General features: G+C 69.7%; 410 protein-coding genes, 7 tRNA genes and 3 pseudogenes (2 of these 420 only partly in view). 186 read left to right on the top strand and 234 right to left on the bottom strand.

Translation table 11 applies throughout. The annotated features are described in order from the left end of the window. Positions 1-242, top strand: partial view of a GntR family transcriptional regulator gene (locus LY40_RS09155; protein ID WP_228725973.1) — the final stretch only. The gene continues 382 nt to the left of window position 1, outside the view; 242 of the gene's 624 nt are visible here — the last part of the coding sequence; the start codon falls outside the window, past its left edge; it ends in the stop codon at positions 240-242. 51 nt (positions 243-293) lie between these two features. On the opposite strand, the gene LY40_RS09150 is transcribed toward LY40_RS09155, so the two are convergent. Both LY40_RS09150 and LY40_RS09145 read right to left on the bottom strand, forming a co-directional pair. Beyond that, positions 294-1,457 (bottom strand): NAD(P)/FAD-dependent oxidoreductase, encoded by a 1,164-nt coding sequence (locus LY40_RS09150; RefSeq protein WP_258936540.1) that lies wholly within the window; start codon positions 1,455-1,457, stop codon positions 294-296. After that, complete coding sequence (locus tag LY40_RS09145) at positions 1,457-1,798, bottom strand: bifunctional 3-phenylpropionate/cinnamic acid dioxygenase ferredoxin subunit (protein WP_183780287.1); 342 nt, start codon at positions 1,796-1,798, stop codon at positions 1,457-1,459. The genes LY40_RS09150 and LY40_RS09145 overlap by 1 nt, the downstream gene beginning before the upstream one ends. A gap of 349 nt (positions 1,799-2,147) precedes the next feature. On the opposite strand from LY40_RS09145, the gene LY40_RS09140 reads away from it, so the two are divergent. Next, a complete protein-coding gene (locus LY40_RS09140; protein WP_258936539.1) occupies positions 2,148-3,578 on the top strand; it encodes an MFS transporter in 1,431 nt (476 codons plus the stop codon). An 82-nt stretch (positions 3,579-3,660) separates the two neighbouring features. On the opposite strand, the gene LY40_RS09135 is transcribed toward LY40_RS09140, so the two are convergent. The 7 genes from LY40_RS09135 to LY40_RS09105 all read right to left on the bottom strand — a co-directional run bounded on the left by LY40_RS09135 (position 3,661) and on the right by LY40_RS09105 (position 12,281). After that, a complete protein-coding gene (locus tag LY40_RS09135; protein WP_258936538.1) occupies positions 3,661-4,056 on the bottom strand; it encodes a RidA family protein in 396 nt (131 codons plus the stop codon). A 506-nt stretch (positions 4,057-4,562) separates the two neighbouring features. Then, positions 4,563-5,711: an aromatic ring-hydroxylating oxygenase subunit alpha gene (locus LY40_RS09130; RefSeq protein ID WP_258936537.1), complete on the bottom strand. Its 1,149-nt coding sequence runs from the start codon at positions 5,709-5,711 to the stop codon at positions 4,563-4,565. Between the two features lie 266 nt (positions 5,712-5,977). Continuing rightward, positions 5,978-6,847, bottom strand: a complete 870-nt coding sequence (gene purU, locus LY40_RS09125; protein WP_258936536.1) for a formyltetrahydrofolate deformylase — start codon at positions 6,845-6,847, stop codon at positions 5,978-5,980. A gap of 10 nt (positions 6,848-6,857) precedes the next feature. Next, entirely contained in the window at positions 6,858-8,231 is a 1,374-nt protein-coding gene (locus LY40_RS09120) for an L-serine ammonia-lyase (protein WP_258936535.1), read from the bottom strand. Then, positions 8,231-9,157, bottom strand: a complete 927-nt coding sequence (locus tag LY40_RS09115; RefSeq protein ID WP_183780301.1) for a bifunctional 5,10-methylenetetrahydrofolate dehydrogenase/5,10-methenyltetrahydrofolate cyclohydrolase — start codon at positions 9,155-9,157, stop codon at positions 8,231-8,233. The genes LY40_RS09120 and LY40_RS09115 overlap by 1 nt, the downstream gene beginning before the upstream one ends. Then, positions 9,154-9,774, bottom strand: coding sequence for a cyclodeaminase/cyclohydrolase family protein (locus tag LY40_RS09110; protein WP_183780304.1), 621 nt, complete (start codon positions 9,772-9,774; stop codon positions 9,154-9,156). Before LY40_RS09110 ends, LY40_RS09115 begins: the two co-directional genes overlap by 4 nt. Positions 9,775-9,815: 41 nt before the next feature. Continuing rightward, positions 9,816-12,281: a GcvT family protein gene (locus LY40_RS09105; RefSeq protein WP_258936534.1), complete on the bottom strand. Its 2,466-nt coding sequence runs from the start codon at positions 12,279-12,281 to the stop codon at positions 9,816-9,818. A gap of 442 nt (positions 12,282-12,723) precedes the next feature. On the opposite strand from LY40_RS09105, the gene glyA reads away from it, so the two are divergent. The 8 genes from glyA to LY40_RS09065 all read left to right on the top strand — a co-directional run bounded on the left by glyA (position 12,724) and on the right by LY40_RS09065 (position 22,550). Continuing rightward, positions 12,724-14,022, top strand: a complete 1,299-nt coding sequence (gene glyA, locus LY40_RS09100) for a serine hydroxymethyltransferase (RefSeq protein WP_258936533.1) — start codon at positions 12,724-12,726, stop codon at positions 14,020-14,022. Beyond that, positions 14,022-15,251: a sarcosine oxidase subunit beta family protein gene (locus tag LY40_RS09095; RefSeq protein ID WP_221212657.1), complete on the top strand. Its 1,230-nt coding sequence runs from the start codon at positions 14,022-14,024 to the stop codon at positions 15,249-15,251. Before glyA ends, LY40_RS09095 begins: the two co-directional genes overlap by 1 nt. A 10-nt stretch (positions 15,252-15,261) precedes the next feature. Beyond that, positions 15,262-15,531, top strand: coding sequence for a sarcosine oxidase subunit delta (locus LY40_RS09090; protein ID WP_183780313.1), 270 nt, complete (start codon positions 15,262-15,264; stop codon positions 15,529-15,531). Continuing rightward, positions 15,528-18,368, top strand: a complete 2,841-nt coding sequence (locus LY40_RS09085; RefSeq protein ID WP_258936532.1) for a 2Fe-2S iron-sulfur cluster-binding protein — start codon at positions 15,528-15,530, stop codon at positions 18,366-18,368. The genes LY40_RS09090 and LY40_RS09085 overlap by 4 nt, the downstream gene beginning before the upstream one ends. Then, a complete protein-coding gene (locus LY40_RS09080) occupies positions 18,361-18,948 on the top strand; it encodes a sarcosine oxidase subunit gamma (protein ID WP_258936531.1) in 588 nt (195 codons plus the stop codon). Before LY40_RS09085 ends, LY40_RS09080 begins: the two co-directional genes overlap by 8 nt. Before the next feature lie 46 nt (positions 18,949-18,994). Next, on the top strand, positions 18,995-20,077 hold the full coding sequence (locus LY40_RS09075) for an S-(hydroxymethyl)mycothiol dehydrogenase (RefSeq protein WP_258936530.1): 1,083 nt from the start codon (positions 18,995-18,997) through the stop codon (positions 20,075-20,077). A gap of 65 nt (positions 20,078-20,142) precedes the next feature. Further along, the gene (locus LY40_RS09070) at positions 20,143-21,033 is read left to right on the top strand and encodes a methylenetetrahydrofolate reductase (RefSeq protein WP_183780325.1); all 891 of its coding nucleotides are present in this window, start codon (positions 20,143-20,145) and stop codon (positions 21,031-21,033) included. Positions 21,034-21,725: 692 nt separating this feature from the next. Further along, positions 21,726-22,550 (top strand): SAM-dependent methyltransferase, encoded by an 825-nt coding sequence (locus LY40_RS09065; RefSeq protein ID WP_258936529.1) that lies wholly within the window; start codon positions 21,726-21,728, stop codon positions 22,548-22,550. Between the two features lie 707 nt (positions 22,551-23,257). Here the strand turns inward: LY40_RS09065 and LY40_RS26495 are convergent. From LY40_RS26495 to LY40_RS09050, 4 genes are all read right to left on the bottom strand, one after another. Beyond that, positions 23,258-23,527, bottom strand: coding sequence for a transposase (locus tag LY40_RS26495; protein WP_372497717.1), 270 nt, complete (start codon positions 23,525-23,527; stop codon positions 23,258-23,260). A gap of 4 nt (positions 23,528-23,531) precedes the next feature. Continuing rightward, entirely contained in the window at positions 23,532-24,782 is a 1,251-nt protein-coding gene (locus LY40_RS09060) for an MFS transporter (protein WP_258936528.1), read from the bottom strand. Then, positions 24,779-25,366 carry an ArsR/SmtB family transcription factor gene (locus tag LY40_RS09055; RefSeq protein WP_258936527.1) on the bottom strand — a complete coding sequence of 196 codons (588 nt, stop codon included), beginning with the start codon at positions 25,364-25,366 and terminating at the stop codon, positions 24,779-24,781. Before LY40_RS09055 ends, LY40_RS09060 begins: the two co-directional genes overlap by 4 nt. 248 nt (positions 25,367-25,614) lie before the next feature. Beyond that, positions 25,615-26,214: a hypothetical protein gene (locus tag LY40_RS09050; RefSeq protein WP_258936526.1), complete on the bottom strand. Its 600-nt coding sequence runs from the start codon at positions 26,212-26,214 to the stop codon at positions 25,615-25,617. Between the two features lie 94 nt (positions 26,215-26,308). On the opposite strand from LY40_RS09050, the gene LY40_RS09045 reads away from it, so the two are divergent. Further along, the gene (locus LY40_RS09045) at positions 26,309-27,706 is read left to right on the top strand and encodes a three-Cys-motif partner protein TcmP (protein WP_258936525.1); all 1,398 of its coding nucleotides are present in this window, start codon (positions 26,309-26,311) and stop codon (positions 27,704-27,706) included. 3 nt (positions 27,707-27,709) lie between these two features. Here the strand turns inward: LY40_RS09045 and LY40_RS09040 are convergent, their stop codons facing one another. Both LY40_RS09040 and LY40_RS09035 read right to left on the bottom strand, forming a co-directional pair. Next, entirely contained in the window at positions 27,710-28,465 is a 756-nt protein-coding gene (locus LY40_RS09040) for a DUF5131 family protein (RefSeq protein WP_258936524.1), read from the bottom strand. 288 nt (positions 28,466-28,753) lie between these two features. Further along, positions 28,754-29,047 (bottom strand): hypothetical protein, encoded by a 294-nt coding sequence (locus tag LY40_RS09035; RefSeq protein WP_258936523.1) that lies wholly within the window; start codon positions 29,045-29,047, stop codon positions 28,754-28,756. Positions 29,048-29,565: 518 nt separating this feature from the next. Here LY40_RS09035 and LY40_RS09030 point away from each other — a divergent pair. Beyond that, positions 29,566-29,970, top strand: coding sequence for a hypothetical protein (locus LY40_RS09030; protein WP_258936522.1), 405 nt, complete (start codon positions 29,566-29,568; stop codon positions 29,968-29,970). A 10-nt stretch (positions 29,971-29,980) separates the two neighbouring features. Here LY40_RS09030 and mobF read toward each other — a convergent pair whose 3' ends face one another. From mobF to LY40_RS09000, 6 genes are all read right to left on the bottom strand, one after another. Continuing rightward, positions 29,981-34,402, bottom strand: a complete 4,422-nt coding sequence (mobF, locus tag LY40_RS09025; protein WP_258936521.1) for a MobF family relaxase — start codon at positions 34,400-34,402, stop codon at positions 29,981-29,983. 226 nt (positions 34,403-34,628) lie between these two features. Beyond that, complete coding sequence (locus tag LY40_RS09020; RefSeq protein WP_258936520.1) at positions 34,629-35,567, bottom strand: hypothetical protein; 939 nt, start codon at positions 35,565-35,567, stop codon at positions 34,629-34,631. Continuing rightward, on the bottom strand, positions 35,564-36,232 hold the full coding sequence (locus LY40_RS09015) for a hypothetical protein (RefSeq protein WP_258936519.1): 669 nt from the start codon (positions 36,230-36,232) through the stop codon (positions 35,564-35,566). The genes LY40_RS09020 and LY40_RS09015 overlap by 4 nt, the downstream gene beginning before the upstream one ends. After that, positions 36,229-36,498: a hypothetical protein gene (locus LY40_RS09010; RefSeq protein WP_258936518.1), complete on the bottom strand. Its 270-nt coding sequence runs from the start codon at positions 36,496-36,498 to the stop codon at positions 36,229-36,231. Before LY40_RS09010 ends, LY40_RS09015 begins: the two co-directional genes overlap by 4 nt. After that, positions 36,495-38,303 (bottom strand): type IV secretory system conjugative DNA transfer family protein, encoded by a 1,809-nt coding sequence (locus tag LY40_RS09005; protein ID WP_258936517.1) that lies wholly within the window; start codon positions 38,301-38,303, stop codon positions 36,495-36,497. The genes LY40_RS09010 and LY40_RS09005 overlap by 4 nt, the downstream gene beginning before the upstream one ends. Further along, positions 38,300-38,578: a helix-turn-helix domain-containing protein gene (locus tag LY40_RS09000; protein ID WP_258936516.1), complete on the bottom strand. Its 279-nt coding sequence runs from the start codon at positions 38,576-38,578 to the stop codon at positions 38,300-38,302. Before LY40_RS09000 ends, LY40_RS09005 begins: the two co-directional genes overlap by 4 nt. 129 nt (positions 38,579-38,707) lie before the next feature. On the opposite strand from LY40_RS09000, the gene LY40_RS08995 reads away from it, so the two are divergent. Both LY40_RS08995 and LY40_RS08990 read left to right on the top strand, forming a co-directional pair. Beyond that, a complete protein-coding gene (locus tag LY40_RS08995) occupies positions 38,708-39,541 on the top strand; it encodes a hypothetical protein (RefSeq protein WP_258936515.1) in 834 nt (277 codons plus the stop codon). A gap of 4 nt (positions 39,542-39,545) precedes the next feature. After that, a complete protein-coding gene (locus LY40_RS08990) occupies positions 39,546-40,355 on the top strand; it encodes a protein phosphatase 2C domain-containing protein (RefSeq protein WP_258936514.1) in 810 nt (269 codons plus the stop codon). Here LY40_RS08990 and LY40_RS08985 read toward each other — a convergent pair. The 7 genes from LY40_RS08985 to LY40_RS08955 form a co-directional block, all read right to left on the bottom strand. Beyond that, a complete protein-coding gene (locus LY40_RS08985; RefSeq protein WP_258936513.1) occupies positions 40,350-41,651 on the bottom strand; it encodes a site-specific integrase in 1,302 nt (433 codons plus the stop codon). The two genes, LY40_RS08990 and LY40_RS08985, sit on opposite strands and share 6 nt — an antisense overlap. A 194-nt stretch (positions 41,652-41,845) precedes the next feature. Continuing rightward, a tRNA-Arg gene (locus tag LY40_RS08980) sits at positions 41,846-41,918 on the bottom strand. A gap of 62 nt (positions 41,919-41,980) precedes the next feature. Further along, positions 41,981-42,070, bottom strand: a tRNA-Ser gene (locus LY40_RS08975). A 382-nt stretch (positions 42,071-42,452) separates the two neighbouring features. Next, positions 42,453-44,504, bottom strand: coding sequence for an acetoacetate--CoA ligase (locus tag LY40_RS08970; RefSeq protein ID WP_258936512.1), 2,052 nt, complete (start codon positions 44,502-44,504; stop codon positions 42,453-42,455). 10 nt (positions 44,505-44,514) lie between these two features. Then, positions 44,515-45,273, bottom strand: a complete 759-nt coding sequence (locus LY40_RS08965) for an ESX secretion-associated protein EspG (RefSeq protein WP_183780374.1) — start codon at positions 45,271-45,273, stop codon at positions 44,515-44,517. A gap of 6 nt (positions 45,274-45,279) precedes the next feature. Beyond that, positions 45,280-46,635, bottom strand: a complete 1,356-nt coding sequence (locus LY40_RS08960) for a PPE domain-containing protein (RefSeq protein WP_183780377.1) — start codon at positions 46,633-46,635, stop codon at positions 45,280-45,282. Beyond that, the gene (locus LY40_RS08955; RefSeq protein WP_258936511.1) at positions 46,632-47,141 is read right to left on the bottom strand and encodes a hypothetical protein; all 510 of its coding nucleotides are present in this window, start codon (positions 47,139-47,141) and stop codon (positions 46,632-46,634) included. The genes LY40_RS08960 and LY40_RS08955 overlap by 4 nt, the downstream gene beginning before the upstream one ends. A gap of 216 nt (positions 47,142-47,357) precedes the next feature. Between LY40_RS08955 and hisC the strand changes: the two genes are divergently transcribed. After that, positions 47,358-48,452 carry a histidinol-phosphate transaminase gene (gene hisC / locus LY40_RS08950; protein ID WP_183780383.1) on the top strand — a complete coding sequence of 365 codons (1,095 nt, stop codon included), beginning with the start codon at positions 47,358-47,360 and terminating at the stop codon, positions 48,450-48,452. Here hisC and LY40_RS08945 read toward each other — a convergent pair. Next, positions 48,449-49,414: a ketopantoate reductase family protein gene (locus LY40_RS08945; RefSeq protein WP_258936510.1), complete on the bottom strand. Its 966-nt coding sequence runs from the start codon at positions 49,412-49,414 to the stop codon at positions 48,449-48,451. The two genes, hisC and LY40_RS08945, sit on opposite strands and share 4 nt — an antisense overlap. Beyond that, a complete protein-coding gene (locus tag LY40_RS08940) occupies positions 49,411-50,202 on the bottom strand; it encodes a sulfite exporter TauE/SafE family protein (protein WP_258936509.1) in 792 nt (263 codons plus the stop codon). The genes LY40_RS08945 and LY40_RS08940 overlap by 4 nt, the downstream gene beginning before the upstream one ends. Positions 50,203-50,452: 250 nt before the next feature. Here LY40_RS08940 and LY40_RS08935 point away from each other — a divergent pair, with 250 nt between their 5' ends. The 3 genes from LY40_RS08935 (at position 50,453) to LY40_RS08925 (ending at position 53,467) form a co-directional block, all read left to right on the top strand. Then, positions 50,453-50,950, top strand: a complete 498-nt coding sequence (locus LY40_RS08935) for an ATP-binding protein (RefSeq protein WP_258936508.1) — start codon at positions 50,453-50,455, stop codon at positions 50,948-50,950. After that, positions 50,947-51,741, top strand: a complete 795-nt coding sequence (locus LY40_RS08930; RefSeq protein ID WP_183780393.1) for a SigB/SigF/SigG family RNA polymerase sigma factor — start codon at positions 50,947-50,949, stop codon at positions 51,739-51,741. The genes LY40_RS08935 and LY40_RS08930 overlap by 4 nt, the downstream gene beginning before the upstream one ends. Positions 51,742-51,886: 145 nt before the next feature. Further along, on the top strand, positions 51,887-53,467 hold the full coding sequence (locus tag LY40_RS08925) for an adenylate/guanylate cyclase domain-containing protein (protein WP_258936507.1): 1,581 nt from the start codon (positions 51,887-51,889) through the stop codon (positions 53,465-53,467). Between the two features lie 170 nt (positions 53,468-53,637). On the opposite strand, the gene LY40_RS08920 is transcribed toward LY40_RS08925, so the two are convergent. Then, positions 53,638-54,309 (bottom strand): DNA-binding response regulator, encoded by a 672-nt coding sequence (locus tag LY40_RS08920; protein ID WP_258936506.1) that lies wholly within the window; start codon positions 54,307-54,309, stop codon positions 53,638-53,640. A gap of 96 nt (positions 54,310-54,405) precedes the next feature. On the opposite strand from LY40_RS08920, the gene LY40_RS08915 reads away from it, so the two are divergent. Both LY40_RS08915 and LY40_RS08910 read left to right on the top strand, forming a co-directional pair. Further along, positions 54,406-55,332, top strand: a complete 927-nt coding sequence (locus LY40_RS08915; protein WP_258936505.1) for an oxidoreductase — start codon at positions 54,406-54,408, stop codon at positions 55,330-55,332. A gap of 35 nt (positions 55,333-55,367) precedes the next feature. Then, positions 55,368-55,838: an NUDIX hydrolase gene (locus tag LY40_RS08910; protein ID WP_183780396.1), complete on the top strand. Its 471-nt coding sequence runs from the start codon at positions 55,368-55,370 to the stop codon at positions 55,836-55,838. A gap of 101 nt (positions 55,839-55,939) precedes the next feature. Here the strand turns inward: LY40_RS08910 and LY40_RS08905 are convergent, their stop codons facing one another. From LY40_RS08905 to LY40_RS08890, 4 genes are all read right to left on the bottom strand, one after another. Beyond that, positions 55,940-56,896 carry an erythromycin esterase family protein gene (locus LY40_RS08905; RefSeq protein ID WP_258936504.1) on the bottom strand — a complete coding sequence of 319 codons (957 nt, stop codon included), beginning with the start codon at positions 56,894-56,896 and terminating at the stop codon, positions 55,940-55,942. An 80-nt stretch (positions 56,897-56,976) separates the two neighbouring features. Further along, positions 56,977-57,984, bottom strand: a complete 1,008-nt coding sequence (locus tag LY40_RS08900; RefSeq protein WP_372497718.1) for a beta-ketoacyl-ACP synthase III — start codon at positions 57,982-57,984, stop codon at positions 56,977-56,979. Between the two features lie 215 nt (positions 57,985-58,199). Continuing rightward, on the bottom strand, positions 58,200-60,485 hold the full coding sequence (locus tag LY40_RS08895; protein WP_258936754.1) for a beta-glucosidase family protein: 2,286 nt from the start codon (positions 60,483-60,485) through the stop codon (positions 58,200-58,202). Positions 60,486-61,100: 615 nt separating this feature from the next. Beyond that, a complete protein-coding gene (locus LY40_RS08890) occupies positions 61,101-62,432 on the bottom strand; it encodes a putative sodium/potassium/calcium exchanger (protein ID WP_258936503.1) in 1,332 nt (443 codons plus the stop codon). Positions 62,433-62,729: 297 nt separating this feature from the next. Here LY40_RS08890 and LY40_RS08885 point away from each other — a divergent pair, with 297 nt between their 5' ends. Further along, a complete protein-coding gene (locus tag LY40_RS08885; protein ID WP_183780411.1) occupies positions 62,730-63,140 on the top strand; it encodes an SsgA family sporulation/cell division regulator in 411 nt (136 codons plus the stop codon). A gap of 15 nt (positions 63,141-63,155) precedes the next feature. Here the strand turns inward: LY40_RS08885 and LY40_RS08880 are convergent, their stop codons facing one another. Beyond that, on the bottom strand, positions 63,156-64,316 hold the full coding sequence (locus LY40_RS08880; RefSeq protein ID WP_183780414.1) for a glycoside hydrolase family 3 N-terminal domain-containing protein: 1,161 nt from the start codon (positions 64,314-64,316) through the stop codon (positions 63,156-63,158). A gap of 799 nt (positions 64,317-65,115) precedes the next feature. Here LY40_RS08880 and LY40_RS08870 point away from each other — a divergent pair. The 3 genes from LY40_RS08870 to LY40_RS08860 are packed head-to-tail and all read left to right on the top strand — an operon-like array spanning position 65,116 to position 66,747. Continuing rightward, positions 65,116-65,562, top strand: coding sequence for a helix-turn-helix domain-containing protein (locus LY40_RS08870; protein WP_258936502.1), 447 nt, complete (start codon positions 65,116-65,118; stop codon positions 65,560-65,562). Between the two features lie 5 nt (positions 65,563-65,567). Beyond that, on the top strand, positions 65,568-66,200 hold the full coding sequence (locus tag LY40_RS08865; RefSeq protein ID WP_258936501.1) for an ImmA/IrrE family metallo-endopeptidase: 633 nt from the start codon (positions 65,568-65,570) through the stop codon (positions 66,198-66,200). 13 nt (positions 66,201-66,213) lie between these two features. After that, positions 66,214-66,747, top strand: coding sequence for a DinB family protein (locus LY40_RS08860; protein ID WP_258936500.1), 534 nt, complete (start codon positions 66,214-66,216; stop codon positions 66,745-66,747). Between the two features lie 181 nt (positions 66,748-66,928). On the opposite strand, the gene LY40_RS08855 is transcribed toward LY40_RS08860, so the two are convergent. From LY40_RS08855 to LY40_RS08845, 3 genes are all read right to left on the bottom strand, one after another. Beyond that, positions 66,929-67,013, bottom strand: a tRNA-Ser gene (locus tag LY40_RS08855). A gap of 198 nt (positions 67,014-67,211) precedes the next feature. Then, positions 67,212-67,694, bottom strand: coding sequence for a MarR family winged helix-turn-helix transcriptional regulator (locus LY40_RS08850; RefSeq protein ID WP_183780423.1), 483 nt, complete (start codon positions 67,692-67,694; stop codon positions 67,212-67,214). Positions 67,695-68,210: 516 nt separating this feature from the next. Then, on the bottom strand, positions 68,211-69,731 hold the full coding sequence (locus tag LY40_RS08845; protein WP_183780427.1) for a M28 family metallopeptidase: 1,521 nt from the start codon (positions 69,729-69,731) through the stop codon (positions 68,211-68,213). A gap of 173 nt (positions 69,732-69,904) precedes the next feature. Here LY40_RS08845 and LY40_RS08840 point away from each other — a divergent pair, with 173 nt between their 5' ends. Further along, positions 69,905-70,879, top strand: a complete 975-nt coding sequence (locus LY40_RS08840) for an NAD(P)H-quinone oxidoreductase (RefSeq protein WP_183780430.1) — start codon at positions 69,905-69,907, stop codon at positions 70,877-70,879. A 151-nt stretch (positions 70,880-71,030) separates the two neighbouring features. On the opposite strand, the gene LY40_RS08835 is transcribed toward LY40_RS08840, so the two are convergent. After that, positions 71,031-72,230 carry a cysteine desulfurase-like protein gene (locus tag LY40_RS08835; RefSeq protein WP_183780433.1) on the bottom strand — a complete coding sequence of 400 codons (1,200 nt, stop codon included), beginning with the start codon at positions 72,228-72,230 and terminating at the stop codon, positions 71,031-71,033. Between the two features lie 302 nt (positions 72,231-72,532). Between LY40_RS08835 and LY40_RS08830 the strand changes: the two genes are divergently transcribed. Then, the gene (locus LY40_RS08830) at positions 72,533-73,090 is read left to right on the top strand and encodes a bacterial proteasome activator family protein (RefSeq protein ID WP_183780436.1); all 558 of its coding nucleotides are present in this window, start codon (positions 72,533-72,535) and stop codon (positions 73,088-73,090) included. Between the two features lie 70 nt (positions 73,091-73,160). On the opposite strand, the gene LY40_RS08825 is transcribed toward LY40_RS08830, so the two are convergent. Continuing rightward, positions 73,161-74,660, bottom strand: a complete 1,500-nt coding sequence (locus tag LY40_RS08825; protein ID WP_258936499.1) for a DUF8728 domain-containing protein — start codon at positions 74,658-74,660, stop codon at positions 73,161-73,163. A gap of 258 nt (positions 74,661-74,918) precedes the next feature. Here LY40_RS08825 and wzm point away from each other — a divergent pair, with 258 nt between their 5' ends. Genes wzm through glfT1 form a run of 3 tightly spaced genes read left to right on the top strand, consistent with a single transcriptional unit; the run spans position 74,919 to position 77,634 of the window. Further along, positions 74,919-75,839, top strand: coding sequence for a galactan export ABC transporter permease subunit Wzm/RfbD (gene wzm, locus LY40_RS08820; protein ID WP_183780442.1), 921 nt, complete (start codon positions 74,919-74,921; stop codon positions 75,837-75,839). A gap of 6 nt (positions 75,840-75,845) precedes the next feature. Continuing rightward, the gene (gene wzt, locus LY40_RS08815) at positions 75,846-76,733 is read left to right on the top strand and encodes a galactan export ABC transporter ATP-binding subunit Wzt/RfbE (protein WP_183780445.1); all 888 of its coding nucleotides are present in this window, start codon (positions 75,846-75,848) and stop codon (positions 76,731-76,733) included. Position 76,734: 1 nt separating this feature from the next. Further along, positions 76,735-77,634, top strand: a complete 900-nt coding sequence (gene glfT1 / locus LY40_RS08810) for a galactofuranosyltransferase GlfT1 (protein ID WP_183780449.1) — start codon at positions 76,735-76,737, stop codon at positions 77,632-77,634. A gap of 140 nt (positions 77,635-77,774) precedes the next feature. On the opposite strand, the gene dgoD is transcribed toward glfT1, so the two are convergent. Beyond that, on the bottom strand, positions 77,775-78,920 hold the full coding sequence (dgoD, locus tag LY40_RS08805) for a galactonate dehydratase (protein WP_183780452.1): 1,146 nt from the start codon (positions 78,918-78,920) through the stop codon (positions 77,775-77,777). A gap of 41 nt (positions 78,921-78,961) precedes the next feature. Then, positions 78,962-79,702 (bottom strand): IclR family transcriptional regulator, encoded by a 741-nt coding sequence (locus LY40_RS08800; RefSeq protein WP_183780455.1) that lies wholly within the window; start codon positions 79,700-79,702, stop codon positions 78,962-78,964. 112 nt (positions 79,703-79,814) lie between these two features. Between LY40_RS08800 and LY40_RS08795 the strand changes: the two genes are divergently transcribed. The 3 genes from LY40_RS08795 to LY40_RS08785 all read left to right on the top strand — a co-directional run bounded on the left by LY40_RS08795 (position 79,815) and on the right by LY40_RS08785 (position 83,017). Further along, positions 79,815-80,516, top strand: a complete 702-nt coding sequence (locus LY40_RS08795; RefSeq protein ID WP_183780458.1) for a bifunctional 4-hydroxy-2-oxoglutarate aldolase/2-dehydro-3-deoxy-phosphogluconate aldolase — start codon at positions 79,815-79,817, stop codon at positions 80,514-80,516. Further along, positions 80,513-81,451, top strand: a complete 939-nt coding sequence (locus LY40_RS08790) for a PfkB family carbohydrate kinase (protein ID WP_258936498.1) — start codon at positions 80,513-80,515, stop codon at positions 81,449-81,451. Before LY40_RS08795 ends, LY40_RS08790 begins: the two co-directional genes overlap by 4 nt. 132 nt (positions 81,452-81,583) lie before the next feature. Further along, on the top strand, positions 81,584-83,017 hold the full coding sequence (locus LY40_RS08785; RefSeq protein ID WP_258936497.1) for a GntP family permease: 1,434 nt from the start codon (positions 81,584-81,586) through the stop codon (positions 83,015-83,017). A gap of 66 nt (positions 83,018-83,083) precedes the next feature. On the opposite strand, the gene LY40_RS08780 is transcribed toward LY40_RS08785, so the two are convergent. Beyond that, positions 83,084-83,857, bottom strand: a complete 774-nt coding sequence (locus LY40_RS08780; protein WP_258936496.1) for an ESX secretion-associated protein EspG — start codon at positions 83,855-83,857, stop codon at positions 83,084-83,086. A 150-nt stretch (positions 83,858-84,007) separates the two neighbouring features. Here LY40_RS08780 and LY40_RS08775 point away from each other — a divergent pair, with 150 nt between their 5' ends. Then, on the top strand, positions 84,008-84,250 hold the full coding sequence (locus LY40_RS08775; protein WP_183780470.1) for a hypothetical protein: 243 nt from the start codon (positions 84,008-84,010) through the stop codon (positions 84,248-84,250). 157 nt (positions 84,251-84,407) lie between these two features. Here the strand turns inward: LY40_RS08775 and LY40_RS08770 are convergent, their stop codons facing one another. Continuing rightward, positions 84,408-86,312: a glycosyltransferase gene (locus LY40_RS08770; protein WP_258936495.1), complete on the bottom strand. Its 1,905-nt coding sequence runs from the start codon at positions 86,310-86,312 to the stop codon at positions 84,408-84,410. Positions 86,313-86,457: 145 nt separating this feature from the next. Continuing rightward, positions 86,458-86,895, bottom strand: a complete 438-nt coding sequence (locus LY40_RS08765) for a GtrA family protein (RefSeq protein WP_183785095.1) — start codon at positions 86,893-86,895, stop codon at positions 86,458-86,460. A 187-nt stretch (positions 86,896-87,082) separates the two neighbouring features. Between LY40_RS08765 and dprE1 the strand changes: the two genes are divergently transcribed. Continuing rightward, positions 87,083-88,480, top strand: coding sequence for a decaprenylphosphoryl-beta-D-ribose oxidase (gene dprE1, locus LY40_RS08760; RefSeq protein WP_183780476.1), 1,398 nt, complete (start codon positions 87,083-87,085; stop codon positions 88,478-88,480). Continuing rightward, positions 88,477-89,232, top strand: coding sequence for a decaprenylphospho-beta-D-erythro-pentofuranosid-2-ulose 2-reductase (gene dprE2 / locus LY40_RS08755; protein ID WP_183780479.1), 756 nt, complete (start codon positions 88,477-88,479; stop codon positions 89,230-89,232). Before dprE1 ends, dprE2 begins: the two co-directional genes overlap by 4 nt. Positions 89,233-89,329: 97 nt before the next feature. Here the strand turns inward: dprE2 and LY40_RS08750 are convergent, their stop codons facing one another. After that, positions 89,330-91,549 carry an ArnT family glycosyltransferase gene (locus tag LY40_RS08750; RefSeq protein ID WP_258936494.1) on the bottom strand — a complete coding sequence of 740 codons (2,220 nt, stop codon included), beginning with the start codon at positions 91,547-91,549 and terminating at the stop codon, positions 89,330-89,332. 88 nt (positions 91,550-91,637) lie between these two features. Next, positions 91,638-93,125 (bottom strand): hypothetical protein, encoded by a 1,488-nt coding sequence (locus tag LY40_RS08745; RefSeq protein WP_258936493.1) that lies wholly within the window; start codon positions 93,123-93,125, stop codon positions 91,638-91,640. 130 nt (positions 93,126-93,255) lie between these two features. Here LY40_RS08745 and LY40_RS08740 point away from each other — a divergent pair, with 130 nt between their 5' ends. Continuing rightward, positions 93,256-96,084: an arabinosyltransferase domain-containing protein gene (locus LY40_RS08740; RefSeq protein ID WP_258936492.1), complete on the top strand. Its 2,829-nt coding sequence runs from the start codon at positions 93,256-93,258 to the stop codon at positions 96,082-96,084. Here the strand turns inward: LY40_RS08740 and LY40_RS08735 are convergent. The 6 genes from LY40_RS08735 to LY40_RS08710 all read right to left on the bottom strand — a co-directional run bounded on the left by LY40_RS08735 (position 96,017) and on the right by LY40_RS08710 (position 103,901). Beyond that, positions 96,017-97,330 carry an HNH endonuclease signature motif containing protein gene (locus LY40_RS08735; protein ID WP_258936491.1) on the bottom strand — a complete coding sequence of 438 codons (1,314 nt, stop codon included), beginning with the start codon at positions 97,328-97,330 and terminating at the stop codon, positions 96,017-96,019. The two genes, LY40_RS08740 and LY40_RS08735, sit on opposite strands and share 68 nt — an antisense overlap. A gap of 589 nt (positions 97,331-97,919) precedes the next feature. Beyond that, positions 97,920-99,812 (bottom strand): arabinofuranosyltransferase, encoded by a 1,893-nt coding sequence (locus LY40_RS26370; RefSeq protein WP_258936490.1) that lies wholly within the window; start codon positions 99,810-99,812, stop codon positions 97,920-97,922. Positions 99,813-99,938: 126 nt separating this feature from the next. Continuing rightward, complete coding sequence (locus LY40_RS08725; RefSeq protein WP_183780494.1) at positions 99,939-100,898, bottom strand: decaprenyl-phosphate phosphoribosyltransferase; 960 nt, start codon at positions 100,896-100,898, stop codon at positions 99,939-99,941. Next, positions 100,895-101,515, bottom strand: a complete 621-nt coding sequence (locus tag LY40_RS08720; protein ID WP_183780513.1) for a phosphatase PAP2 family protein — start codon at positions 101,513-101,515, stop codon at positions 100,895-100,897. The genes LY40_RS08725 and LY40_RS08720 overlap by 4 nt, the downstream gene beginning before the upstream one ends. Continuing rightward, positions 101,508-102,737, bottom strand: a complete 1,230-nt coding sequence (glf, locus tag LY40_RS08715) for a UDP-galactopyranose mutase (RefSeq protein ID WP_183780516.1) — start codon at positions 102,735-102,737, stop codon at positions 101,508-101,510. The genes LY40_RS08720 and glf overlap by 8 nt, the downstream gene beginning before the upstream one ends. 270 nt (positions 102,738-103,007) lie before the next feature. After that, entirely contained in the window at positions 103,008-103,901 is an 894-nt protein-coding gene (locus tag LY40_RS08710; protein WP_258936489.1) for an LLM class flavin-dependent oxidoreductase, read from the bottom strand. A 402-nt stretch (positions 103,902-104,303) separates the two neighbouring features. Between LY40_RS08710 and LY40_RS08705 the strand changes: the two genes are divergently transcribed. After that, the gene (locus tag LY40_RS08705) at positions 104,304-105,119 is read left to right on the top strand and encodes an HAD family hydrolase (RefSeq protein WP_183780519.1); all 816 of its coding nucleotides are present in this window, start codon (positions 104,304-104,306) and stop codon (positions 105,117-105,119) included. A 25-nt stretch (positions 105,120-105,144) separates the two neighbouring features. Here LY40_RS08705 and LY40_RS08700 read toward each other — a convergent pair whose 3' ends face one another. Then, positions 105,145-106,821 (bottom strand): DUF8728 domain-containing protein, encoded by a 1,677-nt coding sequence (locus LY40_RS08700; protein ID WP_183780522.1) that lies wholly within the window; start codon positions 106,819-106,821, stop codon positions 105,145-105,147. A gap of 409 nt (positions 106,822-107,230) precedes the next feature. Here LY40_RS08700 and lhgD point away from each other — a divergent pair, with 409 nt between their 5' ends. Continuing rightward, positions 107,231-108,439, top strand: coding sequence for an L-2-hydroxyglutarate dehydrogenase (gene lhgD / locus LY40_RS08695; protein WP_258936488.1), 1,209 nt, complete (start codon positions 107,231-107,233; stop codon positions 108,437-108,439). 133 nt (positions 108,440-108,572) lie between these two features. Further along, positions 108,573-109,319 carry a maleate cis-trans isomerase family protein gene (locus tag LY40_RS08690; RefSeq protein ID WP_258936753.1) on the top strand — a complete coding sequence of 249 codons (747 nt, stop codon included), beginning with the start codon at positions 108,573-108,575 and terminating at the stop codon, positions 109,317-109,319. Here LY40_RS08690 and serS read toward each other — a convergent pair. After that, positions 109,281-110,549 carry a serine--tRNA ligase gene (gene serS, locus LY40_RS08685; RefSeq protein ID WP_258936487.1) on the bottom strand — a complete coding sequence of 423 codons (1,269 nt, stop codon included), beginning with the start codon at positions 110,547-110,549 and terminating at the stop codon, positions 109,281-109,283. The genes LY40_RS08690 and serS overlap by 39 nt on opposite strands. Positions 110,550-110,647: 98 nt before the next feature. On the opposite strand from serS, the gene LY40_RS08680 reads away from it, so the two are divergent. Both LY40_RS08680 and LY40_RS08675 read left to right on the top strand, forming a co-directional pair. Then, positions 110,648-111,073 (top strand): SRPBCC domain-containing protein, encoded by a 426-nt coding sequence (locus tag LY40_RS08680; protein WP_258936486.1) that lies wholly within the window; start codon positions 110,648-110,650, stop codon positions 111,071-111,073. Next, complete coding sequence (locus LY40_RS08675) at positions 111,070-111,390, top strand: ArsR/SmtB family transcription factor (protein ID WP_258936485.1); 321 nt, start codon at positions 111,070-111,072, stop codon at positions 111,388-111,390. The genes LY40_RS08680 and LY40_RS08675 overlap by 4 nt, the downstream gene beginning before the upstream one ends. Positions 111,391-111,670: 280 nt before the next feature. Here the strand turns inward: LY40_RS08675 and LY40_RS08670 are convergent, their stop codons facing one another. From LY40_RS08670 to LY40_RS08655, 4 genes are all read right to left on the bottom strand, one after another. Beyond that, complete coding sequence (locus LY40_RS08670; protein ID WP_183780534.1) at positions 111,671-112,576, bottom strand: haloalkane dehalogenase; 906 nt, start codon at positions 112,574-112,576, stop codon at positions 111,671-111,673. Between the two features lie 115 nt (positions 112,577-112,691). Beyond that, positions 112,692-113,138, bottom strand: a complete 447-nt coding sequence (locus LY40_RS08665) for a DUF350 domain-containing protein (protein WP_183780535.1) — start codon at positions 113,136-113,138, stop codon at positions 112,692-112,694. A 234-nt stretch (positions 113,139-113,372) separates the two neighbouring features. After that, a complete protein-coding gene (locus tag LY40_RS08660; protein WP_258936484.1) occupies positions 113,373-114,536 on the bottom strand; it encodes a glutathionylspermidine synthase family protein in 1,164 nt (387 codons plus the stop codon). A 3-nt stretch (positions 114,537-114,539) separates the two neighbouring features. Continuing rightward, the gene (locus tag LY40_RS08655) at positions 114,540-115,073 is read right to left on the bottom strand and encodes a hypothetical protein (protein WP_258936752.1); all 534 of its coding nucleotides are present in this window, start codon (positions 115,071-115,073) and stop codon (positions 114,540-114,542) included. A gap of 477 nt (positions 115,074-115,550) precedes the next feature. Here LY40_RS08655 and LY40_RS08650 point away from each other — a divergent pair, with 477 nt between their 5' ends. From LY40_RS08650 to LY40_RS08640, 3 genes are all read left to right on the top strand, one after another. Next, entirely contained in the window at positions 115,551-116,750 is a 1,200-nt protein-coding gene (locus tag LY40_RS08650; RefSeq protein WP_258936483.1) for a septum formation family protein, read from the top strand. 17 nt (positions 116,751-116,767) lie between these two features. Then, complete coding sequence (locus LY40_RS08645) at positions 116,768-117,106, top strand: metallopeptidase family protein (protein WP_221213050.1); 339 nt, start codon at positions 116,768-116,770, stop codon at positions 117,104-117,106. A gap of 135 nt (positions 117,107-117,241) precedes the next feature. Then, a complete protein-coding gene (locus LY40_RS08640) occupies positions 117,242-118,504 on the top strand; it encodes an MFS transporter (RefSeq protein ID WP_258936482.1) in 1,263 nt (420 codons plus the stop codon). A gap of 64 nt (positions 118,505-118,568) precedes the next feature. Here the strand turns inward: LY40_RS08640 and LY40_RS08635 are convergent, their stop codons facing one another. The 3 genes from LY40_RS08635 to pheA all read right to left on the bottom strand — a co-directional run bounded on the left by LY40_RS08635 (position 118,569) and on the right by pheA (position 121,211). Then, complete coding sequence (locus tag LY40_RS08635; protein WP_258936481.1) at positions 118,569-119,282, bottom strand: DUF4232 domain-containing protein; 714 nt, start codon at positions 119,280-119,282, stop codon at positions 118,569-118,571. 403 nt (positions 119,283-119,685) lie between these two features. Next, complete coding sequence (locus LY40_RS08630; protein ID WP_258936480.1) at positions 119,686-120,303, bottom strand: histidine phosphatase family protein; 618 nt, start codon at positions 120,301-120,303, stop codon at positions 119,686-119,688. Then, the gene (pheA, locus tag LY40_RS08625; RefSeq protein ID WP_183780553.1) at positions 120,300-121,211 is read right to left on the bottom strand and encodes a prephenate dehydratase; all 912 of its coding nucleotides are present in this window, start codon (positions 121,209-121,211) and stop codon (positions 120,300-120,302) included. The genes LY40_RS08630 and pheA overlap by 4 nt, the downstream gene beginning before the upstream one ends. Before the next feature lie 81 nt (positions 121,212-121,292). On the opposite strand from pheA, the gene LY40_RS08620 reads away from it, so the two are divergent. From LY40_RS08620 to LY40_RS08590, 7 genes are all read left to right on the top strand, one after another. After that, entirely contained in the window at positions 121,293-121,967 is a 675-nt protein-coding gene (locus LY40_RS08620; RefSeq protein ID WP_183780556.1) for a macro domain-containing protein, read from the top strand. Between the two features lie 86 nt (positions 121,968-122,053). Then, entirely contained in the window at positions 122,054-122,899 is an 846-nt protein-coding gene (locus LY40_RS08615) for a hypothetical protein (RefSeq protein ID WP_258936479.1), read from the top strand. 88 nt (positions 122,900-122,987) lie between these two features. After that, positions 122,988-123,557: a hypothetical protein gene (locus tag LY40_RS08610; RefSeq protein ID WP_258936478.1), complete on the top strand. Its 570-nt coding sequence runs from the start codon at positions 122,988-122,990 to the stop codon at positions 123,555-123,557. Between the two features lie 62 nt (positions 123,558-123,619). Further along, complete coding sequence (locus LY40_RS08605) at positions 123,620-123,970, top strand: ArsR/SmtB family transcription factor (RefSeq protein WP_258936477.1); 351 nt, start codon at positions 123,620-123,622, stop codon at positions 123,968-123,970. 37 nt (positions 123,971-124,007) lie between these two features. Then, positions 124,008-124,409: a VOC family protein gene (locus tag LY40_RS08600; RefSeq protein WP_258936476.1), complete on the top strand. Its 402-nt coding sequence runs from the start codon at positions 124,008-124,010 to the stop codon at positions 124,407-124,409. Between the two features lie 152 nt (positions 124,410-124,561). Further along, complete coding sequence (gene coaA, locus LY40_RS08595; protein WP_183780570.1) at positions 124,562-125,494, top strand: type I pantothenate kinase; 933 nt, start codon at positions 124,562-124,564, stop codon at positions 125,492-125,494. A 437-nt stretch (positions 125,495-125,931) separates the two neighbouring features. Next, the gene (locus tag LY40_RS08590) at positions 125,932-126,057 is read left to right on the top strand and encodes a hypothetical protein (protein WP_258936475.1); all 126 of its coding nucleotides are present in this window, start codon (positions 125,932-125,934) and stop codon (positions 126,055-126,057) included. A gap of 9 nt (positions 126,058-126,066) precedes the next feature. Here the strand turns inward: LY40_RS08590 and LY40_RS08585 are convergent, their stop codons facing one another. Both LY40_RS08585 and LY40_RS08580 read right to left on the bottom strand, forming a co-directional pair. Then, positions 126,067-127,146, bottom strand: coding sequence for a hypothetical protein (locus LY40_RS08585; RefSeq protein WP_258936474.1), 1,080 nt, complete (start codon positions 127,144-127,146; stop codon positions 126,067-126,069). A gap of 31 nt (positions 127,147-127,177) precedes the next feature. After that, a complete protein-coding gene (locus LY40_RS08580; protein WP_258936473.1) occupies positions 127,178-129,319 on the bottom strand; it encodes an SMC family protein in 2,142 nt (713 codons plus the stop codon). Between the two features lie 232 nt (positions 129,320-129,551). Between LY40_RS08580 and LY40_RS08575 the strand changes: the two genes are divergently transcribed. Then, positions 129,552-129,689 carry a hypothetical protein gene (locus LY40_RS08575; RefSeq protein ID WP_258936472.1) on the top strand — a complete coding sequence of 46 codons (138 nt, stop codon included), beginning with the start codon at positions 129,552-129,554 and terminating at the stop codon, positions 129,687-129,689. Positions 129,690-129,701: 12 nt separating this feature from the next. On the opposite strand, the gene LY40_RS08570 is transcribed toward LY40_RS08575, so the two are convergent. After that, the gene (locus LY40_RS08570; protein ID WP_258936471.1) at positions 129,702-130,424 is read right to left on the bottom strand and encodes a DUF427 domain-containing protein; all 723 of its coding nucleotides are present in this window, start codon (positions 130,422-130,424) and stop codon (positions 129,702-129,704) included. A gap of 159 nt (positions 130,425-130,583) precedes the next feature. Here LY40_RS08570 and LY40_RS08565 point away from each other — a divergent pair, with 159 nt between their 5' ends. Then, positions 130,584-131,237 carry a response regulator gene (locus LY40_RS08565; RefSeq protein WP_183780583.1) on the top strand — a complete coding sequence of 218 codons (654 nt, stop codon included), beginning with the start codon at positions 130,584-130,586 and terminating at the stop codon, positions 131,235-131,237. Between the two features lie 186 nt (positions 131,238-131,423). On the opposite strand, the gene LY40_RS08560 is transcribed toward LY40_RS08565, so the two are convergent. The 4 genes from LY40_RS08560 to LY40_RS08545 all read right to left on the bottom strand — a co-directional run bounded on the left by LY40_RS08560 (position 131,424) and on the right by LY40_RS08545 (position 138,965). Next, the gene (locus LY40_RS08560; RefSeq protein WP_258936470.1) at positions 131,424-132,557 is read right to left on the bottom strand and encodes a GAF domain-containing sensor histidine kinase; all 1,134 of its coding nucleotides are present in this window, start codon (positions 132,555-132,557) and stop codon (positions 131,424-131,426) included. 24 nt (positions 132,558-132,581) lie between these two features. After that, a complete protein-coding gene (gene cydD, locus LY40_RS08555) occupies positions 132,582-136,070 on the bottom strand; it encodes a thiol reductant ABC exporter subunit CydD (RefSeq protein ID WP_258936469.1) in 3,489 nt (1,162 codons plus the stop codon). Further along, complete coding sequence (cydB, locus tag LY40_RS08550; RefSeq protein ID WP_258936468.1) at positions 136,067-137,089, bottom strand: cytochrome d ubiquinol oxidase subunit II; 1,023 nt, start codon at positions 137,087-137,089, stop codon at positions 136,067-136,069. Before cydB ends, cydD begins: the two co-directional genes overlap by 4 nt. A 286-nt stretch (positions 137,090-137,375) precedes the next feature. Beyond that, the gene (locus LY40_RS08545; protein WP_258936467.1) at positions 137,376-138,965 is read right to left on the bottom strand and encodes a cytochrome ubiquinol oxidase subunit I; all 1,590 of its coding nucleotides are present in this window, start codon (positions 138,963-138,965) and stop codon (positions 137,376-137,378) included. 270 nt (positions 138,966-139,235) lie between these two features. Between LY40_RS08545 and LY40_RS08540 the strand changes: the two genes are divergently transcribed. Beyond that, on the top strand, positions 139,236-139,838 hold the full coding sequence (locus LY40_RS08540) for a TMEM165/GDT1 family protein (RefSeq protein WP_183780594.1): 603 nt from the start codon (positions 139,236-139,238) through the stop codon (positions 139,836-139,838). Between the two features lie 123 nt (positions 139,839-139,961). Here the strand turns inward: LY40_RS08540 and LY40_RS08535 are convergent, their stop codons facing one another. Continuing rightward, complete coding sequence (locus LY40_RS08535) at positions 139,962-140,822, bottom strand: hypothetical protein (RefSeq protein WP_308216688.1); 861 nt, start codon at positions 140,820-140,822, stop codon at positions 139,962-139,964. A gap of 164 nt (positions 140,823-140,986) precedes the next feature. Here LY40_RS08535 and LY40_RS08530 point away from each other — a divergent pair, with 164 nt between their 5' ends. Then, complete coding sequence (locus LY40_RS08530) at positions 140,987-141,850, top strand: DUF2470 domain-containing protein (protein WP_258936466.1); 864 nt, start codon at positions 140,987-140,989, stop codon at positions 141,848-141,850. A 197-nt stretch (positions 141,851-142,047) separates the two neighbouring features. Here LY40_RS08530 and LY40_RS08525 read toward each other — a convergent pair whose 3' ends face one another. Next, a complete protein-coding gene (locus LY40_RS08525; protein ID WP_258936465.1) occupies positions 142,048-143,754 on the bottom strand; it encodes a BCCT family transporter in 1,707 nt (568 codons plus the stop codon). 269 nt (positions 143,755-144,023) lie between these two features. Here LY40_RS08525 and LY40_RS08520 point away from each other — a divergent pair, with 269 nt between their 5' ends. From LY40_RS08520 to LY40_RS08500, 5 genes are all read left to right on the top strand, one after another. Beyond that, complete coding sequence (locus tag LY40_RS08520; RefSeq protein WP_183780597.1) at positions 144,024-144,755, top strand: CPBP family intramembrane glutamic endopeptidase; 732 nt, start codon at positions 144,024-144,026, stop codon at positions 144,753-144,755. Between the two features lie 459 nt (positions 144,756-145,214). Further along, on the top strand, positions 145,215-145,421 hold the full coding sequence (locus LY40_RS08515) for a hypothetical protein (RefSeq protein ID WP_183785113.1): 207 nt from the start codon (positions 145,215-145,217) through the stop codon (positions 145,419-145,421). A 35-nt stretch (positions 145,422-145,456) separates the two neighbouring features. After that, entirely contained in the window at positions 145,457-146,716 is a 1,260-nt protein-coding gene (locus LY40_RS08510; RefSeq protein ID WP_258936751.1) for an arginine deiminase, read from the top strand. 706 nt (positions 146,717-147,422) lie between these two features. Further along, positions 147,423-147,986 (top strand): ferritin, encoded by a 564-nt coding sequence (locus LY40_RS08505; RefSeq protein ID WP_258936464.1) that lies wholly within the window; start codon positions 147,423-147,425, stop codon positions 147,984-147,986. A 426-nt stretch (positions 147,987-148,412) separates the two neighbouring features. After that, a complete protein-coding gene (locus tag LY40_RS08500; RefSeq protein ID WP_258936463.1) occupies positions 148,413-150,389 on the top strand; it encodes a BCCT family transporter in 1,977 nt (658 codons plus the stop codon). Positions 150,390-150,548: 159 nt separating this feature from the next. Here the strand turns inward: LY40_RS08500 and LY40_RS08495 are convergent, their stop codons facing one another. From LY40_RS08495 to LY40_RS08480, 4 genes are all read right to left on the bottom strand, one after another. Continuing rightward, positions 150,549-151,424 carry a hypothetical protein gene (locus LY40_RS08495; RefSeq protein WP_258936462.1) on the bottom strand — a complete coding sequence of 292 codons (876 nt, stop codon included), beginning with the start codon at positions 151,422-151,424 and terminating at the stop codon, positions 150,549-150,551. Beyond that, positions 151,408-151,935: a SigE family RNA polymerase sigma factor gene (locus LY40_RS08490; protein ID WP_183780610.1), complete on the bottom strand. Its 528-nt coding sequence runs from the start codon at positions 151,933-151,935 to the stop codon at positions 151,408-151,410. Before LY40_RS08490 ends, LY40_RS08495 begins: the two co-directional genes overlap by 17 nt. 123 nt (positions 151,936-152,058) lie before the next feature. After that, positions 152,059-152,418 carry a DUF952 domain-containing protein gene (locus LY40_RS08485; RefSeq protein ID WP_183780613.1) on the bottom strand — a complete coding sequence of 120 codons (360 nt, stop codon included), beginning with the start codon at positions 152,416-152,418 and terminating at the stop codon, positions 152,059-152,061. 13 nt (positions 152,419-152,431) lie between these two features. Continuing rightward, positions 152,432-153,298 carry a DUF5926 family protein gene (locus LY40_RS08480; RefSeq protein WP_183780617.1) on the bottom strand — a complete coding sequence of 289 codons (867 nt, stop codon included), beginning with the start codon at positions 153,296-153,298 and terminating at the stop codon, positions 152,432-152,434. Positions 153,299-153,371: 73 nt separating this feature from the next. Here LY40_RS08480 and LY40_RS08475 point away from each other — a divergent pair, with 73 nt between their 5' ends. After that, positions 153,372-154,547, top strand: a complete 1,176-nt coding sequence (locus LY40_RS08475; protein WP_183780620.1) for a cytochrome P450 — start codon at positions 153,372-153,374, stop codon at positions 154,545-154,547. Positions 154,548-154,571: 24 nt separating this feature from the next. Here LY40_RS08475 and LY40_RS08470 read toward each other — a convergent pair whose 3' ends face one another. The 10 genes and pseudogenes from LY40_RS08470 to LY40_RS08425 form a co-directional block, all read right to left on the bottom strand. Continuing rightward, the gene (locus tag LY40_RS08470) at positions 154,572-155,504 is read right to left on the bottom strand and encodes a DUF4328 domain-containing protein (protein WP_258936461.1); all 933 of its coding nucleotides are present in this window, start codon (positions 155,502-155,504) and stop codon (positions 154,572-154,574) included. 5 nt (positions 155,505-155,509) lie between these two features. Further along, the gene (locus LY40_RS08465) at positions 155,510-155,860 is read right to left on the bottom strand and encodes a rhodanese-like domain-containing protein (protein ID WP_183785117.1); all 351 of its coding nucleotides are present in this window, start codon (positions 155,858-155,860) and stop codon (positions 155,510-155,512) included. A gap of 89 nt (positions 155,861-155,949) precedes the next feature. Beyond that, complete coding sequence (locus LY40_RS08460; protein ID WP_258936460.1) at positions 155,950-157,725, bottom strand: sodium/solute symporter; 1,776 nt, start codon at positions 157,723-157,725, stop codon at positions 155,950-155,952. Between the two features lie 43 nt (positions 157,726-157,768). Then, positions 157,769-158,386: a hypothetical protein gene (locus tag LY40_RS26365; protein ID WP_258936459.1), complete on the bottom strand. Its 618-nt coding sequence runs from the start codon at positions 158,384-158,386 to the stop codon at positions 157,769-157,771. 6 nt (positions 158,387-158,392) lie between these two features. Continuing rightward, a complete protein-coding gene (locus LY40_RS08450; RefSeq protein WP_183785120.1) occupies positions 158,393-159,244 on the bottom strand; it encodes a LytR/AlgR family response regulator transcription factor in 852 nt (283 codons plus the stop codon). 52 nt (positions 159,245-159,296) lie between these two features. Then, positions 159,297-160,139, bottom strand: a complete 843-nt coding sequence (locus LY40_RS08445; protein WP_258936458.1) for a S49 family peptidase — start codon at positions 160,137-160,139, stop codon at positions 159,297-159,299. 799 nt (positions 160,140-160,938) lie between these two features. Beyond that, positions 160,939-162,201, bottom strand: a pseudogene (locus LY40_RS08440) (sensor histidine kinase); the annotation flags it as partial. Positions 162,202-162,294: 93 nt separating this feature from the next. Then, positions 162,295-163,188, bottom strand: coding sequence for an Fpg/Nei family DNA glycosylase (locus LY40_RS08435; protein ID WP_258936457.1), 894 nt, complete (start codon positions 163,186-163,188; stop codon positions 162,295-162,297). A 5-nt stretch (positions 163,189-163,193) separates the two neighbouring features. Beyond that, positions 163,194-163,634: a DUF983 domain-containing protein gene (locus tag LY40_RS08430; protein WP_183780636.1), complete on the bottom strand. Its 441-nt coding sequence runs from the start codon at positions 163,632-163,634 to the stop codon at positions 163,194-163,196. Positions 163,635-163,760: 126 nt separating this feature from the next. Next, positions 163,761-165,719, bottom strand: coding sequence for a sigma-70 family RNA polymerase sigma factor (locus tag LY40_RS08425; RefSeq protein ID WP_258936456.1), 1,959 nt, complete (start codon positions 165,717-165,719; stop codon positions 163,761-163,763). Positions 165,720-165,925: 206 nt separating this feature from the next. On the opposite strand from LY40_RS08425, the gene LY40_RS08420 reads away from it, so the two are divergent. The 3 genes from LY40_RS08420 (at position 165,926) to LY40_RS08410 (ending at position 168,593) form a co-directional block, all read left to right on the top strand. Then, positions 165,926-166,001 (top strand) — tRNA-Gly (locus LY40_RS08420). A gap of 277 nt (positions 166,002-166,278) precedes the next feature. Then, positions 166,279-167,952, top strand: a complete 1,674-nt coding sequence (locus LY40_RS08415) for an ABC-F family ATP-binding cassette domain-containing protein (protein WP_258936455.1) — start codon at positions 166,279-166,281, stop codon at positions 167,950-167,952. A 2-nt stretch (positions 167,953-167,954) separates the two neighbouring features. Next, complete coding sequence (locus LY40_RS08410; RefSeq protein ID WP_258936454.1) at positions 167,955-168,593, top strand: TetR/AcrR family transcriptional regulator; 639 nt, start codon at positions 167,955-167,957, stop codon at positions 168,591-168,593. 312 nt (positions 168,594-168,905) lie between these two features. Here the strand turns inward: LY40_RS08410 and LY40_RS08405 are convergent, their stop codons facing one another. Beyond that, complete coding sequence (locus LY40_RS08405; RefSeq protein ID WP_258936453.1) at positions 168,906-169,457, bottom strand: HD domain-containing protein; 552 nt, start codon at positions 169,455-169,457, stop codon at positions 168,906-168,908. Positions 169,458-169,530: 73 nt separating this feature from the next. After that, entirely contained in the window at positions 169,531-169,920 is a 390-nt protein-coding gene (locus tag LY40_RS08400) for a hypothetical protein (protein ID WP_221212664.1), read from the bottom strand. Positions 169,921-169,955: 35 nt separating this feature from the next. Between LY40_RS08400 and LY40_RS08395 the strand changes: the two genes are divergently transcribed. Next, positions 169,956-170,516, top strand: a complete 561-nt coding sequence (locus LY40_RS08395) for a MarR family winged helix-turn-helix transcriptional regulator (RefSeq protein WP_183780659.1) — start codon at positions 169,956-169,958, stop codon at positions 170,514-170,516. A gap of 139 nt (positions 170,517-170,655) precedes the next feature. Here the strand turns inward: LY40_RS08395 and LY40_RS08390 are convergent, their stop codons facing one another. Further along, complete coding sequence (locus tag LY40_RS08390) at positions 170,656-171,231, bottom strand: dihydrofolate reductase family protein (RefSeq protein WP_258936452.1); 576 nt, start codon at positions 171,229-171,231, stop codon at positions 170,656-170,658. Between the two features lie 183 nt (positions 171,232-171,414). Here LY40_RS08390 and LY40_RS08385 point away from each other — a divergent pair, with 183 nt between their 5' ends. Together LY40_RS08385 and LY40_RS08380 are read left to right on the top strand one after the other, a co-directional pair. After that, the gene (locus tag LY40_RS08385) at positions 171,415-172,035 is read left to right on the top strand and encodes a hypothetical protein (protein WP_258936451.1); all 621 of its coding nucleotides are present in this window, start codon (positions 171,415-171,417) and stop codon (positions 172,033-172,035) included. A gap of 236 nt (positions 172,036-172,271) precedes the next feature. After that, positions 172,272-172,820, top strand: a complete 549-nt coding sequence (locus LY40_RS08380; RefSeq protein WP_258936450.1) for an AAA family ATPase — start codon at positions 172,272-172,274, stop codon at positions 172,818-172,820. Positions 172,821-172,892: 72 nt separating this feature from the next. On the opposite strand, the gene LY40_RS08375 is transcribed toward LY40_RS08380, so the two are convergent. Genes LY40_RS08375 through LY40_RS08365 form a run of 3 tightly spaced genes read right to left on the bottom strand, consistent with a single transcriptional unit; the run spans position 172,893 to position 176,032 of the window. Further along, positions 172,893-174,398 carry a tripartite tricarboxylate transporter permease gene (locus tag LY40_RS08375; RefSeq protein ID WP_258936449.1) on the bottom strand — a complete coding sequence of 502 codons (1,506 nt, stop codon included), beginning with the start codon at positions 174,396-174,398 and terminating at the stop codon, positions 172,893-172,895. Then, positions 174,399-175,004 carry a tripartite tricarboxylate transporter TctB family protein gene (locus LY40_RS08370; RefSeq protein ID WP_258936448.1) on the bottom strand — a complete coding sequence of 202 codons (606 nt, stop codon included), beginning with the start codon at positions 175,002-175,004 and terminating at the stop codon, positions 174,399-174,401. It lies immediately after the preceding gene. Beyond that, on the bottom strand, positions 175,001-176,032 hold the full coding sequence (locus tag LY40_RS08365; protein WP_183780679.1) for a Bug family tripartite tricarboxylate transporter substrate binding protein: 1,032 nt from the start codon (positions 176,030-176,032) through the stop codon (positions 175,001-175,003). Before LY40_RS08365 ends, LY40_RS08370 begins: the two co-directional genes overlap by 4 nt. A gap of 173 nt (positions 176,033-176,205) precedes the next feature. Here LY40_RS08365 and LY40_RS26360 point away from each other — a divergent pair, with 173 nt between their 5' ends. The 3 genes from LY40_RS26360 to LY40_RS08350 are packed head-to-tail and all read left to right on the top strand — an operon-like array spanning position 176,206 to position 179,011. Beyond that, entirely contained in the window at positions 176,206-176,997 is a 792-nt protein-coding gene (locus LY40_RS26360) for an IclR family transcriptional regulator (RefSeq protein ID WP_258936447.1), read from the top strand. Then, positions 176,994-178,199: a CaiB/BaiF CoA transferase family protein gene (locus LY40_RS08355; RefSeq protein ID WP_258936446.1), complete on the top strand. Its 1,206-nt coding sequence runs from the start codon at positions 176,994-176,996 to the stop codon at positions 178,197-178,199. The genes LY40_RS26360 and LY40_RS08355 overlap by 4 nt, the downstream gene beginning before the upstream one ends. Before the next feature lie 2 nt (positions 178,200-178,201). Further along, complete coding sequence (locus LY40_RS08350; RefSeq protein WP_258936445.1) at positions 178,202-179,011, top strand: citryl-CoA lyase; 810 nt, start codon at positions 178,202-178,204, stop codon at positions 179,009-179,011. Positions 179,012-179,106: 95 nt separating this feature from the next. On the opposite strand, the gene LY40_RS08345 is transcribed toward LY40_RS08350, so the two are convergent. Then, the gene (locus LY40_RS08345; protein ID WP_258936444.1) at positions 179,107-179,607 is read right to left on the bottom strand and encodes a TspO/MBR family protein; all 501 of its coding nucleotides are present in this window, start codon (positions 179,605-179,607) and stop codon (positions 179,107-179,109) included. Positions 179,608-179,746: 139 nt separating this feature from the next. Continuing rightward, positions 179,747-180,220, bottom strand: a complete 474-nt coding sequence (locus LY40_RS08340; protein WP_258936443.1) for a MarR family winged helix-turn-helix transcriptional regulator — start codon at positions 180,218-180,220, stop codon at positions 179,747-179,749. A gap of 141 nt (positions 180,221-180,361) precedes the next feature. On the opposite strand from LY40_RS08340, the gene LY40_RS08335 reads away from it, so the two are divergent. Genes LY40_RS08335 through LY40_RS08325 form a run of 3 tightly spaced genes read left to right on the top strand, consistent with a single transcriptional unit; the run spans position 180,362 to position 183,693 of the window. Beyond that, positions 180,362-181,345, top strand: coding sequence for an SDR family NAD(P)-dependent oxidoreductase (locus LY40_RS08335; RefSeq protein ID WP_258936442.1), 984 nt, complete (start codon positions 180,362-180,364; stop codon positions 181,343-181,345). Between the two features lie 2 nt (positions 181,346-181,347). Then, positions 181,348-182,238: an NAD-dependent epimerase/dehydratase family protein gene (locus LY40_RS08330; RefSeq protein WP_258936441.1), complete on the top strand. Its 891-nt coding sequence runs from the start codon at positions 181,348-181,350 to the stop codon at positions 182,236-182,238. Continuing rightward, positions 182,239-183,693, top strand: coding sequence for an SDR family oxidoreductase (locus LY40_RS08325; RefSeq protein ID WP_258936440.1), 1,455 nt, complete (start codon positions 182,239-182,241; stop codon positions 183,691-183,693). 122 nt (positions 183,694-183,815) lie between these two features. On the opposite strand, the gene LY40_RS08320 is transcribed toward LY40_RS08325, so the two are convergent. Further along, the gene (locus LY40_RS08320) at positions 183,816-184,289 is read right to left on the bottom strand and encodes a dihydrofolate reductase (protein ID WP_183780707.1); all 474 of its coding nucleotides are present in this window, start codon (positions 184,287-184,289) and stop codon (positions 183,816-183,818) included. Beyond that, positions 184,286-185,083, bottom strand: a complete 798-nt coding sequence (locus LY40_RS08315) for a thymidylate synthase (protein WP_183780710.1) — start codon at positions 185,081-185,083, stop codon at positions 184,286-184,288. Before LY40_RS08315 ends, LY40_RS08320 begins: the two co-directional genes overlap by 4 nt. A 135-nt stretch (positions 185,084-185,218) precedes the next feature. Here LY40_RS08315 and LY40_RS08310 point away from each other — a divergent pair, with 135 nt between their 5' ends. Beyond that, positions 185,219-186,376: an FAD-dependent oxidoreductase gene (locus LY40_RS08310; RefSeq protein ID WP_258936439.1), complete on the top strand. Its 1,158-nt coding sequence runs from the start codon at positions 185,219-185,221 to the stop codon at positions 186,374-186,376. A 56-nt stretch (positions 186,377-186,432) separates the two neighbouring features. On the opposite strand, the gene LY40_RS08305 is transcribed toward LY40_RS08310, so the two are convergent. Then, positions 186,433-186,645 (bottom strand): hypothetical protein, encoded by a 213-nt coding sequence (locus tag LY40_RS08305; RefSeq protein WP_183780716.1) that lies wholly within the window; start codon positions 186,643-186,645, stop codon positions 186,433-186,435. A 21-nt stretch (positions 186,646-186,666) separates the two neighbouring features. Further along, positions 186,667-187,929: an NAD(P)/FAD-dependent oxidoreductase gene (locus LY40_RS08300; protein ID WP_183780719.1), complete on the bottom strand. Its 1,263-nt coding sequence runs from the start codon at positions 187,927-187,929 to the stop codon at positions 186,667-186,669. A 167-nt stretch (positions 187,930-188,096) separates the two neighbouring features. On the opposite strand from LY40_RS08300, the gene LY40_RS08295 reads away from it, so the two are divergent. Continuing rightward, a complete protein-coding gene (locus LY40_RS08295) occupies positions 188,097-189,635 on the top strand; it encodes a PucR family transcriptional regulator (RefSeq protein WP_258936438.1) in 1,539 nt (512 codons plus the stop codon). A 448-nt stretch (positions 189,636-190,083) separates the two neighbouring features. Further along, entirely contained in the window at positions 190,084-190,626 is a 543-nt protein-coding gene (locus LY40_RS08290; protein ID WP_258936437.1) for a DUF4231 domain-containing protein, read from the top strand. On the opposite strand, the gene LY40_RS08285 is transcribed toward LY40_RS08290, so the two are convergent. Both LY40_RS08285 and msrA read right to left on the bottom strand, forming a co-directional pair. Then, positions 190,604-191,341: a glycerophosphodiester phosphodiesterase family protein gene (locus LY40_RS08285; RefSeq protein WP_258936436.1), complete on the bottom strand. Its 738-nt coding sequence runs from the start codon at positions 191,339-191,341 to the stop codon at positions 190,604-190,606. The two genes, LY40_RS08290 and LY40_RS08285, sit on opposite strands and share 23 nt — an antisense overlap. A gap of 45 nt (positions 191,342-191,386) precedes the next feature. Next, complete coding sequence (gene msrA / locus LY40_RS08280; protein ID WP_258936435.1) at positions 191,387-192,046, bottom strand: peptide-methionine (S)-S-oxide reductase MsrA; 660 nt, start codon at positions 192,044-192,046, stop codon at positions 191,387-191,389. 149 nt (positions 192,047-192,195) lie between these two features. On the opposite strand from msrA, the gene LY40_RS08275 reads away from it, so the two are divergent. The 3 genes from LY40_RS08275 to LY40_RS08265 all read left to right on the top strand — a co-directional run bounded on the left by LY40_RS08275 (position 192,196) and on the right by LY40_RS08265 (position 199,002). After that, the gene (locus tag LY40_RS08275; protein WP_258936434.1) at positions 192,196-193,497 is read left to right on the top strand and encodes a hypothetical protein; all 1,302 of its coding nucleotides are present in this window, start codon (positions 192,196-192,198) and stop codon (positions 193,495-193,497) included. Between the two features lie 239 nt (positions 193,498-193,736). Continuing rightward, complete coding sequence (locus LY40_RS08270; protein WP_258936433.1) at positions 193,737-195,230, top strand: flagellar basal body protein FliL; 1,494 nt, start codon at positions 193,737-193,739, stop codon at positions 195,228-195,230. Beyond that, entirely contained in the window at positions 195,223-199,002 is a 3,780-nt protein-coding gene (locus LY40_RS08265) for an FkbM family methyltransferase (RefSeq protein ID WP_258936432.1), read from the top strand. Before LY40_RS08270 ends, LY40_RS08265 begins: the two co-directional genes overlap by 8 nt. A gap of 77 nt (positions 199,003-199,079) precedes the next feature. Here the strand turns inward: LY40_RS08265 and LY40_RS08260 are convergent, their stop codons facing one another. Further along, entirely contained in the window at positions 199,080-200,249 is a 1,170-nt protein-coding gene (locus LY40_RS08260) for a putative hexosyltransferase (RefSeq protein ID WP_258936431.1), read from the bottom strand. Positions 200,250-200,426: 177 nt separating this feature from the next. On the opposite strand from LY40_RS08260, the gene LY40_RS08255 reads away from it, so the two are divergent. From LY40_RS08255 to LY40_RS08245, 3 genes are all read left to right on the top strand, one after another. Beyond that, positions 200,427-202,667 carry an acyltransferase family protein gene (locus tag LY40_RS08255; protein WP_258936430.1) on the top strand — a complete coding sequence of 747 codons (2,241 nt, stop codon included), beginning with the start codon at positions 200,427-200,429 and terminating at the stop codon, positions 202,665-202,667. A 139-nt stretch (positions 202,668-202,806) separates the two neighbouring features. Continuing rightward, positions 202,807-203,247 carry a VOC family protein gene (locus LY40_RS08250; RefSeq protein WP_307876683.1) on the top strand — a complete coding sequence of 147 codons (441 nt, stop codon included), beginning with the start codon at positions 202,807-202,809 and terminating at the stop codon, positions 203,245-203,247. A 71-nt stretch (positions 203,248-203,318) separates the two neighbouring features. Then, entirely contained in the window at positions 203,319-203,672 is a 354-nt protein-coding gene (locus LY40_RS08245) for an ester cyclase (protein ID WP_183780757.1), read from the top strand. A 67-nt stretch (positions 203,673-203,739) separates the two neighbouring features. On the opposite strand, the gene LY40_RS08240 is transcribed toward LY40_RS08245, so the two are convergent. The 3 genes from LY40_RS08240 to LY40_RS08230 all read right to left on the bottom strand — a co-directional run bounded on the left by LY40_RS08240 (position 203,740) and on the right by LY40_RS08230 (position 208,586). Continuing rightward, positions 203,740-205,380: a sugar ABC transporter substrate-binding protein gene (locus LY40_RS08240; protein WP_258936429.1), complete on the bottom strand. Its 1,641-nt coding sequence runs from the start codon at positions 205,378-205,380 to the stop codon at positions 203,740-203,742. A gap of 59 nt (positions 205,381-205,439) precedes the next feature. Further along, a complete protein-coding gene (locus tag LY40_RS08235) occupies positions 205,440-207,167 on the bottom strand; it encodes a gamma-glutamyltransferase family protein (RefSeq protein ID WP_258936750.1) in 1,728 nt (575 codons plus the stop codon). A 108-nt stretch (positions 207,168-207,275) separates the two neighbouring features. Beyond that, a complete protein-coding gene (locus LY40_RS08230) occupies positions 207,276-208,586 on the bottom strand; it encodes a UDP-glucose dehydrogenase family protein (protein ID WP_258936428.1) in 1,311 nt (436 codons plus the stop codon). A 132-nt stretch (positions 208,587-208,718) separates the two neighbouring features. On the opposite strand from LY40_RS08230, the gene LY40_RS08225 reads away from it, so the two are divergent. Together LY40_RS08225 and LY40_RS08220 are read left to right on the top strand one after the other, a co-directional pair. Further along, positions 208,719-209,477, top strand: a complete 759-nt coding sequence (locus tag LY40_RS08225) for an SDR family NAD(P)-dependent oxidoreductase (protein WP_183780766.1) — start codon at positions 208,719-208,721, stop codon at positions 209,475-209,477. Positions 209,478-210,072: 595 nt separating this feature from the next. After that, positions 210,073-211,392, top strand: a complete 1,320-nt coding sequence (locus LY40_RS08220) for an HNH endonuclease signature motif containing protein (RefSeq protein ID WP_258936427.1) — start codon at positions 210,073-210,075, stop codon at positions 211,390-211,392. Here the strand turns inward: LY40_RS08220 and LY40_RS08215 are convergent. Next, positions 211,376-213,073, bottom strand: coding sequence for a TM0106 family RecB-like putative nuclease (locus tag LY40_RS08215; protein WP_183780772.1), 1,698 nt, complete (start codon positions 213,071-213,073; stop codon positions 211,376-211,378). The genes LY40_RS08220 and LY40_RS08215 overlap by 17 nt on opposite strands. 227 nt (positions 213,074-213,300) lie before the next feature. Here LY40_RS08215 and LY40_RS08210 point away from each other — a divergent pair, with 227 nt between their 5' ends. Then, positions 213,301-213,834: a DUF6474 family protein gene (locus LY40_RS08210; protein WP_228726253.1), complete on the top strand. Its 534-nt coding sequence runs from the start codon at positions 213,301-213,303 to the stop codon at positions 213,832-213,834. A gap of 77 nt (positions 213,835-213,911) precedes the next feature. Here LY40_RS08210 and LY40_RS08205 read toward each other — a convergent pair whose 3' ends face one another. The 5 genes from LY40_RS08205 to LY40_RS08185 are packed head-to-tail and all read right to left on the bottom strand — an operon-like array spanning position 213,912 to position 219,603. After that, complete coding sequence (locus tag LY40_RS08205) at positions 213,912-214,892, bottom strand: glycine betaine ABC transporter substrate-binding protein (protein WP_258936426.1); 981 nt, start codon at positions 214,890-214,892, stop codon at positions 213,912-213,914. Continuing rightward, complete coding sequence (locus LY40_RS08200) at positions 214,889-215,665, bottom strand: ABC transporter permease (protein ID WP_258936425.1); 777 nt, start codon at positions 215,663-215,665, stop codon at positions 214,889-214,891. The genes LY40_RS08205 and LY40_RS08200 overlap by 4 nt, the downstream gene beginning before the upstream one ends. Next, positions 215,662-217,014: an ABC transporter ATP-binding protein gene (locus LY40_RS08195; RefSeq protein ID WP_258936424.1), complete on the bottom strand. Its 1,353-nt coding sequence runs from the start codon at positions 217,012-217,014 to the stop codon at positions 215,662-215,664. Before LY40_RS08195 ends, LY40_RS08200 begins: the two co-directional genes overlap by 4 nt. A gap of 16 nt (positions 217,015-217,030) precedes the next feature. Continuing rightward, entirely contained in the window at positions 217,031-217,678 is a 648-nt protein-coding gene (locus LY40_RS08190) for an ABC transporter permease (RefSeq protein ID WP_258936423.1), read from the bottom strand. Continuing rightward, the gene (locus LY40_RS08185) at positions 217,675-219,603 is read right to left on the bottom strand and encodes a BCCT family transporter (protein WP_258936422.1); all 1,929 of its coding nucleotides are present in this window, start codon (positions 219,601-219,603) and stop codon (positions 217,675-217,677) included. The genes LY40_RS08190 and LY40_RS08185 overlap by 4 nt, the downstream gene beginning before the upstream one ends. A gap of 264 nt (positions 219,604-219,867) precedes the next feature. On the opposite strand from LY40_RS08185, the gene LY40_RS08180 reads away from it, so the two are divergent. The 4 genes from LY40_RS08180 (at position 219,868) to LY40_RS08165 (ending at position 222,891) form a co-directional block, all read left to right on the top strand. Continuing rightward, on the top strand, positions 219,868-220,404 hold the full coding sequence (locus tag LY40_RS08180) for a hypothetical protein (RefSeq protein ID WP_258936421.1): 537 nt from the start codon (positions 219,868-219,870) through the stop codon (positions 220,402-220,404). Between the two features lie 122 nt (positions 220,405-220,526). After that, positions 220,527-221,300 carry a YcnI family copper-binding membrane protein gene (locus LY40_RS08175; protein WP_258936420.1) on the top strand — a complete coding sequence of 258 codons (774 nt, stop codon included), beginning with the start codon at positions 220,527-220,529 and terminating at the stop codon, positions 221,298-221,300. Beyond that, positions 221,297-221,887, top strand: a complete 591-nt coding sequence (locus tag LY40_RS08170) for a copper resistance CopC family protein (protein ID WP_372497719.1) — start codon at positions 221,297-221,299, stop codon at positions 221,885-221,887. The genes LY40_RS08175 and LY40_RS08170 overlap by 4 nt, the downstream gene beginning before the upstream one ends. Continuing rightward, positions 221,884-222,891, top strand: coding sequence for a CopD family protein (locus tag LY40_RS08165; protein ID WP_258936419.1), 1,008 nt, complete (start codon positions 221,884-221,886; stop codon positions 222,889-222,891). Before LY40_RS08170 ends, LY40_RS08165 begins: the two co-directional genes overlap by 4 nt. Before the next feature lie 120 nt (positions 222,892-223,011). On the opposite strand, the gene LY40_RS08160 is transcribed toward LY40_RS08165, so the two are convergent. Both LY40_RS08160 and LY40_RS08155 read right to left on the bottom strand, forming a co-directional pair. After that, positions 223,012-223,866 (bottom strand): phosphotransferase, encoded by an 855-nt coding sequence (locus tag LY40_RS08160; RefSeq protein WP_258936418.1) that lies wholly within the window; start codon positions 223,864-223,866, stop codon positions 223,012-223,014. Between the two features lie 32 nt (positions 223,867-223,898). Further along, positions 223,899-225,206, bottom strand: a complete 1,308-nt coding sequence (locus LY40_RS08155) for a helix-turn-helix transcriptional regulator (RefSeq protein WP_258936748.1) — start codon at positions 225,204-225,206, stop codon at positions 223,899-223,901. Between the two features lie 1,057 nt (positions 225,207-226,263). Between LY40_RS08155 and LY40_RS08150 the strand changes: the two genes are divergently transcribed. The 3 genes from LY40_RS08150 (at position 226,264) to LY40_RS08140 (ending at position 228,358) form a co-directional block, all read left to right on the top strand. Next, entirely contained in the window at positions 226,264-226,665 is a 402-nt protein-coding gene (locus LY40_RS08150; RefSeq protein ID WP_258936417.1) for a hypothetical protein, read from the top strand. A gap of 12 nt (positions 226,666-226,677) precedes the next feature. Continuing rightward, a complete protein-coding gene (locus tag LY40_RS08145) occupies positions 226,678-227,142 on the top strand; it encodes a hypothetical protein (protein WP_183780795.1) in 465 nt (154 codons plus the stop codon). Positions 227,143-227,731: 589 nt separating this feature from the next. After that, on the top strand, positions 227,732-228,358 hold the full coding sequence (locus LY40_RS08140; RefSeq protein WP_183780798.1) for a TetR/AcrR family transcriptional regulator: 627 nt from the start codon (positions 227,732-227,734) through the stop codon (positions 228,356-228,358). 104 nt (positions 228,359-228,462) lie between these two features. Here the strand turns inward: LY40_RS08140 and LY40_RS08135 are convergent, their stop codons facing one another. Beyond that, the gene (locus LY40_RS08135) at positions 228,463-229,641 is read right to left on the bottom strand and encodes an amino acid deaminase/aldolase (protein ID WP_372497727.1); all 1,179 of its coding nucleotides are present in this window, start codon (positions 229,639-229,641) and stop codon (positions 228,463-228,465) included. Positions 229,642-229,731: 90 nt separating this feature from the next. Between LY40_RS08135 and LY40_RS08130 the strand changes: the two genes are divergently transcribed. Continuing rightward, the gene (locus LY40_RS08130; RefSeq protein WP_258936415.1) at positions 229,732-231,039 is read left to right on the top strand and encodes a D-arabinono-1,4-lactone oxidase; all 1,308 of its coding nucleotides are present in this window, start codon (positions 229,732-229,734) and stop codon (positions 231,037-231,039) included. Here the strand turns inward: LY40_RS08130 and LY40_RS08125 are convergent. Together LY40_RS08125 and LY40_RS08120 are read right to left on the bottom strand one after the other, a co-directional pair. Beyond that, on the bottom strand, positions 231,026-231,679 hold the full coding sequence (locus LY40_RS08125; protein ID WP_258936414.1) for an NAD(P)H-binding protein: 654 nt from the start codon (positions 231,677-231,679) through the stop codon (positions 231,026-231,028). The two genes, LY40_RS08130 and LY40_RS08125, sit on opposite strands and share 14 nt — an antisense overlap. 135 nt (positions 231,680-231,814) lie before the next feature. Then, positions 231,815-232,480 carry a hypothetical protein gene (locus tag LY40_RS08120; protein ID WP_183780810.1) on the bottom strand — a complete coding sequence of 222 codons (666 nt, stop codon included), beginning with the start codon at positions 232,478-232,480 and terminating at the stop codon, positions 231,815-231,817. A 657-nt stretch (positions 232,481-233,137) separates the two neighbouring features. On the opposite strand from LY40_RS08120, the gene LY40_RS08115 reads away from it, so the two are divergent. The 3 genes from LY40_RS08115 to LY40_RS08105 all read left to right on the top strand — a co-directional run bounded on the left by LY40_RS08115 (position 233,138) and on the right by LY40_RS08105 (position 236,646). Further along, positions 233,138-233,995, top strand: a complete 858-nt coding sequence (locus tag LY40_RS08115) for an HpcH/HpaI aldolase/citrate lyase family protein (protein ID WP_258936413.1) — start codon at positions 233,138-233,140, stop codon at positions 233,993-233,995. Between the two features lie 252 nt (positions 233,996-234,247). Further along, complete coding sequence (locus LY40_RS08110) at positions 234,248-235,510, top strand: MFS transporter (RefSeq protein ID WP_221212668.1); 1,263 nt, start codon at positions 234,248-234,250, stop codon at positions 235,508-235,510. A gap of 164 nt (positions 235,511-235,674) precedes the next feature. Next, the gene (locus LY40_RS08105; protein WP_258936412.1) at positions 235,675-236,646 is read left to right on the top strand and encodes an MsnO8 family LLM class oxidoreductase; all 972 of its coding nucleotides are present in this window, start codon (positions 235,675-235,677) and stop codon (positions 236,644-236,646) included. 8 nt (positions 236,647-236,654) lie between these two features. Here LY40_RS08105 and LY40_RS08100 read toward each other — a convergent pair whose 3' ends face one another. From LY40_RS08100 to LY40_RS08060, 9 genes are all read right to left on the bottom strand, one after another. After that, complete coding sequence (locus tag LY40_RS08100) at positions 236,655-237,497, bottom strand: mycofactocin-coupled SDR family oxidoreductase (protein ID WP_183780816.1); 843 nt, start codon at positions 237,495-237,497, stop codon at positions 236,655-236,657. A gap of 312 nt (positions 237,498-237,809) precedes the next feature. Then, positions 237,810-239,156 (bottom strand): amidase, encoded by a 1,347-nt coding sequence (locus LY40_RS08095; RefSeq protein WP_183780819.1) that lies wholly within the window; start codon positions 239,154-239,156, stop codon positions 237,810-237,812. A gap of 22 nt (positions 239,157-239,178) precedes the next feature. Continuing rightward, positions 239,179-240,003, bottom strand: coding sequence for an ABC transporter ATP-binding protein (locus LY40_RS08090; RefSeq protein ID WP_258936747.1), 825 nt, complete (start codon positions 240,001-240,003; stop codon positions 239,179-239,181). 50 nt (positions 240,004-240,053) lie between these two features. Next, positions 240,054-240,953: an ATP-binding cassette domain-containing protein gene (locus tag LY40_RS08085; RefSeq protein ID WP_307876681.1), complete on the bottom strand. Its 900-nt coding sequence runs from the start codon at positions 240,951-240,953 to the stop codon at positions 240,054-240,056. Then, the gene (locus LY40_RS08080; RefSeq protein ID WP_183780825.1) at positions 240,950-241,759 is read right to left on the bottom strand and encodes an ABC transporter permease; all 810 of its coding nucleotides are present in this window, start codon (positions 241,757-241,759) and stop codon (positions 240,950-240,952) included. The genes LY40_RS08085 and LY40_RS08080 overlap by 4 nt, the downstream gene beginning before the upstream one ends. Next, entirely contained in the window at positions 241,759-242,739 is a 981-nt protein-coding gene (locus tag LY40_RS08075) for an ABC transporter permease (protein WP_183780829.1), read from the bottom strand. Before LY40_RS08075 ends, LY40_RS08080 begins: the two co-directional genes overlap by 1 nt. After that, complete coding sequence (locus tag LY40_RS08070) at positions 242,736-244,268, bottom strand: ABC transporter substrate-binding protein (protein WP_258936411.1); 1,533 nt, start codon at positions 244,266-244,268, stop codon at positions 242,736-242,738. The genes LY40_RS08075 and LY40_RS08070 overlap by 4 nt, the downstream gene beginning before the upstream one ends. 79 nt (positions 244,269-244,347) lie before the next feature. Then, positions 244,348-245,397, bottom strand: a complete 1,050-nt coding sequence (locus LY40_RS08065) for a trans-sulfuration enzyme family protein (RefSeq protein WP_258936410.1) — start codon at positions 245,395-245,397, stop codon at positions 244,348-244,350. A 315-nt stretch (positions 245,398-245,712) separates the two neighbouring features. Next, positions 245,713-245,795 (bottom strand) — tRNA-Leu (locus LY40_RS08060). 134 nt (positions 245,796-245,929) lie between these two features. Here LY40_RS08060 and LY40_RS08055 point away from each other — a divergent pair. From LY40_RS08055 to pknB, 7 genes are all read left to right on the top strand, one after another. Beyond that, entirely contained in the window at positions 245,930-247,234 is a 1,305-nt protein-coding gene (locus LY40_RS08055) for an FhaA domain-containing protein (protein ID WP_307876680.1), read from the top strand. 160 nt (positions 247,235-247,394) lie between these two features. Then, the gene (locus LY40_RS08050; protein WP_183780841.1) at positions 247,395-247,874 is read left to right on the top strand and encodes an FHA domain-containing protein FhaB/FipA; all 480 of its coding nucleotides are present in this window, start codon (positions 247,395-247,397) and stop codon (positions 247,872-247,874) included. Then, positions 247,871-249,358 carry a PP2C family protein-serine/threonine phosphatase gene (locus LY40_RS08045; protein WP_258936408.1) on the top strand — a complete coding sequence of 496 codons (1,488 nt, stop codon included), beginning with the start codon at positions 247,871-247,873 and terminating at the stop codon, positions 249,356-249,358. The genes LY40_RS08050 and LY40_RS08045 overlap by 4 nt, the downstream gene beginning before the upstream one ends. Continuing rightward, positions 249,358-251,295: an FtsW/RodA/SpoVE family cell cycle protein gene (locus LY40_RS08040; RefSeq protein WP_258936407.1), complete on the top strand. Its 1,938-nt coding sequence runs from the start codon at positions 249,358-249,360 to the stop codon at positions 251,293-251,295. Before LY40_RS08045 ends, LY40_RS08040 begins: the two co-directional genes overlap by 1 nt. Then, complete coding sequence (locus tag LY40_RS08035; protein ID WP_183780847.1) at positions 251,292-252,761, top strand: peptidoglycan D,D-transpeptidase FtsI family protein; 1,470 nt, start codon at positions 251,292-251,294, stop codon at positions 252,759-252,761. Before LY40_RS08040 ends, LY40_RS08035 begins: the two co-directional genes overlap by 4 nt. Then, on the top strand, positions 252,762-254,168 hold the full coding sequence (locus LY40_RS08030) for a serine/threonine-protein kinase (protein ID WP_258936406.1): 1,407 nt from the start codon (positions 252,762-252,764) through the stop codon (positions 254,166-254,168). Then, a complete protein-coding gene (pknB, locus tag LY40_RS08025) occupies positions 254,165-256,171 on the top strand; it encodes a Stk1 family PASTA domain-containing Ser/Thr kinase (protein ID WP_183780851.1) in 2,007 nt (668 codons plus the stop codon). Before LY40_RS08030 ends, pknB begins: the two co-directional genes overlap by 4 nt. A gap of 306 nt (positions 256,172-256,477) precedes the next feature. On the opposite strand, the gene LY40_RS08020 is transcribed toward pknB, so the two are convergent. The 3 genes from LY40_RS08020 to LY40_RS08010 form a co-directional block, all read right to left on the bottom strand. After that, positions 256,478-257,116, bottom strand: a complete 639-nt coding sequence (locus LY40_RS08020) for an aminodeoxychorismate/anthranilate synthase component II (protein ID WP_183780853.1) — start codon at positions 257,114-257,116, stop codon at positions 256,478-256,480. A 358-nt stretch (positions 257,117-257,474) separates the two neighbouring features. Next, complete coding sequence (locus LY40_RS08015; protein ID WP_258936405.1) at positions 257,475-257,630, bottom strand: hypothetical protein; 156 nt, start codon at positions 257,628-257,630, stop codon at positions 257,475-257,477. A 1-nt stretch (position 257,631) separates the two neighbouring features. Next, entirely contained in the window at positions 257,632-258,546 is a 915-nt protein-coding gene (locus LY40_RS08010) for a class E sortase (RefSeq protein ID WP_183780857.1), read from the bottom strand. A gap of 201 nt (positions 258,547-258,747) precedes the next feature. Between LY40_RS08010 and crgA the strand changes: the two genes are divergently transcribed. Continuing rightward, on the top strand, positions 258,748-259,014 hold the full coding sequence (gene crgA / locus LY40_RS08005) for a cell division protein CrgA (protein WP_183780859.1): 267 nt from the start codon (positions 258,748-258,750) through the stop codon (positions 259,012-259,014). Between the two features lie 122 nt (positions 259,015-259,136). Next, positions 259,137-259,616 carry a PH domain-containing protein gene (locus tag LY40_RS08000; protein WP_258936404.1) on the top strand — a complete coding sequence of 160 codons (480 nt, stop codon included), beginning with the start codon at positions 259,137-259,139 and terminating at the stop codon, positions 259,614-259,616. 84 nt (positions 259,617-259,700) lie between these two features. Here the strand turns inward: LY40_RS08000 and LY40_RS07995 are convergent, their stop codons facing one another. After that, positions 259,701-260,654: a rhomboid family intramembrane serine protease gene (locus LY40_RS07995; RefSeq protein WP_183780865.1), complete on the bottom strand. Its 954-nt coding sequence runs from the start codon at positions 260,652-260,654 to the stop codon at positions 259,701-259,703. A gap of 19 nt (positions 260,655-260,673) precedes the next feature. Continuing rightward, complete coding sequence (locus LY40_RS07990; RefSeq protein WP_183647358.1) at positions 260,674-261,231, bottom strand: peptidylprolyl isomerase; 558 nt, start codon at positions 261,229-261,231, stop codon at positions 260,674-260,676. 89 nt (positions 261,232-261,320) lie between these two features. Here LY40_RS07990 and LY40_RS07985 point away from each other — a divergent pair, with 89 nt between their 5' ends. Then, a complete protein-coding gene (locus LY40_RS07985) occupies positions 261,321-261,860 on the top strand; it encodes a hypothetical protein (RefSeq protein WP_258936403.1) in 540 nt (179 codons plus the stop codon). 179 nt (positions 261,861-262,039) lie between these two features. On the opposite strand, the gene LY40_RS07980 is transcribed toward LY40_RS07985, so the two are convergent. Both LY40_RS07980 and LY40_RS07975 read right to left on the bottom strand, forming a co-directional pair. Continuing rightward, on the bottom strand, positions 262,040-262,486 hold the full coding sequence (locus tag LY40_RS07980) for a DUF6918 family protein (RefSeq protein WP_183780871.1): 447 nt from the start codon (positions 262,484-262,486) through the stop codon (positions 262,040-262,042). Positions 262,487-262,716: 230 nt separating this feature from the next. Further along, positions 262,717-263,295, bottom strand: coding sequence for a DUF2020 domain-containing protein (locus LY40_RS07975; RefSeq protein WP_183780874.1), 579 nt, complete (start codon positions 263,293-263,295; stop codon positions 262,717-262,719). A 216-nt stretch (positions 263,296-263,511) separates the two neighbouring features. Here LY40_RS07975 and LY40_RS07970 point away from each other — a divergent pair, with 216 nt between their 5' ends. From LY40_RS07970 to LY40_RS07955, 4 genes are all read left to right on the top strand, one after another. Continuing rightward, entirely contained in the window at positions 263,512-264,477 is a 966-nt protein-coding gene (locus tag LY40_RS07970; protein WP_258936402.1) for an aminoglycoside adenylyltransferase domain-containing protein, read from the top strand. A gap of 255 nt (positions 264,478-264,732) precedes the next feature. Continuing rightward, entirely contained in the window at positions 264,733-264,969 is a 237-nt protein-coding gene (locus LY40_RS07965) for a tRNA-binding protein (protein WP_258936401.1), read from the top strand. Between the two features lie 82 nt (positions 264,970-265,051). Next, positions 265,052-266,278 carry an MFS transporter gene (locus tag LY40_RS07960; protein ID WP_258936400.1) on the top strand — a complete coding sequence of 409 codons (1,227 nt, stop codon included), beginning with the start codon at positions 265,052-265,054 and terminating at the stop codon, positions 266,276-266,278. A gap of 202 nt (positions 266,279-266,480) precedes the next feature. Further along, on the top strand, positions 266,481-267,059 hold the full coding sequence (locus LY40_RS07955) for a TIGR03086 family metal-binding protein (protein WP_258936399.1): 579 nt from the start codon (positions 266,481-266,483) through the stop codon (positions 267,057-267,059). Between the two features lie 274 nt (positions 267,060-267,333). On the opposite strand, the gene LY40_RS07950 is transcribed toward LY40_RS07955, so the two are convergent. Further along, the gene (locus LY40_RS07950; protein ID WP_258936398.1) at positions 267,334-268,524 is read right to left on the bottom strand and encodes a sigma-54-dependent transcriptional regulator family protein; all 1,191 of its coding nucleotides are present in this window, start codon (positions 268,522-268,524) and stop codon (positions 267,334-267,336) included. Between the two features lie 140 nt (positions 268,525-268,664). Here LY40_RS07950 and LY40_RS07945 point away from each other — a divergent pair, with 140 nt between their 5' ends. The 6 genes from LY40_RS07945 (at position 268,665) to LY40_RS07920 (ending at position 274,807) form a co-directional block, all read left to right on the top strand. Beyond that, a complete protein-coding gene (locus LY40_RS07945; protein ID WP_183780880.1) occupies positions 268,665-270,500 on the top strand; it encodes a flavin-containing monooxygenase in 1,836 nt (611 codons plus the stop codon). Between the two features lie 154 nt (positions 270,501-270,654). Then, the gene (locus LY40_RS07940; RefSeq protein WP_183780883.1) at positions 270,655-271,158 is read left to right on the top strand and encodes a hypothetical protein; all 504 of its coding nucleotides are present in this window, start codon (positions 270,655-270,657) and stop codon (positions 271,156-271,158) included. A 504-nt stretch (positions 271,159-271,662) separates the two neighbouring features. Then, complete coding sequence (locus tag LY40_RS07935; RefSeq protein ID WP_258936397.1) at positions 271,663-272,637, top strand: DUF368 domain-containing protein; 975 nt, start codon at positions 271,663-271,665, stop codon at positions 272,635-272,637. Beyond that, positions 272,634-273,176, top strand: a complete 543-nt coding sequence (locus LY40_RS07930; protein ID WP_183780889.1) for a 2'-5' RNA ligase family protein — start codon at positions 272,634-272,636, stop codon at positions 273,174-273,176. Before LY40_RS07935 ends, LY40_RS07930 begins: the two co-directional genes overlap by 4 nt. A 5-nt stretch (positions 273,177-273,181) precedes the next feature. Further along, entirely contained in the window at positions 273,182-273,871 is a 690-nt protein-coding gene (locus LY40_RS07925; RefSeq protein WP_258936396.1) for a helix-turn-helix domain-containing protein, read from the top strand. 54 nt (positions 273,872-273,925) lie between these two features. Further along, positions 273,926-274,807 (top strand): hypothetical protein, encoded by an 882-nt coding sequence (locus tag LY40_RS07920; RefSeq protein ID WP_258936395.1) that lies wholly within the window; start codon positions 273,926-273,928, stop codon positions 274,805-274,807. A 21-nt stretch (positions 274,808-274,828) separates the two neighbouring features. On the opposite strand, the gene LY40_RS07915 is transcribed toward LY40_RS07920, so the two are convergent. From LY40_RS07915 to LY40_RS07905, 3 genes are read right to left on the bottom strand one after another with little or no spacing between them, the layout of a single operon-like run. After that, a complete protein-coding gene (locus tag LY40_RS07915; RefSeq protein ID WP_258936394.1) occupies positions 274,829-275,197 on the bottom strand; it encodes a VOC family protein in 369 nt (122 codons plus the stop codon). After that, positions 275,194-275,655 carry an SRPBCC domain-containing protein gene (locus LY40_RS07910; RefSeq protein ID WP_258936393.1) on the bottom strand — a complete coding sequence of 154 codons (462 nt, stop codon included), beginning with the start codon at positions 275,653-275,655 and terminating at the stop codon, positions 275,194-275,196. The genes LY40_RS07915 and LY40_RS07910 overlap by 4 nt, the downstream gene beginning before the upstream one ends. A gap of 5 nt (positions 275,656-275,660) precedes the next feature. After that, the gene (locus tag LY40_RS07905) at positions 275,661-275,960 is read right to left on the bottom strand and encodes an ArsR/SmtB family transcription factor (protein WP_228725983.1); all 300 of its coding nucleotides are present in this window, start codon (positions 275,958-275,960) and stop codon (positions 275,661-275,663) included. Between the two features lie 530 nt (positions 275,961-276,490). Here LY40_RS07905 and rph point away from each other — a divergent pair. Next, positions 276,491-279,091: a rifamycin-inactivating phosphotransferase gene (rph, locus tag LY40_RS07900; protein WP_258936392.1), complete on the top strand. Its 2,601-nt coding sequence runs from the start codon at positions 276,491-276,493 to the stop codon at positions 279,089-279,091. 244 nt (positions 279,092-279,335) lie between these two features. Here the strand turns inward: rph and LY40_RS07895 are convergent, their stop codons facing one another. Both LY40_RS07895 and LY40_RS07890 read right to left on the bottom strand, forming a co-directional pair. After that, positions 279,336-280,640 (bottom strand): M1 family metallopeptidase, encoded by a 1,305-nt coding sequence (locus LY40_RS07895; protein ID WP_372497720.1) that lies wholly within the window; start codon positions 280,638-280,640, stop codon positions 279,336-279,338. Next, positions 280,637-284,569 carry a Pls/PosA family non-ribosomal peptide synthetase gene (locus tag LY40_RS07890; RefSeq protein WP_258936390.1) on the bottom strand — a complete coding sequence of 1,311 codons (3,933 nt, stop codon included), beginning with the start codon at positions 284,567-284,569 and terminating at the stop codon, positions 280,637-280,639. Before LY40_RS07890 ends, LY40_RS07895 begins: the two co-directional genes overlap by 4 nt. A gap of 263 nt (positions 284,570-284,832) precedes the next feature. On the opposite strand from LY40_RS07890, the gene LY40_RS07885 reads away from it, so the two are divergent. Further along, on the top strand, positions 284,833-285,270 hold the full coding sequence (locus LY40_RS07885; RefSeq protein WP_258936389.1) for an SAM-dependent methyltransferase: 438 nt from the start codon (positions 284,833-284,835) through the stop codon (positions 285,268-285,270). A 100-nt stretch (positions 285,271-285,370) separates the two neighbouring features. Here LY40_RS07885 and LY40_RS07880 read toward each other — a convergent pair whose 3' ends face one another. The 4 genes from LY40_RS07880 to LY40_RS07865 form a co-directional block, all read right to left on the bottom strand. After that, positions 285,371-285,964 carry a hypothetical protein gene (locus tag LY40_RS07880; RefSeq protein WP_228725984.1) on the bottom strand — a complete coding sequence of 198 codons (594 nt, stop codon included), beginning with the start codon at positions 285,962-285,964 and terminating at the stop codon, positions 285,371-285,373. Positions 285,965-285,971: 7 nt separating this feature from the next. After that, positions 285,972-287,567: an alpha/beta hydrolase gene (locus LY40_RS07875; protein ID WP_258936388.1), complete on the bottom strand. Its 1,596-nt coding sequence runs from the start codon at positions 287,565-287,567 to the stop codon at positions 285,972-285,974. Between the two features lies 1 nt (position 287,568). After that, the gene (locus tag LY40_RS07870; protein ID WP_183780920.1) at positions 287,569-287,877 is read right to left on the bottom strand and encodes a hypothetical protein; all 309 of its coding nucleotides are present in this window, start codon (positions 287,875-287,877) and stop codon (positions 287,569-287,571) included. A gap of 158 nt (positions 287,878-288,035) precedes the next feature. Beyond that, complete coding sequence (locus tag LY40_RS07865) at positions 288,036-288,365, bottom strand: hypothetical protein (protein ID WP_258936387.1); 330 nt, start codon at positions 288,363-288,365, stop codon at positions 288,036-288,038. 189 nt (positions 288,366-288,554) lie between these two features. Here LY40_RS07865 and LY40_RS07860 point away from each other — a divergent pair, with 189 nt between their 5' ends. After that, positions 288,555-289,022 carry a DUF6653 family protein gene (locus LY40_RS07860; protein ID WP_258936386.1) on the top strand — a complete coding sequence of 156 codons (468 nt, stop codon included), beginning with the start codon at positions 288,555-288,557 and terminating at the stop codon, positions 289,020-289,022. Positions 289,023-289,029: 7 nt separating this feature from the next. Here the strand turns inward: LY40_RS07860 and LY40_RS07855 are convergent, their stop codons facing one another. Both LY40_RS07855 and LY40_RS07850 read right to left on the bottom strand, forming a co-directional pair. Then, on the bottom strand, positions 289,030-289,512 hold the full coding sequence (locus tag LY40_RS07855) for a carboxymuconolactone decarboxylase family protein (protein ID WP_258936385.1): 483 nt from the start codon (positions 289,510-289,512) through the stop codon (positions 289,030-289,032). A gap of 3 nt (positions 289,513-289,515) precedes the next feature. Then, positions 289,516-289,854 (bottom strand): GNAT family N-acetyltransferase, encoded by a 339-nt coding sequence (locus LY40_RS07850; RefSeq protein WP_258936384.1) that lies wholly within the window; start codon positions 289,852-289,854, stop codon positions 289,516-289,518. Between the two features lie 150 nt (positions 289,855-290,004). Here LY40_RS07850 and LY40_RS07845 point away from each other — a divergent pair, with 150 nt between their 5' ends. Beyond that, a complete protein-coding gene (locus tag LY40_RS07845; RefSeq protein ID WP_258936383.1) occupies positions 290,005-290,544 on the top strand; it encodes a pyridoxamine 5'-phosphate oxidase family protein in 540 nt (179 codons plus the stop codon). 404 nt (positions 290,545-290,948) lie between these two features. Here the strand turns inward: LY40_RS07845 and LY40_RS07840 are convergent, their stop codons facing one another. From LY40_RS07840 to LY40_RS07815, 6 genes are all read right to left on the bottom strand, one after another. Beyond that, entirely contained in the window at positions 290,949-291,425 is a 477-nt protein-coding gene (locus LY40_RS07840) for an LppA family lipoprotein (protein WP_258936382.1), read from the bottom strand. A gap of 136 nt (positions 291,426-291,561) precedes the next feature. Next, positions 291,562-293,298, bottom strand: coding sequence for an alpha/beta hydrolase (locus LY40_RS07835; RefSeq protein ID WP_258936381.1), 1,737 nt, complete (start codon positions 293,296-293,298; stop codon positions 291,562-291,564). Further along, positions 293,298-293,606, bottom strand: coding sequence for a type VII secretion target (locus tag LY40_RS07830; RefSeq protein WP_258936380.1), 309 nt, complete (start codon positions 293,604-293,606; stop codon positions 293,298-293,300). Before LY40_RS07830 ends, LY40_RS07835 begins: the two co-directional genes overlap by 1 nt. Before the next feature lie 91 nt (positions 293,607-293,697). Then, positions 293,698-293,943 carry a hypothetical protein gene (locus tag LY40_RS07825; RefSeq protein ID WP_258936379.1) on the bottom strand — a complete coding sequence of 82 codons (246 nt, stop codon included), beginning with the start codon at positions 293,941-293,943 and terminating at the stop codon, positions 293,698-293,700. A gap of 72 nt (positions 293,944-294,015) precedes the next feature. After that, positions 294,016-294,088 (bottom strand) — tRNA-Ala (locus LY40_RS07820). 36 nt (positions 294,089-294,124) lie between these two features. Continuing rightward, a complete protein-coding gene (locus LY40_RS07815; protein WP_183780938.1) occupies positions 294,125-294,307 on the bottom strand; it encodes a DLW-39 family protein in 183 nt (60 codons plus the stop codon). A gap of 163 nt (positions 294,308-294,470) precedes the next feature. Between LY40_RS07815 and mbp1 the strand changes: the two genes are divergently transcribed. From mbp1 to LY40_RS07800, 3 genes are all read left to right on the top strand, one after another. Then, positions 294,471-294,707, top strand: a complete 237-nt coding sequence (gene mbp1 / locus LY40_RS07810; RefSeq protein WP_183780941.1) for a microaggregate-binding protein 1 — start codon at positions 294,471-294,473, stop codon at positions 294,705-294,707. Positions 294,708-294,896: 189 nt separating this feature from the next. Continuing rightward, a complete protein-coding gene (locus tag LY40_RS07805; RefSeq protein WP_258936378.1) occupies positions 294,897-295,379 on the top strand; it encodes an RrF2 family transcriptional regulator in 483 nt (160 codons plus the stop codon). 75 nt (positions 295,380-295,454) lie between these two features. Beyond that, entirely contained in the window at positions 295,455-295,913 is a 459-nt protein-coding gene (locus LY40_RS07800) for a carboxymuconolactone decarboxylase family protein (protein ID WP_372497721.1), read from the top strand. Positions 295,914-295,997: 84 nt separating this feature from the next. Here the strand turns inward: LY40_RS07800 and LY40_RS07795 are convergent, their stop codons facing one another. The 4 genes from LY40_RS07795 to LY40_RS07780 all read right to left on the bottom strand — a co-directional run bounded on the left by LY40_RS07795 (position 295,998) and on the right by LY40_RS07780 (position 298,883). Then, on the bottom strand, positions 295,998-296,408 hold the full coding sequence (locus tag LY40_RS07795; protein ID WP_258936377.1) for a hypothetical protein: 411 nt from the start codon (positions 296,406-296,408) through the stop codon (positions 295,998-296,000). A gap of 40 nt (positions 296,409-296,448) precedes the next feature. Beyond that, positions 296,449-297,504 (bottom strand): alpha/beta hydrolase, encoded by a 1,056-nt coding sequence (locus LY40_RS07790; protein ID WP_258936376.1) that lies wholly within the window; start codon positions 297,502-297,504, stop codon positions 296,449-296,451. A 100-nt stretch (positions 297,505-297,604) separates the two neighbouring features. Beyond that, positions 297,605-298,438, bottom strand: coding sequence for an alpha/beta fold hydrolase (locus tag LY40_RS07785; protein ID WP_258936375.1), 834 nt, complete (start codon positions 298,436-298,438; stop codon positions 297,605-297,607). After that, on the bottom strand, positions 298,428-298,883 hold the full coding sequence (locus tag LY40_RS07780) for a hypothetical protein (RefSeq protein ID WP_183780963.1): 456 nt from the start codon (positions 298,881-298,883) through the stop codon (positions 298,428-298,430). The genes LY40_RS07785 and LY40_RS07780 overlap by 11 nt, the downstream gene beginning before the upstream one ends. An 87-nt stretch (positions 298,884-298,970) precedes the next feature. Between LY40_RS07780 and LY40_RS07775 the strand changes: the two genes are divergently transcribed. Continuing rightward, on the top strand, positions 298,971-299,885 hold the full coding sequence (locus tag LY40_RS07775) for a helix-turn-helix domain-containing protein (RefSeq protein WP_258936374.1): 915 nt from the start codon (positions 298,971-298,973) through the stop codon (positions 299,883-299,885). 40 nt (positions 299,886-299,925) lie between these two features. On the opposite strand, the gene LY40_RS07770 is transcribed toward LY40_RS07775, so the two are convergent. Continuing rightward, positions 299,926-300,735 (bottom strand): SDR family oxidoreductase, encoded by an 810-nt coding sequence (locus tag LY40_RS07770; RefSeq protein ID WP_183780969.1) that lies wholly within the window; start codon positions 300,733-300,735, stop codon positions 299,926-299,928. Positions 300,736-300,957: 222 nt separating this feature from the next. On the opposite strand from LY40_RS07770, the gene LY40_RS07765 reads away from it, so the two are divergent. After that, entirely contained in the window at positions 300,958-301,779 is an 822-nt protein-coding gene (locus LY40_RS07765; protein ID WP_258936373.1) for a class I SAM-dependent methyltransferase, read from the top strand. Positions 301,780-301,807: 28 nt separating this feature from the next. Then, positions 301,808-302,341 carry a putative immunity protein gene (locus LY40_RS07760; RefSeq protein ID WP_258936372.1) on the top strand — a complete coding sequence of 178 codons (534 nt, stop codon included), beginning with the start codon at positions 301,808-301,810 and terminating at the stop codon, positions 302,339-302,341. 246 nt (positions 302,342-302,587) lie between these two features. On the opposite strand, the gene LY40_RS07755 is transcribed toward LY40_RS07760, so the two are convergent. The 10 genes from LY40_RS07755 to LY40_RS07710 form a co-directional block, all read right to left on the bottom strand. After that, a tRNA-Ile gene (locus LY40_RS07755) sits at positions 302,588-302,661 on the bottom strand. A gap of 117 nt (positions 302,662-302,778) precedes the next feature. Next, positions 302,779-303,594 (bottom strand): DUF3566 domain-containing protein, encoded by an 816-nt coding sequence (locus LY40_RS07750; RefSeq protein WP_183780976.1) that lies wholly within the window; start codon positions 303,592-303,594, stop codon positions 302,779-302,781. A 44-nt stretch (positions 303,595-303,638) separates the two neighbouring features. Then, positions 303,639-306,284: a DNA gyrase subunit A gene (gene gyrA / locus LY40_RS07745; protein ID WP_258936371.1), complete on the bottom strand. Its 2,646-nt coding sequence runs from the start codon at positions 306,282-306,284 to the stop codon at positions 303,639-303,641. A gap of 73 nt (positions 306,285-306,357) precedes the next feature. Next, positions 306,358-308,322, bottom strand: coding sequence for a DNA topoisomerase (ATP-hydrolyzing) subunit B (gene gyrB / locus LY40_RS07740; protein ID WP_183780980.1), 1,965 nt, complete (start codon positions 308,320-308,322; stop codon positions 306,358-306,360). A gap of 282 nt (positions 308,323-308,604) precedes the next feature. Further along, entirely contained in the window at positions 308,605-309,162 is a 558-nt protein-coding gene (locus tag LY40_RS07735) for a DciA family protein (RefSeq protein WP_258936370.1), read from the bottom strand. Positions 309,163-309,493: 331 nt separating this feature from the next. Then, positions 309,494-310,645 (bottom strand): DNA replication/repair protein RecF, encoded by a 1,152-nt coding sequence (gene recF, locus LY40_RS07730; protein ID WP_183780982.1) that lies wholly within the window; start codon positions 310,643-310,645, stop codon positions 309,494-309,496. Positions 310,646-310,666: 21 nt separating this feature from the next. Then, positions 310,667-311,617, bottom strand: a complete 951-nt coding sequence (gnd, locus tag LY40_RS07725) for a phosphogluconate dehydrogenase (NAD(+)-dependent, decarboxylating) (protein WP_228726266.1) — start codon at positions 311,615-311,617, stop codon at positions 310,667-310,669. Continuing rightward, positions 311,614-312,747, bottom strand: coding sequence for a DNA polymerase III subunit beta (gene dnaN / locus LY40_RS07720; RefSeq protein WP_258936369.1), 1,134 nt, complete (start codon positions 312,745-312,747; stop codon positions 311,614-311,616). Before dnaN ends, gnd begins: the two co-directional genes overlap by 4 nt. Positions 312,748-314,438: 1,691 nt before the next feature. Next, positions 314,439-316,736, bottom strand: a complete 2,298-nt coding sequence (gene dnaA / locus LY40_RS07715; protein ID WP_258936368.1) for a chromosomal replication initiator protein DnaA — start codon at positions 316,734-316,736, stop codon at positions 314,439-314,441. Then, positions 316,729-316,902, bottom strand: a complete 174-nt coding sequence (locus LY40_RS07710) for a hypothetical protein (protein WP_183785755.1) — start codon at positions 316,900-316,902, stop codon at positions 316,729-316,731. Before LY40_RS07710 ends, dnaA begins: the two co-directional genes overlap by 8 nt. Before the next feature lie 423 nt (positions 316,903-317,325). Between LY40_RS07710 and rpmH the strand changes: the two genes are divergently transcribed. From rpmH to LY40_RS07670, 8 genes are all read left to right on the top strand, one after another. Beyond that, positions 317,326-317,463, top strand: coding sequence for a 50S ribosomal protein L34 (gene rpmH, locus LY40_RS07705; protein WP_183647447.1), 138 nt, complete (start codon positions 317,326-317,328; stop codon positions 317,461-317,463). A 28-nt stretch (positions 317,464-317,491) separates the two neighbouring features. Next, a complete protein-coding gene (gene rnpA, locus LY40_RS07700; protein WP_183780992.1) occupies positions 317,492-317,881 on the top strand; it encodes a ribonuclease P protein component in 390 nt (129 codons plus the stop codon). Next, entirely contained in the window at positions 317,878-318,219 is a 342-nt protein-coding gene (gene yidD / locus LY40_RS07695; RefSeq protein WP_183780995.1) for a membrane protein insertion efficiency factor YidD, read from the top strand. Before rnpA ends, yidD begins: the two co-directional genes overlap by 4 nt. Before the next feature lie 4 nt (positions 318,220-318,223). Further along, positions 318,224-319,360: a membrane protein insertase YidC gene (gene yidC / locus LY40_RS07690; RefSeq protein WP_258936367.1), complete on the top strand. Its 1,137-nt coding sequence runs from the start codon at positions 318,224-318,226 to the stop codon at positions 319,358-319,360. A gap of 62 nt (positions 319,361-319,422) precedes the next feature. Then, complete coding sequence (locus LY40_RS07685) at positions 319,423-320,016, top strand: Jag family protein (RefSeq protein ID WP_258936366.1); 594 nt, start codon at positions 319,423-319,425, stop codon at positions 320,014-320,016. Positions 320,017-321,432: 1,416 nt separating this feature from the next. Beyond that, positions 321,433-322,140, top strand: a complete 708-nt coding sequence (gene rsmG, locus LY40_RS07680; protein WP_183781004.1) for a 16S rRNA (guanine(527)-N(7))-methyltransferase RsmG — start codon at positions 321,433-321,435, stop codon at positions 322,138-322,140. 115 nt (positions 322,141-322,255) lie between these two features. Further along, positions 322,256-323,122 carry a ParA family protein gene (locus LY40_RS07675; RefSeq protein WP_183785158.1) on the top strand — a complete coding sequence of 289 codons (867 nt, stop codon included), beginning with the start codon at positions 322,256-322,258 and terminating at the stop codon, positions 323,120-323,122. After that, on the top strand, positions 323,119-324,132 hold the full coding sequence (locus LY40_RS07670; protein WP_183781007.1) for a ParB/RepB/Spo0J family partition protein: 1,014 nt from the start codon (positions 323,119-323,121) through the stop codon (positions 324,130-324,132). The genes LY40_RS07675 and LY40_RS07670 overlap by 4 nt, the downstream gene beginning before the upstream one ends. A gap of 146 nt (positions 324,133-324,278) precedes the next feature. Here LY40_RS07670 and LY40_RS07665 read toward each other — a convergent pair whose 3' ends face one another. Together LY40_RS07665 and LY40_RS07660 are read right to left on the bottom strand one after the other, a co-directional pair. Further along, positions 324,279-325,229: a D-alanine--D-alanine ligase family protein gene (locus LY40_RS07665; protein WP_183781010.1), complete on the bottom strand. Its 951-nt coding sequence runs from the start codon at positions 325,227-325,229 to the stop codon at positions 324,279-324,281. 36 nt (positions 325,230-325,265) lie between these two features. Next, positions 325,266-326,630: an aminotransferase-like domain-containing protein gene (locus LY40_RS07660; RefSeq protein ID WP_258936365.1), complete on the bottom strand. Its 1,365-nt coding sequence runs from the start codon at positions 326,628-326,630 to the stop codon at positions 325,266-325,268. A gap of 253 nt (positions 326,631-326,883) precedes the next feature. On the opposite strand from LY40_RS07660, the gene LY40_RS07655 reads away from it, so the two are divergent. Together LY40_RS07655 and LY40_RS07650 are read left to right on the top strand one after the other, a co-directional pair. Next, the gene (locus LY40_RS07655; RefSeq protein WP_258936364.1) at positions 326,884-327,678 is read left to right on the top strand and encodes a GNAT family N-acetyltransferase; all 795 of its coding nucleotides are present in this window, start codon (positions 326,884-326,886) and stop codon (positions 327,676-327,678) included. A 573-nt stretch (positions 327,679-328,251) separates the two neighbouring features. After that, entirely contained in the window at positions 328,252-328,641 is a 390-nt protein-coding gene (locus LY40_RS07650; RefSeq protein ID WP_258936363.1) for a hypothetical protein, read from the top strand. A 78-nt stretch (positions 328,642-328,719) separates the two neighbouring features. Here the strand turns inward: LY40_RS07650 and LY40_RS07645 are convergent, their stop codons facing one another. The 11 genes and pseudogenes from LY40_RS07645 to LY40_RS07595 form a co-directional block, all read right to left on the bottom strand. Beyond that, positions 328,720-329,913 (bottom strand): N-acetylmuramoyl-L-alanine amidase, encoded by a 1,194-nt coding sequence (locus LY40_RS07645; RefSeq protein ID WP_183781020.1) that lies wholly within the window; start codon positions 329,911-329,913, stop codon positions 328,720-328,722. Between the two features lie 269 nt (positions 329,914-330,182). After that, a complete protein-coding gene (trxA, locus tag LY40_RS07640; RefSeq protein ID WP_323985288.1) occupies positions 330,183-330,548 on the bottom strand; it encodes a thioredoxin in 366 nt (121 codons plus the stop codon). Positions 330,549-330,556: 8 nt separating this feature from the next. After that, positions 330,557-331,558 carry a thioredoxin-disulfide reductase gene (gene trxB / locus LY40_RS07635; protein WP_258936744.1) on the bottom strand — a complete coding sequence of 334 codons (1,002 nt, stop codon included), beginning with the start codon at positions 331,556-331,558 and terminating at the stop codon, positions 330,557-330,559. A gap of 161 nt (positions 331,559-331,719) precedes the next feature. Beyond that, positions 331,720-332,535 (bottom strand): MFS transporter, encoded by an 816-nt coding sequence (locus LY40_RS07630; protein ID WP_258936362.1) that lies wholly within the window; start codon positions 332,533-332,535, stop codon positions 331,720-331,722. Positions 332,536-332,620: 85 nt separating this feature from the next. Next, positions 332,621-332,836 (bottom strand): annotated as a pseudogene (locus LY40_RS07625) (MFS transporter); the annotation flags it as partial. Positions 332,837-333,181: 345 nt separating this feature from the next. After that, positions 333,182-333,982 carry an RsmA family anti-sigma factor gene (locus LY40_RS07620; protein WP_258936361.1) on the bottom strand — a complete coding sequence of 267 codons (801 nt, stop codon included), beginning with the start codon at positions 333,980-333,982 and terminating at the stop codon, positions 333,182-333,184. Beyond that, positions 333,979-334,590 (bottom strand): RNA polymerase sigma factor SigM, encoded by a 612-nt coding sequence (sigM, locus tag LY40_RS07615; protein ID WP_183647489.1) that lies wholly within the window; start codon positions 334,588-334,590, stop codon positions 333,979-333,981. The genes LY40_RS07620 and sigM overlap by 4 nt, the downstream gene beginning before the upstream one ends. 127 nt (positions 334,591-334,717) lie before the next feature. Next, a complete protein-coding gene (locus tag LY40_RS07610; RefSeq protein ID WP_183781031.1) occupies positions 334,718-336,265 on the bottom strand; it encodes a protein kinase family protein in 1,548 nt (515 codons plus the stop codon). A gap of 91 nt (positions 336,266-336,356) precedes the next feature. Next, a complete protein-coding gene (murJ, locus tag LY40_RS07605) occupies positions 336,357-338,222 on the bottom strand; it encodes a murein biosynthesis integral membrane protein MurJ (RefSeq protein ID WP_183781034.1) in 1,866 nt (621 codons plus the stop codon). A 1,175-nt stretch (positions 338,223-339,397) separates the two neighbouring features. Further along, the gene (locus LY40_RS07600; protein ID WP_183781037.1) at positions 339,398-341,596 is read right to left on the bottom strand and encodes a DUF6049 family protein; all 2,199 of its coding nucleotides are present in this window, start codon (positions 341,594-341,596) and stop codon (positions 339,398-339,400) included. A 59-nt stretch (positions 341,597-341,655) separates the two neighbouring features. Beyond that, a complete protein-coding gene (locus tag LY40_RS07595) occupies positions 341,656-342,147 on the bottom strand; it encodes an NUDIX hydrolase (RefSeq protein ID WP_183781040.1) in 492 nt (163 codons plus the stop codon). A 158-nt stretch (positions 342,148-342,305) separates the two neighbouring features. On the opposite strand from LY40_RS07595, the gene LY40_RS07590 reads away from it, so the two are divergent. After that, positions 342,306-343,745, top strand: coding sequence for a CCA tRNA nucleotidyltransferase (locus tag LY40_RS07590; protein ID WP_258936743.1), 1,440 nt, complete (start codon positions 342,306-342,308; stop codon positions 343,743-343,745). A gap of 96 nt (positions 343,746-343,841) precedes the next feature. Here LY40_RS07590 and LY40_RS07585 read toward each other — a convergent pair whose 3' ends face one another. Next, positions 343,842-345,749 (bottom strand): TNT domain-containing protein, encoded by a 1,908-nt coding sequence (locus LY40_RS07585; protein WP_258936360.1) that lies wholly within the window; start codon positions 345,747-345,749, stop codon positions 343,842-343,844. 326 nt (positions 345,750-346,075) lie between these two features. Here LY40_RS07585 and LY40_RS07580 point away from each other — a divergent pair, with 326 nt between their 5' ends. Next, positions 346,076-346,657 (top strand): YqgE/AlgH family protein, encoded by a 582-nt coding sequence (locus LY40_RS07580; RefSeq protein ID WP_183781045.1) that lies wholly within the window; start codon positions 346,076-346,078, stop codon positions 346,655-346,657. Positions 346,658-346,842: 185 nt separating this feature from the next. Here the strand turns inward: LY40_RS07580 and LY40_RS07575 are convergent, their stop codons facing one another. Further along, a complete protein-coding gene (locus LY40_RS07575; RefSeq protein ID WP_258936359.1) occupies positions 346,843-347,577 on the bottom strand; it encodes a MerR family transcriptional regulator in 735 nt (244 codons plus the stop codon). A 26-nt stretch (positions 347,578-347,603) separates the two neighbouring features. On the opposite strand from LY40_RS07575, the gene LY40_RS07570 reads away from it, so the two are divergent. From LY40_RS07570 to LY40_RS07555, 4 genes are all read left to right on the top strand, one after another. Next, positions 347,604-348,071 (top strand): DUF6194 family protein, encoded by a 468-nt coding sequence (locus tag LY40_RS07570; RefSeq protein ID WP_258936358.1) that lies wholly within the window; start codon positions 347,604-347,606, stop codon positions 348,069-348,071. A gap of 91 nt (positions 348,072-348,162) precedes the next feature. Then, a complete protein-coding gene (locus LY40_RS07565; protein WP_183781051.1) occupies positions 348,163-348,630 on the top strand; it encodes a PNPOx family protein in 468 nt (155 codons plus the stop codon). A gap of 64 nt (positions 348,631-348,694) precedes the next feature. Further along, positions 348,695-349,195: a MarR family winged helix-turn-helix transcriptional regulator gene (locus tag LY40_RS07560; protein WP_443687885.1), complete on the top strand. Its 501-nt coding sequence runs from the start codon at positions 348,695-348,697 to the stop codon at positions 349,193-349,195. Positions 349,196-349,343: 148 nt separating this feature from the next. Then, the gene (locus LY40_RS07555) at positions 349,344-350,582 is read left to right on the top strand and encodes an MFS transporter (protein WP_258936357.1); all 1,239 of its coding nucleotides are present in this window, start codon (positions 349,344-349,346) and stop codon (positions 350,580-350,582) included. A gap of 150 nt (positions 350,583-350,732) precedes the next feature. Here the strand turns inward: LY40_RS07555 and LY40_RS07550 are convergent, their stop codons facing one another. Further along, a complete protein-coding gene (locus LY40_RS07550; protein ID WP_183785168.1) occupies positions 350,733-351,161 on the bottom strand; it encodes an SdpI family protein in 429 nt (142 codons plus the stop codon). Positions 351,162-351,540: 379 nt separating this feature from the next. Between LY40_RS07550 and leuS the strand changes: the two genes are divergently transcribed. After that, positions 351,541-354,393, top strand: a complete 2,853-nt coding sequence (leuS, locus tag LY40_RS07545; RefSeq protein WP_258936356.1) for a leucine--tRNA ligase — start codon at positions 351,541-351,543, stop codon at positions 354,391-354,393. Positions 354,394-354,624: 231 nt separating this feature from the next. Here leuS and LY40_RS07540 read toward each other — a convergent pair whose 3' ends face one another. After that, on the bottom strand, positions 354,625-355,110 hold the full coding sequence (locus LY40_RS07540) for a hypothetical protein (protein WP_258936355.1): 486 nt from the start codon (positions 355,108-355,110) through the stop codon (positions 354,625-354,627). Positions 355,111-355,131: 21 nt separating this feature from the next. Between LY40_RS07540 and LY40_RS07535 the strand changes: the two genes are divergently transcribed. Continuing rightward, the gene (locus tag LY40_RS07535; RefSeq protein WP_258936354.1) at positions 355,132-355,617 is read left to right on the top strand and encodes a hypothetical protein; all 486 of its coding nucleotides are present in this window, start codon (positions 355,132-355,134) and stop codon (positions 355,615-355,617) included. 95 nt (positions 355,618-355,712) lie between these two features. On the opposite strand, the gene LY40_RS07530 is transcribed toward LY40_RS07535, so the two are convergent. Next, positions 355,713-356,618 carry a TetR/AcrR family transcriptional regulator gene (locus LY40_RS07530; protein WP_307876675.1) on the bottom strand — a complete coding sequence of 302 codons (906 nt, stop codon included), beginning with the start codon at positions 356,616-356,618 and terminating at the stop codon, positions 355,713-355,715. A 355-nt stretch (positions 356,619-356,973) separates the two neighbouring features. Between LY40_RS07530 and LY40_RS07525 the strand changes: the two genes are divergently transcribed. Continuing rightward, a complete protein-coding gene (locus LY40_RS07525) occupies positions 356,974-357,921 on the top strand; it encodes a ribokinase (protein ID WP_258936353.1) in 948 nt (315 codons plus the stop codon). Between the two features lie 31 nt (positions 357,922-357,952). Beyond that, positions 357,953-359,581: a phosphoenolpyruvate--protein phosphotransferase gene (ptsP, locus tag LY40_RS07520; protein WP_258936352.1), complete on the top strand. Its 1,629-nt coding sequence runs from the start codon at positions 357,953-357,955 to the stop codon at positions 359,579-359,581. Between the two features lie 66 nt (positions 359,582-359,647). Here the strand turns inward: ptsP and LY40_RS07515 are convergent, their stop codons facing one another. The 4 genes from LY40_RS07515 to LY40_RS07500 form a co-directional block, all read right to left on the bottom strand. Next, on the bottom strand, positions 359,648-360,271 hold the full coding sequence (locus LY40_RS07515) for a DUF1707 SHOCT-like domain-containing protein (RefSeq protein ID WP_258936740.1): 624 nt from the start codon (positions 360,269-360,271) through the stop codon (positions 359,648-359,650). Between the two features lie 472 nt (positions 360,272-360,743). After that, positions 360,744-361,397 (bottom strand): response regulator, encoded by a 654-nt coding sequence (locus LY40_RS07510; RefSeq protein ID WP_183781072.1) that lies wholly within the window; start codon positions 361,395-361,397, stop codon positions 360,744-360,746. Continuing rightward, positions 361,394-362,548 carry a MacS family sensor histidine kinase gene (gene macS, locus LY40_RS07505; protein WP_183781075.1) on the bottom strand — a complete coding sequence of 385 codons (1,155 nt, stop codon included), beginning with the start codon at positions 362,546-362,548 and terminating at the stop codon, positions 361,394-361,396. Before macS ends, LY40_RS07510 begins: the two co-directional genes overlap by 4 nt. Positions 362,549-362,561: 13 nt before the next feature. Beyond that, positions 362,562-363,746 carry an AI-2E family transporter gene (locus LY40_RS07500; protein WP_258936739.1) on the bottom strand — a complete coding sequence of 395 codons (1,185 nt, stop codon included), beginning with the start codon at positions 363,744-363,746 and terminating at the stop codon, positions 362,562-362,564. A gap of 416 nt (positions 363,747-364,162) precedes the next feature. Here LY40_RS07500 and LY40_RS26075 point away from each other — a divergent pair, with 416 nt between their 5' ends. Beyond that, on the top strand, positions 364,163-365,509 hold the full coding sequence (locus tag LY40_RS26075; protein ID WP_307876673.1) for a hypothetical protein: 1,347 nt from the start codon (positions 364,163-364,165) through the stop codon (positions 365,507-365,509). A gap of 199 nt (positions 365,510-365,708) precedes the next feature. Further along, positions 365,709-368,978, top strand: a complete 3,270-nt coding sequence (locus LY40_RS07485) for a beta strand repeat-containing protein (RefSeq protein WP_183781086.1) — start codon at positions 365,709-365,711, stop codon at positions 368,976-368,978. A gap of 116 nt (positions 368,979-369,094) precedes the next feature. Here LY40_RS07485 and LY40_RS07480 read toward each other — a convergent pair whose 3' ends face one another. Beyond that, complete coding sequence (locus tag LY40_RS07480) at positions 369,095-369,862, bottom strand: dioxygenase family protein (RefSeq protein ID WP_183781088.1); 768 nt, start codon at positions 369,860-369,862, stop codon at positions 369,095-369,097. Between the two features lie 150 nt (positions 369,863-370,012). Between LY40_RS07480 and LY40_RS07475 the strand changes: the two genes are divergently transcribed. The 3 genes and pseudogenes from LY40_RS07475 (at position 370,013) to LY40_RS07465 (ending at position 371,901) form a co-directional block, all read left to right on the top strand. Further along, entirely contained in the window at positions 370,013-370,609 is a 597-nt protein-coding gene (locus LY40_RS07475; RefSeq protein WP_258936350.1) for a sigma factor, read from the top strand. Positions 370,610-370,683: 74 nt separating this feature from the next. Beyond that, positions 370,684-371,449: pseudogene (locus LY40_RS07470) on the top strand (SDR family oxidoreductase). Further along, complete coding sequence (locus LY40_RS07465; protein ID WP_258936349.1) at positions 371,446-371,901, top strand: hypothetical protein; 456 nt, start codon at positions 371,446-371,448, stop codon at positions 371,899-371,901. The pseudogene LY40_RS07470 and the gene LY40_RS07465 overlap by 4 nt, the downstream one beginning before the upstream one ends. Here LY40_RS07465 and LY40_RS07460 read toward each other — a convergent pair. Both LY40_RS07460 and LY40_RS07455 read right to left on the bottom strand, forming a co-directional pair. Next, entirely contained in the window at positions 371,861-372,505 is a 645-nt protein-coding gene (locus tag LY40_RS07460; RefSeq protein ID WP_183781099.1) for a M15 family metallopeptidase, read from the bottom strand. The genes LY40_RS07465 and LY40_RS07460 overlap by 41 nt on opposite strands. A 49-nt stretch (positions 372,506-372,554) precedes the next feature. After that, entirely contained in the window at positions 372,555-372,719 is a 165-nt protein-coding gene (locus LY40_RS07455) for a hypothetical protein (protein ID WP_258936348.1), read from the bottom strand. Between the two features lie 44 nt (positions 372,720-372,763). On the opposite strand from LY40_RS07455, the gene LY40_RS07450 reads away from it, so the two are divergent. After that, positions 372,764-374,122 (top strand): DUF222 domain-containing protein, encoded by a 1,359-nt coding sequence (locus LY40_RS07450; RefSeq protein ID WP_258936347.1) that lies wholly within the window; start codon positions 372,764-372,766, stop codon positions 374,120-374,122. Positions 374,123-374,465: 343 nt separating this feature from the next. Here LY40_RS07450 and LY40_RS07445 read toward each other — a convergent pair whose 3' ends face one another. Beyond that, positions 374,466-375,098, bottom strand: a complete 633-nt coding sequence (locus LY40_RS07445) for a class I SAM-dependent methyltransferase (RefSeq protein WP_258936346.1) — start codon at positions 375,096-375,098, stop codon at positions 374,466-374,468. A 110-nt stretch (positions 375,099-375,208) separates the two neighbouring features. On the opposite strand from LY40_RS07445, the gene LY40_RS07440 reads away from it, so the two are divergent. Next, positions 375,209-375,790, top strand: coding sequence for a helix-turn-helix domain-containing protein (locus LY40_RS07440; protein ID WP_258936345.1), 582 nt, complete (start codon positions 375,209-375,211; stop codon positions 375,788-375,790). A gap of 57 nt (positions 375,791-375,847) precedes the next feature. Here LY40_RS07440 and LY40_RS07435 read toward each other — a convergent pair whose 3' ends face one another. Then, positions 375,848-376,339 carry an SRPBCC domain-containing protein gene (locus tag LY40_RS07435; RefSeq protein WP_258936344.1) on the bottom strand — a complete coding sequence of 164 codons (492 nt, stop codon included), beginning with the start codon at positions 376,337-376,339 and terminating at the stop codon, positions 375,848-375,850. A gap of 189 nt (positions 376,340-376,528) precedes the next feature. On the opposite strand from LY40_RS07435, the gene LY40_RS07430 reads away from it, so the two are divergent. Then, on the top strand, positions 376,529-377,254 hold the full coding sequence (locus LY40_RS07430; protein ID WP_258936343.1) for a dienelactone hydrolase family protein: 726 nt from the start codon (positions 376,529-376,531) through the stop codon (positions 377,252-377,254). Positions 377,255-377,288: 34 nt separating this feature from the next. Here LY40_RS07430 and dnaB read toward each other — a convergent pair whose 3' ends face one another. The 12 genes from dnaB to LY40_RS07370 form a co-directional block, all read right to left on the bottom strand. Beyond that, on the bottom strand, positions 377,289-379,880 hold the full coding sequence (gene dnaB / locus LY40_RS07425) for a replicative DNA helicase (RefSeq protein WP_258936342.1): 2,592 nt from the start codon (positions 379,878-379,880) through the stop codon (positions 377,289-377,291). Positions 379,881-380,584: 704 nt separating this feature from the next. After that, positions 380,585-381,370 carry an ESX secretion-associated protein EspG gene (locus LY40_RS07420; protein ID WP_258936341.1) on the bottom strand — a complete coding sequence of 262 codons (786 nt, stop codon included), beginning with the start codon at positions 381,368-381,370 and terminating at the stop codon, positions 380,585-380,587. Between the two features lie 179 nt (positions 381,371-381,549). After that, positions 381,550-383,034, bottom strand: a complete 1,485-nt coding sequence (locus tag LY40_RS07415; protein ID WP_258936340.1) for a PPE domain-containing protein — start codon at positions 383,032-383,034, stop codon at positions 381,550-381,552. Positions 383,035-383,097: 63 nt separating this feature from the next. Further along, entirely contained in the window at positions 383,098-383,739 is a 642-nt protein-coding gene (locus LY40_RS07410; RefSeq protein WP_258936339.1) for a DUF3558 domain-containing protein, read from the bottom strand. Further along, a complete protein-coding gene (locus LY40_RS07405) occupies positions 383,736-384,179 on the bottom strand; it encodes a hypothetical protein (protein WP_258936338.1) in 444 nt (147 codons plus the stop codon). Before LY40_RS07405 ends, LY40_RS07410 begins: the two co-directional genes overlap by 4 nt. A gap of 309 nt (positions 384,180-384,488) precedes the next feature. Further along, positions 384,489-384,944: a 50S ribosomal protein L9 gene (rplI, locus tag LY40_RS07400; protein WP_183781132.1), complete on the bottom strand. Its 456-nt coding sequence runs from the start codon at positions 384,942-384,944 to the stop codon at positions 384,489-384,491. Between the two features lie 14 nt (positions 384,945-384,958). Then, on the bottom strand, positions 384,959-385,207 hold the full coding sequence (gene rpsR, locus LY40_RS07395) for a 30S ribosomal protein S18 (protein ID WP_030530255.1): 249 nt from the start codon (positions 385,205-385,207) through the stop codon (positions 384,959-384,961). A 59-nt stretch (positions 385,208-385,266) separates the two neighbouring features. Next, a complete protein-coding gene (locus LY40_RS07390) occupies positions 385,267-385,773 on the bottom strand; it encodes a single-stranded DNA-binding protein (RefSeq protein WP_183781135.1) in 507 nt (168 codons plus the stop codon). Between the two features lie 10 nt (positions 385,774-385,783). Beyond that, positions 385,784-386,116: a 30S ribosomal protein S6 gene (gene rpsF / locus LY40_RS07385; protein ID WP_183781138.1), complete on the bottom strand. Its 333-nt coding sequence runs from the start codon at positions 386,114-386,116 to the stop codon at positions 385,784-385,786. Between the two features lie 214 nt (positions 386,117-386,330). Then, a complete protein-coding gene (locus LY40_RS07380; RefSeq protein ID WP_183781141.1) occupies positions 386,331-387,275 on the bottom strand; it encodes a hypothetical protein in 945 nt (314 codons plus the stop codon). Between the two features lie 319 nt (positions 387,276-387,594). After that, complete coding sequence (locus tag LY40_RS07375; RefSeq protein WP_258936337.1) at positions 387,595-388,689, bottom strand: hypothetical protein; 1,095 nt, start codon at positions 388,687-388,689, stop codon at positions 387,595-387,597. Between the two features lie 70 nt (positions 388,690-388,759). Further along, complete coding sequence (locus LY40_RS07370; RefSeq protein ID WP_258936336.1) at positions 388,760-389,785, bottom strand: hypothetical protein; 1,026 nt, start codon at positions 389,783-389,785, stop codon at positions 388,760-388,762. A gap of 270 nt (positions 389,786-390,055) precedes the next feature. Between LY40_RS07370 and LY40_RS07365 the strand changes: the two genes are divergently transcribed. Beyond that, positions 390,056-390,820, top strand: coding sequence for a deoxyribonuclease IV (locus LY40_RS07365; RefSeq protein WP_258936335.1), 765 nt, complete (start codon positions 390,056-390,058; stop codon positions 390,818-390,820). 1,362 nt (positions 390,821-392,182) lie between these two features. Here the strand turns inward: LY40_RS07365 and LY40_RS07360 are convergent. The 3 genes from LY40_RS07360 to LY40_RS07350 form a co-directional block, all read right to left on the bottom strand. After that, positions 392,183-393,802 carry a glycosyltransferase family 87 protein gene (locus LY40_RS07360; protein ID WP_258936738.1) on the bottom strand — a complete coding sequence of 540 codons (1,620 nt, stop codon included), beginning with the start codon at positions 393,800-393,802 and terminating at the stop codon, positions 392,183-392,185. A gap of 371 nt (positions 393,803-394,173) precedes the next feature. Further along, positions 394,174-397,542, bottom strand: a complete 3,369-nt coding sequence (locus LY40_RS26355) for a transglycosylase domain-containing protein (RefSeq protein ID WP_258936334.1) — start codon at positions 397,540-397,542, stop codon at positions 394,174-394,176. A gap of 114 nt (positions 397,543-397,656) precedes the next feature. After that, a complete protein-coding gene (locus tag LY40_RS07350; RefSeq protein WP_258936333.1) occupies positions 397,657-398,076 on the bottom strand; it encodes a DUF5318 family protein in 420 nt (139 codons plus the stop codon). A 281-nt stretch (positions 398,077-398,357) separates the two neighbouring features. Here LY40_RS07350 and LY40_RS07345 point away from each other — a divergent pair, with 281 nt between their 5' ends. After that, on the top strand, positions 398,358-399,002 hold the full coding sequence (locus LY40_RS07345; RefSeq protein ID WP_183781153.1) for a PadR family transcriptional regulator: 645 nt from the start codon (positions 398,358-398,360) through the stop codon (positions 399,000-399,002). Positions 399,003-399,015: 13 nt separating this feature from the next. Beyond that, positions 399,016-400,104 (top strand): inositol-3-phosphate synthase, encoded by a 1,089-nt coding sequence (locus LY40_RS07340; RefSeq protein WP_183781156.1) that lies wholly within the window; start codon positions 399,016-399,018, stop codon positions 400,102-400,104. Between the two features lie 381 nt (positions 400,105-400,485). On the opposite strand, the gene LY40_RS07335 is transcribed toward LY40_RS07340, so the two are convergent. Beyond that, positions 400,486-401,127: an HAD family hydrolase gene (locus tag LY40_RS07335; RefSeq protein ID WP_183781159.1), complete on the bottom strand. Its 642-nt coding sequence runs from the start codon at positions 401,125-401,127 to the stop codon at positions 400,486-400,488. Between the two features lie 331 nt (positions 401,128-401,458). Between LY40_RS07335 and LY40_RS07330 the strand changes: the two genes are divergently transcribed. The 3 genes from LY40_RS07330 (at position 401,459) to LY40_RS07320 (ending at position 406,006) form a co-directional block, all read left to right on the top strand. Next, positions 401,459-402,070 (top strand): dihydrofolate reductase family protein, encoded by a 612-nt coding sequence (locus tag LY40_RS07330; protein ID WP_183781162.1) that lies wholly within the window; start codon positions 401,459-401,461, stop codon positions 402,068-402,070. Positions 402,071-402,629: 559 nt separating this feature from the next. Further along, a complete protein-coding gene (locus LY40_RS07325) occupies positions 402,630-403,841 on the top strand; it encodes an MFS transporter (RefSeq protein ID WP_258936332.1) in 1,212 nt (403 codons plus the stop codon). A 107-nt stretch (positions 403,842-403,948) separates the two neighbouring features. Continuing rightward, positions 403,949-406,006, top strand: coding sequence for a PhoX family protein (locus tag LY40_RS07320; RefSeq protein ID WP_258936331.1), 2,058 nt, complete (start codon positions 403,949-403,951; stop codon positions 406,004-406,006). Between the two features lie 99 nt (positions 406,007-406,105). Here the strand turns inward: LY40_RS07320 and LY40_RS07315 are convergent, their stop codons facing one another. Next, complete coding sequence (locus LY40_RS07315) at positions 406,106-406,849, bottom strand: alpha/beta fold hydrolase (protein WP_258936330.1); 744 nt, start codon at positions 406,847-406,849, stop codon at positions 406,106-406,108. 70 nt (positions 406,850-406,919) lie between these two features. Here LY40_RS07315 and LY40_RS07310 point away from each other — a divergent pair, with 70 nt between their 5' ends. Beyond that, entirely contained in the window at positions 406,920-407,612 is a 693-nt protein-coding gene (locus tag LY40_RS07310; RefSeq protein WP_183781173.1) for an SDR family oxidoreductase, read from the top strand. 57 nt (positions 407,613-407,669) lie between these two features. On the opposite strand, the gene LY40_RS07305 is transcribed toward LY40_RS07310, so the two are convergent. Next, entirely contained in the window at positions 407,670-408,380 is a 711-nt protein-coding gene (locus tag LY40_RS07305) for a YwaF family protein (protein WP_258936329.1), read from the bottom strand. 152 nt (positions 408,381-408,532) lie between these two features. Here LY40_RS07305 and LY40_RS07300 point away from each other — a divergent pair, with 152 nt between their 5' ends. Genes LY40_RS07300 through LY40_RS07290 form a run of 3 tightly spaced genes read left to right on the top strand, consistent with a single transcriptional unit; the run spans position 408,533 to position 410,507 of the window. Continuing rightward, positions 408,533-408,892: a GntR family transcriptional regulator gene (locus LY40_RS07300; protein ID WP_183785180.1), complete on the top strand. Its 360-nt coding sequence runs from the start codon at positions 408,533-408,535 to the stop codon at positions 408,890-408,892. After that, positions 408,889-409,803: an ABC transporter ATP-binding protein gene (locus LY40_RS07295; RefSeq protein WP_183781180.1), complete on the top strand. Its 915-nt coding sequence runs from the start codon at positions 408,889-408,891 to the stop codon at positions 409,801-409,803. The genes LY40_RS07300 and LY40_RS07295 overlap by 4 nt, the downstream gene beginning before the upstream one ends. After that, positions 409,800-410,507, top strand: coding sequence for a hypothetical protein (locus LY40_RS07290; RefSeq protein ID WP_307876669.1), 708 nt, complete (start codon positions 409,800-409,802; stop codon positions 410,505-410,507). Before LY40_RS07295 ends, LY40_RS07290 begins: the two co-directional genes overlap by 4 nt. Before the next feature lie 227 nt (positions 410,508-410,734). On the opposite strand, the gene LY40_RS07285 is transcribed toward LY40_RS07290, so the two are convergent. From LY40_RS07285 to LY40_RS07275, 3 genes are all read right to left on the bottom strand, one after another. Further along, on the bottom strand, positions 410,735-412,045 hold the full coding sequence (locus tag LY40_RS07285) for an amidohydrolase family protein (RefSeq protein ID WP_183781184.1): 1,311 nt from the start codon (positions 412,043-412,045) through the stop codon (positions 410,735-410,737). A gap of 66 nt (positions 412,046-412,111) precedes the next feature. Next, positions 412,112-412,771, bottom strand: a complete 660-nt coding sequence (locus tag LY40_RS07280; protein WP_183781187.1) for a response regulator — start codon at positions 412,769-412,771, stop codon at positions 412,112-412,114. Beyond that, positions 412,768-414,558 carry a sensor histidine kinase gene (locus LY40_RS07275; RefSeq protein ID WP_258936328.1) on the bottom strand — a complete coding sequence of 597 codons (1,791 nt, stop codon included), beginning with the start codon at positions 414,556-414,558 and terminating at the stop codon, positions 412,768-412,770. Before LY40_RS07275 ends, LY40_RS07280 begins: the two co-directional genes overlap by 4 nt. A 145-nt stretch (positions 414,559-414,703) precedes the next feature. Between LY40_RS07275 and LY40_RS07270 the strand changes: the two genes are divergently transcribed. Both LY40_RS07270 and LY40_RS07265 read left to right on the top strand, forming a co-directional pair. Then, positions 414,704-415,441, top strand: coding sequence for an ABC transporter ATP-binding protein (locus LY40_RS07270; protein WP_183781190.1), 738 nt, complete (start codon positions 414,704-414,706; stop codon positions 415,439-415,441). After that, positions 415,438-417,654 (top strand): FtsX-like permease family protein, encoded by a 2,217-nt coding sequence (locus tag LY40_RS07265; RefSeq protein ID WP_183781193.1) that lies wholly within the window; start codon positions 415,438-415,440, stop codon positions 417,652-417,654. The genes LY40_RS07270 and LY40_RS07265 overlap by 4 nt, the downstream gene beginning before the upstream one ends. A 344-nt stretch (positions 417,655-417,998) precedes the next feature. On the opposite strand, the gene trmB is transcribed toward LY40_RS07265, so the two are convergent. From trmB to LY40_RS07245, 4 genes are all read right to left on the bottom strand, one after another. Beyond that, positions 417,999-418,694 carry a tRNA (guanosine(46)-N7)-methyltransferase TrmB gene (gene trmB, locus LY40_RS07260; protein ID WP_258936327.1) on the bottom strand — a complete coding sequence of 232 codons (696 nt, stop codon included), beginning with the start codon at positions 418,692-418,694 and terminating at the stop codon, positions 417,999-418,001. Positions 418,695-418,716: 22 nt separating this feature from the next. After that, positions 418,717-419,211 carry a hypothetical protein gene (locus LY40_RS07255; RefSeq protein ID WP_258936737.1) on the bottom strand — a complete coding sequence of 165 codons (495 nt, stop codon included), beginning with the start codon at positions 419,209-419,211 and terminating at the stop codon, positions 418,717-418,719. Between the two features lie 666 nt (positions 419,212-419,877). Next, entirely contained in the window at positions 419,878-420,639 is a 762-nt protein-coding gene (locus tag LY40_RS07250) for a DUF2705 family protein (protein ID WP_183781198.1), read from the bottom strand. A gap of 50 nt (positions 420,640-420,689) precedes the next feature. Further along, positions 420,690-421,640 carry an ABC transporter ATP-binding protein gene (locus tag LY40_RS07245; protein WP_183781202.1) on the bottom strand — a complete coding sequence of 317 codons (951 nt, stop codon included), beginning with the start codon at positions 421,638-421,640 and terminating at the stop codon, positions 420,690-420,692. A gap of 431 nt (positions 421,641-422,071) precedes the next feature. On the opposite strand from LY40_RS07245, the gene LY40_RS07240 reads away from it, so the two are divergent. Continuing rightward, complete coding sequence (locus LY40_RS07240) at positions 422,072-422,749, top strand: TetR/AcrR family transcriptional regulator (protein WP_183781204.1); 678 nt, start codon at positions 422,072-422,074, stop codon at positions 422,747-422,749. Beyond that, positions 422,746-423,672 carry an SDR family oxidoreductase gene (locus tag LY40_RS07235; RefSeq protein WP_183781207.1) on the top strand — a complete coding sequence of 309 codons (927 nt, stop codon included), beginning with the start codon at positions 422,746-422,748 and terminating at the stop codon, positions 423,670-423,672. Before LY40_RS07240 ends, LY40_RS07235 begins: the two co-directional genes overlap by 4 nt. A gap of 137 nt (positions 423,673-423,809) precedes the next feature. On the opposite strand, the gene LY40_RS07230 is transcribed toward LY40_RS07235, so the two are convergent. Then, positions 423,810-424,463: a response regulator gene (locus tag LY40_RS07230; protein ID WP_183781210.1), complete on the bottom strand. Its 654-nt coding sequence runs from the start codon at positions 424,461-424,463 to the stop codon at positions 423,810-423,812. Next, entirely contained in the window at positions 424,460-425,734 is a 1,275-nt protein-coding gene (locus tag LY40_RS07225; protein WP_307876708.1) for a sensor histidine kinase, read from the bottom strand. Before LY40_RS07225 ends, LY40_RS07230 begins: the two co-directional genes overlap by 4 nt. Positions 425,735-426,026: 292 nt before the next feature. Here LY40_RS07225 and LY40_RS07220 point away from each other — a divergent pair, with 292 nt between their 5' ends. The 5 genes from LY40_RS07220 to LY40_RS07200 all read left to right on the top strand — a co-directional run bounded on the left by LY40_RS07220 (position 426,027) and on the right by LY40_RS07200 (position 433,458). After that, positions 426,027-427,985, top strand: a complete 1,959-nt coding sequence (locus LY40_RS07220; protein WP_372497722.1) for a dynamin family protein — start codon at positions 426,027-426,029, stop codon at positions 427,983-427,985. Between the two features lie 75 nt (positions 427,986-428,060). Continuing rightward, positions 428,061-428,390 (top strand): nucleotide exchange factor GrpE, encoded by a 330-nt coding sequence (gene grpE, locus LY40_RS07215; protein ID WP_258936735.1) that lies wholly within the window; start codon positions 428,061-428,063, stop codon positions 428,388-428,390. A gap of 33 nt (positions 428,391-428,423) precedes the next feature. Beyond that, the gene (locus tag LY40_RS07210; RefSeq protein ID WP_258936326.1) at positions 428,424-430,289 is read left to right on the top strand and encodes a dynamin family protein; all 1,866 of its coding nucleotides are present in this window, start codon (positions 428,424-428,426) and stop codon (positions 430,287-430,289) included. A 179-nt stretch (positions 430,290-430,468) separates the two neighbouring features. Beyond that, positions 430,469-431,164 carry a hypothetical protein gene (locus LY40_RS07205; RefSeq protein ID WP_183781219.1) on the top strand — a complete coding sequence of 232 codons (696 nt, stop codon included), beginning with the start codon at positions 430,469-430,471 and terminating at the stop codon, positions 431,162-431,164. Positions 431,165-431,628: 464 nt separating this feature from the next. After that, positions 431,629-433,458 carry a phosphoenolpyruvate carboxykinase (GTP) gene (locus LY40_RS07200; protein ID WP_183781221.1) on the top strand — a complete coding sequence of 610 codons (1,830 nt, stop codon included), beginning with the start codon at positions 431,629-431,631 and terminating at the stop codon, positions 433,456-433,458. A 51-nt stretch (positions 433,459-433,509) separates the two neighbouring features. Here LY40_RS07200 and LY40_RS07195 read toward each other — a convergent pair whose 3' ends face one another. Further along, on the bottom strand, positions 433,510-434,268 hold the full coding sequence (locus LY40_RS07195) for a class I SAM-dependent DNA methyltransferase (RefSeq protein WP_258936325.1): 759 nt from the start codon (positions 434,266-434,268) through the stop codon (positions 433,510-433,512). Positions 434,269-434,375: 107 nt separating this feature from the next. Between LY40_RS07195 and LY40_RS07190 the strand changes: the two genes are divergently transcribed. Next, complete coding sequence (locus tag LY40_RS07190) at positions 434,376-435,215, top strand: TIGR03621 family F420-dependent LLM class oxidoreductase (protein ID WP_258936324.1); 840 nt, start codon at positions 434,376-434,378, stop codon at positions 435,213-435,215. 146 nt (positions 435,216-435,361) lie between these two features. On the opposite strand, the gene LY40_RS07185 is transcribed toward LY40_RS07190, so the two are convergent. From LY40_RS07185 to LY40_RS07155, 7 genes are all read right to left on the bottom strand, one after another. Beyond that, a complete protein-coding gene (locus tag LY40_RS07185; RefSeq protein ID WP_183781230.1) occupies positions 435,362-436,660 on the bottom strand; it encodes an Nramp family divalent metal transporter in 1,299 nt (432 codons plus the stop codon). Between the two features lie 10 nt (positions 436,661-436,670). Then, positions 436,671-436,964, bottom strand: a complete 294-nt coding sequence (locus tag LY40_RS07180; RefSeq protein ID WP_183781233.1) for a helix-turn-helix domain-containing protein — start codon at positions 436,962-436,964, stop codon at positions 436,671-436,673. A gap of 361 nt (positions 436,965-437,325) precedes the next feature. Next, complete coding sequence (locus tag LY40_RS07175; RefSeq protein ID WP_258936734.1) at positions 437,326-438,996, bottom strand: alpha/beta hydrolase; 1,671 nt, start codon at positions 438,994-438,996, stop codon at positions 437,326-437,328. 114 nt (positions 438,997-439,110) lie between these two features. Further along, complete coding sequence (locus LY40_RS07170; protein ID WP_258936323.1) at positions 439,111-440,025, bottom strand: septum formation family protein; 915 nt, start codon at positions 440,023-440,025, stop codon at positions 439,111-439,113. 353 nt (positions 440,026-440,378) lie between these two features. Then, positions 440,379-440,540 carry a hypothetical protein gene (locus LY40_RS07165; protein WP_183781239.1) on the bottom strand — a complete coding sequence of 54 codons (162 nt, stop codon included), beginning with the start codon at positions 440,538-440,540 and terminating at the stop codon, positions 440,379-440,381. A gap of 488 nt (positions 440,541-441,028) precedes the next feature. After that, positions 441,029-442,222 (bottom strand): ATP-binding protein, encoded by a 1,194-nt coding sequence (locus tag LY40_RS07160; RefSeq protein ID WP_183781242.1) that lies wholly within the window; start codon positions 442,220-442,222, stop codon positions 441,029-441,031. A gap of 131 nt (positions 442,223-442,353) precedes the next feature. Next, positions 442,354-442,806: an anthrone oxygenase family protein gene (locus LY40_RS07155; protein WP_221212675.1), complete on the bottom strand. Its 453-nt coding sequence runs from the start codon at positions 442,804-442,806 to the stop codon at positions 442,354-442,356. 284 nt (positions 442,807-443,090) lie between these two features. Between LY40_RS07155 and LY40_RS07150 the strand changes: the two genes are divergently transcribed. Both LY40_RS07150 and LY40_RS07145 read left to right on the top strand, forming a co-directional pair. Beyond that, positions 443,091-444,239, top strand: coding sequence for a glycerophosphodiester phosphodiesterase family protein (locus LY40_RS07150; protein ID WP_258936322.1), 1,149 nt, complete (start codon positions 443,091-443,093; stop codon positions 444,237-444,239). A gap of 270 nt (positions 444,240-444,509) precedes the next feature. Beyond that, positions 444,510-445,022, top strand: a complete 513-nt coding sequence (locus tag LY40_RS07145; protein WP_258936321.1) for a DoxX family protein — start codon at positions 444,510-444,512, stop codon at positions 445,020-445,022. A gap of 322 nt (positions 445,023-445,344) precedes the next feature. Here LY40_RS07145 and LY40_RS07140 read toward each other — a convergent pair whose 3' ends face one another. Continuing rightward, entirely contained in the window at positions 445,345-446,673 is a 1,329-nt protein-coding gene (locus LY40_RS07140) for an acetyl-CoA C-acetyltransferase (protein WP_183781248.1), read from the bottom strand. A 176-nt stretch (positions 446,674-446,849) separates the two neighbouring features. Between LY40_RS07140 and LY40_RS07135 the strand changes: the two genes are divergently transcribed. Both LY40_RS07135 and LY40_RS07130 read left to right on the top strand, forming a co-directional pair. After that, positions 446,850-448,196: a 3-oxoacyl-ACP reductase gene (locus LY40_RS07135; RefSeq protein WP_258936320.1), complete on the top strand. Its 1,347-nt coding sequence runs from the start codon at positions 446,850-446,852 to the stop codon at positions 448,194-448,196. Position 448,197: 1 nt separating this feature from the next. Beyond that, entirely contained in the window at positions 448,198-449,043 is an 846-nt protein-coding gene (locus tag LY40_RS07130; RefSeq protein ID WP_183781256.1) for a MaoC family dehydratase, read from the top strand. 229 nt (positions 449,044-449,272) lie between these two features. On the opposite strand, the gene LY40_RS07125 is transcribed toward LY40_RS07130, so the two are convergent. Beyond that, on the bottom strand, positions 449,273-450,223 hold the full coding sequence (locus LY40_RS07125; protein ID WP_258936319.1) for a GlxA family transcriptional regulator: 951 nt from the start codon (positions 450,221-450,223) through the stop codon (positions 449,273-449,275). Positions 450,224-450,372: 149 nt separating this feature from the next. Between LY40_RS07125 and LY40_RS07120 the strand changes: the two genes are divergently transcribed. Continuing rightward, positions 450,373-451,011, top strand: a complete 639-nt coding sequence (locus LY40_RS07120) for an isochorismatase family protein (protein WP_258936318.1) — start codon at positions 450,373-450,375, stop codon at positions 451,009-451,011. 125 nt (positions 451,012-451,136) lie between these two features. On the opposite strand, the gene LY40_RS07115 is transcribed toward LY40_RS07120, so the two are convergent. Beyond that, positions 451,137-452,000, bottom strand: a complete 864-nt coding sequence (locus LY40_RS07115; protein ID WP_258936317.1) for an NmrA family NAD(P)-binding protein — start codon at positions 451,998-452,000, stop codon at positions 451,137-451,139. A 151-nt stretch (positions 452,001-452,151) separates the two neighbouring features. Here LY40_RS07115 and LY40_RS07110 point away from each other — a divergent pair, with 151 nt between their 5' ends. After that, complete coding sequence (locus LY40_RS07110) at positions 452,152-452,826, top strand: TetR/AcrR family transcriptional regulator (protein WP_258936316.1); 675 nt, start codon at positions 452,152-452,154, stop codon at positions 452,824-452,826. Positions 452,827-452,839: 13 nt separating this feature from the next. Here LY40_RS07110 and LY40_RS07105 read toward each other — a convergent pair whose 3' ends face one another. Next, complete coding sequence (locus LY40_RS07105) at positions 452,840-453,490, bottom strand: TetR/AcrR family transcriptional regulator (protein ID WP_183781272.1); 651 nt, start codon at positions 453,488-453,490, stop codon at positions 452,840-452,842. Between the two features lie 382 nt (positions 453,491-453,872). Here LY40_RS07105 and LY40_RS07100 point away from each other — a divergent pair, with 382 nt between their 5' ends. From LY40_RS07100 to LY40_RS07085, 4 genes are all read left to right on the top strand, one after another. Next, positions 453,873-455,390, top strand: a complete 1,518-nt coding sequence (locus LY40_RS07100; RefSeq protein ID WP_228725989.1) for a hypothetical protein — start codon at positions 453,873-453,875, stop codon at positions 455,388-455,390. Positions 455,391-455,434: 44 nt separating this feature from the next. Continuing rightward, on the top strand, positions 455,435-455,875 hold the full coding sequence (locus LY40_RS07095) for a hypothetical protein (RefSeq protein ID WP_258936315.1): 441 nt from the start codon (positions 455,435-455,437) through the stop codon (positions 455,873-455,875). 12 nt (positions 455,876-455,887) lie between these two features. Then, the gene (locus LY40_RS07090) at positions 455,888-456,460 is read left to right on the top strand and encodes a DUF3558 family protein (RefSeq protein ID WP_258936314.1); all 573 of its coding nucleotides are present in this window, start codon (positions 455,888-455,890) and stop codon (positions 456,458-456,460) included. 257 nt (positions 456,461-456,717) lie between these two features. Continuing rightward, the gene (locus tag LY40_RS07085; protein ID WP_307876668.1) at positions 456,718-457,233 is read left to right on the top strand and encodes a DUF3558 family protein; all 516 of its coding nucleotides are present in this window, start codon (positions 456,718-456,720) and stop codon (positions 457,231-457,233) included. Between the two features lie 51 nt (positions 457,234-457,284). Here the strand turns inward: LY40_RS07085 and LY40_RS07080 are convergent, their stop codons facing one another. Next, positions 457,285-457,767 carry a hypothetical protein gene (locus tag LY40_RS07080; RefSeq protein ID WP_258936313.1) on the bottom strand — a complete coding sequence of 161 codons (483 nt, stop codon included), beginning with the start codon at positions 457,765-457,767 and terminating at the stop codon, positions 457,285-457,287. A gap of 117 nt (positions 457,768-457,884) precedes the next feature. Between LY40_RS07080 and LY40_RS07075 the strand changes: the two genes are divergently transcribed. Further along, positions 457,885-458,439 (top strand): SCP2 sterol-binding domain-containing protein, encoded by a 555-nt coding sequence (locus LY40_RS07075; RefSeq protein ID WP_258936312.1) that lies wholly within the window; start codon positions 457,885-457,887, stop codon positions 458,437-458,439. Positions 458,440-458,457: 18 nt separating this feature from the next. Here the strand turns inward: LY40_RS07075 and LY40_RS07070 are convergent, their stop codons facing one another. Then, positions 458,458-458,910, bottom strand: coding sequence for a VOC family protein (locus tag LY40_RS07070; protein WP_221212676.1), 453 nt, complete (start codon positions 458,908-458,910; stop codon positions 458,458-458,460). A gap of 138 nt (positions 458,911-459,048) precedes the next feature. Here LY40_RS07070 and LY40_RS07065 point away from each other — a divergent pair, with 138 nt between their 5' ends. Further along, entirely contained in the window at positions 459,049-459,573 is a 525-nt protein-coding gene (locus LY40_RS07065; RefSeq protein WP_183781284.1) for an FxsA family protein, read from the top strand. Positions 459,574-459,851: 278 nt separating this feature from the next. Here LY40_RS07065 and LY40_RS07060 read toward each other — a convergent pair whose 3' ends face one another. Further along, the gene (locus LY40_RS07060) at positions 459,852-461,282 is read right to left on the bottom strand and encodes a M20/M25/M40 family metallo-hydrolase (RefSeq protein WP_258936311.1); all 1,431 of its coding nucleotides are present in this window, start codon (positions 461,280-461,282) and stop codon (positions 459,852-459,854) included. Between the two features lie 75 nt (positions 461,283-461,357). After that, positions 461,358-461,373: the end of a M20/M25/M40 family metallo-hydrolase gene (locus LY40_RS07055; RefSeq protein WP_258936310.1), read on the bottom strand. The gene runs 1,400 nt beyond the window's last position; 16 of the gene's 1,416 nt are visible here — the last part of the coding sequence; the start codon falls outside the window, past its right edge; it ends in the stop codon at positions 461,358-461,360.

Below are 461,373 nucleotides of genomic sequence, written 5' to 3'. Positions count from 1 at the left end.
TCCACCGCGCGATCTACCACGCAGCGGGAAATCCGCATCTGGAAGACACACTGATCCGCTACGACAACCTCGCGACACGGATCTTCTGCGTCTTCCTCGACCGCATGCCGGATTTCGACAGTCACGTCATGGAGCACTCGGGGCTACTGCGGGCGATCAGCTCGTGCGAGCCGGACAAGGCTGAACGACTCGCACGCGAACACGTGCTGAACTTCGACAAGGCTATGCGTTCGTTGGTCTGAATCCTTTCCGATCCGACCGGCCGGGGAGGCCGGAATTCGGGGATGCGCCGATCACGGACGCTTGGCCAGTTTTCGCCGCCATTGCCCGAACGGGCGGGCTCGGTCGATCGCCAGGACGCCCACGGGACGCTCCTCGGAATTGAGGTAGAGGGCGAGGAAATCACCCGAGTCCGGGTCGCCCTCCTCGATCTGCACCGTGCAGTCGGCCCTACGGTGGCCTGCGAACTGGATCTTGTGTCCGTACTGGTCGGACCAGAAGTAGGGAACCGAGTGATGCGCGGGGGCGGAGTGCTCCCGGCCGAGCAGCGCGGCGACCGCGGCCGCCGGTTGCTGCAACGCGTTGGTCCAGTGCTCGAGACGCAGCCAGCCGGCCGTGTAGTCACGGTAGGAGTGGGCGCAGTCGCCGACCGCGAGAACCTCGGGGATGGTCGTACGTCCCTGCTCGTCGGTGCGAACGCCGTCGTCGATCTCCAGACCGGATCCGGCGAGCCACTCGGTGTTCGGCTGCGCTCCGATACCGACCACGACGACGTCGGCAGGCAGTTCGCGCCCGTCGGTGAGGCGCACCGCCTTCACACGAGTCTCCCCGACCAGTTCGGCGAGACCGGTACCCGCGTGCAGTCGTGCCCCGTTGCGCGCGTGCAGCCTGCCGCACACCGCGCCCATCTCGGCGCCCAGCGGTCGTTGCAGCGGGACGTCCGCGGCCTCGACGATGTCGACCTCGCAGCCGAGGCCCGCCGCAGTGGAGGCGATCTCGGCTCCGATGAAGCCGGCCCCGATGACGACCAGCCTCGCGCCGGGGACCAGCTCGCTGCGCAGCGCCCTGGCGTCGTCGAGGGTGCGCAGGGTGTGCACGCCCTGCGGGAAGCCGCCGGGGAGCTGGCGCGCCCGGGCGCCGGTGGCGAGCACGACGGCGTCGGTGCCGACCCGGGGTCCGTCGGCGAGCACGACGGCCTTGCCCGCGGTGTCCAGCGAAGCGGCCGTCTGGCCGATGACCCACTCCACGCCGAGGTCGGCATCGTCGGAATCGGTCAGCCCGATGTCCTCCTCGGTGACGGTTCCCGCGAGGTACTCCTTCGACAGCGGCGGACGATCGTAGGGCTCGTGCCGCTCATCGCCGATCACAGTGATCCGGCCTTCAAACTCCTGCGCGCGCAGCGCGCGGACGGTCGCCAGCCCTGCCAGAGAGGCACCGACGACGGTGATGTGCTCCATCAACCGACCTCCTCCACAACCGCGCCACCGACGGTGACCCGGGTCGACTCGTGCACGTAGATCAGGCCGTCCTCGATCGAGACCGCGTGCGTGCGCACCGGTTTCTTCGCGGGCGGACCACTGGGCTGACCGGTCCGGAGGTCGAAGCAGGCGGCGTGCAACGGGCACTCCACCGCGCAGCCTTCGAGCCATCCGTCGGACAGTGAAGCGTCCTGATGCGAGCAGGTGTCGTCGATCGCGTAGAGCTCACCGTCCACGTTGAACACCGCGATGGCCACCTCGCCCTGCACCCGGACCGACTCTCCGGGCGGCAGGCCTGCCAACTCACCAACCAAGATCATTACGGCCCCTGTTGCTCATAGAGGAACGAGTAGTGCATTACGCAACTCACAGGATGGGGTTCGACACCCCCCGAGTCAACGGTCAAATTCGATCGGAAACACTCGCATTTCACACGGCACGACCAGCGAAAATGACCATGGACGCGCAGTAACCACGGAGCCGCACCGAGCGGTGTGACGGCTCCGCGGGTGGCCGCGGCGAGGGGTGGATTCTTGCTTCGAAGAGCGCTGACCGGCTACCTTACCGCAAACAGATATATCAGTAGTCGATCGTGGTCACAACCGCGATGCTGCCGCGGCATCACGCCACTGCCGCTCGCCGCCGCACATCGCACCTCCGGGGAGCCCCATGACCGATAAGTCCAGGCGACCGCGCTGGGGCCTGACGCCCCCCGTGGTGCAAGAGGAGCGCACGGTCCGCCGCGCCACTGCGGCGGCCGCGGTCGGCAACGTCGCGGAGTGGTACGACTTCGGCATCTACTCCTACCTGGCCGCGGTCGTACTGGAGCGGGTCTTCTTCCCGGAGTTCGGTGAGTGGTCGGCGGTGTACACCCTCGGCGCGTTCGCCGCCGCGTTCGTCATGCGGCCGCTGGGCGGGCTGATCTTCGGCAGGCTCGGCGATCGATACGGCCGCACCAAGGTCCTGTCGGCCACCATCCTCCTGATGGCCGTGGCCACGGTGATGCTCGGCCTGGTGCCCAGCTACGGCGCCGTCGGGATGCTGGCCCCGGTGCTCGTGCTGATCATCCGGATGATGCAGGGCTTCTCAGCGGGCGGTGAGTACGTCGGGGCACTGACCCTGATGGCCGAGTACGCCCCGGACCGCAGACGCGGATTCTTCGGCAGTTGGCTGGAGTTCAGCACGATCACCGGCTACACCCTCGGCGCCAGCACCTGCGGTGCGGTGATCGCGTTGCTGCCCGACGAGGAGCTGTTCACCTGGGGCTGGCGCGTGCCGTTCATGCTCGCCCTGCCGCTGGGCATGGCCGGGCTGTACCTGCGCATGCGGCTGGAGGACACCCCGGCGTTCCGGCAGCAGATGGAACGCTCCCCCGCGCTGGCCACGATGTCGACCAAGCGCGCGGTGCAGATCGTGCGACGTCACTACCCCACCGCGGCGCTGGTGGCCGCGGGCGTGGTCGTGACCTGGAACGTGACCAACTACGTTCTGACCAACTACGTCCCGACCTACCTGACCGGCACGCTCCCCCGCTACGGCGAGAGCGGGACGAGCAGCGGGGTGGCCACCGGGATGCAGGTGGCCGTCATGCTCGTGATGCTGTGCGCGATCGTCAGTGTCGGACGGCTCAGCGACCGCATCGGCCGAAAACCGGTGTTGATGACCGGAAGCGTGGCACTGGTGGTGTTCGGCTTGCCGGCCGTGTGGCTGCTGCGCACGGGGATGGTCGGCCAGATCACCGGGCTGCTGATCATCGGGCTGTGCCTGATGTGCTTCGCGGCGGTTTCGCCGTCCACGTTGCCCGCACTGTTCCCGACCATGATCCGGTACAGCAGCCTCGCAGTGATCTTCAACCTGTCGGTCTCGCTGTTCGCCGGAACCGCGCCGACGATCATCGAGGCCGCGGTCACCGCCACCGGCAACCTCGACTGGCCGGGCTACTACCTCATCGGCGCGGGCGTCATAGGCATCATCGCCACACGACATCTGCGCGAGCACGCCGGTAAACCGCTCGACGGCGCCGCTCCACTGACCTCCAGCGCCGAGCTCCCGCCTCCCCCGCTGTCCGAGGACGGAGTTCCCCTGGAACCGCCCCGCTAGTTCCGGTACGCCCGGAAACCGGGCCTGGATCCGGTTTCCGGCTCCAGGCCCGGATCTCCCGAGGTGCGGCGAATCGGGAGCGTCAGTCGATCACGGCAGCCGTGGCTTCGACTTCTACGAGCTGATGGTCGTAGCCGAGGGCGGCGACGCCGATCAGCGTGCTCGGCACGTCGTGATCACCGAACGCGTCACGGACGACCTCCCAAGCCGTCACGAGGTCGGCCTGGTCGGACGAAGCGACGAGCACACGAGTCGCGATGACATCCGTAAGAGTCGCGCCGGCTTCGCTGAGGGCCACCTTCATGTTCTCGATGCACTTGGCGGCCTGCGCGGCGAAGTCGCCTTCGCCGCAGGTCGATCCGTCGCTGTTCAACGGGCACGAGCCCGCCAGAAAGACCAGACGGGCTTCTGCGGGAGCGGTCGCTGCATAGGCATACTCCGCCACATCCGACAGCGAGTTGGAGCGAATGAGGGTCACGGCCTTTGGCATGGTCTCTTCCAGGTCGAGGACAGGTCCAGCCAGCCTCGCACATTCACCTGGGCCGAGACCCGAGACGTTCGTTGGACGAGGCCGTCGAGCCGTTCGACACGGTTCGCACGACCACTTCGGCGCGAAAGGTCGGACCGAGCTTGTCGTAGCCGGCGGCGACACCGCGTCATTGCCGCACGTCGCGGTAGCCGCGTTCGATGAGGTTCCGGCCGGGCTGGGCATCGGCGTCCGATCCGACAGGCCTGCCGCCGCGGACGACCGCAGTCACGTCAATGCAGCTCATCCGCCAACACAGCAGAGCCCGTCCTGCCGCTGAGAAGACGTCTGAGGAGGCACCGGTCCGCTCGGGGCCGACGGACCCGCGGCACACCCCGCACCGGCTCAGCGGGCGCCACAGGCAGGCGAACTCAGGCAGACGAACAGCGGGCAGACGAACCGCGGGCATGCGAAGGGGCCTCGCGCCGTGTCGACGCGAGGCCCCTTCCGAGACCGGATCAGCCGATGCGCTCGCGGACCCAGTCGTGGAACTCGGAGATGTGGTGCTCACTGGGCACCAGAACGCCGCCGTCGGCGTACGCGCGGGAGTCCATGGCCAGCTGGCAACGCTCGCAGGCGTCGAAGTCCTGCTGGTTGACCCGGTGGAACAGCTCCACCGAGCGGTCGATGTCCGTACCCGAGTCCACCACGTCCGGCAGGTACAGCCAGTCGCAGCGCACCAGCGTGCGCTCGGCGGTCAGCGGGAACATCCGGTGGAAGACCACGTGGTCGGGCACCAGGTTGATGAACACCTGCGGCCGCACGGTGATGGCGTAGTAGCGACGGTCCTGCTCCTCGCTCACCCCGGGGAGCTTCTCCAGGCCCTCCGAACCGTCCACCGTGAAGCCCTGCACGTCCTCGCCGAACTCGGCGCCGTGGCCCACGAAGTACTGCGCGGCCAGGCCGTCGGCGAACTCCGGGAGCACCTCGGTGAGCTCGGGGTGGATCGTGGCGCAGTGGTAGCACTCCATGAAGTTCTCGACGATCTGCTTCCAGTTCGCCTTCACGTCGTACTCGATGCGCCTGCCGAGCTTGAGGTCGGCGACCTGGTAGCCGACGATCGCGTCCGGGGTGCCCAGTCGCGCGCTGACGTCGCCGATGACCGTGTCCTCGAACGACGGTGGCTCCTCGGCCAGGCACAGCCACACGTACCCGAGCCATTCGCGTACGTGCACCTGGTGCAGCCCGTACTGGGTGCGGTCGATGTCCTCCATCGCACCGAGGTTCGGCGCGGCGATCAGCGCGCCGTCGAAGGAGTAGGTCCAGGCGTGGTACGGGCACTGGAAGGACCGGCGGACCTCGCCCTTCTCCTCGGTGCACAGCCGCGCGCCCCGGTGCCGGCAGACGTTGAGGAACGCCTTGATCGCACCGTTGCGGCCCCGGGTTACCAGTACGCTCTCGCGTCCGATCTGGACGGTTTCGAACTGGCCGGGCTTGGCCAGGTCCGCACTGAGCACGGCGCAGAACCAGCCTGCTTCGAAGATGTGCTCCTGTTCCAGGCGGAAGATCTCGGGGTCGGTGTAGTAGTGCCCGGACAAGGTCTCGCGCAGGCTTTCGGGGAGGTCGCCTGCCTGCTCCAGTGCGGTGGGAAGCTCACCGGTCGTCATGGGTAACGCTCCTCGTCAGTGAGGTGGCGTCTCGCTGCGGCGCGAACACAGCGGGCGCCGGCTCTGATTCGATGGTGGTGTGTCAAATGGGGTCAGCGGGCCGTGATTGATCGCTGGAGGCATTCGGGGTTTTCGGCCGCGGGCCGGTGGTCCGCGGCCGCAGAACCACCGTGCGATTCGCGCGTGGCGACGATGCGGTGCGCTGCCGGGAGCACCGGGAGAATCGCGGTTCGCCGACCAAAGTACTCGCACTTGTCGCCTCGCGGCTAGCGGAACACCACGGTGCTGTTGCCGTTGAGCAGCACGCGGTTCTCGCAGTACCACCGCACCGCCCGGGACAGCGCCAGCGCCTCGGCGTCCCTGCCCACGGTCTGCAACGCCCGCGGGTCGTAGGTATGGTCGATGCGGATCACCTCCTGCTCGATGATCGGGCCCTCGTCGAGGTCGGGGGTGACGAAGTGCGCGGTGGCGCCGACGAGCTTCACACCCCGGTCGTAGGCCTGGTGGTAGGGCTTGGCGCCCTTGAATCCGGGCAGGAACGAGTGATGAATGTTGATCGCCCTGCCGTGCAGCGCCTTGCAGGTCTGGTCGGAGAGCACCTGCATGTACCGGGCGAGCACCACCAGATCGGCCTCGTAGTCGTCGACCAGCTGCAGCAGCTGCGACTCGGCCTCCGGCTTGTTCTCCGGACTCACCGGGATGTGGTGGAACGGCAGGCCCGCGGCCTCGGCCATCGGGCGCAGGTCCTCGTGGTTGGACACCACTGCCACGATCTCGGCGCCCAGGGCTCCGGCCCGCCACCGGTAGATCAGGTCGTTGAGGCAGTGGCCCAGCTTGGAGACCATCACCACGACCCTGGCGTCGCGGTCCGGGTGGAGTTCGAAGTCCATCTCGAAGTCGGTGGCCACCGGAGCGAAGTCGTGGGACATCGCGTCCAGGTCGACCTCGACGTTCGCGGTCGCCTGCACCCGCAGGAACAGGCGCCCGCGCACCGGATCGTCGAACTGCCGGTACTCGGCGATGTCGCAGCCGTGCTCCACGAGATAGGAACTGACGGCCTGGACGATCCCGGTGCGGTTCGGGCAGCTCAAGGTGAGCGTGAACGACCGGGTTTGCACGCTGGAACTCCTGGTCACGGGATTCTCCTCAGCATTCCACGATGTTGAGCGCGAGGCCGCCGCGCGCGGTCTCCTTGTACTTGTCCTTCATGTCGGCCCCGGTCTCGCGCATCGTCTTGATCGCCTTGTCCAGGGACACGTGGTGCCGGCCGTCGCCGCGCAGCGCCATGCGCGCGGCGGTGATCGCCGTGATCGAAGCCACCGCGTTGCGCTCGATGCACGGGATCTGCACCAGTCCGCCCACCGGGTCGCAGGTCAGTCCGAGGTTGTGCTCGATACCGATCTCCGCTGCGTTCTCCACCTGCTCGGGGGTGCCGCCGAGCAGCTCGGCGAGCCCGGCCGCGGCCATCGAACAGGCCGATCCGACCTCGCCCTGGCAGCCGACCTCGGCCCCGGAGATGGAGGCGTTCTCCTTGAACAGCGCACCGATCGCCCCGGCGGTGAGCAGGAAGCGCACCGCGGCGTCGTCGTCGAAGCCCGGCAGGTAGCGCTGTGCGTAGTGCAGTACGGCAGGCACGATCCCGGCCGCGCCGTTGGTCGGCGCGGTCACCACCCGGCCGCCCGCCGCGTTCTGCTCGTTGACAGCCAGGGCGAACAGCGTCACCCACTCCATGGCCTGCGCCGCGTCCCCCTCCCCCGCACTGTCCTCGAGGCTGGCACGCAGTTCGCGAGCGCGGCGGCGGACCTTGAGCCCGCCGGGCAGCGTCCCGCCGGTGCGGGTGCCCTGCTCGACGCACTCCTGCATCACCGACCAGATGTGCAGCAGTCCGGCACGGGTCTCGACCTCGCTGCGCCAGCTGCGCTCGTTGGCCAGGACGACGTCGCTGATCCGCGACCCGGTGGCGGTGGTGTGCGCCAGCAGCTGCTCGCCGGTGCCGAACGGGTGGCGCACCGGGGTGTCGTCCTCGACCAGTACCGGCCGCTCCGCTTCGTCCTCGTCGACGACGAAGCCGCCACCGACCGAGTAGTACTCGCGGCGGTCGAGCCGAGCTCCGGTCTCGTCGAAGGCCTCGAAGACCATGCCGTTGCTGTGAAAGTCGAGTCGGGTGTTGCGGTGCAGCACCACGTCCCCGTCCACGTCGAAGGCGATCTTGTGCTCACCGCCGAGGGTCAGCCGGGATTCCTCGCGTGCGGCCTGCACCTGCGGTTCGGCGGCAACCGGGTCGACCAGGTGCGGCTGCTCCCCCGCCAGCCCCAGCACCACGGCCTTGACGCTGCCGTGCCCGTGCCCGGTCGCGCCGAGCGAACCGAACAGCTCGCAGCGCACCTGCTCGACCCGCTGCAGCAGTCCGGTCTCGCGCAGGTGCTCGACGAACAGGTAGGCGGCTCGCATCGGGCCGACGGTGTGGGAACTCGACGGCCCGATGCCGACCTTGAACAAGTCGAATACGGAAAGGCTCATCAGTGCTCCGAACCGGTTCGCAGCTGGGGCCCGGCGGCGTGCCGGGCCGGGCGGGTGCTGTGGATCGCCGACCGCACGGTGTGCTGCAGCAGCAGCGCGGTGGTCACCGGGCCCACACCCCCTGGCACCGGGGTGAGACCGGCGACCTGCACGGACGGATCCACGTCGCCGACGAGTCCGCCGTCGGCCGTCGGGTTGGTGCCGACGTCGACGACGATCGCGCCGTCCCGGACATGCTTGTCGGTGATCAGGTCGGGCTTGCCGACCGCGACCACCAGCACGTCCGCGTCCGGGGTGAACGCGGTCAGTTCCGGGGTGTGCCGGTGGCAGATCGTGACGGTCGCGTCGCGCTGCAGGAGCAGCTGCGCGACCGGCTTGCCGACCACGTTCGAGCGCCCCACCACGACGCAGTTGCGTCCGGCCAGCTCGATCTCGTGGTGATCGAGCAGCTCCAGGACGGCGGCGGCGGTCGCCGGCGGGTACGCGGACATGCCCGCGGCCAGGTTGCCGAGCGAGACCGGGTTGGCCCCGTCGACGTCCTTGCGGGGATCGATCGCCGAAGCCAGGTCCTCGAAGTGCGCCCCGGCAGGCAACGGGGTCTGCAGGATGATGCCGTGCACCGACTCGTCGGCGCTGAGGTTCTCCAGCGTGGCGCGGATCCGCTCGGGGTCGGCGCCCGCACCGAGATCGACCGTCCGGCAGTCGATTCCGGCCTTGCCCGCGGCGCGGGCGATCGAGCGCACGTACCAGGCGCTGGACTCGTCGTCGGTGGCCACCACCACTGCCAGTCCCGGGGTGGTGCCGGACTCGGTGAGCTCCGCGGCGTCGGCCGCGGCCCGCGCGCGGATCTCGCGGGCCAGTCCGGTGCCACCGAGTTCTCGGCCGGCGTCGGCGGATCGGGTTTCGGTGGGCTGAATCGTGGTCATCGCAGGATCTGCTCCCGAACGGCGGAGGTGACGGAGTCGGCTCGCAGCAGGGTGTCGTCGGTCTTGACGATCGCCTCGTCGAGTTCGGCGTGGACGTCGGGATCGGTGATGCCGGCGAGGTTGATCTCGACGTTGACCCGGGCGGTCGAGATGGCCGCCCGCGCCGCGACCGCGGCGGCCGCCACGTCGCTGATCACGTTGGGATTTCCGATCGGCCGCAGCAGTTCGGCGAGCTCGACGAGCTGGGCGGCCATGGCGACCACCCTGGCCGGGACCCGGCCCGCCTCGGCGAGCGCGGCCGCGATGGCCGTGGAGCGCTCCTGCTTCTCCTCGGCGGTCTGCTTGGGCAGTTTGTAGGCCGCGACGACCGCGCCGAAGGCCTCCGCGTCCTGCTCCGCCAGGTCGAGGCAGAGCCCGCGCAGGTCATCGGCGGCCTCGCACACCTCCTGCAGGGTCGCGGCGTGCTCGGCGTACTTCTCGCCGTCGCTGTAGCGGGCGACCATGGACAGCAGCGCCGCAGCCTGCGCGGCGTGCAGCGCAGCGGCCGCCCCGCCGCCGGGCGCGGGCACCCTGGCGCCCAGCTCGTGCAGGTAATGTTCGATGGTCTCGGTGCGCATGGACGTCCTTCGCGGTCGTGCGCCCGCAGGCGCGGTGCTGGTCACCGGCGGATCCGGTGCATGTCCGGGTCGACAAGGGGCTCGGCCGCGACGGTCGCGGCCACCATGCGGTCGAAGTACTGGATGCGCACCTGCGTCCCCTCGACGGCCTCGGCGGGCAGCCAGGCGTAGGCGATCGGGGTGCCGAGGGTGTGCGAGAAGGCCGCCGAGGTGATGTAGCCGGCAGCCGCGCCGTCGACGAACACCGGCTCGGAGCCCAGCACCACGCTGCGCTCGTCGTCGATGGTCAAGCAGCGCAGTTTCCGGGTGACCGACTCGGGGTCGATCGCTTCGAGGGCCTCGCGGCCGACGAAGTCACCCTTCTGCATCCGCACCGCGAAGCCGAGTCCGGCCTCGAACGGGTTGTGCTCGGTGGTCATGTCGCCGCCCCAGGCGCGGTAGCCCTTCTCCAGCCGCAGGCTGTTGAACGCTGCCCGGCCGGCCGCCACGACGCCGTGCTCGCGGCCTGCCGCGTAGAGCACGTCCCAGAGCCGCTGGCCGTACTGGGCGCTGGTGTAGAGCTCCCAGCCCAGCTCGCCGACGTAGGACACCCGCATCGCGGTGACCGGGATGCCGGCGATGTGAATCTCCTTGCAGCGGAAGAACTTCAGGGCCTCGTGCGAGAGGTCCTCCCGGCTCAGCGGCTGCACCAGATCGCGGGCTCGCGGGCCCCACACCCCGATGCAGCAGGTGCCGCCGGTGATGTCGCGCAGTTGCACGCTGCCGTCCTCGGGCAGCTCGCGGCGCATCCGGTCGAAGTCGAGGTTGCCGTTGGCGCCGACCTGGAACAGCTGCTCCTCCAGCCGCGCCACGGTGAGGTCGCTGCGCACGCCACCCGCCTCGTCGAGCATCAGCGTGTAGGTCACCGAACCGACGGACTTGTCGAGCTTGTTCGTGGTGAGCCGGTCCAGGAACGCCAGCGCACCGGGACCGCTGACCTCGAGGCGCTTGAGCGAGGTCATGTCGAACATGGCGACGTCGGTACGGGTCTTCCACGCCTCGACCGCGGCGATCGGGCTGTGGTACATGGCCGCCCACGCGTCCCGAGCCGGTGGCTGCCACTCCATCGGCAGTTCCTTGACCAGCGACCCGTTCGCCTCGTACCAGTGCGGCCGTTCCCAGCCGTGGGCCTCGAGGAACACCGCGCCCAGTTCCTTCTGCCTGGCGTGGAACGGGCTCACCCGCAGGTCGCGCGGCGAGAGCTTGGGCTGCAGCGGGTGCTTGACGTCGTAGACCTCCACGAAGTTGCGCGAGGCCGTCTCCTCGACGTACTCCGGCGTCGTCTCGATCTCGTCGAAGCGGTGCACGTCGCAGCCGTGCAGCTCGATCTCGCTGCGCCCGTCCACCAGCAGCTGTGCCACCGACCGCGCCACACCCGCGGAGTGGGTCACCCACACCGCCTCGGCGATCCAGAAACCCGCCAGGTCCGGGGACTCACCGACCAGCGGACCGCCGTCGGGCGTGAACGACATGACCCCGTTGAAGCCGGTCTCGACCGTCGCCGACTCCAGCGCGGGCAGCAGTCGCTTGGTGTACTCCCAGGACGGCGCGAAGTCCTCGTCGGTGAACGGCAGCACCGAGGGCATGGCCAGTTCGGAGGGATCGTCCACTTCGGGCAGGTCGCTCAGGCGCACCGGCATCGGGCGGTGCGCGTAGGTGCCGATGCCCAGCTGATCCACGTGCTCGCGGTAGTAGAGGTCGCGATCCTGGTGGCGCAGGATCGGCAGCTTGGCCTCGGTGAGCTCGTCGTTGCGACCGGCGAGTTCGGGCAGCTGGTCGGTCTTGGCGTACTGGTGCGCCATGGGCAGCAGCGGCACGTTCATGCCGGCCATCTCGCCGAGCTGCGGACCCCAGAACCCGGCGCAGGACACCACGATGTCGGCGGGCACCTCGCCCTGGTCGGTTTCCACCCCGGTCACGCGGCCGCCCTGCTGGTTGATCCCCAGTACCCGGACCTCGCCGCGGAACCGGGCCCCGCGAGCGGCCGCCCGCCGCGTCAGCGCCAGCACCGCGCGGGGCGCCTTGGCCAGACCGTCGGTGGGCGTGTGGAACCCGCCGAGGATGCGATCGGCCTCGAGCAGCGGGTGCAGCTTGACGCATTCCTCAGGGGAGATGACCTCGCCGGGCACGCCCCAGGAGGTGGCAAGGCCCTGCTTGCGGTGCAGGTCGGCCAGCCGCTCCGGGGTGGTCGCTACTTCCAGCCCGCCGACCTGGTTGAAGCACCAGCCCTCGTCGGCGTGCAGGCTCTTGAACTTCTCGACGGTGTAGGTGGCGAACTCGGTCATCGTCTTCGACGCGCCGGTCTGGTACACGAGGCCGGGCGCGTGCGAGGTCGAGCCGCCGGTCAGCGGCAACGGCCCCTGGTCGAGGACGGTGACCTCGTTCCACCCGCGGCTGGTGAGCTCGTCGGCCAGGTTCGCACCGACGATCCCGGCTCCGACGATGACGACGCGAGGGGTCGTGCTCATGCAGGTCTCCTTACGGGACGGCGAGGTTTCGAACTGAGGAGCGATACCGCCTTCGGCAGGCGGTTCTCGTTACGGAGGAGGGCTTCGGGATGTGCGGCGCCGCCGGACCGCGCCGGAAGGGCGGATACTCACCCCTCTGACCGAGGACTGATATATCAACTGCACAGCACGGTAGGACGACGGGTGTGATCCGGTCAACACGTAGCTGAAAATTCCTGGTAGACCAGGCGCTTCGGCGCCCCGGAGGGGCATTCGCCCGTTTCACTTCGAAGCGAGGAGTCGAGCCGCGCGGGTTTCAGGCCGAACGTCGGAATCCCTTGACCGCGCGGCACGCGGTGCTACCGTGACCTGTATCTGATATGTCAGTTGGCTTTCAGATCAGCGCGGTGTTCGGCCAGCCAACCCTCGATCCCCTGCTGCGTGACAGCGCGGAAGGAGTCCCATGAATTCGTCCACCGATGACCTGTTCGACCACCCACTCTCGGCGGTGGACCCGGAGGTGGCGACGGCGGTCGGCGCCGAACTGGGCCGCCAGCAGAACACGCTGGAGATGATCGCGTCGGAGAACTTCGCTCCGCAGGCGGTATTGCAGGCCCAGGGCTCGGTACTGACCAACAAGTACGCCGAGGGCTACCCCGGCAAGCGCTACTACGGCGGCTGCGAACACGTCGACGTCGTCGAACAGGTGGCCATCGACCGCGTCAAGGACCTCTTCGGCGCCGACTACGCCAACGTCCAGCCCCACTCCGGCGCCCAGGCCAACGCCGCGGCCATGTTCGCGCTGCTGAAGCCCGGCGACACCATCATTGGCCTCGACCTGGCCCACGGCGGGCACCTCACCCACGGCATGCGGATCAACTTCTCCGGCAAGCTCTACAACGTCGCGGCTTACACCGTCAGCGACGACACCCACCGCGTCGACATGGACGAGGTGGCGCGACTGGCCCGCGAGCACAAGCCGCAGCTGATCATCGCCGGCTGGTCGGCCTATCCCCGCCAGCTCGACTTCGCCCGCTTCCGCGCCATCGCCGACGAGGTCGGCGCGTACCTCATGGTCGACATGGCCCACTTCGCCGGGCTCGTGGCCGCCGGACTCCACCCCAACCCGCTTCCGCACGCCCACGTGGTCACCACCACGACCCACAAGACCCTCGGCGGCCCGCGCGGCGGCGTCATCCTGTCAGGCGACACCGAGTTCGCCAAGAAGCTCAACTCCGCGGTCTTCCCCGGCCAGCAGGGCGGCCCCCTCGAACACGTCATCGCGGGCAAGGCCGTGGCCTTCAAGATCGCTGCGGGCGAGGCGTTCGCGGAGCGCCAGCGCCGCACCGTCGAAGGCGCCCGGATCCTGGCCGAACGTCTCCAGGCAGACGACGCCCGCGAAGTCGGCGTGCGGCTGGTCTCCGGCGGCACCGACGTGCACCTCGTGCTGGTCGACCTGCGCGACGCCGAACTCAACGGCCAGCAGGCCGAGGACCGCCTTCACGAGATCGGCATCACCGTCAACCGCAACGCGGTGCCGAACGACCCTCGACCGCCCATGGTCACCAGCGGACTGCGCATCGGTACCCCGGCGCTGGCGACCCGCGGCTTCGGCTCGGGAGAGTTCACCGAGATCGCCGACGTCATCGCCGAAGCGCTCCAACCCGGCTTCGACGAGGCCACCAGCGCCGAACTCCGCGCCCGCGTCGAAGCGCTCGCCACCAAGCACCCCCTCTACCCGAACCTGATCGGAGGGTTCTGATGCCGCGTACGCCCGGTGCCGATCTGCCGGACCACCCGGACTGGCTCTGGAACTCGCCTGAGCCGAAACGCTCCTACGACGTGGTGATCGTGGGCGGTGGTGGTCACGGCCTGGCCACCGCCTACTACCTGGCGGTCAACCACGGCATCACCAACATGGCGGTGCTGGAGAGCGGGTGGCTGGCCGGCGGGAACATGGCCCGCAACACCACGATCATCCGCTCGAACTACCTCTGGGACGAGAGCGCGGGTCTCTACGAGCACGCCATGAAGCTCTGGGAGGGCCTGGAGGACGAGCTGGACTACCCGCTGCTGTTCTCCCAGCGCGGCGTGCTCAACCTCGCCCACTCCCTGCAGGACGTGCGCGACAGCAAGCGGCGGGTCGGGGCCAACCGGCTCAACGGCATCGACGCCGAGTGGCTCGACGCCGACCAGGTCGCCGAGATCTGCCCGATCCTGAACACCTCGGAGGACCTGCGCTACCCGGTGCTCGGCGCGACCTGGCAGCCGCGGGCCGGCATCGCCAAGCACGACCACGTCGCCTGGGGCTTCGCCCGTGCGCTGGACCGCATGGGTGTGGACCTCGTCCAGAACTGCCAGGTCACCGGTTTCGACCGGATCGGCGACCGCATCACCGGCGTGCGCACCACCCGCGGTGACATCGCCGCGGGCAAGGTCGCCCTCGCCGCCGCCGGGTCCACCTCGGTGCTGACCGACGAGCTCGGCTTGGCGCTGCCCATCCAGAGTCACCCGCTGCAGGCGCTGGTCTCCGAACTCCTCGAACCGGTGCACCCCACCGTGGTCATGTCCAACGCGGTGCACGTGTACGTATCCCAGGCACACAAGGGCGAACTCGTGCTCGGTGCGGGCATCGACTCCTACAACTCCTACGGCCAGCGCGGCGCGTTCCACACCATCGAGCGGGAGCTGACCGCCGCGGTGGAGCTGTTCCCGATGTTCTCCCGCGCGCACGTGCTGCGCACCTGGGCCGGCGTCGTGGACGTCACCCCGGACGCCTCGGCGATCATGGGCCTGACCCCGTTCGAGAACCTCTACGTCAACTGCGGCTGGGGAACCGGCGGTTTCAAGGCCACCCCAGGGGTCGGCTGGTGCTACGCCCACACCATCGCCCACGACGAACCCCACCCGCTGAACGCACCCTTCAACCTCGACCGCTTCACGACCGGCGCCCTGGTCGACGAACACGGCGCCGCCGGCGTCGCCCACTAGGAGAGCCGCCATGATGCTGATTCCGTGCCCGTGGTGCGGGCCGCGCAACGAGACCGAGTTCCACTACGGCGGGCAGGCCGACGTGTCCTACCCGGCCGAACCACAACAACTGTCCGATGCGGACTGGGCGCGGTTTCTGTTCTACCGCGCCAACCCCAAGGGAATCTTCACCGAGCGGTGGAACCACCAGGCGGGCTGCCGCCGCTGGTTCACCATCCGCCGCGACACGACCACCAACGAGATCTTCCAGGACGACTCCCACGAGGCGGTGACGAGGTGACTGGCGAGTACAGGCTTGCCGAGGGCGGCCGGATCAATCGCGACCGCCCGGTCCGGTTCCGGTTCGACGGCCACGACTACGAAGGATTCGACGGCGACACGCTCGCCTCGGCACTGCTGTCCAACGGCGTGCACCAGGTCGGTACCAGCATCCGCTACGGACGTCCGCGCGGCATCGCCTCCGCCGGCCCGGAGGAGCCCAACGCGCTGGTGCAGATCGAGGAGCCCTTCCCCGAGCCGATGCTGACCGCGACCACGGTCGAGCTGCGCGACGGGCTGGTCGCCTCCTCACTGCCCGGGCAGGGACGGCTGGCCACCGAGCCCGACCCGGCCCGCTACGACGCGATCAACGCGCACTGCGACGTACTGATCGTCGGCGCGGGCCCGACAGGGTTGGCCGCCGCGCTGAGCGCGGCCCGCAGCGGCGCCCGGGTGATCATCGCCGACGCCGACACCGAGTTCGGCGGCAGCCTGCTCGGTAGCGGTGAGGCGCTCGACCACGCTCCCGCGGGCCGCTGGATCGACCGTGTCACCGCCGAGCTGCGGGACACCCCGGACGTGACGGTGCTGCCCCACACCACCGTCTTCGGCCGCTACGACGACAACTACCTGGTGGCCGTCGAGCACCGCGGCGAGGACGCGTTCACTCGGCAGCGCACCTGGCACATCCGCGCCCGCGAGGTCGTGCTGGCCACCGGCTCCCACGAACGGCCCCTGGTCTTCCCCGGCAACGACCGGCCCGGCACCATGCTCGCCACGTCCGCGCGCACTTACGTGCACCGCTACGGCGTGTTGCCCGGCCGCCGCGCCGTCGTGTTCACCACCAACGACAGCGCCTACGCCGCGGCCATCGACCTGCACGACGCCGGCGTGGAGATCGCGGCGGTGGTCGACGTACGTCCGGTGGCCACGACCTTGTGGACCGCACGGTGCGTCGAGCGGGGTATCCAGATCCTGACCAGCTGCGCGGTCACCGGCACCTCGGGCACCGACCGGGTCAGCGGCGCTCAGATCTCCCCCGTTCCCTCCGCCGATTCGGCTCCGACCGTTCCGTCCGAACTGGACTGCGACCTGCTGCTGGTATCGGGCGGCTGGAACCCCGCGGTGCACCTGCACAGCCAGGCACGCGGAACCGTGCGCTACTCCGAGGAGATCGGAGCGCTCGTCCCCGACAGCACTCCCCGCGGCGTGCGCTCGGTCGGTGCTGCCGCAGGGAGCTTCACCACCGGCGAATGCCTGCGGACCGGTTCCGAAGCGGGCAGGGACGCGGCCCGCGAGGCCGGGTTCGGCGCCGACACCGCCGAGGTGCCCGGCGCGCCCTCCGGCCCCGTCACGCCACCGCAGCCGACCTGGCTGCTGCCCGGTGTCCCCGCGGAATCCGGCGACGAGCAGTTCGTCGACCTGGCACGGGATGCGACGGTCGCCGACGTGCGCAAGGCCGTCGGGGCCGGGATGTCCTCGGTGGAGCACATCAAGCGATTCACCACCATCGGCACTGCCCACGACCAGGGCAAGACCTCCGGTCTGCTGTCCTCCGGTGTGATCGCCGAGCTCCTCGGCGTCGAGGTCGCGCAGGTCGGCGCCACCACGTTCCGCCCGCCCTACGCCCCGGTGGCCTTCGCCGCACTGGCCGGGCGCGACCGCGGCGACCTCTACGACCCCGTCCGGGTCACCGCCATGCACGACTGGCACCTGACACAGGACTGCCCGTTCGAGAACGTCGGCCAGTGGAAACGGCCCTGGTACTACCCGCAGCCCGGGGAGGACATGGACTCCGCCGTCCTGCGCGAATGCCACGCGGTGCGCACCGGCGTGGGCATGCAGGACGTCTCCACGCTCGGCAAGATCGACGTGCAGGGTCCGGACGCGGCCGAGTTCCTCGATCTCGTCTACACCAACAAGATGAGCACGCTCAAGGTCGGTCGGATCCGCTACGGCCTCATGTGCCACGCCGACGGCATGGTCTTCGACGACGGCACCGTGATGCGCACCGGCGAGCACCGCTACCTCATCTCCACCACTTCGGGCGGTGCGGCCGGCGTGCTCGAATGGCTCGAGGACTGGCTGCAGACCGAATGGCCGCACCTGCAGGTGCACCTCACCTCAGTCACCGAGCACTGGGCCACCATCGCCCTTGCCGGCCCCCGTTCGCGCGAGGTGCTCGCCCGGGTGACCTCGGACATCGATCTCGACAATGACGCCTTCCCGTTCATGTCCTGGACCGACGGCACCGTCGCGGGCAAGGCCGCGCGGGTGTGCCGGATCAGCTTCTCCGGCGAACTCGCCTTCGAGATCAACGTCCCCTGGTGGCACGGCCGCGAGGTCTGGGAAGCGCTGTACCAGGCAGGTTCCGATCAGGACATCACGCCTTACGGCACCGAGACCATGCACGTGCTGCGGGCCGAGAAGGGCTTCCCCATCGTCGGGCAGGACACCGACGGCACGGTCACCCCGCACGACCTCGGGATGAGCTGGGCGGTGTCGAAGAAGAAGGACGACTTCCTCGGCATGCGCTCGTTCAGCCGGGCCGACACCGTCCGCTCGGACCGCAAGCACCTCGTCGGGCTGCTGCCACCGGCCGACTCGGCGGTCGTGCCGGAAGGCACCCAGCTGGTGGAGCTGGCCGAGCTGCCCGAACCGCCGGTTCCCATGCTCGGGCACATCACCTCCAGTTACCGCAGCGCCGCCCTCGACCGCCCCTTCGCCCTCGCCCTGGTGAAGAGCGGCCGCGACCGCATCGGGCAGACGATCTACGGCCACGTCGGTGACCGGCTCGTGCCCGTCGAGATCACCGAACCGGTCTTCTACGACAAGGAAGGAAACCGTCGCGATGGCTGAGCTCCACGGCGAGTCCCCGCTGGCCGCCCGCACCGAGACACTGGCCGACTCCTCGGTGCCCGGTGCGTTGCAACTGTCCGAAGTGGCCTTCACCGCTCAGGTCGCCCTGCGCGTCGACCCGAAGAGCCCGGCCGCCGAGCGCATCGGCACGGCCGTGGGCACGATGCTGCCCAACCAGCCGGGCCAGGTCGCCCGCACCGAACAGCTGCAGATCCTCTGGATGGGCCCGGACGAGTGGCTGCTGGTCGGTCCCGAGGGCAGTGCGGAACGGATCCAGGCAACGCTCACCGAGGCCCTCGGCGAGGAGCACGGCTCGGTGGTCGACGTCTCCGGCAACCGCACGATCGTCGAGGTAACCGGGCCGAAGTCTCGTGAGCTGCTGGCCAAGGGCTGCGCACTCGACCTGCACCGGCGCAGCTTCGCCTCCGACCAGTGCGCGCAGACCCTGCTGGCGCGCGCCGGAGTGGTGCTGCTGTGCCGGGACACCGAGCGGCCGAGCTTCTGGATCTTCGTCCGCGCGTCCTTCGCGCGCTATCTCGCCGACTGGCTGGCCGACGCGGCCGCGGAGTACCGGGTCTGACACCGGTAGCAGGACGAGTCCGTACGAAGGCGAATGGGAGCAACCAGTGACCGAAGTGCGCGCAGTGGTGGCCATGGGTGAGGGAAAGCCCGTCGAGGTCACCACGATCCACGTTCCGGATCCCGGTCCCGGTGAGGCCGTGGTGGACGTGCGGGCCTGCGGTGTCTGCCACACCGATCTGCACTACCGCGAAGGCGGCATCAACGACGAGTTCCCGTTCCTGCTCGGCCACGAGGTTGCCGGCACGGTGGCAGCGGTCGGCGAAGGCGTGCACAACGTCGAACCGGGCGACTTCGTCGTGCTCAACTGGCGTGCGGTGTGCGGCAACTGCCGGGCCTGCAGACGCGGTCGCCCGCAATACTGCTTCGACACCCACAACGCCGACCAGCCGATGACCCTGGCCGACGGCACCCCGCTGTCGCCAGCGCTGGGAATCGGCGGATTCGCCGAGAAGACCTTGGTGCACTCCGCACAGTGCACCAAGGTTGGGCGGTCGGGGCGCCCGGCGGTGGCCGGACTGCTGGGTTGCGGCGTGATGGCCGGTATCGGCGCCGCGGTCAACACCGGTCAGGCCGGGCCCGGCGATTCCGTGGCGGTCATCGGCTGCGGCGGCGTCGGTGACGGAGCCGTGGTCGGGGCGGCGATGGCAGGGGCGCGGCGGATCATCGCGGTGGACACCGACCCCAAGAAGCTCGACTGGGCGTGCCAGTTCGGCGCCACCCACACCGTCAACGCTTCCGAGGCCGACACCGTCGAGGCGATCCGTGAGCTCACCGGCGGCAACGGCGCGGACGTGGTGATCGACGCGGTCGGGGTGCCCAAGACCTACGAGCAGGCGTTCTACGCCAAGGACCTGGCCGGGACCGTCGTGCTGGTCGGTGTTCCGGATCCGAAGATGCGGCTGGACCTGCCGTTGCTGGACATGTTCGCCCGCGGCGGCACGCTGAAGTCCAGCTGGTACGGCGACTGCCTGCCGGAGCGGGACTTTCCGATGCTCACCGAGCTCTATCTGCAGGGCCGGTTGCCGCTGGAGAAGTTCGTGACCGAGGAGATCTCGCTGGACGGGGTCGAGGCGGCATTCGAGAAGATGCACCGCGGTGAGGTGCTGCGTTCGGTGGTGACGTGCTGATGGCGCTCCGGCCCGATCACGCCGCCGTGCCGGGGAAAACCTCCCCGGACGGCAAGGTGGACGCGATGTCCGCACGCATCCCCACATCCGGCGGAGCGTCGTCCTCGACGCAGCCTTCCGCACGTCACCGGGCAGCGCTGGCGGGGACGCTGCGTAACGCCTCCTACGAGGTGCTGCCGTTCCGCAGCACCGAGGACAAGGTGCTCGCCCACGTGCCGCTGGACGTGCCGCTGACGGTCACCGCCACCGAGGCGAAGGGCATTGAAACGACCGTCGAGCTCGCCGTCCGGTTGAGCAAGAACGGCTACCGGATCGCCCCGCACCTGCCCGCCCGGCTGATCCGCGACCGCGCTGAACTCGACGACATCGCCGCGCAGCTGCTGGAGTCCGGGATCGAGCGGATCTTCGCCATCGGCGGGGACGCCGCCGAACCCGCCGGGGAGTTCGCGGACGCGGAGAGTCTGCTGATCGCCCTCGCCGAAGGCGGGCACGCCTTCCGCAACGTGGGTATCGCGGGCTACCCCGAGGGGCACGGCAAGCTGTCCGACGCGGTGATCGACGAGGCGCTGCGCGCCAAGACCGGCCACGCGCACGAGATCATCACGCAGCTGTGCTTCAACCCGGACACCACGATCGGCTGGGCCCGCGGGCTGCACGCCGAGGGCATCCGCACCCCGATCCGGGTGGGCGTGCCGGGCTCGATCAACCGCCAGAAGCTGATCCGCGTGTCGGCAAGTCTCGGGCTCGGCCAGTCCGCCCGCTTCCTGGCCAAGCAGTCCGCCATGCTCTGGCGGTTCTTCCTGCCCAACGGCTACCGCCCGGACAAGCTGATCACCAAGCTGGCCGACCAGATCGGCCGCCCCGACAACGAGCTCGCCGGCATCCACGTGTTCACCTTCAACGACCTCGCGAGCACCGAACGCTGGCGGCAACGGTGGCTCGACCGGCTGTCCTGAGTGCCCACCCAGGTGGCCGGGTAGCTCGCCGAGATCCTCGATCGATTCCTATCAGGACATGTGGCCACCTGGGGAGGCGAGGCACGTGTCACGAAGCAACCGGTCGTTCGCGTCGCATCGACACCGCAGTGGTGAACGATTTCCCATGCATCCACTATGACCGTGAATCAGGCCCACGGACACGGTTCACAATGGACAACTGTGCGCACTTCGTGCCCATCGTGTCCCCATCCCGTCCAGGTGAACATCATTGTCATCTGCACAGGACGGCTGGCGGTCGGGCCGTGAGAGATCGGCATCCTACGGGGGCCGGTCACGGCATAGCAGGCCACCAATGCCGAGCTGTCGCCCCAGGACCGGAACCGGGAACGGCCCTGACGATCGGCATCGCCCACCTCACCCGCGACCCCTTCCGACGCCTCCGGTCCGTTCGCATTGTTCCGCTCTCCGGGCGACACTCGGGCCGAACATGAACTGGTCGTTCTCTCCTCCGACGTGCCGTCGGAGGAGGATCGCAGGTCCGGCCGCCGACACTGACCGGGAGACGACATCGATCGGGCCCGCCGACCACGTCACCAGATCCGAGCGAGACTGTCGCCGCCTACCCCACGGACGGTGCAAACCACGGCGGCCGAGGGATCGCTTCGCCCACACGTGTGTGTGGGCACGATCAAATCGACTACCCTCAGCCCATGCCCGAGGAACGTGCAGCCATCGATACCGACCGCCCAAGCGCCGGCCGCATCTATGACTACGTGCTGGGAGGTCGCCACAACTACGCCGTCGATCGAGAGTTCGCTGAGCAGCAACTGCGGGAGCTCCCACAGATGCGCATGGGGATGGTGAACAACCGCGAGTTCCTGCGCAGGGCCGTGCGGTATGCGGTCGAGTCGGGCATCCGGCAGTTCGTCGATGTCGGGAGCGGACTACCGACACAGGGCAACGTCCACGAAGTGGCCGACGAGGTCGCCCCTGGCGAATGCCGCGTGGTCTATATCGACAACGAACCGATCGCCCACGCGCACGCGCAGATCCTGCTCGAAGACACCGCCGATCCCGAACGGCATTACGCGCTCTTCGGCGACTACTTCGACGGGCCCGAACTCTGGCAACGGGTACTCGATGAGGGCGCCATCGACCCGGACGAGCCGATCTGCCTGCTGATCGTCGCGCTGCTGCATTTCATGCCCGACGAGCACCAGCCGGGAGCGCCGCTGGCCTACTACCGCGACCAGCTACCGCCCGGCAGCCTGCTGGCACTGACCCACATCAGCCTGAACGTCGAAGACAACGAGGTGCAGGATGCCTTCCAGACGGTCGCCGGACAATACACCAACCGCGCCACTCTGCCACTGACCCAGCGCAGCCGGGACGAGATCGCCGGATTCGTCGGCGATTTCGAGTTCGTCGAACCCGGCCTCGTATGGCTACCCGACTGGCGCCCGGACACCACCAACACAACCGACGCTGCCGAGTCGAACATCGTCGGCGGCGTCGCACGCAAAACCAAGAAGTGAACGACACGCCAGGTCAGCAACACGCTCACCGGGCCTCGGCGGCCCGGTGAGTTTCGCAGCGCCACGACCCGAACACGGCGTTGCCGTACTCGCCGGCAGCTCGCGGCGTGCTCGCTCGCTACAGCGGACTCCGGGCTTGCGGAGGAGGACCTCGAGGCAGTAGTCCAGGTCGAGCTGGACATCGCCCTTGGTCATCAACCGTTCGTGGCGTGCCACCACTGCCTGGCCGTCGTAGAAGGCTACTTCAGTGATCAACAATATGATCTCGAAAAGCAAGAAACCCCTGCGCACAGGGGGTTTCTTGTGGTGCGCGCCTGTAGGGATTCGAACCCCAAACCTTCTGATCCGTAGTGGCGACGTTGACCTGCTCATGCCTCTCGACCTGGTGTATCGATGGCATGCCAGGACCCAAAATGGGCGTCTTCGGCACCGTTGGGCACCATTTCGGGTCCAAGGTCGGGTCCACGCCCACACCCCGCCGACCGTGAAGTCACCCCACGCGACGTGCCCTTCGGCCGGGTGCCGATCAGCATGGCCGGACCGAGCCTCATACCCAAGCCCTCAGACTCTGCCTTGCAAATGCGAGGTGTGGTCCGGTCCTACCTGGATATCGCTGGCCACAGACTTACACCCGCTCCCTCGGCTGCCTCCACTGGCTCAGAACGGCTGCGTTTCGCTCCCATCGTGGCTCCCATCAAGACTGCCGCTTAGCTGAGCACACCGACGCCTGGTGACCTCCGCAGCAAACGCCACAAGTCTTCACCTGCCAGACACGGGCGAGGGCGAGGACGACCGCCCAGGGTGTGCCTCACCTCTGGCGGGAACGCCAAGAACGGAGTCAACTCTTCCCAGTGGCTGCGCCAGAACCTCACGATCGCCGGGTAGCGCTGTTCCCGGGCCTCGGCGAACTCATCTGACGCGGCCTCGGCAGAGACCGGTTGCCGGTCATCGTTGTTCGGGCCATATGGGCGAGGCAACCGTTTATGGGGTTACTTGGTCTTCAGCTGCGTTGGAAACGGTAGTGGGTTTTCGGTGTTGGCTGCGGGCGAGCACGGTGAGTCCGATCAGTCCGGCAAGTATGTAGGTTGCGGCCTGAGCGTTCAGCACACTGTTGATGCCGAACCAGCCTGTACCGATGCTTGCCAACAGCATGCCAATAGCGGTAAACAGTGCCGTTGCGGCGAAGGCCGCACCCATCACGCGGCCAGTCAGGGCGGGCGCCGCGGTGGTCTGCAGTACCGACATTAGGCCAGATACTGCTACCACCGCCGGGAACCCGATGAACGTAAACAGTGCGAGGTAATAGCCGAACGGCATGCTGAACTGTGGGCCGTTCCACAATGCCGCCGACAGCAGGCCGAACCCGATCGCCCCGCAGCCGAGCAAGCTGCTCGGTCGCATATTTCGGGCAAGCACTGCGATGGTGACGCCGCCGCTAAGACCGCCAATAGCCTGGACTCCACGTAACAGTCCGACATGGTTCGCTCCGCCATGGAGCGTATCGAGCACGAAGGGGATGAAGAGCACAAGGAACACCCCCTGTGCTGTCGTCATGAGCGCGAGGACGATCCCTGCTACCCGAATTCTGCGGTCGCGCAGGATGACAGTCATGCCTTCGATCCAGTCACGCAGCATCGGCTGGTCCGGCTTGTCTGCTGCTCGGTGCCGCGCGAAGGGCACCAGCAGCGTGAACACGGCGAGTATCAACGCACAGACGTAGGCCGTGTAGGTGATCATCAGGCCACCGGTGGCGAACAGCGTACCGCCCGCCGATGCACCGACCAGCCGTGCGACGTTGCTGCCTGCGCCGAGCAGCCCGTTCGCGGCGTTGACACCGGACTCGCCCACCAGCTCAGGCACCAACGCGTTTCGCGTCGGCTCGAACACCGACGCGACGGTGGCTTGCCCCGCCATCACCCCATATCCGAGCCAGAGCACGGTGGCCTCGTTCGCGGTCAACAGCGGCGCGGCCACCAACGCCTGTCCTATGCATACCGTCCAGAGCAAGACACGCTTGTTCCAGCGATCGGCAAACACCCCAGCCATCGGACTGACAGCCACAGCGGGTAACAGACCAACGATCATCATGGTCGCTGTCGACGTCATTGAACCAGTTTGCTGGTATACGAGCACAGGCAGAGCTATCTGCAGCATCCATTCGGCCGACTCGGACAGAAACGCTGCAACCCAGAGGCGAGCGAACGCCAGGGTGCGGCATGCTTTGTCGATCACTGGTATGTACCGTCGGCCTCGATGCGCGGGAAAGCGCGCAGACCGACGTGTACGGTCCGTGCTTCCGCCGGGGCATCTTCGCGGATAGTGCCGACATACGGTCGAATCAGCGCGTCCACGTCCACTATCAGTTGCGCCAGTTCATCGGATGTAATCCGCAAGGAGTACGTATTCAGCCCGCCGCTCTCGAGCCACTCCGGGTCCAGTTCCCCTGCTTTGTCGAAAAACCGCTGGGTCAGCGCTTGTTCTTCGTTGAGCGCGTTACCCACCATCGCCAGCTGAGTACTACGAACCACCGGATCCTGGTCGAGCTGGCCTAAATCCAGGCCGACGTCGCAGGCCTGCCATGGCCGTTGCCTGCCATCAGTCGCTGCCGCAGGCTCAACCAGTCCCAACCGCGCGAGCTGCCGCAAGTGCCAGCTGCAGTTCGATGCCGACGAGCCCACGTTTTGGGCGCACTCACTCGGCGTCTTCGGTCCGACAGCCATCAGATAGCGAACCAACGCGGCCCGCAACGGATGGGCCAGCGCCTCCAACAGCTCCGCATCACGCACGCGCCGTCGCTCTGGAAGATCATCACCCATAGTTAACCCTGAAACTGTAGTTTCGAAATTGCAGTTTCAGATTTCTACGCATCCGGCACCTTGTCAAGGAGCACCTCGAACCGGGGGACTGTGTCGGGCCGAACCCGCCGATCCTGAAACAGTCCCCTTTTGCGCCGTGGTGGTCGAGTCAAGGGTGACCGGAGCTCATCGCGGAGCGACGCCGCAGGCGCCTTGAGTCGGCCGTCACGGCGTAAGACCGTCTCAGGGTCAGAAGGGGCTGGGGTTCCTCAAGGTGTGCGTTCCCAGGCTGTGCGCATGTGTTCGCACCAGAGCGGTTGGCCGGCGGCGGTACGTGGGAAGTTGGCCCAGAACGCTCGTGCGATCGGGTCGTCGTTCACGGTGGTCGTCGCCCAGCTGTAGCTCGGTCCACGTACGAGGGCGGCCGTTACGGTCGTTCTGGCGAAGCCTCGGCGGCGCTGGCTTGGTTCGGTTCTCACGTGCTCGATCAGGCCGCGGCGGCAGACGCCGCACAGCGTCACGTCGACTTCGCTCACGATGCCCTGGTCGAGGTAGAGCCGGATCTGGCCGACGCCGGCGGTCGTCGGTGGTGGTTGTGCGATCAGTTTCAGGCCGATGGCTGTCGTGTCGGCTGTGCTGATGGGTGCCTGTTGGCGTGGGTCGATCAGGCACCACTGGTAGCCGCACGATTCGCAGTCGACGCCGGGCTGGCGCATCACTGTCCGCCACTGGGGGCGCAGGTCAGAGCTGGAACACTTCGGGCACGTGGGGGGGTAGTCGTATCGGAGGCTGCCCTTATCGGTGATCACGTGCCGCAGCTCCGGCCGCACCGGCAGCCCCTCGGGCCCGAACTCGCCCCGCATCGACATTGCCCCACCTCCTGAGCGGTGCCGGCCGACCGCTTCCCCCGATCGGCCGACACCACCTCAGAAGCTAGAACGTACGTTCGATGACCGCAACGCGATGTCGGTCACCACGTCGCTGACCAGCGGAGATGTGGCCGGTCGGTCCACTCGTCACCGTCGGCCGGTCGCTACTAAAGCCTTGAAGCGTTTATGGCAGACAGGATTCCGCCAGGCGGGCGGGCGCTGCTATCGGCCGGGCGGACGTGTGATCCGCGAGCAGGAATGGACCCTGTTCGACGGACATGCGACCCGATCGACGCTAGATTCGCCGGGTACTCATCCAGTAACGTTCCGCAGCTGCAACACGACTTGGAAGGCTTGTACTTCGACGGAATCTGTGGGGGTAGCAATGTCCCGAAGCGGCGAGAAGGACACTGTGTGGGAGCTTAAGCCACACACGGCGGCTAAGCATCAGCTTCTTACCGGCTACCTCAAGGCCTGGTTCCCTATCCTGAGCAGATGGAACAGTCGCCTTGTCTTCATCGATGGCTTTGCCGGGCCGGGCATCTACAAGGGGGACAAGCCGGGCTCACCCGTGCAAGCCCTCGACGTACTACTGGAACATACGCATAAGGACGCAATGTCCAGCAGCGAATTCATCTTTATGTTTAACGAAGCAGAAAAGGACAGATACGATAAGCTCGACACGGTCGTAAACGAGTACATCGCCAACCACCAGCCGTGGCCTGCAAATATTAAGGTCAAAACCGGGTGCGATAGCTTCGAATATGTAGCCGAAGGAATCCTCAAGCACCTAGAGGAGCAGAAGAAGAATCTGGCTCCAACCTTTGCCTTTGTGGATCCTTTTGGTGTCAAAGGTTTATCTATGGACCTACTGAGCCGATTGCTTTCATTCGACCGATGCGAGCTCTTTGTCTACTTCGACTTCAATACGGTGAATCGTTTCGCAGCTGCTGGGAACATCGACGACCGACTGGCGGAACTCTTCGGCACCGACCAGTTCAAGCGAGCAGCAGACCTGACGGGCAGTGAGCGCAAGACATTCCTCCACGACCTCTACCAGTCGCAGCTGATGGATGCATGTGGATTCAAGTATGTAAAGAGTTTCGAGATGATCAACGAGACGGGGCACACGGGGTATTTCCTATTCTATGGAACTCGCAATTTCATGGGACTTAAGACGATGAAGGAGGTGATGTGGAACGTTGATCCCGGTGGTGGTGCAGTCTTCTCCGACATCCTTGCCGGCCAGGATGTCTTGTTTGACATCAAGCCAGACACGCTTCCCTTGCAGGAGGATTTGGCCCAACAATTTCGCGGTAAGCGTGTTAGCGTCGAGACGCTTGAGCAGTACGTAGTAATAGAGACGCCTTACGCTGCAAAACATCTCAAGAAGGCAACACTCAAGCCCATGCAAGAACGCGGAATCATTACTAGCCCTAACCAAAAAAGGAAGGGAACTTTTCCCGCAAAAACACTGGTTCAGTTCGCCTAGCGATTAAATTACGACAGGCTGGCATGGTTGGGGATACTCGTTCCATTCTCGCCCGTCGAGCAGGCGCCCGCCAGCTTTCGGAGTGCGCCCGCCCCACTGCTTGAAGAAGAACGGGACATTGGCGAGTTGGCACTGATCGCGCAGGTCGCGAAGCCAGTCGGCCTCGACGGAGCGGGCAGCGGCCCCTGACTCACCGCCCGCGATTACCCAGCCAATGCCACCGAGTTCGAGTTGACGCAATGGGCCGAGTAGCGGTTCGCAGGAGAGGAAGCGCACCGCAGCTGGGACAGCGCGCAAGTCGTCGATGCGGTCAAGCACCCGGTCATTCTCGACCGACACGCCAACCCACAAGTTGCTCGGCCATTCCAGTGACGACGCAAGCCGACGCAGTCGGCGGCTCCGTTTGGTTAGCAATTGGTAGGTGTGCTGGGGGGTCTGTTCCATGACTGCGAACACGCGGCGAATGAACTCGACTGGCACACGTGCGTGGAAAAGGTCGCTCATCGAGTTGACGAACACAAGCCGCGGCGCACGCCACCGGAAGGGCTCAGCCAGTGCGGTTACGTGCGTGGCAACCCCGAAACCTGGGCCACTGGTCCGTGGATCGCCATCCGTTTGATACTTGTCGGAGCCCATTGCTTTGAGGCGTTTCGCGAGTGTCAGGGCGTAGCAGTGATCGCAACCGGCCGACACTCGATCGCATCCAGTGGTTGGGTTCCACGTCGTCTCAGTCCACTCGATGCTCGACTGGCTGCTCATCTCGGGTTCCCTCCACCGTGTTGGCTTCCTTGCTAAGGCTCCTCCGCATGGCGGGATCGCGTCGCCGGCCAGCCTAGTGCGCCACGGCGAACATCTGAACGCCACCACGCAGGGTGCGACACCTTTCCACAGACGACCGACGGTTCACGGCAGCCGGCCTGCCAGTGAACTGTGAGCTCGTGTCAGTGGCCGCACTTGCAGCAGATCCATTTGCCGTTGATGTAGTGCTTGTAGCAGCCTTCGCGGCACATGCTGGTCACCTCCTTTCCGAGTTCGCCGGCTCTTGGTTCAGTCGCCCGTGAGGCAGTCGAGCAAGTGCTCGAGCTGCTCGACGGCGTCGAGTAGGCCGCGGCTGTGCGTGGTGAGTACGCGCTGGCCGTGCTCGTCGGTCTTCTCGGCCAGGTCGCGGCGGATGCTCTCTGTGAAGCAGGAGGCGGTCGGCGCGGAGGCTGTGTTGGCGTGCTTCGGCGTTGATGAGTGGGCGCAGGTGGGCGCGGTCCCATTCGTCGAGGGCGAGTTCTTCGCCTCGTGGGCCGGCTGGGTAGCGGTTGCCTCGCCAACCGCACTGACAGGCGGCTTCATGGCACTCGTAGGCCGTCTCGTCGATCAACCAGCGGCGGGAGTAGGTGCCGTCGGCGAGGAGTTGTGCGGCGCGTCCCTCGTAGTCGCCGATCTTGTGGGCGTACGGCCCTTGGTAAACGATTCCCATGGCGTTTCCTTCCTCCGGTTTGTTGGTCAGTCGGCCGGGTTTTGGGGCTGCGGGGCAGGCCCGGTGTTTTTCGGGGCCTGCCCGCAGGCGAGCGCAACCGCGGCGCCGGAGGCTCGCCAGCAAGGAGGAAGGGCAGAAGATCTTGGGCGCGCGCTTTTTGCGGCCAAGATGTTGTGCCCGCCTTGCTGGTGAGGTGGCGTCGTGGTATCGGAACTTGTGCGCCGCAGTCGGGGTGAGTGGCTACGTTTGTCGCGTCTCGACAGGGCAGCGCCGCAGGCGCAACAGGGGTTCTGGGCCGTGCGGCCTTGAGCTCATGCCGCAGCGCCGACCTGCCGCGGGGCGCCTGTGTGGCCGCTGCGGACTGTCGGTGGGGCGTGCGAGCCTCGATGGCATGGAGGTCACCGAGGCTGACGTGCAGCGGATTCCGCCGCGGAATGTGCGGGTTCCGCTGGATGAGTTCGCCCGGGTGTGGGTCGAGGCCGGCCACCGCGCGGCGGCGGACCGGGATTGGTACGCCTCCGGTGTGTCGATGACGTGTCGCTGGATGGCCCACGGCTCGATCGAGCTCAACGGCCGGCGCCTGCCGGCCTCGGCTCCGGTGACCCGTCGCAAGGACCGGGCTTATGAAGAGCTGATCGAGGCCGAGGTGCTGGCGGCGGAGAAGCTGGCGTTGCAGCGGCCGGTGCCGGCCTGGCTGGCCGAACGGCCGGGCTGGTGCGAGGCGGTGTGCGCGACGCTGCGCTGGGCGTGGCGTCACAGCGGCCCGCCGCCGCTCCAACTCCCGGCCGTTCACTGACCCGCATCCCCTACTGGGCGCCGATCTCGGCGACGTCGTCGGCGGCCGCTTCGGCGGCCTCGGCCTGTTCTTCGACCTGCCAGCGCGCGAGCTGCGCCGCGTGGGCTTCCTCGGCCTCGCGGGCCTGGTCAGCGGCCTGCCGCTCGGCGATCTCGGCCAGGGCGCGCTGGGCGCGGTCGACGGTATCGGCGGTTTCGTCGGCCGAGGGCACCCGCACGGCGTCCTCGTCGACCTGCGCCGCCTCATCGGCGACCTGCTCGCGCACGTCCTCGAGGCCGGTCTCGACCACCGCCTCGACCTGCTCGGCCTCCGCTTCCCGCTGCGCGTCGGCGGCAAGCTGGGCCTCCGCCGCCTGCTCTGCGTCGGCGGCTTGGTCGGCGTCGCGTTCGGCGGCGACGTCGGCGAGTTCGTGCTCGGCGGTGATCTCGCGGTGCGGGTCCTCGGCGGCCTCGGCCTCGGCGTGTGCCTGTAGCCATTCGGCAGCCGTGACCGTCTCCTCGACGGCCGGCTCGTCGGCGTGCCGGGCGGACAGTTCCGCGGCGGCACGGTCGGCGGCCGCGCGGGTGGCCGCGGTGTGGGCGAGCCACTTTCCGCGGGCCTTCTCGGCCGTTTCGAGCTCGGCCGTGCGTGCCTCGAGCGTCTCGGCCAGCGCGGCGGCTTCGTCGGCCTCACGGCGGAGCCGCTCGCGCTCGGCCTCGTCCGTGGCGGCGTCTGCTTCGGCGGCCTGCAGGGCGGCGGTGTGGCGGTGCTGCTCGGCGGTCTCGCGGATACCGGCGAGCTCGTTGGCCACGTAGCGCGGCGCCCACGTGTTCTCCCGTTCGGCGGCCCGCACGCGCATGCGCAGCTGGCCGTCGCTCATCTCGAGCTCGTCACGGTCGGCCTCGGGCCGGCCCAGCACACGCCAGGCCGAACGCCACGAGGCGTAGGCCTCGACCTGGCCGGCCTTCGGCGGCGTGCCCAGCGCTTCGGCCGGGTCGTCGTGGCCGGTGAGCTCGCGGTGGGCGGCGACGGTGCCGACGTTGTGAACCCATTCGGCCGCCTGGTCCGGGTCATCGGGGCACAGCCCGAACGCCTCGAGGGCCCACGGTTCGGGCTCGGCGGCCTGCTGCCGGCCGAGGTCGAGCTGCCGCTGGTCGGCCGTGGCCGCCAGCGAGGTGAGGTAGGTCTGCCACTCCGGGTCGGCGACCTGGGGCACGCGCTCGGCGTAGCTGTCGGTGGTCGGGTCGAGCCGGCGCAGGGTGGTGATGCGGTGGCGCAGCACCGACGTCAGCTGCCGCGCGTCCTCGAGGCTGTCCTCGACCACGGCCGCCCGCAACACGTGCTGCGGATCGTGGCCGGCCAACTCGGCCCGGCGCAGCACCTTCGACAGGTCCGCGGCGCCGTCCTCGGCGGCGAGCTGGGCCCGCTGCTCTGCCGACAGCACACCGTCGGCGGCGAGCTGATCGAGCCACCCGGCGGTGCGGCCGGCCGTGGCGAGCTCGACGGCGTCGGCGAACAACTCGGCCGGCGTGCGCACGGACTCGACGTCCTGGGCGGATTCGGTGGCCGTGGCCAGCGCCGACCGTGTGGGGTCGGCTCCTTCGAGGGTCGCGGCGAGCACGGCGGCCGGGTTGCGGTGCAACGCCTCGGCCGTCTCCCCCGTCGCTGCGTCCTCGGCCACGGCGCGGGTGACGACGTGTGCGGTGTTGCCCTCACGGCCGCGTGAGAGGCCCACGTAGAGCGCTTCCGGGCCGGTGCGGCCGGTGACGACGATGTGGCTGGTGTCGACGGTCATGCCCTGGGCGGCGTGCACGGTCGAGGCGTAGCCGAGCGCCACGTGCTCGGCCACGTAGTCGGCGGGCAGGGTCATGCGGTCGCCGAGCTGTTCGCCCTCGGGGCCGCGGCCGACGATCGGGGCGACGACGAGGTGTCCGTCGTCGCCGGCCTCGAGGACGCGGTATTGCTCGCGGTTGATCGGGCCGCGCCGGTTGCCCTGGTAGCCGGCGAGGTCCCAGCCGTTGAGGCGGGCCTGCACCAGATCGCCGACACCGGCGTAGGTGCCTTGCAGCCCGAGCGGCACCCCGGTTTCGGAGACCTGGCCGAGCCGGACGAGTTCGGCGCGCAGTTGCGAGGACAGTTCGGCGGCCTGCTCGTTGGTGTCGACCACCAGCACGGAGTGTTTGCCGGCCAGGGTGTCGCCGAGCCAGGCGCGGGTGGCGGCCTGTTCGGTCTGCTCGATCGCGCCGCCGTCGCGCAGCCGGCCGTGGCGGTGGTACTCGTCGAGCACCGTTTCGTCGCCGGCGCGCAGGCGCAGCGAGGCCTCGCGTTCCCACTCGCCGGTGAACCGGCGGGCGTCGACGAGCTCGTAGGACGCGCCGCGGGCGGCGACCAGGTCCATACCGCCGCCGGCGCCGACCGCGGCGAGCTGCTTGTGGTCGCCGACCAACAGCAGTTTCGCCCCGGCCGCGGCGACGTGGCCGTGGATGGCCGACAGGTCGGCGGTGTCGGTCATCGCCGACTCGTCGACGACCACGACGTCGCCGGCCTGCAGGTGCCACTGCTGGTCCTCGGCGGCCGCGCTGCCACAGGCGAGGCGGTCCTGCGTGGCCAGCCAGCGCGCGACGTTGCGTGCGGCGACTCCCTCACCGGCCAGCACGTCGGTGGCGCGCTGGCTCGTGGCCAGGCCGACGACCTTCCGCGGCGTCGCATCACCCCACATCTGCGGGTCCTGCCAGGCCTTCGCCACGGTGCCGACCACGAAGGACTTGCCCGTACCGGCCGGTCCGATGAGCGATTCGACCTGCGAACCCGAGGTGAGCACGCCGCGCACGGCCGCGGCCTGGTCGGCGCCGAGCTCGATACCGCTCTCGCGGAGCTGCTGCAGGAACCGCTGCGCGCCGGCGTCGGTCATCGCCTCGCCGGCGGCCTCGGCCGTGGCGGCGGCCAGGGCGCGTTCGGTGTGGACGTGGTCCGGTGTCGCGTACAGCCGTCCGGCCGGGGCGTCGTAGGCCGAGCGTCCATCGGCCAGCCGCAGCTCGCCGGGTAGAGCCGCGTCGCCCGGACGCTGGGTATCCAGCGCGACCGCGGCGTCCAGGGCGGTGTCGGTGAGGCTGTCCAACAGCCGCGCCACGTCGGCGCCGTCGGCGAGGCCGACGTGGTCGGGCAGCGCGTCGCTGATCGCGCGGGTCAAATCGGCGCGGGTCCAGGCGGCCTTGCGTGCCTGCACGTCCGCGAGCGCGGTCTCGACCACCGCCCGCGGCGACCACTCGGCCGCCTCGGGCTGCTGCTGCCCGGTGGCCAGCACCCCGTCGGCAACGCCGGCCAGGCCGCCGGCGACCTCGGCACGCAGCTGCCGGTCCCACCGCTCCAGGCGCTCCTCAATCGTCTCGCCGTCGTGGCTCTTGGCGCTGCGAGTGGCGAACGCGGCTTGGCGCTGCAGCCGGTCAAGCTCGAGCGAGGTCGGCTTGCGGTCGAACTTGGTCTCGAACGCCTCGACCAGCTCGCGCGTGCGCTCGGTGATCGCCCGCCGCCGGTTGGAAAACAGGTCCATCACCTCGGGGGCGATGCCGACGACCTCGCGGGACTTGCCGTCCGGGCGGGTCGCGAACTCCACGCCGAGTGCGCGGCTCAGGTGCTCCTCGGTGGTGCGCTCGCCCACCGCCGAGGCCGCGCCGCGGAACTTGTGGATGGCCTTCGAATCGAGGGTGCGCCACTTGCCGTCGGCGCCCTGGACGCGGTTCAGGATCGCGTTGTGGATGTGCAGTTGCGGGTCGTGGTCGCGGTTGTCGTGCTGAAAGAAGCTCGCAACGGTCCAGTCGTGCGCGTCGATGTAGCGGCCGGCCGCTCCGCCGTGGTGGCCGATACGCGAGTAGCCGGCGTGCTCGGACAGGTAGTCCAGCGCCGCCCGGTTACCTGCCCAGATCGCGTCCTCGACGGCACGGCGGTGCGTCGCCCACGCCTCGGCTCCGGTCTCGTCCCCGGCGGTGCGGGCGGCGACCTCCTGGGCCTCGAACGCCGTGTGCAGCACGGTGATCGACTTCTGGACGCTGAACGTCGCGTCCAGGAACGCCACGTTCCGCTGCGCCCGCTTACCGGCGTCCAGTCGGAGTTCGGCGCGGCGTTCAGGACCGGCGTCCGGCTCGCGTTCCAGTGCCTCGGCGTAAAGCTGGTCCTCCGTACGGTATTTCCGTCCGGTTTGGCCCAGAGTGGACGCCTCGTCCCACTGTTCAGGCGTCCTGAACGCCTCGTCGCGCGGGTCGATGAACCGCTCGTACAGCGCGGTCATGTCCTGGCTGTCCACCAACCCCTGCAAGCCCAGCGCCTCGGCTCCTCGGCCGTACCAGCGGCCCGGCGGCTCCCCCGCGGCCACGGCGCCGGTGTAGTAGTTCTCCCGGCCCGTAGCCACGGCGCCCAACAGGTACTCCGCGCTGTGTCCCGTCGAGATCGTCAGCACCGCGACCACCCCGCAACCGGGCCGGAATCGGCCCCGCGGCGGCGCGCAGCGCCCGCCGCGGCCTCCGCGCAGGACCGCAGGTCCGCGCCCCCACGGATCGTGATGCCTAGGTGTGTTCCCTTCTTCTTCTCTTCTTCTCCTTCAAAAACCTCAACTCCTCCTCGCTCCAACTCAATCGCTACTACCTGACTCAACACTGGAAAGGCTCGAAAACTCGTCGCAGTCATCACTGGGCTTCCTGCACGTCGCTGGCGGTGACCAAATGAAGCTCGGTCGACGTCTCCCGAAGGGCTTTGAGGACTTCGCCTGCGGTGCCTCGGGACACTCCCGCCATCTCGGCCAGACGGCTCACGGTCGGCAGCGCGCCGTGCTCGTCGGAGTACTGGACGGCCGCTGCGTGGGCGCGCTCGCGCTGCGAACCGCCGGACGGCCGCGCCCCCACCGGCCCGGCAACCGGCCGCGCCTGGACAGGTTCGGACGGCGCCGCGTCCACCGGTTCCGTACGGCCGACCGGCTGGACGGGCTCCGGCTGAACGGCCGCGGGACCGGACGGCGCCTCGGACGGTTCCGGCCGGACGGCCGGAAGCTGCACGGTCGGACGCTCGTTCGCCGACGGCGCCGGCCTCGTTTCCTCGGGCGGCCGGACAACCGGCACCGCCGGGTCGACAGCCGGCACCGGACGCTCCGCCGGGGCCGGCGCATCGCTGGCCGGTGTCTCCGCCTCGGCTGGTGCGTCGTGTCCGGCGTCCTCGGCGCGGTCGGCGTGAGCGATCAGGAACAGCAGGTGCGCCGCGATCGCCGCCGCCACGGCCGGCCACGCACCGATCCCGAACCGCAACTCCGGCGACGTGGTGTGCACCCCGCCGGCGAGGTAGGCCGCCTGGGCCAGACCAGACACGCCCGCGGCCAGCACGACCACGAACCAGGCGTAGCGGCGCGCGTGGGCGGCCAGCGCGATCGTCGCGAGGTAGGCCACCAGCGCGAGCCCGTCGGTGATCACCGGGTACACCCAGGCGATCCCAGCCGGCACATGCGCGGCCACCGTGACCTCGAACAGGCCGTGTGCTGTGGCCGCCGCCGCGCCCAGCGCGACCAGCAAGCCAGGAATCCACAGTGCCCAACGGCGGATACCGCCGCGGCTCGCAGTGGTGGGCTGAGTACTCATCGGCGCATCCCTCCGCGGGTTCGGCGCGGCGCGGCGGCCGCGAACTGCTCGTCGCTCGGTTCCGGCGCGGGCCGGCGGCGACTCGTCGCCCACCACTCGGCGAGCTGGCCGGCCGAATCAGCCAGCGGGGCGACCGGCGCCCCGGCCGGGCTCGTGTGGTTCTCCAGCGAGCACTTGCCCGCCCGGGCCGACAAGCGCCGCACCACACCTGGCCGGTAGCGGTCGTGCCAGTCGGCCACCCGCAGCACGCCGCCCGACTGGTCGAAGTAGGCGCTCGACCAGGCCTGCATCAGCCACAGCAGCTCCTCGACCACCTCCGGGTGCCAGGCCCAGCAATCCGGCAGCACCTCGGCGGCGTCCGGGTAACGGAGGAACACCGTCTGCAGCCAGGCCACGAGTTCGGCCATGAGGTGCTGGGCCTGCTCGTCGTCCTCGGGCAGCGCCAGCCAGGACGCGACCGCGGTCTTCCCCGAGGCCGTGACCAACTGGCGCAACTGCTCGGCCGTCTCGGCCAACTGCTGCTCGATCGCGTCCAGCCGAGCGCCCCACGCCTCGACCGGGCCGAGCCTGTTGCCGAGCTGGTCGAAACGGCGGCGCAGCCCGTCGACTTCCAGCGCGACACCGCTCACGGCCTCGGCCGTCGCGTACTCGGGCATCTCGCTCATCGCCGCTCACCTCCGATGCGAAGGTCGGGGCGCTGGGCGATCAGCTCGTCAACCGCTGCGCCGATCTCCGGGTCGGCAGCGATCGCGGCCACGAGGCGCGCCATGCGTTCGATGCCGTCGGCCTGGCCGCGGTGGAACGGGCACAGGTCGTCGAGGTGCGGGTAGCGCGCGACCACTTCGTCGCAGGCTTCGCACTGCTCGTCGTGGGCGAACCACCACAACGGGTTGTCGGCCAGGAAGCGCCGGCCGGTCTGTGCGGAGTTCATCGGGACACACCTCCGTCCACATCGGAGTGCACGTGCTGCGGGCCGCGGGCCCGATCGACGTCGAGGTGGACGCCGAGCTTGCGGCGCGCCTTGGCGAACTTGTCCTGGGAGGCCCATTCCTCGACGCGGTCGGCGAACCGCAGCCACGCCTCGCTCCACCGCGTCAGCCGCTCGTACCGACGCGCGGCGCGAGTCTCGGCCCGCACGTCGTGGCGCTTCCACGCCATGCGCACCCGGCCGACAGCCGCCGGCATGTTCCGCCGGATCATCAGCACCCGCCCCGGAGGAAGCTGCGCGATCTGCGACTGCGTCAGCACCGGCACCCGCTGCGAGGACACCGACTTCAGCTCGCCGTCCTCATCCCAGGTCGGCGTCTCCTCGTAGCGCTCACCCGCCAGGGCCGAATACGCGGCGAGGTCCTCGGAATCCCGCGTGGCGCCGTAGATCATCAGCGCGGCGGAGTTGTTCAGGATCGTCGCGGCGCCGTCGTCACCCCAGCGCTGGCGCAACTGGCTGCGCGACTGCGCGGCGATGTGGATCGTGACGTTGCGACCGCCCATGTCGGCCGTCCAGTTGTCCAGCGGAACCGGGCAGATCAGCGCGGCCTCGTCCAGCGCCATCGTCAACGGTGGGTCCAGCCGGCCGCCGGGCTCGAACGCCGCCAGCCGCCGCGCCTCACGGGCAATGTGCCCGGTCAACGCCGTCACCAGCGGTGCGACCTGTGAATCCTCGGCGCCGAGCATGAACACCGTGCCGCGGCCGGCCAGCAACTCCGCCACGTCGAACGAACCCTCGGCCGCAGCGGCCGACGCCGTCGCATCCGTCAGCCAACCCAGCGCGGGCATGATCGTCGAACAGATCGACGACCGGGTGCGCTCGTTGGTCCCGAGGAACTGCAACGCGTCCTGCTCGAACGCTGGCTCGGGCGAGCGACGCAGGAACCGCTGTACCTCCGTGCCTGCGTTGTCCGGGTCGGCCACCCACGCGAGCACATCGCGCATCGAGCCCCCGCCCAGGGCGGCGGCGTGCATCAGCGAGGCCAACACCCGGCGGGCCTGGGACTGCCAGAACTCCATGTCCCCACCGCCGACCGAGGTCGCAGCACCCGACAGCAAGTCCGCCGCTCGCACGGTGGCCGTCTTCGGCTCCTCGCAACCCGACAGCGGGTCGAACGTCACCGACGACTCCATGCCGCCCAGACCGGACGGGTTGAACACACTCACCGGCCCCGTCCGGGCACGGCACGCCCCGGTCAGCTCCACCAGGTCGGTCCGCGTGCTGGTGGCGATCACCGCACCGGGCGCATCGAGAATGCGGCCGGCCAACTCGCCGGTCTTACCCGTGCGCGGCCCGCCCAGACGCAGCGTCACGTCCTCGATCGGCGACCACACCCGCAGCGGGCCCACCCGCGCCAGCGGCGTCGCCAGCTCGGTGATCGGCACCGTCCAGCGGCGCCACCACGACATCTGCCGCAGGTGCGGCCGCAGCACCGCGGCCTTCCGGCGCACCGCGAACCACGACGCCGTGCGCAGGATCGTCCACGGCGAGGCCACACCGTCGTTACGCTTCGACCGACGCGACCACCGCGACACCGTCCCGACCGTGCCCGTCCGACGACGCGCCACCAGCACGACCACCGTCACCAGCGGCAACGCCCCGGCGATCATCAACCACGGCCAGAACTCCTGCCCCGGCGTCTCGGCCGGCATCCGCGACATCAGCCAACCCAGGCCGAACAACGCCACACCGCCGGCAACCACTCGACGCGTGAACTTCGCGCGACTCTTCCTCGTACCCAGGCTCATGCCGCACCCCCGGACAGCGCGGCTCGTGCGGCCCATTCGGCGACGTCGACGCAGCGGCCTGCTGCGATCACCTCGTCGACCAGGCGCTCGACCACCTGGCGCGGCACGACGTAACGTCCACCGATCTTGACGGCCGGAAACCGGCCGCTGCGCAGATGCCGGTAGAGCGTCGACTGATCCATGCGCAGGAGGTCAGCGGTCTCCGCGACGTTGTAGAAGGCGAGGCGCGGCCTGTCGGCCCCTGCTCCCCCTGCCGGATTGCTTGCCTGTTCCACGGTCTCCTCCAGTTTGTTTAGACCCCTAAACTCCCTCCCCGCACTTTTGGCATGAGTGGCGTTTAGGGGGGATAAACAGCACTGTAGGGGCCCATCGCGAAGCCCGTCAAGCCCCTCTAAACTCGGGGCATGGCGGACTTGGATGACTTCGACTCGGTCCGGACAGACGACGACCCGGTACGCAGGGCACGGCGGGCAACCGCGCTGATGACGCACTACCAGCAGCGGGCCACCGAACTAGCTCGCCTGCGCAAGGCAGCCATCGAAGAAGCGCACCGCGACAAGGAACTGAGCTACACCGAGATCGCCGCAGCGCTGGGTATCTCCAAGGGCCGGATCACGCAGATCAGAGGCTCGGCCCCTGGCCCCGAGCGCGCTTTCTTCGGCGTCGGCCCAGTCGCGGTCGGCGTCCCTCTCCGCCGCGGCGAAGACCACCGCATGCGCACTTACATCGACGCGTCCGACGCGCAGGCGCAAGAACAAGCGGAAACGCTCCTCGGGAGCTTCTCGCTCGCCAGCGAACGCTTCTCGATCGAACCGGAACGGCAAGACCTTCCGGACGGCGACGCCGTCATCATCTGCGGCCCGCGCTCCGCGCCCGTGGCTCTCCTCCTGCTGGAAGAAGACGCCGAGCTCGGCTTCGCGAAGCCCGACGGCAAATGGCGCATCGAGGACCACGTCAAGAACGAGCACTACTACTCGCCACGTCTCGACGACCCGCCGACACGGGCGGAATTCGGCTACTTCGCCAGGCACAAGCACGACGGGCGCGTGATCACCCACATCGCCGGCATCACCGCCGTTGGCTCCAGTGGCGTCCTGCACTACCTCACCGAGAACATCGCCCACCTGTTCAAGGAAGCTGGCGATACCTCGTTCAGCGGGATCGTTCGCTGCACGTTCGACGAGGACGAAACGACGATCACCGGCAGTGAACTCGTGGCCGGCCCCTACGGTTGGTGATCGAATGCGTATCCACACCGCTCAGCTTCCGGACACCGCTCGCAGCCAAGACCGGGTCTTCACAACCGACCGAGCTGTCGCCGTTCTCGACGGGGCCAGCCCGTTCGCTCCGGTCGACGTGTCCACCGGGGCATACGTCGACGCGCTCGGAAATGGCATCAGCGATCAGCTACGCGCGTCCCCTGACATCGCTGTAGCCGACGCCGTGGCTCACGCTATAGCGGCTGCCGCCGATGAACTCGGCATCGAGGGAGACGCGTCTCCCTCGAGCACCGTCACCGTGTTGCGCCACGCCGACGACAGGATCGATCTCTATGTCCTGGGCGACAGCACGATCTACTACGGTGACGACCACGCCTGCCACGAGCTCGCCGACCACCGACTCGACGAGCTCCACCTTCCGGAAAGGGCCGAATACCGTCGCCGTCTCGCTCATGGCCACGGCTACGACGACACACACCGCGAACTGCTCGCGGACCTACAACGTGAACAACGGAAGCACCGGAACATCGAAGGTGGCTACTGGATCGCGGAAGCCGATCCCAGCGCCGCTCACCATGCGTTCGAGCGCAGTGTTCCAACCGGCGACATCACGTGGGCGGTACTCGCGACCGATGGTGCCTACGAACCCTTGGCCCACCTGGGCCTCGACGACTGGCGCAAGGTGTCCCGAATGGACGATGCGAGCATCGCAAGCCTGCTGCAGCGCTGCGAAACCTGGCTCAAGCAGTCCGACCCCGAGGGCGCGACACTTCCACGCTCGAAAGTCGCCGACGACATGACGATCGCTGCCGTCGACCTCCGCTCGCTATGAACCGGGCCGGTTGAGCTTCGGCATACGTCCCGCCAGCTTTGTCGCCGCTTCCTTGTCCGCAGCTCCGACCCACGCGGCGTAATGCCGCAATGTGGTGGTGCCATCGCCGTGACCGAGACGTCCGGCCACCGTGCGCAGGTCCACACCGGCGGTCAGTAGTTCCGTCGCGGAGTAGTGCCGCAGTTCCTTGAGCTTCGTCGCGATTCCCAACGACTCGACGAGCTTCGCGTATCGACGCGTGAGCGCGCTCGGGTCACGCGGGCGGCTCAGGTCCGGCTTCGCCGAGAACAGCCACGTCGTCCCCTCAAGTTTCAGGCCGAGGCTCTGCAGCTGCTCTTCGCAACTCCCCCGGTACTGCCGAAGCAGGGTCACGGTGTCGTCGTCGATCGAAACCCGCCGCGCCTGGTGCGTCTTCGTATCCTTCACCAGCATGCCGTCCGGCCCGCGCACATAGTTCTCATCGAGCAGGACGATGCCGGCGTCGCAATCAACATCGCACCACTGCAGCGCCACAATCTCGCCGCGACGCGCCCCGGTCACGGCTGACAACCAGACGTACGTCCCCCACCATTCGTCGGCGTTGAACGCGGCCTCCACGATGCGCGCCATGTCCGCCGAGGAAGGCGGCTGCGGCTGCGGGCGCCGCTTGGCCGGCAACTTCACGGCCGGCGCAGGGTTGTACGCGATCCATCCCCACCGCATCGCCGCCGACAGGGCACTACTGATGATGGCGTGGACCTGTCGCACGCTCGAGGCCGAATAGGGCGCGCAGACGTGGGGCTGACACTCGACGACCGTGCAGCCCATCGCCTCGCAGTCATGCGGCGGGTAGCCAGCCGCTGGGCGGCGACCCGGAGGGCGGCGGTGCTGCACCTCCCGACACTCGTGCGGCCCCTCGACACGATGCTCGATGAACGGCTTACCGCTGCACCGCGCACTGCACCGACGTAGGTCCGCATAGAAGCGCTCCAGCCGCTCCGACGCATCCCGCACGAGCAACACCAGCGGCACTTCCCCCAGCTCCGGCCGGATGTAGCGCTCAATGGCCGACTCGTAGTTCATCCGCGTTGTCGCATCGACCTCGTGCTGTGCCAGCCACCTGTCGAGCAGAGCACCGAAGGTCGATTTCGTCCGCGCGACCTTCAGCTCGTCCGCCTCGTTTTGCAGACGGGTCAGAACCTTCTCGGCTTCCTTGCGTGCGGCTCGCTCGGAGCGTTCGTTGCCGGGCTTCTCGATCGGAACGGTTTCAATGAGGCGGATTCGTTCCCCCGTCGCCGGGTCCTGGCCCGCTGACACTCGAACCCGGAAGCTGCTGGGCCGACGATCGATGGCGCCCCGACTCCGAGGCTTACGTGCTGCAGAAGACCCCTCCATAGGGATCAAGCTAACAAGCTCTGGGTCCAACGCTGGGTCCAAAGATCAACACAGCTGGGACAGAGTCGGCCCCAGACAGCAAGAAACCCCCTGCGTACAGGGGGTTTCTTGTGGTGCGCGCCTGTAGGGATTCGAACCCCAAACCTTCTGATCCGTAGTCAGATGCTCTATCCGTTGAGCTACAGGCGCATCGTTTTCAATTGTACCCGACGGCTTGCCGGGTCCGACGCTCGGGGTGTTCCGAGTGTCAGCGGAGGCTGCGGGATTTGAACCCGCGAGGGAGGGTTACTCCCAACCGCATTAGCAGTGCGGCGCCATAGACCGGACTAGGCGAAGCCTCCCGGGTCGGTCGCGACCACTGCCGTCATAGTTTACGCATGCCCCATGCCAGACTTCCAGCCACCCCCCTTTCGCGTGCACGACCGCACCGCGATGCGCGTGACCTGCGTGATCTCGATTTGTGTAGATCGGCTCGCGCAGACCCACAGGTGGGTGCGGGGTCGGCCCCTCGGTCTCACCGCGCCCGTCGCGGCCCGCCTCACCGCGGCCACCGAGCAGCAGCGACCACGGCGAGACCTAACCTCCACGGACGGCAACGGCGCTGCAGGACACGCCCGAGGACGCAGTCGTGCGGCAGCGCGGACGATGACCGAACGCAGGACTAAGCGCAGAACACGCGGGTCTGAGTGCAGGACACGCGCTCCCGAACGCAGGACATGCGGGTCAGGAGCGTTCGGCGTACTCCACAAAGGCCGTCAGCGCGTCCGGGTTGGCCAGCGCGTCACGGGACACGGCACGATCCGGATCGGCACCGGAGAGGATCTTCTTCACCGGCACCTCGCACTTCTTCCCGTTCAGCGTCCGGGGAACCGCGTCGACCACCACGAACCGGTCCGGCACGTGCCTCGGCGACAACGCCGCGCGCAGTTGTTTCCGCAGGTCCGGCTCCAGGTCCTCCAGGGTCACACCCTCCGCGAGCACGAGGAAGCACACCAGCTCGCCCTCCTCGCCCGCCGCTGACGTGTCGATCACCAGCGAGTCCACCACCGCCTCGTAACTCTCGACGACGCGGTAGAACTCGGCGGTGCCCATCCGCACGCCGCCGCGGTTGAGCGTCGAATCGCTGCGGCCGTAGATGATCGCCGAACCGCGCCGGGTGATCTTGATCCAGTCCCCGTGCCGCCACACACCGGGGAAGTCCTCGAAGTACGCCTCGCGCAGCCTGCTGCCGTCCGGGTCGTTCCAGAACATCACCGGCATCGACGGCATCGGCTTGGTGACCACCAGCTCGCCCACCTCGTCGACGACCGCGCGCCCGCTGTCGTCGTAGGCGTGCACCGCCGCGCCCAGGCTCCGGCACGACAGTTCACCCAGCCACACCGGCACGTCCGGAGCCGAACCGACGAACGCCGTGCACAGGTCCGTACCGCCGGAAACCGAACAGATCTGCACCTGTGGCCCAATGGCGTCGGCGATCCACCGGAAACCCTCCTCCGACAACGGAGCCCCCGTCGATCCGATCGCCCGGAGCGACGACAGGTCCAGGTCCTCGGCCGGCTTCAGGTGCGCCTTCAAGCAACTCTGCACGAACGGCGCCGACGTGCCGAACACCGTCACGCGGTGCCTGGCGGCCAGCCGCCACAGCGCACCCAGATCGGGGTGTCCGGGGCTGCCGTCGTACAGCACCACCGTCGAACCGACGAGCAGCCCGGAGATCAGGAAATTCCACATCATCCAGCCGGTCGTGGTGAACCAGAAGAACCGCTCATCCGGCCCGAGATCCTGCTGCAGCGCGAGGGCCTTCAGGTGTTCGACCGTGATGCCGCCGTGCCCCTGCACGATGCCCTTGGGCAGACCGGTCGTGCCCGACGAGTACAGGATCCACAGCGGGTGGTCGAACTCGACGGCGTCGAACGCGAGCTCGGCACCGGCATGCGCCGCGAGCAGGTCGTCCCAGCCGCGGGCGCCGGACATGGTGCCGCCGCCCTCGTAGTCGATCAGCACCGTCGAGCCGAGGTCCGGCAACTGCCCGACAAGTTCGTCGACAGTGGGGCGGATGTCGAAGGCGCGCCCGTTGTAGCGGTAACCGTTGACCGCGATCAGCACCTTCGGCTCGATCTGCGTGAACCGGTCAGCCACCGCGCGCACTCCGAAGTCCGGCGAACACGACGACCAGATCGCGCCGAGACTCGCCGTGGCCAGGAACGCCACGAGGGTCTCCGGGCAGTTCGGCGCCAGTGCCACCACGCGGTCACCCTTGCCGACGCCCAGTTCCCGCAAGCCGGCGCGCGCCGCCGCCACCTGGCCGCGCAGCTCGCCGTACGTCAGCTCCCGCTCGAGGTCGTCCTCCCGCGTGAAGATCACCGCGATCTCGTCGTCGGCCTTCGCCGCGCCCGCGACCCCACCGGTCAGGGCGTGCTCGGCGTAGTTCAGCGTGCCGTCCGCGAACCACGTCGTGCCCGGCATTTCCGGTTCCGCCAGCACCCGGCCCGGTTCGTCGTGCCAGATCACACCCAGATACTCGGCGACGGCCGACCAGAAATCGCCGAGGGACGTCGTCGAGAACTCGTGCAGCTGCGCATAGTTCTTCGTGGTCACGCCGCGCTCGTCGGCCAGCCACCGGCGGAAATCCGCCACTCGCGTCCGCTCGACCTGCTCCGGCGTCGGCGTCCACAGAACCTCGGGGATGCCGCTGCCGGCAGACGTGCTGCCTCCTGATGTGCGGGTGCCTTCCGGTGCGCCCGTGCTCGTGGCGTCGCTGCCCTGCGTGCTCATGCCCGCGACCTTAGGTCAGATCGTCGACCATTTCCTCGGCCATGCCCCGCAATCTCGCCGCATCGGCAGGCGTCACGGTCACCCAGTCACCGAGTTTGCGCAGCGCGTAGCGGCCGTGCTCGGTATCGACCCAGTTCACGGTGCCCGGCGTGCGTCCCCGTGTGCGCGAGGTCGCACCGACGTACCCGCCCGCGCGCCTGCCCTCGATCGCGCGCAGGAACATCGACGCCTGCGACGACCGCACCCCGGCCTCGGCCAGCGCGTCCAGGAATCCGCTCGCGCCCTCGTGGTCACCCGCGCGGCACGCCCGCCGGTAATCCGCGTAGCCGACGTTCGCCGGCGCTCCCGAACCTGCTTCGACCTCCGGCAACGCCCCGAACATCGTCGGAATCAACTCGGCCGGCCGCACCGGCCCGACGAGTACCTCCTGCCCCGACGTGCGCGCCGCCACGGCGCCGCGCTCACGGATGACGCCGTAGGAGCGGAAAGAGGTGTCGGCTCCCGATGCGTTCAGGTCCACCGACACGTCCGGAGCGGCCAGCGTGCGCAGCAGGTCCGCGAGGTCACGGTCCGGCGAGCGCACCGTGCCCAGTCCGCGGTCGGCGAGCGACTCGTCGGCCAGTGCGATCAGTTCCGCGCGGTACGACTCCGTGGCCCCGGCCCGCGGCACACCGAGCACGGTCGGCATGTCACCGAGCTCGAGCGTCCGCCACAGCAGGTAGAACTCGCCCGGGTGGAGCGTGATCCATCCGGAAGCCTCGTCACGCACCCGTTGTCACTCGTCCCCGCGCCAGTTGCGTTCACCGATGACCGGCGGCACGACCTGACCCACCGGCATGCCCCAGACGTCGTCCTCCTCCTGCAGGTAGGACGGCGAGTTGTGCTCGGCCTCCTCGTCCTGGTTGGGCCGTGTGCCCGCACCGCCCATCATGCCCATCGGCGCGCCGCCGGCACTGCGCGCGGCACCGGCGGCCGACGCGGCCTGCCCGCCGCCGGCACCCGTCGGCGCACCCGCCGCACCGGCACCGGTCTGCATCCCGGATGCGGGCGCGCCACCGGTGGCTCCCGCCATCATTCCCGACGCCGCGCCCGCGGCCAGCGGCGCCGCGACGACACCGGGCGTGAATCCACTGCCACCACCGGACGGCTGCGGCCCGACCTGATGCGACGGATCGGTGCCAGGGTCCTCCGGCGACGGCGCGGGCTCGCCCGGCTCGCGCGGATCGTCCTTGATGATGTCCTCGCCCGGCATGACGAACTGCGGCACACCGCGGAACACGTTGCCCGATTCGAGCTGGTAGGTCCGCATCACCTGGGCTGCCTGGCGGTGCAGTTCCTCGCGCTGCTCGGTGGTGGAGATCGGGTCGAGCGGCAGCTCGGCCGCGTCGGCGAACCCACCACCCCCGCCACCGGAGCCCGCACCGGCGGACCCCGCGGAACCGCCGAGCCCACCGGAACCGCCGAACCCGCCCGAACCGGAGGGCCCGCCACCCAGCGCCCATCCGCCGTCGCCGGGACGCCGCCCCGCGGTACCTCCCGTACCGCCGGAATCGCCGTCACCCAGCACGTCGATCTCCCCGGGCAGCCCGGCACGCCGGCCGGTGTCCGCATCCGGGCCGCCGAGGGCCACGACGTCGTCCCCGTCGTCGTAGGGCGCGAACTCGTGCGGCGCGATCGGCTCGGCCGGCAGCATCGGCGGCCGCCACGGCCACGGATACGACAACAGCGGAGGCTCCGGCATGTTGTTCTTCGCCCACTGCGCCAGGTGCGCCTGCGCCTGGATCGCCGTGCCGACGCCGTGACTGTCCCGCGCGGTCTGATCGGTCCACGTCGACAGCTGTTCGACGCGCTGGCGGGCCTGGTCGACGCCGCCGCCCTGCCAGCCTTCCGCGGCATCGCGCAACGCGGTGCGGAGGCTGTCGCCGATGTCCTGCAGTTCGGCGCCGAGCTTGGCCCACTTGTTCGCCACCTGCTCGGCCGTTTCCGCGTCGACCCCCATCGTGGCCATGCGGTGCAGTTCCCGGTGCGGCAGGGCCTGCCAGTCGAACTCCGATTCCAACGCGTCCTTGCCGGGCGGCGGACCCTCCGGCTCCCGCGGCGGCCACGGCAGCGGCAGGCATTTCGCGATCACTCGAACCTCCCGATGCGCTGCAGGTCTTCGCCGGCCTCCTCGTCGGCCGTGGTGATCATGCCGGCCGCGGCGCGCACGATGCCCTCGAGCTTCTCCAACTGCGCGGCGTAGGCCGTGAGTACGGGCAGCGCGGCGTTGGCGTCGCCCTCCGCGGCTCCCCGGAGCCGTTCGGCAAGCGTTTCGCCGACGAAGTTGTCACCGAACCGCAGCGGCGCGGCGATGTTCTCGCCCGCGTCGGCGATGAGCCGGTGGACGTGCCCCTGCAGCTGCATGAGCGTCGCGAGCAGGTTGTGGGCGGCGCCCTCGTCGAGGCGCAACTCGCCGCTGTCGATCTGCTCGCGGACCTGGTTCAGCTCCTCGGCCACCGGGACGAGCCTGTCCGCCGCACCACCGGCGAAGTCCAACGCAGGCGCGGTCGGCGGCGCGCCGACAGGGCCGGCGCCGTCCCCAAGGCCGACCGGCTGGCCCGCCGCGCCGTCGTCGCGCGCCGTGCTGGGTTCGGTCACGATCACACCCCCGGTCGACTAGATGTCCGTCACTGTAACTGTGACGCACTCGGCTGCCGACCGGTTCGCACGATTTCGCATCCCTCGACCAGCAGGACTCGGGCCGCGTTAAGTTGAGGTGACACCACGCGGCCGACCGCGTGGAACCGGCCTGCGGAGCGATCCCGCAGACCGGACCCGCCCGCACAACCGGATCGAGAGCAGGGAGCCCTCACCGTGTCCAGCGCATCCCAGTCCCCGGCGGACCCGTCCGCGCCGCAGCTCCGCACCAGGCCCGACCTGGAGAGCCTGCCCGCCTACGTCGCGGGACGGACCGTGCCGGGAGCGGTGAAGCTGGCCAGCAACGAGACGCCGCTGGGACCGCTGCCGAGCGTCGCCCGCGCCATCGCCGACGCCGCCGCCGAGGTGAACCGCTACCCGGACATGGTGTCGACGGCCCTGACCGAGCGGCTCTCCCGCGAACTCGACGTGCCCACCGAGCGGATCACCGTCGGATGCGGATCCGTGGCGCTGTGCCAACAGCTCGTGCAGGCGATGTGCGCGCCCGGTGAGGAAGTGGTCTACGCGTGGCGCTCGTTCGAGGCCTATCCGATCGCCACGCAGATCGCCAACGCCGCGGCCGCCCCGGTGCCGCTGGACGAGGGGCACGTCCACGACCTCGACGCCATGCTCGCCGCGATCACCCCCGCCACGCGCCTGGTGTTCGTGTGCAACCCGAACAACCCGACGGGCACGGTCGTCGGAAGGGAGGCGCTCACCCGTTTCCTCGACGCCGTGCCGTCGCACGTGCTGGTGGTCCTCGACGAGGCGTACCGCGAGTTCGTGACCGACGACGACGTGCCCGACGGCGTCGAACTGGCCCGCCACTACCCGAACGTGCTCGTGCTGCGGACGTTCTCCAAGGCATACGGGCTCGCGGGCCTGCGCGTCGGATACGGCGTCGGCCCCGCCGAGGTGATCACGGCACTGCGCAAGGTCTACGTGCCGTTCAGCACCAACGCACTGGCCCAGCGCGCGGCGATCGCCTCGCTCGACGCGGCCGGCGAACTGATGGAGCGCTGCCGGGCGATCATCGCGGAGCGGACGCGGGTCGTGGCCGCCTTGCGGGACACCGGGTTCGAGGTGCCGGAGACGCAGGCCAACTTCCTGTGGCTGCCGCTGCGCGAACGCACCGGGGAGTTCACCGAGCACGCCCTGGAACACAAGGTCGTCGTGCGCGGCTACGCCCCGGACGGCGTGCGCGTGACCATCGGCCAGCCCGAGGAGAACGACATGCTGCTGGCCGCCGCCCGCGCGTTCCCGCTCGGCTAGCGGGACGCGGAACCTGCGGCTGGCGACACGGCGGACAGCAGGGACAGCAGCGTGCGGTTGGCGCCGACGTCGATGCCGTGCCGATCGCCGAGACGGACGACGGTGCCCGTCAGCCCGTCGTGTTCGAGTGGCCTGCCGGCGTCGCGGTCCTGCAGCATCGACGTGGTGCTGCCGGGCGCAAGCGTTTGCAACCAGGTGAGGACGTCCCGGGCGTCGGCGTCGGTCAGGCGGGCACCCTCGGCGTTCGCGACGGCCACCGCCTCGGTCAGCACCCGCATCGCCAGCTCCGCGACCTGCTGCTCCGCGAGCACCTCGACCCGCCGCCCCGTCAAGGCGGTGATCGGGTTCGCCGAGACGTTGGTGAGCATCTTCCGCCACGCCGCCGTGGCGAAGTCCGCCGACCGTTCGACAACCAGGCCCGCGCCGGCCAGCAGATCGGCCACCGGCGCCGCCTCGTCGGTTCCCGGGACGACGAGATCGCAGTCGCTGCGGCGCGTGCGCACGACACCCGGCGCGACCCGTTCGGCGTTGACGTAGACCAGCGCGGGCACGACAACCCCCACCGAACCAACCCCCACCGAACCGGCCCCGCGGTGACTCCCGCCGGCTCCGCCGATGAGCGGGCCGACCCGTTCGGCCTGGTCGACGCCGTTCTGCGCCACGAGGACGTCGCCGCCGGTCGAGGTGAGCGCCGCGAGCCAGCCCGCGGCACCGCCGGTGTCGTGGATCTTCGTGGCGAGGATCGTCAGTGCCACCGGACCGACGCCGGCGGGCTCGGCCGCCCAGCGCACGGGATACGTCGCCGTGCCGCCGGCGCCGACGACCTCGATGCTCGACAGCGGCCTCCTGCCGCACGCCACGACGTCGTGCCCGGCCGCGGCCAACGCCCCGGCGAGGGCCGTCCCGACGGCTCCCATCCCGACGACCGCGACCGTCACGCCGCCGGTCACTCCCGGGTTCACAGCTGCTGCACCACCAGTTGGACGGCCGCTGCCGCGCCGACGACGACGATCACGCCGCGCAGCACGCGGGGCGGCAACTTCCTGCCGATCTTCGCGCCCAGCTGCCCGCCGATGACCGACCCAACGGCCAGCAGCGCCACAACCGGCCAGCTGATCGGCGCGACGAAGGCGTACACCGTGCCCGCGACGATGTTGACGGCCGCGGACAGCACGTTCTTGATGCCGTTGAGCGTCTGCAACGGCAGGGTCATGAGGATGCCCATGACCGCCATCAGCATCACGCCCTGCGCAGCGGTGAAGTACCCGCCGTAGATGCCGATCAGGAAGATCAGCGTCACGAGCCCCACGGCGCCCTTCGCGGACGTCGATCCGCCGTCGGTGTCGTCGACACCCGCACGCTGCCGTCTGCGCGTCACCCACGCCGACACCTTCGGCTGCACCAGCACCAGCACCAGCGCCAGCACGATGAGCACCGGAACGATCGTCTCGAAGGCATCGGGGGGCAGCGACAGCAACAGGATGGTCCCGACCACGGCGCCAAGCACCGACGCGGGCAGGAACGACAGCAGGACACGCCCGTGGCCGCGCAGTTCGTGGCGGTACCCGATCGCGCCGCTGACACTCCCGGGCGCGAGCCCGATCGCGTTCGAGGTCGTCGCGGTGACGGGCGGATAGCCGAGCGCCACGAGCACCGGGAACGTCACCAGCGTCCCGGAGCCGACGACGGTGTTGATCATCCCGGCCCAGACGCCGGCTATCGCGATGAGAACGGCATGCCACCAGATCACCCGGCGACGATAGGCCGCCCCGGTGGGCCGCCGTCCCCCGCGGGCACGCAGGCGTGGCGGGACTCACCGCCTACGACGTTTCCCACTCACGGCCACGGGTAATCCTGCCGCGGGCCGCAGGCGGAGTGAACGCGTCGTGCGGACTGAGTGACGAGGAGGTACAAGTGGGTGACAGACGGTCACGGTCACCGGTCATCATCGAGGCAAGACACCCATGGCCCGAACGAGGCCCGTCCCCACTGAGGTGAAAGTGACAGAGACAGAGTCGACAGGGCGCGCGCAACCGGCCGGCGGCGAGCAGCAGGACGTCCTCGCCGCCGAGAACGACATCGAGGTGCGCCTCGGTGCGAGCCTGACGCACCTGCCCATCGTCCGGTCGATCGCGGCCAACCTCGCCGTCCGCGCCGACTTCGACATCGATGCCATCTCCGACCTGCGGCTAGCCGTCGACGAGGCCTGCTCCACGTTGATCACCAGCGCCGAGAACGGCTCCGCCATGCAATGCCGCTTCACGATCGAATCCGACGAGCTCCGCTTCCACGGCACGGTCCCCTCCTCGGACCGGGAACCGCCCAGCACGGCCTCGTTCGGCTGGAAGGTCCTGACCACGCTCGCCGACTCGGCGACCACGTGGCTCGAACCGGCAGCCGACATCTCGCCCGACGGCGCGGCACCCGGCGACGCGCCCGACGGAACCCACGGCCGGGTGCACGTCGAAGTGACCAAACGAAAGCCGACGCTTACGTGACCGAATCCACCAAACGCGGATCGCGTGGTTCCTCCGAAGACTACGAGCACCTGATCCCGCTGTTCGACGAGCTGGTGACGCTGGAGGAGAACGACCCCCGGCGCGCCGAGCTGCGGGAGGCACTCGTACGCGGGCACCTACCGCTGGCCGAGCACATCGCCCAGCGATTCTCAGGACGCGGCGTGGCCAAGGAAGACCTCGTGCAGGTGGCGCGCGTCGGCCTGATCAACGCGGTCGACCGGTTCGACCCCCGTCGCGGCTCGGACTTCCTGTCGTTCGCCGTGCCGACCGTGATGGGCGAGGTGCGCCGCCACTTCCGCGACACCGGCTGGGTGATCCGGGTGCCGCGCCGGCTCAAAGAGCTGCACCTGTCGATCAACAGCGCGAGCACGCAGCTGTCGCAGCGGCTCGGCAGGGCACCGACGCCGAGCGAGATCGCCGAACATCTGGGCATCTCGCAGGACGCCGTGTTCGAAGGACTCGACGCCGGTAACGCCTACCACTCGATGTCGCTCGACGAGGTGCTCTCCGGCGAGGTCGAGAACCTCGCACTCGGCGACACCCTGGGCGAGGAGGACGCCGCGCTGACCGGCGTCGAGAACCACGAGACCCTGCAGCCCCTCGTGAGGCAGCTTCCCGAACGGGAACGCAAGATCCTCGCCCTGCGCTTCGTCCACAACCTCACGCAGACCCAGATCGCCGAGCAGGTCGGCATTTCGCAGATGCACGTCTCCCGCCTGCTGGCCCGCACCCTCGCCAAACTCCGGCAGGGCCTCGCCGACGAGACCTGACCGCGCATCCGCAGGCCCGGCTGCCGTGATCGGCCCCGACCACCCGCCTGCCACCGGTCCACCGCCCGTTCTAGCGCCGCTCTCGTCGCTCGCTTTCGCGCCGCTCACTTTCCCGCCGCCCGCCTCTGCGCCTTACCATCGGCCCGTGCCCCGACCCCGGCTCCCGCAGCGGCTGCGCCCCGTACTGCGCACCAGCCTCGGCCTCGCCGCGCTCGGCTTCTGCTCGAGCTTCTTCGGCGCGGGCGTGGTGTTCCTCGTCCTGCTGCTCCAGGGAGTTCCCGAGGGCGCGCAGGGCACCGAGTGGATCATCGCGGTCGTCGCGGCCGGGTACGTACTGCTCTCGGTGCTGGTCGGCACGACGTGGGCGGTGTTCCTGCAGCGGCGCACCGTGGTGTGGTTCGTCCTCGGCAACACACCCACCCGTGACGAGGCGCGCCGTGCGCTGCGACTGCCGCTTCACCTGGCCAAGGTCAGCGGAACGCTGTGGCTGGGCGGGATCGTGGTGCTGGGCACGCTGACCGCGGTGTTCGGCACGTGGTTCGACGCGATGGGTGTCGCGTTGGCGATCGGGCTGGGCGGGATCGCGACCGTCGGGCTCAACTACCTGGCGACCGAGTGGGTGGCCAGGCCGCTGCTGGCGACGGCGCTGCGCTCGGTGCCGCCCGGCGAGTCGCTCGCGACGACGGTGCTCGCACGGCTCGTCGTGACGTGGCTGCTCGCGAGCGGCGCGCCCATGATCGGGGTGCTGATCCTGGTGCTGCCACCGGACCTCGGCGGTGATCCCCAGTACAGCCTCATCACGCTGTCCATTCTCGGGCTGCTGCTCGGGGCGGCCGCGACGTTCCTGCTGGCGCGTTCGGTCGCGTCGCCGCTGCACCGGCTGCGCGACGCGCTCGGCGAGATCGCCCGCGGCCGCCGCGACGTGGCCGTCGGCGTGGACGACGCGAGCGAGATCGGCATGCTGCAGGCGTCGGTCAACGACCTGACCACGGGCCTGCGCGAACAGGAACGCATGCGCGACCTGTTCGGCAGGCACGTCGGCGACGAGGTGGCGCGGCACGCCCTCGAACACGGCGTGTCCATGTCCGGCGACGTGCGCGTGGTGACGGCCCTGTTCGTCGACGTGGTCGACTCGACCAGCCTCGCCGCGGAACTCGCGCCCGACGAGGTGGCACGCAAGCTGAACGGCCTGTTCGCCGCGGTCGTCGAAGCGGTCAGCACCCACGGCGGCCTGGTCAACAAGTTCCAGGGTGACGCGGCGATGTGCGTCTTCGGCGCGCCCACCCGCCACGCCGACCCGGCGACGTCGGCACTGCGCACGGCACGGGCGATCCGCGACGCCGTCACCGCGTCCGGCGAACTCGACCTGGGCATCGGCGTCGCGACCGGCCCCGCGTTCGCGGGCCAACTCGGCACCGCGACCCGGTTCGAATACACCGTGATCGGCGACGCCGTGAACGAGGCGGCCCGGCTCACCGAGCACGCCAAGCACGCAGACGGGCGCATCCTCGCCAGCCGGGCGGCGCTCGACGCCGCGTGCGACGCCGAACGCGGCCTGTGGCACACGTACGAGACGTACCAACTGCGCGGCCGCAGCGAACCGACGGAGACCTGGTCGACCCCGCCCGGTGAGGCAGCGTCACCAATCGGTTCGCCGGCCCGTTCGGATGCAGATCCGGGTCCGGGGCTGGCCGCGGAGGCGGATGCGACGCCGGATCTGCGTTGATGAACCCTCATGCTCGTTACGTCATGACCGGCACCATGAGCAGCCCGTTTCCGGAAGGCGCCGGCTGACCTTCTGTTCGGGGATGATTGCGGTCGTACGCGCTGAAGCGCCGACCCTGGTCGTCCCGCGATCTTCGGTGGCCGACCCGGTCGCCCCCCCCCGGCACGCGCCTACACGAGGCCGAGTTCGCGGGCGCGGACACCGGCCTGGAAGCGCGATTCGGCGCCGAGCGCGGCCATGAGCTCGCCGACGCGGCGCCGGTAGGTCCGCACACTCAACCCGAGCTGGCGCGCCGCAGCCTCGTCCTTCGCGCCTTGCCCGAGCAGGTCCAGCACCGCGGGCGCGAGGCGACGGATCTCGGCGACCTGCGCGTCGTAGACGTCCAGGTCGGTGGCCGAACGCCACACGGTGTCGAACAGTGACACCACACCCTGCACCGTCTCGGGCTGGGTGATGACGCTGTAGCTGCGCGGCCCTCCGGACGACTCGCCTGCCAGGATCGCAACCCTACGGTCGACGATCACCGTCTCGCTGAGCTCGTCGGAGGTGATGCGGATCTGCGCGCCGTGCCGGTCGCGGCGGCGTGTGAGTTCCTGCGCCGACACCGCGTCGAGCAGCAGCCCCGACCGGTAGATCTTGCGGATCCGCGCCGAGCCAGCTCGTCGCAGAGCAGCAGCTTCGAGGTCGACCTCCCTGCCGGCGGCGACCCAGAGCGCGAGGTCGTTGGCGACGCAGGCGATGTCAGTGGCGGTCAGGAAGAGGTGGCCGACGCGGCGGTACAGCTCTTCCTCGCCGCGCACGATCGTGACCGGGTCGCCGGTTCGCACATCACCCGTCGCCATGGGTCCGATTGTGCTCCTCGCCGGGCCTGTCCGCCCACGTTGGCAGGTTGTTGCCATGTCCGGACGGGAGTGCCATCTCCGCCGCACGGTGAAGACATGACTACCACCGACATCCGCAGCAGCAATCCGACGACCGCCGACGCCGCGGGCACCTGGCGACTCGGCGACCGCACGATCAACCGGCTCGGCTTCGGCGCGATGCGCCTGACCGGCATGCCGTGGGACGAGAAACCTCGAGACCGCGACGACGCCGTCGCCGTGCTTCGCCGCGCCGTGGAACTCGGCGTGAACCACATCGACACAGCTGCCTTCTACTTCACGGCGACCCGCTCGGCGAACGAACTGATCAGCACCGCGCTCCAGCCGTACCCGGACGATCTCGTGCTCACCACGAAGGTAGGGCCCGCCCGCACCCGCGACGGCGAGTTCGAGTACGCACGGCCGGAGCAATTGCGCGGCCAGGTCGAGGAGAACATCCGTCAACTCGGTGTCGATCACCTCGACGTCGTCAACCTGCGCTGGGGCACCGGGATCGGGAAGGATTCGGGTCCGGTCGCCGACCACTTCGGTGCGCTCGCCGAACTGCGGGACGCCGGGCTCGTCCAGCATCTCGGTGTCTCCAACGTCACCGAAGCGCAGCTGAGGGAGGCCATGTCGATCGCCCCGGTGGTGTGTGTGCAGAACCGTCACGGGCTCACCGACCGGGCCGACGACGACCTGGTCGAGCTGTGCGGCCGGCACGGCATCGCGTTCGTACCGTTCTTCGCTGTCGCGGGAACCGCACCGGGCGAGGCCGAGGAGCACGGGCAGGGGCAAGCGGAACTCGCTGCCGTCGCGCAGGCCCATGGGGCCAGCCCGGCGCAGGTCCGGCTCGCGTGGAGCCTCCACCGGGGCGAGCACGTCCTCGCCATCCCCGGCACCGGCAACCCGGCGCATCTCGAACAGAACATCGCCGCGGGAGCCCTTCGGTTGACCGACGACGAGCAGAACCTGCTCGACAGCGTCGGCCAAGCGGCGTCCTAGTCGACAGGCATGCCGCCGGCCGGAAGGCTGGCGGTATGCCGAAGACGGACCACTACGACGACCCCGACGCGCCCGCACCGAACAGGATCGTCCCCGCCGTCACGGCCGTCGTGCGCAACGCGGCGGGCGAGCTGCTGCTGATCGAGCGCACCGACAACGGGCTGTGGGCCCTTCCCGGTGGCGCGCAGGACCTCGGCGAGTCCGTGCCCGACGCCGTCCGCCGCGAGGTCGCGGAGGAAACGGGCATCACCGTCGACGTGACCGCGATCAGCGGCATCTACTCGGACCCGAAGCACGTTATCGCCTACGACGACGGCGAGGTGCGCCAGGAGTTCTCGCTGTGCTTCCACGCTCGGCCGACCGGAGGAAGCCTGCGAGCGAGTGCGGAATCGCGCCGCGTTCACTGGGTGTCCCCTGACGAGATCGACAGGCTCCCCATGGACCGCGCGATGCGCCTGCGCGTCGACCACGGCATCAACGAGCCGACGAACGTCCACCTCGGGTAAGTCAGCGGCGTTCAGCCGATGTCAGCGGCGTGCAGCCCGTGCCACTGGCGTTCAGCCCGATGTCACTGCGCCGGAGCCGGAGTCGGAGTCGGAGCGCGCGGTCACCGCGCGGGAGTTGTCGGCGTGACCTCACGGGTGTGCAGCACGACGTCGAAGAACTCGGACAGTGGTCCACCGGACATGCTGGCCGGCCGTGTGGGGTCGTATCGCGGTCCGATCAACCGCAGCTTCGCCGGAGCGTCGGCGAGGTGCTCGGTGGCGGCCCCGCCGGCTCGGAGGTCGAGCAGATAGCGCTCGAGACCCGCGTCCCCGAGGACGGCGTCGGTGAAATCGCTCGGAGGCGCGGGCACGCGCACCGGCTCCCCGTCCAGGTCGACCGTCCCGTGGTGGAACGTCAGGCCCGCCGACAGGTACTCGGCGCCGAGTTGCTCCCGCAGGTAACTGCCGGCGTTCCGGTCGGCGTCCCCGCCCTCGCCCGGCGTCCAGGCCACGCTGCGGGCGTGCCCGACCGCGCTGTGACTCCCGCTCCAGTAGAGGATCCGGTGGCCGGTCTCATCGCGCCAACGGAGGATGGTCGCAGCGAAGTCCTGTTCGTGGACGCTCATGTCGACCGCATCGACGCCGACCAGGCCGACGAGGCGCACGGGATCGTCGGGACGGTGCCCGTTGTGGGCGCGCATCCAGTGCAGCACCTCGAGGAACTCCGACGTTCGCCACCACGAGTGGTCGTTGCTCAGCAGGGACGCGACGTCACCGCGGCCGGTCCGTAACCACGAGTCGACCGCCGCAGCGGTCCGCGCATCGGCTTCGATCGCGAGCGAGCGGAACCCGAGCCGCTCGACGAGCAGCCGCAGTACGCGGTGGGTCATTCGACCGAACTCGCGGGCACCGTGGGCGCCCCGCGCGAGGCCGACCACCGAGGCGTCACCGACCACCTCGCGCAGCGGCTCGAGGTCGGTGAGGGGCGCGGCGGGGTCCGTGGTGTCCAGCGGGTGCGCCGCGCCGGTGATCCGTTCGGTCGGCCGGCTCATGTCGCGATCGTTCGCGTCGGTGGTCATGACCCGACAGTGCTACCTCGACCACGATCGAGGTCAAGATCGATCGCCCCGCGCCGCTCGGCTCTACGTCGACGCCGGGTTCATTCCACCGGTTCGACCGCCAGGTCCGGCCAGCACAGCGCCGTGGCACCCCAGGTGAGGCCCGCGCCGAAGGCTGCGAGCAGCACTCGGTCACCTGTTTGGAGGCTGCCGTCGCGGACACCGTCGGCGAGCGCGAGCGGGATCGAGGCGGCGCTGGTGTTGCCGGTGTGGCCGATGTTCACGACGAGACTGTCGGCGGGCAGGCCCAGCTGCTTGGCCACGGTGTTCAGGATGCGGATGTTGGCTTGGTGGCCGACGAACCGGTCGACGTCGCCGACCGTCCAGCCGAGCTCGGCGAGTACGGCGCGCGACGACTCGGCCATCCGCGCCGTGGCGTGCCGGAACACGGCGGGCCCCTCCATCCGCAGGTACGCGTCACCGGGCTGCTGTGGCGTCCGCTGCCGCGAACCGCCGGCGGGGACGACGAGCAGATCCGTGCCCGAACCGTCACTGTGCAGGTCGAACGGGCCGAGCGCGCCGACGTCGTCCGGTTCGCCCGCGCGCAGCACGACCGCACCCGCGCCGTCTCCGAAGATGGGCACGGTGCCGCGGTCGGAGGGGTCGACGAGCGTCGTGAAGGCGTCCGACCCGACGACGAGAACATCCCTGGCGACCCGCCCGGCGATGAGACCTGCCGCCGTCGCGAGTGCGTAGAGGAAACCGCTGCACACCGCACCGACGTCGAACGCCGCCACGTCACGCTGGCCCAGCCGGGTCGCGACCTGCGGCGCACTGGCCGGGCAGGGCTGATCGGGGGTGGCGGTGGCGAGCACGACAGCGTCCACGTGCTCCGTTCCCGCCGACCGCAGTGCGCGCGCACCCGCCTCGACCGCCATGTCCACTGTGGACATGCCGTCGTCGACGACGCGGCGCTCCGCGATACCCGTGCGCGAACGGATCCACTCGTCGGTGGTGTCGAGCCGGTTCGTCAGCTCGACGTTGTCGACCACGCGCGGTGGCAACCAGCCGCCGAGGCCGGCCAGTACCGCCGTTGATCGTGTGGCCACTTGCGGTCCCCCAATGAAGGCGCCCATAGATCCCTTACCGGGACGTCGCGAAACGCCCCCGAGGAACCTATGTATGGCCTACTTTTCGGTAGAGGCACCGGTTGTGACCCATGTCTCCGTTCTGTTCGGAAGGCCCGCCGAAAGGATGCCCCGAACGGACCCGTCACCCCGACCTTCCGGAACCGGGCACGCCGCGGCCGACCAGCGGAAAGGCGTCAGCCGTCGTCGGCAGGGCTGCGCGGCGGCCGCGTAGCCTGCTCCCCCGGAGGCAGGCCGAACAGCGAGATCGCGCCGATCATGCCCGCGTACAGGCTCTCGACCGGGCACCGCGCCACGTTGCCGATCTTCGTCCACGCCGGGTCGTCCCCCTCGGGCGCGCCGGGCGGCGGTGCCGGCGTCGGCTCCGACACCGGCGCCGTCTCGGCCACGACGACGTCACCCGTCAACGGCAGGTCCCGGGACGAACCGCCCACCGACAGGGTGTAGTCCCCCTCGCCGCGCACCCACCGGTCGGCGTCGGCATCCCAGTGGGCCAGCGACCGCTCATCCAGCGCGAACCGCACCCGCGCGCTCTCGCCCGGCTCCAACTCCACGCGCTGGAACCCTTCGAGCCGCTTCGGCGGCTCCCCGGCCGACTCGGGATGCGTGACGTACAGCTGGGCGACCTCCGACCCCGCACGCGAACCGGTGTTGGTCACCCGCGCGGTCACGGTCGTGTCCGGCCCGCCGTCGCCGCGTATCTGCAGGCCCGAGTACTCGAACGTCGTGTACGAGAGACCGTGACCGAATGGGAACAGCGGTTCGATGTCCTCGCGGTCGTACCACCGGTAGCCGACGGCGAGCCCCTCGTCGTAGGCGCCACCGGGGAAACGATCCGGGGACGCGGCGGGCAGATCGGCCTGCGAAACCGGGAACGTCGCGGGCAGCCTGCCACCGGGATCCGCATCGCCGTACAACACCGAGGCGAGCGCGTCGCCGTACTCCTGCCCCGGGTACCACGCGGCCACGACACCGGCCACCTCGTCGAGCCACGGCATCTCGACCGGACCCGCGGTGTTGAGCACGACGACGGTGTTCTCGTTCGCGGCCGCCGCCTTGGCGATCATCTCGTTGTCCTTTTCGGACAATCGGATGTCCTTGTTGTCCTTCGATTCGGTAGACCATTGCCGCGCGACGACCACGGCGACATCCGCCGCTCCCGCGGCCTCGCCCGCCTGCGAACCGTCGTCGAAGCTCACCTCGGCGCCGGCTTCCCGCGCCCGCTCGGCGATCCCCTCGAACGGCGTGACGATCTCCGGCGCGATCACGTGCGGACTGCCGCCGCCGGAACCGATGACACGTTCGCCCGCCGCTTCGCCGATCACGGCGATCGACCCGGTTTCGCCACCCAACGGCAACATCCCGTCGCCGTTCTTCAGCAACGTCATACCCTTCTCGGCGACCTCACGCGCCACGGCTGCATGCTCCGGGCCGGTCACGGCGTCGTCCGGCGACCCGTTGCCGTCCCGCTCGAACAGCCCGAACCGGAACATCGGCCGCAGGATTCGCGACACCATGTCGTCCAGCCTCGCGGTGGTGACGGCGCCGCTGTTGATGCCGTGACGCAGCCGAGGTCCGTAGTGGCAACCGCCGGGCATCTGCAGGTCCATACCCGCGTTGGCCGCGGCATGGCTGGCCTGCGTGGCGAACCAGTCAGATGTCACGAAGCCGTCGAATCCGAACTGTCCTTTGAGGACCTGGCTCAGCAGGTACGTGTTGTTGCAGGCGTGCACCCCGTTCAGCCGGTTGTAGCCGCACATCACCGACGCCGTACCCGCATCGACGACGTCCCGCACCGGCGAGAGGTACACCTCCTGCAACGTCCGCTCGTCCACAATGGAATCGTTCGCGGGAAGATTGCGCAGCGTCTCCTGGTTGTAAGCGGCGATGTGCTTCGACTGCGCGAGCGCACCCTCCCCTTGGATGCCGCCGACCTGCGCGGCGGCGAGTTCACCGGTCAGATGCGGATCCTCACCGAGCGTTTCGAACGACCGGCCGGCCCTCGGGTCACGCAGCAGATCGATCGTCGGCCCGAGCACCACGTCGGCGCCCTTGCCCTGCGCCTCGCGAGCGATGGTCGCCCCGTAGCGGCTCGCCAGTTCGGCGTCCCACGACGCGGCGAGCGCCATCGGCGACGGCAGCTGCGTGACTCCCGTGTGTCCGTTGCCCACCCCCGCGGGACCGTCGGACAGCCCGAGCTGCGGAATGCACAGGCGCGGATTCTCCGAGATCATGCCGGCGTACGTGGGACCGACGAACTGGAACGGCATGGCCGAGCCGTGCACGAGGTCGAGCTTCTCGTCGAGCCGCATCCGCGACAGCAACTGGTCGATGCGCTGTTCGACCGGCGCGTCCGAACCGACCCAGGGGCACTGGGAATCGGCCTCCGCGGCGGCGTCGGCCGTCTCGGCTGCGTGTGCCGCCGGAGCGGTGACGAGCACAGACGCCGCGATCAACGACACGAGAGCGGAGGCCGACCACGCACGCTGACCACGACGCTGGGGACGCAAGATGCCGCCTTCCGTTCGACGCACGAACGCGAAGCAGTTTCACATATGGCGGCGCGTGAAACCAGAGGCGATCATGGCCGTCCGACAGACTTCCCCCGCTCGGACCACCACCGTCACCCAGGGTCAACGCAGACGAGAACGACGGCCGCACGCGGGACGACCACGTGGTCACGCAACCGTCCCGCCACCGCACCACGACACCGCCACACCACGACACCGCCACACCGCCACACCGCCGCCCGACGGCGCCGCCTCAACGCTGTAGCGGCGTCGCCGCTGTCCCAACACTGCAGCACCGACGGCGCTGCCCCAGTGCTGTAGCGCCGACGGCGCGAGGGGCCGCCGCCTCGCCGAAACTCGCGGGGTGGAGCGCACTGGACGCGCGGGCGTGGTTCCCCGTGTGCGGTGGGCCTGCGGTGGAGGCCATGCGCAGTGGAGCTGCGTGGGACCCGGGGTCCTCGCGACGCGGGGTTCTTGTGAGGCGGGGGTCTTGTACGGCGGAGCCTCGGGAGGCGGGGTTCTTGTGAGGCAGGGGTCCTCGTGGGGCAGGAGTCCTGGTGGGGCGACCTACCAGCCGGCCCCGTACGTGCCGAACTCGTCGACACCGGCCCGGTCGCGCAGCCCGCCGTCGTCCGTACCGCCGTTGCCCGTGCCGCCGTCTGTCCGGTGCCCCTCGGCTTGGCCGGCAGCTGCCCGGCCGAACCCGTACTCGTACGCGTGGTCGCCGGACCAGCTGCCGTCGTGCGTCAAGGATTCAGCTGCGCCGGAAGGCGACACACCGGCCACACGATCCGCGTCACCGCGCTCAGTCGTGTCGGGGGCCGGGGCCTCATGGTCGGGAGCGGCGGGGGAAGCTTCTCCGCCGTCGGGGTCGCCGGCACCGGGCCGGACCTCGACCTGCTCACGCTCGTCCCGTTCGCCGTCCGCCTGCTCGCGCTGCGCCTCCCGCTCCGGGATTCGCGCGTCCGCCGGGGCACGCAGCGCCGATTCGTGCACCGGCACGCCACCCAGGACCCGGTCGTACAACCCCTCGACACCGCCCGGCTCGGTCAGACCCGGTTTGACTCGGCTGTCGTCGCCCCGACGCTCCCCGGCCCCGTGTCCTTCGGCACTGTGTCCCTCGAACCCGTGCCCTTCGAACCCGTGCCCTTCGACGGCGCCGTCCTCGACACGGCTGTCGGCGCCGTGGTCGACGGTGTGGTTGTCGACGGCGTGGTTCCGGATGCTGTGGTTCCGGATGCTGTGGTTCCGGACGCTGTGGTTCCGGACGCTGTGGCGAAGTTCCTCTCCGAACAGCTGGATCCGCCGGTGCAGCGACGCCTGTTCCCTATCGCTCGTCCTCGTTCGCGCGATCCGCGGTGACTGCCTCGCCGTGTCCGCCTGCGCCACCTCCGGGACCCGTTCTCCCAGACCGTCGGCCTGCGCCCCGTTCGCAGGAACGTCGACGTCCGGGGTCTCGGCCGGTACGACGTCGGTACCGGGCGTCGCAGGTTCGACATCCGTGGCAGGCCGGGCGCCGGCCCGTTCTTCGGCAGTGGGCCCAGCATCGGCAGTGGACTCGGCATCGGCAGCGGGCTCGTCGGATGTGTCCCCGGCGACCCCCATGATGAGGTTGTCCCGGCGCTGCTCGGCAAGGCCGGCGCCTTCGGACAGCCGAGGCACCGCTTCTTCTGCCACCTTGTCTCCGGCGATCAGCCGGGACCCGTCACCTCCGCGCTCCAGCTCCGACACGCCGGTGACGGCTGCGAAGACCATGACGACGAACGCCATGAAACCGGCGGCACCGGAGCGATTCATCCCCGGCGTCGGCGGCGGACGGTGGCCCGAGGCACCGATGATTCCGGTGCGGTCGAGCAGCGCGTCCTTGTGCGGCGTCGGACGTGGGGCCGTCGGCGCCATCAGCCCTCCAGGAACGTGTCGGTCGGTCGATCACCGGGTACACACTTCACCGCGGTGAGACAGCTTGCGGGAGTGTCCCATTAACTCGCCGACAGACCGCCATGTCACGGCAACGTCCCGAATTCACAACCAGAAGGGCTCGATGGGGTGAAAGGCCGCATACGGGCGGTCATCAACTGCCCCAATTGGGCGAAGTGGGGAAGTTTTCATCGTAGTGGCGCATCAGAGTGTGCCGCGTCGAGAGTCTCACCCACGACAGCCGCCGAGGGGGCGGCACCGGAGAGACGGGAGTGTGCAGTGCGAAGCGACGCCGTACACCAGAGTCAGTTCGTGTATCTCAACGGCTGCAGCACGCCGGTACTCGCTCGCCTGATGTACCGCGCGGACGACCCGTTCACCGTGTCGCTCGCGTTCCGCATCGATGCGCGCGATTGGGTGGCGTGGGACTTCTCCCGCGAACTGCTGCTCGCCGGCCTGACCGAGCCTGCGGGCATCGGCGACATCCGCCTGCGCCCCGACCTGGCCACTGACGAGAAGTTCCTCGTGCTCGAACTCGAGTCGCCCGACGGCTACGCCGTGGTCGAACTCGAGATCGCCGATGTGCGACGGTTCGCCGACGCCACTACGGCGATCGTGCCGCCCGGCACCGAGGCCGAGCGCCTGGACCTGGACCGGCTGATCGACGAGCTCACCACTGCCCGCCCCTGAGACGGCGGCGAACTGTCAGCCGCACGCGCCCTTGGCTCGCAGCACGCGGCTCAACGACGCGTTGATCCGCTCGGCCGACAGTTCGCCGCTGTCCGCGGCCTGCTCCAGCCGGTCGAGCACCGGCCCGACGTTGCCGCCGGACGACCACAGTGCCTTGTCCGCACCGGCCTTCAGCGCGAGCAGCACGGCCTCGGGCAGCGGATGCCGGTCGGTGATCGCCTTCATCGCACCGAGGTCGTCGGTGACGACGGGGCCGTCGAAGTTGTAGTCCTCGCGCAGCAATCGATACGCCGCGGGGGCGATCGACGCGGGCTGCCCGTCGGTCAGCTGCGGCACCGTCAGATGACCGACCATGACACCGACGTCGCCGTACTCGCCGACGCGTTCGTACGTCTTGAGGTCGTGTTTGCGCAGTTCGGGCAACGGCGGCGTGGTCACGTCGCCCACATGGGAGTCGCCGCTCGCGTTGCCGTGTCCCGGAAAGTGCTTGATGACCGGCTGCACGCCCGCTTCTCGGAGACCGTTGCCGAACGCCTTCGCGTACCGGCGGGCCGTCGCGGGGTCGGTACTGAACGAACGGTCGCCGATGGCCTCGCTTGCCGGTTCGTCGGTGAGATCGAGATCGGGCGCGTAGTCGACCGTCACGCCCCGCTTCGCCATCTCCTTGCCGCGTTCGACGGCCAGCTGCCGCACTTCCTGCGGCGTCATCGTCTGCGCCATCTCGCGGGCACTCGGCATGTCGCCGACGAGTTCGTCGATCCGCTGGACCCGGCCACCCTCGTCGTCGATCGCGACGGACACCGGCACGTCCGCCGCCTCCTGCACCGAGTTCAGCGCACCGCCGGTGAACAGATCCGTGGCGTTGCCCCCGATGAACAGACCGCCCACCTGGTGCTCACGCACGATCTGCGTGGTCTGCTGCGCGCCCGATTCGACACCGACGACCACGAGCTGCGCGACCTTCTCGCGGGTCGACATGTCGGCCGCCGCAGGGCAGGCGGACGCGGAGTCGGGTTTCGCCGACGGCGACGAAGCCGGGGCCGACGACGCTTCCGACGGTGTCTCCGAGGCGGCCGAACCCGGACTCGGCGCACTCTGGGTCGTCGGAGCCTCGGACGAACCGCAACCGGCGACGAGCAGCCCTGTCATGGCCGCGAACAACAAACGCTTCCTCATCGTGTCTCCACAGTACGGCTTCGGCAGGGCAGGTGCGTCGCGGTGGCGACCCGCGTGCTCGCGACCCGGATGCCCCGGGTGCACGGTCGTGAAGCGCGGCCGTACCGACCACCCCACACCCAGGTTCGGGCCTCGGCACGAGCGGAAACCGGTCGCCGGGCAGGCTCGGCGAGCCGGTACAGCGCGCGTGTCGCACCGCCCGTTGCGGCGCCGGTCGCCGTCTCCGAAGCGCCTTCCGGCGCTGTCACGAGTGTCGAATTCTCACCGCCCCGGGGGACCGTGGCAGCCACCTCCACCGTGGCGGCACCGTCGCCGCGGGACCGGGAGTGTCGGTAGTACCGCCTAGCCTGCTCGGTGCCGTCCATCCGCTCGATCACCAGTGTGCTCGGGCGGCGTCCGCGCGCGTGGGCGGCAGCCAGCCGTTCGGCGTCCCGCTTCCGGACGTGACGGGACAGCACTGCCCCGTCACGGACGACGAGCCAGGTCAGCGAATCAGGTGACAACCGGAATCGGATCGCGAACTCCGTGTGCTGCACGGGCCCGCTTTCGCAACTGTGACCGGATGCGTGGTCGGCGGAGTGATCGATGGTCATGTCCGGCCCCCTGTCGGTGTGTGCGGCGGTCGCGAGGCGACCCGGCGCGGCCAACCGGCCGTCTTCCGTACCGGATCGCGGTGCCGCGTCGAGCATCCCTCGATTGTATCGTTTGTGCAACCCTGTTGCTATACTGCAATTCCGTCCTGGTCTTCCGACCGGCCACCTGCCAAGCTGTGCCGCGCCGACCCGCCGAAGGAGGTCACATGTCAGGTCGCATGGACCTGCCCCGCCTGCACGACGCCCTCGATGCGCAGCGCCGCGCGCGTGATCTGTCCTGGCGCCAGCTCGCGGAGGAAGCCGGGGTCAGCCCGTCCCTGCTCAGCCGCATGGGCAACGGTCAGCGCCCCGACCTCGACGGATTCATCGCACTCGTCCAGTGGCTCGGCACGCCCGCGGAGGAGTTCATGAGCCACCCCGGCGACGACCGCGCCACGCCTCCGGCCCACGGACCGAAGCCGGAACTGGAGACCCAACTCGCCATGTTGCTGCGCGCCCGCGACGACCTCCCCGAGGCGGACAAGGAATACCTGCTCGAGATCGTCGGCGCGACCATGCGCCGCATCAAGCACCACGCCGGCGCAGGCGGATCCGCCGGTTCGAACGACGCCGCCGACCCGGCGGGTTCCGGCGACGCGGGTTCGGGAAGGTGACCGCCGTGACGCCGCTCCGACGGGGCTTCAAGGCACAGGCCGGACGCCTCGCGCTCGCCGTCAGGGCAGAGCTGGGTCTGCAAACCTCCGACCCGCTCGACCCGTACACCCTCGCCGAGCTGTACGGCATTCCGGTACTCGACCTGCGCGATCCGGCGATGCCACGCGAAGCCGTCCGGCACTTCACCGGGCCGGCGGCGGACTCGTTCTCGGGTGCGCTCGTCGCCGTCGGCAGCGCGCGCGTGATCGTCGAGAACCACGTCCACGACACGCGGCGCAGGCGCGCGACGATCGCCCATGAGATGGCGCACGTCCTGCTCGAGCACGAATTCGGCCTGCTGGTGACCGGTGCGCAGCTGTGCGGCGCGTCGGCCACGTCCGTCGAACGGGAGGCCGACGAGCTCGCGGGCGAGTTGCTCCTGCCCCGGGACGCGGCACGCGCGGCGGCACTGCGCGGGTGGACCGACACGGCCGTGGCGCGCCGGTTCGGCGTCAGCAGGCGGATGGCGCGCTGGCGGTTGAACGCCACGGGTGCGCGGACGATCGCCTGGCGCCATCGTGCGAAACGTCCCCGGTTCACTGCCGACCACGCACCCGGGGGCGCCGGCGCCGCACCGGGAAATGTCGGTACGCGCTGAGAGACTCGCCGTCATGGCCACCGAAGACATGCGCGGCGGATCCACTCCCGTCGAACGACAGCGACCGCCGATGACCGCGGACGAAGCGACGACCCTCGAGGCGTGGCTCGACTTCTACCGCGACACGCTCGCGCTCAAGTGCGAAGGACTCGACGAGCAGCAACTGCGCACCGCGTCGGCGCCGCCGTCGGAGTTGACACTGCTCGGGCTCGTGCAGCACATGACCGAAGTGGAACGCTCCTGGTTCCGCCGCACCCTCACCGGCGAGAACGTGTCGTCGGTGTACCCGACGACGGGTGGCCAGCACTCCGCGGGCTTCACCCTGCTCGACGAGGTGTCCGCCGAGCAGGCGATGACGACGTGGCGCGATGAGATCGCCGTGGCGAAGCGCAACTGCGCGAACCACGTACCCGACTCGACGACGACGCTCCACGACCAGGAAGTCAGCCTGCGCTGGATCTACACCCACATGATCGCCGAGTACGCCCGCCACGACGGCCACGCCGACCTGCTCCGCGAACGCATCGACGGCGAAACCGGCGTGTGATCGCGCCCGCGAGTACCGCCCGGTGCGCGCAGCTCAGCAGTCCGACACCGTCCACCACACGGCGAACCCGTCCGGGTACGTGCCCCTCGGACACGGACGACTGCAACCCGAACTGCTCACCTCACACGAAACGCCGAGCCGGACGTGATGTCCAACCCGGCGTTTGCGCTGTTCACAGCTGCGGAAGCGGGGGGATTTGAACCCCCGGTGGGTTGCCCCACGCTCGATTTCAAGTCGAGTGCATTCGGCCGCTCTGCCACGCTTCCCCGGCGCTCAGGGTAGCGCGCCACGATCAGCGACGGGCCCGGCGGGCGAGGTTCCGCCCACCCGCATCGCACACACCCGGGCACCCACCGAGCACCCGCGCCGCGGCACCCGCACCTACGCCGCAGCCCCAGCACCAGCACCGCCGTCGTCAGCACGAGCGCGCCGGCACCGCGCGGCGACCGCCCATGACCCCGGGCCTACTCGTCGAGCTGCTCCAGGTGGCCGAGCACTCGGGTGAACGCTGATCCCAGCGCGGCCTGTTCGTCCTCGGTGAGCAGGTCGATCATGTGGGCACGGACCCCCGCGACGTGCTTCGGCGCGGCCGTGCGCAGCAGCGCTACGCCGGCGTCGGTGAGTTCGGCCGTCACGCCACGTTTGTCGTCGGGATCCTTGCCCCGCCGGATGTGCCCGGCACGTTCCATCCGGCCGATCTGGTGGGACAGCCGACTCTTCGTGGAGCCGAGGAGGGCCGCGAGCTCGGTCATGCGCATGCTGCCGGTCGATGTCGCCGACAGCGCTGCCAGCACCTCGTAGTCGATCAACGAGACGTCGTGCGCCTCGACCAGTTCACGGTGCAACCGCTGTCGCAGGCGCAACGTCGAGACGATGTACGGCCGCCACGCGGTCATCTCCTTCTCGGTGAGCCACCGCGTCTCGCCCGGGTCAGCGTCAACAGCCATGCCCGGAGACTAGAACCTCTCCGCCTGTCAGGCTTGTGCACCTCCGCCGACGGGAGCACGCTGGAGTCACGGAGGGAGCCGGCCGAGCCGAATGCCTCCGCTCACCGGGCAGCTCGCCGACTCCGCCCCGGGAAGGGTCAGGTGGTGCCGTGGCAAGAAGATCAAGGCATAGCCGGCGGCCCATGGCGCCGGACCCGGCGCGCGATACCGGGGCGCAAGGCCCGCCCGCGCCGGAGACCACGTTCCCCGCGACCGGGGCAGCGACGGCGGCCCGGTCGCGCGGCAGTGGGGCGCATGCACCTCAGCCGCCGGCGATTCGCCCATCGCAACCTCGGTAACAGCCTGGGCGTGGCCACGCGCCGCGCCCAGGCCAACCCGGGTCGGGCCATGCCCGGTCAGGCCCGGTAACCGAAGCTGCGAACAGCAAGCAGAGAATCCTCCGTGAGATGCAGCAGTGCCCGTCCCCCATGGGCAGGGAACGGGCACTGCGTTCGTCAGCGTGTCGGCCGCAACGGGTCAGGAAGTGACCTCGTGTGCGCGGTCCGCGGCCACGGCGGCGACCTTCTTGTTCGCCGCCCGCTGCTTGGCGACCTCGGCCTTGTTCTTCTTCTCGGCCGGGGCGATGTGGTTGACGTCCTCGGTGCTGAGCGCGTATTGCGCGGTCACCTGGGCCATCGCGTCGGCGTTGACGTCCAGGGCGTCGTAGTCGACGTTGCCCAGGTTGTCGCAGGGCGTGTGATAGCAGGGGTCGAACGCCTCACCGGCGGTTCCGCCCCACTTGGCCGCCTGCTCCTCCGTCTTGACGTCCTCGGCACCGGTGAACAGGCCACCGGCCGGGATGCCGTAGGCGATGAACTCGCCGTAGTCGGAGCGGCCGGTGAAGTCACTGCCCTCGGCCTCGATGCCGCGCTCGGCGAGCGACTCCTCGAACGCCTTCTCGATCTGCGCCGAGCCGTACGGGCCCGCGCCCGCACCCTCGCCTTCGGAGTCGTCGCCGTCGAGGGTGAAGTAGGCGGCGTTCGGCGACCCGATCATGTCGAAGTTGAGGTACATCGCGATGTCGAGCTGCTGCTCCTGGCTCAGCGAATTGACGTAGTGCGTCGAGCCGACCAGGCCGAACTCCTCGGCGCTCCACCAGGCGAACCGGACCTTGTTGTTGACGTCCGGGGAACCGCCCAGCTGCAGCGCGGTCTCGAGCAGGGCCGCCGAACCGGTGCCGTTGTCGTTGATACCGGGACCGCCGGTGACACCGTCGAGGTGGGCGCCCGCCATCACGACGTTGTCGTCGCGGCCGGTGGTGGTCTCGGCGATCACGTTGTAGGTGGTGCGCTCCTCCTGCAGCTGCCGCAGCTCGAGCGTGATGTCCTGCCCGTCGGCGTCGATCAGCGTCTGCGCGTCCTCCTGGCTGATGCCACCGGTCGGGATCACGGCGCTGTCGGCGTCACCGAGCGTGCCGTTGAGCGGGCCGGGCTCGTTGTTGTAGATGATCGCGGCGGCCGCACCCGCCTCGGCGGCGGCGGCCTGTTTGTCGGCGAACGAGCAGGCACCGCGCTGCACGAGCGCGATCTGGTCGGTGACGTCACCGTAGTCGGCGGCCTCGCAGCCCGGGGTGTCGTCCGGCTCGATGGCGGCGACCGGGGCGGTCATCCCACCCTCGTCGGTGTTCTTGCTGTACTCCATGACGACGACCGGCACGTCCTCGCCGCCGACCGTGAGTTTCTCGGCGAGTGTCTCCGTGTAGGTGAACGGGAACTGCTGCCGCGTGATGTCGAAGCCGGCGCCGGCGAGGCGCTGCGCCATGTATTCGGCGGACGTCTCGTGTCCTGCCGAACCGGCGGCCCGGTGGCCGTCGTGAGCGTCGGCGATCCGCTGCATCGCGATCAGGTGCCGCTGCATGGCGCCGAGTTCGACCTTCTCGGGCAGCTCGTCCGGCAGCGATTTCGGTGCGGCCTGCGCCGTTGCGGTGCCGGTGAGCACCAGGCCCGCACACGCCGCTACGGCCGTGACAGACCGCAACTTCCCTCTACTGAATGACATCTGATCCCCTTCTGACTTTGCGGCGTCACTTTTGTGCGAGTTCTCCGAAACGTCAAGGTCCGTTCGTAGGAAAACCACGTGGTCACAAGGGAATGGCAATCACGGCCCGCCACCGCGAAGGTATGAACCGTCGCCGCTGGGACACGCTCCGCGGAGTGACATACAGTCGCGGTATGCGCGCGATCATGCTCCGAGAACCCGGCCCTCCCGAGAACCTCGAGCTGACCGAGGTGCCCGACCCCGAGCCCGCACCCGGCGAGGTGCTCCTCGACGTCGCGGCCACGGCCGTGAACCGCGCCGATCTGCTGCAGCGCCAGGGAAACTATCCGCCACCGCCCGGCGCCAGTGAGATCCTCGGCCTCGAATGCTCGGGCACCGTCGCGGCGCTCGGCGAGGGCGTCACCGGCTGGGAGGTCGGCGACGAGGTGTGCGCACTGCTGGCCGGCGGCGGGTACGCCGAGAAGGTCGCCGTACCCGCGGGCCAGCTGCTGCCGCTGCCGACCGAGGTGGAGCTGCACTCGGCCGCGGGGCTGCCCGAGGTGGCCTGCACCGTGTGGTCCAACCTCGTGATGCACGCGGGTCTGTCCGAAGGGGACGTTCTGCTGGTGCACGGCGGCGCGGGCGGCATCGGCACCCACGCCATCCAAGTGGCGAAGGCACTCGGCGCGACGGTCGCCGTCACGGCCGGTTCGGCCGACCGCCTCGAGCGGTGCAGACAACTCGGTGCCGACATCACCCTCAACTACCACGAGCAGGACTTCGTCGAGGAACTGAAGACCGCGACGGGCGGCGCCGACGTCGTGTTCGACAACATCGGCGCGAAGTACCTCGACCGCAACATCGACGTGCTGCGCGACAGCGGCCACCTGGTGATCATCGGCATGCAGGGCGGCATGAAGGGCGAGCTGAACATCGGCAAGCTGCTGCGCAAGCGCGGGACCGTGTCGGCGACGGCATTGCGCTCGCGGCCACTCGAGAGCAAGGCCGCGATCGTGGCCGACGTGCGCACGCACCTGTGGCCGCTGCTGGACCAGGGCACGGTACTGCCCGTCATCGACCAGGTGCTGCCACTGGGCAACGCCGCGGAGGCGCACCGCGCACTCGACGAGGGCGGAGTGTTCGGCAAGGTCGTCTTGACGGTGAAGTGACCGCCGCCCGTCTCCCGGGGCGTCCCGTACGCACCCGGGTGACGGGCACCCCGCGGTGCGGTTCGCCTGCTATCACGCGGTGCTGGGTGGCCGCCGCGACCGGGCGGTTCCCGGCCACACGGCCGCGGACTCCGGCGCGTGGTTCGTCAACTCAGGGAAGTTCGGCGAGGACGCGCGTCAGCTGGCCGATCTCGAAGCCGTTCGAGTAGTGGGCCAGACCGATACGGACGGCTCCGCCGACCTCGCCGATGCCGAGCGCCTCGAACAGACCGCAGCTGCCGGGGTCGGCGAACGCGCAGAGCCCCTGCCGCGCAAGGTAGTCGGCGACGTCGGAGGCCTTGCGGCCGTCGGCGTAGAACGCCAGCGCCGGGATCCGCCGCACCGGTGCGCCCAGCACGGTCACGTGCGGCAGCGACCGGAGGTCGGCAGAGAGCTGGTCGAGCAGCCCTTCCTGATAGGACTTCGCCGAACCGAGCGAGGTGAGCAGCCGCTCGCGGCGCGTGCCGGTCGCCGAGTCGTCGAGTCCTGCGAGGTAGTCGACCGAGGCGATCAGCCCCGCGAGCAGCGGATACGGATGCGGGCCCAGCTCGAGCCGCTCGGGACCGGTCGCCTCCGGTGACAGCGCCGCGGGCGGCAGCTGCGACAGGAGGTCGGGGTCACGAAACACGAGCGCACCGATAGCCGGACCGCCCCATGCCTGCGCCGACAGCACGACGACGTCGGCGCCGAGGGTCGACATGTCGAGCGGGACGAACGGCGCGGCGTACGTCGCGTCGACGACCATCAGCGCGCCCGCCTGCTGCGCCGCCGAGGTGATCGGCTCCAGGTCGGGACGGGTGCCGACGGCGCCGGAAGCCGCGGTCACGGCGACGGCCTTGGTGCGCCCGCCCACGAGATCGCGGTACTGCCATTCCGGCAGTTCGCAGTTCTCGATGTCGATCTCGCCCCAGCGGGCCTTGCCGCCGACGCGGTTCATCGCGCGCAGCCACGGCGCGATGTTGGCCTCCTCGTCGAGCCGCGACACCACGACTTCGTCCCCGATCGTCCACCGCGTGGACAACGTGTCCGCGAGGCGGGCGATGAGCACCGAAGCGCTCGGCCCGAGGACCACGCCGTCGGGCTCGCCTCCCACGAGGTCCGCCACGGCGCGCCGGGCCGCGGCCACGATGCTTTCCGCCCGCTGTGAGGCCGGAAACGCTCCGCCCGGACCGGAGACCGGAGCCCGCATCGCCGTCGAGACGGCCGACGCGACCTGTTCGGGGACGAGCATTCCGGTTCCACCGTCGAAGTGAATCCAGCCGTCACCCAGAGCGGGGAACAACCCACGAATCCGAGCGACGTCAAACGCCATGGGAACAAGGTACGGAGGCGGGTTTTCGCCGCGCACCCGGGGCCCGACCTCCGGATCGACCGTCCGGATCGACGGCTGAATCCGGCGGTGGCCGATTTGCCCGGCCTGGCCGCCCGTACTGCCCGTACTGCCCGGCCGGGCACGCGGTGCGGCCGCCCCACCGACGCGGCCACCCGCCGCCGGCGCGTCGACCTCCCCTCCCCCTGCACCCGGGTCGACAGGCCGGTGCGCACCGGAAGTACCGCCGGGGTGAGTACCCTCGAAAGCTGCGACACCCTCCCGCAGCGAGCCAGGATGGAGCTATGACGGAGCCGAACACCCCGTACGCCACACCCTCCGAGGACCAGCACGTCATGGTGGTCGGGCCGGACGGTTCCCCGGTCGGCGCAGCGCGCGTCAATCCGGAGGCCGCCGACGGCGAGGCCGAGAACCCGGGCGAGTCCGTCGGCGACATGGTCGAAGAGCCCGCGAAGGTCATGCGCATCGGCACGATGATCAAGCAGCTCCTCGAAGAGGTGAAGGCTGCGCCGCTCGACGACGCGAGCAGGCAGCGCCTGCGCGAGATCCACCAGACGTCGATGAAGGAGCTCGAGGAAGCGCTCGCCCCGGACCTGCGCAAGGAGCTGGAGCGCCTCGTCGAACCGTTCACCGAGGACAGCACGCCGTCCGACGCCGAACTGCGGATCGCGCAGGCACAGCTCGTCGGCTGGCTCGAAGGCCTGTTCCACGGCATCCAGACGGCCCTGTTCGCCCAGCAGATGGCCGCCCGCGCTCAGCTCGAGCAGATGCGCCGCGGCCTGCCGCAGGGCTCCGCCGAGGGCGCTCCCACCGGCATCGGCAACCCGGGCCAGTACCTGTAACCGAGGCCGAACCCCGAGTTCCGTCGACCGGAAGGCCGTCGGTCCTTGAGGCTGTCAGTCTTTAAGGCCGTCAGTCCTTGAGGCTGTTCAGCCAGCGGTTTACGGTGACCGAGTAGTCGTTGCCGTACTGCTGCTCCCCACGGGCGACGGCGGCTCGGACCTTCACCTCGACCTGCTGCGCCCACTCCGGCTTGGCGAACACGAACTGCCAGCTGCCGCTGCGCGCCTGGAACGGCCCGATCTGTGAATATCCCGCCACCGCGATCGGAATGTCGAGGTCGTGCACCGTGTCGGGGATGTTCTCGCCGGGCGACGGCACGACGATCACCGCCGGATCGTGGGTCCGCACCACCGAGTCGGGCCTGGCGCCGTCGGCGATGAGGCCGTCGTTGCGGCCGCTGTAGTCGACGGCGTTCCAGCCGCTGTAATACGGGATGACGCCCGGATCGGCGACCGCGACGGTGCGCGCGCCCGCGGGCACGTCCGCGTCGGCGAGCGCCCTGCCGATGGCGGCGTGCGTGCGTTCGAGATCGACGCCGGTGTTCGCCACGGCGGGCAGCCCGGGCGACATGACGCCCGCGACCGCCACCCAGCCGACCGCGAGGATGCCGACACCCGCCTGCACGAACCGCACGCCTGCCATCGCGGCCACGGCCACGCCCGACGCCAGGCACAGCACGGGGAACACGGTGAAGGCGTAGCGGTGGAGTGCGTCGGCCTCGGGCGGGCCGAACAGTACGAGCGGCACCCCGGCGGCGAGCACCGTCACGCAGAAGAACACGCCGACGCGGCGCAGCTCCGGCCACGTCAGCAGCGCCACCGTCAGCAGCAGCAACGGGGCGAACACCACGACCGTCGACCACAGCCACGCCCCGTCGAACCCGATAGAGCCGACCGCGTCGCTCCACGGCTTCGGCACGAGGTGGCTGTACTGCACGATCGTCCACACCACGCAGCCCGCAGCGAGCACCGCGGCGATCGTCAAGCCCACGCGCGCCTGGCCGGACAGCCGGCGCGACCGGAACCAGACGATGAACCCGGGCAGCACCGCGATCAGCGCCTCGGGCCGCAGGGTCGCGGCGAGCACCAGCAGCAGCGGGGGTTCGAGGTCGACGACGTGACGCTCCTCGACGACACGCATCCCCAGCACGGCCATGCGCAGTACGACCAGCGCCACCAGGCCGGTCTCGAGCCCGCCCGCGAGGTGGAAGTACGTCGGAAGGAACAGCACGTAGGCGCACCCGGCCACGACCGCAGCGGCACCGTCGACCGCGCGCATCAGCAGCACCAGGGTCGCCACCCCGGCCGCCACACCCGTCACCTGCGCGACGAGCACCGGGTCGGCACCGAACAACGCGAAGAGCGACTGCCACAACGTCCACAGGAGACTGGTGAACCCTTCGACCGGGTTGTGGTCGCCGACGTTGTAGACGAGACCGTGCCCTTCGGCGAGGTTCTGGGCATAGCGGGCGTCGACGAAGGTCGCGTCGGTGACATACGACCACGCCATCCAGGTGCCGAATGCGAACAACACCAGCAGGCCCGCCGCGGTCACGGCCAATCGATTCACGGCCGCAAACTATCAGCGGCGCCACCGGCCTCCGAGACCTCCCGCCTCCTCCGAAATGGGGACCGACAAACGGCGTTGACCTGGCATTTCGGGCCCTTTTACACCCACATGGGCGATATGGTGACCGCAGAACCCGACGCGCGCGTTCGCGCTTTCGCGGCAGCAGTACCCTCGTATCTCGTGCATGCCACAAGCACTTCGACGGCCACTGATTCGCCGGGCAGCGAATCAGGCGACAGCCCAGGGACGAAGTCACCGATGAACGCCGACACGACCGACACCGCGCCCGTTCCCGGCAGCCGGTCCTTCAAACGCGCCTTCGACGACATCCGTTCGGGCCTGCGGCAGACGGAACTGTGGGGCCACCTCGGGTGGCAGGACATCAAGCAGCGCTACCGCCGTTCGGTGATCGGCCCGTTCTGGCTGACGATCACCCAGGGTGTCATCGCGCTCGGCCTCGGCCTGCTGTACTCCCAGCTGTTCGGCCTTCCCATCGAGACTTTCCTGCCCTACATCGTCACGGGTTTCATCGTCTGGGGCTTCGTCAGCGGCTGCATCACGGAGGGCATGCAGACCTTCATCTCGAATGAGGGCCTGATCAAACAGATGCCGGCGCCGCTGACGATCTACGCGCTACGGACGGTGTGGCGGCAGACGTTGATGGCAGCGCACAACGTGATCGTCTACGTGATCATCGTGGCGATCTTCTTCCCCGCGCTGTCGCAGCAGTACGGCGTCCAGGACGACGCGTGCACCACCGGCAACGGCCTGTGCCACCCCGGTATCGACTGGTCGATCCTGTCGGCCGTGCCCGGTTTCATGATCCTGGCGCTGAACGCGGGCTGGGTCACGCTGATGCTCGGCGTCATCTCGACGCGCTACCGCGACATCCCGCAGCTCATCAACTCGCTGATCCAGCTGCTGTTCTACCTGACGCCGATCGTGTGGCCGATCGACCAGCTGTACGCGGGCAACGGCCGCGAGGGCGTGTCCTGGGCACTGCCCATCATCGAGCTCAACCCGCTCTACCATTTCGTCCAGATCGTGCGTGCGCCGCTGATCGGCCAGCACATCGACGGCAAGAGCTGGATCGTCGCCATCGCCATCACGATCGTCGGATGGGCGCTCGCGTTCGTGGTGATGCGCAACTACCGTGCCCGTGTCTCGTATTGGGTGTGACACCAGATGGTCAGCATTGACGTGCGCAACGCCTACGTGGACTTCCCGATCTTCGACGCCAAGACGCGGTCGATGAAGAAGCGGGTCCTCGGCAAGGTCGGCGGCAAGATCGGTTCGGACTCGAAGGTCCCCATCATCGAAGCGTTGCAGGACGTGAACCTGCAGCTCTCCGACGGCGACCGGCTCGCCCTCGTCGGCCACAACGGCGCGGGCAAGTCCACGCTGCTGCGGCTGCTGTCGGGCATCTACGAGCCCACCCGCGGGTCGGCGAAGGTCACGGGCAAGGTCGCGCCGGTGTTCGACCTCGGCGTCGGCATGGACCCGGAGACGTCCGGTTTCGAGAACATCATCGTCCGCGGTCTCTTCCTCGGGAAGAGCCGTAAGGAGATGGAGAAGCGCCTCGACGACATCGCCGAGTTCACCGAGCTCGGCGACTACCTCGCGATGCCGCTGCGCACCTACTCCACCGGTATGCGCGTGCGCCTCGCCCTGGGCGTCGTCACCTCCATCGACCCCGAGATCCTCATCCTGGACGAAGGCCTCGGCGCGGTCGACGCGTCCTTCATGAACAAGGCCCGCGACCGACTCAAGGACCTCGTCAAACGCTCGGGAATCCTCGTGTTCGCCAGCCACTCCGACGAGCTGCTGCTCGAGCTGTGCGACCAGGCCATGTGGATGGACGAGGGCCGGGTGCGCCAGCACGGCAGGCTGCGCGAGGTCCTCACCTCGTACAAGGGCAAGGACCCGTTCCAGAACGTCAGCCGCGAGGTCCTCGAACGCCTCGGCCAGGCCAACCCCGACGACGTCGCCAAGCCCTCCGACGGCAAGGTGGACGGCAGCGACGGGCAGGCCGCGGACAAGTCCGCCGCCACGGCTCCGGCGAACGGTGGCTGACATGGGCGCCCTCCCCGAAGGCGCGATCGCCGCCGTCGTCGTCACCCGCAACCGCCGTGAGCTGCTCGCGGAGTCGTTGAAGGTCGTCGAATCGCAGACCCGGCCCGTCGACCACCTGATCGTCGTCGACAACGGCCCAGAGGAGGAGTCGGCGCGCGACGTCGTGGAGGCGTACTCGCGGCCGGTCACGTACCTGCCGTCGTATCGCAACCTCGGCGGCGCAGGCGGGTTCGCACTGGGCATGCTGCACGCCCTGGCGCTCGGCGCCGAATGGGTGTGGCTCGCCGACGACGACGGCAGGCCGGCCGACGAACACGTCCTCGAAACGCTGCTCACCGAGGCCGAACGGCGCGGGCTCGCCGAGGTGTCGCCGATGGTCGTCAACATCGACGAGCCCGAGAAGTTGGCGTTCCCGCTGCGGCGTGGTCTGACGTGGAAACGCACCTCCTCCGAGCTCGGGGAGGACTTCCTGCCCGGCATCGCCTCGCTGATGAACGGTGCACTGTTCCGCGCGTCGACCCTCGAAGTGACGGGCGTGCCCGACCTGCGGCTGTTCTTCCGCGGTGACGAGGTGGAGCTGCACCGGCGGCTCGCCCGCTCCGGCTTGCCGTTCGGCACCTCGCTGCGCACCGCATACCTGCACCCGAACGGCTCGGACGAGTTCAAGCCCATGCTCGGCGGCCGATTCCACGCGCAGGATCCGGAGAACGAGGTCAAGCGCTACTACACCTACCGCAACCGTGGATTCCTGCTGTCACAACCGGGAATGCGCAAGATCGGCGCACTCGAGATCGCCCGGTTCGGCCTGTACTTCGTGGGCGTCAAACGTGACCCGAAGGCGTTCGTCGAGTGGCTGCGGCTCGTCCGCCAAGGCCGCAAGGAACACTTCTACCGCTACTGAGCTCCCCGACGGACACCTTGGTGGCATCAAACGCACCTTGGTGGCATCGAACACAGCCACGCGCCAGCGTGCCGTTGAGGGGTGGTGGTCGGGCCGGCGGGCGGGCGCCCCAATCTTCCCCTCGCGCGTGGCACCCTCCGTCACCACTCGGCGAAGCCGCCGTCCTCGTGGCGCCAGATCGGGGAGCGCCACCGATGCCCAGTCTCCGCGGCCTTCGCGACGGCGGCCTCGTCGATCTCGACGCCCAGGCCCGGCGCGGTCGGTCGCTGGACGTAGCCGTCGGCGAACGCGAACACCGCTGGGTCGGCCAGGTAGTCCAACAGGTCCGAGCCTTGGTTGTAGTGGATACCCAGGCTCGTCTCCTGGATGAGCGCGTTCGGGCTGGCGAAGTCGACTTGCAGGCTGGCCGCAAGTGCCACCGGGCCGAGCGGGCAATGCGGTGCCAGCGCGACGCCGTAGGCCTCGGCGAACGCCGCGATCCGCCGGCATTCGGAGATACCGCCCGCGTGCGACAGGTCCGGCTGAACCACGGCAACGCCCTGCGGCAGAACGTCACGGAAGTCCCACCGCGAGAACAGCCGCTCACCCGTGGCGATGGGGATGGTCGTCGACGCGCAGATCTTTCCGATGTCCGCCGACAGCTCCGGCACCACCGGTTCCTCGACGAACATCGGCTGCAACGGTTCCAGTTCCCGGCACAGTACCCGCGCCACGGCCGGCGAGATCCGGCCGTGGAAGTCGACGGCGACGTCGCGGTCCGGGCCCATGACCTCGCGCACCGCCGCGACGCGGTCGACGGCTGCCCGGATCTGGGCGGTCGTCTCCAGCGGCCGCATCCGCCCGGTGGCGTTCATCTTCACCGCGGTCAGACCGGCCTCGACCTGCCTGGCGGCCTCCTCGCCGACCTCGGTGGGTTCGTCGCCGCCGATCCAGCAGTAGATCCGCATCGTGTCCCGCACCGCCCCGCCCAGCAGCTCGTGCACCGGCACACCGAGCGACTTGCCGCGGATGTCCCACAACGCCTGGTCGATGCCGGCCACCGCGCTGGACAGGATCGGCCCGCCCCGGTAGAAGCCGCCCTTCGTCAGCACCTGCCAGTGATCCTCGATGCGCGTGGGGTCGGCGCCGATCAGGTAGTCCGACATCTCGTCGACCGCTGCCGCGACAGTATGCGCGCGGCCCTCGACGACCGGTTCTCCCCAGCCGACGATGCCGTCATCGGTCTCCACTCGCAGGAACAGCCAGCGAGGCTCGATCAGGTACGTCTTGATGCTGGTGATCTTCACGGGCGATGTCTCCTGTTCGGTGCCGGGTAGGGGCGGCCGGGTCAACCGCGGTGGCCGAGGTCAGCGGCGATGGCCTTCGCCGCGGTGGCGAGCCGCGGAACCAGCCCGCGGAGCGCGTCGACGTCGGGGGACGCCTGGATCGTGGTGATCGAGACGGCCGCATCGACGCCGGACGACTGGGGCACGGGGATACCGATGCAGTGCACGAGCGGTTCGAACTCGCCCAGGTCGGTGGCGTAGCCGCGGTCGGCGGTCACACGCAGCTCGGCGAGGAACGCCTCGGGGGTCGTGATGGTCTCGTCGGTGTGCTGTTCGAACCCGCACCGGGCCATCAGCCGGTCCCGCGACTCGGGCTCGAGGCCGGCGAGGATCGCCTTGCTCACCGACGACGTGTGCAGCGGCACGGCACGGCCGACGCGCGACCACATCCGCATCGTCGCCGGGTGTTCGATCTTGTCGACGTAGACGATCGCATCGTCGATGAGCTGCGCCAGGTGCACCGTCGCGCCGACTTCCTCGGCCAGTTCCAGCAGGTGGCCGTGCGCCGCGCCGTGCAGATCCACGTTGTCGAGCGCCTGCTGGCCGAGCTCGGCGAGCCGCAGGCCAAGGCGGTACTTCCCGTCACCGCCGCGTGCGATCAGCCCGTCGGCGAGCAGCGGCTGAATCATGCGCAACGCCGTGGAGGAGTGCACGCCCACGGCCTCCGCGAGCACTGACAGCGACCGCGGACCGTCGGCCAGCTGGCGCAGCACGAGCACCGCCTTGGCAACCGTTGTCGACATCTCACTCCTTGACCTTCGACCGCGCAGCGTACAGACTGATGCAGAATTTACAAGTCATTTGCAGATATTGCAACCTATGCGAACACGCCACGGACTCACCGGAGGTATGGCGATGAGCTCGACGAAGCCCCCGCAGAGCGGGGCCTCCGAAAGCAGTGCCGCCGGCACCACTCCCGAAAGCGGGGCGCTGCTCGGCGACGCCCTGCGGAGTACGCGGATCGTCGCGATCCTGCGCGGACGCTCCGGTGAGCACGTCGACGCGGTCGTGGACACGCTCGTCGACGCCGGCGTGCGCTGTCTGGAGATCACGATGAACACCCCCGGCGCACTCGACGCCGTCCGCGGCGCCGCGGAGCGGCACGGCACGTCCGCAAAGGTGGGCGTGGGCACGGTGCGCACGCCGGAACACGTGAATCGTGCCGCCGAGGCAGGCGCGGAGTTCGTCGTCGCACCCGACACCGACTCCGACGTGGCGGCCCGCGTGCACACACACGGCCTCGGCTACTTTCCCGGCGCGCTCACCGCCACCGAGGTCACCACCGCCGCGAAACTCGGCGCGACGGCCGTCAAGATCTTCCCCGCGAGCCTGACCGGTCCCGGCTACATCCGCGAACTCCGTGCCCCACTCGACGACATCGAGCTGCTGCCCACCGGCGGGGTGACGCTGGATCTCGTGCGCCCCTACCTCGACGCCGGGGCGTGCGGACTCGGCATCGGCAGTCCACTGCTGGGCGACGCCCTCGACGGCGGCGACCTGGGCGAGCTACGCAGGCGCGCCCACGCATTCCTGGCCGAAACCGGGGCCGCCGCATGAGCGGGCTCGTCACCCTCGGCGAGGCGATGGCCGTGCTCACCTCGCCCATCGTCGGACCGCTGCGGCATGCGCCGAACCTGACCCTCGGCGTCGCCGGTGCCGAAGCGACCGTCGCGATCGGCGTGGCCCGCCTCGGGGGCCAGGCCACCTGGATCGGGCGCGTCGGCGACGACGAGTTCGGCAGGCTCATCCGGATGACCCTCGCCGGTCAGCAGCTGCCCGCCGAGCACGTGCTGACCGACGAACACGCGCCGACCGCGCTCATGGTCAAGGAGCGGCGGACCGGAACGCGGACTCGCGTCTCCTACTACCGCACCGGCTCCGCAGGATCCCGGCTGCGACCGGCCGACGTCGACGAGACCGCGGTCCGGCGGGCCGGCGCACTCCACCTGACCGGCATCACACCCGCACTGAGCGAGTCCGCCCGCGACGCCGCGTTCGCCGCGGCCGAGACGGCCCGCGCCGCCGGCGTGACGATCTCCCTCGACCTCAACTACCGCCGCGCGCTGTGGACTCCCGACGAGGCCACCGCGGCACTGCACCCCCTGGCATCGGCAGCCACCGTAGTGTTCGCCACCGAGGACGAGGCGCGACTGCTCGTGGACGGCTCCGACCCGGCACAGCTAGCCCATGCCCTGGCCGCACTCGGACCGCGCGAGGTCGTGATCAAACTCGGCGGGGACGGCGCGGTGGCCCTGACCGATGGGGAGATCATCACGGTTCCGCCGCGGCCCACCACCGTCGTCGACCCGGTGGGCGCGGGCGATTCCTTCGCCGCCGCATACCTGGCCGCCCGACTCCGCGGCGATCCCGTACGGCAGCAACTGGACGACGCGGCCGCGGCCGGAGCACTGACCGTCGCGGTCAGAGGCGACTGGGAAGGCCTCCCCGACCGCAGTGAGCTCGCCGCCGGCGCCAGCGACGTCACCCGCTGACACACCGCGCCGACCTGAGCGCTCGAGTCCGAGCAGCGCAGCCGATCGCAACGACCGAACCCGTTGCCACCAACAGCGCAATCGCCGAACCCCGGGCACACGAATTCACTCAGTGTTGAGAAAAGGAAACCGATGGAAGAGATAACGCCGGCCTACGGAGTGGGCCCACTGCTGGCGATCGCAGCCGGTGCCGTCGCGCTGCTGCTGTTGCTGATCATCAAGTTCCGGGTGCACGCGCTCATCGCACTCGTACTGATCAGCGTGCTGACCGCGGTGGCCACGCGGATCCCACTCGACGAGCTCGTCGACACGTTGATGGGCGGTTTCGGTACCACCCTTGCCGAAGTCGGCCTGCTCGTCGGCCTCGGCGCGATGATCGGCCGCCTACTGGAAGTCACCGGAGGCGCGGACGTCCTGGCCAATTCGCTGGTCAACCGGTTCGGCGCGAAACGGGCCCCGCTGGCCCTCGGCGTCGCCGCCCTGTTCTTCGGGTTCCCGATCTTCCTCGATGCCGCGTTCGTGGTGTTCGTCCCGATCATCTTCAGCGTCGCCACCCGTTTCGGCGGTTCGGTGCTGTTCTACGCGCTGCCGCCGCTCGGCGCGTTCGCCGTGATGCACGCCTTCGTCCCGCCACATCCCGGCCCGGTCTCGGCAGCCGAGTTCCTCGACGCCGACATGGGCCTCGTACTGCTCGTCGGCCTGGTGATCGCGGTGCCTACCTGGTATCTCGCAGGCTACGTCGGCGGCAAGATGATCGGACGCCGCGTGGACCTGGCCGTGCCGGCCCTCTCCCTCGCCGGTACGTCAGGAACCAACCACGGCACCGGTGACTCGGCTGACGGAGACACGGCTGGTGGGGACACGGCAACCGGGGATTTGCCCTACCCGAGGTTCCGCACCGTCATCGGAATCCTCCTGCTGCCGATGGTGTTGATCTTCCTCGACACCGGTCTGAACACCCTCGGCACCGCAGGCGTCGTCGACGCCGACGCAACCTGGGTGCAGGCACTGCGGGTACTCGGCGCAACCCCGATCGCACTGCTCGTCACGGCGCTCGTCAGCCTCGTGGTGCTCGGCCGCGGCCGTTCCCGCGCCTCGGTGGAGAACATCGTCAACGGAGCGCTGGCGCCTGTCTGCGCGATCATCCTGATCACCGGCGCGGGCGGCATGTTCGGTGAGGTGCTCTACGTCAGCGGCATCGGCCAGGCCCTGGCCGAAACGCTCAAGGACCTCGGCATCCCCCTCATCCTCGCGGCGTTCCTGATCTCCACCGGTCTGCGCGTGGCCCAGGGTTCGGCCACAGTCGCACTCACCACCACAGCCGGCCTCATCGCGCCGACCCTCGCCGCGACCGAAGGCGTGACACCGTTGTACCGCGCCCTGCTGGTGATCACGCTCGCCTGTGGCGCCACCGTGCTCTCGCACGTCAACGACTCCGGGTTCTGGCTTGTCGGCCGCTACCTGGGCATGGACGTCAAGACCACACTCAAGACGTGGACGGTGCTGGAGACATTGATCGGCGTCATCGGATTCGGCCTCGTGCTGGTGCTGAGCATTTTCGCTTAGCACCGCCACGTAGTCAGATCGCGACGCGTGGCCCGGCGGTGCGACCCGCACCGCCTGGCCACGCCGCTACAAGTACGGTTCGAGTTGGGTGTAGAGCTGGGAGACGATGCGGGCGTTGTCGGCCGGCGCGTAGGTGGCCCACTTCTGGCCGTCTTCGGCGGCTCGCTGGGTGCCCAGGTGCCGGCCGTCCTCGTTGTCGAACCACATCACGGGATCCAGCTTGGCTGGTCTACCGCCGTCGCCGGGCACGAACGCGGTGATGAATCCGATGCGCTCCATCTTCTTCTCGAACAGCCGGGCGACGGCCCGTTCCTGCGACGTCGTCTGTGACGACCGCGGCGCTTTGACGCCGCCGAACGGGTCATAGCCGCCTTCCGCCTGCCGCGACTTGCGCGCGGCGGGCACCGGCACGGTGATCGATTGGCCGGGGGCGGGTTTCGTCAGCGGCAGTAGGTCCACCAGCTCTGCGACGAAGTTCGTGGGCCGCACCTCGGTGAACGTCAGCATGTTGGCGTCCTGGCGCACGAGGAGGGCGAACTGGCCGTCGGAGACCGACCGCGCGTAGATCTCCTCCTCGTCGGCGAGCTGACCGGCCAGGGCCACGATCAGTGGCGCACGAACGAAGGTCTCCAAGGCGGTTTCGGCATCCGGCTCGAGCCGGCCGCCGCGAGCCAGGCCGCGTGTCTCGAGGTCGCGGAACACGGCCTCGCGCACCTGGTTGCGTTGGGTGTGGGTCGTGCCCATGTGCGGGATCTCGAACGGAAACGGCGACCTCCCGAGCTTGTACTGCTCGAGCAGGATGTCCACTGCCACCAGCGACAGTGAGAACGTTTGCGCCATCTCTCCCCCGGTTCTGCTCCGCCTGCGGGCAGCACGTTAGCAGCCCCGCCTCATCCGACGGTTCCGCTCCCGGAAATGCGGCGGCCTCCCGACAATCCGCTGTCGGCGAACCGCCTTGCCCACACCCGTCGGCGGTGACCAGGCTGAGGTATGACCGAAACCAAGCCCGCGCTCGTGCTGCACCTCGTCAGCGGCGGCGAACCACTGGTGTTCCCACTGCACGCCGACGCCGTCGACGAGGTGACCAGCCAGCTGAACCTGCATCTCGACCACGGGTCGGTGCAGAGCATTCGCGACGCCGACGACCGCACCGTGCACGTCAACTTCGCGCACGTCGCCGCGGCGTACGTCGACGATCTGCAGCGATCCGGCAAGGTGTTCGGCATGCCGTGACCGCGAGCCCGCCGAGACACCGCGGTGCCGCAACACCGGAGCCGCAATGCCGTGGCGCTACGACTCCGGTGCTACGCGGTTCTCCGGTGCTACGACTCCAGTGCTCCGCCGTGCTGCGGTGCCGTGGTGCGTGACGCAGGCCGAACACCCGCACGGATCAGAGTTCGTAGAGGCGCTTCCAGTTCTCGCGGCTGGTCAGCTCCGGCATGGCGCGCTTGTACTGCGCCTGCACCGCATGCCCCTCCTTGCGGAGACGGCTGACCACCTGGACCGCACGCTTGCCGAGGTCGACCATGCGCTCCTTGTCGTAGGACCGCACGCGCACTCCCTCCTGCGAGGCGTCGGTGACGACGGCCGTCTTGAACAGCGCGATGTGCCACCAGTGCGCCTCGTCGGCGGGGACGGCGCCCAGGTTGAACCGGTGCTTGCCGAGCGCGCGGTTCACGATGCGCTTGAGCAGCACGGCGCGCTGCATGCTCGGCCGCGGCGCCGTGTTGTTGATGATGATGTTGTTCGACGGGATGCCCGGCACGTTGGTCGGGTCGTGCCGCTTCGTCTCCGGGTACTGCCCGCGGATCTCGCGGATCTCCTTCATCGCCGCGACACCGCCGTCGTGCAGGATCTCCGGACCCTCGAGGAAGTCCTCGACGGCCTTGATCAGCGTCGCCGTGAGGCCGTACTGCATGCCGAGCAGGTAGCGCACCACCTGCGCCATCAGCACCCGCGAGAGCAGGTTCAGGTCGAACGGGCTGTGCAGCGCCGCGGTGATGATCGAGTTACGCAGGTTGAAGTAGCGGTGCCACTCGTCCCAGTCCTTCCAGTGGAAGTCGGCGTGCCACACGCCGGCGCCGGGCAGCGTCACCGTCGGGAACCCTGCGGCGCGGGCGCGGTAGCTGTACTCCGCGTCGTCCCACTGGAAGAAGAACGGCATCGGGTAGCCGACCTTCTGCACGACCTCGGACGGGATCAGGCACGACCACCAGCCGTTGTACCCCGCGTCGAGCCGGCGCTCCTGGCGGACCTTCTTGCCGCGCCGGTCCACCCCGAGCAGGTCGGCGGTCTCCGGGCTGTGCGGCACCGGCACGCCGGGCTGCAACGCGTTCAGCTGCGCGTACTCGGCGCCGACGTGCAGCTGGTTCGGGTGCAGCAGGTTCAGCATCTGGCCGCCGACGATCATCGGGTTGGCCGCCTTGTTGGAGAACGCGGTCAGCCGGATCACGATGTCCGGCTCCAGCAGCACGTCGTCGTCCATGAACAGCACGTTGGCGTGCTCGGCGGCAGCCTGGCCCGCCACCTCGTACAGGCCGCGGGTGAAGCCGCCCGCGCCGCCGAGGTTCGGCTGCTTGATGTACTTGAGCTTGTCGCCCAGCGCCGCGGCCACATCGGCGAATCCGTCGCGCGAGTCGACCGTGTCGTTCCCCTGGTCCGCGACGTAGATCGCGTCCAGCGTCTCCAGGGCTGGCAGCGAATCGGCGAGCGTGCGCAGGTTCGACAGGCAGTCGTCGGCGCGGTTCATCGTGCAGATCGTCACCGCGGTCGGACGGATCTCCTCGGGCGCGTCGACGGTCCAGCGCACCTGGGAGACCGTGAGCCGCTCCATGGCGTCGGTCTCCAGGTCGAGCCACAGCCCACCGCCGTCGACGAACTTGTCCAGCTTCGCCTCGAGCGTCACGGTGCGCTGTACGACGTCGGTCATGGCCTCGGCGGCGACCGTGCGTGCCTCACCCGCGACGTCGGATGCCCGCACCATCAGCTTGCCGGAACCGCTCACGATCGCCTCGACCGTCACCGACCGGACAGCCGTCCAGCGCTGCCAGTACGACGCGGGGAACCTGCCGAAGTAGGTGTTTCCCGTGGCCTTCGCCGACGGCTCGAGCGTCACCGTCTCACGGTCACGCGACGCGACACCCGCGACGACCTCGAGGTACAGGTCCTTGCTGACGACCGCGGACGGCCCCTCGAACAGGCCTCGCTGCGCGAGCAGACGCCCCGACGCCGGGGTGTGGGCCTGCAGCAGCGAGCCGGCCGTCGCCTCGGTCGTCACTGTTGCTTCACCGGACATGAGAGGCGTCCTCCAAGTAGTACAGGGCACCGGATTTGAGGTTCGACGTGTTCACATCGCGGAATCGGCACCTCGTCGGCGTCACTCCAACGCGCGAACGCCAGTAAGGTACAGGCCGCCCCTCAGCGGTTCGCACCAGGCTTCATCACCCACGTGATTCCCGGAACACAACCCATTTCAACATCACGAAATTGATCACGGTGGCCGTTCCCTGCGCGATGACCCACGCAGCCGCGACCCGCCACCGGAAGTCGTCGGACAACATCGCGAGCATCAGAGCGTTCGTTCCGACGTTGACGAAGAACGTCGTCGTGTAAAGCGCCGCGAACCCGCCGATCTGCCCGGCACCACCCTTTTGGGCTGCCGTAAATGTGAAGCGACGGTTAAGGAAATAGGCGGTGGTGGTGCCGGCGATGAAACTGAGCGCCTTCGCCAAATGCACCCACGTACCGGCCTGCAGCAACAACCAGTACAGGCCGGAGTCGACCAGTGCGCAGAACCCACCGATGAGAACGAACCGGGCGATCTGTGCCACCAGACCGGGCGATGCGGGCCTCGCCGCCTCGCCGGCAGGAGATTCCATCGTTGTCACCGCTGCACCTTATGTTCTGCCGACCGTGCGTGTTCTGCGTGTCGTGTTCCCGCGAACCCGGTTCCGACCTGCGTTTTTCCGGCCGACTGCTCCCGAAGGCGCCGCGTCGATTCCGGGTCCGTGCTTATCGAGTGTAGGGATCGGACATTGTGGCACCGGAGACAGGCCATATCTCGAGATGGTTACCCTGACTCGAGTGAGCACACCCACTCCCGAACGGCACATCGAGCGGCGCACCCTGGCCGGGTGGGGCAGGACGGCCCCGACCACGGCGAACGTGCTCGCCACCCCGGACGTCGAAATGATCGCGCGCGCGGTCGCGCAGGCGGGCGAACGCGGCGTCATCGCGCGTGGCCTCGGCCGGTCCTACGGCGACCCGGCGCAGAACGCCGGCGGCCTCGTCGTCGACATGACCGCGCTCGACCGCATTCACTCGATCGACCCGGACGAGGCGATCGTCGACGTCGACGCGGGCGTCAGCCTCGACTCGCTGATGAAGGCCGCCCTGCCGTACGGCCTGTGGGTGCCGGTCCTGCCCGGCACGCGCCAGGTGACGATCGGCGGCGCGATCGCCAACGACATCCACGGCAAGAACCACCACAGCGCGGGCAGCTTCGGCAACCACGTCGTATCGCTCGACCTGGTGACGGCCGACGGCCGCGTGCGCACCCTGAGCCCGGACGGCCCGGAGTCCGACCTGTTCTGGGCCACCGTCGCCGGCATCGGCCTGACCGGCATCATCGTGCGGGCCCGGATCAGGATGACGCGGACGGAGACGGCGTACTTCATCGTCGACAACGACCGCACCGACGACCTCGACGGCACGCTCGAGCTGATCAGCGACGGTTCCGACGAGAACTACACCTACTCGTCGGTCTGGTTCGACACCATCTCGAAGGGCCGCAAACTCGGCCGGGGCGCGTTCGCCCGCGGATCGCTGGCCAAGCTGGACGACCTTCCGCCGAAGCTGCGCAGCGAACCGTTGAAGTTCTCGGCGCCGCAGCTGTTGACCGTGCCGGACGTCTTCCCGAACGGGCTGATGAACAAGCTGTCGCTGAGCGCGATCGGCGAGTTCTACTACCGCTCCACCCCGAAGCAGGGCCGCGGCGCGATCCAGAACATCACGGCCTTCTACCACATGCTCGACCTGGTCGGAGAGTGGAACCGCGGCTACGGCAGCAACGGCTTCCTCCAGTACCAGTTCAGCACGCCGCTCGGCGCGAACGACGGCCTGCGGCGGATCGTAGAGAGGGTCGCCCATTCCGGGCACTACTCGGCGCTGAACGTGTTCAAGCGCATGGGCGAGAGCAATCCGGCGCCGCTGTCGTTCCCGCACCCGGGCTGGATGGTCTGCCTCGACTTCCCCATCAAGCCCGGCCTCGCGCAGCTCTGCAACGAGCTCGACGCGATGGTCCTCGAGCTCGGCGGACGCCTGTACACGGCGAAGGACTCGCGCACGACCGCGGAGACGTTCCACCGCATGTACCCGCGCATCGACGAGTGGAAGAAGATCCGCCACTCCGTCGACCCCTACGGCATCTTCATCTCCGACATGGCCAGGAGGCTGGAACTGTGATCGACGCGGTGGGCAACCCCCAGTCGCTGCTGCTGCTCGGCGGCACCTCGGACATCGCGCTGGCGATCGCCGAGAAGTACCTCGCCCAGCGCCCGCTGCGGGTCGTGCTGGCGGCCCGGCAGTCACCGCGCCTCGACGAGGCCGCCCAGCGCCTGCGCACCGCCGGCGCCGAGGTGGAAACGGTCGACTTCGACGCCACCGACACCGATTCGCACCCGCTGGTGATCGACAAGGCGTTCTCGGGCGGCGACATCGACGTGACCGTCGTGGCGTTCGGCCTGCTCGGCGACGCCGAAGAGGCGTGGCAGGACCACGCGCAGGCTGTCGAAATGGCGACCGTGAACTACACGGCACCCGTGTCGGTGGGCGTGGCGCTGGCCGAACGGCTCAAGCAGCAGGGCCACGGCTCGGTGATCGCCCTGTCGTCGGTCGCGGGCGAGCGCGTACGCAGGTCGAACTTCGTCTACGGTTCCACGAAGGCCGGCTTCGACGGCTTCTACCTCGGCCTCGGCGAGGCACTCGCGCCGTACGGCGTCCGGGTCACGGTCGTGCGCCCCGGCCAGGTGCGGACGAAGATGACCGAAGGCATGGACAAGGCCCCGCTGGAGCAGACCGCCGAGTCGGTGGCCGACATCGCCGTCGACGCCGCACGCCGCGGCAAGGACCTCGTGTGGGCACCCGGCACGTTCCGCTGGGTGATGTCGGCACTGCGGCACGTGCCGCGCCCCATCTTCCGCAAGCTGCCCATCTGACGACCCGATCGCGACGCTGACGACAGCGGCTCCGCCACCCGACCGCGGTGGCGGAGCCGCTGTTTCGTGCGCGGCGATTCCGTTTCGAGTGCGGCGGCTACTGCGTGACCCAGTAGCCGTAGCTGGTGTACTCCGGGTACGGGCTGAGCAGCGGCCGGACCGGTTCGAGGGTGACCTCGGCGTCCTTCGACGTCACGAATTCGCCGGGGATGTCGAACGAGCGCGTGCGCCAGGCGTCGCGGTTCGGACCGAGGTCCCAGACGCCGACCTCGCGCCCGTCGACGCGCACGCGCACGAACTGTTCGACACCGTTGACCATCACCCTGCTGGTCAGTTTCGCGTCCTGACCGGGCTTCAGGTTGCCGACGCGGAACGTCTCACCACCCAGGATGTACCGGCTGCTGTCGATGACACCGTCCTGCCGGCGCAGGTCCGTGTAGGGCTGCACCCCGGGCTGTTCCATCTGCGGTGTGTAACCGTGGCCGGTTTCGGAGTCGAGCGAACCGACATCCACGTGGTCGCGTACATCCCCGGGAACCGGCGCGGCGTCACCCGTGCCGGCGAGGCTCCAGTTGGCCTTGCGTACCGTCAGCTCGTCGAACGGGACGATGCTCCACCCTGTGCTGTCGCGCGGCACGTTCAGTTCGAACGTCATTTCCGGCTGCGGTTCGAACACGCCGGTGTCGACGAACGAGTGCATCGCCGCGCCGGGCCACTGCTCGTACACGGCGAAGTAGTCGGGCCGCTCGCCCTCGGGCATGGCGCGCAGCTTCTCGTACAGCGCGCCCGGGCCGTGGTTGCTGGCCTCGGCGAACCCGTTCGTGGTCAGACCGATCGTGTCGACGACCTTGCGCTCGCTGTAGTACGCCACCGCGCCGACGTCCTTGACACCGACGACGGCGTCCGGCGGCAGGTTGCCACGCAGCCACGCGGCGACCGAGACGTTCGTGTCCCGGATCGTCGCCGCCTCCCAGCCGAACCGCCACGCCCACTGCGGCAACGCCATCAGCGAGAACAGCAACGCGACGGCCGGCAGTAGGTGCAGCGCCGCTTGGCGGAACCGGCCGCGCGCAACGAGCCGCGACACGGCGTACAGGCCGATGACCGTGACGACGATGTACAGCGGCAGGAACGGCTGGAAGTACCGCAGTTCGTGAATCAGCGCCGTCGACAACGTCGACACCGACAGCACGATGCCGGCGAACGCCACGGCCAGGGCGATCGCCAACGACCGCCACCGGCGGTGCTTGACCAGCAGATACGCCAAACCGAGCACGAAGACGATCAGCATGCCGGGGAAGGCGTAGTTCTGCCCGGACAGGCCGTTGAAGAAGCCGACGGCACCCCGCAGGTTCTCCGTGGCGCGCTGGACGAAGTCCCCGATGTAGAACGTGGGCCGGTCCGACATCAGCGACTTGGACTGCACGCCGTTGGCGGAGAACGTGCCGGTGGCGATCCAGTAGAACAGGTACTGGCCGACCGGGGCGAGCAACGGCAGCAAGGCCCACGATGCCGCGCGCGGACGCCGCGTGTGCCCTGCGCGCCTGCCTCCCAGCGTCGTCCACAGCATCGCGCCGATCAACGCGATCGCCAGCACCATGCCTTCCGGCCGCACCAGCGCGAGCAGCACGCCCAAGACAGGCGTCCAGCGGAACCGGCCGTTGGGGCATTCCCGCACGAACAGGTACACCGTCCCGACGGCGAGCAGGGCGGTGAGGCCGACCTCCATGCCGCTCGCCGCGCCCCACATCAGCGGGCCCGACACCGCCGTCAGCACTCCTGACCAGATTCCGACCACACGACCCACGAGCAACCGGCCCAAGTGGTACGTCAGGCCCGTCGCGAACGCGGTGCAGACGATTCCCGTCGCTACGGCGTAGCCCAGCAGGCCGTTGCCGCTGAACCCGAGCAACCAGCCGACGGCCAGCACGAACGAGTACAGGATGCTGCTGGCCCCCGTGCTGATCGGGTCGCCGGGGTTGAATCGGAACAGCTCACCACTGCCGAGCTGCTTGCCGTACTGCAGGTGGATGTAGACGTCGTCGAGCGGTGCGATGAACGTGCCCTGGTTCCACACCATGTCGACGACGACGAACACGACCGCGACGAGCGCCGCAGCGGCACCGAGCAGCCAGGCGATCGGATCCCGCCCCGACAGCACATGCCGGAGTCGTCCCGCTGCGCCCGACGCCGTCGTGTCCGACGAGGTCGCCCTGTCGGACGAGGCCGCCGTATCCGGGGAGACCCCGTCCGTCGAACCAGCGGCCCCGGAGTCCGGGCCGTCACTGGTCGGGCCGCCGTCACTCTGCGCGGTCATGGATGCGTCCGCCTCGTGTGTCGTCATCGCTCCTACCCGTTCGGCCAGGAACAAGCTACCGGGTATGCGCGAAAACGAAACGTCTGCGTCAACGGATGCGGACCAGCGTGAAGTGGCCGATGCCGGTCGCGTCCGAATGGACGGTCCAGGTGTCCGGACCGTCGCCCGGTCCGGAGTCGTACAGCAGTCGATACACCGGCGAGAGCGGTTCGCGGTCACGGTCGAACCACAGGTAGTTGACTTCGAGCAGGGCCGACCCCACCGGGCCGGATGCGGACAACCGCTCCTCGAGCAGTTCTGCGACACGGCCGCGGTCGGAGAACGCGTCGACGATTCGGCATTCGCAGAAGTACGCGAGTGTGCCGATCTCACCCGGTGACCGAACCGCGGCGGTTCCCACCCGACGGCCCAGTTCGGTACCGACGCGGGCGTAGTCCTGGGCGCTCGCCCAGTTGCCGAATATCACCGGCGAGCGCCACGGCACACCCCGCTGCACCTCGACCATCGCGGTGGCGACGACGAGCCCGGCGACCGCGCTCAGCAGTCCGAGCGCGATGACCGGTCGCGGCCGACCATCGACGCCACGGTCACCGTCCGGTTCTCCACGCCGATGACCCCACCAGGCGCCGAGCGCGAGGACGCCGCACATCGCCAACGCCGTCAACGGCGCCACGTAGTACCAGTGGTACGGCCCGACGCCGAGCAGCACGTAGGCGCCGTAGTACGCCACTCCCCCAGCACCGAGTCCGGCGACCACTCCCAGTGCGGGGCGGTCGGCCGCCACGAGCCGGACGATCACCGCAGCGAGCAGCGCGACCACGCCCAGGCCCGCCGGCACAACGGCCAGCAGGACAGGGACGCCCACACCTTCGAGGTACATGCCGATGCCGGTGGTGTACGTCCACGGGTCGAACAGGCCGTCCTGCGACTGTTTGATCACCAACGTGTCGGGCACGGCCGAGCCGAACGCCACCCAACTCAGCACATGCCAGGGCAGCGCAACCGCGACCATCGCCACGAACGCCTGCCACCAGCGGCGCCCGACCGCGCGAGCTGTCGCGACCGCGAACATGACGACCACGAACACGGCCAGGTCGAGCCGCACGAGCACCGCCAGCCCCGCGAAGACACCGAACCACACCGCACGCCGCTCGACCGTGGCTGCCGCGAGGCCCGCCAACGCCGCCGGGATCAGCAGTACCTCGAGGCCGATCGCCGACAGCACGAATGGATTGACCACGACAACGGCCACCCCCAGGAGAGCCACCGGCGCCGGGAACCGCAACTGGGCCGCCAACCGTGCCCACGCCCACCCGAGCGCCGCCGTCGCGCCCACCGTGACAAGTCCGAGCGCCACGATCGGCTGCGCATCTCCGAACAGCCCGGTGATCGCGGTACCGAGCGCCAACAGGATGACGTTCAACGGCGACGTGGCCGAGTTGCTCACGACGCCCGGGATGATGCCCCATGTGCCGTGTTCAGCGAGGTTCCTGGCATAGGTGAGCGTGATGTACGCGTCGTCGGTCAGACTCGCCCTCGTGAACAGGAAGACCAGCAGCCCGCCAACCGCGGACATCCCGACGATCATCGCTGTGCGCCTGCGACCTGCCATGACTTACTTCCACTGTTCGCCGTAACCAAGTCCCATGTTTGCAGGTCATGGGCGTTACTCCGCGGAGTGACATGACTCTTTACAGTGCCGGGTTGTGACCGCATCCGCGACGGCACCCCGCCGAACCGTCCCGAGGGGTTTCGCACGTCGTCTCTCCGCGACGGTGCTCGGACTGCTGTCCGCGCTCGCATCGGTCGTCTTCGTTCTGGCGCCCGTGGACCAGGTCACGACCACGTACGAGTGGCCGTCCGACACCCCCGAAGACACGACACTCCCCCTGCTGCCGTACAGCCCGCAGCAGATGGACGTCACCCTCTCCTGCGCCGACGCGCTCGCCCTCGGTAGCGGCACTCTCCTGTCGACGACAGGGCCCGGTGGCGACCAGGCCTCACCGAACGGCCTTTCAGTGCGGGTATCGGACGGGCGGATCACGGCCACCCTCGGGCAGACACAGCTGGCGACCGCGCCCATTACCGACACCTGTCGGTGGCGAATCGTCTCGGATGCATCGGGAACCACGGCGTTCGCCGACGGACGCGAACAGGGACGCACGACGGAACGACCCGCAGTCAACGGCCTGTTCACCGATGTCTCGGAGGCAGCCGAGCTGCAAGTGAGTGTCACCCCGGATACGCGATACGTCTCGGACCCGAGCGCCGTGAAGATCGCGGCCGGCGTCGTCTCGGTGACGTCGCTCGTCGCGATGCTGCTCGCGCTCCGGAAACGGGAGCCGTGCCGCCCGAGGCTGCTGCCACCGGGGTGGGCGCGTCCTCGACCGGCGGACGGCATCGTTGCGGCAACGCTCGTCGTGTGGGCTGTCATCGGCGCCGCCACTGTCGACGACGGCTACATCGTGACGATGATCTTGTCGTCGGCCGATACCGGCTTCGTAGGCAACTACATGCGCTGGTTCAACGCCCCGGAAGCGCCGTTCAGCTGGTTCTACGAGCTGTACCGGCCATGGGTGGAGATCAGCACGACCACGTTGTGGCTGCGCCTGCCATCGCTGTTGGTGTGCCTCGTGTCGTGGCTCCTGATCGATCGTGTCCTGCTCCCACGGTTCGCCAAGGGACGACCGGTGTTGGCGCACTGGGCCGCGGCAGCGGTTTTCCTGCTCTGGACCATCCAGTTCGGCATCGGCCTGCGGCCGGAGCCCTGGGTCATGCTCGGTTCGCTGGCCACGTTGGCTCTCGTGGAACGGGGCGTGACGACCCGCCGGCTGTCGCTCCTCGCATGTGCCGTCATCGCCGCAGGCGCGACAACCGCCCTCACACCGACCGGCATCGCCGTTTTCCTGCAGCTGCTCGTAGCACTGCCAGCGGCTTGGCCGACGTTGCGCGCGCACGGTCCGCAGGCAATCGCTGTCCTGCTCGGCGCAGGTACGTCGGTATTGCTGCTGATGTTCTACGGCCAGCCGCTCGACACGGTCCTGCATGCCATTGAGGTGCGCACCGAGATCGGCCCGAGTTACGGCATCACCGGCGAAGGACGACGCTACGAGTGGCTGTTCGATCCGCTGCAGGGAGGATTGAACCGACGGCTCCCGGTACTGCTGTTGTGGTTCGCCATGGCCGTCCTGGCGGTGCTGCTCGTGCTGAGACGTACGCCGAAACTGGCGAAGGCACCGACCCGACGGCTCCTGATCGCATCGCTGCTGTATTTCGCGGCGCTCGCACTGACTCCGACGAAGTACACCCATCATTTCGGTGCTCTCGCAGGCGTGGCGACGCTGCTGGTCGCCGTGGTGGTGCACGCGATCGCGCGAGGCGCGTTGCGGCGCAGCTGGCAGTTGTCGCTGATGTGCGTCGCGTTGGCGGTGGCCGTGTGGGTGGGCATCGACGCTCCGTTGCGGTGGTGGTTTCTCGGTGGGCTGAACGTGAAATGGTCGGAGGTGCCACCAGGAGTAGCAGGAATCGATGCCGCAGACCTGGCGTTGACAGCCGGGATCGTGGTGGCGGTGGCCGGGCTCGCGGGAGCATGGCGATGGCTCCGAACGCCGGCTTTGTTCGTCCCTGTCGTTGCTTTCGGTGTGGTGATCGTCGAGGTCGGCACGATGGCGTATGCCCTGGTTCCGCGTTCGGAGACTTACACCACGGGTGCCGCGAACGTGGCCGCACTGGCGGGCGCACCATGCGGCATCGAAAGATGGCTCGAGGTCGAACCGGATGTGGCCGCAGGCATGCTGCCCACTTCCGGTTCCGCCGATGTGGACGGATTCACCACGAACGGCTTCTTTCCACGAAACGGCCTACTCGAACCGTACGGGAGCGCGGAAGCGCCCGTATGGCACAGCGGTGGCCGACGGGGTAAGGTCACGACGCCCTGGTATCATCTACCCACAGGAAGCGAGGGCCCCGCTGCACCTCCGGTGGTGGTACCCGCTCGCGGCGCTGGTGCCGTCTCGGCAACCGTGGAGTTCGCCGACGAGGCCGGACGAATCCTGTCCTCCCAGGAAGTTCCTCTCACTCCGATTTGGACTGAGGAACGTTTCGACCCGCCAACCGCCGCGATGGTGCGACTGAAACTGGTCGACGAACGTTCGGCCAACGGCTGGATCGCAGCAGGCGTGCCACGTCTACCAAAAACCGTTCCTTCGACTGAACTCGTGCCCGCATCGGAACCCGTCATCCTGGACTGGGTGGGCGCATTCACGATGCCGTGCCGACGCCCGCCCTCCGTGGCCGACGGGACCGTCGATCCGGTTCGCTATCGTTTCGCATCCGGCCCATCAATCCGCGACATCGGCAGCGTGTCCTATATGGCAAGCCAAGGTGGGCCGTACGCACCACTGATGCAATTGGCGACGGAGACGGCCGTACCGACATACCTCCGCGGTGACAAGCTTTCCGAACCGATCAGTGTGTTCCGGCTCGACTACCCTGCTTCGAACCGGAGCCTCCGGATGCTCCGAACGCCGCGCTAGAACCCTGTTCAGAACGGCATCGGCTCGCGCGCCGCCTGCGCTTCCGTGCACGTCGGCCACCGACGCCGCCGTTCGGGCCGTTCCCGTCGAGCACGGCATGACGACGTTCTCCACTCGAAACGCCGTCGCACAGCTCTACGGGAGGGCGACTGGTATGCCGCGCCCCGCGCGGTGTCGTGATGTGAAGGGTGCCGTCAGGCTCGAGCTCGAACTGCCAACCAGCCGTGTGTTTGACGACGTGGTGGTGTCGGCACAACCCGATGAGATTCGCCGCGCACGTCGGCCCGTCACAGCCGTGCGGAGTGACGTGGTCCAGATCGACATACTCAGCCGGCCGATGACAACCGGGAAAACGGCATTCCCGGTCACGCACCTTCACGTAGTCCGCCACCGCCTTGCTCGGCCGATATCGCTTCCGCCCGACGTCGAGCGGCGTTCCGGTGAGAGGATCGGTCACAACCCTCCGCCACGTGGACGTGGGGTCCTCGGCGATCTGGCGAGCAACGGGCGCCGGTATCGGGCCGTGCCCTGCAAGCTCTGCGGGATTGTCGGCTAGCCCCATCAGTGTCGGCAGGTCGATGTGCACGTAGATCTCCGCCCTACCGGATCCGGCATGATCGCCCGAACGCCCGATCACACACTCGGCGAGCGTGTCGGCGCGCAGCTGATCCATGGTCCGCGGGTCGCCACGGTTCCGCGCCGACCTGGCCATCCGATCGAGACTTGCATACGTCGCCGATGCCACCTCTGCGGGCAGACTTGCAGTAACGGTAGCCATCGCGTCCTCGCGGTGGAGGATCTGGACCTTCCGGTCCTCACGTCGTCGAGCCGCCCGTACGGCTGCGCCATCCGGGTCAACTTTGTGTACTGCCCGGTACGCGATGCGTCTGATTGAACCGGCGTCACGACCTTCGAGTTTGCCGGCAATCATCTCGTCGACCCTGCCGGCCGAATCTCCGTCCAGCACGGTGGTCTGATCGACGACCTTCGTGGCCTTCGGCAAATCAATGTCACCACCGGACAGTGCTCGCAACGTATATGGCAACCGTGTGGCGAGTTGCCGCGCCCATGCGAGTTCCCGACGCACAACGTGCTCGGACTCTGCTACGGCAACGGCCAACTCAGCCGTGACCTGTTCACCGTCACCAACCCCCGAATCGGCGGCGACGGCCGCGAGCTCGCGTACGTACTCGGCTTGAACTTGCGCGATCCGTCTTCGTGCGCGAACAACACTGTCGAGATTCATGCGTCCCCCTTCGTTCAAAGCTGTTTGCGACAGTACTCAGATATCCGGAAATATGTCAAACATAAGTTCGATACACACGATCGTGCTATGGCCAAGCAAGACTGACACCGGTTGAATCGCGAGCGGGGCCGAGTTCGGCAACTCGAGCCTCGTAGGCCGGCTCGCCGGGCTGATCGACCACGTATACAACGCGCCACCGACAGAACCGAACCACAGCGGGCACCGGACATGTCGGCGACCTGCTGACAAAGACCCGAACGCCGCTCGTCCACGGCGTGACCCGGCAACGGCTGACCCACCAACAGCAGTGCAGATCAATCGCCACGAACAGGAGTGACCATGGAAGCACTGAGAACCGACTCGGGCCGACAACCCTCGCAGCGGATGGAGCGGTGCTCCAACGCAGGCAAGGCCGCCGGCACTGGCGGCCCCAGCGTAACCCACCTCAGTGCCGCTCGGCAGCCGTCCGACTTTCGGTCGTCGAAGCAGCTCGCCTCCGGTCTCATGAAGATCCGCAGACCGATGTTGGTTCGCCTACCCGGTCACCCCAAGAAGGAAAGACCACCGGGCGCGGACCCGCACCAGGCGATCAACGTACGGCGATCACCACGTACGGGCCGACATCGCGCTTCTCGAACCGCGATGACTCGAACAGCGACGGTTCGAACGTGACCTTGCGGCCGAGAGCAGCCGTCTTCCTCGGGAAGGTGTCGTATTTGACGGTATAGAAGTAGTTGTCGTCCTCGCCCTTCTTGAGCACGACCATGGTCGGCGCACCGAACGGGCCGTCATGCATCCGCCGGTACAGCTCCTGCGGGCTGCCGGACGCAGCCCACGTGTCGATCTCTGCCGCACGTTCGTCGTGCCGCGACAAGGGATTCGTGTAGTGCGGCCGATGGTCGTGGAACAACCAGAACGGCCGGAACACAAGCATGTGATGTTGTTCCGAGAGAACCGTCTCGCGTTCCGCAGTGCCCGTACCGAGTTCGTCGACTGCGGCCAGCAACTTGCCGCTCCAGATTCCCTCGTCTTCTTCCTCGCCGGGAATGTGGTGTCGACTCTCGGGGGTCCTGCCGTTCGGGTAGTAATCCGAGAGCGCGGATTCGAAGCCATCGCTCATCGGGCCTCGAAGACTGTCCTGCAGAACCCCCACGCTCAAAGCGATCGCCACGACGGCGACGGCGGCCGTGATCTGGGTTCGCCATTCATGCCACCGGCGCAGACCCCAGCCCAGCATGTCCGTCGTCGCGAACACACCCGCAACTGCCAGCGTGACGTTCAGCGTCACGTTGAACCTGAACGCCAGCAACGTCGTGTCGAACGCCAATACCAATGTGGAGAGCACGTACCACAGATAGACCGCACCGGCCGTCACCAACGCAACGAGAGCGACCCGATGAGCACGCACCCGCACGACCGACCATGCCAGCCCTGCCAAGCACAACAGGCCAATCGGGCCATTGGGTTTGAACGGCATGGGGAAGTACGCACTCGTCTCCGGGAGATAGCGCGCAGCGACGTTCTCAGCCCCCAAGCCTCCGCCGAACAGGTAGGGCGCCCACACGACGAGCATCAGAGCGACCGACACGACGGCCACGAGCGCTACTCGGACGACCAGACCCCGGACGACCTCGCCGCGAGACGCGCCCGCCCGCACTCGCAACACACCCGCGATGATCGCGAGCAGAACTACCAACATCGCGCCGAACGCCAGGTGCAGGGTGTACGTCATCGCGCACACACCCAGATAGATCCCGGTCAGTACGAGTGGCCAACGCGGTTTCTCCCGGTTTCGCAGCGCGTTCCACGTCAGGACCAATACCGGGAGCAGCCATGCCGTGGTCGGCCACGCGTACGGTTCGCCGACGCCCGGCACGTACAGGCCCATCAGCAATGTGCCCAGGCTCGCCAGCACCGCCATCCGCCGACGCACCACGAACCGCCACAGCACGAACGTCACGGTCGCGACGACAGCGATCGTCGTGATGGAGAACGGCTTGTACGCCTCCCAACCCTGCAGATCGAAAAGGTTGGCGAAGCGCCCACCGAGCCAGAACCAGCCCGCCGGGTAGAACGGCGGAAGCCCCTCGTAGTTGAAGTCGGCGAGCCCCCACCCGGAGGCCATCCGCTCCATGTACCGGAGACGGAACTCGTTGTCCCCGGTCGTACCTCCCAGGTAGTAGCGGGTCGACAGCAACGGCAGCGCGAGCGTCAACGTCGCCAACGTAGCCAGGCCGCCGGTAACACCCGCGAACTTGACCCACCACGGCGCTGTGACCACCCGCCGCACGGCGAGTCCGTCGACGAGACACACGATGAGCCCGGCGCCGATCAACGACAACAGGGCGTTGGGAACGTACGTGTCGGGAACCAGGTTGGGCGCGCTGTTCACGGCGAACTGCAGGAACAGGCTGATCGCCGTGGCCCCGACGATGGCGGTCACGAGTTCGGCGGCCGCACGGCCGAGACCGGGGAGTGGCACCGGCGGTACGTGGCTCCAACGACGACCGGAATCGTCACCGGCAACCTGGGGGTCCGCGTTCGAAGCGGCGGGCTCTGGGTACGTCACGGTGGCGTCATCCGTCGCGGAAATCGGGGTGGCCCGGAATTACAGGTAGTACCAGAGGATGAGCATGACCACCCACGTACCGCCGAGGATCTGAAGCACGCGGTCGTGAAGTGCGATCTCCTCGGGTTCGCCGGCGTTGCCGCTGTCGACATCCACGGCGTAGCGCAGCACGGCGACGACGAACGGCACCAGCGAGATGACGCTCCAGATCGAGCCCGGATCGACCTGCTGCTGTTCGAACGCCCACAGCGAGTACGACATGATCAGGATCGCTGCCGACGTCGCCCACACGAACCGCAGATAGCTCGCCGAGTACTTCTTCAGCGAGGAACGGATCTTGGCCCCGGTACGCTCGTAGAGTTTGATCTCGGCGTAGCGCTTGCCCGCGACCATGAACAGCGAACCGAACGCCGTCACCAGCAGGAACCACTGCGACAGCGCGATGCCCGTGCCAACGCCGCCCGCGATCACGCGCATGAGGAAGCCCGAGCCGACGATCGCGAGGTCCACGACCGGCTGGTGCTTGAGTCCAAAGCAGTAACCCAGCTGCACGGCCATGTAGACGGCCAACACCACGAGCAGCTGCCACGAGGCGAGCAGGCTCAGCGCGCACCCGGCAGCGAAGAACACCACCGAGGCGATGTACGCCGCAGGGACCGGAACGATGCCGGCAGCAATGGGCCGTTTGCATTTCGTCGGGTGTGCCCGGTCCGCCTCGACGTCGATCGCGTCGTTGACCAGGTACACCGCCGATGCGACGAAGGAGAACGCGACGAAGGCAATCAGCGCGTCCAGCAGGACGCCACCGGTGGCGATCTCACCGGCCGTGAACGGCGCGGCCAGAACGAGCACGTTCTTGACCCACTGCCGTGGCCGCGCGGTCTTCAGCAGCCCGGTGACGATGTTCCCGGAAGCGCCGGCTTCCTGGCCGGTGGTCTGTTCGCTCGACACGGTCGCCTCCGCCTGGCCTGCCTCGGCCTGTCGGGTCGTCTCACTCATCGTGAGCTCCGGTTGCGATTCAGCTTGCGACGCACGAACCCGCCGACGACGCCACCGAGCGCAGCGCCGGCGAGAACGTCGGTCGGGTAATGGACGCCGAGCACGAGCCGCGACGCGAGCATCGGCGGCACGAGCGCGGGCACGACGTTGCGCCCGGTGAGTCCCGAGTAGAGGACAGCCGCGGCCGTGGTCGACGTGGCATGCGACGACGGGAAACTGAGCTTGCTGGGCGTGCCCACGCCCACCCGCACGCTCGGATGATCGGGCCGCGGACGACGCACCACCCGCTTGACGGCGATGGAGGCCGCGTGAGCACCGACGATCCCCGCTGCCGCGGTGACCCAGTCCTTCCGGCGCCGCTTGTCGACCCCCGCGCCCACCAGCGCCAACGCGAACCACCCGGCACTGTGCTCGCCGAAGTGGGACATGCCGCGTGCGATCTTCACCGTCGTCGGGTTGACGATCCTGTCCTGTACGGCGGCGAGGACGGCGACCTCACCGGCAGCCGGCGACCCGGGCGTCGCACCGACGGCGTCGGCATCGCCGACGGTGGCGCCGGTGTCAAGATCGGTGTCGGCGGTGGTGGTGCCTGCTAGAGCGGGGTCCTTCTCAAGCATCGATGGAACCGTCCAGAGGGGCGCCGTCGGTCAGATGCGGAGCGATCTTGTTGTCGAACATCGACAGCGCCGACCCGATCGCCATGTGCATGTCGAGGTACTTGTAAGTACCGAGACGGCCGCCGAAGAGCACGTTGCGCTGGTTGGCCTCGGCCTTGGCGAGCTCGCGGTAGCGCTCGAGCTTCTCCCGGTCGTCGGGGGTGTTGATCGGGTAGTACGGCTCGTCGTCCTCGTTGGCGAAGCGCGAGTACTCCCGCACGATGACCGTCTTGTCCTTCGGGTATCGGTCCTCGCGCTCGGGGTGGAAGTGCCGGAACTCGTGGATCCGGGTGTAGGGCACTTCCTGGTCGTTGTAGTTCATCACCGGCGTGCCCTGGTAATCGCCCGTCGGCACGACCTCCTGCTCGAAGTCGAGCGTGCGCCAGCCGAGGCGCCCCTCCGAGTAGCCGAAGTACAGGTCGAGCGGCCCGGTGTAGACGGTCGGCGTGTCCGCGGGGATCTGGTCGCGCACGTCGAAGTAGTCGACGTTCAGCCGCACCTCGATGTTCGGGTGCTCGGCCATCTTCTCGAGCCAAGCGGTGTAGCCGTCGACAGGCAGGCCCTCGAAGGTGTCGTTGAAGTACCGGTTGTTGAACGTGTAGCGCACCGGAAGCCGCGCGATGTTGCCAGCGGGCAGTTCCTTGGGGTCGGTCTGCCACTGCTTAGCGGTGTACCCGCGCACGAATGCCTCGTAGAGCGGCCGGCCGATCAGGGAAATGGCCTTCTCTTCGAGGTTCTGCGCGTCGGAGGTTTCGATTTCGCTCGCCTGCTCGGCGATGAGTTCGCGCGCCTCGTCCGGGGAATGGGACTTTCCGAAGAACTGGTTGATCAAGCCCAGATTCATCGGGAAGCTGTAGACCTGTCCCTGATACTTCGCGAAGACCCGGTGTTGGTAATCCGTGAAGTCGGTGAACTGGTTGACGTAGTCCCAGACCCGCTTGTTGGACGTGTGGAACAGGTGGGCGCCGTAGGTGTGCACCTCGATACCGGTCTCCGGCTCGGGTTCGGAGTAGGCGTTGCCGCCGATGTGGTGCCTGCGCTCGAGCACGAGGACTCGCTTGCCGAGCTGGCTGGCCACTCGTTCGGCCACTGTGAGGCCGAAGAATCCGGAGCCGACAACGACCAGGTCATACCCGTCGAAACCGGCATTTCCGTTGCTGGGAGTTTCCGTAAACGCGCTCACGGTGCAAAAGGCTACCGACGCGCCACGACCCTCGTGCGGCGAGGCTCCCCCGTCCCCGTTCGGGACTTCCCATTTACGGCTCTCACCTGGCCGCCTACCCGCCGCACGAGGGTCCGCGCTCCAACACCCCCGGGATGACCACGTGTGATGCGTGTGTGGTCAGCGCCGTACGTCAGTTCCGACGGAACGTCGTCGTTTCCGGTTCCACCGGCTCGACATTCCCCACGTGCTTTCACCCGGCCGAGCTACGAGTCGTGGGAACCCGGCGGCTCACTCGGACGCGGGACGTTCCTGCAGGCCGGGCAGCACGTCGTCGGCGACCTCCTCGAGCACGACCTCGCGTCCCTGATACGGGCTGGAGCTACGCGGCCAGTGCGCCACGACGTCGGTGAACCCCAGCTCGGCGGCTCGTCCTGCGGCGTCGACGAACGCTTCCTTGCTGGTCAGCGAGTACACCGGTGCGGCGTCGAGGCTGAGGTGCCGTTCCAGCGTCGCCGGGTCGCGTTCCGCCGCCGCGAGCTCGTCGTCCAGGCGCGCGGACAGCTCGGCCACGCCCTTCCACCACGATTCGAGTTCGTCGGAGTTTCGCCCCGTGGTCAACCAGGCGTCACCGGTCGCGGCGGCGAAGCGGATCGTGCGCGGCCCGTTGGCGGCGATCACGAGCGGCGGACGCGGATGCTGCACCGCGCCGGGCAGGTTCCGCGCGCCCTGCACCGTGTAGTACTCGCCGGAGTGGTCGAACCCGTCGACCCGCAGCAGACCGTCGAGCACGGTCGTGAACTCGATGAACCGGTCTGCACGCTGCCCGGCCGTGAGCTCCTGCTCACCGAACACGGTCGCGTCGTAGCCGAGGCCTCCCGCGCCGACACCGAGGACGAACCGGCCGTCCGACAGGTCGTCGAGCGTGATCACTTCGCGCATCAGTGGCAGCGGGTGCCGGAAGTTCGGCGAGGTCACGAACGTGCCCAGCCGGATGTGCGACGTCACCGTCGCGGCGGCGGTCAACGTCGGAACGGCGCCGAACCACGGCCCGTCGACCAGGTTTCGCCACCCGAGGTGGTCGTAGGTCCAGGCGTGGTCGAAGCCGTACTCCTCTGCGGCCCGCCACTTCGGCTCAGCCGCCCACCAGCGGTCCTCGGGAAGGATCACAATGCCAACGCGCACGGCGCCACACGCTATCGGCCAACGGCCTCGCTGTCGTGGGTGCCCACTCCGGGCGACGTTCCGGGCGTGTCGTCCCCGCGCACAGCACCGCGCACAGCCCAGTGCCGCCCGCCGGCGCTCCGTCGCCCCCACGCCGTTCCGTCGTCCCCACGGCGCTCCGTCGTCCCCACGCCGTTCCCGGGCAGCGCACTACCGTGCCGCGCTCTACCCTGTCCACTCCACGGCGCTCTGTCGTCCCCGATCGCCGCGCTGTGCCTCGCGCACCGCGCGGTACGGACACCGCGCTACGGGGCGGTGCGCTACGAGGCAGTGCGCTACGTGCGCACGATCGACCGGCGTCGTCCGAGGGGATGTCGTATGGAACACGGCGGACCTGTCACGGGGCTCTGGAACACTGGAATCGTGGAGAGACCGAGCCTCATCGCATCCGATGTCGACGGCACGCTGCTGTCGACGGCCACGCACCTGAGCCCTCGCACGGTCGACGTGGTCGACAGCGCAGTCGCTGCGGGCGTGCCGGTGGTGCTCGTGTCTGGACGTCCGCCGCGGTGGATCCCGGAGGTCGCCGAACAGGCGGGCCTCGACGGATACGCCGTGTGCGCCAACGGCGCCGTGCTGTACGACATCGGCGCCGACCGCGTGGTCGACGTCCACGGGCTGATGGACCCCGCACAGCTGGCGACCGTCGCCGACGCCCTCGAGCACGCGCTGCCCGGATGCACGCTCGGCGCGGAGCGGATCGGCACCCACGCCGTGGACGATGACATGCGCAACTTCGTGATCGAGTCCGGCTACCACAATCCGTGGGGCGACGGCGAGGGCTCGCAGGCCTCCCGCGCCGAAGTGCTCGGCCACGCGGCGGTGAAGCTGCTGGTCAGCCACCCCAAGATGACGTCGGACGCCATGGCGAAGGCCGCGCGCGAGGTCCTCGATTCGCACGTCGACGTCACGTTCTCGTCCGGTGCCGGGCTCATCGAGCTGGCCGCACACGGCGTCACGAAGGCCACCGGGATCGCCGCGGTCGCCCGACGCAACGGACTCGACGCGGACGCCACGATCGCGTTCGGCGACATGCCCAACGACGTCGAGATGTTGCGGTGGGCGGGACACGGTGTCGCGGTGGCGAACGCACACCCGGCCGTGCTCGACGTCGCCGACGAGGTCACGGCGCCGCACTACGAGGACGGTGTCGCTCAGGTCCTCGAACGCTGGTTCTGACCCCGCGCTCGGCCGCACGCCCGCATCAGCAGGGTTTGGCGGTGAACCGCGGGTCGGCGGTGAGCCGTTCGGTCAGCAGATCGGCCTGCGGCCGGTGCAGGTACAGCTCCACCCACCGGCCCCCTGTCGCCTCGCCTCCGGCGCGGCGGAACGGCACGACCTCGTAAGGACCGGCGTACTCGGTGCGGATCCGGCACGTCCGGCTCGGCAGGTACCCACCTGCTGCGTCGACGACCACGGCGGGCATGCGGTCGCGCACGACGTAGGCGTGGTCCCCGGGGTTACGTGCCAGGTGTGCGTCGGTGGTTCCACTGGGGTCGACGACGTACAGCTGCGGGCCCGCCGCGGCTGCGAGCGCTCCCGCGGGCACGGCGCTGACGACCGTGCCGCCGGTGAGGCGTTCGCCGAGCCAGTCGCCGATCTCGTCCAGCTGGTCTTCGACGGTTCGCAGTTCCTGCATCGCGGGCAGGGTCCTGGTCATCCCGAGAGTCAGTGACAACCCGGCGAGCACCACGGCGACGACGGCGACGCCGCGTCCGGTCGGCACCTGTCCGGCGCCGGCACCGCCCGGTGCAGCCCCTTCTGACGTCGTGTTCGGACCGCCAGCCGGTGCCGACCCGTCGGCCGGCGTCCCGGCCAACGCGAATCCGCTCGCCGCGGCGACGGTGAGCAGCACCGGGACGGCCGCCAGCAGTTCCCACGCGGGCAGGGTCCCGCCGCCGATCGCGATCGCGTACGCGGTTTCGGCCAGGGCGAGCGCCAACAGCAGCCACGCGTACGTCGCTCCGGGCAGTCGACGGCGATAGCTCAGCAGGCCGATCGTCACGGCCGCGACCAGCAGAAAGGCCTGGTAGGTGAGCGCGAAGTCGGTGACGTAGGTCCACCCCGCCTCGAACCGGCCGACCAGGGAATCGCTGGCGCGGACGAGGCGGGCGACGACCGCTGTGGGGACGCTGTCGCCGTAGTAGGTCATGCGCCAGGCCGCCCACGGCACGAGCAGCACCGCAGCGCCGGCGACGTACACGGCGGGTGACGGCCGCGGCATACGACCGCGCACCGCGGCGATCACCAGCCACACGCACGCGACCACGGCGACGACCACGCCGTCGAGGCGCGTCATCACCGCGAGCGAGGCGACGAGGCCCGCCAGCACGATATGGCCGGTGACCAGCGTGTAGACGAGCGTCAGCACGAGCAACACGAACAGCGGCGTGGCGAGTCCGGACGGCCCGTAGGCGGCGAGCGCGCCGGTCGCTGCGGTGACCACGGCAGCGGCGACGGCGAACGCGGGTGCCCGGCCGGACCAGCGCAGGATCCGTCCGGTGAGCACGTACGCGACGAGTACGCAGCCGAGTGCGCAGACGATGCCGAGGGTCACGGCGACCGGTTCGACCTCGGCACCCGTGATCGCGCGGACCAGCGCCAGGAGCACGATCCACGCGAAGTCGGTGTAGCCCTCGACGGGTTCGCCCGGGTTGAACACCGGCCCGTAGCCGTCGGCGATGTTGCGTGCGTAGCGGAAGCCGACGTGGGCCTCGTCGGGCACCGTGCCGTAGGCGAGCTGGTGCGCCAGCGACGCGACCACCGTGACCGCGAGCGTGACGAGGCGCCAGCCGCGATGGTCGCTCAGCCGATGCCACACCGCGACGAGCAGCACCGCGAGACCCACCCACAGTGCCACCACCACGCCTGTGGCGATCATGGCGCGACCACCCCATCCCCGCCGAAGCCGAACGACCGGCCGAGCAGACAACGTACCGAGACCGGACGGCCGACTCGGCGGGCACCCGCCGGGTGCCGAGCGGCGCCGCCGGCCGACGCTACGGCTCGAGACTCTCGAGCATCGAGAACGTTTCTTCGACCAGGTCCTCGAACGGTTCCGGTAGTCGGTGCCGTGCCCGTATTCGATCAATGCGATGGGCTCGTGCACCAGTGGGCGCAGGCACCCGTGTGCCGCCGCTCACGGCGCCGGTGGTGATGTTGCTGCTCACGCTGGCTCTGGCCGTTGCGGGCACGGCGGCGTTCGCCAGGCGTGATCTCGCCACCGCGTGAGGAACCCGACTCCGAGCGGACACGTGATCGCCGCACGAGAGGCGTTACCGTCGTCGGCCATGCGACGGGTTGTGGTGATCGGCGGCGGCATTCTCGGACTCGCCGTTGCGCGCGAGCTGACCGGACGCGGCGACGAGGTGACCCTGATCGAGAAGGAACACCGCTGGGCCGCACATCAGACGGGCAACAACTCGAACGTCGTCCACGCGGGTCTGTACTACAAGCCGGGCTCGCACAAGGCGCGAATGTCGGTGGCCGGCAACCGGTCGATCCTCGCGTTCGCCCGCGAACACGGGGTCCCCGCCGAGGTTTGCGGAAAGCTCGTCGTCGCCACCCAGCCGTCCGAACGCGCGCCGCTGCACGTACTCGCCGAACGGGCGGAGGCCAACGGCGTCCCCGCCCGGCTGATCGGCCCTGCGGAGGCACGCGAGTACGAACCCGAGGTGGCGTGCGTCGAGGCGCTGCGGGTCGAGACAACCGGCATCATCGACTTCCCCGCCGTGTGCGAAACGCTCGCACGGCTGTCGACGGCCGCAGGTGCCGACCTGCGACTCGGCACGCGCGCGGTGGCGATCCGGCCGCGCACGGGCGGAGGTGTCGACATCGCGACCGAGACGGCGACCGACGGCGCCGAAGTGACCGACACGCTCCGCGCGGACGTGCTCGTCAACTGCGCGGGCCTGCACGCCGACCGGGTCGCCGAGCTCTCCGGAGTGCACCCGCGGGCTCGGATCGTCCCGTTCCGCGGCGAGTACTACGAGCTGAGCCCGGGCGCGCGGCACCTCGTGCGCGGGTTGATCTACCCGGTGCCGGATCCGTCGCTGCCGTTCCTCGGCGTGCACCTCACGCGGATGCTCGACGGAAGTGTCCACGCCGGACCCAACGCGGTGCTGGCGCTGCGCCGCGAGGGCTACCGGTGGCGGGACGTCTCACCGCGCGACGTCGCCGACGTGGCGCGGTTCGCGGGTGCGTGGCGACTGGCCCGGCGGTACGCGTTCCCGGTGGGATTCGACGAGGTGCGGCGATCACTGTCCCGGAAACGGTTCGCACGGAGCCTGGCGGGGCTCGTGCCCGCGGTCCGGCCTGACGACATCACCCGCCACGGCGCGGGTGTGCGCGCACAGGCGGTGCTGCCGGACGGCTCGCTCGCCGACGACTTCCTCATCGACCGCGCACCCGGTCAGGTGCACGTGCTCAACGCCCCGTCCCCTGCGGCCACGAGCGCCCTCGAAATCGCCCGTCACGTCGCCGACGCCACCCCGGACTGAACCTGCGCCGGACTCCGGCGCCGCGGTTCCCGGCCGGTTCGCCGAGAGCCGAAAACTCGCGGGAAAGTTTTCTGCGTTTTAACGCACCCGCAGCCTGTGCGGCCCTACCGTGAAATCTGTGTCCGAAGACTGCATGATCCGGCCGGTCGAGCCCGCAACCACGGGCATCGGCCTCGTGGCGCCGTTCGACTTCGCCCTCGACCGCGAGCTGTGGCGTTGGCTGCCCGCCCACGTCGACCTGTACGCCACGCGCCTGCCCCACCTGCCGGATCCGGTGTCGGTGGAGCTGGCGACCGCGCTCAGCGATCCTCGCGGCGTCCGCAACGCCACCCGCGACATCCTCGCGCCGGAACCGAGTTCCGTGGCCTACTCGTGCAGTTCGGGAAGCTTCATCGACGGTGCCGCAGGCGAGGCCGCGATCGTCGCCGCGATGTTCGACGCCGGTGCGCCCGCCGCCGTCACCACGTCGGGCGCCATGGTCGCGGCGCTCACGGAGCTCGGCGCCCGCCGCGTCGCACTGGTCACGCCGTACGTCGACGCCATCACCGACAAGCTCGTCGACTTCCTCGCCGCGTTCGGCATCGCCACGACCGCCCGGTACGACCTCGGCCTCAGCGGCGGGATCTGGAAGACGTCGTACGCCGAGGTCCGAACTGCAGTGTCCGCTGTCGACACCAGCGGAGCGGACGCGGTGTTCATCGCGTGCACCAACGTGCCGACCTACGACCTCATCGCTCCGCTCGAGGCGCAGCTCGAAGTGCCCGTACTCACGGCCAACCAGGTGACGATGTGGGCGGCCATGCGCGACGCCGGGATCACCGGCGTCGACGCCCCCGGCTCCCTATTCGCCGACCGGGGAGAGGACCTCACGGCCGCCTAGGAACGGGCGCATCGCCTCCGGCACGCGCACGGAACCGTCGGCGAGCTGGTGGTTCTCCAGGATCGCCACGAGCCACCGAGTCGTTGCGAGCGTGCCGTTGAGCGTGGCCACGGTCTGCGGCTTGCCGCCTGCGTCGCGGTAGCGCACGCCGAGCCTGCGGGCCTGGAACGTCGTGCAGTTCGACGTCGACGTCAGTTCCCGGTACGTCTCCTGCGTCGGAACCCACGCCTCGCAGTCGTACTTGCGCGCCGCGCTCGTGCCGAGGTCGCCGGCCGCGGTGTCGATCACGCGGTACGGCACCTCGATCTTGGCGAGCATGTCCTCCTCGAACGCCAACAGCTTCTCGTGCTCGGCCTCGGCGTCGTCGGGTTTGCAGTAGACGAACATCTCGATCTTGTCGAACTGGTGCACGCGGAGGATGCCGCGCGTGTCCTTGCCGTACGACCCTGCCTCGCGGCGGAAACACGTGGACCAGCCCGCGTACCGCTTCGCGCCCGCGCCGAGGTCGATGATCTCGTCGGCGTGGTACCCGGCCAGCGGCACCTCCGACGTGCCGACGAGATACAGGTCGTCGGCACCGAGGTTGTAGACCTCGTCCGCGTGGGCGCCGAGGAACCCGGTGCCGCCCATGATCTCCGGGCGCACGAGAACCGGCGGCACCATGAGCTCGAAGCCGGTCGCGCCGGCCTGCGCGGCGGCCATGTTCAGCAGCGCGAGCTGCAGCTGGGCGCCGACCCCGGTCAGGAAGTAGAAGCGGGCGCCCGAGACCTTGGCACCCCGCTCCATGTCGATCGCGCCGAGACGCTCGCCGAGGTCGAGGTGATCGCGCGGGGTGAAGTCGAACTCGCGCGGGGTGCCGACGTGCTTGAGCACCTCGAAGTCGTCCTCGCCACCCGCGGGGACGCCGTCGATGATCAGGTTCGGCACCGTGCGGTGGAGCTGCTCGAACTCGTCACTCGCGCGGGACTGCTCGACTTCGGCCTCCTTGACCTGCGCGGCGAGCTCCTTACCCTTCGCCAGCAGCGCCTCCCGTTCGTCACCGGAGGCCTTGCCGATCTGCTTGCCGAGCGCCTTGTGTTCGGCGCGCAGCTGGTCGGCGGTCGCGATCGCGGACCTGCGTTCGGCGTCCAGGGACAGCAGCCGGTCGACGACGCCCTGGTCCTCGCCGCGGGCTCGCTGCGAGGCGCGTACCTGGTCCGGGTCTTCGCGCAGAATCCTGAGGTCGATCACACAGGGATCCTAACCGCCACCGACCTGCAACTGACTGGTTGCGCCAACGCGCAGTTCGTGCAACTCTGAAGTTGCACGAACCGACGGAAGGAAAGCCCATGGACACGGACCCGATCGAACGAGAGATCCTGATCGACGCCCCGCCCGAGCGCGTGTGGGCCGAGCTCATCGAATTCTTCTGGGTCAACGCCCGCGGCGGCGCACTGACCGTCGTGCCGGGCGCGAGGCTGGTCACCCGCGACGAACACGACCACGAGTACCCGATCGTCATCGAGCGCGCCGATCCCCACAGCCTGCTCTCGTACCGCTGGGCCAGCGCCTATCCCGGTCGTGAACCCGGGGCGGGAAACTCCACGCTCGTCGAGTTCACGCTCACCGAGGAAGCGGGCCGCACCCGGCTGCAGGTCACCGAAAGCGGCTTCGCCACCCTGCCGGAGCAGGACGGACGGCAGGCGTTCCAGGACAACACCGGAGGCTGGGATTGGGTTCTCGACCGACTGACGACGGCGACGACGGCGGCGTGACGGACCCCGGGACAGACGCGGTACTGGGTGCGCTCGCCGACCCCACGCGGCGCGCACTGCTCGACGCGCTCGCCGCTCGCGGGCAGGCGAGCGCGTCGGTGCTGGCCGCGGACCTGCCCGTCTCGCGGCAGGCGATCGTCAAACACCTCGGGGTACTGAGCGAGGCCGGCCTCGTCGAACCCGAACGCAGCGGCCGCGAGGTGCGCTACACCGTCCGTTCGGAGTCACTCGCCGCCACGGCGAGTTGGATGTCCGCACTGGCCGACCGGTGGGATCGCCGACTGCGGACGATCAAGCGCGCGGCCGAACAGCAGTGACGCGACAGCCCACGCGCGGGCCGGACCACGCGGTCGGCGGCAGGTTCGCCGAGGCGGCGCCCCACACGAGACAGCCGTCTCGCGCCGGTGCCGTCGAGGCGTGGTCACCGGGTGACGCGTGGGGGCAACCCGGCCCTGCAACGCAGGGCACGGGCGCCGTCGGCGAGGGTCCGGGGCAGGGAGACGGGCGGGAGCAACACGGGCGCCGGAACGCAGAACACGCGGTGCCGAGTGCAGAACACGCGGTGCCGAGTGCAGGACACGCGGTGTCGAGCGCGGACTATAGGGAGCGGACGAACGTCGCGATCTCGCTCGCGAGCGCCGGTCCGCCGTCCTCCTGGAGGAAGTGACCCGCGTCGGTGATCGTCGGGTGGTTGCGGTTCTCCGCACCCGGGAGGCGCTCGAGCACGGGGCGCATGCCCGCGGTGATCGGGTCACTGTCGGAGAACGCCACGAGCATCGGGATCGACAGCTTGCCGAGCGCGGCGCGCGCCGCCCGGTTCGCCTCCGTGGCCGGGTCGTCCGGCGTGGTCGGCACGAGCGACGGCATCGCCCGCGGACCGGCCTTGTACATCTCGTTCGGGAACGGCGCGTCGTAGGCGGCCCGCTCCGGTTCGGTCAGCTTCGTGACACAGCCGGACTGCACGAAGCGGCCGATGTCGAGCACCTGCGCCTTCTCGACGGCGTCGTGGAACGACCACCAGACGTCGGGCATGCCCTCGTCACCGGTCGGCAGTCCCGTGTTGGCCGCCACCACGCCCGCGAACCGCTCCGGGTGCTCGGCGACGAGGCGCAGGCCGATCAACCCGCCCCAGTCCTGGCCGACGATCGTGACGTCGCGCAGGTCGAGCGCGTCGAACGCGAACGCGCGCATCCACTCGACGTGCGCGGCGTAGGTGTGGTCGGCGACGTCGGCGGGCTTGTCCGAACGACCGAAGCCGACGAGGTCGGGTGCGATCGCACGCAGCCCTGCGTCGGCGAGCACCGGCAACATCTTCCGGTACAGGTACGACCAGCTCGGCTCGCCGTGCAGCAGCAGCACGACCGGGCCGTCGGCGGGACCCGCCTCGACGTACCCGATGCGGACGATGCCGGTCTCCGGGCTGTCGATCTCGGCGTAACGCTCGGGGAAGTCGAAGCCGGGGAGGTTCTCGAAACGATCATCTGGGGTCCGCAATAGCCGCACGCCGCCACCGTAGCGCGTCAGGTGCACCTGACAAGCCCGCGAAACGATCACGCGACGGTCCGGTCACGAGACTGCATCCGCGGCGCCGGTGGCGGCGTCCGGCGCGGCGGGACCGCTACGAGATGGCGACGGCCACCACGAGGCCGAGCGCCAGGTGAGCGGCCGCGACGACGAGGCTCGCGGGGGCGAACCGCTCGCTCTCGATGGTCGACCGGACGTCGATGCGGGTCGCGAACTCGAGCACGCGCACCGCGGCGACCTGCACGACGATTCCGACGAACCCGAACACCAGCGACATGATCAGTCCCTCGGCGAGGTCGCCGGTGGAGGCCCAGATGGCGACGACGACGATGAATGCCATCGACAGCAGCCCCGAGGCGGTGACGATCACGGCGTTCGGCAGGCCGCGGCGCACCAGCTCCGACAGTTTGCCGGGCGTGGTGAAGTCGATCGCGTAGAAGCCGATGAACATCAGCAGCAGGCCGACGATCGCGTACAGGGCGATCGCCCCGATGCCCCAGGCGATGTTCCCGAAGAAGCCTTCGGACAGTGCGACGTTCACGTGGAACTCTCCCTTGCTCAGTTTTCGAAAGCGGTGGCGTCCGGCCGGTGCCGGGGGGCCGGCGGTCGCCGGCCGGGCGCGGTCACCCACCGGACACGGAGTCGGTCGAACACGGTGCCAGCCGGCTCCGCGTGCAATCGGACGCGGTATCGGCTGCGGGTACATTTCGGACGCGGTGCCAGCCGGTGCCCGGCGCCGGTCCGCGGTCATCGGTCTGCGGTCATCGGTCTGCGGTCATTCCGGGATGCGGTGCGGGACGAACGCGGCACCGTCGTCGGTGACGAGCCCCGCGGTCTCACGGATGCCGAGTCCCGCCGCGTTGTCGCCGACGATCCAGGCGCCCATCGCAGGGCGGAAACCGTCGAACTCGGGCAGCGGGTCGAACGCCTGGAACGTGTAGCCCTCGGCGCCGTAGACGCCCGCGGTCTCGGTCTCGTAGCCGGGCGCGACGATCTGCACGTTCGCACCCTCCCTGCCGAGCTTGGGCTTGCGCACGTACTCGGTGAGCAGACCGGGCTGGTCGTTGAACGCGGGCAGCAGGTTCGGATGCCCCGGATAGTTCTCCCAGAGGATGCCGAGCAGCGCCTTGTTGGACAGCAGGGTCTTCCACAGCGGTTCGACCCACAGTGTCTGCGGCAATGATTCGGCGGCGTACCTGCCGAACTCCTCCTCGACGATCCATTCCCACGGGTAGTTCTTCACGACCGTGCCTATGGGCGCCTCCTCGAGGTCGACGAATCGCTTCAGCAGCGGATCCCAGCCGATCTCCTCGATGGCGAGCGCGACCGTGTCGAGACCGGCCTCGGCGGCGGTCTCCTGCAGGTACGTCGTGGTGATGTGGTCCTCACCGCTGGTGTCGGCGCTCGACCACGTGAAGTGCACTTCCTTCGACGGCAGCAGCCCGCCGACGTGCTGCCAGCGTTCGATGAGCTGTTCGTGCAGCGAGTTCCACTGGTCGGCGTCGGGGAAGACCTCGGTCTTCCAGTGCCACTGCAGGATCGCCGCCTCGAGCAGCGAACTCGGCGTGTCGGCGTTGTACTCCAGCAGTTTGGCGGGGCCGCGGCCGTCGTAGCGCAGGTCGAACCGGCCGTACAGGTGCGGATCCTGCCGCTTCCACGACTCGGCGATGTACGGCCACAGCCATTCGGGCAACCCGAACTCGCGGTACCGCTCCGTGGTCACCACGTGGTCGACGGCGTCGAGGCACATCGAGTGGAGCAGCTCGATGTCGGCCTCGAGCGCGAGCACCTCCTCCATGGGGATGACGTAGTGCACCGACTCGTCCCAGTAGGGCCGGGCCTTGCCGTCGCCGTAGCGGGCCGGGGTGCCGAACACGAGCCCCTGCTGCTCGACGGTCTGCTGCCAGTTCGGGCGGGGTGCTGAGGTGGATCGCCGCACGGATCAGGCTCCGCTCTTGCCGAAGCTGCCGCCGCTGACGCCGAAGCCGCCCCGCTGGATGGACTTGCCCGACTTGGTGGAGATGTTCGCCCCGGACGGCTTGTTGTACGAACCGCCCTGCACCTGAGTGCCCGGCGTGCCGCTGCCGCCGTAGTTGTAGCGGTACTGCTGCATGCCGCCGCCGGGCATCGGCAGGAACATGAACCCGCCGCTGACGTATCCGCCGTGGCTGTTGACGTAGTCCTCGTCGCAGTAGTCGTCGTTCGCGACGACCGTGCCGTCGGCGTCGGTGCACACCGCGGTGACGTCGTCCGGTTTGACGAGGTACCACCCCGCGACCAGACCGACCAGGCCCAGCCCGACGCCGCTGCCGATGAGCAGCTTGCGCCGGCTGTCCGACTTCTGCTCGGCCGCGAGCCGCGCCTGCTCGGCCTGTGCGGCCCGCTCCCGCTCGGCGACGGCCGCCTGCTGGCGAGCACGCTGCTCGGCGAGCGTGGGCTCCCGCGGCGCCGCGGTCGACGGATCCTGGAACCGCATCCGACCCGGCTGTGACTGTCCCGGCTGTGACGCCCCGTGCTGTTCGGGCCCGCCCTGCTGTCCCGGCTGCTGCTGTCCGCCCTGCTGCTCCGGACCGCCGGGCATTCCCCCCGGCGGCTGCTGCCCGTAGGACTGCCCGCCCTGTGGTGGCCCCGGCGGCCGACCCTGCCACGGGTCCTGCGGCCCCCCAGCCGTGTTGTTGTCGTCGCTCATGCTCGAAGGCTCCACATGTCGGCACCTGTTCTCGTCTGCCGGTTCCCGTCCGCCGGCCCCGTACCGGGGTCTCTCCCCAGGGCCGGCCACCGGAGTCCGGTCATCGGCCTCGCTCGCGCACCCTGCGTTCGCTCCCCCGGCTCGCCGGTCCAGGTCGTTCGACCACTCGGCTCGTCCGCCGACCGGGCCATCACCCGTCCGAGGTCGGCCCCAACCCTAGCGACCCGCGGGCAACAGCTGTCACGAGCAGGCATCATGGAATGGATGTCCGAAGAGCCCCGCCGGTTCCATCCGGAAAAGCCCGCGCGCACGAAAACGGCGCGCCGTACCCGTGTCCTGGTCGCGGGCGTGTTCGTGGGCGCCATTGCGGCGATGTCCCTGTCGTGGCTGCTGGGGTGGGGCTTCGAGACGCCGGAGGAGCGCACGCAGGAGCGCTCCGAAGTGGCCGCGAAGGCCCGCTACCAGGCGTTCAGTTCGCCCGCGGGCACCTGTCTGACCTGGCAGGCCGCCGACGCGGGCGACATCCGCAAGGTCGGCTGCGACGAGCCGCACCTGTTCGAGGTCATCGGTTCGATCGACATCTCCGACCAGTACCCGCGCGATGCGAAACAGCCCGACGCCGACACCTGGCGCACGCTCACCGAACAGCGCTGCGGCCAGAAGGCGCGCGAGTACCTGGACGGGCAACTGGACCCGGAGGGCAAACTCAGCCTCGGCGTGCTGCAACCCGACGAGCGCCGGTGGGACTCCGGCGACCGCCGGATGCACTGCGGCCTCCAGCGCACCGCACCGGGCGGATCGCTGCAGACCCTCGACGCGCCCGCCGCCGAGCTCGACCAGTCGGACGTGTGGGACAAGGGCACCTGCCTCGGCATCGAGGACAAGTCGCCGAGCGACCCCGTCGACTGCGCCGAGCAGCACTCCTACGAGATGGTCGCGGTCGTCGACCTGGGCGAGGAGTTCGACTCGTTCCCGTCGCAGGAAGACCAGAACAAGTTCCTCGACAAGCGGTGCAACAAGCTCGTCGGCGACTACTCCGGCGACGCCGACCTGCGCAAACAGGGCCTGATCACCGCGTGGGACACCCGCACGAAGGAGAGCTGGCAGGCCGGCTCGACCCGGGTGAACTGCAAGGTCGGGGCGCTGCTGGACGACGAGAGCGGGCTCGCTCCGATCCGCGGCAGCGTCGCGAAAGACGCCGCGTCGAAGCCGAGCGCCTCGGCGGGTGCCGATGACAAGACGTCGCAGGGCTCGGACCAGAACTCCGGCGGCAACGGCAACGGCAACGGCAACGGCCGGGGCTCCGGCAACGACGGCAACGGTGGCAACGGCTCCGACGGCTCCGACGACGGCGGGGGCAACACGGGCTCCGGCCTAGAATCCGGCGGTGACCTCGACGGCGAGCTCGATGGTGACGTGGGCGACGTCGGCGGGGACGTCAGCGGCGAGCGGAACGGGGGCTGACCGGCGTGGCCGTAGACATGCCGCTGCAGCGCTTCGAGGAGCTCGTCGCGTCGGCGCTCGACCAGGTTCCCGAACAGTTCGCGAGTGCGATGGACAACGTCGTCGTCCTCGTCGAGGAACACAACGAGTCCGAGCCCGACATCCTCGGGCTGTATCACGGGGTCGCGCTCCCCGACCGCGGCCACGACTACGGCGGGGTGCTGCCCGACCGCATCTCGATCTACCGCGGGCCGATCCTGAGTATCTGCGACACCGAGGAGGACGTCGTCGAAGAAGTGCTGGTCACCGTCGTGCACGAGATAGCCCACCACTTCGGCATCGATGACGCCAAACTGCACGAACTCGGCTGGGGCTGACCCGAGGCCGCCCGTCCGGACACCGACGGCGCATGCGGCACGCACCCTGCGAAAGTCGCGTTTCCGACTGAGACATTCGCCCGAAAGGGTAGGATTACTAGCGGCTACCGGCCGAGCACGTTCTGCTCTAACACGATGGCGCAAGATCCGACCACAACAGTGACTTCCCCCGCCCCCGCCCGCCGCGGACTATCCCTGCTGCTGGGCGCCAATCTCGCCGCAAACCTCGGCGACGGTATCGCCAAGGTCGCCTTCCCGCTCCTCGCCGCGACCGTCACGCGCGACCCGGTGTTGATCGCCGGGTTGTCGGCCGCCCAGTTCCTGCCGTGGCTGCTGCTCGCGGTCCTGGCCGGCGCGATGCTGGACCGGGTCGACCGGCGCAAGGCCATCGTGCTGGCCAACACCGGGAGGGCTGTGGCGATCGCCGGCATGACCGTGCTGGTGCTGACCGACTCGGCGTCGATCTGGCTCGTCTATCTCGGCGCGCTCGTCGTGGGCGTGGCCGAGGTCGTGGCCGACAGCGCGGCCAACGTGCTGATCCCATCGGTGGTTGATCAGAGGGGACTGTCCGGCGCCAACAGCAAGCTGCAGGCCACCGAGATCGTCGGGCAGACCTTCGCGGGCGGCCCACTGGGCAGTCTCACGTTCGCGGTGTTCGCGGCGTTCCCGTTCCTGCTGACGTCGGCGTCGTTCGCCATCGGTGCCGCCTTGCTGCTCGCACTGGCCGGCAGTTTCCGGCCACAGCGGTCGTCGGCGGCCGGCGGCGAGGACCGGCCCGCGGCCACCCTGCGCTCCGACCTCGCCGATGGCATGCGCTGGCTGATCGCCAACCCGATCATGTGGCGGCTCGTCGTCGCGGCGGGCGGGCTGGCGCTGACGTCGGAGCTCGCGCAGGCCCAGCTCGTGCTGTACGCGCTCGAGGACCTCTCGCTCACCGAAGCCGCGTTCGGCGTGTTCGGCCTCGTCGGCGGCCTCGGCGGCCTGGCGGGCGCGGCGGTCGCCTCACGACTGATCGACCGGTTCCGCGGGCGTTACGTGCTCGCCGGTTCGATGGCCACGGCCGGGGCCGCGTTCGTGGCGATGGGCTTCTCGGCCCAACCTGTGGTGAGCGCGGTGCTGTTCGGCGTGTTCGCCGGTGCCGTGGTCGTCGCCAACGTGCTGCTGGCCACCACGCGCCACCGCCTCGTGCCGGCCGACCTGCTGGGCCGGGTGCTCGGTGTGTGGCGGACCGTGGTGTGGGGCATGTTGCCCGTCGGTGCCCTGCTGGGTGGTCTGCTGACGACCGTCCTGGGGTCGACGAGCGCCACGTTCGCGTTCTCCGGCGCCTGCCAGATCGCGCTCGGCGTCGTCACGGTCGTCGCGGTGCTGATGCTGGGCCGACGCCCCGGCACGGTCTGAGCCGCGGCCGGTACCGGTGGGGACCCCAGCGTGACGAGATCCCCACACGGTCGGTCCTGCGCGATCAGCGGCCGGGTTTGACGGTCGCGACGGTGAGCTGCTGGCCGCCGGGGAACTCGGCGCACCCGGTGCCGGGAGCCTTGACGAACATCGAGTTCGTCTCGTGCGGCGGGTACACGCGCAGACCGCGAACCGGGGTCGGCTTGCACTCGGCCGGGTCGTAGTTGCGGACCTGCACGAATCCGACGTCCGCGTGCGCGGTGGCGCCCGGCTGCAGCGTCACCGGCGCACCTTTGCCGCCCGTGCGGTACGCGGCCGTGCCGACCTGGTGCCCGTCGTCGCCCGCGACGTACGAGACCCCGGGATAGCCGTGGATCACGCACGCGGAGTCGGAGACGTTGGTGAAGCGCAGCGGGCGGTAGTGGGTGCCCGCGGTGCCCTCGCCGCGGCCGAGGGACAGCTCGAGGTCCGCCGCGAGGCACGTGTCTCCGGATCCGGCCCGCTCACGCGTGGGCACGGCCTGCTTGGGTGCGTCCTGTTGCGGCGCGGAGCCGTCACCGGCGTCGGCGTCAGCCGTTGCGGTGGGCTTGTCGGCGGTGGCTGCCGGGGAATCGCCGGATCCGTTCCCCTCGGATGCGGTCGATGAGGCCTCCTGCTGGCCCGCTCCCTGCGAATCGGAACCGTCCGCCGGGCCACCACAGCCGGCGAGAACGAGAGCCAGAATCGCCGCACCCGCGACGATCGACCTATGCGAAGCGGTTTCACGAATCTTGTTCATCACGCGCCTCCCTTGCCGGAATGTCGGCTACCCGGAAGACGTTTCACGCACTCTTCGGTTGCGCAGAACTTTCCCGCCCGCGGTCAAGGCGGGATAACAATTCACGGCATGCTCGAAACGCCTGCGCACGGAGCCCGCCGGGACCACAACCGTGATCGGCCGACATCATCGGCGCAACATCACGCTGACAACATCATGGGACCGTTCTGGTGAACCGCCCGAATGTGTTCGGCAACACTTTCCTCACGCCGGCATCGACGGTTTCCCGTTCGACACCACCCATTCGCGTCACGGAAACACGGCAGCAGTACACGCTCGGCACCGCCGCGCCGACACCGTGACAACAGCGACGACGCGGTGACAACGATGACGACACGGTGAAGACTCGACGGGAAGCGGTCGATCAGTTCCCGACGCTGATACCCGCCCATTCGGAGCAGTGCCAGCCGCCATTCGCGTCGGCGTCGAGTCGCACCACCGCGGTGTTGGGCAACAGGCCGTTGTCGGCGATCTCCGAGGTCACGTTCCCGGCCAGCCATTCCGCGCCGAACCGGATCGCACCGCCGTGGCTCACCACGACGACGGCCTCGCCGGAGCCGTAGTGCCGGTCGCGCAGCCCGTCGATCGCCTCGACGTACCGCTTCCGCACATCGTGGCCGGTTTCGCCACCGGGCAGCGGCACGTCCAGCCGCCCGTCCAGCCACTGGCCGACGATCTTCCCGTACAGCTCGAGGGCCTCCTGGTCGCCGCGTCCCTCGAGATCGCCGACGCTGACCTCCTGCACGCCGGGCAACAACGTCACCTCCATCGAGAGCGCATCGGCCAACGGGCCGGCCGTCTGCCGGGCACGCGTGGCGTAGGAGGCGTACACCGCCGCGATCGGCTCGCCACCCAGCCGCTCCGCCAGGTCCCGGGCCTGTTGCCTGCCCAGTTCGGTCAACGGCGGCCCCGGCAACGCCGTGTCGAGGATCTTGCGGACGTTCGCCTCACTCTGTGCGTGCCGCACCAGATACAGCCTCACGCGAGCTCTCCCTTCCGGACGGCCTCCACCCAGGCGTCGGCCGCGGCGAAGTCATCGTTACCCGCACCGGGTTCGAGAGTGGCCGCCACGCCGTCGGCGCGCGGGTGCGAGCCGAGGAACCGCACCTCGGTCGAGCGCCTGCGCAGCGCGGCGAGCGCGTCGGCGATACGCGGCTCGGCGATGTGGCCTTCGAAGTCGAAGAAGAACCGGTACGTGCCGTAGTCGCCCTTGACCGGCCTCGCGTCGAGGCGGGTGAGGTTGATGCCGCGCATCGCCAGCTCAGTGAGCAGCCCGGCGAGCGACCCCGTGCGGTTGGCCGCGGCCACGACGATCGACGTCCGGTCGGCGCCGGTCGGCTCGGGCAGCTGTCCCGGCCTGCGCAGCAGCAGGAACCGGGTGCGCGCATCGGCGAGGTCGGCGACGTCAGTGGCCAGCACGCGCAACGGGTAGTGCTCCGCGGCGACCGGCGCGACTACGGCGGCGTCGTACTCGCCTTCCAGCACTCCCACCGCGGCGCCGGCCGTCGACGAGGCGACGAGCTGTTCGGCCTTCGGCAGATGCTCGGCCAGCCAGCCGCGGACCTGCGCGAGCGCGTGCGGATGGCTGGCGACGGTGCGGGGCGGGTCGGGTGCGTCGGAGCGGGTGAGGACGCTGAACCGGATCGGCAACAGCGCCTCGGCGACCGCGACGAGCGGGTCACCGTCGACGGCGCTGTCGAGCGTCGCGGTGACCGGGCCTTCGACGGAATTCTCGACCGGCACGCACGCGCCCTCGGCCACTCCGCTGCGAACGGCGTCGAAAGCTGCTGGGATTGTCTCCACCGGAAACAGCTGATCACCGCCGGCGAGATTCCGCGCCGCCTGCTCGGTGAAAGTACCTTCCGGACCGAAGAACGCTATGCGTACCACAACCGACAAGGTTACCGATCGCGAAAATGTTCACTCCCACAGCCCGTTACACAACTCGCGAGTATTTGCGATCCTGGACGGGTGACCGCCGAATCAGGCACCCATATAACGCGGAATGGTGTGGCTGACGTGACCGGTGCAGACCGCCGTCCGGCCGCACCGGAGGTCGTGCTGTGCGCAGTCGACGAGCCGCTCGCCCTGGCGTGGGAATCGGCGGCCGGCAAGGTGTCCGGGCCGGTGAGCGTCCACCACGGCTCGGTGCTGGACGTCGGCGCGCATGCCGTAGTGAGCCCGGCCAATTCGTACGGCTGGATGCGCGGCGGCATCGACGCGATGTACGCCAAGGCGTTTCCCGGCATCGAGCAGCGCGTACGCAGCGCGGTGCTCGCCTACCACGGCGGGGAACTGCCCGTCGGTGAAGCGCTCGCCGTACCGACCGGGGAACCGACTCCGGCGTGGCTGATCAGCGCGCCGACGATGCGCGAACCCGGTGAGCAGTTGCCGCCGGACACCGTGCATCCGTACCTCGCGGCGAAGGCGGTGTTCATGCTGTGGGCCGAGGGAACGGCCGACCCCGCAGAGGGTTCCGACGGAACGGACGGCGCGAACGGCGCGGTCGCCGGTGGAGCGGTGCCGCTGCGCGAGGCGGTCACGACGATCGCGCTGCCCGGACTCGGCACCGGCGTCGGCGGCGTCGCACCGGAAACCTGTGCCCACCAGGTCGCCGCCGCGTGGGACGAGGTGTTCGGGAGCTGACCCGGCGGCCCCGACCGCGATGACGGGACCCGGGGTCGGACGTCCGACAACCCGGTCCCGATACCGGGCGACGGTAGGGTCAGGCCGTGCCCGTCCCCTTCTCCGTCCGGCCCGAATGGCAGGCCGAGCACGAACGTCGATGGACGAGAGCGAGCACGACCCTCACCGCCGCCGTGATGGTGTCGCAGGCGGTCGTGGTCGCGACAACGATCGTCGTACTGGTGCTGTCGCAGTGGTGGACGGTCGGAATCTCGGCGTTCGTGGTGGCGCCGATCACGGCGTACCTGCTGTGGTTCGTGCTGTCCGAACACTCTCGAACGCATACGACGCACTGGGTTTCCCAGGTTGCAGGGCTCGGCGCGGTGCAGCTGTGCGGAGTCGCCTTCGCCGCCGTGATCGCGACCTTCCAGCGTAACGCCTGGGCATGGCCGTTCGTCGGGCTCGCCGCCCTCGCGATCGGCGCCGCTGTCGTCGCCACCGGTCACGCGCACCGCACCCTGTACGGCGAGCCGGCCGGCCGAGCGACGCCACGGCCGACCACACCTGCGGGTCCCGACCCGGTCACGCTCGCGGCCACCGCACCGGGCCTGCTGATCGAGCATCGAATGAAGTCGCACGGCACGCTCGGGGACTGCCGGGTGTCGATGGACGGCCACGCGCTGCGCTGGCAATTGCGGTTGTCCCGCAGCATGATCAAGGTGACCATGGGCTCAGGGCAGATCCCGCTCACCCACATCACGGGAGTTCGCATCGCCCAGGTCGAGAAGGGTGCCGGAACGCGGCTGAACAACTTCCCCGTGCTGCCAGGGCCGGTTGTGGCCGTGGCGACCCCGCAGGGCGAGGTGTGTTTCGCGGCGGTGGATCCGCAGCTGCTGGCCGCGCAGCTCCAGAGCCGCTTGCACGCCCTGGGGCTGCCAGTGTGGCCACGCTGACCCTGCGTGCGGCACGACGCGAGGACCGGTCCGGGGGCGGCTCCGCTGATCGGGTCCCGGTACCCGGGGCGGCGGTAGGGTTCCGATCGTGTCCATGACCATCTGGATCTGGGTGCTCGTCGGGCTGGGATCGGTCGCGGTCGTCCTTGCCGTGCTCATGACTCGGCCTTCCCGCACGCCCCGTGCCGGCTCCTACCCGGCACCCCAGACCGGATCCGGCCAGCCCCCACCCGAGGGCCAGCCCCTCGGAACCGGTCAGCCCGCCGCGGCCGGCCCCGATCCGATCGGTGTCGCAGCGGCCGCCCCCGCCATGCCGCTCGAACATCGGATGAAGCCGTACGACGCGCTTCGGGACTGCCGCGTCTGGTTCGACGACCGTGCGCTGCGGTGGTCACTGCGCGCGTCCTCCCGGATGATTCACATCACGATGGGCACCGGAGAGATCCCCCTCTCGCAGATCACGGGGATCCGCCTCGTCGACATCCAGCAGGGCGCCCAGCCGCAGCTGAACCCGAACATCCAGGTGCCGCCCGGACCCGCCGTCGCCGTCGCGACGCCGCAGGGCGAGGCGTGCTTCGCGGCGGAGAACCCGCAGTTGCTGGCCGCGCAGCTCGGCGCGCGACTCCGGGCGCTCGGCGTCGCGGGGTGGACTGGCTGACCCATTCACCCGGACAGGCAAGCGATTGACACGCAAGTAGCTACTTGCCTAACGTGGTCGTCGTGGCCGACGTCTTCAAGGCACTCGCCGATCCGACCAGGAGGACGATCCTCGACGAGCTGACCGAACGCACCGGCCAGACGTTGTTCGAACTCTGCGGCCGGCTGACGACCAGGCACGGGCTCGCCTCGTCGCGGCAGGCGATCTCACAGCACCTCGACGTCCTCGAAGCCGCCGGACTGGTCGAGACCCGGCGCGAGGGCCGGTACAAGTTCCACTACCTCGACACCGGCCCGCTCGAAGAGATCACCGTGCGGTGGCTCGACCGTCCCGGCACACCACAGACCGGCACACCTCAGACCGGCGACAGCCACACCGGCACGACCCACGACATCGGTGCAGCCGGGGAATGACCGGCAGCACCCACCCGACATCGAAATGGAGCCGACCATGCGAATCAACATGACGAGCGTCTTCGTCGACGACCAGGAGAAGGCCCACCGCTTCTACACCGACGTGCTGGGCTTTCGCACCAAACACGACGTGGACATGGGAGGCGGCGCCCGCTGGCTGACGGTCGTCTCGCCGGAGAACCCGGGAGGCACGGAGCTGCTGCTCGAACCCGCCGGCCACCCCGCGGTCAAGCCCTACCGCGACGCACTGATCGCCGACGGGATCCCGCTCGCGCAGTTCGCCGTCGACGACGTGCACGCCGAGTACGAACGGCTGACCGCGCTCGGCGTGGAGTTCACCCAGGCGCCCATCGAGATGGGCCCGGTCACGACCGCGGTCCTCGACGACACGTGCGGCAACCTCATCCAGATCGCCACCGAAGCCCCCGCACCCGCGTAGCGCGCGGTCAGCGGCGCCCCCGAGGTCGCAACGGACACCACCGGTGAGGTGCACAACGTCACAGTCCGTTTTCGGACGCCACGTCTTACCGTAAGAACTGCGTTACGAAAGTCGCGGGAACGCCGGCCCACCGACGGGCGAGGAGTGAGCGAATGCCACGGGTCCGTGAGCTGAGCCCCTATGTTGAATTGCAGCGTGACCAGTGGCGGGAGCTCAGACGCTCCACGCCGCTCCCGCTCACCGCGGACGAACTGGTCAGCCTGAGAGGCCTCGGCGAGCAGATCGACCTCACCGAGGTGGCCGAGGTGTATCTGCCGCTGTCCCGGCTGATCAACCTGCAGGTGGCCGCTCGGCAACGGCTGTACGAAGCCACGACGACGTTCCTCGGCGAGGACACCCGTCCCTCCAAGGCCCCGTTCGTGATCGGCGTCGCGGGCAGCGTCGCGGTCGGCAAGTCGACCACCGCGCGCATCCTGCGCACCCTGCTGGCCCGCTGGCCCGACCACCCGCGCGTCGACCTCGTCACGACCGACGGGTTCCTGTACCCGCGCGACGAACTGATGCGCCGCGGGATCATGCACCGCAAGGGCTTTCCCGAGAGTTACGACCGGCGTGCGCTGCTGCGGTTCGTCACCGACGTCAAGTCCGGTGCCGCCGAAGTGCACGCGCCCGTCTACTCGCACCTCGCCTACGACATCCTTCCCGGCGAGCAGCAGACGGTGCAGAGCCCGGACATCCTCATCATCGAGGGGCTGAACGTGCTGCAGCCCGGTCCGAGCCTGACCGTGTCGGACCTGTTCGACTTCTCGCTCTACGTCGACGCCCACACCGGTGACATCGAACGCTGGTACATCGAGCGGTTCCTCAAGCTGCGGCACACCGCGTTCGCCGACCCGAGTTCGCACTTCCACCACTTCGCGGGCCTGTCCGACGAGGACGCCCGCTTCGAGGCGCAGCACCTGTGGAAGACGATCAACGAGCCGAACCTGGTGGACAACATCCGTCCCACGCGCCCGCGCGCGACGCTCGTGCTCCGTAAGGACAGCGACCACTCCATCAACCGCGTGCGCCTGCGCAAGCTCTGACGGTCCCCTTCCGGGGACGACGAACGGTGACCCTCGGTGAGGGCACGCGGGTGCCGTGTCCGCCCGTGGCCGACGACCGGCGGTGATCCTGCCTGCGACAGCGGCGGGACGGCCGGGTGCGGGTGGTTCACCGGCATGGCTCCACCGTGCGACGGCCTCGGTGCCGAGGGTCGTCGGCGCTCCTCCGAAGGTCGCATCCTGGCTGCGGGTTTCGTCGTTCCCGCGGCGGAACGGCGCATGCCCGGCTACCGTCACGAGTCTGTTCACCCACACGCCGCCCAGGGGTTTCGACGACCGCGGAGCGCGACGCTCTCTCGTGCTTTCGGTCGATCGAAGGGCGCGTGGTTTAGCCGGTTGGCCGATGGCTGAAGGTCCAGTCCAGGCCCGACCCTGGTGAACGGAACACGAACTCCTACGAGGGGGAAGGGACGGTAGCCATGCTGGCGACCATCGTGACGTGGATCGGTGCGATTCTCGGGATCATCGTGCTGCTTGCGATGGCGTGCGGCGCCTTCGTACTCGACGCCGACGAGTCCCGCCGCGCGCAGAAGACCGCGCCCTGAGCGAACCGGTCAGGACCGCCGGGACCGCCGCTGTGACGGCGCTGTCGGCAACGCGATGCGGGCGGCGCGGATCTCGTCCAGCAACCGGGACTTGCGGCGATGACGTTCGACGAGACCGGCGAGGTAATCGGCGAACTCGGCGGACGTGCCCGCGTCGCGGTGCAGAGTCCGCAGCCGGCGCAGCGCCACCGCGGCACGTGCGTAGTTCTCGGCCGGGCTACGGGCATCCCTGCCGTCGATGAGCGAGTCGACGTGCCTGCGGTACACGTCGATGACGACGCCGGCCGGAGCGGCGGGCGTCACGGGCTCGGCGTGCGAACAGGACCCGGCCTGTGGGGCGAGCAGGTTCCGCGTCAATGTCCACGCGTCGTCGTCGCGGCCCGCGGCGAGGAGGTCACCGATCCGGGAAGGATCGCTGCTGCGGGCGCGCGCGGCGTGCGCGAGAGCTTCGGAGTGTCTGCCCGCGGCCCGCAACACCCGTACGATCTTCAGGCTGACCTCGATGTTCGGGAGACGTTTCTCCCAGGTGGCGACCAGTCCGCCGACCTCGCCGGTCAGCGCTGCGAGCTCCTGCGCGAGCCGCTCCGCGACCGGATCCGGGTCTTCCACTGTGGACTCCGCGAGTCGGGAATCGACAGTGGCACGAATGTGCGCCATGCCGTACTCGCCGAGCGGATCCGCGAAATCGTGCAGTGAGACGACACGGGGCGGATCACCGAACGACACGCCCAGAATCCAGTCCGCGAGATCGATCGTCTCGGGCGGATGCGCTGCACACGCGCGGGCGTACAACGCGAGCGCCCGTTCCAACGACGCCTCGTGCGCAGCTGTCCCGCGCGCCCCGACCCCCGGTGCTCCGGCCTCGAGTGCTCCGTCCTCGAGTGCTCCGGCCTCGAGTGCGCCGGCCTCGGCTGAGGGCGCATCGAGCGCGCCCGGTTCGTCCGCAGCGGGCTCCGAAGGGGTCCGAGCGGAGGCGGCGGGCAGGGCCGACGCGGTGAGCCGATCGACGGCCAGCCGCGCGAGCCGGGCGACATCCGCCCTGGTGCCCGCGTCCAGCATCCGCTCGAGGGTGTCGAGTACCGCGGTCACCTGCGCAGGTTCACCGGGTCGACGCACCGGATCATGGTGTCACGACCGCAGGGTCGGTGGTAGCTCTCGGTGCCGGCACCCCGGTGTCACCGACGGCACGCAGCTCCGCACCGGCGGCATGGACCCGGCCGAGCGGAGTTCCCGGAGCGGCCGACGCGAGCGCGGCGGCGTCGGCCAACAGGTACAGGGTGCCGCGGGCACGACTGGTCGCGGAGGCGAAGGCGCGGGTGCGCGCGTGCCAGTCGTCGGAGACGAGGTCGACGAGCACGACCTCGAACTCCTCGCCGTGCATCGTTCGGGCCGTGCCGATGGCCAGGTCGTATCGCTGGCCCGCGGCTTCGAGCCAGCGGGCCGCAGCCGTCCGATGTGGAGCGATGACGGCCGAGCCACGAGGCAGCGAGGAGATGATCCCCGCGTGCCGCACCGATTCGCCCGCGGTGTCGAGGACCACGACACGGCCCTTCCGCCGCTCCGTACCGTCCGCAACGGCAGCACCGGCGAGGTCGGCGTCACGGTCTAGCGACACCCGGCGCGACGTGGTCAACACGTAGCAGCCGCCGTGCATGCGGGCGTCCTCGGCCGTGCGGATACCGCAGTGGCTGAACACCGTCCCCCCGCACCAGCGCCGCACCGCGGCCTCGTCACGCAGCTCCGGACCCAGCCACGGCTGCGGCGAGTCGGGATCCCCCGCTACGACGGCGGTGTGACGGGCGAGCCCCACGGCGGCGAGCACCTCGGACAGCGGCCTGCTTCCCGCATCGTCGACCAGTACGACGTCGAACCGCGTGCCGGCGTCGCCGTGCGGCAGCGTGTCGCACCGGTGCACCGGGCCGTCGGTTCCGACACAGGCACCCTCGCCGAGCCACCACAGCCGCTCCTCGAGCTGGCCGCGCCGGGCCGCCTGCTCCGCCGAGGCACGTGCCAGGTCGTCGTACTCGGTCTGCAGATCCGGCAGGCCGCGGCGCACGCATTCGGCATGGAAGCGGATGTCCTGCTCCGACGGCTTCGTGGACCGGAGCTGCGCGATCTTCGCGTGCAGCTTCTGGACGCGGGTGTAGGCCTCCGACTCGTCACGCGCGGCCTCGTCCAGCCAGTGGTGCGCATCCGACAGTGCGGTGTCCAACGCCGACGCGCGCTCGGCCGTGATCGCTTCCTCGCTGCACGCCGTGATGCGCTGCCGCAGCGAATCACGTTCCCGTTCCGTGCGGTACAGCGCCTTGCGGTCGCGGTTCTTGCCGCGGTACGGGCGCCGTTCGACCCGTAGGTGCAGCCGGGCCAGCTCCGCATCGACGTCGGCCAGTCGCGCCGTGAGTGCCCGCAGTTCGGTCAGCTTGCGCCTGCCCTCGGCGGCGTCGGTCCAGTCGGCGCGGGCGCGGCGCAGTTCCTGCCTGGCCTGCGCGAGATCCGCGGCCGCGACGTCGTAGTCCCGTTGCGCCGCGGTGAGCTGCTCCTCGAACTCGTCGGCACGGAGCTGGTCATCGATCCGGCGCCGCACCGCGTCGTAGGCGGCCCGGTCGAATCCGCGCAGCAACTCGCGCAGCTCCGGCAACCGCGATTCGGCCGCGGAAAGGTCGGCGAGTTGTTGCTGCACGGTCAGCCGTGCCTGGTCGGGGACGCACGTGAGGACCTGTTCGGTGCGGGTCAGCAGGAGGACCCGAAACCCGTCCCGGGCGAGTTCGTCGGCCGCCTCGTTCAGCAGTGTCGTCTTGCCGCTGCCCGGTCCGCCCCGGATGAGCCGGACACCGGGCAGGAAACACGCCCGCTTGGGGTCGCCGTGGGCACGGTCGGGTCTGCCGGTGGCGAGCCGGTCCGCGAGGGGCGCGAACCCGAGGCCCTGCAGGACGCTCGCGCGGTAATCGGTGGCGGCGATCCGCGCCCACGCACGATCGCATTCGGCGGGCAGGGGGCCGGGGTCGTCGAGCCGGAGGACGCCGCGCCGCAGGCGCACCCCGACCGGTACGGCCGCGCCCTCCCGCGGCCCGGCGGCCCCGGCGAGGCGCACGTCGAGCAGCCTGCCGAGGCGCGTTGCGCGCAGGTCCACGACAAGACCGTCGCCGGAGTCACGCACCGGGCCCAGGTCGTGCCACTCGTCCTCAGTGGCCTGTTCCGTTCCCCCGGTGTGGGCGGTCTCCGTGCCGACCGCCTCGGCAGCCTCGTGCCGCCAGTTCACCATCTCGTCCCCCTTCACACCTGCCGGTATCCAACCGTCTTCGAGGCTTGACCGGAGGGAATGTCCTTCGAGGGTGTGAGAGCGCCGTGTCGAACGTCCCCGATCGTGGAGCTCCGGTAACGGAACGGGCCGGCCACGCGACACGACCTGGTTGAGCGTCGATCGGCGCTGCCCGGCGGGTCGATCGGCACTGCCCGGCGGCGGGTCGCGCCGGGAGACATCGTGCGGCGCGAGTGTGAAGCTCGCGGAAGATGACGAAAGTCAGCAGTTCTCGGTCATCGGCAACAGCGACCACACCGACGAGGCGGCCAAGGACGCATGCGCCGTGAGCGACGACGTCGCCAAGGCCGTGCTGAACGGACTTCCGGGATGAACGGCGGTCTGCCTACGACCACGGGGTCCGCGGGCGCTGCTGGAGCAGGCCGTCCACGCGAACGTCGACGCGCTCGTCGGCGAAACAGATCAGCCCCGCGATGCGCTGGCTCTCGGGCAGCGGGGCGCGGTACGACCAGGCGATGTCGGTGTGCTCGCCGACGGACCAGTACTCGGCCGCACCCTTGTAGGGGCAGTGCGTGACGGTGTCGGTGCGGGTCAGGCGGTCGAGGCGCACGTGCGGTTTCGGCAGGTAGTACCGCACCGGCAGGCCGGTCTCGAACAGCAACCACGGCGAGTTCGATACGGCGACCGGTTCGCCGTCGATGTCGATGCGCACCTCGCGCGAGCTCGGGATGATGTCGACTCGCGTGTGCGGATCGCGGGCATGGGTGTAGACCTCCTCGTCCTCTTCGAACCAGTGGTCCATCGCGTGCCAGTCCAGGCGAACGTAACCTCCGAGCACGTCACCGGGGTATTCGACGGCGGCGTCGACGGCTTCCCGACCGCCGGCGTGCACGGTCGACAGCTTCCCGTCACCGAGGTGCGACGCGCGGGTCCGTCCACTCGGGACGAGCGCATCGCCGTGGACGTCCTCCCGCGGCACGTAGTACGTCGGGTAGTACGGGTTCTCCCACACCAGCAACGGGCGGGTCGTGTCCGCCAACACGACTCCCGCGAACACGACGCGCACCCGCTTCGCGGACTGCTCCGTGCGGGGCTCCTCGGCGACCATGGTCGTGACGGTACGCGCGTTGACGAGGGGTTTCAGCGCCGAGCACCCGTATGGGCGCTGAAACCTCGGGTGGACGCTCATCGGGTGGCGGCTCAGCGGGTGACGGAGGAGGCGGCTCGCGTTGCCGCGACGCCATCGGGGAGGACGTAACCTCGAATCATGGCCATCCAGGTGCTCCTCGTCGACGATCACGAGGTCGTCCGCCGCGGACTGCGCGACCTGCTCGGCGACGAACCGGACATCACCGTCGTAGCCGAGGCCAGCACCGCGGACGAGGCACTGGCGGTCGCGCTGCACGTCGAACCGGATGTGGCGGTCGTCGACATGCGGCTCGGCGGTTCGGAGAGCGACGGGGTGGAGCTGTGCCGTCGGCTACGAGCGCTGAGCAGCCCGCCGTACTGTCTGGTGCTCACCGCCTTCGAGCACGAGGAAGCCATGGTCGGCGCCATCCGCGCGGGAGCGTCGGGGTATCTGCTGAAGCAGGTCCGCGGGCAGGACGTCGTCCACGCGGTGCGCGAGGTCGGCGCGGGGCGGTCGCTGCTCGACCCGGTCACCACCGCCCGGCTGCTCGACACGATGCGCGGCGACGCCGAGGCCGATCGCCTGGCAGGGCTGTCGGAGCGCGAGCGCAGCGTCCTCGACCTCATCGGCCAGGGCCTGTCGAACCGCGAGATCGCCCAGCACCTGTTCCTCGCCGAGAAGACCGTGAAGAACTACGTGACGTCGCTGCTCGGCAAGCTCGGCATGCAACGTCGCACCCAGGCCGCCGCATGGGTCGCCCGCCACACCGCGAACCCGAACCGCACCCCCTGAGCCGCGTGTCCTGCACTCAGCACCCCGTGTCCTGCACTCAGCACCCCGTGTCCTGCACTCAGCACCCCGTGTTCTGCACTCAGCACCGCACGAGCAGGTCATGTCCACGGCGTTCGGTGCCCGAGACACCCCGAGCCGACGACGTCCCCACGGGCCGGCCGGTTTTGCGACGCGGCGGATCGGTCGCTACAGCGGAATCTCGAGCGCGACCATCGTGCCCATGCTGGGCGAGGAGTTGACGTCGAACCGGCCACCCGCGGCGTCGGCGCGTTCGGCGAGATGACGCAGCCCGCGCCGGGCGACGTCGGCAGGGACGCCGCAGCCGTTGTCCCGCACACGCAGCCGGACCTGGCGGTCGTCGCGTTCGAGCGTCACGCGCACCTCACTCGCGCCGGAATGCCGCACCACATTGGACAGTGCCTCCCGCAGAGCCGCGCGGATGTGGTCGCCGCGTTCGCCGGGAATGCCAGCCAGCTCCCCCGACAGTTCCAGGGTGGGCGGATAGCCCAGCAGCTCACCGGCGATGCGAACCTCGGAGCGTGCCGACTCGGCGAGGTCGCTGGCGTCGGGGGTCTCGGGCACGGGTTCGGGTGATCGCAGCTCGCGCACGGTGCCGCGGATCTCCTCGATCGTCTGGTCGAGCTGTTCGATGGCCTCGCCGAGCCGGTCGCGTTCGGTGCGCGCGAACCGCCGGTGCAGCCTGCGATGCACGCGGTCGAGCTGCATGCCCGCCGCGTACAGCCGCTGGACGACGACGTCGTGCAGTTCGCGGGCGATGCGTTCGCGCTCCTGGTACAGGGTCAGCCGGTGACGGGCGTCGGCACCGTCGGCCAGTGCGAGTACGACCCCTGCCTGTCCCGCGAACGCGGTGAGCAGGTCGCCGGTGCCGGTGTCGAACGGCGCGCGGTGCGGCGACCGGTATGCGGTGAGCACCCCGAGTCGTTTGCCGCCGGTGCCGAACGGTGCCGCGGCGAACGGGCCGTATCCGGCGAGTTCGACGGGCACGAACTGCGAGGTGCGCGGGTCGCTGGTGACGTCGTCGGCGAACACCGGCTCGGCACCACCCGCGACCCGGCCGGCGGCCGACTCGGCAGGCAGCACGAGGCCGACGAGACCCGTGGTGTCGGCACCGTAGGCGGCTTCGACGGTGACGCTGCCGTCCTCGTCGCGGACCATGAGCAGGCCGAGGTCGGCGTCGGCGATCTGCACGGCGTGCCGCACGACCATGGGCAGCACGGCGTCGGGATCGTCCCCGGACAGCACGGTCGTCGTGATCTCGGTGGCGGCGGAAAGGGCCCGCGCGGCGACGTTCGGTTCCATCAGACTTCCGACGGTACGAGGTGTTCACCTCGCGTGGGCCCGCGGACGTGTCGCGGCTCGCGTGCGCACCCTCCCGTCGGCGACCTCGAGCACCAGGTCGGCACCTGCGACATCGTCCGGCCGGTGGGTGACGTGCACGACCGTCTTTCCTGCCAGTGCGGTGCGCAGGTCGGCGAGGACCCGATCGGCGGTCGGCTCGTCGAGGTGGGCGGTGGGCTCGTCGAGCAGCACCAGGTCGGCGCCGGGCGCGGCGAGCAGCGCCCTGGCGAGCGCCACCCGTTGCGCCTGCCCGCCCGAGAGACCGGCGCCCGCCGAGTCGAGCACGGTGTCCAGGTCGAGGTCGACGTGTGCGGTTCGGAGGGCGTCGGCGAGCTCGGCGTCGGTGGCGTGCGGGTCGGCGAGGCGCAGATTCTCGGCGACGGTCGTGGAGACCAGCTGTGGATCCTGCGGCGCCCACGCGGCACGCGCGGGTACGTCGGCCTCACCGCGCACCGGCCGCAGGAACCCCAGCAGCGCGGCGAGGAGCGTGGACTTGCCCGCACCGGACGCACCGACGACCGCGACGTGCGTTCCCTGCGGGATGTCGAGGTCGACGTCCCGCAACACCGGACGCGCGCTCGACGGCCAGCCGACGTCGGCGCCACGCAACCGCACGCTCCCCGGGCGCTGTGTCGGTTCGCGATCCGCGTGCGGCGCGCGGGCGGTGTCGTCTTGGTGTGCGTCGTCTTGGTGTGCGTCGTCTTGGTCGGTGTCGCTGTGGCCGGCGTGGTTCTGGCCGATCTCGTTGCCGACGTCGTTGCCGACGCCGCTGTGGCCGGTGTTGTCGTCGGGGGTGTCGTGCTCGGCGGCGGCCAGGCGGGTGCGGGCGTCGCGAAGGGTGTCCCAGTGCTGGGCGACGGGTGGCAGCAGGGCGAGGACCTCGGCGAGGGCCAGGGGCACGAGCGCGACCACCGGGGCGGCGACGGGGGTGAGCGTCCCGGCTGCGACGGCACCTGCGGCCAGCCAGGCACCTGCGACGGCGGCGGCGCCGGTGGCGGCGGCGATCACGGCGTCGGCGGCGCCCTCGCCCCAGGCCTGCCTGCGTGCCGCGGCGGCGAGCCGGCCGTCGAGCCGTGCCAGTGCGCGGCGCCTGCGGTGGTGGGCGCCGACGGCGACCAGTTCGGCCGCGGTGCCGAACAGGGCGAGTATCCGCTCGTCGAGCCGGCGCCGACCGGCCGCGAGCGTGGTCGTGGCGCGGCGCTCCACGACGAGAGCGGCCCACGGGGCGGCGATCGCGGCGACACCGGCCGCGGCCGTGAGCACCAGTCCGGCGGCCGGCAACACGATGGTCACCGCGGTGCAGGCGGCGATCAGTACGGCGCCGACGACGAGCGGCGGGGTGAGCACGCGCGGCAGCAGGTCGCGGACTGTGTCGGTGTCGCCGACGAGGCGGCGGTGGTCCGCACCGTGCCGTAGCGCGGCGGCCGGTCCCCGTGCGACGAGCCCGCGCCACAGCCGGACGCGCAGTGCGGCTGCGATGCGGAACGCGGCGTCGTGGGTGACGAGCCGTTCCGCGTAGTTCAACCCTGCCCTGGCCAGGCCGAAGGTGCGCACGCCGACCACGGCGACGCTGAGCATGAGGATCGGCGGCTGTTGCGATGCGCGGGCGATGAGCCAACCCGACGTGGCGGTCAGCGCTACCCCGGCGATGAGCGAACCCGCGCCGAGCGCGGCCCCGCCGAGGAATCGCCGGTCGACGAGTCTGCGCAGCGCGATGCGTCGTGCCGAGCCGGCACGACGGTCGGCGAGCGGGGTGGCCTCGTGGGTGTCGGGCGGCTCGGTCGCGGGGTCGGTGCTGTGGGTGGTGCTGAGCGCGGCGCGGTCGTGGGCGGCGACGATGACGGTGCAGCCTGCGCGTGCCGCCTCGTCGATGAGTTCCTGGACGCGGCGGGCGTTGTCGGCGTCCAGGTGCGCGGTGGGTTCGTCGAGCAGCAGCAGCCATGCGCCCGCGCGCACGCGTGCGAGGGCCCTGGCGACCGCGAGGCGCTGGCGCTGGCCGACCGAGAGCGTGGCGACGGGCCGGTCGGCGAATCCGTCGAGCCCGAGGCGGTGCAGCAGGTCGTGGGTGTGGGCGGCATCGAGTCCGGGCGCGGCGAGGGCGATCTCGGCGGCCGCGGTGCCCCCGGTGAACGACGGCGACTGGGGAACCCAGCCGATGCACTCGCGCCAGGCGTCGGGGTCGAGCTCGGCGAGGGGGACGCCGGCGACCTCGACGTCGCCTGCGTCGTTGCGGACGAATCCGAGGAGGACGGCGAGGGTGGTGCTCTTGCCGGCGCCGCTCGGCGAGCGCAGCCACACGGTCTGCCCCGGACGCGCGGTGAACGTCTCGCCGTCCGGTGCGTGGCCGCCGCGGCGGTGGACGCGCAGGTTCCACACCCGGATGTCGCCGCGGCGCGGGGGCAGTGTGCCGTCGGAGGGTGCGGGTTCGGCGAGCACGTCGGTGACGCGGCGGACGGCTTCGACGCCGTCGGTGCTGGCATGGAACGCGGTGCCGACATTGCGCAGCGGCGCGAAACACTCCGGTGCGAGCAGGAGCACGCCGAGTCCGACGGCGAGCGGCATGTCGCCGTGGACGAGGCGCACGCCGATGACGACGGCGACGAGGGCGACCGACAGGGTCGCGGCGAGTTCGAGGGCGAACGCCGAGCTGAACGCGACGCGCAGGGTGCCGAGGGTGGCGCGGCGGTGCCGGTCGGAGACGCGGCGGACGGTGTCTGCCTGCGCGTCGGCGCGGCGGAATGCGGCGAGCACGGGCAGGGCGCGCACGAGTTCGAGCACGTGGGCCGACAGCCGGGCGACGGAGTCGCTGGCCGCGGCGACGCGGTCGCGCGTGTAGGAGCCGATGAGCGCGCCGAACAGCGGCAGCAGCGGCAGGGTGACGGCGATGAGCAGGGCCGATGGCCAGTCGGCGACGAGCACGGCCGCGCCCGCGGCGAGGGGCACGACGGCGGCGGTGACGAGCGCGGGGAGGTACCGGGTGAAGTAGGCGTCGAGCGCGTCGAGGCCGGTGGTGGTGAGTGCGGTGAGCTGGCCGGGGCCGCGGCGGGCGATCCATTCGGGGCCGAGGCGGAGCGCGTGGTCGAGGACGTGGGCGCGGAGTTCCTCCTTGGCGCCCGCGGCAGCGCGGGCTGCGACGACGCGGATCGCCCACGCCAGCACGGCCCGCCCGGCGACGGTGGCCAGGAGCAGGCCGAGCCGGGGCGCGAGGCCGCCGGTGTGTCCCGCTCCGGCTCCTCCCCCGACGACGACGTCGGCGAGCACGGAGGCGAGCAGGAAGGCCTGCGCTACGAGGCATGCGGCGTTGAGGAGCGCGAGCACGCCGGATGCGGCCAACGCTCGGCGCGCCGCCGGGGACAGTGCCGGGAGCGCGCCGAGCGGGCCGTGTCCCACCCGCGACCGGCCCGGCGTGTCCGGTGTGGACGGTTCGGCGCCGGCGCCGGTAGCGGAAAGGGTGTCGCGGGTGGGACGGCTCATGAGGACACCTGCTGCGCGGTGTGGGGGGCGGGGATGTGGGAGGTCTTGATGCGTTTGCGGAAGACCCAGTAGGTCCAGCCCTGGTAGACGAGTACCGCCGGGGTTCCGAACGCCGCGACCCAGGTCATGACCGTGAGGGTGTAGTCGCCGGAGGCGGCGTTGTCGACGGTCAGCGAGTGAGCGGCGTCCAGTGTGGAGGGAAGGACGTCGGGGAACAGGGCGCCGAACAGGGTGACGACGGTGCCGGTGATCGCGACGCCGAGCGCGGCGAACGCCTGCCCTTCGCGCCCGGCGGCGATGCGCCACCAGGCGACGAGCACGGCGCCGACGGTGACGGCGAGGGGCACGTACGTCCACTCCGACCCGTGGCGGACCTGGACGAGGACCGCGAAGGCGGCGACGGGCAGGATCGCCACGGGCAGGATCGCGGTGGCGAGGCGGCGTGCGCGGCGCCGGATGTCACCGTCGGTCTTGAGCGCGATGAACACGGCGCCGTGCAGCAGGGAGAAGCCGGTGACGGCGAGCGCGCCGAGCAGGGTGTCCCAGCGGAAGGCCGCGAAGGCCGAGCCGACCCGGTTGCCGTCGGCGTCGAGCGGCAGGCCGAGGACGGTGGAGGCGATGACGAAGCCGATGCCGATGGGCGGAACGGTGGAGCCGATGACGATGACCTTGTCCCAGGCTCGGCGCCAGCGCTGCGAGTCGACCTTGCCGCGGTACTCGAAGGCGACGCCGCGGCCGATGAGCGCGAGCAGCACGAACAGCAGCGGCAGGTAGGCGGCGGAGAACAGGCCTGCGTACCAGGCGGGGAACGCGGCGAACGTCGCGCCGCCCGCGACGATGATCCAGACCTCGTTGCCGTCCCAGACGGGCCCGATGGTGTTGATCATGACGCGACGCTCGGTGTCGTTACGGCCGAGGACCGGCAGGAGCATCCCGACGCCGAAGTCGAAGCCTTCGAGGAACAGGTAGCCGAGCCACAGGAACGCGATGACGACGAACCAGACGACCTCGAGTTCCATCAGCCCACCCGCCTCGGGTCGTGCCGCAGGTGCGCTACCACGGCGTTCCGACATGTTTCAGGTGAAACCTGTTTTCCCCAGCCGGCTGTGCACAACAGCCGGAGTTGTCCACAACTTGCTGGACACGCCTTGGGAAAACCGCTCGCGACGGTAGGCTGGAGTTGGGGTCGTCCCCCGGAGAGGGTGGGGGCATGCCCACCGGAAATCACGATCACGACGCCTCCTCGAACGACACGGTCTCCTCGAACGGCACGGTGTTTGATCGACACGTGCGGGGTGCGAACGGCTAGTAGGCGAACGACAACGGCTCGTCGTCGGGGTCGTCGGGCGCGCCCGCCTGGCCGCGACTGGAACCGCCGTTCGATCCGCCACCGCCCGAATCGTCGCCCGAACCGTCCTGGTCCCCGTCGCCACCCGCCCCTAGACGAGCGGCGGCCTTCGCGGGCATCACGCTCTCGATCCCACCGCGCACGTACTTGGCCATCAGGAACACCTCGACCACCCCGAGCACCGCGTACAGCAGGGTCAGCGACAGCAGCGACAGCCACACCTCGCCCTGGCTCACGCGCGACACGGCCATCGCGGTGTACATCCACACCCCGTCGACGCCACTCGGATCCGGGTTCGGCACCACCACGAACGGCTGCCTGCCCATCTCGGTGAAGATCCAGCCTGCACTGTTGGCGATGTACGGCAGCGCGATGCTGCCCAGCGCCATCCACGGGAACCAGCGGCCGCCCGGGATCCGCCCGCCGCGCGTCAACCACAGCGTGGCCACGCCGACCAGCGCCGACAGCGCGCCGAAACCGATCATGATCCGGAAGCCCCAGTAGGTCACCGGCAGGTTCGGTACGTAGTCCACCGGCTTGCCCGCCAGCTCCCCGAGCGCCGGGTCGTCCGGATAGTGCGAGCCATACTTGTCCTGGTACTCCCCGACCAGCTCCTGCACGCCCTTGACCTCGGATGAGAAGTCGCCCTCGGCTAGGAACGACAGCAACGCGGGCACGTTGAACGTCTTCACGCTCTCGCAGTCGGCGTCCGACACGTCGCCCACCGCGATGATCGAGAAGCTCGCGGGCTGCTCCGTCTCGCACAGCGCCTCCGCGGCCGCCATCTTCATCGGCTGCTGCTGGAACATCAGCTTGCCCTGGAAGTCACCGCTCACCACGAGCACGGCAAACGCCACGACGCCCGTCCACGCGCCGAGCTTCACCGACGAGCGCCACACCGCGCGGTGCTCGTCGTCCTCGCCGCGCCGGCGCCACAACCGCCACGCCGCGATACCGACCACGAACGCCGCGGCCACGGCGAAGCACCCCGCCACGGTGTGCGGGATCGCGGCCAACGCCGTGTTGTTGGTCAACACCGCCCAGATCGAGTTCATCGTCGGCTTCCCGTCGACGAACTCGGCACCCACCGGGTGCTGCATCCACGAGTTCGCCGCCAGGATGAAGTACGCCGACGCCACCGTGGCCAGCGAGAACGCCCACGCGCACGCCAGGTGCACTCGCTTCGGCAGCCGATCCCAGCCGAAGATCCACAGGCCGAGGAACACCGACTCCACGAAGAACGCGACGAGCCCCTCCATCGCGAGCGGCGCACCGAACACGTCCCCCACGAACCGGGAGTACTCGCTCCAGTTCATGCCGAACTGGAACTCCTGCACGATCCCGGTCACCACGCCCATGGCGAAGTTGACCAGCAGCAGTTTGCCCCAGAACTTGGTCATCTTCAGGTAGCGCTCGTTGCCCGTGCGCACCCACGCCGTCTGCATGCCCGCGACCAGCACCGACAGGCCGATCGTCAACGGCACCATCAGGAAGTGGTAGACGGTCGTGATCCCGAACTGCCACCGCGCGAGCTCCAGAACTTCCACGATCACGACTCTGCTCCGCGGATGCACCCGGCCGACAGGTACGCCGGTCCCGACTACTACAGGACGTAAGTCCCGCCCGCCCCGCGCCGTCGCCCGGCGAACCGGGCATTCCCGCTCCGCAGCCAGCAATTTCGGCACGCCGAAAAAAACTGTGAGCCGCGGGTTCGTGCAATTTCATCGGGCGCCAAAAATGCCGATTCGCGTGATCGATCCGCTTGATTTTCGGCAATTCCCCTTTATCGTTGAAGTGACCAAGGGGTGAAACTACTGATGTCCACTGCGCTGCCGGCCTTCTTCACGGCGTTCGCGCTGGTCTTCCTGGCCGAACTGCCGGACAAGACCACGGTCGCCACACTGGTGCTGACCACGCGTTACCGCGCGGGAGCGGTGTGGACCGGCGTCACCGCCGCTTTCGCCATTCAAACGCTCGTCGCCGTCGCATTCGGCGGCGCATTGACATTACTTCCCGAACGCCTCGTTTCGGTTGCCGCCGGCGTCATGTTCGGCGTCGGCGCGGCGATCCTGCTGCGCTCGGGATTCCGCTCGGCCGACGACACCGGCGAGGACGCGATGCGCAGCGGGCCGGCACGCGTCCCGTTCCTCCGGGCGGCCACCGCGTCCTTCGGGGTGTTGTTCGCCGCGGAATGGGGCGACGCCTCGCAGCTCGCCACGGCCGGTCTCGCCGCCCGCTACGTCCAGCCGGTCGCGGTCGGCCTCGGCGCGTTCGCCGCCGTCGCGTGTGTCACCGCGATCGCCATCGTGGTCGGCAGCAAGCTCCGCCACCGCATCCGTCCACACCTGCTGCAGCGCGCCGCAGGCGTGGTGTTCGCCGGACTCGCCGCCTACGCGTTCGGCTCCGCCCTGCTGGGCTGACCCCGACAGGGCGGAACCCCACCGGGACGGCCCATACCGCAGCCGACGACGAGACGCACCGGACACGAGCACCCGCGCACGACTCGCAGCCGCTCACCAGGGAACACCTGCGAGCACCCGGGCTCACTCCGTGCCGAGCAGCCCCAGTTCCACGAGGTCACCCACCGGGCGGTCGAACTCGGCGCACGCGTACGAGGCGAACATCGCGCGCACCGCCGTCGCCGCCTCGTCGGAGAGCCCGCGAGCCTCGTCCGCCAGCGCAGCGCCGTCCGTGCTGGCCAGCGCCCCGCGCACGTCACCGCCCGACAGGCACCGCGCCGAGGCCACGAGCAGATTCAAGAAACCGTGGTGCTCGATGCCGTCGTCGGCGGTGTGCCGCACCGCGCGGTGCAGACTGTTCGTCGCCTTGAACGTCGCACCCGTGGAGGCCGCGACCACCGAGAGGAAGTCGGCCACCTCGTCGACCTCGGGGAAGTTCTCCGGCGACTGGCCACCGCACCGGATCTTGGGCCTGCTGCCGTGTTCGATGACCTTCTGCACGCCGTCGAGCCAGCCGACCCCGCGCCGCGGCTCCACCACGCGCACGACGTCCTCGGGCACGAACTCCGAGACCCGCTCGAGCCACACCTCGTCGACATCCGACGGCGCGGGCATCTCGACCATCTTCAGCGCCAGCAGCTCACTCCTGGACTCCACGATGGAGATCGCCTTCGGCACCCCGCCGAGGCCCGTGTCGATGATCAGCGACAACGGCAGCGGCTCGGCCGGCTTGATCTTGATGAGTTCCGTGATCAACTCGGGCAGCCGCGACGCCTGGCACAGGAAGACGCCCAGCACGCCCGACCTGTCGCCGCTGCGCGAAGCGAAGTGCCCCTTCAGCGCTTCCGGCATGGCCGCGTCGCTGGGCGGAAAGAGCGCCGAGTCGTCGACGAGCCGAGCGAACAGCGGAGGGACTCCGCGAGGGCCGGGGGGCGTGAGTTCCACAGCGCTTGACACGCCTCACACGCTAATAGCGCCCGTTTTCGGGATGAATATCGGGATGACCGCAGACCCGCAGCCGGTACCGCCGCGCCCCGCCTCACCAGGGCCGCTCGGGTATTCCCCTCACCGTGGACATAGGTTAGCCTCGCCTTAGTTGGAGGTGACCGGTGACCCGTACCCGTCCGCACACACCCCGGACCCCGCTTCCCGCGGAACGCGCCAAGAGCATCGCCACCCGCGGTGGACCCGCCGTGCTGATGCCCGCCGTCAACCGCGACCCCGCGTCCGGACCGCACACCGAACCCGTACTGCACCACGTGCACGCAGGCGGCCGCGCCAGCATCCTGCTGCCCGACGACGACCCGCTGGTGCTCGCCGTGGGCGGCCGGTCAGGCACCGGCGGCGACACCGGCGCCGCCACGCCGGCAGGAGAGCTCGCCATCACGCTCGAGATCACCGACGAGGCCCCGGTCGCGCTGCGCAGCCCCGTACGAGGCCTGCTGTGGCTCACCGGCTGGCTCCGCCGACTCGACACCCACTCCGCCCGCACCCGTGCCGTCACGATCGCCGAGCAGCGCGCCGAACCGAGCCTGCTCGACCTCGGCCACGGGCTGACGATGCTCGACCTCATACCCACCTCGTTCGTACTCGCCGACTCCGAGGGCACCGACTCGCTGACCACACAGACGTTCGCCTCGGCCAGCCCCGACCCGTTCTGTCGGCACGAGTCCGCGTGGCTCCGACACCTCGAACACGCCCACCCCGAGGTCGTCACCGCACTCGCCCGGCATGTACCCGACGAACTGCGCGGCGGCCGAATCCGCCCGCTCGGCATCGACCGTTACGGCCTGCGACTGCGCGTCGAACACCCCGGAGGCCGCAACACACCGGACCCGTCCGGCACCACCGTCGACCACGACGTGCGCCTCGCCTTCGACGAACCCGTCGACTGCCGGCAGCGACTCGGCCTCGCGCTGCGCAAACTCGTCGGCTGCCCCTTCCAGCCACCGGGCCCGGACGCGCGGGGCTGAGCCCGCGACATCGAGTCGGCAGCGTTGCCCCAGCAGCGTTGCCCCAGCAGCGTCGAGCCCGTGAAGCCGGGCCGCGGAGGCGATCGCGACGATCCCAGCGCGGCGAGGCCGGCAGTCAACAGCCGGAAACACGAGAACGGCGCCCCCGGGAGCAGTACTCCCAAGGGCGCCGTTCGTCTCGCGCTCACCGGCAGGCGTTACGCCTTCACCTTGCCGTCGTCCCCGGTGTCCGGGTCCTCGACGACGCCGGCGTCCACGAGGCTGCTCGTCACGTGATCCGCGAGCTCCTCGCGTTGCATGCGCCGCTGGGCACGTAGCGCGGCTTTGCGTTCCGCGCTCAACTCGCGCCAGATCGACACGCACATACCGATCATCACGACACTGAACGGCAATGCGATCAGGATCGCGACCAGCTGCAATGTGGACAGACTGTCCTCGCCCGGCAACAGCAGCGCGATGGCCACCGCACCTTCGGCGACACCCCAGAACACGCGACTCCACGTCGGCGGGTTCGGGTTGCCGCCCGAGGCGAGCATGTCGACCACCAGCGAACCGGAGTCGGACGAGGTCACGAAGAACAGCACGATCAGGATGATCGCGCCGACGATGACCACGCTTCCGCCGGGCATCCCCTCGAGCAGGGCGAACAGCGACGTGTTCGTGTCGACCGTCGCTGCGCCGTCCTCGACGCCGATCAGGCCGCCCTGGCCGAACAGCTCACGGTAGAGCGCCGTGCCACCCATGACGCAGAACCAGATGATCGCGACCACGGTCGGCACCAGCAGCACACCGGCGACGAACTGACGCACCGTGCGGCCACGCGAGATCCGCGCGATGAACACACCCACGAAGGGCGCCCACGAGATCCACCAGGCCCAGTAGTACGTGGTCCACCAGCCCTGCCACTCGGTGCCGTTCTCGCCCGAGTAGGCGGTGGTGTTGACGCTCATCTGCAGGATGTTCTGCAGGTAGTCACCGAACGTCTGCACCACGTCACGGAAGATGAACAGGGTCGGACCGGCGATCAGCACGAAGATCAACAGCGCGGCCGCGAGGCCGAGGTTGATGTTCGAGATGTACTTGATGCCCTTCTTCAGACCCGTGACCACGGACACCACCGCGGCCGTCGTGATCGCACCGATGAGGATCACGTAGGTCAGGTTGTTCGGCTCCTCGATGACGTCGATGAAGCTCAACCCGGCAGCGACCTGCATGACGCCGAGACCCAGCGACGTCGCGACACCGAACAGGGTGCCGCAGATCGCCGCGATGTCGATGACGTCACCGATCCAGCCGTTGACCTTCCTACCCAGCACGCCCTCGAGGGCGTACCGGATCGACACCGGCCGCTTCTTGCGGTGGATGGCGTACGCGATGGCCACACCGACCACGACGTAGATCGCCCACGGGTGCAGCCCCCAGTGCAGCACCGCCTGCAGGATCGAGTCGTGGGCGCCCGCTTCGGTGCCCTCCTCGATCCCGGTGGCGCGGTTCGGGATACCGGCGAAGTGGTTAAGTGGCTCCGCCACCCCCCAGAACACCAGACCGATACCCATGCCGGCCGCGAACAGCATCGCGAACCACGAACCGAGGCCGAACTCCGGACCCTCGTCGTCGGGTCCGAGCTTGATGTCACCGAAGTGGCTGACACCGATCCAGATCGCGAAGGCCACGAACACGGACACGAGCAGCAGGTAGTACCAGCTGAACGTGCCGATCACGGCGTCCTGGATGTTCCCGACGATCTCCGCGACGGTGTCGGGGAAGATCACCGAGATCAGGACGAAGGCCAGCACGATGATCACGGAGGGCCAGAAGACCCTCGGCGCGACCCCCTTGTGACCAGAGGATTGACCCTTCGGCGATGTGGATGGCGCGGCCTCAGCTTCTGACGTTTCCGCCACGAGGCTCTCCTCCTTCATCGTTTCTTTCAACCGCTGCACCCTAGTAGGCCGTTCGGGCGATTTATTGATAACCGGCCGCATTGTTAGTGGGATCGTGATGATTCACGATTCCCCCGGTCGGTGTCGGGCCCGTGACGGGGCGTTAGTGTTCCCGGGTGTCCTCCGGCCAACGCGATCGCCTGAATCGCTGGTTGCGCAGGTGGTTTACACCTCACAGCGCACCGTTTCCACCGCCGGTTCCCACCGGTGACGACGCTCGACGACGGCGGATGCTGACCGTCGAAGTCGTCCTTGTGTTTACGATCACACTTGGTTTATCAGGCGCACGCTCTCTGCTCTCACTGGTCGACGCACTGCTACAACCCGAGACGCTGAGTGATCAAGAGGTCGCGATCAACACGTCTCGGGCCACCAACGAGATAATCGATCTCCTCTTCCAACTACTCAGCGCCACTCAGCTCGTCGCGTGGGGCGCACTGGGCGTGTACCTGCTGTGGCGCGGCGGCATGAAGCTCGCCGAGGTCGGCCTTCCGCGCCGGCCGCAGGCCGCCGATCTGCGATGGAGCATCGGTCTCACCGCGCTGATCGGGATCCCGGGGCTGCTGTTCTACCTCGCCATGTGGCAGTTCGGTCTGAACCTCGCCGTGCAGCCGTCGACACTGGGTGAGACGTGGTGGCGGCCGATCACGCTGACCCTGTCGGCCTTCGGCAACGGCTTCGCCGAGGAGGTACTCGTCGTCGGGTACCTGATCACCCGATTGAGACAGCTCGGCATAGGCGAGAATACGAGCTTGATCATTTCCGCGGTCCTGCGCGGTTCGTACCACCTCTACCAGGGCTTCGGCGGATTCCTCGGCAACGTCGCCATGGGATTGATCTTCGGCCGCGTGTGGCAGCGCACGAACCGCCTGTGGCCACTGGTCGCCGCGCACACCCTGCTCGACGTCGTCGCGTTCGTGGGTTATTCGGCGGTGCGCGACCACGTCGCTTGGCTGCCGTAGTCGCCTCGTCCTGATCGACTCCCCGAACCGCTCGCGGTCATGATCGCCGACCTGACCACGACCAGGAGGTTTGCACGCATCATCGAACGTGTGTTCTACTTGTGACCGGCGCCGCGCAGGGGCTGCCGACCTTCACCACCGTCCGGACTGCAGGGGATCCGGACGTCGGAAGGAAGCCCCGGCATCGAACGGACTCGGCGTCGAACGGACTCGAGTTCGAACAGACTCGGCCTCGAACAGAAGAGCACCGAATGGACTCGGCGCCGATCAGAAGAGCGTCGAACAGAAGGAAGGTACGTCGCGGGTACGACAGTTCGTCGACCCAGCGGCAGTGCATCGACTCACCGGCAGTTCGTCGGCCAACCGGCGCCGCCGGGAGGTGGCGATCGAGTGGGGAACGCAGGCGGACGGGCAGCGCCGCCGCCGAAGACGGAAAGGACTGTGTCGGAGGGGATGGAGATGGCCTGCAAGATCACTCACCGGGCCTTGCGCGACCAGCAGATCCGGTTCGCGAACCGGGAGGCGGCGGAGCGGTACGCCGAGATCATGGGCGGCGGTGTCGAGAACTGGGTGTTCACGACCGTGCCCTCGGTCGTCGCCGAGTACGGCTGGGGTCCCTACCCGGAGCGCGCACCACGAAACCGGGAGCTGACGCCCGCCGGGTGACTACGCTCACGCGCGTGACGAACACAGCCAACACGATGACCGGCCCGGGCACGGACGACACCACGACGATCGCCCCGGGCGTCGACAGCGAGGTCGGCCCGCTGCGGTCGGTCCTGCTGCACCGGCCCGGCGGCGAGCTCACGAGGCTCACACCGCGCAACAACGACCAGCTGCTCTTCGACTCGATCCCGTGGGTCGAACGTGCCCAACAGGAACACGACGCGTTCGCCGAGGTGCTCGCCTCACGTGGCGTGGAGGTGCTGCTGCTCGCCGACGTCCTCGGCGAATCGTTGGCCGATCCACGGGCGCACGCCGCAGGGGTGCACGCCGCGGTGGACGAACGCCGACTCGGCAGCGAGCTGGCGGACGCGCTGCGCTCCCACCTGTCCGGCCTCGGCGCGGGCGCGCTGCGCGAAACGCTGATGCGTGGGATGACGTTCGAGGAGCTGCCTGCCTCCGAAGGCGCATCACTCGTACGGAAGATGCACCACGCGCACGACTTCGTGGTCGATCCGCTGCCGAACCTGCTGTTCACGCGCGATTCGTCCGCATGGATCGCCGACCGGGTGGCGATCTCGTCGCTGGCGATGCCCGCCCGGAGCAGGGAAACGGCGCTGCTGGACCTGGCGTACGCGTACCACCCGCGGTTCCGCGGTGCCTCGCGTGCGTACGGCGCGCATTCGGCTCCGGTCGAAGGCGGCGACGTGCTGTTGCTGGCGCCGGGAGTGCTGGCCGTGGGCGTCGGCGAACGGACGACGGCCGCGGGCGCCGAGTCGCTCGCGAGGTCGGTGTTCGCCGACGGCATCGCGCACACGGTGCTGGCCGTCCCGATCGCGCAGAACCGCGCGACCATGCACCTGGACACCGTGTGCACGATGATCGGCCCCGACGCGGTCGTCATGTACCCGCTCGCGCGCGACTCGCTCGTCGCCTACACGATGCGGCCGGGTGACGACGTCGCCGCCGACGGCACCCGGGAGCTGCGCGTGGACGGACCGGAACCGTTCCTCGACGCCGCGGCCACCGCCATGGGCATCGATCGGCTGCGCGTGATCGACACCGGCCTCGATCCCGTCACCGCCGAGCGGGAGCAGTGGGACGACGGCAACAACACGCTCGCGCTCGCGCCCGGCGTGGTCGTGGGCTACGAGCGCAACACCCAGACGAACGCACGCCTGGAGGAAGCGGGCATCGAGGTGCTGGCCATCGCCGGTTCCGAACTGGGCTCGGGACGCGGCGGCCCGCGCTGCATGTCCTGCCCCATCGCCAGGGGCCCGCTGCCGAGCGCGTCCTGAACACCCGCACCGGCGCTCCCGCACCGGCGCTCCCACATCGACGCGCTCCCGCATCGGTGGCCGCCGCACCGCGGCCACCGGAGCGGTGACGTCGGGGCGGCGACGGCCGGAACGGTGATCGGAGCCGGAATCAGCCGGGACGGAGACGGCCGGACGGTGCCACAGGAGCGGTGACGCCGGGGCCGGCGCGCAACGGTGACGGCCGAACGGCGACGGCCGAACGGTGGCGCGAACGGTGGTGCCGGAACGGGCCTGTCGGGACGGGCCTGTCGGGACGGTGCCTGCCGGGAGCGCGCTCGGAGTCGGCGGCCGCCGGAGTGAAGCCCCTCAGGGCGGCCGCCGGGGTGCAGCGACCGCCGAGGCGGCGCCGCTCGCGTGGCGACCACCCGAATGATGCCTGCCGGAGTGAACCACCGCGACCGGGAGCCTGCCCCGCAACGGCCGGGAGGCGCTCGCGGCGACCACCGACCCGACCCCGAACCGGTGATCTCTCGGCGGGATACCCATCGCGGACCGTGATTTATTCCCCAAATGAGGGACAATCGACAGGCTGAGATATAATTAAGCCTCACCTAAGTCATTCCCAGAACTTAGGTGAGGCTTAATTTATTTAGCTCATCCTTGGCTAAGGAATTGTAGGCAAATGCGCTCCGGATCACCAGCCCCCGGGTGGAAAAAAGTAGAACCAGGGGCGTACATTGAATGCATGCCCACCACGACGAAGAAGCAGAATTCCCAGCAGCCGCGTTCCAAGTTCTACGAATTGCTGCAGGGTCAGGTCCACAACGAGTTCCACGCCTCGCAGCAGTACACCGCGCTGGCCGTGTGGTTCGACAACGAGGACCTGCCCGAGCTCGCGAAGTTCTTCTACGCGCAGGCCATCGAGGAGCGCAACCACGCCATGGCGCTCGTGCAGTACATGATGGACACCGACCACCACGTGACGATCCCCAGCACGGGCGAGGTGCGCAACGAGTTCTCCAATGCCAAGGAGCTGGCGGAGCTGGCCCTGGAGCAGGAGAAGGAGGTCACCAGCGACATCAAGACGCTGACGAAGGCCGCCCGCTCCGAGGACGACTTCCTCGGCGAACAGTTCATGCAGTGGTTCCTGAAGGAGCAGGTCGAAGAGGTCGCGACGATGAGCACGCTCGTGAACGTGTTCGATCGCGCCGACGGCAACCTGTTCGAGGTCGAACGGTTCGTGCACAAGCACCTGCAGAGCGACGACGCCGACGACGACATGCCGGAGGTCGCGGGCGGCAAGCTCTGACGCTTCCCGTCGTGGCACACGCAGCGTTCTAGAACCGGAAGGGGCGGCGCCCCTCGCGGTCGATCCTGATCACGGATCAACCGCGAGCGGAAGCGCCGCCCTTTTCGCATTCTTCGCAAATTCCATGAGGGAAGGCTCACCTCACGGCACGCTAACTGCGAACCACGGGAAAGACGACCCGGCTTCGTCCGCATTCGGCGGTTGCCACGGTTCACCACAACATTCGCTCCTAGCCGATCTCCGTCCCCGGCCAAGGCGATCACCGGGACGACCGGCGGCCCACTCATCCGTCGCCCGAACCGAACGAGGTAACAACATCGCCCCCTTTCGACTTGACCAGTCGTGTTTCCACCGCCACCGTAGGTTTCGGACACAAGGAGCATCTGCGCTCGGCTGACGACGTGGTCGACGGAAAGCAGGGGCACCATGAGCGAGTCAAACAGCGGTCACGGCGGACCTTCCGGCGAGGAACCGGCCCCACCCGGCCAGGCCGTCGAGGGAAGTATCGCCCAGGCCGACGCCACCCATGACGAGATCGAGGACGAGCTCCGCAGACAGGGCGTTCGACTGGGGCGGGGTGGGATCGCCCCCTCCGTCTTCTGGCCGAGCCTGATCGTCGTCGCGGCTATCGCACTGTTCTCCATCATCGCGCCCGAAACGGCCGGAAACCTGTGGAACTCGGTGCAAGGCGAGATCGTCACCGGGTTCGGCTGGTTCTACACGCTGGCCATCGCCGGATTCGTACTCTTCGCGATCTTCCTCGGGGTCAGCCGCTTCGGCGACATCACCCTCGGCAAGGACGGGGAGGAGCCCGAGTTCGGGCTGTTCTCCTGGTTCACCATGCTGTTCGCCGCAGGCATGGGGATCGGCCTGGTGTTCTACGGGGTCGGCGAGCCACTGACCTTCTACTCCGACCCGAAGCCCGGTGTCGACGGCGGTTCCGCCGAACTCGCCTCGCAAGCCATGGCGCAGACGTTCCTGCACTGGGGTTTCCACCCCTGGGCCGTGTACGTCATCGTCGGCCTTTCGCTCGCCTACGCAATTCACCGCAAGGGCCGCCCGGTGTCCATCCGCTGGGCGCTGGAACCGTTGCTCGGGGACAAGGTCAAGGGCTGGCCCGGCGACGTGATCGACGTGCTGGCCATCGTCGGGACCTTGTTCGGTGTGGCGACGTCGCTCGGACTCGGCGTGACCCAGGTCGCCAGCGGTCTCAGTGAGATCGGGGTGGTCGACGAGGCGAACAATCTGCTGCTCGTCGTGCTGATCGTGGCCATCACCCTGGTCGCGATCGTGTCGGTGGTCAGCGGGATCGGCCGTGGCATCCGCTGGTTGTCGAACTTCAACCTGTCGCTGGCCGGGGTGTTCCTGATCGCCGTCCTGCTGCTCGGACCCACGCTGTTCCTGGCCAGGGACTTCGTGCAGTCGCTCGGGGCCTATCTCGCCAACGTGCTGCCGCTGACGTTCGACGCGTTCGCCTACACCGGCGACGCGGGTATCGAGTGGGCAGGCAGCTGGACGATCTTCTACTGGGGCTGGTGGATCGCCTGGGCCCCGTTCGTAGGCGTGTTCATCGCGCGTATTTCACGAGGTCGCACGGTCCGTGAGTTCGTCGCCGGCGCGCTGCTCGTGCCCACCCTCGTCGGTTTCCTGTGGTTCACGGTGATGGGTGGCACGGCCATCGACCAACAGCAGCGGCAGGGTGACCTCGTGCCCGAAGGCGGAGTGGTCGCCGAGGAGGCACTGTTCAACACGCTGCAGAACCTGCCGCTGGGACTGATCCTGTCGGTCATCGCGATCATTCTGGTGGTCATCTTCTTCGTCACCTCCTCGGACTCGGGTTCGCTCGTGGTCGACATGCTCGCTTCCGGAGGGCACCCCGACCCGCCCATCTGGAGTCGCGTGCTGTTCGCATCCCTCGAGGGACTCGTGGCCATCGGACTGCTGCTCGCGGGCGGCGACGAAGGGTTGTCCGCGTTGCAGGCTGGCGCCGTTTCCACCGGGCTGCCGTTCGCCGTCGTGCTGGTGGCGATGGCGGTCGCGTTGTACAAGGCGCTCAACTCCGAGCACCGCGCGATCATCAGAGCCGAACGGCGCATCTACCGCCGCGAACTCGCCGGGGAACTGTCTCAGGACTTCGACCGGCACTTCGGGGAGCAGGTCGACGACCGCATCGACTATGCACTGTCGACCACGACCGGAATCTGGAACCGGGCGGACAAGCGCACCCCGATCAGTACGTTGTCCCGCGCTCGGCGGCGTGGCAAACGCCAGCGTTCCTCCGGGGGCCCCTCCGACGAGGGCGGTCCGTCCGGTGGAGGCGGTCCGTCCGGCGAGGGCGGGCCCTCCGGCCAGGGTGGGCCCTCCGGCGGAGGTGGTCCGCCCGGAGGTGTGGCGCCGGACTAGCCCACGCCCGTACGGCCGGGCCCGCTCCCCGCGAGCGGCCCACTCTCGACAGCGGCCCACTCCCCGCAGCGGCCCACTCCCGGCAGCAGCTGACTCCCTGCGAGTGGCTCGCTCCCGGCGAGTGGGCCGTTCGCAGCCGGACGGCCGGCAGCCCGCTTCTCAGCAGCTGACGTCGGGGTTCGGCACGGTCAGCCGTAGCGTGACAACCTCGTCGGCCTCGACCCCGAAGACGTACCGGGAATCCGCTTCGGGGTTCTCGCGCGCCCACCGGCCGTCGTCAGAGCGTTGCAGCTCCGGGTAGGCGCGGTTCAACTGCTCCCACGACGACCCGACGACGATGCGTTCCGGTGTCTGCGCGGCGTCGGCCTGGAACCGCACGATGCCGTGCCCGCCGCGGACGGCGACCCGCGAGATCGCGGGGTCGGCCACCTCGTACGAGCGGCATTCACCCTGAGCGGGCGGCCCTTCTCCGGGATCCATCGCGCCGGTGGACACCGCCTCGTCGTAGGTCATCAGCAGGTGCAGGGGTTCTTTCCCCGATTGTCCGAGTGTGGGTGGTGGCTGCGGTTCGCCCGCCTCGGTGCTCGTCCCCGGCGGCGGATCCGCGGGCGAAGGGCCCGGCCGTGTCGACGTCGGTATCGCCGGGGGTGCACTCACGGGGGAACTCGGCCGGGACTCCCGCGTCACCGTCGGCGCCTCCGACGTCATCTGTTCGCTGCGCGGGCCCTCGTCGTCCGATGCCGGAGCGCCGCTCGAGTGCACGATGCCGCTAGAACGGTCAGCAACCGCGACGTCGTCGGGGCGAGGCTCGCCGCCGGCCCCCGCCAGTGCCAGTCCCCCTGCCACGGCACCGACCATCACGAACACACCCGCGCCAGCACTGAACGTCGCGCGCCTCCGCCTGCGACGGCCGGCACCGGCGACGATCGCACCGGGGTCGGGTGCCCGACCGGCACCGAGTTCCGCGCTGCCGAACAGCCGCCGCAGCCCCTCACGGACCTCCGGGTCGTCGCGGTCGTCACCCGTGCCCGTCATACACCGCCGCCCTCCCCGCTGCCTCCGGATCGTCCTCACCGAGCCGCCCGCGCAGCGTCGCGAGCGCCTTGCTGGCCTGGCTCTTGACCGTCCCGGCCGACACGCCCAGCGAACGGGCGATCTCGGCTTCGGACAGTCCCTCGTAATAACGCAGCACGACGACCGCACGTTGCCTCGGCGGCAGATCTTTGAGCGCCTGCCACAGCGGTTCGTGTTCGAACGGGTCGGAGGGCGTCGCCGCGCCGGTCTCCGGCAGCTCAGCGACGAGGTTCTCCCGCCTGAGTTTGCGCCAGCGGCTGATGTGGGCGTTGGCCATCGACCGGCGGACGTAGGCGACCGGGTCGGCGGTTTTGCGCTGCACGTTCGCCCAGCGAGAGCCGACCTTCTCGAGCACCGTCTGCACCAGATCGGCGGCGTCGTGCGGGTTGCCGGTCAGCGCGTGCCCGTAGCGCATCAGCCCGGTCAGGTTGGCCTCGACGAAGTCACCGAAACCCGTGAGGTCGTTCGCCACGAACGTCCTCCCTCACTTCAACCCGCCCGCCGTGTCCAAACCGCTGCCGTGTCCGAACCGCTGCGTCCGCGCCCGCAGCGGCGCCCGGCCGGGCCGAATGCCGCGGCGAGCACGGCCGCCCTGTCAGGCCGGATACTCGTGCAGCGCCTTCGGCAGTCGGAACGTTCCGTCCAGTTCGGGCGGGAACGCGCAGGTTCGCGTGACAGCAGCGGCCGGTATCGGACCGTAGACGTGCGGGAACCACGGTGCACCCGGTTCGGGCGGATCGGCGGGCTCCCAGCGCAACGGGACGTCGAGGCGGGCCGGGTCGATCACGAGCAGGATCAGGTCGGTGCGGCCGGCGAACACACGCTCGGCCGGAAACTGCACGGTGCCGAAATCGCTGCAGTGCACGAACCCGACGTCGTCGAGCGAGGCGGGCCGGTACTCGCCGTCGCCCGGGACCGCGGCCCAGTCGGCCTCGGGACAGATGTGGAGGATCATCGCCGCACCCGACTCAACGCAGCGTGAACTGGCGGCCGATCAGGCCGTCGCGGGCGCGGCGCTCGGCGGCGTCCAGCGGTGTGTCGTCGAGCGAGGCGAACGCCTCCTGCAGTCGCGTGCCCAGCGCCTTGGCTGGTTCGACCCACTCGCGGGCGTGTGCCTCCGGGTCGAGGTCCCACACCGGAACCAGCAGCCCGTGCGCCCGGAACGAGCCGGCGAACTTCGTGTCCTCGCCAAGCGTCAGCGTGCCCGCGGCCGACAGGCGCGCAAGCGCTTGCATCAGGCGGTTCTCCTCGGCGGGCCACACCCACCGCAGGTGCGCCTTCTCCCCGGCCAGCACCCAGTAGGCGCCCGAGTCGAGACGTTCGGTCGGCATGATCGCCTCGTTGGCGCGCTGCAGCGACATCGCGACCTCGCCGGTCGGTTCCTCGCCCTCGGGCAGCCACCAGGAGAAGTCCTCGTGCACCTGGACGTCGAGTTCGGCCGAGGGGTCGAGCAGATCCTGCAACCGCTCGCCCGGCTGCGAGGGGCTGCGGGTGTCGGCGACCGACAGCACCTGCCCCGGCTGCGCGGTCAGCGCCCACGACAACGCCCTGCCCAGGTCACGGCTGATGTCGCCGGAACGGGTCTGCACCTGCAGTCCGACGTACACCTCGCCGTCGCCGCGCACGAACGCGGCCGCCGCCATGGGCAGCACCGACGCGATCGTCACCGTGCGGTCGCTGTGCTCGCCGGCCAGCGGCAGCGTCGCGGTCGCGGACGGCACGAACTCGCGCATCGCGATGAGCTCCGGCTCCGCCGCCAGGCCCTCGAACGGCCGCCCGACGAATACGTCGCGGACCTTCTCCTTGCGCTCCTTCTTCCGCGCGGCTTTGCCCACTGCGCTCGCCTCCCGGTCATGATTCGCCTGGCGGAAAACGCTACTCGACCGGCGATTCGGCTACGGTCGGCGGGTGTTCGATCCTGCCGACCCGGCCTTCCTCGCCGATCCGTACCCCGAATTCGCCCGCCTGCGCCGCACCGGCGGCGTCCACCACCACGACGGCCTCGGGCTCGCCGTGGCCGTCTCCCACGAGGCCGCCTCAGCCGTGCTGCGCAACCGATCGCTGGGCCGCATCTGGACGGACGCCACCCCGCTGGAACAGTTCGCCTCGTTCAACATGCTCCACCGGAACTCGCTGCTGGAGAACGAACCGCCTGCGCACACCCGGTTGCGCAGGCTCGTGCAGTCGGCGTTCGCGCGCGGGCACGTGGAACGGCTGCGGCCGACGGTGCAGGCGTTGGCCGCACGAATGGTCGACACGCTGGCGACCGCGATCCGGGAGGACGGCGAGGCCGATCTACTGGAGCACCTGGCGCAGCCGTTGCCGGTCGCGGTGATCGCCGAGCTGCTGGGCATTCCCGAGGAGGCGGGACCGCAGCTGGTCGAGTGGAGCAACGCGATCGTCAAGATGTACGAGTACGGCCTGCCCGACGACAAGCGGGCCGAGGCCGAACGCGCAGCCGAGGCGTTCGCCGGCCACCTGCGCGGCCTGGTCGACGAGCGGGCAGCCTCGCCCGGCGACGACCTGTTGAGTCACCTGGCGGTCGGTGAGCTGACGGGCGACGAGGCCGTCGCGACCGCCGTGCTGCTGCTGATGGCCGGGCACGAGGCCACCGTCAACGTCATCGGCAACGGCGTGCGGGCGCTGCTCGCCCACCGCGACCAGTGGGATCTGCTGGTCGCCGACCCCGGACTGGCCGACACGGCGACCGAGGAGCTGATCCGGTTCGACTCGCCGTTGCAGCTGTTCGAGCGCACGGCCACCGCCGACGTCGAGATCGCGGGCTTCGCCGTCCCCGAAGGTGGGAAGATCGCGGCGCTGCTCGGGGCTGCGGCGCGGGACCCCGAGGTGTTCGAGGAGCCGGACCGGCTCGACATCACGCGGGAGAAGAACCCGCACCTGGGTTTCGGCGGTGGCATCCATTACTGCCTGGGCGCCCCGCTGGCGCGGATCGAGATCGCCGCGGCACTGGAGGCCCTCGTGACCCGGTTGCCCGAGCTGCGCTTCGCCCGCGAACCGCAGCGCAGGGCGGAGTTCGTCATCCGCGGTCTGCGGGACTTCCCGGTGACGGTGCCGGCCGCGTGAGAAACGCCCACAGCGGAAGAGCCGTCAGCGGGTCGAGGTCTCCGGGCGGGGACGTCGATCCGGTTCGGGGGCGCCTGCCACCTTGACGACCTGTCGCAGCGCGAGCACGTCGGCGTCGACCGGGGACAACAGTCGGGTGATCCGGTTGACGAGCACCACCGTGACGATCGCCAGCCCAGCGGCGCAGGCATCGGTCAGCGCGCTGAGCACCACGCCGTCGGCGTCGGCCTGCACCCCGTCACGGAGCCGCCACACGACGGTGACGACGGCGAGGACGAAGTTGGCGCACCAGGTCGCCCACCAGGCCAGCACCAGCCGCGACGGCCGCGGCCGCTCGTGGGCGGGCCTGCGCAACGCCGCGTGTTCCAACTCGGCGATGATCGGTCCGGCCAGCAGCACGTTCATGCCCGGTACGAGTGTGCCGACGAGCACCTGCCACGGAGGCCGGGGCACGTCCTGCCCCGCGTCGGCCGCGGCCACCGACCGTGCGACGAACAGCCACCACAGCGCCGCACCCACGGCGAGCAGCGCCATGATCGGCGTCATCAGTGCGAATGCCAGCACGAACGCGTCCGACGTGCCCACGACCGCCGGGCTCAGCGCCGACGTACGGCTCTGCAGCAGGAGCACGTACCGCCAGACCTCGGCGATCGCTGCGAGCCCCGCCAACACGGCGAGCGCGATCAGCAGCGTGACAGCGTTCCTGCTGGTCGAACGCAGCCGCTGGCGGGGCTGCATACCTCCGGACGCGGTTCCTGGCACCGCCGTCGACGGGCGCCACACGAGGTTGGGGAAACCCCAGCGCGGCGGGGACGGGTACCGCGGCGGGCCGGTGTACGGCCTGCGCCGCCCGCGCGGGCGCGGGCGGGCCTCGCCCGGCGGGACGGTCGCGACCCACCGCACGCTCGGCCTCGGCTGCCTGCCCTGCTGCCGGTTCGGGTACCTGCCCGGATGCATCGCGGCTACAGCACCTCGGGTTCCGCCGCGTCGTGATCGGTTTCCAGCGCGCGGCCCTCGGTCTGCCAGGACTTCATGCCGCCCGCCACGTTGACGGCGTCGACCAGGCCTGCCGCGTTGAGCCACGCCGTCGCCTGCGCGGACCGACCACCGGTGCGGCAGATGACGTACACGGGACGGTCGTCGGGCAGTTCGGCCAGCTTGTCGGTACTGGCCGGCAGGTCGCCGAGCGGGATGTGCACCGCGCCGGGTGCGTGGCCCGCGGCCCATTCGTCGGCCTCACGGACGTCGAGCAGCACCGCGCCGTCGGCGGGCAGTTCGGACACGCGTGTCGTCGGGATCTCGGCTGGGTTCACCACGGCCCCATCGTCGCACGAACCGCGTCACTCCCGCGTAGGAGCGAGACCCCACCCACGCGGCGGGCACCGGCCGGGGGCATCAGCCGCTACTTGCGGTGGCGGCCCTGCGTGGTGCGGGTGTGTTCCTCGGCGCGCCCGAATCGCTGCACGGCGCGGTCCCGCATGAAGCCCAGCGGGTCGGGTGCGTGGAGTCGCAGCATGACGGCGCCGACGTCCTCGGGGACACGACTCGAGGTGGCGGTGCTGACGAGCACGGTAAGGCCGAACGCCACCGGCACGGTGACCAGCGCGGGCTGTTGAACCAGCCACGGCGCCCAGCCGCCGGTGTGGGCGGACACCGCGTTGAGCACCACCGCCAGCAGCACGAGACCGCCGCCGGTGCACATGCCGACCATCGCGCCCAGCCACGTGAGCCGCCGCCACCAGATCCCGAGCACGAGCAGCGGCGCGAACGTGGACGCGCCCAGTGCGAACGACATGCCCACGCTCAACGCCAGGTCGTCGATCGGCAGCGTCACGGCCAGCGCCACGGACACGGCCGCGACGCCCACGCTCGCCACCCGGTAGTCGCGCACTTTGCCCGCGAGCAGGTCGGTGGCGATCACCCCGGACATGCTGGACACGAGGCCGGACGCCGTCGAAAGGAACGCGGCGAACGCACCCGCGGCCAGGAGCGCGGCGAGGATCTGCCCCGTCACGCCCGACAGCATCGCCGTCGGCAGTGCGATCACGGCCGCGTCGGTGTCGCCGGTTATCAACAGCTCCGGGACGAACATCCGCGACAGCATCCCCAGCATCACGGGGAACAGGTAGAACAGCCCGAGCAGCAGCAGCACCTGCACGGTGGTGCGCCGGGCGGCCTTCCCGTCGGGGTTGGTGTAGAAGCGGGACAGCACGTGCGGCAGGCCCATCGTGCCGAGCAGCAGCGCCAGCAGCAGCGAGTACGTCGACAGCAGCCCGGTCAGGTCGGTGCTCGGCAGGAGCCAGTCGATGTTGGCCGACTTCGCCTGGTCGACGGTCGGGACGGCCGAGCCCCCGGGGAACGTCAGCTCGGCGCCCGCGTCGACGGTGTGCTCGGAGCCGGCGCGCCACGTGGTCCAGCCCGCGTCGCCGGAGCCGTCGTCGACGTGCACGCGGGTCGGGCTGTCGACGCGCAGGGTCACGTCCGTGTCGACCGTGACCGCGGTGCGCGCGGCGAAGTTCGGCGCTGCGGGTTCGTCGAGGCTGCCCGCCGACCCGGGGGCGCCCGCACCGCCGGTGACGAACACCGCGCACAGCACGAACGTCGGCGCGGCGATCGCGAAGAGCTTGAACCAGTACTGGAACGCCTGCAGCAGCGTGATGGCGCGCATGCCGCCGCCCATGACGTTATAGGCGATCACCACCGTGACCAGTACCGATCCTGCCCACGCCGGTGCGGGCATGATCATCGTCATCGCGAGGCCCGCGCCCTGCAGCTGCGGCAGCAGATACAGCACGCCGATGAACACCACGAACCACGTCGACGCGGTGCGCAGCGTCGGTGAGGACAGCCGCGCCTCCATGAAGTCCGGCAGCGTGTACGCGCCCGACCGGCGCAGCGGCCCCGCGACGAACAGCATCAGCGCGAGGAACCCGGCCGTGAATCCGATGGGGAACCACAGCGCGTCGGCACCTTCCTTGAGCACCAGTCCCGCGACGCCGAGGAACGAGGCCGCGGAGATGTACTCGCCCGCGATGGCCGCGGCGTTGCGCCGCGAGCGCACGGTACGGCGGGCGACGAGGAAGTCATGGGTGCTGCGCGCGAACCGCGAGGTGCGGTGACCGAGATAGAACGTCACCACCACGACCAGCGCGACGCTGACCAGGGCCCACGGGTTCACCTGTACGCACGCCTTCCTCGCGGAGTCTCCCGGCGGCTCGGCGTCAGTTCTCGATCATGTTCACGAAGTCCCGCTCGCGCCGCTCGGCCAGCCGGTTGTACCACAGTCCGACGCCGAACATGAGCGGGAACGGCGCCACGGCGAGGAGCAGCCACGGCAGTGGGAGGCCGGCGAGACGCAGCTCGGTGACGGCGGGCGCGACGTAGAACACGGCCGGGATCGCACACAGCACCGCGAGCACCAGCAGCCCGAGCAGCACCGCCGTGCGCAGCTGCACCTTCACGAGGTCCTTGATGAGCAGTTCGCCCCAGCTGGTCTGCTGCTCGAGTTCGACCCGCGCGCGCAGGCTCGTCGACGACCGGCTCGGCTCGGCCAGCACGACACGCTGCCTGCGGATCCGCGGCTGCCGGGGTTCGGAGGCGCGGGGTTCGGAGGCACGAGACTCCGTGGTTCGGGACGCCGCGGCTCGGGACGCCGAGTGCGATGTCGCCGCATGGGAGGGCCCCGACCGGAACGACCGTGGTTCCGGCGACCGCTGCGACGGCCGCTGCACGACCGGCTCGGGCGCGAACGGTTGCGCAGGTTTGCCGAGCGTCGGATCCGGTTCGCGGATGCCACCCGGCCTGTCCGCCGGCTCCGGTGGGTCCGTCGCGTCCCCCACGGCGCGTCACCCCGCTCGCGAGGAGCCGACCAGTTTGTCCTTGAGCGCCCGCGTGTGCCGCCGGGACACGGGCAGCACCTTCTCCTCGTCGCCCAGCACGACCTGGTAACCGCCCTGGGCCATGCGCAGTTCCGTGATCAGCGGCAGCGCGACGAGGTACGACCGGTGGATGCGCACGAACCCGGCCCCGCCCCAGCGTTCCTCCAGCTGGGCCAGCGGAATGCGCACCAGGTGGCTGCCCTCGGTGGTGTAGAGCCGTGCGTAGTCGCCCTGCGCCTCGACCCACCGCACCGACGAGCGGGGGATCAGCTTGGTCGTGCCCCCCAGCTCGACGGGGATGACCTCCTCGTCGCCCCCGGTCGCATCGTCGACGACCGGTTCCCCGGCCGCGCCGCCACCGGGCGTGCGGGCGGGCTGCGAGTCGAGCTTCTCGAGCACGCGGCCGATCGCCTTGTCGATCCGTTCCTGCCTGGCCGGTTTCAGCACGTAGTCGACCGCGCCGAGATCGAACGCATCGACGGCCTCGCTCGCGTAGCCGGTGACGAACACCAGCACCGGTGCGGGGTTCAGCGACGCGAACACCCGCGACATCTCCATCCCGGACAACCCGGGCATGTTGATGTCGGCGAACACCGCGTCGACCGGCGGCAGGCCGGCATCCTTACGCCGGTTGATGTCCTCGTCCTCGGATCCCAGCAGCCGCAGCGCCTCGGACGCGTCGACAGCGGGTATCACCCGGCCGACCACCTCGTTCGACTCGAGACAGTGCCGGAGCTGGTCAAGGCCGGGTAGCTCATCGTCAACCGCCAGGACGAGGAGCTTTCGGTTGTCATCACGAGCACTCACAGTGAGCGTCATCCTGCCGTGAGTACAGCGCGACTGTCTACACCGCTCCGGGCGAAACTCGGTGTCATAGGCCGAAACGTGACCATGCGGCGCGGTGTTCGAGCGCCGACAGCACCGCCGCCGCGGGTGCGCCCAGCCCCAGCCGCGCGGCCAGCGACTTCTTCGGCTCGGCCACCACGACCTCGGCATCCGGGTAGCGCTCCGACACCACGTCGCGCAGGTTGCCCACGCGGTCGACGAGGCCGAGGTCGGCGGCGCGCTGGCCGAGCCACACGTCGCCGGTGAACAGGTCCTGCTCCGCCGCAAGACGGCTGCCGCGACGCTCACGAACCCACTCGGTGAACAGGCCGTGCAGGTCGTCGTGCACGCCCTTGAGCCACTCGACGTCCTCGTCCTTCTCCGGGCTGAACGGGTCGAGCCTCGCCTTGTTCTGTCCCGCGGTGTGCAGGCGGCGCTCGATGCCGAGTCGGTCGATGAGCCCGGTGAACCCGAACCCGCCGCTGATCACACCGATCGAACCGACCTGCGACGTGCGGTGCGCGACGATCTCGTCCGCGGCGCAGGCGAGCCAGTAGCCGCCGGACGCGGCGACGTCCTCGCAGAACGCGATCACGGGCACGCCCTTCTCGTCGGCCAGTTGCCGGATGCGCTCGGCGATCAGGCCCGACTGGGTGGGCGCACCGCCCGGCGAGTTGATCTGCAGCGCGACGGCCTTGAGGTTGTCGTGACCAAAAGCCCTGGTCAGCGCCGATTCAACGGTCGAGAGGTTCAACACTCCCCTGCCGACCGGTGATGCGTGCTGCGTGATGATGCCGTGCAGCTTCACGACTGCGACGACATCGGAGTCCCTGCGCTCGATCCGGTCCCCTACGACGGGAATCCGACCCGCCAGCCCTCTCTTTGCCATGCTCCCCACCGTAGCCACGAGCGGCCCGCCGGGTGGCCGGCGAAACCCGGACGGGTCGATCTCGGCGGCGTGCTCAGCCGGACCGCTGCCCTGACGGTGGTTCGGGTTCGTCGTCGGCCCGCCGCTGCCGGCCGCCGCTCTTGCCACCGCGGGCTGCCGCCTGCGCGGCGCGCGCGGCCTGCTTGGCCTCCGACGCCTCCCGTGCGACCGGTCTGCGCGAAGGCTGCGAGGACGTCTGCCGCGATCCCTGCGCGGCGGGAGACGCCTCCGCGGGAGGCGCGGCAGGGGGCTGCTGCGTCGACGGAGGCTGCTGTGTCGACGGGCGCTGCGGTGCCTGCGCCGTCTGCGGTGCTTGTGGTGCTTGCGGTGCGGCCGCCGGGGTCATCCCGGGATGGGTCGCACCGCGTCGCCCCGGAGCCCCACCGGGCTGGCCGGGCGCGCCGGGGGGTCCTGCCGCCGGCGATCCCGCCGGTGGCGGGCCGGTTCGTCCCGGTCCGCGCTGCGCGGGTGCCGACGGCGGCGGTGCAGCGGCGCCGGACGCGCCCGCGCCCGCAGGATCCGCACTCGGCGACTCGGCACGCGGTGCCTCGGCATGTGCCTGCTGCGGATGCGAATATCCGGCGGTCGCAGAGCCGGAGCCCGCGGAACCGGAACCCGCGGCACCGGCCATCGACGTACCGGCACCCGCGCCTGCAGTCGGGACGCCGGCACCACTCGGGGCCTGGGCACCGGCACCGCCGGTGCCCGAGGCCACCGCGGTCTGTCCGTTCCCGCCCTGCCCGGCCGCACCGCCCTGCCCGGCTGCACCGTCCGGCGCGGCCAGCAGTGCCTCGTCGTCCGCGCTGCCCTCGGTGGCGAACTTCAACATGTCCGGCCGCACGCCGCGGACGAACTTCGGCACCCGCATCGTCACCTTCATGCCCGCGCCGGGCGCGGTCTCGACGATCAGCGAGTAGCGGTTGCCGAACACCTGGCTCATCCGGCGGTTGATGCCGGTCAGCCCGATGTGCGCGCTGGAACGCGAGTCGCGCATGCCGTCGAGCTGCTTCGGGTCCATGCCGACGCCGTCGTCCTCGACGCTGATCTCGGCCTCGGTGCCGTAGTCCTGCGCGGTCACGGTCACGGTGCCGCCGCCGGGCTTGTTGGCGATGCCGTGCTTGACGGCGTTCTCGACCAGCGGCTGGATCAGCAGGAACGGCACGACGACCGACTGCACCTCGGGTGCGATCTTCAGCCGCACGCCGAGCCTGCCGCCGTACCGCGCGCTCTCGATGGTCAGGTAACGGTCGATGTTGCGCAGCTCGTCCGACAGCGTCGTGAACGTGCCCTCGGTGCGGAAGCAGTAGCGCGTGAAGTCGGCGAAGTCCTGCAGCAGTTCCCGCGCCTCTTCGGGGTCGGTGCGGATGAGCGAGGAGATCGTGTTCAGCGCGTTGTAGACGAAGTGCGGCGAGATCTGCGCCCGCAGCGCCTTGATCTCGGCCTGGTGCAGCTGATGTTTGGTGTCCTCGAGCCGCGCCGCTTCGAGCTGCGTGCCGACGAACCGCGCGACCGCGTCGGCCATCTGCACGATGCGCTTGCCGCGGGTCTTGCCGACGACGATCAGCACCGCGTCGGTCTCACCCTCCACGATGAGCGGCACGAGAACGGCGGTGCGCATCTTGCAGGTGCCGCGGTGGTTGCACGGCATCTTGTCGTGCGAGACGACCTCGCGACGGTGTTTGCGGATGCAGGTGCCGATGGTGTCGACCAGGTCGACGTAGTGGTCGTTGGCCTCGCCGTCCCAGGCCAGCAGCGTGCCCTCACCGTCGGTGATGCCCACGGCGACGCCTTTGAGCAGCTGCAGCAACCGGCTGGTCAGTTTCTCGGCCGCGGCCTGGTCGAGTCCCTCCCGGAGTTCGAGCGGGGCCTTCGCCATGACGTACACGGCCTCGAGCACGGCGTCATCGATCGCGCTGGTCGGTTTGCGCCGCTTGAGCAGCACGACCGCGAGCGCGATCACCAGCAGCGCAATGATCGCCCCCAGGACGATCGGCACGGTCAGCTGCTCGGACACGGCGTCAATGCTGGAGGGTCACCGGCCCGGTGGCAAGGCCCGCAAGAGTACTTCGCGTATCCGATTCGACACGGCGCGTCATGGGCCACGTGGGCGACATACTCACTTGACGAGCCGTGACAACCGCCGATCGGCGAGTGGTTTGCCGCCGGTCTGGCACGTCGCGCAGTACTGGAACGCCTTGTCGGCGAAGGACACCTCACGCACCGTGTCGCCGCACACCGGGCACGGCAGGCCCGTGCGCCCGTGCACGCGCAGCCCGGACCGTTTCTCGCCCTTCAACCGCGCAGCGTCCTGGCCGACGGAACGCGTCACGGCGGCGGTGAGCACGCCGTGCAGGGCGTCGAACAGCGCATCGAGGTCCTCGGAGGTGAGCCTGGCCGGTGTCGCGTACGGCGACAGCCGCGCGGTGTGCAGGATCTCGTCGGAGTAGGCGTTGCCGATGCCGGCGATCGTCTTCTGGTCGGTCAGCACGGTCTTGATACGGCGCGTCTCGCCGGTGAGCAGGGATTCCAGGCGGTCGCGGTCCAGCCCCAGCGCGTCGGGCCCGAGCGCGGCGATGCTCGGCACGTCAGCAGGGTCGGCGACGATCCACGCGGCGAGGCCCTTCTTGGTGCCCGCCTCGGTGAGGTCGAATCCCACGTGCCTCGGCGCGGCGTTCGACTCCCCGCCGGACTCGTCGGCGGACAGGTGCGTGCGCAGGGCCAGCGGGTTCTTGCCACTCGGCCGGGGCGGCTTCGCCGGAAGGTCGTCGGACCACCGCAGCCAGCCCGCACGGGCGAGGTGGACGATCAGGTGCAGGTCGCCGCACTCGAGGTCGAGGTGCTTACCGTGGCGCCCCGCACCGGTGACCTCACGTCCCCGCAGATCCGTGTAGGCGGGCGTGACGGTTTTGAGCACGCTCAGCGACACCACGTCGATCCGAGTCACCGCGCGGCCGACCGCGTGCTCGCGCAGATGGTGTGCGAGCGCTTCGACCTCGGGTAACTCGGGCACGGCGGCTACTCCACGGGATGCAGCGGACCCTCGAAGTCCGGTAGGTCGTATTGGGATATCGACTTGGCGATGCGCTTCACCTCGCCGCCGATGTTGAACACGCCGCTGACCGTGCCGACCCAGCGTTCGGACGGGTGGTCACCGGCCGGGTCGCCGTCGGTTTCGGCAACGACCGTCCACGGCCTGCGCAGCACCCATCGGAGCGGGAAGAACAGTGCGACCAGCAACAGCCCGTACGGCACGAACTGCGGGATGACCAGGCGGTCCGGCATCGTCAGCAGCAGTGCTCCCGCCAGCGCGAATGCCACGCCCGCCATCATGACGCCCGGCGTGTAGTTGGCGGCGGCGTCGTGTTCGAAGTCGTCGGCGGTCGCCGGTTGACGCCACTCCATGTGCGCCCGGATGACCCATTCCCGGCCGTCGTTTCCTCGGACCAGCCGGTTCATCACGTTCCTCCGCAGCCCGCCGGTGTTCCTGTCCGTGACAGTTCCTGTGTCTCCACGTGCCGGAGTCCGGGAGTTCCGGACTCCGGAAGTGCCGGTGTCTGTCGGTAACAGACGTTACCGGGAGTGTCACTCTCCGCGGAAGTGGGCGGCGGCCGGTTTCCGGCCTTGGTGGTCCGGCTCCGACTTCGAAAGCCGGTGGTCGAAGCCGCCTGACCGGTCGTCCCCACCGCGGTCGGCGCGGTTGCCGGCACTGTTGCCCGCACTGTTGTCGGCGTGGTTGCCGGCACTGCCACGGCCAGCATCACCACGGCCAGCGTTGCCATGGTCTGTGTTGGCGTGGTCGGTGTTGCCGCGGTCGGCCCGCGGCGCGGGCTCCTGGGCGCTGCGGACTCCTGGACGTTCGGTCGGCCGGCCGAACCCGACGCCACGGTCCCGCTGAGACTCCTTGACCTTCTCGGCCCACGCCTGCGCCAGCCGCTTCGCCACCGGAGCGTTACCGCCGGACCTGGCCTGCTTCCGAGGTGGGCCGGCGTTGCGGCCCCGGTCGGCGCGGTCCCGGTCGGCTTTTGCGCGCACGCCCAGGTCGGAGCGCGCGGTGTCGCCTCCGGCCCGGTCGGCGGTGTTCGCCTCGCCGTCGGAACGGGCGGCCCCCTCGGATGCGCCGTTGCCCCCGGGTCGGCCGTTGTCCTTGGATGCGCCGTTGTCCTTGGATGCACCGCTGCCCTTGGATGCACCGCTGCGCCCCTGCGGTTCGTTCCCACGGTCGCCGCGGGGCCCGGACTGCGCCGGACGCCGGGGCTGCGCAGCGTCGCGACTCCGCGGTGAGTCCCCGGAATCGGCTGCGGGCACGGTGTAGTCGGTGTCGGCCATCGGCGCACGTTCGCGGTCGGCCCCGGATCCGAACTCGCCACGGTGCGCAGCGCCGTCACGTTCGGCAGCGCCAGGTTCGGCAGCTTCAGGTTCGGCAGCGCCACGGTTCGCAGGACCACGGTTCGCAGCGCCGTCGTGCTCGGCCATGCGGTCGACGTCGGGGGCGGCCGGTGCGGGTTCGACGAGCTGCAGGCCGCCGCGTGACCCACCGTGCAGTCCGATCACCTGGCGTTCGTCCCCTTCGGGAAGCCCGGCGACGCCGGCAACTCCCGCCGCGCCGACCGCGACCGTCGAGGCAACCGCGAGCCCGACCTTCACGTGGCCGCTCAGCGCAGCGAGACCACCCGCGGTGCCGGATACCGCGCCCGCCGTCGACCCGGCTCCGGCCGCGGACCCCGCCACCGAGGACACGGCCCCCGAGGCCGCTCCGGTGCCGCCCCAGTTAGCGACGACCCCGGCCGCTGGCACGAGCAGCACCAGCACGCCGGCGTGCGAACGCAGCGAGGAGCACACGTCGCGCAGCTCGTCGTGCGTCGCGCGGCACGACGAGCACGCCGCCAGGTGTGTCTTGACCTTGCGCGCCTCGGCGCCGGTGACGCTGCCCGCGGTGTATCCGCCGAGCTTCTCGACGATCGTGCGGCAGCCGTTGTCGCTGCGCCCGGTCGCGAGGTGGGCCTGCAGGTACGCGGCGCGCAGCCCGATCCGCGCGCGGCGGGCGAGCGCGGCCGTCGCGTTGGGGCTGAGACCGAACTCGGGCGCGACGTTCGCCGGCTGCACCCCTTCGACCTCGGTCTGCCACAGCACCGTGCGCCACCGCTCGGGCAGGCTCGAGAACGCACGCGTGATCAGTGACGCCTCGGCGGTGGAGCTCTGCGTGTCCGCACCCGCGCCGACGCGGGTCGTCAGCTCGTCGTCGCTGACCGGGACGTCGCGGCGCGCGGCCTGCCACTCCCACGTCACGCGGCGCGCGACGGTCAGCAGGTATGCACGGACGTTGTCCTTCGGGCCGTTGCCACGGCGGACCGCCTGCAGCACCCGGAAGAACGTCTCCGCGGTGATGTCCTCGGCCTCGGACCCGTCCCGTGCCAGCCCGCGGGCGAGCCGCCGGACCGAAGCCACATGGAGTTCGAACAACTCCCCGAACGCGTCTTCCTCACCTTGTCGTAGCCGCTCGAGCAGCATCGCCTCGTCGGTCGCGGACACCGTGCGTTCCATTCAGCCAGCCACCCCCTAAGGCCTGCCCGGACCCCCTCGCCACGCGCAGGCACCAGTTGAATGTTGAACACGATACGGAGAGTGGAGCCGTTACGTCACCCCTCTGCCAACCCCCTGACGCCAACGTGTAAAGTTCTGGGGCGTAACGGGGAAGGCACGCCGGAACCGAATACACCGAGAACTTCATCAAGTGGACAAGTCCACATGCGGACGTAGCGCAGCTGGTAGCGCATCACCTTGCCAAGGTGAGGGTCGCGGGTTCGAGTCCCGTCGTCCGCTCCACCGAAGAGGCCCTCGTGCAGTGCACGGGGGCCTCTTCTCGTGCTCGAACCTCCCTGTACTCGAGCCTCCCTGCGCTCGGACCTCCCCGTACTCGAGCCTCATTCTGGCGGGACCTTCCCGTAGCCGGACCCTCTCGTGCCGAACTCTTCCGATGTGAGCCTCGTTTCACCCGGGCTGATTCACGTCTCCGGACCTTCGTTCACCCCGGTTTCCGGCACCGCCCGTCACATCACCCGCGTGCGACCTGCATTTATCACAGCTGTGATAATTTCGAGTCATGGCTCATCTCGACGTCGCAGCCGTGGGCTACTCGCTCCCCGACGGCAGGCCGCTACTGAGCGATGCCACGCTGCATCTCGGCTCCGGCGAGCGGATCGCGCTGATCGGGGCGAACGGAGCGGGCAAGAGCACGCTGCTAAAGATCATCACCGGCGAGCTCGCCCCTGATACCGGAGCGGTCGCCCGCGAAGGCCGGCTCGGCGTGATGCGCCAGTTCGTGACCGGAACGACCGTGCGGGAGCTGTTGCTGTCCGTCTCCCCACCCTCGATCAGACACGCGTCCGAGCGGCTGGCGCGCGCCGAAGCCAGGATGACCGAACGGGACACCACGGACACCCAGCTGACATTCGCGTCGGCGCTCACCACCTGGGGCGATGCGGGCGGCTACGACTCCGAGGTGTTGTGGGACGTCTGCACGACGACAGCGCTCGGACTGTCGTTCGACGAGGCCCGGGATCGACCGGTGGACACGCTCTCCGGTGGGGAGCAGAAACGGCTCATCCTGGAAGCGCTGCTCAGAGGGCCCGACGAACTGCTGCTGCTCGACGAGCCCGACAACTCGCTCGACGTGCCGGGTAAGCGGTGGCTCGAACAACGACTGTCCGAGACCGACAAGGGCGTGCTCTTCGTCAGCCACGACCGCGAGCTGCTGGCACGGACCGCCACCGGCATCGTGACGCTCGAGCTCGGTACAGCAGGCAACACGACCTGGCTGCACGGGGGCGGCTTCACCGACTATCACCAGGCCCGCGCGAACCGTTTCGAACGCCTGGAGGAACTCCGGCGGCGCTGGGACGAGGAGCGGGAGAAGCTGCGCTCCCTGGTGCGGTTGTACAAGCAGAAGGCCGCCTACAACTCGGACATGGCCTCCCGGTACCGGGCGGCGCAGACGCGGTTGGAACGGTTCGAGCAGGCCGGACCACCTCAGCAGAATCCTCGGGAGCAGCAGCTGGCAATGCGGTTGCGCGGCGGCCGGACCGGAAAACGGGCGCTCGTATGCGAAAGCCTGGAGCTGACCGGTCTGACGCGTCCGTTCGACGTGGAGGTCCGGTACGGCGACCGTGTCGCGGTGCTCGGTTCGAACGGCTCCGGCAAGTCGCACTTCCTCCGGCTACTCGCCGCGGGCGGCACCAACCCGGAGCCGGGGCATGCGCCGGTGAGCGGCATGGCGATCGATCCGGTGCAACACAGCGGTTCGGCACGGCTGGGCGCGCGCGTCCGGCCCGGCTGGTTCGCGCAGAACCGGGGGCGGCCGGATCTCGTGGGGCGGAGCCTGCTCGACATTCTGCATCGCGGTGACGAACACCGTGCGGGAATGCCACGGGAGGACGCGGCCAGAGCGCTCGCCCGCTACGAACTCGCCAGGGTTGCCGAGCAGCGCTTCGACGCGCTTTCGGGAGGCCAGCAGGCCAGGGTCCAGATCCTGCTGCTCGAACTGGGCGGGGCGACGATGCTGCTGCTGGACGAGCCGACGGACAATCTCGATCTCGTTTCGGCCGAAGCGCTGCAGCAGGCGCTGGACGCGTTCGCAGGCACGGTGATCGCCGTGACCCATGACCGCTGGTTCGCCCGCGACTTCGATCGTTTCCTCGTCTTCGGTTCCGACGGGACGGTCGGCGAAAGCGTGGCTGCCGTCTGGGACGAGCCGACAGCCGAACGGAAAGGGACCTGACCATGCCGCCACGGATCGAGCCCGAACACAGGCGCCGACAGGTGATCGAGGCCGCGTTCCGCATCGTCGTCGCGGCCGGGCTGGAAGGGTTGTCGCTGCGCAAGGTCGCCGAGGAGGCCGGGCTCAACATCGGTTCGGTCCGCCACTACTTCGACGGGCACCTCGACCTGCTCGCCGCGGCCGCACAGGAGGCAGGCGACCGGATGGCCCGACGGCTCGCGAAACATCCGGTCGAACAGCTCGGGGAGTTGCGAGGCACCGATGCCCTCGATGCGGTTCAGGCGCTCATCGAAGAGGTACTGCCACTCGACGAGCAGCGGCGCGACGAAACGATCGTCGTGGTCGAACTCGTGATGGCGTCCCGGACCAGACCTGTGTTCCACGAGATGGCGGAACGCATGGGAACGGACCTCGCCGATGTACTGCAGATGGCATTGCAGGCGCTCGGTGTGCGTGCTCCCGGAACGGAGAGCGCCCGATTGGCGGCACTGATCAGCGGCATGACCGTCGAGGCGGTCACCCCGCACAGCGAGTTCGGGCCGGATGTCATCCGGGCGACACTTCGGGCGCAGTTGGAAGCCCTGGTCCCGGGTCCGACGGCGAGCGCGGGGAGTACCGGTTCGCTCGAAGACACCCCGTGATCGACGTGGAGGACATCGATGTGGAGGAAAATGAGAAGAGGCCCCGTGCGGCGCACGAGGCCTCTTCCACTGCTCCCCCTCTGTTCCCCTCCGGACCCCGTGGCCCGGTTCCTCCCCCTCGTGATTCCCCCTCGAACCGGGCCACGGATTCAGCGAAGCGACCGCCCACCGTGTCGGCGTCGGGATCGTGCCGGGCGCTGCGCTGTGACCATGCGTCCACGATGTCGCGACCACGGGCGCCCGGGCTTCAGGGAAACCCCGCGATCGGGGCGAGTGAAACTACTCAGGTTTCGCGGGCGGCCCGCGGGCTCGTCACTCGCGCCACGCCAGCGGCGACAGGGTGAGCGCGGCTTCGGCGACCCGGCGGGCTGTGGTCGTGGTCAGGGTCCGCTGGGCACTGTCGATCCACTCGCCGGCGCCTGCGACACCGATGTGACGGTATTCGACGGCCTGGAGCAACATTTCGAGCTTGTCGGCGTCGCGGGCGCAACGGGCTTCGGCGCTGGCCGCGTTCTCGTACTCGTCGACGGCGCCGCGCACGCTGTCACGGGCGGGCTGCGGCAGTGCGGACGTCTGGTCGGCGGTGATCCGCCGCGGGTCCGGCTTGTCGACGTACGGTTTCGCCGAGTGGGGCAGGTCGCCGGTGCGGGTCTCCTGCGTGTCGTGCCACAGTGCGAGGTAGGCGGCACGTTCCGGGTTCGCACCCTCCTCCGTGGCGAGCAGGCCCGCGAGCTGGGCGACGCGCATCGTGTGCTCGGCGACGGACTCCGGGTCCCGCACGCCCGCCTGCCACCAACCGGCACGGCGGATGCGCTTGAGCACGCCGAGCTCGTACCCGAACGCCGCGAGCCGATCATCACTCATGAGCCGCCGAACCTCCACCTGCCGTCTCCCCGGCGAGGCTAGCGAAAAGCGGCCGGCGTCGCGCCCGAAACCCTCAGCGGGTGATCGGCTCGCGCAGCAGTGCGACGGTCGACGCGGCGGCAGCTGCCAGCCACACGAGCGGACCGGACAGACCTCCCAGCGGATCGACGTGCCCCGGGACAACCATGACCGGAATGAAGATCGCGTCGACGGCCCCGAGTACGAGCAGGTTCAGCCAGTACCCCCGTCGGCTGTTCGTCCGGTTCATCGTGATCGCGACCGCGATGGCCTGACAGCCGAGCACGACGGCGCACGCGAAGAACATCGCACTCTCGGCAGCAGCCTCCGCGGCCGGCGCGAGGAGACCGGCTCCGGCCAGCATCGACACTCCGAGACCGACGTGAAGCACACCCCAGAGCACGTACAGCCCCGTGGCGACAACCGACCACCTCAGTTGTTTCACGGCGTGAATATTACACATCGTGTAGTATTTCGGGAATGGCGGACGCAGCGGAACGGAACTCGAGGGCACCGGCCTCGGAGCCGGCCGAGACAGGCGGGGTGAGCGCAGCGGCCGGGACCGTTCCGACAGGGCAGTCGTCGGAACCGGACGTCGCGGGCCCGGCGGTCCTGGATGCGCTGCGCGCCCTGCACGCCTCGCACGACGTGCTGCTCGAGCGGGTCGCCGAGCGGTACGGAATCGGGCGCAACGATCTGCGCTGCCTGGAGATACTCGAGCGCGAGGGGCCGATGCGGCCGCAACACCTTGCCGAGCGGAGCAGGCTCAGCCCGGCGGCCATCACCAAGGTCGCCGACCGGCTGGTCCGCTGCGGCTTCGTCGTCCGGCAGACCGACGAGGCGGATCGTCGCGGCTACGTACTACGCGTCTCGACCGGCCACGGCCGGCTGCGCGCCTCCACCTGGGACGCTGTCCGCGCGGACGCGACGGCGGCACTCGGCGAGCTCTCGCCCGCCGAGGCCGCACTGCTGGTACGCATCGCAGCCGCGTTGACCGACATCAACACCCGCCACGCCGAGCGACTCGAAGGCCCGACATGAGGGGCGGCCACATGAAGGTCCGCGCATTCGAACCGGCAGATGAACGACCTGCACCGCAACACGCTGCCGGAAGCCCGCGGCACACACCCGGACCTGCTGCCGTTCCTCGGGCCCGAGAGGGCCGCCACGTGAGCCCGCGTCACGACCCGGCCGACGGGCGTTTCGGGCGGTAGACGCGGCCGAAGCTACGCGGGCTGTCGTCGTGGACGTCGACGAGTTCCCAGTCGACCCTGCGGCCGCCGGGTACGTCGAAGATCCGCACGCCGTCACCGAGGAACACCGGCGCCACGAAGACCTGCAGCTCGTCGACGAGGTCGTGCTCCAGTGCCTGCCTGGCGATGTCGGCACTGATGATCTGGATGTCGGCTTCGCCCGCGATCTCCTGCGCCCTGCGGATCGCCTCGACGACGTCGCAGTTCATGGCGGTGACGTTCGGGTCGTCGACGAGCTCCTCCGGCCGGTGGGTGAGGACGAACTCGGTGCCGGACCACGCGCCGCCGTAGGGCTCGGACGTGAGCTCGTCCCGTTCGCCTCGCTGCGCCTGTGCGGCGTCGTAACCGTCGCGGCCGGAGATGATCACGGCGACCTCGCCCGCCATCCGTTCGACCGCACCCTCGGCCAGCGGTTCCGCGGCCGACATCCAGCTCATGTCGTGTCCGGGCCCTGCGATGAACCCGTCGATCGAACACGTGAATCCCCAGGCGACCTTGCCCACATTAGCTCCCGCAGCCCATGTCAGCTCCCATAGTTCGAAGGACAGCGAACCTAACAGCCCGCACCGACACTCCGGGCGTCGTCGAGTACCCCGACGGCACCACCGGAGAACCACCGCGGGACCACGGGCCGATCGCACGATCCTGCCGCTGCCTCATGCGACCCGGCGAGGAAGGATTCGGCGTTGAATGCTCATGCGCGCTACACGCGGTACGTCAACGCACGGGTGATCAAGGAACGCGTGCAGGCCGTGGGCGTCGCGGTCGTCGGCGTGGGAATGATCGCCGGCGGGTTCGTCGCGCTGAACGACGACGACGTCACGTGCGGCGGACAGGTCATGGAACAGGGCGAGGTCTGCGAGGAGACCCGCCACGGCGAGACCACCGATGAACGCGGCTACGAGGCCCAGTCCGAGGAGAACACCCTCACCGGCTGGCTGCTCACCGGCGGTGGCGCGGCGATGGTCGTCGGCGGCGGATTCTGGTCGGCGACCGCGTTCACCAGGAAGAAGCGCATCACACTCGACGAGGCCGCCGCCGGTCTCAACCCGACGACCGTGGTGACGGCTCGCCGAGCCGGCCGGACGCAGGGCGGGCACTGGCAGCCCGCGCCCACCCAGGCTCCGTCACCGATGCAAGCGCCGCGTGCCGCGTCACCGCAGCACCCGCCGCAGCCCCAACATCCACCGCAGCCCCAACATCCACCGCAGCCCCCGCATCCGTCGCAGCCCCAGCATCCGCCGTACGACCAACAGCCGCCGAACGGCACGCAGCACCACCACGGACCGCAGTACCCGCTCCGCTGACCGTCGCGGCTCCACGCCTGCACGGTCGCGGCTCCACGCCACTGCCGACACCTGCTCCCCGCACCACCGCCGACGACTTCATCGGAACGCCACCCACCGGCACGCACCGCGGCCCCGATCGCGGCGCCCCGCTCCGGAATCGACGTCACCCCGGCGCCCTGTACCGTGCGGGACTCGTGAATGCCGATGCCGCGGAACGTTCGATCACCCGGGGGCGTTGACGGCACGTGCTGCGGATGGCGATCGAACCGAGAGCCCTGATAGTCGTTGCCGGACTGCCGGGTTCGGGCAAGAGCACATTGTTGCGCAGCATCGAATCGGACACTCCGCTCGTCATGCTCGATTCGGACAGAACCCGCGACCGGTTCGCGGCACTGCTGCCTGCCGGCACGCCGTACTCCTACTACCGACCGGCGGTGCACCTGGTGCACCGGTTGGCGGTCAGCGCCGTCATCCTGCGGCGGCGGGGCGCGGTCGTGGTTCACGATCCGGCGACCGGGGTGCCGACGCGCGCGTGGTTGGTCTCGCTCGGCGTGCTGAGCCGGCGGCCGCGGCACTTCCTGTGGGTCGACTGCCTGCCAGCCGACGCGGCGGCCGGGCAGCGCGCCAGGGGCCGCGTGGTGCGCAAGGGCTCGTTCGCCCGGCATCTGCGGCGATTGCCGCGAATGCGGGCCACCCTGCGCACCGGTCCCCGCGGCTGGCACACCACGACGGTCGTCGACCGTGACACCGCGGCCGCGGGGCTGGAGCTGACATTCCGGACGGCTGCGTCGAATCCGGACTGACCGGGGCCGGCCCGGATCGAGCACGGACGAGGACCGAGCACCCGCCCAGCCGACCAGCCGGGTCACCGGGGACTAACTCGCCACGCGCTGCCGCCTGCGCACGCGCTTGACCGCCGGCCCCGCGAGCAGTGCCACCACGAGCAACCCGTACAGCACCAACGCGATGGGACTCGCGAACAGCAGTCCGACATCCCCTTGTCCGATCGCCATGGCACGACGCAGTTCGGTTTCCGCCAACGGGCCCAGGATCACGCCGATCAACACGGGGGCGATCGGGAATCCGTAACGCCGCAACAGGAAACCGAGCGCTCCGACCACGTACAGCAGCACGACGTCGACGATCGAACTCTTCGCCGTGTACACGCCGAGCGTGGCGAACACGACGATGCCGGCGTAGAGGTAGTTGCGCGGGATGCGCAACAGCTTGGCCCAGACCGGCGCGAACGGCAGGTTGATCAGCAGCAGGATCACGCTGCCGATGAACAGACTCGCCAGCAGCGCCCAGATCAGGTCCGACTCCTCGGTGAACAGCAGCGGACCCGGCTGCATGCCGTACTGCTGGAAGGCACCGAGCATGATCGCGGCGGTAGCCGACGTCGGCAGCCCCAGGCCGAGCAAGGGCACCAGGGACGTGGCCGTGGTGGCGTTGTTGGCCGCTTCGGGACCGGCGACGCCTTCGATCGCGCCCTTGCCGAACTCGCTGTCGCCGCGGCGTTTCGCGAGGTTGCGCTCCGCTCCGTAGGACAGGAACGTCGGGATCTCGGAGCCGCCTGCCGGGATGATGCCGAACGGGACGCCGAGGGCCGTTCCGCGCAGCCACGGCCGCCACGAGCGCCCCCAGTCACGGCGCGACATCCACGGCCGTCCCGGCGTGATCGTCTGCGTGGCGGGGGTCCTGCCCGCGGTCGACGCCACGTGCAACACCTCACCGATGGCCAGCAGCCCGACGGTCACGACCACGATGCTGATGCCGTCGAGCAGCTGCGGGGAACCGAAGGTGAAGCGCACCGCACCGGACTGTTCGTCGATGCCGACGAGCGCGATCGTCAGCCCGAGTCCCAGCGAGGTGAGACCGCGCAGTTTGTTGCCGGAAACGATCGCCGCCGTAGCGACGAAGGCGAAGATCGCCAGTGCGAAGAAGTCGGCAGGACCGAAGCTGACCGCGAGGTCCACCATCACCGGGGAGAAGAACACGACCAGCGTCACCGCGATGATGCTGGCGACGAACGATCCGATCACCGCGGCGGCGAGCCCCTGCGGTGCCCGGCCGTTCTTGGCCATCGGGAAGCCTTCGAAAGCGGTGACCATCGAGGAGCTCTGGCCGGGGGTGTTCAGCAGGATCGCCGTCGTAGCACCGCCGAACTGCCCTCCGAAGTAGACACCCGCGAACATGATGAACGCGCCCGTGGGGTCGAGCGTGAAGGTCAGCGGCACGAGCAGCGCGACCGCCATGGCGGTGCCGAGGCCGGGCAGCACTCCGACCGCGGTTCCGAGAATCACGCCGATCAGGCACCACAGCAGGTTCTCCGGCGTGAGCGCTTCGGCGAAGCCGTTACCGAGCAGTGACAGGGTTTCCACTCAGACCACCGCCCCGAGAATCCCTGCGGGCAGCGCCATGCCCAGTCCCGCGGAGAACGCCAGTTGGGCCACAGCCGACATCACGAACGCCACCCCGATGTCGCGCAGCACGTTGCGGCCACCGAGCGCGTAGGAGACGCCGAAGAACAGTCCCGCACCGGCGATCAGCCAGCCCAGCGGTTCGAGCAACACCACGTGCAGCACCAGTGTCGCGGCCACCATCCCGAACGGTTTCCAGTCGATCGGGGGCGGCGCGTCCGATTCGGACGGACCGCCGAGCCTCCGCTCTGCCGCGCCGTCGCCGGCCTCCGTGTCACCGTCGTCCGTGTCGCCCGCGTCCATGTCGCCGGGCTCCGTGTCGCCCGCGTCGACGGGCTCCCTGCGGACGTGCTGCAGGACGAGCAGTGCGCTCAGCACCAGCAGCAGGGCGGCAACGACGTACGGGAAGAACTGCGGGCCGAGGAACGCACCGTTGTCCGGGACGTCCATCGTCACCGTGCGCGTGAGCACGACGACGCCGATGACCGCGACCGTACCGGCGACGATCAACTCACCGCGTGGTTTGCGGCCGCGGGCAGCGGGCCGCTGGGTTGTCGAGGTCGTCATGCCAGCCCCAGCTCCTTGCTGATCTCGGTGATGCGGGCGGTCTCGCGTTCGACGAACCGCTCGAACGGCTCGCCGGTGAGGAACGTGTCCTGCCATTCCTGCGTGTCGAGCGTGTCCTGCCACTGCTCGGTCCCGTGGACCTGTTCGAGCAGGGTTTCCAGCTCGCGACGTTGCCCGTCGGACAGCCCGGGCGGGGCGACGACACCGCGCCAGTTCGCCAGTTCGACGTCGACGTTCTGTTGCCGGAACGTCGGGATGTCGATGCCGTCCACCGGTTCGGCGGCCGACAGTCCGAGCGCACGCACCTCGCCGCTCTCGATCTGGGCCGCGAACTCGTCGTACCCGGACACGCCGACGTCGAGGCTGCCGTTGAGCAGACCCGCCACGGCCTCGCCGCCACCCGCGTACGGGATGTAGTTCAGCCCGCCGGGGTCGGCCCCCGCCTCGTCCATGAGCATGCCCGCGAGCAGGTGATCGGTTCCGCCGACGGAGCCGCCGCCGACCGCCACCGATCGGGGATCGTCGCGCCAGCGTTGAAGGAGATCGTCGAGATCCTTGATCGGCGAGTTCGCGGGCACGACGACGACGCCGTAGTCGTTGGCCAGCCGCGCGATCGGGGTCACGTCGGTGAGGTCGTGGGGAGTACCTGTCGCCGCGATCGAGCCCATCATGACCGTGCCGGTCATCATGAGCGTGTCACCCCTGCCGGACTGGTTGACGACCCGAGCGAGCCCGATGGCACCGCCCGCGCCCGGCACGTTCAGCACCTCGGTCGTGTTCACGTAGCCGTTGCTGTCCACAACGGACTGGATCTCCCTGCCGACGCTGTCCCAGCCACCACCGGGTGCGGCGGGCACCGTGATGTTCAGCCGATCCCTGGGTCCGGAACCGGCCTCCGCGCTGCTCATGACGTCGACCACGGCAACGCCGACGAGTGCGACGGTGGCGACGGCCGCCACGACGCGAGTCAGTGGTCTCATCGCTCGCCGCTCGGGTTTCGCGCTCTCCGGGGAGGCACTCGCGGTCATGGTGCTCCTTCGCGTACGTCGTCGGGCGCGTCAGCGGTCCAGTCCGCGGACCGTTTTTCGCGGTCCATCTTCCGTGGTCCACTAGACGGTCTTTTATGACCACAGTGCGGACCGTGCGCTACTATAGAGCCCGACCACGTCCGCGACAATGTCCGTGCAGGAGTTGATTTCGCGTGCCCACCACCGACGACCCCCCGGCCGGCGGCGCCGCAGGAGACAATGCACAGGCCTCGCCGGTCCGCAGTGTGGTGCGCGCGCTGGATCTGCTTGCGCTGTTCACCGAGGACCACGCCACCTGGACCGTGCGGGAACTGACCGAGACGAGCGGCCTGGCCAAGACCACGGTGCTCCGGCTCGTCGACACCCTGCAGCAACGGGGCCTGCTCTGGTCCGGCGAACAGGGGCGGATCTCGGCGGGTCCTGGCCTGCTGCGCTGGGCCAGCCTCGCGCAGACCGCATGGCGGGTACCGGAACAGGCGCGCCACGTGATGCGCGGACTGTCCGACGCCTGCGGTGAGACCGTGAACCTCTACGTGCGTTCCGGTACGACCAGGATCTGCGTGGAGCAACAGGAGGGCAGACGCAGCGTCCGGCACATCGTGCGTGTCGGTGACGAGCTGCCGCTGTGGGGCGGGGCGGCGAGCAAGGTGTTGCTGAGCGGGGCGGACGAACGGTCGCTCGCGGCGGTCCTCGCGCTCGACCCCCACGGGCGGACGATCGACCAACTCCGGGCCGAGCTCGCCGAGGTCGCGGCCCGCGGCAGCGCCGTCAGCCACGGCGAGCGGGAGGTCGGGGCCTCCGGGCTGGCCGCCCCGGTCGTCGGCGACGACGGTGCCGTCCTCGCCGCACTGGCGCTCGGAGGGCCCACTCCGCGCTTCACTGCCGAGGCGGTCGCGGACTTCGAGGGGAAGGTTCGGGACGCGGCGAGCCGCATCTCGCGGATCGGCATCGGAGGACGGGCATGACCGGCGGACTGTTGCACGGCGTGCGGGTACTGGACCTGACGAACGTGCTCGCGGGGCCGTACGCCAGCTACCAGCTCGCCCTCTTCGGGGCGGACGTCGTCAAGGTCGAGACGCCGGGCAGCGGCGATCTGGCGCGGCAGCTCGGAGCGGACGCCGAACTGAACCAGGCGCGCCTGGGCACGTCGTTCCTCGCCCAGAACGGCGGAAAGCGGTCACTGACGCTGAATCTCAAGAGCGCCGAGGGCAAGGAGATCTTCGCCGACCTCGTCCGGGGCAGCGCGGTGGTACTGGAGAACTTCCGGCCCGGCGTCCTCGCGCGGCTCGGATTCGACTGGGACCGGCTGCGTGAACTCAACCCGCGGCTCGTCTACTGCGCCATCTCCGGCTTCGGCCAGCACGGCCCGATGGCCGACCGCCCCGCCTACGACCAGATCATCCAGGGGCTGTCCGGAATGATGAGCACCACGGGCACCACCGACACCGCGCCGCTGCGTGCCGGCTACCCCATCTCGGACACCCTCGGCGGGATGACGGCGGCGTTCGCGGTGTGTGCCGCGCTCTCGAACGCGGAACGCACCGGCGAAGGGACGTGCCTCGATCTGTCCATGATGGACACCGCGATGACCGCGATGGGCTGGGCGATGTCGAACTATCTGATCGCCGGTGTCGAGCCACGGCCGATGGGAAACGAGAACGCCACCGCAGCGCCGTCCGGCACGTTCGGGACCGCCGACGGATTCCTGAACATCGCCGCGAACAAACAGGAGCAGTTCGAGGCGTTGTGCGTCGAGATCGGCCGTCCGGAACTGAGCACCGACCCGAGATTCGCCGCACGCGAGGACCGCAAGGCCAACCGCGAGGTGCTCCGCGAGGAGGTCGAGCGTGGCCTGCGGACGAAACCCGCGGAGTACTGGGAGCAGGCGTTGTCCGCCGCCGGGATTCCGGCGGCACGGGTGCTCGGCGTACCGGAGGTCCTCGAACTGGACCAGGTCCACGAGCGCGAACTGGTGCACGAACTGCCCTTCCCCGGCGGCGACTCCGGCACCGTGCGCGTGCTGGGCAGCGGGGTGCAGGTGAACGGGCAGGCAGCCGCCCCGGACAGTGCGCCGCCACTGCTCGGTGAGCACACGGACGAACTGCTGGCCGACCTCGGCTACGACACCGACGAGATCACCGAACTACGCAGCTCTGGAGTGGTGTGACCATGACGGTCGACGGCGAACGCCACGAGGCGGCGGCCTACTGGGCGACGAACCTGGTGCGCATCCAGCCAGGCGAGATCGCGCTGCGCGGCTACCCGATCGAGGACCTGATCGGCAGGTTCTCCTTCGTCGACATCGCGTGGTTGATGGTGCGGGGCCAGCTGCCGACGCAGCCGGAGTCGCGACTGTTGGAGGCGGCGCTGACCGCGGCGGTGGACCACGGCCCGCAGGCGCCGTCGATCGCCGCGGCGCGGATGGCAGCCACCTGTGGTGTCGGCCTGAACAACGCGATGGCCACGGGCGTGAACCTACTCGGCGACGTGCACGGCGGCGCGGGCCAGCAGTGCATGGAGGTGCTGCAGACCGTCCGCGACCGTGTCCCCGCGGCGGGATCGCTCGAGACGGCCGTCGAGCGCGTACTGGCCGAGCACCGCTACGTGCCCGGTTTCGGACACCGCTTCCACCCGCGCGATCCGCGCCGCGACCCGCTGCTCGGACTCGTCGCACAGGCGCGCGACGACGGCGTCGTGGCCGGTGAGCACCTCGCCGCCGCGGTGGAACTGGAACGGCAGCTGGCACGGAAGTCGAACAAGCCCATTCCCATGAACATCGACGGGGCGACGGCGGTCATCTACGGCGAACTCGGCTTCACGCCGGAGCTGGCGAGAGGACTGTTCGTGCTGTCGCGATCGGTCGGGATCCTGGCCCATGCCTGGGAGGAGCGGCAGAGCGGAACGAGGATCAAGGGGCCGGTCCCACGCTCCGTGCTTGCCGACTACACGGGCCCCGACCTGCGCGAACCGCCCCGCTGAGCCCTCACCGCCCAGCGGAGACCTCATCGCAGCCGGAACCACCGCTCCAGGTCGACGTTCGCGAGAGTCCGGACCGCGCGGGTGTCGACTCCGGGCTACGTGTTGAGCAGCCAGATGGTGCCGTTGAGGGCCGCGGCGAACAGCGTCCAGACCGCGTACGGCACGAGCAGCCACGCAGCCGCCCGGTGTATCCGGGCGAAGACCCCGATGGTGCAACCGACGGCCACCACGAGCAGGATGATCTCGGCGAAGGCGATTCCGTAGCGGCCCGCACCGAAGAACAACGGCGTCCAGGCCATGTTCAGCACCAGTTGCACGGCGTAGACCCCGAGCGGGACACGCGCGGCGCGGATGGAACCCGCTCGCCGCCACACCAACCAGCCGGACAGTGCGATGATCAGGTACAGCACGGTCCACACCGGACCGAACAGCCACGGCGGCGGCGCCCACGGCGGCGTGGTCAGCGCCGCGTACTGCTGACTCGACGAGCTCGCCGCCACGGATCCGACCACGGCGACGATCGCCACGCAAACCAGGAAGGCCACCGCACCGCCGACGTCACGCAGCACGGGCCTGGCCGGGCAGGGTGTGGTCATCGCGCTCTCCTTCGTCCGAACGTTTCCGGCCCGTACCTCAGGCCGTACCGTTGCCGGCCTGCGACGTTCGAGGCCGGTGTCGCCTGCCGGCCTGTGGCGCTGTCGAGCAACGGACGGTGAGACGGCGGGCGACTGCGGCTCAGTCCCCGCGATCCGCCTCGTCGGTGTCCAGTGCGGCGTAGGACCGCATCACGGCACCGGCCTGCTGAAGGAACCACAGCACCGTGGCCGCCTCGGAATCGTCGAGCCTGCTGATGACGGCGGTCAGCTCGTCCAACATCGGTGCGAGCTGATCGCGCACCTCCGCCCGGCCGTGAACGGTCGGTGTCAGGACGACCCGCCGGCGGTCCGCAGGGTGGGGCTCTCGGACGACGTGCCCGGCCTCGATGAGCCGTCCCACCAGCGCAGCCGCCGAGGCAGACCGCATGCCGAGGCGGTCACCGAGTTCGACGGTGCCGACGGGTTCGTCCGTGGCGGCCACGTGATCCATGGCCTGCACGTCGGTCACCCGCACGCCGAGTCGCCGCGCCAGGGCGGCCTGCATCTCGCGCCCGGCCTGCAGGACCCGCCGCAGCTCGAGACCCACCGCTCGCCCGGTCCGTTCGTCCACCACGATCAGCATGATAGCTAGAAAAACTAGCTATGTGCAGCTAGCGTGGCGGTATAGCTAGAATTTCTAGCAGTGGGCCTGGTTCAGGGACGCGGTTCACTGCGGCACCGAACCGCAGGCCCCACACTTCGGGAGTGGTGTCACATGTCCGGCACTGATCGGTTGAGCCGTCTCGCGGACGTACTCGCCGACCGCACCGTGCTGCCCGGCTACAGCCGGCTCGGCTACCGGCTCCGGCAACGACACTGGCCCGCCGATCCGGCGCCCGACGCACTGGCAGGCCGGACCGCGGTCGTGACCGGGGCGAGCGCCGGACTCGGCCGGGCCACCGCGATCGGACTCGCACGGCTCGGCGCGACGGTGCTGCTGCTCGTGCGCGACGAGTCGCGGGGCGAGCGTGCCCGCGACGCCGTCCTGCAGACCGTTCCGCAGGCCGACGTTCACGTCGCCCGGTGCGACGTGGCCGACCTCGACGACGTGGACCGGTGTGCCGGACAGGTGCGCCGCGATCACCCGGTGATCGACGTACTGGTGCACAACGCCGGGGTGTTGCCGCAGGAACGCACCGAGACGCCGCAATCCCACGAGCGCACGCTGGCCACGCATGTGCTGGGGCCACTGCGGCTGACCGAGCGGCTGCGACCCGCCCTCGCCCGGTCCACGGATGCGCGCGTACTGCTCGTCTCCTCCGGCGGCATGTACACCCAGTCGATACCCGCCGACGATCTGGAATACCGGCACGGCCGCTACCGCGGTGCCGTGGCCTACTCCCGCACCAAACGACTCCAGGTCGCGTTCACACCACTGCTGTCCCAGCGCTACGCCGCCGAGAGGATCGGCGTGCACTCCTTGCATCCCGGTTGGGTGGACACCCCCGGTGTCACCGGTTCGCTCCCGGGTTTCCAGCGCGTCATGGCGCCGCTGCTGCGCAGCCCGGCCGAAGGCGCCGACACCGCGGTGTGGCTGGCAGCCACACATCCCGCACCGCCGTCCGGCCGGTTCTGGCACGACCGCAGACCGCGACCGGACCACTATCTGCCGGGCCGTGGTGACGACCCCCGAACCGTCCGGCGCGCCTGGCGTCACTGCCTCGACGCCGCCGGCATCGACCAGGACCGGGAGGACTGACCGTGCCGACGGACCGACCGAACGAGACACCGAACCCGTCCGGGTCGGCACGCCCTGCGCCGACCGCCGTGCTCGCGGGCTGCGGAGACCTCGGCACCCGCGTCGCGGTGCGGCTCGCCGGCGACGGCTACCGGGTACTCGGCTTGCGTCGCCACCCGGACCTGCTACCGGCCACCGTCGAAGGCCAGGCCGTCGACCTGCGGACGGAGCAACCCCGCCTGCCCAGCGACACCGGCGTGGTCGTCGTGGCCCTGACCGCCGACGACCGCACGGCCGACGCCTATCGCGACACCTACGTCAACGGTGTGGAGAACGTGCTCGCGGCGATCGACCGGGACGTGCCCGGCAGCCCACGGGTGCTGCTGGTGTCGTCGACCGCGGTCTACAGGGAGGGAGACGGGACGCTGGTCGACGAGCACACCCCCGCCGACCCCGACACCGCTACCGGCGAACAACTACGCGTCGCCGAACAACGCCTACACGAGTGGCGGCCGGATGCGATCGTGCTGCGACTGGCCGGACTCTACGGGCCGGGCCCCGGGCGTCTCGTCGCCTCGGTGCGCGACGGCACCGCGACCGTCCACTCCCGGCCCGTGTACACCAACCGCATCCACCGCGACGACGCCGCCGCCGCGATCGTGCACCTGACCAGCCGCGTGGCCCGGCCCGATCCGCTCTACCTCGGGGTAGACCACGAACCGGCCGAACGGGGCGCCGTGCTGCGTTTCATCGCCGCGGAGCTGGGCGTCGCGGAGCCCCCGGTCATCGACGAGCAGTCCGCGCGGGGGCCCGGCAAACGCTGCGACGGTCGGCGGCTTCGCGCGAGCGGCTTCACGTTCGCCTACCCGACCTATCGCGAGGGCTATCGCATCGCCTGTGAAGGGAGTCGATGAATGCGCTGTGTGGTGCTCGGTGCGACGGGGTACATCGGCGGCAGGCTCGTGCCCGAACTGCTCGAGGCGGGACACGAGGTGCGCGTCGTGGCCCGCAGTCCCGAGAAACTCGACGAAGTGCCGTGGCGAGACGAGGTCGAGCTCGTGCGCGGCGACGTCACCGATCCGTCCGACATGGCCGCCGCCTTGGCGGACAGTCAGGTGGCCTATTACCTCGTGCACGCACTGCATCGGTCCGATTTCGTGCGGGTCGACCGGGCCGCCGCCGAGAACGTGGCTGCGGCCGCGCGCGAGGCGGGTCTGTCCAGGTTGGTCTACCTCGGCGGCATCACGCCCGCTGGGGACGAGCCGTTGTCCGAGCACCTGGCTTCGCGGGACGAGGTCGGGCAGATCCTGCTCGACTCGGGTGTGCCCACCGTGGCGCTGCAGGCGGCGGTGATCATCGGATCCGGCTCGGCCAGTTTCGAAATGCTGCGGTATCTCACCGAGCGGCTCCCGGTGATGGTGGCGCCGCGATGGGTCCACAACCGCATCCAGCCGATCGCCGTGCGGGACGTACTGCACTACCTCACCCGTGCGGCCGAACTTCCCGCCGACGTCCACCGCCGGTTCGACATCGGCGGACCCGACGTGCTGACGTACCTCGAGATGATGCGCCGCTACGCGGTCGTGTCCGGCCTGCCCCGGCGGGTCGTGCTCCCTGTCCCCGTGCTGACTCCATGGTTGTCCGCCCAGTGGGTGAACCTCGTGACCCCGGTACCGCGCAGCATCGGCATCCCGCTGATCGAATCGCTCGTCCACGAAGTCGTTCGCCGTGAACACGACATCGACGCCTACATCGCTCCGCCCGCCGAGGGCCTGTTGCATTACGAACGGGCGCTCGAACTCGCGCTCACCCGTATCCGCGACCGCGAGGTCCCGACTCGGTGGTCCGACGCGACGTGGCCGGCCGCGCCGTCCGACCCGTTGCCCACCGACCCCGACTGGTCCGGCGGGACCATGTACCGGGACGTCCGCGAGCGCCGCACCGACGCCACGCCCGAACAACTGTGGGAGGTCGTCGAAGCCATCGGCGGCGAACACGGTTGGTACTCGTTCCCGCTGGCATGGTCGGTCCGCGGCTGGGCCGACCGGATCGCCGGTGGCGTCGGCCTGCGACGCGGTCGCCGCGACCCCCACGAGCTGCACCTCGGCGAAGCACTCGACTGGTGGCGCGTCGAAGCCATCGAACGGCCACACCTGCTCCGGCTCCGCGCCGAGATGAAGCTGCCGGGCCGCGCGTGGCTCGAACTCGCCGTCGAGCCGGACGGCGACGGCGCACGCTACCGGCAACGAGCCCTGTTCGAACCCCACGGGCTTGCCGGCCAGCTGTACTGGCGCGCCATCTCGCCCTTCCACGACATCGTGTTCGGCGGCATGGCCCGCAACATCACGGGTGCCGCGAACGCGACCTGATCCGCCGCGAGTCCGGTCATGGCGATGGCGGGCCCGGCGACGCAGTCGTCCGGCCGCGCGGGGTGAGCCGGACTCCTCACCTGCTCCGGCTGCATCGCTCTCCTCCCGTCGGCCACTGCGGATCAGCCCCGGCCAGGCCCTTCCCATTCGAGGATCCGATAGTGCAGTCCGGTGGACGACTCGAGCCACGGTCCTGCGGAGTCCGGCGGTCTGCCGACGTCCGGCGCCGTCGTGTCGCCGTCGAAGTGTTCGCTGATCTCGGTGACCACGACGCGGTCGGCGATCGGCAACGCCGCCCGGTAGACGGCCGCGCCGCCCATGACCCACACGTCTCCCGACGCCGCGTCGAGTGCCTCCGACAGGTCCGCGAACGTCTCCGCGCCCTCCTGCCGGGTACGCGACAACACGAGGTTGCGCCGACCGGGTAGCGGCCGGAACCGGGGCGGCAACGACTCCCACGTACGCCTGCCCATGAGCACGGTCGCGCCGTCGGTCACCGAACGGAAGTGCTTGAGGTCCTCCGGTAGATGCCACGGCATGGTGCCGTCGCGGCCGATGACGCCGTTCGCGGACTGCGCCCAGATCAGCCCGATCACACCGCCACCGGTGCCTTGATGCCGGGGTGCGGGTCGTAGCCGTCGACGTCGAAGTGCTCGTAGGTGTAGTCGAACAGGCTGTCGGCGGGCTTCAGGCTGAGTGTCGGGAACGGCCGCGCCTCGCGGGAGAGCTGGGTGCGGACCTGGTCGACGTGGTTGTCGTAGATGTGGCAGTCACCGCCGGTCCAGACGAAGTCGCCGACCCGCAGGCCCACCTGGTCGGCGATCATGTGTGTCAGCAGCGCGTAGCTGGCGATGTTGAACGGCACGCCGAGGAACAGGTCCGCGCTGCGCTGGTACAGCTGGCAGGACAGCTCGCCGTCGGCGACGTAGAACTGGAAGAACGCGTGGCACGGCGGCAACGCCATCTGCGGGATGTCGGCCACGTTCCACGCCGACACGATGATCCGCCGGGAGTCGGGATTCTCGCGCAGCGTGCGCAGCACCTCGCTGATCTGGTCGATGTGCTCGCCGTCGGGTGTCGGCCACGACCGCCACTGCACGCCGTAGATCGGGCCGAGGTCACCGTCCGGCGCGGCCCACTCGTCCCAGATCGTGACGCCGTTCTCCCGCAGCCACGTCACGTTGGCGTCGCCGCGCAGGAACCACAGCAGTTCGTAGGCGATCGAGCGGAAGTGGACCTTCTTCGTCGTGATCAGCGGAAACCCGTCGGACAGCCGATAGCGCAGCTGGTGACCGAAGATCGACCGTGTGCCCGTGCCGGTGCGGTCCGCCTTGCGGGCACCGCCCTCCAGCACGTGCTGAAGCAAGTTCTCATACTGCGTATCCGGCATGCCTGAATCCTAGGCAGTCACGCGCAGCGTGTCCGGTTGGGCGGTGGCGGGAGACGGGCGGGCGTAGGCAGCGGCGCGAAGCGGGTTCGGGCGGTACCGCGCGGAGGGTAAGCGAGCGCGGGGCATGATGAACCCATGTCGGAACACGCGGTCGTGGTGGGTGGCGGAATCGCCGGCCTGGCCACGGCTGTCGCGCTGCAGCGCCGCTCGTGGCAGGTGACCGTGCTGGAGCGGAAACCGTCGATCTCCGAGGTCGGTGCCGGGATCACGCTGTGGCCCAACGCGCTGCGGGCGCTCGACGCACTCGGCCTCGGCGAGCGGATCCGCGGTCTCGGGCTGGTGCAGGGTTCGGGCGGGATCCGCGACAGTCGCGGCCGGTGGCTCGCCCGCACCGATTCCGACGCGCTGGCCGCCCGGTTCGGCGACGGCATGGTGGTCGTCGAACGCGGGGAACTCCTGGCGACGCTGCGGGACGCCTGCCGCGACGTCCGGGTTCGCACCTCGGCGGAGGTACGCGGCGTCGACGCGGACACCGCCGACCCGGATACGGCCGTGACCCTCGGCAACGGCGAATCCGTGCGAGGCGACGTGGTGATCGGTGCCGACGGTGTGGGGAGCGCGGTGCGCGGGTCGCTGTGGTCACGCGCCAGGGTTCGCTCGACCGGCATGCTCGCCGCCCGGTTCATCGGCCGACTCGCCGACCCCGGCGACGTGGAGGGCGGGGAAAGCTGGGGACGCGGCGACTACGCCGGAATCGCGCCGTTGCCCGACGGGCGGCTCTACGTCTTCCTGGTCGTGCCCGTGGCCTCGGGGGTCCCGTCCGGGCCCGGCGAGGCGCTGCCGTGGCTGCGTCACCGGTTCGCCTCCTGGCACGACCCGCTGCCGCAGCTGCTCGCGAGTGTCGAACCGTCGCAGCTGCTGGTCAACGAACTCGCCGACCTCGCCCCGCTGCGCACCCTGGTCCACGGGCGAGCCGTCCTGGTCGGCGACGCCGCGCACGCCTGGGCCCCGAATCTCGGCCAGGGCGCGTGCCAGGCCCTCGAGGATTCCGTCGAGCTCGCCAGTGCCCTCGCCGCCGGAGCCGATCGCGACATCGCCCAGCGGCTGCGGGTCTACGACCGTCGACGGCTACCCCGCGTGCATCGGCTGGCGCGCCGCTCCCGCAGCGCAGGAAGGGCGGCGGGGATGCGCGGCCGCACGACGACCACGGTCCGGAACGCGCTCGTCGGTGCCGTCCCGGACGCCCTGGCACTCCGCGCGTTCGACGCCACGCTGGACTGGACACCGCCCTGAGAGGTTCGCGAGCGGGCCGTGGAGCCGGTTGCGCGTCGAGCCGGTCCCTCCCGCGGTCATCGCGTGTCCCCGCGGGGTGAGCCGTCGGGCCGGGCGGCGGCGCCGGGCCAAGCGATGCCCAGGTCCTCGGCGAATCCGGTGGCGATGCGTTCGAGGACGTCGCGCTGGGTGCGCAACAGCTGGTTCTCGACGCGCAGCCATTCCAGTTCGGCGCGTTCGTCGTCGTTCGGATGTGGCCCGCCGGAGTGCTGGCCCCCGTGCTCGGTCATGGCTGCAGCTCTCGGCGGTGTTCAGCGCAGCGGATCGAACTCGTGGAGTACATCCGGCCGTTTACCGGTGACGATCTGCTCGGCGAGCAGGCGCCCGGTCGCGGGGCCCTGCGTCAGGCCCCACATGCCGTGGCCTCCCGCGGCGTACACGCCCGGTGCGTTCGTCGCGCCGATGATCGGTTTGCCGTCGTGGGTGACCGGGCGGGCGCCCACCCATTCGTCGCGGCGCTCCTCCCAGCGGACCCCGGCCAGCAGCGGGCGCGCGGATTCGACGACGGCGTCGATCCGCGCGGGGTCGAGCGCATCGTCGGCACTGCGGAACTCCATGGTCCCCGCGACGCGCAGCGCACCCTGATAAGGCGTGCAGGCCACGCGGATCCCCGGCAGGTACACGGGACCGGTCACCGGCTCGTCGGTGGGCACGGTGAACGAATAGCCACGACCGGCGCGGACCGGCACCCGGATCCCGAACCGGCGGCCGAGCCGGTTGAACCATGCGCCGCCCGCCAGGACCGCGACGTGCGCCGACACCGTGGCCGACGACGTCGACGCCAGCGTCACGGCGTGATCGTGGGGCCGCACGTCGATCACGTCGAAGCCGTCGCGGATGACACCGCCCCGCTCGCGCACCGCGTCGGCGAGCCTGCCGGCGAACTCCCCGGGGTCGAGGTAGCGCTGGCCGTCGAGGCGGATGCCTTCGCCGAGCCGGTCGGACGCCTGCGGCAGCCGGTCCCGCAGCTCGCCGACGCTCAGCCGCTCGTACGAGACGTCCTGGCCGGCGTCGCCGAGCCGGTCGAACTCGTCGATCAGCGCGGCGGCCTGATCGTGGTTCTCGAACGCGGCGGTGATCGGAGCCTGCACCGCTCCGGTCTCCACACCGCCGGCCGCGAGCGTGTCGTAGGCCTTCAAACTCTCGACGTTGAGCGGCAGGTTCGCACGGGCCACACGGTCCCAACCGCTCGTGGTGCAGCGTGCGGCGAAGCGGAGCAGGAACCGCCAGAGCGCCGGATCGACCCTGGCAGGCACGTGCAGCGGCGCGGTGCGGTCGAACAACGAGCGCAGCCCGTAGCGGAGCACGCCGGGGTCGTTGAGCGGCAGCGCCAGCCCCGGCGAGAGCCAGCCCGCGTTGCCCCAGGACGACCCCGCGGCCACGCCCCGGCGGTCGACGACGGTCACCTCGACCCCGTGTTCCTGCAGGAACCAGGCGGTCGACAAGCCGACCACGCCTGCTCCGACGACGACCGCCGTCCGCGGGTGATCGAAGCTGCCTGCGGCGTTGAGCATGAGTACCTTCCCGTGTCCGGTCCGACTCCAGTGAGCATGACCGAACCGGGCCGCCACCGTGTTGTGCGAAGTCAACAACCTCGGCTTGCGGGATTGTCCGGATCGGCCAGCGTACGATCGGCTCATCCGGGCGGTGCCCCGGCGGATTCGCGCAGGGCTGGTCGTGGATGGTCAGGCTGGATCGCCTCATCAACGTGCTGGGCGGCTACGACGTGCGTGCCTCGGGCCACAACCGGGACAGGGACGCCGAGCTGCACAGCGTGGCGATGCACGACCCGGCAGGCGACGGTCCGGTCCTGGGCGACGCGCTGCTGGCGGTCGGTGTCCCCGACACCGCCCGTGCGCTCGAGCTGGGACGCGCCGCGCAGGCCAGGGCCGTACTGATCAGGGCCGACTGTGACCTCGACGAGGGCGTCGTCGCAGCGGCACGGGCCGCCGAGATCTGCTTGTTGCTGGTGCCCGCGGAAGTGTCCTGGAGCCAGGTGGCCGGCGTCGTGTACGGCCTGGTGCTGGAGGGCCGGGAGACGGAAGCCGGCCGGGGACCGAGCGACCTGTTCACCCTCGCCGACAGCATCGCCGCCGGTGTCGGCGGCCCGGTGACCATCGAGGACCAGCTCTCCCGGGTTATGGCCTACTCGAGCGTGCAGCACGACACCGACGCGGCCCGGCTCGACACGATCCTCGGCAGGCGGGTGCCGGAGGGGGTGCGGGCACTGTTCGACGAGCGCGGCGTGTTCACGCATCTGGCCATGTCCGACGAGCCGCTTCACATCACCGGCGCCCCGGAGCACGGCTTGCAGGACCGGACCGTCGTCGCGGTGCGCGCGGGCCGTGAGCTGCTGGGATCGCTGTGGGTCACGTGCGACGGCCCGCTCGATCCGGTCCGCACGCGGGTGCTCGCCGACGGCGCCCACACCGTGGCGCTGCACCTGCTGCGTTCCCGGGTGAGCGCCGATCTGGAGCGACAGGTCGAATCGGAACTGGTGATCCAGCTACTGGAGGGCACTCCCGATGCGGCCGCCGTCATCGGGAAACTCGGCCTTCCACCCCGGCGGCACCGCGTCATCGCACTGCAGGCGCACACGGCGGCCGAACGCAACGCCGCGATCCTGCTGGCGTTCGAACGAGCCACCACCGGTTTCGGCTGGTCGCGCCCCGGCAGGACGACACTGTTCGGCAACACCGTCTACACGCTGCTTCCGTGCGACGACGATCCGGCGCCCGCGCTCGAATGGCTCCACGAGCTCGCCCAGGGACTGCCCCGCCATGCCAGGCTCGCCGCGGGCATCGGCGCACCCGCCGAGCCCGGTGAGATCCCCGCGAGCAGCCAGGAGGCGGACGAAAGCCTCGCACTGCACACGGCACGCGCCGGGACCGAGCCGGTCTGTTACGACGAGGCCTGGGACGAGATCCTGCTGCAACGCCTCCGCACCGCGGCCGCGGCGGGACGTGTGCCGTCGCGGGGACCGATCGCGCACCTGGCCCGGCACGACGATGCGCACGGCACCCGGTTACTGCCCACACTCCGCGCGTGGCTCGAGGCGCAGGGCGACCTCAACGCCGCGGCCGACCACCTCGACGTCCACCCCAACACCATCCGCAACCGCCTGCGCAAGATGTCCGAACTCGCCGACCTGCGCCTCGACGAACCACGCAAACGCCTCGCGATGCTGATCACCCTCGCCATCGGCGACCACGAGCGATAAACCCCGCGTGCCGGGGCCCGCATGTCGCGTCCGCGTGTCCTGCACTCAGCCCCGCGTGTTCTGCACTCAGCGTCCGCGTGTCCTGCGTTCGGGACCGCGTGTTCTGCGCTCCGGCGCCTGTGTTGCGACTGGCGGTCGTTACAACCCCGCTACGAGCCGCACCCCGTCGTGCGCGCGTGTGCGGCTGCTGTCGAACGCGTCGTGTACGCGAACCGCGAAAGCGCCCGTTGTCGCGGCGACGGATCACGAGGACACGGTCGTCGGAATCGACGACGATCCCGGCGACGCTGACCGAGCGCTTCGGCATCTCACCCATCGCATGTCCTGCCTTGTCGTCGGCGCAGCTGTTCATGGTTCGTCCGACCCTGTGGCGGTCGCACCCGGCACACTTCCTTCAGTAGCATCCACGCCGTTCGCGAATCCGCGGACCGGCCACTGGGGAGGGTTCATGGGGATGAAGTTCCGCCCACCCTTCCCGGACACGCTGCCGGATCCGCGCTCGTCGGGATATGCGACGGCGGTCGAAACGTACGCCCTGCGCCTCCGCAGCTTCTACGGTTCCCGCGCCACGTGGCATCGGCGGTTCTTCCGACTCAGCGGGATCACGGTGATTCTCATCGGCGCCGGACTGCCACTGCTGGTCACACTGGACTACCCCGGCCGTGACCTGGTCGTCTCGGTGGCGGGCGTGATCGTCGCCGGCATCACCGCACTCCGCGCGTTCTACCGGTGGGACCAGTCCTGGATCCTGCTGCGCAACACCGAACGTGCGGTCACCGCGGCCTGGTGGGAGTGGCACAGTCGACTGGATGCGCTCGGCTCCGGCGACGACGCACCCAGCGCCGAGGAACGGGAGATCACGCGGACATTCGCTCGGAAGCTCATCGACATCCGCAAGCAGGAGGCGGACGACTTCTTCTCCGACATGGCGTTTCCGACCTACGACGTGCACGGCGCCGTACCCGCGGTCAGAAACGAGCCTCCGGCGTGAACCCGGCGAAGAAGTAGCCGTCGGCGAACCGGACGGCTCGGGCGGCGTCTGCAGGGGAATGCGCGGTGTAGGCGAGCACCGGCCGTCGGGGGCCGCGCCAGAAGGTGACGAACGGATCCGGCAGCGCGGCCAGTTCGTAGGTGAGGAAATCCGGGCGCACGACCGCGTTCGTCAGCATCATTCTTCCCAGCACGGTCTTCAGCCGACCGGCCGAAGGTAACGATCCGGACGCCTGACCGACGGCCCGATCCGGCAACAGTCGCCGCAACCGCGCGACCGCGACCGGGTCGAAGGATTGCACGACCGCCGCACCCGCGTAGCTGCGCAGCCGGTCGGCGACAGCCCGTTCGAGCGTCGCCGAACGGGAAAAACCCCAGCGGCGGACGTCGACCACCATCGGAACCTCGCCGTCCACCGTGTCGAGGACCTCGTCGAGCCGCGGGACGGGCTCACCGGACTCGCCGACCCGTAACGTCCGCAGCTGCGCCCAGTCGAGGTCACGCACCAGGCCCGCACCACCGGTCATCCGGGCGATGTCGGCGTCGTGCAGCACGACCGGCACACCGTCCCTGCTCAGCTGGACGTCGAACTCGAACGGCACGCTCTCCGAGACGGCGCGGGTGAACGCGGCCAGCGAGTTCTCCGGACGCGATCCCGCCTCGTGCAGGCCGCGATGGGCGATCGGCGCCGAAGTGAGCCAGTCGGGGGCGGTCACAGTCGTCGTTCGAGGTGGACCCGAATGCGACACCGGCGGGGCGGCCTACGACTCCACGCCGAGGCCGACCGGGCAGGACACGCCGGTGCCCCCGAGGCCGCAATAGCCGTTCGGCATCTTGTACAGGTACTGCTGGTGGTAGTCCTCGGCGTAGTAGAACTCGCCGAGCGGCGCGAGCTCCGTGGTGATCTCGCCCTGACCCGCCGCGCGCAGCGCCTGCTGGAACGCCTCCCACGACGACTCGGCGACGGCCCGCTGCGCGTCACCGTCGTAGTAGATCGCGGAGCGGTACTGGGTACCGACGTCGTTGCCCTGGCGCATGCCCTGCGTCGGGTCGTGGCCTTCCCAGAACACCTTGAGCAGCTGTTCGTAGCTCACCCGCTGCGGGTCGTAGACGACGAGGACCGCCTCGGTGTGGCCGGTCAGGGCGGTGCACACCTCTTCGTACGTCGGGTTCGGAGTGTGCCCACCCGCGTAGCCGACGGCCGTCGAGTACACGCCGTCGGTCATCCAGAACAACCGCTCCGCACCCCAGAAACAGCCGAGGCCGAACACCGCGGTGCGCATGCCTTCCGGGAACGGCGGCTTGATGCGCCGGTCCGGATGCACGGCGTGCAGCTCCGGAGTCACCAGCGGTTCGGAGCGGCCCGGCAGGGCCTCGTCCGCCGACACCCGGCGCGTCTTGTCTCGACCGAAAAGCGACATACGGCCATGGTAGGCGACACATTCTCCTTCCGACCCGTGATAACGACCCCGCATCTGCCAGTACTGTGCTCGTCGTACGTGCAAGGCGTGGCGACGGCGCGCAGGCACCACCGCCCACCCGAGCAGGCAGAACCACAGGGGAGCCCGTCATGAGCTGGCAAGAAGAGCTGAGACGTCTCGACGCCCAGCTCACCGCCGGTGCGCTCACCGAGGCCGAGCACCGGCGCAAGCGTGACGAGGTACTCGCCGAGGCTTCCGGCGACGGCGGCTACGTCGGCGACACCGACACCTCCGGTGACACCGGCACCGCCGGTACCGACACCTCCGGCTCCGGCGACGACTCCGGCTCCGGCTCCGGCTCCGGCAGGCAAGACGACTCCCGCGAGCAGAGCGCCGCCGGGTCGACGACGAGCCCGGCAGCGACGACCCCTGGGACTCGGCCGACGCAGCAGGACGGGCCGACGTGGGCGGCCGCCAACCCCGCCGCCGAGGCACAGCTGTCGGCGGGCAGCGACGCCGCCGACGTCCAGCCCGGCACGTTCACACCCTCCACCACACCCTCCGCAGCGCAGCCCGCGTCGACGAAGCCGGCTCCGACGCCGCTCAGCCACGCCCCGTCAACGGCCCGGCGCGCGCCCGCACCACTGTTCGTGCCGCAGACTCCCGCGAACGGTTCCACCGGCGGGTTCGGCTCGGGCGGCACCGCACCGGCGGTCGACGCCTCGTCGACGGACGACATCTCCGCGGCGGCCCAGGCGAGCGCCTATCCCGACTTCTCCTCACCGCCGAAGAAGCGCAAGGTGGCCTGGATCGTCGTGCCGCTGGTGGTCCTCGTCGTGCTGGGCGGCGTGATCGGCGGCGCATGGTGGCTCGGCGGCGGCTCCGGCGACGACGAGGCCGCACCCACCCCGACGTCAGGCACGCTGGCCGACCCCGACGGCGGGTCCGGCAACCCCGGCGACGAAGAAGCCCCGCTCGGGGACCGCCTGCCCGAACTGCCCGGCGAGCCGAGCCCGGACAACTCGACGATGTCGATCGACCGCGCCCTCGACCTCGGGTTCATCACCGACGTCGACGCGGAGTCGATGCGCAAGTTCGGCGTCGCCGACCTCGTCTACCGCGCCTCCGCGGCAGGCGAGAACGGCAACGAGGGCCACAGCCTCGTCGTGGCGCGCACGCCGAGCGGGCAGAAGGCCGTCGGCCTGCAGCGCGCGATGAACACGACCCTGGTCAAGGAAGGGTTCGCCAACGAACGCCTGCGTGACGACCCCCGCTTCATCGCGTTCACCGGGCAGCAGTCCGGCGGCCGGGTGAGCATCGTCTGGTACGCCTCGGGCAATCACGCCGTCGGCATCGGCGTGTCCCAGCCGAACGGCGGTGACGAGCAGGAACTGATCCGCCGCCTCGAGGAAACGCTCACCTCGATGCAGGACGCACTCCCCGCGTCCTGAAGCCCCTCCCCACGTGCTGAAACACAGCACCTCGCGTGGCGGCCGACCACGGTTTCGCGACCCGCACCCGCCGGTCGGTGGTTCGCGAGAGCTTCTCGGTGACCGGCAGGAATCGGGGAGGTCACAAAACGACCCACGCCTTCTCACGGCCTGCACACCGTGCAGAATGAGCGCAGTTCGAACACATCGCAGGAAGCGGTCGCCGGAGCAGGCGGCGCTGATCGAGCAGGGGGTACGTGGTGTCCTGGCAGGAAGAGTTGCGCAAGCTGGACGAGGAGCTTGCAGCGGGCAGACTCTCCGCGGACGACTACCGCGTCCGACGCGACCAGGTGCTGTCGTCAGCTGTCACGCACGGTGACGAGGCCGCGGGCGCGCAGGCGCAGGCGCCCGGACAGGCACCTGCCCAGCCCCAGCAGCCCGGCCAGCCGGACCCCGCCCAGCAGGCCGGCGCCCAGCCCCAGCAGGGTCAGCAGCCTCAGCAGGGTCAGCCCCAGCAGCAGGGTCAGCCTCAGCCGCAGCAGGCTCCTCAGCCCCAGCCGCAGGCGCAGCAGCAGCCACAGCCGCCGCAGCCCCAGCAGTCGCAGAACCCACAACAGCCGCCACCGCCGCAGGGCCAGCAGCCGCCCCAGAACCAGGGCGGCGACGGCAACTCGACGCAGGTCATCGCCGCGGTGGGCCCGCCTCCCGGCCAGACCGGCCAAACTGGTCAGCCCCCTGCTGGAAGCGCGCAGACGCCTCCGCAACCGGCGCAGCCGGGCGGCGACCCCGAGGCCACGCAAGCGGTGCGGCCTTCCGACCCGGAGGCGACGCAGGCCGTCCGCCCTGGCGACGCCGAGGCCACCCAGGCCGTGCAGCCGGTGGCGCCGCCGCAGCCGCCGTACCAGCCGCAGGCCTCCCCCGCCGCCGGCTTCCCCCAGCCCGCGCAGGCGCAGCAGCAGCCGTGGAACGCTCCCGACGTCGACCAGAGCCCGCCGTGGGGCGGCGAGTTCCCGCCCGTCTCCCCCGGCGACTCCGCCGAATGGGGCCAGGGCCCCGAGGACTCGTTCGACAACGAGTCGAAGGGCGGCAAGGGCAAGATCTTCGCGATCATCGCCGCGGTCGTGCTGCTGGCAGGCATCGCCACGGGCGCGTTCTTCCTGTTCGGCTCCGGTGACGGTGAGCCGACAGCGGAAGGCGGCAACCAGGGCCAGCAAGGCGGTGGCGGCAACAGCAGCAGCCAGGCACCGGAGCCGAAGGACGACATGCCGCTCGACGGCCAGCAGGGCCAGGTCGAAAGCAGCGCGTCGCTCAAGTCGTGGGACGACATCGCCAACATCAACCTGCTCAACGACGACGAACTCTCCGCCTACCAGGGCACCGCACCCGGCGAGGCCGAGTACGCCGTGTACCGGCACGACGGCGGGAAGGTGAAGACGGTCGTGCTCATGGTCAAGGTGGCCGACCAGGACGCCGCGTCGGCGGCGGTGGGCGAACTGCGCGACATCCAGCTCAAGAACGGCCAGAAGAACACGTCGATCAACGGTGTGCCCGGTTCGGTGCAGGTCACCGAGATCCAGCAGAAGAAGGACAAGGGCAAGGTCACCCAGAACGCGACGATGCGTGGCCACTACCTGTCCGGCGACGTGCTGGTGCGCATCGAGGGTGTGTCCGGGGAGATGAAGCTGGACGGCATCCGCGACAAGTTCGAGACGACGTTGACGACCCAGCTCGAGAACCTGCCCGCCGATGAGTGAGCCGAGCCAGGCCAGCGGTGATCTGACGGTGGTCACCGCCTGCACCATCGTCGCCCGCAACTACCTGCCCGCGGCGCGGGTGCTCGCGGCGTCGTACCTCAAGCACCATCCGGAGCACCAGTTCGTCGTCGGCGTCATCGACAGCGATCGCGGCATCGGCGCCGAGGATCCCGGTGACGACGAGACGGTCATCGACGGCATGCGCATCGTCGGGCCGTCGGCGTTCGGGATCGACGCCGAGACGTACCTGCGCATGGCGACGGCGTACTCGATCACCGAGCTGGCGACGGCGGTCAAGCCGTACCTGCTGCGCGAGCTGCGCGCGAGTTCGTCGGTGGTGATCTACCTCGACCCGGACATCCAGGTGTTCTCGCCGATGCCCGAGGTCGCCGAGCTGGCACTCGACCACAGCATCGTGCTGACCCCGCACTTCACCGCACCGCTGCCGCGTGACGGCAAGGAACCCGACGACGCGGTCATCATGGGCACCGGCATCTTCAACCTCGGATTCGTAGGCGTCGGACCCGGATCGGAGGAGTTCCTCGAGTTCTGGGCAGGCAGGCTGCGCCAGGACGCGATCGTGGCGCCCGAGGCGCAACTGTTCACCGACCAGCGCTGGGTCGATCAGGTGCCGGCGCTGTTCCGGCACGTGGTGCTCACCGACCCCGGCTTCAACGTCGCGTACTGGAACCTGCACGAACGCCCCGTCGAACGCGCCCACGACGACACTCTCACCGCGGGCGGTCACACGTTGCGGTTCTTCCACTTCTCCGGCTATCGCCCCGAGAAGCCGTGGCTGCTGACGTTCCACTGCGCCCGCAACCCGCGCGTGCTGCTGTCGGACAACCCCGACCTGCGCGCCCTGTGCGAGGCCTACGGCGCGGCACTCAAGTCGTCCGGGTACGCCGAGACGCTGGACGCCATCCCCTACGGCTTCGCCACGTTCGGTGACGGCACCCCGCTGCCCGCGGGCTGCCGACGGCTGTTCCGCGACGGCTGGATCGCGGCCGAGACGCCCGACGAGACCGCCCGGGGCGCCGGCCGCCGTGAACCGATGCCGCCCCACGCCTACGGTGAGGACGGCGGCGAGGCGCTGCGCGCGTGGCTGTCGGCGCCCGCCGACCACGCGCAGACCGCCGCCGGACTGAACCGCATGGCCATGGCCGTCTGGCGGGAACGGACGGACCTGCAGCTCGCGTTCCCGCATCCGACCGGCGCCGACGCCGAGGGTTTCCGCACGTGGTGCACCAGCTCGGGCCTCGGCGAGGGCGTGCTGCCGGAGTGGGCGCTGCCGCACCGGCAGCCGGAGCCGCGCGAACCGGACGAGGATTTCGGTGTCAACCTCCTCGGCTATCTGACCGCCGAACTGGGACTCGGCGAGATGGGCAGGGTCATCCACGACGCGATCGTCGACGCGGGCGTCGAGGTGGCGTCGGTGGTCGAGGAGAAGGCGGTGTCGAACCGCACCGGCGTCGAACGGCCCGCCACCACGGGCGATCCGCGGTTCCCGCTCAGCATCGTCGCCGTCAACGCCGACCAGACGCGCCTGGCCGCGTCGACGCACCCCGACGTCGTCCGGGACCGGTACCGCATCGGGCTGTGGGCGTGGGAGCTCGAGGACTTCCCGGAGTGGCAGCACGAGGCGTTCGGCATGGTCGACGAGGTGTGGACCGTCAGCGACTTCTGCCGCGCCGCGTTCGCCGCCCACTCGCCGGTACCGGTGAAGACGATCCCTGTGCCCGTGCGCGACCCCGGGCCGACCGCGCGCGTGCGGAAGGCCGGCGATCCGACGCGGTTCCTGTTCGCGTTCGACTTCAACAGCGTCGGCGAACGCAAGAACCCGTGGGGTGCGGTCGAGGCGTTCCGGATCGCGTTCGAGGGCCGCACCGATGCGCGACTCGTCCTGAAGACGATCAACGGCGATCTGCACCCGCAGGCCGCCGAACGCCTGCGCACGATGGTCGCCGACGACGCCCGCATCGAACTCGTCGAGGGGTATGTCAGCACCGCCGAGCTGGCCGACCTGTACGCCTCCGCCGACTGCTACGTCTCGCTGCACCGCAGCGAGGGCTTCGGGTTGACGATCGCCGAGGCGATGGCGCGCGGCATGCCGGTGATCAGCACCGCGTACTCCAGCACCACGGAGTTCCTCGACGCCGACACCGGCTGGCCTGTCCCGTACCGCATGGTGCCCGTCGGTGACGGCTGCGAGCCGTACCACCCGGGTGCGCTGTGGGCCGAACCCGACGTCGAGGCCGCGGCCGACGCGATGCGCCAGATCGCCGACGTGCCCGCGGAAGCCGCACGCCGGGGGCGGGCCGCGCGGGAGCACATCCTGCGCACGCGGTCGATGGAAGCCGCGTCGACGTGGCTGCGCACCGAGTTGGAACGCGCGCACCGTACGTGGCTCGACCGCCGCAGGGCCGCCGAACAGGCACCCGCTCCCGAGGACCCGTTGACGCCGATGCGCGAGTCCCGCGAAGCACTGCGGTGGCGGCCCGAGACCGGCGCCGCGGCACGCTCGCCGATCGCACCCGCACTGCGCAAGGCCGTACTACGGTTGCTCGACCACTACGACGTCCACCAGCGCAAGGTGCTCGGCGCCCTGCAGGACGGGTCCGAGGCGACCATGCAGCGGCTGCTCGGGCGGATCGAAGCGCTCGAACGGTCCGTCGAAGCGACGTCGAGCGAGGCCGCTGCGGCGCGCGAAGCCGCCCGCAGACAGGAGAAGCGGGCCGACCAGCTGCGCCGCACGGTGGACGAACTGCGCCAGACCGACAGCGTCAGCGTCGAGGAGTTCCGCAGCAGCAGGGCCGACATCCGCAAGGTCGCCGACCGGCTCGCACACGTGGCATCCGATGTCGAACGGCGTCAGGAGGCGGTGCACGAGCTCATCCAGGCCCGTGACCAGCGGTTCGACAATGACGAGCACGCCATCCAGCGACTCGGCCGCGACTTGGAGGCCGTACTGGAGGCCGCGCGGCTCGTGCACGCGCCGATCCCCGAGGGCGGGGACGTCGTGGTGTGCGACGCGGGCGTACTGCTGCTGCCCGTCGACGACGTGATGCTGCCGTGGATCCGTCACCACCGGTCGTGGGAACAGGACGAGGCACAGCTGCTGACGCAGTTGGCGCAGCGGCGGCCGGGTGCGTTCCTCGACCTCGGCGCGCACGTCGGCTACCACACGCTGAACCTGCTGCGGTCGTCGTCGGCCGTCACGAACGTCGTGGCCGTAGAAGCCGACCCGACGAACGCGGAGTTCCTGCGCCGCAACCTGACCGTGAACCTGCCGACGGAACGCTCCGGGCTCGTCAGCGTGCTGGAAGCGGCGGCGTGGGACACCGACGGCAACCTCGTGCTCGCGCACACCGACGAGCGCAACAGCGGTGACCACCGGGTGCGCGAACCGGACGGCACGGCGGCCCTGATGGTGCAGTCCGTGCGGCTCGACGGCAGCACCGACGTGCTGCGGCAGCCGGTGGGCCTGGTCAAGACCGATCTGCAGGGCCGGGACCACCGCGCGCTCGCCGGGCTGCAGGAGACGCTCGAACGGGACCGGCCGGACGTGCTGTGCGAGTTCTCGCCGGAGGCGATCGAGGAGTTCGGCGACGATCCCGCCGCAGTGCTGGCCGCCTACCGCAAGTGGGGATACCAGCCGGTCGAACTGCTCGCCGACGGCACGCTCGCCGACGACGAACCGGACGACACGCTGATCCACCACGCCCGCATGGACCAGCGCGGCTTCACCACACTCTGGCTCCGCCCGCAGTAACCCTCCCACGATCGGCTTCGTGCGACCACACGTTCGTGACGGTCAGCTGCGCGGTCGATTACGCCGCGTCGACGTCGCTACGGGTTCAGCTCGGCGTACGCCATGAGGTACGCGCCCCACCAGGCGCCGCCGACACACGCGAGTGACAGCACGACGGCCGACACCCATCGCGGCGCCCTGGCCAGCAGGAACGCCACCGGGACGGCCAGCGTGATCGCGGGCAGCAGGAACCGCGCCCGGCAGTTCCAGAACGCACCAGTGCCCAGGGCCGAGGCCATCATCACCGCGGTGTAGACGTGTGCGGGCAGCGGGATCGACCGGACGAACCACGACGCCACCAGCAGCCCGACGCTCACCACCACGACCGCGGCGAGGATCACCGACCACATCGGCTCGTCGCCGGCGACCACCCTGCCGAGGGTGATCCAGGTGAGCTCGCCACCGTCGAAGCCCATGTGCCAGGCGTGGTCCTGGATCCAGAACCACGCGTCGAGACGCCCGCCGCGCCACCCGACGTACAGCAGGTATGCGACCAGTCCGAGCGGTGCGAGCAGCGCAGCCGCCCAGGGACGCCAGCCGTCGCGGCGTCGCACGATCGCGATCAGCGCCGCCACGCCGACGGCCGCGATGAGGGCGGCGGCCGTGCTCCGCGACAGGCCCGCGACCAGCGTCAGCCCGCCAGCGGCCAGCCACTGCCGCCGTTCGAGCGCCAACAGGGTCCACACCGCGATGGCCACGAACAGCGACTCCGAGTAGCCCATGCGCAGCACGACCGCGCCGGGCGCGACCGCCCACAGCACGGCCATGAGGTTGCCGACACGCGGGCCGCCGAGGCGGGTGCCGAACTCGTGCAGCCCCCACGCGGCGACCCCACCCGCGAGCAGCGACACCAACAGCAGTGCGGCCGCCGCGGGCATGCCGAACAGTCCGAACACCGAGGCCAACCCCGGTAACAGCGGGAAGAACGCGAGGCTGACCGGTTCGGGGTTGCCGTCGGCGTCGAGGGGGACGTCCTGGCGATAACCGTGCTCGGTGATCTCGGCGTACCAGTGGACGTCGTAGCTGCCGAGCAGCTCCGTGAAGGAGGCACCCGCCCGCTCGGCGACGATGCCTATGACGAGGTACGAAACGACCTGGACCGCGTAGAACGCCGTCAGTGCGGGCAGCACCGGCCGGAGTGCGTGCCACACCCGCCGGCGAAGCGTCGCGGGCGCCGTCGGCAACGGCTCGGCGGTCGTTTCGGTCATGCGCAGGTGTCACAGATCATCGGGCGGACGGGATTCCACGGCCATGCTAACTGCGGATACGCTGCCGTTTGCCCGATTCATCGCTGGAGTGAACCAAAGCACTACCAGGCCGTAGGGGTGGCCTGTCACGGACGAATCGGCAGGTATGCAGGCGGCCGGTCTGAGGGGGTGAGTGCGTTGGACAAGACGTCACGCTCTCGACCGAAGCCGCTCGAAGGCGACGACAAGACCCGCATCTCGTTCGTCGACATGGGCCGTGCCATCGCGGCACTGCTGGTGGTCTACTCCCACATCGCCCACCCCTGGGTGCAGGTGAAAGGCGAGAACGCCCCGGTCATCGGGTTCGTCGAGACGTTCAGCAGCGAACCCATGCGCATGGCGACGCAGGGCATCGGCCAGATCGCGGTGCCGTTCTTCTTCCTGGTCAGCGGGTTCATCGTGACGCCGATCGCGATCCGCCAGGGGTACCGGAAGTTCGCGCTCAACCGGTTCATCCGCGTGTACGCGCCACTGCTGTTCGTACTGCTGCTGACGTCGGCCGCGCTGTGGGCCGGCCTCGAACCGCAGTCGACGGGCCAGTCGCAGGAGCTGACGCCGTGGACGATGTTCACCAACTGGACCTTGGTGAACTACATCCTGTATCCGCAGGTCGTCCTCATGCCGGTGGCCTGGACCATGATCATCGAGGTCCTGTTCTACCTCATTCTGCTGGCGCTGTTGCCGGTGTTGCGGCGGGCGGTGTGGCTGGCGATCGGCATCGAGCTGACGTTCGTGTTCGTGGTGCTGTCGAGTCGCAGCGAGCTGAACGAGTCGTGGTCGCTGTTCGCGGTCAACGTGTCGTACCTGCCGATCCTGATAATCGGCCAGATCGTCTGGGCCACGACGTCGAAGAAGATCCCGCTGTGGGCGGGCGGCGTGTTCGGCGCGCTGGCGTGGATGCTGTACGTGTACGCCGACATCATCGACGTCGGGCGCATCGACGACTCGTACAACCTCGCGATGTCGATCGCCGTGATGTTCTTCCTGATGGGCTATTTCGCCGAGCCGAAGCTGCGGCAGTTCCGCTTCTGGACGGCGATGTCGGAACGCTCGTACTCCATCTATCTGCTGCACGGCCTCGGCATTTTCGTCACGCTCGGCCTGCTGCGCCCGACGGTTCCGTTCGCCATCGCGCTGCCGATATCACTGCTGGTCACGGCGGCACTGGTCGAGATCAGCTATCGAGGCGTGGAACGGCCGAGTCACGAACTGGCCCGCAGTCTGTCCCGGCGCGTGGGCAATACGGTCAAGCGCGGTGCCGGTACGGGTAGTGCCGATGCGCCCGGAGGCGGGTCCGGTGCCGACGGTTCCCGTGGCGCCGGCACCGGCGAGCCCGGTGGCGACGCGGACCACGTAGCGGCGGACCACGAGGCGAGTGCAGGGGAGTCGACGGTGCGCATTCCCGCCGATCCGGAAGCGGCACCACCACCCGGCACTGTTCGACCAGGCGCCGTTCCGCCAGGCGCCGTTCCGCCCGAGGCCGGTCCGTCGACGGCCGGCGCCTCCGAGCCCGGTCCGTCGACGACGAGGCCTCCCGAAGCGAACGGGTTCGATGCGACGCGGTCCGAGCCGCTCCGACCGACGCGTTCGGCACCGTTGCCGGCCGATCCGGCAGGTTCCCAGCCGGTCCGTTCGACACCCAGACGTGGGGAATCGCCCCGGTCGAAGCCGCCCCGTTCGGAATCGCCGCGTGCGGAGCCGCTGCCACCGCCACGTCCGGAAGCGGCGCCGCGACGTCCGGATCACCCGCGTCCGGAGCCGCCCCGTTCGGAGTCGTCCCGTTCGGAACCCCTGCGTTCGGAGCCCCGGCGTTCGGAACCCCTGCCACCGCGGAATCGGCCGAGGCGGCCCGCACCAGAACCGCGCCCGGAACGTGGCGGCGGTGTCGCCGAACCGCTGTTGAACGGACACGGTGACCAACCGAACCGCCCCGGTGACCGTCCTCGACCACACCCCGATCGGGCCGAACCTGCCCGGAATCACAGCGCGGAATCCGTCCCCGACCGCCAGGGAGAGCCTCCCCGAGGTCGCCCCGCGCAGCCGCCGCCGCGCCCGTATCGACAGCCGCGCGAAGGCCGACCGCCCCAAGCAGGTGTCGACCCGCGCAGGGAGCCGTCGCAAACGTCGAATCCGGCCGAGCCCGGCCCTGGCGAACGCCCGGACCGGCAGCGACGCTCGGCGCGCCCGGGTACCGAACACCCCGACCCGGAGCAGCCGCGGAGGCAACGCCGGCGACCGGTGGAACAGACGCCACAGCGCTCCTCCGAGCAGCGCTCCCCTGGACAGCACTCCCCTGGACAGCCGCCTCCCGAGCAGTGGCCGCAGGAACGGCAACCTCGTCGCTCCGGCGGGGAGGACGGCCCGAGACACGCACGTTGACACCTCCTTCCCGCCCGCCGAACGAGCCACTTCCTCACCCAAGCGGGCGAGACGGGCCGGATCGTAGCCGTCGCGAACCGGTGTCCCCTGGCGATGATGGGCACCCGACTCGTCCGGCATACCGACCGAAGGAGGAGTCATGAACGACCACGCGGACCCGACCGGACCCACGGGCGAGGCCGAGACACACGCACTGACGCCGTACCTGGTCGTCGCCGATGCTCGGCGTGCGATCGAGTTCTACGTCGAAACGTTCGGCGCGGTCCGGCACGGCGAGCCGATCGTGATGGATGACGGCAGGGTCGGGCACGCCGAGGTCGCGATCGGTGACTCCGTGCTGATGATGGCCGAGGAGTTCCCCGAGATCGACCACGTCGCGGTGACGTCGGGAGGGCCGGCAGTCCGTGTCGAAGTAGCCGACGTGGATGATGCGGTCGCGAAGGCGACAGCGCTCGGCGCTGAGGTGTTCGGCGACATCGGCGACGACGGTTACGGCCGGAGCGGCCGCATTCGCGACCCGTTCGGCCAGCGGTGGCTCGTGCAGCAGGCGTCTCGTCGGTCGTCGGCGGGCCGGTCGTAGCCACGGGTCGGCGAACCGGTGTAGCCACGCGCTGACGCACGACCGGGAACGGAACGAACAACGAGGTGATCATGAACCTGTACGAGCGGTGGCTCGACGACCTGTGGAACGGCGAGCTGGCAGCTCTGGAGTCGATCGCCCGGGACGTTGTGACCGACGATTTCGTCGGTCATTGGCCGGGACGTCCGGCGCTGGTCACCGGCCCGGATCAGTTGGCTGCCGTGATCCGGGAGGGTCGCGGACTGTTCGACGACCTGTCGTTCGCCGTCGACGTCGGGCCCGTCGCGGAGGGCGACCTGATCAGTGCGAGGTGGGTCGCCCGCGGTCACCGAAACGGGACGCCGGCCGAATTCCACGGCCACGACATCCTCCGCCACGACGGCCGACTGTTCGTCGAGTACTGGGTGATCGCCGAAACGCCGTGACCAGGGGCGTCGTGCCGCTCGAGGGACGTGCGGTGTTGCGGACGTGCGGTCGTTGCGGGCGTGTCCGTCACGCTCCTGACAGCAGGGCATGCCCTTCGTCGGCGGTGGCCTCGGCCACGGCGCGCGGATCGCCGTGCCCTGCGAGGACCTGATACTCGGCGCGGCCGAGGAGTCGCCACGCGGTGCGCATTCCGGGACCGGACGGCATCAGCATGCCGGTTCGGCATTGGTCGATGTATGTCCGCAGGAGCGGATCGTCGCGGCGGAGTGAGTCCATCGCGTCGTCGTGTGCGGGCACGATCCGGCGGATCCGGTTGAGGTCCTCACCCGCGGTCGGGGACGCCTGATAGGTGGTGAGCAGGTCGCGCGCAGCAGGCGGGTTGCGGGAGCGGTGGTTGAGGTAGAGACCGTGGACGGACACGAGCGTGATCGGGCGGAGCGTACCGAGCCGGGGCACTTGTGCGGCGGTGACGTTCAGTCTTCGCCGGCGGATTTCGTGCAACGCCACGGCGGAGCAGATCAGGTACGGCGCCCTGCCTCCGAGGAACAATCGCAACGATCCGCGGTGGTCCAGCTCGGGGTCGAGGACGCCGCTGTGCGCTCTGCCGAGGGTGGCCAACCTTTCGAACGCGTTGACGAAATCGTCGCGCCAGCAGGTTCCGTGCTGACCGCCCGGCTCGTGGCCGAGCCCGAAGAACGAGGCGCCGACGCTGCTGAGGAGCGGCCACACGTGGTACGGATCTCCGTCTGGGGCGCCGACCTGCAACGCGACCGCGGCTCCGTCGTGAATTCCGTGGGCGCGCAACGCATTCTGGCCGTCGGCGACGGCCTCGGCGAAGGTGGAGGGCATCGGCCCCGTGCCGGTGAGCGCGTTGTTGCGGATCAACGCGACGCTGTCCATGGCGTACGGCACCGCATACATCGGGTCGCCGTGACTGAGCGCGTCCACCGCGACGGATGACATACCCGCACGGTCCTCGACGGTCGGCGGTGGCTGTTCGACCCAGTCCTCGGCGACGGCGCGGCCGAGCCAGTCGTGCGGGCCGGCGACGACGTCCGGTATGCGGTAGCCGGCCGGTGGGTGTCCGGTCGACGCGACCTGGCCGAACGCTGTCTCCAAGGTCTCGGTTCGGTCGAAGGATTCAACCTCGATTCGGACGGAGTAGTTCTTGCGGAAGTGGCCGTCACGGCGAAAGTACCGCTTCAGTGGTTCCGCCATCGTCCGTTCCGTCCACAGCACGAGGGAACGGATCCGTTCGGCGCTGCGTTCGTCGCGGAGCCAGCACTCGCGGCCGCTGCGGAACACCACCTGGACTTTGTGCTGGTCGGTTTCGTGTTCATCGGAGACGAGCGCGTCGTGTACATCACCGCTGGGCCACAGATGGGTGTCCTGCGGCCTCAGTACCGCGATCTCGCGGCGAGCCGTTCGGCGGCGAGCTCCGCAGACCACCGTGACGACCAGTTGCTGCAACGGCACGTTCGATCCATTGTAGACAACCGCGCCGGTCTCGCCTGCGTCGTGCGCGATCTGCCAGCCGACGTGAATCGCCATGACCCGCGCCTTGTTCCGCCGCGCCAGCATGTACAGCACAGCGGACGCGGCACCGCTGAGCACACCGACGATCGCACCGAGCAGATCGGCGATACCGGCAAAGTGCGATACCACCGCTACACCGGAATCGACGAGCTCCGACCCCCACGAGAGCATCATCTCATGTTATCAATGCAAACCCTTGTGACAGAACAAGAATCTGCAACTTGCACCGGTCAGCGGCCGACGGCGTAACCCTGCATACCGCGCGCATTCGCCGCCGCACGAAGGATTCCGCCGTTCGGATCACGCGACACCGCCGAAAGACGTCCCAATGCCCACGGTCCGGCATCAACCACGTCGTGCCCACGATCGGACAGCTCGGCGAGCACTCCTTCTCCCACGCGCGATTCGACGACGAGCTCCTTCGGCGTCCACGCCCTCGGGTAGAACGAACTCGGGAACGCCGTCGTGTGCCATGCCGGTGCATCGATCGACTCCTGCAGGTTCAGCCCGGCACCGACGTGTGCAAGCCAGAAGCAGAGCTGCCACTGGTCCTGCTGATCCCCGCCGGGTGTGCCGAACGCGAGCGTCGGTTCGCCGTCGCGCAACGCCATGGACGGTGAAAGCGTGATCCGCGGCCGTTTCCCCGGCGCCAGCGAGTTGGGCAAACCGTCTTCGAGCCAGAACATCTGGGCCCGCGAGTCCAGACAGAAGCCCAACTCGGGAATCGTGGGCGAGGACTGCAGCCAGCCGCCGGACGGCGTGGCGGACACGATGTTGCCCGCGGCGTCGACAACGTCGATGTGCACCGTGTCGCCACGGGTTCGTCCCTGTGGTTCGACGGTGGGTTCGCCGATCGCTCCCGAACCCGCAGCCGTATTACGCGTACGCTCGATCATTTTCGGCATACGGGCGTCGTCACCCCCGGGGCGCAGCCGATCGCTCGCCTCATCACCGATCAGCGCCCGGCGCTGCGCGGCATACTCGCGCGAAAGCAGGCGCTCGATCGGAACGTCACCGGTGTCGCCGTACCAGGCTTCGCGGTCGGCGAAGGCCAGCTTCGCCGCCTCGGTGGCGAGGTGGATCGTGCGCGCCGTCGGCTTACCATCCACATACGACAGATCGAGTTCCTCGAGGATGCGCAGCTGCTGCACGAGGGTCGGTCCCTGCGTCCACGCACCGCATTTGACCAGGCTCCATTCGCCGAAATCTGCGACGATCGCGTCCTCATAGGACGCTTCCCAGGACGCCAGATCGTCTCCGGTGAGCAGGCCGGCGTGATCACGTCCGGAATCGTCCCGGAACGCCGTACGACTGAAGGCGTCGACGGCCTCGGCGACGAAGCCCTGTGCCCAGGCCCGCCGGGCGGCATCGATCTGTTCCTCCCGACCCGACACTGTTTCGGCCTCGCCGAGCAACCGCTGCCAGGTTCGGGCCAGGACGCGATTCGAGTGGAGCGAACCCACCGTCGGCGTATCACCATCCGGCAACCACAGCTGTGCGGATGTCGGCCAATGGGTGGCGAACAGGTCGGACACCGTATCGATCGTGGAAGCGATCCGGCCCAGGACAGGGATCCCGTTCCAGGCGTATGAGATGGCGTACCCGAGCACGTCCCGAAGCGGCTTCGTGCCGTAGTCACGAAGGAGCAGCAGCCAGGCATCCCACGCGCCCGACACGGTGGCCGGCAGCAGACCACTGCCAGGGATCAACTTCAGACCGAGGTCGTCGAAATGACCGATCGTGGCCGCTGCGGGCGCCCCTCCCTGGCCGCACAGCACGCGCGGACCCCCGCCGGCAGGCGCAAAGATTGCGGGCACCTGCCCACCGGGTCCGTTCAGGTGCGGCTCGGCCACCTGGAGGACGAACCCGGCGGCAACTGCGGCGTCGAACGCATTTCCGCCGTCCTCGAGCACGGCCATGCCCGACGCTGACGCCAGCCAGTGCGTCGACGCGACCATGCCGTGAGTTCCGGCGAGTTCGGGCCTGGTGGTGAACGCGGAAGGATTCGCAGCAGACACGCCACGACCCTACGGCCAGTCAGGTAGTTACCTCAACTAACGGTGTGGTCATCCGACAGCCGACGTGGCGTACTCGACAACACGCGGTCTGCCGATGCCCTGCCAACTCAGTCCCGCATCGAGAACCGTGCCCGGGTCGAGCAGGTTCCGCGTGTCCAACACGGTGTCACCGTGCATCGCCTCGGCCATGACGTGCCAGTCCAGTCGTCGGAACTCGGGCCATTCGGTGAGCACGACAACGGCGTCAGCGCCCTTTGCGGCTCGGTACGCGCTGTCGACCACGAGCATTCCGGGCTGCTCTTCGCCGACTGCCGGGTCGTAGGCCGTGACCTCCGCCCCGTGAGCGCACAGCACGGACGCCACGCCGAGTGCCGGCGAATCCCGCAGATCGTTCGTACCGGCCTTGAACGTGAGACCCAGCAGACCGATACGAGCGCCGGACAGGTCCCCGCCGACCGCACGCGCGATCTTCGAGATGACCCGCTCGCGCTGGGCGAGGTTTTCGGCGATCGCCGCTCCGAGCAGATCGAAGCCGAAACCGACCGACTCGGACATCCGCAACAACGCACTCGTGTCCTTCGGCAGGCACGAACCTCCCCATCCCGGACCTGGTGCCAAGAACGAGCGTCCGATGCGCCGGTCGTATCCCATACCTTCGGTGACCGACGCAATGTCGGCGCCAAATCGGTCGCACAGCTCTGCGACCGAATTGACATACGACAGCTTCATGGCGAGAAAGCAGTTCGCCGCGTACTTCACCAGTTCGGCACTGGCTGCGTCCGTGACCACCGACGGCGCCCCCAGAGCGGCGTACAGGTCGACGACCGCCCGCGCTGCCTCCGGCGTATCGGACCCGACGACGATGCGGTCAGGGCCCAGGAAGTCGTCGACCGCGGTTCCTTCGCGCAGGAACTCCGGGTTCGACACCACCGGTACGTCCGGCCTGCCGAGCAGGGCACTGATCCGACGAGTCGTCCCGACCGGGACGGTCGATTTGGTGACCACGGCACATCCGGACGGCAATCGGTCGGCGATCTCGGTGACGACCTCCTCCACGGCTCGTAGGTCGGCGGCACCGCCCGCACCCATAGGGGTCGGTACACACAAGAACACGGCATCCGCGTTCGCCACCGCGTCCGCGGCACTCACGACGAAGGCGAGCGTCTCGTCGGCCAGCCCGCGTCGCACCAGTTCCGGCAACCCGGGCTCGACGATGTCCACACGGCCGGCCGACAGCCGGGCGACCTTCACTCTGTCCACATCCGCACACGTCACCTGATGGCCAAGGCTGGCGAGGCAGGCGCCCGTGGTGAGTCCGACGTATCCCGTTCCGACCACGACGATCCGCGCAGGGTTCATGAAGGCACGGTCACAGTCGCCGGTGACTTGCGGGCGAACGCCGAGGGAACCAGCAGGCGGACATTCATCAACGAATCGACCGTGTGACCACGTACGCTCTGCTTGCTCGAAGACGTGTGAGAAGGGAAGAGCATGCAGATCAAGGACACCGCAGCCATCGTGACGGGTGGTGCTTCCGGACTCGGCGGCGCTGCCGCGAAGGCACTGGCCGCCAAGGGTGCCCGTGTGTTCGCGTTCGACCTGCCTGCCTCGATCGAGAAGGCGGAGCAGGTCGAAGGTGTCACCTATGTCGAGGCCGACGTCACCGACGGCGCAGCCCTGCGGACGGCCGTCGACCAGGCCTCCTCCAGCGGTGTGCCGCTGCGCATCGTCGTGAACTGCGCGGGCATCGGCCCGTCGGCCCGGATCCTGTCGAAGAAGGGCACGCATGACCTCGATTTGTTCCAGAAGGTCGTGAACATCAACCTGGTCGGCACCTTCAACGTCATGACGCTCGCGGCCGAGGCCATCGCCGGCAACGAGCCGCTCGAGGACGGCCAGCGCGGCGTAGTGATCAACACTGCGTCGGTCGCCGCGATCGAGGGGCAGATCGGCCAGATCGCCTATTCGGCGTCGAAGGGCGGCGTCGTGGGCATGACGGTGCCGGCTGCGCGAGACCTGGCCTCGCAGGGCATTCGCGTCATGACCATCGCACCGGGGATCATCGACACGCCGATGCTGGCGACCGTGAGCGACGAGTTCCGTGCCGGACTCGCCGCGGGCGTGCCGTTCCCGAAGCGACTCGGTCGGCCCGACGAGTACGGCCAGCTGGCGGTCGACATCGTCGAACACGACTACCTCAACGGTGACGTCATCCGACTCGACGGCTCCCTTCGGATGGCTCCTCGCTAACCTCGCACGCCCCGACGATCGCGATCCACTGCACCGGCTTCGCGTCGGCCACAGGGTGACCGAGCCGGTATTCCTCGCATCGATCCCCGCATTTCGCGGGCACCCAGTCGCATTTCGCCCCCGAGACGACGTTTCGGGGGCGAAATGCGTTCCCGACGACTCGGGTAACCGGCACCGTCGACCCCCGTCGGTCCGGCTGGCCGGACCGCGACACCGTGCTTCTGTCGATGAAGCGCATCGCGTGCTGCATGAACGCAAAAACACCCCGAACCTCCCGCCTGTATCGCGCCGATAAGAGCCCGCCCGGTTCGCATGATTCGCATCGCTGCAGGACTGATCCGTCGAACTTGCGGCTGACCGGGGCACTCGTCGGATTCGGGACGGCGCTCCACCTGTGACTCTGAACTGAGAAGACACGGAGCGGGACTGTGCACGACGCGGACGCGATGACCGACCGCGGCCGCGTCGTGCACAGGACCAAGGGTCCCACGATGGTCCCGTGCCGTCCTGTCGCCCGATCGAGTGATTCGAACAAAGGTTTGACCCTTGTCTTGATTCGTGTGTAAAGTTGCCGACCACGAGCCGAGGGGGATCGATGGAAATCACCGATGTCGTACACGCCTGGCGTCGAATCGGTCAGGCACAGGCGGCGTACCTGAGAGCACTCGCCGAGTATTCGGTACAACACGAACACACCGTCGATGTGACCGCCGAGCTGGCGCTCGGCCTAGGAGAGTCGGAACACGTCGTCCGACGGGAGCTCGAGTGGGCCCGCCAGCTGACCTCACGTCTGCCCGAAACGTTGAGCGTCCTCGCACGCGGCGACATCGACCTACGTAAAGCGTCCAAAGTGGTCCATCAAACGCGTCCGCTGTCCGACACGAACGCCGCAGAGGTGGACCAGCTCGTCGCCGACAAGCTCAAGGTTCGCAGTGCCGATTCCATCCGCCGGTGTGCCTACAGAGCCGTACACCGAGTGGACCCCGATGGCACGGCAGCACGCGCACGTCAACGACGTGCTGATCGAAAAGTGACTCTGCGGCATCGCGAAGACGCGATGGCGACCGTGTCCGCCTATCTGCCGGCGGAACAAGCATCGGCCGTGTACGCACGGATCGATCACCGAGCTCGCGCAATGCGCACCCACGGCGAAAGCCGGACGACGGACCAGCTGCGAGCCGACGCGCTGGCAGACCACCTCCTGGCGGACTGCTCCTGCGGAAAGCGTGCGGACAACGACCATGGCAGGTCGTCCGCCACGTTCCCGGCAAGCGCCGAAAGCGGCAAGGCGGAGGTCTACGTGCACATCGATTTCGAGACGCTCGCCCGCATCCGCAACAACCCGGCACATCTTTCCGGACACGGACCCGTACCCGCTGAAGTGGCGCGGCAAATAGCTACCGATCGGAAATCCACCTGGCGGAGAATCATCACCGACCCACAGACGGGTGCCCCATTGGACGTCGGAAGGGAACGCTACCGGCCGCCGGCTGTGACCGCGGACTACGTGAAAGTACGCGACAGGGAATGCCGATTTCCTGGGTGCCATCGACCGGCCGAGTTCACCGACCTCGACCATGTACGCACCCACGGGTGCGATGGACCGACCTGCGCGTCGAACTTGATCGGACTATGTCGACGACACCACCTCGTCAAGCACACGCCCAACTGGTTGTTCGAACTCGAGGCCGACGGCTCACTCCGCGTCACGACACCGGAGGGAACCGTCCGAACCGGCGAACCAGCCCACGCCGAGAACGCAGCGGATGGACGGAAGCTTGCGGAACGGAAACGGCGTCGGCGCCGCGGAAACCGCCGCAATCGGAGCCGAAGCAGCCGGCACACAACCGAAAACCGCGGCAATGGAAGACAAGACGGCGCTCAGCGCAAGTCGAACGTCACAAGTCCTCCATGAACGGCACCTCGGTCATGGCGCGTTCACTGATCCAGACGCGGAGGGCATGCGTGGCGAGCACATCGTCCTCGTTGTACTGGAGCAACCGAGCGCGCTGTGCCACGTCGGGTTCCGCATCGTCCATACCGACGGCGTCGCGGTACCACCGCATCGAGGCTTCGCCTCCCGCTTCCGCGTCTCGCCAGGCGAAGCCCGCCACCGGCGCAACCACCTTGAGGCCCTTGCCATGCGAGCACAGGAACTGATCGGAAACACTTCGAAACAGATCCACCCACTCGTCGGAGTCGACGAAGGCCCGCACGTCAGCCGTCGTCGGCACGCCGCGGAACCCGGAGAACCGCTCCGCCGACGCGTACAACCAACGGTTCTCGGCCAACGCGTTGTAGCAGTACGCACGGAACTGCAGTCCGGCTGCTGCAGTGCGCTCACGTACGTCCGTCAACCACGCCCAGAACGCGGCGAACGACCGCGCCTCATCATCGGTCGGCAACGGCTCCCACGTGGCGAACGCGTGATAGCCGCGGGCCACGCCGACATCGGCACCGGTCAGCAGACAACCCCACAGATACGCCCCGGAGTCGCCGAAGCTCTCCATGTCGATATCAACCTCGACGTCACCACGCGGCACGGTCACGTCGGGCACCCGCCGCACCATCGTCAGATCCGCGAGCCACGCCTTGGCCAACGACACGGCGTCCGAGAACGACACGCCCGTCCACTGGATCGGCGGCTCGTCATGGATGTCGAGCGCAGCGAGCTTGTCCACCGTCGCGATGCCGGCGCGGCGCAGCTCCATCGCGTCCTCGCCCCGTACGACCAGGCTGACGTCCCGAACCCTGGTGAGCTCCGCCTCGCACGTCGGCCACCATGGGCAGCCCTTGCATTCGAGGACCCGAGACGGTTCGGCCAACGGCTCCTCGCCCGCGGCCGCGGCACGTGCGACGGCGAGCCGGTCGGCGAACCGACTGTCGTATTCCTGGAGCGCGGTCCGCCCACCCGGCCATGTTCCGGCCTCCAGGTCATGCCAGAGCACCACGTCGGCATCGAGCCCGATCACTCCGCCGACCGCGCGATCCGGCTCGGCGAACCCGGCTGCCTGCAGAAGCCGATAGGTGTGAGCCAGCCTCAACTGATCGCGAGGGTGCGATCGCACCTTCCGATCCGGGTCCGTCGAAGCGTTGGCCGGGTCGAGATCCGTCAGCTCGGTCGTCCGAGCACCCTCCCCCGGATCCGTGATGCGGTGACGCACCACAAGGACCGGCACGTAGCCGTCGACCGACCGAACGAGCAACTGGATACCACCGCGGCGTCCCGCCTCGCGGTCGCGCGGCAACAGTCCGCCCCAGATGTAGCCGACTCCCTCTTCGAGGGCGGTGAGGGTGAGCCCTGCACGTTCCGCAGGAGAAAGCTCGGCGGGAATGACGGTCCAGGTGGCCGCCGAACTGTCCTCGGCGGGCCCCAGCCCGGTGACCGGATCCTCGTCATCACCCACCGGGGCGATGGCGGCCTGTAGTCGCTCCGCGATGTCGGCGCGGTGCGCTTCCGCATCGGCGATCCGCTGTTCGGCCGAGGGATCCGGCGGCGCCAGCGGCGTCCCGGCCATCGTGGGGTCGTTGTCGAGATGCACCCGCCGACGACACCGTGTGACCACCCCCGCGTCGAGCAACACCTCGTCAACCATGGTGTTCACTTTATGAGAAGGCCCCGACACTCCCGGAGGCGACGTGCTCCCGGCCCGGTATGACCAGTAAGTTCTGCCTCAACCGTCAACACGAGCACGGCGGGCGCCGGGGAGGCCCAGACGCCCACGTAACCGACCGGAACCGGAGGCGAGGAACGGCGATGGCCAGCACATCCCGCAACACAGGCCACGACGACACGTTGTCCGAGTCCCCGGAGTCCTCGGCGTTGTCGGAAGGCTCGGAGGCTTCATCGACGAAGTCGAAGAAGGCGGCGAAGAAGGAGCGGAAGGCCGCGAAGAAGGCCGCCAAGTCCGGCGAGCACGAGTCGGGCCTGACCCCGCAGAGGGCCAAGAACGCGGTCAAGGTGGCGAAGATCGTCATCCCAGCGGTAGGACCTGCCCTCGTGCCGTTGGCTGTCCGAGCCGCCGGCACTGTCCGCGAAGCGTACGACCGCTACCAGGCGCGCAGGATCGGCGTCCCGGTCGAGCAGCTGTCCGAGTACAGCGGCCACGGCGGCGGCCTGCTCGCTCGCATCGCCGGCGCGGCGGACGGTTTGACGGAGCTGCGGCGATCCCCCCAAGTCACCGACGACGACGTCTCGTTCGCCCAGCACGCCCAGGGCACGCTCGAACAGCTGACCGCCTCGGTGCGCGCCGCCGAGCACATGCCTTCGAGCCGGCGGAAGGCCGCGCACAAGGCCATCGCCTCCGAACTCGACAACCTCGAGGCCGAGCTGCTGCGCCGTCTCGGCGTGGCGTGACCGCGGACGCGCAACCGGTCAGCAGCGGTCGGTCGACGGCGCCGCGGCAACGTCGGCGGTTCCGTGGCCGCGATGGCTCAGCTGATGAAGCCCTTCTTCCGCATCCAGTCGTAGGCGACCTGTGACGGATCGGCACCGTCGACGTCGACCTGCTTGTTCAGCTCCATGATTTCCTCGTTGTCGAGCGCGTCGGCCACCGGCGCCATGACTTCGGCGACCTGCGGGTGCTCGTCGTAGAACTCCTTCCGCACGGTCACGGCCGCGTTGTACTGCGGAAAGAACCGTTTGTCGTCCGCAAGCACCCGCAGATCCAGCCCGGCGATCCGGCCGTCGGTGGTGAACACCTCGCCGAAGTTGCACGTGCCGTTCGCCACTGCCGTGTAGATCGCCCCCGTACCGAACGTCTTCGTCGTCGTCACGGGGAAGCCGTACGTCTTCGTCACTCCGGGCATGCCGTCCGGACGGCTGGCGAACTCTGTCTCGACGCAGAACACGGCCTCTCGCGGGTTCTGCTTCACGAAGCTCGTCATGTCCGTCATCGTCCGCAGGCCGTGCTCGCGCGCGAACTTCTCGGTCGTGGCGAATGCGTAGGTGTTGTTGACGTCGGAGTACGGCAGCCACATCAGGTCGTTGCGCTTCAGATCAGCCTTGCGCACCGCCTCGTACTGCTCCTGCTCCCCCGGTATCGGTGTGTCCTCGCCCAGGTACGACAACCACGCCGTACCCGTGTACTCCCACTGCACGTCGATCTGCCCGTCCTCGAGCGCGTAGCGGGCACTGTTCGAACCGGCGATGTTCGTCAGATCGACCGTGTCCGCGCCCGCCGCCTCGAGAGCGAGCTGCGCGATGTACCCCAGGACGATCTGCTCGGTGAAATCTTTCGACCCCACCGTCACCTCGACGCCGTCGAGTGCAGGCACCCGCGGGATCGATCCCGGCTGCACGTCGTACGGCAACGCGGCGTTCACGCTCAGCCCGCACGCCGCCGTTGTCGTCACCAGCAGCCCGGCCGCCAACAGCGACCGCACTCTCCGGCCGGCCCGCTTCCCGATCCTCATCCCAGCCCCTTCGGTCCCAGCAGCTGTTCGGCCAGCGCGCCGAGCCAGTCGACGACCAGCGCCAACCCCACGGCCAGCACGGCGCCGACAACGAGCACCGCGGGACGGTTCAGCTTGTACCCGGTGTCCACGAGCTCACCGAGCCCGCCGCCGTTGACGAAGAACGCCAACGTGGCCGTCCCCACGGCCAGCACCAGCGACGTCCGTATGCCCGCCAGCACCATCGGCAACGCGAGCGGCATCTCCACTCGCAGTAGCACCGATCGTGGCGACATGCCGATGCCCCGCGCGGCGTCCACCAGGGACGGGTCGACGGACTGGATTCCCACGATCGTGTTCCGCAGCACGGGCAGCAGCGAGTAGAACGCGATGGGCAGCGCCGCCGCCCACAGGCCCTCCCAGCCCGTCCACAGGAAGAACAGCACCAGCACACCCAGGGCGGGCGCTGCCTGCCCGATGTTGGCGATACCCAGGAACACCGGCGCCACGGGTTTCGCCCACCGCCTCGTCAGCATCGCCCCCAGCGGCACGGCCACACCGACGACGATCGCCGTCACCACCACGGTGATCAGCAGGTGCTCCCAGGTTTTCGTCAGCAGCACGCCCGCCTGGATCGACTCCGCCTCGATCTCGTCGGTCTCCCTGGCGAACGCCCACACCAGCACCGCGCCCACGACGACCAGCACCGCGAGGGGCTGCGCCAACAACCGCACCCGGTCGGCCCGCTTCAGCCCCGGTTCCGAGGACAGTCCGGTGACGTCGACGTCGCTCATGACGTACCCGCCCCGGAGTCGGCCGCCGCACCGGCATCGCCGTCGACACCACCGTCGGCACGGCCAGCACCATCACGAGCGGCATCACCGCGAGCCACACCGGCACGACCCGCATCGCCGCCGTGCCCGTCTCCGTCAGCGGCGTCGGTTCCGTCACCGTCGACTCCGTCACCGGCGTCACCAGCGTCACCGGCCGACTCGTGCTCCTCACGCAGCTGCGCCAGCACGCCGGTCACCGTCTCGATGTCGATCATCCCGACGTACTCGCCGCGTGTTCCGGTCACCACGGCGCGGCCGCCCTCGGCCAGGATCGCCTCCAGTGCGTCCTGCAGCGTCGACTGCGTGCTCACCGTGTCGCCGACCGGTCTGCCGATGTTCGCCAGCGACGTCGCCGCCGACAGGTTCCGCACGTGCACCCACCGCTGCGGCCTGCGCCTGCGGTCCACCAGCAGCGCGTACGTATCCCCTGCTCGGGCCAGGCGCGCCCGCAGTTCCGACGGCGATTCGCCTACGTCCGCGGTCAGCGCCAGATCGGGGTAGTCGACGTCGCGCACGCGCAGCAGAGTCAGCTGTTTGAGTGACGCACCCGCACCGACGAATCCGGCGACCATGTCGTTGGCCGGATTGGCGAGAATCGCCTCCGGGGTGTCGTACTGCTGGATCGTCGACGCTTCACCCAGCACGGCGATCCGGTCGCCGAGTTTGACGGCCTCGTCGAAGTCGTGCGTGACGAACACGATCGTCTTGCCGAGGTCGGCCTGCAGGCGCAGCAGCTCGTCCTGCAGGTTGCCGCGCGTGATCGGGTCGACCGCGCCGAACGGCTCGTCCATCAGCAGCACCGGCGGATCGGCCGCAAGGGCACGTGCCACGCCGACGCGCTGCTGCTGCCCGCCGGACAGCTGCCGCGGGTACCGGTCGCGGAACTGCGAAGCGTCGAGGCCGACGAGGTCCATCAGCTCGTCGACGCGTTCGGCGATGCGCTTCTTGTCCCAGCCGAGCAGTCCGGGCACGACGGCGATGTTCTGCGCCACCGTGAAGTGCGGGAACAGTCCCGCCTGCTGGATCGCATAGCCGATCTTGCGCCGCAACCGGACGTCGTCGAGTTCCAGCGCGTCCTCACCGCCGATCGTGATGCGGCCCGACGTCGGCTCGATCAGCCGGTTGATCATCCGCATCGTGGTCGTCTTGCCGCAGCCCGAAGGGCCGACCAGCACGACGATCTGCCCAGCTGGGATCGTCATCGTGACGTCCTTCACCGCCGGTTCGGCCGACCCCGGGTAGCGCTTCGTGACCCCCTCCAGCTGGATCTCGACCCCGGAAACGGCGGAGTCGGTCGAATCGGAAGTCACGGCGGTTCCACCTTTGTCAGCCACGGATACCTCTCGAAACGGTGAAGCGGGCGATGAAGAAGTAGACGCCCTCGAGCAGCAGCGCGAGGACCACGACGCCGAGCGTGCCCGCGAGCGCCTGGTTCGTCGCGTTGGCGCTGCCCGCTCTGGTCAGCCCTGAGAACACCTCACCGCCGAGACCGGGTCCCTTGGCGTAGGCGGCGATCACGGCGATGCCCATCAGCATCTGGGTGGCCACCCGCATACCGGCGAGGATCGCGGGCCATGCGAGCCGCAGCTCGACCCGCGTGAGCACGGCGAGTCTGCCCATGCCGATGCCCTTGGCTGCGTCGGTGACGGCAGGATCGACACCGGCCAGGCCGACGATCGTGTTGCGCGTGATCGGCAGCAGCGCGTACAGCACGAGCGCCACGACGGCGGGTGTCGGGCCGAGGCCGAACACGGGGATCAGCAGGCCCAGCAGGGCGAACGACGGGATCGTGAGGATCGTGCTGGCCAGCCCGGTGGCCACGGCCGAGCCGACCGGGCTGCGGTACACCGCGACGCCGATCAGCACGCCGAGCACCGCGGCCAGCAGCGTGGACTGCACCACTTCGCTGACGTGCAGCCACGACTGCAGGGCCAGCCGATCCCAGCGATCGGCGATGTAATCGAACAGGGTCACCGGCGCCGCGCTCTCAGTCCACGGCGCCGCGCTCGGCGCTCTTCGGTGCGTTCTTCATGAATCTCCTCGAGTGACCTGCGCATCTCGTCCTCCTTGAGGATCAGTGGGTCGCTGCGCAGGTCCTTCCACAGCGACACGCACAGCCCGACCATCACGAACACGAACGGCACGGCGATCAGGATGGTCAGATATTGCAACCCATCGAGCCCGGTTTCGCCACCCGCGATGAGCATCACCGCGGCGACCGCACCCATGATCACGCCCCAGAAGATGACGACGTTGCGTTTGGGTTCGACCGAGCCCCGCTGCGACAACGTGCCCATCACGACGGACGCGGCGTCGGCCCCGGACACGAAGAAGATCGACACCAGGATCATCACGATGATCGCCGCGGGCAGGAACCACGGCAGGTGCTCGAGCATGGTGAACGTGATGACCTCGGACGAGACTTCTCCGCCCTGGTACAGGTCGGCTCCGCCGTTGCCGGGGTTGCCGTCGGTGCCACGCTGCTGGATGTCCATCGCCGCGCCGCCGAAGATCGCGAACCAGACGAGGCTGACGGCGCTCGGCACCGCGATCACGCCGATGATGAACTGCCGGATCGTCCGGCCGCGCGAGATGCGTGCGATGAACATGCCCACGAAGGGTGTCCAGGAGATCCACCAGGCCCAGTAGAAGATCGTCCAGGTGGACAGCCAGTTCTCCATGGCCTGACCGCCCGTCGCACCGGTGCGGCCCGCCATCTCGGGCAGCTCGCGCACGAAGTCGCCGATGGCGTTCGGAACCAGGTTGAGGATCATCACGGTGGGGCCGACGACCAGGATGAACACGGCCAGCACGGCGGCCAGCACCATGTTGATGTTCGAGAGCCACTGGATGCCTTTCGCGACGCCGGACACCGCCGACGCGATGAAGCACACCGTCAGCACGGCGATGATCCCGACGAGCAGCCCGCTGCCGGGACTGTCGATCCAGCCGACCGCGCCGAGACCGCCCCCGACCTGCAGCGCGCCCAGTCCGAGCGAGGCGGCCGAGCCGAACAGCGTCGCGAAGATCGCCATCACGTCGATGGCCTTGCCCAGCGGCCCGCCGGTGTGGCGGCCGCCGAGCAGGGGCCAGAACACCGAGCTGAGCAGCTGGCTGCGGCCGCGGCGGAACGCGCTGTAGGCGATCGCGAGCCCGACGACCGCGTAGATCGCCCACGGGTGCAGGGTCCAGTGGAACAGGGTCGTCGCCATCGCCGTGTGCAGGGCTTCGTCCGAGTTGGGTTCGAGGCCGGTTCCGGGTGGCGGCGAGGCGAGGAACGTCACGGGTTCGGTGGCGCCGAAGAACATCAGGCCGATGCCCATGCCCGCGCTGAACATCATCGCGACCCACGACGAGGTACGGAACTCCGGCCGTTCCTTGTCCTGGCCGAGCTTGATGCGTCCGTAGCGGCTGATCGCGAGGGCGATGGCGAACACGACGAATCCGCTGGCCGTGAGCACGAACACCCACCCGCCGTAGGGGATCACGGCGTCGAACAGCAGCGTTTCCGACACCGAGAGCAGGTTGCCGGGTTGCAGCACACCCCAGGCGATGATCGCGAGGGCGAGGATCGCCGCGACGGCGAACACGGGCCGGTCGGTCACGGCCTCGCGGTCGGCGGCCGACACGGCCGGGGCAGCCGGGGCAGCCGGGGCGGATGCCACCGGGTCGACACTTCCCGGGCCCGCCGCTTCGGGCGGGTTCGCGTGCGCGGGGACGGTCGCCGCGCCGTCGGGCCCGCCTGCGTGGCCGTTGCCGTCACCGGCTGCGTGGCCGTCACCGCCCGCGTGGCCGTTGCCCGCGCCTGCCGCCGGACCCGCAGCCGAATCTGCGGTCGGGTCGCCGGTCATCGCGGGGTCGCGCCCGTCGCGGGCGTCGTTACCGGAATGTGTGGACATATGCACACGCCCGTCCGATCACCACGGACGGGTTCTCCTTTCCTGTTGTCGGGCCGGCGACACCTCACCCGATGTCGTTAACCCGTTCAGCGCAGAATCCTAGGGTGTCGCCTGCCGTGACGGGCTGTGCCCGCACGGTGCACACCGTTGCCCATCGATCCCCGAACGGCAACGGTTTCTCGCGTTCCCGTCCCAGGTTTGACCGGCGGTTCCGGCATAGGCGACCAAACAGGGCACGATTCGGGCGGCCGATAGGCTGACGTCGTGCGCACACGAACGCCGTCCGGACGCGTCATGCCGGCCGTCCGCGGCGTTCTACTGGCGGCAACCTCGGCGGCACTGTCCGTGACCGCTCACGGTGCCGCCGGCGGCGGGCTCCCCCATCCGGCGACGACGATCGTCGTGTCGTCACTCATCGGATGGGTCGCCACGGCGACCGCACACCGCGCCCGCGGCGTCCGCGGCATCCTGCTGTTCCTCGGAACGGGGCAGCTCGCCGTGCACATCCTGCTCACGACGCTGTCCGGACACGGCGGCGAAGCACCAGCCATGATCGCCGGGCACGCGCTGGCCACCGTGGCGACCGCGTGCGTGCTCGCCCGCGCCGAGGCCGTGCTCACCGGTGTGACACGCGCCCTCCGCGCGGTCCTCCCGGTGACCGTGTGGCGGTGGCGTCCGTACCGCAGGCCGCAGCACGGCACCGCCGGTAGGCCCCTTCCGCTTCCCGAAGCGGCGACGACCCTCGTGGACGTGCTGCTGCGCCGCGTGCACGGCCGCCGCGGTCCGCCCGTCCTCTCCTGATCGAAGAGTTCGTCACCCCGTGCGCCGCGAGGCGCGCGGGCACTTCACCACGCCGCGTCGTGCCCCTGCGCATCCCGTTCGCGGGCACCGCGGCACCCGAAACCCCATCAGGAGAGATCAGCATGTCGACATCGCGTCCCACCGGCCACGGCAGCCCGTCCGGTTCCCGGCTGCGTGCCCGCGGCGCCACGCTCACCACCGCGCTCGGCGCCGCGCTCGCCGCCGGTGCCGTCCTCGGCGCTCCCGCCGCGTCCGCGCACGTCACCGCCAACGTCTATGGCGACGCCCCCGAGAAGGGCGGTTACGGCGCGATCACGCTGCGTGTGCCGAACGAGGAGGAGCAGGCGGGCACCACGAAGCTCGAGATGACCGTCCCCGCCGAGTACAAGATCACCAGTGCACGGACCCAGCCCGTCCCCGGGTGGACCTCCGAGGTCACCACGAACGGTTCGGACGTCGTCACCAAGGTGACGTGGACGGCGGACGGCGAAGGGATCCCGGCCGGGCTGGATTCGTACCAGGAGTTCGGCGTGCAGCTCGGCGCACTGCCCGACAACATCGGCGAGCTCATGCTGCCGACCAAGCAGACCTACTCCGACGGCACCGTCTCCGACTGGAACGAGCCGCAGGAAGGCGATGCCGAACCGGAGAGTCCGGCACCGGTGGTCCCGCTCGCCGAGTCGTCGGGCGGCCACGGCGCGCACTCCGCCGCCGGCGAGGGCGAGAATGCCTCGGGTGAGACCGGATCGGGCGACCACGCACACGCCCCCGAGGGCGGCACCGACGACACGGCGCGGTGGCTCGGCGGCGCGGGCCTGCTGGTCGGCGCGCTCGGTGTCGGCGTCGGCGCGGGTGCCACGCTGCGCGCCCGCAAGAACGGAAAGGTGGACTCGTGACCCTGCGCATCACCGCGGTCGGGCGGCTCCGCGCGGCCGCACTGTCACTCGTCACGCTCGTGGCACTGCTGGTCACGGCGGCACCCGCGGCTGCGCACAACCAGCTGATCGAATCGGACCCCGCCGACGGCGCTTCGCTCGACGAGGCGCCGCAGCAGGTCACGTTGACGTTCGACCAGCCGGTACAGCGCGGCGCGGGTGAGGGCGTCAACCAGGTCGCCGTCACCGGACCCGACGGCGGCAGCTGGGCGAAGGGCGATGTGCAGATCGACGGCACGACCGTGACCGCTCCGCTGCACCCGCTCGGGCCTGCCGGTGAGTACGTCGTCGGGTTCCGCGTCCTGTCGGCCGACGGCCACCCGGTCAGCGAGGAGCTCCGGTTCACGCTCACCAGCCACGGGCCGGGCGATGACACGCCACCGGGTGGGCAGACCACCGCACCGTCGCAGGCGGGCGCCGACGACGCGCGCTCCGGCGGCGAGGGCGAATCCGGCGGCATCCCCGTGTGGGTGTGGATCGTCGCGGCGGTCGTGTTGCTCGGCGCGGGCGTGACGGTCGCGTTGCGCACCGGGTCGGACCGGTCGTGAGCCGCGCCGAGACCACCTCGCGGCCGCGCCTGAGAACGCTGACCGGACTGCTCGCCGCCGCGGTGGCGGGCGCCCTGGTCGGTTTCGCAAGCGCGGCCGCCGGCCCCGTACGCGGCATCGCGGCGGCCGGCGAGGTGGTCTCGGCCGGCATTCCGGTGGCACGGGCGGTGATGAACGTGGCCGCGGTCGTCACCGTCGGCCTGGCGCTGTTACCCGTGCTGCTCGGCGGTGCACGGGAGAAACTGACGCGTCCCGTGCTGACGTCGGCTCAGCCCGCTGCGGTGGCATCGGCGCTGCTGTGGGCGGTCGCGGCCGGTGCGGCGCTCGTGCTGCAAACGGTGGAGTACCGGCCCGCGGCACCGGACGTCGGCGGATACGTCGGCGACGTCGCGGCAGGCAAGGCGTTGGTGCTGGTCGCGGTGCTGGCGCTCGGCCTCGCCGCGCTGAACGTCGTGGCGCTGCGCCGGCCGGACACGGTGCCCGCCGAGGTGCGTGTCGGCCTCGGCCTGTTCGCGTTGCTGCCGCTTCCCGTCACCGGGCACGCGACGGGGTGGTCGCTGCACGACTACGCGTCGATCTCCATCGAACTGCACGTCCTCGCCGCCGTCACCTGGACGGGCGGGCTCGCCGCGATCGCCGCCGTCGTCGGCGCCAACCGGACGCTGCTGGCCACGGCGCTGCCCCGGTTCTCGACGCTCGCGACCGTATGCCTCGCCTGCGTCGCAGTGACGGGGGTGTTCAACGCGGTCGTCGAGCTCGGCGGCAACCCGGAGCTGTCGCTGCCCACGGCGCTGTTCGGCACGGCCTACGGCGTGCTCGTGCTGGTCAAGGTCGCGTGCCTGACGGGAGCGGCCGCGCTCGGGGTGTATCTGCGGACTCGGCTGCTGCCCCGCGTGCTGCGCCACCGGCGGACCGCGCTCGCCACGTGGGCGGCGGTCGAACTGACGATTCTCGGCCTGGCGTTCGGCTTCGCCGTCGCGCTCAGCCGCGCTCCCGTCAGCTGAGCGGTTTCTCCACCCGCGGCGTTCGGTCGGCGATCGGCCCCACCGAAATGTCGACGACAAACACCGCCATTCGGCCCAAACGCCGAACGGTTGGTTTCTGTCGTTGAACGACGGGGGTCATCACCCTTCGCGGTAACGCGCCCACCGGTGTTGCAGGTCCCCGGCCTTCAGATCCGCGAGTCGACGGTGCGCCTCGCGCCGCACAGCGGGGTCGCGGTCGGCCGTGGGCAGCACGCTCGTCGCCAGTTTGAGTTCTCGCATGCCGCGCAGCACCTCGAACCCTTCCCATGCGGTGACGTCGAAGCCGTAGCGCTCAGCGAGCGCGGCCTGCCGCGACGGCGGGTCACCGAATCGCTCGCATCCCACGGCCACCGGCACCAGGTCCCACTCCGGAGGCCCCACGCACGCCGAGTCGAAGTCGCACAGCACGGGCCCGTCGGGACCGACGATGACGTTGCCGACGTGTGCATCCCCGTGGATCAACGTCCTGGCCAGGGGAAACTCGAGCGACGCCGCCTTCGTTTCGAGTTCGTCGCACCGGTCGAGCAGGAACCCGCGATCGACGGCGGCCAGGTCGGCCGACCCCGCCTCCACGCGCGCCCGCACGTCGGCCAGCGGCTCCCACGCATCCGCACCGCCGCCGTCCGGCGCTCCGGCCGCGTGCAGGGTGCGCAGCAGATCGGCCAGCTCATCCGTGGTCGCACGCCTGCCGGTGTCCGGAACCCGCTCCCACACGGTTGCCAGGTGTTCGCCCACCCGCACCGGCTGATCGACGCCGGCCGCGAGGCGAACCGCGGGCACGCCGCGTTGCCGCAGGTGACGGGCGATGCGGACGACCTTGGAAGCCCGATACCGCAGGGCAGACGTGCCGACGATGCGGACGACGAACGGGCGGTCGGCCAGCGCGTACACCGCGTTGTTGGTGAACCGCAGCAGCGTGGCGCCGCGGGGATCGGCTCCCAGCCGTGCGCACACGGCCTGCAGGACGTTGTCGAGCGGGCCGCCGACTAGGTGAAGAATGTGTTCATCCGTTCGACGAAGTCCCTGGCATCCGGGTTGTTGGACCGGCGAGCGGCCTCCTTCTTCAGCGGCTGCATCCGCTGCTCGACGCGGGCGGACTTGAGCCCCTCCGCCGAGTCGAGCGCCTTGCCGCCGGTGCGCACGCCCACGTCGATGTCGCCGTCGATCATGTGGTTCGTGGCGAGCATGCCCAGGTTGAACACCTTGCTGCGGGCCATCTCGTCGTTGTAGGCGTCGATGGCCCTGCTCAGGGCGGGAATCGCGTACTTGGTGTGCATCGGGTCGGCCGACTGCGCCAGCTCCGTGTGCACGGTGCCGACCATCGCGTGCACATCGGTCTCGGTGAAGAACTTGACCCACGACTCGGCGTTGACCAGGTCGGCACGCGCGAACTCGTCCCGCGTCCTGCCCAGCAGTTTCACGGCCTGGTCCGAGTTGCCCATCATCGCGTACGCCCACGCCTCGTTGGCGCACAACACCGCGACCGCCAGCTCCGAGCCCGACTCCTGCGCCGCGATCTGCCCCAGCTGGAACAGCTTCAGCGCGTCGTTCGGCGCTTCCTGGTGCAGGTACACGCGGCCCATGCGGTACAGGATGTTCGCGACCAGCGGGTGGTTGTCGCCCTGTTTCGCCAGGTTGAGGGCATTCGCGAAATGACCACGGGCCGAGTCGATCAGCCCGGTGTCGAACGACGTCCAGCCGGCGAGACTGTGCAGGTCGGCCAGTGCGACGAACAGCCGCGATCTGACCCCGTCGGTGGTGCTGGCCTGCATCATCTGCTGTCCCCACGACAGCTGTGCCACAACGGCGTCGCGGCAGAAACCGCCGCCGTACTGGTAGTCGAGCGCACGCAAAGCCCTGGTGGCGGCTTCGACCTGCCGGACATCGGTGACGCCGATGCGTCCCGGCGCGGGTGTCCTTGCGGGGCTCGCCGCCCAGGCCTCCGCCGACGATCCGAAGACCGCGGCGCCCATCGTGACCTGGGCCGCGTGCGCGAGGAACTTCCGCCGTTTCACGGACTCGTCCTCCTCAGCCTGCTGCTCGCCGGAGGCTCCGGCGACCTGAATCTCGGTGGCCTCGTCGTATGCGAGACCCATGTATCCACGGGGAATACCCAGGCCGGCGGCAATCCTGGCAAGCACGTCGTAGGCCATGACCTGACGGCCTTTCAGGATCTCCGAGACCTCGGACTGTGACTGGCCGGTCATCGCAGCGATCTGGCGTTGCGACACACCGTGTTTGCGCAGTTGGCGGTAGACCTCACTGACGTTTCGCACGGAGAGCGCATCGCGCATCTCGTCGCCTTCCCAGACCTCCGGGTCCAGGCGGCTGGGCGCGAGCTCGGACGAGTCCTCGTTCGCGCCTCGCGAGATGCGGGCGATCGCCGTGTTGTCGGTGGTGTCCATGCGCCCCTCCACAGTCCTTCCGGGCGTCGTCAGCAGCGTAGGCACTTCACATTGAACCGCGCGAAACCCGATTTGTGACCCCTGATCGGCTCTGCCGAACTTCGTCGACCGCTTAACGGCCAGCCGTAGCCGGTCGCCGCTATCCGGCCCACCGAGGCTTCTATCGGCGTTTCATTCATCGCAATCTAGTTCTCGGGATCGACGTGACCACCCGAACACGGTCCGCGATCACCCGGGAGATCCATCGGAATCCAGCTCCATCCGGACTCCAGCTCCATCCGGACTCCCGCGCCCTGCACCCAGTAGGGATTGCACAAAAAGGCACCACGAGTAAGGCACTGCAAGTCAAGGCACTGCGGAACGACCCACCGCGGCCCAGCCGCAGAGGGAACACGGCAGTGCAATGCATGGCCGTGCAATGCATGGCAGTGCAGTGCATGGCAGTGCAGTGCATGGCAGTGCAGTGCATGGCAGTGCAGTGCATGGCAGTGCAGTGCATGGCAGTGCAGTGCATGGCAGTGCAGTGCATGGCAGTGCAGTGCATGGCAGTGCAGTGCATGGAAGAACACAGCACGGCAGAGCCCACAACCGAACACCGGCCGGATTCGGCGACGCACAGCAGGCGTCCGGACCGGCCGTACCGGCCCTCCGCACCCGGGGCCCGTACGGATGGTCCGGGCAGGCGGGTGCGGAGCGGTCGGCGAAGCCCGTGAGCGGGCGCACCGACCGGCTGCGACAGCAGCGCGGAAACGGCAAGCGCGAGCACGGCAACGGCAATGCCAGGACGGCAGCAACAGGAACGCCCGACCGGAACCGCAGCCCAGGACAGCAGGAAGGCGCATCCGCCGACCGGCGGATCGACCACCGACGAGCACGGAACGGAGACGACGTGGAGATCGCATCCTCTGCCACCTCGTGTGGCACGTCGTCACTGCCCGATGCGTCGGTGAGCGGTGCGCCGGACGCCGCGCTGTCCGACAGCGGCTCGTCCGGTGCCGCGTCGTCCAGTGCCGCGCTGTCGACCTCCGCGCTCCCGCCTGCCGCCGATCCGGCCACTACCGCCGGCTCCCCGACCGGGGCCTCGGTCCCGGCCGCCCGGCAACACTTCTCCCCGGTCCCCACAGCCGACTACCGCGCCCCGGCGGCCCACCGTGAAGAGAACGGTCAGGTCGTCTGGCGCGTGCAGTGCGGCGATCTCATTGGCCGCGAACGCTGCATGACGGTGTACGTGGACGACGACGAAATAGTGCTGGTCGGCCCGCCCGGTGAAGCGGCGCGGCTGACCCGCACCCAGCTCGGCCGGCTCACGGCCGCGCTCGGCGAAGCCGCCGGACTGGCGGAAAGGTGACGGTGACTTTCTGTGGACAAGATCCTCGGTCAGGTGCTCCGCAACGCGGTATGGGAACGCCTCGACATGTTGTCCGACCTAGCGGACCGGGGCGACGAACCGTCGCTGGTGTCGGTCGCGCGTTCGGAGCTGCCCCGGCTGACCGACGGCTGGCGCGTGATGCTCCGTTCCCATGAGCCGGACGACGGCGGCCACTGCCCGACCTGTTCCACACGCTGGCGCCGGGTGAAGGCCCCGTGCACCGTGTGGCAGGTGGCGCACGAACACCTCGTGGCGGGCGGCCTGGCGCCCGAACAGCCGACCAAGCGGAAGCTGCGCCGCAAGGGCGCGCCAGCCCACGTGTCGGCGCACTCGCCCTCCGCGACATCCCCGCGGCGCTCCGACGAGCCCGCCGCGGTCCCCGAGCAAACGGGTCGGCACGCGTTGGTCACACCGACGCCGGCCCGGCATGCCGTCGCCGGACCCCCGACCCGGTAGCGGCATGCGAACAGGCGACGGGCTGCGGCCCGTCCCGGCCGGCGGCCGGTTCGTTCGTACCCCCGAGCGAGACGGGTCGGCCGCCGGCTTCCAACACGACAGTCAACCTGATTAATCGGAAAATCAGCCTTTCGTTTGCTGGCGGAGGCGGTAATCCATGGTTAGGTTGGAGGCCGTGACAGCGCGTTAATAACTCCACATGGAAACCCCGCGGTCTCAGTGTCCGGTTAATTCGGATGGCTGAATCCCCCGGCCGCGGTAGTAGCCCGCAGTAGATCCCCGCCTACGCAAGGGCCCCGATCCCCGCGGGCCGGTGCCGAAGATTCCCCTCCCCCGACCGGCACCGGCCCGCGGTCCCAACAGACCGCTCACGCCGTTCCGGCGACGACACCTCGCCGCCGGAACCGGCTTCCCACCACGGTCGACGCGTCACAGCTGCAGACGTGGGCCCCGCGGTCGGCCTGTCACCGCGGTCCACTCATCACGGCACTGACACGGCCCATCTCGGCGCCGTCACACAGCGATCACTCGACCGTGGACGGCATTACCTGCGCGTTAGAGTTCCCCACGCAGAGTGAGGGAGCGTCACGTGACTGAGAGCCGTACCGACTTGCCGCCGCTACGTCGCAAGCCCGTCCAGGAACGGAGCGCCAAACGGGTCGAGCGCATGCTCGACGCCGCGGCCGAACTGCTGGCCGAGGAGGGCTACGACGCGCTCACGACGACGCTCGTCGCCAAGCGCTCGGGCGTGGCGGTCGGATCGCTGTACCAGTTCTTCCCCGACAAACGCGCGATCGTGCAGGCACTAACGCACCGGAACCTCGAACGGTTCCTCGACGCCGTCGGTGAACGGTTCCGCGGCGTCGACCACCAGAGCTGGTGGGAGATCGTCGACTCGCTGCTCGACATCTATCTCCAGATGCACCGCGAAGTGCCGGGTTTTTCCCGGGTGCACTTTGGTGACGCCGTCGACGTCCAGCTCCTGGACTCGGAACGCACCAACAACGGCGTCATCACCGACGCGCTCGCCGACCTCGTCGCCAACCACGTCGACCTCCCACGCGACGAGGTCGGCCTGCCGATATCCATCGCGGTCGAGGCTGCCGACTCGCTGTTGAAGTTCGCATTCCGCACCGATCCGGAGGGCGACCCGCAGGTCGTCGCCGAAACCAAAGCCCTCATCAAGACGTACCTGGCGAGCCGGTTCGGCGACTGACCCGTTGCGCAGGTGCAAGCCTGCTGTGCCCCCAAGGGCACCTTGGTCGCATTGAACGCCACCAAGGTGCCCTTGGGGGCGATGTTGCTGACGCGCGACGTTCGTCAGCCGAAGAACGTTCCCTCGCCGCGGTAGGTGGGCACGGTGCGCTCGATTCTCGCCCCCCGGACCAGGTGGTACTCCGGGAAACGTTCGGCGAGCTCGCCCGCTTTGGCATGCCGGAACCACACCCGGTCGCCCAGTCCCAGCCGCCGCGCGGCCGCGCCTTTCACGGGTGTCTGCACCTCGCCGGCCCCTTCGACACCGAGCAGGGTCAGCCCGGCGGGCGCCACGGGCGTCGGCAGCCGCGACGGTTTCGCCGGCCCGGACGCGATGTAGCCGCCCGCGAACACGGTCGCGAGGTCCCGTGACGGCCTGCGCACCACGGGCAGGGCGAACACCGCGGCAGGCTCGGGGGTGAACCGCGTGTAGGAGTCGAACAGTCCCGGTCCGAGCAGACCGGACCCTGCGGCGACCTCCGTGACGGACGGGTCGTCGACTGTGGATTCGATACTTCCGGTGCCGCCGCCGTTGACGAACTCCAGGTCCGCGACGCGGCGCACCGCGTCGACCACCTCCCCGCGGCGTTGCGCGAGTTCGGCGGCCGAGCGCCGCTGCATCCACCGCACGAGGCGCGCCGAGGGGCCGCGACCACCATCGGGCACGCCCGCGATCTGTCCCTCGTAGGCCATCACGCCGACGAGGCGAAACCCGGGGCGGTCGGCGATCCGCGACGCCAGTGTGTGCGCCGACCGCGGCCGGAACACCGGCGACCGGCGGGTGCCGATGTGCAGCCGTGGCGCGGGCCGCCACGAGGCGTCGAGCTCGAGCGCGACGCGGATCTCGGGGTGGGCACCGCCGAGCGCGGCGTCGACCGCGTCGAGGTGCTCGGTCGAGTCGACCATGATCGTGACGGCCGTTCGCGCGGCGTCGTCAGAAGCCAGGGCGCGCAACGCTGCGTGATCAACGGTCGGGTAGGCGACGACGAGGTCGTCGCTGACGCCGCACCGATGCAGCCACAGCGCCTCGGGCAGCGAGTAACACAGCAGGCCGGCGTAACCGGGCATGGCGAGTGCGTGGTCGAGCAGGAATCTGCAGCGCACGGACTTGCTGGCGATGCGGATCGGCACGCCGCGGGCGCGGCGCGTGAGGTCCCGCGCGTTGGCATCGAACGCATCAAGATCAACGACCGCCAATGGTGGGTCGAGATCCTGGGTCGCGGCGTCGTACGCTGCGGCGTTCACGGTGGTCACGGCGACTACCGTACGTCAGAGAACCTTGAAACGCGAAACCTATTCACATATTCTTTCGATCTCATGCAGGCAGGTGATCACGTGACGACGTGGACGAACTGGGCCGGCACCGCCACGTCGAGTCCGCAACGGCTACACCGTCCGCGGAATCTCGACGAGATCACCGCAGCCGTCCGGCAGACCGCCGACGCGGGCATGCGGATGCGCCCGCTCGGCAGTGGTCATTCGTTCACGGGCGTCGCGGCCACCGATTCCGTCGCGCTCGACCTCACCGAATGGGCGGGCGTGCTCGACGCCGACCGCGACACCGGACTGGTCACCGTGCGGTCCGGCACCACGCTGCGCCGCCTCAACACCGAGCTCGCACGCGTGGGCCTGGCGATGAGCAACCTCGGCGACATCGACGCGCAAACGATTGCGGGTGCCGTTTCGACCGGCACCCACGGAACCGGCGCCCGCTTCGGCGGCCTGGCGACGCAGATCCGCGCCCTGGAACTCGTGCTGGCCGACGGCTCGGTCGTCACCTGCTCCGAGACCGAACGCCCCGAGCTGTTCGCCGCGGCCCGCGTCGGCCTCGGCGCCCTCGGCGTGATCACCACCGTCACGTTGCAGTGCGAACCGGCCTTCGTGCTCGACGCCCACGAAGGACCGGAACCGCTCGACGCCGTTCTCGAGGCGTTCGACGATCACGCCGACACCAACGACCACTTCGAGTTCTACTGGTTCCCCTACGGCCGCAACGCGCTGGTCAAACGCAACAACCGCGTGCCGGGACCAGCCGAACCGCTGTCGAAACTGCGGGAGTTCGTCGACTACACGCTCACCGAGAACGCGGCGTTCGGAACGCTGTGCCGCCTCGGCAGGGCGGTGCCCGCGCTGGTGCCGACGTTGGGCAGGCTGTCGTCGTCGGTGCTGTCGACGCGCTCCTACCGCGACGTCTCGCACCGGGTGTTCGCGACGCAGCGATCGGTGCGGTTCGTCGAGTCCGAGTGGGCGGTGCCGCGCGAGGCGGTGGGCGACGTACTGCGGGAACTGCGGGCGCTCGTGCCGAGGCTGGAGACCCCGGTGGCGTTTCCGGCCGAGGTGCGGGTCGCCGCGGCCGACGACGTGTGGCTGTCGACCGCCTACGGCCGCGACACCGCCTACGTGGCGATCCACCAGTACGTCGGCATGCCGTACCGCGAGTACTTCCTGGCGTTCGCCGCGATCGCGGGCGCCGTCGGCGGACGACCGCACTGGGGCAAGCTGCACGACCTCGACGCGACGACGCTGCGCGAGCGCTACCCGCGGTACGACGACTTCCTGGACGTGGCCGCTGACCTCGACCCGCAAGGCGTGTTCCGCAACGGCTACCTCGACCGGGTCCTCGGGCCGGTCACAACCGGCTGACGGCCTCCGCGATCGGCGTGTTTCCCGCCGCCAGTTCGAGCGTGCGGCCGAACGCGAGGTCGTCGCTGAGCAGGGCGGCGAGCACCGCCGCGACGTCGTCCCGTGGAACGTCACCGCGGGGCGTGCTGTCTGCGAGCTGGACCAGGCCGGTCGCGGCGTCGTCGGTGAGCCTGCCAGGGCGCAGGATGGTCCAGTTCAGCTCACGGCGACGCAGGTCCGCTTCGGCGGCGGCCTTGGCCCGCAGGTACACGGCGAAGACCTCGCCGAGGACGTCCTCGTCGAACGGGCCATCGGTACCCATGGCGCTGACCTGCACGAACCGCCGGACACCGGCGCGCTCTGCCGCGTCCGCGAACAGCACGGCCGCGCCCCGGTCGACGGTTTCCTTGCGCGGCGCGCCGCTGCCGGGACCTGCACCCGCGGCGAACACCGCCGCGTCGGCGCCGTCGAGCACGGCTGCCACCTCGTCGACCGCGGCGGTTTCCAGGTCCATCACGGCGGGTTCGGCGCTCACGTCCCGCAGGTCGTCGGCATGCTCCGCGTTGCGGATGACGCCGACGGCCTCGTCACCACTGGCGGCGAGGCGACGCTCGAGATGAAGGGCGATCTTTCCGTGTCCACCGGCGATGACTACGCGCATGCCCCGATCGTAGGCAGCGGCGCGGATCGCCACAGTATGGGCGGCCGTGGGAGACGGGCGGGCCCTGGGCAGCAGCGCGGAGCGCCACAGTGCGGGCGCTCCGGCGGTGGACGGTTTGCCAGCCGACGGGTGGGCCTACGCGCGCTGGGTCGTCTCCTCCGACGATGCGGCGCCGGCGTCCTCCAGCGCGATTAGCTGCTCGTAGACGACCTCGTTCACCCAACGCCACACGGCGTCGCGGCCGAGCAGGACACGGTCGCTGTGGCTTTCGACGTCGAGCGTCACGTGAGCCTCGTCGTCGGCCGACACGACGGCCACGCCGTACGTGCGCGCCCGCGGCAGGCAGTTGTCGACGTAGTCGTGGGTGAGGGTCATCGACTGGGGCAGCACCATCGCCGCTTCGCCGTAGCGGGAGAACGGCACGGTCGCGGCGAGTCCGGTGCGCCAGTGCCGCGCCACCGCGAGCACGCCCACGATGTCGGCCGCGGGCGGCGGAGCGGTGTCGGCCAGCTCCGGCCACGTCCACGTCGACACCTGCGCGCGGTCGGTGACGGGCTCGTGGCCGAGGGCGATCCGCTCGGCGTGCGCCTCCGGGCGCAGCTTCGCCACGACGTAGACGCGCCTGCCGAACATCGTCAGCGGCGGCAGCACCGCGCCGTGCCAGCCGAGGCTCGCCGCGGCGTCGGCGGCCAGCGCGTCGACGTTCTCCGGCAGTTCGACGGGCGGGACCACCCGACTCGGCACCGAACGCGTTCCGTTCGCGCCGTTCGTGATCGCGGTCTGTCCGGGTGTCGCCGCCACGGATCTGCCTCCCGTACTCGTTCGAAGCCCGCTCGGGTGAGCGGCTCCTCGTTGGATGGCTCTCTACTCCGAACACCGCCCGCCGGGTTGCCCCGCGAGCCCGTGGTGTTCACCAGCCCCTGCGCCGGTGCAGCTCCTCGGTCGCCGTTCCGTCCCGTCGGCCGTGCCTGGCGGGTCGGGTCCGCGCCGCGAAGCGCTGCCAAATCAGATTGCAACCGAAACACCACCGACGTCTGCGCCCTGGCGGGGTAGCTGCGATCGACGGCGCTCAGCGGTCGGTGATCGGTCGGTGGGCGGTGAAAGAAGTTCGGCCCGGCGGTGCTGCCGTATGGGTGACGTACGGCTGAACGGGGGACCTACCGGGCATTCCACGCTGTGCGGTGACGTTCACCGCAGCCATCGACTGCGACGGGCGGTTATCGTCTCCGTTGGCCGGGAGCCGAGCGGTCCACACCACCGAAACGGGGTGGTCCGCACCCGTGCTGAACTGGACGGACTCCAGATCAGCACATTCGGCCTCCGGATTCAATAGGAAGGACAAAGGCGGCAACGAACGTGCGAGGGCCCGACGAGCGCACAGACCCGCCACCAGCCACCATCCCGACAGCCCTTCCGGCGACACTCCCACCATCCCGACAGCGACAAGGAGGTCCGCGCGTGGCACCGCGCCGTTCCGTTCTCTACATGCCCGGCGCGAACGAGCGGGCGCTCGAGAAGGCGAAGACCCTGCCCGCGGACGCACTGATCCTCGACCTGGAGGATGCCGTCTCGCCCGACGCGAAGGACTCCGCACGGGAACGCGTGTGCGCGGCGGCCGCATCCGGCGAGTACGGGGGCCGTGAGGTGGCGATCCGCATCAACGGCATCGACACCGAGTGGCACGACGCGGACCTGCGCGCCGCCGCCCAGGCGGGTCCGGCCGCCGTCGTCGTGCCGAAGGTGAACTCGGCGCGCGACGTGATGACGATCGAACGGGCGCTGGAGCTCAACGGGGCAGCCGAGCACACGACGATCTGGGCGATGCTCGAAACCCCCGTCGCAATGCTGCACGCCGAGGAGATCGCCGGCGCGAGCGACCGGCTGTCGGTCCTGGTCATGGGCACCAACGATCTGGCGAAGGAACTGCACGCCGAACCCGCGGCCGGCCGCGCACCGCTCGTCGCCGGCCTGTCGCTGTCGCTGCTGGCGGCACGCGCCGCGGGCAAGCAGATCCTCGACGGCGTCTACAACGACGTACAGGACCTCGCCGGCTTCGAGGCCGAAGCCACCCAGGCGCGGCAGTTCGGCTTCGACGGCAAGACCCTGGTCCACCCGGGGCAGATCGAACCGTGCAACCGCGTGTTCGCCCCGTCCGACGAGGCGATCGCCCACGCCCGCAAGGTGATCGACGCCTTCGAGTCCGCCCGCGCGAACGGCGAGGCCGTCGTGACGGTCGACGGTCGGATGGTGGAGAACCTGCATGTCGCCGAGGCGCAGCGCGTCCTCGACCTGGCGGAGGCCATCGCGGCGAAGTAGCCGTGTTGCGGATTCCGGGGCCGTGTTGCGGATTCCAGGGGCCGTGTTGCACCCCGCCCGCCGTACACCACCGCTAGGAGCGGCGGGGCAACCGTCCCCTGCCGACTCCATACCGGCGTCGCACTGCGGGTAAGCATCGCGCTGCGCGGCAGGCATCGCACTGCGTACAGGCATTGCGCTGCGCGTAAGCATCGCGCTGCGCGGCCGAAATTCCGTTGCCCCGCCCTCCCACCCGGCCTAGGTTGACGCGTCGTGATCACACGGGGAGCGGGCGGCGGGGGCCGGCAGCGAATTCGGCTCGGGGGCGAATTCGCGCGCCTGTGGACGGCGTCGGCGCTGACGAACGTCGCCGACGGCGTCACCCTCGCCGCCGGCCCGCTGCTCGTGTCGTCCCTCACCGACGACCCGGTGCTGATCGGCAGCGCGGTGTTCGTAACGCAGCTGCCGTGGTTGCTGTTCTCGCTGATCAGTGGTGCCTACGTGGACCGGCTGGACCGGCGCAGACTGCTCGTCGTCGTCAATCTGGTGCGCGGCGCGGTGGTGACCGGACTGGCAGCGACGATCGCCACGGGAACCGTATCGGTGCCGATCATCTACGCGGCGTTCTTCCTGATCGGCACCTCGGAGACGCTCGCGGACAACGCGTCGAACGCCATGCTGCCGACCCTCGTGAGCGTGGCGGCGCTGCCGAAGGCCAACGCCCGGCTCGTCGCCGTCCAGATGGGGGTCAACCAGTTCGTCGGACCGCCGCTGGGCGCATCACTGTTCGCGCTGGCCGCAACGATCCCGTTCGGACTCAACGCCGCTGCGTTCACGCTGGCCGCCGTCGTGCTGGGCACGTTGCCGCGGCGCGCGGGCACACCCGCACCGGTTCAGCGGCGTCCGCTGTGGACGGAGATTCGCGAGGGTGCGCAGTGGATGTGGCGGAACCGGGTGCTGCGGATGATCAGCGTGACACTGTGCGGCATGAACCTCACGCTGTTCTCGACGCTGGCGATCTTCGTGGTGTACGCCCAGCAGCGACTGGGGCTCGGCGAGATCGGTTACGGCGTGCTGCTGGCGACGATGGCGGTCGGCGGCATCATCGGCGCCGGCCTGGTGAGCAGGCTGCGTGCGCGGCTGGCCGATTCGGTGCTGCTGCGCGCCGGGCTGGTGCTGGAGACGCTCACGCACGTCGTGCTGGCGCTGGTGACCGAACCGTGGGTGGCCGCCATGACGCTGGTGATCTTCGGCATGCACAACGGCGTGTGGGACGTCGTTTCGGTGTCCTGGCGGCAGCGGATCGTGCCCGATGCGCTGCGCGGACGTGCCAACAGCGTGCACATGCTCTTCGGCGTCGGCGGCGCCGCGCTCGGTAGTCTCGCCGGTGGTCCGATCGTGAAGGCGTTCGGTGTCACGGCGCCCTTCTGGACGGCCGCAGCGCTGATGGCGGTGTTGACGGTCGTCGCCTGGCGCGCGTTCGGCCGGCACCTCGTCGACGACGTCGCACCCGCACCCGCGGAGCAGCGCGCTTAGCCGGATGCCGCACGCGGGCACAGCAACCCCGAACGCAGAACACGGGCGTCCGAGCGCGGAACGCGCGTCTGGGTGCACGACACGCGCGTCTGGGTGCACGACACGCGCGTCTGGGTGCAGGACACGCGGGGAATCCGCGCAGAGGTACAGACGTTGCACCGGACGTGCCGCTACCACCGTTGTCCGTGCTCGACCGCGCCTCCGTCCGCCACGGCCAGGATCCGGCCGCGGCGCTCCGTGACACGGTGCGATTCGCCGTTGACGTGGAACAGCTCGGGTACCGGCGGTTCTGGGTCGCCGAGCATCACGGCGTGCCCGGCATCGCGGGTGCGGCTCCGACGGTGCTGGCTGCCGCCGTCGGCGCCGCGACGTCGACGATCCGCGTCGGGACGGGTGGGGTGATGCTGCCGAACCATCGGCCACTGGTCGTGGCGGAACAGTTCGGCACGCTCGAGTCGCTGCATCCCGGGAGGGTCGACATGGGACTCGGCCGTTCCGTCGGGTTCACCGGTGCTGTACGGACCGCGCTGGGTGCCGACAAGACCGATGCCGGCCGTTTCGGCGACGACGTCCGCGACCTGCTCGGCTACTTCGACGGCGACCATCGGGTGCGCGGCCTTCCCGCGGAGGGGCTGCGGCCGCCGCCGTTGTTCGTACTGGCCACGGGGTCCGGAGCCGGACTCGCGGCGGAACTGGGTGCGGCGCTGGTCATCGCACCGCTCGGCGACGTCGACCGGCTCGCCGACCACATCAGGCACTATGGCGAGACGTTCCGGCCGTCGGCGCAGTGGCCGGCGCCGCACGTCATCGTGTCCACCGCGGCCGCCGTCGCCGACAGCCGCGAACAGGCGCGCGAACTGCTCCTTCCGGAGGCGTGGGCGATGGTCCGCTCGCGCATCGACGGCGTCTTCCCACCGCTGCTGCCGCCCGGCCGGGTGCCCACGCCCGGCGAACGTGAACGGCGCTACCTCGACGACGCCCTGCGTGGGCAGATCCACGGCACCGAATCCGACGTCGCCAGGGGACTCACCGAGCTGGTCGACCACACCGGCGCGGACGAACTGCTCATCACGATGAGCACGCACGACCGCGCCGACATGCTCGACTCGTACTCACGCCTGGCGAACCTGACCTGAAGCGGTCGTCACACGATGTTGGCGCCCGCATCGACCGGCAGTGTCGCGCCGGTGATGTAACGAGCCTCGTCGCTGGACAGGAACAGCACCGCGTTGCTGATGTCCTTCGATTCGACCCACGGCACGTCGAGCGCGTTCAACGACGTGAATCCGGGAATCGCCTTCTCCTGCGACGGCTCCGGATCCCCGGGAGCGAACATCGAGTAGACGCCGGGGTTCTGAATCATCGTCGTGTCCACATTGGTCGGGTGGACGGTGTTGACGCGGATGGCGTGCGGCGCGAGCTCGTTCGCCATCGTGCGCATCAGGCCCACGATGCCGTGCTTGGCCGACACGTAGTGGCCGACGTGCTGGATGCCCTTGAACCCGCCGATCGAACTCGTGAACACGAGCGACCCGCCGCGGCCCGCTTCGATCATCGACGGCACCGCGACCTTCGCGGTGTGCCACACACCGGTCAGGTTGACGTCGATCATTTCCTGCCATTGCTGCGCGCTGAGCTCCCACGACTTCGTGAACGCCGTCGCGATTCCCGCGTTCGCCACGACCGTGTCGACCCGGCCCAGCTCCGCGAGCCCGTGGTCGAACGCCTTCTGCAGCGCGCCCAAGTCACGTACGTCGGCCTTCTCCGTCACGATCTTCCTGCCGAGATCGCCGACGAGTTTCGCCGTGCCCGCCAGGTCCTCCTCGGTCGCCAGCGAGTAGCACGGGGTCACCGTTTCGATGTCCTCGCAGATGTCGACCGCGATGATGTCCGCGCCCTCCTCCGCGAGCCGCACCGCGTGGCTCCTGCCCTGCCCGCGGGCCGCGCCGGTGATGAACGCGACCTTGCCTGCCATCCGACCCGTCATCGTCTCCTCCTCGAGACCTGCGTCACACGGTCGACCGAGTTTCGTCCCGATCGGCAATTCATGTCAAGGATTAGCAGGAATCAGCTCTGGGAGGTGCGGCAACTCAGCCGATCACCTGAGCGGCGGACCAGGCCTCCCGGATGCAGGGACACACCGGAGACGAGAAGGCCGCAACACAGCCCCCAGCAGGCCGTCGTCGCGCGCCAGCGCGCCGACGGGAAGCGGTGGCCGGATGGCGGGTGGGAGCAACACGGTCCCCGAAGAACGCAACACGGGCCCCGGAAAGCGCAACACGGCGAGGGGCGGGCGCCGTCAGAGGGTTTCGAAGGCGGCGGCCGCGCGCAGGGTGCCGACGTCGGCGAACCGCCGGCCCGCGAGCTGCAGCCCGATGGGCAGGCCGTCGGGACCGCGTCCGCAGTCGACGGACACCGCGGGCTGGCCGGACATGTTGTACGGGAGCGTGAAGGCGATGTGCTCGAACGGGCGCGCCGGGTCCCCGGTGGGTGACGGTGTGTCGAACGGATTCGGCGACACCTGACAGGTCGGCGAGAGCACGATGTCGTACGGCTCGGTGGCCCGCAGAGTCGCGACGGCGATCGCGTCCATCTGGGCGAACCCGTGGTAGACGTCCACAGCGGACAGGTCTTCGGCCGCGCGTGCCCACTCCACGAGGTACGGCAACACGGCACCGGTGTCGAGCTTCGCCAGATCGGCGAGCAGGCGGGTGCGCCAGAACCGGTCGAGCCCGTCGAGCATCTCCCGCGTGAGCCACGGTTCGACGAGCTCGACCGTCGCGCCGGCGGCCTCGAACCGGCGGGCCGCTGCGGCCACCGCGTCACGCACCGCCGGTTCGACCGGTAGCCCCACACCCGGGTCGAGCTGCACCCCGATCCGCAGAGCCGACGGGTCGGCAGGCGGACACGACCAGTCCGGTTCGGACGGTGGCAGCGAGAGGTGGTCGCGCGCATCCGGCTGCGACAGCACACGCATGAACAACGCGGCATCCGCGACCGTCCGCGTCATCGGCCCTGCGGTCCTGCCGGGGAACGGCGGATCGACGGGCACCCGCCCGAAACTCGGCTTGAACCCGACGATGCCGCACCACGCCGCGGGCAGCCGGATCGACCCGCCGATGTCGGTACCGACGTGCAGGGGCCCGTACCCGGCTGCCGCCGCCGCACCCGCACCGGCGCTCGACCCGCCGGACGTGCGCGTGAGATCCCACGGATTCCGCGTCGGCTCGTGGAAGCTCGACACCCCCGACGTGAGCATCCCGAAGTCGGGCATGGTGGTCTTCGAAAGGAGCACGCCGCCGGACTCTCGGATCCGCGCAGCCGCGGGCGCGTCGACCGGTGCGGGTTCGAGCCTCGTCGCAGCCGTGCCCAGGGGCTTCGGGGTTCCGCGCGTCGCGATGTTCTCCTTGATCGTCAGCGGCACGCCGTCGATCGGACCCAGCGGGGTTCCCGCGCGCCACCGCTGCTCCGATGCGGCGGCCGACTCCCGCGCCGTGTCCGGGTCGAAGGCGTACAGCGCGTGCAGCTGCGGTTCGCGCTCGTCGATCCGTGCCAGCACCGCCTCGGTGACCTCGACCGGGCTCACCTCGCCCGTGCGGTACGCGCTGATCAGTTCCGTCGCGGTCTTCTCCGGAAGTCCGGTCATCGGCTCACTCCTTTTCGGACGGTCAACCCTCGGGTGGTGGCTCGGGTTCGGACGACTCGGGCCCGGCTGCGGAGGCCTCGGACGTCGCCGATCCGGCCGGTGCCCGCAGCGCACCGTGCAGCGTCGGGGCCGCGGCGATCAGCTCGCGCGTGTAGTCGTGGCGCGGCGCGTCGTACACCTCGTCGACCGGTCCGTGCTCGACGACCTCACCCCGGCGCATCACGGCGACCTCGTCGCACATCTTCCGCACCACGCCGAGATCGTGCGAGACGAACACGAGCGTGAGCGCGTACTCGTCGACCAGCCGGGTGAGCAGGTCCAGAATCTGTTTGCGGACCAGCACGTCGAGCGCGCTCACGGCCTCGTCGGCGATCAGCACATCCGGCCGCGGTGCGAGCGCACGGGCGATCGAGATGCGCTGGCGCTGCCCGCCCGAGAACCGGTGCGGATACTGCGCGCCCGCATCGGAGGGCAGGCCGACGGCGTCGAGCAGTTCGGCCACGCGCTCGTCGCGGTCACGCGTGCGGCCGAGCGGTTCGCTGATGATGTCGCGCACGCGCATGCGCGGATCGAGCGATCCCATCGGGTCCTGGAACACGATCTGCAGTCGCCGTCGCAGGAACCCGAGGTCGGACTCGCGGCGGTCGTCGATGCGCTGCCCTTCGAACGTGACCGTGCCGGCGGTCGGCCGGTCGAGCGCGGCGAGAAGTCTGACGAGAGTGGACTTTCCGGAGCCGGACTCGCCGACGATGCCGAACCGGCCACCGCGCGGCACGTCGAGCGACACCCCGCGCAGCGCGTGCACCCCGCCGCGATACGTGCGTTCGAGGTCGCGTACCGAGACGATCGGGCCGCTTCCGGGAGCGGCATCCGGGGCGGCACTGTCGGGTGTGGACGTCACAGCGCGGCCTCCACGAGTCGTCGCGTGTAGTCGTGTTCGGGCGCCGACAGCACCGTCTCGACGGGGCCCTCCTCGACGATGCGGCCGTCACGGCACACCAGCACGCGCTCGCACACCGACGCGATGACGGCCAGGTCGTGGGTGATGAACAACAGGGCGCTGCCCCGGTCGCGCACGCCTTCGGCGACGAGGTCGAGCACCTGGGCCTGCACCGTCACGTCGAGGGCCGTCGTGGGTTCGTCGCAGATCAGCAGGGCCGGATCGTTGGCGAGCGCGATGGTGAGCAGCACGCGCTGTCGCTGCCCACCGGAGAGTTCGTGAGGGTAAGCGCGCGCGGTCCGCTCCGGCAGGCCGACGCGGTCGAGCAGTTCGCGGGCGCGGGCGGTCGCCCTGCGACGGGCCGTGCCGTGGACGGTGAGCGCCTCGGCGACCTGCCGGCCGACGCGCATCGCCGGGTTGAGCGCGGTCATCGGCTCCTGGAACACCATGCCGAGGTCCTTACCGCGCAGCCGGGACAGCTCGCGTTCCGAGGCGCCGACGAGTTCGCGTCCCCGCAGCGTCACCGACCCGGCCGCCGACAGTCCGTCCGGCAGCAGGCCCATGATCGCCGACGCGGTGAGCGACTTTCCCGAGCCGGACGCACCGATGAGCCCGACCCGCTCCCCCGGCGCGATACGGAACGACACGTCGTCGACCAGCGCGACGTCGCCGTGGGTGATCCGCAGCCCGTCGACGGCGAGCAGATCGTCATGGTCGCGATCGGGTGGCGGCGCTTGATCAAGGGAAGATTCGGGGCTCCCGCCCGTCTCGCGCCGCCACCCAGACGGACGCGCTCCGCGCGGCAGTGCCCGATCAACGCCCCCAAGGTGCCCCTGGGGGCGGTCGCGTTCGGTCATCGGCGGGCCTCCAGGCGGGGGTCGAAGTGGTCGCGGAGGCCGTCGCCCAGCAGGTTGAAGCCCAGCACCACGGCCGCGATCGCCAACCCCGGAACGAGCGCCAACCGCGCGTCGACGGCCAGCAGCTCCTGCGACTCCTGCAGCATCCGCCCCCACGACGGCGTCGGCGGCGCCGTGCCGAACCCGAGGAACGACAACGCGGCCTCGGCGAGCACCGCCATCGCGAACGACACCGACGACTGCACCACGACCATGCCCGAGATGTTCGGCAGCACGTGCCGCCACGCGATCCACCACCGCGAGCGACCACCCGCACGCGCGGCGAGCGTGTACTCCCGCGAGAGCACCTGCAGCGCGCCCGCCCTCGCGACACGTGCGAACGCGGGCACGGTCGCCACCCCGATGGCGATCATCGCCGTGAGCGTGCTCGCCCCGTAGACCGCCGCGAGCATGATCGCCAGCAACAGCGCGGGAAACGCCAGCACGAGGTCACTGGTTCGCATGACCAGTTCCCCGAGCCACCGCGGGCCCATCGCCGCCAGCACGCCCAACGGCACGCCGGCCACGGCAGCCAGCCCCACGGCGACGATCCCGACGTACAGCGTCGTCTGCGCACCGACCATGAGCTGGCTGAAGACGTCGCGGCCGAACTTGTCCGTTCCCAGCAGGTGCTGCGACGTCGGCCCGAGCAGCCGCACGCTCGCGTCGACGGCTTGCGGGTCGAGCGGCGTCCACAGCAGCGACACGAGCGCCGTCACGACGACCAGCCCGACGAGCGCTCCGCCGACGACGAGGTTTCCGCGCATCACGACCTCCGCAACCGGGGATCGAGGACCGCGTAGAGCACGTCGACCAGGAAGTTCACCAGCAGCACGCCCACGACGAGGACCAGCACGATGCCCTGCACCGCCAGCAGGTCCCGCGCCGCGACGGAGTCGAGCAGCATGCTGCCCAGCCCCGGCAGCACGAACACCCGCTCGACCACCACCGCCCCGACGAGCAGGGTCGCCAGCTGCACTCCCAGCACCGTCACGACCGGCACCGCCGCATTCCGCAATCCGTGCCGCACCAGTGCCGGATACGGCCGCAATCCCTTGGCTCGCGCCGTGCGCAGGAAGTCCTCCCGCTGCACGTCGAGCACCGCGGAGCGCACGTACCGCGTCAGCACCGCGCCCTGCACCAGGCCCAGCGACACCGCGGGCAGGATCAGCCCGCGCAGCCACGCGCCGACGTCGTAGGCGGGCGGTGTCCACCCACCCGACGGCAGCCAGCCGAGCTGCACCGCGAACACCTGCACCAGGATGATCGCCGCGAGGAACGCGGGCACCGCCACGCCCACCTGCGAGGCCGCCGACACGACCACGCCGCTCGGCTTACGGTGCCGCACCGCGGCGACGATCCCCGTCGGCACGGCGATCAGCAGCGCGACCAGCATTCCCGCGCCGACCAGCCACAGCGTGACGCCAAGCCGGTCGAGCAGCTGCGGCCCGATCGCCTCCTTCGTGACGTACGACGTGCCGAAATCCCCGGTCAGCAGGCCGCCCACCCAGTCGAGATACTGCGTCGCCAGTGGCCGGTCGAGGCCGAACTCCTGCCTCGTCTGCTCGACCAGTTCCGGCGTCGCGTTCACTCCGAGTGCGACTTGCGCCGGATCACCCGGCAGCACGGCCATGAACGCGAACACCACGATCGACGCGACGATCACGCTCCCCACGAAGATCACGAACCTGCGCGCGATCGCCGCCGCCGGACTCGCACCGCCCGCCACACGTTCGGCCGTGGTCATGACGTCCCCTGCCGCCGCAACCCCGTGAGGTCGAACGACTCGCTCACCTGGTTGGCCTGCAGCCCACGGACCTCGTTCTTCGCCACGACGATGTTCGGGAACAGGAACAGCCAGTTGGCGGCGGCGTCGTCGGACAGTGTCCTGGCGACCTCGCGCATGTCGGCGATGTACTCCCGGGGCGGCGCGGTGTCGGCCTCGGTGAGCAGGCGCTGCACCCGGTCGCTGTCGTAGCCCCAGTAGAAGTCGGGGTCACCGAACGTGGTGATGTCCTGCGGTTCGACGTGCTGCACGATCGACATGTCGTAATCGGCGTCGGTGAACACCTGCTGCAACCACACCGCGGGGAAGTCGAGCGGTTCGATGTCGACGGTCACGCCGACCTTCTTCAGGTGCGAAGCGATGACCTGGGCCGACGACACGGCATACGGCAGGTTGGCGATGCGCAGGTCCAGCCGCAGCGATTCGTGCCCGGCCTCGCGCAACAGGCTGCGGGCGCGGTCCGGATCGTACGGATACTCACCGGAGAGGTCTTCGAACCACGGATCGGTGGGCGGCACCATGCTGCCGATCAGTTCGCCGCGCCCGCCCCATGCCGCCTCGAGCAGCGCCTTCCGGTCGATGGCGTACGTCAACGCCTTGCGCACCCGCACGTCGTCCAGCGGCGCGCGGCGGTTGTTGAAGGCGAGCACGACCTCGCCGTTCGTCGTGCCCTGCAGCACGCGGAACCGGTTGTCCGCCTCGAACTGGGGCAGCGAGTCGGGAGCGGTCACCCCGGAGATGACGTCGATGCCGCCGGAGAGCAGCGCGTTGTTCAGCGCCGTCGCGTCGGCGTAGTACTTGAGCACGACCGTGCGGTAGCCGGGCGCGGGCCGCGGGCTCTCGGGGTTGCTGTACTCGGGATTGCGGGTGAGCACGATCGAATCCCCGCGGCGTCTGCTCTCCACGTCGTACGGACCGGTGCCGACGGGGTCGTTCGCCAGGTCGGCCACGCCTGCCGGGTCGAACATCGCACCGATACGGGTGGTCATGGCACGCAGCCACGAGTTGCTGGGCCTGCTCAACACGACACGCGCGTGACGGTCGTCGACGACCTCGACACGGTCGACGACGTCCATGCCCGATTTCAGCGAGATCGTCCAGTCCTGCTGCACCCGTTCGATGGAGAACTTCACATCCGATGCGGTGAACGGTTCGCCGTTGCTGAACGTCGCCTCACGCAGCTGGAAGTCGTACACCGTGCGGTCGTTGCTGACGTCCCACGACTCGGCGAGGCCGCCGACGATCTCACCGTCCGAGTCGACCTTCACCAGCGTCTCGTACACGTTGTAGAGCAGCGCCTGCGGAATCGCGGCGCCGTCGGTGGTGGTGAAGTCGAAGTTCTGCGGCTCGGCGGTGAGCCCCACGGCGAGCGTCGACGGGCCGGTCCCCACCATCGCCGTCGAACCGGCGGTGCAACCGGCCAATGCGAGCGGCGCGGCCAACACCGCGGCGGACGCCAACGCCGAGAGCGCCGACCGCCGTGTCGCCATCCGTCACCGCCTCCCGGCCACCTCGGAGCACCCGATCAGCAGGCGACCTTGACACCACGCCGATCGGCGGTCAAGAGGATCAGCCGTCGAGGACGGCCGACACGTCGCGCCACAGGTCCTCGGGGTCTTCGAGGCCCACGCTCAGCCGCAGCAGACCGGCGGGTACGTGCGAATCCCCCGGCAGGTGAGCGCGGCGTTCGATGGTGCTCTCGACTCCGCCGAGACTCGTCGCGTTGTGGATGAGCTTCAGGTTCGCGCAGAGGCGTTCGGCTGCGTCGGCGTCGGCGAGGTCGAACGACACCATGGCGCCCGATCCCGGGTAACGCACCCGCACGACGGCCGGATGCGCGGCGAGCCGTTCGGCCAGCAGCGACGCGGTCTTCGACGCCTCGGCCAGCCGCACCCCGAGCGTGCGGAGCCCGCGCAGCGCCAACCACGCCTCGAGCGCACCGGGTGTGGTGCCCGTGCGGGTGCGCGCCTCACGCAGCGATGTCGACAAGTCGTCGCGGGCGGTCACGGCGACGCCGAGGAGCAGGTCGCTGTGCCCGCCGATGAACTTCGTGACGCTGTGCACCACTACGTCTGCACCCATGCCCAGGGGCTGTTGCCCGATCGGGGTGGCGAACGTGTTGTCGACGACGGTCAGCGGCTTGCGGTCACCCGAACCGGCGGCCCTGAGGATCGCGTCGAGGTCCATGACGTCGAGCGTCGGGTTGGTCGGCGATTCGAGCCACAGCACGTCCACCTCGCCTGCCGCGGCGATCCAGGCGTCGGTGTCGGTGGGCTCGATCCGCCGGACGGTCAGTTTTCCCCGCTCCTGGGCGTGGTCGAACGCGCCGCGAGTGCCGGCGTAGCTGTAGACGGGCACGGCGATCGTCGCCCCGGCGGGCAGCAGGTCGAGCACGGCGGTGGCGGTGGCCATGCCGGAGGCGTACGCCGTCGCGGTGCCGCCTTCGAGGGCGCCGACGGCCTCTTCGAAGGCCGCCCACGTGGGGGTGCCGACCTCGCGGGAGTACTCGAGGCCGAGCGCGCTGGCCGGGACGAGCGGGGCATTGGCGGGATTGCCGTCACCGGCGTCGGGGCGGCCGGCGAGGATGGCGCGGGTGCGCGCGGACCACGATTCGTTCACGCGCCCAACCGTAGCCGCGCCCCTCACCCACGTCCCGTCAACGAGATCAACGCGATGTCACGTCTCCACAGTCACGTCTCCCCTGGGGAGACGCCCCTGGGGCACCTCGATTGCAATGCCGGATCTGGTGATGGCCGCAACACGACCTCCGGAACCCGCAACACGGCCCCGGAACTCGCAACACGCGCCCCGGAACGCAGAACACGCGGTACCGAACGCAGGACACGGCGTCCTGAACGCAGAACACGCGGTGCCGAGTGCAGGAGCTGACAAAGCGAAACGCCCCTTGCGTGAGCAAGGGGCGTTTCGCTTATGTGCGCGAGGTGGGAGTTGAACCCACACGTCCTTTCGGACACACGGACCTGAACCGTGCGCGTCTGCCATTCCGCCACTCGCGCGAGTGCCTCTCTGCGGCAGCACCGATAGCCTAGCAGGCCGTTTCAGGGGCTTTCACCGGCCCCGGTGTCATGGGCGCCAAACCCAGATACGATCGATGCGAGAGGGGCGTTCACCAGGGAGGAGGTTGTCCGGATTGGGTCGTGTTCAGCGTTTTGACCGGCGCCTCGAGAGCCTGGTGGGCAACACGTTCGCCCGGATGTTCGGGGGCAATGTCGTCACGGAGGAAGTGGCGCACAGTCTGGAGCGCGAGAGTGAGGACAACGTTCGTGAGCTCGCGGGCGGGCGGAAGCTCGCCCCGAACCACTACATCGTGTCCTTGGGTGCTGCAGATCACGATCGGATGGCGGGCGATGAGCAGCGGGTCACCAGATTGCTGGCGGACGCCGTCTCACAGCATCTGTCCGAACACGGTTGGGACACCTATGGTGACGTCGTAGTTTCGCTAGAGCGCAACGAAGCGCTGCATACTGGACAGTTCAAGACCCGCTCGACCGTTGATCCCGACGTCACAGCAGCATTTGATGGCGACGGTCAAGCACGGCCGGCACGAACCAGCGACGCAGGAGACCGAGCAATGAGCCAGCCCGGCGGCTACGGCCAGTACGACCAGGGTGACCCGTACGGCCAGGGCCAGTACGGATACGGACAGGGACAGCCCGGCTACGACCAGGGATATGGCCAGCCGGGCTACGACCAGGGTTACGGTCAGCCCGGATACGACCAGTACGGGCAGCCGGGCTACGACCAGGGCTACGGCCAGCCCGGATACGACCAGTACGGGCAGGACCCCTATGCCCAGGGCTATGGCCAGGACCCGTACGCCCAGGGTTACGGCCAGCCGGGCTACGACCAGGGCTACGGCCAGCCTCCGCAGCAGGACCCGTACGGCCAGGGTTACGGCCAGCCCGGCGGCTACGACCCGGGCTACGGCCAGCCCGGCGGTTACGGTCAGCCCCCGCAGGACCCGTACGGCCAGCCCGGCTACGACCAGGGCTACGCGGCCCCGCCGAGCCCTCCCGGCGGCTACCCGGCACAGGCTCCGCCCCCGCAGTCGGACCCCTACGGCCAGCCGGCGCAGGACCCGTACGGCCAGCCCGGCTTCGGCGCGCCCGGTGCCCCGGGTGCCCCCGCCGGCGCCCCGCCGCGGCCGCTGACGGCGTCACTGCAGCTCGACGACGGTTCCAACCGGAACTACTCCCTCAAGCAGGGCAGCAACGTCGTGGGCCGTGGCCAGGACGCCGACTTCCGCCTTCCCGACACTGGTGTCTCGCGTCGCCACCTGGAGATCACGTGGGACGGCCAGAGCGCCACGCTCGCCGACATAGGTTCGACGAACGGCTCGACGGTGAACGGAACCCCGGTCCAGACCTGGCAGCTGGCCGACGGTGACGTCATCCGCGTCGGTCACTCGTCGCTGGTGTTCCGGACCCAGGGCTGAGCGAATCCGGGTTTCGGCCGGGCCTGAGGCAGCGGAACCCGGGTTTTTCGGCAATCCCGCATGGGCGCCGCGTGCTGGTCACGCATAATGGCGGCCATGTGGGGGCCTGCGGCGTGTTCGCCGTGGGGCGAGCGCGAAAAGGCGGGAGCTGACACAACAGGTGCCGGAGCTGGTCGTACAACTCACCAGAGCAGGGTTTCTGCTCCTGCTGTGGCTGTTCGTGTTCGCCGCGCTGCGCGTGGTGCGTTCGGACCTCTACGCGGCGTCCGGTCTGCGGGTGAACCTCCCCAACCTGCGCCGCGGCAAGGACAAGAAGCGCCCACGCGCGGGCGGACGCGGCGGCGGGAAGATGCCGCGCCAGCTCGTGGTCACGCAGGGCGCCCTGTCCGGCACGCGCATCGCACTCGACGGCAAGCCGATCATGATCGGCCGTGCCGACGACTCCACGCTGGTGCTCGACGACGACTACGCGTCGACGCGCCACGCTCGTATCTCCCTGCGCGGAGACGAGTGGTACGTGGAAGACCTGGGCTCGACGAACGGCACCTACCTCGACCGGGCTAAGGTCACTGCACCCCTCCGAGTCCCGCTCGGCGTCCCCATCCGGATCGGCAAGACGGTGATCGAGCTTCGCCCATGACTCTCGTCCTTCGCTACGCGGCACGCAGTGACCGCGGCCTGGTGCGATCCAACAACCAGGACTCGGTATATGCCGGCCCCCGCCTGTTGGCGCTGGCCGACGGTATGGGCGGCCACGCCGCCGGTGAGGTGGCCAGCAAGGTCGTCATCGCGTCGTTGGCGCCGCTCGACGACGACGAACCCGGCGACGATCTGGTCAGTCAGCTCCGGGATGCCACCGTCCAGGGCAATCAGGCCATCGCGGAACTGGTGTCGAACGACCCCGAGCTGGACGGCATGGGCACGACGCTCACCGCCGCACTGTTCTCGGGGTCGAAGCTCGGCATGGTCCACGTCGGCGATTCGCGGGCGTACCTGCTGCGTGGTGGGCAGTTCTCCCAGATCACGCGCGACGACAGTTTCGTCAACGAGCTGATCGAGCAGGGGCGGATCACCGAGGAGGAGGCGGCGACACATCCGCAGCGTTCGCTCCTGCTCAAGGCGCTGACGGGCAGCGAGGTCGAGCCGAGCCTGACGGTGCGGGAGGCTCGGGCGGGCGACCGCTACCTGTTCTGTTCGGACGGGCTGTCCGGCATGGTCAGCAACGAGACGCTGGCCGAGGCGATGCAGATCCCGGACCCGCAGGAGTGCGCGGACCGGATGATCGAGCTGGCGCTCAAGGGCGGCGGTACGGACAACGTCACGGTGATCATCGCGGACGTGGTGGACGTCGACTACGGCGAGAACGCCCCGATCGTGGGCGGCGCCGCCGGTGACGGCACCGACGAGGGTCCGCAGGGTGACTCCCCCGCGGCGCGCGCACGGGCGCTCACGGCGTCACAGCAGCAGCAGTCCTCGCAGGCGCAGCAGGCCGAAGCGAGCCCGCAGCCGGAGGATCCGAAGGCGAAGCGGCGCAAGCGCATTCGCCTGCTCGTCGGCATCGGGCTCGCGATCGTGCTGCTCGCGGCGGCGGCGATCACGACCCGGTATTTCGTGATGAGCCAGTACTACGTGGGTGTCGGCTCGAACGACGAGGTCGTCATCTACCAGGGCGTTCCGGGCAGTGTGCTCGGTCTGGACCTGCAGGAGGAGGCCGAAGGGTCCTGTCCTCCGTCCTCGACGCTGTGCGAGCCGCTGCGGCTGCAGGATCTGCAGCAGGACGCCCGCTCGGCGGTGTCGAACTCGGTCAAGCGCGATGACCTGGCCTCGGCACGCGAGTACATCGACACGCTGCGCCGCAACAACATGTTGGAGATCTGCGACGACGAGCAGGACCAGCCGCAGGGCGGCGGCATCATCGGCGGCATCGGCGAGGGCGAGCGTCAGCAGAACGACGGCGGCGACAGCGGCGGCTCCGGCGGCGACTCGGGCAGCGGCTCGGACGGCGCCGGGCAGAACCAGCGGAACTCCGACGATTCGACGTCGGGCGAAGCCAACACTCAGGCGGGACAGGACCAGCAGCCGGGGGTGGACTGCCGTCCGGCGCCCGGCTCGGGCGGTAACTGATGACCGCAGCCGCAGGCAACCAGAGTGCGGTCGGGCGGCAGTACACCACGAACCCACCACGTGAGCTGCCGAAACGCCGCGGCACGGAGCTGATGCTGCTGGCGTTAGCCGCGGTCGTCGTCACGACGGCGTTCGTCCTGGTGCAGATCAACCAGGAACAGTCGCTGTCGTGGTCGATCCTCTGGTACGGCGGCGCCTACCTGGCGATCTTCAGTGCAGCCCACGTGGCGGTGCGGTTCTGGGCACCGTACGCGGATCCGCTGATCCTGCCGTGCGTGGCGCTGCTCAACGGCCTCGGCCTGGTGACGATCTACCGCCTGGACCTGGCGGAGGCCGAGCGTGCGCGCTCACTGGGACAGGATTTCGCGGGCAGCGCGCCCCGGCAGGTGTTGTTCACGGTCGTGGCGTTGGCGCTGTTCCTCGCGGTGCTGCGCATCGTCAAGGACCACCGCACACTCACCAGTTACGCCTACACGGCCGGTCTCAGCGGTCTGATCCTGCTGGCGCTGCCTGCGGTGCTTCCCGCGTCGCTGTCGGAGGTCAACGGCGCGAAGGTGTGGCTGCGGCTGCCGGGCTTCTCGATCCAGCCCGGCGAGTTCGCCAAGATCCTGTTGATGATCTTCTTCGCGTCGTTCCTCGTCGCGAAGCGGGATCTGTTCATGACGGCGGGCAAACGGATACTCGGCGTCGAACTGCCGCGTGCGCGGGATCTCGGGCCGATCATCATCGCCGCGGTCGTGTGCCTCGGCATTCTCGTGTTCGAACGTGATCTCGGCACGGCGCTGCTGTTCTTCGGTATCACGCTGATGATGCTGTACGTCGCCACCGAGCGTGCGATCTGGGTCGTCGTCGGCCTGAGCATGTTCCTCCTGGGCGCGTTCATCGCCTACCAGTTGTTCACCCACGTGCAGCAACGTGTCACCAACTGGATCGACCCGCTGGCGACCTACGACGACCCCGGCGGCGGCTATCAGATCGCGCAGGGCCTGTTCGGGCTCGGCACCGGCGGAGTGTTCGGCACCGGGCTGGGTGCGGGCAGGCCGGAGATGGTTCCGGAGGCACACACCGACTTCATCAGCGCCGCCCTCGGCGAGGAGATCGGCTTCGTCGGTCTCGCCGCGGTGCTGCTGGTGTACCTGCTGCTGGCGATGCGCGGAATGCGCAGTGCGCTGGCGGTGCGCGACACGTTCGGCAAGTTGCTCGGCGGCGGCCTTTCGTTCGCGATCATCATGCAGGTGTTCGTCATCGTCGGCGGTGTCACGAAGCTCATCCCGATGACGGGTGTGACGACGCCGTTCCTGTCCGCGGGCGGGTCGTCGCTGCTGGCGAACTACATCCTCGTGGCACTGTTGCTGCGCATCTCCGACACCGCGCGCAGGCCGCAGCAGCAGAAGCCGAGCGGGGAGGCGCCGCCGAAACAGCTGGCGCCGATCGCCGAGGCGCACACCGTGATGGTGCAGCGCCCGCCGCAGCCGCAGGCAGGAGCCGGCCCCGCGGCGCCGGCTTCGGCTGCGGCGGGCCAGCAGGCTCCAGGACCCCAAGCTCCGGAGCGCCACTCGCAGGGGCCCCAATCGCCGGGGTCACAGCCACCGGGATCGCAGTCGCCCGCACAGCCTTCCCCGGGGCAACAGCCTTCCCCGGGGCAACAGTCGCCGGCGCAGGCCTCACCCGGGAAGGCACAACACCCGGTGACCCCGCCCCAGGGCCAAGCCCCGGTGCCGCAGCAGGCGCCGAACCGGGCCACCCACTCCGAGCCCGGCCAGGGAAAGCCGCAAGAGCAGGCCGCCGGGTCCGCGCCGGAACAACCGAAGGAAGCCGGGCCCGCACAACCCGGCCCACAGCAGGCGGAGCGATCGACACCGACCGACGAACCCGCCTGGCCGACCGAAGAGAGCACCGACGAACCGAACCGGCCGAAAGGGGATGACGCGACGTGAACACTCCCCTGCGCAAGGTCGGCATGGTCATGCTGGCGATGCTGACTCTGCTACTGGCCAACACGACGTACGTCCAGGTGGTCCGGGGCGACGACTACGCGTCCGATTCCCGGAACTCACGGGTGCTGTACGAGGAGTACTCCCGTGAACGCGGCAAGATCGTCTCCAACGAGGCGGGCCAGGTGCTCGCGGGCGTCGAACCGTCGAACGACAACTTCAACTTTCTGCGCACCTACCGCAACGGCCCGATGTATGCGCCCGTGACCGGCTACTACTCGATCATGTACGGCGCGGGCGGCCTCGAGAACGCCGAGGACGCGTTCCTCAACGGTTCCGATCCGCGGCTGTTCGTGCGCAGGCTGTCGGACATGGTCACCGGACGTGACCCGCGCGGCGGCAACGTGCGGTTGACGATCCAGCCCGCGGTGCAAGAAGCGGCGTACCGGGCGATGACCGAGAACGGCTACACGGGCTCGGTCGTGGCGATGAACCCGAAGAACGGCGACATCCTCGGCATGGTGTCGACGCCGTCGTACGACCCGAACCGGCTGGCCTCTCACAACGGCGACGAGCAGCAGCAGGCGTGGAAGGAGTACTCCGAGGCCGAGGGCAATCCGATGATGAACCGGGCCGTGCGGGAAACGTACCCGCCCGGGTCGACGTTCAAGATCGTCACGACGGCCGCCGCGCTCGAGGACGGCATGGAGCCCGACGCGAGCGTCACCCCCGACTCCGAGGTCACGCTGCCGCACACGAACACCCAGCTCGAGAACTACGGCGGCGCCACCTGCCCCGGCAGCACGCTCAAGGACGCGCTGAAGTACTCGTGCAACACGGCGTTCGCGGAGATCGCGGGCGACCTCGGGGCCGCCAAGCTCCGCGCGACGGCGGAGAACTTCGGCATCGGCCAGGACGACCTGCAGGTCCCGCTGAGTGTCGTGCCGTCGAGCCTGGGCGAGCTGGAGAGCGAGGCGGCGCTGTATCAGAGCGGCATCGGCCAGCGCGACGTGCGGCTGACGCCGTTGCAGGACGCGCTGTTGGCGGCGACGGTCGCCAACGACGGCATGGCGATGAAGCCGAAGCTCGTCAAGTCGCGGTTGGCCCCGGACCTGTCGACCATCGAGGACATCGGCGAGGAGGAGCTGACCGGCGAACCGGCGATGTCGGACGAGTCCGCCGAGGCGCTGACGCAGATGATGATCCAGTCCGAGGAGAACACCGGCGGCGGTGGCAAGGACTCGGACCTGAAGATCGCCTCGAAGACGGGCACGGCCGAGCACGGCTCCGACCCGAAGAACATCCCGCCGCATGCCTGGTACACGGCGTTCGCGCCGCACGACGACCCGAAGATCGCCGTCGCGGTGATCGTCGAATCGGGCGGCAACCGCGGGCTGGCGGCGACGGGTGGCACGGTCGCCGCCGAAATCGCAAGGGCCACCATCTCCGCCGGTCTCGGGGGTGGCTAGATGCTGTCGACCGGGCAACTGATCGCGGAGCGCTACCGGCTGACCAGCCAAATCGCCGTCGGCGGCATGGGCGAGGTGTGGGAAGCCAGTGACACCCGGCTGGACCGGCCGGTGGCGGTGAAGATCCTCAAGGCCGAGTTGTCCGGCAACGCCGAGTTCCTCCACCGGTTCCGCGCGGAGGCGAAGACGACCGCGTCGCTGAACCACCAGAACATCGCCGCGGTACACGACTACGGCGAGACCGAAGCCGGCGAGTCGGCGATCGCGTTCCTGGTCATGGAGATGGTCGAGGGCGAACCGCTGGCGGGGATCCTGCAGCGGGAGGGCCGGATCTCGGCCGAACGCACCCTCGACGTGCTGGAGCAGGCGGGCCACGCGCTGCAGGCCGCGCACGAACGCGGCCTGGTGCACCGCGACGTCAAGCCCGGCAACATCATGGTCACGCCCACGGGGGCGGTGAAGCTGACGGACTTCGGCATCGCCAAGGCCGCGGACTCGGCGCCCGTGACGCGCAACGGCATGGTGATGGGCACCGCCCACTACATCGCCCCTGAGCAGGCACTCGGGCAGGACGCCGAGCCGGGAAGCGACGTCTATTCGCTCGCGGTGTGCGGGTACGAGTGCCTCGCCGGGCGCAGGCCGTTCCTGTCGGAGAACGCGGTGACCGTGGCGATGATGCACATCCGCGACGTGCCGCCGCCGTTGCCGCCGGACGTGCCGCCCGCGGCCCGCGCCGTGATCGAAGCCACATTGGTGAAGGATCCGCGTCAGCGCTACGCCAGCGGAGGCGAGTTCGCCGCGGCCGTCGCCGCCGTGAAGGCGGGCCATCCACTGCCGGTGCCGTCCGGGATCGCGGGCTACGGCACGGCAGGTGGCCAGGTCACGGGCGCGCCCGCGGGCCAGGTCACACAGGCGGGACAGGCCGGAAATCAGCCACAGCCGAATACGGTGGGGCAGGGATCTCACCCGTCGATGCAGCCGGTGTCACCGGTCTCACCGGCTCAGAACGGCGTCATGGGGGGGCACGGGGGCACGTCCCACGGCATGACGCCGCCGGGCGTGGGCGCGCCGGGGGCTCACCAGCGACAGCGGCCCGCGGGGATGTGGATACTTCTCACGTTGGCCGCCGTCCTGGTCGTGGCCGTCGTCGCCGCCCTGCTGATCGTGCTGCTCGGACAGGACTCCGACCCGCCTCCCGGCAGGGTCGGGGACCAGCCGCCGCCGACCGGCAGTAACTGGTCGCAGGCGTCGGGCGACATCGGTGGCGAAGCGGTCATCGACGCAACCGGCGTGGGTACCGCCGGCCAACCGACAACCGGCCCCGACGGCACCGTCGGGGCCCTGGACGAGAACGCAGAAGGCATGACGGGCACACCGTGGACGAAGTGGGACGGCACCGAGCAATGAGCGCACCGAGAATGCTCTCCAACCGCTACGAGCTTGGCGACACGCTCGGATACGGCGGCATGTCCGAGGTCCACCACGCCCACGACGTGCGGCTCGGCCGCGAGGTGGCCGTCAAGATCCTGCGTGCCGACCTCGCCCGCGACCCCCAGTTCCAGGAGCGGTTCCGCCGCGAGGCGCAGAACGCCGCCGCGCTGAACCACCCCGCCATCGTCGCCGTGTACGACACGGGTGAGGCCGACACCGAGTACGGCCCGCTGCCCTACATCGTCATGGAGTACGTCGAGGGCAGGACGCTGCGTGACATCGTCAAGACCGAGGGTCCGATGCCGGAGCAGCGGGCCATGGAGGTCATGGCGGACGTGTCGGCGGCGCTGGACTTCTCGCACCGTCACGGCATCGTGCATCGCGACGTCAAGCCGGCGAACGTGATGATCACGCGCAACGGTGCGGTCAAGGTGATGGACTTCGGCATCGCCCGCGCCGTTCACGACGGCCAGGCCGCGATGACGCAGACGGCCGCGGTCATCGGCACGGCTCAGTACCTGTCGCCGGAGCAGGCGCGGGGTGAGCGGGTCGACGCCCGCAGCGACGTCTACGCCGCTGGCTGCGTGCTGTACGAACTGGTGACGGGCGATCCGCCGTTCACGGGCGATTCGCCGGTTGCGGTGGCCTACCAGCACGTGCGGGAGGACCCGAAACCGCCGTCGGCGATGAACCCCGAGGTCTCGCCCGAACTCGACGCGGTGGTGCTGAAGGCGCTCGCCAAGGGTGCCGACAACCGTTACCAGTCGGCCGCGGAGATGCGCTCCGACCTGGTGCGCACGCTCACCGGGCAGCGCCCGTCCGCGCCGATGGTGATGTCCGACGAGGAACGCACCCAGGTGATGGGGGCGCCGGCGGGCGACCCAGCCGGCGACTACGACGACGCCGAGTACGCCCCCGCCTACGACGACGAGGACGAGCGCAGGCGCCGCCGCAAGAAGGGCTGGCTCATCGCGCTGCTCGTGCTGCTCGGCATCGGTCTCGTCGCGTTCGTCGCCTGGCTGGCCGGTGTGTTCGACAGCAACTCGACGACCGAACGGGCCGTGCCGGACGTCGTCGGGCAGCAGACCGCGGTGGCGGTCGAACAGCTGAAGTCCGAGGGCTTCACGAACGTTCAGCAGGAAGAGGTCATCTGCCGGGCCCAGGCCGATCCGAACGACCCGAACGCATGCAGCCCGGATCAGCGGGGCACGGTGCTGGCGGTGTCGCCGTCCTCGGGCACGCGCGTGGACGTGAGCGAGCAGCTGACTCTGCAGGTGGGCGTCAAGCCGTCGCAGGTGCGGGTGCCGGACCTGCAGGGCCTCGACCAGGGCGAGGCCGAGCAGGCGTTGAAGGACGCCGGGCTGTCGCTCGACCAGGACGTGAACTACGAGGAGGTCGACGACTCGTCGGCCGTTGACACGGTCATCAAGCAGAACCCGGCAGCCCACCACGAGATCGAATCGGGCACGAGCGTGAAGATCACGCTGGGCAAGGCCCCTGAGAAGATCACCGTGGAGAACATGCAGGGCAAGAAGTTCCCCGAGGCGAAGTCGCGGCTCGAGGAACTCGGCTTCACGGTGTCGCGCACCACCACCGACAGCGAACAGCCGAAGGGCACGGTGATCAGCCAGACGCCGAACGCCGGCGAGTTCGAACGCGGCCACACCATCCAGTTGACGGTGTCCAACGGCGCCAACCAGCAGATGGACATGCCGGACCTGACCGGCATGACGTACGAGGAGGCCGTGCAGAAGCTCAAGGAGGCGGGCTGGCAGGGCGACCAGCCGAGCCGGGTCGCCGATCCCGGCGCCGACGAGGAGAACGTAGGCAAGGTCACCAACAGCAGCCCCGCGCCCGGTGAGGCGATCACGAAGGGCCAGCCGGTGACGCTGTACATCGGCGCCGAGGAGGACGGATCGTCGTCGCCATCCAGTGAGGAGGAAGACGACGGCGGCGGGATCTTCGACCCGCCTCGGTAACGGCAACTCTGATCCGCCCGCGATGAGCCGTGACGGCCGCGCCGCCCCTGACGGGTGGCGCGGCCGTTCTCGTGTGTGCGGGCTCCTCGGCGGGGTTTCTCGGGTGGCCGGCCTCGTGAGGCCGGCTCACGTCCACTGGACTGCTTGTGGCTGGGACGGCTCGCGCTCAGCGGCGAACACGGCGGAGCTCACTGCAGCAGCCGACCCGGCGAGCGACCGGCCGCGAACACGGTAGGCGGAGCGCGGCCCCGTGCACACCGCGGCGAGCTACGTGGCCACCCCGGCTCGGGCCGGACGCGACGAGTGTCAGGCGGCCGCCTGCTGCAGGGCGCGGGTGGCCTGTTCGAGGCTGTCGACGGTCGCGGGGGCGACCCGGTGGCCCGCGGCGGCCATCCAGTTGGCGAGCATGCGGTGGCCGCCCTGGGTGAGCACGGACTCGGGATGGAACTGCACGCCTTCGAGCGGCAGCTCCCGGTGGCGCATGCCCATGACGACGCCGGACTCGGTGCGGCCGGTGACCTCGAAGACGTCGGGAATCGTCTCGGGCAGCACGGTCAGCGAGTGGTAACGCGTGGCGGTGAACGGTTCGGGCAGGCCGGCGAGCACGCCCACGCCGCCGTGCTGCACCTGGCTGGTCTTGCCGTGCAGCAGCTCGGGCGCGCGGTCGACGGTGGCTCCCCAGGCGACGCCCAGGGCCTGGTGCCCGAGGCACACGCCGAGCATCGGCACGCCGTCGGCGGCGCACCGGTTGATCACGTCGATGCTGCGACCCGCACGCTCGGGCGTTCCGGGGCCTGGCGAGACGAGCACGCCGTCGAACTGCGGCACCGTGTCGGGGTCGACGACGTCGTTGCGCCACACCTCGGGCTCGGCGCCGAGCTGCGCCAGGTACTGCACGAGGTTGTAGACGAAGCTGTCGTAGTTGTCGACGACCAGTACACGCATAACCGCAGGATACCGGCTCCGTGTGGGATTTCGGGCGGGCGCCGGGCGAACTGGTTCGCCCGGCGCCCGCCGGTCACCCCGACTCGGCGTCGGTCAGATGGTCAGCCACTGGCTGGGGCCGATCGCGTCGATCACAGACCCGCGCCAGTGTCCGAATCGTGCGCATCTCCTACCCCTTTCGTTGTCAGCACATCCCGGCCGGGATGTGCTGAACCTGAACGATGAGGGGTAACCGCGCGCTGCTGGAACGAGTTATCCCGGCAGGCAAATCCGGGCCGAAGCCAGCCGCTCGCGAATCACTGCACGGCGACTTACTGCACGGCGACTTACTGCACCGAGATCTACTGCGCCGAGACGACTACTGCACCGAGACGTCGTTGAACGGGAGCAGCGGTTCGACCCACGGGAACACGACGAGCATCAGCAGTGCCACGACGGCCGCCACGAGCACGATCGCCTCGACGACGCGCAGAGCCACGGGCCCTGGCAGGTGGCGCCAGATCCAGCCGTACATGTCACGCCTCCCCGATCTCGGCCAGCAGGTCGTCGTAGCCGGTGCCTTCGGACTTCTTGTACTGGTTCGTCAGCACCCCGTGGATGATCATGCGTTCGGCGTCGGAGAACTGCGGATGGCAGGTGGTGAGCGTGAGCAGGGAGGCCTGCGACGCCTTCGGCAGCGGGTTGCGGGCCTTGTACGGCACGGGTGCGACGGCGTCGCCGCGGTCCGGCAGCACGATCCGCCTGCCGAACGTCTCGTCGTAGGCATGCTGCTTGTCCTGCAGCGGGGCGACGTTCGCGCAGCGCTGCTGCCTACCCTTGCCGTCGGCCCAGCCGTCGACCTCGTCGCGCATGGGCAGCACCCGGTAGACGTAGAAGCTGTCGCCGGTTTCGATGACGACGGGGTCGCACGAGTTCAGCAGGTCGAGGTCGTTGAACGGGGCGCCCTTGCCGACGCGGTGACCCGCGATGCCGACGTTGCCGGGCTGGCCCGGCATCTCGGTGTTCTTGTAGTGCCCTGGGCCGATCTCCAGCGCATCGGGACCGACCCCTTCCTGCACGGTGAAGCTCCAGTCGACACCGAAGGTGGGGATGTACATGCGGGCGAACGCCTGGCCGTCGGCCGGGTCGACGTGGAGTTCCCGATCCCCCTGCGGCGCACTGCGCCATTCCTGCTCCAGCTGGGCGCTGGCCTCGTTCTGGAGCCTGCCGGACTTCCAGTTCGTGACGTACAGCTCGTACACCACGAACAGCAGCAGGACGAGACCGAGCGTGATGAGCACCTCGCCGAATCCTCGGACGGCGGTGCGCACCTTCCCGCCACGGGGCCGCGGCGGCGGCGCGGGCGGCCGGTCCGCAGCGCTGACCGCGGACGATTCCGCACCGGTTGCCGGAACCCTCGCGGCCGGGGGTTCCTCGTCGGACGTCGACAAGGGGGCTCCTCTCGCCCATGACTTTCGCCCGTGGTCGCGCGCGCCGGGACTTGACGCGCCGCGTCGCACGCCGCGGTGTGGCGCGCTGCTCACGGGCTTCTCAGTACTGCTTCGGACGCGTGGGCGCTTACGTTAACGTGTCTTAGTGGCGGTGGCCCAAGTCCGCCACGCGTTTCGATTCGCAGAGCACGAGGGACATCAATGCCCAAGTCCAAGGTCCGCAAGAAGACGGCGTACACCCCGCCGGCCGACCGGAAAACTCCGGTCAAGGTTGCAGCGGCCGGTCCGTCGCCGCTTCCCTACAAGATCGTCATGTTCGGGTTGATGCTGCTGGGGTTGGCCTGGCTGGTCGTCAACTATCTCGCGGGCGACAAGATCCCCTTCATGCTGGAGCTGGGCAACTGGAACTTCGCGATCGGGTTCGCCCTGATGATCAGTGGCCTGCTCATGACGATGAAATGGCGTTGAGCCGATCGGCGGATCGGCTCGGTGCCGCCGCAGGACATCGGATTACACCGGTGTGATTGATCCCCACTGTGGATTCCCCTGTGGATAACTCCACTCTCAGTTGGTCGACTCATCCTGGGCTGGTGGCGATCGGCTGGGTGCTCGCCGCGGGCGCGGCCGTCGGCGCGTTCGCCGCGTCGGGATCCGCCGACCGGCCGGGCATGCTGCTGTTCGGACTCGGTGCGGTGGCGATGGCATTGGCGGCCGCGTACGGCACGGTCGTCCGCCCCCGGTTGGCCGCCGACGCCGCCGGCCTGCGGATCCGCAGCCTCGGCGGAACCAGACGACTGGCCTGGCGTGAGGTCCGGATCCGGCTGACGACGGTACGCAGGCTGGGGCGCGATGCGATGGCGCTCGAGATCGAACCCGTCTCCCCTGCACTTCCCGCCGCCGACCCGCTTTCCTCCGAGGCCGACGGCGACGCCGAGCCGACAGGTGACACGGGACTGATGGTGCTGGGCTGGCTGGAACTGGGCGTCGATCCGCGCGACGTGCACGACGACCTCACCGCCCTGCAGGCCCGTCACGCAGGTCCTGGCTCCGACCAGCCTGCCGGCGACTGACCGCACGCCGCGAGCGGGCCGATCCCGCACGGAGGAGGCCGATGTAGCCGCCGGCCCGGTCGACCGCTGCGGGTGGCGGCCGCGTCAGACGGTCGTGCCCGCGCAGAGCGCCGGATAGGTGCGGCAGATGTCGGACGCGATCGTGGAATCGCGGTAGATGATCAGGCCGACGAACGCGGCGACGAGGAGCGCGACGACCGTGGCCTGGTAGGCGGTGCGGTCCTTCTTCGGGCCGTACAGCATCGCCACCATCACGAGCGCGCCCGCCACCAGGCCGCCGAGGTGGCCGAGCAGGGAGATACCGGGGATGGTCACGGTCAGCACGAGGTTGATCGCGATGATGCCGATCGCGCCGCCGGGGTTGAGTTTCAGCCGCAGGACCGCGACGAGCAGGGCACCCATGAGGCCGTACACGGCACCGGACGCGCCGGCGGTTCCGACGTTCACATCGCCGAGTAGGAACACGGCCGTCGACCCGCCGAGCAGCGACACCAGGTACAGCGCGAGGAACCGGACCTTGCCGAGCAGCAGCTCGAGGTCCTTGCCGAGGATCCACAGCGCGAGCATGTTCATCGCGAGGTGGAGCAGGCCGTAGTGCAGGAATCCCGAGGCGACCAGCCGCAACCACTCGCCGTGGACGTGAATGCCCAGCGGCCACAGCGAACCACCGTTGAGCAGCGCCGAATCCTGGTTGTTCATCGGGTCGCCCGCCTGGGCGGCGGTGACGACGTAGACCAGCACGTTGACCGCGATCAGCAGCGGCGTGACGACGTTCTTCGACGACACGCGCGCCCCGGCGACCGTTCGGTCGCCGGGGCGGAGCGGCTGTGGTCGGCGCTGCTGGGCACGTGCGGCTTCGACGCAGTCGATGCACTGGTAGCCGACGGACGCTTCACGCAGGCAGTCCGGGCAGGCCGGACGGCCGCAGCGCACGCAGCTCAGACCCGTCGGCTTGCCAGGGTGCCACCAGCACCCGGGCTGGGCACCGCCGTCGGCCCTGGCCGGTTCCTGGTCGGGCGGGTACGGAGGCTGAGTCACTGCACGTGCCGGGGCGAGATCAGGAGCGTTCGATCTCGACCGACTCGATGACGATGTCCTCGAGCGGCTTGTCGGCCGGGCCGGTGGCGACGCGGCCGATCTCGTCGACGACGGCACGCGACGAGTCGTCGGCGACCTCACCGAAGATCGTGTGCTTGAAGTTCAGGTGCGGCGTGGGCGCGACCGTGATGAAGAACTGGCTGCCGTTGGTGCCCGGTCCGGCGTTCGCCATGGCCAGCAGGTACGGGCGGTTGAACTGGAGCTCCGGGTGGAACTCGTCGTCGAACTTGTACCCGGGGCCGCCGCGACCGGTGCCCGTCGGGTCACCGCCCTGCAGCATGAAGCCCTCGATCACACGGTGGAAGATGGCGCCGTCATAGAACGGCCCGCTCTTCTCGCCCTTCGCGTTCGGCTGCGTGTACTCCTTCGTGCCCTCGGCGAGTCCGACGAAGTTCGCGACCGTCTTCGGGGCGTGATCAGGGAAGAGGTTGATGGCGATGTCGCCACGGTTGGTGTGCAGAGTGGCCTTGAACTTGGTACCGACCACGCTCTCGTTGCTCTCAGTCACACGAATCATCGTGCCATCCCGGGCATAATCCGGCGGTAAGGGGCAGGATGGCGGGTAGTGTGACACGCAGACAACCAACGAATAACGAGGTGGAGGCGATGACTCGAACCGCGGAGGCGGGTGAGTCCGTGAAGGACCGGCTGACCGAGGGCACCGACGAGGTCGTGAAGTCCTCGCGCCGCGCCCAGAAGAAGCTGGCCGCGCAGGCCAAGAAGGCCCGCAAAGAGGTCTCCAAGAGCGCAAAGAAGGCCAAGCAGGTCGCCGATGAGCGCCGTGACGGGCTGACCGAGCCGACCCGCAAGGCCAAGAAGGCCGCCGTGAAGGCCGCGAAGGCTGCGGGCGAGTCGAAGCGTCGCGCCAAGAAGGACTTCAAGGCCGCCAAGAAGGACTTCAAGGTGGCGATGAAGGAGGCCAAGGGGGCCGCCGCCGGCGCCGAGACCGGTGAGAAGAAGAAGCGCAAGAAGCTTCCGATTCTGCTGGGCATCGCCGTGATCGCCGGCGTGGCGTACGCGCTGCGGCCGAAGCCGGAGACCCCGGTGGCGCCGGCCCCGCCGCAGAGCACGGACAACCCGGAGACGGGCGGCGTGACAGGCAACAACGGCCAGACGAGCGCGACGCCGCAGCCGAAGCAGGCCTGAGGCACCCGCCGCGGGCGCCGAGCTGCCGGCTCCGCGAGCACGACTCGACCCAGCGGTCGGATGCGGCTCGGGCCACGCCGGCACGGTGTCGACGACAGGCACAGCTCGCCGACAAGCACAGCGAAAGGGCTACCTTCCCGCTCGGGAAGGTAGCCCTTTCGTGTGAAATCCCGCGGTGGTCAGCCCGCGTGCTTCTGGATGAGCGCGCCGAGCCGCGGCAGCGCCTCCACCACGTTGTCCTTGCCCTTCGGGCGCAGCTTCTCGTAGACCTTCTTGATGGAGTCGCGCGAGGACTTCTCGGCGCGGGCGTCGGTGACCGACAGCAGCGCGTCGGCGGCCTCGTCGCTGCGCGTGGGCAGGTAGGCGCCGAAGTCGCCGCCGCCGTTCGCCTTGAAGTCCGCGAAGATCGGCTCGAGGGCCGCGACGAAGTCGTCGAGCAGGCTGTCCACAGCGGAACCGATGATGCCCGGCTTGATCTTCTTGACTGCGCCGTAGCCGGTCTTGATGACCGTGCCGGACACGCCGCTCTTGTCGTCGACCTCCTGGTCGATGAGCGTGGTCAGGTCGGTGACGACGTCCGGACGACGGGTCGAGTCGAGCAGAGCTTCCTTGAGGGTGTCAGCCACGAGATCTTCCTTTGTCACTTCGAAATTCGGAGGGGGACCCGTGCAGAACCGAACGGTCGATCGTCACCTGAAAAGGCGAAGCGGCGATTCTTGATCAACGCTGAGTGGTCTGCACGTGTGGCGCAACCCTAGTACACCACTGTTTCCGTACTCACGTCGTGGCCCGTTCTGCGTCGTCAACCGGTCACTCTGCGCGAGGAGGCGGCGTCTTCGCCGGTCACGGGAGGTCGTCACAGGCCGAGAGTGGCGATGACGTCGGTGGCGACGGTCCTGGCCTTGACGCTCTGCGACTGGTTGGTCGTGACGACAACGGCCGTGCCCTGCTTCGACACGGCGTAGACGGCGCCGTCGTCGCCGGACAGGTAGCCACCGCTCCAACCGGCGGGCTGCTCGGTCGGGTTCGACGTGTCGATGGGGGCGGCGCGGTTCACGATGCCCGTGGCGACGTCGGGCTCGCCGGTGAACACCTGCGTGGTCAGCTGGACCTCGCCGTCCGGCCGGTAGAAGAAGCACGTCGGATGCGGCTTCTCCGCGGAGGTTCGGACTTCGCTCACGCCCTGCCCGTTGGCGCGTTCCGCGTCGGCGGTCGGCAGATAGGGGCATGCGTCGACGACCCCGGCGGGCTGCGGTTCGGGCGGCAGTTGCGGTGCGGGCTCGGTGCGGGTGACGGTGCGGGTCGGCTGTCCCGTGGCGGTACCGTCGCCGCCGTCGCCGCCGGGTTCCGGGATGTCGCAGCCGGCGAGTGCGGCCGTCGCGGCTGCGAGGCCCGCCAAGCCAGCGCGGGTACCGAACGCGAAAGGTCGTCGCATGGCCACCGAGTCAACCAGAAGGCCGGACGCGCAGGTCGCGGAGGCCAGTGCACCCGAACGTGTCGGCCGGCCCGGATGACCGGGGCCGGGTGGGCCGGGCACGCTGGCGCCGGGCGGCACCACGGCACCGGAAGGGACCATGGGCGGGGTCGGCACGCGCCCGCCCTGCGCGCTCGATTTCCGCGCGAGGCGGGCGCACACCAGGAGGTAGGCGACATGACTGGCAAGGGCAGGGCAACGGCGGACGAGGGACTCGCACTGCGCGTGGCCGAGCTGCTCGACGGCGTGGTCGGCGACGACGTGATCGGCTGTTACCTGCACGGGTCGGCGGTACTGGGTGGTATGCGGCCCGCGAGCGATCTCGACGTGCTCGCGGTGACGCGGCGCAGTCTCGACGACGAGCGGCGGCGGGAGCTGACGCGCGGGCTGCTGGGGATGTCCGGCATCGGCGGTGGGTTGCGCCCCGTGGAGCTGATGGTGGCCGTCCGCCGCGACGTCGCACGCGATTCCCCTGCGCAGCACGACGCTGCAGAGCACGGCACTGCAGAGCACGGCACGACAGAGCACGAGGCCGCGGAGGACGAGGCCGAAGAGAAGGAGGCCGCGCAGTCCGGCGCGGATGACGGCGGCGTGACGCGGGGTGGTTCGGATCGTCGGGATACCGCGTCGCGGCAGTTTCCGCCGGTGGTCGACTACCTCTACGGCGAGTGGCTCCGGGAGCGGTACGAGGCGGGTTACGTGCCGGGGCCGGAGCCGATGCCGGATCTGGTGTTGGCGGTGGCGTCGGCGCTGGCCGGCGACCGGACGTTGGTCGGGCCGCCGCCGGCCGAGGTGCTGGCGCCCGTGCCGCATGCCGACGTGATCCGCGCGAGCCTGGCGGGCCTCGACGAGGCGTTGTCCGGCGTCGACACCGATACGCGGAACGTGGTGCTGACCGTGGCGCGCGTGTGGGCGACGGTCGAAACGGGCGAGATCGTGCCGAAGGACGAAGCCGCGGCGTGGGCGGCGCAGCGGTTGCCCGAGGAGTACCGGGCCGTCACCGAGCATGCGCGGGAGCTGTACCTCGGCAGCGAGTACGCCGACGAGGTGTGGCCCGCCCAGGTGCTGGCCCGGGTTCACGGCTGCGTGGAACGCATGGCCGCCGCGGCGCGTGCCGGCTCCGGTACTACACAGGACACCTGACAGCCACGGTCAGCGCGGGTCGACGACCGTGCGCGGGCGGTGCGGCCGTCGACGGGCCGGTGCTGGCCGAACGGAGGTGCCTGCCGGCGGGTCGAGCGGTGTCGGCGACGGTCGGCGCGGTCGGCGCGGTCGGCGACGGTCGGCAGAATTGACGAATGGACGTCATCGAGTGGGCGGATTTCGAGAAGGTCGAACTGCGCGTCGCCAGCGATCGTCGAGGCCGCGCCGAACGATAAGGCGCGCAACCCGGCGTACGTGCTGAAGGTCGATCTGGGCGAACTCGGGGTGAGAACGTCGAGCGCGCAGGTCACCGACCACTACGCCGCTGCGGATCTCGAGGGCAAGCGCGTGCTGTGCGTCTGCAACTTCGAGCCGAAACGCATCGCCCGCGTCAAGTCCGAAGTGCTGGTGACGGGAGCGCACGACGAGGAACGCCGCGTCGTCCTCGCCGGCTTCGACCATCCGGTCCCAAACGGCACCCGCCTGATGTAGCCCGTCATCCCGCAGGCATGGGGACGTCGTCGTCGGCAAATCCGGGTGACCGATCGCTGCCGGCCGCGCATACTCCGCGTCCGTGGCCCTGACGTTCACGCCGTTCCGCCGGTACTGGCTCTCGTCGTTTCTGGCCGATCTCGGTGACGGGGTGCGGTTCGCGGCGTTTCCGCTGCTCGCGCTGACCGTCACGGACTCACCAGCCGCCATTGCCGCAGTACCGGCCGTGCAAGGACTGCCGTGGATCGTGCTCGGTCTCGGCGTGGGTGCCCTGGTCGATCGGTGGGACCTGCGGCGCACCATGGTCACGGTCGACGTCCTGCGCGCTCTCGTTGTCGCGGGGTTGGCGGGCTCGGTGCTGACGGGCACGCTGACCCTGCCATTGATCTTCGCCGCCGCCTTCGTCACCGGGCTCGGCGCGATGATTCACGACACGGCAGCAGCGACCGCCGTACCTCGGCTCGTCGAACCCGCGGAGTTGCAAAAGGCGAACGGGCGGATCGTGGCGACCCGGATCCTCGGCGACGAGCTCGCAGGACCGGCGCTGGGCGGCTGGCTGTTCGGGGTCGCGACGGTGCTGCCGCTGGCCTTCAATGCGAGCGGGTTCGGCATTTCGATCCTGTTGCTGCTGACGCTGCCGAGCGTCTTCGCGCCGCATTCCCGTCCGGACCGGCCGACGACGGTCGGCGGGGTGATCGCTGCGACGGGCCGCGAGATGCGCGAAGGTCTCCGCTGGTTGCGGGGTGACCGGGACGTCCGCAACCTGACCGTCGCGGTAGCGCTGGTGGCGGTCGCGGACGGTGCCTACCTGGCGATCCTCGTCCTGTACGTGACGCGGGTACTCGAACTACCCGAAGCGACGTACGGGTTTCTGCTCGGCGCAGGCGCGATCGGCGGTGTGATCGCCGGTGCGTTGTGCGCACGCCTGACAGTGTGGGCGGGAACCCAGAGAATGCTCACCGGGTCGATCGTCGTAATGGCCGGCTGCCAGCTACTGCTCGGGCTGACGAGCAACATCGCGTGCACGATCGTCGCGCTCACGTGCAGCAGCGCGGCGTTCGCCTCGTTCAACATCACGGCGATGACGATGCGGCAACGCCGGTCGCCCGCCGGCATGCTCGGCCGCGTCAACAGCGCGTACCTGACGGTCGCACGCAGCGCGGATGCGACGGGTGCCCTGGCAGGCGGCGCGCTCGCGGCAGCGATCAGCATCCAGGCGCCGATCCTGATCGGCGTGCTGCCGATGCTCGTCGCCGCCACGCTGCTCGGACGACCGAAGGACCCTGCCTGGTCGCCGGCAACGGCCTAGTGATTCCGCCACGGTGACCAGGCTCGAGCCGTCATCACGCAGGCATGGGGACGTCGTCGTCGGGGTCCTGAAGGGCGAAAACTGTCGTGCCCGGACGGTAGCGTGAAGAATGGGGGTCCCCGGAGTGACACGAACGGTCCACTCGTGTCATCGGGGTCCGTGATCGAAGACTTCGCCCGTCGTGAACCAACTGGGGGTTTCAATGACGAACGCACCCGTGGACGACCTGGACACGACCCTGCGGGCGGTCGGTGACATCGTTGCCGGCATCCGCGACGACCAGTGGCAGGCCGCGACACCGTGCAGCTTGTGGTCGGTACGCGACGTGACGAACCACCTCGCCCTCGGCAACAAGCTGTTCGCCGGGCTGCTGGCCGGCAAACCCGGCTACCCGCTCGACCCCGACTACGCCGACGCACTCGGCGACGACCCCGCGGGCTCGTACCGCCGGCACGCCACCGACATCGTCACCGCCTTCCGCAGGCCGGGCGCGCTGGAACAGGTCATCGAGGCCCCCGTCGGCGCCATTCCCGGCATCGCCGCGGTACAGCTCCGGACCGTCGAGGACCTCGTGCACGGCTGGGATCTCGCCACCGCGACGAGTCAGCGCGTCGACTACCCCGACGACATCGTCGAACGTGCCCTCGCCTTCACCCGCGACCAGCTTGCGAGCATGGAAGCCAGTGAGGACGGGCCGTTCGCCCCGCCGCAGCCACATCCCGACGACGCGCCACCGATCGACCGCCTCGTCGCACTCCTGGGCCGCCGCCCACTCGGCTGAGCCCGCGCGAACCGCTCGCTAGTCAGCAGGCACGCCGGGTCCGCAACGGTCGGTCCGGACGACGACCGATACCGCACCGCGGCGGATTCTGGCGAAGAACCGGCACATCACGGCTGCCCCATGATCAAGGGAGGATTCGGTGCTCCCCGCCCGCCGGCCCGGTCACCATCCCTCAAGGACACGCTGACACGTGGCTGCGTTGAACGCCCCGAAGGTGCTCTTGGGGGCACTCCGGCGCCACTCCGGGGCGCTCCGGGGGGCACTCGGGCGCCACTCAGTACTCGCCCGTGACCGTCAGCTTCACCCCGTCGGCCAGGCGGTACGGCGCGGGCGCCACGAGGTCGCCGATCACCCGTCGCAGCCGTGACACCTCGGCGCGCGCCGTCACCGTGTGCCCGTCGTCGCCGAACAGGCCACGCCCGAGCGCGGCCGCATCCACGCCCTCCGGACCGGCGCGCGCGATCAACGCCAGCACCTGCGCCTGCCGCCTCGTCAGGCCCGCCGACCACGACCCGTCGTCACCGTGCACGCGCACCACCGGATCACCCGCCAGGTCCAGCTCGGCGACCATCGGCGCCCGGTCCCGGCGCGGCCGCAGCAGCCAGCCCTCACCGAGCCGTTCCGGGGTACACAGCCCGAGACCCGCGACCGCCATCGGCAGTCCCTCCCGCGGCACGGCCACCCGCGCACCGGCCGCGATCCCGGAACGCACCGCCACCCAGCCCTCGTCGTCGACGACCAGCAGCGGCTCTCCCACCCCACCGAGCACGGGTTCTGCCGTGCGGCGCAGCCGTTCGAGGCGCTGTTCGTGCAACCGCCACAGTCCCGACTCGGCCAACCTCACCGACGTCTCCACGAGTGCACCGATCGCCGGATGCAACGTGAGCGCCGGGCCGCTGATGTCCACTACTCCGGCCAGCTCCCCCGTCACCGGCGAATGCACCGGCGCCGCGCAGCAGTACCACGGGTGTTGCGCGGACTCGAAGTGTTCCGCGGCCAGCAGCTGCACCGGCGCCGCCTCAACGAGTGCCGTGCCGACCGCGTTCGTGCCCACCGTCGCCTCGGTCCACCGCGCCCCCTCGGCGAACCCCAGGGCGTCGGCGTAGGCCCGCACCCGAGCGGAGCCGTCGCGCCACAGGATCACCCCGTCGGCATCGGTCACCACCACCAGGAACGGCGACGTCTCCGCGGCCCGGCCCAGCAGCTGCCGCAGCTCGCCGATCACCGGTTCCAGACCCGACCGGCGCCGCCGCAGCTCCAGTTCGGCCAACGGCACCACGGCACGCGGCGACCCTGACACGTTCAGGCCGAGATCCAGCATCCGCGACCACGACCGCTCCACCACCCCGCGCGGGCGGACCGGAGGGCGCGACCCGGCGAGCACGGCCTCGTGCACCCGCTGCATCACACGTGCGTGCTCGGACAGATCGGTCGGCAACCCCGGCAACGCCATCTCACCGGCCACGACAGCACCTCCCGACGACACCTCCCCGCCGGCCGCCGGCGCGTGCAACGCAGCGCAACGCTGGCCGATCGGCGACTCGGCGCGGACTGTGTATCCCACATCACACGATGAACCCCGTGGCCGCAAGGGAGGGCCCTTCAATGACGCAGACCCTCGGTTCTCCGCAGACCGACTCGCTGCCGAGCCCGCAGCGCAAGGCCGAGAACTGGCTGACCGGTTTCGCCGACGCGCTGGCCGCGCGCGACATCCCCCGCGCGGCCAGCATGTTCGCGGCGACCAGCTATTGGCGCGACCTCGTCGCGTTCACCTGGAACATCGCCACCACGGAGAACCCCGACGGGGTGGCGCAACGGCTCGACGCCGCCCTCGGCGAGGTTGACCCCGCGAACTTCGCTCTCGAAGAAACGCCGGAAGAGGCCGACGGTGTGATCACGGCGTGGTTCACCTTCGAGACCGCCGTCGGACGGGGACGTGGCCTCGCCCGTCTCGTGGAGGAGGACCACGAGACCAAGGCGTGGACGCTGCTGACCACGCTGTACGAACTCAAGGGCCACGAGGAGCCGCGCGGCACGCACCGGCCGATGGGCGCCGAACACGGCATCAACCCCGAGCGCAAGACGTGGGCCGAGAAGCGGGCCCAGGAGGAAGCCGAGCTCGGCACCACCGTCCAGCCCTACGTGCTCGTGATCGGCGGCGGTCAGGGCGGCATCGCGCTCGGCGCGCGACTGCGGCAACTCGACGTGCCCGCCCTGGTGATCGACAACCATCCACGGCCCGGCGACCAGTGGCGCGGCCGATACAAGTCGCTGTGCCTGCACGACCCGGTCTGGTACGACCACCTGCCCTACCTGAAGTTCCCGGACAACTGGCCGGTGTTCGCCCCTAAGGACAAGATCGCCGACTGGCTCGAGTCGTACGTCAAGATCATGGAGGTGCCGTACTGGGGGTCCACCACGGCCACCTCGGCGAACTACGACGCAGCCACGCAGGAGTGGACCGTCGAGGTCGAGCGCGACGGTGAGCGAATGACGCTGCACCCGAAACAGGTCGTGCTGGCCACCGGCATGTCCGGCAAACCGAACGTGCCGCAGCTGCCGGGCCAGGACGTCTTCCGCGGCGAGCAGCACCACTCCTCCCAGCACCCCGGACCGGACGCCTACACGGGCAAACGCGTCGTCGTGATCGGCAGCAACAACTCCGCGTTCGACATCTGCGGCGCGCTGTGGGAACACGGCGCCGACGTGACGATGGTGCAGCGCTCGTCGACACACATCGTCAAGAGCGAAAGCCTCATGGACATCGGCATGGGCGATCTGTACTCGGAACGGGCACTCGCCGCGGGCATGACCACCGAGAAGGCCGACATGATCTTCGCGTCGCTGCCGTACCGGATCATGCACCAGTTCCAGATCCCGCTGTACGAAAAGATGAAGGAACGGGACGCCGAGTTCTACGAGCGGCTCGAACGCGCCGGGTTCTGGCTCGACTTCGGCGAGGACGAGTCCGGCCTGTTCCTGAAGTACCTGCGGCGCGGCTCGGGCTACTACATCGACGTCGGCGCGGCGGACCTCGTCGCGGGCGGCGACGTAAAACTCGCCCACGGGCAGATCGAACGGCTCACCGAGGACTCCGTCGTACTAGCCGACGGCACGGAGCTGCCGGCCGACCTCGTCGTGTACGCCACGGGCTACGGGTCGATGAACGGCTGGGCCGCCGACCTGATGGGCCAGGAGATCGCCGACAAGGTCGGCAAGGTGTGGGGCCTCGGCTCGGACACCGCCAAGGACCCCGGCCCGTGGGAGGGCGAGGAGCGCAACATGTGGAAGCCCACGCGGCAGGAGGGGCTGTGGTTCCACGGCGGCAACCTGCACCAGTCCCGCCACTACTCGCTGTACCTGGCGTTGCAGCTCAAGGCGCGGCACGTCGGCATCCCGACGTCCGTTCACGAACTCGCCGAGGTGCACCACCTGAGCTGAGTACCTACCCGAGCTGAGGACCTCCGGTGGCCCCGGGACGAGGGGGCTCGGGGCCACCGGACGTGCCACCACGCACACCTTGCCTCCCGGGCAAGTCACCGGCCGGCCGGATGGTCGATGATGGAGGTGACAGCGGCGAGCTGAGGGAGTGAACGTGGTGGCGACCGAGCCGAACGAGCAGACCGACGACACCGGCGGCGTCGACGCCGAGCCCGCCGAGGTCGCCGCGGCCGGAACGGGGATCGACGCCGTCGAATCCGAATCACCCGACGAGCGCATCCGTCGCAAGGTGGGCCGCATCCGGTGGCTCACGTTCCTGAGCAGCACGCTGTCGGTACTGCTGGCCATGGCGGCCACGGTGCCGACGACCGACCGGGTGCTGTGGACGTTGCTGGTGGTCACATCGCTGCAGTTCGCGTTCGTGGTGCCCGCTTCGCTGGTGCTGGCTGAGCCGAAGCGGTGGGCGCGCACCGTGCTACTCATCGCCACGCCGGTGAGCGCCGTGATGTGGGTCGTCGCGCTGACGCAGACCGCGTGGCTGCTGCTGCCGGGGAACATGCTGCTCGTACTCGCCTTCATCCCGCTGCGTGACGCCGAGGTCGCCGACTTCTTCCGCCGCGGCGACCGCACCCTCGCCGACATCCGCGCAGGCCGCTGACCCACCTGGACCCTGACGCACCTGGACTCTGACCCATTGCCAGCGCACCGCGCAGAACACGCACGCGAGGGCGGCCGCGCGACAGCGCGCCATCGGGGTGGCTGAGCGACAGCGACGGGCGGACGCAGGACACGCAAGAGGGCGCAGGCGCACGTCAACGCGGCGAACACGGCGTTGGGACGGGCGTGATGCCGAGTGCAGAACACGCGGTGCCGGGCGCAGGACACGCGGTGCCGAGTGCAGAACACGCGGTGCCGAGTGCAGGACACGCGAGAGGGCGCAGGCGCGCGCCAGTGCGGCGTTGCGGGGTGGCGGCCGGGCGACGGGCGGGCGCAGGACGCGCGGCGGCCCCGGCCCGTGTCCAGCCGTGTCCGCATGCCGGGTGAGGACCTCCGGCGGCCCGCAACTCGGCGCCTGCCAACATGGAAGCAACCGCAGGCACGGAGCCGGCCCCAGCACAGCGTCGGCCCCCGCGGAGGAGCCGGCCCTGACGAAGGAGAGAGCGTGACGACATCGCCGCAGCGCGCGGGTAAGGCCCCGGCGTGGACCAGCTACGGCATCGATGTGGTGCGCGGCGCGCTGATCGGCACCGCCGAGACCGTCCCCGGCGTCAGCGGCGGGACGGTCGCGCTCGTCACGAAGGTGTACGACACCGCGATCACCTCGGCGGGACACCTCATCTCCGGCGTGGCGCGCACGGTGACCGACCTGCCCCGCGGCAAGGGCATGGGCCGGGCGTCCGAGGAGTTCCGTTCGGTCGTCTGGCGGACGATCATCCCGCTGCTGGCAGGCATGTTCGCCGCGCTGCTGATCATGGCGAGCCTGATGGAGGTGTGGGTCGAGGAGCACCCGGTCCAGACGCGCGCCCTGTTCTTCGGCATGGTGCTCGCCTCGCTGTGGGTGCCGTACTCGATGTCGAAGACCGCACCGGCGAAGGACTCCTCCGGCGGCCATGCGCCGTGGACCTGGAAGGACGGGCTGGCGGCGCTGGTCACGGCCGTCGTCGTGTACGTCCTCGTCAGCCTGCCGCCCGGCGACCTCGAAGCCACGGCGCCGGTGATCATCCTGTCGGCGGCGGTGGCGATCTGCGCACTCGTGCTGCCCGGCCTGTCCGGGTCGTTCCTGCTGCTCACGATCGGCCTCTACCAGCCGACGCTCAGCGCGGTGAACGACCGCGACCTCGCCTACCTCGGCCTGTTCGCCCTCGGTGCCGTCATCGGCCTCGGGTCGATCGTCAAGGGGCTGCAGTGGCTGCTCGAACACCGCAAGCGCATCACGCTGGTCGTGCTGACCGGCCTCATGGCGGGCAGCCTCCGCGCACTGTGGCCGTGGCAGACCGAGGACCGCGGCCTGCTCGCCCCCGGCGACCACCTGGGCATGGCGATCACGCTGGGGCTCGTCGGTTTCGGCGTGGTCGTGGCCGTGATGGTGGTCGAGGCACGCATGACGCGTAAGCAGGAGACCTCCCCGGCGACGTGACCCGCTCGCCCGGGCATTCGGTACTGGCCGTCCGTGTCGACCGGCTCGACGGCTACGTCCGCGCCCGCACCGCCCATTACGACGCGTCGTTCGTCTCGGCGGACCCGGCGTTCGGGCACGCCCACATCACGCTGCTCGCGCCGTGGCTGGCCGATCCCACACCGTCCGACCTCGACGTCGTCGCTCGCATCGCCGCGCAGACCCCCGGGTTCGACACGGTGCTCGGGCGGATCGAAACCTTCCCCGACGGGCTCATCCACCTGCGCTGCGACCCTGACCTGCCGCTGCGCACACTGACCCGCAGCCTGGCGGCCGCGTTCCCGCGGTGCCCGCCGTACGGCGGCCGGTTCGGCGAGGTGGTGCCACACGTGACGCTCGACCGCGTCGCCGACGGCATCACGCAGGAGACCGTCGCCGCCGAGTTGGCCGCCACGCTGCCGGTGGTTCTCCGTGTCGACCGGATCGACCTGCAGTGGTGGGAGAACGACAATTGTCACGTGCGCGAATCGTGGAAGCTGGGCGCCGACGACCGGAGGTGACCGGCGTGGCCTACACCGAACAACGTGCCGACGTCCCCGGTGCGGGCGCGTTCGGACGCGGCTGGGTCCTGTGGCGGAACGTCGCCGACGTCGACGGCCCGCAGCGGATCATGCCCGACGGAGCGCTGGACCTGATGGTCCACGAGGGCAGGTTCGTCGTCGCGGGTGCGGACCGGACGGCGGTCGACGTGGCCGGGACGGCTGGCGCCGTGACGTGGGGCCTGCGCCTGCCGCCCGGCGTCGCACCCGCACTGCTGGGCGTTCCGGCGGGTGAGCTCACCGGACTACGCGTCGATCTCGCCGACGTCACACGCGTGCCCGTCCACCGCCCCGACCGGCCGTGGCGGCTTCCCGGCGTCGCGGAGGCGTTGTGGCGGCAGGCGGCACCGGACCCGGCGGAGCTGCGCCTGGCCGCCTCGCTCGACCGGGCCGCGCGCACCGGCGCTGCGGCGCGGGAGGTGGCCGATGACCACGGCCTGTCGGAACGGTCGCTGCGGCGCAACGCGAACCGGTTCTTCGGCTACGGCATCAAGACCCTCACCTCGGTCCACCGCTTCCAGTGCGCGCTGCGGCTCGCCCGATCCGGAACTCCGCTCGGCGAGGCGGCGGCGCTGGCGGGCTATACCGATCAGGCGCATCTGACCCGCGAGGTCCGCAGGTTGAGCGGCGTCACGCCCGGCGCGCTGACGGCGTGAAACGTGGCCGTTTCGTACAAGCGACGGCCGCGTCGGCGTGCGACCGTCGACGACATGGGCATCGAGCAGGCGCGCGCGTTCCTCGCCGCGCACGGACGGCAGCTGGACCGGCGGCGATTCGACGCGATCACGGGCACCGCCGACGGACACACGGTGCTGGCCGCGTTGGAGGCGTACCGCAACGACGACGGCGGATACGGCTGGGGAATCGAGCCCGACCTGCGCGCACGCGAAAGCCAGCCCGCGGGTGCACTGCACGCGCTGGAGGCGATGGTCGACGCCGAACCGGTGACGACACCGCGGGCCGCCCCGCTGCTGGACTGGCTCACGTCGGTGACGCTCGCCGACGGCGGGCTGCCGTTCGCGTTGCCGATCGCCGACACGACGGGCTGTGCACCGTTCTGGGCGCAGGCCGAGCCGCGGGAATCGTCGTTGCAGATCACGGCGGCGGTCGCGGCGCAGGCGCACCGGCTCGCGGCGTTCGACCCCGACGTGGCCGGCCACCCGTGGCTCGCGCGCGCCACCGAGTACTGCTTCGCCGAGATTCGTAACCTCGACGAGCGGCCGTTCGCGTACGTGCTGTCGTTCGCGTTGATGCTGGCGGACGCGGCCAGCGACACACACCCCGAGGCGCTGAGGCTCCTCGACCACCTGGCGACGTTCGTCCCCACCGACGGCGCCGTGCCGGTCGAGGGCGGCGCCGAGGGCGAGACGCTGCACCTGCTGGACTTCGCACCCGAACCGGGACGGCCGGTGCGGAAGCTCGTCAGCGAGGCCGCCGTCGAGTCCGATCTCGACCGGGTCGAGAGCGAACGGCGAGCCGACGGCGGATGGGCCGTCGATTTCGACAGCTATTCGCCCGCGGCGGCGCTGGAATGGCGCGGCTACACGACCGTCGGCAACGTCGCGATCCTCCACCGCAACGGCCGACTGTGAGTGGAGGACATGGCAGGGCGGTCAGTAGCGCACTCGGAAGTGCCCGATCAGCGTGACCACGTTGCCGTCGGGGTCACCCAGGGAACTCAACCGGACACCCTTGTTGACGTCACTGATCGCACCGAAGTGCAGGCCCCGCATCGCCAACTCGTCGATCGCGGCCGGCAGGTCGGACACCGCAAGGTTGAGCAGTCCGTTCCCGGCACGGTCGGCATCGACCGTGACCTGGACCCATCCGCCTTGTGCAACGTGCCATTCGGCCAGTGAGGTCATCGGGGCGTTGTCGGGGCGGCGTCCGAACAGTTCGCCGTACCAAGCGATGGCGGCGTCGATGTCGCCGACCGGAACGACGGCCAGCACGTGCTCGACTCGGAAGGTGGCGGCATTCATGGCTCGGTCACCTCCACACCCAGCTCAGCAGCCAGGGCAGTCAGCTGATCAGCGGTACCTCGCTCGCGCCACGTCGGCTGCTCCTGTCCTGGCAGGTACATGCCGTGTTCGGTGAGCAGAATGCGGGTTGCTTCGGCACCGTCGGCAGCTGCGGACCGGAACTCCACGGTCGTCGCCGACACCGTGGACAACGCGTCGCCCGCCGTCAACGTCGAGGTGTAGATGATGCGTTCGTTCTGCACGATGTCGTGATAGCGGGCTTCGAAAGCCAACTCTTCCCCGTTTTCGGCGCTGCCGCGAACACATTCCGTGCCACCGACGGCGAAATGCTGCTCGTGCTCGGCTCCCTGCGCGAACCAGCGCCGCCGCGCCTCGGGCCGTGCCCAGGCCGAGAACACCGCCGACACGGGCGCCGCATACGTCCGTTCCATCGTGAAGGTCGCGTGCGTGACTTCCATGCTGATCACTCCTGTAGGTATTCGTCGAGTTGATCGAGTTGCCGCTCCCAATGCGTTCGCTGTCGGCCGAGCCACTGTTCAGCCGTGCGCAACATGTCCGGTTCGATCTGGCAGGTTCGCACTCGGCCAACCTTCTCGGTCCGGATCAACCCCGCCTTCTCCAGCACCCGAAGGTGCTGCATCACCGCGGGTAGCGACATGGCCAGCGGCTCTGCCAGCGACGACACCGCCGCCGGCCCCCGGACGAGGCGTTCGACGATCGCCCGGCGGGTCACGTCCGCGAGCGCGTGGAACACCTCGTCCAACACCGAAGCTTGGTTAAGCATGTTCTTAACCATCACACGCCGACACGGCAAAGGTCAAGCAGGTGCTTAAGTGAATTCGCCCGACACGAGCTCAGGCCGACCCGTGGACTTCGCCGGCTACTCACCCGCCGCAGCACTCGAATGGCGCCGTCACACGACGGTGGGCAACACCGCACGATCCTGCTGCGCCCCAGTCGTCGCCGAGCACAGCCGTTGGTGAGCACAGCCGCGCCGAGCACAGCCGCTGTGAGGGCCGTTGAGGTCAGTACGGTCAGCGGTGAGAAGAATCCCTGGTGAGCAGTCGCGTCAGGAAGAAGAGTCGTCGAGCAACCGATCCTCGATGATCCGCACAATCCGCCTGGTGACCAAGAGCCTCCCACTGACGACCAGGGGCTTCCCAAAAAAGAACGACAAGGAGTCATATCTCCCTGCCGTGCCTAATATATAACACACCCTCCCTCTTGCGGCAAGACCCGGTATCGGGCGCACAATTCTCCGGTCGAAACAGATCCGATTTCTCAGGGGGAATTGTGGAAATACGCGACGTCGTACTGGGCTTCGAGGAGGTCGGCCTGGACGACGCCGGACTCGTCGGGGGAAAGGGAGCCCAGCTGGGGCAGCTGTCACGGATCGAGGGGGTCGACGTTCCCGCCGGATTCTGCGTGACCACCGATGCTTTCCGTACGGTTCTGGGGGCCGTACCGTCACTCGACGAGCGACTCGACCGGCTCGCTCGGCTCACACCGGACGATCGGGATTCGATTCGCGCCTTGAGCGCCGAGATCCGTGACGCCGTCGAAACCGCGGCCGTTCCGAGCGATATCGCCGACGCCATCACGTCCCGGCTCGACGACGGCGTCGCCTACGCCGTCCGCTCGAGCGCCACGGCCGAGGACCTGCCGACCGCCTCGTTCGCCGGCCAGCAGGACACGTATCTGAACGTCGCGGGCGGTGCCGCGGTGCTCGACCACGTCCGCAACTGCTGGGCCTCGTTGTTCACCGAGCGAGCCGTGACCTACCGGTTGCGGGGCGGTGTCGACGACCGCCGGGTCGCGATGGCCGTGGTCGTACAGCAGATGGTCGCGCCCGAGGTGTCGGGGATCGCGTTCACCGCCGATCCCGTCACGTCGGACCGGACGGTCACGGTGGTGGAGGCGTGTTTCGGTCTGGGCGAGACGATCGCCGGTGGCACGGCCGACGCCGACTCGTGCACGATACGCGCCGGTGAGGTCGTCGACCGGTCGATCGCCGCGAAAACGGTGGCCGTACGCGCCGCGCCGGGCGGCGGGACCGTCCAGGAGGAGATCCCGCCGCAGCAGCGCGACCGGCAGGCACTCACCGACGCACAGGCCCTGCGGCTCGAACGGCTGAGCAGGCGGATCGAGGAGCACTTCGGCAGGCCGCAGGACATCGAGTGGTGCCTCGCGGACGACCGGTTCCTGATCGTCCAAAGTCGACCGATCACTACGCTGTTCCCGATTCCCGAGACCGCTGACGACGGGAACCACGTGTACGTTTCCGTCGGGCACCAGCAGATGATGACCGACGCGATGAAACCGCTCGGGTTGTCGGTGTGGCTGTTGACGACGCCCGCTCCGATGGTCCACGCGGGCGGCCGGCTGTTCGTCGACGTCACCGAGCGGCTGGCCTCGCCCGCCACGCGAGACGGCCTGGTCGACGCACTGGGCAGTTCCGACCCGCTGATCGGCAACGCGCTGCGAACCGTGCTCGACCGCGACGGCTTCCTTCCCCCACCGCCCGATACGGCGCAGCGGCCCACCGGTGCCGGGCCGTCGATGACGGGTTCGGTGCACATCGATCCCGACCCGGCGATCGTGGCGAAGCTGATCGCGCGCAACGAGGAGTCGTTCGCCGAGGCACGACCCCGGATCCTCACCGCGTCCGGACCGGAGCTGTTCGACGTGATCCTGGAGGACCTGGACGAACTCAGGCGGACCATGTTCGATCCGCAGAACCATCAGGCGATCACGGCCGTCATGGAGGCGACGGCCTGGCTGGGCGACCGCCTGGACGCCTGGCTGGGCGAAAAGGGGATCACGGACACGCTGACGCAGTCCGCACCGAACAACGTGACCTCGGAGATGGGGTTGGCACTGCTGGAGGTCGCGGACGTGATCCGGCCGCATCCCGAGGCGGTCGCGGTACTGCGCGAGGCCACCGGCGACGAGTTCCTGCACGAGCTGCCGAAGGTGCCGGGCGGCCGGGAGGCGCGGGACGCCATCGAGTCCTACCTGGACACCTACGGGATGCGCTGCGTCGGCGAGATCGACATCACCACGCCACGGTGGAGCGAACGGCCCTCGGCGCTGGTTCCGGTGATCCTCGGCAACATCGCCGGTTTCGACCCCGGTGAGGCACAGCGGCGGTTCGAACACGGCCGCCGGGACGCGGAACGGACGAAGCAGGACGTGCTCGACCGACTCCGGACCCTCCCGGACGGCGAGCACAAGGCCGCGGAGACCGAGCGGATGATCGACGTGCTCCGCAGCTTCATCGGCTATCGCGAGTATCCGAAGTACGGCATGGTCCGCCGCTACTTCGCGTACAAGCAGGCGTTGCTGGCCGAGGCCGACCGCCTCGTGTCCGGCGGGGTGCTGCCCGACCGGGAGGACGTCTTCTTCCTGACGTTCGAGGAGTTCCGCGACGTGGTCCGCACGCGGCACGCGGACCACGCGTTGATCGCCCGGCGCAAGGCGGAGTTCGACGAGTACCGGACGCTGACGCCGCCGCGGGTGCTCACCTCGAACGGCGAGGCCGTCGCCGGGTCGTATCGGCGCGAGGACGTGCCGGACGGCGCGCTGGCCGGGCTGCCGGTGTCGACGGGGACGATCGAGGGGCGAGCCCGCGTCGTGCTGGACATGGCGGAGGCCGATCTGCGGCAGGGAGACATCCTCGTCACCACGTACACCGATCCCAGCTGGTCACCGCTGTTCGTCTCGGCCGCGGGTCTGGTGACGGAGGTCGGCGGCCAGATGACACACGGCGCCGTCATCGCCCGCGAGTACGGGCTGCCCGCAGTCGTGGGCGTCGAGCACGCGACACAGGTCATCCCCGACGGCAGGCGCATCCGCGTCGACGGCACGCGCGGCTCGGTCGAGCTCCTCGACTAGAACAGCCGCGGGCCGCAGAAGCCACCGTGCCCACCGGTAGTCCGTTGTGGACTTTCTGAGGTCCCACGGGTGGGCACGGTGGCGACGCCGTCCTCGTTCGGGATGTGGACCGGGGCGTATCCGGCGGTGGCGGCCTGCAGCTGCAGTGACGTGTGGTGGGCGGTTCGGCTTCCGCCATCGCGTCGGGGCCCAGGTGTGGCCGCAGCACGTCGAGGAAGGCCATCCCCTGATCGCGGCAGCCGGGCTACCGCGGCAGTGTGTCGGCGTCGAGCCAGGCGGTGAAGAATCCGTCCAGTGAACGGCCCGCATGCCGGGCGGCCAGGGCGGTGAACTCGGCGGTCGTCACGGTCGAGTGACGGTGGGCGTCGGTCCAGTCGCGCAGCAGCGCGAAGAACGTCTCATCGCCGAGTTCGCCGCGCAGCGCGTGCAGGGTGAGCCCTCCGCCCTTGTAGACACGCTCGGAGAACATGCCGGCCACGCCGGGGTCGGCGATGCGCGGACCGCTCCCCTGCTGCGCCGGCGCGTCGCGCCAGCGGCGGGCGAGCGCGTCGGCGGATTCGCCGCCGGATGCTTCCGACCACAGCCATTCGGCGTACGTCGCGAAGCCCTCGTTGAGCCAGATGTGCCGCCAGTCGGCGACCGTGAGACTGTTGCCGAACCACTGGTGCGCGAACTCGTGCACGACGAGTCGTTCGTGGGTGCGCTCGCCGTCGACGTGGCCGGCGCCGAACACGGCCATGCCCTGCGCCTCGATGGGGTCGTCGAGCTCGTCGTCGGTGACCACGACCGCGTAGTCGTCGAACGGGTACGGGCCGAACCACCCTTCGAGAGCGGTGCGCATGTCCGGCTGCCTGCCGAAGTCGACGAGCGCCTTCTGCCGCAGCCGCGTGGGCACGAACAGCCGGGCCTCGCCCAGGTCGACGTCGTCGTAGTATCCGATTTGGACACTGACGAGGTACGGCGCCGTCGGTTCGGGGCGTTCGAACACCCACCTGACCGTGCTCGCCGACCTGCTGCGGTCGACGAGGCTCCCCGTCGCGACGACCGTGTACGGGGCCGGGACCTTCAGCGCGAGTCGGTAGGTGGCCTTGTCCGCGGGGTGGTCGTTGCACGGGAACCACGTGGGCGCGCCGATCGGCTGGCTCGCCACGAGCGCACCCTCGGTGAGCTCGTCCCAGCCGACGTCGCCCCACTCCGGCGACGAGATCGGTGCCGGATTCCCCGAGTAGCGGATCTCGACCGTGAACTCCGCACCCTCGGCGATCGACCTGGCCGGTTTGACGCGGAGTTTGTGCCCGCGGTGGGCGTAACGAGCATTCGTGCCGGACACCTGCACGCGGCCGATCTTGAACTCCGCGAGGTCGAGCGTGAACGCCGAGAGCGGCTGCGTGGCGACGGCGGTGATGCGGGCGGTGCCGGAGAGCCGGTTGGCAACCGGCCGGTATTCGAGGTCCAGGTCGTAGTGGCGCACGCGGTAGCCGCCGTTGCCGTGCGCGGGCAGGTACGAGTCATCGGAACGATCGGCGCCGGGTTCGGGCTGTGCTGTCACTTGTGACCCCACCCGCCTTCGTCACCCGACCCGCACTCGTCACCCCACGCGGCGATCGGGTTGCCCTGCCAGCGGGAATCGGCGGGCACGGAGTCTCCGCGGGTCACGAGCGATCCGGGACCGACGGTGGTGCGGTCGCCGATACCGCCGCCGGGCAGCACGATGCCGTGCGGGCCGAGCGTCGCGCCCTCGCCGAACTCGACGGTGTCCATACTCATGATCCGATCATGGAACAGATGGGTCTGGACGACGCACCCGCGGTTCACCGTGGCACCGTCGCCGATGCGGATGAGATCCGACTCGGGCAGCCAGTACGTCTCCACCCACGTTCCCCTGCCGATCCGCGCACCCATCGTACGCAGCCACGCGGGCAGCAGCGGGGTTCCGCCGACGCCGCCGACGAACCACGGCACGGCGAGCGTTTCGACGAACGAGTCCGCCAGCTCCGCTCGCCAGACGAACGAGCTCCACAGTGGACATTCTTTCGCGCGGAAGCGGCCCACCAGCGACCACTTCGCCACGGTCGCGGCGGCCGCCGCACCGACACCCGCGACGAACAGCACGGCACCCGACGACAGCGCGGCCGCCCACAGTCCGTACGCCGACCACACGGCCGACAGCGCCGCCACGACCAGTACCGACAGCGCTACCGAGCACATCACCGGCACGACCCGGCACAGCTCCACGGCGCCGCGCGCGATCTTCAGTCGGCGCGGCGGGTCGAACGTGCGGTCGCGAGCGCCGCTCTCGACCGCGCGCCGCAGCGGCATCGGCGGCATCCCGAGCCAGGACGAACCCTTCTTGGCCTTCTTCGGCGTCGACGAGAGCACGCCGACCAGCCCGCGTTTGGGCACCGACCGGCCGGGTGCGGTGATGCCGGAGTTGCCGAGGAACGCCTGCTTGCCGATCCGCGCGGGCGCGACGTGCAGCCAGCCGTTGCCGAGTTCGTAGGCGGCGACCATCGTGTCGTCGGCGAGGAACGCCCCACTGGCGATCTTGGTCATCTTGGGCACGGCCAGCACGGTCGACGCCTCGACACCGCGGCCCACCTTGGCGCCCAGCAGTCGCAGCCAACCGGGCGTGAGCAGGCTGGCGTACAGCGGGAACAGTGCCGATCGCGCGGCGTCCATGAGCCGTTCGGTGGCCCACACCTGCCAGGCGAGCCGGCTGTGCACGGGGTGGAAGCCCTCGCGTAGTCCGATGCCGAGCGCGCGCACGCCCACCAGTACGAGCGCCGCGTACGTGCCCAGGTACGCGAGCGCCGCGACGGGCACGAGCGCGAGCATCGGGCCGAGCGCGGCCACGAGTCCGGGGGCCTGCGCGGCGGCGGCACCGAGGATCGCGACGGCCGGCAGCGCCGCCACCGCGGACAGCACGCCGAGCACGAACGAGGCGGCGCCGTAGGCCAGTGCCCAGCGCCGGCTGCGCGCCGGTTTCTTCGACGGCCAGCGCAACGCACCCTTCGGATCGCTGGTCGCAGGTGAACCCGCCCAGCGCCTGCCCGCGGGAACGGCACCGCGCACCGTCGCGCCGGCGGCCACCTCGGCGCCCTTGCCGATGCGCGCGCCTGGCAGCAGCGTGCTCCGCGCGGCCACGCGTGCACCCGCGCCGATGCGGATCTTTCCGATGTGGACGACGTCGCCGTCGACCCAGTGGCCGGACAGGTCGGTCTCCGGTTCGACGGCGGCGCCGCGGCCGAGTTTGAGCATTCCGGTGACCGGCGGCGGGGCGTGCAGGTCCACGTCCTCGCCCACCTTCGCACCGAGCAGCCGGGCGTAGTGGGTCATCCAGGACGCACCTGTCACGTCGGTGGCCCCGGTGACGTCGGCGAGCCGTTCCGCCGCCCACAACCGCAGGTGCACCCTGCCGCCACGGGGATACCGGCCGGGTCGCAGGCCGCGCAGCAGCAGCCGGGCGCCCGCCGCCGAGATCACGATGCGGCCCGCGGGGCTGAACAGCACGAGCCACGCCGCGGCGAGCGTCCACCAGGGCACCGTGGGCGCCCAGGCGACACCGGCGACGACGCCGAGTGCCGTCGACAGTGCGGCCGCTATCGTCGTCCACCGCAGCCCGGCCACCGTCAGCAGCGGAACCAGCAACAGGCTCTGCACCAGGCCGGTCGATGCGGGCACCGGCGGGACGCGGCGACGGCGTGCGGTCGTGCCTTCGAGCCCGTCGAGCTTCTCGGCCAAATCGCCGAGTCGCGGATGGGTGTACACGTCGGTGACCGCCACGTCGGGATACCGGGTGCGGATGCGCGACACGAGCTGCGCCGCGGTGAGGCTGCCGCCGCCGCAGGAGAAGAAGTCGGCCTTCGGATCGCCGACGGTGACGCCGAGGATCGCGGCCCACCCCTCGGCCAGCCACTGTTCGGTCTCGGACAGCCCGTCGTCGCTGCCCGTCACCGATCCGGCGGGCAGCGGCCAGGGCAGCGCGGCGCGGTCGACCTTGCCGGAGGTGCGCACCGGCAGATCGTCGACCACCGCGAGGAGCGGCACGAGCGCGGCGGGCAGCTGCTCCCTCAGGTGTGCGACGGCGGCGTCGATGTCGAACCCGTCGCCGTCGCCGTCGCCGGGCAACACGTAGCCGACGAGCACCTGATTGCCCGCATCGGTCCTGCGCACGGCGGCCGCGGCACCCGCGACGCCGGGCAACGACTGCAGCGCGGCGTCCACCTCGCCGAGCTCGATCCGCCTGCCGCCGAGCTTGACCTGCTCATCGGCCCTGCCGAGGAACACGAGGCCTTCGGGGTCGGCACGCACGAGGTCGCCGCTGCGATACGCACGCTCCCAGCCGAGCGACGGCAGCGGTGCGAACTTCTCGGCGTCCTTGTCCTCGTCGAGGTACCGGGCGAGCCCGACGCCGCCGATCACGAGTTCGCCAGTGGCGCCCATGGGCACGGGCTTGCCGTCGTCGTCGACCACCGCGAGCTGCCAGCCGTGCAGCGGCAGACCGATACGGACCTGCCCCTCACCGGACAGTTGTGCCCCGCAGGCGACGACGGTGGCCTCGGTCGGCCCGTAGGTGTTCCACGCCTCGCGCCCTTCGACGGCGACGCGCGCGGCCAACTCCGGTGGGCAGGCTTCGCCGCCGAAGATGAGCAGCCGGATGTCCTCCAGCGCCTCCGCAGGCCACAGCGCGGCGAGCGTCGGCACGGTGGACACGGCGGTGATGCGGCGGTCGAGCAGCCACGGCCCGAGGTCGACGCCGGTGCGCACGAGCGCGCGTGGGGCGGGCACGAGGCAGGCGCCGTTGCGCCACGCCAGCCACATCTCCTCGCAGGAGGCGTCGAACGCCACCGACAGGCCGGCCAGTACACGGTCACCCGGCCCGAGCGGTTCGTCGGTGAGGAACAGCTGCGCCTCGGCGTCGACGAACGCGGCCGCGCTGCCGTGGCTGACCGCGACGCCCTTGGGCTTGCCGGTCGAGCCTGACGTGAAGATGATCCACGCGTCGTCACCCGGCGTGGGCGTGCCGGGCATGCCGCGCGGCTCGCCGACCCGTTCGAGCGCGCCGCCGTCACCCAGCACGACACCGACGCCCGCCTCGTCGAACACGAGCGCGGCACGCTCGTCCGGGTCGTCGATGTCGACCGGGACGTAGGCGGCGCCGACCGCGAGCGTGCCGAGGATCGCCACGTACAGCTCGGCGGTGCCCGAGGAGATGCGGATGCCCACGCGGTCGCCGACGCCGACGCCTTCGGCCACCAGCTTCGCCCGCACGGTGTCGATCTCGGCGGCCAGCGCGCGATAGGTCAGCACGGTCGAACCGTCGTCGATCGCGGGCGCGTCCTTGTGCCGCGCGATCGTGTCGTCGAGTACGTCGAGCAGCGTCCGGACGGTCGGCGCGAGCCCGGTCCGGAACACGGCGCGGGCGGCGGGGTCAGGGGCGGGCGTCGGTCCGGCAGGTCTGTCGATCGCGATCGTCACAAGCCCTCACAGGCGCTATCCGGGCCAGCTCCGGGTGAGACGGCCGAGAACGACCGGTCAGCCTACCCAGCATGAACTGCGGATATCGGACAGGTGTAGAGAGGATCACACGACAGGGGACGCCCGCGGAACGTCGCTCCGCCTGCCCGTGGACCCCGGTCGCTCCCGTACGCGGGCCGGCCGAGGCGTTGCTGATCGGTCGCGGGGTACTCGTCGATGACAGCCTCCGGTGCTACCGGATCACCGAGTGGGAGGGGTCCCGCATGCGCTCCCTGTCGCCACGCCTGACGGCGATCGTCGACGCGCTCCCGCTCACTCCTGGGATGCGTGTACTGGAAATCGGGGGCGGTACCAGCGCGGCGGCAAAGGCGGTCGCCGGACGCGTCGGTGACGGGCACATCCTGATGATCGACCGCTCGGCCACGAGCATCGACCAGGCCTGGAAGGGTGCCGCGGCGGAGATCGACGCCGGGCTGATGAGCGTGCGGCGGATCGCCGTCGAAGACTTCACGCTCCTGCCCGACGAAGCGCGCTTCGACCTGGCCTTCGCAGTCCGCGTTGGTGCCCTCGACGGGCGACACCCGGCAACGGGGCGACTCGCCCTCCGCCGAATCGCCGACGCACTCACCCCACGGGGACGGCTGTTCGTCGACGGCGGCGACCCGCTACGACGGCTGTCACTTCCGCATCGCGACACCTGATCACTGCCGGGGATCCCGTCAAGATCACATGCGGCTGGTGGGCCGCGGTGTTGCCCTGTCCGGTGGCGCCCTGTCCGGAGGTGCCCTGTCCGGTGGCGCCTCACCGCGAGGCGGATTCCCCGCCGCCGGGTGGTTCGCCCTCGGGCCACAGGCACGGCGACGACGCACCGAGCGAGAGGCTGCCGTCCTTGCTCTGCTGCACGGACATGCGGAACGCGTCCTCATCGTGTTCGACCGACACGAACCGGTCGTCGGCCGACCGCTCGTCGGCGAGCACGCGGAAACCGCCGGACGTCCAGTGGTCGTGGAGCGTGTCGACGATCTCGGCGCTCCGTTCGGCCGGAACCTCGTCGAGCCAGTACGTCCTGCCGACCTGATAGCGCCCGGCCGGCCCCTTGTCGTCGGGGTCGGTGCACTCGAGCTCGTCGTCTCGGTGCAGGGTCAGCTCCGGTGTCACGGGCAGTGCGGCGACGGCACGGTCGATGTGCTGTTGTGCCCGCTCCCGCGCCTGTTCGATCGTCAGGGTGTTCATCTGCCGCCCGCCTTCCGTACCGCCGCCGTCCGTGCTTTCACCCGAGCCGCCCGTCCCCGCGCCACCGCCGCACCCTGCCGCCAGCAGCACACCCGCGACCAGCGCGGGCAGCGCCCATCGGGTCCGCTTACGCGCGGCCGGCCGGGGATTCGGTTTCCTCATGGCCCCATCATGACGGTGACTCGCCGACCACGATGCGGCCTAGGTTGCGCAACGGTGTGGAGTTCTCGTCCCAGTACTCCGAATGCGCATCCGTCGACGTGCCGTACCACGAGTCGGTGCCCTCGCCCGCGTCGAACACCTCGGCGCCGAAGTCCTCGTTGATCGGCTGGTTGTCGTGGATGAACGGCGGGGTGTTGCGGATGACGTCGTTCTCCGCGGTCCCGGCGTAGACGTCGGCACCGTCGGCCAGGTTGAGTTCGGACACGTGGTCCGCGCCGACGCCGGGACTGCCGATGAACACGGCGTTGTCGATGTCGAGTTCCTTGTCACCCTGTGCCGCGTGTCCGACGACGGTCGACCCGTAGCTGTGGCCGATGAGCGTGTTGTTGGACGGCTGCCCCTCGTGCGTGGCACGCAGACCATCCTGAAAGGACTGTAGGTCGCCCGCGGCGTCCTCGGCGAAATCGGCCTTCGTCGCCGCGCCGAGATCCTGCGGCGCGTCGTAGCCGACCCACGTGATGGCCGCGTTGCTGCTGCCCCTTTCGGTCTGCGCTGCCTGGTCGAGCAGCGCGTCGGCCTTGTCGAGTTCGCCGCCGATCTTCGACAGGTTCGACCCGGTCCCTGGGACGGAGGTGACGACGTTGTCGGCAGTGTCGGGATTTCCGGTCGCGACGATGCCGCGGCCGTTGCCCTCGGTGGAGAAGTCGAGCAGGTACGCCTCCGGCCTGGTCTCTGTCGGTTCCCGCTCGAGGCGTTCGTGAATGGCGTCGAGCCCGCGGAGTGTCTGGTCGATCTCCTCGAGTTCGCGCGCCTCCGGTGAGTATCCGGACGGGTCGAGGTTCTCGAGTTCGTCGCGGCGTTCGTTGAGCTGCGTGTACTCCTCGGTGAACCGGATCCGGTTGGCACGGTCGCGATCCTCGGCGGGAATCCCGTCCAGGCCGCCGATGACGTCGCCGTGGGTGTAGATGGCCGATTCCTGTTCGGTGGGGCTCAACTCGTCCCACCACTGCTTGACCTCTGCGGCGGAGGCGTCGCGGGGAATGTCGGCCGGAGTCACGATGTTGCCGTCGCCGGTGGCTTCGAGTTCCAGACCCGCCGACTCCGGTGTCGCTTTGTCCAAAGCAGACACAGCCGTGCGGTCGGCCTCTTTGGCGGCTTTCAGCGCTCGGGAAATCTTCCCGGTCAGTTCCTCCGCGAGATCGGAAGCGGCCTGTTTCTCCTCGTCGCTCCGCATGTCGCCCGGCCCACCGGGAATCGCCCGCACGGTGCCGTCCGTCTGCAACCGCAGGTGCCCGTTGGAATCGACGGTCTCGGCGACGCTGTTCACGGTCTTCTGCGCCTCGGACACGGCGTCGGACAGCGTGCGCAGGGCGGGCGGGATCTTCTCGATGTACTCGGCGGCCGTGGAGTAGCCGTCGCGCACGTCGCTGATGTGAGCCCGTGCGGTGTCACCGGCGTCGCCGCTCCAGCCTTCCAGGGGGCGTGCCGCGGACGCGAGGTCGGAGTCGGTGGAGGAGAGTTCTCCCGCCAAGCGCGACCACTTGTTGGCGAGGTTGTCGAAGGACGCCGGATCGGCCGACCGCAGCTGTTCGAACGAAACCACGTCACGTCTCCGAGTGCAGGTCGGGGAGGGTGTCGAGCACGGTGTCCTCCATCTGCTCGTAATCGCTCGCGCCGTCGCGCAGCAGTCCCCCTGCGACCGCGGTGCGCTTGCCCAGGTCGTCGACGTGGTACTCCCACAGTTCGGCGAGCCCCTTCACCTTGCCCGCGGCGTTGAATCCGTCGTTGTCGTCGGCGTACACCGCGACTGCGCCGCTGAACTCGGCGACCGCTTCGCCGGCACCGTCCGCGAGCGAAACGAGCTCGTCGCCGGTGCTGACGAGTGTCTCGGGATCGACGTCGTAACCGCTCACGCCGGATGTGCCTTTCTCCAGTGGGCAGGTGGGGAGTAGAAAGTATCGAACCGGACACGGCCGCGTTGCCACTTTCGGTGAACAGCTGCCCACGACGGGGTGAGCGGTGAGGTCCGTGGCCCGCTCCGCTCTGCTGCCGGTCACCGGGTTGCGGCCGGCTACTCGACGTCTTCGGGGCGGACGCGCTCCACCAGGCCGACGCCGTTCTCGGTGAGGACCGCTATGGGCCGGTAGTCGGCGTGCGCGTCGATCGCCTGCAGCTGCAGCATCCGCCAGAGCCCGATCTCCAGCTCGACCAGGACGTCCGCAGGGTAGTGCGGACGCATCAGGTCGAGGTCGGCGTGCATCTCGGCCACGCGATCGGGATGCGGGCGCACACCCCACGCCCGGCTGGCCTTACGCCAGATCGCGATCATCTCGTCGGCGTCGACGTCGGGTTCGTCCACGACGACGTACCGCGGGCGCTCGTCGCGCTGCTCGTCCGACATCGGCGGCGTCCCCCGTCATCGCGACTCCGGTCGCGGCGAGCGTGCCTGTCCACGGCCCCGCGGTCAATATCGAACACGCTCGGCAGGAGAGGGCACGGGGCGATGCGCCGAATCTCCGCCGGCACGTCGACGGGTGCGGCATACTTCGGCGCACGCCGACGACAGCCGTCCTGGCAGCAGGAGGATTCGATGCCGAAGCCCGACGCACCGACCACGGCTTCCGACGTGCCGGCGGCAGACCGGTTCCGCAGGTGGGTGTTCGCCCGGCACGCGCATCCGGTCAGCGCGTGGTCCCGCTGGGCCACCACGCCACTGCTGGTGCTGCCGCTGTGGACGCGCGACTGGCGGCACGCGGTCCCCGTCGCGGTGTGGATGGCGGTCAACCCGGTCGTGACCCCTCCGGTGCGCGGCGACCGGACATTCGCGACGCGCGCCATCCTCGGTGAGGAACAGTGGATCGCGGACCCGAAGCAGGACCCGGGATCGAGCGGTCTCAACGCGGTCGGATCGGTCGGCCTCGCCGCCGCCGCGCTGGGTGCGTGGACGAAACGGCCGGTGCCGACGGCCCTCGGCCTCGCCTGGTCCATGACCGTGACCATGCTCAGCTGGCGCCGCTACGCCGAGCTTTACGACCGCCGGGCCGCCAAGCGCGGTTGACGCCCGTTCAGGCTTGCGACCGATCGGACGTGCCTGAGCGGCGGCGCACCGGGTGCCTCGACATGAGGGACACGCGGTTGAAAGCGTTGATGGTGACGGCCGCCCACGTGATCAACGAGACCTCGTCGTCGGTGAGGTTCGCGCGAGCCCGTGCGTACGCCTCGTCGTCGGGATGCTGCTGGGCGACCAGGGTCACGGCTTCGGTCAGTTCCAGCGCGGCCCGCTCGCGTGGGGTGAACAGGTCGGTATCGCGCCAACCCGGCAGCACGGCCAACCGCTGAGCGGTGTCACCCGCTTCGAGGGCGAGGTGAGTGTGCCGGTCGAGGCAGAAGGTGCACGCGTTGAGCTGGGACGCCCGGACGTTGACCAGTTCCAGCAGGATCGTGTCCAGGCCGATCTCACGCGCCCGGCTGCGGATCTCGGTCGCGGTCGCGGTGAGGGCCTTGAACACGGACGGTGTCTGCTTGTCGATGAAGATCCTGTCGGACATGGCTCACTCCGTCCGCTCGCGCACCGCGGCCAGCGCGTCGGTGGTGACCTTGTCGACGACGTCGTCGACCTCGTGGTGGCGTTCGAGGTACTTCTTCACGAACGGGCACACCGGCACGATGCGCAGGCCCGCGTCGCGCGTGTCGGCCAGTGCCTGACCGATCAGCTTGCTGCCCAGTCCCATTCCGCCGAAGTTCTCGCCGATCTCGGTGTGGAAGAAGATGCGCTGCCCGCCGCGATCGACGTATGCGGTGAACCCAGCCGGCTGCTCGCCGACGCTGATCTCGTACCGGTCACGGTCTCCGGCCTGGGCGACTTCCGCCGCCGGGGCATTGTCGGACATCGGTTCCCTTCGGTCGCATCGTCTGGTCCTCCTCGCACGATACGGGCTCGGTGAAGAGTGGTCCGGATGATCGGGCGGTGGCAGGAGCAGATGCGGTCGGCGACCGCGCACTGAGCCGACACTGTCGGTGGGAGGTGGTCAACTAGCCGAATGTTCGAGACTCCCGACGAGCTCCACAGCCTCCAAGTCCTGCTCGACACGTCCTGGGCCGGTTCCAGCAGCCACCTCAAATCGATCATCCGACCAGGTGAGCGGACCCTCGACGCCGAACAGGTCGTCCGCGTCTGCCAAGGCATGTGCACCCTGGCCATCGCAACGGTCACCCGGCGCGGCGAACCACGCATCAGCGGCGCCGACGGGCATTTCCTGCACGGCCGCTGGATCATCGGCACCGACCGCCAGGCCGCGAAAGCCCGTCATCTCGCGGCGCGGCCCGGCATCAGCGCGACCTTCATGCACGGCGAACAGCTCGGCATTTTCACGCACGGACACGTCGTTCCACTGAACCCCGAGGGGACGAGCAACGACCCGACTTGGCCGACCGTCCGCGATTATCTGGTCGACCACTACGACGGCGACGGCGACGATCCGTTCTGGAACGAGTCCATCTGGTATCGCATCGACCCCAGCTGGATGGTCGCTTACAGCGTCGACCCCGTCGGACTGCTCGACCAACAACCGTCAGCCTGACGAGAGCTCGCGCGGGTCCACCTCAGCCGGCCACTCCGGGGCCGGTCGAGGTCGACGCCTTCAGGAGAACACTACGTGGGATTGGCGGCCGAGCTGACTCGTACTGGCCACGTTTCGAGGGCAGTCAGTCCCGCTGTCAGTCCCATCGGACTGGCGGGAGATCAGCCGAATGGCTTGAAATCCCAGGTCAAACTATGTGGAGCTGAGGGGAATCGAGCCCCTGACCTCTGCCTTGCAAATGCGGCGTGTGGTGCGGTCCTACCTGGTTATCGCTGGCCACAGACTTACACCCGCTGCCTCGGCTGCCTCCACTGGCTCAGAAATGCTGTGTTTCGCACCCATCGTGGCTCCCATCGCGACGGCCGCTTAGCTGAGCACACCGGCGCCTGGGGCCTGCTGGACGGTCACGAACCGTTCGCGGTCTTGGGGTGGGCACGTTCGGTCAGGTGGCAGCCCGTAACCGACGACAGCGAAGTGGCCTTCTTCGTCCCGAACGAGAACTCCGCACCGTTGTCGTGGTGAGCGCTCACGAGGTGATCGTTCGGCCGGTCGACCACAGCCTTGGGCATGTCGAAGCCGTACTTGCCCATGACCTCGGTGAAGATCTCCAACGCTCGGGGCCAGTCCGCCTCCGGGATGGGGTGATCGAAGTTGGCCCAGTTGGGCATATGGATCGTCACGGCATCGAGGTCCTCATACTCCCCGGTACACCAATTCTCGGATTCCTCGTCTGTTGTCTCCCAGGAGTCCGGCAAACCGACTTCGGTGACCAGGCGACGTTGAATCTCGCGCTCGATCTCCGCGTGCTCGCTGATCACCGCCTCGATGTTCGGGCGCGCCGCAAGCTCCTGGAACGCACTCTTTGATGGCTCAGCATCCATGTCTTCCCCTTGACCTCCCGTCGAGGGCCCACTCGCACATGCCGCCAGAGCCATGACCAAGGCCAAGAAGAACGGCATGGCGAGCTTCGCAGAACGGCCGGCGACTGACGGTTGCTGGTGCACTACTCCTACCTATCTACGGCTCGGGAACAGGCGTAAAGTCAGGGGAACCGATCATTATCCGGGCCATCGCATACTCGCTCGTCTGATAGACCTCCGAGCTCTGCCCCTGGCTCCGCTCTGATTTCATGTACTCACTGTGACCCGTCGAAGCCTCGGTGCGTTGACCTGGAGCAGGTTCGTATTCCTCGGTGGACATGTGATGGATGCCGTCCTGCTCGACGACATCCTTGCCGTATCGCTCTACCACACCCGGGATGTTCGCGACGGCGTCCTCGCGAGCCTCCCACGCATAGACGTGGTTCTCAGGGACATTCAGCTCCTTGCCACTGTCAGTACCGATTCCCGGGGAGCCGAAGAATCCTGCTTCGTCGACGCCCGTCTCATGGTCACGCAGGGCATAGCCTTGGGTGAGCGACCCCCAGGAATGGCCGAGCGCCGTCATGTGCGGGTTGTCCGCGCGAGATGCGTCGATACCGTTGTAGAACTCTGCGAGCTTCGGGGCTCCCTCCTCAGCCGAGTCACCGGTGACGACGGCCTCGAAAATCCCGTCAGGATTCGTTTGAGGCGGTTCGTACCCCAACCACGTGACTGTGGCCACCGACTCGCCTCTGCGGTTCTCGCGAGTAAGCTCATCCTCTGCGTGGCGCTTCAGCGCGTCAGTGTCTTGCACGTAGTCGTCAAGATTGGTGTCGACTCTCGAATTCATCCCAGGTGTGAACACCGCTACGTGGTCCGCCTTGTCTACGTCGCCATTCGCAACCGCTGCTTTGACACGCTCACCGGAAGTGTCAAGGAGCATGAGCTGTTTCCCAGCCTTCGGTTCACCGTGGCGGTCCGTCACTGTGCGCTCGACGGCAGCGAGACTGTCTAGCTTCTCCTCGGCCCGCGCGATCTTCCGGTTGATAGTCATCTCCTCCCCAACGCCTCCCGGACCGCCGTGCTCGCGCCGCTCGGCCTGAAGCTGCTTGATGCGGTTCTGCAGCCTGGTGCGCTCGTCATCGATCCGGAGCACGTTGGCAGCACTCCGATCAGATGCGGGTATGCCATCGCGATTGCCGACCTGACCAGGAAAGTCCTGGATAAAGCGCTTGCGCTGCGCCTCGCTGAGCGTGGCCCACCACGCAGCGTTCTGGGCAACAGTCGCGTCGCTCAGGGGCGGAGGGGTGGGGATCGTGAGCGAGCCGACCTTCGTGCCGGCTTTCCCGGCCGCGGCAAGCGAGGTGGCGTCGCTGTCGGCGTCGACGGTGTCGCCCAGAATCTTGTCCAGGACCTTGCAGAAGTCGTTGTCAACGTCGTCGGCGCTGCGCAGTACGTTCTTCACGCGTTCCTCGAGCTCGGTCTTCACCCGCGCTCGCTCTTCAGCGACGGCTTCCCGCTGGTCCTGCGGTGTGTCCGCTGGAACGCCGTGGTCGGCTATCGAGCCGTCATCGGCAATGCTGAAATTGTTCGCCTTGGCGACTTCCTCAGCCTCGGTGACACCGTTCTTGACTCCGCCGATGGCGTCGCTCGTCGCCGTGAACGCGGTGCGGGCCGCTGCGATCTCGCCTGTCCATTCGCCCAACGCCTCGACCAGCTCACCGCACCGGCTGCCCGCAGCTTGCGCTGCCTGCCCGGACCAGCCGTCCGGCGACTGAATCTTGCCCAAGTCTTCGCCTGCGTTGATCAGCTCGTTGTACTCCCGGTTCAACGGCCCGATGGCTTCAGCGAGCGCGCTGCCGTTCCACTGCTTGACATCGCTCCAGCTGACCATCAGACGGGCCTCCGGCCTCCGCCGCCGTCACCCAGGTCGGACCGAGCCGCCTCATCCGACTCGCGGTAGCGCTGCGCGGCAGTCGCCAGATCCTGCGCGTACTGATCGAGCGCACCGGACAGCTCGGCACCTGTGCCCTGCCAGTGCTCTTTCACCTTGGCCAGCTTGGCGACCGCCTTCGCGCCTTTCATACCCGCGGGACTATCCGGAACGACCGCAGCCGGATTGACCTGACGTACGGCTTCCGCCACGCCGTCAGCGGCATCGCCACTCTCGCTGATCGCCTCGATCTGTGCCTCGAACCCCACAAGACCGCCCCCTCGTCGTGTTCGTGTCATTACACACTGGCACCGCACATACAAACGATCAATCAGAAGCGACGTATCCAAGCCCTCCTACCTACCCCGTTCGGGGCGCGTTTTCGGCGGTGACGTCGGCGACCGTGATGCCGCGGACGCGCTGAAGAAGCTCCTCGACGGCCCGCTGCCGGACGACGTCGAGGCAGCACAAGACCCGTTCGACGTGCTCCAGTATGCGAACACGATCGACGAAGCGACGGCCGTGGCCGTCGAGTCCCGATTCCGCGAGCTCAAGGTGGATTCCGGTGCCGCCGACGTGATCCGCGCACTCGTCGACGCCGGCCACGTAATCGCCATCGTCAGCAACAAATCAGAGATTCGATGGGAACGGGAGAGAGTTTTCCCAGGTCAAACTATGTGGAGCTGAGGGGAATCGAACCCCTGACCTCTGCCTTGCAAAAGCAGCGCTCTACCAATTGAGCTACAGCCCCTAGGCCTGCGAACCGTGACGTTCGCGGGTGCCGGTGTCAGTTCTGGCCGGCTCCGGTGTTCGCCGGAGTGCTGCCGTTGAGGGACGCACCGTTGACGTGGGTGTCGACCGGTGCCGTGGCCTCGCGCCACAGGTCCGCCTCGGCCTTCGCATCCTTGTTGCGCTTGATGACGAAGAACACGCCACCCGCGACCACGGCGAACGCCAACAGCTTCTTCACGGCCGAAGCCTCCCTCTGGCACGAACTGACCCTGCCGTCTCGATCGTACTGCACCCCCTCCCGGGCGGTTTACGCGGTCCGGCCATGCGGGCAGCCGCCGGGTGCGCGGCCATGGGCAACGGCCCGGCCGCAGGTACAGGCACGAGAGGCACAGGAGGTTCACATGAACCGCAGGGACGAACAGCAGGAAGGCCTCAAGGGTGCCGTCGAGGACATCAAGGGCCGCGTGAAGCAGGCCGCCGGCTCCCTGCTCGGACACGACTCGATGCAGCAGGAAGGCAGTGCGCAACAGGACAAGGCTGAGGCCCAGCGCGAGGTCGCCGAGAAGGAGGCGCAGGCCAAGGAGGCCGAGCGCAAGGCCACCGAGTCCCAGGCGCGCGAGCGCTCCCAGCAGGAGTGAGAGCTCATGATCGCGGATGGTTCCACGTGGAACCATCCGCGATCTTGGCTGCACCGAGGACGTCCGGCCCTGTCGGTGATGCAGGTCGGGGCCACCGGCGCGCCCGGAGCGCCGTACCTGCAGAACGGCACCAGCCAGCCGATCCATATCTCTTGCAGACGCCAATCCAGGACATCTAATATCCAGGTTGTGCGGATGAACGAGGGAGTCGAGTGGGCGGTGCACAGCTGCCTGAACCTGGCGTGGCTGGGTGAGCGAGCCGTGCCCGCGGCCCGACTGGCGGCCTTCTACGAGCTGCCCGCGGCGTATCTCAACAAGCAGCTGCAGGCCCTGGCCCGCGCGGACATCCTGACCTCCGTGTCGGGCCCGCGCGGGGGATTCCGCCTCGCCCGGCCGCCGGAGAAGGTCACGCTGATGGACGTCGTCGTCGCCATCGACGGTGACGAACCGGCGTTCCGCTGCACCGAGATTCGCCAACGAGGCGGCTCGGGCGGCGGCGACGCCGATGCCTACCGCAAGCCGTGCGCGATCGATGCCGCGATGCGCAAGGCCGAACTCGCCTGGCGGCGCGAACTCGCCGGGCAGACGGTCGCCGACGTCATGACGACCGTCGAACACGCGAACCCCGGCGTGCCCGACAAGGTGCGGCGCTGGTTCGACGACACCCGCTGACGACCGCCACGGGGTGGGCGTGCGCTCACCCGTCCACAAATTCCGGATATTCAACATCCAGAAAAGGAGACAACGATGCAGGGACGACTCGTCGGTCTGCAGTCCGCCGCCGCGGGCGGTTTCAAGGCCATGTACGCGATGGAGTCATTCCTCGCGGGCAGCGACGTTCCCCAGGGTTTGCTGCACCTGCTGAAACTGCGCGTGAGCCAGATCAACGGCTGCGGCTACTGCGTCGACATGCACGCACGCGACGCCGCAGCCGACGGCGAAAGCACCGAACGCGTCAACGGGGTCGCCGCGTTCCGCGAGATGCCCTACTTCACCGAAGCCGAATGTGCGGCGCTCGAACTGGCCGAAGCCGCGACCCGGATCGCCGACAACCCGCACGGCGTTCCCGACGACGTGTGGCAGGCCGCCCGCAAGCACTACGACGACACCCAGCTCAGCACGCTGATCATGGCCATCGCCGCGATCAACGCGTGGAACCGCATCAACGTCACCAACCGCACCGTTGCGGGAACCATCACCCGCTAGGCCGAGTGCTGTTCCGCCCCCAAGGGCACTTTGGTCGCATTCAACGCAACCAAAGTGCCCTTGGGGGCATTCCGGTGGTGACGGTCAGTCGTCGGTGCCGCCGTCGAGCCAGATGCAGGGCGACGACGCGCCGAGTGACAGGTCGCCCTCGATGCTCTGGGTGACGGACATCCGGAACGCGTCGCCGTCGTGCTGCACCGACACGAACCGGTCGTCGGCGTCGCGGTGATCGGCGAGCACCCGGAAGTCGTGGGACGTCCAGTGCTCGACGAGCGCGTCGACGATCTCAGCGTTGCGGTCGCCGGGAAGGTCGTCGAGCCAGTACGTCTTGCCGACCTCGTAGCGGCCGCGCGGCCCGCGATCCTTCGGGTCATCGCATTCGAGCGCGTCGTCGCGCTGCACCGTCAGCGTGGGCTGCACGGGCAGCGCGGCGACGGCGCGTTCGATGTGTTCCTGCGCTCGCGCACGCGCCTCGTCGTGGGTCAACGTCCGCATGGCCTGTGCCCCTTCCCCTGGCGCGAGGTGCCGGTTCGCCTCACAACGGTCCCCTGCCCAGGATGATCGCCGCGAAGTTGCGCAGCGAGTCGGAATCGGTGTTCCAGTACTGCGAATGCGCCTCGGTGGACAGCCCCACGGTGAACCATTCGCCGTCGGCACCGGGATCGGAATCGAACACCGTCGCGCCGAAGTCCTCGTCGATGGGCTGCGGCCCGTGGGCGAAGTCGGGTGTCAGGCGGATGACGTCGTTCTGGGCCGTCGTGGCGAACACGCGGCAGTCCTCCGGCAGTTGCAGCTCCGACACGTGGTCCACACCGACACCGGGACTGCCGACGAACACCACCGCATCGACGTCGAGCAACGCTTCGGAAGCGGCGTGCCCGATCACCGTCGAACCGTAGCTGTAGCCGATGACCGAGTTGTAGGAACGCTCGCCGTCCCGGGTCGCACGCAGACCGTCCTGAAAGGACCGCAACGACTCCCCGCCGACCACGGCACGGTCCTTGCTCGCCGACTCCAGGAGGTCCTGCGGCGCGTCGTAGCCGAGCCAGGTGATCGTGGATGTGTTAGTGCGGCGGGACAACTGGCCGAGCCGGTCGACGATCGCATCCGACTTGTCGATCTCGGACCGGACGGCCTTCAGGCTGGTTCCGGTGCCCTGCACGTTCGTCACCACGTTGTCGGCCGTGTCCGGATCTCCGGTGGCGATGATCGCGCGGCCCCGGCCCTCGCGGGAGAACCCGACGAGGAACGCCCGCGGCCGCGCGCGGGTCGCGTCGCTGTCGATGTAGCGCTTGATCGCGTCCATGGCGCGGATGACGGCGCCGCGGTCCTCGTCGGGATCGTCCTGCTGCTGCGCCGTGATGTCGGCGTACTCGACGTCGAACAGCAACCGGTTGGCACGGTCGCGGTCGACGGTCGGAACCCCGTCGAGCGCACCGACCGTGGCCGGCTCGGCGGCGATCACCGATTCCCGTTCCTCGGCCGACAGGTCCCGCCACCAACCTGAGACCTCGACGGGGGAACCTTCCGCGGGAATCCCGCCGACCGGATCGGCCCTGTCACCCGACTCGACCGCCACTGCCGCCTCCACGGTTCGCACCACGCTCGACAACGCCGGCAGCAGCGTAACGGTGCGGCAGCGGCCACCACGGCCGGTTCGCGGGAATTCACCTGACTGCTTCAGCGGCCGCTCACACCGTTTTCCAGTGCCGCTCAGCCGCGTCGACGAAGTCGTCGGCGAACTCGTCGGGGAAGAACAGGCGCCCGCCGGGTATCTCGACGACATCCGTCACCCCGGGGACGAGGCGCTGCAACCAGTGCGCCCACTCGAGATGGAAGAACACGTCGGCGGTGCCCCACACCAACAAGGTCGGCACGTTGCACGCCTCCAGTTCGGGGCGGATGCGGCCGAGCTCGGTCGGCGCCAGCGACATCAACAGCCGCTCCATGAACCGCACCGAGTCACGGCTGCCGAGGATCGGCGCCAGGTAGTCCACCACCACGTCGTCCGGCAGCTCCGCGGGACGGCGATAACCCACCCTGAGGATCTGTTTCGCCAGCGCGGGCCACCGCACGACGGGACCGGTCACCCGGAACAGCCCGAGTCGCGACGCCCACGCCACCGGTGCGAACGCGCGCGGCGGCGTGTTGCCCTCGGTGTCGCAATTGGTCAGCACCCACGACGCGAAGCGGGACTCGTGGCGTGCCATCACGATCTGGCACACCCCGCCGCCGGTGTCGTTGCCGACGAGGTGCACGTCCCACAGGTCCAGTTCGGTGAGCACGGTGCCCACGGCCTCGGCCAGCCCCCACAGCGACGCCTCCCCCAGCGGCGGCGTGCACCCGTGGCCGGGCAGGTCCACCACGATGCACCGCCGGTGACCGCGCAGCCGCTGCACCACATTCCGCCACAGGCGCCCGTTGGTGAACACGCCGTGGACGAACAGCGTCACCGGCCCCTCTCCCACGTCGACGTAGCTGATGCCCCCGACCTGGTGGCGGTGGGCGGCGAACTCATCGGTCATCGACGGATCCTTCCGACTCGGCGGCCCTCAGATCGGCCAGCACTCCCACGACACCCAGCGCCGCGTAGGCACCCGTGGCGGTTGTCAGCCCGATGGCGGCACCCCTGCGCACGTCGCCGCGGACGACGTGGGCGAGGCCGTCGGCCGTGTCGCACACGTCCACCAGCAGCCCCAGGCGGCGCCACCGGCGTCGCGCCGAGCCGTCGGAGAGCAGGTAGCCCCAGCCCAACGCGAGCGCACGCGAGCCGAAGACCCTGATCAGATAGGTCAGTTCCGGCGTCGCGGACTCGTCCACGCCGGCGAGACGCGTGTTCGCCCTCGGCGTCACCAGCGATAGCGCTCCCCAGGCCAGCCGTCCCACCGCGGCGATCCGGAATGCGGTGTCGAGCCACGAGGCCTGACCCGGGGTGACGCATTTCGATGCGATGTGTGTCGATGCGCTCATGCCGACCGACGGTGGCACCGCCACGTGGGCGCGTCGATTACCCGTTCGGTAATCGCCCCGCGCACCGGAGCCGTCTACGGTCGGCGTATGACCGTCGGCCCGCTGCTCCGCGAATGGCGTACCCGCAGAAGGCTCAGCCAGCTCGAGCTGTCGACACAGCTCGGGGTGTCGGCGCGGCACATCAGCTTCGTGGAGACCGGCCGCTCCGGCGCCAGCCGCGGGTTGCTGTTGCAGTTCGCCGAGCACCTCGACGTGCCGCTACGCGCCCGCAACGAACTGTTGCTGGCCGCCGGGTACGCGCCCGCGTTCGGCGAACACCGGCTCGGCGACGGCGCGATGGAACCCGTGCGCCGGGCGATCGACACCGTGCTGACGGCACACGAGCCGCACCCCGCTCTTTCCGTGGACGACTGCTGGAACATCGTGGCCGCCAACTCCGGCAGCACACTGCTGCTCGAGGACGTGGCACCGGAGCTGCTCACCGCACCGCTCAACGTCCTGCGGCTGACACTGCACCCGAACGGTCTCGCACCACGGCTGAGCAACCTCCCCCAGCTGCGGACCTCGTTGCTGCACAAGGTCGACAGGCAGGCAACGCTCAGCGGCGATCCACGGCTGGCCGAGCTCTACACGGAACTGGTGTCCTACGGCGAACCACCACACGCCGGTGAACGAAACGGCGGCGATTCGAACGGGGAGACCGCGTACGGCGGGGATGCGCACAACGGAAGGTCCAGTGGTGGCGCACCGGCCACCGACGACCGGGTGTTCCTGCCGGTGCGGCTCCGCGTTGCCGACCTCGAACTGCAACTGATCAGCACCGTCACGACGTTCGGCACCCCGCTCGACACCACGGTCGCGGGACTGTCGATGGAGTCGTTCTTCCCCGCCGATGCCACCACGGCCGAGTTCCTGCGGCGGCACTCCGACACCGGTGCGACTCGGCTGGAACGGCTAGCCACGGAACATCCGCACCTGGTGCAGTACCTCGCCGGCAGTTGAGTTCCCGCCGTACAGCGATCGGCCGTCCCGGCGCATGCCGTCAAGTGGAGGCGCCCCTCGGTCGCCACCGGCCGAATCCACCCTCGCTATTGACGACCTGTCCCGTGATCCACACGGCCTCATCCGTGACGAGCCACCCGACGAGCCGAGCCGGGTCGTCGGGTTCGCCGTACCGTCCGAACGGGAACATCGGCTCGACCGTCCGCCATATGTCGTGGGTCAGGTATCCGGTGTCGACCGGACCGGGATTCACCGTGTTGACGCGGATTCCACGGTCGGCGAGCTGATCGGCGAATGTCGTCGTCATGCCGTGCAGGGCGGCCTTGGCCGAACCGTAGGCGATCTCGCCGGGCAACGGGCCGAGCGCCTGTCCGGACGTCATCAGCACCGCCGCGCCGCCGGGCCTACCGTCGTGAGCGTTCGCGAACGCCTGCAACAACAGGATCGTCGAACGCGCGTCGACGGCCCAATGGCGGTCGAGCTCATCGGCCGTCAGCTCACCCAGCGGTCCGTCGTGGCCGCTCATCGCGTGATTGGCAACGAGTATGTCGACGTGGCCGAATGTGCCGGTCGCCGCGTCGAAGACCCGTTGTGGCGCATCCGGTTCGGCGAGGTCGGCGTGAAGATCGGCGATCCGCCCGCCCGCAGACTGTTCCCTCACTCCGGCCAGGACCGCGTCGAGGTCGTCCGCGCCCCAGTCCTGTTCGCTGTCGTGTGGCACGAAATGGTGCAGGAACACGTTCGCACCGTACGACGCGAGCCTGCATGCGATGGCGTAGCCGATGCCGCCGCGTCTACTCACGCCCGTGACGACGGCAGCCCGGCCCCTCAGTGGGTACGGATCCCTCACTTACCGAGGATCACACGCGCCTCGGTCCGCCTCAACTCGGTTTCCACGGTGGGCCTGTCTGTCCCCATGTGGACGTCTCCTGTGGACAGTTGATTTATGGACCCGGGTCTCCACATCAGGCCGCGTGCGTAACCGAATCACCGCACCCTCGCGGGGGCGCGGGTGTTTTCCCTGTCGCGCAAAGACATTGGCCGAGTACTCCTTCCGCCTTACACCTGGGCCATGACGACCACACCGAAGTACTTGTTCGAACGTGACGAAGCCGAGGACGAGCGGCTACGGGCTCAGAGCGGCCTGCTCAACGCGATGACGACCGAACTTCTCGATCACATCGGGCTCGGACCCGGTTGGCGCGTACTCGACCTGGGCACTGGAGCCGGCGATGTCGCTTACCTCGCCGCCGACCGCGTCGGACCGACCGGATCGGTGTCGGGCATCGACCGCGACCCGGCGACCGCCGAACGTGCACAGGCCGATGCCCGGCGACGTGGCTACGCCAACGTCGAGTTCCGCACCGGCGACGCACAGACCTTGGAGGGGATCGACGGCGATTTCGACGCCGTGGTCGGCCGGCTGATCTACATGTACGTGGCCGACCCGGTCGAAGCACTGCGGCAGGCGTACGCGCGGGTTCGCCCCGGCGGGCTCGTGTGCCTGCAGGAGGCCGATCTCACCAACACGTGGGCGCATCCCATGACCCCGCTGTGGCAGCAGGCGTACGACTGGCTGCAGGAGACGATGCGGTTGGCCGGCGTCAACCCACGGATGGGCTACGACCTGTTCGCGACGTTCCGCGCCGCCGGACTTCCCGATCCGGAGATCGGGATCAGCTGGCGACTGCGCGGCGCGAGCGAGCTACCGGAGTACACGTGGGCCGACATCGTGTGCGGCACGCTTCCGCTCATGGAGAAATTCGGCGTCGCGACCCGGGAGGAAGTGCAACCGGAGACGCTCGGCGAACGACTCAAGGCGGATCTGCGCGAGCACGACGGCATCATGACCATCGGACCGTTTCCCCACGCGTGGACCCGCAAACCGTTCTGACGGCCGGCCGTCACGGCATGATGGACGCGTGTCGATCGAGGTGACGCTGGACGAGATCCGCGCCGTCGCGGCGTTCGCCGTCGGGTGTGCGGAGCCGGCGGTGGCGCTCTTCGAACGAGTGCGTCCGCAGGATCCGCGCGCACGGGATGCACTCGACGTCACCAGGACGTTCGCGGAGGGTGGGCGGCGGTCGAAAGCGATCCGCGACGCGGCGTGGGCGGCATGGCGGGCGTATCAGGAGACCCGCGACGCCGGCCTGACCGCCGCGAGCGAGGCCGCCCGGTCGGCGCATACGGCCGCGAGCTCGGCGTATCTGCACCCGCTGCCGAAGGCGACGCACGTCAGGCACATCCTGGGCGCGGCCGCTCACGCGGCGCGGGCGTGCGAACTGGAAGCCGGTGGGGACGCGGATGTCGCGGTCGAGCAACTCGAACGAGCGCGCCGGTTGGCCACATCTGCCGTGATCGACGTGCTCCGCCGCTACCCGGTCGCCCCCGCGGGCGGTAGCCGTCCGGGGGAGCTCCTCCGCACACTCGACACCACGCTGCGCGGCCGCGCCTGAGCCGGCCCGCGAACCCTCAACACGGTCCCCGGAATCGACAACACGGGCCCGCGAACCCTCAACGTCGCGTCCCGGGTGCAGAACACGCGTGCACGAATGCAGGACACGCGGTGCTGAGTGCAGGACACGCGCGTGGGGGGTATAGAAGACGAAGGCGCCTCCCGCATGGAGCAGGAGGCGCCTCAACACTCATTGCTACTACCAACGCCCCCTCTCCCGGTTAGGAGAGGGGGCGTTGACGTGCGGTGGGCCCAGGAGGACTTGAACCTCCGACCTCATCGTTATCAGCGATGCGCTCTAACCGCCTGAGCTATGGGCCCGTGCAGCGATGAAAACTCTACCTCACCGCCACTACGGGGTTGACGCGGGGTCGCTTCGCCGTCGTCCGACTCATCGCTCCGCCCGTCATGGCCCGTCACACGCCATCGCGCCGCTCGTCACTCCCGCTCGGAGAGCGTCACCTCGAGGCCACCGGCGAGGTCGGCGGACACGTTGTAGATGAACGCGCTGACCGTGGTCAGAGCCGAGATCAGCACGATGTTGACGGCACCGACGATGGCGGCGATGCCGAACACCCTCGGCGCCGTGATGAACGGGTCGCCCACACCCTCGGTGGCCTCTCCCTGCACGAGCGAGGTGTAGGTGCCGTTGATCTGGTCCCACACACCCATGCCTTCGAGCACGGTGTACAGCACACCGACCGCGACGAGCCAGATGAAGAACAGCGCCACACCCAGCACGAGCGACAGCTTGAGCACCGACCACGGGTCGAACCGCTTGACCTGGAGGCTCGCGCGACGCGGCCCTCGGCCCGGCCTGCGCAGTGCACTGACCGGCGTCGACCGCTTCGACCCTCCACCGGAGCCCGACGCGGCGCCGACCCCCTCGGGGGAGGCGAGCTGGTCGTCACCGGCCTCGGGCCCACGGCCGCCGAACAGTCTGCCCGCGGCGGTACCGCTCACCACCTGCGTGTCGGCGTCGCTGCCCGAGTAGTCGGCTCCCGCGGAAGCCGCGGCGTACTGCTCCGTCGGCTGCTGGTCGGCCGACTGGTACGCGGTCGATTGGTACGACGCCGACTGGTATGAGGCCTCGTCGGCGGGCAGTTCGCCCGACGACCAGCGCTGGCCGAAGCCGTCACCGTCGGATTCCGACACGGCGTCGACATCCTTCGCGACCCGCTGCCACGGCGGTGCGACCTCGTCGTCGGTACCCGCGTCGGCGCCGCGCTGTTCGGTGTTGTCGGGTGGTGTCACTACCGGTCAGTCCCTCGTCCGCGCTTGCGTCTCGTGCCTACCGTTTACTCTTGCTCGTCCTGGGCGGCTCCGCCCTCCGAGGCCGCGTCATCGGCGTCCACAGCCTCTTCGATGTCGGCAGGGGCGGAGTCGGTCTCCCCTTCCGTCGAGGCTGCCGCATCCGATGTAACAGCACCATCAGCCGCGCCGTCCGCATCCTCGGCGGCCCCCTCGTCGGGGACGTCCAAAGGCTTGTCGGCATTGCGCGCGACGGCCAGCAGGGTCGTTCCCTCGTCGAGGTTCATCAGGCGAACACCCTTCGTCTGCCTGCCGGCCTTGCGCACGTCGTCGGCACGCGTCCGGATGACCCCGCCACTGGAGGTGATGGCGTACAGCTCGTCGTCGGACTCGACCACGAGTGCCCCCACCAGCCTGCCACGCTTGCGGTCCTGCTGAATGGTGAGCACACCCTTGCCGCCGCGGCCCTGCACCGGATAGTCCTCGATGTCGGTGCGCTTGGCGTACCCGCCGTCGGTCGCGACCAGCAGGAACGTGTCCTGCTTGACCACGCTGATCTTGAGCAGCTCGTCACCCTCGTTGAACCGCATACCCAGCACACCCGACGTGGCGCGGCCCATCGGGCGCAACGTCTCGTCCGTGGCGTGGAAGCGGATGGACTGGCCTTCCGCGGACACGAGCAGCAGGTCGTCGTCGGCCGAGGCGAGCACCGCGCCGACGAGCTCGTCACCCTCACGCAGGTTGACCGCGATCAGCCCACCCGAGCGCGCCGAGTCGAAGTCGGTCAGCTTGGACTTCTTGACCAGACCGTTCCGCGTGGCCAGGACCAGGTAGTCGGCCGCCTCGTAGTCCGGGATGTGGATGACGCCCGCGATCTCCTCGTCCGGCTGGAACGCCAGCAGGTTCGCCACGTGCTGGCCGCGGGCGTTGCGGCCAGCCTCGGGCAGATCGTAGGCCTTCGTGCGGTACACGCGTCCCTTGTTGGTGAAGAACAGCAGCCAGTGGTGCGTGGAGCACACGAAGAAGTGCTGGACGATGTCGTCCTGTTTGAGCGTCGCGCCCTGCACGCCCTTGCCGCCGCGCTTCTGCGAACGGTACGAGTCCGTCTTGGTGCGTTTGGCGTACCCGGTGCGGGTGATGGTGACGACGACGTCCTCTTCGGCGATCAGGTCCTCGATGGACACGTCGCCGTCGTAAGGAATGATCTTCGTGCGGCGCTCGTCGCCCCACTTCTCGACGATCTCGGTGAGCTCGTCCCTGACGATCTGCCGCTGCCGCTCGGGCTTGGCGAGGATGTCCTCGAGATCGGCGATCTTCGCCTCGATCTCGGTCAACTCGTCGATGATCTTCTGACGTTCCAGTGCGGCCAGGCGGCGCAGCTGCATGTCGAGGATCGCGGTGGCCTGGATCTCGTCGATGTCGAGCAGCTCGATGAGACCGGTGCGCGCCTCGTCGACCGTGGGCGAGCGCCGGATCAGCGCGATCACCGCGTCCAGCTGGTCCAGCGCCTTGACCAGACCGCGCAGGATGTGGGCGCGTTCCTCGGCCTTGCGCAGGCGGTACCTGGTGCGCCGGACGATGACGTCGAGCTGGTGGTTCGTGTAGTGCCGGATCATCTGGTCGAGCCGCAGCGTGCGCGGCACGCCGTCGACCAGGGCCAGCATGTTGACGCCGAAGTTGTACTGCAGCTGGGTGTGCTTGTAGAGGTTGTTCAGCACCACCTTGGCGACCGCATCGCGCTTGAGCGTGACGACGATGCGCATACCGCTGCGGGAGTTGGTCTCGTCGGCGATGTCGGCGATGCCGGTGAGCTTGCCGTCGCGCACCAGCGTCGCGATGTTCTCGACGAGGTTGTCCGGGTTGACCTGGTACGGCAGCTCGGTGACGACCAGCGTCGCGCGGCCCTTGTTGTCCTCTTCCACCTCGACGACCGCGCGCATGCGCACCGAGCCGCGGCCCGTGCGGTAAGCCTCGGAGATGCCCTGCGTGCCGAGGATCAGGCCGCGCGTCGGGAAGTCCGGCCCCTTGATGCGCTGCATCATCGCGGCGAGCGTTTCCTCCTCGCCCGCCTCCGGGTTGTCGAGCGCCCAGATGACGCCGTCGGCGACCTCGCGGAGGTTGTGCGGCGGGATGTTCGTCGCCATGCCCACCGCGATGCCCGAACCGCCGTTGACCAGCAGGTTCGGGATCCGGCTGGGCAGCACGTCCGGCTCGCGCGTCCGCCCGTCGTAGTTATCGGAGAAATCGACGGTCTCCTCGTCGATCTCCCGCAACATCTCCATCGCGAGCGGGTCGAGGCGGGACTCGGTGTACCGCATGGCGGCGGCCGGGTCGTTGCCCGGAGAGCCGAAGTTGCCCTGGCCGTCGATGAGCGGGTAGCGCATCGACCACGACTGCGCCAGGCGCACGAGAGCGTCGTAGATCGCCGAGTCGCCGTGCGGGTGGTAATTGCCCATCACGTCGCCGACGACGCGGGAGCACTTGTTGTACCCGCGGTCGGGCCGGAAACCCGAGTCGTACATCGAGTACAGCACCCGGCGATGCACCGGCTTGAGCCCGTCGCGCACGTCCGGCAGCGCTCGCGACACGATCACGCTCATCGCGTAATTGATGTACGAGTTCTGCATCTCCTGCTGGAGATCGACCGGCTCGACACGACCGTGCTGGCCGTCGGGGGGCAGAGTTTCAGTCACGGCTGGTTGGTTCCTTTCACGCCTGATCCGGATGGCTCGCGAGTGGACGGGGGTCCGCTGCGGACTCGGCGGATCAGATGTCGAGCATTCCGGCGGCCTTGGCGTTACGGGTGATGAACGAACGGCGGGCGTCGACGTCCTCGCCCATCAGGACGGAGAACAGCTCGTCGGCCGTAGCGGCGTCGTCGAGGCTGACCTGCAACAGCACCCGGTTCGTCGGGTCCATCGTGGTCTCCCACAGCTCGTCCGAGTTCATCTCGCCGAGACCCTTGTACCGCTGGATACCGTCTTCCTTCGGCAACTTCTTGCCGGCCGCGGCGCCCGCTTCGAGCAGGCCGTCCCGCTCGCGGTCGGAGTAGGCGTACTCCGCGGTGGCACGCGGCCACTTGATCTTGTAGAGCGGCGGCTGCGCCAGGTAGACGTAGCCGTGCTCGATCAGCGGGCGCATGAACCGGAACAGCAGCGTCAGCAGCAGCGTGCGGATGTGCTGGCCGTCGACGTCGGCGTCGGCCATCAGCACGATCTTGTGATACCGCAGCTTCGAGATGTCGAACTCGTCGTGGATGCCGGTGCCGAGCGCGGTGATCAGTGACTGCACCTCCGCGTTCTTCAGCACGCGGTCGATGCGGGCCTTCTCGACGTTGATGATCTTGCCTCGGATCGGCAGGATCGCCTGGAACATCGAGTCCCGGCCCTCCTTGGCCGAACCGCCGGCGGAGTCACCCTCCACGATGTAGAGCTCGCACTGCTCGGGGTCGGTCGAGCGGCAGTCCTTGAGCTTGCCCGGCAGTCCGCCGATGTCCATCGCGCCCTTGCGGCGCACCAGGTCACGGGCCTTACGCGCGGCGTCGCGGGCCTGCGCACTCGAAATGGCCTTGTTGATGATGGTCTTGGCCTCGGTCGGGTTCCGCTCGAACCAGTCCGACAGCCACTCGTTCGCGTTGGTCTGCACGAACGTCTTCGCCTCGCTGTTGCCCAGCTTGGTCTTGGTCTGGCCCTCGAACTGCGGCTCGCCCACCTTGATCGAGATGATCGCCGTCAGACCCTCGCGGACGTCGTCGCCGGTGAGGTTGGCGTCCTTCTCCTTGAGCAGCTTCTTGTCGCGCGCGTAGGCGTTCACCACGCGGGTCAGCGCCGCGCGGAAGCCCTCCTCGTGGGTACCGCCCTCGTGCGTGTTGATCGTGTTGGCGAACGTGTAGACCGAGGGCGTGAACCCGTTGTTCCACTGCATCGCGACCTCGACCTCGAGGCCGTCACCGGCGGTCTCGAAGCTGACGATCGTCGGGTGGATCGGGTCCTTCGTGTTGTTGATGTGCCTGACGAAGTCCTCGAGCCCGCCCGGGTAGTGGTAGGTGCGCTCCTTGATGCGGGCCGCTTCCCCCGCGGCGTCCTCACCGTTCTCGTCCGGCACCCGCTCGTCGCGCAGCACGATCGTCAGGCCCTTGTTGAGGAAGGCCATCTCCTGCAACCGGCGCGCGACCGTCTCGGCGTTGTAGTCGGTGGTCTCGAAGATCCCCGGGTCGGCCCAGAACGTGACGGTGGTGCCGGAGGCGTCGGACGGACCGGCGTCGACGAGCTCACCGGGCTCGGAGTACTTGTAGTGCTGCGTCCACTTGCGCCCGTTGCGGTGGATCTCGACGTCGAGCGCGGTGGACAACGCGTTGACGACGGACACGCCGACGCCGTGCAGACCACCGGAGACCGCGTACGAGTCGCTGTCGAACTTGCCGCCCGCGTGCAGCACCGTCAGCACGACCTCGACGGTCGGGCGCTGCTCCTTCGGGTGCAGTTCGACCGGGATACCGCGGCCGTCGTCGACGACGCGGACGCCGCCGTCGGCCATGAGCGTGACCTCGACCTTGCTCGCGTACCCCGCCATCGCCTCGTCGACGGAGTTGTCCACGACCTCCTGGATCAGGTGGTGCAGGCCGCGCTCACCGGTGGACCCGATGTACATGCCGGGGCGTTTGCGGACGGCCTCGAGACCCTCGAGGACCGTGATGGAGGACGCACCGTATTCGTTCTCGTTCTCTGCCACCGGCCTGACTTCTCCTCACCATCGCCACACGCGCACGCGCGCGGGGAATTCTGGGGCGCGGGCACCTTCTCGGCTCACCGTCTCGCACGCGCTCACACGGGGTTTCCGCGCGCCGATCCGGCCCACCGGTCCTAGTTTACTTGGCCAGTCTCGCTCACATGCATCAAGGACACGTCTGATTTCGCCAGAGAGCGACGATCTCGACCCTGATCGGGTCCCGGGGCTGACCCGATCAGCGCCGCCGCGTCTCGGAGAAATCGGGCGCCCGCTCTTCGGTGGGGGTCAGCCGTACGTGTCACGCGGCCCCCTGCCGGACACATGACGTGGCCCCTTCCGCCAGCTCGGAGCGGCAGGGCCCTGGATCTTCATGCGTTTGACGACGCCGTGTCCCACCCCGGAGGCGATCTTCGCGAGGAGCTGCCGCTGCAGCAACCGCAGCTGTGTGGCCCACGCCGTCGACGACGCCCTGACCACCAGTTCTCCGTCGGTCAGGCTCACCGGCTGGGCGTGTTCCGCCACGTCTTCACCCACGAGGGTGGCCCACCGGCCGAAGACGTGTCCCCCGGCCAGGCGGTCGCTCCAGCCGAACTGCGTCGCCATGCGCGCCGCGATCCGGCCGAGGCTCTGCGGGTCGCGCTCGTCGGCGCCCGCACCCGACCACCGGCGCCTGCGGGGGTTCTGCGCCGTCTGACCCTGCTTGCCCGGTGCGCCCGGCTTACGCCTGCCCGGTTCGTGACCCCGCGTCTTCGCGCGGTCCTGGGCGGCCTTCAGGACCGAGTGCGCCAGGTCGCGTCCACTTTCCGCGGTCTCCGGTGGTTTCGGGGCACCTGCCCGGTCCACGTCGGTGGCTGCGGAGTGTGCACGACCTGTGGACGGAGCGCCACCGCGGCCGTCGGCGTGCGGCTTGTCCCCAGATGCGGTAGGCGCCCCCGCGTCGGAGACTGCTCCGGTCGGTGCGGTACGGTCACGCTCCGTCGCTCGATCGGACCTTTCGTCCTGGTATCCCCCCTCGCGGGGAGTATTGACCTGCTGATCACGGTCTGCGGTTACCCACTGCGATAACAAATCCAGGGTGTTATCCACACTGTCCACAGACTTATCCCCAGTTTGGCGACGTTTAGCTGTGCTGTCGGTCACGCCGCGTCGCCGGTTTCCCGTATTGCGGGTGCTGTCAGTCACGTGTTACCTCACCCTCCGCGACCGCATAGCGGATGCCGGTCAGCTCGGTCGGCACGTCTTCATCCACAGCGGCCGTCACGAGCACCTGCTCGGCACTCAGCGCGACCTCCGCCAACCGCGCCCGCCGCCGCTTGTCCAACTCGGCGAACACGTCATCGAGCATCAGCACCGGCTCACCCCCTGCCTCACCGCGCAACAGCTCGTACGAACCGAGCCGCAACGCCAGCGCGAACGACCACGACTCGCCGTGGCTCGCGTACCCCTTCGCCGGAGTGTCACCGAGCACCAGGTCCAGCTCGTCGCGGTGCGGTCCGACCAGGCTTACCCCACGTTCCAGCTCCGCCGCCCGCGACTCGCCGAGCGCCACCCGCAGCACCTCGGCCAGCCGCTCCGGATCGGCCCGCTCCCCGCTCGGCTCGCCGTACCCCTCCGGCAACGCCTCGCCCAGGCTCGACCGGTAGGCGATGTGCGCGGGCCGCGAATCCGGTGCCACTCCCGCGTAGGCCTCCGCGGTGTGCGGTGCCAGATCCGCCACGAGATTCAGCCTCGCCGCCAGCAGTTGCGCCCCGGCCTTCGACAGGTGGTCGTCCCACACGTCCAGCGTCGACGCCGCGTACGGATCGTCACCGCGCTTCTTTCCCGCCGACTTCAACAGGGCGTTGCGCTGCTTGAGCACCTTGTCGTAGTCGGATCGCACCCCCGCGTAGCGCGGCGCGCGCTGCACCAGCAGCTCGTCGAGGAACTTGCGGCGCTCACCCGGGTCCCCCCGCACCAGCGCGAGGTCCTCGGGTGAGAACAGCACCGTGCGCAGGATCCCCAGCACATCCCGCGGTCTGCCGACCGCACCCCGGTTCACGCGCGCCCGATTGGCACGGCCCGCCGCGATCTCCAGCTCGACCGTCAGCTCCCGGTCCTCGTTCACGACCGCGGTCCGCACCAGTGCGCGTTCACATCCCTGCCGCACCAGGGGCGCGTCGGTCGCGACCCGGTGCGAGGAGAGCGTGGCGACGTAACCGATCGCCTCGAGGAGATTCGTCTTCCCTCGTCCGTTCTGCCCGACCAGCACGGACGGGCCCGGCTCGAGCGGCACATCGACGTGATCCCACGAGCGGAAATCGGTCACCTGCAGGTGACGGATGTACACGTCGTTATCCGGCTGCCTTCGTCACTCGCCGGCCTTTTTGACACTGTGCCCGCCGAACTGATTTCGCAGCGCGGCCACGGCACGCATCGCCGACGAGTCCTCCTGGCGTGAGGCGAACCGCGCGAACAGCGCCGCCGAGATGACCGGCGCGGGCACCGAGTTGTTGATCGCCTCCTCGAGCGTCCACCGGCCCTCGCCCGAGTCCTCGACGTAGCCTTCGAGCTCGCCCAGGTCCGGATCCTCCTCGAGCGCACGGATCAGCAGGTCCAGCAGCCACGACCGGACGACCGTGCCGCGCTGCCACGCCTTGATCACACCGGGCACGTTGTCGACGACGTCGGAGGCTTCGAGTAGCTCGAAGCCCTCGGCGTAGGCCTGCATCAGGCCGTACTCGATGCCGTTGTGCACCATCTTCGCGTAGTGACCGGCACCGACACCGCCCGCGTGGGCGAAGCCCTCCTCCCGCGGCCCCTCCGGGCGCAACGCATCGAAGATCGGCATCGCACGCTCGATGTCCTCGGCGTCACCGCCCGCCATGAGGCCGTAGCCGTTGTCCTTGCCCCACACGCCGCCGGACACCCCGACGTCGACGTACTTCACACCCTGCTCGGCGAGCACCGCAGCGTTGTGACTGTCGTCGGTGAACCGCGAGTTACCGCCGTCGATGATGAGGTCGCCGCTCGAGAGCAGACCGGCGAGCTCCGCGACCGTCGCCCTGGTCGGCTCGCCCGCGGGCACCATCACCCACACGATGCGCGGCGCGTCGAGCGTCTTGGCCAGGTCCGCGAGCGACGAGACGTCGCTGACGTCCGGGTTCTGGTCGAATCCGACCACCTCGTGCCCGGCGGCGCGTAGCCGCTCGCGCATGTTGAAACCCATCTTTCCGAGGCCGACCAGTCCGAGCTGCACCATCGAAATGCTTTCCCTTGGTAGTTGCGTGTGCTTGCTGCTGCGTCTGCTGGGCGGGTTCAGCCGGGCAGGCGCACAGGCATGAGCAAGTACAGATAGCCGGGTACCACGTCGCCGTTCTCGTCAGCCGGCTTGATCAGCGCGGGCCGGTTCGGCGTGGTGAACGTCAGCTCCGCACGGTCGGCGTGCAACGCGGCGAGACCGTCGGCGAGATAGCCCGGGTTGAACGCGATAGCCACCGGCTCGCCCTCGAAGTCGACGGGCAGCTCCTCCTCGGCGCTCCCCTCGTCGTCGCCACCCGCCGACAGCCGCAGCGAGCCGTCACCGAACTCGAGCCGTACCTGCGTCCCTCGCTCGGCCACCAGCGACACCCGCTTGATCGCCTCGGTGAGCGTCGACACGTCGATGACGGCGCGGCAGCTGTGCTCGCTCGGCAGCAGCTGGCGGTACGGCGGGAACTCGGCGTCGAGCAACCGCGTCGTCGTGTACTTGCCGGAACCGGTCAGGCCGAGCAGGCCGTCGCCGCTGGCGAGTCCGACCTGAACCGTCGACCCGCTCGTACCCAGCGACTTCGCCGCGTCGGCAAGCGTGCGGGCCGGCACGAGCACGGAGGCGTCACCCAGTTCCTGGGCGGGCGACCAGTTGAACTCCTTCATCGCCAGCCGGAACCGGTCCGTGGCGACGAGGGTGAGGTTCTCGCCGGAGATCTCGACGCGCATGCCGGTGAGCATCGGCAGCGTGTCGTCCTTCCCGGCAGCGACGGCGACCTGGGCCACCGCCTGCGCGAACGCCTCACCCGCGACCTCGCCGGCCAGATCCGGCTGGGCGGGCAGCTGGGGATAGTCCTCGACCGGCATCGTCGGCAGGGAGAACCGCGCGCTACCGCAGGTGATCGAGGCACGTGCCCCGTCGACGGCGATCTCCACCGGCTGAGCGGGCAGCGCCTTGGTGATGTCGGCGAGCAATCGACCGGACACCAGCGTGCGCCCGCCGTCGGCGATCGTCGCGGGGACCCCGACCGTCGCCGACACCTCGTAGTCGAAACCGGACACCGTCAGCGCATCGGAACCGCCGTCACCACCGGCGTCCAGCAGCACTCCGCCCAGCACCGGAACCGGCGGCCGGGACGGGAGGCTGCGTGCCACCCAGGCAACGGCGTCAGCGAGGCCATCACGCTCGACGCGGATCTTCATGGCGCCCATCCTTTCGACGGCCCGAGCCGCCGTAGCTCGAAAGACGACAAACGACCACCTGCCGACTCCTCTCGTGGTTCGAGACGAGCCCGGACCGTGGCTGTAGCGGGTCCGCCAACCTACAGCTTGTCGACATGTCGATGCATCTGCGCCGTCGGACCGGATGCGGACCGGACCCGACCGACATGGAGACAGCCGCTGCTCGAGCGGACCGGATGTGTGGGTCTCCACGGTAGAGCCTGGGACCGCCGCGGGTCATATCGGGCCAGGGGCTTCCGAGCGGGTTCGTCCCCATCTTCAGGCGCCCTTCTCTTTTTCTTTTGTTCTTCTAAGAGAGATCTTTTGTCCAGCCGCAGTAGTAAGCGTTGTGAGTTGTGTGGACGCGGCTCGTTCGCCCTGGTCGGCAGGCGTGGCGGCGTGTGGAGGACAGGGGGCGGCAACCGGTGGACCAATCAGGGGTCGATGTGGGTGGTTTGAACCGTCCTCAGGTGGCCCACAGTTGTCCCCATGGTTATCCCCAGTTGTGGGGACGGTTGTGCCCAAGACCTGTGCGCGGCCGACGTGAGACAGATCGCCCGTCGGGGTGACGGATTTCTTGGCACACAAGGATTTCCACACAGTGGGGATGTTTTCCCTGCTCGTTCGTGCACAAGTACGGCGAGACGGAGCCGGTTGTACTGCGGCGTTGCGGTCAGCGCGTCGGTGGACATCCTGCGAACAGGATGCGGACAACCCTGTGGATGCTGTGGACGTCCGGTGGATAACCCGGCCGGAGATCGGGAGCGAACGGTTTTCGCGTTGTGAAGCGGAACCCGACGAAGGTCGCCTGTGCACAGTGGACGGATCGGCCGAACGGGCCTCGAGACGGCCTCCCGGCGGGTTCGCGGCCGGTTCGAGGGCCGGTTCGCGGTCGGTTCCGGAGGGTTCCGGGCGTTGGTTCGAGGTCTGTCGGGAGCGGTTCCGGTCGGCCGAGCCGGCCTCGCACCCTGCCTCGGAGCCGGATCAGACCACCGGCCCGACTCGGAACGACGCCGTGAACGGCGCTGCATCCCCATCCGGGCCCCGCCGGACGAACGCCGCACACAGCCGGTCGGGCACCTGGATCGTGCGGCGACCGCAGCCCGACCGGCCCTCACCGGACGGCGATCCAACGCGTCGGCCCGCCTCCCGCCCGCTGCCTCTCGGCTGCCTCTCGGCTACCTCTCGACCGCGTCCCGACCGCGTCTCGATCGCCGGCTCCGAGGCAGGGTGCGAGGCGGGGCCCGGGGTGCGGACGTGGTCGGCATTCGGATCCGGTGACGCGGGCGACGTGTCCGGCGGCCGTGCAGGTGGGTGCTCCGTCTGCCGGGTGCCGGGTGTAGCGCACACGGCAGGCGCACGTCAGCTCGTCGAGTGCCGGTCAGCGGGTAGGCGGATGGCCGATGCCGCCGTGCCGGATGCAGAACACGCGGTGCTGGGCGCAGAACACGCGGTGCCGGATGCAGAACACGCGGTGACTGCACAGCGCGTCGGTGGAGGTGTCGGTCGGTCCGGAACCCGCAACACCCCTGGGAACCCGCAACACCGCCATTGGTAACCCGCAACACGGTCCCCGGGAAACGCAACACGGTCCCCGGAGGGCGCAACACGAGCCCTGGAATCCGCAACACGACAGGGCGGGGCCTACGTCGGCGGGCGGGGCCGGCGCGTGGTTACTGGCGCGCGCGCTGCTTGATGCGGGAGGTGAGTTCCTGCACCTGGTCGTAGATGCGGCGCCGTTCGGCCATCTCCTTGCGGATCTTCTTGTCCGCGTGCATGACCGTCGTGTGGTCGCGGCCGCCGAAGGTCTGCCCGATGCGAGGCAGGGACATGTCCGTCAGCTCGCGGCACAGATACATGGCGATCTGCCGCGCCGTGGCGAGCGCCTTCGTCTTGCCGGGCCCGCACAGGTCGTCGACCGTCACGTCGAAGAACTCGGCCGTGACACCCATGATCGTGGAGGCGCTGATCTCCGGCGCCTGCGAGTCCGGGATGAGATCGCGCAGCACGATCTCGGCCAGGCCGACGTCCACCGGTTGCTGGTTCAACGAGGCGAACGCAGTGACACGAATGAGCGCACCTTCGAGTTCGCGGATGTTCGCCTCGATGCGCGCGGCGATGAACTCGAGCACATCACCGGGCACGTCGAGCCGGTCCTGGGCCGCCTTCTTCCGGAGGATCGCGATCCGCGTCTCCAGCTCGGGCGGCTGAATGTCGGTGATCAGGCCCCACTCGAACCGCGTCCGCAACCGGTCCTCCAGCGTTTCGAGGCGCTTGGGAGGGCGGTCGGACGAGACGACGATCTGCTTGTTCGCGTTGTGGAGCGTGTTGAAGGTGTGGAAGAACTCCTCCTGAGTACCTTCCTTGCCTTCGAGGAACTGGATGTCGTCGACGAGCAGGATGTCGATGTCGCGGTAGCGCCGCTGGAACGCGACCTTGCGGTCGTCCCGCAGCGAGTTGATGAAGTCGTTGGTGAATTCCTCGGTCGACACGTACCGCACGCGCATACCGGGGAACAGCCGCTGGGCGTAGTGCCCGACGGCGTGGAGCAGGTGCGTCTTGCCGAGGCCGGACTCACCCCAGATGAACAGCGGGTTGTAGGCGCGGGACGGCGCTTCGGCGACGGCGACCGCGGCCGCGTGCGCGAACCGGTTGGACGCACCGATGACGAACGTGTCGAACGTGTACTTCTCGTTCAGCTTCGTCTTCGACGTCTGCGGCTGCGCAGGCGCGGTGTACGGCTGGCCCGCGGTCGGCTGCCCGGTGAACGACGGCCATATCTCGTTGGCGGCCGCCAACGCCTCGCCTTCCTCGTCGACCTCTTCGTCGGAATCGGCCAGCGCCTCGAGCCGCGACTGACCGGCCGACTGCGCCGAGGCCGATCCGCTCCCGGAGTGCTGCGTGCCGCTGGATGGCGAACGCCTTCCCGAGTGCTGCGAAGTCTCGGCGGAGCCGCCGGTCGCCTGCGAGCCCGGCCCGGCCGGGGTCTCGCCCGTGGACCGGGTCTGTCCGGCGTGGCCGCGCGGGTTCGACTGGGCGGACTGCCCCGCGGGATTGTTTCCGTCCGAGGACTGCCGCCCGGACGCGTGCTGTTGCTGTCCCGGCGGGTGCGCCGGGCCGCCGTTCTGCCCGCCGGCCCGGGGAGCGGGTTGCTGCGACCCTGGTTGTTGCGGCCCGGCCTGCGATCCCGGCTGCTGTGACCCCGGCTGCTGAGGTGCGGAATGCCGGGGGGTGCCGGGCTGCTGTGGGTAGGGCGTCGGCCGCCTGCCCTGTGACGCAGCCGACTGCCCCGGTTGGTGCCGGCGCGGCGACTGCTCGGCCGACCCCGATCCGGTTGCGCCCGAACCCGACTGGGAGGCGTTCCCCGCGGAAGCGGAGCCGCTCGACGGGACTCCGGGCGGTGGCGGGGTGTCGTCGCGGATCGGCGGGATGGTCGGCATGACCATCGTCTCCTCGGCGGCCGACGTCTGCGGGACGCGAGGTGCCCCGGACGGGCCGTTGGCGCCGGAACCCTGCGGGGACGCCGGGGATGTGGCGGACGTCGCCGCGTCCGTACCGGCCGCGTGCTGGGGCACATCGGGGGTGTCGCCACTCCCCGGGGTGAGCGTGCCCTCCATCCGGCCCGCCGGTGAGTGCGGCGCCGGGGAATGCTGACCCGGCGAGGAGTACTGAGGTGGGGAGGTGGGCCCGTTCGGTGCGGGCGCGCTCTCGGCGGAGTCGACCTTGACGGCGAGTGAGACTTCGCGGCCGAGCCTGCGCGATAGCGCGGCGGTGATCGGCTCGCGCAGCGCGCGCTCGATCGCTTCCTTGGCGAAGTCGCTCGGTGCGGCGAGCAGGGCGGTGCCGTCGAGCAGGCCGATGGGCCGGGTCACACGCATCCAGGCGCGCTGCTGGGGCGAGAGCGTGCCGTCGGACAGCTCTTTGACGACCTGTTCCCACACGGAACCCAGGTTCAGCTGTTGCTCAGACACCCTGCTCTGCTCCCCTCCCCTCGACCTCATCCACGTGGCCTGCGCATTTCACCCTGTCGACGTTCGTGAGCACGTGCTCGCCGATCGCCGGTCCGAGACGGCAGCGGTGCAGGTCGAACGGGGCTTCCGGCGGCATGAGCGCAGGAAGCATCCACAAGTTGTCCACAGGTTGTGCATTAATGTACGGCTGCCCCACGAGCCCTCCTACTCGCGGGTCCGTGTGTCGCTCGCCCAGTCTCCCACTTATCGGCGACGCCGCGCCTGCCCCTCATCTTCGTGGGTTGAGAAGAGGCACGCTAACAAGCGCTGGTCCATGCCACAAGCGGTTCATTCGAGCAAGGATTCCATGGTCGACGGCGTGTCGCCATTCGAACCGGATCCGTGAGCAGCAGGCCTGCCGCAGGGGGCGGTGTCAGGGATGGGCGGCCGGGTGCGTACCCTTGAAAGGTCTGCCGCCGACACCGCGGCGTCACGGCCACCCGGCCGACGAGGTCATCCGTTCGGAGACTATCGCGCCGGCGCCCGTGGTGCACACGAGGTCCGGGGGCGACCACAGACCTGTACGTCGCCAGACCAGGAGAATGACGCCGTGAGCAAGCGCACCTTCCAGCCGAACAACCGTCGACGCGCGCGGACCCACGGATTCCGGCTGCGGATGCGTACGCGGGCCGGCCGCGCGATCGTGGCCGCCCGTCGTCGCAAGGGCCGTCAGAAGCTGTCCGCCTGACCTCGCCTGCGGCCGGGTCCGAGCGCGCGTGCTTCCCGCCGACGCTCGCCTGCGGCGCAGTGAGGAATTCCGTGCCGTCATGCGCGGCGGCGTCCGAGCCGGGCGCCGCCGCCTTGTGCTGCACGCGCTCGCCGAGTCCGGCGAGCGGAAGAAGGCAGGGTTCGTCGTGAGTAAGGCCGTGGGCAATTCCGTGGTGCGGCACCGGGTCAGCCGGCGTCTGCGTCACCTCGTCGCGGACCGACTCGGAACCCTGCCGGACGGTTGCGCGTTGGTCGTACGAGCGCTTCCGCCGGCTGCGAAGGCGAGCAGTGCGGAGTTGGGCTCGGACCTCGACGCGGCCTTGCGGCGGTTGAAGCTTGCCGGTGCGACGAGCGCCGCACCGGAGGCCTCCCGCGACAGCAATGGACGAACGGTGTGAATGAGCAGCAGCCGGTCGCCGAGCACTCGGACCGTGCAGGCGACCACGAGACGACACATGCGGCTCCGCGACCTACCCCGGTTGCGTGGATCCTGCTGCTCCCGATCCGCTTCTATCGCAAGGCGATCTCACCCTTCCTGCCCCCGATGTGCCGGTTCTATCCGAGCTGTAGTGCGTACGCCGCCGAATCGCTGACGAAGCACGGCGCGGCGCGGGGCAGTTACCTCGCCGTTCGCAGACTGCTGCGTTGCGGTCCGTGGACCGAACCGGGACGGGACCCCGTGCCCGAGACGTTCAGCCTCCGGCGTCAACCCCCTGGTATATCTACCGAGGAGTAGCTCAGTGCTCGACTTTATCTACTACCCCGTGTCGTTCATCTTGTGGTGCTGGCACAAGGTGTTCGGCTTCGTCTTCGGGCCGGACAACGCCATCTCCTGGATTCTCGGCATTGTCTTCCTGACCTTCACGGTGCGCGGCATCCTCTTCAAGCCGTTCGTCAAGCAGGTCCGGTCGATGAAGAAGATGCAGGACTTCGCCCCCGAGGTGAAGAAGCTGCAGAAGAAGTACGCCAACGACCGGCAGAAGCAAGCGACGGAGATGCGCAAGCTGCAGCAGGAGCACGGGGTCAACCCGCTCGGCAGCTGCCTGCCGATGCTGCTGCAGATTCCCGTGTTCATCGGTCTGAACTGGGTGCTCCGCAACTTCCAGGAGGGAAGGCAGAACAACTACTTCTTCGACGCCGCGGAAGTCGACTCGTACGTCAACGCCAAGCTGTTCGGCATCAACATCGGTGATGCCATCAACCACTTCGGCTTCGCCGGCCAGTCGAGCGAGTGGCACTGGGAGGTCGCGCCGCTGGCGATCCCGCTGATGATCGTCGCCGCGATCGCCACGCACCTGACCGCCCGTCACTCGGTGGCCCGCCAGAACCCGGCGTCGGCCACGCAGCAGACGGCCATGATGAACAAGCTGACGCTGTACATCTTCCCGTTCGGTGTCCTCATCTTCGGTGCGTTCTTCCCGATCGGCCTGCTCATCTACTGGCTCGCGAACAACGGCTGGACGCTCGGCCAGCAGCGCTTCGTCTACGGCCGCATCGACCGCGAAGAAGAGCAGAAGAAGGTCGAGGAGAAGGAGAAGCGCGACAACCTCGCGCCGAAGCCGGGCCAGAAGCCGAAGAAGCCGCAGCCGGGTCAGAAGCCGGCCACGCAGAACAAGCAGACAGCGAACGAGGCGTCCGACTCGACCGAAGCCGGTTCCGAGTCCGAAGCAGGTTCCGAATCCGGGTCCGGTTCGGGCTCCGGCAAGGTCTCGGCGAAGTCGTCGAGCAACGCGAACGGCAGCGGTTCCGCCCAGAAGGGCGGCATCGGCGCCAAGGGCGGCAACAGCGCCAAGGGCGGTGCGTGGGCCAAGAACGGTGGCAACAAGCAGCGGCCTTCCGGTCAGGGCAAGAAGTCCAAGGGCGGAAAGCGCCGCTGACGCGCGTGGCGCCCGCCTTCCGCAATCAGACCTCGCCTGAGGGGCTCGAGAGGAGAAGTGACATGTCCGAGACCGCAGAGGTGATCGGCACGGAAGAAGAGAAGGCCACGGCTGTAGCGGCCGGGGCCGACGAGGACACGACTGCGCCCGACGACACGGTCGCGGCGGATTCGCCCGGCGACGCGGAGTCCGGTGACGACCTGCTCGTCCGGGAGGGCGACATCGCAGGCGATTACCTGGAGCGGCTGCTGGACCTGCTCGACTACGACGGTGACATCGACCTGGACGTCGAAGCGGGCCGCGCGATCGTGAGTATCGACGGTGGCGACGACCTGGAGAAGCTCGTCGGACCGCGCGGGACCGTCCTCGAGGCGCTGCAGGAGCTGACTCGCCTCGCCGTTCAGCGGGAAACCGGCTCGCGTAGCCGACTGATGTTGGACGTCGCGGGTTGGCGCGCGGGCCGCCGTGAGGAGCTCCGCCGAATCGGCCGCACCGCCGCCGAGAACGTGGCGAAGACCGGCGAGAAGGAGAAGCTCCAGCCGATGAGCCCGTTCGAGCGCAAGGTCGTTCACGACGCCGTCGCCGAGGTCGAGGGCGTCACGAGCGAGAGCGAGGGCGAGGAGCCCAAGCGGCGCGTGGTGGTCGTCCCCGAGTAATAGCGACGCTCCCAACTGAAGCGGCCCGCCGATTTCCGGCGGGCCGCTTTTGTGTGTGTGACAGCCCGCGGTGTCGGTCGGCCACTCCCCTGTGTCCGACTGCGGGGGTCCCGGTTTCACGTGAAACCGGGACGGCTGGAGTCGGAGCGTGGGACCCGGGAACCGGCGCGGTCACACGCGACTGGCCGCCCCTCGGAATGGAGGTCGACGAGTGCGGTCCTGTTGGCCGGGATGTGGCGGGCGAAGGTGATGACGGGCGGTGCGCCGGGTGTGGGTGTCGGTCGTGTCGGACAGCGCCTCGCGGGAGGGGCATGTCGATCGGTCGGTGTCGCGCCGTGCGGGCCGCCGCATAGCGGTCTCGGCATCGGCAGGTCGGGCGATGCCGTCGCCCGGGGACTCGCGGGCTCGGCCCGTCAGCCCCGATCCCCGCACCGATCCCCGCACCGAGAGACCCGCACCGATCCCCGCACCGAGAGACCCACACAGGAGACCCACACAGGAGACCCACACAGGAGACCGCGATCGACAGACGTGCACGCACCGACACCGACACCGGATGAGCTGAGCGCGCGGCAGGCGGAGTTCGCGGGCAGTCGCGCCGCGTCGAGGTGAGTTGCGGGGTGCCGGCCAGGCGCGCCCCGAACATCCTTCGGAGAGAACTGCCCGTCCACGTGAACCGAAGTGGGTGGGGCCCGTCGAGCGGGTGCCGGCGTGTCCGGTGCCGCGCGGCGGCACGTGGCCACAATGCGGCAGACGATGGTGTCTCGGAAGACGGCGCAACTGACACGGCACACGGCGGCGAGGCACCTTCGAGCCTTGGGCGCGGTGTACCGACAGCGGCGGGCCGGAGAGTGGACCGGCCTTGCGCCGGGTGGCGGGTTGGTGAGTGGGTGGACGGTGTTCGGATGGGGGTAGTGGGTCTCGACCCCCGCGGGCCCCGCAGCGGTGCAGCTCGGCCCGACCGCGGAGCGGCCACTCCTCGAACGGCCACTCCCCGATCGGCCGGGACGAGGAGCAGGCGGATCCGAGGGGGTAATGAGTTGGCCGCAAGCCCCGGCGCGCGGAGATCGATGGTCGGCGCTACACCGAGGTTCCGGTTCCGATAAGTCGTCGGCGGGCGTGGTTGACCGTGCCGCGCACTGTGGGCGCCGAGTAACCCATCACTTCTATGATCGGTCGAGGCAACCGCGTTGGCTGTGCGGTCGGTCGGCAGCGGTCGCGCGACGGGAGACTGCGCGACAGGGGCGGCGGAGACGTCGGAGATCGGCCACGTGTCGATGTTCGACGTGAAACGGCGCTTGGAGTTCTCCACATACTCGGACTGTCGGCTCTGATCGCGCGCGAGTTCATGGACAATCAAACGCGGGCCGTTTCACGTGAAACGCGACGCCCGCGAATCCAGTGAGGAGTTGAGTAGTGGGCCGGGACGGACTGGAGTCCACCACCCCGACAGCGGCGATCGCGGTGTTCGGTGAACACGTCGATCGGGCGGAGCGGTTCGTGGCGATGTTGCGCGAGGACGGGGTCAGGCGTGGACTCATCGGGCCCCGGGAACTCGACCGCCTCTGGGAGCGACACGTACTCAACTCGGCCGTGTTGGGCGATGAGGTTCCACGTGAAACGAGTGTCGTCGATGTGGGGTCCGGAGCCGGCCTGCCGGGAGTACCGTTGGCGATCGCTCGCCCCGATCTCGATATCGTTCTCCTGGAGCCGATGGCGCGTCGTGTCGAATGGCTCGAGGAGGTCGTGGACGAGCTCGACCTCGACGGCGTCACCGTGGTTCGAGGCCGCGCGGAAGAGAAGGCAGTTCGCGCGCAGCTCGATCCCGCCGACGTCGTGACGGCGCGCGCGGTCGCTCCCCTCGCCCGCCTCGCCGGCTGGTGTCTCCCGTTGGTGCGCGAGTCCGGAACTCTGGTTGCCCTCAAGGGCGCCAGCGCCGCCGAGGAGATCGAGCGGGACCGGACCGACGTCGCCAAGGCGGGTGGCGGTGAGCCTCGAATCGTCGAGTGTGGTGGCGACATTCTCGATACGCCGACAACGGTCGTGGTGATCGAGCGGGTGAAGGGGCAGCGCCCGGGATCGCAGCGGAAGCGGTCGAAGAAGAAGGGACAGCGGAGCGCATGACGAGCAGTTCCGAGCAAGGCATGTTCCACGTGAAACACGGCGGCGTTGGGTACGCGCCGATGAAGGGAGAGACCCGGTGACCACGCCAGCTGGACAGTCGAAGACCGGCGGATCGATGCCCATCGCCGAGGAGGCGCTCCGTGCGGCGAAGGTGCTCCACCCCGACGAGGGCTTCATGCCGCGTCCCTCGAAGCGACGTGTCATCACTGTGGCGAATCAGAAGGGCGGCGTCGGCAAGACGACGAGCACGGTGAACCTGGCGGCGGCGCTCGCGCTGCACGGCGTGAAGACACTCGTCATCGACCTCGACCCGCAGGGGAACGCCAGCACCGCGGTCGACGTGGACCACCGTTCCGGGACCCCTTCGGTGTATGAGCTCCTCATCGGTGAGGTGACGCTCGTCGAGGCGGCGCAGGCGAGCTCGCAGAGCGACAACCTGCTGTGCGTGCCGGCGACGATCGACCTCGCCGGTGCGGAGATCGAGCTGGTGTCGATGCAGTCCCGCGAGTCGCGCCTGAAGGAGGCGCTGACGGATGAGGCGCTCGCCCAGCTCGACGTCGACTACGTCTTCATCGACTGCCCGCCCTCGCTCGGCCTGCTCACGGTGAACGCGCTGGTCGCCGCCCACGAAGTGCTGATCCCGATCCAGTGCGAGTACTACGCCCTCGAGGGACTGGGCCAGCTGCTGAGCAACATCGAACTGGTGCAGAAGCACCTGAACCGCACACTGTCGGTCTCGACGATCCTGCTGACCATGTACGACGGCCGCACGAAGCTGGCCGATCAGGTGACGCAGGAGGTCAAGAACCACTTCGGTGAGGTCGTGCTCAAGACGATCATCCCGCGCAGTGTGAAGGTCTCGGAGGCTCCCGGGTACGGCCAGACGGTGCTGGCCTTTGATCCCGGTTCACGTGGCGCCATGAGTTATCTGGACGCCGCACGCGAAGTCGCCGAACGCGGTGTGGAGGGGAAGCAGGAATGACCGAACGCAGAGGCGGCCTCGGCCGCGGACTGGCAGCACTGATCCCGACGGGACCGGTCGAGGACGATCCCGAGGCCGAATCCCATGTGCCGGTCCCTGACATGGCCGACGTCAAACCGCCTGCGGGTGACGACAGCGGATGGTTCGCCGCCAACGGCGCCATCGACGAGGCACCCGCGGTCGGAGGCGAGGTCGCCGGCGCGGTCTATCGCGAAGTGCCGCTCGACTCCATCGAGCGGAACCCGAAGCAGCCGCGGCAGGTCTTCGACGAGGAGGCGCTTGCCGAGCTGGAACACTCGATCCGCGAGTTCGGCCTCATGCAGCCGATCGTGGTGCGCACCCTCGAGGGCGACAAGTTCGAGCTCGTCATGGGCGAGCGCCGGCTGCGCGCCTCGCAGCGGGCCGGTCTGGAGCACATCCCCGCGATCGTGCGGCAGACGACTGACGACGCGATGCTGCGGGACGCCCTCCTCGAGAACATCCACCGGGTGCAGCTGAACCCTCTGGAGGAGGCGGCCGCGTACCAACAGCTGCTCGACGAGTTCGACGTGACGCACGACGAACTCGCGTCGCGGATCGGCCGCAGCAGGCCGGTCATCACCAACACGATCCGCCTGCTGCGACTCCCCCTCCCCGTGCAGCGCCGGGTGGCGGCGGGCGTTCTGTCTGCGGGGCACGCGCGGGCACTCCTCTCCCTCGAGGATCCGGACGCGCAGGAGGAGCTCGCGGGACGCATCGTGTCGGAGGGCCTGTCGGTGCGCGCGACCGAAGAGGCGGTGACCCTCTACAAGAACGGTCCGCAGAAGAAGGAGAAGAAGCAGCCGCGCAAGCAGATGGAGGCGCCCGGTCTTCAGGAGCTCGCGACCAGGCTGTCGGACAGCTTCGACACGAAGGTGAAGGTCGACCTCGGCCGCCGGAAGGGCCGCATCGTCGTCGAGTTCGGGTCGAAGGACGACCTCGAGCGCATTGTTCGCCTGATGGACCCGAATAACGGCAAATCGGACACGTGATCCAAGGTCCCATCACCCCGGGTCATTACGTCACGGTGACGATTACTCGTGGTGGTGCCGAATCACCGACCGTGTGAGATGACAACGGCGCCCGGAGCGAAGTTGCTCCGGGCGCCGTTGTCGTGTGATGACCTGGCTGCTGGCGCTCAATTGCCGCGAGCGGCGGCACGTCCGATCAATTCGTCGAACACCTTCCCCAACGAGGTGCCTGCGGCTTCGAACGCCATCGGCACCGTGGAGGTTTCGGTGAGGCCCGGTGAGGAGTTCACCTCGAGAAAGTGGACCGTTCCGTCGGCGGCCACGATCGCGTCGGTGCGGGAGATGTCGCGCAGCCCGAGTGTCCGGTGCGCACCCACCGCCAGCTCCCCCACGGCTTTCTCGACGCCGTCGTCGAGCCGTGCGGGCGTGAAGAAGTCCGTCAGCCCGGCCGTGTAGCGCGCGGTGTAGTCGTAGACGCCGTTCTCCGGAACGATCTCGACCGCGGGCAGGGCCTGCGGCCCGTCCGAGCCTTCGACGACGGTCACGGCGACCTCGGTGCCGTCGATGTACCGCTCGGCCAGCACCGTGTCGCCGTAGGCGAAGCAGCCGACCATCGCGGCAGGCAGCTCCGTCGCGTCGCGCACCACCTGAGCGCCGAGCGCGGAACCGCCCTGGTCCGGCTTGAGGATCAGCGGCAGGCCGAGCCGTTCGACCATGGCGTCGAGCACCGACTGGGCGCCGAGCTCACGGAATGTGCTGTGCGGCAGGACGAACCAGTCCGGGGTGGTGAAGCCGGCGCCGGACACGAGTGCCTTCGCGATCGGCTTGTCCCACGCACGCCGGCAGCCCTGCGAGTGGGTGCCGACGAACGGGACGCCGAACATCTCGAGCACGGTCTGCACCGAGCCGTTCTCGCCTTCACCGCCGTGCAGTGCGACGACGGCCGCGTCGGGCCGCTGCTCGCGCAGTCTGCCGATCAGGCTCGAATCGGTGTCCCATTCCTGGACGGTCAGTCCGGCATCGCGCAGCGCGACCGACAACCTCCGTCCGGACCGCAGCGAGACGTCCCGTTCGTGGGAGAGGCCGCCCGCGAGGACGGCGACAGTACGTTCGGCCACCCGTGAAACTCCTTGGGGCTGAAGGGAAAACGTCGATCAGGCCGTGTCCGGTCCGGGGGTCTGCGGCCCGGACACGGCACGGGTGGTGACGCTACCGAACGTCCGCATCAAGTCCATTTCGGACTCCAGTACGCCGGCAAGGCGGCGCACGCCCTCGCGGATCCGCTCGGGCGTCGGGTAGCAATAGGACAGTCGCATCTGCCTGCTGCCGAGGCCGTCCGCGTAGAAGCCCGTGCCCGAGGCGTACGCGACGCGGGCGGTGACGGCGCGTGCCAGCATCGCCTTCGCGTCGACGCCCTCGGGAACGGTCAGCCACACGTAGAACCCACCCTCGGGGTGGGTCCAGCTGCAGCCTTCGGGCATGTACTGCTCCAGCGAGCTGATCATCGCGTCCCGGCGTTCGCGGTAGTTCTCGCGGAACGTCTTGATCTGGCCCTTCCAGTCGTGTGTCGTGAGGTACTTCGACACGACGAGCTGGTTCAGCGTCGGCGGGCACAGCGTCGCCGATTCGGACGCGAGCACGAGCTTCTCGCGTACCGCGTGCGGAGCGAGTACCCAGCCGACCCGCAGCCCCGAGGCGAACGTCTTGGAGAACGAACCGAGGTACACGACGTTGTCCGGGTCCATCGACCGCAGCGCCGGGTAGGTCTGCCCGTCGAAGGCGAGCAGGCCGTACGGGTTGTCCTCGATGACGAGCACGCCGTACTGCCGGCAGATCTCGAGGATCTCGGCCCTGCGATCGACGGCGAGCGTCACGCCTGCGGGGTTGTGGAAGTTGGGAATCGTGTAGAGGAACTTGACCCGTTTGCCCGCCTTCTCGCATTCGGCGAGCGCGCTGCGGAGGTTCTCGGGCACGAGGCCGTCGTCGTCCATGGCGACGTGCACGACCTCGGCCTGGTAGGCCGCGAACGAGCCGAGCGCGCCGACGTACGACGGTCCCTCTGCGATCACGACGTCACCCGGGTCGCAGAACAGCCGCGTGACCATGTCCAGCGCCATTTGCGAACCCACGGTGACGACGACGTCGTCGGGGTGGCCCGTGATGCCCTCCATGGCCATGACTTCGCAGATCTGCTCGCGCAATGCGGGCACGCCGTGCGCGGAGCCGTACTGCAGAGCCGTCAGCCCGTCCTCGGCGATGAGTTCGCTCATCTGCTGCGACAGCGACTCGAGCGGGAGCGCGGCGAGGTTCGGCATGCCGCCGGCCAGCGAGACCACCTCGGGGCGGCTCGCCACGGCGAACAACGCTCGGATCTCGGACGCCGTCATGCCCGCGGTGCGGGCGGCGTAGCGCTCGACGTGCGGGTCGAGGTTGGTGTGACTGCCCGGTTCGGTGCCGGGCCTGGCCTCGGGGAGATTCGGCTCCGCGCTCTGCGAATCCGGGACCTGGGGTTCGCTCATGGCATACTTCCGTCTGCTTTTCGTGGGGAAAGCGTTCGGCGGCTGGACTCTGGCCCGCGTGCTTTACCTACGGGTAGTTGTTCGAGTGTAACCACAGGTGGTAGTGCACCTCCCGCCGTTGGCGTGCTCGTCACATCGGCATATGCTGGCCCGTGTTACTCGCCCCGCGTGCGGTAGGCGCGCGGGCGGCGTCCGTCGGTGCCGGTGGATGCGGTCTGCCATGGCCGCACGGCCCTGCAGTACGGGAGGTCTGGTGTCACGTCGCATCGTGGGCGTCACGCTGGACAACCTTGAGCAGCTGCCGCAGCACTGCCGGCGCTGTGTGTACTGGGAACTCGCTCCGCACCTGAAGCAGCAGGCCGAGGAATTCGGCGAGACCGAGGTCGAGAAGGAGGCCTGGGTCTCCGGGGTGCTGCTCGAATGGGGTTCGTGCGGACGGATCGTCTACAGCGGGCGGCTGCCCGTCGGTTTCGTGCTGTACGCGCCCCCGAACGCCGTCCCCCGGTCGGACGCGTTCCCGACGTCGCCGCCGAGCCCGGACGCGGTGCTGCTGACGGCGTTCCACATCCTGCCGGAGTTCCGCGGTAGCGGTCTGGGCCGGATGCTGGTGCAAGCCGTGGCGAAGGACCTCACCCGACGTGGGGTGAAGGCCATCGAGGCATTCGGCGACGCCGGTCCGGAAGAGCCGGAGGCCGAGGCGCAGGGTGCGGGCATCGCGTTTTCCGGTGCTGAATCCTCGGGCATGGGGTCTCCGAGCACGGCGTCTTCAGGCGCGGAGTCTTCAGGCACGGCGTCGTCCGGTGCTGGGACCTCCGGTGGTGGGGCTTCCGGTGGTGTTGGGGACGGCGACGGCCATTCGTGTGTGGTGCCGGCCGCGTTCCTGCAGAGCGTCGGGTTCAAGACCGTGCGGCCGCACCCCCGCTGGCCACGGTTGCGCCTGGAGCTGCGGTCGTCGATCTCGTGGAAGGAAGACGTCGAGGCGGCGCTGGAGAAGCTGCTCGGCGAGGTCACGATGACCACGGCGACGTCGTCCAGCTCACGCGCCTGATCCACTGCCCGGCCGTCCGGGCGACATAGTCACCGCGATCCCGATTCCGGACCACCTCCGAGTTATCCACAGTTCTGTGCACAACTCGCACGGTTATCCACAGATCGCGGTGGCTTGTGCACAGTCACTCGTTCGGTGGTCGCTCTGAGTGCTCATATCCACCACCCTGGGTCACTTCGAACCTGGGGGAGGGTGCGTTGGGTAAGCGCTGGGTCACATTGCCGGATGGTCGGCGGGTCCTCATCGACAGTGACCGTCCGGACAAGCCCAAGAAGGGCCGCAAGGCCGTCGCGGGTGCGGCGGTGGGAGCTGTGGCGTTGGCCGGCCCTGGTGTCACCGGAGGCTTCGGCGCGGGTGGCCTCGGGACAGCGGCAGAGGGGGCGTTGTCGCAGGCCATGCGGGCGGCGGTGACGCAGGGGGTCAAGCACGCCGCGAAGGGGCGTACGGCCAAGGCTCTGCTCTTCCCTGAAGCTCCGACCCGCGAAATCGCGCAAGCCCGCCGGCCGCGGCAAGCCCGGCCGAGCTCGCCGGGACGGGGTACGGGACCGGATCGACCACGCCGCCGAGTGCGCGATGTGGTCGTACGGCGAGGTGCAGCAGTTCTTCTCGACCAGGCCGTGCCGGGAACTGACCAGGCGGCTGATCCCCGTCACCGACGAGCACGGCAACCGCATCGCCGTGTCCGTCGTGTGGGTTCGGATGCCGCGCGCCGCCGGAGTGACGGATCTGCGGCGCCTCGTCGACAGGTACGGCACGGGTAGCGTCACCGCGCTCGGCGCCGTCGGACCGCGGATCGGCAGTGGCGAGTTCACGGGCGAGGCCTACACCTCCACGCGGCGGGGACGAGACCGGCTGGTCATCTCCGAGGCGGCGCTGCTCGGCGGCTCGCCGGACGACGAGACGCTCCAAAGGATGGAAGCCGCCACCCGGGTGGCGGTTCGGCTGCCCCGGCCGAACCGCTGAGACCCGCGACATCGGAACGTCACCTGATCGGAACCCGGCTCACCCAGCAGTGCCCTGTCCGGTGTGAACCCGCCCGGACTACTCCGCCTTCGCGAGTTCGTGAGCGAGGACGTCGGCGAACGTGAACGTGCCCGTGGGCTGGTCACCCTCACCGAGCAGGTACAGCCGCTTCACGGAGATGAGCAGCCCCTCGGCGACCACGTCGCGGAAGGCCGGATCCGACATCCTGAGCCGGTCCTGGCCGTTGGTGAGGTAGCCGATCTCGACGCGCACCGCTGGGCAGCGCGTGCGCGTGAAGATGTCCCACGTCCTGGGGTGCGTGCGGCAGTCGAGCAGGCCGGTGCGGGCGGCCAGCTCCCGCTGGATGTAGCCGGCGAGCAGCTCGCCGACGGTCGAGGTGGTGCCGTTACCGGTGCCGAAGTGGAAGCTCGCGACACCCTGGGCGTGCGGCGAGGAGTTGCCGTCGCTGTGCAGCGACAGGAACAGGTCGGCGCCCGCGTCGTTCGCGAACTGCGCCCGCTCGATCTCCGAAGGGCTCCGGGTGGGCCCGCGGGAGATCAGCGCCTCCATGCCGGTGGCCTTCATGCGCCCTTCGAGGCGGCGCGCCAGGTCCCACGCGATGTCCCGTTCGGCCACCCCGCCGACCTCGACGCCAGGGTCGTCGCCGCCGTGCCCCGGGTCGATGACGATGCGCTTGCCACGGAGCCGGGGCCCGGCCTGCCGCACCTGCTCCTGCTCACGCAGGAACACCGGACGGCCACCGCGCGCACGCGGCGACAGCTGCCGCAGGGCACGGACCGTGGAAGGACCGCAGATGCCGTCGATGGTGAGCCCGTAGTCACGCTGGAAGTTCTTCAGGCCGCGCTCGGTCTGGGGTCCGAAATGCCCGTCCGGCCTGCCCGCGTTGTAGCCCAGCTCGGTCAGGCGCTCCTGCAGCGAGAAGACGTCGTCCCCGTGCACCGGCGACGAGACGAGAAAGGCCAGCGGGCGGCTACCCAGGTGGTAGCAGGATCCGCGCAGCGCACGGTACGTCGCGGGGCCCACCACACCGTCGGTGATCAGGCCCCGGCGCTGCTGGAACGCGCGGACGGCGTGTTCCGTCTGATCGTCGAAGACGGTGTCCGCGCCGTCCGGTGCGCCATTGGTGTGACCGGCGCCACTTTCTCCGTGAGCGCCGTTGGTGCCCGCACCCGGGAGTAGGTCCAGGCTGACCAGCAGGGACCTGATGTCGGCGACGTCCGGTCCGCTGTCGCCGCGGCGGAGTACCCGCATGCACTCCTCGCTCTACCTTGGGCATCGGACCAGCGGGCGGATGACTGCCCGATCCGGTGCTTGATGCTGTGCAAACCAATACAGGACGTGGGGCCCTGCGCCTGACTATTGTGCCTTGCGCTTCCTTGCCGAGCGCGCCAGGCCCGTCTCGGAAGCCCATCACCTACGTGACGATCGGCCCACGCCTGCGTGACGCACATCGCGGGAAGAAAATGCGAAAGCCCGGGACGGGGAGGACCACGTCCCGGGCTTTCACGTGTCGGTCTTCGTCAGAGGACTTCCGACAGGTCGTCGAGCAGCGCCGCCTTCGGCTTGGCGCCCGTGATCTGCTTCACCGGCTTGCCGCCCTGGAACAGGATCAGCGTCGGAATCGACATGACCTGGTAGTCGCGAGCGGTGTTCGGGTTCTCGTCGATGTCCAGCTTGGCGATCTGGATCTTGTCCTTGTGCTCGGAGGCGATCTCCTCGAGCACCGGGGCGATCATCTTGCACGGGCCGCACCAGGTGGCCCAGAAGTCGACGAGCACGGGCTTGTCGTTCGTGAGCACCTCGTCGGCGAAGCTGGAGTCGGTGACCTTGACGGTGTCGGTCATGGTGCCTCTTTCTGTGTCGTTGGGCCTGGTACCTGGTGAAATCGGATCGGTCAGTGGACGGCGCCGGCGGTCGCGTAGCCGCCGCCCACCATCTCGGAGGTCTCCGCCGCTTCGGCCACGTGGGCGTGCTCGGCGAGCCAGCGCTCGGCGTCGATGGCCGCGGTGCAGCCGCTGCCCGCGGCGGTGACGGCCTGCTGGTAGGTCTGGTCCACCAGGTCGCCTGCGGCGAACACGCCGTCGACGTTGGTGTACGAGCTGCGGCCCTTGGTGAGCACGTAGCCCGATTCGTCGACCTCGACCTGGTCGCGGAACAGCTCGTTGCGCGGGTCGTGGCCGATCGCGACGAAGAAACCCGTCACGTCCAGCGTGGACTCCTCGCCCGTCACCGTGTCCTTGACCTTCAGGCCGGCCACCGTGCCGTCCCCGAGTACCTCGGTGACCTGCGAGTTCAGCTGCCAGCGGATCTTGTCGTTCTGCTGGGCGCGCTCGAGCATGATCTTCGAAGCGCGGAACTCCTCGCGCCGGTGGACGATCGTGACGGTCTTGGCGAACTTCGTCAGGAACGTCGCCTCCTCCATCGCCGAGTCGCCGCCGCCGACCACGGCGATGTCGTGCTCGCGGAAGAAGAAGCCGTCGCAGGTCGCGCACGACGACACGCCGCGGCCCAGCAGTTCCTGCTCACCCGGAACGCCCAGGTAACGCGGCGCGGCGCCGGTCGCGAGGATGACGGAGCGAGCGGCGTAGCGCTTGCCGTTCGCGGTGACGTACTTGACGTCGCCGGTCAGTTCGAGCTGCTCGACGTCCTCGGCTCGCAGGTCCGCCCCGAAGGTCTTGGCCTGCTCGCGCATCTCCTCCATCAGGTCCGGGCCCTGGATGCCGGACCGGAAGCCCGGGTAGTTCTCGACCTCGGTCGTCGTCATGAGGGCACCGCCGAACTGGGAACCCTCGAACACCAGCGGCTCGAGCTGTGCGCGTGCCGCGTACACGGCCGCGGTGTACCCCGCGGGACCCGACCCGACGATGATCAGGTTCCGAACGTCCTCTGCAGCCACTGGTTTCCTCCGCTTCGATAACGCCTGACACCGGGTCCAACAGCATCGTAGGTGCGTCTGTTCCCGCCGTGGCCCACGCCCGCATGTGACGGGTCTTTCGCCGGCGTGCGCTCCCGCGATGTGGACGGGAAAGGTCCATTGCCGACCGTGCGCCCCCGGTATTACGCCGCTAGCGCGCCACGCTCGGCTCCTGACCGACGGTGCGCTTCGGCCGGCCGGCGCGGGCTTGGAGTGTGAGGTCCCAGGCCCACAGCAGGAGTGCGAGCCCGGCGACCGCGGCTCCGACGGCCGGGACGGCCGGGTAGGCGTGACCGGCCGCGAGTACGAGGCCACCGATCCAGGGACCGAGGGTGATGCCGACGTTGAACGCGGCGACGTTTCCCGAGACGGCGAGCGTGGGCGCGTCGGGGGGCGATGGTCATGAAGCGGGAGTTCAGCGCCGGGTTGGTGCCGAACCCGAGCACGCCGAGCGCGACCACGAGCACGACGGTCGTGCCCACGTGGTGCGCGGTGAGGGCGAGCAGCAGCGAGGCCATCAGCAGCCCGGTGAACCCGATGCCGAGGACGGCCCTGGGATGACGGTCGGCGGTCTTTCCCCCGATCGCGATACCGATGAGGGCACCGAATCCGTATCCGAACAGCACCGCAGGAACCCACGTCGAGTCGAGGCCGGTCGTCTCGATCAGCATGGCGGCCAGGTACGAGAAAGTGCCCAGCAGTGCGGTGGTGGCGACCGCCGTCATCGCGTAGGAGAGCCACAGCCGGGGCGGCCTGAGGCCGCGCAGCTCGTTGCGCAGGCTCGGCGGGTTCTCCGGCCGGAGGGGCGGAACCGCGGCGATGATCGCGGCCGCGCCGACGGACGAGAGGACCGCGACCGCCCAGAAGGCCCCGCGCCAGCCCAGGTGTTGCCCGATCCAGGTGCCTGCGGGCAGGCCGACCACGGTCGCGACCGTGAGTCCTCCCGCGACGATGCTCATTCGCCCTCCCGCGTCGGTCGGGCCCGACGAGAGCCATCGCGGTGCTGCCGCCGACGGCCCAGAAGCCCGCGTAGGCGAACGCGCCGACGAACCGCATCGCCAGCAGCAGCCCGTAGCTGTCGGTCAGGGCGCTCACGACGTGGCTGAGTACGAACGCGGCCAGGAACACGAGCAGTGCGGAACGTCGCGGCCAGCGCAGGGTCGGTACCGCCAGGGCCGGTGCGCCGACGAGCATGCCGAGTGCGAATGCGCTGATGAGCCAGCCGGCCGTGGGGATCGTCACGTCCAGGTCGGCCGCCATCTCCGGCAGGAGACCGGCGAGCATGAGTTCGCTGGTGCCTTGCGCGAAGATCCCGAATCCGATGCCCCAGATCGCGAGCGGCATCCCGCTCCGTTTCGCTGCCACGCCCACCCTTTTTGTATCGATCGATAGCAAATGCTGAGCCTAGCAGTTATGTATCGATCGATATAAAATTCGCGGTATGGCCTCCACCACGACGCGCGGACGTCCCCGCGGATTCGACCGGGACGCGGCCCTCGACCGGGCGCACGAACAGGCCGGCGGCGTCCTGGAGTGGACGCCGCCGGCCGTTCGCTGAATCTGCGCCGCCGGGCGTTGCTCGGCCGGGAATCCGGCCGAGGCGGCTCAGCCGCCTGCGCCGATGACCCGGTCGACCACCGGTGCCGAGCTGCAGTCCGCGCTCACTGCGACCACGCGGAACTGGGCGGACTCGCCCGTCGTGTAGATCGCCATGACGGCTTCCTCACCGTCGATGGTGACCGGCCGCACCCCGGCCGGCTCCTTGCTCGTGTCGGCTCCCGCCGCCTGGACACATTGGTCGAAGCGGCTCCTCGTCTCGAGCGGACCGAAGTCGCGTACCGCCTGGACGCTGCCGATCGCAGCGGCCAGGTCGCCGTTGTCCTTCGTCAACGCCAGCGGCCCGGAACCGTCCGAAGGAGCACCGGCATCGCTGTCGCCGGACTGCTCCGACGGTGCGGGCTGCGCCACTCCCGGCGTCTCGCTGCCTCCGCCGAGATTCGGCACGGCGATCGCGACAGCGGCCACGACCGCGGCGGCCACCGCGATGAAACCGGCAGCCATGCCCTGCTTCTTCCGCCTGCTGCGAGCACGGTCGAGACTGACGACGTTCGTTCCTGCGGCCTGCTGCTCACGCGTGCGTTGTTCGTCGGCGAGCGCCGCGTCGAGCCGCGAAGCCACGTGGGCGGGCATCGGCTCGACCGGTTCGCGGCTCAGGGAACCCAGGTCCGCCTGGGCCGCCTCCAGCGCCTCGATGACGGCTCGCGCCTCCGGGTCGGCGTTGACGCGAGGCCACAGCTCGGCCGCTTCGCTCTCGCTCAGCGCACCGGCGTGCAGGTCGGCGAGCACGTCGACAGACAACGCGGAACCGTCGGCGGTCCCGCCATTCCCCCTGAACTCGTCCGTCATCGTCGTCCCTCCCCGTGTTTGCTTTCGTAAGTTGGGACGCCGCCTTCCTCCGTCGGGTTCCGTAGATGACCGAGAAGTTTCGCCAGTTTGGAGCGACCTCGCGCACACCTGCTCTTAACCGTGCCGTCAGCGATACCCAACATCTCGGCCGTCTCCGACACCGAGTACCCCTCGACGTCGACGAGCACGATCGGGGCGCGCTGATCCTCCGGCAGCTGGTCGAGTGCCTCCTTGATGACCAGGGACGTCTCGCGTTCGGCCATCGAATCACGCGGCACTGCCGGTTCCTGGTGCCCCTCCTCGGGCAACGGCACGGTCGGTTTGGCCTGACGCCTGCGGATGCGGTCGAGGCACGCATTCACGACGATCCGGTGCAGCCACGTTGTGACCTGCGACTCGGCGCGGAAGTTCGACGCCGCGCGGAAAGCCGAGATGAATGCGTCCTGCAGCGCGTCGGCGGCCTCCTCCGGGTCGCGGACCGTGCGCAAGGCGACGGCCCACATGCGGTCTCGGTGTCTGCGTACGAGCTCGTTGAACGCGTGCGGATCGCCGGCGGCGTGCGCCTTGATCAGATCCGCATCGGTGGGCTCGGCGGTGGGCGCTGTCACCCGGAAGAGATTACTAAGGAGCGCTACGGCGTGAGCACGCCCTGCGTGGATCGTCCGGGTGACATCGCGTTGCCGGGAATGTCGTCGTCGGCCCGGGCGGGTCGGCGACGCCCGCTGCGCGGGGCGGTCACGCCGAGGGCAGGAACTTGACCTCGCCGAACTCCGAGTTGAGCTCGGGTTCCTCGCCTCCCAGGGTCTTGACCCAGACGATCACGTGCGTGCTGTCGACGGGCTGGTCGAGCGAGATCGTCGTGTTGATGTCGTCGAGCTTGCCCTGGCCGACGACCTCGGTCGCGTCGAGGGGTGCGTTCGGCGAGTCGCTGGTGCGGATCTCCACCTCGGTGCCGGGGCTGTCGGCGATGACCCGCACCTTCGACAGGTCGATCGACTCGTCGAAGGTCGCCAGCAGGCCGACGCCACGCTTCAGCGCGGGCAGCTGCTGCTTGTACAGGTCCGTGCGCCACACGGTGGCGGGGTCGCCGTCGGTGGCCTTCGGCGCGTCCGAGGGACTGTCGCCTTCACCCTCGGGGTTGTAGACGGTGATCTCCGACGGCTGCACCGGCCGGCCGGTCTGTGTCTGCTGGTTGCCGTTTCCGTTGTTCTGGCCGTTTCCGTTGTTCTGCCCGCCGTCCTGCTGCTGGGCAGGTGGGTCGGCGAGGTTGACGGGCGGGCCCGAGGTGTCGCCGTCGTCCTGGAAGAAGTTGATGGCCATCATGCCGAGCCACGCGAGCACGGCCACGGCGGCGCACACGAGTGCGGTGACACCGAGTGCGAGCTTGCGGCGACGCGCCTTGTCCTTGGTCGGCTTCTTCGTGGTCCACACGCTGCCGTCGGGCTCGGCCGGTTCGGCCTGCGCCTGCTTGGCGCGTTCGGCTGCCTCGGCGGCGTGGTCGAGCGCGCGCAGGATCGCCGCGCTGGTGCGGATGCCGCCGTGGTCGCCGTCCTCGATGGTGCGTACGGACAGTGCCGACAGCTCCGGCGGCACCCGCGGCTGCAGCGACTTGGCCGGCACGATCCTGCCGGTCGGCGACTTCGGTGCGGGCGGCAGCGCGGGCGGGCCGCCCGGCAGCGCCCACCGCCCGGTGAGCAGCAGATACAGCACCGAGCCGAGGGCCTTGACGTCGTCGCGCAGCGTGGCGTCGGGCAGCGGGCCTGGGAACGCCAGCCGCAGCCTGCCGTCCGGGGTGAGCCGGAGCCGCTGCGGGTGGTCGATCCCGAGCACGAGGCCGGACTGGTGTGCCTGGTCGACCGATTCGGCGAGGGCACGCACCATGCGGGCGGCCGCGCCGGGTTCGACGGGGCGTTCGGCGACAAGGTCGATCAGGTCGGTGCCCTTGGTCCATTCGGCCACGACGATGCCCAGCAGCCCCTCCGACGAGGAGATGCCGCTGCCGAGTGACAGCACGTCGAGCACCCGGGCCACCCCGGGGTGCTCGAACGTCGCGGCGTGCGCGGCGCGCTCGAGCGTGCGCCTGCCGAGCAGGGCGGCTTCCGGGTCGGCAGGGTCGCCGACGAGCATGGTCAGCGCGACGTCCCGGCGCAGCTGCCCGTCGCGCGCACGCCACAGGTGGGCGCCCGCGCGTTCGTCGATGCCGAACTGCGCGAGCAGGCGGTAGCGGCCGTCACCGACGACCCCGCCGGGCGCCAGCGCACCACGCTGCGCTCTCGTGCCCATCCGGCCTGACCCCCTAAATTCGGCTCTCGCTCCCTGCTGTCTCTAAGAGAGGGTACGTGAACACGCAGTGCAAGGGCGGTGTCTTCCGTTGTTAACCACGGCCCAGCAACCGGGTGACTCTCCTGGTCACCGGCGCGAGCTCATCCACCTTGAGTGCCATCAGTACCCCGAACGAGACACCCATTCCGACGATGCCCTGCAGGATCAGCGTCACCCAGGCGCCGCCGATGATCCCGAGGAAGTCCGGAACGAGCATGCCTGCCGCCGCCGCGGCGGCGGCACCGAGCACGCTGGCGACGACCGTGAACAGGATGACGCCAACCACTCGCTTGCTGCGCAGGTTGCCCAGTTTCACCCACAGCCAGACCTGTCCCAGGACCGCGCCGACGACGAACACGAGCGAGTTGACCATCATCACGCCCAGCACGACGTGGGTCGGTGAAAGCAGTGCCTGCGCCAGATACAGCAGCGGGATCTTCACCACCGTCATCACGACCATGATCAGCGTCGGCGTACGTGAGTCCTTCATGGCGTAGAACACGCGCATCTGCAACATCACGAGCGCGTACGGCAACAGGCCGAACGCCGACACCGCAAGCGCTTGCCCCAGCCGTTCGGCGTCTTCCACCGAGCCCTTGCCCAGCGCGAACAGGGCGACACCGATCGACGTGCCCGCAACGGCCATCACCGCGGACACGGGTAGCAGCATCAGGGTGGTCAGCCGCGACCCGTACGAGAGGTCGCCGACGAGCCTGCGGTGGTCGCCGTCGGCCGCTGCCCTGCTCATCTTCGGCATCAGCGCGGTCAGCAGCGACACGCCGATGACGCCGTAGGGCAGCTGGAACAGCAGCCACGCGTTCGAGTAGATCGACGCGCCACCGGCCGCGCCCGCCGTGAGCACGCGCGTGTTGATGACCATGCCGATCTGGCTGACGACGACGTACCCGAGGATCCACGCCGCGAGCCCGCCGAACTCCTTCAGCCGCTCGTCGAGGCCGAAGTTCCACTTGAACCGGAACCCCGCCCTGCGCAGCGCCGGAACGAGGAACAGCGCCTGCGCGGTCATGGCCGTCAGCACGCCGAGGCCCAGCACGAGCACCTGCGGGTCGGTCATGGTCGTCGGCACGATCGTCGGATCGCCCGGGACCAGCGCGAACGCGATGATCGTGACGATGATGACCAGGTTGTTGACCACCGGAGCCCACTGGGCAGGCCCGAAGATCTGCTTGGCGTTGAGTACCGCCGAGAGCACCGCGAACAGGCCGTAGAACAACAGGCCCGGCAGCAGCAGGTACGCGAACCACGTCGCCAACTGCGGATTCGCATCACCCGAGTCGTCCATCAGCAGCGACGTCAGCCACGGCGCGGCCGCGGTCGAGGCGATCGTGCCGATGCCGAGGATCGTGATCGCCATCGTGATCAGGCGCTGCGTGTACGACTCGCCGCCGTCCGGGTCGTCCTGCGACCGCACGAGCAGCGGCACGACGACACTGGTCAGCACGCCGCCGAGTAGCAGCTCGTTGATGATCAGCGGCATCGTGTTGGCGACCGTGAACGAGTCGTACAGCACGCCCAAGGTGGCCACCCACGCCAGCAGCACCTTCCACAGGAAACCCGTGATGCGGCTGGTCATGGTCGCGATGGCCATCCGCCCCGTGGCCTTGGCCAGTGACTGCTTCTTCGCAGCGGGCTGCGGCTCGGCCTCGGGTTCGGCGCGCTCGTCGACGCCGACCGCGGGAAGCCGTTCGCCGATCTCCGTGTGCCGGGGGCCGTCGAGGATCCGCGGCATCATCTGTGTCGCGAGCTCGTCGTACGGCCCCTGCACGTCCGGGTCTATCCCCGGCCAGCGCGCCGAGCGCGGCGGGATGTAGACCGTCGCGTCCGGTTCGGGCGGCAGCGGTGGCGGTGTCGGGCGGGCCTGCGGTCCGCGCGGCGGCTGTCCCTCCGGTGCAGGCATGGCGCGGGTGCGGTCCTGCGGTGGGCCGTCGTGGGAACCGCCGTGTGGTTGGCGTGGGGGTTCGCCGGGAACGCCCGCACCGTCGGGCCGGTCCGCAGGCGGACCGCCCTGCCACGGGCGCACCGGACCGCGCCGCGCGGCCTCGGGAGGCCTGCCACGGCGTGGCGGCTTGCGGCGCGGGTCGGGCGGCAGCTGCTCGTCAGGCGGCGGCCACCGGTCCGCAGCCGGTGGCGGCGGAGCCGGGGACCCTTGCGGCGGCCTGCCGGGGGGTGGCTCGGGCGGCCGGTCCTGCGGTGGACGGTCCTGCGGTGGGCTGTCCTGCGGTGGACGCTGATCCGCCGGCGGCGGAGCAGGGCGGGCGCGCCGCGTGCGGTCCGGCGGCGGTGCCTGCCTGCCCTGCGGCGGCCCGGATTGACCGGGAGGCGGGGCGCCGGGGCCCTGTGCGTTCGGGCCGCCGGGGTGGCCGCGACGCGGCGGCTCCTGGCCCGCCCGCGGATCGACGGGTGGCCTGCCGGGTGGCGGGCCCTGCGGCCGCTGCTGCGGCCCGGCTCCCTGCGGAGGAGGTGGCGCGCCGCGACGGGGAGGCCGTTCGGCATCCGGGGGTGGCGGCACACGCCGGTCGCCGGCCTCTGGGGCGCGGCGACCGTTCCGTTGTGGCTCGTGCGGCCCGGCGGGTGGCGCGGCGGGCGGACCCGGCGGCGGTGTCGCTCGGGAGCCCGGATCCGCACGCGGACGGCGGGGCTCGCGCGGGTCGCCGTCGGGGCGCTGCCCGGGGTGGTGTTCCCGGCGGTCGCGATCCCGGTTGAGGGGTTCGGGAGGCTCGGAGCCGCGGGGGTCATGGCCGCGAGGGTCTCGGCGGCGCGCGTCGGGGTCGACGGCGCGCGGATCCTGCGCAGGCGGCTCCGCGGAGTCACCCGGCCACTGCATGGCGTCATCCCCCTCGGATGCTGCTGGCCCCCCTGGCCTCGCCGGTCCTCCCGGCCTGCCCCCGGGTTCGGGTGGCCGGCCCGGCTGTCTGTCCAACGCGTGCCCCATCAACTCGGCGTCAAGCTCGGTTCAGGGTAATGCGCACGGCCGTAAAACTCAGGTCCCGTGGGGACCGTTTCGGATGGGCGTGCGTAGCGGTGCGTGACCGGTCACGGCTGCGCACGTGAGGCCGCCGCCGTTCGGCCTCGCTACGAGGTGGGTTCGCCGTCGCCCGTGTGCCTGATCCTGCGGATGATCCGCCTGCCCGACAGCAGCACGAGCGCCACGCCGGCCACGATCGTGATGACGAGCGTCACGGTCGAGAGTTCCGTGGAGCTGAGTTCGAGCTCGGCGGGCTCGCCGAGGTTCGCACCGCCGGGCGTGGTGAGCGACACGGTGATCTTGAACCGCCCCGACCGGAGGGTCTCGGCCGGCACCTGCGGGCTGAAGGTGCTGTTGGCCGACAGCGTCTGCACCGGGATGTGCGCAGGTCGCAGCCCCGCGATGTTCTCCAGCTGCAGCCGCACGCGGATCTGCACCGGCAGGTCGTTGCTCACACTCACGGGCAACGGGGCGGACTCGGACCCGCGCAGCACCGGCTGAGCCAGCGTCGCGACGGTGACGTGTCCGGTGAGGTCGTCGAGCTGGGCCTCGGCGCTGCGGGCCGCCGCCATCGCCGTCGCGGGACGGGCGCTCCACGCCGACGACGTCGCGCGGATGACGGCGTTGTGCAGGGGCCTCAGCAGCTCGGCCGGCGGAACCTGCCGCGCCGGGTCGACCCGCATCGCGCGGTTCAGCTCGGCGGTGGTGGCTTCGGTGCCCGACAGCGAGTTGAGCAGATCCGCGTCGAGCGCGGCTGCGGCGGAGCCGTCACCCGGTTCCCTGGCCGGCGCCGCGCCCTGCGGCGGAGTGGCCAGTACCTCGTCGAGCGGCGTCGGGGTCAGCATGTTCGCTTGCTGCAGCTGGGCGTAGGCGTCGAGGAAGGCGGTCAGCTCACCGGTCGTCGCGTTGATCCGCCGTGGCGGCGCGATCACCAACGGTCCGCCGGTCTGCTCGCCGAGTCCGCCACGCAGCGCCAGCGCCGCGATGCCGTTCTGGGTGGCGACCTCGGTGTCGTTCACCGCGGTCAGCCGATTGCCGCGTGCCTTGCGGCCGGTCAGTGCCGCCGACACGAGCGGGTCGTACGTCAGTGTCCTCGCCTGCCCGGCGGTCGACACGCGGCCGATGGCGTCGGCGCTCGTCGATGCCGCCGGCGGGACGAGGAACGTTCGCGCGCCCGCCGCGGTGGCCGCCGACATCGCGTCCTTGTCGAGCGCGTGCGCGGGCCACACCACACCCTGCCGCGGCTGCACCCCCGTGCGCTGCAGGATCGACGGTCCACCGCCGACGGCCATGCTCGTCAGGTCGGTCTCGGAGTCGACCTCGGCGAGCGTGCCCAGGTCCGCGTCGGCGTACGGCAACTGGATGACGCAGTGCGACGCCACGAGTGAGCGCAGCTTGTCCAGCCAGTTGCGTGCGTCCTGCGCGCCCTGGCCTTCGACGTGCCCGTCGGTGGTGCGCACGCGGTAGCCGTCGGTCATCGCCTCGACGGTGTCGAGCAGCTCCGGGTCGATCGCGAAGCACATCGACCCGAACAGGGCCGAGTTCTCCTGCTTGGCCAGCGCGGATTCGACCAGCGCGTCGAGCCGGCCGCCCGGTGCGAGCGCGGTGGCGAGGCCGTCGTCGGCGAGCATGATCGTGTCGTCGTGCGGCTGGGACACCACTCGCGGCCGGGTCGCCGTGATCGGCCACAGCAGCGTGGTCCGTGCGGGCGCGGCCTCGCTCGGCGGGTCGATCACCGGCATCAGCAGGTTCATCGAAGCGAGCCGTGCGGGTCCGCCGTAGGCGGGGGTGCCGTTGACGTTGACCAGCAGCGGGTATATGCCGGGAGTCGCCAGTGGAAGGTCGGCCGCAGGGACGTCGAACCGCACCGGTGCCGACTCCCCCGGCGCGAGCGCGTCGGTCAGCGTCACCCATTCCGTCGTCCCTGCGTCAGCGGGCGGCGGCTCGCTGACGGCCTGCTGGAACGCCGACGTCGTCGGGACCGTCTGGCCGACCTGCAGGCGCGCCACCACGTCGGAGATGTCGCGGTCGCCGGTGTTCGTGACCGTGCCCGTGACCTGCACGCGCGTCCGGTCCGCCTCCCCCGCGGTGAGGATGCGCGGGGAGAACGTGTCGATGTCGAGCTCGAGCAGGTCGGGAGCGCTGAGGCGTTGCTCAGGGCTCGGCTGGGCCTGTGCCGGCTGCAGGTGGGCGGCCCGGTCGGCGGCGCCGAGCGCCGTCGTCGCCGCTGCGGTCGCGGCGGGAGCGGACAGCCCCTGCGTGAGGAGGAAGGCCAACGCCAGCGCGAACGCGCTGAACCTCTTCACTGCTCGCCGCCTCCGTGCCTGTCCGTGCCTGCCCGCGTGCTTGCCGGCGTGCGTGTCCGCTACCCGAACAACTCTCGCGCCTTGCGCACGAGCTTGCGCTCATCGGTGTAGGCGAGCCGTGAATCCAGTTCGTCGAGCGGGACCCAGGCCACTTCGGTGACCTCCACGTCGTCGTCGGACAGCTCGCCGCCGTGTGCCTCGAGGAGGAAATGATGCACCGTCTTGTGAATCCGCCTGCGCTCGGCCACGAACCAGTAGTCGATCGAACCCAGTGGGCGGATCACCCGTGCGACGATGCCGGTCTCCTCCCGAACCTCGCGTACGGCCGTGTCCTCGACGGTCTCACCGTCCTCGATATGGCCTTTCGGCAGGGACCACAGTAGGCGGCCGTGCCGGTTCAGCCTGCCGATGAGCGCGGCGTGCGTGCGTGCAGGATCGACCACGAGACCACCGGCGGAGGTCTCGTCGACAGTCGTCATGCGCCGCCCTCGACGGCGCCGCGGCCGGCGCCGTGGTGTGGCATCACCGGAGCGACCGGCCGATCCAGGCATGCTGCGATGCTAGATCACATCGCGCCGCCGGTAGGCTGGCTTGCTGTGTCCGTGTTGAACCGAAACACCCGCCGGCCCGCGGGTGCCGCAGACGTCGCGGAGGTCGCGAAGGCGTGAACCAGGCCGCCGTGAACACCACCGAATCCCAGCTGCGAGCGATGAAGGACGCCCAGCGCAACGCCGTCGCGGAGTTGCTGCGCGTGTCCCCCGTCGCCGACGAGCTGGCTGCGCGGTTCGCCGACGCGGGCCACCGGCTGTACCTGGTCGGGGGGAGCGTCCGGGACGCACTGCTGGGCCGACTGTCGTCGGACCTCGACTTCACCACCGACGCGCGGCCGGAGGCGATCCAGCGGCTCGTGTCCGGCTGGGCCGACGCCGTGTGGGACACCGGCATCGAGTTCGGCACCGTCGGAGCGGCCAGGGGTGGCGTACAGCTGGAGATCACCACGTTCCGCGCCGACGTCTACGACCGCGTGAGCCGCAACCCCGAGGTGTCGTTCGGCGACACGATCGAGGGTGACCTGGTGCGCCGCGACTTCACGGCGAACGCGATGGCGATCGAACTGTCGACGAAGACGTTCGTCGACCCGCACGGCGGCATGACGGCGCTGGCGTCCGGCCTGCTCGACACGCCCGCGACGCCCGAGGAGTCGTTCGCCGACGACCCGTTGCGGATGCTGCGCGCGGCACGGTTCGTGGCGCAGTTGGACTTCACGCCTGCCGACCGGGTGGTCGCGGCGATGCGGGACATGGCCGGTGAGCTCGAGCGCATCACGGCCGAGCGGGTGCAGGCGGAGCTGTCGAAGCTGCTGCTCGGGAAGGCGCCGCGGCGCGGGCTCGAGCTGATGGTCGAGACGGGGCTGGCCGACGTCGTGCTGCCCGAGGTGCCCGGCATGCGCCTGGCGATGGACGAGCACCACCAGCACAAGGACGTCTACCAGCACTCGCTGACGGTGCTGGAGCAGGCGGTCGACCTGGAGACCTCCCACGAACCGGCGTCGGAGCCGGACCTGGTGCTGCGGATGGCCGCGCTGCTGCACGACATCGGCAAGCCGGACACGCGCAGGTTCGAGTCCGGTGGCGGGGTGAGCTTCCACCACCACGAGGTCGTGGGTGCCAAGATGGCGCGCAAGCGTTTGCGCGCATTGCGGTACTCCAAGGAGATCGTGCAGGACGTGTCGCAGCTCGTGTACCTGCACCTGCGGTTCCACGGCTACGGCAAGGGCGAGTGGACCGACGCGGCCGTGCGGCGCTACGTCAACGACGCGGGCCACCTGCTGACGCGCCTGCACAAGCTCGTGCGCGCCGACTGCACGACCCGCAACCGTCGGAAGGCCGCCGCGCTGCAGCGCACGTACGACGACCTCGAGGCCCGGATCGCGCGGATCGCCGAGGAGGAGGACCTCAAACGGGTGCGCCCCGACCTCGACGGCAACGAGATCATCCGCGTCCTCGGCGTGGAACCCGGACCGATCGTCGGCAAGGCGTGGAAGCACCTCAAGGAAGTGCGCCTCGATCGCGGCCCGCTCGACCACGACGAGGCCGTCGCCGAACTCCGCCGCTGGGCCACCGAGCAGGGCATCGACCCCGCCGACTAGCGGGAGGCCGATTCCCGGTCGGCAACCCTTCACCCGCCCGGCGGGTGCCCTTCGGGGCATCGCCGGGAGGGTGTGGGTGTGGGCCGTTCGTGACGGCTACACGCGCTCCAGCGCGCCGGACTCGACGTGGGCGCCGATGGGACGCGGCAACAGGTACCCGACCGCTCCGCCGGGCAGCGGCCCCCACGGGGCCGTCACGCCCGTCAGCACGTGCACCGGCCGCTTGACGACGAACGTCCGCAGGTCACCTTCGCGTTCGGTCGGCAGCGACGTCTCCGGGAACGGCGTCCGGTCCGGGTGCAGCAGGTTGCCCTGCTCGCCTCCGAACCGCCGTAGCCGCATCCCCGCGGGCAACGTGACCATGCGCTTGTTGCGGAAGAACGGCAACGGCGGTTCCCCGCGCAGCGGCTGGATCGGCCAATCGGTCGGGTGCTCCTGTTCGGCCGACGTGCCGCCGCCCATGCGCCCCGGCAGCAGCAACAACGATCCGAGCAGTGCCTCCGCGGCGTCGTGCACCCGCGGGAAGTAGCGCGGTTCGGTCGGGGCACCGTCGGCGTAGCGCGCGACCTCCCAGCCGTCGGCCGTGCGGTGCAGACACCACACGTCGTCGGCGGTCTCCCCGATCCGGTACGCCGATTCACCGATGCCGTACTCGGCGAGCCGCATCCGCAGCGCCGACAGCACCTCCGACGCGCGCAGCCGCCGCGGTTCCACGCCGCGCTGGACCTTGGTGAGGGTGCTCGGTTCGGCGACGTCCTCGGGTGCACGCGGTGGCCGGGGTTTGCCCAGCAGGTCGGCCTCGGCCGTCACGCGCACCGACCGGTTCGCGTACGGCACGTTGTACTGCTGCGCCCTGATCGCGTCGAGCAGGTCCGACTCCGGCGGCACACCGTATTTGCGCAGGTAGTGCGGCACAGCGGCCGGCCAGATCCAGGTGCCGTCCGTGTGGAACGCATCCGGCACGTCGTGCGGCGCGCCCTGCGGGGCGAACACGTCCCGTAGCCCGCCCTGCCTGGCCAGCACCACCGGCGCGCGGAACAGGTACCCGAGCACGCGCGGGATCTCCTCCTGCGGCAGCGGCGGCCGGTTGACGACCGGCTGCTCGCCCTCGCCGCCGCTGTCGAGCACCCGCGCGTGCCGGAACTCGACGTCGAGCGGCTTGCCCGCCTTGCCGGCGAGCCACGGCGGCGGCTCTTTGCGCGGGAAGTACTCCAGTTCGGCGTCGTAGGTGCGTGCGGTACGTCTGCCCGCGGGCGGTAGCTGCCACTGCGGCTCGGCCACCGTGTCGAAGTCGAAATCGAAGTTGCGCTGCGGGTCGAGTGCGTACGTGCCCTGGAACCAGGTGCCGTCCTCCGGTGTGTACATCGCCGACCGCAGCTGCGACATCAGCTGGCCGAGCTGCGGCGGAGCCGACAGCGACACCGCGGTGTCCTCTCCCGCGTCGGCCTTGACCTCGAGCTCCGAGTAGTCGCCCACCTGCCGGAACTGTGCCGCCACCCGCTGCCAGCCGGACGGCAGGAACCCCAGCAGCGTCCTCCCGATGGCCTTGAGCAGCGCCTGCACGTCACCCGTGCCCGGTTCGCTCCGCGGGGTGTGGGCGGCGGCGAAGTCGTGCCGCTCCTGCCACAGCGCGGTGATCGTGTCGGGGTCCTTCACCCTGGTGGTGAGGTCGACGAGGCCGAGATCGCGGGCACGCTGTTCGTCGGTGCCGGTCCAGCGGAGGATCAGCTCACCGTCGTCGGACGCGGGTTCGACGAGGTACGGCTCGTCGTCGTGGAGACAGTAGGTGTGGAGGGCGAACGTCGCGGGCGCCTCCTCCGCGGGGACGACCTTGCCGCGCGTGCCGTGGGCCTCGGTGTCGAACTCCTCGGGCGCGTCCTCGCCGGGCAACGGTGTCAGCAGCACACTGGAATCGGTCGTCGAACGTTGCGCGCGGAACATCTGCCCGTTCCACAGCGCGTACAACGCGTCCGGCCGCTCTGCCACTTCGACTCGGTGTCGCACGCGTTCCTCTCCCCCTCGCTTCGGTCCCCACCCGCGGTTCACGCGGGCTTCACTGTATCCACCCTCGCCGGACTCGCCCGCTCGGCCGCGGAGCGTGCCCCCTCCGACGCCCGGCCGCGCTCCAGCGGGTCGTGACCCGGCCCGGGACTCGCCCCCAGCGTGGCCCCGGACGGCCGTCGCGCGGCCCGCCTCACCTTAACGGGTTACCGATCACGGCGAGCCGGGATCCGCTCACTTACAGCAAGTTTCACGTCAGGTCCAGAGGGACGTTGGCGATACCGCAAACAGCCCCTCCGTTCCCTTCGCCCACCCACGTGGGTGGGATCATGTCCGGCGTGCAAGCGGACTCCGAGGTGGAACCGGGAACACTGCTGGTCGCCGCCCCCACGATGTTCGACGAGAACTTCCGGCGGACGGTCGTATTCGTCATCGATCATCGTGACGAGGGAACGCTCGGGGTGGTGCTCAACCGGCCGAGCGAAGTGCCGGTGGGTGAGGTTCTGCCGGGCTGGGGTTCGCACGTCGTCGAGCCGGAATCGGTGTTCGTCGGTGGCCCGGTGGAGAAGAAGACTGCGTTGTGCCTGGCCGCGTTGCGCACCGGCGAGGACGCCTCCGAACTGGAAGGCCTGATCGCGGTTCGCGGTCCCGTGGCGCTGGTCGACCTCGACGCCGACCCCGACGAGCTCGTCGCCAAGGTTCGCGGCATGCGCGTGTTCGCCGGGTACGCGGGCTGGGACGCGGGACAGCTCGCCGCGGAGATCAACCGCGGCGATTGGCTGATCGTGCCCGCCCTGCCGGGAGACGTGCTGGCCACGCCCCACCGCGACCTGTGGGCACACGTCCTGCGCAGGCAGGGCCTGCCGACCGCACTGCTCGCCACTCACCCGGGCGACCTGCAACTCAACTGACCGACGCGCGTGTCCTGCGCCCAGCACCGCGTGTCCTGCATTCAGCACCGTGTGTTCTGCGCCCAGACCCGCGTGTTCTGCTCCGGCCCGTCGCCCGACCACCACCCCTCGACGATCCGCTGGGCGCGGCTGCGTCCTCCCGCGTGTTCTGCGTCCGCGACGGCTCCGGCCGGCCCGTCGGCATGTCATCCCCGTTCCGCGTCGCCGAGCAGCGCCGCGATGTCGGCGCCCGCCGCGACCAGGGCGACCATGCGGTGGGCGAGGTCGGTCAATCTGCCCTGGAGTGCCTCGACGGGCGCGTCGACGTCGCCGAGCTCGCGGACGGTCTCGAGGGTGCCGCGCACCGCGGGGATGCCGTAGCCAGCCGCGCGCAACGCGGCCGTGATGCGCGCCTCGCGAATGGCGCCCTGCGGGTATCGCCGCGCCCCGTACGACGTGACCCGCTCCGGCAGCACCAGCCCTTCGCGTTCCCAGAACCGCAACGTCGAGGTGCGCACCCCGAGTGCCTCCGCCAGCTCGCCGATGGACATGGCGTCGGCCGACGTCTCCGCCGTGTACGAGTCGGTCTCGGAGCGGATCGTCCGGAGCGCCGCCACTGCGTCGAGCGCCTGCGTGCGCAGGCGGGTCAGGTCGACGTGGAGTGCGCTGACGACGGCGGCCGCCTGGTCGAGCGGCAGGGTGCGGACCTCTCGCAGGGTGCGGCGTGCGACGACGGGGCCGATCGCGGCGGCCAGCCCTCGGTAAGCACGTAGCGCGACGACGTGTCGTGGGGTGAATCGCCGGTAGTTGTTCGGGGCCCTCGTGGCGGGCGGGATGACGCCGAGACGTTCGAGGTCGCGCACCTGCTGTGGGCTGTACCCGGACGCCGAGGCTAGGGAAGCCGTGGTCAGCGAGCGGTCACCGGTCGTCGAACCCTCCATAAGCACTTCAATAACAGACTTGAGCCATGACCATCGACGACATTCTCGGAGTGGCCCGGTCCCTTTCCGGTTCGCTGGTGCTCTCGCCGGAGCCGGGCAGTGCGTATCCGGAGCTCGCGTGGGGCGATCACTTCTTCTACTACTCGCCGGACGGGCAGGTTCCGCAGCGGATACAGCCCTACGCCACGATCGTCACGAAGAACTATCCCGGCGACGAGGAGTCCCGGCTCGACGCCGACGGCCGGTGGCGGATCAATGTGCAGGTCACCCGTGAGCGCTTCGCCCAGCTCGTCGGGCGGCCTGCGGCCGCTGTGGACTTCGCGGACGTCGACCTCGCGGCGACCGACACGGTGCTGCCGCATCCGGTGTATGCGCGCGCCGGCCTGGTGGCCGTCGTCAACCCGGGGGAACGGACGCACGGGCTCGTCGCCGACCTGGTGCGCGAGGCCCATCGCCGGGTCATGGCGCGGGCGAACCGGGCTGGGCCGACGTAATCCTGTGTGCCGCGATTCGGATCCCGCGCAGGCCCGGTTCGGGGTTGTCGAGCGTCGTGCAGCGGTAGTGGCCTCACCGTACGGTTGGGGGATGCGCCGCCTGCTGATCTCCGTGCTCGTCGCCGTGGCCGCCGCGCTGGGCGCGTTCGTCGTCGCGATGCGTCGGAAGTCGCCCGCCGTCCAGGACCGGGTCCGTCAGTTCAGCAAGCACGTCATGACGCCGGCCGTACTGCCGACCGCCGGCACCGCCGGGCGGGGCAACGGCGTGGTGCACCACCGGGGACGCACGAGCGGCCGCGAGTACGCGACGCCGGTGACCCCGGTGCCGATCAGCGGCGGCTTCCTGATCGCGTTGCCGTACACCTCGCGGGTCGACTGGGCTCGCAACATTCTCGCCGCCGGCGAGGCCACGATCGTTCACGACGGTGCGAGCCACCGGGTGGTCGATCCGGCGGTGATGCCCTACGGCGACGTGGCCGATCTGCTGCCGCCATCCGCCCGGATCGGGGCGAAGGTCTTTTCGATGGAGGAGTTCCTGCGGGTTCGCACGGCCGGGTAGCCGGCTGCGGACGGCCAGTTGGGCCGTGCCAATGTAACAGTGCTTATATAAGCCCTGTTACAGTATCCGAGTGAGTGACGAAACCCCTGGTCAAGGCGATCCGACCGACGTCGGCTTCTGGCGACCCTTGCGAAGGCTGCAGGACGCGATGGACGCCGAGATCGCGCGGCTGTACGCCGAACGCGGCGTGGACGTCCGGCCGAGACACACGATGCCGCTGATCCGCCTCGGCAGGCGCGGACCGATGACCATTCGCAAGCTCGCCGAAGCCACCGAGGTCACGCATTCGGCGATGAGCCAGACGGTCGCCTCCCTCCGCGGCGACGGCCTGGTCGTCACGCGTCCCGGCGACGACGCGCGCACCCGCGTCGTCGAACTCACCGACGCAGGCCGCGAGCTGCTGCCGTTCCTCGAAGCCGAGTGGCGCGCCACCGAGGAGGCCGTCGCCGAGCTCGACGCCGAACTGCCGTACTCCTTCGGTCGCGTCGTCGAGGACATGGCCGCCGCGCTCGAACGGAGGTCGTTCCGCGATCGCATCGCGGCCCGGCTTCCGGACTCGCCGTGAGCGTGCCGGGGCCACGCGCCCCTCGGCACGACCCCGAACGCCACCGCGCCGCGCATCACCCCGCCGAACACCCCGGATCCGAACACCTCCGCCCTGAACCCGGCAGCCCTGAACCCGGCTGCGCGGAACTTCCCTGCGGGATCGGGTCGTGAGCCTGCGTCGCGCGCTCGTCGACGTGCGGCCGCTCCGAACCAGCGCGGACTTCCGCAGGCTGTGGATCAGCACCTCGGCGTCGATGTTCGGGCAGCAGGTCGCTGTGGTGGCGGTGCTCGCGCAGGCGTGGGCGCTGACGGGCAGTTCGTTCGCGGTCGGCGCCGTCGGGTTGGCGCAGGCGGTCGGCATGGTGGTGTGTGGACTGGTCGGTGGCACACTGGCCGACGCCGTCGATCGGCGGCGGCTCGTGCTGTGGACCACGGTCGGCCAGACGGTCGCGGCGGCGTCGCTCGCGGCGCAAGCGTTTGCGGAGCTGCGGTCGTTCGTGCTGCTGCTGGTTCTGGTCGGGGTGCAGGGAGCGCTGGCCGGTCTCGGGGCGCCCGCGCGGCGGACGCTGGCGGTGAACCTCCTGCCGTCCGGGCAGCTCGGCGCCGGGCTGGCGTTGTCGAGCCTGAGCTTCCAGGTGGCGCTGCTGGTGGGGCCCGCACTCGGCGGAGTGGTCACGGCGGCGTGGGACCCGGCCGGTGCGTACGCGCTCGACGCGTCGTTCCTGCTGGTGGCCGCCTGCGGCCTGGGCGGGTTGCCCTCGATACGGCCCGAGGGCGGGGACCGTCCCGGGCTGCGTTCCATCGCGGCGGGGCTGCGGTTCGTGGTGGTCAACCCGGTGCTCGGCGGGTCGTTCCTGACGGACGTGCTGGCGACTGTGGTCGCCATGCCGGTGGCGCTGTTCCCGGCGATCGCCGCGCAGCGGTTCGACGGCGATCCGCGACTGATCGGCTGGTTCCTGTCGGCGATCGCCGTGGGCGGGCTGCTGGCGGGCCTGGCATCGGGCGTGTTCGCCCGGGCCCGGCGACTCGGGGCGGTGCAGCTCGCAGGGTCGCTGGGATGGGGCGTCGCCCTGACGGGGTTCGGGCTGGCGGGGTTCGGGCTGGCGGAGCCGCTGTGGGTCGCGCTCGGCTGCTTGGCGGTCGCGGGCGCATGCGACGTGATGGCGGTGGTGTCGCGCGGCGCGACGACGCAGCTGGCGACGCCGGATTCGTATCGCGGACGGGTGAGCAGCGTGGAATTCGTCCTCGGCGCGGCGGGCCCGGATGTGGGCAACTTCCGCGCGGGCAGTGTCGCCGGGATGACGTCGGCGCCGTTCGCGGCGGTGTCGGGCGGCCTGCTCTGCGTGGTGGGCCTGTGCGTGCTGACGCTCACCGACCGCCCGCTGCGAACCTTCGAACGGCCGTGACGTCGCAGTGCTCAAAGCTTCCCAGGGCACGCCCTCCCGCCTCGGCCCATCCGAGGCGGACGCAACGGCCCAATGGGCATGCGACTACTGGGCACGTTCGACACGAACGTGTGGGCGCCCCAAAGGTGCCCTTGGGGCATCGAAACCCGGCTACTGCGCCTCGTCGGCTTGCGCGGCTGCAAGAGCGCCGCAGCCGCCTCCGCCGCACGCGCAGCCGCCGCAGCCCGCGGGTTCGGGCGCCGGTTCGGGCACGGCCTGCGCCGCCCGGTTCCCGAGCGCTCCACCGCCCGCGACCAGCGCGAACATGCCGACGAGGCCGATCGCCGCGGCGATCACCGTTCCCCAGATGCTCGGCATCACGAAACCGGCCACGCCTGCCAGCACGCCGACGGCGCCCGCCGCGATGGTCGGCAGCCCCGCAACGCGGTTCGCAACCCGGAACGCCTCGTCACTGCGCAGTGTCGCCCGCGTGCGCACGCCTGCCCCGCGGTCACGAGGCAGCTTCTCGCGCAGGCCGAGGACACCGCCCCAGCCGACGAGGACGCCGAGGACTGCGGGAATCAACGAGGCGACGATCACGACGATCACGACCCCGAGAATACGCAGCGGACCGGATCGTCATGTCGACACCCGAACCGGCTGTGCGCAGCGTCATGCCGTGCGGAAACGGCCGCGGTGATGCTCGGTGCGCGGGGTCACGGCGGCGGCACCCGGTGTGATCGCACCGCCGGTTGCGGCCCCGGACCAGTACGCCTACGTAAACCGGGTGACATCGGGAGTTACCATGGCACCGTGAATTCGGCGAGCCTGCTCCTTAGCCGGCCGCGCTGACCCGCGACCAGCGGTCGGCGCGGCGAACCCCTCATGCCTCCAGGCTGGGGGGTCGATTGCTTTTCAGGGCGTTAGACCAGATGCCACAGGCGGGCAGGCCACGAGTGCGGAAGGGTTCCGGCGAGAGATGACAGACGGCAGCGATACGACCCCGGCGCAGCGGTACAACGCGGCGTTGGCGGGGCAGATCGAGCGGCGCTGGCAGGACTACTGGTCCGATCACGGCACCTACCACGCCCCCAATCCGGCCGGCCCGCTCTCGGACGAGTCCGCGCCGATGCCGTCCGACAAGCTGTTCGTGCAGGACATGTTCCCGTATCCGTCGGGTTCGGGCTTGCACGTCGGCCACCCGCTGGGCTTCATCAGCACCGACGTGTTCGCGCGGTACAACCGCATGATCGGCCGGAACGTGCTGCACACGATGGGTTTCGACTCGTTCGGCCTGCCCGCGGAGCAGTACGCGGTGCAGACCGGTACGCACCCGCGCACCACGACCGAGCGCAACATCGAGCGGTACCTGGACCAGATTCGCCGCCTGGGCTTCGGCCACGACGAGCGCCGCCGCATCGCGACCACGGACATCGAGTTCTACAAGTGGACGCAGTGGATCTTCCTGCAGATCTTCAACTCGTACTACGACGACCGCGAGAACAAGGCGCGGCCGGTAGCGGAGCTGGAGAAGCAGTTCGCGGCCGGTGAGCGCGAGACGCCGGACGGCCGCGCCTGGTCGGAGCTGTCGGCCGCCGAGCAGCGGAAGGTCATCGACGAGTACCGGCTGGTGTACATCTCCGAGGCGCCCGTCAACTGGGCGCCCGGCCTGGGCACGGTCGTCGCGAACGAGGAGGTCACCGCCGAGGGGCTGACCGAGCGCGGCAACTTCCCCGTGTTCCGCAAGCCGCTGCGGCAGTGGATGATGCGGATCACCGCGTACGCCGACCGCCTGGTCGACGACCTGGATCTGCTGGACTGGCCCGAGAAGGTCAAGTCCATGCAGCGCAACTGGATCGGCCGCTCGCGCGGTGCGAACGTCCGATTCCCGGTGGGCGACGACACCATCGAGGTGTTCACCACGCGCCCGGACACGCTGTTCGGGTCGACGTACATGGTGCTGGCGCCCGAACACCCGCTGGTCGACAAGCTGACCGCCGACGCCTGGCCCGAGGGCGCGAAGGAGGCTTGGACGGGCGGCGCGGCGACACCGGCCGAGGCCGTCGAGGCGTACCGCAAGGAGACCGCGCGCAAGTCCGACCTGGACCGCCAGGAGACCAGGGACAAGACCGGCGTGTTCACCGGCTCGTACGCGACGAACCCGGCCAACGGCGAGTCCATCCCGGTGTTCATCGCCGACTACGTGCTGATGGGGTACGGCACGGGCGCCGTCATGGCGGTGCCGGCGCACGACGAGCGCGACTTCGAGTTCGCGACCAAGTTCGAGCTGCCGATCCTGCGCACCGTCGAGGCGCCGGAGGGGCACCCGGCCGACGAGGCCTACACCGGTGACGGCACCGCCATCAACTCCACCAACGAGGACATCAGCCTGAACGGCCTCGGCGTCGACGACGCCAAGAAGACCATCATCGGCTGGCTGGAGGAGAAGGGCCACGGCGAGGGCACCGCGGCGTACAAGCTGCGCGACTGGCTGTTCGCGCGGCAGCGGTACTGGGGCGAGCCGTTCCCCATCGTCTACGACGAGCACGGCACGCCGATCCCGCTGCCCGAGGACCAGTTGCCGGTCGTGCTGCCGGACGTCGACGAGTACTCGCCGAAGACGTTCGACCCGGACGACGCCGACTCGGAGCCCGAGCCGCCGCTGGCGAAGGCCACCGACTGGGTCGAGGTCACGCTGGACCTGGGCGACGGGCCGAAGAAGTACCGCCGCGACACCAACGTGATGCCGCAATGGGCCGGTTCGTGCTGGTACCAGTTGCGCTACGTCGACCCGACGAACGAGGAGCAGTTCGTCGACCCGGAGAACGAGCGGTACTGGATGGGTCCGCGCGCCGCCGAGCACGGCGTGAACGACCCGGGCGGGCTGGACCTGTACGTCGGCGGTGTCGAGCACGCGGTGCTGCACCTGCTGTACTCGCGGTTCTGGCACAAGGTGCTGCACGACCTGGGCTTCCTCTCGTCGTCCGAGCCGTACCGGAAGCTGTTCAACCAGGGCTACATCCAGGCCTACGCCTACACCGACTCCCGTGGCGTGTACGTACCCGCCGAGGAGGTGACCGAGTCCGACGGGAAGTTCTTCCACAACGGCGAAGAGGTCACCCAGGAATACGGGAAGATGGGCAAGAGCCTGAAGAACTCGGTCGCTCCCGACGAGATGGCCGACACCTTCGGGGCCGACACGTTCCGCTTCTACGAGATGTCCATGGGGCCGCTGGCCGATTCGAAGCCGTGGGCGACGAAGGACGTCGTCGGCGCGCACCGCTTCCTGCAGCGACTGTGGCGCCTTGTGGTCGACGAGAACACCGGTGACCTGCGCGTTTCCGACGACGAGCTGTCGGAGACGGATCTGAAGCTGCTGAACAAGACCATCGCGAACGTGCGCGAGGACTACGCCGAGCTGCGGTTCAACACGGCGGGCGCGAAGCTGATCGAGCTGAACAACCACGTCACGAAGACGTACGGTTCCGCAGGGGCCACGCCGCGCGCGCTGGCCGAGCCGATGGTGCTGATGCTGGCGCCGTTGTGCCCGCACATGGCCGAGGAGCTGTGGCACCGGTTGGGCCACCCGGACACGCTGGTGCACGGCCCGTTCCCGGTGGCGGACGAGAAGTACCTGGTCGACGACACGGTCGAATACCCGATCCAGGTCAACGGCAAGGTGCGTTCGCGGATCACGGTCGCGGCCGACGCGAGCTCCGACGACGTGCAGGCGGCGGCGCTGGCCGACGAGAAGATCGCGGCGGCGCTGGACGGCGGCGAGCCGAAGAAGGTCATCGTCGTACCGCGCAAGCTGGTCAACGTCGTCGTCTGAGGAAGTGCGGAAAGCCCCCAGGGGCACTTTGGTTGCACTCAATGCAACCAAAGTGCCCCTGGGGGCGGCGGTCCGAATCGCCGACGGGCCGGTCGTGTCGAACCGTGGACGCGAGTTGTCCACATCGCGCCGGTTGTCCACAGGGATGACGATCAGTGGTTCCGTCGTCCCCCGGCGGTCCGCACGATCGGACGGATGAGACGAGGGCGATGGGCTGACAACCCCGAGACGTTAAGGCTGCACAGCAGACTGGGCGTGACGCGCGCGGCAACGCTGCAGGAACTGACCGTCGACAAGAGCACGGTTTATCGCCGCTGCCTTCCCGGTGGGCCGTGGCAGCGTCTCCTGCCTGGCATCATTCTGCTCGAGAACTCCCCACCGACCCTCGACCAACAGTTGACAGCCGCGTTGCTGTACGGCGGTCCGGGCGCGCTGATCACGGGTGTTCACGCATGTCGACGGCAGGGTTTGCGCCTGAACAAGTTCGGCACAACGGCACGCGATCCCGAGAAGATCCACATCCTGATCCCGCACACGCATCGTGTCGAAAGTTCTGGTTTCGTACTGGTCGAGCGGACCCGACGCATGCCGAGAAGTACGTACATCGACGATGTTCCTGTGGCTACGGTCCGGCGGGCGGCGCTGGACGCCGCACGCCGGCTTCGGGCTGATGAACCGGTCGCGAATCTGCTGTTCGAAGCGATGCAGCGCGGACATTGCACGCCCGACGACCTTCGGGTGGAGCTCGACATCGGTGGGCAACGCGGCACGGCGATTCCCCGACGGATCCTCAGCGAGATCACACACCTGCGATCCGTCGCGGAACTGGATGCGAAGCGGCTCACTGCAGCGATGTCTCGTCCGCCGACCCACTGGAACGTCAAGCTGTTCTCCCCTGATGGGCGGTATATCGCCACTCCTGACGCCTGGTGGGACGACGTCGGACTGGCGTGGGAAATCGACTCGGCCGAGTTCCACTACTCACGGGACGCGTACGACCGGACCGTGAAACGCAACTCCCGGTACGGCCAGGTGAGCGTTCCGGTCGTGCAGACGCTGCCTTCGGAACTGCGAGGCAACCCGAGCACCGTGCGCAGTGAGCTCGAAGCCGCCTACCGTGCCGCTTCCGAACTCGGTCGCCCACGGGTGCGGATCGTCGGACTCGACAGCGCGTCAGCATCGCGGGGGTCGACGTCCAGTGGGCCGGACTTCCCCGCTGCATGACGTGACGGCCCGCTGGGGCGGCTTCGCGAGGGGAGGATTCGTCGCGTTCAATGCAACCAAGGTGCCCTCGGGGGGCACGGGCACCTTGGGGGCGCTCAGGTCACGGTGGTGTCGAGGCCGATCTCCCTGGCCAGGTCCGCCAGCAGGGCGTCGAACAGCGCATCGGGCTTCGCCAGCGGGATCGGATAGTTCCCGAACACCTCGAGGGTGACGTGGCCGTACAGCCGCGCCCAGAACTGCATCATCAGGTACGTCGTGCCCACGGTGAGCCGCTGCGGCGGCACGTCGATTCCGGCCCCGGCCAGCACAGCCAGTAGCGCGTCACGGTAACCGGCCAGATCGTCGCGCAGCTCGGCGGGCACGACGTCGTCGCTGGGCAGTGCCGCCTCGTCGGCGAGCAGCACGTCGCCCGCGGCGAGGAGGAAGAGCCTGCCGAACGGTTCGGTGAGTTGCTGCAACTTGGCCGTACTGCTCGTCGCCGCGGTCGCACCCGACGCGAACACCAGCGTGAACTCGTTGATGTGCGCCAACGCCCACTGCCGGAACCCGCGGCAGATCGCGAACAACCGCCGCGGTCCGCCGGCCTCGTGCCCGGCGATCTCACCGGCCAGGGCTTCTCCCAGGTCGGCTACGACGTCGGCGCGGAGGTGTTCGAGCAGGTCGTCGCGCGATCCGTAGTACCGGTACAGCGCAGGCGCGGTGATGCCCAGTTCGCGGGCGATCGCGCGCAGCGTCACCGCCTCGGGTCCGTGTTCGACGAGGAGCGTCCGCGCCGTCTGCCGGATGTCGCGATCGGTGGCGGCGCGCTCCCGAGCCCTGCGCCTGCCCGCCTGATCCCGTCCGCCGCGGTGCGGTGCCGCACCGGCTCGGGGCGCGGGGCCCGCCGAGCCGGCCGGGTTCGACGGCTGCGGATCCTGCGCCGGAACCGCGTTCGACTCAGGAACCGCGTTCGACGCAGATACCGGGCCTGAACGGGGAGGTGGGCTCGACGGCCTGTCCATCCGCAAAGTCTATGTTCGCCGCGCCCACCGCGTGCAGTTCATCGGTGAAGTCGGGGCGCCGCCGGCACCGATCACTCGGGGGGCTACGTGACCGATGCCGGCGACCCGACGCCCGACCGGACCGGACGGTCCCGCCGGACAACACACCGCGCGAACGCGGCATGCCTGTGAGAGCCCTTGCAGGCTCCAACCATGACGCCGACGTTCCCGTCTCACTCGAAAGTAGGAACGCCTGTGCTGGGCGGCTCGCCTGATTGTCGCACTGATCGCCGCCGCAGTTACAAAAACTTTCACATCTGCGTCCGCATATCTGCATCTGCAAATGCCCCCACCGGCGGCATGGCAGGGTGTAGGGGTGACCGAAGCTGTTCTCGTCGTCGGCTCGGCGAACGCCGACCTCGTCGTCGCCACGGATCGCCGGCCAGCAGGTGGAGAGACCGTTCTCGGTGGTGACACGCAGATCCTCCCCGGTGGCAAGGGGGCGAACACGGCCGTGGCCGCCGCCCGCCTCGGCGCCGACGTCGCACTGATCGGCGCGGTCGGTGACGATGCCCACGGCAGGCTGCTGCTCGACTCGCTCCGCGGTTCCGGAGTCGGCACCGACCGCGTGCGTGTGGTCGACCGGCCGACCGGGGCCGCGTACATCACCGTGACCCCCGACGGCGAGAACTCGATCCTCGTCTCCCCCGGCGCCAACCACGCGCTCGCACCGGCCGATGCCGCCGACCCGGCGGGCGCGAAGGTGCTCGTCGCCTCGCTCGAGGTTCCGCTCGACGTCGTGGAGCACGCGATCGCCTGCGCCGCACGGGCCGGCGTCCGCACGGTGCTGAACCTCTCGCCCACGGCGAAGCTGTCCGAGGAGACGTTGCGGCACCTCGACGTCCTCGTGGTGAACGAACACGAGGCCGCCTGGCTACTCGGCACCGACGGCGACGGCAGTGGCGACGGCGACGGCAGTGGCGGCAGCGACGGAAGTGGCGGCCACGACAGTCACAACAGTGACGCGGCCAGCCTGCTCGACCTCGGTCCGGACGCGGTCGTGATCACGCGCGGACCGGAGGGAGCGCTCGTCGCCACCCGCGGCGAGCAGGCGGATATCGACCACGTGGAGGTGTCATCGCCGCAGGTCACCGCCGTGGACACGACGGGAGCGGGCGACGCCTTCACCGGCGCGCTCGTGACGTGGCTGGCCTCGGGTGCGACAGTTGCCGACGCGGCGCGCCGGGCGGTCGACGTCGCCGCGGTGTCGGTGACCAAGCGCGGCGCCCAGCCCTCGTATCCGCTGCTCGACGAATTAAGCTGAGTTTCCGATCAGGTTTGGGAGGATCAGGCACATGGCCGAGGCGAAGTTGTCCGGCGTGGGCGTCAGCCCCGGCCGCGCGAGCGGCCCGGTCGTACGGGTCACCGACACCATCGAGGAGCCGGCGAGCACGCCGGGACCGGATGATCCGTACGCCGAGTCCGCGCTGATCGGCCCCGCGGCGGAGAAGGTCGCCGCCCGGCTCGAAACGATGGCTTCCGCCGCGACCGGTGACGCCGCCGCGATCCTCACCACCACGGCCGCGATGGCCGCCGACCCGTCGCTGGTCAGTCAGGCCGAACAGCTCGTCACCGCGCAGCGCATCCCTGCGGCCCGCGCCGTCTACGAGGCGGCGGGCCACTTCGCGCAGGCACTGTCCAACGCGGGTGGGTACATGGCCGAACGCGTCCGCGACGTCCACGACGTGCGTGACCGGATCATCGCCGAGGTGCTCGGCATCGCACCGCCCGGCGTTCCGGAGCTGACCACCCCGAGTGTGCTCGTCGCCCGTGACCTGGCCCCCGCGGACACGGCTGGGCTCGACCCGGCGAAGGTGCTCGCGCTCGTCACCGAGGAAGGCGGTCCCACCAGCCACACGGCGATCCTGGCGCGGTCGATCGGCATCCCGGCGATCGTGGCCGTGCGGGGTGCGCTGACGTTCGACGCCGGGGCTTTCGTGGTCGACGGCGACGCGGGCACGGTCGAAGCGGCCGATCCGGCGGCGCCCGTCGTCACGGCCACCGCCGGCGGAGCCGCCGAGTGGAACGGCACGGGTGAGACGTCCGACGGTCACCGCGTGAAGGTGCTGGCCAACGTGGGTGCGCCCACCGATGCGCGTGCCGCCGCCGACGCGGGCGCCGAAGGTGTCGGCCTGTTCCGCACCGAGTTCTGCTACCTCGACGCCGACGACGAACCGGGCGTCGACGGGCAGCGTTCGGCCTACGCCGCGGTCCTCGAACCGTTCCGCGGCAAGCCGGTCATCGTGCGCACGCTCGACGCGGGCGCCGACAAACCGTTGGCGTTCCTCGCGCCGGAGGCGGAGCCGAACCCGGCGCTCGGCGTCCGCGGGGTGCGTGTGGCGTTCGACCGGCCCGGCGTGCTGGATCGTCAGCTCGAGGCCATCGCGGGCGCGACGGCCGACTCGGGTGCCGACGTCGCCGTCATGGCTCCGATGGTCGCCACCGCCGACGAGGCGGCGTGGTTCGCGGAGCGGGCGCGCGCGGCCGGAATCGCGCGGGCAGGCGTGATGATCGAGGTGCCCGCCGCGGCGCTGAGCGCCCGCGAGGTGCTGGAAGCCGTGGACTTCGTGTCCGTCGGCACCAACGACCTCGCCCAGTACACCTTCGCCGCCGACCGGCAGCTCGGCGCGGTGGCCACGCTCAACGACCCGTGGCAGCCCGCACTGCTGCGGCTCATCGGCATGGTCGGCGACGCGGCGAAGGCGACCGGTAAACCCGCGGGCGTGTGCGGCGAGGCGGCCGCCGACCCGGGACTCGCCCGAGTGTTGGCAGGCCTCGGCGTGACGAGCCTGTCGATGAACGCCGCGTCGGTGCGCGCCGTCGGTGCCGCTCTCGCCGGCGTCACGCTGGCCGAGTGCGAACGTGCCGCCGAGCAGGCGCTGGCTGCGCCGAATGCGCAGGCGGCCCGTACGGCGACGAAGTAGGGCCAGGGGTTCGGCCGCCGCCGACACGTTCGCCGGTGAGCGGCGGTCGTCGGCGGCCGGACGCGGTCAGGCGAGCCAGCTGCGGCGCGGGTACCGCACCGTCATCGAACCGCCGACGACCCGGCCCGTCACCACGATCCGCGGCGTGCCCGCGGCCCGTGTCGAGTCTGTCTTGTCGGTGAGCGTCGACCACTTCAGCTCGTCGATCCCGTTCAGGTCGACCGACGCCTGCTCCGGCACGATCAGGTTGACCGAACCCCACTTCGTGTCGAGTTCGACATGCACGGCTTTGCTGGTGAACTCCGCCGACGAGAAGTCGAGTTTCGTCTCGCCGTACTTGTTGCGCACCAGCATGTCCGTCGGCACCCGCCACCGGCCGCGGCGCACGAGCGTGCTGCCGACGCCCTTGAGTTCGACGCGCCTGCCCGTCGGCCGGTCGATCCACGGGTCGTCGGGCTGCCCACCGGTCCAGGCCGGGCTCGCAGCTCCGGCGGCGGGTACGGCGTCCTCGTGCCGCAATCCGGGCAGGTCGACCAGCACGGAGTTCAGCTCACCCCGCGTGCGCGCCCCGAGCGCCGTGTCGGTGCGCTCCGAGAACTCGTCCAGGTCCAGCATGCCGTGACCGATCGCGCGCTGGAGCAGTTCGACGACGTGCTCGCGCTCGGCGTCGGACACCCGCAGGTTCCGCAGCCGCTCCCGATGGGTCGCACCGGGAGCCGACTCGGACGCCGTGCCCGCAGACCCCGGAGTGTCAGCCGATCCCGGAGTGCCCCCCGACCCCGGCGTGCCCGCCGACCCCGCGGCGCCAGCAGACGTTGTGCCGCCCGCAGACGTTGTGGCGCCCGCCGACTCCGGCGTGCCCCCCGACCCCGGAGTGTCAGCCGATCCCGTGGTGCCCGTGGTGTCCCCCGACTCCGCGGCGCTCGCGGACTCAGCCGATGTCGCCGAGCCCGGGTCGGCCGTGGCCGCCGGTTCCGCCGTGTCGGCAGGCTCCGCGGAGCTCGTCGCATCGGCACCCGGCGCGGCTGCGTGCGCGCCGTCGGCGGGAGTCGCGTCGCTGGAGTATTCAGTCACACCGAGAACGGTACGACCGCGACCGCCGCGGCGGATCCGGGAAACCCCTGAGAACCGCCCCCGAACCACACCGGATGTCGGAGAAGGCTCACTCCTGTTCCTGATCGAGACCGTGCTCGATGGCGTATCGGGCGAGTTCGACGCGGTTGTGCAGCTGGAGTTTCCGCAACGTCGACTGCACGTGGTTCTCCACGGTGCGGTGGGAGATGACGAGCCGGTCGGCGATCTGCCGCGCCGTCAGGCCCTTCGCGACGAACCGCAGCACGTCCTGTTCGCGCTGGGTCAGCTGGGGTGGCGGATCGCCCCCGCTCGGTGTTTCGGCCATCCGCCGGTACTCGCCCAGGACCATGCCGGCAAGGCCCGCCGTGAACACCGGGTCGCCGTCGGCGGTTCGCCGCACGGCGTCGACCAGCTCGGTCACGGACGCCGACTTGACGAGATAGCCCGACGCGCCCGCCTTCACGGCCTCCAGCACGTCGGCGTGCTCACCGCTGGCCGACAGCACGAGCACCCGGGTGTCGGCCAGCTGTCCGGCGATCGCCCTGATCGCGTCGACCCCGGATTGTTCGCCGAGGTTGAGGTCCATCAGCACGACGTCGGGGGTGACCGTGGTCGCCACCCGCACGGCCGAGTCGACGTCAGCCGCCGTGGCGCGCACGTCGAAGCCGTGTTCACTCAGGTCCCGCGCGACGCCGTCCCGCCACATCGGATGGTCGTCGACGATCATCACCGACACCGTCATCGGGTGGTCCTCCTCAGGTCGACCGGTCGTGGCAGGTGCATTTCCCACTCGGTTCCCGCACCGGGTGCGGTGTCGAGCCGGGCCGTCCCGCCCAGTTCGGCGAGCCGGCCCCTGATGGATTGGGCGACGCCGATGTGTCCTTCCTCGGCCGCCGCTTCGAGCCGGCCCTCGGGAATGCCTGGCCCGTCGTCGCGGACCGTCAGTACGATCTCGTCGGAGAGCTCTTCCAGCAACACCCACGCCTTCGCGCCCTCGCCCGCGTGCTTGTCGACGTTGGAGAGGGCCTCCTTCACGGCGGTCAGCAGTTCGCCGACGGTGTCCGCGGGCAGCCGCACCTCGGAGGCGGGTCCGGAGACCTGCACCCTCGAGGTCGCCAGCACCCCGAGTGCGGCGCGCAGGTCGGCGTTGCCGTCGCTGGGGCCGAGGGGTTCCGACGTCACGAGGGCCCGCAACGCGATCTCCTGCTCGCCCGCCTGCTTGGCGAGTTCCGCGGCCTCGCCGCCGAGTTCGGCGCCGCGCCTGCGCACCCGCGCTAGCACCTGCAGCACACTGTCGTGGATGGAGCGCGCGAGGCGTTCGCGTTCGGCGGTGGCGGCCTCGGCCCGCATCGCGCGCGAGACCACCGCCTGCGACCGGCGCGCGGTCGTCGCGGCCATGCCGATGATCGTGCCGCTGGCGAACAGCAGCAGCCCGTCGCGTGCGACGTCCAGGTCGAACTTCCAGCGGGCGACACCGGTGCACACGGCGACGATCAGCCCGCCTGCAGCCCCGCCGACGGCGCCGAAGCGCGCGCCTGCCGTCAGCGGCGCGACGGACGCCCACACGGTCGTCAGCAGCGGCGCGGTGATGGCGAACTGGTACTCGGACAGCGCCAGCTGCGAGAGCAGCATGATGCCGCACGTCACGACCACGTCCGCCACGACGAGACCCGCGTAGCGGGTGCGCACGCGCACGAACGCCGCCGTCGTCACGATCGACCACACGAGCATCACGGCCCACGCGCCCCATGCCAGGGCCAGGTTGCGGTACTCGTGGAAGTGGACGATCACCGCACCCAGCGCGAACGCCAGCGTCATCCACCGCAACACGATGGTTCCCCACCACAACGGGGTGATCGGGTCGAGCAGGTTCGGTTTGGATGCGGTCGTCATCGGGGCCGCCTGACTACTCCTCTGATCTGTCTGATTCGCCGGTCGTCACCGTAGTGTCGGAATTCGTGTCCCGGGATGCGGCGTTCGGGTCGTCGTGGTCCGTACCGCCGGGGTCGGACTCGGATCCGGCCACATCGGTTCCGGTCACGGGATCACCGTCACCTTCGAATTCGTCGCCGTGGACCAGCGATTTGATGCCGGCGTTCAGCACCGCGAGCAGTGGGACGGCCAGCAGGGCGCCCGGGATGCCCGCCACGGTCAGGCCGACGGTGATCGCGAGGACGACGGCCAGCGGGTGCAACCGCACCGAACGGCCGAGCAGCAGCGGCTGCAGGACGTTGCCTTCGACCTGCATGACGCCGACCACGATGGCCAGCACGATGACCGAGGCGATGAAGCCGTTGGTCACCAGTGCGACGAGCACCGCGACGGCACCGGTGACGACGGCACCGATGATCGGGACGAACGCACCGAGAAAGATCAGGGTGGACAGCGGCACCACGAGGGGAACGCCGATGATCCACAGGCCGACGCCGATGAGGACGGCGTCCACGACGGCGACGGCGGCGGTCGCGCGCACGTAGTTGATCAGCGAGGTGAACCCCCGGCGGCCCGCGAGGTCGGCGCGATCGCGCACGTTGCGGGGCACGCCGCGGATGAGGAACGTCCAGATCTGGTTTCCGCTGGTCAGGAAGAAGATCAGGATGAAGAGCGTCAGCAGGAACCCGGTGAGGAACGTGCCGATGGTGCCCGCGGTGGTCAGTGCGCTGGAGGTGACCGCGGCCTGGTTGTCCTGGATGAACTGGACGCCGTTGTTGATGGCGTCCTGGATCTGCGTCTGCTGCAGGTGCAGTGGCCCGTTGATGAGCCAGTCCTCGATCTGTTCGAGGCTCTGCGAGACCTGTTGCTGCAGCGCGGGCAGGCCTTCGGTGAACTGGATGATGACGAACGTCAGCAGCCCGCCGACGACACCGAGTCCGCCGATCAGCACGATCACGGCCGCCAACGTCTGCGGCAGGCCGATCCGCATCAGCCGGTGCACCGCGGGGATCAGCAACGCGGCGAGCAGCAGCGCCACCGACAGCGGGATCACGACGACGGGCAGGTAGCCGACGACCTCCCCGATGACGTACAGCGCGGCGACGATGACCAGGAACCGCCAGGACAACGCTGCCGCGACCCGGAAGCCCTTCGGCACCGATCGTGCGACGTCGGCGTCGAGGGGGCTGCCGTGGGATGCGGGGTCGGAGGGGAGGCTCCCGGGCGTCCGGGCCGTGTCGTCGTCCACGGGCTAACCGTATCGAGGTCGACGTCGCCGTGTGCGGTGAGTCGATCTACGGGCGGGGGCTGCTACGCCGAGTGATGCGTTGATACGGCGCGTGATTTTCACACCTTCGTGCCATCAAGTCGTGCTGGACGTGATTTCCGGGGCTCGGGTTTGCCATTGTCATCGGCACGCGGGTGAAACCGCGCCGGAATTCATTTTCCGATTCTTCTTCATGTTCCGCGGTGTCCAAGGGTGGGCGCTGACGGGACGAGGCTTGTGAGGCCCTTGCACGCACCGGCGTTCCCCGATGCCGATTCGTGCGGGTTCGAGATTCGCGAGGAGTGCGCGTGACAGCGACGACCCCGACACCGGACGCCCGGCGCGTCCGTCGGTGGTTGTGGCGCGCGCTCACCGTCTCCGGAGGCGCAGCGGCCGCCACCGCGATCGCATGGGGCTTCGGCGCGACGTCCGCCTCCGCGGTCGAGAACCCGCTCGACAACATCGGCGAAGCCAAGCCGTCGGCCGACGTGCCGTTCACCTCCGGTGCCGGGGATTCCCAAGCGAAGGACTCCGGTTCCTCGAGCTCCAAGGCAGCCGATTCCCAGTCCTCCGGCGATCGGTCCGACGGACGGCAGACGCAGTCGCCCGACGGTGGTGTGGACCACGGTGGTGCGCCGGAGGGCGACACCTCGGAGGCCGATGAGGCATCGGCCGACACCGCGTTCGGCCGCCACCTCGCGGACCGTGTCGACGCCGGCGATCTCGCCGAGTGTGACCCAGCCGCGCCCGGTCCGACCGACGTGCGCGGCCTGTTCGACGACGCGCACAGCGACCGGTTCGACATCGGCCGCTTCGCCGATCGTGGCCGAGACCTGGCGGATGCTGAGGATGCCGCCGAGCCGGCCGAAAGTGCCGACGCCACCCAAGCCTCCGGCGACGCCGAGAGCGCAACGTGCCAGGACTCGGACGCCGACCGCCCGGATGCCGATCGCCCGGACGACACCGACACGCCGGAGACCGCCGAGCCGTCCGAATCATGCGGCGCCGCCGACGGTTCCGCAGGGCGACCTCACGCCGAGCACACCTGGAAAAAGGTCACCGGCCGGGCCCGCGAGGCCGTTCACGGTTTCGGTGACGCGCTGCGCGCAGCCGCCGACGACTGGTCCGGTGACCGTTCGGTCGGCTGGGACGACTGGTCCGGCTTCGAGCTGCCGTGGTCCGGCTTCACGGCCGATCCGGCCGACTTGCCGTCGCCGTCCGACGTGCCGATGGGCCCGGGCGGCCCGGACCTGTCCGAAGGCGCGCCCCAGACTTCACCGCACGACGCCGACGCCCGCGCGCCCGGCGGCGAGCGGCATCACACCGTGACGTCCACTTCGGACCACGGTCACCATGAGACGTCCGGTGTCGACGACACCGGTCACGACGGCGAGAGCACCGAAAGTGCCGCCGTCGACACCGACTCCGGCGAGCCGACGAGGTCGTCGGTCCCGGAGTTCGACCCGCAGTACGTGCCGGCATCCGTGCCGTCGCACTCGTCGATCGCCGGCAGCACGCATGCCGATGCGCCGTCCGGCGCCGTCATCACCACGGCCGAGCCGTTCGCCGTGGCCGCCGTGGGTGCGGCCCTGCGCTCCGGCCTGCTGCACAAGTCGATGTCCCCGGGTTCGCAGCCCGGTGTGACGCCCGACTGATCACTTCCGCGGGGTAGCCGGCGCGCCCCTGCGGATTCCGTTTTTCCGCTTTTATTCTCCGCGTCGGCTTTTCCTTTCCCCGCATTTCCCGCGACGCGCCTTTCGGCGTGCTCGCCATCCGCCTCATGTCCCCGCGCGTTCGGCGGAGCGCAAATATGCCCTCTCAACAGGGAACCTAGGAAAAGGAGAACACCACATAATGCAGACCTGGGCGAAGCGCGGATTGCAGACCGCGCTGGTGACCGGTGGCATGATGATGCTGGGTACCGGCATCGCTTCCGCAGACGAGAACGTCGACCCGGACTCCCCCGCCGGTCCGCTCGATGCTGGCGTCAGCGTTCCCGTTCAGATCGAGGACAACGCGGTCGGCACGCCGATGGGCCAGCACGACCTGCCCGGTGTCGACAGGGAGGTCAGCACCAAGCCCGTCACGGACAAGGTCAACGAGGCCGCCGCTCCGGCGATGGAGAAGGCCCAGCCCGTCACGGACAAGGTCAACGACGCTGCGGCCCCCGTCACCGAGCGCGTGCAGTCCGCGGCCGACCGCGGCAATGCGGCGATGACCCAGACGGGCCCGCACACCGAGAAGGCCGCGCCGAGCGCCGAATCGCCGGTCACGAAGGCGACCGATGCCGGCGCCGACCGGCTCCCCGGGCCGGTGTCCGAGTCCGTTCCGCAGGCCGATCAGGTCACGGACACGCTCACGCAGCAGGCCGGGAGCACCGACGCGCGTCAGGTGCCCGAGCCGGGCGACGACCCGTTCATGGGCAACAAGGTCGACACCAACATCGCGCTGCCGATCCAGATCACGGGCAACGCGGTGGGCATCCTCGGTGACGCCGAGGTGCACTCGGACTCCGAGCAGTCCTACGAGCACAACTCCGACGTCAGCACCGACGGCTCCTCCGGTGGGCTCGCGGGCAACGTCGTGGCCCTCGACTGGGCGGCGCCGGTGCAGATCTCCGGCAACGCGGGCAGCCTGTTCGGTTCGGGCAAGTCCACGGGCAGCGCGTCGCAGGATGCCACCACCACGGGCGACGTGGACACCGACGGCTCCAACGGCGCCGGTGCGGGCAACGTCGTCTCGCCGCAGCTGGCGACGCCGGTGCAGGTGTCGGGCAACGCCATCGCATGGTTCCTCGGCCACTCGGAGACCGACTTCGACGCCAACAGCTCCGCCGAGAGCGGCGGCTACCTCGCCACCAACGGCGAGGGCGGCTCCGTCGCGGGCAACGTGGTGGGCGCTCCGGTCGCGCTGCCGGTGCGGGCAGCCAACAACGCCGCCACGTGGGGCGGTGACGCCGATGCATCCGGTTCGTCGATGGTCGACGCCGCCGCGGGCGACGACACCTCGCCGGGCATGCACGACATCGACAGCTTCATCCAGACGGAGGGCGAGAACGGCTTCGCATCCGGCACGATCGCCCAGCCGCAGGTCGCGTCGCTGGCGTCGGTGACGGGCGTCGCGGGTTCGTGGATCGGCAACGCCGCGACGGGCACCTCGGGCGACCGGCAGGCCGGCGGCACGGCGTCCGACGCGACGATGACCGCGGGCGGCGCCTCCAACACGAACGGCAACGAGGCCGCGGGCTCGGGCAACATCGTCGACGCCCCGGTGGCGCTGCCGGTGGAGATCTTCGGTGTCGGTGGCACGTGGATCGGCAACGCGCACGCCAACGACCACGTCAACAGCACCGAGGCGGTCGCCGGCGGCGACACGCTGACGCCGGGTGACGAGTCCGTCCTGTCCTCCAACACGGCTTCGGCCGCGATCGCGTCGGCCGCCGAGGTGTTCGGCGTGGGCGGCGCGTGGATCGGCAACGCCTCTGGCAGCGCCGAGTCCGACAAGCTCGTCGACGCGGGCGGCTACAACGGCACGCTCGCCAACGAGTCCTCCGGTTCGGGCAACCTGGTGCAGGTGCCGCTGGCCACGCCGGTCGAGGTCTTCGGCGTCGGCGGCAGCTGGATCGGCCAGGGCGTCGGCGAGGGCGAGGAGACCAAGGAGGTCATCGCCGGCGGTGGCGGCAGCACCATCGACGACTACGGCTTCGCGAACGCCAACCTGGTGCAGGCGCCGGTGGCGCTGCCCGCGCAGGTTTTCGGTGTCGGCGCCAGCTGGATCGGCAACGGCATCGGCGAGGGCGAGGGTGACACGATCACCGAGGCCGGCGGCGACGCGACCGCTGCGGGCGACAAGGGCACGATTGCGGGCAACATCGGCTTCGTCCCGGTGTCGATGCCCGCGCAGGTGCACGGGATCGGCGCCAGCTGGATCGGCAACGGTCACGGCACCAGCAGCAACCTGACCGACTCGATGGCGGGCGGCGACGCCACGACGTCGGGTGAGGAAGGCTCCATCGCGGGCAACCTGGTCGAGGTTCCGGCCGGTGGCGCGGCGTCGGTGTTCGGCAACGGCGCGAACTGGATCGGCACCGCGTCGGGCACCGGCGTGAACGACGTCGTCTCCGAGGCGGGCGGCGACTCGGAGACCGTCGGCGACGGCGGTTCGATCGCGGGCAACATCGTCAGCGCCGACGCGATGCCGATCGTGTCGGCCTTCGGCAACGCGGCCAGCCTCACCGGTGTCGCGAACGGTGCCGGTGCGAACTTCGTGGACGTCACCTCCGGCGGCGACAAGGAGACGTCCGGCATGGGCGGCGCGATCTCCGGCTCGATCGTCGACGTGCCGCTGACCGCGGTGGCGCAGCTGTTCGGCAACGCAGCCACTGTCGGCGGGGTCGCGAACGCCATCGGCGACAACACGACGGTGGGCGAGTCCAGCGGCACCACCACGACGGCCGGCGACCAGCAGGCGCTGTCCGGTGTGGACATGCAGCGTCCGATCGGTGTCGTCGCGCAGGTGTACGACGTGCCGCTCGCGCTGCTCGGCCAGGCCACCACCATGGCCAGCAACGACACGGACCTGACCGTCGCCGACGCGCCGATCGACCCGATCATCGACAAGCAGATCACCGGTTCGGAGCTGCCCGCGACGGGCATGCCGAACACGCCGTACTTCGACGCGCTGGCCAACCGGGCGCCGGAGCTGGCTTCCGCTTCGCCGATGCAGCGTTCGGCGACGCCCACCGCGGCGCCGTCGGCCCCGGAGCTGCCCGCCGCGCCGGGCATGCCGGGTGCGGGCGACCTGCCCGCCGGTGAGCTGCCGGTGAACGGCCTGCTGCCGGAGCTGTCCGGTGCGGGTGCCCCGGAGCTGCCCGCGATGCCGGCGCAGCGTTCGCACGTGCCGCAGCTGCCGGCCGACCCGACGCAGGGTGAGTTCGCGGGTGCGCTGGACGACGTGTCGCTGAACGGTGTCGAGCTGGGCGGTACGGACATGCGTTCCGCGGACTTCGGCGGCGTGCCGTCGGCTCCGGAGGTTCCGGCGGACGTGCCGGCCGACGCGGACGCGCTGCAGGGCGCGGCCGACGAGGTGGCCGTCAACGGCTACGGCCTGGGTGCGTTCATCTGAGCCGAACACATCCGCCGTCGGCCGTGTGACGCCGACTGAGTGATTCGCGGGCCCCGGAAGCGATGACGCTTCCGGGGCCCGCTTCCGTGTGTGGGGCGATCGCCGGTGCCGGTGGATCAGCCGAGCTGGACGGAGCGTTTCGCGAGGCCGTGCCAGTAGCCGTCGATGACGGTGTCCGGCCGGCGGCCCTCGCCTGCGCCGAGGGAGACGAACAGTGGCGCGAAGTGTTCGGTCCTCGGGTGGGCGATCCCGGCCGCGGGGGCTTTGTGCCGGAAGTCGAGGAGCGCGTCGATGTCGCCGGTGGACAGTGCGCCTGCACCCCAGTCGTCGAACTCGGCCGACCACGCGGGTGGCGTTCCGGCGGAGCCGTCGGTCTGGCGCATCGCGACGAGGTTGTGCGTGAAGAAGCCGCTACCGATGATCAGCACGCCGCGGTCCCTGAGCGGGGCAAGGCGGCGGCCGAAGTCGTAGAGCGCACGGGGGTCGAGGGTCGGCAGCGACACCTGCAGGACGGGTATGTCGGCGCCGGGGTACATCTCGACGAGCGGCACGTAGGCGCCGTGGTCGAGGCCGCGAGTGGGGTCGTCGTGGACGTTCTCGCCGAGGAGTTTCCGCACGTCGGCGGCGAGGTCGGGGGCGCCGGGTGCCGCGTAGGTGACTTCGTAGTAGCGGTCGGGGAAGCCCCAGAAGTCGTACACGAGCGGGACCGTCGTGGTGGCGCCGAGCGTGGCGGGTGCCTCTTCCCAGTGGGCGGAGACGACGAGGATCGACGTCGGTTTCGGCAGATCGGTGGACCAGTCGGCGAGCTGGCGTGTCCAGGTGGCGTCGTCGGCGAGCGGCGGCGCCCCGTGGCTCAGGTACAGCACGGGCATCCGGTCGGTCATGACGCCTCCTCCGGTGGTCGACAACTCTCGGCATCATGTTGAAATTTCAACGACAACGATACGCCCGGTCCACGGTTCGCGTACAGAGGTGTCCGTCACCGCAGGTCGGATGGGTTCCCTGGCTCACCGTCCCTGTCATGCGGCGACGTCATGACAGGCCACGTGGCCGAGTTCGAACGGCACCGGCCGCTGGTGTTCCGGGTGGCGTACGGGATGCTCGGCTCGGCCGCCGACGCCGAGGACGTCCTGCAGGAGACACGTTCGTCAGTTGGCACGGGCGCGCGGCCGGAGACGATCAGGACGCCGTCGGCGTGGCTGGTCCGGGTTGCGACGAACCTCTGCCTGAACCGGCTCATCTCCGCCAGGACCCGACGGGAGCACTACCGGGTCCGTAGCTGCCGGAACGGCTGCTGTCCGAGGATGTCGTCTCCTGGGTCGACGGCGGTGGCCGGGTGGGCGCGCCGTTCCGTGGTGGGCAGCTCGAAGGTGGCGCGGTATCTGCTCGGCACGCTGGCGAAGGCAGGCGACAGTCCGGATCTGGTGGTGTCCGAGGTCAACGGCGACGCGGCGGCGGCCCGCCGTGCAGCGGTCGAGCGTGCACGGGCCCGGCCTCGTCGGGTGCTGGTGCTGGAGGTGAGCGACGGTGTCATCACCGGAATCCGAATCGCCGCGACCCCGGACAAGCTCGGTTTCGCCTCGGCCCGGACTCTGCGGCTGTCACACTCCGCGTGGCCGTCCGATTCGTAAGGGGAATGCCAGTTGCGCGCGATGCCGTCCGCCGGCGACGGGCGGTGTCGCACGCCGATCCGAAGGTGGGACCGATGGGAACTTCGATCCTGGTCACGGGTGGTACGGGCACCCTGGGCAGAGCCGTTGTGGACAAGCTGACCGCCGGTCATGAGGTGCGGGTGCTGAGTCGCGTGCACGCGGATGATCGGCGCGCGGAGTGGGTGCGGGGCGACCTGCGGACGGGTGCCGGGGTGGCGACCGCCGTCGCCGGTGTGGAGGTCGTCGTCCACTGTGCGACGACCAATGGGGCGCGGCGACGTGGCGGCCACACGGAATCTGCTCGCCGCAGCTCACCGCGCCGGCCGCCCCCACGTCGTCTACGTGTCCATTGCCGGCAGTGACCGGATACCGCTCGCCTACTACCGGGCGAAACAGCACTGCGAGCGCCTCGTCGAACGCTCCGAACTGCCGTGGACGATCCTGCGCACGACGCAGTTCCACGACCTCGTCGCGACGTTCTTCGCCATGCAGCGGTGGTCTCCCGCCGTCGCGGTGCCTGCGGGTGTCAGCTTCCAGCCGATCGACGTGCGTGATGTGGCCGATCGCCTGGCGGCACTGGCCGCGGAGCCCGCGGCGGGCCGGGTGGCCGATCTGGGTGGCCCGCAGATCCGCACCACTCGCGAACTCGCCCGGGCATACCTGCAGGTCACGGGCCGTCGCCGAGTCGTGCTGCCGCTTCCGTTGCCGGGCAGGACGTTCCGCGGCTATCGCGAAGGGAGACATCTCGTCCCCGGCAACGCCGCCGGCCGGACGACGTTCGACGAGTTCCTGGCAGGGTCGACGAGGAGGCCGGGATGAACACGGGTGTCACGGCGGTACTGCGCGGCGGGCTGGGGTTCCTCCTCGCCACGCAGCTCGTCATCGGCTGCTGGGCCCTGCTGTTCCCGCGGGCGTTCTTTGCGATCCCGTGGGTCGGCATGCGCATGGACTACAACGAACATCTGATGCTCGACTACGGCGCGATGAGCCTGGCTCTGTCGGTCGTGTTGATCGCGGCCGTCGTCGTGACCACGCGCGATCTGGCCCGGATCGCTCTGGTCAGCTACCTGGTGTTCGCAGTGGCCCACGTCGTCATCCACGCCCGGCTGCTGCACCACCTCACGCAGGCCGAAGGAATCGGCCTGATGATCGCGTTGTCCGCTGCGGTCGCCATCCCCGCCGTCCTGCTGGTGCTGACCACCAGGTTGGGAACGGGCCGAGGCCGTGAACTCAGGCCGGACCGTAGACGGCAGCCGGGGCTCCGCTCGTGAGAGCCCAGTAGCGGTCACCGTACGACCAGTGCCACCACTCGGTCGCGTAATTGACCAACCCCGCGCCGGTCAGCGCCGCCGCCAGCACCTCGCGACGGGTGCGGCACTCGTCGCTGATGCTCGAGGCAGCCATGTAGCAGGCTCCGGAGCTTTCCTCCGGGTTGGCATTCACGCGGGTGCCGAGGTCCAACTCGCGTCCTTCGGCGTCGGCGAGGGTGAGATCGACCGCCGCGCCTGCGCTGTGCGGAGCGATCTCCGGTGGTGACACGTAACGGCTGGCTGCAGCGTGGAGTTGATCGCCCGACAAATCGGGCTGGGCAGTGGCAAGGGTCGCGGCGTACTCCTCGAAGTGGCGGCGTTGCAGCGAGGGTGGGCGGTAGCCCTCGACGAACAGGAAACGCATCCCGGCGGGAAGCAGGCGTTGTGCGTGGTGGATCCGTTCGTGTACGCCACGGCGAACCATGCGGAAATCGCCTGCCGGGTCGCGTCGGCGGTCGTCCACCAGAATCTCGCCGTCGCTTCCCACATCGACAAGTGGCTCATCGCAGTCATCGACAGGCACGGCAGCGACCCGGGGATCGGACATCAGAATGACGTCGCTCATGACGTGATCATGCCCTAGCGCTCCATCCGAGAACCATGACCACAACGATCTATGGATGGAGCACCAGGGCCAGCAGACTTCCGCTGCGCGTTGCCGGATCGATGGGCAGGTCGAGAACCGTGCGGCGATGGAACCGGCCGACCATGTGCGGGCCGCCCCGAGTCGTTTCCTTGGTCGAGCTTTCGGCTGCGCGGTCGGCATCGGTCCACTCCATTGTGTAATGGTTGTTTCGACCATGAGTTCGATAATATGGAGGTTGTGGATGACGTGGGGGACGACGGTGTTGGTGACAAGATCGAGCGGCTTCAGGGCCTGCGGGGTCGGCGGGCGCGGCTGGATGCCGAGGAACTGGCGCTGCTGGCCGATATTTCGGCGGCTGTGGGTGATGACCGCGGTGTGGCGGAGGAGTTGACGCCGGTGTTGCGGGTCTCGACGCGGGAGGTCGAACGCCGCATCGACGACGGTGCCTCGTTGGTGCGGCGGATGCCGCAGCTGCTCGACGCGATGCGGTCCGGTGAGCTCGAGGCGTACGGAGCGCGGCGGGTGTTGGCGGTGGTCGACCCGCTCGACGATGAGGCTGCCCGGAGCGTCGATGCTTTGTTGGCGGACAAGTTGGTGGATGCGCCGGAGACGGCGTGGCAGCCGGGGAACCTGGCCCAGCGGGTGCGACGGTTGGTGGAGAGGGTCGACCCGGGTGGGCAGGTTGAGCGTTCCCGCCGGGCGCGGGTGGAGCGGAAGCTGGAACTCGCCCCGGGTGAGCATGTGATGTCGTCGCTGGAGGTGAGCCTGCCGGCGGAGGTGGCGGCGGCGTGTTATTCGCGGGTGGATGGGATGGCGCGGTCGCTGCGCCGCGGTGGCGACCAGCGCACCCTCGACCAGTTGCGCGCGGACGTTACCGCCGACCTGCTGCTGGGACGCGATCCCGGGGTGACGCCGCTGGAGGCGGCGGCGATGGTGTCTCTGCATATTCCGGTGGATGCGGCCCTGGCGATCTCCGACGAGGGGTGTGAGCTGGACGGTTACGGGCCGGTCCCGGCTCCGATTGCCCGGGAGATCATGACCAACGAGCGCAGCATCTGGCGCGCGGTGTTGTGCGATCCCGGCACGGGCGAACCGGTCGATCTGGGGCGCAGGCGGCGGCGGCCGAGTGCGGTGATCCGCGAGCTGGTGCGGGTGCGGGACCGGGAATGCGTCATGCCCTGGTGCCACCGACCGGCCCGGCACTGCGACCACGACCACGAACACCCCTGGGCCACAACCGACGACGGCGGCGGTGGTGGTTCAACCTCGGTCGCCAACGGCGGGCCGCGCTGCCGACGGCACCACCGGCTGAAAGACCAGCCCGGCTGGAACACCCGCTACGACCCCGTCCACGGCAACACCCGCGTGACCACACCACACGGGGCGACCTACACCGCACACCGCCACCCCATCCTCACCCCGACACGCACTGCCCCGACACGCGACACCTCGGCGCGCTGCGCCGCGCGACACGACAGCCCGACACGTCGCGTACTGGGACGCGACGCCCCGGTACATCGCCAAGCCGTCGTAGCTGCACCGGCGCGAGACACCACCGACGCGGAACGGCAGAACGACGACAGCCCGCCGTTCTAGGTGGACCCGGCCACCGGGCTAGTTGCACCGAGGGGCTGGTTAGGAAGGCGTCAACCGAACACGAGCGCGAAGCGGACCTACAATCGGCTTCTTGGCCCTGCTTCGCTCGTCTGGATGGCCGAGGCTCTGGGCAAGGTTCCTGCAGTCGTGCAGGTAGCGGCAGATGCCGCCAGAAGCGAACCGAATCCGCGAAAGCGAGCCGGGCTGCTTCGGCGCCACCTGCCCTGGAGCCGGATCGCGGAGCTTGCGCGAAGACATCTCTAGAGCGGCGACCAGAGATCGCCCTCCTCAGGGTGAAATGTCTGCCGCGCCGCCACGTCGACGCGCCGCGTGAGCGGGCCCTTCACCGACGGCGGCGGGCGCGGAGCACGACGTCGTGGGTGTGGTGCGTGCCTTCGGGCGGGGCTGACGTGCGGGCGCGGGTCTCGTGGCACTCGACGTTCCAGTCGTCGTCGAGCAGCTCGGCGACCTGGTCGGGCTGGTAGTAGGCGTGCGGCTCGTGACTTTCGTCGACGCCTCTCGGGTCGTGGCCGACGAACAGCAGCGTCCCGCCCGGCGAGACGGCGTCGAGCAGGCTGCGGAGCGCACCGCGTCCCGATTCGGCGCCGCTTCCGGCGTCCCGGCGCAGCGGGAAGTAGTGCGCGGACACGAGGTCGAACGCTCGCGCTGGCGGGGGCATGGTCGTGGGGTCGCCGCGGACCCAGCTGATGCGCTCGCCGAGGCCGTGCTCGCGGGCGGTCCGAGCCGCTCGTTCCAGTGCCACGCGTGAGATGTCGATCGCGGTGACGTGCCAGCCGCGCTGCGCGAGCCACAACGCGTCGCCGCCTTCGCCGCAGCCGACGTCGAGCGCCTGCCCCGGCGGCAAGTCTGCGACGTCGGTGACGAGCACGCCGTTGGGGTTTCCGCTGAAGAGCTGCTCCTGTTCGCGGTAGCGCTCGTCCCAGAAGGCGGCGCCGCCGGTCTGCTGCTGAGTCATACCGCCACGGTGCGCTCGCCGACCGTGAACCGACAAACCCTCTTGCCGGATCCGCAACACCGTGACCGCGCGTGTTGACAACACCTGTTGCCGGAACTGCAATTTCGGGCATGGACGATGACTTCGACGCCGTGTTGACGGCCGTGGGACCGCGGTTGCGGAAGCTGCGCGCGGAGGCGGACCTGACGTTGAGCGCGCTGCACGAACTCACGGGCATCTCGGTGAGCACGCTGTCGCGCCTCGAATCGGGACAGCGCAAACCGGGGCTCGACCTGCTGCTGCCGCTGGCGAGGGCGTATGGGCGGGCGTTGGACGACCTGGTCGGAGCGCCGGAGGTCGGCGATCCGCGGGTGTATCCGCGGCCGATGCGCCGCGACGGCTTGACCGTCCTGCCGTTGACGCGCAGGCCGGGCGGGTTGCAGGCGTTCAAGCACATCCTGCCGGGTGAGCCGAACGACCGGACCCCGACGCCCCGGTCGCACGAGGGCTACCACTGGCTGTACGTCCTCAGCGGCAGGCTGCGCGTCATCCTCGGTGACCAGGACCTCGTGCTCACCGCGGGCGAGGTCGCCGAGTTCGACACCCATCTGCCCCACTGGTTCGGGAACGCCGACCAACGTCCTGCCGAGTTCCTCAGCATCCTCGGCCCGCAGGGCGAACGCTTCCACGTGCGTGCCAGCTACCGCCCCTAGTGCGCCGCGGTGCCCCGACCACTGTCCGACCACCGTCCGATGGTCGGTCCGCGGGTGTCAGCTGCCCGCGGTGGTCATCGTGCGGCCGGTCTCGAGCAGCGTCTTCAGGCTGGACAGGATCCACGGCCAGCCGCCTGCGCCCCGTTCCGCGTCGCCGCCGCCCGCCACGTCGCTCCCGGTCTCCGGGGCATCGGTCACGTCGTGCGTCAGGGTCACCCTGGTCAGACCGGACCCGCCCTGGACGACGTCGTAGGTGAGGCGCTGCGGCGGTTCGTCGGTGTGCCAGGCGGCCTGCCAGTCCAGTACGAGCCGGTGCGGCGCGTCGATCTCGACGACCGTGGCGGTCACTGCCACATCGCCCATGCCCATCTCCTTCATCGCGGGCGTCGTGTGGTGGACCATCCGCCCACCCGGCTGCGCCTCGAAGGTGACCTCGCCGCCGTAGCCGAACTTGTTCGTGTACTCGGAATCGGTGAGTGCTTGCCACACCTTCTCGGCCGGCGCATCGATGTAGACGGTATGGACCTGTGTGGTGCGGGTGTCGGTCATCGTGATGCCCTTCGGGTGTCGGCGGTGCCGTGAGGTCGGTGGGCGCGCGGAGATGTGGCTCGGTGTACTCGTCCATTCCCGAGTCGGCGGCGGTCACACCGGGATACCGCCACCGCAGAGCTCCGGAGCGGATTCCGCCGCGGGTGAACACGGGACCGTCGGGTACCCACGTGGCCTACGTTCGACTCCATGCCAGCTGTCACCACGCGCACTGTCGAATACCCCGCCGACGGCCTGACGATGGTCGGCCACCTCGCGCTCCCCGCCGGATCCGGACGTCGACCCGCGGTCCTGCTCGGCCCCGAAGGCCCTGGGGTGTCCGACGTCCAGCGCCGCAGGGCCGACGCCCTCGCCGAACTCGGATACGTGTCGCTGGCCTTCGACCTCCACGGCGGGCACTGGTTCACCGACCCGCACGAGATGTTGGCGCGGGTGAGTCCGCTGCTCGGCGACCAGGACCGACTGCGTGACATCGGCCAGGCGGCACTCGACGTGCTCCGCGGCGAACCACGGACCGACCCCGAGCGGATCGCCGCCGTCGGCTACGGCACCGGCGGTGCGGTCGCGTTGGAACTCGGCCGCGCAGGCGCCGACCTCCGCGCGATCGGCACGGTCAACGGCCTGGTCACGGGCAGGCCCGACGAAGCACGGAACATTCGGTGCCCCGTGTGGGCCGGGGTCGGCTCCGAGGATCCGATCATGGCACCGGAGCAGCGGGACGCGTTCGCCGCCGAGATGCAGGACGCGGGCGTCGACTGGCGCCTCGTGGTCTACGGCGGAGCGCTCCACGCGTTCCACCATCCGACGGTCGACCAGGAGGTGCTCCCCGGCGTCGGCCATCACCCGCTGCACGCCGAGCGGGCGTGGCGCGACGTCGTCGGCCTGCTCGCCGAATGCCTGCCCGTGTCGACGTGACTCCGGCTACGGCCGCGCGTCCGGCCGTGCCCGGCTACTGCTGGGCGAGGTCGGCGAAGCGGCTGTAGTGCAGCTGGTGGGCGACGGCGATCGTGCTCGTCGGACCGGCACGGTGCTTGGCCAGGATCAGGTCCGCCTCCCCCGCGCGTGGGTCGTCCTGCTCGAAGGCGTCCGGCCGGTGGATCAGCATGACGATGTCGGCGTCCTGTTCCAGCGAACCGGATTCACGCAGGTCCGACAGCATCGGACGCTTGTCGGTCCGCTGTTCCGGGCCACGGTTCAGCTGGCTGATCGCCACGACCGGCACTTCGAGTTCCTTCGCCAGCAGCTTCAGCTGCCGAGAGAACTCCGACACCTCCTGCTGCCGCGATTCGACGCGCTTGCCCGACGTCATCAGCTGCATGTAGTCGACGACGACGAGCTGCAGGTCGTTGCGCTGCTTGAGGCGGCGGGCCTTCGCGCGGATCTCCATCATCGTCAGGTTCGGCGAGTCGTCCACGAACAGCGGCGCCTCGCTGATCTCGCTCATGCGCCGCGCCAGCCGCGTCCAGTCGTCGTCGGACATGCGGCCACCGCGCATGTCGGCCAGTCGGATGCGTGCTTCGGCTGACAGCATGCGCATGACGATCTCGGTGCGGCTCATCTCCAGCGAGAAGATCGCGCTGGTCATGCCGTGTTTGATCGAGCACGACCTGGCGAAGTCCAGGCCCAGGGTCGAATTGTGTGTCGGGACCATGGAGCGTCCGGCGAGATACAGGTGGTCCCCCGCGCTGACCTCGACGCACCGCACGGGCACGCTGGTCACGGGGCGGACCTCCACGACGTACCGCGGGGTCGGCCGCGGGCTGCGCCCGGTGAGCCGTTCCTTGTGCACCAGGTGTTTGCGCTGCAACCAGAAAACGCGGTCATGGGTCGTGAACGTGAGCGTGTGCGCCACCGACGTCGCTCCGGTTCGTCCACGCACCTGCTTGGTGGTCCGGGAACACCGGTAGCCGAGGCCGACGACCAACTCGTACACGCCGTCCGCGAGACGTTCGTCGGTGACGGAGAACTGGACACCGCCCGAGGCCGTCACGGTGCCGTCGGTGTCGAGGAGCCCCGCCAGCAGCGCTCGTCGTTGTTCCTCCGAAGCGCGGAGGTAGTCGACCGGAATGTGCTTGTCGCCCAGCACGCCGAGAGTCCGCAACACCGCTTGCACGGTCCCGTGGTGATCGCGGCATTCCTGACACAGTCGGAAACCCGAGGACGGCTTCCCGCAGTCGGGACACGAGGGGGCCGGAACGGGTTCGGAGACGAAGCGCGCCTTTCCACCGCACGACTGGCCGCAGGTCCTGACCTCACTGGTCCGCGGTAGGAACGCCGCGCCACAGACGACGCAGGACCGGAATTCCGTCGGTTCGGGTTCCGGGAAGCGCAACGTGTACGCGTACTTGCCGGTCCTGGGGACGAACAGCCCTGCCTCGGCTTCGAGGTAGGTGATGATCTCCGGGTCGGCGGTGGTGAACCGGGCGGCTGCGGCGTGGCCGTCGCCGAGCCAGGCACCGAGCGCGTAGGGGTGCAGTGGGAGGACGCGTTCGGGAAGATCCAGCGGCTGCGCGAGCTGTACGGAGTGGTTGACGCGGCTGTCGGCGGTGCCACACCGGACCGTGGCGGCGAGCTGCTCGGTGGTGCGGACCTCGGCGCGGGCGTTTCCCCGCCGGGATGCGCGCGTGTCGGTCAGCCACTGGTGCTCGGCGTCCGCGACGATCACGGTTCCGTCGGAGAACTCCACCTCGTAGCACGGGCGGCCGTGCATGACGTCGGTCGCGGCCACGACGGTCGTGGGCCGCCCATCCGAGCCGATCAGCTGGTCACCCGGTTGCACCTCGCCCATCGTGGTCCACCCGGACGGAGTGGCCAGCTGCGTGTCGAGCGCGAGCGCCTTACCCACACCCGGCCGGGCCGCGACGATGACCATCTGACCGGGGTGCAGCCCGTTCGTCACGTCGTCGAGGTCGGTGAAGCCGGTGGGAATGCCCTGCGCGTCACCGCCGCGGGAGGCGATGGCGTCGATCTCGTCCATCGTCGGCTGGAGCAGTTCCTCAAGCGCGACGTAGTCCTCGCTGGTGCGGCGCTCGGTGACCTCGTAGATCGCGGCCTGGGCGCGGTCGACCACCTCGTTGATGTCGTTACCGTCGCCGCCGCTGTTGTCGGCACCGTAGCCGTACTGCACGATCCGCGTGCCCGCCTCGACGAGCCGTCGCAGGACCGCCTTCTCCGCGACGATCTGTGCGTAGTACCCGGCGTTCGCGGCCGTGGGCACGGTCGCGATGAGCGTGTGCAGGTACGGCGCTCCGCCGACCCGGCTCAGCTCACTGCGGCGCTCCAGCTCCGCCGACACCGTGATCGGGTCGGCGGGTTCACCGCGGCCGTACAGGTCGAGGATGCAGTCGTACACCGCCTGGTGCGCGGGCCGGTAGAAGTCGCCGGGCCGCAGCACCTCGACGACGTCGGCGATCGCATCCTTCGACAGCAGCATGCCGCCGAGCACGGACTGCTCCGCGGCGACGTCCTGGGGCGGCTGGCGGTCGAACGTGCCGTGCTCGCCGCCGCTCGTCGTGGGACCGCGGTCGTCGGTGATCGCCACCGGTTCGCGCACCTCCTTCGTCGTCGTTCGAGCATCCGCTGTTGTGGATGTCGTGGCTCTCGTGGCTGTCTCGGTGGTCGTGGTTGCCGTGGCTGTCGATCGGCCGTGTGCGCCGTTCGAGTCTCCACGGTGCCGGGTGCCCTCGTGCGGGGTGTCCGGCGGGCACGGCCACCGCCCGGCCGGGCCTGCGTACGCCTGGACATCGAACGGAAGTTCGAATCATACCGTAGTCCGGCCGCCGGACGGCACTGTCGGAGCGCCGCCGGGGTCGCTGCCTCACACGCGCAGACGGGCGCGCGAGAAGCACGCTAGATCGCTCGGACGGCGCATTGCAATTGGGCCTGGGGACCGGTGTGCGTCCCGCTGTGCATTGCCTGTGGATGAGTGGGCTGAACCAGTCACAACGTGCCGTCGGCCTGTGTACAAGGTGGGGAAACCATCGCCCGTCCGAGGGAAAGCCCCTGGTCAATCCTTGTGGGCAGGTTGTGGATAAGTTTGTGGTCACACTCTCGGCGTGTCGGCGGAAACCGCTCCTTCGGCGTGTCGCGAGAGTCCGGGAGCGTTGCGGGCTGTGGATATCGCCGGTGCCGGTGTGATCACGGCGAGTGCTGTGGGCGGGTTGTCCAGCGGCCGAACGAGCGGGCACTCACTGTCACCGTTCATCACGCACCGTCGAGAGGGCAGCGGAGGCCGGGGGCAGCCTGTCAGTCGGCCAGCGTGCGCTGCGCCTCACGCAGGCGCGATCGCAGCAGCTCCGGCGTCGCGGGCGCGGCGGCGAGCATCGGCTCACCCGTGCCCGGGGTCTCCTCGATCAGCCAACGGCCCTCGGCGGTGTCGAGGTAGGTGATCGGCTTCTCCGCGCGCTGGCGTTGTCCGGACCGGTTCCGTGCCGCCACGTACAACTGCCCACCACCGGTGCGTTCGAGCCCCATGATGCGCTTGAACTCGTTCAGCTCCCGCTGGGCCGCGTCCGGCACCTCGGACCGCATCAGCGAGTCCTCGCTCAGCGACTCGCCCTTCCGGCCCTCCACCTTGGCCTTCGGCACCGAGAGTGCGTGCGCGTTCGCGGGCGATTGCTGTGGCAACTGCAGCAGGAACGCGTCCACCAGCTCCCGCGCCGGGACGCTGGCCAGTACCACCACTCCGGCGGCCTCGTTGTTGACCAGCGTGAACGCCTCACCGCGGCCGCTGCCCGCCAGCACGGACAGGTCGACGGGCGCGCCGTCGTGCAGGCCGCTGATCCAGCCGTAGTACTCCAGCTCGGGGTGACCGATGGCCTCGACGGTTGCAAGCAGGTCCGGGTGCACCCCGTTCTCGTTCGCCAGGCCGACGCGCGCGAGCTCGGCATGGATCTCGGCGTCGATTTGCTGCAGCGCCTCGCGGCTGTACCACGTCGCGCCCTTCTCGAGAGTCGCGTGTGGTTCGGTTCCCGTCCGCTGGAGCAGGCGGACGAGGGTGCGGGTACGGAGAATCTCCTGGTGCTCGAGCACGGCGCTGCCTCTTCGGGGTGCACGGCCCGCGGACCGGAGTCCGGCCGCGGCATCGGGCCAGGGGTTGAGTCGAGTGGAACCGGGTGGGCCAGACATCGGGCCGCTGCCGAGAAGCTACGTGGCAGCGGCCCGATCGGGTGAGCCGTAATGGTATATCCGACCCGTCTGGGTGGTATGTCCTATTCGCCGATCACGGGCGGAGCGGTCTTCTGATCGGTGCCGAACAGCTTGTTGCCGTCCTCGTCGATCATGAACTTGCGCTCGTGTTCCTCGTCGTCGTCACCTTGCTGGCCACGTCCACCGGCGCCCATCGGCATCATGCCGCCGCGACCTCCCGCCGCGCCCGCGGCGCCCGCGGCACCGGCTCCGGAGCCCATGGCGCCACCGCCCATGCCCATCGCACCGCCACGGCCGGCCGCGCCGCCCGCGCCCGCGCTGCCCGCACCGGCGCCGCCTGCACCGGCCGCGCCGCCTGCACCCGAGCCGTAACCGGAACCCGAGCCGTAACCCGAACCGGCACCGCTGCCGCCCGGACCGAATCCGACGGCACCGGGACCGTAAGCGCTGGTGCCGCCCGGACCGAAGTTGCTGCTACCGGGGCCGAAGTTGCTCGCGCCAGGGCCGGGCGTGCCGGGTGCGTACGGGCCACCGAACTGCCCGTTGGGAAAGCCCGTGTCGAAGCCCGATGAACTGGTGCTGTCGTCCTCGGGCAGGCGACCCGGAATCGACGGATCCCAGGAGTCACCAGGACCGGGGGTCCCCGGCGGGTAACCGGGCCCCGGAGTGCCGGGACCGGGTGTGCCGGGCGGGTAGCCGGGCCCGGGGTTGCCCGGACCGGGCGTGCCGGGACCGGGCGTACCGGGACCGGGAGCGCCGGGACCGGGCGTGCCAGGGCCGGGGTATTGACCACCGCCGCTACCACCGCCGCTACCGCTGCCGCCTCCGGTGCCGTAGCCGCCGGCACCTCCACTGCCACCGCTGCCGTCGGCAGACCCGCCGCCGTTGTGGATGAAGTCCTTGGCGATACCGCCCTCGGCGACACCCGACTCGGCCAGTGACACGTCTCCGAACGAGCCCTGCATCTCGCTGAACTGCGGCATCGAATTGGCGTTGTGCGTGCTCTCGCTGTTGTACGCCTCGAACGCCGCGACATTGCGTTTGGCGTTCTCGTTGTACTGCTGGATCTCGCGGTCCGTGTCGGTCTCCCACGGGGCCACGTCGTTCCAGAAGCCGCTCTCCGGCGGATTGTTCGGCAGCGGCTGAACCGTCGTGCGGACCTTCTCGAACGCGCTCGACTGGTTGTTCAGGACGGCGCCGCTCTTGGCGAGGTTCGCGTTGGAATCCTCCATCCAGACCTTCAGCGGCTCGGCGCCCATCCGGGCGCTGGAGCCGCCTTCACCGGTCCAGGCGGCGTCCATCTTCTTGTCGAGCTGCTCGATCTGCGCCACGCGCTGCTGGTAGCGGCTCTGCAGCACCTCGGTCGCGGACCGACCGTCGTGCAGCGAGGCAGTGCCGGGACCGCCCGTGATGGCTTGGTAAATCTGGTATGCGTCGATGCAGCCGGACGAGCTGACCTGCTGTTGACCGTCCTGGCTGTTCGCCACCGAGTCGGCGATGTAGCCGCCCGCACCGGCGGCGATCGGAACGAGAACTGGCAGCACCATCTCAGGCTCCCTTGGTCGCGATGTGGTTCTGACGGGGCGCGGCGGAGGGCGGTTCCATCTGCGTCACGCGTCCCCTCGAAGGTTGTGAATCATGTCGCCGGCGAGTACCTCGGCGACCTCGCATCCCTGCGGATAGTCTTCGCTCGCCTCGGTGACCTGGGCCATCAGCGACACCACGTACTCGTCGGTGAGCCCGACCTGCAGGTCGCAGAAGCCGTTGTCGCGGTCGTCGCGGTGGGTCTGCGTGACCACCGCCGGGTGGCCTTCGACCTCGGTCGGCTCGAACACCGCGAGGCTGTCGGCCCTGGCGTAGACGTCGTCCAGACCATTCGCGAAATCCTGCACCGCGACGAACCGGACCCGGCTGCCCGAACCGTCGGCGTAGCGGTAGATGCAGGTCGGCGAACCGTCGGACATCGGTTCGGACTCGCCCTGCTCCAGGTTGCGTTCCTGCGTCTGCGAGCTCGACAGCGCCGCGCACGGATCCTGTTCGAGGGCGGCGACGTCGACCGGATCGCTCACTGGCGGTGCCTGTCCGCTCGAGTCGTCGGCAGGAGACGACGGGCCCGGCTCACTCGCCGACGAGGCAGGCGCCGACGGGTCGCCCCCGCCGGTCGCCTCTCCTTCGGTCGGGGAACCGCAGGCCGACAGCACCAGGCCGGCAACCGCCGCGGCGAGCACCGCACCCGCGGGGCGGCGTCTCATCCAAGCACCCCGCCGGCCTTGCCCGCGTCCTCGGCGGCCTGCGTGTCGGCGGCCTCGGTGACGCCCTTGGCCTTCTTCAATGCCTCGATGTACTGCTCGGTGTGCTTGAGCATGCTCATGGTCTGCTGCAGCAGCGCCTGTCCCGCAGGGTTGGCCGAGCCGACGAACGTGTTGCTCGCCGGTTCGTTGCCCGGTGCCTGCACGCCCGCGATCCGGTTGGCCTCGTCGACGTCGTTCTGCAGGTCGTCGCGCAGTTGCTCCCACTGCGACAACACCGCGTCGATCTCCTCAGGGCTGAAGGAGTAGCCACCGCCGGCCGCCGAGCTCGCCGCCTGCTTGGCGAACTCGCCCAAGCTCGCCGTGTTCTTGGTCATGTGGACCATCGGCGTCGGCATCTTCGACAACATGCCCCCGCCGCCGCCGGCGATCTGCGCTTCCACCTGCTGCCCCTTCCTCTCGTCCCCCGTCGCGGTTCGACACCGCCTGTCCGCAAGCTTTACGCCCCCGGTCGAGGGCGTCAACCGTGTCGAAAGTAGGACGATCCTGGCAGCGGAAAGGTTTCCTTCGCGTCCGGAAATCTTCGCCCGCGACGGGAACCGGCCTCCGGCGCTGGGCGTCTGCCGGGCGATTCACGCACTGTTCACCCAGGACTGTTCACCCGCGTGGGTCGGCCGTGGGTCGGGGCACCCAACGACGAATGGCGGGCCCTCCGTGTCGGAGGACCCGCCATTCGCGTGTGAGCTCAGGACTTACTTGGGCTGCACATCCAGCTTCACGTCCGCCTTCACATCGGGGTGGAGACGGGCCGTCACCGCGTGCTTGCCGACGGTCTTGATGTGACCGTCGACGTGGATGACCCGCTTGTCGAGCAGCGGGCCGCCCGCGGCCTTGATCGCACCGACGATGTCGGCCGTGGTGACCGAACCGAACAGCTTCTTCGAACCCTCGGACGCCTTCGCCGCGACCGCGATGTGGCCCATACCCTCGAGCTGCGTCTTCAGCTCCTTGGCGTGGTCGAGGTCGCGGACCCGGCGGGCCTCCTGGGCACGGCGGATGGTGCGGATGTTCTTCTCCGCGCCCTTCGAGGACGGGATCGCGTAGCCGCGCGGCAGCAGGTAGTTGCGCGCGTAACCGTCCTTCACCTCGACGATGTCGCCGGGGCCGCCGAGGTGGTCGACGTCGGTCGTCAGGATGATCTTCGCCATGACTGACTCCCTTCTCAGCGCGCGGTCGACGTGTAGGGCAGCAGCGCCATCTCGCGCGAGTTCTTCACCGCGATGGCGACGTCGCGCTGGTGCTGGCTGCAGTTACCGGTGACTCGACGGGCACGGATCTTGCCGCGGTCGGAGATGTACTTCCGCAGCAGGTTGGTGTCCTTGTAGTCGATGGCCTCGGGGTGGCCCTGCTTGATGGCCTTGCAGAAGACGCAGACCTTCTTCTTCGGCTTACGAACCGGTGGCTTAGCCACTGTGTACTCCTGGGGAACTTAGTGCGTGGTTGCTGATGTCGGGACTGGCGAGCGCGGTCTCAGAACGGCGGCTCGTCGGAGAAGCCGCCACCGCCGCCGGCGGGAGGCGCGCTGCCCCACGGGTCGTCGGCGGGAGCACCGGAACCGGAGGCCGCGGGCGCCGCAGCACCTCCGCCACCGAAACCGCCGCCGCCACCGCCGCGGCTGACCTTGTTGACCTTGGCCGTCGCGTACCGCAGAGACGGGCCGATCTCGTCGACCTCGAGCTCGACGACGGTCCGCTTCTCGCCTTCCTTGGTCTCGAACGACCGCTGCTTGAGCCGGCCCTGCACGATGACCCGAGCGCCTCGCGTGAGCGTCTCGGCGACGTTCTCCGCGGCCTGGCGCCAGATGTTGCAGCGCAGGAACAGCGCTTCGCCGTCCTTCCACTCACCGCTCTGCCGGTCGAACTGGCGCGGGGTGGAGGCGACGGTGAAGTTCGCAACGGCGGCACCGGACGGCGTGAACCGGAGTTCCGGGTCCGCGGTCAGGTTGCCGACCACCGTGATGATGGTGTCTCCGGCCATGGCTGCCGCCTCAGGCCTTCGCGGCGATCTTCGCGGCGCGCTTGGCTCCGCGCACTTCCTGGCGGCGGACCACCTTGGTGCGCAGCACGGTCTCCTGCAGCGACAGCTGCCGGTCGAGCTCCTTGACGTCGTCGGGCTCGGAGATCAGCTCGAGCACCGCGTAGATGCCCTCGGCGTTCTTGTTGATCTCGTACGAGAGCCTGCGACGACCCCAGATGTCGACCTTCTCCACGCTGCCACCCGCGTTGCGGATGACCTTGAGGAAGTTTTCCAGGGTGGGTGCGACCGTCCGCTCGTCGAGCGACGGGTCGAGGATGACCATTACCTCGTAATGGCGTGACACAACCACTCACCTCCTATGGGCTCGGGCGGCCACGGACGATCCGTGGCAGGAGGGCAATGTCGAACCGACAGTCTATCCGCCGGGGCCGACGAGACCTGTTCCGGGGCCGGTCATCGCACCGGAACGGCCACGTCAGCCACCGCCGCGCGTCCCCGGGGGAGGCAGGCGGATGCCCCGAAGGGCTCCTTCGGGACGCAACCGGAAGCCGGTGGGGTCAGGCGGCCTTGCGGAGAACCCAGGTGCGGACGAGTGCCGCGGTGACGCCCGCGAGGGCGACCACGGCGAGCAACATCGGCAGCTGCACCTGGTTCGGGGCCGCGTCGTCGGCGGCGAGCGCGTCGGCGTTGCCCGCGTTGCGCACGTCGCCTCCGCCGGTTTTGCCGCCCTCACCGATGCCGCCGTCGCTCAGCACGCCGTACTCGGGCGAATCCGGGGCACCGGGGACCCCGTCCTGCGGCGAGTACCGCATGTCCGGGGGTACGGCGCTGCCCTGCGTCGGTGCGGAGGCCTCGGGGATGTCGCTGTAGTCGCGCGGGGCCGCGTAGGCATCGCCGCTGCCCTGCGGGCCGTCCGGCGTGACAGGAACGCCGCGCTGCTGGCCACCGGGCTGCGACGGCTGCTGCTGGTGCTCACCGGAGGAGCCGCCGCCCTGCTGCGGGTTCGAGCCCTGGTTCGGCGACTGCGGCCGCGAGCTCGTGGGCTTCGAGTAGTTCGTGGCCTCCACCGGCATCCCGCAGACGCCGCCGACCTTGTTCTTGATCGACTCGAGGACGCGCTCCTTCGTACTGGGCATGACGCCGAGCGCCCAGTGGCCGTCGAGTGCCTCGCCCACGGCCGCGGCGATGGGTTCGCCGCCGATGGCGCCCGTGGCCTTGTTCGGCACGGTGCCGACCTCGAGCTTGTGCTTCGAGATCTCCTCGGCCAGCTTCTTCGGCCACGTCGCCTGCAGCATCTGGGTCTTCGCCTCTTCGGCACCGGTACGGACCGGGCCCTTGACCGCGGCGCCGTCGACCACCACCTTCGCGCCGATCGGGGCCGCGGCCGTCGAGGTGCACGAGTCGACGATCGTCTGTGTCTCGGCGGCTGCGGCCGGCGCGGACAGTGCGGTCAGGCCTGCGGCGACCACCGTGGCGGCGGCCGTACCCAGCGCGCGGGTCAAAGCGGTCTTGGTACGCACTTCGAGCGGTATCCCTTTCCGAACGGCGTTGCCCGGCCTGGACCTGAAGCCTGCGGCGTCGGCACAGCGAGGCGTTATCAAGGTAAACGACCGGGTGGGCGGACGGATACGGGCCGGTAACCACTCACCGTCGCCGAATCGTCGTGGTGCCGACCACGGTCCGGTGACAAGCTCGCCGCGCGTCGTCACCGGACCGTGCGAGGCCGGACCGTGGGTGGTGGCCTGCAGTGGCGGTGCGGGCCCGCACCGTGTGCCGGGACGACGTGCCCGGACGCTGCCGGGCCGCGACGACGTTGCCGGGTCAGGCGCTCGCGCGCTGGATGACCCAGGTGCGGACCAGACCCGCGCTGACACCCGCGAGTGCGAGCACCGCCAGCAGCATCGGGATCGACGGCCCGCGTTCGTCCTCGGGTGCGGCCGAGGGCAGTGACGAGGCGTCGCCGGCCGTGCGCAGGTCGGTGTTCTCCTGGCCCTGTCCCGTCGCCCTGCCGTCGGGTTCGGGTGCGGTGTCCTGGGCGTTCCCGCCCGCGCCGGTTGCCGGGCCGCCGGGGTCGCCGGCACTGCCCAGTACGCCGAACTCGGGGTTGTAGCCGGGGATCTGACCGCCGTAGCGCAGGCCGGGCGCGGCGTCGAACATCGCCCCGCGGGCCACCGGGATCCCGGCGTACCGGAGCTCGGGCGACATCGCCGCGGGTGCCGCCAGCGCCGAGGCGCCGCCGGAACCCCCGGAGCCCGACCCCGACCCGTTTCCTTCCACGACCGGGCTGTTCGGTTCGCGGGTACCCGTGCCGCCTTCGTCGCCGCCGGATCCGTTGCCGGCTCCGTGGTCGGATCCGTTGCCGGCACCCGAGCCGGAGTCCGGGCCGCCACCGCCATCCTCACCGGGTTCCGGTTCCGACGGTTCGCCGGAGTCGTCACCGGGACCGGGCACGACGGAGTCGCGTCCGCCGAGCGTGTCGGTGGCCTTCTTGGCGTTGCGGGTGACGTCGCCGACGGCGTCGTTCACCCCGTCGGCGACCGGTTCTCCGGCACCGGGAACGGGTCGCACCGCCGTGTCGACCACGTTGACCGTCACCTTGCAGACGCCGCTCAGCAGCGAGCCGACCGTGTCCGTGACGACGCCGAGGTCGAGCGGTACGCCGAGCGCGGTGATGCCCTGGATCCGGTCGCCGGGGGCGGCCGTCACGGTGTCGCCGCAGCGGACCTGTTTGGTCTCGGCCACGGCCGTGGCGGGAGCCGCGAGTCCCGCGGTCGCCGCGAGCATCAAGCCGGCTGTTGCCACGGCGGCCGGTTTCGCCACCGCCGAGGTCACCCTCGTCTTGGTGGGTCCGTCCGCGCGGGTGGGCCCGACGTCGTCGTGGGCGCGGCCGTCGGCCTCACTGCCGGGTGTGCGCATCGGGGGGCCTCCCAGGTCGGCTCACTGGGAACAACGAACCACACGGGGAGGCGTGACGGATGCCCTCCGATCAGGCGTTCTTCCGCGCGATCCACGCCCTGCTCAGGCCGGCGACGACCAGCAACAGCGCACCCACCGACAGCACGAGCGGCGTGCGGTCGGTCTCGGAGGCCTGCGGCAACGCCCTGGCCGTGCCGGACTTGCGCGCGGTGTTCTCCTGCTCGCCGGGCTTGCTACCGCGGTTCGGCGCCTCCATGCCGGGACCGATGGGAGCCTTCGGCACGGTGATGTCCGCCGACGGCGGCAGCGCGACGGGGCTGAGTGGCTCGACGAGCGCACCCTGGTCGGCGGGCGGCACGGCAGGCGCGTCCGGAGCGGGCGGGACGTCGGCTTCGGGGACGTCCTCGCCCTCTCCGGGAGCAGGGCGCTCTGGGGCCGGCGAGGGGTCGGGTTCGGGCTGCGGATCGCCGGGCTGCGGCGGGTCGGCCGGTTCCTCGGGGGCGGGCTCGTCGGGCGTGAGGCCGTCGGTGACGTCGCGGGTCGTCGCCCCGAGTGTGTTGACGGTGCTCTGCGCGGTGTCGCACACCTGGCCGAGCGAGTCGACCACGACGCCGGTCTCGCTCAGGCCCGTGCCTGCGAGGGTCTCCTTCAGCGGCAGTGACACCAGCGTGTCCTCGGCTTCGGAGCCGGTGCCGATTCCCGCGAGGCCCTCGGCGCCCGCCGCGGCACCCGCGTCGACGGTCAGCGGCTCGCCGTCGTCGCCCTTGACCGTCGCGTCGCACTCGCCCTCGATGACCTTCGGCGTCGTGTCCTCGCGTTCGGCGTCCCGTGCGGTGCTGTCACCGGTTTCGCTGTCACCGGTCGCGGAGTCGTCGGTCGCGGACTCGTTGGGTGCGGACTCGCCGGTGGTCGTGTCCTCCGTGGCGCTGTCGGTGGCCGTGCCGTCGACAGCCGTGCTTTCGATACCCCCGGTCTCGATACCGCTGTCCTGTGCCTGCGCCACTCCGCCGATGCCGAACGCGGCGATACCGGCCGCCGCCGTCACGACGCCCGTGCGCACGACGCTCTTCCGCGCCGTCTTCCGCACGTTCCTCACGAGCCCCACCCTCGTTTCACTGCCTTGCCGTTCGATGCCCGGCCTTCTGAGCACTGCCTTCCGGGCGGTGCCGTTAGACCGCCGCCCTTTCGACCGCCGCCCGCTCGACCACTGCCGCTCGACCGCCGCCGTCCGGGCACTGCCGCTGCCGCCTCGGCGACGGTCGGTCGCCGCCTTCGGTTCCGTCACTCTGCGGTCGCACCGAGTGATCGGTGTCGTCAGGAGTGAAGGTACTCGATGAGTGTCGTGGGTGGTCGATACCCTCGGGCGATGGAGCTCGCTACGCGTGTCGGCGCGCACGTCCCCGACGACGATCCGTTGACCACAGCGGGTGAGGTCGGGGCGGACGCCGTCCAGTTCTTCCTAGCGGATCCACAGGGCTGGAAGAAGCCGCAGCCGCATCCGCACGCCGAGGAGCTGGTCGCGAGCGACGTCGAGGTGTTCATCCACTCGCCGTACGTGCTGAACGTGGCCTCGCTGAACAACCGCATCCGCATCCCGTCGCGCAAGGGCGTGACGCAGCACGTGGAGGCGGCGGCCACGGTCGGCGCGCGGGGACTGGTCGTGCACGGCGGGCACGTCCGCAAGGGCGAGGACCCGGCAGAGGGCATCGCGAACTGGCGGAAGCTGTTCGAACGACTCTCGCTCGACGTGCCGATCCTCATCGAGAACACGGCGGGCGGCGACGGCGCCATGGCGCGAGACCTGGACATGCTGGCGCGGCTGTGGGACGCGGTCGGTGAGTTCGGCGCGGGGTTCTGCCTCGACACGTGCCACGCGCACGCGGCGGGTTGGGACCTGGCCACGGTCGTCGACGACGTCATGGCGATCACCGGGCGGATCGACCTGGTGCACCTGAACAACTCGCGCGACGAGGCCGGTTCGCAGCGCGACCGCCACGCGAACGTCGTCGGCGAGGAAGGCACGATCGACCCCGAGGTGCTGCGGGCCGTGGCGCTGGCCGCGCAGGCACCGGTGATCGTGGAGACTCCACCCGATGGCCAGCGAGACGACATCGGATACCTCCGCGGCTGACGGTCCGCCCGGCGATCCAGGGCGCGGAACGGCCGCCGGGTCGGGCCCGTCGCCGTCGACCCGTGCCGCCGCCGCGGCGGCCATCCTGCTGTGCGGCATCACGCTGGCGTTCGGACTGCTGAACAAGCACCGCTGCACCGGGCCATCGTTCGACGAGAACGGTCGCAGCACGCCCAACTACGCCGAGCGCAACTACCACGACGCGTGCTACTCGGACATCCAGTTCCTCTGGCTGGGCAGGGACGTCGACAACCACGTCTTGCCGTACGTCCACGGCGACATCACGCCGGACGGCAGGCTCGTCGGCGGCACACTGGAGTATCCGGTGCTGACCGGCATGTTGATCTGGGCGGGGGCCGCCTTCGCCGACACCGACGCCGAGTTCCTGCTCGGCTCCGCCGTGCTGTTGGCGCCGTTCGGACTGCTCACCGCGTGGCTGCTGGGCAGGCTCGCCGGGTGGCGTGCGCTGCTGTGGGCGCTCGGTCCACCGCTGGTGCTGTACGCGTTCCACAACTGGGATCTGCCGGTGGTCGCGGCGGCGGTGGCGGCCTTCTTCGTGCTGCAGAGCCCGCGCGGTTCGCTGCGCAGCCGCGCGGGGTGGGCGGCCGTGCTGCTCGGTGTCGGGGCGGTGTTGAAGCTGTATCCCGCGTTGTTCGTGGTGCCGCTCGCGCTGTATGTCTATGTCGAGAGCAGGCGCGGCGCCGGTGACGACCGGGATGTCGGCAGAAGCCGGGCCGTGCTGGAGGCGCTGCGGGTGCCGCTGCTGGCCGGCGGGGTCGTGGCAGCCGTGAATCTGCCGTTCGTGCTGGCCGGGTTCGACGGCTGGTGGGCCTCCATCGAGTTCCAGGGGCAGCGGCAGGCCGACGGCACGTCGAACTCGATCTGGTACTGGGGTGTGCGGCACCTGTTCTCGGGTGACGTGGCGTTCCAGCAGTTCACCGACGTCGTGTCGCCGTTGGCGGTGCTCACTGCACTGGCGCTGGCGTGCGGCGTCGGCTGGGACCGCGCCCTGCGGGAGGGGAGCTTCCCGCTGCTGCAGGTGTGCGCTGCGGCGCTGTGCGGGTTCCTGCTGTTGCACAAGGTCCACTCTCCGCAGTACACGCTGTGGCTGTTGCCGATGTTCGTGCTGCTGCGTGTGCGCTGGGGCTGGATCGCGGGCTATCTGGCCGCGGACGTGGCGCTGGGCGTCGGCGTCTTCCGCTGGTACGGCGACTTCGAACAGTCCGTCGCGGACGGTTTCGCGGCGCAGGCGGTCGTCATCGGGGTGTGGGGCAGGGCGGCGCTGCTGGCCGGGCTGTTCGTGGCGTTCCTGACCTCCCGCGCGGTCACCGACCGCACGCCGGCCGGTCCGCTCTCCCCCGGCTACCGCCCGTTCCACGTCGATTCCGGGGCGGACTCCCCGTTCGACGTCCCACCCCGCGACGTGCTGGGCGAGGCAGTTGCCGACTCCGCAGCGGACTCCGCCGCGGGCCTGCGCCGCAGCAGCGACGACATACGTGGCAGGACGACGGCGTCCCGCGCCCCCGACAGCACCCCGCCCATCGGATCGTCGTCCCCGGAACCGGGCCCCGACGGGCAGCGCACCAGGTCCGACGACGGCCGGTAGATCTCCCGCACGATCAGTACGCAGAGCGCGACGACCATCAGGTCTCGCACCACGACCGAGGCCAGGAACCAGTCGTCCGGCAGGCCCTTGTCCTCGACGTCGACGTAGGACAGCATCCGCGGCGCCCACACGAGCGCGTCGACGAGCATCCAGCTCAGCAGCAGTCGCCAGCGCGGGATCGCGAGCACCGCGAGCGGCACCAGCCACAACGAGTACTGCGGACTCCACACCTTGTTGGTCAGCAGGAACACGGCCACGACGAGGAAACACAGCTGTGCCAGCCGCGGCCGACGGGGCGCGGTCAGGGCCACGTACGCCACGCCGATACAGCCCAGCAGGAACAGCACGGCGCTGACGGTGTTGAGCACGCTCGGTGTCTGGCCCGCTCCGAGCGGCCCGTCGAACCCGGCCCACCCCGTGAAGTACGAGATCACGTTGTAGATCGAGTCCGGATCCATGGGACGTTCGGTGTTGAGGCGGAAGAACTCGCGCCAGCCCTCGGTGAACGCGGCCAGGAACGGCAGGTTCACCACCAGCCAGGTGCCCCCGGTGGCCAAGGTCGTCTTGAGCCAGTCGCCGGTTCTGCCCGCCCGGATGCACAACACGAGCAGTGGACCGAGCAGCAGCAGCGGATACAGCTTCGCCGCGGCGCCGAGCCCGAGGAGCACCCCCGCGACCACGGGTCTGTGCCGGGCCCAGGCGAGCAGCCCGCACATGGCCAGTGCGACGGCGAGCGTGTCGAAGTTCGTGAACGCGTGCACGACGACCAGCGGTGAGATCGCCACGAGCGCCGCGTCCCACGGTCTGCGCCGGGCGATGCGCGCCGTGGCCCAGATCGTCGTCAACCACGCGGCCGCGAGCAGCAACGCCGTGATGTTGAAATACACCGCCACCGGCAGCGCCCCGGGCAGCAGACCCCTGTCGGCCACCCCCACCCAGCCGTGCGTGAGCTTCGCGTTGACCCACTGGAACAGGCCGGTCAGCACCGGGTACTCCATGTAGCGGCGCTGGAACTCGCCCTCGGAGACCTCTTCGCTCCAGTGGGTGGCGTACGGGAAGGTGTCCGACTGGTCGAGACGTTCGGCGGTGTACAGCGGGACGATGTCGGAATAGCACATCGCCACGTACTGGCGGTTCGACTGCCAGTCCAGCTGCAGGTTTCCCGCGGCGTCCTCGTACTGCTGGATGCAGGCGGCCTTGCCGAACCACGACAGCATCAGCGCGATCACGCCGAGCAGCAGCCCTACCCGTAGCGGCGACCAGAACCAGTGCCTGCCGACGGCAGCGTGCTCGCCCAGCGGACCGCCGAGCGGCGTGGTGACCTTCGCGGCCACCGGGTCGGTGTGACTCGGGATCACCCGCTGTGACGGGTCCAGCGACGCCGTCTCCGGGGTTCCGGCCGGGTCGTCGAGCTGCCGGTCCGCCCGTTCACGCTCCGCGGGACCGGCCCCGGCGGGATCCGAGCCGGTTGATTCGGCGTCGGTGGATTCGGCCCCGGCGGATTCCGAGTCGATCGTGCCCGGCGGGTCCGGTTCGTCGCCGGAGCCGTTGTCCGTTCCGTCCGCCGAGCCGGCGTGCGACGAGGAAGAAGGCGTATCGCTGGGCACGCGTCGGATGTTACAAGCGGTAGCCGTGACGCTCCTGTAATGCGTCGCCCGCGATGCGTCCCCGACTCGGAGCGTCCTGACTCGGACGTGAGCCCTCAGGCTGGCTCGGAGGGCTCACGTCCGAGTCGTGCGATGGCGCATCAGCCGTCCGGCGGGCCGCCGCCGTTGCCGCCGCCGTTGCCGTTGGCGTTCTCCGGTTCGTCTGCACCGCCGAGCCAACCGCCACCATCGTCGTCCTCACTCTCGGTGGGCTCAGCCGGCGAACTGGGCTCGGACGGCCGTCCGTGCGACGGCGGTTCCGACGACTGGGGCGGCCGCGACGGCTTGCTGCTGGACTCCTGGCTGGTCGACTCCTCTGTGGGCGAGGGCTGCTCCGGCTCCTCCGGCGTGGCCGACGAGTCGTCAGTGACGGGCGCCTGCGCGGGCCCGAAGATCTCGTCGGAGGACAGGTCGCTGAATTCCTCCGGGTCGAGCGGCTCGAGGTAGCGAGTCATGAACTCTTCCCAGATGGAGCCCGGCAGACCGCTGCCGTAGATCGGGCTGCCGTTCGCGTCACTGATCGGTTCACCGCCACCGGTGCCGACCCACGTGGCCGCGGAGATCTGCGGCGAGTAACCGACCATCCACGCCTGCGAGTTCTCATCGGAGTCGACGTCACCCTGGTCGTACTGGTGCGTACCGGTCTTGCCGGCGCACGAGTGCTCACCAGGGCACGACAGGTCCGAACCGGGCAGCACGTCGAGCATCGACTCGGTGACGTTGCGCGAGATCTGCCGGTTCTTCTCCGGATCGGAGTCGAACGCCTGCTCGCCCTTCTTCGCCGCCGGCGTGGTCTCGTCGAACAGCACTTCACCGTCCGCCGTCTCCAGCTTGGCCACGAAGTGGGCGTCGCGCTGGATGCCGTCGGAGGCGAACGTCGCATAGGCGCCCGCCATGTCCGTCGGCGTGACCTGGGTCTGACCGCCGCCGATGGAGATGTTGCCGTCGAGGCTGGCCATCGTCGGCTTCTTACCGTGCTTCTCCGGGATACCCGCGGCCTTCGCGGCCTCCACCACCGCGCGCGGGCCGACGTCGTTGGTCACCATGTCGTAGAACACGGTGTTGATGGAGCGCTCCATCGCTTCGCGCACGGTGCACGGGTTGCACTCCACGCCGCTCGAGTTGCCGACCGTGACCGTGCCGAACTGCCGCGGCGAGCTGCCGTCGTAGGTCGAGTACAGGCCCTTCTCGCCCTTCTGCAGCAGAGCCGTGAAGTCGAACGGCTTGAACGACGACCCGGGGTTGCGCTGGACGTTGCCCCAGTCCACCTCGTCGACGCCCGCCTTGTTCGGACCGCCGTAGTAGGCACGCACCCCGCCGCTCTTCGGGTCGACGGCGACGAGTGCCTTGCGGAGCTCCTTCGGCTGGTCCTTCATCACCTCGTTGACCGACTCCTTGGCCGCCTTCTGGGCCCGTTTGTCGATCGTGGTGTAGATCTTGTAGCCGCCGGTCTGGATCTTTTCCTGGGAGTAGCCCTTCGCGGCGAGTTCGGCCATCACCCGGTTCTTGACGAACGCGTCCGCGCCCGTCAACGCTTCCGGCCTGGCCTTCTCGTCGGGGATCAGCTCCGGCGGCTGCGCCGCGGTCCGCTCCTGCTTGGACACCCAGTTGTTGGCGACCATCTGGTCCATCACGTAGGCCCAGCGCTGCTCCCGGACCTGTTCGTCCTCGACGCGGCCCGGCTGCTGGATCATGCCGGCCAGCAGCGCCGCCTCGGAGGCGTTCAGGTCCTTGGCGCTCTTGCCGTAGTAGGACTGCGCCGCCGTCTCGATGCCGTACGCACCGCGCCCGAAGTAGATCGTGTTCAGGTACGCGGTGACGATCTCGGCCTTGGACTGCTCGTTGTTCATCTTGAACGACTTGACGAGCTCGGTCCATTTCCGCGTGTACGAGTACTCGTCGTTCTCGGTCGCGACCTTGACGTACTGCTGGCTGATGGTCGAACCACCGCCGGCGCCACCCGTGGCCTGATTCCACACGGCGCGCAGGATGCCGGTGACGTCGAAACCCGAGTTGGTCTCGAACGTGGCGTCCTCGGCCGCGTACACGGCGTGCTTCACCGTGTCCGGAATGTCCTCCGGCTGCAGGATGACGCGCCTGCCCTCGGGCGGCGCCTCCTCGGCCATCTTCTCGCCACCGGCGTAGTAGTAGTTGACGACCTTGCCCTGCTGGGCGGCGACCTCCTCCGGGGTCGGCACGTCGACCATGAAGTACGTCACCACGAAGGCGATCGCGGGCAGCACGATGAACACGCCGACACAGGCGTAGATCGTGCGGCGGACCCGCCGCCAGCGGCGCTTCTTGCGCTGGGCCGGTGTCAGGAGCTTCTTCCCCTTGCGGTCGGTGGGCTCCTCGTCGTCGGGTCCGATGCCGCCCTCGGCGTGCGAGGCCGACGACGTCAGTGCGGTCTCGTCGGAGAAGCCGTCCTCGTCGTAGGCGCCGGTGAGCGGGTCGGCCCGGTAGGCCTCCTGGCCGTACGGGTCGGAGTAGTCACGCCTGCCGTAACCCTGGTGGGTGATCAGTCCCGGGTCGGGCTGTTCGGACGCGTGCGCGGCGGCGTATCCGCCTGCGGCCGCGCCCGCTGCACCGGCACCGGCCGCTCCCGCCGCCGCGGCGCCCGGGCGATGCTGGGTGCGTTCACCGGGGCGCCCTTCGGGACGGCGGTCGTCGGGCCTGCGCCGGTCGTCGGGCCTGCGCTGCTGGTCGGGGCGGCGCGTGCCGGCCTGGCGCTGCTGGTCGGGGCCCTGCTCCGGACGGCGCTGCTCCTCCGGACGGCGCTGGTCCTCCGGACCACGCTGCCCGCGACGGGTCTGGTCCGCGCCACCGGGCGGTGGCGCCTGCCTGCGCCGCGGATCCTGCTGCGGGTCCACCGGGCGGCCACCGGGGTCGCGGCCCGCCTCGGGGTGCTGCGGACGTCCCTGCCGGTCGGCCGGACGCTGCGATTCGGCCGGACGCTGTGGCTGCCGGGGTGGCCTGCCTTCGGGCGAGGCGTGTCTGCCGCCGTGGTCGCTCTCGGCGTCCGGCCAGGCGGGAGGCGGTTGCTGGCCCGGGTTGCGAGGCTGCCCCGGCTGCCCCGGCTGCTGCGGCGGCCTGCCGGCCTGCGGACCACCGCGGGGCTGCCGCGGCTGGTCGGGCTGCTGTGGCCTCCGGGGAGGCTGCTGGCCGGGGTCCTGCGGCGGGCGCTGGCCCCGCGGTGGCTGCTGCCCCTCCTGTGGCGGGCGCTGCTGCTGCGGCGGCCGCGCGGGGCGCTGCTGGGGGTGCTGCCCTGGTTGCTGGGGCTGCTGTTGCTGGGGCTGTTGCCGCCGGGGCTGATCGCCCTGCGGTGCCTGCCGCGGCCCGCGCGGAGGTCTCGGCGGTTCGTCCGCTCCGTCACCGGGCCATTGCGGAGCGTCACCGGCTTCGGGGTGCCGATGCCGGGGCTGGTGGCCCGGCTCCTGTTCCGGCCAGCCGTGATTTCCCTGGTCGTTCACTCAAGACCCTCCCAGATCGGCGCGTCGGGGAACGCCGTTCTGCGGACCCAACCCTCTCGTGTGAACGGCCGAGGGCACCTGGCCCCCGGCCGCGTGGTCGCGGTCGTCACGTCGTCACTGTCCCGCGGTCCTCCGTGTGCTCCGCGTAGGGCGGGGAACCCGCTCCGGTGTCTCAGCCGTCCCGAGGACGTATGAGAGCACCAGGTGGTTCCATGCACATGCGCGGCAGACCTCTACGACGTAGACGGTGAACTCGGCGAAAAGTGAGGCCATGCGCTCGAGTTCGTCCGGCTTCCTCGCCGAACCCGCCGCGTGCTTGAGCTCGTCGCCGAACACCCAGCTGACCTGCGCCAAGGAGTGCTTGCCGCACACCGGGCAGGCGTTGTCGTCAGGCACCCCGTGGAACTTGGCTGCCTGCAACAACTGCGGGGTGGCGTCGCAGACGTCCATGGCGCTGGCCCGTCCCGTCCGGAACTCGGCCAGCAACGCACGGCGCTGAAGCGCGTAGTCGACGACCTGCCGCTGGTTCTGCACCTCAACAGAGTACGTGGTTCCCGGCGATTGGCCACGGGCCGTTCGAGGTGAGGTCTGGCTGCGGCGAGGCGACACGCCGTCGGCGCGGATAACGGTCGGATGACGGTTGGCTGTTGCGTGAGTGGCTCCGAGGTTAGCTACGCCACTGCGATGTATCAGCGCGATATAATGAGCCGGTACATTGGGTCGTAGTCATCCGGCGGCGGTCAACCAGAAAAGCTGGTCACCAGAAAGATCGAAACGCCGGGCGATGTCGATTCGTTCCCGAAGGGGGTGCCCGTGTGCTCGAGTTCGCAATTCTCGGCCTGTTGCACGAGGCCCCCATGCATGGCTATGTGCTGCGGAAACGCCTCCACGAATCGTTGGGGATGTTCCGCACGTTCAGTTACGGATCGCTGTACCCGACACTGCGCCGGATGCAGCGGGCCGGCTGGATCGCCGAGGACACGGCCGAGGCCGACGCCGCGGCCGGTCCGGCGAACGGCCCCACTTCGGCAGCGCACGCCTCCACCACGACGCCGTGGAATCGCAGGGCGAGCAAGTCCAAGCGCGTGTACAAGCTCACGGCCGAGGGCAAGGAGCGGTTCGGTGAGCTGCTCGCCGACGCCGGTCCACAGACGTGGGACGACGAGGGTTTCGGCGTCCATCTGACGTTCTTCTCACGCACGCCCGCCGATGTCCGCATGCGGATCCTGGAGGGCAGGCGCAGGCGGGTCGAGGAGCGCCGCGAAGGTCTTCGGGCAGCGTTGGCCAGGGCCGAGGAAAAGATCGATCGCTACACCCGTGAGCTGCACGAGCTGGGACTCGAGACCAGTGAGCGGGAGGTGCGCTGGCTCAACGAGCTCATCGCGCATGAAAAGGCCGAGCAGGAGACGTCGACACAGGCGGCCACTCGGCGTGACCCAGGTAGTACGGAACACGAGTAAGGGAGATACCGGCATGGGCGAGAATCGCCGCGTGAGGGTGGCCATCGCGGGTGTTGGCAACTGTGCGGCCTCGCTGGTTCAGGGTGTGCACTACTACCGCGACGCCGACAAGGGTTCGCGTGTTCCCGGCTTGATGCACGTCCAGTTCGGCGACTATCACATCAGTGACATCGACTTCGTCGCCGCGTTCGACGTGGACGCCAAGAAGGTCGGCCAGGACCTGTCCGAGGCTGTTCTCGCGAGTGAGAACAACACGATCAAGATCTGTGACGTGCCGCCGCTCGGTGTGCCCGTGCAGCGGGGGCACACGCTCGACGGTCTCGGCAAGTACTACCGCGAGACCATCGAGGAGTCCGACGAGGCGCCGGTCGACGTCGCCGCCGCGCTGAAGGCCGCCGAGGTCGACGTGCTGGTGTCGTACCTGCCGGTCGGCTCGACCGAGGCGACCGAGTTCTACGCGCAGGCCGCCATCGACGCAGGTGTCGCGTTCGTCAACGCCATCCCGGTGTTCATCGCCTCCGACCCGGTGTGGGCGGAGAAGTTCGAGAAGGCCGGTGTGCCGATCGTCGGCGACGACATCAAGTCGCAGGTCGGCGCCACGATCACGCACCGGGTGCTGGCGAAGCTGTTCGAGGACCGTGGTGTGCAGCTCGACCGCACCATGCAGCTGAACGTCGGCGGCAACATGGACTTCCTCAACATGAAGGAGAACGAGCGTCTCGAGTCGAAGAAGATCTCGAAGACGCAGGCCGTCACGTCGCAGGTCGAGCGCGACATGGGCAAGTCGAACGTGCACGTCGGTCCTTCGGACCACGTCGCGTGGCTGTCGGACCGCAAGTGGGCCTACGTGCGCCTCGAAGGCCGTGCGTTCGGCGACGCGCCGCTGAACATGGAGTACAAGCTCGAGGTGTGGGACTCCCCCAACTCGGCGGGCATCATCATCGACGCGCTGCGGGCGGCGAAGATCGCGAAGGACCGCGGCTTCGGTGGTCCGGTGCTGTCGGCGTCCTCGTACTTCATGAAGTCGCCGCCGGTGCAGTACGACGACTCCACGGCCCGCGACGCGGTGGAGAAGTTCATCGAGGGTACGGGCGACAAGTAAGCCCGGTCCGTGGGCATTTCGCGCATACGGCGGAGTCACGGGCGAGGACGAGGAACGTTTCGGCGAGAGCGGAGCGGGCACAGATGCGCCCGCTCCGCTCTCGCGTGTCCTGCACTCGGGACCGCGTGTCCTGCACTCGGCACCGCGTGTTCTGCGTTCGGGACGGCGTGTTCTGCGCCCGTCCGTCTCTCGGCCGCCGCCGGCTCGAGGACACGCTGACGACTGACGCACTGCCGCACTGCCGCACTGACGCACTGACGCACGACTGTCTCGTCGCGAGGGCTGCGGTCACGGCCGGGTGAGCTGCGCCCCGTCAGCCGGCGCGCTCCCCGTGGCCGCGGTCGGTGTGCGGAGAGCCGCGCCCTACAGATCCAGTGCGGCCTACAGATCCAGTGCGGCCGGCAGCTCCGTGATGCCGCCGAGGACGCGGTGCGTCCTGGCGACGACCGTCTCGTCCGGTGGGTAGTGCGGATTGGGCACCGCGAACACCGTCATCTCGGCGGCCAACGCCGCTTGCAGACCGCTGGTCGAATCCTCGACGGCGGCGCATTCGCGCGGCGCGATTCCCAGCTGCGAGGCTGCCTCGAGGTAGACGTCGGGTGCGGGTTTGCCCTTCGCGACCTGTTCGCTCGACACGGCGACCGGTACCTGCGACGTCAGTCCGGTCGCGCTCAGGAACGACTCGATGAGTACCGGTGGTGACGAGCTGGCGATCGCCGCCGGGTATTGCGCCGCGATCCGGCTCAGGGTCTCGGCCGCTCCGGGTAGCACGGGAGGTGCGCCGGCGTAGCGGTTGCGCATCTCGTCGATCACCGTGCGGGCGACCTCGTCGGGCGTGAGCTGAACGCCGACCTCGGTGACGAGGTACTCGGCCCATTCCGGGGTGCTCATGCCCTGCATCGCGCGGGTGGCCTCGCCGTTCCAGGTGCCGCCGTGGGAGGCCGCCACCGATCGCCGGACCTCGTCCCACAGCTGCTCGGAGTCGACGAGTACGCCGTCCATGTCGAATACGATCGCCTGCATACCTGGATCCTAGGCAGTCACCCGGAGTGTGTCCGGTTGGGCGGTGGCGGGAGACGGGCGGGCCCTAGGCAGTCACGCGGAGTGTGTCCGGTTGGGCGGTGGTGGGAGACGGGTGGGCCGTACCCACGTCGGCGTTCACGGGTGTTTCCGGAGTCGCAGCGGTGGCCGTGGTGCTCGCCGAAAATCGGCACCGCCACGTTCGCTCCTGCGGGATGCGGAAAGGCCGCCGGTTTCCGAACACGACTGCTCGCGGGACGACAATCGGCCGACGTGGTCGTACGGTGTCACCGACCGGTTGTGGCCTGCAGCTGGTGGTTCCTGAGAGGTGCTGATGTCCGACACCACGTGCCACATGTCGATCTCGCTCGACGGTTTCGTCGCCGGTCCGGACCAGAGCCGTGACAATCCCATGGGGAAGGGCGGCTTGAAGAACCACGGCTGGCACCTCGGCGACGAGCGCGCATCCGATGCCGACGTGACGGCGGAGCGCTGGCTGTTGCGACCGCGAGGGGCCTACGTCATGGGCCGCAACATGTTCGGGCCGATCCGCGGTGAGTGGGATGAGGACTGGGATGGATGGTGGGGCCCCGAGCCGCCCTTCCACGCGCCGGTCTTCGTGCTGACTCACCACGCCCGCGAACCGATCGAGATGGAGGGCGGGACCACGTTCCACTTCGTCACAGCGGGCTTCGATGCCGCCTACGAACGGGCGCTCGAGGTGGCCGACGGCAACGGCGTGGACATCGCCGGCGGCGCGTCGACAGTACGACAGGCGCTCAACGCCGGCGTGATCGATGAACTCACACTCGACATCGCGCCCGTTCTGCTCGGCGGCGGCGAGCGCATGTTCGACGGCGTTGAGAACTTCGGCTTCACGCCCGTCGAGGTGCTCCACTCACCGTTGGCCACCCATATCCGTTACCGCAGCAGCAACGCCGACTGACCAGCGACTGCCTTTCGAGCGTCTCGATCGAGGATCCGCTTGCGGAAGGCGGCCTCGCACGGCGGCACAGGGTGTCGCCTTCGCGTAGGGTCCGGCGGTCCCTCAGGCCGCGACCAGGAAGTCAGGGAACTTGCCGGCTACCGCGGATGTCCTGTCCGCGTCGTCGCCCGCGCCGCCGATCCGAGCGGATCGTCTCCGTGTTCGTGGCCAGCTGTGCCCCACGGGCCGATGTCACGTCGTCCGGGTCGTCAGGCACGAGTCGCACACCCGTGACCGAACTTACTTCGTATACCTAACCTTTTTTGGTTAGCATAGCTAATCGGAAGGTCGCGTAGTGCGGCTCGCTGCCGGAGTCACAGCCGCTGCGACCTGCGGCCGCTGCCTTTCGACCGCAGGCCCCGTCTGCCCGGCAGGCAATCGGCGCTGCCGTGTATCGCTCCGCCGCCACCGCACTCCGCTTCCCCACCGGCGCCGCAACGGCGACGCGCATCGCCGATGCGCACGCCGCGGGCAGCGCACCAGCCACCACGTCGACATCCGCGTCAGGAGGTTCGAGCCGATGAGTGAGCAGCATTCGCTGCTGTCGGCCGTCAAAGGTCAGCCGAAACAGGTCTGGATCACCGCGTTCGCCGCGGTCATCGCTTTCATGGGGATCGGTCTGGTCGACCCGATCCTGTTGTCGATCGCCGAGGGCCTCGACGCGACGCCGCAGCAGACGACGTTGCTGTTCTCTTCGTATCTGGCGATCCAGGTCGTCGCGATGCTGTTCACGAGTGCGGCGAGCGCGAGGTTCGGTGCGAAGCGCACGGTCGTCGTCGGCCTGACACTGATCGTGCTCGCCACCGCGCTGTGCGCCGCGGCGGGTTCGATCGAGCAGCTGATCGGGCTGCGCGCGGTGTGGGGCCTCGGCAACGCCTTCTTCATCGCCACGGCGCTGTCGGTGATCGTGGGCGCGGCCGCGGGCGGCCAGGCGGGCGCGATCCTGTTGTACGAGGCGGCGCTCGGCCTCGGGCTTTCGGTCGGGCCGCTGCTCGGTGCGCTGCTCGGGCACCTGTCGTGGCGTGGCCCGTTCATGGGCACGGCGGTACTCATGGGCGCGGCACTCGTGCTGTGCGCGGTGTTCCTGAAGAGCGATGCGGGGCAGGCGCGGCCTCGGGTGAAGCTGCTCGACCCGCTGCGCGCGCTCGGGCACGGCGGGCTGCTGCGCACCTCGATCGGATCGGCGCTGTACACGGCGGGGTTCTTCGCCGTGCTGGCGTGGTCGCCGTTCGTGCTCGAATGGGGTGCTATCGAGATCGGCCTGATCTTCTTCGGCTGGGGGCTGTGCGTGGCGATCGCGGGCGTCCTGCTCGCGCCGCGGTTGGCAGCGCGGCTCGGTGAACGGCACGCGACCGCATTGGCCGTCGCGGGCTATGCCGTGTTGCTGCTGGTGATGGTGATTCCCAGCAAGGCGCTGCTCGTGGTGGCGATCGTCGTCAGTGGCTTGATCTCCGGGCTGCTGAACACGTTGTTCACCGGGACGGCGATGTCGATCAGCGACGCGCCGCGTCCGGTCGCCAGCGCCGGGTACAACTTCTGCCGCTGGCTCGGCGGAGCCGCCGCGGCGACGCTCGTGGGGCACGTCGCCGAGTGGTTCGGGTTCGACCGTGCGCCGTTCCTGGCTGCGGCGGTGCTGTCGGCGGTCGCCGCCGGGTTGCTGTTGGTCCCGGCCGGCGGTAAAGACACCACCCAGGTGCCCGCGGAGGCCGCGCTGGTGGGTGAGGAGGTCTGAACGTGTGCGGCCGGGCGTTCTCCCGTCGTTCACCTCGCGGATGAGAGGGACTCAAGTTCGGCACCTAACGTCACGTTTGTTCCCCTGACCGAGTGACTGGAGGCCGCGTGTCCGCCAAGCCTGGGCGACTGCTCCCACTGCTGACTACCCACCGAACCGGTCGTTCGCCGGTGACGTGTGAATACCGTTGCGGCAATCAGTGTTCCCACCCAGCCCCGAACACCTCCGACAACGAGTACTTCGGCGACGTCGTGCGAAGCGTCATGTCCCGGCGTGGCGCGCTGCGAGCCGGTGGCGTCATGGCGGCGACGGCCGCCGGGTTCGCCGCGATGTCGGGCACTGCCGCGGCCGAGGTGCCGGCACTGGCCGCGAACCCTGGCCGGGGCAACGGTCGCCAGGGCGGGCGTTCCGTTCCCGGAACCGACTTCGAACCCGTCGCGCCGAACAGCCGCGACGCCGTGACCGTGCCGGAGGGTTACGAGCAGCAGGTCGTCATCCGCTGGGGCGATCCCGTGGTGCCGGGTGCGCCCGCGTTCGACGTGAACGGCCAGACCGCGGCAGCGCAGGCGAAGCAGTTCGGCTACAACAACGACTTCGTCGGCCTCATCCCGCAGGACGGCTCCGGCCAGCGCAACTTCCTGGTGGTCAACCACGAGTACACCACCGAGACGGAGATGTTCCCGGAAGGCAGCTACGACGAGGCGAACCCCACCGAGGAGCAGGTGCGCATCGCGTGGGCGGCGCACGGTCTTTCGGTGGTGCAGGCGGACCGCACCCGTGACGGCGGCCTCGAGGTCAAGCCCAGCCGGTACAACCGCCGCATCACGCTCGACACCGAGTTCGAGGTGCGCGGTCCGGTCGCCGGTTCGGACCTGCTGAAGACGTCCGCCGACCCGACGGGCACGATCGTCCACGGTACGCAGAACAACTGTGCGGGTGGGGTCACGCCGTGGGGCACGGTGCTGTCCGGCGAGGAGAACTTCCACCAGTACTTCGCCCACGGCGAGCGGGTGACCGATCCGGTGCAGGCCGAGCGGCTCGACCGGTACGGCCTCGCAGGCGGTGAGACGACCCGCAAGTGGGAGCGCTTCGACAAGCGCTGGGACATCTCGCAGGAGCCCAACGAGGTCCACCGCTTCGGCTGGGTCGTCGAGATCGATCCGAACGATCCGAACGCCAAGCCGATCAAACACACCGCACTGGGCCGGTTCAAGCACGAGGCCGCCAACGTCAAGATCGCGCGGGACGGCCGCGTGGTCGTGTACTCGGGCGACGACGAGCGGTTCGACTACATCTACAAGTTCGTCTCCAACGGCCGGTACAAGCCGGGCCGCAGCGCGCACGCCCGCAGGCACAACATGGCCCTGCTGGACGAGGGCACGTTGTACGTCGCCAAGTTCACCGGCAACAGTCCGGCCGAGGAGATCGACGGCAGCGGCACGCTCCCCTCGGACGGCGAGTTCGACGGCACCGGCGAGTGGATCGCGCTCGCCAGCGGCGACAAGTCCTTTGTGGACGGCTTTACCGCCGAGGAGGTGTACGTCTTCACGCGGCTCGCCGCCGACAAGGTGGGCGCCACGAAGATGGACCGCCCCGAGGACATCGAGCCGAATCCGGTCACCGGCCGTATCTACGCCGCGCTGACCAACAACAGCGACCGCGGCGCCGCAGGCAAGGCCGGTGCCGACGAGCCGAACCCGCGTAACGGCAACAAGAACGGCCACGTCCTCGAATGGGACGAGGACGGCACGGAGACGAAGTTCCGCTGGCGGCTGCTGCTCGTGTGCGGTGACCCGGATGCGGCCGACACGTACTTCGGCGGGTTCGACAAGAGCCAGGTCAGCCCGATCTCGTGCCCGGACAACGTGGCCTTCGACGGCTACGGCAACCTCTGGATCTCCACGGACGGCAACGCGCTGGGTTCCAACGACGGGCTGTTCTCCGTGCCGGTCACGGGCCCGAACCGCGGGCAGGTCAAGCAGTTCCTGACCGTGCCGGTGGGTGCCGAGACGTGCGGTCCGGTCGTGCGTGACGACCTGGTGCTCGTTGCGGTGCAGCACCCGGGCGAGGGCGGTGAGCCGGGGTCGAGCTGGCCCGACGGCGGCCACGCCCGGCCGGCGATCGTCGCGGTCCGCAAGTCCGACGGCGGCCGCATCGGCGCCTGAGCGCCCCGAGCGGGTCGTCCGGTTTTGCCCCCAAGGGCACTTTGGTTGCGTTCAATGCAACCAGGGTGCCCTTGGGGGCATTTCGCTGACTACACCGCGTCACGCCTCGGCGAGGAAGCGTTCCACGGACGTGGCCAGGGCGACCGGGGTCTCGTCGATGCCGTAGTGCCCGGCGCCCGCGAGCTGTTCGAGTTCCACCCTCGGGTACCACTCGGCGAACGTCGCCTTCATCGTGTCCGGCCCGAGCGCCGGGTCGTTTTCGCCCGCGATCACCTTGATCGGAACGTCGCTTCCCGTGATGCGGTCGTGGAAGTCGGTGCCGCTCCAGGCTTCGAAGTAGGCGGCGACGGCGTCGCGGTCGGCTTCGAGCGAGTGCCGCACGATCGCGTCGAGCCACGTGCCGGTGAGGCGGTTTCCGGTGGTGAAGTCCACGATCGCGCGCCGGTTGTCGGGCGAATCGGCGGCGCCCGCGAACAGCTGCCTGCTCTGTTCGTCCAGCGGCACACCGCTCGCGGGAACCGGCGAGATGCCGACCATCGCGCGTACTCGTTCGGGCGCCTCGGCGTACACGTACTGCATCACGCTGCCGCCCATCGAGTGGCCGACGAGGGAGAACCGGTCCGCGCCGAGCTCGTCGGCCAGTGCCAGCACGTCGGCGGCCGCTTCCGCGATGCTGTAGTCGCCGGATTCGCCGCGCCTGTCGCCGTAGCCGCGGTAATCGGGGAAGACGTAGGTGAACCGGTCCCGGTCGAGGTGGGGCTCGAACGCCGTCCACGCTCCACTGGAGCCGAACCATCCGTGCAGTGCGATGACGATGTGCTCGCCGCTGCCGACCTTGCGCATGCCGTGTTCCTCCTCGATCGTCGTTGATCTCGCTGCCCAAGCCTGGCACAAGCGCATTACCGTGGCGGCCATGACCGATCGCCCACTCGCACTCGTCACCGGATCCTCGCGCGGCATCGGAGCCGCCGTCGCCCGTACCCTCGCCGACACCCATCGGGTCCTGCTCGGTGGCAGGGACGAGGCGGCACTGTCCGCGCTCGCGGCCGAGCTGCCCGACGCGCAGCCCTGGGCTGTCGACCTGTCCGACGAGGCCGCCGTCGCCGACGCAGCCGCGCGGATCGAGCACCTCGACGTGCTCGTCCACTCCGCTGGTGTCGCCCGGCTCGGTGACGTGGTCGATTCGGCAGCCGAGTCGTGGCGCGCGAACTTCGAGGTCAATGTCGTCGCCGTGGCCGAGCTGACCCGGTTGTTGCTGCCGGCACTGCGCAGGGCACACGGTCACGTCGTGGTGATCAACTCCGGTCAGGGGCTGTCCGCCCGGGAGGGCTGGGGGCCGTACGCGGCGAGCAAGTTCGGTGTGCGCGCGTTCGCGGACGCCCTGCGCGCGGAGGAGGAGCCGAACGGCCTACGTGTGACGTCGGTGTACCCGGGCCGGACCGACACCGAGATGCAGCAGGCCGTGGTCGCGGGCGAGGGTGGCGAGTACCGCCCGGAGAGGTACCTGCGCCCGGAGTCGGTCGCGGGTGCGGTGTCCGCGGCCGTGTTGGCCGGTGCCGACGCCCATCTGACCGACGTCACAGTCCGTCCCCGTCCTCACCGGTGAGCCTCCGCCGGGGCCGGCAGATCGTCGGCCCCGGCCGCTCGCTCGGGTTTCCGGGCATCACGTGACGTGGTTGCGATCGCGGAGCCGCACCCAGGGCCAGGTCATCAGTGCCCACACCGCGAGGAGCAGTGCGGCGACGGGCGGCAGATACCAGGGCCACGGGCCGAACAGGTCCAGTGCGGACACCGTGTCGGATTTGCCGTTGAGGAAACCGTAGTTGGTGCCGGCAGCGGCGTTGAACGTCATCGTCACGGTCGCCCACGTCAGCGTGACGGCGACCGCGAGCCGGTAGCTGCGCCAGTCGACGCGCATCCCCAGGCCCCAGGTGAGGTAGATCGCGGCCAGTACGGCCAGTAGATGACTCCCCCAGAACAGCACATAGTTGGCGTGCGGGAAGTCCGGACCGGTCAGCGCAGGTGAGATCAACGCCTGGGTACTCAGCACCAGCCCCCAGTAGTAGGCGAGGGCGTGAGCCCACGCGCGCTGGAAGTACAAGGCGTAGGCGGCGACCAGCGGTACGAGGTCCGACAGGTGCAACGGCACCGAGCGTTCGAGGGTCGGGGGCACGAGCTCGTACCACAGGTCCGCCACGCTGAGGACGACGATCGTCACCGCGAACGCCCGGCTGAAGTGCCTGGCACGCGCGGTTCCCCGCTGCCGCCGGCCGAGGTGGACGACCAGCGCTGCGCCGACCGCGAAGGCTCCCACGGCCAGCCAGTGCGACAACCCGTACGGGGAGAACTCCCCCGCCGCTGTGACCGCTCCCACAACACGGACTCTAACGGCGGACGTCGTCCGCGGTCCTGGCTCGATGTGGTCTCACTCCCTCCGTTCCGTGTCGAGTTGACACCCGACCACCCCGGTGTCATGGTTACCTACATGACTAATGAACCAATGCGGTTCATCGGGTGGCGATCGTGATGGACGACGCGCGGCCGCTGTTCCAACAGATCGCGGAACAGATCGAGGACTCGATCATCGACGGCTCCCTGCCGGAGGAGAGCAGGGCGCCGTCCACGAACGAGCTGGCCGCGTTCCACCGGATCAACCCCGCCACCGCGGCGAACGGCATCAATCAGCTCGTGGCGGATGGCCTGCTCTACAAGAAACGGGGGGTCGGAATGTTCGTACCGGCGGGGGCCAGGGAAAAGCTCGTCGAACGCAGGCAGGAAGCATTCGGTCGCTCCTACATCGCGCCGCTGCTCGCAGAGGCGAGACGACTCGAGATGGACGCCGAGGACGTGAAGAAGATGATCGACGCCTGGAGGGACGACCAATGAGCGTGGTGAGCCTGCGAGGGGTGACGAAACGCTACGGCGACACCCGGGCCGTCGACGACGTCTCGTTCGACCTGCACGAGAACCGCATCCACGGCCTGCTCGGCCGCAACGGTGCGGGCAAGAGCACGGCGATGCGGATGCTCACGGGCCAGGAGGTTCCGACCTCGGGACAGGTCCGCGTGTTCGGCGAGAATCCGTACGAGAACGCCGACGTGCTCAGCCGCGTGTGCTTCATCAAGGAATCGCAGCGCTATCCCGACATCTTTGTGGCCCGGCACGCGCTCGAAGCCGCGGCGATGGTCTTCCCGAACTGGGACCAGGATTTCGCCGACCGGCTCGTCGAGGAGTTCCGGCTGCCGCTCAAGAGTCGGGTGAGGAAACTGTCGCGCGGGCAACTCTCGTCCGTCGGCGTGATCATCGGACTCGCCGCGCGCGCACCGGTGACGCTGTTCGACGAGCCGTACCTCGGGCTGGATGCCGTGGCACGGCAGGCGTTCTACGACCACCTGATCGCCGACTACGCCGAGCACCCCCGCACGATCGTGCTCTCGACACACCTCATCGACGAGGTCGCGGACATCATCGAGCACGTCACCGTGATCGACCGCGGCCGGATCGTCATGGACGACTCCTCCGAGAACCTGCGCAGCCAGGCCGTGACGGTCAGCGGTCCCACGAAGGCGGTCGAACAGTTCTCCGACGGCCACGAGGTGCTGCACCGCGAGGACCTGGGCGGCTTCACGCGCGTGCTCGTATCCGGCGTACCCACCGGCCGTGACACGGCAAGCCTGCAGGTCGAGCCGGTATCGCTGCAGCAGCTCGTCGTCCGCACCACACAGTTCCACGACGCCGCGCTCGCGGGTTCAGGCAACGGAAATGGCAAGGGCAACGGCAAGGGGGCCTGGTCATGACACTGACACAGCTCGTGAAAGTCGCGCGGATTCAGCTGGTGAACGCGCGCATGGTGCTCGGCATGCCGCTGCTGGTGCTCGTCTGCGTGTTGGCGGCCAACATCGTGATCTTCATGGCGATCCAGACACCGTCGCCTCCGGGTGAGTCCGCGATCACCGGCGCGCTGATCTCGATCTACATCGTGACGCTGGTGACGCACGTCCAGACGATGACGCAGATGTTCCCGTTCGCACTCGGCATCAGCGTCACACGACGCGATTTCGTCGGCGCTGCGGGACTGGTCATCGTCGGCCAGGCGCTGGTGTACGGCGTCATCATCTGGGTCATGGCGCTGCTCGAGGGGGCAACCGGTGGCTGGGGGCTCGACCTCGCGATGTTCGACCTGCCGTTCCTGCAGGAGAGCAACGTGGTGACGCAGGTCCTCGTGTACGCGGGACCGTTCCTGCTGCTGTCGTTCGCCGGGCTGTGGGCGGGCATCGTGTTCCACCGCTGGGGGCAGCTGGGCGTGTGGGTCCTGGGGCTGGCCCTCGGTGCCCTGCTCGTCGGCCTGATGGCGCTGGTCGGGTCGCAGGGCTGGTGGCAGCAGGTCTTCGACTTCTTCGCGGAGACGCCGACGCTGTTGATGTTCGCCGGCTATCCGACGTTGATCGCCGCGATCCTGGCGGCCGCGACCTACGCGACCAGCCGTCGCGCGGTTCCGTGACCGGCGATGACGTGACAGGCCACGGTGCCGCCGCAGTGATCGTCGGCGCCTTCCGGTAAGGGGAAAAGGGGATCTGCGCCGGTTCCGGTCATCGGGGGATGCCGGGACCGGCGCAGCCTGCTGCCGAGGGGAAGCCCGTCCGACGTCGAGTGCCCGAACACCCGCCGTCCGCCGTGCGGCCTTCTGCGACGAGGTGCCGTCGTCGCGGGCGCCGCGTCGGGGTGCGGTCAGGCCGTGCGGAGGCGCCGCGCCGCGGCGGCGACGTTCGCCTGAGCCTGCCCGCGATCCACGCGGGACGATTCGCCGTCGGTGACGACCTGCTCGCCCGCGACCCACACGTCCCGCACCCTGCGCGACCCGGCCGCCCACACGAGGTTGCCCAGCAGCTGGTCGTCGGGAACGTCGAGGCCCGTGGCGAACGCGGGATCGTCGACGTCGACGTGCACGACGTCGGCCCAGCGGCCCGGTTCGAGCGCGCCGATGTCGTCGCGGCCAAGGGCATCGGCGCCGCCGCGGGTGGCGAGCAGCAACGCGGCCGGAGCCGTCAGCGCCGTGGCGTCCCCTTCGGCGAGACGTGACAGCATCGCCGACAGCTGAACCTCCTCCCACAGGTCGAGGTCGTCGTTGCTGGAGGGGCCGTCGGTGCCGAGTCCGATGTGGATGTCTGCCGCGCGGAGGTCGGCCAGCCGGGCGATGCCGGACGCGAGCTTGGCGTTCGACCCCGGACAGTGGGCGACGCCGGTGCCACGGGAGGCCAGTAGTGCGATGTCCTCATCGGACAGGTGCACCGCGTGTGCCGCGATAAGCCTGCCGCGCAGCAGGCCGACCTCGTCGAGCAGCTTCGGCACCGAACCGTGCTCGGCGCGCTGCGCGGCGTCCTCCTCCGCCGCTTCGGCGACGTGGATCTGCACCAGGGCGCCGCGCGTGGCGGCGTCGTCGGCGATCGCGCCGAGCGCCTCGGCGGGCAGCATGTACGCCGAGTGGCCCGCGTACGACAGTTCGATGCGGTCGCCGGGCCCGAATCGCAGGCCGTCGGCGTCGATCCACTTGGTGGCATCGGCGAGCAGCGATCGCCAGTCGAGGCCCGGCAGGTCGATGATCGGCCCGCCGATGATGCCGCGAGCACCCGTCGTGAGCACCGCGTCGGCCATCTGTTCCGCGTGGAAGTACATCTCTGCGCTGGTCGTGACGCCGCGGCGCAGCATCTCCACCGAGCCGAGGACCATGCCCGCGTGCACGTCGGACGGCCGGAGCCTCGCCTCGGTGGGCCAGATGACCTCGCGGAGCCAGCGCAGCAGCGGTAGGTCACCGCCCATGCCGCGGAGCAGCACCATCGGGCTGTGCGCGTGCGTGTTGACCAGGCCGGGCAGCAGGATCCCCGACTTGTGGGCCGTCGTCTCGGCGGCCGCCGTGGCCTCGCTCGCCGGTCCGCAGTACGTGATCCGGCCGGTCTCGTCGATGTCGACGGCCCCGTCACGGATGACGGAACAGGCCGGATCGGCGGGCAGGACCACGGGCGCTGTCAGACGGTGGATCATCGGCCCACTCTATCGAGCGATGCTCCACCCACCCGGGTCCTGCGCCCTTGCGCACCGGTCGGCCGATCAGTCGGTGACGACGCGGTTCCGCCACGCCCACGCGGCGATCTCGACCCGGTTGCGGGCGCCGATCTTGTTCTGCACCGCGGCGAGGTGTGTCTTCACGGTCGACAGCGACAGGAACAGCTCCTCGCCGATCTCGGTGTTCGTGCAGCCGCGGGCCGCCGCGCGCACGACGTCGAGTTCCCGCGTCGTCAACGGCTCGGCGGGCTCCTCCACCGTCGGCACGTCCTCGGCGGGTGCGTCGGCGAAGTGCTGCAGCAGCCGCACCGTGATCTGCGGTGACACCAGCGCGTCGCCGCGGGCGGCCGCGCGGATGGCCTCCAGCAGCAGCGCAGGCCCCGCGTCCTTGAGCAGGAACCCCGACGCCCCGCCGGTGAGCGCGCTGTGGACGTACTCGTCGAGGTCGAACGTCGTCACGACGACGACCTTCAACGGGTCGGCGACGTCCGGGCCGGCCAGCTGCCGCGTGACCTCGAGCCCGTCCATGCCCGGCATGCGGATGTCGAGCAGGCACACGTCAGGCCGCAGCTCTCGCGCCTTGGACACGGCGTCGATCCCGTCCGCGACGTCGGCCACGACCTCCATGTCGTCTGAGGCGTCCACGATCATGCGGAAGCCGGTGCGCACCATGTCCTGGTCGTCGGCGATCAGTACCCGGATCACTGAGACTCCTCATCTCCCTGCAACGGCAACCACGCTTCGACGACCCAGCCGCCGCCGTGCCGGTCGGCGGTGAGCGTGCCACCCAGCAGTTCGACCCGCTCGCGCATGCCCACCAGACCGTAGCCGCCGACGGCGGCGAGCGGTCCCGGTTCCCCCGGCTCACCGTCGTCGGCCACCCGGATGTGCAGCAGGGCGCGCCCGCTCTCGTCCGGCCCGCCGGCATCGGTCTCGCCGCGCACTGTCGCCCATGCCGCGGAGGCGCCCGTGGCGTGCTTGCTGACGTTGGTGAGTGCCTCCTGCACGATCCGCAGCGCCGACCGTGCGACCTCCTGCGGCAGTCCCTGCGGCACGTCGACGTCGAGCTGCACCGGCACGCCGTGTACCGCCGAGGTGGCGAGTTTCCGCAGGTCGGCGTCGAGGTCAGTGGTCGCCTGCTCGCCCGGTCCCGGCTGTTCGCCCGCGGCTGCTGCGGCGTCGCCGGTCTCCCCGCGCATGCTGCGCACGAGTCGCCGCATCGCCGCGAGCGCCTCGGTGCCCGCGGTCTCGATCTGCCCCAGCGAATCGGCGACGACGTGCGGGTTCTGCTCCGCGACGATCCGCACCGCCTGGGCCTGCACCACGATGCCGGTGACGTGGTGCGCCACGACGTCGTGCAGTTCGCGGGCCAGCGCCATCCGTTCGGCGGTCTGCGCCTCCGCGACGGCCGCTTCGACCGTGGTCTTGCGTTCGGAGTCGCGGGCCCGCAGGAACAGGCCGATGGCGACGCTGATGCCGAGCAGCAGCACCGCGGTGACCGCGAGCCCCTGCAAGAGCTGGAAGCGGCGGTCGTAATGCGTGAACGGCTGGATGAACGTCACGATCTGGACGACAGTTCCGATGGCGACGGCGGCGGAGAGCGTCGCGATCGCGGTGACGGCACGCCGCGGCGATTCGAGCCGCACGAGCAGCGCGGTGACGACCATGCCCGACGCGGTGACGGCCACGGGCACACCGCCCAGCGAGACGTACCGGTCGGCGCGGGTCAGCAGCGCCAACATCGTGGTCGCCGCGATCACTCCGCTGATTCCGAACGCGTGGCTGAACGGGTGGTTCACGCCACGCAGCGCCAGCACCACGGCTGCGATCGCGGGCACGATCATCACGAGGTCGACGTCCGGCCCGCTGAGCACGATCGACGCGTCGAGGAACAGTGCCAGCGCCAGCACGCCGACGAGCAGCCACTGTTGCCGGAGCAGTGTGCCGAGCGCGCCGTCGCCGATCCCCTGCCGGGCACGGGCACCGGGAACGACGGCCACGACCAGCAGCGCGAGTCCCATGCCTGCCAGCTGCAGGATGTGCACGCCCGCGTCGCGCAGCACCGCGGTCGCCACCTCGGCCGTGACGAGCGCCGAGATCGTCACGACCGCGATCGCCGCGGGTGCCGACCGCGCGCAGTAGTAGACGAGCAGCAGGCCGGCGACGCATTCGGCGAACGACGTCTCCGGCAGCAGTGTCGAGAAGGTCGGGGCGTCCGTGAAGTTGATCAGCACCGAGTTCGCGCCGAGTACGCAGGCGCCGGACCAGCCCGCGAACACGGGTCTGGACCTGCCGGTCACCGCACAGGCCGCCAGCAGCAGGATCCCCGGGAGCGGGATCAGGTCGACGAGCGGCATCCCCACCCCGTCGGTCGCCGCGGGCAGCAACACGGCGAGATCGGCCAGCACGGCGGCGAGCAGCACCATGATGGCGGGGTCGACCTGACGCAGCAGCCGGGTGACGCGTTCGCGGAACGGGGACGTGTCGGGCATGCCGCGGACGGTAGTCGAGCCGGCCACGGAGGAGGCCCGGCCGGACGGCTCGTGTCGGATCGGCCGATCGGCCGATGCCGCAACGCGTGGTTCCGGCCTTCCGTCCGAAGTGGCCGCCCCCACGGCTCAGCCAGGCTGCACAGCCATGACGACACGGATTTCAGGGCAGCCGCCCTCCCCGGCAATCCCGGCCCGGCCCGCGTTGAGCGGCCGCGGTCTCAGCAAGCGCTACGGCGCGCAGCACGCCTTGTCCGGAGTGGACATCGACGTCACGCCGGGTGAGGCGATGGCGATCGTGGGGCCCTCCGGGTCCGGCAAGTCGACGTTGCTGCACGTGCTGGCCGGCATCCTGCCGGCGGACGACGGCGAGGTGACGCTCGGCGGCAGGCGCATCGACTCGCTCGGCGAGACGAAACGCAGTGAACTGCGGCGCACCGAGTTCGGGTTCGTCTTCCAGTCGGGCATGCTGGTCGGCGAGCTGTCGGCCGAGGAGAACGCCGCGCTGCCCACACTGCTGGCCGGCACCGGCCGCAAGGAGGCGCTGGCCGAAGCGCGCCGGTGGCTCGAGCACCTCGGTCTCAAGGGCAAGGAACGCAACCGGCCAGGCGAACTGTCCGGCGGGCAGGCACAGCGCGTCGCGATCGCCCGGGCGCTCGTGCACCGGCCGAGCGTGATCTTCGCCGACGAGCCGACCGGTGCACTCGACACCCGCACCGGCGGCGAGACGATGCGGGCGCTCCTCGAGGCGGCAGCCGGATCCGGCGCCGCGGTCGTGGTCGTGACGCACGACCGGGACCTGGCCGCGTCGTTGCCGCGCACGGTCAGCCTCCGCGACGGCCGGATCGAGGCCGACACCCGCGCGGGAGCGGTGGTGCCGGCGTGAACAGCTTCCAGCTCGCGCTGCGCGTGTTGCGGACCGACGGCCGCACACGCGTTTCGGCGATCCTGATCGCCGTCGGCGTGGCCGTGGCCACGGCCCTGGTGCTGCTGCTCGTCTCGCTGCCGGGCGCCACCGAGTCGCGCGCGGACCGATCTGCGTGGCAGCAGTTCGGCGAGCCGTCGTCCGGCGGAGCGTCCCTGGAACTGGCGGCCAGCGAGGACATCACGCCGGACGGCAGACAGATCCAGCGGGTGGACGTCGCCGCGCTGGCTGATCCCGCGCAGATCGACCTCCCGCCCGGTATCGACCGCCTGCCCGCGCCCGGCGAGGCGTTGCTGTCGCCGGAGCTTGCCGACGCGGTCGACCACACGCCCGGCTCGCAGCTCGGCGAGCGCTTCGGCGCGAACGCAGGAGTGCTCGGTGACGACGCGTTGGCGTATCCGGAACAGTTGGTCGCGCTGGTCGGCCACGCACCCGACGACATGCCCGCGGCGGCGGCGCCGCAGGCCGGGTTCAATCCAGGGGGCCAGGGTCCGGACCCGCTGCTGGGGCTGCTGGCGGGCGTCGGCGTGGTGGTGCTGACGGTGCCGAGCATGGTGCTCGTGGCGTCGGCGGCACGGCTGATCGCGGCACGCAGGGAACGCAGGCTCGCCGCGTTCCGGCTGGCGGGTGCGACCCCGCGGCAGGTCATCGCGATGGTCACGGCCGAGACCGCGATCGCGGCTGCGGGCGGTGCGCTGCTCGGCTGGGCGGTGAGCCCGCTGCTGCGGCAGGCGGCCACCACCGTGCCATGGGGCGGCGGCACGTGGCAGGCTTCGGACTTCGTGCTGGGTGCGGTGCCGACCGTGGCGATCGTCGTCGTGGTGCCGTTGCTGGTCGTGTTGGCCGCGGCCTTCGGGCTGCGACGGGTGCTGTCGACCCCGCTCGGCGCCGCGGGTGGGCACGAGCCCAAACCGTTGCACTGGTGGCGCCTCGTGCCGCTCCCGGTGTCGGGCGCGTTGTTCGCCTTCCTGGCCACCACCGCCGAAAGCCAGTTCGAAGCGACGCTGCTGTTGCTGTCGATGGCGATGGTGATCGGCTCACTGACGTTGGCGGGCCCGTGGCTCACCTCGGCGATCGGCGGGATGTTCGTACGGCGCTGGCGCAGGCCGTCGGGACTGCTGGCCGGACGTCGGCTGCGCGACGACCCCCGCGGGGCCTACCGGGCGACCGCCGGTGTGGTCCTGGCCGTGTTCACCGGCTCGATGGCACTGACGGTGCTGCCGAGCATCGAAGGGCAGGCGGGAGCGCTGCGGGAGTACGCCGACGGCGTGCTCTACGTCGATGTCGACCAGGACTCGCTGCAGCGGATCGCGGCCGACACCAACGAGGCGCTGGCGCGCTACGGCCAGGACGAGCGAGCCGTCGCGATCGGCGACGCCTTCCTCGGCAACGACAACGCCTACGCCAGGGTCGTCGACTGCGATGCGGCCGAGCAGCTCCTGGCGGTCGACATGCGCGGGGCCTGCGAGGGCACGCCCGGTGTGTACACGCCGTACCCGGACGTTTCGCGGGACGAGCTGACGGTGTCGGCGGAGTTCGATCAGCCGGGCACGTCGCTGCCCGCGGACGTGCCCGTGCGGCCGATGACGGCCGAGTCCGAACTGGCGCCCGAGGTCATCGTCGACCCGGCGGTGATCCCCTCGGACTTCACCCCGAACGCGGGCACGGTCGCGGTCCCGTCGACGCCCGCCAACGCCGACGTCGTCCGCACGGCACTGGCGTCCGCCGCGGGCGGCCTGCCGGTGCAGAGCAGGCAGGCACGCCTCGACGGGCAGCTCTCCCAGCTCGACGACCTGCAGCGAGTCACGGTTATCGGCCTCCTCGCGGCGTCGATACTCGGCGGCTGCAGCGCGGCCATCAGCACGGCCGGATCGGTGCTGGACCGGCGGCGCACGTTCGGTGCGCTCATGGCGGCGGGCACTCCGGTGCGGGTGCTGGCGAGGGCGCTGCGCGCGGAGGCGGCACTGCCGGCGTTGGTGGCGACCGTCGGTGCGGGCGTGGCGGGGACGCTCGTCGGGATCGGCCTGTTCGCCGTGGTCGACGACGGCACCGAGGTGCTCACCCCGTGGCTGGCGGCGCCCGTGGTGCTGGGGATCGGGGTCGCGCTGATCGCGTCGTCGGTGTGTGCGCCCGCCCTGCGCCGTGTCCAGGCCGAACCGCTGGCCGACGAGTAACCGCGGCGGGGAGCAGGGACCGCGGGGAGAAGGGGAACCCGCGGGGACGAGGAACCCGCGGGGACGGGGGATCGAGGGGACGAGGAACCCGCGGGGACGGGGGGATCGAGGGGCCGAGGGGAACCGCGAGGGGGATTGCGGGGACCGGGGAAACACGGCGGGGCGTTCATCGGGGGACGCCCCGCCGTGTTGCGCTTTCCGGGGCTCGTGTTGCGTCCTCCGGGGGCTGTGTTGCCCTTTCCGGGGACCGTGTTGTGCACGCCGCACGCCGCACGCCGCACGCCGCACGCCGCCCGCCGTCACCGCTCGAGGCCGGGCCGACCGGCTCAGTGCTTCTCGAAGATTCAGCGCTTCTCGAAGATCAGGTCGCGGGAGACGCGGCCCTCCTGTTCGGCGCGCTGTTCGAACTTGGTCACGGGGCGCCACTCGGGCCGCGGAGCCCAGCCGTCGAAGCGGTTGACCAGCGACTTCTCCGCCGAACACACCTCGAGCATCTGGTCGGCGTAGTCCTGCCAGTCCGTCGCGAGGTGCAGTGTTCCCCCTTCGGCCAGCCGAGAGGCCACGAGCTCGACGAACGTCGGCTGCACGAGACGCCGCTTGTGATGGCGCTTCTTCGGCCACGGATCGGGGAAGAAGATGCGCACGCCCGCCAGCGAGCCGGGTTCGACGTGGTCGCGCAGCAGCGGCACCGTGTCGCCGTGCAGCAGCCGCAGGTTCGACACGCCGAGCTTGTCGGCGCGCAGCATCAGCTGGCCGAGGCCCGCCTCGTAGACCTCGATGGCGACGTAGTTGACCTCCGGCGCTTCGGCCGCGAGCTGGGCGGTCGCCTCGCCCATGCCGGAGCCGATCTCCAGCACGACGGGCGCCGACCTGTCGAACCACGCATCGAAGTCGATCCGGCCGGGTTCGAGTTCGGACACCGCCCGGCCCAGCTCGGACCACCGGGTGTCCCACGCGCGCTGCTGGCCGACCGTCATCCGCCCGCCGCGCTTGACGTAACTGACGACGCTGCGCAGCCGGGGCTGTCCTTCGCTCTCCACGGACGCCGACGATAGCCGCGGGTCAGCGGACCGCTTCGATCTCCCCCAGCCGCGCCCGCAGCTCCGCGGGTCCCGCTATCGGGACCGGCTCCGGTGCGGCAGCCTCGTGCGCAGGGAGCATGTCGATCCACCCGGTGTGACGCGAGGTGTTGACGATCGTGGTCGGGGTGCGCCGGTTCTCACCCGTGCCCTCGGACGGCATGAACTCCCAGTAGCCGGATTCGCCGCCCGCGGCCCAGGGCACGAACTCCCAGCCCGGACGGCGACTGAGGAGGTTGTGCACGCGGTCCTCGATGCGGAACCCCGCGTCGCGCGATTCGAGCGTCCCGTCGGCGAGCGCGCGCAACCACCACGGGGACGGCACGGTCGCGCCACCTCGCCCGGCGGCACGGTAGAGGGCCAGCACCTGGCCCAGCGGTGCGCGGTGTACCCAGGCCACGCGCAGGTCGGCGGGGCTGGCGGCGTCGCCGGTGACGAGCGGCAGCTCGATGGCCTGCGACCATTCCAGCCCGACCATCGGCTCCAGGCTGAGTGAGGTGTCGTCCCGGCTGCGCCGGTCGGTGCCGCGCCGATCTGGGTCGCGCCGATCTGGGTCGCGCCGGTCTGGGTCGGGCAGGTCGAGGTCGGGCGGATCGGCACCGGGTACGTCCCGGCCCGCCGGCCCGGCCCCACCAGGCACGACATCACCCGGAGCCGTATCACCCGGTGTGACATCACCAGGCGAGGCAACTCCACCCGGTGGCGCAGCACGGGTCGGCGGCGCAGCACGGTCCGGCAGTTCGCCGCCTGCCGGTCGCGGGATGTGGAACTCCTGCTGAATCTCGGACACCGTCAAGGATCACCTCCGTAGAGTCCTGACGGGCTGACATCCAGCATCCCCCGAAACCGCCCGGCTGCGCGTCCTCCGTGGGGGTATTCACACCACGTTCGCCGGCCGTCGCTACCGGAACCCCGCTCACGTCCACACCGTCGCCTGTCTGGGGCCAAGCAGGCACGGCGGGTGAGGACGAGCCGGACGCAGCCGCACAGTCGGGTCCGGGCCGCCCCCGAATCGCGGCCCGGACCCGCTGCTCCCCTCCTCGGGGTCTCCGCCCACCCGCAGCCCCGCGGCGGTCCCGTACGCCTTCCACGGGTGGGCGGTTCTTCTCCCTAGCGGCCGTCCTCCCCCGAGGGCGGCCGCGGGTCACGCGTCGCGCTTGCGCGCGGTCGCGATCGCGATGGCCAGCAGCACCACGGCGAACGCGGCGAAGTAGGCCAGCGCCCACCACTGGCTCAGCGTCGACGTCGACAGCGGCTGCCCGTACGCCGCACCGCCCGCGGACTCGCCGTTGCCGGTGACGAACTTGTGCAGCACGTTGAACGGCAGCCACTTGAAGATGTCGGCGCCGATGCCCGGAATCAGCGTTACCAGGTTCTCCGCGGCGAGGAAGTAGATCAGCACCAGGGAGATCGCACCCGCGCTGTGCCGCACGAGGATGCCGACCGCCATCGCGACCACGGCGGCCAGTGCGCACGCAGGTCCGACGCCGGCGACGTTGATCCAGTCGGCTGCGCTGTTGAGCGCCAGGTCGGCTTCGGGCTTGATCAGCGTGGCCAGGCCCCACGACAGGAAGGCCATGATCTCGCCGATGACCAGCGCGATGAGAGCGATGACGGTCGCCTTGGCGGCGAGCGCGGCTGCGCGGTTGGGCACCGCCTGGAACGTGGTGCGGATCGTCCCGAACCGGTACTCGGTGGTGACGGCGAGTGCCGCCAGCACCATGATCACGGCCATGCCGAAGTTGTAGGCGTACTGCGTGGCCGACACGGTGGCCGGGAACTGTGCGTTGCTCTGGCTCACGACCAGTGCGGTGAACCCGCCGGTGAGCAGCAGAGCCGTGAGCGCGCACCACCACGGTGACCGGGTGCTGAGCAGTTTGATGCGTTCGACTGCGAGAAGAGTCATGTCGGTTTACCCCTGTTGGTTCGTGGCGCCGTTCGGGTTGGCCGTCGGCGTCAGTTCGTGACGGCCGCGTGACCGGCGGGCTGCTCGGCGGCTTCGGTCTCCAGATCGGCGTGGTACTCGACCGAGTCCCCCGTGATCTGCATGAACGCCTGCTCCAGCGAGCCCTGCTGCGGGGCGAGCTCGTGCAGTGTCACCTGGTTCTCCATGGCCAGCTCGCCGATCTTCTCGCCCGCGACCCCCGCCACGAGCAGTCCGTCGTCGGTGGGCGTGACGGTCGCGCCGACGCGGTCGAGCGCCGGACGCAGCCGGTCGAGATGCGGGCTGCGCACCTTGACGGTGCTGTCGGTGGCGCGTGCGACGAACTCCTCGGTGGTGCTCTGCGAGATCAGCTTGCCCTTGCCGATGACGACGAGGTCCGTGGCCGTCAGGGCCATCTCCGAGAGCAGGTGGCTGGAGACGAACACGGTGCGGCCCTCGTCGGCGAGGCGCTGCATGAACTTGCGGATCCAGAGGATGCCTTCGGGGTCGAGACCGTTGACGGGCTCGTCGAACAGCAGCACCTCCGGGTCGCCCAGCAGTGCGCCCGCGATGCCGAGTCGCTGTGACATGCCGAGCGAGAACCCGCCTGCGCGTTTGCTCGCCACCTCGGAAAGGCCCACGATGTCGAGCACCTCGTCGACGCGCTTCGGCGAGATCTTGTTCGACTTCGCCATCCACGACAGGTGGGCGCGGGCGCTGCGGTTGGGGTGCACCCACCGCGCGTCGAGGAGTGCGCCAACGGTCCGCAGTGGATGGTGCAGTTCGGAGTAGCGCTTGCCGCCGATGGTGACGGTGCCGCTCGTCGGGTTGTCGAGCCCGAGCATCATCCGCATCGTCGTCGACTTGCCCGCGCCGTTCGGGCCGAGGAATCCGGTCACGCGTCCGGATTCGACGGTGAACGACAGGTCGTCGACGGCGAGTTTGTCGCCGTACCTCTTGGTGAGGCTCTGCGCCTCGATCATGGTGTCCTCCTGTGGCGGCGTTCGACGGCCGTGGGTGTGGCGGGCGCCGGGTTCACGGGTCGAACCCGGATGCCGATGCGTCACTGCGGTGGCCGTGGCGAACGTCGTTGTCGTCCCCGGTGCGGCGATTCGCCTGGGTAGATCGCCTGTGGTGGGCTTCATCATTCCGGCTACCCGCCCGGTTGCGCGTCATCCTGTAGACCGAAATCGGGTTGTCCCGTGGTCGTAGGCGGGTGGCCGGTCGTCGTTTCTTCCCAGGTCTTCGCCGGTGCTCATAGCTTCCTGGATCGGTGGTGTACGCGCGATCGGTGACAACCCTGAGTTCCCCCTGAACCGCCGATTTCCGATGTCGGGGATGTCGTGTCCGGGGGCTGCTCGGGTGCGGGCAGCCACGGCTTGCGACAGTTATTGAACTGTGGTTCATTAATGGGGTGGCGAGACCGCGGACGATCACCGACGAACGGTTGCTGACGGCAGCGGCCGCAGTCATCGAGCAGGCAGGGCCGGGTTTCACGCTGGCGCAGGTCGCCCGCGAGGCGGGGGTGGCGGTCGGCAGCGTCGCGCAACGCTTCGGCTCGAAGGCAGGCCTGCTGCGGGCGTTGACTGAACTCGGGCGCACCCAGGCCGTCGAGCGCATGCGCGGGGCCGCGGCCGAAGCGGACTCGCCGGCAGCGGCCGTGCGGTCGGCGCTGCTCGCGGTGTTCGCAGGTCTGGACAACGGCGGCGACTCCGGCGTCGCGAACCACCTCGCCCAGCTCGGCACCGACCTCGCCGACCCGGAGCTGCGCGGCCTCCTCGGCCTGCACTACGCGGCCCTCAGGGGCGAGCTGACCGTGCTGCTGCGCGCCGTGCCGGACAGCGGGTGGCGCGGACCGGAACCCGACGTCGCCGCGCGCGTGCTGCTGTCGGCGGTCAACGGCGCGGCACTGGACTGGTCGCTGCGGGCCGACGACGCCACCAACGACACCGGACTTGCGAACGACATCGCCGACGACACCGGGCCTGCGAACAACACGACGGCGGCGAACGAAGCGGGACCGGTGAGGGGCACGTTGCGGGCCTGTCTCGCCGAGACCGTCGACATGATCATGAAGGGATGGCTGCCATGACCGGAACCGGCCCGCTGCAAGGCAAGGTCGCCGTGGTGACGGGTGCGACGCGGGGATGTGGCAGGGCGATCGCGGTGGAACTCGGACGCGGCGGGGCGACCGTGTTCGTCGCGGGAAGGACGACGCGCGAGCACGCGTCGCCGATGGGCAGGCCGGAGACCATCGAGGGGACAGCCGAACTCGTCGACGAGGCAGGCGGCCGCGGGATCCCGGTCCGGTGCGACTTCTCGAACGTGGCTGATGTGGACGGTCTCGTCGCCAGGGTCGATGCCGAAGCGGGTGGGCGGATCGACGTGCTCGTCGACGACGTGTGGGGCGGCGATCCGTACGTCGACTTCGACAACGCGTACTGGGAGTCGCCGTTGGACAGTGCGCTGACTCTCGTGCGCGGCGGACTGGAGACGCACCTCATCGCGCTGCACCGGCTGCTGCCGCTGGTTGTGCGCGATCCGGGCGGTCTCGTGGTCGAGGTGACCGACGCCGAGGACGACGAGTACCTCGGTGCGGGCATCCCGTACTACCTCGTCAAGTGCGGGGTGCGGGCCATCGGGCGGGCGCTGGGCGCTGAACTCACCGCCCACGGCTGCACGGGGCTGTCGGTCACACCGGGATTCCTGCGTTCGGAGGCCATGCTCGACCTGTTCGGCGTCACCGAGGAGAACTGGCGGGATGCGGTGACCGACGAGCGCCCGGAGTTCGCCGTGTCGGAGACGCCCGCGTACCTGGCGCGCGGTGTCGCCGCGCTGGCGGCCGATCCCGATGTGGCGCGGCTGGCGGGCCGCACGCTCGCGTCGTGGACGCTGTCGTCGATGTACGACATCACCGACGTCGACGGCAGCCGTCCCGACTTCGGCCGCTGTTTCCGCGAGGTCTTCCAGGCGGGGCTCGACCCGAGGACGGTCGACATGTCGGTGTACCGCTGAGGCATCCCCCGAAATTCTTCCGCCTCATCCCTCACGGGTAGTGCCCCCAAGGGCACCTTAGTGGCACTCAACGCCCCCAAGGTGCCCTTGGGAGCAACCCGCCTCACTGCCCGATCCGGAAGATTTGCGGTGAGGTTTCAGGTTCCGGGGCGGGCGAGTCCGGTTTCGTAGGCGAGGACGACGGCCTGGACGCGGTCGCGCAGGTCGAGCTTCGTGAGGATGCGGCCGACGTGGGTCTTCACGGTCGCCTCGGACAGGAACAGCTCTCGCGCGATCTCCGTGTTCGACTGTCCCTTCGCGACGTGGGCCAGGACTTCGCGTTCCCGCTCGGTGAGCGCGTCCAGCGCGCTCGCGTCGCGTGGTGCGATCCGTCCGGTGTCGACGAACCGGTCCAGCAGCCGCCGGGTCACCGCGGGCGAGACGACCGCGTCGCCGCGCGCCACCGACCGCAGCGCCGACACCAGATCGTCGGGCGGCGTGTCCTTCAACAGGAACCCGGACGCGCCGGCCTGCAACGCCGAGTAGACGTATTCGTCCAGGTCGAACGTCGTCATGACCAGCACCCGCGAACTGCCCGCCGTCACGATCCGCTGCGTCGCCTCGACGCCGTCGAGCACGGGCATGCGCACGTCCATCAGCACGACGTCCGGGTTCAGCTGCTCGGCGAGGTGCACCGCCTCCTCGCCGTTGCCCGCCTCCCCCGCAACCTCGATGTCGCCGGACGCGTCGAGCACCATGCGGAAGCCGACCCGCATCAGTTCCTGATCGTCGACGACGAGTACTCGGATCATTCGCCCAACCTAACGGTGAGTACGGCACGGACCTGCCAGCCGCCGCCGGGTGCCGGTCCTGCGGTGAGGGTTCCGTCGTGGACGTTCGTGCGTTCGCGCATGCCGATGAGGCCGTTCCCACCCGGCGCCGACGGTGCGCGCTCGGCCGGTCCTTCGCGCGCCGCGCCCGCACCGGGCCCACCCGCCAGCACCGGGTTGGCCCGGCCCGCGCCGTCGTCCTCCACGTCGATGTGCACCGACCCGGCGTGGTCGGTGTCGCGGCCGGCCCCGCGGTCCCAGCGCACCCGCACGTGCGCGCGCGTGCCGACGCCCGCGTGCTTGAGGCTGTTGGTGAGCGCCTCCTGGACGATCCGGTACACGCCGAGCGATACGCCCGCGGGCAGCTCGTCGATGGTCTCGTCCAGGTCGAGCCGCACCGTCAGGCCCGCCGTCTCGACGCGGTCGGCCAGTTCGACGAGGTCGGCGGCCGTCGGTTGCGGCGTGCGCGCCCCCTCGCCGCCGACGCGATTCTCGGCGTCGTCGCGGTCGTCATCGCGCAGGATCGCCAGCAGCCTGCGCAGTTCGTGCAGCGCGCTGCGGCCCGTGTCGGAGATGGTGCCGATCGCGCGTTCGGCCAGGTCGGGGTCCTTGCGGACGGCGTAGGACGCGCCGTCGGCGTGCACCACGATCACGCTGACGGCGTGCGCCACGACGTCGTGCAGCTCGCGGGCGATGCGTTCGCGCTCCTCGGCGACGGCGATGCGGGTGGCCTGGTGGCGTTCGTTCTCCAGCAGGTGCAGCCGCGCCTCGACCTCGGCCTGGTAGGCGCGCCGGGCGCCGACGAACTCACCCAGCACCCAGCAGAGCGCCAGGGCCAGCACGACGGTCACCGTGTTGACGACCCAGTCGTCGGGGTACTGGAGTATCTGGTGCGTCAGGCTCACGACCAGCGTCAACGCGGTGTAGAACGCGGCCTGTCGGCGTCCGCTGCAGACGACCACCGTGTACAGCGCGATACAGCTGACCACGGCCACGCTGAACGCGACGTCGCCGAACCCCGCCGCGACGTACGGGATCGTCCAGACGAGCACCCAGTACGCCATGACCAGCGGGTACTTGCGCCGCAGCGGGACGACACCCAGCAGGATCACGATCAGCGGCAGTCCCACGTACCACGGCGGGGTGGCGATGTCGGGCACCGGAAACGCCACGAACAGGGCGTAGACCAGCACGTCGAGTGCGAACAGCACGATGGCGATGAGGCTGTCGCCCACCACGGGATGGGCCTTCATCCAGAGACTGATGCGGCGCACCAGCCCACGGTAGGCGGCTGTGGACCGCCCGCGCGTCGCCCTGAGGTCGCACGCCGGGTCGTCGCCTGGGATGACCGCCTGGGATGACCGCCTGGGATGACCGCGTGGGACGGCCCGGCGTCCCGGCGGCGGGCGGAACCGCCCCGAGTCGGGTCGCCGGGCCCGGCGTCGCCGTCGGCGTGTCCCGCGTCCGAGGTGGTCGGCGGCGGGATCCGGGTGGGAGGATGTGCCCGCAAACAGCGGTGGCGGACACGGCCAGCAGGGGGTTCGGATGACGGCGGCAGGTGAGGGCAGACCGGCCGGCCCGCTTTCGGACTCGGTCGCGGATCTGTGCCACCGGCTGCGTGGTCAGGTTTCCCCTCGCACGGCGGCAGGTTTCACCGAGGTGCTGCGCAGGCTCGAGGCGCCGTTGCAGGTCGCGGTCGCCGGGCGGATCAAGTCCGGAAAGTCGACACTGGTCAACGCCCTGATCGGACGTCGCGTGGCGCCCACGGCCGTCGGCGAGTGCACGAGGCTCGTGACGCGGTTCCAGTACGGCACGGTGGACCGCATCGAGGTGGTGTTCACCGACGGCACCAAGCAGGTGCAACCGTTCGCGCCCGACGGTGGCATCCCCGCGGAGCTGGGCGTCGACATCGAGCGGGTGTCGCACATCGAGGCGTACCTGACGAACGCGGTGCTGCGCGACATGACGGTGATCGACACCCCGGGACTGGGCTCGCTCGACACGTCGTCGGTGGCGCGTACCCAGCGGGCACTCGGTGCGACCCGGCTGAGCGGATCACTCGCCGACGACGCGGAGGCGCAGACCGGCGAGCCGGCCGAACCATCGGAGGACGCCGAGGACCCCGGCAGCGCCGACGCGCTCGACGAGACGTCCCGCAGCGCGCTGGTCGGCGCCGAGGCGGTGCTGTACGTCGTCACGCAGGGCATCCGGGCCGACGATCAGCAGGCACTCGCCGCGTTCACGGCGGCGACGGCGAGCCGCGAGGCGGGTCCGGTCAACGCCATCGCGGTGCTGAACAAGGCCGACACGGTGCCGCCGGAGTCGGTCGAGGGCGCCGACGGCGACGTGTGGCTCGCCGCGACGAAGCTCGCCGAGAAGCAGGCCGGCCTGCTGCGCCCGCGGGTCGCCGACGTACTGCCGGTGATCGGCCTGCTCGCCGAGTCGACGGAGACGGGAGCGTTCACCGACACCGAGGCCGACGCGCTCCGCACCCTCGCCGGCCTCGACGACGGCGACCTCGAGGTCATGCTCGTCTCGGCCGACCTGTTCACCACCTGGGACTGCGACGTGCCCGCGGGGGTGCGGGTGCGGCTGCTGGAGAAGCTGGACCTGTTCGGCATCCGCAGGGCGATCGAGGTCATTCGCGAGGACGAGCGGATCACGGTGGGTGCGCTGCACCGGCGGTTGCTCGACGTCTCCGGACTTGAGGCCGTGCAGCGGCGGCTGGCCAGCGTGTTCGCCGCGAGGGCCGACGGCATCAAGGCGGCCGCGGCGCTGGCTTCGATCACGGCGTTCGCCCACCATTCCGGTGACCACGCGGAACGACAGCGGGTGCACGACGCCATCGAGGTCCTCCTCGCCCGCCCCGAGGCGCACCAGCTGCGGCTGCTGGAGGCGTTGACGCTGGTCACGTCGGGTGCGGTCGAGATGCCGCAGGACCTGACCGACGAGGTGCTGCGGGTCGGCAGCAGCGCCGAGGTGGACGCCCAGCTCGGTTTGCCCGGCGCACCTGTGGACGACCTGGCGGCATACGCGCTGGAGCGCGCGGGCTGGTGGCGGTCGTTCGCCTCATTCGGTGCGACGCCTGCGCAGGCTCGGGTGGCGCACGTCGTGCACCGCGCGTACTTCCTGATGTGGCAGCGCCTGAAGACCCGGGCGAGCCAGGCGGCGGGAGCAGGGGGCTCCGCGTCCGGTCCCGGGCCTGGGGGCGAATCCGCCGGGGCCGCCGACGGTGTTCGCCGAGTCGATCCGGCTCCCGACGGCGCCCGGACGGGCCACATTCGCCAGGACCCGCCCGCACGTCACGACCCGCCGGCACGTCACGACCCGCCGGCACGTCACGACCCGCCGCCACGCCCCGGTCCGCCGGCACGGCCCGACCCGGCCGCACGGCCGGACCCGGCAGCGCGGCCCGCCGGGTATCCGAATCCCGCACCACCGCAGGCGGCTCGCCCGCAGCCGGTGCACCCGCCCGCCGCCGGGCCCGGCGGCGCTGGTCGGTGACCCGTGGGCGACTCGGCGACCGAAGAGTTCCGGAACGTGGGAACCGTACCGGCGGGTAGCACGTCGGAAAGCGATGTGGACCCGGTAGCACTCGCCAGCGGCATCGAGCCGGAGCAGGCGCTGGCCGACCGCCATGCGCTCATCCAGCTCTGCCTGTACGCCATGGACCGCGCGCACAGTGACGGTGTCGCCGAGCGAATCGAGAAGGGACTCGCGGCGATCGGCGTGCACGCGCTGCGTCCCGACGGTGCGCGGTTCGACCCGGCGCAACACGAGGCTGGCGGTGCCGTGCGCACCGAGGACGCCCGCCTGGAGGGCACGGTCGCCGAGACCGAGGTCCCCGGCTTCGTCGACCACGACCGTCTGCTGCGCGCACCCGTCGTCACCGTGTACACGCGTCGCTGAGCCCGCAGGCGGCTCCCCGATAGGCTGCGCGCTGTGACGGCATCCACACGCTCGCTGGGCAAGGCCGGCCTGCCCGCCCAGGTCAAGCAGGCCAGGGAAACGCTGCTCACACTGCTGCGCGGAGAGGAGCCGGAGTCGGCCGACTGGGTGGAGCGGCAGCGTTCCTCGGCGGCGGCCAAGCCGACGGTGGTCGTGGTCGGCGAGACGAACCGCGGTAAGAGTTCCCTGGTCAACGCCGTGTTGGCGGCGCCGGGGCTCTCGCCCGTGGACGCCGAGGTGGCGACGTCGACGTACCTGGTCTTCGATCACGCCGACGAGTGGGCGGCCAAGGCGTGCTACCCGGGACAGCTCGCCCCGGTGGGGTTCCCGATGGCGGAGCTGCCCGCGTGGTCCTCGGTGTCGCACGAACTGCCGGCAGGCCAGTTGCCGCCGCGGTACGTGCAGGTCGACGGGCCGGTGCCGTTACTGGAACGCGTCACCGTGGTCGACACCCCAGGTGTCGGCGGACTGGACGTCGGGCACGCCGAGCTCGCGATGGAGGCTGCGGCCAACGCGACGGCGCTGCTGTTCGTCGTCGACGCGTCGGCTCCGTTCACGTCGAGCGAGCTGCGGTTCCTGACCGAGATGAGCGATCGCGTCGAGACCGTGCTGTTCGCACTCGCCAAGACCGACCAGTTCCGGGGCTGGCGGGAGATCCTCGAGGCCGACCGCAAGTTGCTGGCCGAGCACGCTCCCCGTTTCGCCGAGGCGGTGTTCCACCCGGTGTCGGCGCGCATGTTCGAGATGGCCGCGAAGGCGCCGAACGAGCAGGCAGCGGCGACGCTGCGGGAGAAGTCGGGGATCGCCGAGCTGCAGGGGTCGCTGCAGGAGACGCTCGTCGGCAGGGCGGCGATGCTGGCCGAGGCGAACACGATGCGCTCGCTGGCCACGGCGCTGTCCGAGCGGCATGCGAACGCGGTCGCCGACCAGCGCGCGCTGACCTCCGGGGAGGACGAGGCCGCCGCGCTGCGGGCCCGCCGGGACGAGCTGACCGCCGCCCGCCGTTCGTCGACGCGGGGTTGGCAGCTCAAGCTGCGCGGCGAGATCCAGCGGGCTCGCAGCGATCTGACGCACGAGTCGGCACGGCGCATGCGGGACGCCCAGGCGCGGTTCCGGCAGGAGATCGACGGGGCGCGGCGGCAGGACCTGAAGGATCTGCCCGCGCAGGTCGACGCGGTACTGCAGGCGTCGTCGCAGCACATCTCGGGGATGCTCGCGCACCGGCTCAACCAGGTGGCCGACGCGACGCTGGCCGAGCTGTTCTCCGAGGAGGAGCTGGCCGTCATCCGCTCGCAGTTCTTGCGCGGGGTGACGCCGCCGGTGGAACTGCGGCCGCCGGACAAGCGCCCTTCGTCGGCCGAGGACAAGTTGCTGGTGTTCATGGGCCTGACCAGCGGTGCGGGTGCGGCGAAACTGGCCGCTGCGCCGTTGGCGGGATTCGCCCTGTTCAACCCGATCGTGTTGCCCGCGACGGTCGTCGTCGGCCTCGGCGCGGGCTGGTGGGTCGGCCGGACGCGCAGGCACTCGGCGGACAAGCAGCACACGAAGCAGTGGCTCGTCGAGTCGATCGCCGATGCGCGCTCCACGCTGGACCAGCTCGTGTCCGAACAGCTCATCGAGGCGGAGCAACAGCTGGCGCTGGCCCTGGACGAGGCGTTGAGCAGGCGGATCGAGGCGATCGAGGCCGAGCTCAAAGAGGTCGACAAGAGCATCAAGATGGACGCCCAGGAGCGCAAGCAGAAGCTGGCGGTGGCGACCAAGCGGGTCAAGGACCTGGCCGACGGCCGCGAGCGTGCCGAGACGTTGCTGGCACGGATCCGGGCGCTGCGGGACCGGCCCCGGGCGGGCGAACAGGGATAACGTTCCTGTCGCGTGCCGCGGCCTGCTGGTGGAGGGAACCGAACCGGCATACCGTGAGTCCCAAAGGCAGGACCCGCGCAAGGCGGGAGCACCGGGGAGGCCGGTGATCGCCGTGGGAGACCGCGGCGCGGCCGGCAGGTGCGAAAGGATCATCAGCCCTGAGCTAGGGGGAGTTTGCAGTGTGGGTCGACGACGGAAGCGCTGACACCACGGCCACCACCGAGGACATGACGGTGACGGTCGACGGCGAGGAGTACACGGCCGAGCTCAACCAGGACGTCGACGGCGACGGTGTGTACGACGCCGCCCTGATCGAGCACGAGGACGGTTCGGCTCAGCTGTTCGTCGACACCGACGGTGACGGTGAGGCCGACCAGTACGCCGCGGCCGATTCCGACCGCAACGTGATCGTCGAGGCCGAGTACGACGAGTCCAGCGGGCAGTGGGTCGAGATGGGCGGCGGTCCCGCCGACGCGCCGCCGGAGACCGACGCGGGTGCCGGCGGCATGATCACCGCTGACCTGGGCGAAGGGGACGTCGAGGTCGGCCCGGCGACGATCGACACCGACGAGGACGGCACGAACGACACCGCCATCGTCGAGACCGACGACGGCAACACGATCGCCTTCACCGACGAGGACGGCGACGGCGAGGCGGACATCGCCGTGGTCATCGACGAGCACGGCAACGAGGTCGTGCTCGAGAGCGACGGGGACGGTGAGTGGACCGAGACCTCCGACACCAGCGGCTCGCCGAGTGCCGCACGCGTCCCCGAGACCGCTGACGCATGGGGCGAGGGCGCCTCGATCGGTGCCGGTGTCGAAGGCGTCGCGAAGATCGACTCGGCCACCGGCCAGTGGATCAGCCAGAACTGAACCGGCGAGGCGGCGCGCGGCGCGGCCGGCGTCGCTCGATCGGCGGCCGACCATGGAGTTCTGCCGATCGGGCGATTTCACCACGCTGAGTGGCTTGCCCGGTCGCGCCGGACGTTGCGACCAGCTGTGCCCGGCTCATTGCGGCCCGATGCCCCACCGGGGCGTCGGGCCGCAAGTGTTCGCCGCCCCTTACGTCCGAGTTCACCGCTCCTACCTGGCGAAAGTCATCCTTCAACTGCGCCGATCGGCTGTAACTGAATCGATTCCCTGATCGTTCTTGTGAGAGAACCGACAGCACTGACCTGCCTGTGGTCGCAATACGGCCGTTAGTCTCTGGGAATCCCCAAGAAACGCACGCACCGTTTAGCCGCGGTGTGTGAAGCCATTTCGGTCGCCGGCAACGGAGCCCGCACCAGGACGCTGCAGTTCGGTGTGGGCTCTTGTCGTCGAAGACAGGAGAAGAGATGACTGCAGTAGCCATCCCAGGGCTGGACGACGCACCGACCACGCACAGTGGCGTGCTGTCTTGGGTGCGGGAGGTCGCGGAACTGACCACGCCTGACCGGGTGGTGTGGGTCGACGGTTCCCAGGAAGAGGCCGAGCGCATCAACCAGGAACTGGTTGAGGCTGGCACGTTCGTCAAGCTCGACAAGCGGCCGAACTCCTACTGGGCCGCTTCCGACCCGAGCGATGTCGCGCGGGTCGAGGAGCGCACCTTCATCTGCTCCGAGCGCGAAGAGGACGCCGGGCCCACCAACAACTGGATGAACCCGGACGAGATGAAGGCCACCATGACCGAGCTCTACCGGGGCTCCATGCGTGGTCGGACGATGTACGTCATCCCGTTCTGCATGGGCCCGCTCGGCGACGACGACCCGAAGCTCGGCATCGAGGTCACCGACTTCGCCTACGTGGTGGCCTCCATGGGCGTCATGACCCGCATGGGCAAGAAGGCGCTCGACAAGTTCGTGAAGGAGGACGGCACCGAGCGCGAGTTCGTGCCTGCGCTGCACTCGGTCGGCAAGCCGCTCGAGCCCGGCGAGCAGGACGTCGCGTGGCCGTGCAACGACACGAAGTACATCACGCACTTCCCGGAGTCGCGCACGATCTGGAGCTACGGCTCGGGCTACGGCGGCAACTCGCTGCTCGGCAAGAAGTGCTACTCGCTGCGCATCGCCTCGGCGATGGCGCGCGACGAGGGCTGGCTCGCCGAGCACATGCTGATCCTCAAGCTGATCTCGCCGGAGAACAAGGCCTACTACGTGGCGGCCGCGTTCCCGAGCGCCTGCGGCAAGACCAACCTCGCGATGCTGCAGCCGACCCTGCCGGGCTGGCGCGCCGAGACCATCGGTGACGACATCGCGTGGATGCGGTTCGGCGAGGACGGCCGGCTGTACGCGATCAACCCCGAGTTCGGCCTCTTCGGTGTCGCGCCCGGCACCGGCGAGAAGACGAACCCGGTGGCCGTGAAGACCATCGAGAAGGGCAACACGGTCTACACCAACGTCGCCCTGACCGACGACGGCGACGTCTGGTGGGAGGGCCTGACCAAGGAGGCGCCCGCCCACCTGACCGACTGGAAGGGCCGCGACTGGACGCCGGACTCGGACGAGCCCGCCGCGCACCCGAACTCGCGGTTCTGCGCTCCGATCTCGCAGATCCCGACGCTGGCGCCGGAGTGGGACGACCCGAAGGGCGTGCCGATCTCGGCGATCCTGTTCGGTGGCCGCCGGAAGACGACGGTGCCGCTGGTCAACGAGTCCCGCGACTGGCAGCAGGGCGTGTTCATGGGCGCCACCATGTCGTCGGAGAAGACCGCGGCCGCCGCGGGCAAGGTCGGCGAGGTGCGCCGCGACCCGATGGCGATGCTGCCGTTCCTCGGGTACCACGCCGCTGACTACTTCCAGCACTGGCTGGACACCGGCAAGAACGCCGACCAGTCGAAGCTGCCGAAGATCTTCTACGTCAACTGGTTCCGCCGCGGCGACGACGGCCGGTTCCTGTGGCCGGGCTTCGGCGAGAACACGCGCGTTCTCAAGTGGATCGTCGAGCGCCTCGAAGGCAAGGCGAACGCCCAGGAGACGCCGGTGGGTCTCGTGCCGACCGCCGAGGACATCGAGACCTCCGGCCTGTCGGAGCCGATCGAGGACATCCAGGCGTCGCTGGACGTGAACGTCGAGGAGTGGAAGCAGGAGATCCCGCTCATCGAGGAGTGGTTCGCCTCGATCGGTGAGGACAAGATCCCGTCCGCGCTGAAGGACGAGCTCGCCGCGCTCAAGCAGCGCCTCGGCTGACGTACCTGTCGTGACGACGGCTCCCCGTGGGACTTCCGCGGGGAGCCGTCGTCATGTCCGGGCTGCGGTGTCCACGGTGGCTGCGGCGTCCGCGCGGGCAACGAAGACGTACTCCATGCCGGGGCGATCGGGTGCGTCACGGACGTCGGTGACGTCGAACCCCGCGGAGTGCAGGTTCGCGGCGATCCCGTCGGGGTCGCGGAACCGCAGGGTCGAGTCCGAGGCCAGTGTGGACCCGTCCGGGAATCGATACGTGTGCCGGAACGACACGAGCGGCAGGTCGACGTCGGTGAGGGTGAGCTGTCCGGTCACGGTGCCGATCCCCGGCACGTCGCGGGTCACCGCCGGGGCCTGAGCCCACCGCTGCCACGCGCGTGCGTCCGGGCGCCGTGTCTCGAACACGAGGTGACCGCCCGGACGCAGCGCCGCGTGGATGGCGCTGAGCGTTGCCTGCCAGTCGTCGTCGGTGAGGAACACCTGCGCGACGTTGCCCGTCATCACGGCCAGGTCGGCGCGAAAGCAGGGCAGCTGCGAGGCCGCGGCAGCGGCATCTCCGCCGAGCCACGTGACGTCGGTGCTCTTGCCGCGCGCGATGTTCAGGGACGCCTCCGCCGGGTCGACGCCGACGACGTCCCGGCCCCGCTCGGCCAGCGCCACCGCGAGCTCGCCCGTCCCACAGCCGACGTCGAGCACCTGCACAGCTCCGGTCTCGTCGGCGATGTCCAGATACGGCGGCAGGTCGTCACGCTCGCCCTCGAACGTGTCGTAGAGGAGCGCGAGGCGTGGGTCTTCGAAGATCGCGTCCGGCATCCGCAGAGGGTACGAGCGCGCGGACGCGACCGGCGAACGGATTTCGCTCGTTGCGGAACCGGCGCTCGGACGGCCTGCCCGGCGCCCGATTTCGGTACCGTGCCGCCATGGAGTTCCGATTCGGTGTCAACATGCTCGCCTCGGACGAGCGGACGCGGTGGCTCGACAAGTGCCGCAAGGCCGAGGACCTCGGCTTCGACGTCGTCGCCACGCCCGACCACCTGGGGATGCCCGCACCGTTTCCGTCGCTGGTCGCGGCGGCCGGGGCGACGGAGCGGGTGCGGCTCACGACGTTCGTCGTCAACACCGCGTTCTACAACCCCACTCTGCTCGCGCGTGAGGTCGACACGACCGATCTGCTCCTCGACGGCAGGCTCGAATTGGGTCTCGGCACCGGTTACGCCAGGACCGAGTTCGACGAGGCGGGTCTGCCGTTCCCGGGCCCCGGCGCACGTCTGGACCACCTCGAACGATGCCTGGCCGTGCTGCGGGAGCACTACCGCGAGCGCAAGCGGCCGCCGATCGTCCTCGGTGGACAGCGCGACCGGATGCTGCGCATCGCCGCGCGCGAGGCCGACGTCGTCGGGTTCACGGGTGCGCATTTCAACCGCGACGGCGACAAGGCGAGCCTCGCCGGGTTGTCCGAACTGGACGAACGGGTTGCATTCGTGCGCACCGCGGCGGGTGACCGCGACCCGGAGCTGAACATGCTCGTGCAGCACGTCGACATCACCGACGACCGCGCGGCCGGACTCGAACGCATCCGGCCGTACGACGAGACGAAATCGGCCGAGGAGCTGGGTGAGCTGCCGATGCTGCTCGTCGGAACCGCCGGAGAGATCGCCGACCGGCTGCGCGCCCACCGGGAACGGTTCGGCTTCAGCTACATCACGGTCATGGAGAAGGACATGGACACCTTCGCGAGCGTCATCGACCAGCTGCGCTGATGGAGCTCATCGCGGTGGTGCCGATGCCCGCGGCGCTGATCGTGCCCGCCGCGGGCATCGGCTGGGCGTTGCTTCGCTGACTCAACTCAGGAAAGGTCAACTCAGGAAAGGTCCATTCAGAACAGGTCCACTCGGAGCCGGTCCACTCAGAACAGGCCGATGAGCTCGTCCACCGCCAGGTAGCCGAACAGTCCCAGACACACGGTCAACAGCGTGTTCGACACCCAGCCGGAGCGGCCGACGCGCTCGACCCGGTTCGAGTTGAGCAGGAACAGCAGTGTGCCCGCGAGGAACGGCATGAACAGCGCGCCGAGCGCACCGTAGGCGACGGTCAGCTGGAACGGCTGGTCGAGGAACAGCAGCGCCATCGGCGGGAACGTCAGCCAGGCGACGTACCCGCGGAACACCGGGCTGCCGATGCCCGCACGGTGGTCGTAGTCGGAGAGTCCCTCGGCTTCGCCCACCTGATACCGCGGCAGGCGCCAGGTGCGCCACCAGTCGGCGAACAGCAGGCTGACACCGTTCCACACACCCACGAGCGAGCTGAACGACACGGCCCAGAACCCGACGAGGAACGGGATACGCGCCCACTGGCCGTAGTCGGCGGCGAGTGTGTTGCCGAGCATGAGCAGGCCCTCGTCGCCGTCGACGACGTTCTGCCCCGCGAGCAGTTCGGCACCGACGACGAGCATCGCGATGACGAAGATCGCCGTGGTGATGTAGCCGGTCGTGTTGTCGAGCCGCATCATCGACAACCACCGCGACGACCGCCAGCCCTTGGCGAGCGTCCAGTAGCCGTAGGCGGCCATCGTGATGGTGCCGCCGACACCGCCGACCAGGCCCAGGACGTAGACGAACGAGCCGTCGGGCAGCCGCGGCACGAAACCTTGGAACGTCTCGACCAGATTCGGCGTCACGAGGATCGCGGTGCCGACGACGGCGACGAACATGACGCCGACGAGCGCGGTCATCACCTTCTCGATCACGGCGTACCGGCTGAACCACACGAGCGCGAACCCGACGAGGCCGCTGATGATCGCCCAGTAGCGCACGTCGAGTGCGGGGAAGAGCGCGTTCAGCGGCAGGCCGCTCGCCGACATGGCCGTGGCGCCGTAGACGAAGCCCCACACCACGGCGTACGCACCGAAATAGACGAGAACCCAGCGGCCGAGTGTGCGCCAGCCCGACAGCATCGTGCGGCCGGACGTCAGATGCCACCGGCCGACGGCTTCGGCGAGCGCGATCTTGAAGATCGTTCCGACGATCACCGCCCACAGCAGCGTGTAGCCGTAGCGCGAGCCCGCGACCATCGTGGCCACGAGATCGCCCGCACCGACGCCGGTCGCTGCGGCCATGATGCCGGGGCCGATCTGACGTACTTTCGCCTTCAGACCGACGGGGACTTCGGGTTCTGCCACCTCGCCGTGGCGGGGATCGGAGGACATGCGCAGCAATCTAACCGGCGTCGGCGCGCGGGGACAGAGCGGTGTCCGCTGCTTCTCCTGTGGGGTCGGCCAGCGTCGTGCGCAGGTCGTCGAGGGGCAGGCCGACGGCGTCGGCGATCGCCATCACGGTGAAGAACGCGGGCGTCGGGATGCGGCCGGTCTCGATCTTGCGCAGGGTTTCCACGGAGATGCCAGCGTCGGCGGCGACCGCGACCATGCTGCGTGCGCCGCGTGCGCCGCGCAGGGCGACGCCGAGTCGTTCGCCACGGAGGCGTTCGGCTTCGCTCAACGGCACTCGCACCACGGCGCCGATAGTAATACCGATCGGTGGTGACCAGGGACCGGCGACCGGCGGCGGCCGCATGGAGCGGAGCCGTGCACACAGCGGGCGCACCTGTGCACACAGCTTGTGGATAACTCTGTGGAAAACATGGGGAGGCTGTGCACAAGGCTGTGAACGCGTCGGTGACCGACCGTCGTGACCCGTTGCAGACCTCCCGTGGGACGTACACGACGAGGCCCGCCTCCCCTGCCGTGAGACGGGGAAGACGGGCCTCGTGCGCTGCGGAAATCCGCCGGGCCGTTACCGGGTCGGTCGGTGGTCCGCCGGTGTCACGCCGTTCGGTGCGGTCCCGGTCGGCGAGATGTGCGCCGGCGGACGGCGGTCATGATCCGTTCGCGCCGTTCGGCGTGGGCATCGGTGCGCCGGGGATGCTCTGGTCCTCCGGCACGATGCCATCGACCAGGTAGTCCTCCACCACCTTGTCCACGGCCGGGTTGTCGCCCGCGTAGATGCCGTGGTCGCCCTCGTCGGTCACGGTGATCATCCGCGAACCCTCGAACTTCTCGTGAGCGCGGCGGGCGCCCTCGATCGGTGTCGCCGGGTCGCGCTCCGACTGGACGATCAGTGTCGGCGGCACGCCCTCGCCGTCCATCTTCGGCAGGTCGATCGGGTTGCCCTTCCAGAAGATGCACGGCTGGATCAGCCAGCCCCAACCCAGCAGGGGCCATTGCCGGCCCATCAGTTCGGACTGCCACCTGGCGGTCATCCGGTTGCCGTACCACGGACCCTCGTTGCAGGGGATGGTCCAGAAGCTGGCGTCATAGGCGTCGTCGTACTGCTGCGCGCCGTGGCCGTTGTCCACGACGAGCGGCTGCGGTCCGCGCGACTTCGTGTTGGCGAGCAGCTCGCGCACGTTGTCCAGCGCCGTTGCGGACCCGGTGCGCATCTTCTCGCTGGTCAGCTCGCGCAACGACACGAGATACTCGGCCAGCGACGGGAACGCCGCCTTGCTGTAGAGCATGCCCGCGATCGCCGAGTCGAGCTCGTTCGGGCCGACCTTCTCCCCGTCCAGCTCCACGGGCTTCTCGGCCAGCGCCGCGCGCACCTGCTCGTAGGTCTGCCGGGCACGCTCGCCGGAGTCGCCGAAGCCGTACTGATCGTCGTGCTGGGCCATCCACGGCAGGAAGTCGTCCCGCCAGCGGCGTTCGAAGCCGAGCGGCTGCCAGTCGAACGAGCGCTGCCACGTCGTGGTGAACTCGGTCGCCGAGTCCAGCACGAACCGGCCGGTGTGCTCGGGGAACCGCTGCGCGTAGTGCGCGCCGAGCCACGTACCCGCCGAGTAGCCGACCCAGTTGATCTTCTCGCGCCCGAGCAGGGTGCGGAGCAGATCCATGTCGTGGGTGGTCTGGAAGGTGTTGATCAGCGGGCCCAGCTCACCGGACTTGATCTGGCAGGAGTCGGCCGCGTACTTCGTGGCGTCGAGGATCAGGTTGAGGTTCTCGCGGCTGCGGTCGCGAGGATCGAGCGAGTCGCCGGTACCGATGGCGCCGCCGCACGTGATGTTCGTGCTGTGGCCCGTGCCGCGCGGGTCGAAGCCGATGACGTCCTGGTGCTGGCGCAGGCGGTCCTGATCGGCGAGGCGCAACGGGAAGTCACGGCCGGGAGCGCCGGGGCCACCCGGGTTCGTCAGCACGCTCGCGGTCGAATCGCCCTCGGCCTTCAGCCTGCTCACGGCGATCGTGATGTCCTCGCCCGCATCGGCGTTGTTCCAGTCCTGGGGCGTCCGGTAGGTGGCGCACTCCAGGTCGTACTCCTTCGGCGGCTTGGCGCCGAGTTCGTCCTTGGAACACGCGTGCCAGTTCAGCTGTTGCTCGGCGTAGCGCTCCGGGACCTCGTGGGCGATCTCGGGCTGCGCGGTCGTCGCCTGTTGCGTCGTCCGCTGCCGCGGCGGCTCCTCTGCCGGGGTGCCGGTGGCCGCGGCGGCGGGAGTGATGCTGGCGACGAGAGCGGTCGCCAGCGATCCCGCGACCACGGTCCGCCGCAATGTCGTCATGGTCATGGAGTCCCTCAATCTCGAAATGATCGAGGACATTCAAGCGGGCCGAATCGGTGGTATCAACCTGCCGATCGTCTGGAAAATCGGGACTTGACAGCGACGACGAACGTCCTAATTGGGCATCTGCGACGAGCCGATATCGCGCACGGAACCCGTGGTGGCCTGGTTCAACTCGGCGTAGCACGTGATGTTGGTGAATCCGATGCGCCAGTTCGTGCTGTCGGGCCAGCGCCACGAAGGTGCCACATCGCGACGGTCCGCGCCGACGAACTCGTGCACTTTCGTGCCACATGCGCTGCGTGCTTTGTCGTTGAATTCCCGTTCGGTCGGCACGGCCTTGCCCGCCTTGCCCGTGTCGACGACGCCGACGGCCTCGGCCAGGTGCGGCTCACTGCAAGGAACGGTCTCGGGAAGCTCGGCCGAAGGCCGGGTGGTGGAGCAGACCCGGTAGCCGTCGAAGTTCTCGGCCAGCGCGTTGCGGATCGATCCGGTGCGCTCGACGGGCTTGCCCGCGCCGTCGAGCTGCGCGACACCGCAGCGGTACCAGCGGTGGCCGGCGTTCCAGTCCTCGGCGTCGGCCCACACCAGCCATGCCCCGAGCGTGGAGGCGTCGTAGGAGGAGCTGCCGAGGTATTCGGCGGCAGCGGCGCGGCACTGCGGGAAGACGGTGCGGAAGACGGTCGAGGCGTCGGGTGGGGTGCCTTCCAGTGTGGAGCCCAGGTCGCCGCCGAAGGTGCCCTGCTTGGTGACCTCCACGGTGTGCTCGTCGGAGCATTCGACGGGACCCGGGTTGTCACCGTCGAGGCATTCGCCGACCTCCGCGACGATCGTGCGCTGGGCGTTGTCGCTGCCCCCGCCGGCGTCGCCGTCGGTAGCGGGAACGTCGCCGGGCGTGCCTGCCGATGTCTCGACGGTGCGCATGCGATCGGGTTCGGCCAGTCCGATCGTCGCGTCGGCGCATCCGGCCAGCACGAGGGCGGCGGCCACCGCCGACGTGGCCAGCGCGATTCGCCCAGATCTCGACATCGCGCTCACTCTATCGAGTGAGGTCAGGCGGTCGGTAGGCGTGGGTGTGACGGCTTGTCAGCGTCGTCGCGGGCGTGATCGTCGACGGGCTGACGAATCGTCCATCGTGGACGGCGAAGATCGAGGTCTGATCGTCGTCGCGCTGCCCGATTCGTCCACTTGGGACGTCTTTCGGGTCGAGTTTCGGCGCGGTGACAGGTAGAACCGCAGGTCGCAGGCGGTGCGACGGCGGGTCTGGACATATGGAAACCCCGCGGTGCTGCCAGGTCGGGGGTCCGCCAGCACCGCGGGGTCATGGGGCATATCGCCACCGATACCGGCGGCGTTACACCTGAAACCTATTGTAATTCAGGTCACACTCGCGGCTTGGGTTTTTGGTAACCGTGTGTCTGAGCGAGGGTGATGAGCTCGTCGCGCATCGTCGTCGTGGTGGCGGTGTCGATCGCCTTGCTGACGGCGCGGCGGGTGCGGGTGTGGGCTCGACGGGCGCGGAGGCGTGCGGCGAGGTTCGACATCTGCGGTGTGGCATCTCCTTCGAGAGCTACTCGGTTGTGGTGCCGGTCGTGTTGGGCCGGCCGTACGTCGGGATCGGATGTGGGCCGCTCGGTGCCGGCTGCCCGCTCGCGTCCTGTCGGCCGCGAGCCCCCATGGCGACTGCCGGCGCTGGCTGATCGGTGGGTCGTCGACACCGGTGTGCCGGCGGAGCGTGAACGGATTGACCGATCACCCCTCGACTTCGATCCCTACATGTCTTATTATCCGCAACCTTCGCCGGCTTCGCCAGTGATCATCCGGTGAGCTGGCTTACTTCCCGAATGATCGTCGGCAGCGTTACGTATTCCGCGTGGTCCATCCGGGTGACATCGAAAGCTAGGTTCGTCTTCGGATATCTAGCGTAATCGCTATATAAACCTAGAAACAGGTATCGACGCCTATGGATCGGCTCGAGGTGGGGCTGCCACACCGGTTCCCGGTGGAGAACGCCGAGGGAAGGGCGTGACGGTCAGTCGGCGCGCGTGAGGAGGTAGTTGCCGAAATGCGGCACGGTGAAGGCGATGTGGCCGCGTTCGGCCGAGTAGACCAGGCCCTTCTTCATCAGACTGTCGCGCGCCGGTGACAACGACGAGGGCTTGCGGCCAAGGTAGACGGCGATGTCGGAGGTGACGGCGCTTTCGTCCTTGCCCTGCGTGAGCTCGGCCATCGCCCGTAGGTACTCGCGTTCGGCGGGAGTGGCTCGTTCGTAGCGGGAGCCGAAGAAACCGACGGCGAGCTCGGCCTCGGCCTCGGGAGCGGCGACGCGCACGTCCTCCTCGGTGATCGGATTCGTCGGCGCGGCGTCCCACGCGGCCTTGCCGTAGGCCTGGATGAAGTACGGATAGCCACCGGATGCCGTGTGCAGCGCGTCCAGCGCGTGCGGTGCGATCTCGGCGTCCTCGCGTTCGATCGGTGCGAGGACGGCGCGGTCGGCGTCCTCCCTGCTCAGGCGATCGATCCGGGTGTAGCGGAAGAGGCGTTCGGAGTACGACTTCGACGCGGACAACACCGCGGGCACGTGCGGCAGTCCCGCCCCCACCACGACGAGCGGTGCCCCGGACTGCGAGAGCTCGTGGCACGCCGCGCACAGGGCGGAGACGTCCTCGGGACCCAGGTCCTGGATCTCGTCGATCAGCAGGGCGACCCCGGAGCCGACGTCGGTGGCCAGCTCGGCGACCTCGGTGAACAGCTCGACGAGGTCGATCTCGATGTCCCCGGAGTCGGCCCTGCCCTGCGCCGGTGGCACGTCGATGCCCGGCTGCCAGCGATCGCGCATCTTCGCGTCCGGCTTGTTCGCCTTTAGTGCGAACGCCTTCAGGACGGCGAGTACCTCGTCGACGCGGTCGGGGGCGCGGTGACGGACGGCCAGATCGCGGACCGCGCGGTGCAGCGCGGCAGACAGGGGCCTGCGGAGTTCGGCGTCGGGACGCGCTTCGACCTTGCCCGCACCCCAGCGGCGGCGGATCGCCATGGACCGCAGCTCGCCGAGCAGCACGGTCTTGCCGACACCGCGCAGTCCGGTGAGCATCAGGCTGCGCTCGGGCCTCCCGCGTGCCACGCGCTCCAGTACCACGTCGAACGCGTCCAGCTCGCGTTCACGCCCGGCCAGTTCGGGTGGGCGTTGACCTGCTCCGGGGGCGAACGGGTTCCGCACGGGGTCCATCGCTACGACACTATTGGGTTGTCTAGCTCCAGTCCGATATTCCGCGAGAAATCCCTACCCGCGTGTTGCGGACGTGCCGGTGGGTGACGGGGGCCCTGGCCTCCGGCACGGCCCGATCACGCGGGTGAAGGTCACCAGCCGAACGCGACCGACAGACAGATCAGCGCGAAGGACGCCAGGAACGCCCACGAGCGGAATCCCTGGAAGAACTCCCACCGCCGGCGCATGTCTCGCCAGCGCTGCTGTTCCACGGTGCCGGCGTCGGTCCGCGCGGTACGGACGTTGATGCCGACATTGACGATCACCGTGGTGACGAGCCCGAGTCCCCAGGCGCCCACCGCGAGCCATGGGACGAGTCTTGCCTCGCTGCTCGCCCACGCGATGACGGCGACCAGCGACACCGGCATGGCCACCGGCATGAACCGGCCGAACGTGCGCACGAGGCCCTGCTCGACGGCGACGTGGTGTTCGAGCGGCAGCCGTCGGATCACCGGGTGGACGAACGCATAGGAGCCGAACTCGGCGCACGCCGTGAACCCGGGCACAAGCAGGGCGAGAAAGGTCAATACGCCGGGGAGGTCCATGAACGGCTCCGTACGTCGTGAGCACTGCGAATCCGGTGTCCCTGGCGCGAATCGCGGCCGCGCCCGTCGTCTCCCGGCCGTCGTCACGGGGTTGTCCTCACGGGGCGCGGGGAACCGGACGGCCGGATATCGGTGCTGACGCTACCCGCGAGGCCGTTTCGGGGCGCGTCGCTGCGGCCACGGCACGAGGTCCGACGGGTACGGCGAACGAGGCACACATGTTCAGCGCACCCGCCATGCTCAGGACACCCTCCCTTCACTCTGTCGTGTCACCGTCGGAGCCCGTGACCACGACAGTGAAAACAGCCCTCGCGCTGGGCGCGGCGGCACTCATGGCGGCATTCGGTGCGGCTCCCGCCACGGCGCAATCGCACGACACGGCATCGGCCGGCACGGCGCCGACCGGCAACGCCCACGGAACCGCGCCCCCGGAAACCGCGCCCCCGAAAGCTGTGCCCCCGGAAACTGCGCCCCACGGCAATCCCCACTTCGACATCCAGGCCCACCGCGGCGGTATCGGCATGACCGTCGAGGGCACGCTCAAGGCGTTCGACCGCGCACTCGAACTCGGCGTCACGACGCTCGAACTCGACGTCCAGATCACGCGCGACGGCCGCGAGGTGATCACCCACGACCGGCAGATCAACCCGGACAAGTGCCTCGACACCGCGCCGGTCACGCCGGGAGATCCGCAGTTCCCCTACGCGGGCAAGTACGTCAAGGACCTGACCTTCGAGCAGGTGCGCACGCTCGACTGCGGATCGCAGCAGGACCCGAGCCACCCCGACCAGGAGCTCTCCCCCGGCGAACCGATGCCCACGCTCGCCGAGCTGTTCGCGCTGGTCCGCGAGCATCGGGCGTTCGGGGTGAAGTTCAACATCGAGACGAAGGTCGAGGCCGCAGCGCCGCACGAAACGGCGCCACGGCAGCAGTTCGTCGAACGCGTGGCCTCGGAGGTCGAGCGCAGCGGTCTCGCACGGAACGTCAGCATCCAGAGCTTCGACTGGGGCGCGTTGATGGCCATGAAGGAGCGGATGCCGAGGCTGCCGCTCGTCGCACTGACCGAACCGGGCTTCCTCGAGGTCGGTGAGCCGGGCGCGTCGCCGTGGCTCGGTGGCCTGGACATCGACGACTTCGAGGGCAGCCCGGTGCGCGCGGCGGAGTCGTTCGGGGCGAGTGCGCTGTCGCCGGTCCACGGCAACCCGCAGGACGGTGCCGTCGGCGACCCGGACTACGTTCCGTTCACGACGGCCGAGCTGGTCGACGAGGCACACGCCGCGGGGCTCGACGTGATCCCGTGGACGATCAACGACAAGCCGACCATGCGCAAGCTCATCGACGACGGCGTGGACGGCATCATCAGTGACTACCCGAACCGGCTGCGTGAGGTGGCCGAGGAGTACGGCTTCAAGCTCCCGAAGCGGTATCGCTGACGGGGTGATCGTCGGGCCGGCGGGTGGGAGCCTCAAACGTTCCCTCCGCTTCTTCGTAGCGCTCTCTACCACTTTCTAGCGATACAACTAGAAAGTGGTAGAGAGCGTGAGACGGCTATGGCTGGGTAGGTTTGAGGCGGAGATCTTCTGAAGATCCCTTGAGCAGAGATCCGTTTGGACAGCGGTTCGTTTGGGTGGAGAGATTCCCAGCCGACTCGCCGATACGAGATCTCGCCGACCACAACTCCCAGCTCGACCGGAGGAGCACCGATGATCCTGCGCCGCGTGGCCCGACCCCTGCTCGCCGCCGTCTTCATCACGGGTGGCCTGAACGCCATCCGCAACGCGGAGGGGCATGCCCAGGCGGCGGAGCCGTTCCTCAGCGAGAACGTCCTGCCGGCGGCCGAGGCCCTGCCTGTCGAAACGGACCCGGTGGCGGTCGTGAAGTTCGACGGCGCCGTGAAGGTCGCGGCGGGCTCGATGCTCGCGCTCGGCCGGTTCCGTCGCCTGTCGTCGCTGGCACTGCTGACCAGCATCACGGCGACGACCGTGGCGGGACACCCGTTCTGGGAGAAGCGCGACCAGGGTGAGCGCGCCCAGGAGCAGGTCCAGTTCCTGAAGAACGCGGGGCTTGCCGGTGGTCTGCTGCTGGCGATGGCCGACACCGAGGGCGAGCCGTCCGTCGGCTGGCGCGCCAAGCGCGCCGCTCGCAAGGCGCGCAAGCAGGTGGAGGACACGACCGCGAAGGCGACCGGCGCAGTCGAGTCCGTCCTGCCGAACTGACCCACTGGACTCGTTGAGCGCCCCCAAGGGCACCTCGGGGGCGCTCAACGAGTCAATTGTTCCCTTCGCTGTTCCCTTCGCGATCGACTTGCTCGCCGACGGCAGGCAGGCTCATCGACGAGACGAACGGGGTGCCCAACCCAGTCGCTCGCCGTTGTCCCGATGGGCGGATTCTGCGTGGCAGAGGTCGATCAGGGGAAGCTTCGAGGCGTCGCACTTCGAGGCATCGAACACGGCCACGCGTAAGCGTGCCCTTGAGGGGCGGTGGCTGGGCCGGCGGGCGGGAGCCCCGAAGGTGCCCTCGGGGCACACCACGCGGCGGTTACTTCTCGAGGATCGCCGTGATGCCCTGACCGCCGGCGGCGCAGATCGAGATCAGGCCGCGGCCCGAGCCCTTCTCCGCCAGCAGCTTGGCGAGGGTGCCGACGATGCGGCCGCCGGTTGCCGCGAACGGGTGGCCCGCGGCGAGCGACGACCCGTTGACGTTCAACTTCGCGCGGTCGATCGCGCCGACCGGCTCGTCGCGGCCGAGCTTCTCCTTGGCGAACGTCGGGTCCTCCCACGCCTTCAGCGTGGCCAGCACCTGCGACGCGAACGCCTCGTGGATCTCGTAGAAGTCGAAGTCGCCGAGCGTCAGGCCCGCGCGGTCGAGCATCCTCGGCACCGCGTAGGCCGGCGCCATGAGCAGGCCCTCGTCGCCGTGCACGTAGTCGACGGCCGCGGTCTGCGAGAACGTGAGGTACGCCAGTACCGGCAGCTTGTGCGCCTTGGCCCACTCCTCAGTGGCCAGCAGCACCGCGGAGGCGCCGTCGGACAGCGGCGTCGAGTTGCCCGCCGTCATCGTGCCCTCGGGGCCACCGAAAACGGGCTTGAGCTTGCCGAGCTTCTCGGCCGTCGAGTCGCCGCGCAGGTTCTGGTCGCGCGTCTGGCCGAGGAACGGCGTGAGCAGGTCGTCGAAGAAGCCCGCGTCGTAGGCGGCCGCGAGCCGCTGGTGACTGGTGGCGGCGAGTTCGTCCTGGTCGGCGCGCTGGATGTCCCACGAGTTCGCCGTCAGCGACGCGTGCTCGCCCATCGAGAGGCCGGTGCGCGGTTCGGCGTTCTGCGGGATCTCCGGGACGATGTGGCCGGGCCGCAGCTTGCCGAGCAGCTTGAGCCGCTGCGCCATCGTCTTGGCCGAGTTGAGCTTGACCAGCACGCGGCGCAGGTCGTCGTTGACGGCGAGCGGCGCGTCGCTCGTGGTGTCCACACCGCCCGCGATCGCCGAGTCGATCTGGCCGAGCGCGATCTTGTTGGCGGTGCCCACGATGGCCTGCAGGCCGGTGCCGCACGCCATCTGCACGTCGGCGGCGGGCGTGGTCGGTGCGAGCCTGCTGCCGAGCACGACCTCGCGGGCCAGGTTGAAGTCGCGCGAGTGCTTGAGCACCGCGCCCGCGGCGACCTCGCCCAGCTCTTCGTCCTGCAGCGCGTAGCGGCTCACCAGGCCGTCGACGGCGGCGGTGAGCATGTCCTGGTTGGAGGCGTTCGCGTACGGGCCGTTGGATCGTGCGAACGGAATGCGGTTCGCACCGACGATCGCGACCCTGCGCGCGGTCGGCGCCTTCGGCTTGCTCGACCGGGCCTTGCCGCCGCTCGGCTTCTCCGCTGAGGTCATGACTTCCTCCTGCTGGCTGGTACTCGGGCTTCCCCGGTGCTGTGGGCGCTGGGCGGCCTGCGCACTGGTTCAGTGTCGGATTGCGCTCGCGGCCCTGCGACTCCCAGTGTAACTTACTGGCGAGTAGGTTAGGGTGTGAGGCAACAGGCACCTCAGACGAAGGCGGTGACGCAGCGATGGCGGACAAGTACCAAGAGTTCACCACGAGCGCGGTGGGCAAGTTCCTGGTTCCGAAGCTCGGCCTGCCCAACCCGCCGAAGCTGCGGCGCTACCGCCCCGGTGAGCCGCCGCTGGCGGGCCCGGCGCTGATCGGCGCCGCTGCGGGCGGACGGCTCGAGAAGACGCTCACCAAGCAGATCGGCGCCGCTGGCATCGACGTGCTCACCGAGCAGGCGGGCGACGACACCCGGTACGGCGCGCTCGTCTTCGACGCCACCGGCATCAAGGACCCCGAGCAGCTGCGTGAGCTGTACGCCTTCTACCAGCCGGTGATCCGCAAGGTCGCCACGTCGGCACGTGTCGTCGTGCTCGGCACGCCGCCGGAGTCGACCGGCGGTGGCGAACGCATCGCCCAGCGCGCGCTCGAAGGTTTCACCCGTTCGGTCGGCAAGGAACTCAAGCGCGGTGCGACCGCCCAGCTCGTCTACGTGGCCGAGGGCGCGGAGGAGGCCACCGAGTCGACGATCCGATTCCTGCTGTCGGCCAAGTCGGCGTTCGTCGCGGGACAGGTCATCCGCGTCGGCACCGGCGGCGTGACGACCGCGGCCGCCCCGGAGAACTGGGACGCTCCCCTCGCGGGCAAGACCGCCCTGGTCACGGGCGCATCCCGCGGTATCGGCGCGGCGATCGCCGAGACGCTCGCCCGCGACGGCGCCCACGTCGTGGTGCTCGACATCCCGGCGCAGGGCGCCGACCTCTCGCAGGTCGCCAACAAGATCGGCGGCTCCGCGCTGCAGCTCGACATCACCTCCGCCGAGGCGCCGGCCAAGCTCGCGGCGCACCTCACCGAGCGCCACGGCGGCGTCGACATCGTCGTCCACAACGCGGGCATCACGCGCGACAAGACCCTCGGCAACCTCACCGACAAGGCGTGGGACTCGGTGCTGAGCGTCAACCTCGTCTCGCAGCTCGCCGTCAACGACAAGCTCATCGCCGACAAGGTGCTGAACACCGGCGGCCGCATCATCGGCGTCTCCTCGATGGCCGGCATCGCTGGCAACGTCGGCCAGACCAACTACGCCGCCAGCAAGGCCGGCGTCATCGGCATGGTCGACGACACCGCGCCGCGGCTGGCCGACTACGGCGCCACGATCAACGCCGTCGCGCCCGGCTTCATCGAGACGCAGATGACGGCCGCAGTACCGATCATGATCCGCGAGTTCGGCCGCAGGCTGTCGGCGCTGTCGCAGGGCGGGCTGCCGGTCGACGTCGCCGAGACCATCGCCTGGTACGCGAACCCGGCGTCGGCCGCGGTCAACGGCAACGTCGTGCGCGTGTGCGGCCAGGCGTTCCTGGGGGCGTGACATGACGGTCAAGGAGCTCGACAGCGCCCCGAACGTGGCGGCGCTGTACCCGAAGGTCGTGCTCGGCGGGCTGCGCAAGAACGGCGGTGACACGCTGCCGGACCTGGAGTTCGTGCGCACCGGCGTGGTCGCCGATCCCGACGAGCTCGCCGCCTACAACCAGGTGTGCGGATTCCGGCTCGCCGACGAGCTGCCGATCACCTACCCGCACATCCAGGCGTTCGGCATGCAGATGGCGCTCATGGCCGAGCCGTCGTTCCCGTTCCCCCTGCTGGGGATGGTGCACGTCGCCAACCGCATCACCCAGTACCGGCCGGTCCGGCTCGACGAGGCGGTGACGCTGCGCGTGCGCGTGGCCGACCTGCGCCCGCACGAGAAGGGCAAACAGTTCGACGTCATCAGCGAGGCGCTGGCCGGCGACGAACTCGTGTGGTCGGACGTGAGCACGTACTTGCGGCGAGGTGGCGGTTCCGGCTCGAGCGGAGGTGGCCAGCAGCTCGCGGCCCCGACGCCGGGCGCGATCTGGCGCGTGCCCGGCGACATCGGACGCCGCTACGCCGAGGTGTCCGGCGACCGCAACCCCATCCACCTGCACCCGCTGACGGCGAAGGCGTTCGGCTTCCCCTCGGCGATCGCCCACGGCATGTGGACGAAGGCGCGCGCGCTCGCCGCATTCGAGGGCAGGCTGCCGGACGCCTACTCGGTCGACGTCAGGTTCAAGCTGCCGGTGCTGCTGCCCGCGAAGGTGGCGTTCACGGCGTGGCGCACCGACGACGGGCACGCCTTCGAGGCGTGGAACGCGCGCAAGCCGAAGCCGCACCTGTCGGGCACGATCACGCACCTGTAGTTCGGTAGGCGCGAGTTCCGTATGCGTGAGTCCCACAGCCCGTAGTCCCACGGCACCGCAGCACCACGGCCCGTAGTCCGGTAGCACCGCGGGGCCGTGGTGCTGCGACGTCGGGACGGGCGCCCGTGGCGATCTCCCGGGATCGGTGCGGTTCACGACGAGCCGCACCGGTCGCGAGGTCGGCGTCGGATGCCGGTTCAGCCCGCAGCTGTTTCAATCCGTAGCTGTTTCAATCCGCGGCGGCGTGGAAACGGCGGCGGTACTGCGAGGGCGAGATCTTGAACCGGGCCGAGAAGTTCTGACGCATCGTCACAGCGCTGCCGAAGCCGCAGTCCACCGCGATCCGGTCGACCGGCAGGTCGCTCGTCTCCAGTAGCCGGCGGGCTTCGTCCAGTCGGCGTGCGCGAACCCAGGCGGCAGGGGTCGCACCCGTCGCCGAGCGGAACGCCCGCACGAACGTCCGCGTGCTCATGTGGGCGGTGGCGGCCAGCCGTTCGACCGGCAACGGTTCCGCCAGCCGCTGTTCGGCCCACTCCATCGCACGGGAGATCGCGTCGCCGGCCGACCGTGGAGGCATGGGGCGTTCGATGTACTGGGCCTGTCCGCCCTCCCGGTGCGGTGCGATGACCAGGCTGCGGGCGACCTTGTTGGCGGCGGTCGCGCCGAGACGTGACCGGACCAGGTGCAGGCACGCGTCCAGCCCGGACGCGGTGCCGGCCGACGTGAGGACGTCCCCGTGGTCGATGTACAGCACGGAGTCGTCGAGGTCGAGGCCGGGATGGCGCTGCGCCAGCAGATCGAAGCCCTGCCAGTGCGTGACGGCAGGACGTTCGCCGAGCAGGCCGGCGTCGACGACGGGGATCGCGCCGAGGCAGAGCCCGACGATCGTGGCGCCCGACTCGTGCGCGCTGGTCAGCGTCGCGCGTACGGCGGCGGTGGCGGGGCGGCCGTCCAGGAACCAGGACGGCATCACGACGACGTCGGCCTCCCGGGCGTCCGCGAGCCCGGCGACGTCTCCGATGCGGTAACCCTCGGCGGTGCGGATCGTGCCCGGCGTGTCGCCGAACAGGAACGTCTCCCAGTGCGCCAAGCCTTGCCGGGTCACCTCGTCGAAGACCATCTGCGGGACCGAGAGGTGGAACATCGTGACGCCGTCGAACGCGTGGATCCCGACTAGCATCCCAGCACCTCCGGTTGGCGTGAACTCATCGTATATCGGCGTTCACGCCACTCGCCGGTACGCAGGAACCTCGGCAGGATCGACTACGAAGCGTCACCAGTGGCGCGGCGACACCACTCCGAGACCCATGCCAGTCCAAGGAGGACTTCGTGACCACACCTCGACGCGCGCTCGTCGTCATCGACGTCCAGCAGGTCTATTTCGACGGCCCGTTGGAGATCCAGTACCCGCCGCACGCGGAGTCCCTGTCCCGCATCACCCGTGCGATCGACGCCGCCAACGCAGGCGGGATCCCCGTCGTCGCGGTGCAGCACACCATGGGCGAGGACGCGCCCCTGTTCAACCCGACCCAGCCCGACTTCCAACTGCACCCGGAGGTCGCCGCTCGCCGAACCGACGACTGGAAGCAGTTCGTCAAGCAGAACAGTTCGATCTACGCAGGAACGGACCTCGGCGACTGGCTTCGTAGTCAGGGCGTCGACACGGTCACCCTGGTCGGCTACATGACGAACAACTGTGTGCTGGCCTCCGCGGTCGAGGCCGAGTACCTGGGATTCGCCACCGAGGTGCTCTCGGACGCGACCGGTGCGGTCAACCTCGCCAACGACGCCGGTGCCGCGGATGCCAAGACGGTGCACACGACCCTGATGACGTTGCTCAACTCCAACTGGGCCGCGGTCGCTTCGACGGATGACTGGACCGGGGCCCTCGAGGCGCAGCAACCCCTGCCGAAGGGCGACATCGGCAGCTCGGCCGTCCAGGGCGCGATGCAGGCCACCACGGTCTGACCCGACACGCGTCACCGGCTCGGCCGTGGCGGTCGGCCTGGCCGCCACGCCTGCGACCCCGCAGCGCAGGTCCCCTTCGTCGGGTTCCGTGTCCGATGCGGCTGCCCGGCGAAGGGCGACGTACGTCAGGCCGCGATCCGGCCGGCGACCTGCTGGGCGGCACTGCGGGGCTCCCGGCCGAGGAGCTCGCCCAGTAGCGGGCCGGACTCCGCGTAGTAACCGTCGCGGGCGGCCCGGAACATGCTGAGCGTCATGTCGGCCACGAACTCCGGTGTGCCCTCTGCGATCCGGTCGGCGAGCCACTGCTGGTCGTCGACGACGATGCGTTCAATCGTGCGGCCGGTGGCCTCGGTCAGCGCCTTGGCGAAGTCGTCGAGGGTGACGGGCGGCGCGGCGAGTGTCACGGGGCCGTCGAACGGACGGTCCCCGGCGAGGATGACCGCTGCGGCCTCGGCGAGGTCTCGGCGATCGGTCCACGGGATGGGGCCGTCGGCCGGTTGCGCGATCACGCCGGTCTGCCGCCAGGGGCCCAGTAACTGGTCGAGGTCGCCGAAGAAGCCGTTGCGCAGCGCGGTCCACGCGACTCCGGAATTGGTGAGGGCGGAATCGGCAAGGGCGGCCTCGGTGGCGGCGTGCACGGCCGCCGGGGTGTACGGACTTCCGACGGGGTTCTGCTGGCTCGTGTAGAGGGTCCTCGTGGCGCCGGCCGCGACGGCGGCCTCGATCGCCGTGCGGTGCTGGCCGAGCACGTCGGCCGACATGTCGTTGGAGCTCACCAGCAGTACCTGCTCGGCGCCCTCGAACGAATCACGTAGCGCGACCGGATCGTCGTAGGAGCCCTGCCGCACGCGTACGCCGCGTTCGGCGAGGTGCTGTGCCTTGCTGACGTCGCGGGCACTGACGCCGATGCGCTCGGCCGGTACGCGTTCGAGGAGGTGCTCGACGGTGGCTCCGTTCAGAGTGCCGGTGGCACCCGTGACAACGATCATTCTCGTGACCTTTCCCTGGAGTCATGCCGGGCTGAATCGGCACGCCCCGCGTAAGTTGACCTGGCTGGTTAGTTTGTGTCCGACATCGACGATAGATAAACTGACCCCATCGGTCAACTTGTGGTCCGGTGGTCGGAGGGGAAGGTGAGGCATGACCGACGAGCTCGCAGCACCGACGCCCGCGGAACGTGAGCCTGTGGAACCGGAGCTTGTGGAATCCGAGTCCGGCAGGTCGGAGTCCGGGAAACCGCAGTCCGGGAAGCCTCGGATGCGTGCCGATGCCAAGCGCAACACGGAGCAGATTCGCCGTGCCGCGATCGATGCGTTCCGCGGCCGGGGGCTCGCCGTGCCGTTGGAAGACGTGGCGAAGGCGGCGGGCGTGAGCAAGGCGACGGTCTTCAACAGGTTCGGCGGTCGGATCGGACTCATCGAGGCGGTGATCGAAGAGCTCGTCGCGGCCGAGCTGTACGCGATCGTCGACCACGCGCGCACCATCGCGAACGCGGGCGAGCGGATCGCGTACTACCTCGCCGCGATCCGTGAGCTCCAGTATCGCCAGCCCGCCGTCAACGACGTACTGCTGCAGATGTATCCGGAGTCGCAGCAGCTCATGGCGATCTGCCACGTGGCGGGCGAGTTCAACGCGGAGCTCATCGCCGCGGGCCACGCCTCGGGCGAGCTCAGGGCGGAGTTCCGGACCGACGACCTGGAGGCGCTCGTCCACGACAGTGCGCTCGCGCTCAAGTACGGCACCCGGCCTCCCGTGGCCGACTACGACCGGCGCACCACGTTCCTGCTCGACGGAATCCGCCGGCCTCGCGAGTAGCCGCAGGCGGCGGTCAGCTGGGCCGCCACACCTGCCCTTCGACGAGGTCGTTGAAGCCCAGCCAGGTCAGGTTCATCAGCCACGACGCGAGCACCCCGGGTGACAGGTCCGGGTGGTCCAGCCACCAGTCCGCCAGCGCCTCGGCCGCGCCCACGAGCGCGGCCGCCATGCCCTCGCCGGAGAACTCCGCCTGCTCGCCGAGGCCCTTGCGGGAGCCCTCCGACACGACGAGCTTCGTCACCATCTCGATCGCGTGGGAGCGCAGCGCGGTGATCTCGGAGGCGAACTTCCCGCCCACGGCCAGTGCCTGCTGGTGCAGCACCGTCCACGACGCGCGGTGCTCGGCGACGAACCCGTAGAAGGCGCGCAGCCCCGTCCACAGCTGCATGTCGGCGGCGACGTCGGCGTCGATGCCCGTCTGCACGGCGTCGATGAGCCGGTTCGCCTCGCGGCGGATGCAGTGGAGGAACAGGTCCTCCTTCGAGCCGAGGTAGCTGTAGATCATCGGCTTCGACACGCCTGCGACCTCGGACACCTCGTCCATCGACGCCGGGTGGTACCCGTGGCGGGCGAACACCGTGACGGCGGCGTCGAGAATCTGCTTCTCGCGCACCGCCCTCGGCAGGCGTTTCGACTTCTCCGCCTGCTGCCCGCTCTCCGTCACGCGTCCTCCCAGCCGATGTGCCGTGTCGCCGGTGTCCCTGCGACATACCGCTGGATGACTTTACGCCGCTCCGGGTGGCCGCGTCCCGGCGATCTGCTCACGGCGGCGCTCGCGGAAGGCGCTTACTGCCCGTTCGCGCGGATCGTGTTTCGGGGTGGTGGCCGAGCTGCGGGATTCGCCACTCGTGGGTCCGCGGACCGTGTCGAACGGCGCGTCCGGGGCTGTACCTCCACGCTCCTACGCTGCGCCGACGCGCTCGTGGGAGTGGCCAACGGAGGTCGTGTGATTTCGTGGGAACCGCTGACACGGTCCGAACGTCCCAGTACCGTCACCTAACGTACGTGTCTCGTGGCGACCTGATGACGAGGTGGGGGAAGTAGCTATGTCGCAGCCCGGTAACGGCGAGGGCAACACCGGCCCGGTGGGCACCGGGACCGGCAGCGATGGTGCGAACCTGTCGCCCCAGCAGCGTGAGGCGATGTACCAGGCCCAAGGTCAGGCCCAGTACGGAAACGCCCCGTTCGGCATGCCCATGGGGCAGCTTGTCGCCGAGGCACGCGCAGCGGGCATGAACGAGCAGCAGATCAAGGAGCTCTCCCAGAACGCGGAGGTGCTCGACGGTCTCAACGGCTCGGACGAGAACTACCAGGGCCGGCAGCATGCCGAGATCAAGGGCTTCGTGACCACCAACCTCGACCCCGCCCAGGTCAACCAGATGTCGGAGACGTTCAGCAAGATCAAGAGCGTGCTCGACCGGCTGTCGCAGCGGACGAACGAGAGCGTGGGCAAGGCGCGGCACGAGTGGGAAGGCGACGCTGCCGAGAACGCGTTCGGATACTTCAACCAGATGTCGACGTGGGCCGATTCGAACGCCACCAACGCGCAGCTGGCCTCGGAAGCGACCTACTCCCAGTCCAACGCGGCTGAGACGGCCAAGAACACGATGCCCGAGCCGGTTGAGACGAACGGGCTGATGAAGGACTTCGGCTCGGCCGTCAAGGACAACCCGATGGACCCGATCGGCGCGTTCAACAAGGCCATGGAGACGCGGGAGAAGTCCGACGCGGCCCACCAGCAGGCCGTGCAGGTCATGAACACCTACGACCAGAACCTCTACCAGGCGGCGTCGAAGCAGCCGGCGTTCTCCGAACCGCCGACGTTCTCGGCGGGTTCCGGTGACAAGGCAGGTTTGGGCCGCGGTGGCGACGTGGTCGACATTTCGGGTGGTGACACGACCAGCGCGTCCGGTTACAGCGGTGGGCCGACGGGTGGCGCACCGGTCACCGGTGGCGGCCCGACCGGTGGCGGCGGCAGCTACAACTCCCCCTCCGGCGGAAACCCCAACGTGGCCCCGACTCCGATCGCGGGCCGTGGCCCGTCGACCGGTGCAGGCCAGTTGCCGGGCACGGGCCCGCAGGGCAACAACCCGATGACGCCGCGAGTGCCGACGACAGGCGGCCCGGGCGCTCCCGGTATGGGTCCGGCGCCGGTCGGCCCGATGGGCGGTGGCCAGGCCGGTGGTTCGACGCCGTACAACAGCAAGCTCGGCGGCCGCGCCGCCTCGGCCGGGTTCGGCCCGACCGGTGGTGGTTCCGCGGCCGGAGCGGCCAAGGGTGCAGCGGGTGCAGCGGGCGCAGGCGGTGCTGCCGGTGCGGGAGCCGCCTCCGGTGCCGCGAAGGGCATGAGCGGCGGTGCCGGTGCCGCACCGGGCGCCGCTGCCGCCGCTGGCGGCTCGGGTGCCCGAGGCGGCGGCGGAATGATGGGCGGCGCCGGCGCCGGCAAGGGCCAGCAGGGCGGCGATGAAGAGGAACACCAGCGCCCCTCCTGGCTCGTCGAAGCCGACCCCGACAGCCTCTTCGGCACCGACGCCCGCACCGCCCCACCCGTCATCGGCGAATAGTCACTGCCCGCACACGCTTACGGATCGACGAGGGAATCGAGAAGATGCCTGAATTCGGTGACATCCCCGCCCCCACAGGCGGTAGCGCTATGCGCATCGGCGGCGCCGTCGGCGCCCTCGCCAAGCAAGTCGGCGACGCGAAGGCCCAATCCGGCGCACTGCTCGACTCGGCGAAGGGCGGCGGCTTCCGCGTCGGGGAGAACGCCGGTAAAGACCTGCAAGAGGCCATCACCGAAGCCTTGGATGACCTCGACGGAATCATGTTCGAAGGCCGACGCCTCGCGGACGAGCCGAGACTCGGTACCGGCCCATACGCACAGCAGGTTGCCCACCATGTGCGACAAAGTGGTGACGGCCCGGCGGGTATTCTGCCGACACTCGAAAAGCTCCGGACGGTACTTCAGCAGTCTGAGGAGGCGTTGAAGATCGCCATGCGGAACTATCGCGAAGCCGAGAATCAGCAGACGCAAACCTTCCGACAGTAGGAGCTACCGCCAGTGCGTCTTACACGCCCGACGCTTCTGCCGCTCGTCGCCATAGCTGCCGTCGCCGTTACGGCTTGTTCCAATAGTGAGGGCGGCATCCCGGAGGCTGATGCAGGGAGTAGTCCAGCTCGGTCTTCCGTCGTGACAAGTCCATCTGCGGACGACGAGACTGGGCCAGGGACTTCCCTGTCGGATCTCGACCCCTGCTCGCTCCTGAATCAGGCCGACGTAAGGCAGTTCGGTCCCGTTGAGGAGGCTCAGCGAGAAGAAGAAGATCTGGTCGATTCATGTTCCTGGGAGCCCGACCGGAGTCAAACATCTGGCGAGCGTGGGACTCTCGGCATTGTGATCCGAGAAAACGCGGGCCTGCAGGATATGAACGACTTGGGCATGGGCGTACAGCGCACCGAAGAAGATGGGCGCCAGTACGCGCGAGTGCCAGATCCCAACGGTTGCGGCATTGCAATCGGCGTCACGAACAATGCTCGCGTGGACATCCTTGTCACTGGGGCGGACCCGGATAAGGCGTGCGAGATGGCGAATACTTTGGCCGAGGTAGTCGAGCCGAAGGTGCCGCAGGGTTAGCGGCGTCGGACATTGTGGCCGAGATCCAGACACTCCGCGCCGAGTATGTACGAGGCGGTCGAGAACATCACGGATGTCATGGCACAAACCAGGGTCGCCGCTGACCATGCCCGTGTGACGGGAAATGCGTCAGTTCATCCGGCGCGGTGATGCAGTGATTCCGTCGCCGCTCTTTTTGCCGACTAGCCGACCGACTATGGCGTCGCTGCGTATGGTTTACCAGTCGACGTCCACAACGTTAACCGCCCGTGTCGAGTATGGAAAACGGCCTCGAAGTAGCCGGCATGTGTCCCACCGTCAGAATTCGGCGAGGCCGGCAGGGCGGCAGTTCCTCTACAGTGGAGAGCTCCGAATCCGCTGATGCTGCTTCGGTGTCAGAATTGGACCCGTGTTCTGTTTTGGCCGTCGAGGAAATATCTGAGCATGCGAAGGTTCAGCAGCCTGAGCATACGACTGTAGGTGGCGCGCCGACCTGTACATGGCCTGCGCAAGCCCAAGACACCGCCGCGTTGGTGCCGACGCCGTCTGTCGCTATCCGGGATAAAGGCGGCGTGAAGGATATGAACGACATCGGTAGGGGCGTGCAGTTTACGACCGAGGATGGTCGCGACTACGCGCAGGCTGCGGGACATGGAAACTGCAATATCGCAATCGGTGTCACCGAGAAAACCCGCGTAGACATCATGGTGACCGGTGCAGAGGATTCAGAGCAAGCCTGCGAGCTCGCGAACACATTGACGGAACTCGCGGGGCCCAGGGTTCCGCAAGGTTAGCCGGAGAATCCACGGCCCACTCGGCGGCTGCCCGCAGCGGCCCGGGTGTGGCTACGCGGTGCTGTCCGGGCGATAGCGCCTCGTCATCAGCTGCACGCTCCAGCCGAGGAGCGCCAGTACACCGACGCCGGCTGTCGTCAGCGCGATCCAGGGATCGGCGAACTGGGTCAGCACCGCCATCAACGATATGAAGACCATCGTGCCCGCGCCGAGGACGTAGCAGTCCGCCGTCATCATCCGCTGTGCCCTCGCGCTGCGTTCGGGCGTGGCGGACCACCACGCCTTGTGCGGCAGGTTCACCATCGGCGACGTGATCGCAACCCGACTGATCAGGCGGCTTGCGATCACGTCCACCAACACCGTGAGTCCGGCACCCACTGCCGCCATCACGGTGATGAACTCGCCCCTGCTTCCCCACCGGTCGGGACCACTCAGCCCGGAATGCAGGACCACACCATCGGCTGGGAGTACGAACCACAACACGACGAGCACCGCCGCGTACAGCAGCACGCTCGACCAGAACACACCTCGCACGGTGCCTATTGTCCCGGCGACGCGGTCACTCGTGGGCGGTTCGACTGCAGTTCGCCGGGCGCGACAAGTGCGACAGGTGTGTTTGCCGCCGTGTATACCCCTGAGTAACCTGACGCCGTGCCGACAGGAAGTGTGCTCGACGAGTTCGCGCGCAGCATCGACGTGGGAGTGCTGAGCACGGAGCAGTTCCTCCGCGTGCTCGAAACGCTCCACATGCTGGACGCGACCGGGTCCGGTATCGAGCTCAGCTCGCTGTCCACGGAGGTGCTCGCCGACGTCGTGGGCGCGGCCTCGAAGGAGCAGCTCCGCGGGCTGGCACGGCATCCGCAGCTGCGCGCGTTGTTCCTCGAAGAAGTGTTCCGCCGCATGGCCGACCACTTCAACGCCGAACGCGCCGGAGACGCCGACATCGTCGTGACCTGGCGTTTCCCCAACGGCGACGACTACGACCGCTACCAGACGGTCATCGAGGACGGCCGCTGCGTGTCGACCGCCGACTGCGTACTCACGCCGGACACGACGATCACAGCGCCGTTCGAGGACTTCCTCCGCGTGGCCACCGGCAACGCGCGCCCGGCTTCGCAGTTCGTCAGGGGCAAACTCAGGGTCAAGGGCGACTACACGCCAGCCGTCCGCATGCTCAGCTTCTTCGACCTGCCCGGCGCGGACTGACGCCCCTCGGGCCGTCGGTCACTCGCTCGCGGCGCCGAATCCGACGACCTCACCATGCTCGCCGAACACGGCCGTCTCGTTGTAGGCGATCTCCCAGCGGTTGTCCTCCGGGTCGGCGAAGTAGGCCGACCTGCCGCCCCACGGGCGTTCCTGCGGCTCGGCCACGGCGCCCGCACCCACCGCGAGGGCCGCCTCGTAGGCCGTGTCGACCTGCTCGGGGCTGTCGACGTTCACGGCGAGCGTGAACCCGCCGCCGTACATGCCGGCACCGGTCTCCGCCGAGAGCGCCGCCCGCGGATACAGCGCCAGCACCACGCCGCCTGCCAGGAAGCCGACCCAGTCGCCGTGGCTCGACGGAAGTTCCTCCCAGCCGAGCGCCTTGTAGAAGTCGCGCAGTTCCTCGACGTTGCTGACGGCCAACGTCACGACACTCATCCGCTGCGGCACGGTCCGCTCGGGTACTTCGGTCATGCCCGGGATTGTGCCTCGCCCCTCCCTGGCTGCTGCAGCGGCATACGGGCCTGCCCGGAGTGGGTGGTTTGTCGGGCGGACGCTTCACGCAGTGATCACGAGCAGGATCAAAACGGGCGTCGCGTACGTTGACCCGATATGGCCGTTCTGCTCTTGCTGTACGTGATCGCCGAGGTAGCCGCCGTGTGGACGGTGGCGTCGTTCATCGGCTTCCTCCCGACGATCGGACTGCTCATCGCGGGCGCGTTCGTCGGTTCGTGGCTCGCGCGCCGCGAAGGTGGCAAGGCGATGCGCGCCTTCAGCGCGACTGCCCGCTCCGGGAAGTCGCCGCACGAGGAGATCACCGACGGCATGCTCGTCGGCGTCGGCGGCATGCTGATTCTGCTGCCCGGGTTCGTCAGCGACGTCCTCGGACTGCTGTTCCTGATCCCGCCGACGCGGAAGGTCGTCCGCAGGTCTTGGCTGCGCCGCGCGCAGAAGCGGGCGCCCGCCGGTGGAGCCGCATACGGCGGCGGGCCGTTCGGCCCCGGCATGCGCAGCCAGGTGATCGTCGTCGACAGCGAGGTCGTGGCCGACGGCGAGGACACGGGCGACACGTCCCGCGAACGTGACCGCTCCGGCGACGACCGCGACGACGGCCCACCCCGCATCATCGAAGGCTGACCCCGGCCTGCGACGCGCGTGGTAGGCGACGCCGCAGGTCAGCGGGCGTCTTCACGTCAGGGAGTGCCCTCCCCGATCCGTAACAACGGCCCACGGATGCGGTCGCGTCACCGCGTCGATGAGGACGGCGGCCGGCCCCGAAACCTGCGACACGGGGCGCGTGCAACACAGGACCCGCCGCGGCCTCCGGACCCGGCAACGAGGGAGCCGGAGGCCGCGAACGCAGAACACGCGGGTCTGAACGCAGGACACGCGGGTCTGAGTGCAGGACACGCGGGTCAGCCGCGGGCGTGGGCGTCCAGGAAGTGGGCGACCGCCTCGGTGACGCGGGTGGCCTGCGGAATGTGCAGCCACTCGTCGGGCACGTGGGCGTTCGAATCCGGCCCGAGGGCGCCCGTGACGAGGAACTGTGCCTCCGGGTACTTCTCCCCGAGCAGGCCCATGAACGGGATCGACCCGCCGAGCCCGCTGGTACGCCACGGCGCGTCGAACACCGTGCTGCTCACCGACTCCAACGTCGAGGCCAGCCACGGCGCCGCGTCCGGTGCGTTCCACCCGTCGGCGGCCTCGACACCCGACAGCTCGACGGTCGCGCCGTACGGCACGTCGGTGGTCAGCGCCTTCTTGATGGCTTCGAGCGCGGCGGTGGAGTCGGCCGTCGGCGGCAGCCGGAAGCTCAGCGCGAGCGTCGAGGCGGACCGCAGCACGTTGCCCGCGTCGGCGGGTTCGGGGAAACCGGACGCCCCGATGATCGACAGCGTGGGCCGCCACGCGTTGTTCAACAGCAGCTCGACGTCGTCGCCCGCGACCGACTGTGTCGATCCGTGCAACGGGAACGTGCCCGCGACGGAACCGGGCGGCGTGACCTCGGCGGTCGCGCCCGCCTCGGCGATCCGGTTCTGCGGGATCGAGACGTTGCACTCGGGCAGCAGCACCTCGCCGGTGGCCGAGTCCTCGATGCGGTCGAGCAGCGTGCGCAGCACCCGGAACGAGTCCGGCACCACGCCGCTGGCCAGCCCGGAGTGCTGCGACGAGTCGAGCACGCGCACCGTCACGTCGACCTGGGCGAGCCCGCGCAGCGACGTCGTCAACCACAGCCGCTCGTAGTCGTTGCCCCCGGAGTCGAGACACACGACGAACGTGACGCGGCCGAGCCGGTCGGACAGGTGCTCAAGGTAGGCGGGCAGATCGGGGCTGCCGGACTCCTCACCCGTCTCCAGCAGGACGACGGAGCGTGCGTGCATGCCCCCGCCCGCGCGCACCGCTTCGAGCGCGGCGGTCGCGGCGTAGCCCGCGTACCCGTCGTCGGCGGAACCGCGGCCGTACAGCTTGTGCCCGTCGACGACCGGCTTCCACGGCCCGAGCCCCTCGGACCAGCCGCCGACCGGCGGCTGCTTGTCGAGGTGGCCGTAGAGCAGCACGGTGCCCGCGTCCTCGGCGCCGGAAGTGGCGGGGACGTCGAGCAACAGCACCGGGCTGCGGCCCTCGAGTCGCACGACGTCGATGGTCGCTCCCGGGATCTGCCGGGACTCCATCCATGCGCGTACGTGCGCGATCGCGGCGTCGAGGTGGCCGGAGGTTTCCCATTCGGGGTCGAATCCCGGCGACAGTGCGGGGATCTCGACGAGACCGGACAGGCTGGGCAGGATCTCTTCCGACCACGTCTTCTGAACGGTGTCGGTTACGGTTCGCTGTTCCACCTCACCCATCCTGCCACTGCGAATCCGCCGGGCCGGCGCTGCACATGACGCCGGGTGTGCCGGGTCGGTGCCGCCGGGAGCGCCTCACGACCTCGCGTGC

Source organism: Prauserella salsuginis (assembly GCF_024648885.1).
Taxonomy (GTDB): Bacteria; Actinomycetota; Actinomycetes; order Mycobacteriales; family Pseudonocardiaceae; genus Prauserella; species Prauserella salsuginis.
The sequence above is the reverse complement of the archived record's forward strand: the minus strand, read 5'-3'. Positions and strand labels throughout refer to the sequence as shown.

What these genes read in the sequence shown, in the direction of transcription:
- LY40_RS09010 (WP_258936518.1), bottom strand. Translation starts at nt 36,498, where the DNA reads ATGAACTCCGCACAGACCGGCCGGCGCTTCCTGGCCGACAACCCGTTG.
- LY40_RS08830 (WP_183780436.1), top strand. Translation starts at nt 72,533, where the DNA reads ATGACGGAGCCGAACACCCCGTACGCCACACCCTCCGAGGACCAGCAC.
- LY40_RS08920 (WP_258936506.1), bottom strand. Translation starts at nt 54,309, where the DNA reads ATGGCGACGGGTGATGTGCGAACCGGCGACCCGGTCACGATCGTGCGC.
- LY40_RS08860 (WP_258936500.1), top strand. Translation starts at nt 66,214, where the DNA reads ATGGCCACCGAAGACATGCGCGGCGGATCCACTCCCGTCGAACGACAG.
- LY40_RS08295 (WP_258936438.1), top strand. Translation starts at nt 188,097, where the DNA reads ATGGTCAGGCTGGATCGCCTCATCAACGTGCTGGGCGGCTACGACGTG.
- LY40_RS07095 (WP_258936315.1), top strand. Translation starts at nt 455,435, where the DNA reads ATGCCTGAATTCGGTGACATCCCCGCCCCCACAGGCGGTAGCGCTATG.
- LY40_RS07460 (WP_183781099.1), bottom strand. Translation starts at nt 372,505, where the DNA reads ATGAGCGACGTCATTCTGATGTCCGATCCCCGGGTCGCTGCCGTGCCT.
- LY40_RS07780 (WP_183780963.1), bottom strand. Translation starts at nt 298,883, where the DNA reads ATGAGCGCATCGACACACATCGCATCGAAATGCGTCACCCCGGGTCAG.
- LY40_RS08355 (WP_258936446.1), top strand. Translation starts at nt 176,994, where the DNA reads ATGACCGGCGGACTGTTGCACGGCGTGCGGGTACTGGACCTGACGAAC.
- LY40_RS07430 (WP_258936343.1), top strand. Translation starts at nt 376,529, where the DNA reads ATGCCAGCTGTCACCACGCGCACTGTCGAATACCCCGCCGACGGCCTG.
- LY40_RS09020 (WP_258936520.1), bottom strand. Translation starts at nt 35,567, where the DNA reads ATGAGTACTCAGCCCACCACTGCGAGCCGCGGCGGTATCCGCCGTTGG.
- LY40_RS08300 (WP_183780719.1), bottom strand. Translation starts at nt 187,929, where the DNA reads ATGCTCAACGCCGCAGGCAGCTTCGATCACCCGCGGACGGCGGTCGTC.
- glfT1 (WP_183780449.1), top strand. Translation starts at nt 76,735, where the DNA reads ATGGGCGCCCTCCCCGAAGGCGCGATCGCCGCCGTCGTCGTCACCCGC.
- LY40_RS07130 (WP_183781256.1), top strand. Translation starts at nt 448,198, where the DNA reads ATGACGGTCAAGGAGCTCGACAGCGCCCCGAACGTGGCGGCGCTGTAC.
- LY40_RS08290 (WP_258936437.1), top strand. Translation starts at nt 190,084, where the DNA reads ATGGGGATGAAGTTCCGCCCACCCTTCCCGGACACGCTGCCGGATCCG.
- LY40_RS07465 (WP_258936349.1), top strand. Translation starts at nt 371,446, where the DNA reads ATGAACACGGGTGTCACGGCGGTACTGCGCGGCGGGCTGGGGTTCCTC.
- LY40_RS08800 (WP_183780455.1), bottom strand. Translation starts at nt 79,702, where the DNA reads ATGTCGACAACGGTTGCCAAGGCGGTGCTCGTGCTGCGCCAGCTGGCC.
- LY40_RS07845 (WP_258936383.1), top strand. Translation starts at nt 290,005, where the DNA reads ATGTTCGAGACTCCCGACGAGCTCCACAGCCTCCAAGTCCTGCTCGAC.
- LY40_RS08655 (WP_258936752.1), bottom strand. Translation starts at nt 115,073, where the DNA reads ATGCGGTTCCAGGATCCGTCGACCGCGGCGCCGCGGGAGCCCACGCTC.
- LY40_RS07285 (WP_183781184.1), bottom strand. Translation starts at nt 412,045, where the DNA reads ATGATCCACCGTCTGACAGCGCCCGTGGTCCTGCCCGCCGATCCGGCC.
- LY40_RS08070 (WP_258936411.1), bottom strand. Translation starts at nt 244,268, where the DNA reads ATGGCGACACGGCGGTCGGCGCTCTCGGCGTTGGCGTCCGCCGCGGTG.
- LY40_RS08745 (WP_258936493.1), bottom strand. Translation starts at nt 93,125, where the DNA reads ATGTCCGCGGTTGGCGGGCTGCTGGTCTTCCTGTTCACGAGGGCGAGT.
- wzm (WP_183780442.1), top strand. Translation starts at nt 74,919, where the DNA reads ATGAACGCCGACACGACCGACACCGCGCCCGTTCCCGGCAGCCGGTCC.
- murJ (WP_183781034.1), bottom strand. Translation starts at nt 338,222, where the DNA reads ATGCCTGCACCGGAGGGACAGCCGCCGCGCGGACCGCAGGCCCGCCCG.
- LY40_RS08470 (WP_258936461.1), bottom strand. Translation starts at nt 155,504, where the DNA reads ATGCATCCGGGCAGGTACCCGAACCGGCAGCAGGGCAGGCAGCCGAGG.
- LY40_RS07065 (WP_183781284.1), top strand. Translation starts at nt 459,049, where the DNA reads ATGGCCGTTCTGCTCTTGCTGTACGTGATCGCCGAGGTAGCCGCCGTG.
- LY40_RS07880 (WP_228725984.1), bottom strand. Translation starts at nt 285,964, where the DNA reads ATGAGGAAACCGAATCCCCGGCCGGCCGCGCGTAAGCGGACCCGATGG.
- LY40_RS07225 (WP_307876708.1), bottom strand. Translation starts at nt 425,734, where the DNA reads ATGAAGGCCCATCCCGTGGTGGGCGACAGCCTCATCGCCATCGTGCTG.
- LY40_RS07175 (WP_258936734.1), bottom strand. Translation starts at nt 438,996, where the DNA reads ATGACGACATTGCGGCGGACCGTGGTCGCGGGATCGCTGGCGACCGCT.
- pknB (WP_183780851.1), top strand. Translation starts at nt 254,165, where the DNA reads ATGAGCGCACCGAGAATGCTCTCCAACCGCTACGAGCTTGGCGACACG.
- LY40_RS07685 (WP_258936366.1), top strand. Translation starts at nt 319,423, where the DNA reads ATGTCCGAGACCGCAGAGGTGATCGGCACGGAAGAAGAGAAGGCCACG.
- LY40_RS09050 (WP_258936526.1), bottom strand. Translation starts at nt 26,214, where the DNA reads ATGTCGATGCGGGGCGAGTTCGGGCCCGAGGGGCTGCCGGTGCGGCCG.
- dprE1 (WP_183780476.1), top strand. Translation starts at nt 87,083, where the DNA reads ATGGTTACCCTGACTCGAGTGAGCACACCCACTCCCGAACGGCACATC.
- LY40_RS07170 (WP_258936323.1), bottom strand. Translation starts at nt 440,025, where the DNA reads ATGTCGAGATCTGGGCGAATCGCGCTGGCCACGTCGGCGGTGGCCGCC.
- LY40_RS07230 (WP_183781210.1), bottom strand. Translation starts at nt 424,463, where the DNA reads ATGATCCGAGTACTCGTCGTCGACGATCAGGAACTGATGCGGGTCGGC.
- LY40_RS08045 (WP_258936408.1), top strand. Translation starts at nt 247,871, where the DNA reads ATGACTCTCGTCCTTCGCTACGCGGCACGCAGTGACCGCGGCCTGGTG.
- LY40_RS07850 (WP_258936384.1), bottom strand. Translation starts at nt 289,854, where the DNA reads ATGTCCGACAATGCCCCGGCGGCGGAAGTCGCCCAGGCCGGAGACCGT.
- LY40_RS07915 (WP_258936394.1), bottom strand. Translation starts at nt 275,197, where the DNA reads ATGAATGCCGCCACCTTCCGAGTCGAGCACGTGCTGGCCGTCGTTCCG.
- LY40_RS08430 (WP_183780636.1), bottom strand. Translation starts at nt 163,634, where the DNA reads ATGAACCGGCTGGTCCGAGGAAACGACGGCCGGGAATGGGTCATCCGG.
- LY40_RS08915 (WP_258936505.1), top strand. Translation starts at nt 54,406, where the DNA reads ATGACTACCACCGACATCCGCAGCAGCAATCCGACGACCGCCGACGCC.
- LY40_RS08990 (WP_258936514.1), top strand. Translation starts at nt 39,546, where the DNA reads ATGCGTATCCACACCGCTCAGCTTCCGGACACCGCTCGCAGCCAAGAC.
- LY40_RS08790 (WP_258936498.1), top strand. Translation starts at nt 80,513, where the DNA reads ATGAGCGGGCTCGTCACCCTCGGCGAGGCGATGGCCGTGCTCACCTCG.
- LY40_RS07785 (WP_258936375.1), bottom strand. Translation starts at nt 298,438, where the DNA reads ATGACCGATGAGTTCGCCGCCCACCGCCACCAGGTCGGGGGCATCAGC.
- LY40_RS07085 (WP_307876668.1), top strand. Translation starts at nt 456,718, where the DNA reads ATGGAAAACGGCCTCGAAGTAGCCGGCATGTGTCCCACCGTCAGAATT.
- LY40_RS07340 (WP_183781156.1), top strand. Translation starts at nt 399,016, where the DNA reads ATGGGCGAGAATCGCCGCGTGAGGGTGGCCATCGCGGGTGTTGGCAAC.
- LY40_RS08840 (WP_183780430.1), top strand. Translation starts at nt 69,905, where the DNA reads ATGCGCGCGATCATGCTCCGAGAACCCGGCCCTCCCGAGAACCTCGAG.
- LY40_RS07440 (WP_258936345.1), top strand. Translation starts at nt 375,209, where the DNA reads ATGGACGATGACTTCGACGCCGTGTTGACGGCCGTGGGACCGCGGTTG.
- LY40_RS08155 (WP_258936748.1), bottom strand. Translation starts at nt 225,206, where the DNA reads ATGCGCGATGCGCTCTCCGTGCGAAACGTCAGTGAGGTCTACCGCCAA.
- LY40_RS08080 (WP_183780825.1), bottom strand. Translation starts at nt 241,759, where the DNA reads ATGCGCGGAAACCTCGTCGTCGGCGGAGCGCTCGTCGGGCTGGTCGTC.
- LY40_RS07330 (WP_183781162.1), top strand. Translation starts at nt 401,459, where the DNA reads ATGTCCGACACCACGTGCCACATGTCGATCTCGCTCGACGGTTTCGTC.
- LY40_RS07185 (WP_183781230.1), bottom strand. Translation starts at nt 436,660, where the DNA reads ATGTCCTCCGATCCCCGCCACGGCGAGGTGGCAGAACCCGAAGTCCCC.
- LY40_RS08325 (WP_258936440.1), top strand. Translation starts at nt 182,239, where the DNA reads ATGCGCTGTGTGGTGCTCGGTGCGACGGGGTACATCGGCGGCAGGCTC.
- LY40_RS08635 (WP_258936481.1), bottom strand. Translation starts at nt 119,282, where the DNA reads ATGAACAAGATTCGTGAAACCGCTTCGCATAGGTCGATCGTCGCGGGT.
- LY40_RS07855 (WP_258936385.1), bottom strand. Translation starts at nt 289,512, where the DNA reads ATGTCCGACAGGATCTTCATCGACAAGCAGACACCGTCCGTGTTCAAG.
- macS (WP_183781075.1), bottom strand. Translation starts at nt 362,548, where the DNA reads ATGACGACCGCATCCAAACCGAACCTGCTCGACCCGATCACCCCGTTG.
- LY40_RS07795 (WP_258936377.1), bottom strand. Translation starts at nt 296,408, where the DNA reads ATGCGGACGTTGACCCACGACGAGGCGCGTGCGCGAGCGCAGGAACAC.
- LY40_RS09080 (WP_258936531.1), top strand. Translation starts at nt 18,361, where the DNA reads ATGGCTGAGCTCCACGGCGAGTCCCCGCTGGCCGCCCGCACCGAGACA.
- LY40_RS08235 (WP_258936750.1), bottom strand. Translation starts at nt 207,167, where the DNA reads ATGGTCGCGTCGACGCACTGGCTGGCGTCAGCGTCGGGCATGGCCGTG.
- LY40_RS07840 (WP_258936382.1), bottom strand. Translation starts at nt 291,425, where the DNA reads ATGGATGCTGAGCCATCAAAGAGTGCGTTCCAGGAGCTTGCGGCGCGC.
- LY40_RS08590 (WP_258936475.1), top strand. Translation starts at nt 125,932, where the DNA reads ATGCTGGCGACCATCGTGACGTGGATCGGTGCGATTCTCGGGATCATC.
- LY40_RS07595 (WP_183781040.1), bottom strand. Translation starts at nt 342,147, where the DNA reads ATGCCTGGATCGGCCGGTCGCTCCGGTGATGCCACACCACGGCGCCGG.
- LY40_RS07530 (WP_307876675.1), bottom strand. Translation starts at nt 356,618, where the DNA reads ATGGACAGGCCGTCGAGCCCACCTCCCCGTTCAGGCCCGGTATCTGCG.
- LY40_RS08850 (WP_183780423.1), bottom strand. Translation starts at nt 67,694, where the DNA reads ATGGCTGTTGACGCTGACCCGGGCGAGACGCGGTGGCTCACCGAGAAG.
- ptsP (WP_258936352.1), top strand. Translation starts at nt 357,953, where the DNA reads ATGGCCGAGGCGAAGTTGTCCGGCGTGGGCGTCAGCCCCGGCCGCGCG.
- LY40_RS08775 (WP_183780470.1), top strand. Translation starts at nt 84,008, where the DNA reads ATGACCGAAACCAAGCCCGCGCTCGTGCTGCACCTCGTCAGCGGCGGC.
- LY40_RS07575 (WP_258936359.1), bottom strand. Translation starts at nt 347,577, where the DNA reads ATGGAGGGTTCGACGACCGGTGACCGCTCGCTGACCACGGCTTCCCTA.
- LY40_RS09090 (WP_183780313.1), top strand. Translation starts at nt 15,262, where the DNA reads ATGATGCTGATTCCGTGCCCGTGGTGCGGGCCGCGCAACGAGACCGAG.
- LY40_RS07140 (WP_183781248.1), bottom strand. Translation starts at nt 446,673, where the DNA reads ATGACCTCAGCGGAGAAGCCGAGCGGCGGCAAGGCCCGGTCGAGCAAG.
- LY40_RS08215 (WP_183780772.1), bottom strand. Translation starts at nt 213,073, where the DNA reads ATGGTTGACGAGGTGTTGCTCGACGCGGGGGTGGTCACACGGTGTCGT.
- LY40_RS07630 (WP_258936362.1), bottom strand. Translation starts at nt 332,535, where the DNA reads ATGAGCATCGTCGCGGGAGGACTCACGGTCGCGACCGTGGTCGGCCTG.
- LY40_RS07970 (WP_258936402.1), top strand. Translation starts at nt 263,512, where the DNA reads ATGACTGGCAAGGGCAGGGCAACGGCGGACGAGGGACTCGCACTGCGC.
- LY40_RS07765 (WP_258936373.1), top strand. Translation starts at nt 300,958, where the DNA reads ATGACGACCACACCGAAGTACTTGTTCGAACGTGACGAAGCCGAGGAC.
- LY40_RS08370 (WP_258936448.1), bottom strand. Translation starts at nt 175,004, where the DNA reads ATGACGACCTCGACAACCCAGCGGCCCGCTGCCCGCGGCCGCAAACCA.
- LY40_RS08540 (WP_183780594.1), top strand. Translation starts at nt 139,236, where the DNA reads ATGTCCACTGCGCTGCCGGCCTTCTTCACGGCGTTCGCGCTGGTCTTC.
- LY40_RS08570 (WP_258936471.1), bottom strand. Translation starts at nt 130,424, where the DNA reads ATGGTCGCCGAGGAGCCCCGCACGGAGCAGTCCGCGAAGCGGGTGCGC.
- msrA (WP_258936435.1), bottom strand. Translation starts at nt 192,046, where the DNA reads ATGTCGCTTTTCGGTCGAGACAAGACGCGCCGGGTGTCGGCGGACGAG.
- LY40_RS07300 (WP_183785180.1), top strand. Translation starts at nt 408,533, where the DNA reads ATGGACGACGCGCGGCCGCTGTTCCAACAGATCGCGGAACAGATCGAG.
- LY40_RS07275 (WP_258936328.1), bottom strand. Translation starts at nt 414,558, where the DNA reads ATGCCCGACACGTCCCCGTTCCGCGAACGCGTCACCCGGCTGCTGCGT.
- LY40_RS08580 (WP_258936473.1), bottom strand. Translation starts at nt 129,319, where the DNA reads ATGGTGAACTGGCGGCACGAGGCTGCCGAGGCGGTCGGCACGGAGACC.
- LY40_RS08415 (WP_258936455.1), top strand. Translation starts at nt 166,279, where the DNA reads ATGGCTCATCTCGACGTCGCAGCCGTGGGCTACTCGCTCCCCGACGGC.
- LY40_RS08640 (WP_258936482.1), top strand. Translation starts at nt 117,242, where the DNA reads ATGGCGCAAGATCCGACCACAACAGTGACTTCCCCCGCCCCCGCCCGC.
- LY40_RS07245 (WP_183781202.1), bottom strand. Translation starts at nt 421,640, where the DNA reads ATGATCGAGGCGCAGAGCCTCACCAAGAGGTACGGCGACAAACTCGCC.
- LY40_RS07070 (WP_221212676.1), bottom strand. Translation starts at nt 458,910, where the DNA reads ATGACCGAAGTACCCGAGCGGACCGTGCCGCAGCGGATGAGTGTCGTG.
- LY40_RS07135 (WP_258936320.1), top strand. Translation starts at nt 446,850, where the DNA reads ATGGCGGACAAGTACCAAGAGTTCACCACGAGCGCGGTGGGCAAGTTC.
- coaA (WP_183780570.1), top strand. Translation starts at nt 124,562, where the DNA reads ATGCCACGGGTCCGTGAGCTGAGCCCCTATGTTGAATTGCAGCGTGAC.
- LY40_RS07955 (WP_258936399.1), top strand. Translation starts at nt 266,481, where the DNA reads ATGACGAACGCACCCGTGGACGACCTGGACACGACCCTGCGGGCGGTC.
- LY40_RS07650 (WP_258936363.1), top strand. Translation starts at nt 328,252, where the DNA reads ATGTGGTCGTACGGCGAGGTGCAGCAGTTCTTCTCGACCAGGCCGTGC.
- LY40_RS07570 (WP_258936358.1), top strand. Translation starts at nt 347,604, where the DNA reads ATGACCATCGACGACATTCTCGGAGTGGCCCGGTCCCTTTCCGGTTCG.
- LY40_RS08100 (WP_183780816.1), bottom strand. Translation starts at nt 237,497, where the DNA reads ATGACGGGTCGGATGGCAGGCAAGGTCGCGTTCATCACCGGCGCGGCC.
- LY40_RS08560 (WP_258936470.1), bottom strand. Translation starts at nt 132,557, where the DNA reads ATGGAACCGAACGTCGCCGCGCGGGCCCTTTCCGCCGCCACCGAGATC.
- LY40_RS07100 (WP_228725989.1), top strand. Translation starts at nt 453,873, where the DNA reads ATGTCGCAGCCCGGTAACGGCGAGGGCAACACCGGCCCGGTGGGCACC.
- LY40_RS07860 (WP_258936386.1), top strand. Translation starts at nt 288,555, where the DNA reads ATGCCGAAGCCCGACGCACCGACCACGGCTTCCGACGTGCCGGCGGCA.
- LY40_RS09045 (WP_258936525.1), top strand. Translation starts at nt 26,309, where the DNA reads ATGTCGGTCACCACGTCGCTGACCAGCGGAGATGTGGCCGGTCGGTCC.
- LY40_RS08220 (WP_258936427.1), top strand. Translation starts at nt 210,073, where the DNA reads ATGGAAATCACCGATGTCGTACACGCCTGGCGTCGAATCGGTCAGGCA.
- LY40_RS07985 (WP_258936403.1), top strand. Translation starts at nt 261,321, where the DNA reads ATGACTCGAACCGCGGAGGCGGGTGAGTCCGTGAAGGACCGGCTGACC.
- LY40_RS07660 (WP_258936365.1), bottom strand. Translation starts at nt 326,630, where the DNA reads ATGAGCGAACCCCAGGTCCCGGATTCGCAGAGCGCGGAGCCGAATCTC.
- LY40_RS08410 (WP_258936454.1), top strand. Translation starts at nt 167,955, where the DNA reads ATGCCGCCACGGATCGAGCCCGAACACAGGCGCCGACAGGTGATCGAG.
- LY40_RS07110 (WP_258936316.1), top strand. Translation starts at nt 452,152, where the DNA reads ATGACCGACGAGCTCGCAGCACCGACGCCCGCGGAACGTGAGCCTGTG.
- LY40_RS08175 (WP_258936420.1), top strand. Translation starts at nt 220,527, where the DNA reads ATGTCGACATCGCGTCCCACCGGCCACGGCAGCCCGTCCGGTTCCCGG.
- LY40_RS07540 (WP_258936355.1), bottom strand. Translation starts at nt 355,110, where the DNA reads ATGTCCGCGCTGCATCGCTTCGAACAGCAGATTCGCGACCGGTTCATC.
- LY40_RS09095 (WP_221212657.1), top strand. Translation starts at nt 14,022, where the DNA reads ATGCCGCGTACGCCCGGTGCCGATCTGCCGGACCACCCGGACTGGCTC.
- LY40_RS08040 (WP_258936407.1), top strand. Translation starts at nt 249,358, where the DNA reads ATGACCGCAGCCGCAGGCAACCAGAGTGCGGTCGGGCGGCAGTACACC.
- LY40_RS08380 (WP_258936450.1), top strand. Translation starts at nt 172,272, where the DNA reads ATGGCGATCGAACCGAGAGCCCTGATAGTCGTTGCCGGACTGCCGGGT.
- LY40_RS08720 (WP_183780513.1), bottom strand. Translation starts at nt 101,515, where the DNA reads ATGCTTGAGAAGGACCCCGCTCTAGCAGGCACCACCACCGCCGACACC.
- LY40_RS08015 (WP_258936405.1), bottom strand. Translation starts at nt 257,630, where the DNA reads ATGTACGGCTGGATCTGGCGCCACCTGCCAGGGCCCGTGGCTCTGCGC.
- LY40_RS07060 (WP_258936311.1), bottom strand. Translation starts at nt 461,282, where the DNA reads ATGGGTGAGGTGGAACAGCGAACCGTAACCGACACCGTTCAGAAGACG.
- LY40_RS08835 (WP_183780433.1), bottom strand. Translation starts at nt 72,230, where the DNA reads ATGGCGTTTGACGTCGCTCGGATTCGTGGGTTGTTCCCCGCTCTGGGT.
- LY40_RS08095 (WP_183780819.1), bottom strand. Translation starts at nt 239,156, where the DNA reads ATGACCGGACTTCCGGAGAAGACCGCGACGGAACTGATCAGCGCGTAC.
- LY40_RS09015 (WP_258936519.1), bottom strand. Translation starts at nt 36,232, where the DNA reads ATGAGCGAGATGCCCGAGTACGCGACGGCCGAGGCCGTGAGCGGTGTC.
- LY40_RS07510 (WP_183781072.1), bottom strand. Translation starts at nt 361,397, where the DNA reads ATGACGGTGTCGGTGATGATCGTCGACGACCATCCGATGTGGCGGGAC.
- LY40_RS09055 (WP_258936527.1), bottom strand. Translation starts at nt 25,366, where the DNA reads ATGGGTGATGATCTTCCAGAGCGACGGCGCGTGCGTGATGCGGAGCTG.
- LY40_RS08265 (WP_258936432.1), top strand. Translation starts at nt 195,223, where the DNA reads ATGAGTGAGCCGAGCCAGGCCAGCGGTGATCTGACGGTGGTCACCGCC.
- LY40_RS09105 (WP_258936534.1), bottom strand. Translation starts at nt 12,281, where the DNA reads ATGAGCACGACCCCTCGCGTCGTCATCGTCGGAGCCGGGATCGTCGGT.
- LY40_RS07865 (WP_258936387.1), bottom strand. Translation starts at nt 288,365, where the DNA reads ATGTCGGACGAGCAGCGCGACGAGCGCCCGCGGTACGTCGTCGTGGAC.
- LY40_RS07315 (WP_258936330.1), bottom strand. Translation starts at nt 406,849, where the DNA reads ATGCGCAAGGTCGGCAGCGGCGAGCACATCGTCATCGCACTGCACGGA.
- LY40_RS08250 (WP_307876683.1), top strand. Translation starts at nt 202,807, where the DNA reads ATGAACGACCACGCGGACCCGACCGGACCCACGGGCGAGGCCGAGACA.
- LY40_RS08345 (WP_258936444.1), bottom strand. Translation starts at nt 179,607, where the DNA reads ATGACCACACCCTGCCCGGCCAGGCCCGTGCTGCGTGACGTCGGCGGT.
- LY40_RS07920 (WP_258936395.1), top strand. Translation starts at nt 273,926, where the DNA reads ATGGGCATCGAGCAGGCGCGCGCGTTCCTCGCCGCGCACGGACGGCAG.
- LY40_RS08845 (WP_183780427.1), bottom strand. Translation starts at nt 69,731, where the DNA reads ATGTCATTCAGTAGAGGGAAGTTGCGGTCTGTCACGGCCGTAGCGGCG.
- LY40_RS08995 (WP_258936515.1), top strand. Translation starts at nt 38,708, where the DNA reads ATGGCGGACTTGGATGACTTCGACTCGGTCCGGACAGACGACGACCCG.
- LY40_RS09110 (WP_183780304.1), bottom strand. Translation starts at nt 9,774, where the DNA reads ATGCGCACCGAGACCATCGAACATTACCTGCACGAGCTGGGCGCCAGG.
- LY40_RS07125 (WP_258936319.1), bottom strand. Translation starts at nt 450,223, where the DNA reads ATGCTAGTCGGGATCCACGCGTTCGACGGCGTCACGATGTTCCACCTC.
- LY40_RS08515 (WP_183785113.1), top strand. Translation starts at nt 145,215, where the DNA reads ATGGCCTGCAAGATCACTCACCGGGCCTTGCGCGACCAGCAGATCCGG.
- LY40_RS09140 (WP_258936539.1), top strand. Translation starts at nt 2,148, where the DNA reads ATGACCGATAAGTCCAGGCGACCGCGCTGGGGCCTGACGCCCCCCGTG.
- LY40_RS07390 (WP_183781135.1), bottom strand. Translation starts at nt 385,773, where the DNA reads ATGGCCGGAGACACCATCATCACGGTGGTCGGCAACCTGACCGCGGAC.
- LY40_RS07910 (WP_258936393.1), bottom strand. Translation starts at nt 275,655, where the DNA reads ATGGAAGTCACGCACGCGACCTTCACGATGGAACGGACGTATGCGGCG.
- LY40_RS09145 (WP_183780287.1), bottom strand. Translation starts at nt 1,798, where the DNA reads ATGATCTTGGTTGGTGAGTTGGCAGGCCTGCCGCCCGGAGAGTCGGTC.
- LY40_RS08725 (WP_183780494.1), bottom strand. Translation starts at nt 100,898, where the DNA reads ATGAGTGAGACGACCCGACAGGCCGAGGCAGGCCAGGCGGAGGCGACC.
- LY40_RS07435 (WP_258936344.1), bottom strand. Translation starts at nt 376,339, where the DNA reads ATGACCGACACCCGCACCACACAGGTCCATACCGTCTACATCGATGCG.
- lhgD (WP_258936488.1), top strand. Translation starts at nt 107,231, where the DNA reads ATGCGACGGGTTGTGGTGATCGGCGGCGGCATTCTCGGACTCGCCGTT.
- mbp1 (WP_183780941.1), top strand. Translation starts at nt 294,471, where the DNA reads ATGAACCGCAGGGACGAACAGCAGGAAGGCCTCAAGGGTGCCGTCGAG.
- LY40_RS07410 (WP_258936339.1), bottom strand. Translation starts at nt 383,739, where the DNA reads ATGAGACGCCGCCCCGCGGGTGCGGTGCTCGCCGCGGCGGTTGCCGGC.
- LY40_RS08690 (WP_258936753.1), top strand. Translation starts at nt 108,573, where the DNA reads ATGATCCGGCCGGTCGAGCCCGCAACCACGGGCATCGGCCTCGTGGCG.
- LY40_RS07200 (WP_183781221.1), top strand. Translation starts at nt 431,629, where the DNA reads ATGACTGCAGTAGCCATCCCAGGGCTGGACGACGCACCGACCACGCAC.
- LY40_RS08445 (WP_258936458.1), bottom strand. Translation starts at nt 160,139, where the DNA reads ATGGCAAAGAGAGGGCTGGCGGGTCGGATTCCCGTCGTAGGGGACCGG.
- LY40_RS08205 (WP_258936426.1), bottom strand. Translation starts at nt 214,892, where the DNA reads ATGAGGATCGGGAAGCGGGCCGGCCGGAGAGTGCGGTCGCTGTTGGCG.
- cydB (WP_258936468.1), bottom strand. Translation starts at nt 137,089, where the DNA reads ATGGAACTCGAGGTCGTCTGGTTCGTCGTCATCGCGTTCCTGTGGCTC.
- LY40_RS09035 (WP_258936523.1), bottom strand. Translation starts at nt 29,047, where the DNA reads ATGAAGCCGCCTGTCAGTGCGGTTGGCGAGGCAACCGCTACCCAGCCG.
- LY40_RS08910 (WP_183780396.1), top strand. Translation starts at nt 55,368, where the DNA reads ATGCCGAAGACGGACCACTACGACGACCCCGACGCGCCCGCACCGAAC.
- LY40_RS08880 (WP_183780414.1), bottom strand. Translation starts at nt 64,316, where the DNA reads ATGAGGAAGCGTTTGTTGTTCGCGGCCATGACAGGGCTGCTCGTCGCC.
- LY40_RS07580 (WP_183781045.1), top strand. Translation starts at nt 346,076, where the DNA reads ATGTCCGGCGTGCAAGCGGACTCCGAGGTGGAACCGGGAACACTGCTG.
- LY40_RS08870 (WP_258936502.1), top strand. Translation starts at nt 65,116, where the DNA reads ATGTCAGGTCGCATGGACCTGCCCCGCCTGCACGACGCCCTCGATGCG.
- LY40_RS08230 (WP_258936428.1), bottom strand. Translation starts at nt 208,586, where the DNA reads ATGAACCCTGCGCGGATCGTCGTGGTCGGAACGGGATACGTCGGACTC.
- LY40_RS08185 (WP_258936422.1), bottom strand. Translation starts at nt 219,603, where the DNA reads ATGTCCACACATTCCGGTAACGACGCCCGCGACGGGCGCGACCCCGCG.
- LY40_RS07290 (WP_307876669.1), top strand. Translation starts at nt 409,800, where the DNA reads ATGACACTGACACAGCTCGTGAAAGTCGCGCGGATTCAGCTGGTGAAC.
- LY40_RS09150 (WP_258936540.1), bottom strand. Translation starts at nt 1,457, where the DNA reads ATGGAGCACATCACCGTCGTCGGTGCCTCTCTGGCAGGGCTGGCGACC.
- LY40_RS07475 (WP_258936350.1), top strand. Translation starts at nt 370,013, where the DNA reads ATGACAGGCCACGTGGCCGAGTTCGAACGGCACCGGCCGCTGGTGTTC.
- LY40_RS09130 (WP_258936537.1), bottom strand. Translation starts at nt 5,711, where the DNA reads ATGACGACCGGTGAGCTTCCCACCGCACTGGAGCAGGCAGGCGACCTC.
- LY40_RS08200 (WP_258936425.1), bottom strand. Translation starts at nt 215,665, where the DNA reads ATGAGCGACGTCGACGTCACCGGACTGTCCTCGGAACCGGGGCTGAAG.
- LY40_RS07375 (WP_258936337.1), bottom strand. Translation starts at nt 388,689, where the DNA reads ATGCGCACACCCGGCAGTGAGGCCGACGGCCGCGCCCACGACGACGTC.
- LY40_RS08495 (WP_258936462.1), bottom strand. Translation starts at nt 151,424, where the DNA reads ATGACGGGCACGGGTGACGACCGCGACGACCCGGAGGTCCGTGAGGGG.
- LY40_RS07480 (WP_183781088.1), bottom strand. Translation starts at nt 369,862, where the DNA reads ATGACCGACCGGATGCCCGTGCTGTACCTGAGCCACGGGGCGCCGCCG.
- LY40_RS07945 (WP_183780880.1), top strand. Translation starts at nt 268,665, where the DNA reads ATGACGCAGACCCTCGGTTCTCCGCAGACCGACTCGCTGCCGAGCCCG.
- LY40_RS09120 (WP_258936535.1), bottom strand. Translation starts at nt 8,231, where the DNA reads ATGAGCCTTTCCGTATTCGACTTGTTCAAGGTCGGCATCGGGCCGTCG.
- LY40_RS08485 (WP_183780613.1), bottom strand. Translation starts at nt 152,418, where the DNA reads ATGATCCTCCACATCTGTCCCGAGGCCGACTGGGCCGCGGTCCCGGGC.
- LY40_RS08520 (WP_183780597.1), top strand. Translation starts at nt 144,024, where the DNA reads ATGCTGACCGTCGAAGTCGTCCTTGTGTTTACGATCACACTTGGTTTA.
- LY40_RS08075 (WP_183780829.1), bottom strand. Translation starts at nt 242,739, where the DNA reads ATGACCACGGCCGAACGTGTGGCGGGCGGTGCGAGTCCGGCGGCGGCG.
- LY40_RS08335 (WP_258936442.1), top strand. Translation starts at nt 180,362, where the DNA reads ATGTCCGGCACTGATCGGTTGAGCCGTCTCGCGGACGTACTCGCCGAC.
- LY40_RS08500 (WP_258936463.1), top strand. Translation starts at nt 148,413, where the DNA reads ATGAGCGAGTCAAACAGCGGTCACGGCGGACCTTCCGGCGAGGAACCG.
- dnaN (WP_258936369.1), bottom strand. Translation starts at nt 312,747, where the DNA reads ATGAAGATCCGCGTCGAGCGTGATGGCCTCGCTGACGCCGTTGCCTGG.
- LY40_RS07145 (WP_258936321.1), top strand. Translation starts at nt 444,510, where the DNA reads ATGATCCTGCGCCGCGTGGCCCGACCCCTGCTCGCCGCCGTCTTCATC.
- LY40_RS08905 (WP_258936504.1), bottom strand. Translation starts at nt 56,896, where the DNA reads ATGACCACCGACGCGAACGATCGCGACATGAGCCGGCCGACCGAACGG.
- LY40_RS08225 (WP_183780766.1), top strand. Translation starts at nt 208,719, where the DNA reads ATGCAGATCAAGGACACCGCAGCCATCGTGACGGGTGGTGCTTCCGGA.
- LY40_RS07415 (WP_258936340.1), bottom strand. Translation starts at nt 383,034, where the DNA reads ATGGTGCTGCCAGTTCTCGTTCCGATCGCCGCCGGTGCGGGCGGCTAC.
- LY40_RS07155 (WP_221212675.1), bottom strand. Translation starts at nt 442,806, where the DNA reads ATGGACCTCCCCGGCGTATTGACCTTTCTCGCCCTGCTTGTGCCCGGG.
- LY40_RS07295 (WP_183781180.1), top strand. Translation starts at nt 408,889, where the DNA reads ATGAGCGTGGTGAGCCTGCGAGGGGTGACGAAACGCTACGGCGACACC.
- LY40_RS07775 (WP_258936374.1), top strand. Translation starts at nt 298,971, where the DNA reads ATGACCGTCGGCCCGCTGCTCCGCGAATGGCGTACCCGCAGAAGGCTC.
- LY40_RS07565 (WP_183781051.1), top strand. Translation starts at nt 348,163, where the DNA reads ATGCGCCGCCTGCTGATCTCCGTGCTCGTCGCCGTGGCCGCCGCGCTG.
- LY40_RS08030 (WP_258936406.1), top strand. Translation starts at nt 252,762, where the DNA reads ATGCTGTCGACCGGGCAACTGATCGCGGAGCGCTACCGGCTGACCAGC.
- LY40_RS07590 (WP_258936743.1), top strand. Translation starts at nt 342,306, where the DNA reads ATGAAGGACGCCCAGCGCAACGCCGTCGCGGAGTTGCTGCGCGTGTCC.
- LY40_RS08240 (WP_258936429.1), bottom strand. Translation starts at nt 205,380, where the DNA reads ATGCTCTCGTGGGGGTCGGAGCTCGTCGATTCCGGTGTAGCGGTGGTA.
- LY40_RS07160 (WP_183781242.1), bottom strand. Translation starts at nt 442,222, where the DNA reads ATGGACCCCGTGCGGAACCCGTTCGCCCCCGGAGCAGGTCAACGCCCA.
- LY40_RS07835 (WP_258936381.1), bottom strand. Translation starts at nt 293,298, where the DNA reads ATGGTCAGCTGGAGCGATGTCAAGCAGTGGAACGGCAGCGCGCTCGCT.
- glyA (WP_258936533.1), top strand. Translation starts at nt 12,724, where the DNA reads ATGAATTCGTCCACCGATGACCTGTTCGACCACCCACTCTCGGCGGTG.
- LY40_RS07115 (WP_258936317.1), bottom strand. Translation starts at nt 452,000, where the DNA reads ATGATCGTTGTCACGGGTGCCACCGGCACTCTGAACGGAGCCACCGTC.
- LY40_RS07220 (WP_372497722.1), top strand. Translation starts at nt 426,027, where the DNA reads ATGACGGCGGCAGGTGAGGGCAGACCGGCCGGCCCGCTTTCGGACTCG.
- LY40_RS07445 (WP_258936346.1), bottom strand. Translation starts at nt 375,098, where the DNA reads ATGACTCAGCAGCAGACCGGCGGCGCCGCCTTCTGGGACGAGCGCTAC.
- LY40_RS07675 (WP_183785158.1), top strand. Translation starts at nt 322,256, where the DNA reads ATGCCCATCGCCGAGGAGGCGCTCCGTGCGGCGAAGGTGCTCCACCCC.
- LY40_RS08350 (WP_258936445.1), top strand. Translation starts at nt 178,202, where the DNA reads ATGACGGTCGACGGCGAACGCCACGAGGCGGCGGCCTACTGGGCGACG.
- LY40_RS08795 (WP_183780458.1), top strand. Translation starts at nt 79,815, where the DNA reads ATGAGCTCGACGAAGCCCCCGCAGAGCGGGGCCTCCGAAAGCAGTGCC.
- LY40_RS08680 (WP_258936486.1), top strand. Translation starts at nt 110,648, where the DNA reads ATGGACACGGACCCGATCGAACGAGAGATCCTGATCGACGCCCCGCCC.
- LY40_RS08310 (WP_258936439.1), top strand. Translation starts at nt 185,219, where the DNA reads ATGTCGGAACACGCGGTCGTGGTGGGTGGCGGAATCGCCGGCCTGGCC.
- LY40_RS08020 (WP_183780853.1), bottom strand. Translation starts at nt 257,116, where the DNA reads ATGCGTGTACTGGTCGTCGACAACTACGACAGCTTCGTCTACAACCTC.
- LY40_RS09030 (WP_258936522.1), top strand. Translation starts at nt 29,566, where the DNA reads ATGGAGGTCACCGAGGCTGACGTGCAGCGGATTCCGCCGCGGAATGTG.
- LY40_RS07610 (WP_183781031.1), bottom strand. Translation starts at nt 336,265, where the DNA reads ATGGGCACGAGAGCGCAGCGTGGTGCGCTGGCGCCCGGCGGGGTCGTC.
- LY40_RS08645 (WP_221213050.1), top strand. Translation starts at nt 116,768, where the DNA reads ATGCCGCTGCAGCGCTTCGAGGAGCTCGTCGCGTCGGCGCTCGACCAG.
- cydD (WP_258936469.1), bottom strand. Translation starts at nt 136,070, where the DNA reads ATGAGCCGTCCCACCCGCGACACCCTTTCCGCTACCGGCGCCGGCGCC.
- LY40_RS08450 (WP_183785120.1), bottom strand. Translation starts at nt 159,244, where the DNA reads ATGACGCTCACTGTGAGTGCTCGTGATGACAACCGAAAGCTCCTCGTC.
- LY40_RS08365 (WP_183780679.1), bottom strand. Translation starts at nt 176,032, where the DNA reads ATGACCGCGAGTGCCTCCCCGGAGAGCGCGAAACCCGAGCGGCGAGCG.
- LY40_RS07250 (WP_183781198.1), bottom strand. Translation starts at nt 420,639, where the DNA reads ATGACTCTTCTCGCAGTCGAACGCATCAAACTGCTCAGCACCCGGTCA.
- LY40_RS08305 (WP_183780716.1), bottom strand. Translation starts at nt 186,645, where the DNA reads ATGACCGAGCACGGGGGCCAGCACTCCGGCGGGCCACATCCGAACGAC.
- LY40_RS07975 (WP_183780874.1), bottom strand. Translation starts at nt 263,295, where the DNA reads ATGCGACGACCTTTCGCGTTCGGTACCCGCGCTGGCTTGGCGGGCCTC.
- LY40_RS08125 (WP_258936414.1), bottom strand. Translation starts at nt 231,679, where the DNA reads ATGCGCGTAGTCATCGCCGGTGGACACGGAAAGATCGCCCTTCATCTC.
- LY40_RS08700 (WP_183780522.1), bottom strand. Translation starts at nt 106,821, where the DNA reads ATGATCGCCACAGGCGTGGTGGTGGCACTGTGGGTGGGTCTCGCGGTG.
- LY40_RS08315 (WP_183780710.1), bottom strand. Translation starts at nt 185,083, where the DNA reads ATGCCGGATACGCAGTATGAGAACTTGCTTCAGCACGTGCTGGAGGGC.
- LY40_RS07190 (WP_258936324.1), top strand. Translation starts at nt 434,376, where the DNA reads ATGGAGTTCCGATTCGGTGTCAACATGCTCGCCTCGGACGAGCGGACG.
- LY40_RS08275 (WP_258936434.1), top strand. Translation starts at nt 192,196, where the DNA reads ATGAGCTGGCAAGAAGAGCTGAGACGTCTCGACGCCCAGCTCACCGCC.
- LY40_RS09040 (WP_258936524.1), bottom strand. Translation starts at nt 28,465, where the DNA reads ATGAGCAGCCAGTCGAGCATCGAGTGGACTGAGACGACGTGGAACCCA.
- LY40_RS08785 (WP_258936497.1), top strand. Translation starts at nt 81,584, where the DNA reads ATGGAAGAGATAACGCCGGCCTACGGAGTGGGCCCACTGCTGGCGATC.
- LY40_RS07270 (WP_183781190.1), top strand. Translation starts at nt 414,704, where the DNA reads ATGACGACACGGATTTCAGGGCAGCCGCCCTCCCCGGCAATCCCGGCC.
- LY40_RS08600 (WP_258936476.1), top strand. Translation starts at nt 124,008, where the DNA reads ATGCGAATCAACATGACGAGCGTCTTCGTCGACGACCAGGAGAAGGCC.
- LY40_RS07310 (WP_183781173.1), top strand. Translation starts at nt 406,920, where the DNA reads ATGACCGATCGCCCACTCGCACTCGTCACCGGATCCTCGCGCGGCATC.
- LY40_RS08395 (WP_183780659.1), top strand. Translation starts at nt 169,956, where the DNA reads ATGGCGGACGCAGCGGAACGGAACTCGAGGGCACCGGCCTCGGAGCCG.
- LY40_RS08260 (WP_258936431.1), bottom strand. Translation starts at nt 200,249, where the DNA reads ATGACCGAAACGACCGCCGAGCCGTTGCCGACGGCGCCCGCGACGCTT.
- LY40_RS08085 (WP_307876681.1), bottom strand. Translation starts at nt 240,953, where the DNA reads ATGACCGAACGCGACCGCCCCCAGGGGCACCTTGGGGGCGTTGATCGG.
- LY40_RS07455 (WP_258936348.1), bottom strand. Translation starts at nt 372,719, where the DNA reads ATGGAGTGGACCGATGCCGACCGCGCAGCCGAAAGCTCGACCAAGGAA.
- LY40_RS08765 (WP_183785095.1), bottom strand. Translation starts at nt 86,895, where the DNA reads ATGGAATCTCCTGCCGGCGAGGCGGCGAGGCCCGCATCGCCCGGTCTG.
- LY40_RS07195 (WP_258936325.1), bottom strand. Translation starts at nt 434,268, where the DNA reads ATGCCGGACGCGATCTTCGAAGACCCACGCCTCGCGCTCCTCTACGAC.
- LY40_RS07990 (WP_183647358.1), bottom strand. Translation starts at nt 261,231, where the DNA reads ATGATTCGTGTGACTGAGAGCAACGAGAGCGTGGTCGGTACCAAGTTC.
- LY40_RS08405 (WP_258936453.1), bottom strand. Translation starts at nt 169,457, where the DNA reads ATGAGTGATGATCGGCTCGCGGCGTTCGGGTACGAGCTCGGCGTGCTC.
- LY40_RS09065 (WP_258936529.1), top strand. Translation starts at nt 21,726, where the DNA reads ATGCCCGAGGAACGTGCAGCCATCGATACCGACCGCCCAAGCGCCGGC.
- LY40_RS08735 (WP_258936491.1), bottom strand. Translation starts at nt 97,330, where the DNA reads ATGAATCTCGACAGTGTTGTTCGCGCACGAAGACGGATCGCGCAAGTT.
- LY40_RS07670 (WP_183781007.1), top strand. Translation starts at nt 323,119, where the DNA reads ATGACCGAACGCAGAGGCGGCCTCGGCCGCGGACTGGCAGCACTGATC.
- LY40_RS08565 (WP_183780583.1), top strand. Translation starts at nt 130,584, where the DNA reads ATGGCCATCCAGGTGCTCCTCGTCGACGATCACGAGGTCGTCCGCCGC.
- LY40_RS07165 (WP_183781239.1), bottom strand. Translation starts at nt 440,540, where the DNA reads ATGTCGAACCTCGCCGCACGCCTCCGCGCCCGTCGAGCCCACACCCGC.
- LY40_RS07645 (WP_183781020.1), bottom strand. Translation starts at nt 329,913, where the DNA reads ATGCGGGTACTCCGCCGCGGCGACAGCGGACCGGACGTCGCCGACATC.
- LY40_RS07620 (WP_258936361.1), bottom strand. Translation starts at nt 333,982, where the DNA reads ATGACGGACGAGTTCAGGGGGAATGGCGGGACCGCCGACGGTTCCGCG.
- LY40_RS08780 (WP_258936496.1), bottom strand. Translation starts at nt 83,857, where the DNA reads ATGGCGCAAACGTTCTCACTGTCGCTGGTGGCAGTGGACATCCTGCTC.
- rplI (WP_183781132.1), bottom strand. Translation starts at nt 384,944, where the DNA reads ATGGCGAAGATCATCCTGACGACCGACGTCGACCACCTCGGCGGCCCC.
- LY40_RS07885 (WP_258936389.1), top strand. Translation starts at nt 284,833, where the DNA reads ATGCGCTCCCTGTCGCCACGCCTGACGGCGATCGTCGACGCGCTCCCG.
- crgA (WP_183780859.1), top strand. Translation starts at nt 258,748, where the DNA reads ATGCCCAAGTCCAAGGTCCGCAAGAAGACGGCGTACACCCCGCCGGCC.
- LY40_RS08650 (WP_258936483.1), top strand. Translation starts at nt 115,551, where the DNA reads ATGTCCGAAGAGCCCCGCCGGTTCCATCCGGAAAAGCCCGCGCGCACG.
- LY40_RS08770 (WP_258936495.1), bottom strand. Translation starts at nt 86,312, where the DNA reads ATGTCCGGTGAAGCAACAGTGACGACCGAGGCGACGGCCGGCTCGCTG.
- LY40_RS08510 (WP_258936751.1), top strand. Translation starts at nt 145,457, where the DNA reads ATGACCGGCCCGGGCACGGACGACACCACGACGATCGCCCCGGGCGTC.
- LY40_RS08970 (WP_258936512.1), bottom strand. Translation starts at nt 44,504, where the DNA reads ATGAGCACGCAGGGCAGCGACGCCACGAGCACGGGCGCACCGGAAGGC.
- LY40_RS07255 (WP_258936737.1), bottom strand. Translation starts at nt 419,211, where the DNA reads ATGGTCGGGCTGGAATGGTCGCAGGCCATCGAGCTGCCGCTCGTCACC.
- LY40_RS09115 (WP_183780301.1), bottom strand. Translation starts at nt 9,157, where the DNA reads ATGACCACGATTCAGCCCACCGAAACCCGATCCGCCGACGCCGGCCGA.
- LY40_RS08425 (WP_258936456.1), bottom strand. Translation starts at nt 165,719, where the DNA reads ATGGAACGCACGGTGTCCGCGACCGACGAGGCGATGCTGCTCGAGCGG.
- leuS (WP_258936356.1), top strand. Translation starts at nt 351,541, where the DNA reads ATGACAGACGGCAGCGATACGACCCCGGCGCAGCGGTACAACGCGGCG.
- LY40_RS07335 (WP_183781159.1), bottom strand. Translation starts at nt 401,127, where the DNA reads ATGCAGGCGATCGTATTCGACATGGACGGCGTACTCGTCGACTCCGAG.
- LY40_RS07235 (WP_183781207.1), top strand. Translation starts at nt 422,746, where the DNA reads ATGACCGGAACCGGCCCGCTGCAAGGCAAGGTCGCCGTGGTGACGGGT.
- LY40_RS07800 (WP_372497721.1), top strand. Translation starts at nt 295,455, where the DNA reads ATGCAGGGACGACTCGTCGGTCTGCAGTCCGCCGCCGCGGGCGGTTTC.
- LY40_RS08890 (WP_258936503.1), bottom strand. Translation starts at nt 62,432, where the DNA reads ATGGCGCCGACGGCCCCACGTCCGACGCCGCACAAGGACGCGCTGCTC.
- LY40_RS08245 (WP_183780757.1), top strand. Translation starts at nt 203,319, where the DNA reads ATGAACCTGTACGAGCGGTGGCTCGACGACCTGTGGAACGGCGAGCTG.
- LY40_RS07325 (WP_258936332.1), top strand. Translation starts at nt 402,630, where the DNA reads ATGAGTGAGCAGCATTCGCTGCTGTCGGCCGTCAAAGGTCAGCCGAAA.
- LY40_RS09070 (WP_183780325.1), top strand. Translation starts at nt 20,143, where the DNA reads ATGTCCGCACGCATCCCCACATCCGGCGGAGCGTCGTCCTCGACGCAG.
- LY40_RS07365 (WP_258936335.1), top strand. Translation starts at nt 390,056, where the DNA reads ATGGAGCTCGCTACGCGTGTCGGCGCGCACGTCCCCGACGACGATCCG.
- LY40_RS07485 (WP_183781086.1), top strand. Translation starts at nt 365,709, where the DNA reads ATGCAGACCTGGGCGAAGCGCGGATTGCAGACCGCGCTGGTGACCGGT.
- LY40_RS08505 (WP_258936464.1), top strand. Translation starts at nt 147,423, where the DNA reads ATGCCCACCACGACGAAGAAGCAGAATTCCCAGCAGCCGCGTTCCAAG.
- LY40_RS08750 (WP_258936494.1), bottom strand. Translation starts at nt 91,549, where the DNA reads ATGACCGCGCAGAGTGACGGCGGCCCGACCAGTGACGGCCCGGACTCC.
- wzt (WP_183780445.1), top strand. Translation starts at nt 75,846, where the DNA reads ATGGTCAGCATTGACGTGCGCAACGCCTACGTGGACTTCCCGATCTTC.
- LY40_RS09005 (WP_258936517.1), bottom strand. Translation starts at nt 38,303, where the DNA reads ATGAGCCTGGGTACGAGGAAGAGTCGCGCGAAGTTCACGCGTCGAGTG.